Source organism: Ruegeria profundi, from assembly GCF_049800715.1.
GTDB lineage: Bacteria > Pseudomonadota > Alphaproteobacteria > Rhodobacterales > Rhodobacteraceae > Ruegeria > Ruegeria profundi_A.
The window spans coordinates 112,332-563,813 of the sequence record NZ_JBNAFO010000001.1 but is presented as its reverse complement, the minus strand read 5'-3'; the positions used below and the strand labels follow the sequence as shown (position 1 = coordinate 563,813).

446 protein-coding genes, 8 tRNA genes and 1 other RNA gene (2 of these 455 running past the window's edge) are annotated in these 451,482 nt (G+C 58.9%); 230 read left to right on the top strand and 225 right to left on the bottom strand.

Features of this window, described 5'->3' with window-relative positions:
- Both ACP15L_RS02830 and acnA read right to left on the bottom strand, forming a co-directional pair.
- Positions 1-691, bottom strand: partial view of an SDR family NAD(P)-dependent oxidoreductase gene (locus tag ACP15L_RS02830; protein ID WP_425083038.1) — the 5' portion only. 11 nt of this gene lie to the left of the window's left edge; 691 of the gene's 702 nt are visible here — the first part of the coding sequence; its start codon is at positions 689-691; its stop codon lies off the left edge, out of view.
- Positions 692-834: 143 nt separating this feature from the next.
- On the bottom strand, positions 835-3,525 hold the full coding sequence (acnA, locus tag ACP15L_RS02825) for an aconitate hydratase AcnA (RefSeq protein WP_425083037.1): 2,691 nt from the start codon (positions 3,523-3,525) through the stop codon (positions 835-837).
- A gap of 222 nt (positions 3,526-3,747) precedes the next feature.
- On the opposite strand from acnA, the gene ACP15L_RS02820 reads away from it, so the two are divergent.
- Positions 3,748-4,449, top strand: a complete 702-nt coding sequence (locus ACP15L_RS02820) for a DUF1223 domain-containing protein (protein ID WP_425083036.1) — start codon at positions 3,748-3,750, stop codon at positions 4,447-4,449.
- On the opposite strand, the gene ACP15L_RS02815 is transcribed toward ACP15L_RS02820, so the two are convergent.
- From ACP15L_RS02815 to purB, 4 genes are all read right to left on the bottom strand, one after another.
- Positions 4,450-5,373, bottom strand: a complete 924-nt coding sequence (locus ACP15L_RS02815; protein WP_425083035.1) for a lysophospholipid acyltransferase family protein — start codon at positions 5,371-5,373, stop codon at positions 4,450-4,452.
- Between the two features lie 83 nt (positions 5,374-5,456).
- Positions 5,457-6,542: a flagellar motor switch protein FliG gene (locus ACP15L_RS02810; RefSeq protein ID WP_425083034.1), complete on the bottom strand. Its 1,086-nt coding sequence runs from the start codon at positions 6,540-6,542 to the stop codon at positions 5,457-5,459.
- A 77-nt stretch (positions 6,543-6,619) separates the two neighbouring features.
- Positions 6,620-7,168, bottom strand: a complete 549-nt coding sequence (locus ACP15L_RS02805) for a tetratricopeptide repeat protein (protein ID WP_425083033.1) — start codon at positions 7,166-7,168, stop codon at positions 6,620-6,622.
- 174 nt (positions 7,169-7,342) lie between these two features.
- Positions 7,343-8,647 carry an adenylosuccinate lyase gene (gene purB / locus ACP15L_RS02800; protein ID WP_170458892.1) on the bottom strand — a complete coding sequence of 435 codons (1,305 nt, stop codon included), beginning with the start codon at positions 8,645-8,647 and terminating at the stop codon, positions 7,343-7,345.
- Between the two features lie 117 nt (positions 8,648-8,764).
- Here purB and ACP15L_RS02795 point away from each other — a divergent pair, with 117 nt between their 5' ends.
- From ACP15L_RS02795 to ACP15L_RS02780, 4 genes are all read left to right on the top strand, one after another.
- Positions 8,765-9,193: a DUF6314 family protein gene (locus ACP15L_RS02795; RefSeq protein ID WP_425083032.1), complete on the top strand. Its 429-nt coding sequence runs from the start codon at positions 8,765-8,767 to the stop codon at positions 9,191-9,193.
- 72 nt (positions 9,194-9,265) lie between these two features.
- On the top strand, positions 9,266-9,853 hold the full coding sequence (locus ACP15L_RS02790; RefSeq protein ID WP_425083031.1) for a biotin transporter BioY: 588 nt from the start codon (positions 9,266-9,268) through the stop codon (positions 9,851-9,853).
- A 140-nt stretch (positions 9,854-9,993) separates the two neighbouring features.
- Positions 9,994-10,551 carry a hypothetical protein gene (locus ACP15L_RS02785; protein ID WP_425083030.1) on the top strand — a complete coding sequence of 186 codons (558 nt, stop codon included), beginning with the start codon at positions 9,994-9,996 and terminating at the stop codon, positions 10,549-10,551.
- Positions 10,552-10,560: 9 nt separating this feature from the next.
- Positions 10,561-10,896 (top strand): hypothetical protein, encoded by a 336-nt coding sequence (locus ACP15L_RS02780; protein WP_170553034.1) that lies wholly within the window; start codon positions 10,561-10,563, stop codon positions 10,894-10,896.
- Positions 10,897-10,908: 12 nt separating this feature from the next.
- Here ACP15L_RS02780 and ACP15L_RS02775 read toward each other — a convergent pair whose 3' ends face one another.
- Positions 10,909-12,123 (bottom strand): alpha/beta fold hydrolase, encoded by a 1,215-nt coding sequence (locus ACP15L_RS02775; protein WP_425083029.1) that lies wholly within the window; start codon positions 12,121-12,123, stop codon positions 10,909-10,911.
- Between the two features lie 215 nt (positions 12,124-12,338).
- Between ACP15L_RS02775 and ACP15L_RS02770 the strand changes: the two genes are divergently transcribed.
- Positions 12,339-12,530, top strand: coding sequence for a hypothetical protein (locus tag ACP15L_RS02770; RefSeq protein ID WP_170553041.1), 192 nt, complete (start codon positions 12,339-12,341; stop codon positions 12,528-12,530).
- Positions 12,531-12,534: 4 nt separating this feature from the next.
- Here the strand turns inward: ACP15L_RS02770 and dddP are convergent, their stop codons facing one another.
- Entirely contained in the window at positions 12,535-13,878 is a 1,344-nt protein-coding gene (dddP, locus tag ACP15L_RS02765) for a dimethylsulfonioproprionate lyase DddP (RefSeq protein ID WP_425083028.1), read from the bottom strand.
- 124 nt (positions 13,879-14,002) lie between these two features.
- On the opposite strand from dddP, the gene ACP15L_RS02760 reads away from it, so the two are divergent.
- Positions 14,003-14,746, top strand: coding sequence for a heme-dependent oxidative N-demethylase family protein (locus ACP15L_RS02760; protein ID WP_425083027.1), 744 nt, complete (start codon positions 14,003-14,005; stop codon positions 14,744-14,746).
- A 36-nt stretch (positions 14,747-14,782) separates the two neighbouring features.
- Here ACP15L_RS02760 and ACP15L_RS02755 read toward each other — a convergent pair whose 3' ends face one another.
- The 5 genes from ACP15L_RS02755 to ACP15L_RS02735 all read right to left on the bottom strand — a co-directional run bounded on the left by ACP15L_RS02755 (position 14,783) and on the right by ACP15L_RS02735 (position 19,260).
- Positions 14,783-15,679: a hypothetical protein gene (locus ACP15L_RS02755; RefSeq protein ID WP_170747494.1), complete on the bottom strand. Its 897-nt coding sequence runs from the start codon at positions 15,677-15,679 to the stop codon at positions 14,783-14,785.
- Positions 15,680-15,878: 199 nt separating this feature from the next.
- On the bottom strand, positions 15,879-16,670 hold the full coding sequence (locus ACP15L_RS02750; protein WP_425083026.1) for a lytic murein transglycosylase: 792 nt from the start codon (positions 16,668-16,670) through the stop codon (positions 15,879-15,881).
- A gap of 63 nt (positions 16,671-16,733) precedes the next feature.
- Complete coding sequence (locus ACP15L_RS02745; RefSeq protein WP_425083025.1) at positions 16,734-17,378, bottom strand: MSMEG_1061 family FMN-dependent PPOX-type flavoprotein; 645 nt, start codon at positions 17,376-17,378, stop codon at positions 16,734-16,736.
- Between the two features lie 103 nt (positions 17,379-17,481).
- Positions 17,482-18,888, bottom strand: a complete 1,407-nt coding sequence (glnA, locus tag ACP15L_RS02740) for a type I glutamate--ammonia ligase (protein WP_170374049.1) — start codon at positions 18,886-18,888, stop codon at positions 17,482-17,484.
- 33 nt (positions 18,889-18,921) lie between these two features.
- Positions 18,922-19,260 carry a P-II family nitrogen regulator gene (locus ACP15L_RS02735; protein ID WP_170325301.1) on the bottom strand — a complete coding sequence of 113 codons (339 nt, stop codon included), beginning with the start codon at positions 19,258-19,260 and terminating at the stop codon, positions 18,922-18,924.
- Between the two features lie 169 nt (positions 19,261-19,429).
- On the opposite strand from ACP15L_RS02735, the gene ACP15L_RS02730 reads away from it, so the two are divergent.
- From ACP15L_RS02730 to tig, 3 genes are all read left to right on the top strand, one after another.
- Positions 19,430-21,073, top strand: a complete 1,644-nt coding sequence (locus tag ACP15L_RS02730) for an NAD(P)H-hydrate dehydratase (protein WP_425083024.1) — start codon at positions 19,430-19,432, stop codon at positions 21,071-21,073.
- Between the two features lie 308 nt (positions 21,074-21,381).
- A complete protein-coding gene (locus ACP15L_RS02725) occupies positions 21,382-22,506 on the top strand; it encodes a porin (RefSeq protein ID WP_425083023.1) in 1,125 nt (374 codons plus the stop codon).
- Between the two features lie 184 nt (positions 22,507-22,690).
- A complete protein-coding gene (gene tig, locus ACP15L_RS02720; RefSeq protein ID WP_170666493.1) occupies positions 22,691-24,022 on the top strand; it encodes a trigger factor in 1,332 nt (443 codons plus the stop codon).
- A gap of 94 nt (positions 24,023-24,116) precedes the next feature.
- On the opposite strand, the gene ACP15L_RS02715 is transcribed toward tig, so the two are convergent.
- The 6 genes from ACP15L_RS02715 to rpsF form a co-directional block, all read right to left on the bottom strand.
- Entirely contained in the window at positions 24,117-24,971 is an 855-nt protein-coding gene (locus ACP15L_RS02715; RefSeq protein WP_425083022.1) for an acyl-homoserine-lactone synthase, read from the bottom strand.
- Between the two features lie 107 nt (positions 24,972-25,078).
- On the bottom strand, positions 25,079-25,780 hold the full coding sequence (locus tag ACP15L_RS02710; protein ID WP_170374044.1) for a LuxR family transcriptional regulator: 702 nt from the start codon (positions 25,778-25,780) through the stop codon (positions 25,079-25,081).
- A 220-nt stretch (positions 25,781-26,000) separates the two neighbouring features.
- Positions 26,001-26,486 carry a lytic transglycosylase domain-containing protein gene (locus tag ACP15L_RS02705; RefSeq protein WP_170466117.1) on the bottom strand — a complete coding sequence of 162 codons (486 nt, stop codon included), beginning with the start codon at positions 26,484-26,486 and terminating at the stop codon, positions 26,001-26,003.
- A 149-nt stretch (positions 26,487-26,635) separates the two neighbouring features.
- Positions 26,636-27,256, bottom strand: a complete 621-nt coding sequence (gene rplI / locus ACP15L_RS02700) for a 50S ribosomal protein L9 (RefSeq protein WP_170640804.1) — start codon at positions 27,254-27,256, stop codon at positions 26,636-26,638.
- Positions 27,257-27,268: 12 nt separating this feature from the next.
- On the bottom strand, positions 27,269-27,496 hold the full coding sequence (gene rpsR, locus ACP15L_RS02695; protein WP_005608650.1) for a 30S ribosomal protein S18: 228 nt from the start codon (positions 27,494-27,496) through the stop codon (positions 27,269-27,271).
- Between the two features lie 27 nt (positions 27,497-27,523).
- Positions 27,524-27,877: a 30S ribosomal protein S6 gene (rpsF, locus tag ACP15L_RS02690; protein ID WP_068332653.1), complete on the bottom strand. Its 354-nt coding sequence runs from the start codon at positions 27,875-27,877 to the stop codon at positions 27,524-27,526.
- 284 nt (positions 27,878-28,161) lie between these two features.
- Here rpsF and ACP15L_RS02685 point away from each other — a divergent pair, with 284 nt between their 5' ends.
- The gene (locus ACP15L_RS02685) at positions 28,162-28,680 is read left to right on the top strand and encodes a hypothetical protein (protein WP_170374041.1); all 519 of its coding nucleotides are present in this window, start codon (positions 28,162-28,164) and stop codon (positions 28,678-28,680) included.
- Positions 28,681-28,810: 130 nt separating this feature from the next.
- Entirely contained in the window at positions 28,811-29,383 is a 573-nt protein-coding gene (locus ACP15L_RS02680; protein WP_170374040.1) for a YceI family protein, read from the top strand.
- 60 nt (positions 29,384-29,443) lie between these two features.
- Here the strand turns inward: ACP15L_RS02680 and ACP15L_RS02675 are convergent, their stop codons facing one another.
- Positions 29,444-30,670, bottom strand: a complete 1,227-nt coding sequence (locus tag ACP15L_RS02675; protein WP_425083021.1) for a cytochrome b/b6 domain-containing protein — start codon at positions 30,668-30,670, stop codon at positions 29,444-29,446.
- A 174-nt stretch (positions 30,671-30,844) separates the two neighbouring features.
- Between ACP15L_RS02675 and fabD the strand changes: the two genes are divergently transcribed.
- From fabD to mltG, 7 genes are all read left to right on the top strand, one after another.
- Positions 30,845-31,783 (top strand): ACP S-malonyltransferase, encoded by a 939-nt coding sequence (gene fabD / locus ACP15L_RS02670; RefSeq protein WP_425083020.1) that lies wholly within the window; start codon positions 30,845-30,847, stop codon positions 31,781-31,783.
- Positions 31,784-31,825: 42 nt separating this feature from the next.
- Positions 31,826-32,563 (top strand): 3-oxoacyl-[acyl-carrier-protein] reductase, encoded by a 738-nt coding sequence (gene fabG, locus ACP15L_RS02665; protein WP_170374037.1) that lies wholly within the window; start codon positions 31,826-31,828, stop codon positions 32,561-32,563.
- 209 nt (positions 32,564-32,772) lie between these two features.
- Positions 32,773-33,006, top strand: a complete 234-nt coding sequence (locus ACP15L_RS02660; RefSeq protein ID WP_008756330.1) for an acyl carrier protein — start codon at positions 32,773-32,775, stop codon at positions 33,004-33,006.
- Between the two features lie 139 nt (positions 33,007-33,145).
- A complete protein-coding gene (locus ACP15L_RS02655) occupies positions 33,146-33,685 on the top strand; it encodes a GNAT family N-acetyltransferase (RefSeq protein WP_209253970.1) in 540 nt (179 codons plus the stop codon).
- A 124-nt stretch (positions 33,686-33,809) separates the two neighbouring features.
- Entirely contained in the window at positions 33,810-34,553 is a 744-nt protein-coding gene (locus ACP15L_RS02650; RefSeq protein ID WP_170374035.1) for a 1-(5-phosphoribosyl)-5-[(5-phosphoribosylamino)methylideneamino] imidazole-4-carboxamide isomerase, read from the top strand.
- 188 nt (positions 34,554-34,741) lie between these two features.
- The gene (gene fabF, locus ACP15L_RS02645; protein WP_425083019.1) at positions 34,742-36,007 is read left to right on the top strand and encodes a beta-ketoacyl-ACP synthase II; all 1,266 of its coding nucleotides are present in this window, start codon (positions 34,742-34,744) and stop codon (positions 36,005-36,007) included.
- Positions 36,008-37,165: an endolytic transglycosylase MltG gene (gene mltG / locus ACP15L_RS02640; RefSeq protein WP_425083018.1), complete on the top strand. Its 1,158-nt coding sequence runs from the start codon at positions 36,008-36,010 to the stop codon at positions 37,163-37,165.
- Between the two features lie 44 nt (positions 37,166-37,209).
- Here mltG and ACP15L_RS02635 read toward each other — a convergent pair whose 3' ends face one another.
- Together ACP15L_RS02635 and ACP15L_RS02630 are read right to left on the bottom strand one after the other, a co-directional pair.
- Positions 37,210-38,466, bottom strand: a complete 1,257-nt coding sequence (locus ACP15L_RS02635) for a DEAD/DEAH box helicase (RefSeq protein WP_425083017.1) — start codon at positions 38,464-38,466, stop codon at positions 37,210-37,212.
- Between the two features lie 319 nt (positions 38,467-38,785).
- The gene (locus tag ACP15L_RS02630) at positions 38,786-40,291 is read right to left on the bottom strand and encodes a peroxidase family protein (protein WP_425083016.1); all 1,506 of its coding nucleotides are present in this window, start codon (positions 40,289-40,291) and stop codon (positions 38,786-38,788) included.
- A 667-nt stretch (positions 40,292-40,958) separates the two neighbouring features.
- On the opposite strand from ACP15L_RS02630, the gene ACP15L_RS02625 reads away from it, so the two are divergent.
- Positions 40,959-42,329: a DNA-packaging protein gene (locus ACP15L_RS02625; RefSeq protein WP_425083207.1), complete on the top strand. Its 1,371-nt coding sequence runs from the start codon at positions 40,959-40,961 to the stop codon at positions 42,327-42,329.
- Positions 42,330-42,401: 72 nt separating this feature from the next.
- On the opposite strand, the gene ACP15L_RS02620 is transcribed toward ACP15L_RS02625, so the two are convergent.
- Together ACP15L_RS02620 and ACP15L_RS02615 are read right to left on the bottom strand one after the other, a co-directional pair.
- Positions 42,402-42,656 carry a hypothetical protein gene (locus ACP15L_RS02620; protein ID WP_170553092.1) on the bottom strand — a complete coding sequence of 85 codons (255 nt, stop codon included), beginning with the start codon at positions 42,654-42,656 and terminating at the stop codon, positions 42,402-42,404.
- Positions 42,657-42,917: 261 nt separating this feature from the next.
- Positions 42,918-43,766, bottom strand: a complete 849-nt coding sequence (locus ACP15L_RS02615; RefSeq protein ID WP_425083015.1) for an SDR family NAD(P)-dependent oxidoreductase — start codon at positions 43,764-43,766, stop codon at positions 42,918-42,920.
- 239 nt (positions 43,767-44,005) lie between these two features.
- On the opposite strand from ACP15L_RS02615, the gene ACP15L_RS02610 reads away from it, so the two are divergent.
- From ACP15L_RS02610 to cysE, 17 genes are all read left to right on the top strand, one after another.
- Positions 44,006-45,166, top strand: coding sequence for a phage portal protein (locus ACP15L_RS02610; protein ID WP_425083014.1), 1,161 nt, complete (start codon positions 44,006-44,008; stop codon positions 45,164-45,166).
- Positions 45,159-45,377 (top strand): GTA head formation protein, RCAP_rcc01685 family, encoded by a 219-nt coding sequence (locus tag ACP15L_RS02605; RefSeq protein ID WP_419739890.1) that lies wholly within the window; start codon positions 45,159-45,161, stop codon positions 45,375-45,377. Before ACP15L_RS02610 ends, ACP15L_RS02605 begins: the two co-directional genes overlap by 8 nt.
- 26 nt (positions 45,378-45,403) lie before the next feature.
- Positions 45,404-45,949 carry an HK97 family phage prohead protease gene (locus ACP15L_RS02600; protein WP_425083013.1) on the top strand — a complete coding sequence of 182 codons (546 nt, stop codon included), beginning with the start codon at positions 45,404-45,406 and terminating at the stop codon, positions 45,947-45,949.
- A gap of 33 nt (positions 45,950-45,982) precedes the next feature.
- Entirely contained in the window at positions 45,983-47,161 is a 1,179-nt protein-coding gene (locus ACP15L_RS02595; protein ID WP_425083012.1) for a phage major capsid protein, read from the top strand.
- Positions 47,162-47,332: 171 nt separating this feature from the next.
- Positions 47,333-47,932, top strand: coding sequence for a head-tail connector protein (locus ACP15L_RS02590; RefSeq protein WP_425083011.1), 600 nt, complete (start codon positions 47,333-47,335; stop codon positions 47,930-47,932).
- Positions 47,929-48,267: a phage head closure protein gene (locus tag ACP15L_RS02585; protein ID WP_425083010.1), complete on the top strand. Its 339-nt coding sequence runs from the start codon at positions 47,929-47,931 to the stop codon at positions 48,265-48,267. The genes ACP15L_RS02590 and ACP15L_RS02585 overlap by 4 nt, the downstream gene beginning before the upstream one ends.
- Positions 48,264-48,677 (top strand): DUF3168 domain-containing protein, encoded by a 414-nt coding sequence (locus ACP15L_RS02580; RefSeq protein WP_170458824.1) that lies wholly within the window; start codon positions 48,264-48,266, stop codon positions 48,675-48,677. Before ACP15L_RS02585 ends, ACP15L_RS02580 begins: the two co-directional genes overlap by 4 nt.
- 20 nt (positions 48,678-48,697) lie before the next feature.
- A complete protein-coding gene (locus ACP15L_RS02575) occupies positions 48,698-49,111 on the top strand; it encodes a phage major tail protein, TP901-1 family (RefSeq protein WP_170374021.1) in 414 nt (137 codons plus the stop codon).
- Positions 49,111-49,428 carry a gene transfer agent family protein gene (locus ACP15L_RS02570; protein ID WP_425083009.1) on the top strand — a complete coding sequence of 106 codons (318 nt, stop codon included), beginning with the start codon at positions 49,111-49,113 and terminating at the stop codon, positions 49,426-49,428. The genes ACP15L_RS02575 and ACP15L_RS02570 overlap by 1 nt, the downstream gene beginning before the upstream one ends.
- Positions 49,425-49,634 carry a rcc01693 family protein gene (locus ACP15L_RS02565; protein WP_425083008.1) on the top strand — a complete coding sequence of 70 codons (210 nt, stop codon included), beginning with the start codon at positions 49,425-49,427 and terminating at the stop codon, positions 49,632-49,634. The genes ACP15L_RS02570 and ACP15L_RS02565 overlap by 4 nt, the downstream gene beginning before the upstream one ends.
- Complete coding sequence (locus ACP15L_RS02560) at positions 49,621-50,283, top strand: phage tail tape measure protein (protein ID WP_425083007.1); 663 nt, start codon at positions 49,621-49,623, stop codon at positions 50,281-50,283. Before ACP15L_RS02565 ends, ACP15L_RS02560 begins: the two co-directional genes overlap by 14 nt.
- Positions 50,284-50,295: 12 nt before the next feature.
- The gene (locus ACP15L_RS02555) at positions 50,296-50,928 is read left to right on the top strand and encodes a phage distal tail protein, Rcc01695 family (RefSeq protein WP_425083006.1); all 633 of its coding nucleotides are present in this window, start codon (positions 50,296-50,298) and stop codon (positions 50,926-50,928) included.
- Positions 50,928-51,815 carry a DUF2163 domain-containing protein gene (locus ACP15L_RS02550; RefSeq protein WP_425083005.1) on the top strand — a complete coding sequence of 296 codons (888 nt, stop codon included), beginning with the start codon at positions 50,928-50,930 and terminating at the stop codon, positions 51,813-51,815. Before ACP15L_RS02555 ends, ACP15L_RS02550 begins: the two co-directional genes overlap by 1 nt.
- Positions 51,812-52,258, top strand: a complete 447-nt coding sequence (locus ACP15L_RS02545) for an NlpC/P60 family protein (protein ID WP_425083004.1) — start codon at positions 51,812-51,814, stop codon at positions 52,256-52,258. The genes ACP15L_RS02550 and ACP15L_RS02545 overlap by 4 nt, the downstream gene beginning before the upstream one ends.
- The gene (locus ACP15L_RS02540) at positions 52,258-56,199 is read left to right on the top strand and encodes a baseplate multidomain protein megatron (protein WP_425083003.1); all 3,942 of its coding nucleotides are present in this window, start codon (positions 52,258-52,260) and stop codon (positions 56,197-56,199) included. Before ACP15L_RS02545 ends, ACP15L_RS02540 begins: the two co-directional genes overlap by 1 nt.
- A 53-nt stretch (positions 56,200-56,252) precedes the next feature.
- The gene (locus tag ACP15L_RS02535; RefSeq protein ID WP_425083002.1) at positions 56,253-56,501 is read left to right on the top strand and encodes a hypothetical protein; all 249 of its coding nucleotides are present in this window, start codon (positions 56,253-56,255) and stop codon (positions 56,499-56,501) included.
- A gap of 132 nt (positions 56,502-56,633) precedes the next feature.
- Positions 56,634-57,443 carry a serine O-acetyltransferase gene (gene cysE, locus ACP15L_RS02530; protein ID WP_170374012.1) on the top strand — a complete coding sequence of 270 codons (810 nt, stop codon included), beginning with the start codon at positions 56,634-56,636 and terminating at the stop codon, positions 57,441-57,443.
- 3 nt (positions 57,444-57,446) lie between these two features.
- Here cysE and ACP15L_RS02525 read toward each other — a convergent pair whose 3' ends face one another.
- The 7 genes from ACP15L_RS02525 to ACP15L_RS02495 form a co-directional block, all read right to left on the bottom strand.
- Positions 57,447-57,764, bottom strand: coding sequence for a hypothetical protein (locus ACP15L_RS02525; RefSeq protein WP_425083001.1), 318 nt, complete (start codon positions 57,762-57,764; stop codon positions 57,447-57,449).
- Positions 57,765-57,833: 69 nt separating this feature from the next.
- A complete protein-coding gene (locus ACP15L_RS02520; RefSeq protein ID WP_425083000.1) occupies positions 57,834-59,138 on the bottom strand; it encodes a pyruvate dehydrogenase complex dihydrolipoamide acetyltransferase in 1,305 nt (434 codons plus the stop codon).
- Position 59,139: 1 nt separating this feature from the next.
- On the bottom strand, positions 59,140-59,400 hold the full coding sequence (locus ACP15L_RS02515; protein WP_170374009.1) for a hypothetical protein: 261 nt from the start codon (positions 59,398-59,400) through the stop codon (positions 59,140-59,142).
- Positions 59,400-60,773: a pyruvate dehydrogenase complex E1 component subunit beta gene (locus ACP15L_RS02510; protein WP_425082999.1), complete on the bottom strand. Its 1,374-nt coding sequence runs from the start codon at positions 60,771-60,773 to the stop codon at positions 59,400-59,402. The genes ACP15L_RS02515 and ACP15L_RS02510 overlap by 1 nt, the downstream gene beginning before the upstream one ends.
- A gap of 15 nt (positions 60,774-60,788) precedes the next feature.
- The gene (gene pdhA, locus ACP15L_RS02505; RefSeq protein ID WP_170721817.1) at positions 60,789-61,778 is read right to left on the bottom strand and encodes a pyruvate dehydrogenase (acetyl-transferring) E1 component subunit alpha; all 990 of its coding nucleotides are present in this window, start codon (positions 61,776-61,778) and stop codon (positions 60,789-60,791) included.
- A gap of 128 nt (positions 61,779-61,906) precedes the next feature.
- Positions 61,907-62,206: an FtsB family cell division protein gene (locus tag ACP15L_RS02500; protein ID WP_170458795.1), complete on the bottom strand. Its 300-nt coding sequence runs from the start codon at positions 62,204-62,206 to the stop codon at positions 61,907-61,909.
- Positions 62,207-62,367: 161 nt separating this feature from the next.
- Entirely contained in the window at positions 62,368-63,558 is a 1,191-nt protein-coding gene (locus ACP15L_RS02495; RefSeq protein WP_425082998.1) for a phosphoglycerate kinase, read from the bottom strand.
- Positions 63,559-63,690: 132 nt separating this feature from the next.
- Between ACP15L_RS02495 and ACP15L_RS02490 the strand changes: the two genes are divergently transcribed.
- Both ACP15L_RS02490 and ACP15L_RS02485 read left to right on the top strand, forming a co-directional pair.
- Complete coding sequence (locus ACP15L_RS02490; RefSeq protein ID WP_170374004.1) at positions 63,691-64,197, top strand: peptidylprolyl isomerase; 507 nt, start codon at positions 63,691-63,693, stop codon at positions 64,195-64,197.
- A complete protein-coding gene (locus ACP15L_RS02485; RefSeq protein ID WP_170374003.1) occupies positions 64,190-64,744 on the top strand; it encodes a peptidylprolyl isomerase in 555 nt (184 codons plus the stop codon). Before ACP15L_RS02490 ends, ACP15L_RS02485 begins: the two co-directional genes overlap by 8 nt.
- Positions 64,745-64,801: 57 nt before the next feature.
- On the opposite strand, the gene aqpZ is transcribed toward ACP15L_RS02485, so the two are convergent.
- The 6 genes from aqpZ to ACP15L_RS02455 form a co-directional block, all read right to left on the bottom strand.
- The gene (gene aqpZ / locus ACP15L_RS02480; protein WP_170458789.1) at positions 64,802-65,488 is read right to left on the bottom strand and encodes an aquaporin Z; all 687 of its coding nucleotides are present in this window, start codon (positions 65,486-65,488) and stop codon (positions 64,802-64,804) included.
- Positions 65,489-65,580: 92 nt separating this feature from the next.
- Positions 65,581-66,333 carry a zinc-dependent peptidase gene (locus ACP15L_RS02475; protein ID WP_425082997.1) on the bottom strand — a complete coding sequence of 251 codons (753 nt, stop codon included), beginning with the start codon at positions 66,331-66,333 and terminating at the stop codon, positions 65,581-65,583.
- A gap of 188 nt (positions 66,334-66,521) precedes the next feature.
- Entirely contained in the window at positions 66,522-67,022 is a 501-nt protein-coding gene (locus tag ACP15L_RS02470; protein WP_170374000.1) for a bactofilin family protein, read from the bottom strand.
- Positions 67,012-68,343, bottom strand: a complete 1,332-nt coding sequence (locus ACP15L_RS02465; protein ID WP_425082996.1) for a DUF5930 domain-containing protein — start codon at positions 68,341-68,343, stop codon at positions 67,012-67,014. Before ACP15L_RS02465 ends, ACP15L_RS02470 begins: the two co-directional genes overlap by 11 nt.
- Before the next feature lie 174 nt (positions 68,344-68,517).
- The gene (locus ACP15L_RS02460; RefSeq protein ID WP_425083206.1) at positions 68,518-69,336 is read right to left on the bottom strand and encodes a ferritin-like domain-containing protein; all 819 of its coding nucleotides are present in this window, start codon (positions 69,334-69,336) and stop codon (positions 68,518-68,520) included.
- 87 nt (positions 69,337-69,423) lie between these two features.
- Entirely contained in the window at positions 69,424-69,885 is a 462-nt protein-coding gene (locus tag ACP15L_RS02455) for a peroxiredoxin family protein (protein ID WP_170373998.1), read from the bottom strand.
- Between the two features lie 68 nt (positions 69,886-69,953).
- Between ACP15L_RS02455 and ACP15L_RS02450 the strand changes: the two genes are divergently transcribed.
- The 4 genes from ACP15L_RS02450 to ACP15L_RS02435 all read left to right on the top strand — a co-directional run bounded on the left by ACP15L_RS02450 (position 69,954) and on the right by ACP15L_RS02435 (position 76,497).
- Positions 69,954-73,337 carry a DUF3971 domain-containing protein gene (locus ACP15L_RS02450; protein ID WP_425082995.1) on the top strand — a complete coding sequence of 1,128 codons (3,384 nt, stop codon included), beginning with the start codon at positions 69,954-69,956 and terminating at the stop codon, positions 73,335-73,337.
- 41 nt (positions 73,338-73,378) lie between these two features.
- On the top strand, positions 73,379-74,425 hold the full coding sequence (queA, locus tag ACP15L_RS02445) for a tRNA preQ1(34) S-adenosylmethionine ribosyltransferase-isomerase QueA (RefSeq protein WP_425083205.1): 1,047 nt from the start codon (positions 73,379-73,381) through the stop codon (positions 74,423-74,425).
- A 112-nt stretch (positions 74,426-74,537) separates the two neighbouring features.
- The gene (locus tag ACP15L_RS02440; RefSeq protein ID WP_170639606.1) at positions 74,538-75,818 is read left to right on the top strand and encodes an MFS transporter; all 1,281 of its coding nucleotides are present in this window, start codon (positions 74,538-74,540) and stop codon (positions 75,816-75,818) included.
- A 100-nt stretch (positions 75,819-75,918) separates the two neighbouring features.
- A complete protein-coding gene (locus ACP15L_RS02435; RefSeq protein WP_425082994.1) occupies positions 75,919-76,497 on the top strand; it encodes a DUF924 family protein in 579 nt (192 codons plus the stop codon).
- On the opposite strand, the gene ACP15L_RS02430 is transcribed toward ACP15L_RS02435, so the two are convergent.
- Positions 76,494-76,928, bottom strand: coding sequence for a hypothetical protein (locus tag ACP15L_RS02430; protein WP_425082993.1), 435 nt, complete (start codon positions 76,926-76,928; stop codon positions 76,494-76,496). The two genes, ACP15L_RS02435 and ACP15L_RS02430, sit on opposite strands and share 4 nt — an antisense overlap.
- A 216-nt stretch (positions 76,929-77,144) precedes the next feature.
- On the opposite strand from ACP15L_RS02430, the gene lpdA reads away from it, so the two are divergent.
- Positions 77,145-78,539: a dihydrolipoyl dehydrogenase gene (gene lpdA, locus ACP15L_RS02425; RefSeq protein WP_425082992.1), complete on the top strand. Its 1,395-nt coding sequence runs from the start codon at positions 77,145-77,147 to the stop codon at positions 78,537-78,539.
- Between the two features lie 136 nt (positions 78,540-78,675).
- On the opposite strand, the gene ACP15L_RS02420 is transcribed toward lpdA, so the two are convergent.
- Positions 78,676-80,061: a dipeptidase gene (locus ACP15L_RS02420; RefSeq protein ID WP_425082991.1), complete on the bottom strand. Its 1,386-nt coding sequence runs from the start codon at positions 80,059-80,061 to the stop codon at positions 78,676-78,678.
- A 328-nt stretch (positions 80,062-80,389) separates the two neighbouring features.
- Here ACP15L_RS02420 and hemA point away from each other — a divergent pair, with 328 nt between their 5' ends.
- The 4 genes from hemA to ACP15L_RS02400 all read left to right on the top strand — a co-directional run bounded on the left by hemA (position 80,390) and on the right by ACP15L_RS02400 (position 84,643).
- Entirely contained in the window at positions 80,390-81,613 is a 1,224-nt protein-coding gene (gene hemA, locus ACP15L_RS02415; RefSeq protein WP_170660136.1) for a 5-aminolevulinate synthase, read from the top strand.
- A 129-nt stretch (positions 81,614-81,742) separates the two neighbouring features.
- Positions 81,743-82,939 (top strand): helix-turn-helix domain-containing protein, encoded by a 1,197-nt coding sequence (locus ACP15L_RS02410; RefSeq protein ID WP_425082990.1) that lies wholly within the window; start codon positions 81,743-81,745, stop codon positions 82,937-82,939.
- A gap of 70 nt (positions 82,940-83,009) precedes the next feature.
- A complete protein-coding gene (gene ispG, locus ACP15L_RS02405; RefSeq protein ID WP_425082989.1) occupies positions 83,010-84,119 on the top strand; it encodes a flavodoxin-dependent (E)-4-hydroxy-3-methylbut-2-enyl-diphosphate synthase in 1,110 nt (369 codons plus the stop codon).
- Between the two features lie 158 nt (positions 84,120-84,277).
- Positions 84,278-84,643 (top strand): hypothetical protein, encoded by a 366-nt coding sequence (locus ACP15L_RS02400; protein WP_425082988.1) that lies wholly within the window; start codon positions 84,278-84,280, stop codon positions 84,641-84,643.
- A 219-nt stretch (positions 84,644-84,862) separates the two neighbouring features.
- On the opposite strand, the gene ACP15L_RS02395 is transcribed toward ACP15L_RS02400, so the two are convergent.
- Both ACP15L_RS02395 and ACP15L_RS02390 read right to left on the bottom strand, forming a co-directional pair.
- Entirely contained in the window at positions 84,863-85,621 is a 759-nt protein-coding gene (locus ACP15L_RS02395) for a DsbA family protein (RefSeq protein ID WP_425082987.1), read from the bottom strand.
- A complete protein-coding gene (locus tag ACP15L_RS02390; protein WP_425082986.1) occupies positions 85,618-87,000 on the bottom strand; it encodes a M48 family metalloprotease in 1,383 nt (460 codons plus the stop codon). The genes ACP15L_RS02395 and ACP15L_RS02390 overlap by 4 nt, the downstream gene beginning before the upstream one ends.
- On the opposite strand from ACP15L_RS02390, the gene ACP15L_RS02385 reads away from it, so the two are divergent.
- The 6 genes from ACP15L_RS02385 to ACP15L_RS02360 all read left to right on the top strand — a co-directional run bounded on the left by ACP15L_RS02385 (position 86,999) and on the right by ACP15L_RS02360 (position 95,655).
- Positions 86,999-88,159, top strand: coding sequence for a pyridoxal phosphate-dependent aminotransferase (locus tag ACP15L_RS02385; protein WP_425082985.1), 1,161 nt, complete (start codon positions 86,999-87,001; stop codon positions 88,157-88,159). The genes ACP15L_RS02390 and ACP15L_RS02385 overlap by 2 nt on opposite strands.
- A 66-nt stretch (positions 88,160-88,225) precedes the next feature.
- Positions 88,226-89,446, top strand: a complete 1,221-nt coding sequence (locus tag ACP15L_RS02380; protein ID WP_425082984.1) for an N-acetylmuramoyl-L-alanine amidase — start codon at positions 88,226-88,228, stop codon at positions 89,444-89,446.
- 94 nt (positions 89,447-89,540) lie between these two features.
- Positions 89,541-92,030 carry a penicillin-binding protein 1A gene (locus tag ACP15L_RS02375; RefSeq protein ID WP_425082983.1) on the top strand — a complete coding sequence of 830 codons (2,490 nt, stop codon included), beginning with the start codon at positions 89,541-89,543 and terminating at the stop codon, positions 92,028-92,030.
- Between the two features lie 112 nt (positions 92,031-92,142).
- Positions 92,143-93,267, top strand: coding sequence for a peptide chain release factor 2 (gene prfB / locus ACP15L_RS02370; protein WP_425082982.1), 1,125 nt, complete (start codon positions 92,143-92,145; stop codon positions 93,265-93,267).
- A gap of 190 nt (positions 93,268-93,457) precedes the next feature.
- Positions 93,458-94,858: an amidase gene (locus ACP15L_RS02365; protein WP_425082981.1), complete on the top strand. Its 1,401-nt coding sequence runs from the start codon at positions 93,458-93,460 to the stop codon at positions 94,856-94,858.
- A gap of 23 nt (positions 94,859-94,881) precedes the next feature.
- Positions 94,882-95,655 (top strand): DUF2189 domain-containing protein, encoded by a 774-nt coding sequence (locus ACP15L_RS02360; protein WP_425082980.1) that lies wholly within the window; start codon positions 94,882-94,884, stop codon positions 95,653-95,655.
- Here ACP15L_RS02360 and ACP15L_RS02355 read toward each other — a convergent pair.
- The 3 genes from ACP15L_RS02355 to ACP15L_RS02345 all read right to left on the bottom strand — a co-directional run bounded on the left by ACP15L_RS02355 (position 95,652) and on the right by ACP15L_RS02345 (position 99,012).
- Positions 95,652-96,353, bottom strand: coding sequence for a helix-turn-helix domain-containing protein (locus tag ACP15L_RS02355; protein WP_425082979.1), 702 nt, complete (start codon positions 96,351-96,353; stop codon positions 95,652-95,654). The two genes, ACP15L_RS02360 and ACP15L_RS02355, sit on opposite strands and share 4 nt — an antisense overlap.
- Before the next feature lie 280 nt (positions 96,354-96,633).
- Positions 96,634-97,194: an acetolactate synthase small subunit gene (ilvN, locus tag ACP15L_RS02350; RefSeq protein ID WP_170373979.1), complete on the bottom strand. Its 561-nt coding sequence runs from the start codon at positions 97,192-97,194 to the stop codon at positions 96,634-96,636.
- Between the two features lie 66 nt (positions 97,195-97,260).
- Entirely contained in the window at positions 97,261-99,012 is a 1,752-nt protein-coding gene (locus ACP15L_RS02345) for an acetolactate synthase 3 large subunit (RefSeq protein WP_425082978.1), read from the bottom strand.
- Between the two features lie 425 nt (positions 99,013-99,437).
- Here ACP15L_RS02345 and ACP15L_RS02340 point away from each other — a divergent pair, with 425 nt between their 5' ends.
- On the top strand, positions 99,438-100,283 hold the full coding sequence (locus ACP15L_RS02340; protein WP_425082977.1) for a HalD/BesD family halogenase: 846 nt from the start codon (positions 99,438-99,440) through the stop codon (positions 100,281-100,283).
- Positions 100,284-100,329: 46 nt separating this feature from the next.
- Positions 100,330-100,713 (top strand): bleomycin resistance protein, encoded by a 384-nt coding sequence (locus tag ACP15L_RS02335; RefSeq protein ID WP_425082976.1) that lies wholly within the window; start codon positions 100,330-100,332, stop codon positions 100,711-100,713.
- A gap of 80 nt (positions 100,714-100,793) precedes the next feature.
- Here the strand turns inward: ACP15L_RS02335 and ACP15L_RS02330 are convergent, their stop codons facing one another.
- Together ACP15L_RS02330 and ACP15L_RS02325 are read right to left on the bottom strand one after the other, a co-directional pair.
- On the bottom strand, positions 100,794-101,432 hold the full coding sequence (locus tag ACP15L_RS02330) for a response regulator transcription factor (RefSeq protein WP_170373975.1): 639 nt from the start codon (positions 101,430-101,432) through the stop codon (positions 100,794-100,796).
- Positions 101,429-102,862, bottom strand: a complete 1,434-nt coding sequence (locus tag ACP15L_RS02325; protein ID WP_170466340.1) for a cache domain-containing protein — start codon at positions 102,860-102,862, stop codon at positions 101,429-101,431. Before ACP15L_RS02325 ends, ACP15L_RS02330 begins: the two co-directional genes overlap by 4 nt.
- Positions 102,863-103,110: 248 nt before the next feature.
- Here ACP15L_RS02325 and ACP15L_RS02320 point away from each other — a divergent pair, with 248 nt between their 5' ends.
- The 3 genes from ACP15L_RS02320 to ACP15L_RS02310 all read left to right on the top strand — a co-directional run bounded on the left by ACP15L_RS02320 (position 103,111) and on the right by ACP15L_RS02310 (position 107,612).
- Positions 103,111-104,193, top strand: coding sequence for a TRAP transporter substrate-binding protein (locus tag ACP15L_RS02320; protein WP_170373973.1), 1,083 nt, complete (start codon positions 103,111-103,113; stop codon positions 104,191-104,193).
- 120 nt (positions 104,194-104,313) lie between these two features.
- Complete coding sequence (locus ACP15L_RS02315) at positions 104,314-105,240, top strand: TRAP transporter small permease subunit (RefSeq protein ID WP_170466343.1); 927 nt, start codon at positions 104,314-104,316, stop codon at positions 105,238-105,240.
- A 17-nt stretch (positions 105,241-105,257) separates the two neighbouring features.
- On the top strand, positions 105,258-107,612 hold the full coding sequence (locus ACP15L_RS02310) for a TRAP transporter large permease (protein ID WP_425082975.1): 2,355 nt from the start codon (positions 105,258-105,260) through the stop codon (positions 107,610-107,612).
- A gap of 125 nt (positions 107,613-107,737) precedes the next feature.
- On the opposite strand, the gene ACP15L_RS02305 is transcribed toward ACP15L_RS02310, so the two are convergent.
- From ACP15L_RS02305 to ACP15L_RS02290, 4 genes are all read right to left on the bottom strand, one after another.
- Complete coding sequence (locus ACP15L_RS02305) at positions 107,738-108,127, bottom strand: VOC family protein (protein WP_425082974.1); 390 nt, start codon at positions 108,125-108,127, stop codon at positions 107,738-107,740.
- A 7-nt stretch (positions 108,128-108,134) separates the two neighbouring features.
- Complete coding sequence (locus tag ACP15L_RS02300; RefSeq protein ID WP_170676309.1) at positions 108,135-108,959, bottom strand: arginyltransferase; 825 nt, start codon at positions 108,957-108,959, stop codon at positions 108,135-108,137.
- 75 nt (positions 108,960-109,034) lie between these two features.
- The gene (locus ACP15L_RS02295) at positions 109,035-109,466 is read right to left on the bottom strand and encodes an RDD family protein (protein ID WP_425082973.1); all 432 of its coding nucleotides are present in this window, start codon (positions 109,464-109,466) and stop codon (positions 109,035-109,037) included.
- Between the two features lie 66 nt (positions 109,467-109,532).
- Complete coding sequence (locus tag ACP15L_RS02290; RefSeq protein WP_425082972.1) at positions 109,533-109,955, bottom strand: DUF2852 domain-containing protein; 423 nt, start codon at positions 109,953-109,955, stop codon at positions 109,533-109,535.
- A 143-nt stretch (positions 109,956-110,098) separates the two neighbouring features.
- On the opposite strand from ACP15L_RS02290, the gene ACP15L_RS02285 reads away from it, so the two are divergent.
- Genes ACP15L_RS02285 through ACP15L_RS02265 form a run of 5 tightly spaced genes read left to right on the top strand, consistent with a single transcriptional unit; the run spans position 110,099 to position 115,367 of the window.
- Positions 110,099-110,485, top strand: coding sequence for a DUF4440 domain-containing protein (locus tag ACP15L_RS02285; RefSeq protein WP_425082971.1), 387 nt, complete (start codon positions 110,099-110,101; stop codon positions 110,483-110,485).
- 49 nt (positions 110,486-110,534) lie between these two features.
- On the top strand, positions 110,535-113,330 hold the full coding sequence (locus ACP15L_RS02280) for a glutamine-synthetase adenylyltransferase (RefSeq protein WP_425082970.1): 2,796 nt from the start codon (positions 110,535-110,537) through the stop codon (positions 113,328-113,330).
- The gene (locus ACP15L_RS02275; RefSeq protein WP_425082969.1) at positions 113,314-113,586 is read left to right on the top strand and encodes a hypothetical protein; all 273 of its coding nucleotides are present in this window, start codon (positions 113,314-113,316) and stop codon (positions 113,584-113,586) included. Before ACP15L_RS02280 ends, ACP15L_RS02275 begins: the two co-directional genes overlap by 17 nt.
- 39 nt (positions 113,587-113,625) lie before the next feature.
- Positions 113,626-114,828, top strand: a complete 1,203-nt coding sequence (locus ACP15L_RS02270; protein WP_425082968.1) for an RSP_2647 family RNA methyltransferase — start codon at positions 113,626-113,628, stop codon at positions 114,826-114,828.
- Positions 114,825-115,367: an RSP_2648 family PIN domain-containing protein gene (locus ACP15L_RS02265; protein WP_425082967.1), complete on the top strand. Its 543-nt coding sequence runs from the start codon at positions 114,825-114,827 to the stop codon at positions 115,365-115,367. The genes ACP15L_RS02270 and ACP15L_RS02265 overlap by 4 nt, the downstream gene beginning before the upstream one ends.
- A 70-nt stretch (positions 115,368-115,437) precedes the next feature.
- Here the strand turns inward: ACP15L_RS02265 and ACP15L_RS02260 are convergent, their stop codons facing one another.
- The gene (locus tag ACP15L_RS02260) at positions 115,438-116,124 is read right to left on the bottom strand and encodes a M48 family metallopeptidase (RefSeq protein WP_170482987.1); all 687 of its coding nucleotides are present in this window, start codon (positions 116,122-116,124) and stop codon (positions 115,438-115,440) included.
- Between the two features lie 85 nt (positions 116,125-116,209).
- Positions 116,210-117,556 (bottom strand): hypothetical protein, encoded by a 1,347-nt coding sequence (locus tag ACP15L_RS02255; protein ID WP_425082966.1) that lies wholly within the window; start codon positions 117,554-117,556, stop codon positions 116,210-116,212.
- A 270-nt stretch (positions 117,557-117,826) separates the two neighbouring features.
- Here ACP15L_RS02255 and ACP15L_RS02250 point away from each other — a divergent pair, with 270 nt between their 5' ends.
- Positions 117,827-118,225, top strand: coding sequence for a hypothetical protein (locus ACP15L_RS02250; protein WP_425082965.1), 399 nt, complete (start codon positions 117,827-117,829; stop codon positions 118,223-118,225).
- Between the two features lie 23 nt (positions 118,226-118,248).
- Here ACP15L_RS02250 and ACP15L_RS02245 read toward each other — a convergent pair whose 3' ends face one another.
- The 5 genes from ACP15L_RS02245 to ACP15L_RS02225 all read right to left on the bottom strand — a co-directional run bounded on the left by ACP15L_RS02245 (position 118,249) and on the right by ACP15L_RS02225 (position 122,348).
- Positions 118,249-119,433: a vWA domain-containing protein gene (locus ACP15L_RS02245; protein ID WP_425082964.1), complete on the bottom strand. Its 1,185-nt coding sequence runs from the start codon at positions 119,431-119,433 to the stop codon at positions 118,249-118,251.
- A gap of 3 nt (positions 119,434-119,436) precedes the next feature.
- Entirely contained in the window at positions 119,437-119,607 is a 171-nt protein-coding gene (locus ACP15L_RS02240; protein WP_170373958.1) for a hypothetical protein, read from the bottom strand.
- A gap of 7 nt (positions 119,608-119,614) precedes the next feature.
- A complete protein-coding gene (locus ACP15L_RS02235; protein WP_425082963.1) occupies positions 119,615-120,979 on the bottom strand; it encodes a DUF2927 domain-containing protein in 1,365 nt (454 codons plus the stop codon).
- On the bottom strand, positions 120,976-121,425 hold the full coding sequence (locus ACP15L_RS02230; RefSeq protein WP_425082962.1) for an N-acetyltransferase family protein: 450 nt from the start codon (positions 121,423-121,425) through the stop codon (positions 120,976-120,978). Before ACP15L_RS02230 ends, ACP15L_RS02235 begins: the two co-directional genes overlap by 4 nt.
- Before the next feature lie 77 nt (positions 121,426-121,502).
- Positions 121,503-122,348, bottom strand: coding sequence for an AAA family ATPase (locus ACP15L_RS02225; protein ID WP_425082961.1), 846 nt, complete (start codon positions 122,346-122,348; stop codon positions 121,503-121,505).
- Between the two features lie 371 nt (positions 122,349-122,719).
- Here ACP15L_RS02225 and dksA point away from each other — a divergent pair, with 371 nt between their 5' ends.
- Both dksA and ACP15L_RS02215 read left to right on the top strand, forming a co-directional pair.
- Positions 122,720-123,142, top strand: a complete 423-nt coding sequence (gene dksA / locus ACP15L_RS02220) for an RNA polymerase-binding protein DksA (RefSeq protein WP_170374347.1) — start codon at positions 122,720-122,722, stop codon at positions 123,140-123,142.
- Between the two features lie 70 nt (positions 123,143-123,212).
- A complete protein-coding gene (locus ACP15L_RS02215) occupies positions 123,213-124,364 on the top strand; it encodes an FAD-dependent oxidoreductase (RefSeq protein WP_425082960.1) in 1,152 nt (383 codons plus the stop codon).
- A gap of 2 nt (positions 124,365-124,366) precedes the next feature.
- On the opposite strand, the gene xth is transcribed toward ACP15L_RS02215, so the two are convergent.
- Entirely contained in the window at positions 124,367-125,146 is a 780-nt protein-coding gene (gene xth, locus ACP15L_RS02210; protein ID WP_425082959.1) for an exodeoxyribonuclease III, read from the bottom strand.
- Between the two features lie 281 nt (positions 125,147-125,427).
- A complete protein-coding gene (locus ACP15L_RS02205) occupies positions 125,428-125,751 on the bottom strand; it encodes a HesB/IscA family protein (RefSeq protein ID WP_425082958.1) in 324 nt (107 codons plus the stop codon).
- 76 nt (positions 125,752-125,827) lie between these two features.
- Between ACP15L_RS02205 and ACP15L_RS02200 the strand changes: the two genes are divergently transcribed.
- Positions 125,828-126,970 (top strand): deoxyguanosinetriphosphate triphosphohydrolase, encoded by a 1,143-nt coding sequence (locus ACP15L_RS02200; protein WP_425082957.1) that lies wholly within the window; start codon positions 125,828-125,830, stop codon positions 126,968-126,970.
- On the opposite strand, the gene ACP15L_RS02195 is transcribed toward ACP15L_RS02200, so the two are convergent.
- The gene (locus ACP15L_RS02195) at positions 126,971-127,516 is read right to left on the bottom strand and encodes a hypothetical protein (protein ID WP_425082956.1); all 546 of its coding nucleotides are present in this window, start codon (positions 127,514-127,516) and stop codon (positions 126,971-126,973) included.
- 131 nt (positions 127,517-127,647) lie between these two features.
- Between ACP15L_RS02195 and argS the strand changes: the two genes are divergently transcribed.
- The 6 genes from argS to ACP15L_RS02165 all read left to right on the top strand — a co-directional run bounded on the left by argS (position 127,648) and on the right by ACP15L_RS02165 (position 133,250).
- Entirely contained in the window at positions 127,648-129,393 is a 1,746-nt protein-coding gene (gene argS, locus ACP15L_RS02190) for an arginine--tRNA ligase (RefSeq protein WP_425082955.1), read from the top strand.
- Positions 129,394-129,480: 87 nt separating this feature from the next.
- Positions 129,481-130,536, top strand: coding sequence for an SPOR domain-containing protein (locus ACP15L_RS02185; protein WP_425082954.1), 1,056 nt, complete (start codon positions 129,481-129,483; stop codon positions 130,534-130,536).
- A complete protein-coding gene (gene nagZ / locus ACP15L_RS02180) occupies positions 130,533-131,540 on the top strand; it encodes a beta-N-acetylhexosaminidase (RefSeq protein ID WP_425082953.1) in 1,008 nt (335 codons plus the stop codon). The genes ACP15L_RS02185 and nagZ overlap by 4 nt, the downstream gene beginning before the upstream one ends.
- The gene (locus ACP15L_RS02175; RefSeq protein ID WP_170688808.1) at positions 131,530-132,324 is read left to right on the top strand and encodes a segregation and condensation protein A; all 795 of its coding nucleotides are present in this window, start codon (positions 131,530-131,532) and stop codon (positions 132,322-132,324) included. The genes nagZ and ACP15L_RS02175 overlap by 11 nt, the downstream gene beginning before the upstream one ends.
- Positions 132,317-132,967 (top strand): SMC-Scp complex subunit ScpB, encoded by a 651-nt coding sequence (gene scpB, locus ACP15L_RS02170; protein WP_170373946.1) that lies wholly within the window; start codon positions 132,317-132,319, stop codon positions 132,965-132,967. Before ACP15L_RS02175 ends, scpB begins: the two co-directional genes overlap by 8 nt.
- Before the next feature lie 64 nt (positions 132,968-133,031).
- A complete protein-coding gene (locus tag ACP15L_RS02165) occupies positions 133,032-133,250 on the top strand; it encodes a hypothetical protein (protein WP_425082952.1) in 219 nt (72 codons plus the stop codon).
- On the opposite strand, the gene ACP15L_RS02160 is transcribed toward ACP15L_RS02165, so the two are convergent.
- The 8 genes from ACP15L_RS02160 to ACP15L_RS02125 form a co-directional block, all read right to left on the bottom strand.
- Complete coding sequence (locus ACP15L_RS02160; protein ID WP_209253856.1) at positions 133,247-134,326, bottom strand: 2'-deoxycytidine 5'-triphosphate deaminase; 1,080 nt, start codon at positions 134,324-134,326, stop codon at positions 133,247-133,249. The genes ACP15L_RS02165 and ACP15L_RS02160 overlap by 4 nt on opposite strands.
- 61 nt (positions 134,327-134,387) lie before the next feature.
- Positions 134,388-134,464: transfer RNA gene (locus tag ACP15L_RS02155), tRNA-Pro, on the bottom strand.
- Positions 134,465-134,524: 60 nt separating this feature from the next.
- A complete protein-coding gene (locus ACP15L_RS02150) occupies positions 134,525-135,085 on the bottom strand; it encodes a MerR family transcriptional regulator (protein ID WP_425082951.1) in 561 nt (186 codons plus the stop codon).
- Positions 135,086-135,103: 18 nt separating this feature from the next.
- A complete protein-coding gene (gene ihfA, locus ACP15L_RS02145; RefSeq protein ID WP_037316145.1) occupies positions 135,104-135,406 on the bottom strand; it encodes an integration host factor subunit alpha in 303 nt (100 codons plus the stop codon).
- 96 nt (positions 135,407-135,502) lie between these two features.
- Positions 135,503-136,474 (bottom strand): beta-ketoacyl-ACP synthase III, encoded by a 972-nt coding sequence (locus ACP15L_RS02140; protein WP_425082950.1) that lies wholly within the window; start codon positions 136,472-136,474, stop codon positions 135,503-135,505.
- 22 nt (positions 136,475-136,496) lie between these two features.
- The gene (plsX, locus tag ACP15L_RS02135; RefSeq protein WP_170548168.1) at positions 136,497-137,585 is read right to left on the bottom strand and encodes a phosphate acyltransferase PlsX; all 1,089 of its coding nucleotides are present in this window, start codon (positions 137,583-137,585) and stop codon (positions 136,497-136,499) included.
- 24 nt (positions 137,586-137,609) lie between these two features.
- On the bottom strand, positions 137,610-137,816 hold the full coding sequence (gene rpmF / locus ACP15L_RS02130; RefSeq protein ID WP_008756996.1) for a 50S ribosomal protein L32: 207 nt from the start codon (positions 137,814-137,816) through the stop codon (positions 137,610-137,612).
- 204 nt (positions 137,817-138,020) lie between these two features.
- Positions 138,021-138,557, bottom strand: a complete 537-nt coding sequence (locus ACP15L_RS02125; RefSeq protein WP_425082949.1) for a YceD family protein — start codon at positions 138,555-138,557, stop codon at positions 138,021-138,023.
- 84 nt (positions 138,558-138,641) lie between these two features.
- Here ACP15L_RS02125 and ACP15L_RS02120 point away from each other — a divergent pair, with 84 nt between their 5' ends.
- The 3 genes from ACP15L_RS02120 (at position 138,642) to ACP15L_RS02110 (ending at position 141,830) form a co-directional block, all read left to right on the top strand.
- A complete protein-coding gene (locus ACP15L_RS02120) occupies positions 138,642-139,118 on the top strand; it encodes an outer membrane protein assembly factor BamE (RefSeq protein ID WP_425082948.1) in 477 nt (158 codons plus the stop codon).
- 100 nt (positions 139,119-139,218) lie between these two features.
- On the top strand, positions 139,219-139,953 hold the full coding sequence (locus ACP15L_RS02115) for a GNAT family N-acetyltransferase (RefSeq protein ID WP_425082947.1): 735 nt from the start codon (positions 139,219-139,221) through the stop codon (positions 139,951-139,953).
- Positions 139,954-140,021: 68 nt separating this feature from the next.
- Complete coding sequence (locus ACP15L_RS02110) at positions 140,022-141,830, top strand: ABC-F family ATP-binding cassette domain-containing protein (RefSeq protein ID WP_425082946.1); 1,809 nt, start codon at positions 140,022-140,024, stop codon at positions 141,828-141,830.
- A gap of 43 nt (positions 141,831-141,873) precedes the next feature.
- Here the strand turns inward: ACP15L_RS02110 and ACP15L_RS02105 are convergent, their stop codons facing one another.
- The gene (locus tag ACP15L_RS02105; protein WP_425082945.1) at positions 141,874-142,428 is read right to left on the bottom strand and encodes a sugar O-acetyltransferase; all 555 of its coding nucleotides are present in this window, start codon (positions 142,426-142,428) and stop codon (positions 141,874-141,876) included.
- Positions 142,429-142,438: 10 nt separating this feature from the next.
- Positions 142,439-143,194 carry a 3-hydroxyacyl-CoA dehydrogenase gene (locus tag ACP15L_RS02100; protein WP_170638478.1) on the bottom strand — a complete coding sequence of 252 codons (756 nt, stop codon included), beginning with the start codon at positions 143,192-143,194 and terminating at the stop codon, positions 142,439-142,441.
- 199 nt (positions 143,195-143,393) lie between these two features.
- Here ACP15L_RS02100 and ACP15L_RS02095 point away from each other — a divergent pair, with 199 nt between their 5' ends.
- A complete protein-coding gene (locus ACP15L_RS02095; protein WP_425082944.1) occupies positions 143,394-144,122 on the top strand; it encodes a hypothetical protein in 729 nt (242 codons plus the stop codon).
- Between the two features lie 100 nt (positions 144,123-144,222).
- Here the strand turns inward: ACP15L_RS02095 and ACP15L_RS02090 are convergent, their stop codons facing one another.
- Together ACP15L_RS02090 and tyrS are read right to left on the bottom strand one after the other, a co-directional pair.
- Complete coding sequence (locus ACP15L_RS02090; protein WP_425082943.1) at positions 144,223-144,984, bottom strand: DNA/RNA non-specific endonuclease; 762 nt, start codon at positions 144,982-144,984, stop codon at positions 144,223-144,225.
- Positions 144,985-145,093: 109 nt separating this feature from the next.
- Positions 145,094-146,344 carry a tyrosine--tRNA ligase gene (gene tyrS, locus ACP15L_RS02085; protein WP_425082942.1) on the bottom strand — a complete coding sequence of 417 codons (1,251 nt, stop codon included), beginning with the start codon at positions 146,342-146,344 and terminating at the stop codon, positions 145,094-145,096.
- Positions 146,345-146,607: 263 nt separating this feature from the next.
- On the opposite strand from tyrS, the gene ACP15L_RS02080 reads away from it, so the two are divergent.
- The 3 genes from ACP15L_RS02080 (at position 146,608) to ACP15L_RS02070 (ending at position 148,549) form a co-directional block, all read left to right on the top strand.
- Positions 146,608-147,711, top strand: coding sequence for an anhydro-N-acetylmuramic acid kinase (locus ACP15L_RS02080; protein WP_425083204.1), 1,104 nt, complete (start codon positions 146,608-146,610; stop codon positions 147,709-147,711).
- 84 nt (positions 147,712-147,795) lie between these two features.
- Positions 147,796-148,077, top strand: a complete 282-nt coding sequence (locus ACP15L_RS02075; RefSeq protein WP_425082941.1) for a hypothetical protein — start codon at positions 147,796-147,798, stop codon at positions 148,075-148,077.
- A gap of 10 nt (positions 148,078-148,087) precedes the next feature.
- Positions 148,088-148,549 (top strand): hypothetical protein, encoded by a 462-nt coding sequence (locus ACP15L_RS02070; RefSeq protein ID WP_425082940.1) that lies wholly within the window; start codon positions 148,088-148,090, stop codon positions 148,547-148,549.
- A gap of 90 nt (positions 148,550-148,639) precedes the next feature.
- On the opposite strand, the gene ACP15L_RS02065 is transcribed toward ACP15L_RS02070, so the two are convergent.
- Entirely contained in the window at positions 148,640-149,062 is a 423-nt protein-coding gene (locus ACP15L_RS02065; protein ID WP_425082939.1) for a cupin domain-containing protein, read from the bottom strand.
- An 87-nt stretch (positions 149,063-149,149) separates the two neighbouring features.
- On the opposite strand from ACP15L_RS02065, the gene ACP15L_RS02060 reads away from it, so the two are divergent.
- The gene (locus ACP15L_RS02060) at positions 149,150-150,568 is read left to right on the top strand and encodes a protein adenylyltransferase SelO (protein ID WP_425082938.1); all 1,419 of its coding nucleotides are present in this window, start codon (positions 149,150-149,152) and stop codon (positions 150,566-150,568) included.
- On the opposite strand, the gene ACP15L_RS02055 is transcribed toward ACP15L_RS02060, so the two are convergent.
- A complete protein-coding gene (locus ACP15L_RS02055; protein ID WP_170466490.1) occupies positions 150,544-151,461 on the bottom strand; it encodes an adenylate/guanylate cyclase domain-containing protein in 918 nt (305 codons plus the stop codon). The genes ACP15L_RS02060 and ACP15L_RS02055 overlap by 25 nt on opposite strands.
- A 157-nt stretch (positions 151,462-151,618) precedes the next feature.
- Here ACP15L_RS02055 and ACP15L_RS02050 point away from each other — a divergent pair, with 157 nt between their 5' ends.
- The 4 genes from ACP15L_RS02050 (at position 151,619) to eno (ending at position 155,259) form a co-directional block, all read left to right on the top strand.
- The gene (locus ACP15L_RS02050; RefSeq protein ID WP_425082937.1) at positions 151,619-152,323 is read left to right on the top strand and encodes an endonuclease/exonuclease/phosphatase family protein; all 705 of its coding nucleotides are present in this window, start codon (positions 151,619-151,621) and stop codon (positions 152,321-152,323) included.
- 83 nt (positions 152,324-152,406) lie between these two features.
- Positions 152,407-152,820, top strand: a complete 414-nt coding sequence (locus ACP15L_RS02045) for a Fur family transcriptional regulator (protein WP_170373928.1) — start codon at positions 152,407-152,409, stop codon at positions 152,818-152,820.
- Positions 152,821-152,960: 140 nt separating this feature from the next.
- Positions 152,961-153,845 (top strand): DMT family transporter, encoded by an 885-nt coding sequence (locus ACP15L_RS02040; RefSeq protein ID WP_425082936.1) that lies wholly within the window; start codon positions 152,961-152,963, stop codon positions 153,843-153,845.
- Positions 153,846-153,981: 136 nt separating this feature from the next.
- Complete coding sequence (gene eno, locus ACP15L_RS02035; RefSeq protein ID WP_425082935.1) at positions 153,982-155,259, top strand: phosphopyruvate hydratase; 1,278 nt, start codon at positions 153,982-153,984, stop codon at positions 155,257-155,259.
- Between the two features lie 388 nt (positions 155,260-155,647).
- Here eno and ACP15L_RS02030 read toward each other — a convergent pair whose 3' ends face one another.
- The 3 genes from ACP15L_RS02030 to mazG all read right to left on the bottom strand — a co-directional run bounded on the left by ACP15L_RS02030 (position 155,648) and on the right by mazG (position 157,941).
- The gene (locus ACP15L_RS02030) at positions 155,648-156,097 is read right to left on the bottom strand and encodes a GNAT family N-acetyltransferase (RefSeq protein WP_170659736.1); all 450 of its coding nucleotides are present in this window, start codon (positions 156,095-156,097) and stop codon (positions 155,648-155,650) included.
- Positions 156,094-157,032, bottom strand: coding sequence for a nucleoside hydrolase (locus tag ACP15L_RS02025; RefSeq protein ID WP_425082934.1), 939 nt, complete (start codon positions 157,030-157,032; stop codon positions 156,094-156,096). The genes ACP15L_RS02030 and ACP15L_RS02025 overlap by 4 nt, the downstream gene beginning before the upstream one ends.
- Before the next feature lie 63 nt (positions 157,033-157,095).
- On the bottom strand, positions 157,096-157,941 hold the full coding sequence (mazG, locus tag ACP15L_RS02020; protein WP_425083203.1) for a nucleoside triphosphate pyrophosphohydrolase: 846 nt from the start codon (positions 157,939-157,941) through the stop codon (positions 157,096-157,098).
- A gap of 66 nt (positions 157,942-158,007) precedes the next feature.
- Between mazG and ACP15L_RS02015 the strand changes: the two genes are divergently transcribed.
- The 4 genes from ACP15L_RS02015 to ACP15L_RS02000 all read left to right on the top strand — a co-directional run bounded on the left by ACP15L_RS02015 (position 158,008) and on the right by ACP15L_RS02000 (position 161,661).
- A complete protein-coding gene (locus tag ACP15L_RS02015; RefSeq protein ID WP_425082933.1) occupies positions 158,008-159,171 on the top strand; it encodes a M20 aminoacylase family protein in 1,164 nt (387 codons plus the stop codon).
- Positions 159,172-159,182: 11 nt separating this feature from the next.
- The gene (speB, locus tag ACP15L_RS02010; protein ID WP_425082932.1) at positions 159,183-160,157 is read left to right on the top strand and encodes an agmatinase; all 975 of its coding nucleotides are present in this window, start codon (positions 159,183-159,185) and stop codon (positions 160,155-160,157) included.
- Positions 160,158-160,246: 89 nt separating this feature from the next.
- A complete protein-coding gene (gene speB / locus ACP15L_RS02005; RefSeq protein ID WP_425082931.1) occupies positions 160,247-161,194 on the top strand; it encodes an agmatinase in 948 nt (315 codons plus the stop codon).
- 65 nt (positions 161,195-161,259) lie between these two features.
- Positions 161,260-161,661, top strand: a complete 402-nt coding sequence (locus ACP15L_RS02000; RefSeq protein ID WP_425082930.1) for a DUF1499 domain-containing protein — start codon at positions 161,260-161,262, stop codon at positions 161,659-161,661.
- Between the two features lie 7 nt (positions 161,662-161,668).
- Here the strand turns inward: ACP15L_RS02000 and ACP15L_RS01995 are convergent, their stop codons facing one another.
- Positions 161,669-161,950: a hypothetical protein gene (locus ACP15L_RS01995; RefSeq protein WP_425082929.1), complete on the bottom strand. Its 282-nt coding sequence runs from the start codon at positions 161,948-161,950 to the stop codon at positions 161,669-161,671.
- Positions 161,951-162,013: 63 nt separating this feature from the next.
- On the opposite strand from ACP15L_RS01995, the gene prfA reads away from it, so the two are divergent.
- The 3 genes from prfA to ACP15L_RS01980 all read left to right on the top strand — a co-directional run bounded on the left by prfA (position 162,014) and on the right by ACP15L_RS01980 (position 164,734).
- Entirely contained in the window at positions 162,014-163,069 is a 1,056-nt protein-coding gene (gene prfA / locus ACP15L_RS01990; RefSeq protein WP_170373916.1) for a peptide chain release factor 1, read from the top strand.
- Positions 163,066-163,911: a peptide chain release factor N(5)-glutamine methyltransferase gene (gene prmC / locus ACP15L_RS01985; RefSeq protein ID WP_170638534.1), complete on the top strand. Its 846-nt coding sequence runs from the start codon at positions 163,066-163,068 to the stop codon at positions 163,909-163,911. Before prfA ends, prmC begins: the two co-directional genes overlap by 4 nt.
- 241 nt (positions 163,912-164,152) lie before the next feature.
- Positions 164,153-164,734 (top strand): DUF4167 domain-containing protein, encoded by a 582-nt coding sequence (locus ACP15L_RS01980; protein ID WP_170466528.1) that lies wholly within the window; start codon positions 164,153-164,155, stop codon positions 164,732-164,734.
- Positions 164,735-164,789: 55 nt separating this feature from the next.
- Here ACP15L_RS01980 and rsmA read toward each other — a convergent pair whose 3' ends face one another.
- From rsmA to lptG, 5 genes are all read right to left on the bottom strand, one after another.
- Positions 164,790-165,632, bottom strand: a complete 843-nt coding sequence (gene rsmA / locus ACP15L_RS01975; RefSeq protein WP_425082928.1) for a 16S rRNA (adenine(1518)-N(6)/adenine(1519)-N(6))-dimethyltransferase RsmA — start codon at positions 165,630-165,632, stop codon at positions 164,790-164,792.
- Between the two features lie 84 nt (positions 165,633-165,716).
- The gene (pdxA, locus tag ACP15L_RS01970) at positions 165,717-166,682 is read right to left on the bottom strand and encodes a 4-hydroxythreonine-4-phosphate dehydrogenase PdxA (protein WP_425082927.1); all 966 of its coding nucleotides are present in this window, start codon (positions 166,680-166,682) and stop codon (positions 165,717-165,719) included.
- The gene (locus ACP15L_RS01965) at positions 166,679-167,932 is read right to left on the bottom strand and encodes a peptidylprolyl isomerase (protein ID WP_425082926.1); all 1,254 of its coding nucleotides are present in this window, start codon (positions 167,930-167,932) and stop codon (positions 166,679-166,681) included. The genes pdxA and ACP15L_RS01965 overlap by 4 nt, the downstream gene beginning before the upstream one ends.
- Positions 167,923-170,085, bottom strand: coding sequence for an LPS-assembly protein LptD (locus tag ACP15L_RS01960; RefSeq protein ID WP_425082925.1), 2,163 nt, complete (start codon positions 170,083-170,085; stop codon positions 167,923-167,925). The genes ACP15L_RS01965 and ACP15L_RS01960 overlap by 10 nt, the downstream gene beginning before the upstream one ends.
- Positions 170,085-171,185, bottom strand: coding sequence for an LPS export ABC transporter permease LptG (lptG, locus tag ACP15L_RS01955; protein WP_425082924.1), 1,101 nt, complete (start codon positions 171,183-171,185; stop codon positions 170,085-170,087). Before lptG ends, ACP15L_RS01960 begins: the two co-directional genes overlap by 1 nt.
- Before the next feature lie 229 nt (positions 171,186-171,414).
- Between lptG and ACP15L_RS01950 the strand changes: the two genes are divergently transcribed.
- The 3 genes from ACP15L_RS01950 to ACP15L_RS01940 are packed head-to-tail and all read left to right on the top strand — an operon-like array spanning position 171,415 to position 174,425.
- Complete coding sequence (locus tag ACP15L_RS01950; RefSeq protein ID WP_425082923.1) at positions 171,415-172,881, top strand: leucyl aminopeptidase; 1,467 nt, start codon at positions 171,415-171,417, stop codon at positions 172,879-172,881.
- A 4-nt stretch (positions 172,882-172,885) separates the two neighbouring features.
- On the top strand, positions 172,886-173,344 hold the full coding sequence (locus ACP15L_RS01945) for a DNA polymerase III subunit chi (protein ID WP_170373908.1): 459 nt from the start codon (positions 172,886-172,888) through the stop codon (positions 173,342-173,344).
- 34 nt (positions 173,345-173,378) lie between these two features.
- The gene (locus tag ACP15L_RS01940) at positions 173,379-174,425 is read left to right on the top strand and encodes an aldo/keto reductase (protein WP_425082922.1); all 1,047 of its coding nucleotides are present in this window, start codon (positions 173,379-173,381) and stop codon (positions 174,423-174,425) included.
- A gap of 174 nt (positions 174,426-174,599) precedes the next feature.
- On the opposite strand, the gene ACP15L_RS01935 is transcribed toward ACP15L_RS01940, so the two are convergent.
- The 3 genes from ACP15L_RS01935 to ACP15L_RS01925 all read right to left on the bottom strand — a co-directional run bounded on the left by ACP15L_RS01935 (position 174,600) and on the right by ACP15L_RS01925 (position 176,999).
- A complete protein-coding gene (locus ACP15L_RS01935) occupies positions 174,600-175,580 on the bottom strand; it encodes a GlxA family transcriptional regulator (protein WP_425082921.1) in 981 nt (326 codons plus the stop codon).
- Between the two features lie 289 nt (positions 175,581-175,869).
- Positions 175,870-176,052 carry a hypothetical protein gene (locus ACP15L_RS01930; protein ID WP_170373905.1) on the bottom strand — a complete coding sequence of 61 codons (183 nt, stop codon included), beginning with the start codon at positions 176,050-176,052 and terminating at the stop codon, positions 175,870-175,872.
- An 80-nt stretch (positions 176,053-176,132) separates the two neighbouring features.
- Complete coding sequence (locus ACP15L_RS01925; RefSeq protein WP_425082920.1) at positions 176,133-176,999, bottom strand: helix-turn-helix domain-containing protein; 867 nt, start codon at positions 176,997-176,999, stop codon at positions 176,133-176,135.
- Positions 177,000-177,108: 109 nt separating this feature from the next.
- On the opposite strand from ACP15L_RS01925, the gene ACP15L_RS01920 reads away from it, so the two are divergent.
- From ACP15L_RS01920 to ACP15L_RS01910, 3 genes are read left to right on the top strand one after another with little or no spacing between them, the layout of a single operon-like run.
- Positions 177,109-177,318, top strand: a complete 210-nt coding sequence (locus ACP15L_RS01920; RefSeq protein WP_425082919.1) for a DUF2061 domain-containing protein — start codon at positions 177,109-177,111, stop codon at positions 177,316-177,318.
- Positions 177,305-178,198: a fatty acid desaturase gene (locus tag ACP15L_RS01915; RefSeq protein ID WP_425082918.1), complete on the top strand. Its 894-nt coding sequence runs from the start codon at positions 177,305-177,307 to the stop codon at positions 178,196-178,198. Before ACP15L_RS01920 ends, ACP15L_RS01915 begins: the two co-directional genes overlap by 14 nt.
- Before the next feature lie 21 nt (positions 178,199-178,219).
- Positions 178,220-179,122: an EamA family transporter gene (locus ACP15L_RS01910; protein WP_425082917.1), complete on the top strand. Its 903-nt coding sequence runs from the start codon at positions 178,220-178,222 to the stop codon at positions 179,120-179,122.
- 110 nt (positions 179,123-179,232) lie between these two features.
- Here the strand turns inward: ACP15L_RS01910 and ACP15L_RS01905 are convergent, their stop codons facing one another.
- From ACP15L_RS01905 to ACP15L_RS01890, 4 genes are all read right to left on the bottom strand, one after another.
- Complete coding sequence (locus tag ACP15L_RS01905; RefSeq protein ID WP_425082916.1) at positions 179,233-180,591, bottom strand: DEAD/DEAH box helicase; 1,359 nt, start codon at positions 180,589-180,591, stop codon at positions 179,233-179,235.
- A 184-nt stretch (positions 180,592-180,775) separates the two neighbouring features.
- Complete coding sequence (locus tag ACP15L_RS01900; RefSeq protein WP_425082915.1) at positions 180,776-181,705, bottom strand: glycosyltransferase family 2 protein; 930 nt, start codon at positions 181,703-181,705, stop codon at positions 180,776-180,778.
- A complete protein-coding gene (locus tag ACP15L_RS01895) occupies positions 181,702-182,457 on the bottom strand; it encodes a hypothetical protein (protein WP_425082914.1) in 756 nt (251 codons plus the stop codon). The genes ACP15L_RS01900 and ACP15L_RS01895 overlap by 4 nt, the downstream gene beginning before the upstream one ends.
- A gap of 49 nt (positions 182,458-182,506) precedes the next feature.
- Positions 182,507-184,114: a peptide chain release factor 3 gene (locus ACP15L_RS01890; protein WP_425082913.1), complete on the bottom strand. Its 1,608-nt coding sequence runs from the start codon at positions 184,112-184,114 to the stop codon at positions 182,507-182,509.
- Between the two features lie 110 nt (positions 184,115-184,224).
- On the opposite strand from ACP15L_RS01890, the gene ACP15L_RS01885 reads away from it, so the two are divergent.
- The 7 genes from ACP15L_RS01885 to ACP15L_RS01855 all read left to right on the top strand — a co-directional run bounded on the left by ACP15L_RS01885 (position 184,225) and on the right by ACP15L_RS01855 (position 190,518).
- Positions 184,225-184,587: a SnoaL-like domain-containing protein gene (locus ACP15L_RS01885; protein ID WP_170373896.1), complete on the top strand. Its 363-nt coding sequence runs from the start codon at positions 184,225-184,227 to the stop codon at positions 184,585-184,587.
- A 74-nt stretch (positions 184,588-184,661) separates the two neighbouring features.
- On the top strand, positions 184,662-185,441 hold the full coding sequence (locus ACP15L_RS01880) for an SDR family oxidoreductase (RefSeq protein WP_425082912.1): 780 nt from the start codon (positions 184,662-184,664) through the stop codon (positions 185,439-185,441).
- 2 nt (positions 185,442-185,443) lie between these two features.
- Positions 185,444-186,559, top strand: a complete 1,116-nt coding sequence (locus tag ACP15L_RS01875) for a hypothetical protein (RefSeq protein ID WP_425082911.1) — start codon at positions 185,444-185,446, stop codon at positions 186,557-186,559.
- 126 nt (positions 186,560-186,685) lie between these two features.
- Complete coding sequence (locus tag ACP15L_RS01870; protein ID WP_247748213.1) at positions 186,686-187,729, top strand: ABC transporter ATP-binding protein; 1,044 nt, start codon at positions 186,686-186,688, stop codon at positions 187,727-187,729.
- Positions 187,730-187,840: 111 nt separating this feature from the next.
- On the top strand, positions 187,841-188,623 hold the full coding sequence (gene surE, locus ACP15L_RS01865) for a 5'/3'-nucleotidase SurE (RefSeq protein ID WP_425082910.1): 783 nt from the start codon (positions 187,841-187,843) through the stop codon (positions 188,621-188,623).
- Entirely contained in the window at positions 188,620-189,270 is a 651-nt protein-coding gene (locus tag ACP15L_RS01860) for a protein-L-isoaspartate(D-aspartate) O-methyltransferase (RefSeq protein WP_170373891.1), read from the top strand. The genes surE and ACP15L_RS01860 overlap by 4 nt, the downstream gene beginning before the upstream one ends.
- Before the next feature lie 66 nt (positions 189,271-189,336).
- On the top strand, positions 189,337-190,518 hold the full coding sequence (locus ACP15L_RS01855) for a peptidoglycan DD-metalloendopeptidase family protein (protein WP_425082909.1): 1,182 nt from the start codon (positions 189,337-189,339) through the stop codon (positions 190,516-190,518).
- A gap of 63 nt (positions 190,519-190,581) precedes the next feature.
- Here the strand turns inward: ACP15L_RS01855 and ACP15L_RS01850 are convergent, their stop codons facing one another.
- Together ACP15L_RS01850 and ACP15L_RS01845 are read right to left on the bottom strand one after the other, a co-directional pair.
- Positions 190,582-191,253 carry a helix-turn-helix transcriptional regulator gene (locus ACP15L_RS01850; protein ID WP_425082908.1) on the bottom strand — a complete coding sequence of 224 codons (672 nt, stop codon included), beginning with the start codon at positions 191,251-191,253 and terminating at the stop codon, positions 190,582-190,584.
- Between the two features lie 21 nt (positions 191,254-191,274).
- Positions 191,275-191,577, bottom strand: coding sequence for a hypothetical protein (locus ACP15L_RS01845; RefSeq protein ID WP_425082907.1), 303 nt, complete (start codon positions 191,575-191,577; stop codon positions 191,275-191,277).
- A 218-nt stretch (positions 191,578-191,795) separates the two neighbouring features.
- On the opposite strand from ACP15L_RS01845, the gene ACP15L_RS01840 reads away from it, so the two are divergent.
- The 4 genes from ACP15L_RS01840 (at position 191,796) to ACP15L_RS01825 (ending at position 194,310) form a co-directional block, all read left to right on the top strand.
- On the top strand, positions 191,796-192,011 hold the full coding sequence (locus tag ACP15L_RS01840; RefSeq protein ID WP_170373887.1) for a twin-arginine translocase TatA/TatE family subunit: 216 nt from the start codon (positions 191,796-191,798) through the stop codon (positions 192,009-192,011).
- 6 nt (positions 192,012-192,017) lie between these two features.
- Positions 192,018-192,476 carry a Sec-independent protein translocase protein TatB gene (tatB, locus tag ACP15L_RS01835; protein WP_170641881.1) on the top strand — a complete coding sequence of 153 codons (459 nt, stop codon included), beginning with the start codon at positions 192,018-192,020 and terminating at the stop codon, positions 192,474-192,476.
- Positions 192,473-193,348, top strand: coding sequence for a twin-arginine translocase subunit TatC (tatC, locus tag ACP15L_RS01830; protein ID WP_170483497.1), 876 nt, complete (start codon positions 192,473-192,475; stop codon positions 193,346-193,348). The genes tatB and tatC overlap by 4 nt, the downstream gene beginning before the upstream one ends.
- Positions 193,349-193,467: 119 nt before the next feature.
- Positions 193,468-194,310, top strand: a complete 843-nt coding sequence (locus ACP15L_RS01825) for an ATP-binding protein (RefSeq protein ID WP_425082906.1) — start codon at positions 193,468-193,470, stop codon at positions 194,308-194,310.
- A 59-nt stretch (positions 194,311-194,369) separates the two neighbouring features.
- On the opposite strand, the gene ACP15L_RS01820 is transcribed toward ACP15L_RS01825, so the two are convergent.
- The 3 genes from ACP15L_RS01820 to purF all read right to left on the bottom strand — a co-directional run bounded on the left by ACP15L_RS01820 (position 194,370) and on the right by purF (position 197,050).
- Positions 194,370-195,014 carry an SDR family NAD(P)-dependent oxidoreductase gene (locus ACP15L_RS01820; protein WP_425082905.1) on the bottom strand — a complete coding sequence of 215 codons (645 nt, stop codon included), beginning with the start codon at positions 195,012-195,014 and terminating at the stop codon, positions 194,370-194,372.
- Positions 195,015-195,056: 42 nt separating this feature from the next.
- Positions 195,057-195,305, bottom strand: coding sequence for a hypothetical protein (locus ACP15L_RS01815; protein ID WP_170373882.1), 249 nt, complete (start codon positions 195,303-195,305; stop codon positions 195,057-195,059).
- 221 nt (positions 195,306-195,526) lie between these two features.
- Entirely contained in the window at positions 195,527-197,050 is a 1,524-nt protein-coding gene (gene purF / locus ACP15L_RS01810; RefSeq protein WP_425082904.1) for an amidophosphoribosyltransferase, read from the bottom strand.
- A 358-nt stretch (positions 197,051-197,408) separates the two neighbouring features.
- On the opposite strand from purF, the gene ACP15L_RS01805 reads away from it, so the two are divergent.
- The gene (locus tag ACP15L_RS01805; protein ID WP_425082903.1) at positions 197,409-197,555 is read left to right on the top strand and encodes a hypothetical protein; all 147 of its coding nucleotides are present in this window, start codon (positions 197,409-197,411) and stop codon (positions 197,553-197,555) included.
- 95 nt (positions 197,556-197,650) lie between these two features.
- Here ACP15L_RS01805 and ACP15L_RS01800 read toward each other — a convergent pair whose 3' ends face one another.
- From ACP15L_RS01800 to ACP15L_RS01785, 4 genes are all read right to left on the bottom strand, one after another.
- Entirely contained in the window at positions 197,651-198,241 is a 591-nt protein-coding gene (locus tag ACP15L_RS01800; protein WP_170373879.1) for a CvpA family protein, read from the bottom strand.
- 40 nt (positions 198,242-198,281) lie between these two features.
- Entirely contained in the window at positions 198,282-199,646 is a 1,365-nt protein-coding gene (gene radA / locus ACP15L_RS01795; protein ID WP_170458573.1) for a DNA repair protein RadA, read from the bottom strand.
- A gap of 120 nt (positions 199,647-199,766) precedes the next feature.
- Positions 199,767-200,549, bottom strand: coding sequence for a DNA repair protein (locus ACP15L_RS01790; protein ID WP_425082902.1), 783 nt, complete (start codon positions 200,547-200,549; stop codon positions 199,767-199,769).
- A 156-nt stretch (positions 200,550-200,705) separates the two neighbouring features.
- Positions 200,706-201,152, bottom strand: a complete 447-nt coding sequence (locus ACP15L_RS01785) for a paraquat-inducible protein A (RefSeq protein WP_425082901.1) — start codon at positions 201,150-201,152, stop codon at positions 200,706-200,708.
- 105 nt (positions 201,153-201,257) lie between these two features.
- Between ACP15L_RS01785 and ACP15L_RS01780 the strand changes: the two genes are divergently transcribed.
- A complete protein-coding gene (locus tag ACP15L_RS01780) occupies positions 201,258-201,686 on the top strand; it encodes an acyl-CoA thioesterase (RefSeq protein WP_425082900.1) in 429 nt (142 codons plus the stop codon).
- Here ACP15L_RS01780 and ACP15L_RS01775 read toward each other — a convergent pair.
- The 10 genes from ACP15L_RS01775 to ACP15L_RS01730 all read right to left on the bottom strand — a co-directional run bounded on the left by ACP15L_RS01775 (position 201,683) and on the right by ACP15L_RS01730 (position 211,662).
- Positions 201,683-202,429 (bottom strand): ABC transporter ATP-binding protein, encoded by a 747-nt coding sequence (locus ACP15L_RS01775; protein WP_425082899.1) that lies wholly within the window; start codon positions 202,427-202,429, stop codon positions 201,683-201,685. The two genes, ACP15L_RS01780 and ACP15L_RS01775, sit on opposite strands and share 4 nt — an antisense overlap.
- Positions 202,426-203,208: an MlaE family ABC transporter permease gene (locus ACP15L_RS01770; RefSeq protein ID WP_170548344.1), complete on the bottom strand. Its 783-nt coding sequence runs from the start codon at positions 203,206-203,208 to the stop codon at positions 202,426-202,428. Before ACP15L_RS01770 ends, ACP15L_RS01775 begins: the two co-directional genes overlap by 4 nt.
- Positions 203,205-204,239: an alanine racemase gene (gene alr, locus ACP15L_RS01765; RefSeq protein ID WP_425082898.1), complete on the bottom strand. Its 1,035-nt coding sequence runs from the start codon at positions 204,237-204,239 to the stop codon at positions 203,205-203,207. The genes ACP15L_RS01770 and alr overlap by 4 nt, the downstream gene beginning before the upstream one ends.
- Positions 204,240-204,465: 226 nt before the next feature.
- Entirely contained in the window at positions 204,466-205,509 is a 1,044-nt protein-coding gene (locus ACP15L_RS01760; RefSeq protein ID WP_425082897.1) for a Hint domain-containing protein, read from the bottom strand.
- A 106-nt stretch (positions 205,510-205,615) separates the two neighbouring features.
- Positions 205,616-207,106 (bottom strand): replicative DNA helicase, encoded by a 1,491-nt coding sequence (locus ACP15L_RS01755; RefSeq protein WP_209253720.1) that lies wholly within the window; start codon positions 207,104-207,106, stop codon positions 205,616-205,618.
- A gap of 259 nt (positions 207,107-207,365) precedes the next feature.
- Positions 207,366-208,043 (bottom strand): orotate phosphoribosyltransferase, encoded by a 678-nt coding sequence (locus ACP15L_RS01750; RefSeq protein WP_425082896.1) that lies wholly within the window; start codon positions 208,041-208,043, stop codon positions 207,366-207,368.
- 141 nt (positions 208,044-208,184) lie between these two features.
- Positions 208,185-209,366, bottom strand: a complete 1,182-nt coding sequence (locus ACP15L_RS01745) for an ammonium transporter (RefSeq protein ID WP_425082895.1) — start codon at positions 209,364-209,366, stop codon at positions 208,185-208,187.
- Positions 209,367-209,564: 198 nt separating this feature from the next.
- Positions 209,565-210,041, bottom strand: a complete 477-nt coding sequence (locus tag ACP15L_RS01740) for a CinA family protein (RefSeq protein ID WP_425082894.1) — start codon at positions 210,039-210,041, stop codon at positions 209,565-209,567.
- A complete protein-coding gene (locus ACP15L_RS01735; protein WP_425082893.1) occupies positions 210,038-210,535 on the bottom strand; it encodes a phosphatidylglycerophosphatase A family protein in 498 nt (165 codons plus the stop codon). Before ACP15L_RS01735 ends, ACP15L_RS01740 begins: the two co-directional genes overlap by 4 nt.
- Positions 210,532-211,662: a bifunctional 2-C-methyl-D-erythritol 4-phosphate cytidylyltransferase/2-C-methyl-D-erythritol 2,4-cyclodiphosphate synthase gene (locus ACP15L_RS01730; protein WP_425082892.1), complete on the bottom strand. Its 1,131-nt coding sequence runs from the start codon at positions 211,660-211,662 to the stop codon at positions 210,532-210,534. The genes ACP15L_RS01735 and ACP15L_RS01730 overlap by 4 nt, the downstream gene beginning before the upstream one ends.
- Positions 211,663-211,844: 182 nt before the next feature.
- Here ACP15L_RS01730 and dusB point away from each other — a divergent pair, with 182 nt between their 5' ends.
- The 7 genes from dusB (at position 211,845) to ACP15L_RS01695 (ending at position 220,887) form a co-directional block, all read left to right on the top strand.
- Complete coding sequence (dusB, locus tag ACP15L_RS01725) at positions 211,845-212,828, top strand: tRNA dihydrouridine synthase DusB (RefSeq protein ID WP_425082891.1); 984 nt, start codon at positions 211,845-211,847, stop codon at positions 212,826-212,828.
- Complete coding sequence (locus ACP15L_RS01720) at positions 212,825-213,913, top strand: ATP-binding protein (RefSeq protein WP_170373864.1); 1,089 nt, start codon at positions 212,825-212,827, stop codon at positions 213,911-213,913. Before dusB ends, ACP15L_RS01720 begins: the two co-directional genes overlap by 4 nt.
- Entirely contained in the window at positions 213,913-215,280 is a 1,368-nt protein-coding gene (locus ACP15L_RS01715; protein WP_170373863.1) for a response regulator, read from the top strand. The genes ACP15L_RS01720 and ACP15L_RS01715 overlap by 1 nt, the downstream gene beginning before the upstream one ends.
- Positions 215,281-215,379: 99 nt before the next feature.
- Complete coding sequence (locus ACP15L_RS01710) at positions 215,380-217,668, top strand: ATP-binding protein (protein WP_425082890.1); 2,289 nt, start codon at positions 215,380-215,382, stop codon at positions 217,666-217,668.
- Complete coding sequence (locus ACP15L_RS01705; protein ID WP_170373861.1) at positions 217,665-219,074, top strand: sigma-54-dependent transcriptional regulator; 1,410 nt, start codon at positions 217,665-217,667, stop codon at positions 219,072-219,074. The genes ACP15L_RS01710 and ACP15L_RS01705 overlap by 4 nt, the downstream gene beginning before the upstream one ends.
- Before the next feature lie 18 nt (positions 219,075-219,092).
- A complete protein-coding gene (locus ACP15L_RS01700) occupies positions 219,093-219,683 on the top strand; it encodes a helix-turn-helix domain-containing protein (protein ID WP_425082889.1) in 591 nt (196 codons plus the stop codon).
- Positions 219,684-219,726: 43 nt separating this feature from the next.
- Complete coding sequence (locus ACP15L_RS01695; RefSeq protein ID WP_425082888.1) at positions 219,727-220,887, top strand: MFS transporter; 1,161 nt, start codon at positions 219,727-219,729, stop codon at positions 220,885-220,887.
- Here ACP15L_RS01695 and ACP15L_RS01690 read toward each other — a convergent pair.
- Positions 220,875-221,354 (bottom strand): hypothetical protein, encoded by a 480-nt coding sequence (locus ACP15L_RS01690; protein ID WP_170466659.1) that lies wholly within the window; start codon positions 221,352-221,354, stop codon positions 220,875-220,877. The genes ACP15L_RS01695 and ACP15L_RS01690 overlap by 13 nt on opposite strands.
- A 96-nt stretch (positions 221,355-221,450) precedes the next feature.
- Here ACP15L_RS01690 and trkA point away from each other — a divergent pair, with 96 nt between their 5' ends.
- The 4 genes from trkA (at position 221,451) to hflX (ending at position 226,006) form a co-directional block, all read left to right on the top strand.
- Positions 221,451-222,827 (top strand): Trk system potassium transporter TrkA, encoded by a 1,377-nt coding sequence (trkA, locus tag ACP15L_RS01685; protein ID WP_425082887.1) that lies wholly within the window; start codon positions 221,451-221,453, stop codon positions 222,825-222,827.
- Entirely contained in the window at positions 222,827-224,365 is a 1,539-nt protein-coding gene (locus ACP15L_RS01680; RefSeq protein WP_170373856.1) for a TrkH family potassium uptake protein, read from the top strand. The genes trkA and ACP15L_RS01680 overlap by 1 nt, the downstream gene beginning before the upstream one ends.
- A 130-nt stretch (positions 224,366-224,495) precedes the next feature.
- Positions 224,496-224,735, top strand: a complete 240-nt coding sequence (gene hfq, locus ACP15L_RS01675; RefSeq protein ID WP_005982826.1) for an RNA chaperone Hfq — start codon at positions 224,496-224,498, stop codon at positions 224,733-224,735.
- Entirely contained in the window at positions 224,735-226,006 is a 1,272-nt protein-coding gene (gene hflX, locus ACP15L_RS01670; RefSeq protein ID WP_425082886.1) for a GTPase HflX, read from the top strand. Before hfq ends, hflX begins: the two co-directional genes overlap by 1 nt.
- A 3-nt stretch (positions 226,007-226,009) precedes the next feature.
- Here hflX and ACP15L_RS01665 read toward each other — a convergent pair whose 3' ends face one another.
- The 4 genes from ACP15L_RS01665 to hemB form a co-directional block, all read right to left on the bottom strand.
- Positions 226,010-226,405, bottom strand: a complete 396-nt coding sequence (locus ACP15L_RS01665; protein ID WP_170688755.1) for a nuclear transport factor 2 family protein — start codon at positions 226,403-226,405, stop codon at positions 226,010-226,012.
- Between the two features lie 105 nt (positions 226,406-226,510).
- Complete coding sequence (locus tag ACP15L_RS01660; protein WP_425082885.1) at positions 226,511-228,973, bottom strand: penicillin acylase family protein; 2,463 nt, start codon at positions 228,971-228,973, stop codon at positions 226,511-226,513.
- Between the two features lie 162 nt (positions 228,974-229,135).
- Positions 229,136-229,708 carry a YSC84-related protein gene (locus ACP15L_RS01655; protein ID WP_170373852.1) on the bottom strand — a complete coding sequence of 191 codons (573 nt, stop codon included), beginning with the start codon at positions 229,706-229,708 and terminating at the stop codon, positions 229,136-229,138.
- A gap of 142 nt (positions 229,709-229,850) precedes the next feature.
- Positions 229,851-230,849, bottom strand: coding sequence for a porphobilinogen synthase (gene hemB, locus ACP15L_RS01650; protein ID WP_425082884.1), 999 nt, complete (start codon positions 230,847-230,849; stop codon positions 229,851-229,853).
- 119 nt (positions 230,850-230,968) lie between these two features.
- On the opposite strand from hemB, the gene ACP15L_RS01645 reads away from it, so the two are divergent.
- Positions 230,969-231,493 (top strand): component of SufBCD complex, encoded by a 525-nt coding sequence (locus tag ACP15L_RS01645; protein ID WP_425083202.1) that lies wholly within the window; start codon positions 230,969-230,971, stop codon positions 231,491-231,493.
- Between the two features lie 20 nt (positions 231,494-231,513).
- Complete coding sequence (gene mfd, locus ACP15L_RS01640) at positions 231,514-234,963, top strand: transcription-repair coupling factor (protein WP_425082883.1); 3,450 nt, start codon at positions 231,514-231,516, stop codon at positions 234,961-234,963.
- A 145-nt stretch (positions 234,964-235,108) separates the two neighbouring features.
- On the opposite strand, the gene ACP15L_RS01635 is transcribed toward mfd, so the two are convergent.
- The 4 genes from ACP15L_RS01635 to ACP15L_RS01620 form a co-directional block, all read right to left on the bottom strand.
- Positions 235,109-236,767 carry a hypothetical protein gene (locus tag ACP15L_RS01635; protein ID WP_425082882.1) on the bottom strand — a complete coding sequence of 553 codons (1,659 nt, stop codon included), beginning with the start codon at positions 236,765-236,767 and terminating at the stop codon, positions 235,109-235,111.
- A gap of 61 nt (positions 236,768-236,828) precedes the next feature.
- A complete protein-coding gene (locus ACP15L_RS01630; protein ID WP_425082881.1) occupies positions 236,829-238,037 on the bottom strand; it encodes a multidrug effflux MFS transporter in 1,209 nt (402 codons plus the stop codon).
- Between the two features lie 78 nt (positions 238,038-238,115).
- Positions 238,116-238,772, bottom strand: coding sequence for a DsbA family oxidoreductase (locus ACP15L_RS01625; RefSeq protein ID WP_170638599.1), 657 nt, complete (start codon positions 238,770-238,772; stop codon positions 238,116-238,118).
- The gene (locus tag ACP15L_RS01620; RefSeq protein ID WP_425082880.1) at positions 238,772-240,286 is read right to left on the bottom strand and encodes a class I adenylate-forming enzyme family protein; all 1,515 of its coding nucleotides are present in this window, start codon (positions 240,284-240,286) and stop codon (positions 238,772-238,774) included. The genes ACP15L_RS01625 and ACP15L_RS01620 overlap by 1 nt, the downstream gene beginning before the upstream one ends.
- Positions 240,287-240,351: 65 nt before the next feature.
- On the opposite strand from ACP15L_RS01620, the gene ACP15L_RS01615 reads away from it, so the two are divergent.
- A complete protein-coding gene (locus ACP15L_RS01615; protein ID WP_170373845.1) occupies positions 240,352-240,975 on the top strand; it encodes a helix-turn-helix domain-containing protein in 624 nt (207 codons plus the stop codon).
- Positions 240,976-240,977: 2 nt separating this feature from the next.
- On the opposite strand, the gene ACP15L_RS01610 is transcribed toward ACP15L_RS01615, so the two are convergent.
- Together ACP15L_RS01610 and ACP15L_RS01605 are read right to left on the bottom strand one after the other, a co-directional pair.
- On the bottom strand, positions 240,978-241,199 hold the full coding sequence (locus ACP15L_RS01610; RefSeq protein WP_170373844.1) for a hypothetical protein: 222 nt from the start codon (positions 241,197-241,199) through the stop codon (positions 240,978-240,980).
- A gap of 296 nt (positions 241,200-241,495) precedes the next feature.
- Positions 241,496-243,310, bottom strand: coding sequence for an extracellular solute-binding protein (locus tag ACP15L_RS01605; RefSeq protein WP_425082879.1), 1,815 nt, complete (start codon positions 243,308-243,310; stop codon positions 241,496-241,498).
- Between the two features lie 286 nt (positions 243,311-243,596).
- On the opposite strand from ACP15L_RS01605, the gene ACP15L_RS01600 reads away from it, so the two are divergent.
- Positions 243,597-244,370, top strand: coding sequence for a 3-hydroxybutyrate dehydrogenase (locus tag ACP15L_RS01600; protein ID WP_425082878.1), 774 nt, complete (start codon positions 243,597-243,599; stop codon positions 244,368-244,370).
- Between the two features lie 64 nt (positions 244,371-244,434).
- Entirely contained in the window at positions 244,435-245,460 is a 1,026-nt protein-coding gene (locus ACP15L_RS01595) for a patatin-like phospholipase family protein (protein ID WP_425082877.1), read from the top strand.
- On the opposite strand, the gene ACP15L_RS01590 is transcribed toward ACP15L_RS01595, so the two are convergent.
- The 3 genes from ACP15L_RS01590 to ACP15L_RS01580 form a co-directional block, all read right to left on the bottom strand.
- Positions 245,461-246,138: a DUF502 domain-containing protein gene (locus ACP15L_RS01590; protein WP_170373840.1), complete on the bottom strand. Its 678-nt coding sequence runs from the start codon at positions 246,136-246,138 to the stop codon at positions 245,461-245,463.
- 64 nt (positions 246,139-246,202) lie between these two features.
- Positions 246,203-247,114 carry a pseudouridine-5'-phosphate glycosidase gene (locus tag ACP15L_RS01585; protein ID WP_170458499.1) on the bottom strand — a complete coding sequence of 304 codons (912 nt, stop codon included), beginning with the start codon at positions 247,112-247,114 and terminating at the stop codon, positions 246,203-246,205.
- Complete coding sequence (locus ACP15L_RS01580; RefSeq protein WP_425082876.1) at positions 247,111-248,004, bottom strand: PfkB family carbohydrate kinase; 894 nt, start codon at positions 248,002-248,004, stop codon at positions 247,111-247,113. The genes ACP15L_RS01585 and ACP15L_RS01580 overlap by 4 nt, the downstream gene beginning before the upstream one ends.
- Before the next feature lie 165 nt (positions 248,005-248,169).
- On the opposite strand from ACP15L_RS01580, the gene ACP15L_RS01575 reads away from it, so the two are divergent.
- Positions 248,170-249,282: a HupE/UreJ family protein gene (locus tag ACP15L_RS01575; protein WP_425082875.1), complete on the top strand. Its 1,113-nt coding sequence runs from the start codon at positions 248,170-248,172 to the stop codon at positions 249,280-249,282.
- Here the strand turns inward: ACP15L_RS01575 and ACP15L_RS01570 are convergent.
- Positions 249,275-249,898, bottom strand: a complete 624-nt coding sequence (locus tag ACP15L_RS01570) for a thiamine phosphate synthase (protein WP_425082874.1) — start codon at positions 249,896-249,898, stop codon at positions 249,275-249,277. The two genes, ACP15L_RS01575 and ACP15L_RS01570, sit on opposite strands and share 8 nt — an antisense overlap.
- A 161-nt stretch (positions 249,899-250,059) precedes the next feature.
- Here ACP15L_RS01570 and ACP15L_RS01565 point away from each other — a divergent pair, with 161 nt between their 5' ends.
- The 4 genes from ACP15L_RS01565 to ACP15L_RS01550 all read left to right on the top strand — a co-directional run bounded on the left by ACP15L_RS01565 (position 250,060) and on the right by ACP15L_RS01550 (position 254,841).
- Entirely contained in the window at positions 250,060-250,803 is a 744-nt protein-coding gene (locus ACP15L_RS01565) for an RNA methyltransferase (RefSeq protein WP_170373836.1), read from the top strand.
- Between the two features lie 62 nt (positions 250,804-250,865).
- Positions 250,866-252,011, top strand: coding sequence for a heme A synthase (ctaA, locus tag ACP15L_RS01560; protein WP_425082873.1), 1,146 nt, complete (start codon positions 250,866-250,868; stop codon positions 252,009-252,011).
- Positions 252,012-252,015: 4 nt separating this feature from the next.
- Positions 252,016-253,485: a carboxypeptidase M32 gene (locus ACP15L_RS01555; RefSeq protein ID WP_425082872.1), complete on the top strand. Its 1,470-nt coding sequence runs from the start codon at positions 252,016-252,018 to the stop codon at positions 253,483-253,485.
- A gap of 87 nt (positions 253,486-253,572) precedes the next feature.
- Complete coding sequence (locus tag ACP15L_RS01550) at positions 253,573-254,841, top strand: DsbA family protein (RefSeq protein WP_425082871.1); 1,269 nt, start codon at positions 253,573-253,575, stop codon at positions 254,839-254,841.
- 29 nt (positions 254,842-254,870) lie between these two features.
- On the opposite strand, the gene gyrA is transcribed toward ACP15L_RS01550, so the two are convergent.
- Positions 254,871-257,579, bottom strand: coding sequence for a DNA gyrase subunit A (gene gyrA / locus ACP15L_RS01545; RefSeq protein ID WP_425083201.1), 2,709 nt, complete (start codon positions 257,577-257,579; stop codon positions 254,871-254,873).
- A 223-nt stretch (positions 257,580-257,802) separates the two neighbouring features.
- On the opposite strand from gyrA, the gene ACP15L_RS01540 reads away from it, so the two are divergent.
- Positions 257,803-258,072, top strand: a complete 270-nt coding sequence (locus ACP15L_RS01540; protein ID WP_425082870.1) for an usg protein — start codon at positions 257,803-257,805, stop codon at positions 258,070-258,072.
- A 4-nt stretch (positions 258,073-258,076) separates the two neighbouring features.
- Here the strand turns inward: ACP15L_RS01540 and ACP15L_RS01535 are convergent, their stop codons facing one another.
- The gene (locus ACP15L_RS01535) at positions 258,077-259,645 is read right to left on the bottom strand and encodes a caspase family protein (RefSeq protein WP_425082869.1); all 1,569 of its coding nucleotides are present in this window, start codon (positions 259,643-259,645) and stop codon (positions 258,077-258,079) included.
- 190 nt (positions 259,646-259,835) lie between these two features.
- Between ACP15L_RS01535 and zwf the strand changes: the two genes are divergently transcribed.
- From zwf to ACP15L_RS01515, 4 genes are all read left to right on the top strand, one after another.
- On the top strand, positions 259,836-261,290 hold the full coding sequence (zwf, locus tag ACP15L_RS01530) for a glucose-6-phosphate dehydrogenase (protein ID WP_425082868.1): 1,455 nt from the start codon (positions 259,836-259,838) through the stop codon (positions 261,288-261,290).
- The gene (pgl, locus tag ACP15L_RS01525) at positions 261,287-261,958 is read left to right on the top strand and encodes a 6-phosphogluconolactonase (protein ID WP_170659654.1); all 672 of its coding nucleotides are present in this window, start codon (positions 261,287-261,289) and stop codon (positions 261,956-261,958) included. Before zwf ends, pgl begins: the two co-directional genes overlap by 4 nt.
- A 3-nt stretch (positions 261,959-261,961) precedes the next feature.
- Positions 261,962-263,569 (top strand): glucose-6-phosphate isomerase, encoded by a 1,608-nt coding sequence (gene pgi / locus ACP15L_RS01520; protein WP_425082867.1) that lies wholly within the window; start codon positions 261,962-261,964, stop codon positions 263,567-263,569.
- A 185-nt stretch (positions 263,570-263,754) separates the two neighbouring features.
- Positions 263,755-265,374 (top strand): long-chain-fatty-acid--CoA ligase, encoded by a 1,620-nt coding sequence (locus ACP15L_RS01515; RefSeq protein ID WP_425082866.1) that lies wholly within the window; start codon positions 263,755-263,757, stop codon positions 265,372-265,374.
- 11 nt (positions 265,375-265,385) lie between these two features.
- Here the strand turns inward: ACP15L_RS01515 and ACP15L_RS01510 are convergent.
- From ACP15L_RS01510 to ACP15L_RS01500, 3 genes are all read right to left on the bottom strand, one after another.
- Positions 265,386-265,460: transfer RNA gene (locus ACP15L_RS01510), tRNA-Asn, on the bottom strand.
- 133 nt (positions 265,461-265,593) lie between these two features.
- Positions 265,594-265,668: transfer RNA gene (locus ACP15L_RS01505), tRNA-Asn, on the bottom strand.
- A gap of 75 nt (positions 265,669-265,743) precedes the next feature.
- A complete protein-coding gene (locus tag ACP15L_RS01500; RefSeq protein WP_425082865.1) occupies positions 265,744-266,658 on the bottom strand; it encodes an MBL fold metallo-hydrolase in 915 nt (304 codons plus the stop codon).
- Positions 266,659-266,702: 44 nt separating this feature from the next.
- On the opposite strand from ACP15L_RS01500, the gene ACP15L_RS01495 reads away from it, so the two are divergent.
- The gene (locus ACP15L_RS01495; RefSeq protein WP_425082864.1) at positions 266,703-268,022 is read left to right on the top strand and encodes an ATP-binding protein; all 1,320 of its coding nucleotides are present in this window, start codon (positions 266,703-266,705) and stop codon (positions 268,020-268,022) included.
- 32 nt (positions 268,023-268,054) lie between these two features.
- On the opposite strand, the gene ACP15L_RS01490 is transcribed toward ACP15L_RS01495, so the two are convergent.
- Positions 268,055-268,131 (bottom strand) — tRNA-Ile (locus tag ACP15L_RS01490).
- Between the two features lie 107 nt (positions 268,132-268,238).
- On the opposite strand from ACP15L_RS01490, the gene purM reads away from it, so the two are divergent.
- The 3 genes from purM to rnd all read left to right on the top strand — a co-directional run bounded on the left by purM (position 268,239) and on the right by rnd (position 271,145).
- Entirely contained in the window at positions 268,239-269,285 is a 1,047-nt protein-coding gene (gene purM, locus ACP15L_RS01485; RefSeq protein ID WP_425082863.1) for a phosphoribosylformylglycinamidine cyclo-ligase, read from the top strand.
- Positions 269,282-269,878 (top strand): phosphoribosylglycinamide formyltransferase, encoded by a 597-nt coding sequence (gene purN, locus ACP15L_RS01480; RefSeq protein ID WP_425082862.1) that lies wholly within the window; start codon positions 269,282-269,284, stop codon positions 269,876-269,878. The genes purM and purN overlap by 4 nt, the downstream gene beginning before the upstream one ends.
- Before the next feature lie 109 nt (positions 269,879-269,987).
- A complete protein-coding gene (rnd, locus tag ACP15L_RS01475; RefSeq protein WP_425082861.1) occupies positions 269,988-271,145 on the top strand; it encodes a ribonuclease D in 1,158 nt (385 codons plus the stop codon).
- Between the two features lie 4 nt (positions 271,146-271,149).
- On the opposite strand, the gene ACP15L_RS01470 is transcribed toward rnd, so the two are convergent.
- Complete coding sequence (locus tag ACP15L_RS01470) at positions 271,150-271,677, bottom strand: hypothetical protein (protein ID WP_170373821.1); 528 nt, start codon at positions 271,675-271,677, stop codon at positions 271,150-271,152.
- A gap of 138 nt (positions 271,678-271,815) precedes the next feature.
- On the opposite strand from ACP15L_RS01470, the gene ACP15L_RS01465 reads away from it, so the two are divergent.
- Positions 271,816-272,226, top strand: a complete 411-nt coding sequence (locus tag ACP15L_RS01465) for a SufE family protein (protein WP_170526724.1) — start codon at positions 271,816-271,818, stop codon at positions 272,224-272,226.
- A 2-nt stretch (positions 272,227-272,228) separates the two neighbouring features.
- On the opposite strand, the gene ACP15L_RS01460 is transcribed toward ACP15L_RS01465, so the two are convergent.
- A complete protein-coding gene (locus ACP15L_RS01460; RefSeq protein WP_425082860.1) occupies positions 272,229-272,888 on the bottom strand; it encodes a DUF1638 domain-containing protein in 660 nt (219 codons plus the stop codon).
- 109 nt (positions 272,889-272,997) lie between these two features.
- Positions 272,998-273,696 (bottom strand): corrinoid protein, encoded by a 699-nt coding sequence (locus ACP15L_RS01455; RefSeq protein WP_170373819.1) that lies wholly within the window; start codon positions 273,694-273,696, stop codon positions 272,998-273,000.
- 255 nt (positions 273,697-273,951) lie between these two features.
- Between ACP15L_RS01455 and ACP15L_RS01450 the strand changes: the two genes are divergently transcribed.
- On the top strand, positions 273,952-275,019 hold the full coding sequence (locus ACP15L_RS01450; protein ID WP_425082859.1) for a PA0069 family radical SAM protein: 1,068 nt from the start codon (positions 273,952-273,954) through the stop codon (positions 275,017-275,019).
- Positions 275,020-275,027: 8 nt separating this feature from the next.
- Here the strand turns inward: ACP15L_RS01450 and ACP15L_RS01445 are convergent, their stop codons facing one another.
- The 3 genes from ACP15L_RS01445 to gltX all read right to left on the bottom strand — a co-directional run bounded on the left by ACP15L_RS01445 (position 275,028) and on the right by gltX (position 278,974).
- Complete coding sequence (locus ACP15L_RS01445; RefSeq protein WP_425082858.1) at positions 275,028-275,921, bottom strand: autotransporter outer membrane beta-barrel domain-containing protein; 894 nt, start codon at positions 275,919-275,921, stop codon at positions 275,028-275,030.
- Positions 275,922-276,153: 232 nt separating this feature from the next.
- Complete coding sequence (gene gltA, locus ACP15L_RS01440) at positions 276,154-277,449, bottom strand: citrate synthase (RefSeq protein ID WP_170373816.1); 1,296 nt, start codon at positions 277,447-277,449, stop codon at positions 276,154-276,156.
- A 124-nt stretch (positions 277,450-277,573) separates the two neighbouring features.
- Positions 277,574-278,974 (bottom strand): glutamate--tRNA ligase, encoded by a 1,401-nt coding sequence (gene gltX, locus ACP15L_RS01435; RefSeq protein WP_425082857.1) that lies wholly within the window; start codon positions 278,972-278,974, stop codon positions 277,574-277,576.
- A 78-nt stretch (positions 278,975-279,052) separates the two neighbouring features.
- Here gltX and ACP15L_RS01430 point away from each other — a divergent pair, with 78 nt between their 5' ends.
- On the top strand, positions 279,053-281,104 hold the full coding sequence (locus ACP15L_RS01430; protein WP_425082856.1) for a ComEC/Rec2 family competence protein: 2,052 nt from the start codon (positions 279,053-279,055) through the stop codon (positions 281,102-281,104).
- On the opposite strand, the gene lexA is transcribed toward ACP15L_RS01430, so the two are convergent.
- The 6 genes from lexA to ACP15L_RS01400 all read right to left on the bottom strand — a co-directional run bounded on the left by lexA (position 281,098) and on the right by ACP15L_RS01400 (position 285,923).
- A complete protein-coding gene (gene lexA / locus ACP15L_RS01425) occupies positions 281,098-281,796 on the bottom strand; it encodes a transcriptional repressor LexA (RefSeq protein WP_170548481.1) in 699 nt (232 codons plus the stop codon). The two genes, ACP15L_RS01430 and lexA, sit on opposite strands and share 7 nt — an antisense overlap.
- Before the next feature lie 78 nt (positions 281,797-281,874).
- A complete protein-coding gene (gene glp, locus ACP15L_RS01420) occupies positions 281,875-283,047 on the bottom strand; it encodes a gephyrin-like molybdotransferase Glp (RefSeq protein WP_425082855.1) in 1,173 nt (390 codons plus the stop codon).
- Positions 283,044-283,517: a cyclic pyranopterin monophosphate synthase MoaC gene (moaC, locus tag ACP15L_RS01415; RefSeq protein WP_170466778.1), complete on the bottom strand. Its 474-nt coding sequence runs from the start codon at positions 283,515-283,517 to the stop codon at positions 283,044-283,046. Before moaC ends, glp begins: the two co-directional genes overlap by 4 nt.
- Positions 283,517-284,329 (bottom strand): indole-3-glycerol phosphate synthase TrpC, encoded by an 813-nt coding sequence (gene trpC / locus ACP15L_RS01410; RefSeq protein ID WP_170665064.1) that lies wholly within the window; start codon positions 284,327-284,329, stop codon positions 283,517-283,519. The genes moaC and trpC overlap by 1 nt, the downstream gene beginning before the upstream one ends.
- Positions 284,326-285,345, bottom strand: a complete 1,020-nt coding sequence (gene trpD / locus ACP15L_RS01405; RefSeq protein ID WP_425082854.1) for an anthranilate phosphoribosyltransferase — start codon at positions 285,343-285,345, stop codon at positions 284,326-284,328. The genes trpC and trpD overlap by 4 nt, the downstream gene beginning before the upstream one ends.
- Entirely contained in the window at positions 285,342-285,923 is a 582-nt protein-coding gene (locus tag ACP15L_RS01400; RefSeq protein ID WP_170459279.1) for an anthranilate synthase component II, read from the bottom strand. The genes trpD and ACP15L_RS01400 overlap by 4 nt, the downstream gene beginning before the upstream one ends.
- A 195-nt stretch (positions 285,924-286,118) precedes the next feature.
- Here ACP15L_RS01400 and ACP15L_RS01395 point away from each other — a divergent pair, with 195 nt between their 5' ends.
- On the top strand, positions 286,119-287,525 hold the full coding sequence (locus ACP15L_RS01395) for a divergent polysaccharide deacetylase family protein (protein ID WP_425082853.1): 1,407 nt from the start codon (positions 286,119-286,121) through the stop codon (positions 287,523-287,525).
- A gap of 53 nt (positions 287,526-287,578) precedes the next feature.
- On the opposite strand, the gene trpE is transcribed toward ACP15L_RS01395, so the two are convergent.
- The 5 genes from trpE to fabI all read right to left on the bottom strand — a co-directional run bounded on the left by trpE (position 287,579) and on the right by fabI (position 293,567).
- Positions 287,579-289,090, bottom strand: a complete 1,512-nt coding sequence (gene trpE, locus ACP15L_RS01390) for an anthranilate synthase component I (protein ID WP_425082852.1) — start codon at positions 289,088-289,090, stop codon at positions 287,579-287,581.
- 11 nt (positions 289,091-289,101) lie between these two features.
- Entirely contained in the window at positions 289,102-290,943 is a 1,842-nt protein-coding gene (locus ACP15L_RS01385) for a SurA N-terminal domain-containing protein (protein ID WP_425082851.1), read from the bottom strand.
- Between the two features lie 68 nt (positions 290,944-291,011).
- Complete coding sequence (locus ACP15L_RS01380; protein WP_425082850.1) at positions 291,012-292,187, bottom strand: aminotransferase; 1,176 nt, start codon at positions 292,185-292,187, stop codon at positions 291,012-291,014.
- A 57-nt stretch (positions 292,188-292,244) separates the two neighbouring features.
- Positions 292,245-292,754 carry a xanthine phosphoribosyltransferase gene (gene gpt / locus ACP15L_RS01375; protein WP_170373804.1) on the bottom strand — a complete coding sequence of 170 codons (510 nt, stop codon included), beginning with the start codon at positions 292,752-292,754 and terminating at the stop codon, positions 292,245-292,247.
- A gap of 6 nt (positions 292,755-292,760) precedes the next feature.
- A complete protein-coding gene (fabI, locus tag ACP15L_RS01370; protein WP_425082849.1) occupies positions 292,761-293,567 on the bottom strand; it encodes an enoyl-ACP reductase FabI in 807 nt (268 codons plus the stop codon).
- Positions 293,568-293,703: 136 nt separating this feature from the next.
- On the opposite strand from fabI, the gene pdxH reads away from it, so the two are divergent.
- The 4 genes from pdxH (at position 293,704) to ACP15L_RS01350 (ending at position 295,551) form a co-directional block, all read left to right on the top strand.
- A complete protein-coding gene (pdxH, locus tag ACP15L_RS01365) occupies positions 293,704-294,309 on the top strand; it encodes a pyridoxamine 5'-phosphate oxidase (RefSeq protein ID WP_425083200.1) in 606 nt (201 codons plus the stop codon).
- A 121-nt stretch (positions 294,310-294,430) separates the two neighbouring features.
- Positions 294,431-294,958, top strand: coding sequence for a cold-shock protein (locus ACP15L_RS01360; RefSeq protein ID WP_170373801.1), 528 nt, complete (start codon positions 294,431-294,433; stop codon positions 294,956-294,958).
- Positions 294,959-294,962: 4 nt separating this feature from the next.
- Positions 294,963-295,430, top strand: a complete 468-nt coding sequence (locus ACP15L_RS01355; protein ID WP_425082848.1) for a DUF192 domain-containing protein — start codon at positions 294,963-294,965, stop codon at positions 295,428-295,430.
- A gap of 44 nt (positions 295,431-295,474) precedes the next feature.
- A tRNA-Pro gene (locus tag ACP15L_RS01350) sits at positions 295,475-295,551 on the top strand.
- A 9-nt stretch (positions 295,552-295,560) separates the two neighbouring features.
- On the opposite strand, the gene ACP15L_RS01345 is transcribed toward ACP15L_RS01350, so the two are convergent.
- Positions 295,561-295,995 (bottom strand): hypothetical protein, encoded by a 435-nt coding sequence (locus ACP15L_RS01345; RefSeq protein ID WP_425082847.1) that lies wholly within the window; start codon positions 295,993-295,995, stop codon positions 295,561-295,563.
- A 507-nt stretch (positions 295,996-296,502) separates the two neighbouring features.
- Here ACP15L_RS01345 and ACP15L_RS01340 point away from each other — a divergent pair.
- Both ACP15L_RS01340 and ACP15L_RS01335 read left to right on the top strand, forming a co-directional pair.
- Positions 296,503-300,117, top strand: a complete 3,615-nt coding sequence (locus ACP15L_RS01340) for a vitamin B12-dependent ribonucleotide reductase (protein ID WP_425082846.1) — start codon at positions 296,503-296,505, stop codon at positions 300,115-300,117.
- Between the two features lie 536 nt (positions 300,118-300,653).
- On the top strand, positions 300,654-300,899 hold the full coding sequence (locus tag ACP15L_RS01335; protein WP_170717925.1) for a hypothetical protein: 246 nt from the start codon (positions 300,654-300,656) through the stop codon (positions 300,897-300,899).
- A 51-nt stretch (positions 300,900-300,950) separates the two neighbouring features.
- Here ACP15L_RS01335 and ACP15L_RS01330 read toward each other — a convergent pair whose 3' ends face one another.
- Positions 300,951-302,495: a trimethylamine methyltransferase family protein gene (locus ACP15L_RS01330; protein WP_170764394.1), complete on the bottom strand. Its 1,545-nt coding sequence runs from the start codon at positions 302,493-302,495 to the stop codon at positions 300,951-300,953.
- 645 nt (positions 302,496-303,140) lie between these two features.
- On the opposite strand from ACP15L_RS01330, the gene ACP15L_RS01325 reads away from it, so the two are divergent.
- Positions 303,141-305,990: an Rne/Rng family ribonuclease gene (locus ACP15L_RS01325; protein WP_425082845.1), complete on the top strand. Its 2,850-nt coding sequence runs from the start codon at positions 303,141-303,143 to the stop codon at positions 305,988-305,990.
- 64 nt (positions 305,991-306,054) lie between these two features.
- Here the strand turns inward: ACP15L_RS01325 and ACP15L_RS01320 are convergent, their stop codons facing one another.
- Positions 306,055-306,288 (bottom strand): sulfurtransferase TusA family protein, encoded by a 234-nt coding sequence (locus tag ACP15L_RS01320; protein WP_170373795.1) that lies wholly within the window; start codon positions 306,286-306,288, stop codon positions 306,055-306,057.
- A gap of 105 nt (positions 306,289-306,393) precedes the next feature.
- On the opposite strand from ACP15L_RS01320, the gene ACP15L_RS01315 reads away from it, so the two are divergent.
- The 4 genes from ACP15L_RS01315 to ACP15L_RS01300 all read left to right on the top strand — a co-directional run bounded on the left by ACP15L_RS01315 (position 306,394) and on the right by ACP15L_RS01300 (position 310,705).
- Positions 306,394-307,146 carry a cytochrome c biogenesis CcdA family protein gene (locus tag ACP15L_RS01315; RefSeq protein ID WP_425082844.1) on the top strand — a complete coding sequence of 251 codons (753 nt, stop codon included), beginning with the start codon at positions 306,394-306,396 and terminating at the stop codon, positions 307,144-307,146.
- 55 nt (positions 307,147-307,201) lie between these two features.
- Positions 307,202-308,404 (top strand): hypothetical protein, encoded by a 1,203-nt coding sequence (locus ACP15L_RS01310; RefSeq protein ID WP_425082843.1) that lies wholly within the window; start codon positions 307,202-307,204, stop codon positions 308,402-308,404.
- Positions 308,401-309,750: a cytochrome P450 gene (locus ACP15L_RS01305; RefSeq protein WP_425082842.1), complete on the top strand. Its 1,350-nt coding sequence runs from the start codon at positions 308,401-308,403 to the stop codon at positions 309,748-309,750. Before ACP15L_RS01310 ends, ACP15L_RS01305 begins: the two co-directional genes overlap by 4 nt.
- 73 nt (positions 309,751-309,823) lie before the next feature.
- On the top strand, positions 309,824-310,705 hold the full coding sequence (locus tag ACP15L_RS01300; RefSeq protein WP_425082841.1) for a fructose bisphosphate aldolase: 882 nt from the start codon (positions 309,824-309,826) through the stop codon (positions 310,703-310,705).
- A 3-nt stretch (positions 310,706-310,708) separates the two neighbouring features.
- Here the strand turns inward: ACP15L_RS01300 and ACP15L_RS01295 are convergent, their stop codons facing one another.
- Genes ACP15L_RS01295 through fumC form a run of 4 tightly spaced genes read right to left on the bottom strand, consistent with a single transcriptional unit; the run spans position 310,709 to position 313,158 of the window.
- The gene (locus ACP15L_RS01295) at positions 310,709-311,311 is read right to left on the bottom strand and encodes a DNA-3-methyladenine glycosylase I (protein ID WP_425082840.1); all 603 of its coding nucleotides are present in this window, start codon (positions 311,309-311,311) and stop codon (positions 310,709-310,711) included.
- A 40-nt stretch (positions 311,312-311,351) separates the two neighbouring features.
- Complete coding sequence (locus ACP15L_RS01290) at positions 311,352-311,591, bottom strand: ribbon-helix-helix domain-containing protein (protein WP_425082839.1); 240 nt, start codon at positions 311,589-311,591, stop codon at positions 311,352-311,354.
- Positions 311,588-311,764, bottom strand: a complete 177-nt coding sequence (locus tag ACP15L_RS01285) for a DUF4169 family protein (protein WP_425082838.1) — start codon at positions 311,762-311,764, stop codon at positions 311,588-311,590. Before ACP15L_RS01285 ends, ACP15L_RS01290 begins: the two co-directional genes overlap by 4 nt.
- On the bottom strand, positions 311,764-313,158 hold the full coding sequence (fumC, locus tag ACP15L_RS01280) for a class II fumarate hydratase (protein ID WP_170548552.1): 1,395 nt from the start codon (positions 313,156-313,158) through the stop codon (positions 311,764-311,766). Before fumC ends, ACP15L_RS01285 begins: the two co-directional genes overlap by 1 nt.
- A gap of 241 nt (positions 313,159-313,399) precedes the next feature.
- Here fumC and ACP15L_RS01275 point away from each other — a divergent pair, with 241 nt between their 5' ends.
- Positions 313,400-313,915: a hypothetical protein gene (locus tag ACP15L_RS01275; RefSeq protein WP_425083199.1), complete on the top strand. Its 516-nt coding sequence runs from the start codon at positions 313,400-313,402 to the stop codon at positions 313,913-313,915.
- A gap of 29 nt (positions 313,916-313,944) precedes the next feature.
- Here the strand turns inward: ACP15L_RS01275 and ACP15L_RS01270 are convergent, their stop codons facing one another.
- From ACP15L_RS01270 to ACP15L_RS01230, 9 genes are all read right to left on the bottom strand, one after another.
- Positions 313,945-314,403: an SspB family protein gene (locus ACP15L_RS01270; RefSeq protein WP_170466831.1), complete on the bottom strand. Its 459-nt coding sequence runs from the start codon at positions 314,401-314,403 to the stop codon at positions 313,945-313,947.
- A 76-nt stretch (positions 314,404-314,479) separates the two neighbouring features.
- Positions 314,480-315,733, bottom strand: coding sequence for a chromate efflux transporter (chrA, locus tag ACP15L_RS01265; RefSeq protein ID WP_425082837.1), 1,254 nt, complete (start codon positions 315,731-315,733; stop codon positions 314,480-314,482).
- A 161-nt stretch (positions 315,734-315,894) separates the two neighbouring features.
- Positions 315,895-316,326 (bottom strand): ester cyclase, encoded by a 432-nt coding sequence (locus ACP15L_RS01260; protein WP_425082836.1) that lies wholly within the window; start codon positions 316,324-316,326, stop codon positions 315,895-315,897.
- 100 nt (positions 316,327-316,426) lie between these two features.
- Positions 316,427-316,799: a transfer-messenger RNA gene (gene ssrA / locus ACP15L_RS01255) on the bottom strand.
- A gap of 25 nt (positions 316,800-316,824) precedes the next feature.
- On the bottom strand, positions 316,825-317,187 hold the full coding sequence (locus ACP15L_RS01250) for a DUF4345 family protein (RefSeq protein ID WP_425082835.1): 363 nt from the start codon (positions 317,185-317,187) through the stop codon (positions 316,825-316,827).
- 18 nt (positions 317,188-317,205) lie between these two features.
- Positions 317,206-317,856 (bottom strand): TenA family protein, encoded by a 651-nt coding sequence (locus tag ACP15L_RS01245; protein ID WP_425082834.1) that lies wholly within the window; start codon positions 317,854-317,856, stop codon positions 317,206-317,208.
- 75 nt (positions 317,857-317,931) lie between these two features.
- Positions 317,932-318,582, bottom strand: coding sequence for a hypothetical protein (locus tag ACP15L_RS01240; protein WP_170373782.1), 651 nt, complete (start codon positions 318,580-318,582; stop codon positions 317,932-317,934).
- A gap of 13 nt (positions 318,583-318,595) precedes the next feature.
- Positions 318,596-319,996, bottom strand: coding sequence for a selenium-binding protein SBP56-related protein (locus ACP15L_RS01235; RefSeq protein ID WP_170548566.1), 1,401 nt, complete (start codon positions 319,994-319,996; stop codon positions 318,596-318,598).
- Positions 319,997-320,123: 127 nt separating this feature from the next.
- On the bottom strand, positions 320,124-320,855 hold the full coding sequence (locus ACP15L_RS01230; protein ID WP_425082833.1) for a FadR/GntR family transcriptional regulator: 732 nt from the start codon (positions 320,853-320,855) through the stop codon (positions 320,124-320,126).
- 83 nt (positions 320,856-320,938) lie between these two features.
- On the opposite strand from ACP15L_RS01230, the gene ACP15L_RS01225 reads away from it, so the two are divergent.
- The 19 genes from ACP15L_RS01225 to ACP15L_RS01135 all read left to right on the top strand — a co-directional run bounded on the left by ACP15L_RS01225 (position 320,939) and on the right by ACP15L_RS01135 (position 337,726).
- The gene (locus tag ACP15L_RS01225; protein WP_425082832.1) at positions 320,939-321,730 is read left to right on the top strand and encodes a DUF2182 domain-containing protein; all 792 of its coding nucleotides are present in this window, start codon (positions 320,939-320,941) and stop codon (positions 321,728-321,730) included.
- A 4-nt stretch (positions 321,731-321,734) separates the two neighbouring features.
- Positions 321,735-322,439, top strand: a complete 705-nt coding sequence (locus tag ACP15L_RS01220; RefSeq protein ID WP_425082831.1) for a DUF1326 domain-containing protein — start codon at positions 321,735-321,737, stop codon at positions 322,437-322,439.
- Positions 322,439-322,966 (top strand): DinB family protein, encoded by a 528-nt coding sequence (locus tag ACP15L_RS01215; protein ID WP_425082830.1) that lies wholly within the window; start codon positions 322,439-322,441, stop codon positions 322,964-322,966. The genes ACP15L_RS01220 and ACP15L_RS01215 overlap by 1 nt, the downstream gene beginning before the upstream one ends.
- Positions 322,967-324,070 carry a dimethylsulfoniopropionate demethylase gene (locus ACP15L_RS01210; protein ID WP_425082829.1) on the top strand — a complete coding sequence of 368 codons (1,104 nt, stop codon included), beginning with the start codon at positions 322,967-322,969 and terminating at the stop codon, positions 324,068-324,070.
- 101 nt (positions 324,071-324,171) lie between these two features.
- Positions 324,172-325,167 carry an acryloyl-CoA reductase gene (gene acuI / locus ACP15L_RS01205; protein WP_425082828.1) on the top strand — a complete coding sequence of 332 codons (996 nt, stop codon included), beginning with the start codon at positions 324,172-324,174 and terminating at the stop codon, positions 325,165-325,167.
- Positions 325,168-325,335: 168 nt separating this feature from the next.
- On the top strand, positions 325,336-325,899 hold the full coding sequence (gene frr, locus ACP15L_RS01200) for a ribosome recycling factor (protein WP_170373774.1): 564 nt from the start codon (positions 325,336-325,338) through the stop codon (positions 325,897-325,899).
- 10 nt (positions 325,900-325,909) lie between these two features.
- Complete coding sequence (locus ACP15L_RS01195; protein WP_425082827.1) at positions 325,910-326,641, top strand: isoprenyl transferase; 732 nt, start codon at positions 325,910-325,912, stop codon at positions 326,639-326,641.
- Complete coding sequence (locus tag ACP15L_RS01190) at positions 326,638-327,420, top strand: phosphatidate cytidylyltransferase (protein ID WP_425082826.1); 783 nt, start codon at positions 326,638-326,640, stop codon at positions 327,418-327,420. Before ACP15L_RS01195 ends, ACP15L_RS01190 begins: the two co-directional genes overlap by 4 nt.
- On the top strand, positions 327,420-328,592 hold the full coding sequence (gene dxr, locus ACP15L_RS01185) for a 1-deoxy-D-xylulose-5-phosphate reductoisomerase (RefSeq protein WP_425082825.1): 1,173 nt from the start codon (positions 327,420-327,422) through the stop codon (positions 328,590-328,592). Before ACP15L_RS01190 ends, dxr begins: the two co-directional genes overlap by 1 nt.
- Before the next feature lie 4 nt (positions 328,593-328,596).
- Complete coding sequence (gene rseP / locus ACP15L_RS01180; RefSeq protein ID WP_425082824.1) at positions 328,597-329,949, top strand: RIP metalloprotease RseP; 1,353 nt, start codon at positions 328,597-328,599, stop codon at positions 329,947-329,949.
- Between the two features lie 80 nt (positions 329,950-330,029).
- Positions 330,030-330,158, top strand: coding sequence for a hypothetical protein (locus tag ACP15L_RS01175; protein ID WP_419737989.1), 129 nt, complete (start codon positions 330,030-330,032; stop codon positions 330,156-330,158).
- 168 nt (positions 330,159-330,326) lie between these two features.
- Positions 330,327-332,645 carry an outer membrane protein assembly factor BamA gene (gene bamA, locus ACP15L_RS01170; RefSeq protein WP_425082823.1) on the top strand — a complete coding sequence of 773 codons (2,319 nt, stop codon included), beginning with the start codon at positions 330,327-330,329 and terminating at the stop codon, positions 332,643-332,645.
- A gap of 102 nt (positions 332,646-332,747) precedes the next feature.
- On the top strand, positions 332,748-333,236 hold the full coding sequence (locus ACP15L_RS01165; protein WP_425082822.1) for an OmpH family outer membrane protein: 489 nt from the start codon (positions 332,748-332,750) through the stop codon (positions 333,234-333,236).
- A gap of 75 nt (positions 333,237-333,311) precedes the next feature.
- The gene (fabZ, locus tag ACP15L_RS01160) at positions 333,312-333,785 is read left to right on the top strand and encodes a 3-hydroxyacyl-ACP dehydratase FabZ (protein WP_170373767.1); all 474 of its coding nucleotides are present in this window, start codon (positions 333,312-333,314) and stop codon (positions 333,783-333,785) included.
- Positions 333,782-334,567, top strand: coding sequence for an acyl-ACP--UDP-N-acetylglucosamine O-acyltransferase (gene lpxA, locus ACP15L_RS01155; RefSeq protein WP_170458277.1), 786 nt, complete (start codon positions 333,782-333,784; stop codon positions 334,565-334,567). The genes fabZ and lpxA overlap by 4 nt, the downstream gene beginning before the upstream one ends.
- A gap of 4 nt (positions 334,568-334,571) precedes the next feature.
- The gene (locus ACP15L_RS01150) at positions 334,572-335,366 is read left to right on the top strand and encodes an LpxI family protein (protein ID WP_425082821.1); all 795 of its coding nucleotides are present in this window, start codon (positions 334,572-334,574) and stop codon (positions 335,364-335,366) included.
- Positions 335,366-336,532 (top strand): lipid-A-disaccharide synthase, encoded by a 1,167-nt coding sequence (lpxB, locus tag ACP15L_RS01145; protein WP_425082820.1) that lies wholly within the window; start codon positions 335,366-335,368, stop codon positions 336,530-336,532. The genes ACP15L_RS01150 and lpxB overlap by 1 nt, the downstream gene beginning before the upstream one ends.
- On the top strand, positions 336,525-337,100 hold the full coding sequence (locus tag ACP15L_RS01140) for a hypothetical protein (protein ID WP_425082819.1): 576 nt from the start codon (positions 336,525-336,527) through the stop codon (positions 337,098-337,100). Before lpxB ends, ACP15L_RS01140 begins: the two co-directional genes overlap by 8 nt.
- 80 nt (positions 337,101-337,180) lie before the next feature.
- Complete coding sequence (locus tag ACP15L_RS01135) at positions 337,181-337,726, top strand: carboxymuconolactone decarboxylase family protein (RefSeq protein WP_425082818.1); 546 nt, start codon at positions 337,181-337,183, stop codon at positions 337,724-337,726.
- Here ACP15L_RS01135 and mnmA read toward each other — a convergent pair.
- Positions 337,723-338,868, bottom strand: coding sequence for a tRNA 2-thiouridine(34) synthase MnmA (gene mnmA / locus ACP15L_RS01130; RefSeq protein ID WP_425082817.1), 1,146 nt, complete (start codon positions 338,866-338,868; stop codon positions 337,723-337,725). The two genes, ACP15L_RS01135 and mnmA, sit on opposite strands and share 4 nt — an antisense overlap.
- A gap of 128 nt (positions 338,869-338,996) precedes the next feature.
- Between mnmA and ACP15L_RS01125 the strand changes: the two genes are divergently transcribed.
- The 5 genes from ACP15L_RS01125 (at position 338,997) to ACP15L_RS01105 (ending at position 344,792) form a co-directional block, all read left to right on the top strand.
- On the top strand, positions 338,997-339,290 hold the full coding sequence (locus ACP15L_RS01125; protein ID WP_209253590.1) for a DUF1153 domain-containing protein: 294 nt from the start codon (positions 338,997-338,999) through the stop codon (positions 339,288-339,290).
- 84 nt (positions 339,291-339,374) lie between these two features.
- On the top strand, positions 339,375-340,091 hold the full coding sequence (gene ctrA, locus ACP15L_RS01120) for a response regulator transcription factor CtrA (RefSeq protein WP_170466869.1): 717 nt from the start codon (positions 339,375-339,377) through the stop codon (positions 340,089-340,091).
- Between the two features lie 125 nt (positions 340,092-340,216).
- On the top strand, positions 340,217-342,469 hold the full coding sequence (ligA, locus tag ACP15L_RS01115) for an NAD-dependent DNA ligase LigA (protein ID WP_425082816.1): 2,253 nt from the start codon (positions 340,217-340,219) through the stop codon (positions 342,467-342,469).
- Positions 342,466-344,556 carry an ATP-dependent DNA helicase RecG gene (gene recG / locus ACP15L_RS01110; protein WP_425082815.1) on the top strand — a complete coding sequence of 697 codons (2,091 nt, stop codon included), beginning with the start codon at positions 342,466-342,468 and terminating at the stop codon, positions 344,554-344,556. Before ligA ends, recG begins: the two co-directional genes overlap by 4 nt.
- 113 nt (positions 344,557-344,669) lie before the next feature.
- A complete protein-coding gene (locus ACP15L_RS01105; protein ID WP_256439826.1) occupies positions 344,670-344,792 on the top strand; it encodes a hypothetical protein in 123 nt (40 codons plus the stop codon).
- Between the two features lie 186 nt (positions 344,793-344,978).
- Here ACP15L_RS01105 and ACP15L_RS01100 read toward each other — a convergent pair whose 3' ends face one another.
- A complete protein-coding gene (locus tag ACP15L_RS01100) occupies positions 344,979-345,617 on the bottom strand; it encodes a MarC family protein (protein WP_425082814.1) in 639 nt (212 codons plus the stop codon).
- A gap of 59 nt (positions 345,618-345,676) precedes the next feature.
- On the bottom strand, positions 345,677-346,129 hold the full coding sequence (locus ACP15L_RS01095) for an iron-sulfur cluster assembly scaffold protein (RefSeq protein WP_425082813.1): 453 nt from the start codon (positions 346,127-346,129) through the stop codon (positions 345,677-345,679).
- 48 nt (positions 346,130-346,177) lie between these two features.
- Between ACP15L_RS01095 and hisI the strand changes: the two genes are divergently transcribed.
- Positions 346,178-346,567 carry a phosphoribosyl-AMP cyclohydrolase gene (hisI, locus tag ACP15L_RS01090; protein WP_425082812.1) on the top strand — a complete coding sequence of 130 codons (390 nt, stop codon included), beginning with the start codon at positions 346,178-346,180 and terminating at the stop codon, positions 346,565-346,567.
- A 55-nt stretch (positions 346,568-346,622) separates the two neighbouring features.
- On the opposite strand, the gene gluQRS is transcribed toward hisI, so the two are convergent.
- From gluQRS to ACP15L_RS01070, 4 genes are all read right to left on the bottom strand, one after another.
- A complete protein-coding gene (gene gluQRS, locus ACP15L_RS01085; protein WP_425082811.1) occupies positions 346,623-347,495 on the bottom strand; it encodes a tRNA glutamyl-Q(34) synthetase GluQRS in 873 nt (290 codons plus the stop codon).
- On the bottom strand, positions 347,492-348,106 hold the full coding sequence (locus ACP15L_RS01080; protein WP_170676083.1) for a class I SAM-dependent methyltransferase: 615 nt from the start codon (positions 348,104-348,106) through the stop codon (positions 347,492-347,494). Before ACP15L_RS01080 ends, gluQRS begins: the two co-directional genes overlap by 4 nt.
- Positions 348,107-348,143: 37 nt before the next feature.
- Positions 348,144-349,484: a methylenetetrahydrofolate--tRNA-(uracil(54)-C(5))-methyltransferase (FADH(2)-oxidizing) TrmFO gene (gene trmFO / locus ACP15L_RS01075; RefSeq protein ID WP_425082810.1), complete on the bottom strand. Its 1,341-nt coding sequence runs from the start codon at positions 349,482-349,484 to the stop codon at positions 348,144-348,146.
- Between the two features lie 256 nt (positions 349,485-349,740).
- The gene (locus ACP15L_RS01070) at positions 349,741-350,526 is read right to left on the bottom strand and encodes an enoyl-CoA hydratase (protein ID WP_425082809.1); all 786 of its coding nucleotides are present in this window, start codon (positions 350,524-350,526) and stop codon (positions 349,741-349,743) included.
- 58 nt (positions 350,527-350,584) lie between these two features.
- Between ACP15L_RS01070 and ACP15L_RS01065 the strand changes: the two genes are divergently transcribed.
- Complete coding sequence (locus tag ACP15L_RS01065) at positions 350,585-351,028, top strand: PaaI family thioesterase (RefSeq protein WP_425082808.1); 444 nt, start codon at positions 350,585-350,587, stop codon at positions 351,026-351,028.
- A gap of 63 nt (positions 351,029-351,091) precedes the next feature.
- Here the strand turns inward: ACP15L_RS01065 and ACP15L_RS01060 are convergent, their stop codons facing one another.
- On the bottom strand, positions 351,092-351,319 hold the full coding sequence (locus ACP15L_RS01060) for a DUF1127 domain-containing protein (protein ID WP_170373748.1): 228 nt from the start codon (positions 351,317-351,319) through the stop codon (positions 351,092-351,094).
- Between the two features lie 99 nt (positions 351,320-351,418).
- Here ACP15L_RS01060 and ACP15L_RS01055 point away from each other — a divergent pair, with 99 nt between their 5' ends.
- The 3 genes from ACP15L_RS01055 (at position 351,419) to rpsI (ending at position 353,935) form a co-directional block, all read left to right on the top strand.
- Positions 351,419-352,822, top strand: coding sequence for a PLP-dependent aminotransferase family protein (locus ACP15L_RS01055; RefSeq protein WP_425082807.1), 1,404 nt, complete (start codon positions 351,419-351,421; stop codon positions 352,820-352,822).
- 162 nt (positions 352,823-352,984) lie between these two features.
- Positions 352,985-353,443, top strand: coding sequence for a 50S ribosomal protein L13 (gene rplM, locus ACP15L_RS01050; RefSeq protein WP_170373746.1), 459 nt, complete (start codon positions 352,985-352,987; stop codon positions 353,441-353,443).
- Positions 353,444-353,449: 6 nt separating this feature from the next.
- On the top strand, positions 353,450-353,935 hold the full coding sequence (gene rpsI, locus ACP15L_RS01045) for a 30S ribosomal protein S9 (protein WP_039535473.1): 486 nt from the start codon (positions 353,450-353,452) through the stop codon (positions 353,933-353,935).
- Positions 353,936-353,997: 62 nt separating this feature from the next.
- Here rpsI and ACP15L_RS01040 read toward each other — a convergent pair whose 3' ends face one another.
- From ACP15L_RS01040 to ACP15L_RS01030, 3 genes are all read right to left on the bottom strand, one after another.
- Entirely contained in the window at positions 353,998-355,026 is a 1,029-nt protein-coding gene (locus ACP15L_RS01040) for an alcohol dehydrogenase catalytic domain-containing protein (RefSeq protein ID WP_425082806.1), read from the bottom strand.
- Between the two features lie 175 nt (positions 355,027-355,201).
- Complete coding sequence (locus ACP15L_RS01035) at positions 355,202-355,756, bottom strand: hypothetical protein (protein ID WP_170548657.1); 555 nt, start codon at positions 355,754-355,756, stop codon at positions 355,202-355,204.
- 582 nt (positions 355,757-356,338) lie between these two features.
- Positions 356,339-356,428 (bottom strand) — tRNA-Ser (locus tag ACP15L_RS01030).
- Positions 356,429-356,551: 123 nt separating this feature from the next.
- Between ACP15L_RS01030 and ACP15L_RS01025 the strand changes: the two genes are divergently transcribed.
- From ACP15L_RS01025 to ACP15L_RS00985, 9 genes are all read left to right on the top strand, one after another.
- Positions 356,552-357,394, top strand: coding sequence for a DUF2059 domain-containing protein (locus ACP15L_RS01025; protein ID WP_425082805.1), 843 nt, complete (start codon positions 356,552-356,554; stop codon positions 357,392-357,394).
- Entirely contained in the window at positions 357,394-358,194 is an 801-nt protein-coding gene (locus ACP15L_RS01020; protein ID WP_425082804.1) for a DUF2059 domain-containing protein, read from the top strand. The genes ACP15L_RS01025 and ACP15L_RS01020 overlap by 1 nt, the downstream gene beginning before the upstream one ends.
- A gap of 209 nt (positions 358,195-358,403) precedes the next feature.
- Positions 358,404-359,009, top strand: a complete 606-nt coding sequence (locus tag ACP15L_RS01015) for a 50S ribosomal protein L21 (RefSeq protein WP_425082803.1) — start codon at positions 358,404-358,406, stop codon at positions 359,007-359,009.
- Between the two features lie 11 nt (positions 359,010-359,020).
- Positions 359,021-359,290 carry a 50S ribosomal protein L27 gene (gene rpmA / locus ACP15L_RS01010; protein WP_039535512.1) on the top strand — a complete coding sequence of 90 codons (270 nt, stop codon included), beginning with the start codon at positions 359,021-359,023 and terminating at the stop codon, positions 359,288-359,290.
- Positions 359,291-359,386: 96 nt separating this feature from the next.
- Positions 359,387-359,995 carry a LysE family translocator gene (locus ACP15L_RS01005; protein WP_425082802.1) on the top strand — a complete coding sequence of 203 codons (609 nt, stop codon included), beginning with the start codon at positions 359,387-359,389 and terminating at the stop codon, positions 359,993-359,995.
- Positions 359,992-360,528, top strand: coding sequence for a GNAT family N-acetyltransferase (locus ACP15L_RS01000; RefSeq protein ID WP_170458229.1), 537 nt, complete (start codon positions 359,992-359,994; stop codon positions 360,526-360,528). The genes ACP15L_RS01005 and ACP15L_RS01000 overlap by 4 nt, the downstream gene beginning before the upstream one ends.
- Before the next feature lie 38 nt (positions 360,529-360,566).
- Positions 360,567-361,601 (top strand): GTPase ObgE, encoded by a 1,035-nt coding sequence (gene obgE / locus ACP15L_RS00995; RefSeq protein WP_425082801.1) that lies wholly within the window; start codon positions 360,567-360,569, stop codon positions 361,599-361,601.
- A complete protein-coding gene (gene proB, locus ACP15L_RS00990; RefSeq protein ID WP_425082800.1) occupies positions 361,589-362,695 on the top strand; it encodes a glutamate 5-kinase in 1,107 nt (368 codons plus the stop codon). Before obgE ends, proB begins: the two co-directional genes overlap by 13 nt.
- A gap of 21 nt (positions 362,696-362,716) precedes the next feature.
- Positions 362,717-363,979, top strand: coding sequence for a glutamate-5-semialdehyde dehydrogenase (locus ACP15L_RS00985; protein ID WP_425082799.1), 1,263 nt, complete (start codon positions 362,717-362,719; stop codon positions 363,977-363,979).
- Here the strand turns inward: ACP15L_RS00985 and ACP15L_RS00980 are convergent.
- A complete protein-coding gene (locus ACP15L_RS00980) occupies positions 363,976-364,572 on the bottom strand; it encodes a histidine phosphotransferase family protein (RefSeq protein WP_425082798.1) in 597 nt (198 codons plus the stop codon). The genes ACP15L_RS00985 and ACP15L_RS00980 overlap by 4 nt on opposite strands.
- Before the next feature lie 40 nt (positions 364,573-364,612).
- Here ACP15L_RS00980 and ACP15L_RS00975 point away from each other — a divergent pair, with 40 nt between their 5' ends.
- The 5 genes from ACP15L_RS00975 (at position 364,613) to tsf (ending at position 368,394) form a co-directional block, all read left to right on the top strand.
- Complete coding sequence (locus tag ACP15L_RS00975) at positions 364,613-364,795, top strand: DUF3553 domain-containing protein (RefSeq protein WP_170373734.1); 183 nt, start codon at positions 364,613-364,615, stop codon at positions 364,793-364,795.
- A 100-nt stretch (positions 364,796-364,895) separates the two neighbouring features.
- The gene (locus ACP15L_RS00970) at positions 364,896-365,651 is read left to right on the top strand and encodes a GNAT family N-acyltransferase (protein WP_170659564.1); all 756 of its coding nucleotides are present in this window, start codon (positions 364,896-364,898) and stop codon (positions 365,649-365,651) included.
- On the top strand, positions 365,638-366,492 hold the full coding sequence (locus ACP15L_RS00965) for a lysophospholipid acyltransferase family protein (protein WP_425082797.1): 855 nt from the start codon (positions 365,638-365,640) through the stop codon (positions 366,490-366,492). The genes ACP15L_RS00970 and ACP15L_RS00965 overlap by 14 nt, the downstream gene beginning before the upstream one ends.
- A 166-nt stretch (positions 366,493-366,658) precedes the next feature.
- Positions 366,659-367,441: a 30S ribosomal protein S2 gene (rpsB, locus tag ACP15L_RS00960; protein WP_170466928.1), complete on the top strand. Its 783-nt coding sequence runs from the start codon at positions 366,659-366,661 to the stop codon at positions 367,439-367,441.
- A gap of 77 nt (positions 367,442-367,518) precedes the next feature.
- Positions 367,519-368,394 (top strand): translation elongation factor Ts, encoded by an 876-nt coding sequence (tsf, locus tag ACP15L_RS00955; RefSeq protein ID WP_170479447.1) that lies wholly within the window; start codon positions 367,519-367,521, stop codon positions 368,392-368,394.
- A 362-nt stretch (positions 368,395-368,756) separates the two neighbouring features.
- Here the strand turns inward: tsf and ACP15L_RS00950 are convergent, their stop codons facing one another.
- From ACP15L_RS00950 to ACP15L_RS00940, 3 genes are all read right to left on the bottom strand, one after another.
- Entirely contained in the window at positions 368,757-369,512 is a 756-nt protein-coding gene (locus ACP15L_RS00950) for a LuxR family transcriptional regulator (RefSeq protein ID WP_170764304.1), read from the bottom strand.
- Positions 369,509-369,958 (bottom strand): type II 3-dehydroquinate dehydratase, encoded by a 450-nt coding sequence (gene aroQ / locus ACP15L_RS00945; RefSeq protein WP_425082796.1) that lies wholly within the window; start codon positions 369,956-369,958, stop codon positions 369,509-369,511. Before aroQ ends, ACP15L_RS00950 begins: the two co-directional genes overlap by 4 nt.
- Positions 369,959-370,073: 115 nt before the next feature.
- Positions 370,074-371,075, bottom strand: a complete 1,002-nt coding sequence (locus ACP15L_RS00940; RefSeq protein ID WP_425082795.1) for an NADPH:quinone oxidoreductase family protein — start codon at positions 371,073-371,075, stop codon at positions 370,074-370,076.
- Positions 371,076-371,180: 105 nt separating this feature from the next.
- Between ACP15L_RS00940 and ACP15L_RS00935 the strand changes: the two genes are divergently transcribed.
- From ACP15L_RS00935 to ACP15L_RS00920, 4 genes are read left to right on the top strand one after another with little or no spacing between them, the layout of a single operon-like run.
- The gene (locus ACP15L_RS00935) at positions 371,181-371,999 is read left to right on the top strand and encodes an SDR family NAD(P)-dependent oxidoreductase (RefSeq protein WP_425082794.1); all 819 of its coding nucleotides are present in this window, start codon (positions 371,181-371,183) and stop codon (positions 371,997-371,999) included.
- A 2-nt stretch (positions 372,000-372,001) separates the two neighbouring features.
- Positions 372,002-373,027, top strand: coding sequence for a phosphotransferase (locus tag ACP15L_RS00930; protein WP_425082793.1), 1,026 nt, complete (start codon positions 372,002-372,004; stop codon positions 373,025-373,027).
- 18 nt (positions 373,028-373,045) lie between these two features.
- Positions 373,046-374,269, top strand: coding sequence for a serine hydrolase domain-containing protein (locus ACP15L_RS00925; RefSeq protein ID WP_425082792.1), 1,224 nt, complete (start codon positions 373,046-373,048; stop codon positions 374,267-374,269).
- Positions 374,270-374,320: 51 nt separating this feature from the next.
- Complete coding sequence (locus ACP15L_RS00920) at positions 374,321-375,190, top strand: acyl-CoA thioesterase (protein WP_425082791.1); 870 nt, start codon at positions 374,321-374,323, stop codon at positions 375,188-375,190.
- On the opposite strand, the gene ACP15L_RS00915 is transcribed toward ACP15L_RS00920, so the two are convergent.
- The 12 genes from ACP15L_RS00915 to ACP15L_RS00860 form a co-directional block, all read right to left on the bottom strand.
- Complete coding sequence (locus ACP15L_RS00915; RefSeq protein WP_425082790.1) at positions 375,187-375,954, bottom strand: SDR family oxidoreductase; 768 nt, start codon at positions 375,952-375,954, stop codon at positions 375,187-375,189. The genes ACP15L_RS00920 and ACP15L_RS00915 overlap by 4 nt on opposite strands.
- Before the next feature lie 120 nt (positions 375,955-376,074).
- A complete protein-coding gene (locus ACP15L_RS00910; protein ID WP_170466946.1) occupies positions 376,075-377,304 on the bottom strand; it encodes an acyl-CoA dehydrogenase in 1,230 nt (409 codons plus the stop codon).
- A 126-nt stretch (positions 377,305-377,430) separates the two neighbouring features.
- The gene (gene phoB, locus ACP15L_RS00905; RefSeq protein ID WP_170458202.1) at positions 377,431-378,120 is read right to left on the bottom strand and encodes a phosphate regulon transcriptional regulator PhoB; all 690 of its coding nucleotides are present in this window, start codon (positions 378,118-378,120) and stop codon (positions 377,431-377,433) included.
- 12 nt (positions 378,121-378,132) lie between these two features.
- The gene (gene phoU, locus ACP15L_RS00900; protein WP_170373720.1) at positions 378,133-378,840 is read right to left on the bottom strand and encodes a phosphate signaling complex protein PhoU; all 708 of its coding nucleotides are present in this window, start codon (positions 378,838-378,840) and stop codon (positions 378,133-378,135) included.
- Positions 378,841-378,856: 16 nt separating this feature from the next.
- A complete protein-coding gene (pstB, locus tag ACP15L_RS00895; protein WP_170373719.1) occupies positions 378,857-379,654 on the bottom strand; it encodes a phosphate ABC transporter ATP-binding protein PstB in 798 nt (265 codons plus the stop codon).
- A 13-nt stretch (positions 379,655-379,667) separates the two neighbouring features.
- Positions 379,668-380,999 carry a phosphate ABC transporter permease PstA gene (gene pstA / locus ACP15L_RS00890; protein WP_425082789.1) on the bottom strand — a complete coding sequence of 444 codons (1,332 nt, stop codon included), beginning with the start codon at positions 380,997-380,999 and terminating at the stop codon, positions 379,668-379,670.
- On the bottom strand, positions 380,996-382,468 hold the full coding sequence (gene pstC / locus ACP15L_RS00885) for a phosphate ABC transporter permease subunit PstC (RefSeq protein ID WP_425083198.1): 1,473 nt from the start codon (positions 382,466-382,468) through the stop codon (positions 380,996-380,998). The genes pstA and pstC overlap by 4 nt, the downstream gene beginning before the upstream one ends.
- 85 nt (positions 382,469-382,553) lie before the next feature.
- Positions 382,554-383,594: a substrate-binding domain-containing protein gene (locus tag ACP15L_RS00880; RefSeq protein ID WP_170638704.1), complete on the bottom strand. Its 1,041-nt coding sequence runs from the start codon at positions 383,592-383,594 to the stop codon at positions 382,554-382,556.
- A 184-nt stretch (positions 383,595-383,778) separates the two neighbouring features.
- The gene (locus ACP15L_RS00875) at positions 383,779-384,825 is read right to left on the bottom strand and encodes a sensor histidine kinase (protein WP_419737817.1); all 1,047 of its coding nucleotides are present in this window, start codon (positions 384,823-384,825) and stop codon (positions 383,779-383,781) included.
- Positions 384,826-384,846: 21 nt separating this feature from the next.
- Positions 384,847-385,371, bottom strand: a complete 525-nt coding sequence (locus tag ACP15L_RS00870) for a gamma carbonic anhydrase family protein (protein WP_425082788.1) — start codon at positions 385,369-385,371, stop codon at positions 384,847-384,849.
- Positions 385,368-386,009, bottom strand: a complete 642-nt coding sequence (gmk, locus tag ACP15L_RS00865) for a guanylate kinase (RefSeq protein ID WP_425082787.1) — start codon at positions 386,007-386,009, stop codon at positions 385,368-385,370. The genes ACP15L_RS00870 and gmk overlap by 4 nt, the downstream gene beginning before the upstream one ends.
- Positions 386,010-386,026: 17 nt before the next feature.
- Entirely contained in the window at positions 386,027-386,917 is an 891-nt protein-coding gene (locus ACP15L_RS00860) for a YicC/YloC family endoribonuclease (protein ID WP_425083197.1), read from the bottom strand.
- Positions 386,918-387,159: 242 nt separating this feature from the next.
- Between ACP15L_RS00860 and ACP15L_RS00855 the strand changes: the two genes are divergently transcribed.
- Complete coding sequence (locus ACP15L_RS00855) at positions 387,160-387,846, top strand: PAS domain-containing protein (protein ID WP_425082786.1); 687 nt, start codon at positions 387,160-387,162, stop codon at positions 387,844-387,846.
- A gap of 54 nt (positions 387,847-387,900) precedes the next feature.
- Here the strand turns inward: ACP15L_RS00855 and ACP15L_RS00850 are convergent, their stop codons facing one another.
- Positions 387,901-389,271: a class II 3-deoxy-7-phosphoheptulonate synthase gene (locus tag ACP15L_RS00850; RefSeq protein ID WP_170373710.1), complete on the bottom strand. Its 1,371-nt coding sequence runs from the start codon at positions 389,269-389,271 to the stop codon at positions 387,901-387,903.
- A gap of 168 nt (positions 389,272-389,439) precedes the next feature.
- Between ACP15L_RS00850 and ACP15L_RS00845 the strand changes: the two genes are divergently transcribed.
- The gene (locus tag ACP15L_RS00845) at positions 389,440-390,444 is read left to right on the top strand and encodes a GlxA family transcriptional regulator (RefSeq protein WP_170548735.1); all 1,005 of its coding nucleotides are present in this window, start codon (positions 389,440-389,442) and stop codon (positions 390,442-390,444) included.
- Here ACP15L_RS00845 and ACP15L_RS00840 read toward each other — a convergent pair.
- Together ACP15L_RS00840 and ACP15L_RS00835 are read right to left on the bottom strand one after the other, a co-directional pair.
- Entirely contained in the window at positions 390,420-390,977 is a 558-nt protein-coding gene (locus ACP15L_RS00840; RefSeq protein WP_425082785.1) for a GNAT family N-acetyltransferase, read from the bottom strand. The two genes, ACP15L_RS00845 and ACP15L_RS00840, sit on opposite strands and share 25 nt — an antisense overlap.
- An 80-nt stretch (positions 390,978-391,057) precedes the next feature.
- Positions 391,058-392,158, bottom strand: a complete 1,101-nt coding sequence (locus ACP15L_RS00835; protein ID WP_425082784.1) for a PQQ-dependent sugar dehydrogenase — start codon at positions 392,156-392,158, stop codon at positions 391,058-391,060.
- Between the two features lie 151 nt (positions 392,159-392,309).
- Here ACP15L_RS00835 and ACP15L_RS00830 point away from each other — a divergent pair, with 151 nt between their 5' ends.
- The 7 genes from ACP15L_RS00830 to ACP15L_RS00800 all read left to right on the top strand — a co-directional run bounded on the left by ACP15L_RS00830 (position 392,310) and on the right by ACP15L_RS00800 (position 398,376).
- Complete coding sequence (locus tag ACP15L_RS00830) at positions 392,310-393,491, top strand: ABC transporter substrate-binding protein (RefSeq protein WP_425082783.1); 1,182 nt, start codon at positions 392,310-392,312, stop codon at positions 393,489-393,491.
- A gap of 127 nt (positions 393,492-393,618) precedes the next feature.
- Positions 393,619-394,407, top strand: coding sequence for an ABC transporter ATP-binding protein (locus ACP15L_RS00825; protein ID WP_170458187.1), 789 nt, complete (start codon positions 393,619-393,621; stop codon positions 394,405-394,407).
- Complete coding sequence (locus tag ACP15L_RS00820) at positions 394,404-395,234, top strand: ABC transporter ATP-binding protein (protein ID WP_170665136.1); 831 nt, start codon at positions 394,404-394,406, stop codon at positions 395,232-395,234. Before ACP15L_RS00825 ends, ACP15L_RS00820 begins: the two co-directional genes overlap by 4 nt.
- A 2-nt stretch (positions 395,235-395,236) precedes the next feature.
- Positions 395,237-395,620, top strand: coding sequence for a hypothetical protein (locus ACP15L_RS00815; RefSeq protein WP_425082782.1), 384 nt, complete (start codon positions 395,237-395,239; stop codon positions 395,618-395,620).
- The gene (locus tag ACP15L_RS00810; protein WP_170638716.1) at positions 395,620-396,630 is read left to right on the top strand and encodes a branched-chain amino acid ABC transporter permease; all 1,011 of its coding nucleotides are present in this window, start codon (positions 395,620-395,622) and stop codon (positions 396,628-396,630) included. The genes ACP15L_RS00815 and ACP15L_RS00810 overlap by 1 nt, the downstream gene beginning before the upstream one ends.
- Positions 396,627-397,940: a branched-chain amino acid ABC transporter permease gene (locus tag ACP15L_RS00805; protein WP_425082781.1), complete on the top strand. Its 1,314-nt coding sequence runs from the start codon at positions 396,627-396,629 to the stop codon at positions 397,938-397,940. The genes ACP15L_RS00810 and ACP15L_RS00805 overlap by 4 nt, the downstream gene beginning before the upstream one ends.
- A 178-nt stretch (positions 397,941-398,118) precedes the next feature.
- Positions 398,119-398,376 carry a hypothetical protein gene (locus ACP15L_RS00800; protein WP_425082780.1) on the top strand — a complete coding sequence of 86 codons (258 nt, stop codon included), beginning with the start codon at positions 398,119-398,121 and terminating at the stop codon, positions 398,374-398,376.
- Between the two features lie 32 nt (positions 398,377-398,408).
- On the opposite strand, the gene ACP15L_RS00795 is transcribed toward ACP15L_RS00800, so the two are convergent.
- A complete protein-coding gene (locus tag ACP15L_RS00795) occupies positions 398,409-399,956 on the bottom strand; it encodes a helicase HerA-like domain-containing protein (protein ID WP_425082779.1) in 1,548 nt (515 codons plus the stop codon).
- A 447-nt stretch (positions 399,957-400,403) separates the two neighbouring features.
- On the opposite strand from ACP15L_RS00795, the gene ACP15L_RS00790 reads away from it, so the two are divergent.
- On the top strand, positions 400,404-401,009 hold the full coding sequence (locus ACP15L_RS00790) for an invasion associated locus B family protein (protein ID WP_425082778.1): 606 nt from the start codon (positions 400,404-400,406) through the stop codon (positions 401,007-401,009).
- 57 nt (positions 401,010-401,066) lie between these two features.
- On the opposite strand, the gene ACP15L_RS00785 is transcribed toward ACP15L_RS00790, so the two are convergent.
- The 4 genes from ACP15L_RS00785 to ACP15L_RS00770 are packed head-to-tail and all read right to left on the bottom strand — an operon-like array spanning position 401,067 to position 405,308.
- Positions 401,067-402,275: a beta-ketoacyl-[acyl-carrier-protein] synthase family protein gene (locus ACP15L_RS00785; protein WP_425082777.1), complete on the bottom strand. Its 1,209-nt coding sequence runs from the start codon at positions 402,273-402,275 to the stop codon at positions 401,067-401,069.
- 9 nt (positions 402,276-402,284) lie between these two features.
- A complete protein-coding gene (locus ACP15L_RS00780) occupies positions 402,285-402,542 on the bottom strand; it encodes an acyl carrier protein (protein WP_170373697.1) in 258 nt (85 codons plus the stop codon).
- A 32-nt stretch (positions 402,543-402,574) separates the two neighbouring features.
- The gene (gene lpxD / locus ACP15L_RS00775; protein ID WP_425082776.1) at positions 402,575-403,666 is read right to left on the bottom strand and encodes a UDP-3-O-(3-hydroxymyristoyl)glucosamine N-acyltransferase; all 1,092 of its coding nucleotides are present in this window, start codon (positions 403,664-403,666) and stop codon (positions 402,575-402,577) included.
- A 37-nt stretch (positions 403,667-403,703) separates the two neighbouring features.
- Positions 403,704-405,308 carry a L,D-transpeptidase family protein gene (locus ACP15L_RS00770; protein WP_425082775.1) on the bottom strand — a complete coding sequence of 535 codons (1,605 nt, stop codon included), beginning with the start codon at positions 405,306-405,308 and terminating at the stop codon, positions 403,704-403,706.
- 356 nt (positions 405,309-405,664) lie between these two features.
- Here ACP15L_RS00770 and ACP15L_RS00765 point away from each other — a divergent pair, with 356 nt between their 5' ends.
- Entirely contained in the window at positions 405,665-406,234 is a 570-nt protein-coding gene (locus ACP15L_RS00765) for a YcbK family protein (protein ID WP_170373694.1), read from the top strand.
- 920 nt (positions 406,235-407,154) lie between these two features.
- On the opposite strand, the gene ACP15L_RS00760 is transcribed toward ACP15L_RS00765, so the two are convergent.
- From ACP15L_RS00760 to ACP15L_RS00715, 10 genes are all read right to left on the bottom strand, one after another.
- Positions 407,155-408,756 (bottom strand): hypothetical protein, encoded by a 1,602-nt coding sequence (locus ACP15L_RS00760; RefSeq protein WP_425082774.1) that lies wholly within the window; start codon positions 408,754-408,756, stop codon positions 407,155-407,157.
- A gap of 393 nt (positions 408,757-409,149) precedes the next feature.
- A tRNA-Arg gene (locus ACP15L_RS00755) sits at positions 409,150-409,226 on the bottom strand.
- A 66-nt stretch (positions 409,227-409,292) separates the two neighbouring features.
- Positions 409,293-410,513 (bottom strand): cysteine desulfurase, encoded by a 1,221-nt coding sequence (locus ACP15L_RS00750; protein ID WP_425082773.1) that lies wholly within the window; start codon positions 410,511-410,513, stop codon positions 409,293-409,295.
- An 11-nt stretch (positions 410,514-410,524) separates the two neighbouring features.
- Positions 410,525-411,085, bottom strand: coding sequence for a Yip1 family protein (locus tag ACP15L_RS00745; protein ID WP_425082772.1), 561 nt, complete (start codon positions 411,083-411,085; stop codon positions 410,525-410,527).
- Positions 411,082-411,567: a YIP1 family protein gene (locus ACP15L_RS00740; RefSeq protein WP_170373691.1), complete on the bottom strand. Its 486-nt coding sequence runs from the start codon at positions 411,565-411,567 to the stop codon at positions 411,082-411,084. The genes ACP15L_RS00745 and ACP15L_RS00740 overlap by 4 nt, the downstream gene beginning before the upstream one ends.
- Position 411,568: 1 nt before the next feature.
- A complete protein-coding gene (gene sufD / locus ACP15L_RS00735; protein WP_425082771.1) occupies positions 411,569-412,849 on the bottom strand; it encodes a Fe-S cluster assembly protein SufD in 1,281 nt (426 codons plus the stop codon).
- Positions 412,849-413,604, bottom strand: a complete 756-nt coding sequence (gene sufC, locus ACP15L_RS00730; RefSeq protein WP_170373689.1) for a Fe-S cluster assembly ATPase SufC — start codon at positions 413,602-413,604, stop codon at positions 412,849-412,851. Before sufC ends, sufD begins: the two co-directional genes overlap by 1 nt.
- Positions 413,605-413,676: 72 nt before the next feature.
- Positions 413,677-415,197: a Fe-S cluster assembly protein SufB gene (sufB, locus tag ACP15L_RS00725; RefSeq protein ID WP_170548773.1), complete on the bottom strand. Its 1,521-nt coding sequence runs from the start codon at positions 415,195-415,197 to the stop codon at positions 413,677-413,679.
- Between the two features lie 18 nt (positions 415,198-415,215).
- Positions 415,216-416,259 carry a cysteine desulfurase family protein gene (locus tag ACP15L_RS00720; protein WP_425082770.1) on the bottom strand — a complete coding sequence of 348 codons (1,044 nt, stop codon included), beginning with the start codon at positions 416,257-416,259 and terminating at the stop codon, positions 415,216-415,218.
- A 51-nt stretch (positions 416,260-416,310) separates the two neighbouring features.
- Positions 416,311-416,769: an Rrf2 family transcriptional regulator gene (locus ACP15L_RS00715; protein ID WP_170665147.1), complete on the bottom strand. Its 459-nt coding sequence runs from the start codon at positions 416,767-416,769 to the stop codon at positions 416,311-416,313.
- A gap of 175 nt (positions 416,770-416,944) precedes the next feature.
- On the opposite strand from ACP15L_RS00715, the gene ACP15L_RS00710 reads away from it, so the two are divergent.
- The 6 genes from ACP15L_RS00710 to ACP15L_RS00685 all read left to right on the top strand — a co-directional run bounded on the left by ACP15L_RS00710 (position 416,945) and on the right by ACP15L_RS00685 (position 422,546).
- On the top strand, positions 416,945-417,598 hold the full coding sequence (locus ACP15L_RS00710) for an alpha/beta hydrolase (RefSeq protein WP_170373685.1): 654 nt from the start codon (positions 416,945-416,947) through the stop codon (positions 417,596-417,598).
- Positions 417,598-417,843, top strand: a complete 246-nt coding sequence (locus ACP15L_RS00705) for a hypothetical protein (protein WP_170373684.1) — start codon at positions 417,598-417,600, stop codon at positions 417,841-417,843. Before ACP15L_RS00710 ends, ACP15L_RS00705 begins: the two co-directional genes overlap by 1 nt.
- A complete protein-coding gene (locus ACP15L_RS00700) occupies positions 417,840-418,997 on the top strand; it encodes an HD domain-containing protein (RefSeq protein ID WP_425082769.1) in 1,158 nt (385 codons plus the stop codon). The genes ACP15L_RS00705 and ACP15L_RS00700 overlap by 4 nt, the downstream gene beginning before the upstream one ends.
- A 478-nt stretch (positions 418,998-419,475) precedes the next feature.
- Positions 419,476-419,811, top strand: coding sequence for a DMT family transporter (locus ACP15L_RS00695; RefSeq protein ID WP_170373682.1), 336 nt, complete (start codon positions 419,476-419,478; stop codon positions 419,809-419,811).
- Between the two features lie 76 nt (positions 419,812-419,887).
- Entirely contained in the window at positions 419,888-421,705 is a 1,818-nt protein-coding gene (gene typA, locus ACP15L_RS00690; RefSeq protein ID WP_170548782.1) for a translational GTPase TypA, read from the top strand.
- Positions 421,706-421,994: 289 nt separating this feature from the next.
- Positions 421,995-422,546: a hypothetical protein gene (locus ACP15L_RS00685; protein WP_425082768.1), complete on the top strand. Its 552-nt coding sequence runs from the start codon at positions 421,995-421,997 to the stop codon at positions 422,544-422,546.
- A gap of 122 nt (positions 422,547-422,668) precedes the next feature.
- Here the strand turns inward: ACP15L_RS00685 and ACP15L_RS00680 are convergent, their stop codons facing one another.
- From ACP15L_RS00680 to recA, 4 genes are all read right to left on the bottom strand, one after another.
- Positions 422,669-423,292, bottom strand: coding sequence for a transglutaminase-like cysteine peptidase (locus ACP15L_RS00680; protein ID WP_425082767.1), 624 nt, complete (start codon positions 423,290-423,292; stop codon positions 422,669-422,671).
- Positions 423,293-423,633: 341 nt separating this feature from the next.
- Positions 423,634-423,921 (bottom strand): DUF1330 domain-containing protein, encoded by a 288-nt coding sequence (locus ACP15L_RS00675; protein ID WP_425082766.1) that lies wholly within the window; start codon positions 423,919-423,921, stop codon positions 423,634-423,636.
- A 1-nt stretch (position 423,922) separates the two neighbouring features.
- Positions 423,923-426,595, bottom strand: a complete 2,673-nt coding sequence (gene alaS / locus ACP15L_RS00670) for an alanine--tRNA ligase (RefSeq protein WP_425082765.1) — start codon at positions 426,593-426,595, stop codon at positions 423,923-423,925.
- 179 nt (positions 426,596-426,774) lie between these two features.
- Positions 426,775-427,842 (bottom strand): recombinase RecA, encoded by a 1,068-nt coding sequence (gene recA, locus ACP15L_RS00665; protein ID WP_170373677.1) that lies wholly within the window; start codon positions 427,840-427,842, stop codon positions 426,775-426,777.
- Between the two features lie 192 nt (positions 427,843-428,034).
- On the opposite strand from recA, the gene ACP15L_RS00660 reads away from it, so the two are divergent.
- On the top strand, positions 428,035-428,628 hold the full coding sequence (locus ACP15L_RS00660) for a gamma-glutamyl kinase (protein ID WP_425082764.1): 594 nt from the start codon (positions 428,035-428,037) through the stop codon (positions 428,626-428,628).
- 3 nt (positions 428,629-428,631) lie between these two features.
- Here ACP15L_RS00660 and ACP15L_RS00655 read toward each other — a convergent pair whose 3' ends face one another.
- From ACP15L_RS00655 to guaB, 3 genes are all read right to left on the bottom strand, one after another.
- A complete protein-coding gene (locus ACP15L_RS00655) occupies positions 428,632-430,923 on the bottom strand; it encodes an ATP-binding protein (protein ID WP_425082763.1) in 2,292 nt (763 codons plus the stop codon).
- Positions 430,924-431,029: 106 nt separating this feature from the next.
- Positions 431,030-432,187: an RsmB/NOP family class I SAM-dependent RNA methyltransferase gene (locus ACP15L_RS00650; RefSeq protein WP_425082762.1), complete on the bottom strand. Its 1,158-nt coding sequence runs from the start codon at positions 432,185-432,187 to the stop codon at positions 431,030-431,032.
- Between the two features lie 75 nt (positions 432,188-432,262).
- Positions 432,263-433,711: an IMP dehydrogenase gene (gene guaB / locus ACP15L_RS00645; protein ID WP_170374314.1), complete on the bottom strand. Its 1,449-nt coding sequence runs from the start codon at positions 433,709-433,711 to the stop codon at positions 432,263-432,265.
- A 219-nt stretch (positions 433,712-433,930) separates the two neighbouring features.
- Between guaB and ACP15L_RS00640 the strand changes: the two genes are divergently transcribed.
- Positions 433,931-435,979 (top strand): ASKHA domain-containing protein, encoded by a 2,049-nt coding sequence (locus ACP15L_RS00640; protein WP_425082761.1) that lies wholly within the window; start codon positions 433,931-433,933, stop codon positions 435,977-435,979.
- 214 nt (positions 435,980-436,193) lie between these two features.
- Here ACP15L_RS00640 and ACP15L_RS00635 read toward each other — a convergent pair whose 3' ends face one another.
- From ACP15L_RS00635 to ACP15L_RS00605, 7 genes are all read right to left on the bottom strand, one after another.
- Positions 436,194-437,129, bottom strand: a complete 936-nt coding sequence (locus tag ACP15L_RS00635; RefSeq protein WP_425083196.1) for a glycosyltransferase — start codon at positions 437,127-437,129, stop codon at positions 436,194-436,196.
- A 164-nt stretch (positions 437,130-437,293) separates the two neighbouring features.
- A tRNA-Gly gene (locus tag ACP15L_RS00630) sits at positions 437,294-437,367 on the bottom strand.
- Positions 437,368-437,431: 64 nt separating this feature from the next.
- The gene (locus ACP15L_RS00625; RefSeq protein ID WP_425082760.1) at positions 437,432-438,259 is read right to left on the bottom strand and encodes a polyphosphate kinase 2 family protein; all 828 of its coding nucleotides are present in this window, start codon (positions 438,257-438,259) and stop codon (positions 437,432-437,434) included.
- A 126-nt stretch (positions 438,260-438,385) separates the two neighbouring features.
- Positions 438,386-439,447, bottom strand: a complete 1,062-nt coding sequence (locus ACP15L_RS00620; RefSeq protein ID WP_170638737.1) for a methyltetrahydrofolate cobalamin methyltransferase — start codon at positions 439,445-439,447, stop codon at positions 438,386-438,388.
- Positions 439,448-439,456: 9 nt separating this feature from the next.
- Positions 439,457-440,383, bottom strand: coding sequence for a methylenetetrahydrofolate reductase (locus tag ACP15L_RS00615; protein WP_425082759.1), 927 nt, complete (start codon positions 440,381-440,383; stop codon positions 439,457-439,459).
- 26 nt (positions 440,384-440,409) lie between these two features.
- Complete coding sequence (locus ACP15L_RS00610) at positions 440,410-440,706, bottom strand: virulence factor (protein WP_170373668.1); 297 nt, start codon at positions 440,704-440,706, stop codon at positions 440,410-440,412.
- 246 nt (positions 440,707-440,952) lie between these two features.
- On the bottom strand, positions 440,953-442,839 hold the full coding sequence (locus ACP15L_RS00605; RefSeq protein ID WP_425082758.1) for a PhoX family protein: 1,887 nt from the start codon (positions 442,837-442,839) through the stop codon (positions 440,953-440,955).
- Positions 442,840-443,019: 180 nt separating this feature from the next.
- On the opposite strand from ACP15L_RS00605, the gene ACP15L_RS00600 reads away from it, so the two are divergent.
- The gene (locus ACP15L_RS00600; protein ID WP_170373666.1) at positions 443,020-444,132 is read left to right on the top strand and encodes a Ppx/GppA phosphatase family protein; all 1,113 of its coding nucleotides are present in this window, start codon (positions 443,020-443,022) and stop codon (positions 444,130-444,132) included.
- Complete coding sequence (locus tag ACP15L_RS00595; RefSeq protein WP_170659518.1) at positions 444,132-444,854, top strand: RlmE family RNA methyltransferase; 723 nt, start codon at positions 444,132-444,134, stop codon at positions 444,852-444,854. Before ACP15L_RS00600 ends, ACP15L_RS00595 begins: the two co-directional genes overlap by 1 nt.
- Here the strand turns inward: ACP15L_RS00595 and ACP15L_RS00590 are convergent.
- The 3 genes from ACP15L_RS00590 to ACP15L_RS00580 form a co-directional block, all read right to left on the bottom strand.
- Positions 444,851-445,039, bottom strand: a complete 189-nt coding sequence (locus ACP15L_RS00590; protein ID WP_425082757.1) for a hypothetical protein — start codon at positions 445,037-445,039, stop codon at positions 444,851-444,853. The two genes, ACP15L_RS00595 and ACP15L_RS00590, sit on opposite strands and share 4 nt — an antisense overlap.
- Before the next feature lie 101 nt (positions 445,040-445,140).
- Positions 445,141-447,030 carry a cytochrome c3 family protein gene (locus ACP15L_RS00585; RefSeq protein WP_425082756.1) on the bottom strand — a complete coding sequence of 630 codons (1,890 nt, stop codon included), beginning with the start codon at positions 447,028-447,030 and terminating at the stop codon, positions 445,141-445,143.
- Positions 447,027-447,893 carry a YihY/virulence factor BrkB family protein gene (locus ACP15L_RS00580; protein ID WP_425082755.1) on the bottom strand — a complete coding sequence of 289 codons (867 nt, stop codon included), beginning with the start codon at positions 447,891-447,893 and terminating at the stop codon, positions 447,027-447,029. The genes ACP15L_RS00585 and ACP15L_RS00580 overlap by 4 nt, the downstream gene beginning before the upstream one ends.
- A gap of 139 nt (positions 447,894-448,032) precedes the next feature.
- On the opposite strand from ACP15L_RS00580, the gene ACP15L_RS00575 reads away from it, so the two are divergent.
- The 4 genes from ACP15L_RS00575 to ACP15L_RS00560 all read left to right on the top strand — a co-directional run.
- Positions 448,033-449,118 (top strand): AI-2E family transporter, encoded by a 1,086-nt coding sequence (locus ACP15L_RS00575; protein ID WP_425082754.1) that lies wholly within the window; start codon positions 448,033-448,035, stop codon positions 449,116-449,118.
- Between the two features lie 166 nt (positions 449,119-449,284).
- A complete protein-coding gene (locus ACP15L_RS00570; RefSeq protein ID WP_425082753.1) occupies positions 449,285-450,262 on the top strand; it encodes an AAA family ATPase in 978 nt (325 codons plus the stop codon).
- A gap of 20 nt (positions 450,263-450,282) precedes the next feature.
- A complete protein-coding gene (locus ACP15L_RS00565) occupies positions 450,283-451,230 on the top strand; it encodes a DUF58 domain-containing protein (protein WP_425082752.1) in 948 nt (315 codons plus the stop codon).
- On the top strand, positions 451,227-451,482 hold the 5' portion of the coding sequence (locus ACP15L_RS00560) for a DUF4381 domain-containing protein (RefSeq protein WP_425082751.1). The gene runs 218 nt beyond the window's last position; 256 of the gene's 474 nt are visible here — the first part of the coding sequence; the start codon lies at positions 451,227-451,229; its stop codon lies beyond the right edge, outside the window. Before ACP15L_RS00565 ends, ACP15L_RS00560 begins: the two co-directional genes overlap by 4 nt.

Sequence of the window (451,482 nt, the reverse complement as noted above, 5' to 3'; positions counted from 1 at the left end):
AGCCACCCGTTACAGCCAAGGTCTCACCCGTGATGAATGCGGCGTCGTCTGACGCCAAGAACCGCACGGCCTTCGCGATATCGTCGGGCCTCCCAATCCGCCCCATGGCCGTGTTGTCGACGAACAAAGCGGTCAAGTCTTCGGGGCGCGGGTCTTCTTGGATATTGATCGCCCCCGGTGCCACAGCATTGACCCGAATGCCTTGGGGTCCAAGTTCCTTTGCCATCCCGCGTGTCCAAAGGTTCAGGGCTGCCTTGCTTGCCCCGTAAATCACCGCGTCCTTCGGTGGCAAAACGGCGTTCATCGAGGAAATGCTGACAATCGCCGCGCCCGGTTTCAAATGGGGTATGGCAGCCGCCAGCAAAGCAGCAGGGGTCAGCAGATTCAAATCCAAAATGGCGCGATGATCTTCCTGGTCAAAAATCTCTTTCGGAGTGGACCTGACCAAACCCGCATTGTTCACGATCACGTCCAGCCGACCGAATCGTTCGACAACGTGGCGTATGACTGCCTCAGGCTGTCCGTCCTGCGTCAGATCGGACCGTATCGGTTGCAAACCTTTCTCTTCCAACACCGGATCGGGCTCAGTGGACAGCCATGTGAAAGCAACACGATAATCGCGCCGCAGATCCTCAACAATCGCGCGCCCAATCCCCCGCGCGCCACCCGTTACCAAAGCCACTTTATCCATACCAACCTCCTGCGCACGGTTGATAGTCCACTCAGGACACAATCAACTTCTTCTGTTCAAAAATACCTCGGAGCGCGAGGCAGAGCCTCGCATAAAAAAGGACGCCGACCGGCGTCCTTCCCAGTCTGTGGATCAACACCACATCAACCCGCCTTCGCGAGATTGCGCAGCACATAGTGCAGAACACCGCCGTTCTCGATGTATTCGATCTCAGGAGCTGTATCTATGCGGCATTTCAGGGTGATGGTCTTCTCTGTCCCGTCGCCATAGGTGATGGTGCAGGGCACCTCCTGCAGCGGCTCAATCGTGTCCAAACCGTGGATCGAGACCGTCTCATCCCCCTTCAACCCAAGCGTTTTGCGCGTATCTCCGCCGGTGAACTCAAACGGAATCACGCCCATCCCCACGAGGTTTGAGCGGTGGATGCGCTCAAAACTTTCGGCAATCACGGCTTTGATACCCAGCAGAGCGGTCCCCTTCGCGGCCCAGTCACGGGAAGAGCCCGCGCCATATTGCTCACCTCCGAAAACGACCAGAGGGGTGCCATTCGCCTGATACGCCATCGACGCGTCGTAGATCGAGGTCTGCGCGCCATCCGGCCCCTTGGTGTAGCCACCTTCGACCCCGTCCAACATCTCGTTCTTGATGCGGATATTGGCGAAGGTGCCGCGCATCATGACTTCATGGTTACCCCGGCGCGAGCCGTAGGAGTTGAACTCACGCGGCTGCACCTGACGTTCGATCAGATACTGACCGGCGGGCGAGGTCGTGGCGAACGAACCAGCGGGTGAGATATGGTCGGTCGTGACCATATCGCCCAGGATCGCCAGCACCTTGGCCCCTTCGATATTCGAGATCGTGCCTGGCTCGGCCCCCATGCCCTGAAAATAGGGCGGGTTCTGGATATAGGTCGAGGTCGGTGGCCAGTCATAGGTTTCCTGCTGTGGAACCTCGACCTCACGCCATTTCTCATCCCCTTTGAAGACGTCGGCATATTTAGACTGGAACGCCTCGCGGGTGACAGTTGCCTCGACCAATTCCGCGATTTCGCTCTGGCTGGGCCAGATGTCCTTCATGAAGACATCATTGCCGTCCCGATCCTGACCGATGGGTTCGGATGTAAGGTCGATATCCATCGTTCCTGCCAGCGCATACACAACGACCAGAGGCGGCGAGGCCAGATAGTTGGCGCGCACATCCGGTGAGATCCGACCTTCGAAGTTACGGTTGCCCGACAGAACCGAGGTGGCAACAAGATCGCCCTCGGAAATCGCCTCGCTGATTTCTCGCTGGATCGGACCCGAGTTGCCGATACAGGTGGTGCAGCCATAGCCCACAAGGTTGAACCCGATCTTGTCCAGATCGTCTTGCAGACCCGCGGCCTCAAGATAGGCGGAAACCACCTGCGATCCCGGTGCGAGCGAGGTCTTGACCCATGGCTTGCGGTCCAGACCCAGCTCGGCGGCTTTGCGGGCAACCAGACCCGCTCCGATCATCACATAGGGGTTCGAGGTGTTGGTGCAGGAGGTGATCGAGGCGATCACGACCTTGCCCGATTCCATACCGTAGTTCTCGCCTTTGACTTCGACCTGCTTGCCCATCGGGCGCTTGAAGGTCTTCTCCATCTCGTTCAGGAACGCGGCCTTCGCTTCCGTCAGCGCCACATAGTCCTGCGGACGTTTCGGCCCCGAGATAGCTGGAACGATGGTGCCCATATCCAGCGACAGGGTGTCGGTATAGATCGGCGCGTAGTTCTCATCACGCCACAGCCCGTTTTCCTTGGCATAGGCTTCGACCAGCGCAAGACGGTCTTCGTCGCGCCCGGTATTGCGCATGTAGCGCAGGGTTTCGCCGTCAATTGGGAAGAAGCCGCAGGTTGCGCCATATTCGGGGGCCATGTTGGCGATCGTGGCACGGTCGGCCAAAGGAAGACGATCCAAACCTTCGCCGTAGAATTCGACGAATTTACCAACCACGCCCTTTTCACGCAGCATCTCGACGACTTTAAGCACCAGATCAGTGCCGGTAGTGCCCTCGACCATCGCTCCGGTCAGTTCAAAGCCTACAACCTCGGGGATCAACATCGAGATCGGCTGGCCGAGCATCGCTGCCTCTGCCTCAATCCCGCCGACGCCCCATCCCAGAACGGCCATGCCGTTGACCATGGTGGTGTGGCTGTCTGTACCGACAAGGGTGTCGGGATAGGCGACCTCTTCGCCGTTCTGATCAGTATCCGTCCAAACGGTTTGGGCCAAATATTCTAGGTTCACCTGATGGCAGATGCCGGTGCCAGGCGGTACGACGCGGAAATTGTTGAACGCGTTCTGACCCCATTTCAGGAACTGGTAGCGCTCCATATTGCGCTCGTATTCGCGGTCCACATTCATCTGGAACGCACGCGGGTTGCCGAACTCGTCAATCATGACCGAGTGGTCGATGACCAGATCCACCGGGTTTAGCGGATTGATTTTTTGCGCATCTCCGCCCAAAGCTTTGATCCCATCGCGCATGGCCGCCAGATCGACTACGGCAGGCACACCGGTGAAATCCTGCATCAGCACGCGGGCAGGGCGATAGGCGATCTCGCGCGGGTTTTTGCCTCCGTTCTCACCCCATTCCGCAAATGCTTTGATGTCGTCGACCGAGACGGAGAACCCGTCATCCTCGAAGCGCAGCATGTTTTCCAGCACCACTTTAAGCGCGGCGGGCAGCTTGGAGAAATCACCCAGGCCGGCCTTTTGAGCGGCGGGGATGGAATAGTAGGAAATGGTTTTGCCATTCACGCTCAGGCTGCGGCGTGTTTTGGCGGTATCCTGTCCGGTTTTGATAGGCATCCTGTGGCCTCCCTCTCAAATAACTTGGAAAATGGGATTCGTTGCGGTTTATCTTGATCACGTTTGTCCGGGGTTCAAGCGTCAGTTACTGACAAGATGAAAGTGTATACTGTGGTATGCAAAATCAAGAGCAAGGGACTGCCTCGTCTCAAGAAACCTTGATTGGAGCTTGAAGAGCAAAACGTTTATCCGTTTTGCATGATTTTCAAGCCGAGGGGACTCATGTTCAAATCCGCCCTAGCAGCCGCCATTCTATCCGCCTGTGCCGCCTTTTCAGTATCGGCGCAAGAGGATTCGGTTGTGATCGAGTTGTTTACCTCGCAAGGGTGTTCATCCTGCCCCCCGGCGGATCGGCTTTTGCACGAGCTGATCAAGCGCGACGACGTGATCGGGCTGGCGCTGCATGTGGACTATTGGGATTACATCGGCTGGAAGGACGAATACGCCATTCCTGATCATACGACGCGGCAGCGGGCCTATGCCCGCAATGGTGGCCGGTCGATGATCTACACGCCGCAGATGGTGATCAATGGGCGGCATGACGTGGTTGGCGCGCAAGTGCAGGAGTTGGATCGGCTGATCAAGGCGCATCTGATCGCCGCGCCCACTGCTGAAGTGCAGGCTGAGCGTTCGGGGCAAGAGGTGACGGTGCGCGTGACGCCGATCGATTTGCCTGGTGGAGAGACCTATGACGTGCGGATCGTCCAGTACACGCCGCTGCGTCACGCCTCGATCCGGCGTGGAGAGCTCGCGGGCCATGAGCTCGACTATGCCAATGTGGTGGAAAGCTGGCAGATGGCCGGGCGCTGGGATGGGGCTAACGAGCAGGCGTTTTCAGCACAGTTGGATTCTGACCTGCCAGCGGTTGTTCTGGTGCAGCGGGCAGGTCACGGTCCAATCATCGCGGCCGCGCATGCGAAGTGATCAGGGCATATCTTCGGGCTGAACACCCAGCCCGTTCCACGCCTTCCAGCGGCGGTGAATCCAGAACCATTGACCCATATGCTGGCGCACCATCTGCTCCAGATCATCGTTGATATATTGCGTCATGGTCTTGGGGTCGGAATGCGGCACCGGGTCGTGCATCACGATTTCGAAATCCAGACCATTGGCTTGGCGCACCGCGTAGCAGGGGATCATGACCGCGTTGAATTTCATCGCAAGTTCGGCGTTCAGAACGGATGTGACGGCGGGCTTACCAAAGAACATCAACTCCTCGCCGCCGTGAACATGCAAGTCAGAGACGATGGCGATCATCTCACCCCCTTTGAGGGAGCGCACCATCTCAACCATTCCGCGCCGACCCTGTTCGAACATGGGCGAGCCGGTTTTGTAGAAGGCTTCGACATAGGCCTCATTGAAATAGGGGTTGGCCATACGACGATAGAGGCAGCCCAGAGGGCGCCCGCTGCGGGCTTGCAGCGCGATCCGCGTTGCGAGGTAGTGGCCGAAATGCGCGGCGATGATCATGACCGGTCGCCCCTCGGCGGCAGCGGCATCAAAAGCAGCGACACCGGGGCCGGACAGCTGTGCGTTGCGTTGGCGCGCTGTGAACCCTTCGGGCGAGAAGTGCTCCATCATGGCCCGACCTGCGTTGTCCGAGACCTCAGCCGAAATACGGTTAATGTCACGCTCTGACAGCTCGGGGCAGGTGAGTTTCAGGTTGTCTCGGACCCGTTTGCGAAACCCAACCAACGGGGCCAATCCGCGCACCAAGGTCCCCATTGCCCCGATGCGGGTTCCATAGGGCAGCAACCGCATGCCACCGATCACGCCTTTCAGGAACAGACTGGCGACATAGTATTTCCCAAGCTCAAACCGGCTGAGCTCTGACTTTTCGACAGGCATGGAGGTGTCTCACGGCGTGTTGCGTTTGCTGGGCCAGACATACAGGCCCGGCCCGGCAAGCTCAAGCACTCAGCCGGTTGAGGTCAGTCTTCGTCTTCTTCCGGCTCGACCAATGTCAGCGTGCCATCGTCTACCAAGGTGCGAATTGCGCCTACGATTTCGGTCATGGCCTCTTCGGCCTCGGACTGTTTGACGCGCCCGCGTTCAGCCATTTCTTCGCGCAGATTGTCGGCCATACGGGCGGAGATGTTGGATAGGATGAACTCAACCGAGGCTTTGTCATCGTCAGCGGCGGCCCCAGCCAGTGCAGTGACAAGGCTGGCTTGTTCAAACCCGCGCAGAATAGCGGGCACATCGCGTGTGGCGATACGGGCCGGGATGTGCGCGAAGGTGAAAATGGATTGACGCACAATGTCTGCGAATTCGGCGTCCTCTTCGTTCAGGGCCGTCAGCAACCCGTCGCGGGTTGAGGCTGCCGATTGGTTCAGGATCGCCCCCACGCGCGCACCGGGGCCATCGGAAAACGCCTGCGACGGGCGTTGATCCAGTTGAGCAGCCAGCGACCAGCCGATCCGTTCCACCGCTTCGGGGGTCACATTGGCCGTTTTGGAGATCGCATAGGTGATGCGTCGCGCAATGGGGCCGGGCAGGTGCCCCAGCAATTGCGCGGCTTTGGCCGTGTCGAGCTTGGACAGCATCACGGCGGCCACCTCGGTGCTTTCTGCCTGCGCCATCTGGGCCAGATCTCCGGCCGAAATCTCTCTCAGTCGCTGCCATGGATCGCCGATCTGACGCACGCCTGCGATTTTTCGCAATCGCGCTGCCGTGGCCGGGGCAATCTTGCCGTTCACCGCATCCAGCGCCCCAGCGAGGCCATGAGGGAAGGACAGGCCCACGCTATCCAGCGCGTCGCCAAATTCCTGCGCCACGGCATCCAGCGTCACACGGTTCACAAGACCCATCTGACCCAGTTGATGCGTGAGTGTTTCCTGCAATGCGTCGGGCAGTTCCTCTAGCGGGATATCCGCCCCTTCATTCAGCAACAGACGCACCACGATAGCGGCCTTTTGACGATTGCTGAGTGTGCGTGGGACGACGCGGGGCGCGTCGTCCGCCTGACCTGCACCCGAGGGCTGCGCCCCCGAGGCCACCTGAACCAAAGTATTCATGTCCTGCATCTGCCTGCGGTGCCAAAGTTCTGTTCCACAGGCAGGTTAGCGGGAATCAGGTAAAGAAAGGTTGAACCTCAGTAGTTATAGGTCAGCCCGGTCTTGATGGCTTCGCGCAGAGACGCCTCGGCCCAGGTGCCTTCGCCTCCACGCGCCTTGATCTCGCGCCATTGGGCGATGGCCAGATCAGTTTTCCCTTCGGAAACAAAGCCCTGAGCCATATAGCTGCGCGCCAGAAGGTTATCGGGGTTTGTGGCGATAGCCTGCTTGTAATAGGCATTCGCAAGCTCAATGTTGCCCATCTTGCGGTGCGTGAAGCCCCAGTAGGTCAACACGCGGTCATCATTTTGATCGCTCATGACGCGCAGGATGTTCTGGGCGTTTTCCAACTGACCATCATAGGCCAGCTCACGAACGGCTTCATAGAGGTCCTCATCGGTGAAATTCGTCGCGCTCGGTTTGACGCAGCGCCCGCGGTCTTCGCTCCAGACTCGGCCGAACAGGCATTTCTTGGTCGTGTTAGTGGGCTTGGGCGGATTGGCACCGCCGCCACCGGCTGCGTGGGCTGCTATGGGGGAAAAGGCGAAAGAGGTCAGTGCAATCGCGGATGCAAGAAGAATGCGCATAGTTTTAACTCCGTGGTCAGGTCTGCTCATCGAAATCATAGTGTGATCTTCAAAAAAGCTAACACCGGAGCTTTTCGATTTATTCACAAAGCAGACAGAATTTTTGTTCACGAAGTGCGTGATGATGCGAAAAGCGCCCGGTCGATGAGGGGCCGAGCGCTTTTCTGGGATGGTTTATTCGCCGAAGACACGCTCGAAAATCGTGTCGACATGCTTGGTGTGGTAGCCCAGATCGAACTTCTCCTCGATCTCTTCCACGCTGAGGGCAGCGGTCACCTCGGCATCGCCCAGAAGCTCGGTTTTGAAGTCCTTGCCTTCTTCCCAAACCTTCATCGCGTTGCGCTGCACCAAACGGTAGGCATCTTCGCGGCTGACACCGGCTTGGGTAAGGGCCAGCAGCACGCGCTGGCTCATGACCAAACCACGGAATTTGTTCATGTTGGCCAGCATGTTTTCCGGGTAAACGACCAGCTTGTCGACCACGCTGGTCAGACGCGACAGCGCGAAGTCTAGCGTCACGGTGGTATCAGGGCCAATATTCCGCTCGACCGACGAGTGCGAGATGTCACGCTCATGCCACAGGGCCACGTTCTCCATCGCGGGCACGACGGCCATCCGGACCAGACGGGCCAGACCGGTCAGGTTTTCAGTCAGAACCGGGTTGCGCTTGTGCGGCATCGCCGAGGAGCCCTTTTGGCCTTTCGAGAAGAACTCTTCGGCTTCAAGAACCTCGGTCCGCTGCATGTGGCGGATTTCGATGGCGATGTTCTCGATGCTGCTGGCGATGACGCCCAGAGTGGCAAAGAAGGCCGCGTGGCGGTCGCGTGGGATGACCTGAGTGCTGATCGGTTCGGGCACCAGGCCCAACTGGTCGCAGACATGCTCTTCAACGCGGGGGTCGATATTGGCGAAGGTGCCGACCGCGCCGCTGATCGCGCCGGTGGCGATTTCTGCGCGCGCGTCACGCATACGAGACAGGTTGCGATCCATCTCGGCGTAGAAGCGGGCAAAGGTCAGGCCCATCGTTGTGGGCTCGGCGTGGATGCCGTGGCTGCGGCCGATGCGAACCGTGTCTTTGTGTTCGATGGCGCGGCGTTTCAGAGCGGCCAGCAACCCTTCGAGGTCTGCGATCAGAATATCGGCGGCGCGGGTCAGCTGCACGTTGAAGCACGTGTCCAGAACGTCTGAGCTGGTCATGCCCTGATGCACAAAGCGGGCTTCTTCGCTGCCCACATGCTCGGCCAGGTGAGTCAGGAAGGCGATGACGTCGTGCTTGGTGACGGCCTCGATTTCGTCAATGCGGGCTACGTCGAATTCTACGTCTTTGGCTTTCCACACCGCGTCGGCGTTCTCACGCGGGATCACGCCCAGATCGGCCATGGCTTCGCAGGCATGCGCCTCGATCTCGTACCAGATGCGGAACTTGGTTTCGGGCGACCAGATGGCAACCATCTCGGGGCGGGAATAACGGGGAATCATTGGCAGCAGGACCTTATTGTGATTTGGCAGAGAGCGTTGTGGCGGGGTTTAACGCCGCAGGCCTATGGGAACAAGGCATGAGTGCCCGATTGCGGCGATCTGGCCGGGATATTGGAAATGGCGACCGTACCGACAACATTGTCCGATTTCGAAGGGCGCTGGCGCCTGACGCGCACGATCCGTGATGCTCGGGCGGGGCAGGTCGTGCAGGCAGAGGGCGAGGCCCTGCTGCAGCGATCCGAGGACGGGCTGATCTACACCGAAGAGGTGACGCTCAGCATCCCCGGACAGCCTCCGATGAAAGGAACCCGCAAGTACATTTGGCACGACGGTGGAGATCGCGTGTTGATCCATTTCGACGACGGGCGGTTTTTCCATGCCTTGACGCTGGGCGAGCAAAACGCCTCGGACCACCATGATTGCGCGCCTGACAGTTACGATGCGGTCTATGATTTCCACGACTGGCCCCGCTGGTCGGTGCAGTGGACTGTGAATGGGCCGCGAAAATCCTACGAAATGACCACAGACTATGCTGCGGTAGCGTAATCATGTTGCAGTTTGAGCGCTGACAAGGCATTGCTGGTGCAGAAATCTTGGTCCGAATTGGGAGAAGTTAAGATGAATGTAAACGTTCTGGCCAATGCGTTTGGCCCGCGTGAAGGTACGGCGCTGCTTGTAAAGCAGGTTGTACTGGTCGCTCTGGGCATCGTGGCCCTGGCGGTTGCCGCGAAAATCAAAGTGCCGATGTGGCCTGTTCCGATCACCATGGGCACCTTTGCCGTCCTGACCATCGGCACCGCCTATGGCGCACGTCTGGGTCTGATCACCATGCTGGGCTATCTGCTGGTAGGTGCGCTGGGCTTTGACGTATTCGCAGGTTCCTCGGCCGAGAAATTCGGTCTGACCTACATGATGGGCGGCACCGGCGGCTATCTGGTCGGCTACCTGATGGCGACCGTTCTGCTGGGCGCTCTGGCCGCGCGCGGCTGGGACCGCTCGGTTGCCAAACTGGCACTGGCGCTGTTGCTGGCCAACGTGCTGATCTACGTACCGGGCCTTCTTTGGCTGGGTCAGCTTTATGGTTGGGATAAGCCGATCTTGGAATGGGGTCTGACACCGTTCTTGCTGGGCGACGCCATCAAGCTGGGTCTGGCGGCCCTGCTGATCCCCGCCGTTTGGAAACTGGTCGGAGAGGCGCACAGCTAAGCGCCTGAGCCTGCTGAAATTCTAACCCGCGCCCCGAGATCCGAGGCGCGGGTTTTTTCTTTTCCAGGCAAGGGGGTGCTGGACAAGACCAGCCGCGACGGGCCAATCTGCGATCAGTGAAATAATTAGGCAATTGAGATATGCGTATTCGTTTAAAGACGGCTCTGGCGGCCTGCGCGGCCCTTTGGGTCGGGGCGGCTGTGCCAGCTGCCGCAGATACCCCGGTGACTTATACCGACGCCGGGCGTGCGCTCTTCAGCTTTGCGGTGCCGGATTTCTGGGTGCTGCGCACAGGCGGGCCACGCGACATTGAAGACACCGAGCTGGGCGACCCCCGCGCTGTGGCGCGTGTGATGGGGTTCAAGCCGGTCACGGATGACACGGTCTGGATGGGCTTTGTCTCGCCGGCCGGAGTTACCAGCATTCAGGACGGGTTGCGGTATCTGGATGATATCGACAAGTTTCTGGTGAATGATCCCACGGTTACCAGCACCAGCGACATTCGGATTGCAGGACTGCCTGCCAAGGTGATCCGGGGCACCGGCACGCGAGACGGAGGGGTGAGTTTCACTGCCACCATTATTGATCTGCCCCGTGGGCGCGTTGCGATTGCCGTGACGATCCTGCGGAACGGGGCCGATCCTGCCTATGTGGATGATCTGAACGCCGTGTTCGCGTCGTTCCGGTCTTTGCAATAGGGGGCTCAGATGACACGTAAACTGATGAAGCGATCCGTTCTAGTGTTGGGTCTAGGGATTTCAAGCCTGACTCTGGCGGCCTGTAATGGCGTCAGCGTGGGGGTAGGCGTCGGATATGGTTATGATCCCTTCTACGACTCGATGCTGTGGAACGATTACTATCACGACGTGGATGTGGATATCGATATCGACCGTCCGGACAGGCCGGACCGACCGCCGGTCAATAGACCTCCGGCACGTCCGACGCCGCCGATCGCGAAGCCTCCGGCGCGCCCACGGCCTCCGGTTGCGCGGCCGCCAGCAGCACGGCCTCCGATCCATCGGCCCGCGCCTCGTCGGGGCTGAGAATCGTCAGGCTCAGGGGAGGAGTTCGGTCGTGATATGTGCCGAACCCTCCAACGTGCGATGCACCGGGCATTTGTCGGCGATTTCCAGAAGACGGTCGCGCTGGGCCTGATCCAGAGGCCCCTCAAGCCGAATCTTGCGGCGGAACAGATCGACCTTGGCGTCCCCGTTAAGCCCAGCATCCTGCGCGTGGACCTTATTGTGACACACATCGACCGACACGCTGGTCAGCGGCCACTTCTTGCGGCGCGCATACATGCGGATCGTCATAGAAGTACACGCCCCAAGCCCAGACGAGACAAAACCGTACGGCGACATGCCCCGATCCGTGCCACCGTATGAGGCGGGCTCATCCGCGACGACATGATGGCGCGGCCCGGCCTGGATATCCTGCAGGAAGCCATTGGGATCGGCCTCGGTCACTCGGACAACACCTTCGGGCGCGCCCGGTGGCGGGGCAGGTGGGCGGAGTTCGATATAGCGCGAAACCCATGCTGAAATGACGTCAGCGGCATATTCGGCGTCTTTGGCCCGCGTTATCAGGTGATCGGCATCGTCGAGTGTCACGAAGCTTTTGGGGTGTTTGGCGGCCATAAAGAGCGTGCTGGCATTGTCGATGCTCACCGTTTCATCCCGCGGTGCGTGCAAGATCAAAAGCGCGGCCTTGAGTTCGGCGACCGAGGGGGTCAGCGCAGCCTCCGAAATATCATCGACAAAGGCCTTGCCGATGCGGAAGGGGCGACCGCCGAGAGAAACCTCAGCGCTGCCCTCTTGTTCGATCTCGGGCAGGGCCTGTTCGAAATGGTGCGAGACGTGCCCCGGATCGGCTGGCGCCCCAAGCGTTACCACCGCCTTGACCGAAGGAATGCCCGCCCGCGCGCGCAGAACCGCAGCGCCCCCCAGCGAATGCCCAATTAGCAACGCGGGGGCCATATCTCGGCCTGCAAGGTAATGCGCGGCCGCGATTAGGTCTTCGACATTCGAGGTGAAGGTGGTGTTCGCAAACTCTCCCTCGGAATGGCCCAACCCTGTGAAATCAAAACGCAAAACGGCAATGCCCATCGCCGCCAGACGGGCCGAGATCCGACGCGCGGCAGGAATGTCCTTAGAGCAGGTGAAGCAATGCGCAAACAGAGCGGTCGCCAGGACGGGGCCTTCCGGCAAGTCGAGTCGCGCAGCCAGACGACCGCCGTCGTGACCGGCAAAAGTGATGCGTTCGGTGGGCATGGCAGTTCCTTGGATTTCGGTATGGGATCAATAGTGTGCAGTTGTGCCGGATGTCTCAACCCCATTGTAGGAAGCGTCACGGGAAGGTGAGCAAAAACCAGTGAATATTTCGGTATTCAAGAAATGTGATGATACACACATCAAATATTCGTTTTCATAATTTATCTCTTCCCCCATCTTGCAGCTGTCACACCAAGCAAGACAAGGAGACCGAGATGACACATACGGCATGCACCCCTCGCCAGCCTAACCTCCGCGCTGATCTGCTGATCCTTATCGCGCTCAGCGGGGTATTGGGCTTTTCACTGGGTCAGAATTGGGAAAGGGCGACCCCGACCAGTGTCGAAGCCGCCCTTCCATCCGAGGATTGGCACGGGAATGTCCGGCGCTCAACCTGGCCGGACTGAGTGCTTACTCCAGCCCCATCAAGCGGGCATCAAACGGGTATTTGGTCAGGTTCTCATAGCCGTCTTCGGTGATCAGAACCTGATCCTCCAGCTTGATCGAAAAGTCCCCACCGACCTCACCAACGGCGGCCTCGACGCACAGGACCATGCCGGGTTCGAGCGCGTAGTCATAGGCACCCTCGACCGCTTTGTCGGGATAGGCAACCAAAGGCCATTCATCGCACAGACCGACGCCATGCATCAGGCAGCCGTATTTCTGGGCCTGGAACTTGTCATCCAGCTTGTGCGCATTTGCGGTAAGCTCAGGGATCATGACGCCGGGTTTCAGCATCTCCATGTTGGTCACGATATGCTCATGCGCGTGCTGCATGGCGTAAATCATGTCCGGGCGCGGCTTCTGGTCCCCGATCCACCAAGTGCGTGAGATGTCGATGCAGATCCCGTAAGAGCCGACCAGATCGGTATCAAAGGCGACGATCTCGTTCTGTTGGGTGGTGCGTGGGCCGCACTCCTGGAACCACGGATTGGTGCGCTGGCCCGAGGCCAGCAGGCGGGTTTCAATCCACTCGCCACCGCGACGGATGTTCTCGGCGTGCAAAACCGCCCAGATGTCATCTTCCGAAGTCTTGCCATCCCCAACATTTGCGCGGGCGAATTTCTCCATCTCGGCCACGGCTGTTTCGCAGGCGTGGCTTGCGCAGCGCATGGCCAGAATCTCATCCGGGCCTTTGATGGCGCGGGTTTTCTCGGTCAGTTCTTCGCCTTCCATCACCTTGAAACCCTGCGCCTCAAGCGCGCGCAGACCGTGCAGCATGATCTTGTCGACGGCCAGACGCTTGTTGCCGCCGCTATGTTCCTCGATCAGGACCCGCACCTCGTTTGAGAACACATCCGCCGCGACATCCACTTTGTCGCCTCGGTCGAAATAGAACAGATCCGCGCCCGAGCGCTGCTCGCGCACCAGCGGGTTGAATTCGGACAGGAAGGGCGAGTTCTTGTAGTCCCAGATCACCATATACCCGTCAGCGCACAGCAGAACGGCGCGGAATGGGTTGTGGGTGTTCCACAGTTGCATGTTCGTGCTGTCGGTTGCATAGCGGATATTGAGCGGGTCAAAAATCAGCAGCCCGCCATAACCACGATCCACGATCGCTTTAGTCAGACGTTTCCAGCGATGTTCCCGCATACGCTCGAGGTTGGGCAGGGTCAGTCCGGCTGCGGCCCATTCCTCAAAGGCAAGTTGGGTGGGCCCGATTTCGATTCGGTCATTGTCATTCGGCGTACCATCACCGAGCGTTGCGCCTCGGGTCGGGTCAATTTTACGCGTGTCGCGGTAGTGCTGGTTCATGACTGGCCTCTGCTGGTTCACCCGAGAGGTATCAAACTTCGGTCTGGGGTGTCCCAGAAGAATACGACGGATTCTTGGTCGCTTTTTTACCGACAGTCGGTCAGGCTGATGATAAGTGGATGGCATGGTTGCCATTTTACAGTCCAGTATCCCATACGATCCGAGCCAAACCCGCGCGTTGCCAGGCATTCAGCCCACCGATATGGCGGAATGGTTGCATCAGGACGATGCCTTCGCCGCGCAGATGGTGCACCGTGCAGCCCTGTTGAAAAACCAGCGGGACGATGTTCTGGCCCTGTGCCCCGAGGCGGAGCCAGCCGCGCAGGAGTTGATGCAGCTTGTTCTACGTCAAACCTACCCAGAGGCGACTGACTGCGCATTGCGCCCGGATGGCGTGCGTGTGCCGATTGATTTTGCAAACCCGTTGGATACGCTGTGCAATCTGGTGCAAGAGGATTTCTGCATCCTCCAGAAGCACGGGGATGAGCATGTTCTGACCGGTGCGGTCTTGTGCTTTCCGGCCAGTTGGCTCTTGCGTGAAAAGTTCATGCGGCCCTTGGTTGGAATTCATGTGCCCGTGGACAGCTATGATGACAATATTGCCCGTCGCGTGCAGCGTCTGTTTGACGGGATACAACCGGGGCGACCGCTTTGGCGGTTCAATGCCCTATGGTATGACGATCCCGAGCTGCACCAACCCCGAAGCGCCAGCGATCGGCGTGAAATCCGCGATTCTGGTCGCGCGCCATTTTTGCGTAGTGAACGCCAGACACTTCTACGCCTGCCGGAAACGCGCGCTGTGGTGTTTTCGATCCATACATACGTTCTGGCCGCAAACCAGGTTCCAGAAATGGAAAACCCCGCCTGATGGCGGGGCCTCCAAGGAGGGTCTTCGGTATTTGGGTTACATGCCGAGCGCGGTGGCGACATCGGCAAAGGCGTTGCTGGCGTTCAGCGCAACGATGGCAAAGGTAAAGACCAGAACCTGAGTGTTCAGGCGGAAATCCTCGCCCCGGATCAGGTTGACTGCGGCCATCGACACAGCAATCGGAGCCGACATGCTGGCGACGACACCCGTCAGGCACCAGCTGCTCAGCCGTAGGGCGTCGCTAGGGCGGTCGGACGTGTCCTCTTGCGGATCAGGCGTTGCCTGCGCCACCGGGTCATCTTCGGTGCGAAAGGCGATGCTCAGCAATTGCTCATCGGTCAGTTGGATGGGGCGGGGGGCAGGTTTGGCAATCTCGGACTCTTCGGGTTCCGGATAGTTCAACCCTGCAAACTGTCCGCTGACCGACTGAAAGATCTGTTTGCGATTTCTGGGTTTGGTCGGTGCGAGCGTGTCAAAGGCGCTCATGAACTGCTCGACTGTCAGAACCGTATGAGGCGACAGCCACTCCACCCGCTGGGATGAGCAGATGTCGACCATGCGATACAAGATAACCACCAGCATCAACTCCGAGATTTCGGAATCATCCAGCAAGGGGGACACTGGGGAGATGTTGATAACCAAACGGTTGCGAGGACGCGATGCAGACGGCCTGACCAGGGTCTTGAGGCCGGCAGCACGGTCCAGACGCTCATGCCGGTCGTCGGGCTGCAGCTCCTCGGTCTCGAGCGTCAATCGCACGAGATACTGGCTGCAGACGATGCTGGCCTCTGTGTTGCTCAGCAGGGCCTTGCGCTCAACGAGGTGGCCGTAATCTTCCAGAGTTGCGGCGACAATAGTTCCGAAACGCTCGACCGCGCCGTCGGTGTCGCCTGCAAACTGCAAGCCGCCATGATAGCTGTGCTTTTTGGTCACTGCGCATTCCTTTGCCGCAAGTCGTCTTTGGCATCATTCTAAAGCGCGATGTGGGGCAGAATTTGACGAAATTACAAAAAAATCGAAATTCAGATGGATTGACTACGCTTTGGAAACCAAGCGATTGAGGCTTTTTCCGTGCAACTATGGCGATATTGTGGCTGAACTGTGAGGGGTGCGCGGCGGGATCGCGGCCGGGCTATCCATCGATTCGGGCAGCCATTATCGCGATAGATTGCTGGTAGACCGAGGCGGCGTTCCACTGTTGGATAACCTTGAAATTTGGCTGCCCTGGCTGGTAGCCGCGACCGGGTTTCCAGCCTTTCTTGCGCAGGAAATTGGCGGTTGAGGCCAGCGCATCCGTCATGTTGTAGAAGTCCACACGCCGGTCCCCTGTGGCGTCGACACCGTAGGTCAGCGCGTTGCCGGGCAGAAACTGAGTGTGGCCCAACTCGCCATGTTTTGCCCCTTTTGTCGCCATGGTGATACTACCCTGATCGACCAGCTTCAGTGCCCCAATTGCATGGGGAATAAAGAACTCGGATCGGCGACAATCATAGGCCAGAGTGGTTATTGCTGACACAACCTGACTGTCGCCCATAAAACCCCCAAAGCCGGTTTCCATACCGTGGATGGCGATCAGTACCCCGGCGGGAACTCCATATTGACGTTCTAACGCGGCGTAGAATTCCGGGTTTCTGGCCTTCCTTTTGCGTCCCTGCGCTACGATGGTATCGGCACCGCGCACGCGCATGAATTTGTCCAGCGAGTATTTGAAGCTTTTCTGGTTGCGATCTGCGGCAATGGTTCCGGTCGCATATTGCGTCTGCGCGAGGGCTTGAAGACCCTTCTTCTTCACCCCGGATTTCTTGGCCTGCTTTGCGAAATCAACTTTCCAGGCCTCGAACCCGGCACTGGTGTTCCCACAGGGGGCCGCGAGACCAAGCGTCGGTGCAGACAGGGCGAGCGTCAGGGTTAGAATGCGCAACATCAGGTCAATTCCTTCATACAATCTGCACCAAGGCTAAACGCCAGCCCTTGCTTCGCAAAGGGTTTAATACAGGTCCAACTCGCCTGCTTGTTTGAGGTCTTCGAACCATTCATCAGGCGTTCTGTCGATCTTGGCGTGTTTGACCATCATCGCGTTCATATTCGGCAGGCCTGAGGAGTCAGGCCAGTTCTCCGGCTGCCAGAGGTTGGAGCGGATGACGCATTTGGGGCAGTGGGCAAAAGCGGTTTCGACATGGACCGTCAGCGCCAGCTTGGGCGCTTTGCCTTTGATGGCCATGGTCCTCAAGAGCGTTTCATCGGCACAGATACGCGCCATACCGCGAAGGCGCAGCGTCTCCATCTTGCCGGGGACGAAGAAGATCACACTAACGCGTGGGTCCTTCAGAACGTTGTGAAAGGTATCGACGCGCTTGTTGCCGGGGCGATCGGGGATGGCGAGCAACTTGTCCGAGATGACATGCACGAAGCCTTCGGGATCGCCACGCGGCGAGATATCGAGATACCCGTCCGTGTTGGCTGATGCGATCAGGCAGAATGTGGACCTATCGATGAAGTCCCGGCACATCTGATCCAGAGCCGACAGTTCCTTTGCGATGATTTGAGGCAATGGCGCACCGGTGATGCGTTCCAGCTGTTCCGCCGAGGTCACATATTCGGTGAATTGCGCGAACGGGTCATCGGGTGACATGCGCTCTCTCCCAACCTGTTTTGACTGTCAGTTTGAAAGATCACGCCAAACGAAACAAGGGCGCCCGAATGGACGCCCTTGGAATGGTAGGTCTGCAACCGGCTTAGCAGCTGTAGTACATGCCGTATTCTACCGGGTGCGGTGTGTGCTCGTAGGTTTCGACCTCTTCCATCTTCAGTGCGATGTAGCCGTCGATCTGGTCTTTGGTGAACACGTCGCCCTGCAGCAGGAAGTCGTGATCGGATGCCAGAGCTTCCAGAGCCTCACGCAGCGAGCCGCAAACGGTCGGGATGTCGGCCAGTTCTTCAGCAGGCAGATCGTACAGGTTCTTGTCCATGGCTTCGCCCGGATCGATCTTGTTCTTGATGCCGTCCAGACCAGCCATAAGCAGTGCAGCAAACGCCAGGTAGGGGTTCGCAGCTGGGTCAGGGAAGCGAGCCTCGACGCGCTTGGCTTTCGGGCTTTCGGTCCACGGAATACGGACACAACCCGAACGGTTACGGGCCGAGTAGGCGCGCAGAACAGGTGCTTCGAAGCCCGGGATCAGTCGCTTGTAGCTGTTGGTCGACGGGTTGGTGAAGGCGTTCAGAGTCTTCGCGTGCTTCAGAACACCGCCGATGAAGTACAGCGCTTCGTCCGACAGGTCGGCGTATTTGTCGCCAGCGAACAGGGGCTTGCCGTCTTTCCAGATCGACATGTTCACGTGCATGCCGGTGCCGTTGTCACCTGCGATCGGCTTCGGCATGAAAGTGGCCGATTTGCCATAGGCGTGCGCAACGTTGTGGATGACGTATTTGTACTTCTGCAGCTCGTCAGCTTGCTTGGTCAGGCTGTCAAAGATCAGGCCCAGTTCGTGCTGACAGGACGCAACCTCGTGGTGGTGCTTGTCGACTTTCATGCCCAGACGCTTCATGGTCGACAGCATTTCCGAACGCAGGTCTTGTGCTTCGTCAACTGGGTTCACGGGGAAGTAGCCGCCCTTGACGCCCGGACGATGGCCCATGTTGCCCATCTCGTACTCGGTGTCGGTGTTCCACGACGCGTCGGTTGCATCAACTTCGTAGGATACCTTGTTGATACTGTTAGAGAAACGGACGTCGTCGAACAGGAAGAATTCGGCTTCTGGGCCCATGTAGGCTACATCACCGATGCCCGAGGATTTCAGGTAAGCTTCAGCTTTCTGAGCGGTGCCGCGCGGGTCACGCTCATAGGCTTCGCCGGTGTCGGGCTCAACAATCGAGCAGTGCAAGCAGATGGTCTTTTCCGCATAGAACGGGTCGACATAGGCGCTTTCGGTGTCAGGCATCAGTTTCATGTCCGATGCTTCGATCGACTTCCAGCCCGCAATGGACGAACCGTCGAACATGAAGCCTTCTTCCAGAAAGTCTTCATCGACTTGGTCGGCCATGATGGTTACGTGCTGAAGCTTGCCGCGCGGGTCGGTGAACCGGATGTCGACGTACTCTGCGCCTTCTTCCTTGATCAGCTGAAGAACTGCGTCCTTGCTCATTCTCTTGTTTCCTCTGAGTTGAAGATGGGTGTGTTACAGGGCTTCCGAACCGGTCTCGCCGGTACGAATGCGAATGGCTTGCTCGACAGGCGAGACAAAGATCTTGCCGTCACCGATCTTGTCGGTTTTCGCGGCCGAGACGATGGCTTCGATCGCGGCGTCAACCTGATCGTCGTCCAATACGACCTCAACTTTTACTTTGGGCAGAAAGTCGACGACATATTCCGCGCCGCGATACAGCTCGGTGTGACCCTTCTGGCGGCCAAAGCCTTTGACTTCGATCACGCTGAGACCCTGGACACCAACGTCCTGCAGTGCCTCTTTCACTTCGTCCAGTTTGAACGGCTTGATGATCGCTTCGATCTTTTTCATTCCGGCTCACCTTGCATGGTTGTCTGAGGTGCAGTGATCACGTCTAAAGGGATGCAGCAATCCGATTGCGCGCTTCGGCGTGATCTGGTGCATTGAAAAAAGGCGCATGGTCAAATTTTGATCGGTTTGCACAAAAAGTAATCGAAATTGAATCGCGTGAGGAATTGAGATGGTTGATTTGCTGACGGCTGCGCAGATGGGTGCGCTGGAACGGGCGGCCATCGACTCGGGCGAGGTGACCGGGCTGGAGCTGATGGAGCGCGCGGGTCAGGGCGTTGTGGACGCGATCTTCGAGGAATGGCCAGAGCTGAGGGATCGAGGGGCCAGCCCCTCGAGCTCCCCGGGATATTTAAGGCCAGATAAAGGGGATCCCTTGCGAGCCATGGTGCTGTGCGGGCCTGGGAACAATGGGGGCGACGGGTTTGTGGTGGCGCGGCTGCTTCGACAACGGGGGTGGGCGGTTGAGGTGGTCTTGTTTGGCGACCCGTCAAAACTGCCTGAGGACGCGCGGACGAATTATGAGCGGTGGGGTGGAACAACACGCGCGGCTGCGGATTTGGGGGATGAGGACTTGCGCCATCCGGATGTGTCGATTGATGCGCTGTTTGGGACAGGGTTGGCGCGGCCAATCGACGATGCTGCGCTTTGGGAACGCCTTTGGTCGCATGATGATGCAGCAGATGTCTGGGCTTTGCGGCGGCAGGGGCGCGGTACAGAAATCGTGCCGCCGCGGACGGTTGCGATTGATCTGCCCTCGGGGCTTTGTTCAGACTCAGGAAAGGTTTTGGGGGGTGCGTTTCCGGCACATGGCCGGCGCTGTGCCCGCTCGGCCCTGACGGTCACGTTTCATTCGCGCAAACTTGGGCATGTGCTGGAGGATGGGGCGTCCTATTGCGGGAAGCTGGTCGTCAAGGATATCGGGCTTAAGGGTGAGCCGAGCGCGTCCGAGGTGGTGACGGCGGTTCAGCAGCCGTCTGGCGAGGAGTTAGGGAAGGGAGCGCCAGGCCACAAATACGCGAATGGGCATGCTTTGATTCTGACGGGTGGGTTTGGAAAAACCGGAGCTGCGCGGCTTTCGGGGCGGGGGGCGTTACGGATTGGGGCAGGGTTGGTGACATTGGGTGTTCCGCCCTCAGCGCAGATGGAGGTGGCCTCTCAGATCACGGCCCTAATGATGAAGCGGGTCGAAGGGGGCGATGACCTGCGCGACATTCTGACGGATCATCGACTTAACGCTGTGTGTCTTGGTCCTGGAATGGGTGTTGAGCGGGCGGCGGATCTGGTACCTGTTGCCCTCGCGGCGAAGCGCGCGACGGTGTTGGACGCGGACGCGCTAACGGCATTTTCCGAAGACCCTTCGGCCTTGTTTGCTCAGCTACATGAGGCGTGTGTTCTGACGCCTCACGGCGGCGAGTTTGCGCGGCTGTTTCCTGATATTGCCGAGAAGCTCTCGGCCCCTCCGACCCGAGGTCCAGCGTTCTCCAAGGTCGATGCAGCGCGTGAGACTGCAAAGCGCGCCGGCTGTGTCGTGCTGTTCAAAGGGCCAGATACGGTGATCGCCGCCCCGGACGGGCGGTGTTCGGTTCACTCGGCGCAGTATGAGCGCGCGGCCCCTTGGCTGGCGACGGCAGGGTCCGGGGATGTGTTGGCCGGTTTCATCACCGGATTATTGGCTCGGGGGTTCGACACGATGGGTGCGGCGAAGACGGCGGTATGGCTTCATGTGGAATGCGCGCGCCGCTTCGGTGCCGGATTAATCGCTGAAGACCTGCCTGAGGTCTTGCCTGATGTTTTTAAGTGTATGAATATGTAAGTGCGTCTTGCGCGACCGGGGTGCGAAAGTCACATCTGATCGCGCGTTCGTTACAGGAATTTCCCTGTGCGCATAGCGGCTATTTGCTGCGCTCATGAGAAGCTGTCGGATTTTTCTTGGGGGCAGCCCGTTGTTTTTGCGGGAAGGCAGTTAGATGATTGAATTAAAACAACTTATCTTGATTGCACCAAGATACTCTGTTGCGGATTCGTCACCTTCTTTCGGCGTAGGGCGCGCCCCATTGGAACGGCTCGGTGTGGTGAGCATGTGAGCAAGACCTAATAACAAACCCTTTCAAGGTGAGTGACATGACCCTTAACCTGAAAACCTCGTCTGTTGCGGCGCTTTTGGCGGCGACCACGGCCATTCCAGCTGCGGCTGAGCTGAAATACGAAAACAATAGCGGCGGATATGTAGAGCTCTACGGGCAGTTCAACCCGGCGCTGATCTCAGTTGACGACGGACAAGACACCGAGACACGTTTGCTGGACAACGACCTGTCCAACAGCCGTGTCGGCTTGCGCCTTATGCAGCCCTACGGCGACAACGAGTTTACATTTCGGCTCGAAACCGGACTAGGGCTGCCAAACTCGAGCGAATGGAACCAGCTGGGTACGGATTTCAGCGGTTGGACGCGGGAAGATATCCGTCACGTGGATTTCGCGCTGAAGGGCGGCTACGGCAAGTTCTCGGCGGGGCAGGGCAGCATGGCTTCGGACGGGGCGGCTGAGACGGACCTGTCTTATGTTGGAACGGCCCTCTATTCGTTCACCAACGATGAAAACTCGGGCTTCTTCTATCGCGGAACCGATGGGGTACTCAGCGACATTACGGTCGGTGACTCCAGCAGCAACTTTGACGGTGGCCGCCGGACGCGCGTGCGCTACGATACGCCTGACTTCAACGGGTTCAGTGCGGCTATCGCCTATGGTGAAAACGCGCTCTCCAGCAGCGACGATGACACGTATTATGACTTTGCGATCGCGTACAACAACACCTTTGCCGGTGGCGTCGAGTTTGCTGCCAGCGTGGCCTATGCCGTGCGAGACTTCGACAATGTGTCAGGTGAGCGCAAGGATACCATAGGGTCTGCCTCGGTTCTGCTGCCCAGCGGGTTCAGCTTTACCGCTGCTGCGGGGTCGCGGGACGACACCGCAAGTGGCGCATCGGACCCAAGCTTCTGGTACGCAAAAATAGCATACGAGGGCGACTGGGTGGCCTGGGGTAAAACCGGTGTGGGCATCGACTACTACGATGGCTCAGACTTCAACAACGATGGGTCGGACACCAAAGCATGGGGTATTGCTGTCGTGCAGCGGATCGACTCGATCAACACGGATGCATACCTGAAATACCGCAACCACGATTTCGAAGATGGGACGTCGTTCGACAAGAACGAAGCCTGGGTCTTGGGCGCGCGCTGGCAGTTCTGATCAGCGATAGATGTTTCACAAAACGCTCCGGTTCCAGCTGGGGCGTTTTTTTGCTGTTGAAGACGGTAAAACCGGGGTGATCCGGGCATTGCCCCCTTGCACGTGGGCGGCTGGGCAAATAGAAGGCGTCAAATTTGCCCGGCGCGCCGTTTTGCGCGCCCCGAATCCTATGGGGACTACCATAATGCAGGTTACCGAGACGCTGAACGAAGGTCTGAAACGCGGCTACAACATCGTTGTGACCGCAGCCGAGCTGGACGACAAGGTCAACGAGAAGCTGACCGAAGCGCAGCCCGAAGTCGAGATGAAGGGTTTCCGCAAAGGCAAAGTGCCGATGGCGCTGCTGAAAAAGCAGTTTGGCCAGCGTCTGCTAGGCGAAGCCATGCAGGAAACCATCGACGGTGCGATGAACAAGCACTTTGAAGACAGCGGCGACCGCCCTGCGCTGCAGCCCGAGGTCAAGATGACCAACGAGGACTGGAAAGAAGGCGACGATGTCGAGGTCGCGATGTCCTACGAGGCGTTGCCTGAAATCCCGGAAGTTGACCTAAAATCGGTTGAGCTGGAAAAGCTGGTCGTTAAAGCGGACGACGCAGCCGTCGAAGAAGCGCTGAATAACCTGGCCGAAACCGCGCAGGACTTCAAAGCGCGCCGCAAGGGTTCGAAAGCCAAGGACGGCGACCAGATCGTATTCGACTTTGTCGGCAAGGTTGATGGCGAAGAATTCGAAGGTGGCTCGGCCGAGGACTACCCGCTCGTTCTGGGCTCGAACAGCTTCATCCCCGGTTTCGAAGAGCAACTGGTTGGCGTGAAAGCCGAGGAAGAAAAAGACGTCAACGTCACCTTCCCCGAGGAATACGGCGCCGAGCATCTGGCCGGTAAAGACGCTGTCTTCACCTGCACCATCAAAGAAGTGAAAGAGCCGGTTGCAGCCGAGATCAACGACGAACTGGCAACCAAATTCGGTGCCGAGGATCTGGAAGCCCTGAAGGCCCAGATCTCTGAGCGTCTGGAAGCCGAATATGCCGGTGCTGCACGCGCTGTCATGAAGCGTGGTCTGCTCGACGCGCTGGACACCAAAGTGTCGTTCGACCTGCCTCCGTCGCTGGTTGAAGCCGAAGCCAAGCAAATCGCACACCAGCTGTTCCACGAGGAAAACCCGGATGTGGAAGGCCACGACCACGGCGAGATCGAGCCTTCGGATGAGCACAACAAACTGGCTGAACGCCGCGTGCGTCTGGGTCTGCTGCTGGCCGAGCTGGGTCAGAAGGCCGAGGTTGAAGTCACCGACGCCGAGATGACCCAAGCGATCATGAACCAGGCGCGTCAGTACCCGGGGCAAGAGCGTCAGTTCTTTGAGTTCGTTCAGCAGAACGCACAGATGCAGCAGCAGCTGCGCGCGCCGATCTTCGAAGACAAGGTCGTCGACTACGTGTTCGAACTGGCTCAGGTGTCTGACAAAGAAGTCAGCAAGGACGACCTGCAAAAAGCCGTTGAGGCACTGGAAGAGGAATAATCCTCTTCCCCCCTTTTGGGGCGCCAAAATAGAAGCGGAGTCGCCTGATCAGGGCGACTCCGCTAGGGTGGCTTTGTACTATGAGGTGAGGGGGTCAGGCCTCATGAGCAAAAGCACGGGGGGTATGTAGCAGAGCGGTCTTCTGCTCTGGCGTGAAGGTGTTGGAGAGCGTCTCGATCAGCCTCAGAACATCTTGCCGTTCGGCCTCGGTCCGTGCTGCGTTCATCTGCTCCACAAAGTATTTCTCAAGCTCTGTGAGCGGCTTGTGGTCGCGATTTGCAGGGTTCTGTTCAACCTGCTTCTTGCTGTTGAACAGCTCGAGAGCCTTGTCTTCTTCCAGGAAGACATCGGTTTTGATGCCTGCAAAGTCCCGAATGGCGTCGATACGTTCATCGGTGCAATCCAGAAGGGCGGCAAGGGCCGAGACTTTGCCCATCGGCACGGTTTTACCCACATAGTCGTACGGCGCGCAGTTTGAGCGCTTCAGCACCCGATCCATGATAGGATCAATTACGGTGATAATGTCCTGAATACCGGCATTCTTCGCATATTCCAGCGAGCCAATCATCAGTTCACACGTTGCATAAGAGACCGAGTTCTTATCTTTGCCGCGGTTCAGCCTTTGGGTGTCGACGCAGAAGCGGGTGGATTCCCACATGGTCGCGCTGCGGATCGGAGGTTCACCATCCAGAATGGCCGAGAACACGTCCGACAACATGTGCGGTCCGGTAGTCTGCAGGGCACGCACGGCTGCGACGACATTCCCCCCGTCGTCGAGTCCGATTACGTATGCAGGATCCAGATGATCGAATTCATCAATCTCTTTGCCGTCTTCGATTTTGACGTCCCAACCCAAGCGCTCGCCGAAAACGCGCGCGCGCAGTTCAAACATTTCGTCAAGAACGTCGCTGAATTGGTGTCTGTTCAGCCCATCTACTACGATGATCATGGTTTCCCCCTTCGAGTGGTTGTTCGGTAAACCGATCGTTACCTGTTTGAAGGGAGATTTCTATTGGGGGTTTCCCGTATTTTGGCCGAATTGTGTGATTTTTGTGTTTATCCCGGGGTGATAAGCCCGATCGCAATCGCCCGCCCAACGGCCTGTGGCGTCGTCAAAGCGCTGAGTTTTTCGCGGCTGGAGCGCAGATGAACCTCAACCGTGCGGTGCGAGATCGACAGGATGTCGCCGATATCCTGCTGTGATTTCCCTGCCGCGACCCATTGCAGGATCTCGGCCTCGCGGGTCGAGAGGTTCGGGTGATAAAGCGCACCTGTTAGCTCATCCGAGGTCACGACGTTGTCGTGGATATGCACGGCCATGGACTGCAGATCGCTGATCACATGGGTATATAGCTTGCGCCATTCTTCCTTGGAGCAATCCCGCGTCGCACTTAGAAAACCGATGTCTCCGTAGGGGCCGCGGACGGGTATGGTAACACCTTGATTAGACAAGCCAAAATCATGTGCGTCGCGGAAAACGCGTTGGAAGTCAGGGCTGCGTTCTAAGCGGCTCCAATCAACGGGGGCAATACTGCGTTTTGCCATGTGAAGAGTCGGGTCAATCATGACTAGACCTTGTTTCTGATAATGCTCGTTCCATGCATCATCGTAGGTCACAAAGCCAGCAACTTTGCCCGCAGCGGGGTTCATCCCAGCGTAGGCGGCGTGATCCATATCGTGTTTTTCGCACACCTGCTTCAGAAACTCGGTGTACCGAGTTTCTGAGTCCGGCAGAGTGCTCAGATCAACGATCTCCATCTTTCGCCTACGACCTGCGGCTTATCTTGAAATCCGGTGGTGTGGCCGGACTTGCAATTTACCTAGAGTGGAACCCAACTTACCTCACGGCAATCAGGACATCACATAATTCAAAACATGACAAGTCAATGCAGGAAATGTCTAAGCTTTTGGCGTGTTGTTTCAAGCTATAGAGCATTTTTGTCACTATTTTGCCCAAACTGCTAACAGCGCACAGGGCCTAGGGCGCGGGTCGTAGCCCTGTTTCTACGAGCATTCCGCGCGCCTTTGCTTCGGGGTAAAACCCTTTGGCGTAAAGGAAAATCGCGCGTTGTTGATCTCCGTCCGCCAGCATCCAAGCACCTTTCAGGTACTTGCCTGCGTATTCAAGATTTGTGTCTGCGTCCAGCAAACCTTGGGCATTTCCCTTGTATCCCATCGAACGTGCGGTAGCGGGCAGGATTTGCAAAAGCCCGTAATACGGCCGGTTTACAGCCCATGGCCGGTGCGTGCTTTCACGGATCGCAAGTTTGTGGACCAGCTCTCTGGGGAGTTCGTAGTGATCGGCCCATTTGTTGATCGAGGCCCTCAGCTCGGGCGTTTCGTTGGGGTAGAGCGGCGGATCGAAGGGATCGGGGTCACCGCGTGAAACCTCGGCTCCGCTGCACGCGGCGAGGGCAGACAGGGCAAGGAAAGCGATGATGCTGCGACGAGAGAATAGGGCCATCAAACTACTCCGAACTTCAGGCGGCGATCATATGGATCACGGGTCTTGTCGCAACCTTAGCTTTAAAATTTGGCTGAATTTTGCTGGTTCCGATACGAAAAAGGGCCGCGCGAGTGGCGCAGCCCTTCAATCTTGTTGCGTCAGCCAGATCAGGCTTTGGCTTCGTCTTCGTCCGCCGGAGCGGCCTCGGGCGCCAGATCTTCGTCTTCCGACGCGGCCGAGCCGATGTCGTCAAACAGTTCGGCGATTTCGAATTCAGCAGCAGCTTCTTCTTCAGCAGCCAGTTCCTGAATCGATTTGCCCGATGCCTGCAGTTCGGCTTCTTCTTCCGAACGAGCAACGTTCATCTTGATCTCGACTTCAACCTCGGGGTGGAGGCGAACTGCAACCGCGTGCAGGCCCAGTTCTTTGATCGGAGCGACCAGAACGACTTGCTTTTTGTCGACGGTGAAGCCCGCTTCGGTCGCTGCGTCTGCGGCGTCACGCGGAGTGACCGAGCCGTACAGGGCGCCAGCATCCGATGCCGAGCGAATCACGATGAACTGCTGACCGTCCAGCTTTTCAGCCAGCGCTTCAGCTTCTTTCTTGGTTTCCAGGTTGCGCGCTTCCAGCTGTGCTTTCTGGGCTTCGAACGACGCGATGTTGGCGTTCGACGCGCTCAGGGCTTTGCCTTGGGGCAGCAGGAAGTTGCGGGCGTAGCCGGGCTTAACGTCAACGACGTCGCCCATTTGACCCAGTTTCGCAACGCGTTCCAGAAGGATAACTTGCATATCAGTCTCTCCTTACTTCACAGCGTAGGGCAGCAGGGCGAGGAAGCGGGCGCGCTTGATAGCACGGGCCAGTTCACGCTGCTTTTTCGCCGAAACGGCGGTGATGCGCGAAGGTACAATCTTGCCACGCTCAGAGATGTAGCGCTGCAGCAGACGGGTGTCTTTGTAGTCGATTTTCGGCGCGTTCTCACCCGAGAACGGGCAGACCTTGCGGCGGCGGAAAAATGGTTTTGCGGCCATGGTTTATGTCCTTTCGTCAGGCGTTGATCAGCGGCGCTCGCGGCGGCCTTCGCGCTCGTCGCGCTTCTGCATCTGGACCGAGGGGCCCTCGGCATGCTCGTCGACCTTGATGGTCAGAACACGCATAACGTCGTCATGCAGGCGCATCAGGCGTTCCATTTCCTGAACCGCACCCGAGGGGGCATCGGTTTTCAGGAAGGCGTAGTGGCCTTTGCGGTTCTTGTTGATCTTGTAAGCCATCGTCTTGACGCCCCAGTACTCGCTTTCGACGACGTTGCCGCCGTTGTCAGCCAGAACGGTGCCGAAATGTTCGACAAGGCTTTCTGCCTGCGCGTTGGACAGATCCTGACGCGCGATCATTACATGCTCATACAGTGGCATGTGCACTCCTGTTTTTATCAAGGCGCATTTCAAAGGCGGGGCCATCTGGTCCTTCGCGACCCTGCCACGAGAGGCTGCGCGATTCATATCTCCTGCGAAGGATGGCCTCGTATACACGTTTGAGCGGGCGGGGCAAGCCCTGCCACATATGCCTCTGTGAAGTCGCCCAATTTCCACTGCTGCGCCCAATTCCTGACGCTTTTCGCCCCGAAGTTGATAAGCAACCCGGAAATAACCGGATAGCACAGACTTACGACGGTAACCTTAATAAGGGTATGGATGTTATGACCGCGATTCAGACAAATACGCTCGACAATAAAACTACGGGTACGAGCTTTGAGCATTCCGTTCCGGTCATGATCACGTTTAAAGCGAACTGGCAAGCACGGCTGGTTCTGGCGCGCGCCGTCGGAGCCTTCCTGATCGTTTCCGCCTTTTCGATGTGGCTGATGCCCGGTTCGATGTTGGGAGCCGAGGTTTGGCCGATCAAGATGGTGGCCTCGATGGTGTTCCTGATCGTTGGCGTAAGCCTTTTGACGATCGAAGTTATGGATAGCCGCCCGGACGCCTATTTTGACCCGATCCGCCGCGAGGTGCGCGTGCTGCAGAAGAACGAAAACGGACGCCCTCAGACCGTTCTGCGTCGTAGCTATGACAGCCTGGGTGGCGCAAAGTTCGAGGATGACGAGGTACAGTTGTTCGATGTCGACGGCAGCCTGCTGATGAAACTGCCTCTGCAATCGGCGGATGTCAGCCGAGCGCTGAAGGGTCAGCTTAGCCAAAGTGTAACAATTTTCGCCTGAGATTTATTCTGTTCAACCAAGCACAGAAATTGTGAATCAAAAAGACTTGTGTGCTGCCCTTGGGCAGCACATTTTTGTTTCCGAGCAAACGCACTATGTTTGCGTATAGTCCACAAACCCGGAGACAGTCATGAAATCCACCCTCCTTGCTGCCGCGCTTGCCCTTACGGCAACCACTGCTTTCGCCAGCGCCGAAAAATACGTTCTGGACTCTAGCCATAGCCAGGTGCTTTTCAGCTACGATCACCTTGGTTTCTCGACCACTTACGGCATGTTCTCGGGCTTTGAAGGCGAGATCATGTTCGATCAGGAAGATCCTGCCGCGTCGAGCGTTTCGGTCTCCATGCCGGTTCTGGAGATGTTCACAGGCTGGAAGCCGCGTGAAGATCACTTTATGACCGAGGATTTCTTTGGCGCCGCCGAAGGGGACCTGATTACGTTCACCTCGACTTCGATCGAAGTGACCGGCGAAAACACCGCAAACATCACCGGTGACCTGACCATGAACGGCGTTACCAAATCGGTCGTTCTGGACGCCAAGCTGAACAAGGCTGACAACCACCCGATGGCAAACAAGCCTTGGGCCGGCTTCGACGCCACGACGACGCTGGTGCGCAGCGAGTTCGACCTGGGTCAGTTCGCGCCCTTCGTCAGCGATGAAGTTCAGGTGCAGATCTCTGTCGAGGCTCAGAAAGCCGAGTAAATCTGCGCTGATCCTTTGGATCACAACCGCCGGGGACCAAAACCCCCGGCGGTTTCTTTTTTATTCAGAACGTTTCGCCGTCAGCTCAACGGAGACCGTAACGTTGAAGCCCAGAGACTCCTCGGTCGGTTGGGATGTGCCGACATCGAACGCCATGCGGTTCAGTTCTAATGTGCCGGACATGGTTGCCGTGTTGTCCTCGAGTTGCAGGGAGAAGGGCAGTATGACGTCCACCGATTTGTCTCGGATGGTCAGGGGGCCTCGGGCCTCGTAGCCTGCGTCTGTCTTGTACAAGTCGGCTTTGAATTGCGCTGTGGGGAATTGCACGCTGTCGAAGAAATCAGCGCCCATGGCTTGGTCCGTGACTGTCCCGAGGCTGAGCGACGCGATGGCGATGGTCACATCCACCGATCCCGCAGGGCCCGGTTGGGCGGGTTCTTCAAACGCGATTGCGGCCGTCCACTCGCCGAAGCTGCCAGTGACGGGGCTGCCCAACTGCGAGATTGTGATCGCAAGGGTGCCTTCTTCGACGTTCCAGTCGGATTGCACACCGCCAAGCTCGGCCGCGTCCACGGCGCCTTTTGCGTGATCCTCGAACACTCCGATGGACCAGCCGCCGACCAGAACGGCACCCCAGATGGCCAAGGCTGCAAATGCAGGTACGGGTGAGTGGTGTTGCGTTGGAGGTTCGGGCGCGTCAGCTCGTCCCGGCAGCATCCGTCGCAGGGTGCTGTCCTTGTCCACGACGTGATGTTTCAGCGCACCCACGATGTGCAGCGCCAGCGACCCGGCAAGAACCCAGATGAACAGCCAATGCAGGTTTGCCGTCACCTCGGACAAATAGAGGGATTTGGGCACGAAGGGCAGGTTTTGGCCGAAGGGCCACCAAATGGGTGCAAAGCCTTCGGTCGCGGCGTGGTGTATCCAGCCGGTCAAGGGCACCAGAACAAGCGAAGCGTAGAGCATCCAGTGAACGGTCTCAGCGGCGAAAGCCTCGGGCTTGTTGTCCGCATTCAGCAGGCCGGGTTTGGTTTGGGTCAGCGCCCAGAGGATACGCGCCAGCGCCACGAAGAACACGGTGACCCCGATCGTTTTATGCAGGGAAAACAGCGTTGCGGCCCGCGCGATATCGGATTCGCTGGTCGGGATGTTCGGGTCGTAGATGGCATGCGCCAGATCATTGGCAAACCAGCCCAAGGGCAGGGCGGTCAGGATCAGCAAAGCGGTCAACCAGTGAAAGGTTTTGGTCACGCTGCCATAGCTTGAAAAGGTATTGGTCGAGGGCATCTCTTGCACGCTCCGGATTCGATTGTCTGACTTGAACCTAAAGCCAGACGGATTCGGCACAAGCCCGACCCGCGCACAGATATGGTGCCCGAATGCAGAGCGCAGGCCCTACTTGTGCCGCGTCCTCACACGGTTTACACCCCGCCGCAACCTAACGTCATCCAAGAGGTTGCAATGACACGCGCGTTCGTTTTCCCAGGGCAGGGTGCCCAGACCATCGGCATGGGCAAGGCTCTGGCCGAGGCATACCCGGCAGCTCAGGCCATCTTTGAAGAGGTGGACGACGCGCTTGGCGAAAAGCTGAGCCAGCTGATCTGGGAAGGCGACATTGCCGATCTGACCCTTACGCAGAACGCGCAACCGGCGCTGATGGCGACCTCGATGGCGGCGATGCGCTCGCTTGAGGCCGAAGGCGTCTCGGTCACCGATGCCGCTTTTGTGGCCGGGCATTCATTGGGTGAGTATTCCGCACTTGCTGCAGCTGGTGCGTTGTCGGTGGCCGATACCGCACGTCTGTTGCGGACCCGTGGACAAGCCATGCAAAGCGCCGTGCCGGTGGGCGAAGGTGCGATGGCTGCGATCTTGGGGCTGGATCTTGATGCCGTGCGCTCTGTGGCTGAAGAGGCCGCGCAGGGTGAGGTTTGTCAGGCGGCCAATGACAACGACCCGACTCAGGTTGTGGTGTCCGGCGCAAAAGCTGCCGTGGAACGCGCGGCTGAGATTGCCAAAGAAAAGGGCGCAAAGCGTGCGGTTATGCTGCCAGTCAGCGCTCCGTTCCATTGCGAGCTGATGCAACCCGCTGCGGATGTGATGGCCGAGGCATTGGCCGCCGTTGAGATCAAGGCACCGGCCGTTCCTCTGATCGCCAATGTGCGGGCCGAGGCGGTCACAGACCCCGATTTGATCCGCCAATTGCTGGTCGAGCAGGTCACAGGATCGGTCCGCTGGCGGGAAAGCGTGCAATACATGGCGGCGCAGGGTGTCACCGAGACATGGGAAATTGGCGCGGGTAAGGCTCTGTCGGGTATGATCCGCAAAATTGACCGGGCAATTGTAGGCAAGGCCGTTGGTACGCCCGAGGATGTTCAAAAGGCCGTTCGGGCCGAATCGTAAGCATAGAACGCGGCCTTCGGGGCGCCTCACGAGGGAAATAGAATGTTTGATTTGACAGGTAAGAACGCGCTGATCACTGGTGCTTCGGGTGGTATCGGAGGCGATATCGCACGGGCTCTGCACGGCGCGGGTGCCTCGGTCGGTCTGTCCGGCACGCGGGTTGAACCGCTGCAGAAACTGGCCGACGAACTGGGCGAACGCGCCCACGTGCTGCCGTGCAACCTGAGCGACTCCGAAGCCGTCGAGGCCCTGCCAAAACAGGCAGCCGAGGCGATGGGCTCGGTCGATATCCTGGTCAACAACGCGGGTATCACACGTGACAACTTGTTCATGCGCATGTCCGACGAGGAATGGCAGAGCGTGATTGACGTCAACATGACCTCGACCATGAAGCTGTGCAAAGGCGTGATCCGCGGCATGATGAAGGCGCGTTGGGGCCGGATCGTGAATGTCTCGTCCGTTGTGGCTGCGATCGGCAATCCGGGGCAGGCGAACTATGCGGCCTCCAAGGCGGGGATGATCGGGTTCTCGAAAGCGTTGGCGCATGAGGTCGCAACGCGTGGGATTACGGTGAACGCAGTGGCCCCTGGCTTTATCACGACGGCGATGACGGAAAAGCTGACGGACGAGCAGAAAAAAGGTTTGTTGCTGAAAGTTCCGGCTGGTCGAATGGGCGACCCTGAGGAAATCGCGGCCGCTGTTCTGTACCTGTCCAGCCCCGAGGCCGGATACGTGACCGGAACAACCTTGCATGTGAACGGCGGCATGGCCATGTTGTGACCGCAACCAAGGCGGTGCGAAAGCGTTTGCCTTGCGCGTCGACTATGCTATAGGCGGCGCATCTATGCTGGGGCCGGTCGTTTTGGTCGGCCCTCGACTTTCCCGGACAGCCGGGAGCCAAACCGCCCGGAACGGGCAAAACAAGTCCATCCCGAGCGGGCAAGGGCAGAACCGGGCGGATCGCCCTGAAGAAAGAATGAGGAATAGACATGAGCGACGTCGCAGATCGCGTGAAGAAGATCGTTGTTGAACACCTGGGTGTTGAAGAAGACAAAGTAGCGGAAAACGCTTCGTTCATCGACGACCTGGGCGCAGACAGCCTGGACACCGTTGAACTGGTCATGGCCTTCGAAGAAGAGTTCGGCATCGAGATCCCTGATGACGCAGCCGAGACCATCCAAACCTTTGGTGACGCCGTCAAATTCATCAGCGAAGCGTCCTAAACGTATCGTACTGATAGAAAAGCGGCGCTTCCGGGCAACGGAGGCGCCGCTTTTTTGTGCCTGCGTTAAATTCAGGGTTGCACGAGGCGATTTCGATTCGCACTGTTTCCACTGAGGCACAATTCAAGGTGGGCAGGACATGATAAGATCCACCCCGATGATAAATACGGCGCGTCTGACACTCTGTGCGATGCGCCCTGAGGATTTTGAACGGTTCGCCGAGATCTGGCGCGACCCTTGTGTAACGCGCCATATCGGTGGCACCCCGCGGTCGCGCGGTGAGGCCTGGGACTCGTTTCTGCGCAATGCAGGGCATTGGCAGATGGCCGGGTTCGGGCAATGGGGTGTGCTACAGCAATCGAATCGCAAGCTGATCGGGCAAGCCGGATTCTTCTACGGAAACCGTGCAATGGGCGAGGATTTCGACACTTATCCCGAAGCCGGTTGGGTTCTGGCCCCTGAAGCACAGGGGCTGGGTCTGGGATATGAGGCCGCTCAGGCCGCCCATGATTGGTTTGATCGGATCATGCCGGGTCGATTGGTGGCGATGGTGAACGCAGCCAACGCTTCGTCGCAGAAGCTGGCGAAAAAGCTGGGCTATGTCGTGATGCGTGAGGCCGAGTACAACGGCACCGCTGTCCATCTACTTCGTCGCAACGGTCCTCCGGCGCGGGCGTAATACCGCCAACACACAGCAATGCCGCAAACAGCGCAAACAATGCCGATCCTGGTCGCAGCAGGTTCTTATGTGAGCGTGTATGTTACTATGAGACTTTAGGGCGCTTGGGCGGAGGAGAAAGCTCATGAGAATCTACCCCACAATGGAACTTCAGAACGGTCGCTGCGTCACCTTGGACAAAGGGCGTCTGGAGGATGCGATGATCTGGCATGTGAACCCGGTCGAAACCGCGCGGGGTTGGGCAGAGGCCGGGGCCGAGTGGATGCATCTTACAGACTTCGATGCTGTAGAGGGCCGTGATACCAACTCGGAACTGGTGGAAGAGATCATTCGGTCGGCCGAGATCCCCGTGCAATTGGCTGGGGGTATGCGCACCCGTGAGCAGGTCGAATACTGGATCGACAAGGGCGCGGGCCGCGTTGTGATCGGGACGCTTGCGGCGCGGGACCCCCATCTGGTGAAGGAACTGGCGAAACTCTACCCGGATCAGATCGTTCTTGCAGTCGATGTCTGGCAGGGGTTTGTCATGACCGACGGTTGGCGCAGCCAAAGTGCGTTCACTCCCGAGGCGTTTATTGATGCCTTCGACGGCACGCCTTTCGCAGCCATCGTTGTGACCGACATTGACAGCGACATGGAAGATGTCGAGGCGCAACTGGGCCTGATCTCCGGCCTGGCGCAGCATTCTCGGACACCGGTCATTGCCAGCGGCGTGGTGCGAACTGCGGACGATATCTCTCGTCTGTCCTACATCCCGAACATTGCGGGCGCGATTGTCGGCAGAGCTTTGTTCCGGAAAACAGTCGATCTTTCCGACGCTCTGGGCGTAGCAGCTGGCGCGCATGAGCCAGTAGCGCAGTTCCAGTAACGGAACCGAAAATGAAACTCTCTCGCCCTGCGATGTCAGCAGGGCGAGGGGGATTGGCAGGCGCAGGATCGCCCAAAATCAAGCTGAAACCGCAAGATGCAGAGGGGAATGGAGCGTGGCCCTTGCCCCCGCACCCCGGGCCGGGGTATGAGCGGTTCGCATAACAGTAAGCAGGCAAGAGGCACTTCATGCGCAGAGTCGTCGTAACCGGTCTGGGGTTGGTCACTCCTTTGGCCAGCGGAGTCGAGGAAACCTGGTCGCGTCTGCTGGACGGAGAGTCCGGCGCAGGGCCAATCACACATTTCGATGCCGAGGCAAGCGGGGTCACCACGACCTATGCCTGCGAGGTGCCGCGTGGGGACGGAACAAACGGAACGTTCAACCCCGATGACTGGATGGCTCCGAAAGAACAGCGCAAGATCGAAGACTTTATCCTTTACTCGATCGCTGCAGCGGAAATGGCGTGCAAGGATGCAGGCTGGACCCCTGAGGGCGAGGAAGATCGCCTGCGCACTGGCGTTCTGATCGGCTCTGGTATTGGTGGGCTGGGCTCGATTGCGGATACAGCTAACTTGATCCGTGACAAAGGTCCGCGCCGCGTGTCGCCCTTCTTTATTCCCGGCGCACTGATCAACCTGGCGTCCGGTCAGGTGTCGATCCGGTTTGGGTTTAAAGGGCCGAACCACTCGGTCGTGACTGCGTGTTCGACTGGCGCCCATGCGATTGGGGACGCCAGCCGCATCATCCGCGCAGGCGACGCCGATGTCATGGTGGCCGGTGGCGGCGAGGGCTGCATCTGCGAGATCGGCATCGCGGGTTTCAACGCCTGTAAGGCGTTGTCGACCAAGTATGCAGACGATCCGAAGAAAGCCAGCCGCCCCTACGACGTTGACCGCGATGGTTTTGTCATGGGTGAAGGCGCAGGCATCGTCATTCTGGAAGAATACGAACACGCCAAAGCACGTGGCGCGAAGATCTATGCCGAAGTTCTCGGCTACGGAATGTCGGGCGACGCGTATCACATCACCGCACCTTCCGAGGATGGCGACGGGGCCGAGCGTTCGATGAAAGCCGCCCTGCGCAGCGCCGGGCTGGAGCCGAAGGATCTGGATTACATTAACGCGCATGGCACCTCGACCATGGCGGATACAATCGAATTGGGTGCTGTAGAGCGTCTGTTGGGTGACCATGCAGTGAATGCCACCATGACTTCGACCAAGTCTGCCACCGGCCACTTGCTGGGGGCTGCGGGCGCGATTGAGGCGATCTTTTCGATCCTTGCGATCCGCGATCAGGTGGCTCCTCCGACCATCAACCTCGACAATCCAGCGGTTGAAACGCCGATTGATCTGGCTCCGAACGAAAAGCGCAAGCGTGAGATCAACGTGGCCCTGTCGAACTCGTTCGGGTTCGGCGGCACCAATGCCAGCGTGATCTTCGGAAAGGCCAGTTAAATGTGGCGGGCCATTGCATCGAACGCGCTGACCATCCTGGTGGTCGGCCTGTTTCTTGTGGGCGGTCTGATCCTTTGGGGCCAGACCCAGTATCAGTCAGAAGGCCCGCTGGAAACCGCGATCTGCCTGCGGGTGGAAAGCGGTTCGAACATGACGCGGGTCAGCCGCGAGCTTGAGGATCAGGGAGCGATCACCAACGCCACGATCTTTCGCATGGCCGCCGACTACACCGACAGGGCGCAGCAGTTGAAAGCAGGCAGCTTTTTGGTGCGTGAAGGCGCGTCGATGGAGCAGATCATCTACGAGATCACCAGCAGCGGTGCCAGCACCTGCGGCTCGGAGATCGAATACCGCATCGGCGTGACCCGCGCCCAGACTCGCGTGCGAGAGTTGAACCCAGCCACTCTGGAATTCGACGAAATCGCCGAGTTTGACATGGCCGAGGAAGAAACTCCGGCGGCCTATCAGGAGAAGCGCCAAGAGGCAGACACACGCTATCGTGTTTCACTCGCAGAAGGCGTGACCTCATGGCAGGTGGTTGAGGCGTTGAAGGGTTTTGAAGCACTGAGCGGCGAGATTGCGGAGATTCCTGCTGAAGGCTCGCTTGCGCCAGACAGCTACGATGTCGCTGCCGGTCAGGACCGCAACGAAATCCTGAAGGCGATGCAGGACAAACAACAGCTTCGGATCAATGCTGCCTGGGAAAACCGCCAAGATGGTTTGCCGCTGGAAAGCCCCGAAGAAATGCTGATCCTTGCCTCGATCATCGAAAAAGAAACGGGCGTTCCCGGAGAGCGGGGCCAGGTTGCCAGTGTTTTCGTAAACCGTCTGAACCAAGGCATGCGCCTGCAGACCGACCCGACGGTTATCTACGGCGTCACCAAAGGGCAGGGCACGCTGGGTCGCGGCTTGCGCCGCAGCGAGCTGAACCGGCCAACACCTTGGAATACCTATCAGATCGACGGGCTGCCACCGACGCCGATCGCCAACCCAGGTCTGGCGAGCCTCGAAGCAGCCGTTGCGCCTGACAACACGGACTACGTGTTCTTTGTTGCGGATGGTACCGGAGGTCACGCTTTTGCCGAGACGTTGCAGGAACACAATCGCAATGTCGCGAAATGGCGCGAGATTGAGGCCGAACGAAACTCGGGCAACTAAGCCAAAACGAAAAACAGCGCCACTTTCGGCGCTGTTTTTTTTGGTCAGGCCGCGGGTTTGCGACGGGGGCGCCGGCGCTTGTTTTGTCCAGGTTTAGCGCCTCCGTTCGCCGGTCTCGGCTTGAAGCGCCGGTTGTTCTGGCGACGCCCGCCACGTTCGGCCTCAACAGGTTCTGGCTGTGTGCCGCTGGCAACGGGGATGTCGATCTTCATCAGCCTCTGGATCTGACGCAGCAGATCGACCTCTTCCGCCGAGCAGAACGCAATTGCCTCACCCTCGCGACCGGCGCGGGCCGTACGGCCAATGCGGTGGACATAATTGTCGGGCACCTCGGGCAGGTCGTAGTTGATCACATAGGCCACACCGGGAATGTCGATCCCACGCGCGGCTACGTCGGTCGCGACCAGTACGTTGATCTCTCCGGCGCGGAAGGCCTTGATGGCGCGGTCACGCTGTCCCTGGCTTTTGTTGCCGTGGATCGAGGCGGCGTTGTAGCCATCGGCGACCAACCCCTTCATCAGCTTCTCGGCCCCGTGTTTGGTGCGCGAGAAGACAAGGGTCAGAGCGCCGGTGTCCTGCGACAGGATCTCACGCAGTTTGCCAGGTTTCTCGGGTTTGGTGACGAAGTGAACCGATTGCGTGATCTTGTCCGCCGCTTTACCTGGAGGCGAGACTTGCACCCGTTGTGGATTGGTCAGGTAAGCCCGGCTGATCTCTTCCATCTGCTTCGGCATCGTGGCCGAGAATAGCATGGTCTGACGCGGTGTGCCCAAGGCGGGCGCGATTTTGCGCAACGCGTGGATGAAGCCCAGATCCAGCATCTGGTCGGCTTCGTCCAGAACAAGGTGGCGAACCGACCCGAGGTCGACGGCCTTCCGCTCCATCAGGTCGATCAGACGCCCCGGTGTGGCCACCAGAATATCTGTGCCGCGGCCCAGAAAGGCGATCTGTTTGTTGATGGACTGACCACCCACAACAGTTGCCACGCGCAATTTGGTCTTGCCGGTTAGAACGCGCAGGCTGTCGGCAATCTGGTTCACAAGCTCGCGCGTGGGCGCGAGGATCAGAGCCTTGGCCGTTTTGGGCGCAGGTTTGCCGTGTTGGTTTAGCAGGTGATCAATCAAAGGCAGGCCAAAGGCCAGCGTTTTGCCGGTACCGGTCTGCGCCAGCCCCAAAATGTCATGCCCGTTCAGAGCCAGCGGGATCGCTTGGTTCTGGATCGGAGTGGGCTGTGAGAAATTCGCACTTTTCAGTGCATCGTTGAGCGCTGGTGCAAGGCCCAGCATATCGAAGTCGAACAATATTTATCCTTTGCCGCCCGCTGCATTCGCCAACGGGCAAGTCGTGATGGGCCGCATTCGCGACCGGTAGGGTCAAGCGGGACCTCGGGACAGGCAGGCGGTTCCTGCTCCATCTGGTCGTCGCGTTAAGAACCCTGCGTGATGGGGCACTGGAGAAATCTGTGGCGCTGTGGGGCAGATGGTGCCCGCCGAGGCTCACGCGTCAGCGCTGGTCATAGGCACATGATGCGTGGCGACTGAAATGTCAAGGCTTGTGAGTGATGGTTCCTTGGTCGCGCGAAAACCCTGATCCGACTTACCGGATCAGGGCATGGTAGGTTTAGGTGCGAAGATCCCCCGCATGGGCGATGCTATCGCGATTGTCTTCTACGAATTTCAGCATATGACCCATTGAGTATGTGCCGTCATCATCTGCACCAAGCTCTTTCCACGGCTTAAAGTCGTGGGTCGAGCAGACAAGGCTTTCCGGGTCAAGATACAGAAGCCGCAGCAACACCGTCGCGACGATCGTGCCGCCCACCGGACCAAGTCGCCCGCTATGACCTTCAGCCTCTTGCAGACAGTAGTACCACAGCGGTGTTTTGGTGACGCCGTGGTCCGACAGCTCAGGCGGAGCGGCAAGTTCGGGCACATGCATCTTGCGCGCCATTTGCTGACCTGAGGCAAGCTCTAACGTGAGGCGGTCGCGCAGCAGGTTGCGCAAGGGAAGTTTGCGGTTTTGATCTTCGGACATTGTGGCGCCGCCGATATCGGCCGTGCCGCTGATGAAGGGGAGCGCGAAAATGGATTGCGCCATTTTGCGCCCAATGGGTCGCGCACGCGTGCCTGCAGTTTGACCGGGATAGTCGAACAATTTCTCGAAATGAATGTTCAGGTTTGACGGCCGGAAGGAGAACTCGGGCCGTCCTAGCTTGAACAGGTCAAAATCCAGATTGTCATGATTGAGTTGGTATTTGGATTGCACTGTTGCGTGTCCGAAGCGGTAAGCAGCGCCGGAGAATTCTATCGGCATAACCGGAGAGTCAACTTTGAAAGGCTTTGGAAGTGTCCCGCCTTCGAGGTGATCGCGCACATGTTTTAGAGTGTGGGCGTCGACGAATGCCTGAAGCAAATCATGGGCTACGAGATATTGATAGTGCAGCCGACAAATACGGCGTGCAACCTGGAAAGGCTCCTCGCTTTTCTTGAAGGTATGCATGGCTGCCGCTGAGATGCCGGACAAGGCTTTGCGCGCCATGCCACTGTCTGCCTCCAAGGCTGTCATGACGATGTTGTGTAAGCAGATAAAAGCGCCCTGCAATTGCGAAACGATTTGGTTTTCGTCGTTACGAGGATCGCCAATCAGCGCTGTACCTTGTTTGGTTCGGGCAAGATCGAGATGATTGTCAGCGTTGCCAAAAAGAAGGAAACCGTGATGGTCTGGGTGATAAAGGTGCGGTGATGCTTCGGGACCATCGCCGTAAACGCAATCGAGGTCCAGTGTTGGGGTGCGGATATTGCGAATGGTGGCTGGATCAATAACTGTCCCAATGGCTGAGGTTGCGTCCAGCGTTACATCGTGGTCGACGAATTGACCGAAGAAGGTCATACCGGCGGCGACGTCATGCCCCTGTGGGTCATTGGCATCTTTCATAGAGTCAACCGCTGCATCAAACGCGGCGAGGACATCGGCGGTATCAAAAGGCTCACCGCCTGGGGCGATACCTGAGAGAGGGTTGCGATGTCCGATTCGTCCAAACGTATCCGGCAGCGGCGGGCGTGGGGTATCCGCGCATTCTTTTACCAGCGTTTCATATCGGCTAAGCCCATGGGGTTGGCGTGACATAACTACTCCAAAAAATAAACAACTTCGTTCTAGGTTGAATCATGCTCACAAAATGATGAGCATAATGGTCAAAATAGCACAAATGAGGACCAATTTCCTTCTTTTTCTCAAAAAAGGAAACGTAATTGGGAAATAAGTCTGTGTTTAATCTGCATATGTGAGCTGTATTGGTGGGTTTTTTCTATCGATAAGGTGGTTCGCGCAGGAGAACGCTCGCGGAGGGTTTTGAAAAGTTTAATCTACAGAACGGTTTAGGCGTTGCGACCCGTTGCGCACAAACTTGACGCCGCGCACTCATTATCGTATAGGTTGTGCCATGCTAGAAGAAGTGGGCAACGGCCCCGGGGCGACCCGGTGGCCGTTTTTTCATTTCTCTCGTGCGGAGAAAACTCACGCATGAGGTCACAGGCAAACATGACTTTGATTACCCCGGAAGAGCGGATTTCCCAAACGGCTGACTTGTTGCAGTCGCTCGAGAGGTCCATTCGCGATCTGCGCCATGCAGCGGAAGAACTGCGCCAGCAGATTGGAGCCGGGGAGGATGCAGACCTTGCCGGAACAGGCAAGCAACTCGGCCAGCTAGAGGGGCTGATCCGAAGTTGCCAGAAAGTGGAGACAAGCTTTGTCGAACAAAATCACAGACAAGCCGGAATTGCCCAAGGTGGATATGCGCTCGACCTTGACCGAGCTCGGTTTGAGGTCGGGTGCAGGCTGGCTCGCCTCCGCACCTGTTGCGGTGCAGGACAGATTTCTGAGTGAGATCGGGGAGGGGGGGCTTTGTGCCCTCCCTTTCCTGTTTGAATTCTGGGCGCTGCCGCATCAGTTGCCGCCCGACGGGGACTGGCGGTCCTGGGTGATCATGGGCGGGCGCGGGGCGGGCAAGACGCGCGCGGGGTCTGAATGGGTGCGCTCGATGGTCGAAGGGTCCAAGCCTTTGGACAAGGGCGCTGCGTCTCGTGTGGCTCTGGTGGGTGAGACCTTTGATCAGGTGCGTGACGTGATGATTTTTGGCGATAGCGGCATTTTGCAATGTTCTCCGCCGGATCGTCGGCCCTCGTGGAAGGCGTCCGAGCGCAAGCTGATCTGGCCCAACGGGGCCGAGGCGCAGGCATTTTCGGCACATGATCCCGAAGGGCTGCGCGGGCCGCAGTTCGATGCGGCCTGGGTGGACGAGTTGGCCAAATGGAAGAAGGCCGGGGAGACCTGGGATATGCTGCAATTTGCGTTGCGTTTGGGCGATCAGCCTCGGGTCTGTGTGACGACCACACCGCGCAATGTGAAGGTTCTGAAAGAGTTGCTGGCGTCTCCATCCACCGTTCAAACCCACGCGCCGACCGAGGCGAACCGGGCCAATCTGGCCGCGTCTTTCCTGGAGGAGGTGCGCGCGCGCTACGCAGGTACGCGGCTGGGGCGGCAGGAGTTGGACGGGGTGCTGTTGTCGGATGCCGAGGGGGCGTTGTGGACGGGTTCGATGTTGGAAGCAGCACGTTGCGCGCATCTGCCCGAACTGGACCGGGTGGTCGTAGCGCTGGACCCGGCGGTAACGGCGGGATCGGATGCGGATGCCTGTGGGATCGTGGTCGCGGGCGCACAACTACAAGGTCCGCCGGAGGAGTGGCGCGCCTATGTGCTGGCCGATCGGACGGTGCAGGGCGTCGGCCCGGCGGGCTGGGCGCAGGCGGCGATTGACGCGATGGATGAATTTGGGGCCGAGCGGTTGGTGGCCGAGGTCAATCAGGGCGGGCAACTGGTGGAAGAGGTCGTGCGGCAGGTGGACCCTTTGGTCCCGTTCCGCGCTGTGCGAGCCTCTCGCGGTAAGGTCGCGCGGGCCGAGCCTGTGGCGGCGTTGTACGAGCAGGGGCGGGTGGGCCACGTGATTGGCCTGGACGCGTTGGAAGAGCAGATGTGCCAGATGACTGCGCGCGGGTTCGATGGGCAAGGCTCACCCGACCGCGTCGACGCGCTGGTCTGGGCTCTGCATGAGTTGATTGTAGGGCCTGCAGGATTGTATCGGCGGCCAAGGGTGCGGAGTTTGTGAGTTTTAAGAAGTGTGCTTGCCAACAATCGCATTTTGCATAGCGGACTGATCGCTTGTTGGATGCACTCAGGTTCAAGACATCGGCTTCCCTTGGCTCCAACTATCCTCATATTCACCGAGCAATCGGGACAACGCCAACAGCGAAGAAAACAGCCTTGCATAGACATCCGGTGACATCATTGTTTTGTAGTCATCAAGCACCTGCACAAGATTGACTACGCTTGAGGCAAACGCCTCGTAGACGTGTTTGTCAGCAGCGGTAGGTTCATTTGTCCAGATATCGTGCGCATCGTAGTAGATGGGCGGGACAGGGTCTTTTTCATTCATCGTGTGGCCTCATGCATTCGAAGCGCACGTGGGGGGCAAATGAGACGCAAACAACATGTCTGGCATGAATTCAAAAGACTTTGGCTGCGACTGAAAAGAAATTTGGTTCAAACTTCAAAGAGCGGCCAATTCTTACAATTGGCCATGTTGGGTTCAGGGCAAGGCTCGCACGACCGGCTCGACGCGCCGGACAGGGCGCTGCACGAGTTGATGGTGGGGCCCGCGGGGGCGTATCGGCGGCCTCGGGCGTGGTGCCTTTATTTATTGCTCACCAGTTTTCTCGAATTTAGCAAATGCTTCTGCGTAATCGGGGTGCCAGCGAGAGAGTGGAGGGCGGTTTTTGGTGATGTCTTGAATAGCCCATTGTGCTCGACGTCGATCGCGTGTCTCGTCGACATCGTTGTCCGGGCAAAGGATATAAAAATCATCGTTGGCCATTCGACTGAACAAGTGATCAACCGTTTGCTCGCTGGTCCACGCCGCGCGCGGTTTTTCCGGGAGGAAAGACGCAATCATACCAGTGTATGTAAAACCTGGCACAAACAAGTGAACAGAAATTGGGGCTCCGGCTTCTCGCAACTCATGAGCCAATTGTTCGCTGAGCACTTTGACCGCGGCTTTGGTGACATTATAGCCGGGGTTGCCCGGCGGCGTTGTAATACCCTGTTTCGAGCCGGTATTTATGACTACAGCAGGGCGGTTAGCTTCGATCATGCGAGGCATAAAGGCCTGCACACCTCGCAGAACGCCGAAAAAGTTTACTTGTAAAAGTCGCTGCCAGTTTTCCATTTCCGACCAAGCGGTTGTCGGCAGACTTATCCCCGCGTTGTTCATCAAAGCAGCAATTGGACCTATCTCAAATGCGCGATCGGCAAGTCTGTTTACCTCTTCATCTGATGTTACATCAGTCGGTATGCCTTCAATAGGTGCGTTAGCAGAGGCCAATTGACGTGCTTCTTGAACTGTTGCGTCAAGTTGTGCTCCGGGTAGATCTGCCAGAACGACGCCCAAACCCGCGTGCGCAAACCGTAGTGCCGCAGCGCGCCCGACCCCACTTGCTGCCCCGGTAACAACCGCGATGCCACCACGTTTCACTGCCTCGTTGAACATTTTGCGTTCCTTCCCGATCCATAAACCTGCGCAAATTTGAAATGGTCATCCAAAAGTAACAAAGGTTGCCTCAATAGAGTATCGGGCTCGTCACCAATTCTGTCTACTACTCAGGCCACAGATGGTTTTGGGTGCTTGTGTTGCTCTCCCTCCGCGCGCTCCATTCCCAAGCTTTAAACTTCTTTCCGTAATAACTCCTTTCAACAAGCCGGACACAACGGCGGCAGAAAGGAGCACAGATGGTATTCGATTTCTTGCGTCGTGGAGCGGCCGGGGAAGCGCCCGAGGCGAAGGCGAGCGCGGCTGGCCCCGTGGTGGCTTGGCAGACGGGCGGGCGCGTGGCGTGGAGCCCTCGGGATGCGGTGTCGCTGACGCGGACGGGATTTTCGGGGAACCCGGTGGGGTTTCGATCCGTCAAGCTGATTGCTGAGGCGGCGGCGGCTCTGCCTCTGGTATTGCAGGATCAGGCGCAGCGGTTTGATACGCATCCGATCCTGTCGCTGATGCGCCGTCCAAATGCGGCGCAGGGGCGGGCGGAGTTGATGGAGGCTCTGTTCGGGCAGTTGCTGCTGTCGGGCAATGCCTATGTTGAGGCTGTTCAGGCCGACGAGGGGCTACCGGTTGAGCTGCATGTGCTGCGATCCGACCGGATGAGCGTGGTGCCGGGGGCGGATGGCTGGCCCAAGGCGTATGATTACGCGGTGGGTGGCAAGAAGCACCGGTTTGCGGCGGAAAATATCTGTCATATCAAGTCGTTTCACCCGCAGGATGACCACTATGGGTTCTCGCCGATGCAGGCGGCGGCGATGGCGATTGACGTGCACAATAGCGCGTCTCGGTGGTCGAAATCGCTGCTCGACAATGCGGCGCGGCCTTCGGGGGCGCTGGTGTGGAAAGGCGATGGCCATGGGGTGATGGCCGAGGATCAATTTCGGCGCCTAAGCGACGAGATCGAGCAGAACTATCGCGGGGCGCGCAATGCGGGGCGTCCGATGGTTCTGGAAGGGGGGCTGGATTGGAGGCCGATGGGTTTCTCTCCGTCCGATATGGAGTTTCAAAAGACCAAGGAAGCCGCCGCCCGTGAGATCGCGCTTGCCTTTGGGGTCCCGCCGATGCTGCTGGGGATCCAGGGCGACGCGACCTATTCGAACTACCAGGAGGCCAATCGGGCGTTCTATCGCCTGACCGTGCTGCCTCTGGTGACGCGGGTGGCGGCGGCGGTGTCGGAGTGGCTGGTTGGCTTTACCGGCGAGGATCTGATGCTGAAACCCGATCTGGATCAGGTGCCCGCGCTGTCGGCGGAACGCGATGCGCAATGGGCGCGGGTCAATGCGGCGGATTTCCTAACGGACGCTGAAAAGCGCGCCCTGCTGGGCCTGCCGGAGCGCGCGGATGTCTGACGGATATCCTCCGTTTGAATGCGCGCCGGGCCTGCGTCTGGCCACGCATGAACGGGTGGCCGAAATCCAGCACGCGTATCTGTGCAGACGGTTGGATCAGATCGAAGAGATGATGGAACGGCTGGAGAAGCGGTTGTGGCTGACGGTCTATGGCGTGGTCGCAGTGATCCTGGCGCAGGCGTTTCAATCCATCTTGGTGGTAACGCCATGAGTTCAGTGAGTTACATGGAGAAGTTCATGAATTTAGAACATAAATTCGCGCGGTTCGGGGACGGTTTGTCCGTCACCGATGACGCCGTGATCGAAGGCTATGCCAGCCTGTTCGGACAGGTCGATCAGGGCAGCGATGTGGTGCAACGCGGGGCGTATCGGGGCTCGCTCGACGGGCTGGCAAAGGCTGGGCAGCGGGTCAAGATGCTGTGGCAGCACGATCCGGCTCAGCCCATCGGAGTCTGGGACGAGGTGCGCGAAGATGACCAGGGTCTTTGGGTCAAAGGGCGTCTGCTGGAGGCCACGCAAAAGGGCCGTGAGGCGGCTGAATTGATCCGGGCGGGCGCGATGGATGGCCTGTCGATTGGTTATCGCACCAAACGCGCCGTGAAGAATGACAAGGGCCAGCGGGTCCTGACTGAACTGGAGCTGTGGGAAGTGTCGCTGGTGACCTTCCCGATGCTGCCCAGTGCGCGGGTGGCGGCGAAGGGTTTTGAACCCGACGTTGAAAACACCTGGCGCAGTATTGCCGAGGTGTTCAACGACGCTCGGCAGGAGCTGGCGCGGACCTAGCGCGCCTCAATCCCACCCAAAAAGGAAGTGCTGATGAGCAAGACCGAAACCCCGGCCTTGACCGGAGAGGGTGCACCCCTGGTTCAGGAGGTGAAGCAGGCGATGGCTGGCTTCGTGAATGAATTCAAGGGCCTCAAGGCTGAAGTTAAAACCCAACTGCAACAGACAGAAGAGCGACTGACCATGCTGGATCGTAAATCAACCATCGCGGCACGCCCGCATCTTGCGGCCTCGATCGAGGACGGCGCACCGCATCAAAAGGCCTTTGACGCCTATGTGCGTTCGGGCGAGGATGATGGGCTGCGCGGGCTCGAGATGGAGTCGAAATCTCTGTCGAGCGCGGTGAACAGCGATGGCGGCTATCTGGTTGATCCGCAGACCGCCGAGACGATCAAGTCGGTCCTGAATTCGACCGCTTCGATCCGGTCCATTGCGTCGGTGGTGAATGTCGAGGCGAACTCGTTCGACGTTCTGATCGACCATACCGATTTGGGTGCAGGCTGGGCCGATGAGGCCTCGGCCACCACCGAGACCGCGACGCCGTCCATCGACCGCATCTCGATCCCGCTGCACGAGCTGAGCGCGCTGCCCAAGGCCTCGCAACGTCTGCTGGATGACAGTGCCTTTGACGTTGAGGGCTGGCTGGCTGGCCGTATCGCCGACAAATTCGCCCGTGCCGAGGCGGCGGCGTTTATCGGTGGTGACGGAGCGGACAAGCCCAAGGGTATTCTGGACCACCCGGCTGTCGACAATGACGTCTGGGCCTGGGGCAATCTGGGCTATGTTGCGACCGGCACGGCGGGTGATGTCGATGCGGATGCGATCGTGGATGTGGTCTATGCGCTGGGCGCGCAGTACCGCGTGAATGGCACCTTCGTGATGAACTCGAAAACCGCCGGTCTGATCCGCAAACTGAAGGACAGCGATGGCCGCTTCCTGTGGTCCGATGGTCTGGCCGCTGGTGAGCCTGCGCGTCTGATGGGCTATCCGGTGCTGATCGCCGAGGATATGCCGGATGCGGCGACCGACAGTTTCTCGATTGCGTTTGGCGATTTCCAGGCAGGTTACACCATTGCCGAACGTCCCGATCTGCGCGTGCTGCGTGATCCGTTCAGCGCCAAGCCGCATGTTCTGTTCTACGCGACCAAGCGCGTTGGCGGCGACGTAAGCGACTTTGCTGCGATCAAGCTGGTGAAATTCGGCACCGCCTAAAGCGGGCTGAATCCGGGGGGCCTTTGGGCCCTTCGGGCGGCGGGCGCGGGCCGGGGTGAGATCCCCCGCGTTGTCTAGCTGCTCCCCTCCGTCCGAGCAACGTGGGGCGGCGCGTGCCCGTCATTTTCAAGGATACGGCCCCGGAGGGGTCCGAGATTGCGGAGTGAATGGATGATGTTGATCGAAGAAACCGCCATCGCGGATGCGGCGCTGCCGGTGGATCAGTTCAAGGCGCATCTGCGGCTGGGCACGGGGTTCGCCGAGGGTGATACGCAGGATGAGGTTCTGACCGGTTTTCTGCGTGCAGCGATTGCAGCGATCGAGGCGCGCACCGGCAAGGTGCTGATCGAGCGCGAGTTTTCGTGGAGCCTGAACGGCTGGCGCGATCCGGAAAGCGAAACTCTGCCGGTGGCCCCGGTGGTTTCAGTTGGTGCTGTGACGCTGACGAACGCGCTGGGCGCTGAAACCGTCGCGGACAGTGCGACGTACCGGTTAGAGCGGGATGCGCAGCGCCCTCGGGTGCGGGCGGCGGGGTCTTGTTTGCCGAAAATCCAGACGGGTGGATCGGTAAAGATCGCCTTCACGGCGGGCATGGCCGCAGATTGGGGTGGCTTGCCCGCCGATCTGGGACAGGCGGTGCTGCTGTTGGCGGCACATTACTACGAATATCGCGACGAAACAGCCTTGGGTGCCGGGTGCATGCCCTTCGGTGTGACCAGCCTGATCCAACGCTATCGCACGGTGCGCTTCGGCGCTGGGGTGATGCAATGAACGCGCCGCGACTGAACCGCAAGCTGGAGCTGGAAGCGCCGGTTCGCACCGCTGACGGCGCTGGGGGTTATACCGAAACCTGGGCCACATTGGGCTCGCTCTGGGCCGAGGTGACGGCGCGTAGCGGGGCGGAGCGTGCGGTCGGTGGGGCTTCGGTCTCGCGCGTTGGCTACCGGATCGTCGTGCGTGGCGCGCCTGAGGGGTCGAGCATGCGGCCCGCTCCGGATCAGCGGTTCCGCGAAGGCGCCCGCCGGTTCGTGATCCGCGCGGTCGCCGAGCGGGACCCGCGCGGCCAGTACCTGACCTGTTTTGCAGATGAAGAGGTGGCGGCATGAGCTATGGCGTTTCAGCCGCTTTGCAGGCGGCGGTGTTTCAGCAGTTGTCAGGCGATGCGCAGGTCAGCACGCTGTCGGGCGGTGCGATTTACGACGCGGTACCTGCGGGGACCATGCCGCAAACCTACGTGACTTTGGGCCCGGAAGAGGTGCGAGAGGCCTCGGACCGCGCAAACGCGGGGGCTGTGCATCGCTTCACGGTCTCGGTGGTGTCCGAGGCGGCGGGCTTTGGCGCGGCCAAGACGCTGGCCGGCGCGGTGTGTGACGCGCTGGAGGGTGCGGCGCTGAGTTTGGACCGGGGCCATCTGGTGGGGCTGTGGTTCGAACGGGCCAGCGCCCGACGCACGGGAACTGGCGGCGCGATCCGCCAGATCGACCTGAGATTCCGCGCCCGCGTGGAAGACGACTAAGCAATCAACGGAGAGAGCAAATGGCTGCCCAGAACGGAAAAGACCTGTTGGTCAAAGTGGATATGAACGGCACGGGCCTGTTCGAGACCATCGCGGGCCTGCGCGCCACGCGGATCAGTTTCAATGCGGAAAGCGTCGATGTCACCAGCCTGGAAAGCCAGGGCGGGTGGCGTGAGCTGCTGTCGGGGGCGGGGGTCAAGTCGGCCTCGATCTCAGGCTCGGGCGTGTTCAAGGATGAAGGCACGGATGAACGGGCGCGTCAGCTGTTCTTTGACGGCGAGACGCCGGGGTTTCAGGTGATCATCCCCGATTTCGGCATTGTCGAAGGCCCGTTTCAGGTTAGCAGCATCGAATATGCGGGCTCGCATAACGGTGAGGCGACCTATGAGATGAGCATGGCAAGCGCCGGTGCGCTGAGCTTCACGGCGCTCTGATGGCCAATCCGTGGACGGGCGAGGTGGCTTTGACCATCGATGGGGAGCAGCGGGTGCTCAAGCTGACATTGGGTGCCTTGGCGGAATTGGAACAGGAACTGGGGGCCGGATCTCTGGTTGAATTGGTGCAGCGCTTTGAGGGCGGTGCGTATTCCAGCGGCGATGTGCTGACGCTTTTGGTCGCGGGGTTGCGTGGTGGCGGTGCACAGGTCACCCGCGATGACCTTCTGCATGCCGAAATCGCAGGTGGTCCTATGGCAGGGGCCAAAGCGGCGGCTGAATTGCTGGCCCGCGCCTTCATGGTGCCGGAGCAGTGAGCGGGTTCGACTGGCCCGCGCTGATGCGGGCCGGGATCCTCGGCCTGCGACTGACGCCGGATCAATTCTGGCGTCTGACCCCGGCTGAGTTGCGGCTGATGCTGGGGCAGGGCGCAGGGATGCCAGTGATGAACCGGAAGGGCCTCGACGCTTTGCTGGCGGCCTATCCGGACAAGGAACAAGGAGAGCGTGATGACGGATCGTGAAGGTTTTGACGACCTGCAGGAACGGGGCGAGTTGCTGGGCGACGCGCTGGGTGACGCGGCCAGCATGGCGGCGGCGTTTGATGGTCACCTGCAGCGGGTCAGGGCCGCCTTTGAAGAGACTGGCAAGGACGTTGCCACGCTGGAACGGGGTCTGTCCGGCGGTTTGCGCAAGGCGTTTGACGGCGTGGTGCTGGACGGGATGGACCTGTCGGATGCGCTGGACGTCCTGAAGAACTCGATGATCCGCACGGCCTATTCAGCGGCGATCAAGCCCGTGACGGATCATTTCGGGGGGATACTGGCCAATGGGGTCGGCAGTCTGGTGCAGGGCATTCTGCCCTTTGCGGATGGCGGCAGCTTCAGCCAGGGCCGGGTGATGCCTTTTGCCAATGGCGGCGTGGTCAGCAGCCCGACGATGTTTCCGATGCGCGGCGGTACTGGCCTGATGGGCGAGGCAGGGCCTGAGGCGATCATGCCATTGGCGCGCGGCGCGGACGGCAAGCTGGGCGTTCGCACGCAGGGCGGCGGGCGTACCGTGAATGTGGTGATGAATATCTCCACGCCTGATGTGCAGGGGTTCCGCCGGTCGCAAGGCCAGATCGCGGCGCAGATGAGCCGCGCCTTGGGTCGCGGCAATCGCAACAGATAAGGGGAGCAGAAGATGAATTTCCACGAGGTGAGATTTCCCGCCAGTCTGAGTTTCGGCTCGGTCGGCGGTCCGGAACGGCGCACAGATATCGTAGCACTGGCCAACGGGTTTGAAGAACGCAACACGCCCTGGGCGCATTCGCGCAGGCGCTATGATGCCGGGCTGGGGATGCGCTCGCTGGATGACATCGAAACGATGATCTCATTCTTCGAGGCACGTCAGGGCCAGATGTACGGGTTCCGCTGGAAGGACTGGTCGGACTACAAGTCGGGATCAGCTACGGCTGACGTCGATCACGGCGATCAGGTCATCGCGCGTGGCGACGGAGAGTGTACCGAGTTTCAACTGGTGAAAACCTATAGCTCGGGCGGGGTCAGCTATGTGCGACCGATCACGAAGCCCGTCCTCGGTACGGTGCGTTTGGGTCTGGATCAGGATGCCATGCGCGAAGGCGTCGACTATGAGGTTGATCTGGCCCGTGGGGTGGTCTCATTCGTGGCCCCTCCGCCCGAACAGGTCGAGATCACGGCGGGGTTCGAGTTTGACGTGCCGGTGCGTTTCGACACCGACAAGATCCAGACCAGCGTTGCCAGCTTTCAGGCCGGGGATGTGCCAAACGTCCCCGTGGTCGAGGTGCGCGTCTGATGAGCGGGGATACTCAGGCACTTCAGACCCATCTGCAAAGCGGTCTGACCACTGTGTGCCGCTGCTGGGCGATCACCCGCAAAGACAGCCAGGTCTTTGGCTTCACCGATCATGATATGGAGCTACGGTTCGACGGGCTGATTTTTCGGGCCAGCACCGGCCTGACCGCTGCCGCCATCGATCAGGCCACCGGGCTGTCGATCGACAATTCCGAGGCGATGGGCGCGCTGTCCGATGCCTCGGTCCGTGAGGATGATATTGAAGCCGGTCGCTTTGACGGGGCCGAGGTACGTGCCTGGCTGGTCAATTGGGCCGCGCCCGAGCAGCGTGTGCTGCAGTTTCGCGGCTCGATTGGTGAGCTACGGCGTGCGGGCGGAGCCTTTCACGCAGAGCTGCGCGGGCTGACCGATCTGCTGAACCGCCCTCTGGGACGGATCTATCAAAAGCCCTGCACAGCCGTCTTGGGGGATTCCGCGTGCCGATTTGCCGTAGGCCAGCCCGGCTATCAGGTCGAGGCTGAAGTCTCCGGTTTTGACGGAGGCGCGTCGTTGCGGCTGTGTGGTGGGAACTCCTCTGACGAAGCCTGGTTTGAACGGGGACGTTTGGATGTGACCTCGGGCACAGCAAATGGGCTATGGGGGTCGATCAAGCAGGACCGTCGGACGGAAGATGGGCGCGAGATCACCCTGTGGGCCAGCATCGGGGGTGGATTGGCCGTTGGAGACCGGGTGCGCCTGACCGCTGGCTGCGACAAGCGAATGGAGACCTGCCGGTTGAAATTCAACAATTTTCTGAACTTTCAGGGCTTTCCGGATCTTCCGGGTGAAGACTGGGTGATGGCAGTGCCAAAGAAAGGCAACGCAAATACAGGCGGTAGCAGACGATGACGAAACGCAAGCAAGATATCGTGGACACCGCACGCGCGTGGCTGGGCACGCCTTACGTGCATCAAGCCTCGGTTCGCGGGGCGGGGGCGGATTGTCTGGGCCTGCTGCGCGGCGCGTGGCGCGAGGTGATCGGGCACGAACCCGAGGCGGTTCCCGTGTACAGCATGGACTGGTCCGAACCGCAGGGTGAAGAACGCATGTGGGCAGCTGCACGCCGGTACCTGATCGAAAAGCCCGCAGCCGCAATGGTGGCCGGAGATGTGTTGCTGTTCCGGATGCGAGACAGCGGCGTTGCCAAACATCTGGGTATCGTCAGCAGCATCGGCGAGGTGCCGCGCTTCATCCATGCCTATTCCGGACATGGCGTCGTCGAAAACGCCCTGAGCGACCCCTGGCGCCGCCGGGTGGTCGCTTGTTTTGAGTTTCCGTTGGAGGGTCGCTGATGGCTACTATTCTTCTTTCTGCAGCAGGGGCTGCGCTGGGCGGCTCGATCGGCGGCACAGTGGCCGGTCTGTCTACTGCCATTGTCGGTCGTGCGGTCGGGGCCACGCTGGGCCGCGTGATCGACCAACGCATGATGAGCCAATCGGTCATGGGCAGTGGCAGCGAAGTGGTCGAGACCGGCCGCATGGACCGTTTCCGCCTGACCGAAACAGCCGAGGGCGCCCCTGTGGCCACGGTCTTTGGCCGTATGCGCGTGGGTGGTCAGGTAATCTGGGCCTCGGACTTTCTGGAGACCCGGACCACTAGCACGCAATCCTCGGGTGGGGGCGGCAAGGGCTCGCCGAAACCGCCCAAGGTGACGACCACGACCTACAGCTACTCGATCTCTTTGGCGATTGCGGTCGGCGCGGGTGAGATCGCCGATGTCACGCGCGTCTGGGCCGACGGTGAGGAGCAAGAGCGCGCGGGCCTGAACATCCGTGTTTATCACGGGACGCAGGATCAACTCCCCGATCCCCTGATCGAGGCTGTCGAGGGCACCGGCAATGTCCCGGCCTATCGCGGTACGGCCTATGTGGTGATCGAGGACTTTCAGCTGGCGTCCTTTGGCAACCGGGTGCCTCAGTTCTCGTTCGAAGTGGTGCGCCCCACACAGCCCGAAACGCCGGATCACGTTTCCGCGCTGGGCCAGATCGTCAAGGGCGTGGCCCTGATGCCGGGCACTGGTGAATATGCGCTGGCCAGCACTCAGGTGAACTATTCGCAAGGACGCGGGCGCAGTTGGGCGGCCAATGTCAACTCGGCCTCGGGTGAGCCGGATCTGGTCACCTCGACCAAAGCGCTGGCGCGTGAGTTGCCGGGCTGCGAGGCGGCATCCCTGATTGTGTCGTGGTTCGGAAATGACCTGCGCTGCGGAGACTGTCAGATCACGCCCAAGGTCGTTCGCGATGACTTAGATGGCGTAAATATGCCGTGGGTCGTGTCGGGCCTGCGGCGCAAGACGTCCCAAGTGGTCCAGCATCAGGATGACCGGCCTGTTTATGGTGGCACCCCAACGGATGGCGCGGTTGTGCAGGCGATCCAGCATCTGAAGGAGGGCGGCAAGGATGTGATGTTCTACCCGTTCATCCTGATGGATCAATTGCAGCAGAACGGCTTGCCCGACCCCTGGTCGGAAGGAGAGCAGCCGCATCTGCCCTGGCGTGGACGGATCACGCTGGACGTGGCTCCGGGGCGCGACGGGTCGCCGGATCAGACAGCCGCCGCCGACGCGCAGGTGGCCGCGTTTTTCGGGGCGGCTCAGGTCAGCGACTTTGGCATCAGCGCGGGGCAGGTGACCTATTCCGGCCCGGAGGAGTGGGGGCTACGTCGGTTTATCCTTCACTATGCCACCCTCTGCCAGATTGCAGGTGGCGTAAGTTCCTTTTGCATCAGTTCCGAAATGCGCGGCCTGACGCAAATTCGCGGAGAAAACGGCTTTCCTGCCGTAGAACAACTGTGCCAGCTGGCTGCGGACGTGCGCCAAATTCTCGGGCCGGATACCAAGATCGGCTACGCAGCGGATTGGAGCGAATACTTCGGCTATCAACCTTCGGGGACAGGAGACAGGTTCTTTCACCTCGACCCCCTTTGGGCGGATGACAATATCGACTTCGTCGGTATCGATAACTACATGCCTCTGTCCGATTGGCGCGATGGTGAAGACCATCAGGATGCCGATGCCGGGTCGATCTACAATCTGGACTACCTGCGCGCCAATGTCGAAGGTGGCGAAGGTTATGACTGGTACTACGCCTCGCCAGAAGAAGCCGAGGCGCAGATTCGGACTCCGATCGAAGACAGCACCCATGATGAGCCGTGGATCTGGCGCTACAAGGACCTGCGCAACTGGTGGTCGAACTGGCATCACGAACGGATTGATGGCGTCCGGCAGAACGACCCGTCGGACTGGGTGCCAGGGTCCAAGCCGATCTGGTTTACGGAGCTGGGCTGCGCGGCCGTGGATAAGGGTACCAACCAGCCGAACAAGTTTCTCGATCCTAAATCCTCGGAATCGAGCCTGCCGCCGCATTCCAACGGCCTCAGGGATGACTTCATTCAGGTTCAGTATCTGACTGCAACACTGGGCTACTGGTCCGAGCCGCAGAACAACCCGGTATCCGAGATTTATGACGGCCCGATGCTGGACCTTTCCAACGCCTATGTCTGGGCCTGGGACGCGCGTCCTTATCCCACCTTTCCGAACCTGCGAAGCCAATGGGACGATGGCGAAAACTACGCCCGAGGGCATTGGCTGAACGGCCGATCCGGCGCGCGCACGCTGGCCTCGGTGGTGACCGAGATCTGCCATGGGGCAGGGGTCACGGATATTGATGTCTCGCAGCTTTATGGCGTGGTCCGGGGCTATGCGGTCGAGGATGTCTCGGACGCACGTTCGGCGTTGCAGCCGTTGATGCTGCGGTATGGGTTTGATGCGATTGAACGGGACGGTGTCCTGCGGTTCCAGACACGTGATGGGTTTGGCGCTGTGGCGCTGGACCCGGATCATTTGGCTGTCAGCTCCGATCTCGACGGCACCGTGGAATACCGCCGCGAGGCCGAGGCCGAGATGACCGGACGTGTTCGCCTGCGCTTTGTTCAATCGGATGCCGATCACGATCTGGTCGCGGAAGAGGCCGTGCTGCCCGACGCGCAGACCCATGCGGTAGCGGTCAATGAGATGCCCCTGTCCATGACCCGTGCCGAGGGTCGCCAGACCGCCGAACGCTGGCTCAGCGAGGCGCGTGTTTCCCGTGACACCGCCCGGTTTGCCCTCCCTCCCTCCATGCTGCATCTGGGGGCTGGAGACGTGGTGCGCCTGTTAGAACAGGACGGCAGTGCGCTCTACCGTATCGACCGGTTGGAAAAAGCGGATCTGCAACTGGCCGAGGCGGTGCGGATTGAACGCGGTGTCTACACGGCCAACGGGTTGCAGGATGATCCGGTCGCGATCCGGCCCTTCGTCGCCCCTGTACCGGTGGCGCCTGTGTTCATGGACCTGCCTCTGTTGACGGGGACAGAAGCTCCGCACGCGCCGTATCTCGCCGCATCGGCCGATCCTTGGCCTGGCAACGTCGCCGTTCATGTGTCGTCCCGAGATGAGGACTATGCGCTGCGCGACGTCATTGCAGATCAGGCGGTGATGGGCTTTACCGAAACGCCGCTGCATCGCGCCTCAGCAGGGATCTGGGATGAGGGCGCGCCCCTGCGGGTCAAACTGATTGACGGCATTCTGGAGTCCCGTCCGCGCACATCCTTGCTGAATGGGGCCAATTTGGCGGCCATCGGTGACGGAACACCGGGTAATTGTGAGGTGTTCCAGTTCTCTGACGCTGCCCTGCAAGAGCCGGGGGTCTATGCCCTCTCTGGTCGCCTGCGTGGTCAGCTCGGAACGGATGCCCTGATGCCCGACGTCTGGCCCGAAGGATCAACTTTCGTCCTGCTGGACGAACGCGTTGCGCAGACCAACCTCTTGCCAAGCGAGCGGCGCGTGGCCCGGCACTTTCGGATCGGCCCGGCTTCGCGCGGGTATGACGACCCATCCTACGAGCATCTGGTCGAGGCCTTTGACGGGAACGGCCTACGCCCCTACGCGCCGGTGCATGTGTCTGTGCAGACCCTGCCGGACGCGGACACGTTCAGTTGGATCAGGCGCACGCGGATCGAAGGGGATGACTGGGCGGGTCTGGATGTCCCACTGGGCGAGGAAAGCGAATCCTACCTCATCCGTGTCCGGGCCAACGGTGCCTTAGTCCGCGAAGAGATCGTGCCTGAACCGCGCTGGGCCTATACCGCAGCCGCAAAGTCCGCCGATGGTTTGACAGGTGGGTATGCGGTCGAGATCGCGCAAATCTCGGCCACATATGGCGCCGGTCCGGCGGCGCGCATTCAGGTCGCGTAAGACCCATGCGTCCCGTCCTCCACGGAGATGTCAGTGCTGCGGCACGCGCCTAGTTGGCCGGGCCGAAGCGCAGCCGCCGATCGCTTTGTATCAAGATGGTGGCCGAGGCCGAACTGGCCGACCGCCATGTCCAGCGTACAGGGCGACTGCACCCGCTCTATGGCAACGGATCCCTGATGACAGCCGCCCGCACTCGGGTGCTGGCGGATGAACCGGGCTTTGACGATCTTGATTATTGCCAGTGTTTTGAGATGGTTTTGCGCCAACTTATACGACGTCAGGCTCGGCGGGCGCTGGGCTGACTTCTTAGAGAGCCGAAAGGCGTCAGCACCCACTTGGAACACATTCATTTTGGTTAAGTTACAGATCACGGGTTTGCGTTTGGCGTTTTTACCACTAAATGGCATGCTAGGCGCAGCAAAGGATCAAAAGCCATGTTTGAAAAGCGCAGCCACGTGACCCCCGTCGACCCGGTCTGGAACCGGATCACGACCGAGGCCCATACCGCCGTTGAGCAAGAGCCGCTGATGGGCGGGCTGGTGCATGCCTGTATTCTGCATCACCGCAGCCTTGAGCGGGCATTGTCGTACCGAGTGGCGGCGAAGCTGTGTTCGAACGAGATGTCGATGATGGTCCTGCGTGAGATCGTGGACGAGGCTTATGCTGACGACCCAAGCTTGATTGAGGCTGCCCGCGCGGACCTGATGGCCGTCTATGAGCGTGACCCAGCCTGCCACCGCCTTCTGCAGCCGATCCTTTATTTTAAAGGCTATCAGGCGATGCAGGCCTATCGCGTGGCCCACTGGTTGTGGCGCAAGGGACGGCATGATCTGGCCTATTTCTTCCAGATGCGTTCGTCTGAGATTTTCGGCATCGACATTCACCCCGCCGCCAGGATTGGCAAAGGGATCATGATCGACCACGCCCATTCCATCGTGATTGGTGAGACTGCCGTGGTTGGTGACAATGTCTCGATGCTGCATTCTGTGACGTTGGGCGGAACCGGCAAGGAAGAAGAGCAGCGCCACCCAAAGATCGGTGATGGAGTTCTGATCGGTGCCGGGGCCAAGGTTCTTGGCAACATTGAGGTCGGCCACTGCAGCCGGATCGCCGCAGGATCGGTGGTGCTGCAAGAGGTTCCCGCTTGCAAGACAGTTGCCGGCATCCCGGCCAAAATAGTGGGCGAGGCGGGGTGCGATCAGCCCTCTATCTCGATGGACCACATGCTGGGCAAGGACCAGTAAACCTCAGTTCGAGCGGTTGTTCTTTCTTTTCAACCGCTCTTGCCGTCTTTGCTCCCGCCGTTCCTTACGCTCGTCGATGCGTTGCTGGCGCTCGGCTCTTTGCTGGGCGATGACGGCTGGGTCACTGGATTTGAACCTGGAGTTTTCGCCCGGGTAGCTGTTGGGTTTCGCCAGCGCCGTGTCAGCAGCAGTTGAGGACGCGACAACGACAAGCAATATCTTAGTAAAATCAAAAAAGCGCATGGGCCACCTTTGGTTTTTAAAACCGTCTTTTAGAAGGTGGGAAAGTGCGGTTGCTGCGACAATCTTTTGGGTGATCACACTTGCTCACATCGTGGCCGTGATCGCGAGAGCACCCGCCGAGGTCATACCCCGGCGGGTAGAATTTGATCAGGCTAGCATGACCATCGGATTCTCCAGGTTTTCGACGATGGCTTGCAGCAACTGTGCCCCAAGCGCGCCGTCGATAACCCGGTGATCCACCGACATCGTGACGGACATCACGGTGGCGACCGTCAGCTCTCCGTCTTCGCCTACTATCGGTTTCTTCAGGCCTGTGCCGACCGCAAGAATGCCTGCATGCGGCGGGTTCACGATGGCGTCGAAGTTGTCGATGCCGAACATGCCGAGGTTCGAGACTGCAAACGTGCCGCCCTGGTATTCATGCGGAGCCAGCTTGCGTTCCCGGGCACGACCAGCAAGGTCTTTCATCTCGGTCGAAAGGGCAGACAGAGACTTGGTGTCGGCATCCTGCAGGACCGGAGTGAACAGACCGCCTTCGATCGCAACCGCAACGGCCACGTCCGACGGTTTCAACTGCAGCACTCGGTCGCCTGCCCAGACGGCGTTGCATTCGGGTACCTGCTGCAACGCGTTGGCGACGGCTTTGATGATGAAGTCGTTGACGCTGAGCTTCACGCCACGGCCTTCCAGCTGCTTGTTCAACTGGCTGCGGAACTTGAGAAGCGCGTCCAGTTTGATATCGCGGCGCAGGTAGAAATGCGGGATGGTCTGCTTGGCCTCGGACAGGCGCGCGGCGATGGTCTTACGCATGCCGTCGAGCTTGATTTCCTCGTAGTCGCGAGTTTCGTACATCTTGGCCACGGCATCTGCCGACGGGCCAGCCGGTGCCGCCGCTGCGGGCGCGGCTGCTGCGGCAGGCGCAGGAGCGGCTGCTGCTGGTGCTGCGGTTGCGCTTTCGACATCCGCTTTGACGATGCGACCATGCGGGCCCGAGCCGGTGATCTGTGCCAAATCAAGGCCCTTTTGCGCCGCGATGCGACGGGCCAGCGGTGAGGCGAAGATACGACTGCCATCGGCTTTAGCCGGAGCTGCCGGAGCAGGGACGGGCGCCTCGGACGCCGCTGGCGCGGCAACCTCGTCGCCCGCGGCGGCTGCAGGCGCAGCCGCTGGGGCTGGGGCCGGTGCAGCGCCGATGTCATCGACGCTTTCGCCATCTTCCAGCAGGACTGCGATGGCAGTGTTGACCTTGACCCCTTCGGAGCCTTCCGGGATCAGAATCTTACCAATGGTGCCTTCGTCAACAGCCTCGAACTCCATCGTGGCTTTGTCGGTTTCGATCTCGGCCAGCAGGTCGCCGGAGGAGACGGTGTCGCCCTCTTTGACCAGCCATTTGGCAAGGGTGCCTTCCTCCATGGTCGGAGACAGGGCGGGCATTAGGATTTCGGTGGGCATTTCAGCGCTCCTCAATCAGAGTAATTTGGTCAAAGGGCGCCTTGGGGCGCCCGGTGCCGCGTGCGAGCGTCGCAATCGCGGCCTCGATTTTTTCTTTGTTCTCTGCCATCCAGACATAGGCGGTCTGGTGCGAGGGGCGCGCGCCTATCAACCGCATATCCGCCGCCAGTCGCTCGGGCACAAGCGCCCGTACGATGCGGTTGTCGATGTCAATCTCGACACGGTAGCATTCGGTTGCTGGATCGCGGCCCCTGATCTCCATTACCGGTAGGTCACCTGTTTGACGGCAGCGATCACCTCATCCGTGGTGATTAGGGCCAGTTTTTCGAGATTCGCGGCATAGGGCATCGGAACATCCTTGCCCGTGCAGTTGATGACCGGCGCATCGAGATAGTCGAACGCTTCCTGCATCACGACCGAGCTGATGTAGCTACCGACCGATCCTTGTGGCCAACCTTCTTCCACAGTCACGAGACGGTTGGTCTTCATCACCGAGTTGATGATCGCGCCTGTGTCCATCGGTCGGATAGTGCGCAGGTCGATGACCTCGGCGCTGATGCCCTCTTCGGCCAGTTTGTCGGCGGCTTCGAGGGCATACTGCATGCCGATGCCGAAGCTGACGATGGTCACGTCCGAGCCTTCGCGCCAGATGCGGGCCTTGCCCAGAGGAATGGCTAGGTCATCCACTTGCGGCACGTCGAAAGTGCGTCCGTAGAGGATTTCGTTTTCCAGGAAGATCACCGGGTTGGGGTCGCGGATCGCCGATTTCAGCAGGCCTTTTGCGTCGGCGGCCGAGTATGGCATCACGACTTTCAAACCAGGGATCTGCATGTACCATGCGGCGTAGTCCTGAGAGTGCTGCGCGGCCACGCGGGCGGCGGCACCGTTGGGGCCACGGAACACGATCGGGCAGCCCATCTGGCCGCCGGACATATAGAGCGTCTTGGCGGCGGAGTTGATGATCTGGTCAATCGCCTGCATTGCGAAGTTGAAAGTCATGAACTCGACGATGGGTTTCAGACCACCGAAGGCTGAACCAACCGCGATACCGGCAAAGCCATGCTCCGTGATCGGGGTGTCGATCACGCGTTTGGGGCCGAATTCGTCCAGCAGACCTTGGCTGATTTTATAGGCGCCCTGATATTCGGCGACTTCTTCACCCATCAGGTAAACGTCTTCGTCGCCGCGCATCTCTTCGGCCATCGCATCGCGGAGCGCTTCGCGGACAGTCTCGGTTTTCATTTCCGCGTCAGCTGGCCAATCGGGCGACAGGTCCACGACCGGAGCGGCCGGGGCGGCGGCTGCGGGAGCGGGGGCCTCAACCGCCGCAGGGGCGGCCTCGGTCACCGCTGCGGCTGCGGGGGCAGCCGCGGGCAGGGCGGAGGCATCTTCGCCTTCTTCAACCAGGATCGCGATGGGGGTGTTGACCTTGACCCCCTCGGTGCCTTCTTCGATTAGGATTTTGCCGACTATGCCTTCGTCAACGGCCTCGAACTCCATCGTGGCCTTATCGGTTTCGATCTCGGCCATGATGTCGCCGGAAGATACGGTGTCGCCTTCCTTGACCAGCCATTTAGCCAGCGTGCCCTCTTCCATTGTAGGCGAAAGGGCGGGCATGAGAATTTCGGTTGCCATGTCTTATTCGTCCTCTCAGGCGTAGATATCTGTCCAGAGCTCTTCGACGGAAGGCTCGGGGCTTTCTTTCGAGAATTCGGCGGCCTGGTTGACGACCTCTTTGATCTCTTTGTCGATCGCCTTCAGGTCATCTTCGGTCGCGTGTTTGCCGGTCAGCAGCAGCTCGCGCACATGTTCGATCGGGTCGCTTTGCTCGCGGACCTTCTGAACTTCTTCGCGGGTTCGGTACTTGGCCGGGTCGGACATTGAGTGGCCACGGTAGCGGTAGGTTTTGACCTCAAGGATGTAGGGGCCTTTGCCTGCGCGGCAGTGCGCGACGGCTTTCTCGCCCGCGGCTTTGACCGCCAGAACATCCATGCCGTTGACCATTTCGCCCGGGATACCGAAGGCCTGACCACGGTGATAGATATCCGCCGAAGAGGTCGAGCGCGCCTGGGCGGTGCCCATAGCGTATTGGTTGTTCTCGATCACGAAAACCACGGGAAGTTCCCAAAGGGCTGCCATGTTGAATGTCTCGTAGACCTGACCCTGGTTGGCGGCGCCGTCACCGAAATAGGTGAAGGTCACGCCACCGTTTTCCTTGTATTTATCAGCGAAGGCCAGACCCGCGCCCAGCGGGACCTGAGCGCCAACGATCCCGTGGCCGCCGTAGAAATGCTTCTCTTTCGAGAACATATGCATCGAGCCGCCTTTGCCCTTAGACAGGCCGCCCTCACGCCCGGTCAGTTCGGCCATGACGCCGCCCGGATCCATGCCGCAGGCCAGCATGTGACCGTGGTCGCGATAGGATGTGATGCGTTTGTCGCCTTCCTTCGCAGCAGCCTCAAGGCCGACAACAACCGCTTCCTGTCCGATGTAGAGGTGGCAGAAACCACCAATCAGACCCATACCGTAAAGTTGCCCCGCCTTTTCTTCGAATCGACGGATCAACAGCATTTCGCGGTAGTAGGTTTTCAGCTCTTCCGCAGAAACGTTTGGTTTCTTTGTGGTTTTTCGCGCAGCCATTGTGGCGATCTCCCCCTTTCGGACAGATAGTTTAGCGTTAAACTATCTTTTAGAGCATTTCTTGCGATCTGGCGAGCGTAAATATGACGCAGCGTAGCTTTGCGCAATTCGTGCAGGGGGAGGAAGGGTTAGCGGATGACGATTTCATCCGCGCGGATCATGCCCAGTACGGATCGGGCCTGTTGATCCAGTAGGTCGAGATCAAGGTAATTGTCCGAAAGACGGCGGGTGAGGTTTTCCATCTCGGCAATCTCAGCTTTGAGCGCCGCGAGGTCGCGTGACAGGGCGTCCCGTTCCGCCGAAATCTCAACCCGTCGGAACAGGCCATAGTCTCCTTGCACGGCGGCAAAGGTGAAATATACACCCAGCATAAAAGCCACCGAAAAGAAAAAAACTGCGCCCAAACCGGGCCGATGGGAACGGGACACTCTGTTGACCGCCGTATGAAGTCTGCCTCAATAACGGGCCCTTTATGGGCCTCTGATTGCACTATGTCACAGGTGATTCGGGATGTGAATCCCCTGATTCGCAAAAATTGCGTGGTTGAGTCAGATTGTCTTACGGCACGCGTGGAAGCGCGCGGCGATGATCACTGCTCCAAAGCTGCGACGCCGGGCAGGGTCTTGCCCTCCATCCATTCCAGGAAAGCTCCGCCTGCGGTCGAGATATACGAGAAATCCTTGGCCGCGCCCGAAGCATTCAGGGCAGCAACCGTATCCCCGCCACCTGCGACCGAGATCAACTGACCCGCGCGTGTCAGCGCAGCGGCTTTGAGGGCGGCGGCGTTGGTGGCGGCGTCAAACGGCTCCAACTCGAACGCGCCGAGCGGGCCGTTCCAGATCAGGGTCTGGCTTTTGCCGAAAATCTCGGTGATGGCGGCAACACTTTCGCGACCTGCGTCTAGGATCATGCTGTCTGGAGGGCACTGATCAGCGGGCAGAACCTGATGCGGCGCGTTTGCTTCGAATTTCTCGGCGACCACCACATCAACGGGCAGCACAATGCTGCAACCGGATGTTTCGGCCTTGTCCAGAATCTCTGCAGCGGTGTCTTTCATCGCGGTTTCGGCCAGCGATTTTCCGACATCGACGCCCTTGGCGACAAGGAACGTGTTTGCCATGCCGCCGCCGATGACCAGATAGTCGACCTTGTCGATCAGGTTGCCCAACAGCTCCAGCTTGGTTGACACTTTCGCGCCACCCACAACGGCTGTCACAGGGCGTTTAGGTGCGCCCAGAGCGCCCTCCAGCGCTTCAAGCTCGGCCTGCATCAGGCGACCGGCGCAGGCGGGTAGCAAACGGGCCAGCGCCTCGGTCGAGCTGTGGGCGCGGTGCGCGGCCGAGAACGCGTCATTGCAGTAGATATCGCCCAGGCGCGCCATGCCAGCGGCCAAGTCGGGATCGTTCTTGGTTTCAGCCGCGTGGAAGCGGGTGTTTTCCAGCAGCAGCACCTGACCGGGCTGCAAGGCGTCTGCGGCCAGTTCCGCCTCAGTGCCCACGCAATCGGCGGCGAACAGGACCTTCGCGCCGAAAGCAGACTCCAAGGTCGGGACAAGTTGGTTCAGCGACAGGCTTTCACGTCGCTCACCGCCGGGACGGCCGAAATGGGCCAGCAGGATGGGTTTGCCGCCAGATGCCAGGATGTGCTGCACCGTGGGAACAATACGCTGAATACGGGTGGCGTCGGTCACAACACCGTCAACGACCGGCACGTTGATATCCACGCGCACCAGCACGCGTTTGCCGTTCAGGTCCATATCGTTCAGTGTTTTCCAGCCCATCGCGCAATCCTCGTGTTTTGATACCCTTTGGGCGGTTCTTTTCCTGCATTTTGCCCTCAGGTCAATGCGTCACTTGGCATTCAGGCGCTTGGCGCATAGGTATTTGCGCAAGACAAACGACAGGAGGGCCAGATGGCCGAGATCAAGGATCCCGAAAACACAATCATCATTGAGCTGAAAGACGGCAATGTCGTCATCGAGCTGCTGCCTGACGTGGCGCCTCTGCACAGCGCCCGGATGAAAGAACTGGCCCGTGGGGGGGAGTATGACAACGTGGCCTTCCACCGAGTGATTGACGGCTTCATGGCCCAGACCGGCGACGTCCAGCACGGCGACATGGAAGACGGGTTCAACATCCGCATGGCGGGCACTGGCGGGTCGTCTCTGCCGAACGTTCCGGCGGAGTTCTCGAAACTGCCGCATGACCGTGGAACGCTGGGCGCTGCGCGTTCGCAGAACCCGGACTCGGCAAACTCGCAGTTCTTTATCAACTTCAAAGACAACCACTTCCTGAACGGTCAGTACACGGTTTATGGCCGCGTGATCGACGGGATGGAGCATGTCGACGCTATTGTACGGGGTGAGCCGCCTGCGAGCCCGGACCGCATGATCAGCGTCAAGGTAGCGGCAGATGCATAAGCTCGCCGCCGCTTTTGTCCTATTGGCCAGCCCCGCGCTGGCCACCGGGCTGCAGATCGAGGTTGAGGGTGAGGCCAATGGCACCATCACCGTTGACCTGTTCGAAGATGTCGCACCCAAGCACGTTGAGCAGATCACCGCGCTCGCCAACGCAGGTGAGTATGACGGGGTCGTCTTCCACCGCGTGATCGAGGGGTTCATGGCCCAGACCGGAGATGTTCAGTTCGGCAACCAGACCAAGGGCAGCTTCAACGCTGCCAATGCAGGTCGTGGTGGCTCGGACCGTCCTGATCTGCCGGCCGAATTCTCGGACATCACCTTTGATCGCGGTGTAGTCGGCATGGCGCGGTCTCAGAACCCCAACAGCGCGAACTCACAATTCTTCATCATGTTCGAGCCGGGACCGTTTCTGGATGGCCAGTACACCGTTGTCGGTCAGGTCACGGACGGGATGGACGTGGTCGACGCGATCAAACGCGGTGCGGGCCAGAACGGCGCTGTTGTCGGCCAGCCTGACGCGATGAAAAAGGTCACCGTGACCGAGTAACGAAAAACCCCGGCGCAGGCCATGCGCCGGGGTTTTCTTGTGGGCTAGGGACTGAGATCAGTCGTCGCCCATTGCTTTCCAGATCAACGCACCGATGGCACCCCCGATCAGCGGGGCGACCCAGAACAGCCAGAGCTGTGCAAGGGCGGGGCCATCCGCAAACAGGGCCACGCCCGTGGACCGTGCCGGGTTAACCGACGTGTTGGTGACAGGGATCGAGATCAGGTGGATCAAGGTCAGGGCCAGACCGATGGCAATCGGGGCAAAGCCCGCAGGCGCTCCGCTGGAGGTGGCGCCCAGAATGATGACGATAAAGAAGGCGGTCAGCACGATCTCAATCACCAGCGCAGACATCATAGAATAGCCTTCGGGTGACGCCTCGCCATACCCGTTCGAGGCAAATCCGCCCACGCCTTCAAAACCGGGCGCTCCGCTGACGATCACGTACAGTACCACCGCTGCCGCAATTGCACCCAGCACCTGAGCGACCCAATAGGGTAGCAGGTCTTTGGCGGGGAAGCGCCCTCCGATCATCAGGCCGAGGCTGACCGCGGGGTTGAAATGCCCGCCCGAGATATGGCCCACCGTATAAGCCATGGTCAAAACGGTCAGACCGAAGGCGAAGGATACACCAAGCCATCCTATGCCGACATCAGCGACCCCTGCCGCCAGAACCGCGCTGCCGCAGCCTCCCAGAACCAGCCAGAACGTGCCGAAGAATTCGGCCATGAGTTTTGATGACATGAATAGTCCTCCATTAATCAATGAGAACCAGAGTAATTCAAAAACTGTGATTTGTGAAACTTGCGTTTGGGGGAATTTTCACGGCCTGCGCGTCAGTTAGGCCCTTCGCCCCATGTCGCGGGATCGAGATTGAACAGCGCGGCAAGTTGTTTGTAGACATGAGGTGCCGCCTTTTGCAGGGCGTGAGGGCGCTCAAAAAACACCTCGACCGCGACGGCAAAGAACTCCTCATGGCCTTCGGCACCGTAGGGGTCGATGACGGTGCGATGCCCGGCCTCTACTGCTGCGACATGGTCGGAATAGGCCGTTAGGAAGACCTTTTCCCACTCGGCATAGCTTTGTCCTTTCGCCAAGACCGGAACTCCGTTGGTGCCACCCGACAGGTCGTCGATCTGGTGTGCAAACTCGTGGAACACCACGTTGCGCCCGTCATGATCATTTAGCGCGCCTTGCTTGCTATGGGCCCATGACAGGATCACCGGCCCTCGGTCCCAGCTTTCGCCGGTTCGGATGATCTCTTTCTCGGTAATCACATAGCCGCTGCGCCTCTGCTGCCGAGACTTGAAGGCGTTGGGGTAAATCAGAACACTCGTAAGATTGTCGTACCAGGTATCCGTGTTCACCACGAGCAGGCAGGCTTGCGCGGCGATGGACAATTGCATCTCATCGGTGACCTCCAGCCCGTCGCAACCGTAAAAGCTCACCTGTTCCAAAAACAAGTTGATCTTGCCATCCAGTTTCTCACGCAGGTCGGCGGGAACACGTTGGAGGATGGGGACCTGTGCTGCGATGATGCGCCGGTCGTCTTCGCTGAGCGGCTCGGCCAGAAGTGCTGCGCGCGCCATTTTCTTCGACCAGGACCAATACAGAAACGCGCCTAAGACGGCTGCGACAAGAGCAAAAAAAATCCACATGGGTGGAGCTTAGCCGTATCAGTTCAAGCTTGGAACTGGATTCAGAGCAAAGCCTGCAGCAGAATCGAAAACGCCGCAGGATGGCCTGCGGCGTTTCAAAAATCCGGGTTGGATTTGCTTTACTGTTTGACTTCCGCAGCCGGGTTGGCACCCGGTTTCGCGCCGCGGCCAGGATTCAGTGGGTCGTCCTGGCGCTGAACCGAACCTTCGAAATGCGCGCCGCTTTCGATGGCGATTGTCTTGTGGATGATGTCGCCTTCGACCCGTGCGGTCGAGGTCAGTCGGACTTTCAGGCCACGCACGCGACCCACGATGCGGCCGTTGACCACGACGTCGTCCGCAGTGACTTCGCCTTTGATGGTCGCGGTTTCGCCGATGGTCAGCAGATGCGCGCGGATATCGCCTTCGACAGTGCCTTCAACCTGAATGTCACCGGTTGTCTTGATGTTGCCGGTGATATGCAGGTCCGAAGACAGGACCGATGCGGGCGGCTTGGGCTTGGGCGCCGTGCTGGCCTTGGGTTCAGAAGGGGCAGGGGCCGCCGGAGTCGCCGGAGCAGCAGGTTTTGCCGCCTCAGAATCCTTGGATGCGGGCTCGTTGATTTTGCTCTTAGAAAACATTTCTCGCAGCCTTGATGTAAGTCATTGGGTTTACTGGTTTTCCGTTCACGCGCACCTCATAGTGCAAATGCGTGCCGGTGGACCGTCCGGTGCTACCCATATCAGCAATATGATCCCCGCGCGAGACCCTTTGGCCGACCTTGACGTTGATCTTGGTGTTATGAGCGTAAAGTGTCTCAATCCCGAAGGCGTGTTTGATCCTCACAAGGCGTCCAAAGCCGGACTGCCAGCCGGCATGGGTGACCACGCCATCTGCAGTTGCAAAGATATCGGTGCCCTGAGGGCCCGCGAAATCGACGCCGTTATGCATCCGGCGTCCGCCCGTTTTGGGGTCGCGACGAGAGCCGTAGCCGCTGGTAAACCGCACAGCGGAATGAACCGGGTTCGCAAAGGGCGCTTTTTCGGCCGCCAGACGATACAGGTTCAACTGATCCATTTGTTGTAGAAGCTGGTTTGCGCGCACCTCGTCGGCGGAGATGTCACTCTCCTCGCCGCGGGTGCTCAGGGATAAAGGGGTCAGCGGACCGCCCATACCGCTATATCCGCGTCGCACCTCTTCGATGATGCGGTCTGTGGGCATACCCGCCTGGCGGAACATCTTGTCCAGAGGCTCGACCGAGATCACCATCGCCTCTTCCAACTGGCGGAAAATCTCGTCACTGCGTTCCTGCATCAGTCGGATTTCCAGCTCCAGGTCATCGCGCTGGTCCAGCGCATCACGCGCGTCGGCTGCGATCTGATCTCGCTCTTCCGCAGTGCGGGTCAAAGCGTCGGTCATGAATTCCATCTGCGCCGGGGCCGAGGCGGCCACGACGTAGGAGTCCGTTGTATCCGCATCCTGTTGCAGCTTCGCCAGTTCGCCACGGGCCTCTTCGCGTTGCTTCATCGTTGCGCGCAGCGTGGTCTGGATCACCTCGATCCCAGTCTCCAACTCGCGCCGACGGTTTTCCGAGGCCAAAAGCTCGGACTGCATCGCCGAGACCTGCGCCAGTGCAGCGTTGAACCGGTCCTGCGCGGCCAAGGCTTCCTGCGCGCGGGCGTCACGCTCAGCGGACAGGATGTTGAGACGTTCTTGATAGGTGGCCTGATCGCGTTTGGCTTGTTCGCGGAAGTTGCCAGATCCGATGCTGTCCATCAGCAGAATCGCAGTGGCGACGGCGGTCCAGCCAACCATGACGGCCACACCGGTCACCGCAGCGATCTGCGTTTCCGAGCTGAGTCGGATGTACCGTGTGTCTTTGTCAGATTTCAGAAAAACCCGGCGTTCCGGGAAGTGCCGTTCGAGCAACGAGTGAAATTTAATTGCCAGACGTGTTCTCACGCGTCTTACCTCTCATCCCCAAGATCGGGACCGGTCGTGGTGCAATAGCCGTCCCTTGGACGGGATGCTTAATAGGGTCTCAGCATTCGGGCAAGTTTGTTGACCAATTTGTCGTCGAAGGTGCAGTTTTCCCCCTACGGATCGGCGAAAACCTGCCGAAATTAACCTTTAACCTCAGTCTGAGACCTGACCCGTCGAGGGCATATCCTCGGTGAGTGGCCAGTAGAAGTCCGGCGGCAACCCTGCCTCGGCGCGCTTCTCTTCGTTAAAGGGCGGTTTCAAGGCACCGTGGAAATAGCGCCGAACCAATTGGTGGAAGACGTCCTTGGGGTCGGCGTTTTCGCGTCCGCACAGAAAATGAAACCACTTGGAGCCATAGGCGACGTGGCCAACCTCTTCTGCATAGATCACCTCGAGCGCGGCGATGGCCTGTTCGGCCTTTGCCTTGCGAAAGATGTCGATCATGCCGGGTGTAACGTCCAACCCGCGTGCCTCCAGCACCATGGGAACCACCGCAAGGCGGCCCATCAGATCCTCGGCGGTGTCTTCGGCAGCGCGCCACATGCCTGCGTGGGCGGGCAGGGCGCCGTAAAAGCTGTCCATCTGTTCAAGGCAGTCGCAGACCATCTCAAAATGGCGCGATTCTTCTTCTGCGCATTTGACCCAGTCATCATAAAAACCGATCGGCATGGGCACGTGACCAAAGCGGGCAATGATGTCCCAATGCAAATCCACCGCGTTCAGCTCTATATGCGCAACGGCGTGCAAAAGCGCGATCCGCCCGGCATCGGACCCCGGTTTGCGCTTTGGCACTTCGCGCGGTGAGAGCAGCTCGGGCTTTTCAGGGCGTGCAGGGGTCAAAGGCGGGGTGGCGGTGCCGATTTCAATCGCTTCAGCCTCGCCCTTGCGCGACGCGAACCAAGCGGCGGCATGGCGTTTGGACAGGGCGGTTTTCTCCCGCCCGTCCGCTGTTGTCAGAACCTCGGTTGCCATCTGGGTCAGTGTTTTGGGCACTGGTACGCTCCACCTTGTCGTATCGAGGCTGGGGATAGACCGGATGGCGCTCGAGGTCGAGGGGGGCTACATCGCCTTAACGGCTTCAAGCACTGCATCCACGTGGCCCGGCACTTTGACCTTGCGCCAGACCTGTGCGATGCGGCCCTCGGCGTCGATCAGGAAGGTCGAGCGTTCGATGCCCATGGATTTGCGGCCATACATGTTTTTCTCGACCCAGACGCCGTAATCCTCGCAGACGGTCGAGTTTTCATCCGACAGCAAAGGCGTAGTCAGGTCGTGTTTGGCGACGAACTTGTCATGTTTGGCCACGCTGTCGCGCGAGATGCCGAAGACCTGAGCGCCTGCATCGGCAAAGGCCTGAAGCTGCTCTGAAAAACCGATGGATTCCTTGGTGCAGCCCGGCGTATCATCGCGGGGATAAAAGAATAAAACGACGGCACTGCCGCGCAGATCCGCGAGGGATACCTCACCGCCGCCGTCTCGGGGAAGGGTGAAATCAGGGGCCATGTCTGAAACGTCGGGCATTGGAAACTCCGCTAAAGGTTTTTAAACGCTGCCCGATATCATAGGGCAACGCGGACGGGTTGAAAGGCGTGGAACGCAAATTGGTGCAGCAGGATCAGGACAATAGCGAAGAGGTCGGCCAACCGAAACGCCGCCGCTCGCGCCGTCGGACGGCGGGCATCTGGACGTTGCGCGGCGTTGTTTTGCTGGTCGTTCTGGCTGTGGTCACGGGGTTCATGGTGCTGGGCCAGCGTATGCACGCCCCGGCCTGGCTGCGCAGTAACGTTGAGGCTCGGCTGGAGGAAAATCTGGGCGGCCTCCAGATCCGCTTTGGCGATGTCAGCTTTATCATTCACGAAGGCTGGCGGCCCCGTTTGCGTCTGACGGATGTGTCCATCAGTGATCAGGCCGGACAACAGATCGCCCAAGTGTCGGATATGCGGGCCAGTCTGGCGATGCGGCCCTTGCTGCGCGGTCATGTGAGGCCCAAGCGGATCAAACTCAGCGGAGCGCAGATCGCCCTGACCCGAGGTGAGGATGGCGCGCTGACGCTGACAGTGGGCACCGGCAGCGCGCCGGTGCAAAGCGCATCAAACCTGGCCGAATTGATCGAGGCCGGGGATGAGGTGTTCCTGTCTCCGGTCCTGACTGCGCTGACATCGGTGCAGTTGGATGCGATCACGCTGGACTATCGCGATCTGCGGCTTGGGCGGTCTTGGATTCTGGACGGCGGCCATATTCAGCTCACCCGCAATGACGATGACATGCGGTTGGCCACCGGGTTCTCGGTCCTGTCCGGGCGCGATTATGTCAGCCAGATCGAGGCCAATTATACCAGCATCCTGGGAACGCCCGAGGCGCGTTTTGGTGTCACGATCACCGACCTTCCGGCCGAGGATATCTACGGCCAAAGCCCGGCGTTGGCGTGGTTGCAGGTTCTGAAAACACCGATCTCGGGCGCGGTGCGAGGCAGTGTGGATGGCTCAGGGGCGTTTGGCCCTGTTTTCGCAACGCTCAATCTGGGGGCCGGGGCGGTGCAGCCGAATCCAGAGACACGTGCCATCCCGTTCGACTCCGCGCGCACCTACTTCACCTATGATCCCAACCGGCAGGAGTTGGACTTCAACGAGGTCTCGATCGATTCCGCCTGGGGATCGGTGCAGGCCGCGGGCAAAGCCTATCTGCAAGGGGTGGAAAACGGGACGCTCGACAGTCTGGATGGGCAGTGGAGCCTGACGGGGATCAACGTCAACCCGGCCAAACTCTTCCCCGAGCCGCTGAATCTGACGCGGGCCGACCTAGACGTTCAGATGAAATTTGCCCCGTTCCGGTTGCGCGTCGGCCAGATGACGATCGAGGATGGTGGCCACCGCGTGAGGACCTCGGGTCTGTTGGTCGGGCTGGCCGATGGCTGGTCGGCCGATCTGGATGCGCATCTGAACCAAATGGGTTCCGAAGATGTCCTAAACTATTGGCCCGAGCGTTTGGCGCCAAAGCCGCGGGAATGGGTGACTAAGAACCTCTCCAAGGGCGCCTTGTCGGATATGGATTTCGCGCTGCGCCTGCGGCCCGGTAACAAACCCGACATCTATCTGGATTTCGGGTTCGAGGATGCCACCATCCGTTTCGCCAAGACCCTGCCTCCTGTCGAAGGCGCGCAGGGGCAGGCCAGTCTGATTGATGATCGCTTCACCGCAACGGCGCAGCAGGGTCTGGTGATGGCCGATCAGGGCGGGGCCGTGGATGTGTCGGGAACGTCCTTCATCATTCCCGATGCCGAAATCAAAAAAAATACGCCGGGTATTGCAAGGATAAGTGCGACGGGGGGTGTCACTGCCGCGCTATCCCTACTGGATCGCCCGCCTCTCAGCCTGCTCAGCAAGGCAGGACTGCCGGTCGATATGGCCGAGGGGAATGTTGCGCTTTCGGGCACGTTGTCCTTACCGCTGATCAAGGGCCTAAAGTTTCAGGACACCCAGTTTCACTTTACCGGCACTCTTGGAGACTTGAGAAGCAACCGTCTGGTGCCGGGATTCTCCGTCAGCGCACCGATGCTAGAGTTGTCCGGAGACCAGACCGGCGTGCAGATCGAAGGGCAGGGCCTGTTCGGCGATGTGCCCGTGCAGGCCAAATGGCAGCAGCCGATTGACGGCGAAACGGCTCAACGCAGCACCGTGACGGGGCAAATCGAGCTGTCTCAGCGTCTGATGGCCGAATTGAAGGCCGGGTTGCCGCAAAGCTTCCTCAGCGGGTCCGGCACGGCTGATTTTACGTTGGGCATCGGTGCAGGCGCGCCGCCGCAACTGTCCGCCTCATCAGATCTGGTGGGCGTCACACTGGCTATCCCCGAGCTGGGATGGCGCAAGCCCGCGTCGACCAGCGGCACGCTTACTGCTGATGTAACACTGGGCCATGGGTTGAAGGTTGATGCCCTGAACCTTCAAGCGGCGGGGTTGCGGACCGCAGCGTCGATCACCTTTCGGGACGGGGATTTTGACCGAGTTTCCTTCAGTTCCTTCGATCTGGAAAACTGGCTGGCTGTACCGGCCGAGCTGATCGGGCGGGGCAATGCCGCACCTGACATTCGCGTTCTCGGCGGGGCGCTGAACCTGGGCCGCGCCACATTCGGCGGGTCTGAGGGTGGCGGTGGCGGGTCGGGCGCTGGCCCGAATCTCGACGTGACGCTCGACCGTCTGCAAGTCACCGAGAGCGTGGCTCTGACCGGCTTTAAAGGCGCGTTTCAAACGACCGGAGGGGTCAACGGTACATTCAACGCCCGCGTCAACGGAGGGGCTGCGGTGCAAGGCCGCCTCACGCCACGAGGCGTGCGCAGTGCAGTATCGTTGACCTCGATTGATGCGGGCGCTGTCTTGCGTTCTACAGGTTTGATGACACAGGCACGGGGCGGAACGCTGGACGTCCAGCTAGAGCCTGTCGCGACGGTTGGCAACTATGACGTGATCCTGAAAATTGCCAGCACCCGTATTCATGATGCGCCCGCAATGGCGGCGTTGCTGAATGCAATCAGTCTGGTCGGGCTGTTGGACGAAATGGCCGGGCAAGGCATCTTTTTCGCTTCAATCGACAGCCGAATGCGGATCACTCCGACCGAGGTTAAAATTCTGAGCGGCAGTGCGGTCGGACCGTCCATGGGCCTGTCTTTTGATGGAACGGTGGATACGGTTTCCGGAACGCTGGACCTGCGGGGGGCCATTTCTCCGATCTATCTTTTGAATGCGGTGGGCAGCGTCTTCACCAAGAAGGGCGAAGGGGTCATCGGGTTCAACTACAGGCTTACGGGGCCGTTGACGGATCCCAAGGTCTCAGTCAACCCTCTCTCGGGCCTCGCGCCGCTGTTCTTGCGCAACCTGCTGCGCCCGGCGGCCCCGACGGTTTCGGACGGGCCCAATGCTCGACCGCGCAAGCCGGACGAACCCAACCGGACGTACGGTACGCCGAACTACGACCGCTAGAGGATATGGCCGAATCTCTTGCGGCCTTGTATGGCGCGGCCATGAAACTCAGCGATTTTGATTTCCACCTGCCCGAAGACCTGATTGCGACTCGCCCCGCCAACCCGCGCTCGTCCGCGCGTTTGTTGGTGGCCGAGCGCCAGGCGATCTCGGACAGCCATGTGTTCGATCTGCCCAACTGGCTGCGCCCCGGCGATCGGCTTGTGTTGAACGATACGCGCGTGATCCCGGCAAGGCTCAGCGGGCGGCGGCATCGCGACAGCGCGCAGGGGCCGGTTTCCGCCGCGATCGAGGCGACGTTGCTAGAGCCTCAGGCGAATGGAACCTGGACTGCGCTGATCAAGCCGCTGAAAAAGGTCAAACCGGGCGAAGAGATCGCATTCTCGGACGATCTCAGTGCGACGCTGGACCGGGTAGAGGACGGGCAGGCCTATCTGCAGTTCAACCTCAGTGGTGAGGATTTTGACGCCGCCCTTGAACAGGCCGGTGCGATGCCTTTGCCACCCTACATCGCCGCCAAACGTCCAGCGGACGAGCAGGACAAGACGGATTACCAAACCATCTGGGCGCGCAACTCGGGCGCTGTGGCCGCACCAACCGCGTCTCTGCATTTCGATGACGCGTTGATGGAAGCGCTGGCCGAGCGCGACGTGGACTTCAGTCACGTGACCCTGCATGTGGGCGCGGGCACGTTTCTGCCGGTAAAGGTGGAGGACGTGACAACCCACAAGATGCATGCCGAGTGGGGCCGGGTCAGCCAGCGGGCCGCTGATGAGATCAGCGCAACCAAGGCGGCAGGGGGCCGGGTGATCCCGGTCGGCACCACCGCACTGCGCCTGATCGAAAGTGCTGCGCGCAGCGGTCAGATCGCGCCTTGGGAAGGGGAAACCGACATCTTCATCTATCCGGGCTTTCAGTTCCACGTGACGGATGCGCTGATGACCAATTTCCACCTGCCCAAATCGACCCTGCTGATGCTGGTTTCGGCCCTGATGGGGCAAGAGCGTATGCGTTCCGTCTATGCCCATGCGATTGAACAGAAATATCGCTTTTTTTCGTATGGGGATTCATCCCTTCTGATCCCCTAAAACCTTCAGCCGCGACACTGTCAGACAGGGAATGTCGTAGACAGGCGCGATCTGCATTTGTTTTGATCACATAACGACTCGCAAATCAGCTTGGCACATCCCGGAGGCCCAAATGATTCAGGTTCTGTCCACCGCTTGGGCGCTTCTTCTTGGCATGGGTTTGCTGATGGTCGGCAACGGCCTGCAAGGCACGATTCTGGGTGTTCGCGGTGAAATCGAAGGCTTCTCGACCCTCGAGATGTCCTTTGTGATGTCGGCCTATTTCATGGGATTTCTGGGCGGATCGCGCCTCGCACCCGAGATGATCCGCAGGGTTGGCCATGTGCGTGTCTTCGCGGCCCTGGCCTCGTTCATCTCCGCGGTCATGATCATGTATCCGATGCTGACCGACCCGATCGCGTGGTTCCTGGGGCGTGCCGTGATCGGCTTCTGTTTCTCCGGCGTGTACGTGACCGCTGAAAGCTGGCTCAACAACGCGGCCAGTAATGAGAACCGGGGGCAGGCACTGTCGCTTTATATGATTGTGCAGATGCTGGGGGTCATTTCGGCTCAGGGATTGGTCTTGCTGGGCGATCCCGCTGGATATGAGACGTTTGTGATCGCGTCGATCCTCGTTTCCGTCTCGTTCGCACCGATCCTTTTGTCGATTTCTCCAACCCCCGCATTCGACACCACCAAGCCCATGACCCTGCGCGAGCTGATGGGCAAATCCCCGTTGGGCTGTGTCGGTATGTTCCTGCTGGGCGGCGTGTTCTCGGCGCAGTTCGGCATGGCAGCGGTCTATGGCGCACGCGCCGCGCTGAGCTTGGTCGAGATTTCGACCTTCGTAGCTGCCTTTTACATCGGCGCTATCGTGCTGCAATACCCGCTGGGTTGGTTCTCGGACCGGATGGATCGGCGTTTCCTGATTCTGCTTGCGGCAGCCATAGGCGGTGCCAGTGCCGTAGCTGGCATGCTATTCGGCGTGAATTTCCCGATCCTTCTGGTTACCGCTTTCTTTATTGGCGGTATGTCAAACCCGCTCTATTCCCTGCTAATCGCCCATACGAACGATTTTCTGGATCGCGAGGATATGGCCGCTGCATCTGGTGGTTTGCTTTTCATCAACGGCTTGGGCGCGATTGCTGGCCCGCTGATTACGGGTTGGTTGATGGGGGACGGGATCTTTGGACCTCCGGGCTTTTTCCTGTTCATCGCGGCGTTGCTATTCGCGATGGCCGGCTACGCAATGTATCGCATGACGCAGCGCGCGGCGATCCCTGTAGACGAAACCGGCACCATGTCGCCTCTGTACCCGTCCGCATCCCCTGTTGCGCTTGAGGTGGCCCAGGAAGTGGCCATCGAAGCCGCCGAGGCCGAGGACGACGCACAAGATGTTTCCGCTAACGCCTAAATATGTCCGAAATGTAGTAATATTTTACTGTTACAAATCTGTAAAACAGCCTTAAATGACCTTACGTCCCTGGGGAGGGCAACACACGGAGTTAAGGGCAATGGTTGGTCCTGAAGACGTATTGAGTTTTTGGTTGGATGAGGTCGGCCCCAAGGGGTGGTACATGCAGGACGACGCGCTGGATCGGCAGATCCGCGACCGTTTCCTGACCACTTGGGAATCCGCGACCGAGGGCAAGTTTTCGCTCTGGCTGACATATCCCAGCGGGTCGCTGGCCTATATCATCCTCACAGACCAATTTCCGCGCAACATGTTCCGGGGTGAGGCACGGGCCTTTTCGTCGGATCGGGCGGCTCTGGCCGCTGCGAAATGCGCTGTGGATAAAGGTTGGGATCTTAAAATCGACGAACCCGCGCGGCAGTTCTTTTATCTGCCGATGATGCATTCCGAGAACCTGTGTGATCAGGAACGCTGCGTGCGTCTGATGTGCCAGAACCTCAATAGCGAGGATTCCAGCAACCTGCTGCACGCGCGCGCGCATCGTGAGGTGATCCGGAAATTCGGACGCTTTCCCTATCGGAATGAAGCCCTTTCACGCACCCCAACCGCGCATGAGACCGCCTATGTCGACATGGGCGGCTATGGCGCCACTGTGCGTGAGTTGCAAGCTGCCGGTTAACTTTCGGGCCCGCATCCACGGATAGCAATGATCCGGTCGGCTACCACGTCGGCCGAGGTCTCAATTGCATGGTCAATCAATTGGTCAGGTGACTCAGCCAACTCTGCAAACCGGGTCTGAACGGTCTGCAGCTTGGTTTCTATCGTTTCCAGCTTGTCCAGCGTATTGGACATTCGCAGAGAAACGACGGTGTTGCTCACCAGACCGTCCTCTTGAATGCGGGACAAATCACTGCGCAGTCCGGACAGCTGCTCGCGAATACCCTGCGCCTCGTCCCGCAACGGGGCGACAACTTGCAGCTTTTCCGACAGCCCCGAGGTGACGTCCTCCACCGTCGAAGCCAGTTTCCAGCCCAAAAACAGGCAAAGCGCCACTAGGATCAGCGTTGCATTCAGAAGTGCAAGGAGAAGGTCTTTGAGGGTCTTGGCCATGATAAGTCTTTCGAATGCTTTGTGAATATAAGACGGGTGGAGGCCCCGACTGTTCTTTTCTAGCCTTTGAAAAAGCTTGGGTATAGGCTGAAAACTGCACGTATCGACCATTACATACCGGCGTCGCTTTTGTCGCGGTATGTCTATATTGATGCGCTGTGAAAAATAGTTTAATGCTAAACTAAATTTCAAACCGACCTGGGCCGAGAGGGACACATGGCTGAAAAATCTTTTGATCTGATCGTAATCGGTGCTGGTCCGGGCGGCTATGTGGCCGCAATCCGCGCGGCGCAGCTGGGCCTCAAGACCGTCGTGGTCGAGCGAGAGCATCTGGGCGGCATCTGCCTGAACTGGGGCTGCATTCCAACCAAGGCAATGCTGCGCTCGTCAGAGGTTTTCCATCTGATGGAGCGCGCGAAGGACTTTGGTCTGACGGCGGACAAGTTCGGCTATGATCTGGACGCGGTGGTCAAACGCTCACGTGGCGTTGCTGGCCAATTGTCGGGAGGGATCGGCCATTTGCTGAAGAAGAACAAAGTCAGTGTCGTGATGGGCGAGGCGACGATTACCGCAAAGGGCAAAGTTTCGGTGAAAACCGAGAAGGGCACCGAAGAGCTGACCGCCAAGAACATCGTCCTCGCCACTGGTGCACGCGCACGTGAGCTTCCAGGGCTGGAAGCGGATGGCGATCTGGTATGGACCTATAAACACGCACTGCAGCCGCCGCGGATGCCGAAGAAACTGCTCGTTATTGGCTCGGGCGCCATCGGCATCGAATTTGCCAGCTTCTACAACACGCTGGGCGCGGATACGACCGTGGTTGAAGTGATGGACCGCGTGCTTCCTGTTGAAGACGCTGAAATCAGCGACTTCGCGAAGAAAGCTTTCACCAAGCAGGGCATGACCATCATGGAAAAGGCCATGGTCAAGCAGCTTGATCGCGGCAAGGGTAAGGTCACCGCGCATATCGAGGTTAAAGGCAAGGTCGAGAAGCACGAGTTCGACACGGTAATCTCGGCCGTTGGCATTGTCGGCAATGTCGAGAATCTGGGACTGGAAGCACTCGGCGTGAAAATCGACCGTACGCATGTTGTGACGGATGAGTTCTGCCGCACCGGCGTTGATGGTCTCTATGCGATTGGCGATATCGCCGGCGCGCCTTGGTTGGCTCATAAAGCCAGCCACGAAGGCGTCATGGTGGCCGACCTGATCGCAGGCAAACATGCGCATCCGGTCAAACCCGAAAGCATTGCAGGTTGCACCTACTGTCATCCGCAAGTGGCCTCGGTCGGCTATACCGAAGCCAAGGCCAAAGAGCTTGGCTACGAGATCAAGGTCGGCCGCTTCCCATTTATCGGCAATGGCAAGGCAATTGCACTAGGAGAGCCTGAGGGCATGATCAAGACGATCTTCGACGCTAAGACCGGTGAACTGCTGGGCGCGCATATGATCGGCGCGGAAGTGACCGAGTTGATTCAGGGCTACGTGGTCGGTCGTCAATTGGAGACGACGGAAGAAGACCTGATGAACACGGTCTTCCCGCATCCGACGCTATCAGAAATGATGCATGAAAGCGTTCTGGATGCGTATGATCGCGTGATCCATATGTAACGGGGTAGGGGGCGCTGCCCCCGCCGCGGCAAGCCGCAACTCCCTCGAGATATTTAGAGCCAGATGAAGCATGGGATCCGTCCTTCATCTGGCCGAAAATACCTCAGAGCGCGAGGCAGAGCCTCGCAAAAGACTCCTATGAATTCAAAGCATCCAGAATACGGGCCCAAGAGCGGATACCCTTGTGGAAACTTTTGACATCGTATTTCTCGTTCGGAGAGTGGATGGCATCGTCGTCATTGGCGTAACCCACCAGCATCGAATCCAGGCCCAGAACGGTGTCGAAATAACCAACGACCGGGATTGAGCCGCCCATTCCGGTGAACACGGCCTCGCGGCCCCATTCGTCAGACAGCGCAGCGCGGGCCGCTTCGAATTCAGGGCGATCCAGGTTCATGACCGAGGCTGGTGACCCTTCGAGGTCATTGTCCCAGACAACTTTGGCATCCGGGGACAGGTGCTCTTCTACGTGTTTGCGGATTTTGTCGCGCAAGGCGTCGGGGTCCATGTCGCCGACAAGGCGGCAGGTGATTTTGCAGTGAGCTTCCGACGGAATCACCGTTTTAGATCCGGCACCATTGTAGCCGCCCCAAAGGCCGTTGACCTCAAGTGTGGGGCGTGCCCATTGCTGTTCCAGCGTGGAATAGCCTTTTTCGCCATGCGGTTGGCTATAGCCCACCGAGTTCAGATATTCAGCTTCGTCGAAACCGCAGTTTTCCCACTGGCGCAGCTGATCTGCCGGGACTTCGTGAACGCCTTCGTAGAATCCTTCGACAGCGACCCGTCCGGTCTCATCGTCATAGAAGGAAGCCACGATTTTGGACAATTCGCGCAGCGGGTTCAGACCGGGGCCGCCGTAGTGGCCGGAATGCAGGTCGATGCGGGGGCCGATGATGGTGAACTCATCCTTCAGCATGCCGCGCAGTTGCGACGCGATGGAAGGCACTCCGCGTGACACCATTGAGGTGTCGCAAACAAGGGCCAGATCGGCCTGCAATTCGTCCTTATTCGCTTCGAGGAACGGCACCAGCGAGGGCGAGCCTGATTCCTCTTCACCTTCAAAGAAAAAGGTGATGCGGCAGGGTAGGGTGCCGTGGACAGATTTCCAGGCGCGGCAGGCCTCGACAAAGGTCATCAGCTGGCCCTTGTCGTCGGATGATCCGCGGCCACGGATGACGGGTCCATTTTCAGTGTCTTCAATCGCGGGGTCGAACGGATCGCGGTTCCACAGGTTCAGAGGGTCGACGGGTTGCACATCATAATGCCCGTAGAACAGCACATGCGGGCCTTCGCTGCCCTCACCCACATGACCCACGACCATAGGGTGACCTGGTGTTTCGCGCTTTTCTGCTGCAATACCAATGCTCTGCAGGTCCGAGACTAGCCAGTCGGCGGCCTTGTCGACTTCCGCTTTGTAGGCGGGATCGGTTGAGATCGATTGGATGCGCAACAGCTCCATCAGGCGGTCGATCGAGGTTTGCAGATCAGAGTCGATCCGGCTCAGCACGGCGTCTAGCGACATAACAGGGCTCCTGCTTGGGAATGATTTGCGCGAACCCTATCAGCGTTGGCGCTGCCGTCCAGAGCAGAGTGCGCAGTACCGCCCCGTAGCGGGTGGCCGAAGTTAAGCTTCTGTACCTGCGTCGTTTCCCCGCGTCATTTAGACGTAAGTTTACTTGCTGCGCGGCTACGAAGCTTATATTTGATGCAAATCAAAGTTGGGTTCTAACGAGCGGCTTTAATAAGGTCGAACGTGCGAACACAAAGCTGCTTTAGGGGCGATGCCCTTTCGGGTGGCGGAATACAGGCTTTGGGTGAGGGGTTTGCCCGAGGCGATCAAGGAGGGTCCGTTGGACTATACTGCTCAGCTCGATTCAGCGATTGCCAGGCTGCATGACGAAGGACGTTACCGGACCTTTATCGATATCGAACGCCGCAACGGGCACTTCCCGCATGCCGTTCGGACCCGTCCCGATGGAACGCAACAGAACATTACTGTGTGGTGCGGCAATGACTATCTTGGCATGGGCCAGCACCCGGTTGTCCTGAACGCAATGCACGAAGCCGTCGATGCGGCCGGCGCCGGGTCGGGCGGGACGCGCAACATTTCGGGCACGACTGTATATCACAAGCGCCTTGAGGCTGAGTTGGCCGATCTGCACGGCAAAGAGTCCGCCCTGCTGTTCACCAGCGCTTACATCGCCAATGACGCGACGCTTTCGACCTTGCCGAAACTGTTCCCCGGTCTGATCATTTATTCGGACGCGCTGAACCATGCCTCGATGATCGAGGGCGTGCGGCGCAATGGCGGCGCCAAGCGCATCTTCCGCCACAATGACGTCGCCCACCTGCGTGAGCTGCTCGAAGCAGACGACCCCAAAGCCCCCAAGCTGATCGCATTTGAGTCGGTTTACTCCATGGATGGCGATTTTGGCCCGATCGAAGAGATTTGCGATCTGGCAGATGAATTCGGTGCGCTTACCTATATCGACGAGGTCCACGCGGTTGGCATGTACGGCCCGCGCGGTGGTGGTGTGACCGAGCGTGACCGTCTGGCGCATCGCATCGACATCATCAATGGCACTCTGGCCAAAGCCTATGGCGTTATGGGGGGCTATATCGCCGCCAGCGAAAAGATGTGCGACGCCGTGCGTTCCTACGCGCCGGGGTTCATCTTTACCACCTCTCTGCCGCCCGCTGTTGCGGCTGGTGCGGCGGCCTCGGTCGCGCATCTGAAAGTGACACCGGAACTGCGCGAGCAGCATCAGACACAGGCCAAAATCCTGAAACTGCGTCTGAAAGGCTTGGGCCTGCCGCTGATCGACCATGGCAGCCACATCGTGCCTGTTATCGTCGGTAACCCAGTCCATACCAAAATCCTGAGCGACCGGTTGCTGGACGATCACGGTATCTATGTGCAGCCGATCAATTTCCCGACGGTTCCACGTGGTACAGAGCGCCTGCGCTTCACCCCATCTCCGGTCCATGGACCAGGTGAGATGAACCGTCTGGTTCAGGCGATGGACGAACTTTGGTCACATTGTGCGCTAAATCGCGCCGAACTTGCCGGTTAACCTCACGCTAAAGTGTGCAACGTGTTTGCCGCGTGTTAAGCTTACGCTAACAAAATAAGTGGACGAATCGTTATGGGGACGATTCGCCATTAGCGTGAAACACGCGACGGGCAAAATGGGGCGGCAGGAATGATTGGGCGCAGATCACAGCGCGATTCCGAAGAAGGTTTAGAAGTCAGACCGAAGGGGTTTGACGACTACGAAGTACGGCTTGGTGATCAGATGCGCGGCGAACGCGCCACCATGGGCAAATCCCTTCTGGATGTTCAGCGCGAGCTGCGGATCAAAGCCAACTACATCGCTGCCATTGAAAACGCCGATCCTGATGCATTCGATACACCCGGCTTCATCGCCGGGTATGTGCGTTCTTACGCCCGGTATCTAGGCATGAACCCGGATGAGACCTTTGCCGCTTTCTGCAAGGAGAGCGGCTTTGAGGTCGCGCATGGCATGTCCGCCGAAGCATCCGTTGTTCGCAAACCGACCGGAGATCTTCCGGCCCGTGGCCCGATGGGGCGGGATCCGTTTGTGTCTCCGAACACCCCGTATATCCCTGGCAAAGAATCCTTCGTCAGTCAGGTTGAACCACGCGCGATTGGCTCGTCACTGGTCTTGCTGGCCGTCATTGGCGGTATTGGCTATGGCGGCTGGGCCGTGTTGAACAAGATCCAGCAGGTGCAGGTCAGCCCGGTTGAGCAAGCCCCCGTGGTTCTGTCGGATCTCGACCCCCTTGATGCGGCGCGTAGCACTGAGACCGTCGAGACCGCTTCGACCGAAGCGCTGGATCGCCTCTATCGCCCGCAAGCGCTGGATGTTCCGGTGATGGTCGCGCGGGATGCTCCAATTTCCACGCTTGACCCGCGGACCGTTGGCACATTCCGCCCGCCGGAACTGCCCGAGGTTCAGGTGGCCGAATTGCACACAGTTGAACGCCCAGCCCTGCCGCAGGTGGTCGAGCAGTTGGATACGACGTTGAAGATTGTTGCCGTGAACCCTGCTTGGATGCGTGTCACCGCCGGCGATGGCAGCGTGATCTTCGAAGGTACGCTCGGCACGGTAGAACAGGGCAGCGTGTTCGAAGTGCCCCTGACCGAAGAACCTCCGCTGTTGAGGGCGGGGGCATCGGGTTCTGTGTTCTTTTCGATGAATGGTGAACATTTCGGACCGGTCGGTGCGCCGGGTACAGTGGCGAAAGGCGTCGTCCTATCCAAGGACGCAGTGGCTGAGACTTATGCCGTCGCCGATCTTGAGGCTGAACAGAACAGTGCCCTCAAGCAATTAGTAGCCGAGCTTCAGACGCAAGCAGCGGGCGATCCTGCCGAATAGTCTAGCCATTGCTCAACTACGGTTGCCGAACTATCTATGAGGCAACCTAGGCAGATGCGGACCTCTCTTCATGTCGCTCAACCACGTACGTCCATGGCGCGATATCTACCGCCGCAAATCCCGTCAGATCATGGTCGGCAACGTGCCGGTCGGAGGCGATGCTCCGATCGCTGTACAGACTATGACCAACACCCTGACCACTGATGTGGCAGCAACGGTCGCGCAGGTTCAGGCGGCGGCTGAGGCCGGGGCCGATATCGTGCGGGTCTCTGTCCCGGATGAGGACTCGGCCAAGGCGCTGAAAGAGATTGTGCGCGAAAGCCCGGTTCCCATCGTGGCCGACATTCACTTTCATTATCGCCGTGGCATCGAAGCGGCCGAGGCTGGCGCGGCTTGTCTGCGGATCAATCCGGGCAATATCGGCAACGAACAACGCGTGAAAGAGGTCATCAAGGCCGCAAGGGACCACAACTGCTCGATCCGGATCGGAGTGAATGCAGGCTCGTTAGAGCGGCACCTGCTTGAGAAATATGGCGAACCCTGTCCCGAAGCGATGGTCGAGAGCGGGTTGGAACATATCCGCATTCTGCAGGACAATGATTTCCACGAATTCAAGATCAGCGTGAAGGCCAGCGATGTGTTCCTGTCGGCTGCAGCCTATCAGGGCATTGCTGAGGCCACGGATGCCCCCATACACCTTGGCATCACCGAGGCCGGAGGGTTGGTCAGCGGCACAATCAAATCCGCCATCGGGCTGGGTAACCTGCTGTGGATGGGGATCGGAGATACGATCCGCGTCAGCCTGTCCGCCGACCCGGTCGAAGAGGTCAAGGTTGGTTTTGAAATCCTGAAATCCCTGGGCCTGCGCCACCGCGGGGTCAACATCATCTCATGCCCCTCCTGCGCGCGTCAGGGATTCGACGTGATCAAAACCGTCGAGGCGCTGGAGCACCGCCTGGAACACATCAAAACGCCGATGTCCCTGTCGATTATCGGTTGCGTGGTCAACGGACCGGGCGAGGCGCTGATGACCGATGTTGGCTTCACGGGCGGCGGAGCAGGGTCGGGCATGGTCTATCTGGCGGGTAAAGCCAGCCATAAGATGTCGAACGATCAGATGATCGATCATATCGTGGAAGAGGTCGAGAAAAAGGCCTCTGAACTGGATGCGGCGGAGTAGCGTCAGCAGAATACAAACGTGACGCGCTGAGTTCGATTTCGACGCTTTGAGGACTTAACAGGCGTAAATCAAATGAGTGACTTTACTCAATTTGGCAATTTTGACAGGATGCTACGCTAAACGAATGGCGACAGTACTGATTTAAGAAGGGACAGCAAGTGAAACTTGGTGAGTTGACAAATGTCTTTTTTAGTTCGGTACTTTTGACGACAGTGTTTTTCAATGTTCCAGTTGATGCCATAGCACGTGATGTAGGTGATCGAGGAGCGGAGAGAGCGCAAGATCGCGTGGATAGCAGAGGCGATCGCGTCGACGGGGACCGGATCGACGGCGAAGTGCGCGATGCTGTGAAAGATGCAGGCGAGAAGGTCGGCGACGAAGTCCGTGACGAATTGGAAGACGAAGCTGACGAAGTTCGTGATGAGTTGGAGGACGAGGCCGACGACGCTCGTGCTGATTTGGAAGAGGAAATTGATGAGGCTTGTAAGGAGTTGAAGGCGGAAACCGACAAAGAGTGCGATTAGTCTGTTTAAGTGTCTAATTCACTCCTCGCGCAAATGCATTCATCAAATAGGTCGGCTTCGTTGCAACGAAGTCTTTTGTCAATTGGCTACTCTACAACGACAGATCACCGACCGCTTTGGACTCAAAGCCGAATTTTGCGGCAGTAATGCTTTGAAATCTTTTGTGTTTCCCTAGGCGTCGCGCCCGTACATATGGGGCGGCAGGGCCGCCCCAAAGACTTACCCTTGTTCAGCTCGCACGCCGTCTGCGATCTGCTGCATCTGATCTGCAGGTAGGAAGCCGCGCAGCATTTCGGTGCCCAAAACGAAGGACGGCGTGCCGGTGATCTGCATGCGTTGTGCCAGCTCTCGGGTGCGGGTGATCTCTTCGGTGACCTGGTTGCTGTCCATCGCGGCGATGATCGCGTCGCTGTCCAGTCCGAGCCCGTCCGAGATGCGGCGCAGGGTCACTTCGCTGGGTTCTCCGCTGAATTCCATAAGGGCGTCGTGGACCTGCTTATAGGCGTCATCCCCGGCGACATGTTTGGTCGCCACGGCAAAACGCGATGACAGAACCGAGGCATCGCCCAAAATCGGGAACTCTTTGATCACAAGACGGATATTGCCGTCTTCGGCCAACAGGCTAGCCACCTCAGGCACGGCACGGCGGCAATAGCCGCAGCGGTAGTCCATGAACTCAACCAAGGTGATGTCGCCATCCGGGTTGCCACCCACCCAGCTATAGCCGTCATTGAACAGCTCATCCGCGTTCGAGGCGACCAGATCGCGATCTGCCTGTTCCTGAGTCGCAGCGTTGCGCTCCTCTAGGATTGTGATCGCTTCGATGATCACTTCTGGGTTTTCCAGCAGATACTCGCGCACCTGCGCTCCGAACTCGGCCTTTTCGGCATCGCTGAGCGCGTTCAGGTCCAGCGCCTGCGCCGAAGTCGATATCAGGGAAAGCCCCAAAAGGGCGGTGGCTGCATGTTTTAGGATCATTTGCTTTTCCTTTTCGCTTTCTCTGCGCGTTTCGAGGCAATCAACACATCTTGTGCCCTTTGCCAACCCGGTGAGCCTTCGGGAAGTTGCCCGATGGCCCGTCTTGCGTGAATGCCTGCATCGGCCAGTCGGCCCTGCAATGCGTATCGTTCTGCGGTGACGGTCGAGGCCATCCCGTTGTTGCCGACCTTGTAATAGGCCACTCCCAAATCTCGCATCAGCCGCGCGTTGCGGTAGTCGCGGGCGCGGGCTTTCTCAAGCGCTTCCAACGCCGTGTCGGTCTGGCCTTGTAGCAGCAGCGCTCGTCCGTACCCGGCAAGGATCAACGCATCGTGCGGCGCCATTTCAACCGCTTGGGCATATGCATTAACAGCCTCGGATAATTGCCTGTTTTCCAGAAGAATTTGTCCTTTCAGTTCGTAGTAGAAGGGGTCCTCGGGCCGAATTTTCAAGGCTTCATCTATCGCTGCGCGCGCACGGGCCAGATCGCGGTTCTGGTGATGGGCCGACGCCTCGCGCATCATTCGGATGTCGTGGGCCGTTTCCTCTTTCGCGCGGCGCATTGTCCAACTCGGAGAGCGCAAAAAGGCCGAGAGCTTACCCTTGACCCGCGCAAACCAGTAATCGGCGCTTTCATTGGGTTGGGTTCGATCGCCGAATTCGTCCAGAAACGCCTCAGCCGCGCGCAGACGATCCCGGCTGGTGGGGTGAGAGCGCATGTAGAGGTCCTGATTGGCCGTGCTCAGCAATTCCTGACCTGCGAATTTGCGGTGGATTGCGACCATTCCCTTGGGTGAGATTCCGGCCCACCTTAGATAGCTGGCTGCGCTGCGATCGGCTGAGGCTTCCTCGGCCCGCGTGTGCCCCAGAAAGCCACGAATGGCAGCGCCTTGCGTGCCAACTGCAAGTCCTGCAGCGGCTTCCCGAGCGCCCGCGGCGGCAGTGATAAGGGCAAGCGCTGTGCCAAGGTTTGCCTTGCTCTGTGCGTCCTGCAGGTTTTGGTGACGGCGGGCCAGATGACCGTTGGCGATATGGGCGGCCTCGTGGGCGATGACGGCTTGCAGCATTTCGGGGCTGTCGACTGACAGGATCAGGCCGTAGTTCAGGTAGATCGCGTTGTAGTCGATCACGAAGGCGTTGAAGGTGTTGTCGTTGACCACCAGAATACGCACCTGATTGGTGCTTAGCCCGGCGGCACGCAGCACCGGAAAGGCCAGTTCGCGCAGGCCGAACTCGATATCGGGGTCGCGGATCAGGCTTTGGGCGTGGCTCTGCGCTGCCGCCGTCAGCCAGATGACAGCCGCAAGTATCAGGGCTGGGATTGACGCCAGCCGGGATACGCGTTCAAAAGCCATGGCTGCAACATGGGAGATGGGCATGAGAAACTCAACCCGGTCCGGGGTCGATCCGTTTATTGTGATGGACGTGATGGAGGCCGCACGCAAAGCCGAAGAGGCCGGACGCCACATCGTTCATATGGAGGTCGGCCAGCCCGGAACCGGCGCCCCGAAAGGCGCGACTGCGGCATTGGCCAAAGCAATGGAACAAGGCTCATTGGGTTATACCGTCGCGCTTGGACTGCCCGCTCTGCGCAAGCGTATCGCACAGATGTATGGCGAGTGGTACAATGTCGATCTGAACCCCGAAAGGGTGGTGGTGACGCCGGGGTCTTCCGGCGGGTTCTTGCTTGCCTTTACCGCGCTGTTCGACAGCGGGGATCGCGTGGGGATCGGTGCGCCGGGCTATCCGTCCTACCGTCAGATCCTCAAGGCGCTTGGATTGGTGCCCGTCGATCTGCCGACTTTGCCCGAGAATCGGCTGCAACCGGTGCCTTCAGATTTCGCCGGGCTTGATCTTCAGGGCCTGATGGTCGCGTCACCCGCCAATCCAACCGGCACCATGTTGGATCGCGCGTCGATGGGCGCGTTGATCGACGCCGCGCAGGCTCAGAGTGCCTCTTTCATCAGTGACGAAATCTACCACGGGTTGGAATATGAGGCCAAAGCCGTCACTGCGTTGGAGCTGACGGATGAGTGCTATGTGATCAATTCCTTCTCGAAGTATTTCTCGATGACAGGTTGGCGTGTTGGTTGGATGGTAGTTCCCGAGGATCAGGTCCGCGTGGTCGAGCGGATCGCTCAGAACATGTTCATCTGCGCCCCCCATGCCAGCCAGGTAGCCGCCTTGGCCGCGATGGATTGCGACGAAGAGCTGCAGGCCAATCTCGATGTTTACCGCCGCAACCGTGAGCTGATGCTCGAAGGGCTGCCAAAAGCCGGTTTCACGAATATCGCGCCACCTGACGGGGCGTTTTACGTCTATGCCGATGTCTCTGACCTGACCGACGACAGTCGCGCCTTTGCCGCCGAGATTCTAGAACAGGCCGGAGTCGCCGTCACGCCCGGTTTGGATTTCGATCCCGAGCGCGGACATACGACCCTGCGATTCTCCTACGCAAGGGCCACTGCCGATATTCAGGACGGGTTAGAGCGTCTGCGCAGCTTCATGGCCGAACGCGGCGCGTTGCAGCCGGTGTAAAGCGTTCACAAGAGGGGGCGGATGCGCTAGGGTCACGCTCAAACGATCTCGGGAAAACTTGAGGCCATGAGCAGGACTTTCTATTGCATCGCGCTGATCTGGGCGCTGTCCAATGCCGCATTGGCGCAGGACTTCACTGCGTTGGCGCGCGTGCAGCCGGACCAAAGCCGCATCATCGATTCTGGTCGCATGGCGGTTCAGGTCGATCTTGGCGTTAGTCAGGGTGTGCCTTACCGTATCTTCACGCTGCGCGATCCCTACCGCATGGTTCTCGACTTTCAGGAGGTCGACTGGACCGGCCTAAACGCCGACGACTTCCTACAAACCGATCGGATCAGTGGCGTGCAGTTCGGGGCCTATGTCCCCGGCTGGTCCCGTATGGTGCTGGAACTGGGCGCGCCTATGGCGGTGGACACGGCCGAGTTGCGTTTGGATGAGGCCTCGGGCGCGGCGCTGTTGACCCTTCAATTGGTCGGTACCGATTTTGACACGTTCAACGCGTCCGCTGGCGTGCCGCAGAACCACGGCTGGGATCTTCCAGAACCCGCCGTCACCACATCCGAGGTCCCGCGCAATGTGGCGCAGGTCATGCGGGTGATGCTGGACCCCGGCCATGGCGGTATCGACCCGGGCGCCGAATTCGGTGGCATTGACGAGAAAACCATGATGCTGACCTTCGCGCGTGAACTACGTGAATTACTATTAAGGTCAGGTGGTTACGAGGTGGTGCTGACGCGGGTCGAGGATCAGTTCGTCTCACTAGAGCGTCGTATCGCTCTGGCACACAGGGCGGGTGCAGATGTGTTTATCTCGCTGCATGCCGATTCCCTCTCCGACGGGCAGGCCCACGGCGCGGCGGTCTATACCTTGTCCGAGGATGCCTCGGACGTGGCCAGCGTCAAACTGGCCGAGCGCCATGATCGGGGCGATATTTTGTCTGGGGTCGATCTGAACGGGGCAGATGATCAGGTCACCGATGTGCTGCTGGATATGGCGCGGCAGGAGACCAAACCCCGCACCACATCACTTGCTGGCGCGATTGCCAATGGCATGGCGCAACAGGGCGGGCCGATGAATCGTAAACCCCTGCGCACCGCATCGTTTTCGGTGCTGAAGGCGGCAGACATACCGTCCGTTCTGGTCGAAATTGGGTTTCTTTCCAGCCCCAGAGACTTGAAAAACATCAAAGATCCCGAATGGCGCGCCAAAATGGCGCTGGGGATTTATCAGGGGCTCGAGGACTGGCGGCAGCAAGATGTGATCAGGCGGTCCCTGATTGGACAGTGACCTGACGACGCAAAACGGCTAGAATGCGCTTGTGGTTTTGACCCTCGGGCTTGGCATCCCTATATAGGCGGCAGCGCGAAAAAAAGGCAGTGACGTGATCCGGTTCATTCTATCGATTTTCGGGGCAGTTTTCAGCCTCGTGACTTTGGGTATCTTCATGGTTGCGCTGGTTATCGGCGCGGTCTTTTGGATGTATGGTCGCGACCTGCCCAGCCACGAGTCGCTTGCACAGTACAAGCCTCCCACGATCAGCCGGATCTATTCCGGCGAAGGTCAGCTGATTGACGAATTTGCCCAGGAACGCCGTCTGTTCACCCCGTCCGAGGAAATCCCCGATCTGGTGAAACAGGCCTTCATCTCGGCGGAAGACAAGAATTTCTATACCCACCAGGGCTATGACCCGCGCGGCATCATCGCCGCGGGTGTCGAGGCAGTGCGCACCAAGGGTGAAACCGTACGTGGTGCCTCGACCATCACGCAGCAGGTGATGAAGAACTTCCTGCTGTCAGGCGACCGTCGGGCCGAGCGCAAGATCAAGGAAATCATCCTTGCCACCCGGCTTGAGGACACGCTCGACAAGGAACAGATCCTAGAGCTTTACATGAACGAGATCTTTCTGGGTCAGAACTCATATGGTGTGACCGCTGCGGCGCAGACTTATTTCAACAAGACCCTGCAGGAACTGGTCCCGCATGAGGCCGCGATGCTGGCCGCGATGCCCAAGGCACCGTCGGACTATCACCCGGTCCGTCAAAAGGAACGCCTGCTGGCCCGCCGCAACTATGTTCTGCGCGAGATGAACCAGAACGGTTATATTGATCAGGCGACTTACGAGGCTGAGGTCGAGATGCCACTGCGTTCGGTCCAGAACGGGGATTTCGAAAGCTTCCGGACTGCATTGCCGCCGCGCGATTACTTCACTGATGAAATCCGCCGTCAGCTGAGCGAAGACTTCGGCGAGGGCGAGTTCTTTACCGGCGGTTTCACCGTACGCGCTTCGGTCGACGAAGAGATGCAGGTCGAGGCCGCGCGTGCGCTGCGTGAGGCATTGCAGAAATACGACCTGTCACGCGGTAGATGGCGTGGCACGGGCGAGGTGATCGCCGAAGAACAGTTGGCGGATGAAGCCCAATGGCGCGATGCGCTGGCGCAGATGGAGATCCCCCGTGACGTCGTCCTGCCGACCCAGTGGTACCCGGCCGTTGTGCTGGATGTGGCTGAGCAACAATTGACCGTCGGAATCGAGGATGGCCCCGCCGATGGCACCATTCCTCGCTCTGACATCAAGTGGATGCAGGGCAACTTCTTCGACAATTTCAAACGTGGCGACGTGATCCTTGTCATGGCCGGGGAAGAGGGCCAATGGTCCGCCCGTCAGGTGCCCGAAGTGCAGGGTGGCTTTGTCGCGATGGACGTGAACTCGGGCCGTGTTCTGGCGATGCAGGGCGGGTTCTCGTATCAAGATACCGTGTTCAACCGCGCCACGCAGGCGCAGCGCCAGCCGGGGTCTTCATTCAAGCCGTTCGTTTACGCCGCCGCGCTCGACAGTGGCTATAGCCCGGCGACGATCGTTGTGGACGCGCCGATTGAGGTGAATACACCGCAGGGCCTGTGGCGCCCCAAGAACTCGTCGAACAAGTTCTACGGCCCGACACCGCTGCGCACCGGGATCGAACAGTCGCGGAACCTGATGACCATCCGTCTGGCGCAAGAGGTCACGATGCCCGTCGTTGCGGGTTATGCGGAACGGTTTGGTGTCTATGAACGGATGGGTGCGTTCTTGGCCAACTCGCTCGGGTCCGAAGAAACCACACTGTATAAAATGGTTGCGGCCTACGCGATGTTCGCAAATGGCGGTGAGCGGGTCGAACCTACTCTGGTCGATCGGATTCAGGACCGCTTTGGCAAGACAATCTATCGCCATGACGATCGCCAGTGCCTCGATTGCAACTCGACCTGGTTGGAGCCAAACGAGTCGCCGACCATCGAGACCAACCGCTCGCAGGTCATGGATGCGATTACCGCCTATCAGCTGACCTCGATGATGAAGGGTGTTGTGGATCGCGGGACAGCGTCGCGCTATGTCAACCTGCCGGTGCCGACGGCGGGCAAGACCGGAACGACCAACGAATCCAAGGATGCGTGGTTCATCGGCTTCACCTCGAACATCGTGGCCGGTTGCTATATCGGTTATGACCGTCCGCGTCCGATGGGCCGGGGGGCTTATGGTGGCACCATGTGCGGGCCGGTCTTCCAGAGCTTCATGGAAAAAGCCGTTGAGAAATACGGCGGTGGTCCGTTCGAGGTGCCCGAGGGCGGTCACTTCATCAAGATCGACCGTTTCAGCGGCGCGCGCCTGCCTGATGACGCATCCGGAGAATATGTCGTGGCCGAGTTCTTCCGTGATGGTGTGGATGGGTTTATCGACCGCGTTTATGACGGCGGCTTTGCCATCGGATCGGACCTTCCGCTGTTCGAAGAAGCGCAACGCGCAGGCGTTCAAGTCCAAACCTCGACCGGTAGCACCGTCACTGTTGGCCCCAAAGCTTCGCAAGGGGATTTGAGTACCGGCGGCCTTTACTGATCGCTTTGCAAAATCTCTGACGGCCAGACGTGCAATCCCGTCTGGCCCGTCTTGTGGTGGCCTTCTGCTCTTGCTATCACGCAGTCCTGTTTGACCAAGTTGGGGCAAGACCATGCGCGCCGAAACCCAGAATATCGTGGCGGAAATCGAAAAGTCGCTAGAGCTGCTGGCGCAGCGTATGGACTATGAAACCGCGCCCCATCGGCTTGAGGAATTCAATGCGCGAGTCGAGGATCCGAACCTATGGGACAGCCCCGAGAACGCACAGAAACTGATGCGCGAACGGCAGATGCTGGTCGACGCGATCGAGACCTACGAGTCCATCAAAACCGATCTCAGCGACAATATCGAGCTGATCGAGCTGGGCGAGATGGAAGAGGATGAAGAGGTTGTTCAGGACGCCGAAGCCTCGATCAAGTCTCTGAAGGACAAAGCCGCCAAGAAAGAGCTGGAGGCTCTGCTGGACGGCGAGGCTGACAGCAACGATACCTTCCTCGAGATCAACTCGGGCGCGGGTGGGACCGAGAGCTGTGACTGGGCCTCGATGCTGGCGCGGATGTATGTGCGTTGGGCGGAAAAGAAGGGCTATACGGTCGAGCTGCAATCCGAAACAGCGGGTGAAGAAGCCGGGATCAAGTCGGCGGCCTACAAGATTTCGGGTCACAATGCCTATGGCTGGCTGAAATCGGAAAGCGGCGTGCATCGTCTGGTGCGGATCTCGCCTTATGACTCGGCGGCCAAGCGGCATACCTCGTTCAGTTCGGTCTGGGTTTACCCCGTAGTCGACGACAATATCGAGATTGAGGTGAACCCAGCCGATATTCGGATTGATACCTATCGGTCCTCGGGCGCGGGTGGTCAGCACGTGAACACCACGGACTCGGCGGTGCGGATCACGCACATCCCGACCGGGATCGTAGTGACCTCATCCGAAAAGTCGCAGCACCAGAACCGCGATATCGCCATGAAGGCGCTGAAATCACGCCTTTACCAGCAAGAGCTGGAACGTCGGAACGCCGATATCAACGCGGCGCATGAGGCCAAGGGTGATGCGGGCTGGGGCAACCAGATCCGGTCTTACGTCTTGCAGCCTTATCAGATGGTGAAGGATCTGCGGACCAATCATGAGACTTCGGATACCAAAGGTGTTTTGGACGGAGATCTGGATGGGTTCATGGCGGCGACGCTGGCGTTGAACGTGGCGGGCAAAAGCCGGTCCGAGGCGCAGGGCGACTAAGTCTGGGTAGGGGGCGCTGCCCCCGCCGCGGCAAGCCGCGAGTCCCCCGAGATATTTTTAGCCAGATGAAGGGGATCCGGGTGGTGCTTAGCCATTCGGGAAAAGATGTATTTAAACAATGGGTTTTATTGGTCGGGGTGCGCGGCTAGGCTGGATTTGAACCAAACAGATCGAGGTGATTGAAACCCGGATGGATATCACTCAGCTTTCCGCAAAGGCGCTGGTCGATCAGCTGTCATCTGGTGCTGTTTCATCGGTCGAGGTGATGGCTGCGACGCTGGAGCGTATTGGGGCCGTAAATGGAGCGGTCAATGCGATTGTGGCCCTGCGCGACGCGGATGATCTGATGGCCGAGGCGGCGGCACTGGATGCGGGTCCGAAGCGGGGACCACTGCACGGGTTGCCGATTGCGGTGAAGGATCTGGTTAATGTCGCCGGGATAGTGTCATCGCAGGGATCGCCGCTGTTTCGCGATTTTGTGCCCGAACAGGACGATCTGATTGCAGCGCGGATGCGCGCGGCGGGGGCGATTTTGATTGGTAAGACGAACACGCCCGAGTTTGGGCTTGGCTCGCACACGTTCAACCCGGTCTATGGCGCGACCCGGAACCCCTATGACGGCGTGCGTACCTGTGGGGGGTCGTCTGGTGGCGCGGCGGTTGCGTTGGCGACTGGGATGGTCGCGTTGGCCGATGGCTCGGATATGATGGGAAGCCTGCGCAACCCGGCCGCATGGAACAACGTCTACGGATTTCGCCCCAGCTGGGGGCGGGTACCGTCGGAACCTATTGGGGACGAGTTTCTGCATCAGTTGTCGACCCTGGGACCGATGGCGCGCAGCCCTGAGGATTTGGGGCTATTGCTCGACGTGATCTCGGGCGCTGATCCACGGTCACCTTTGGTCGCCGATGCCAGGCGTGTGAGCCCCGTTCAAGAGGTTGATCTTCGCGGGGTTCGGATTGGTTGGTTGGGAGATTGGGGCGGTGCGTTTCCGATTGAGGACAGCGTTCTGGCCCTTTGCCACGATGCCCTTCGCGTTTTCGAAGATAAAGGCGCAGTGGTCGAAGATGTGCCTCCACCCTTTGATGCCGAGAAGATGTGGGGCAGTTGGGTTACCCTGCGGTCCTGGGCGGTGGCGGCGGGATTGCAGCCGTTGCAGGGCAAATCAGAGGCCTTGAAGGACAGCGCGCAGTGGGAGTTGGAGCGGGGCCTGATGCTATCAGCGATGCAGGTGCATGAGGCCAGTGTTACCCGTTCGGAGTGGTTCCGACGGGCGGCTGAACTGTTTCAGGAGTACGATGCTTTGGTTTTGCCGGCCGCACAGGTCTGGCCCTTCGATATCGAGACGCCGTATCCGCGTGAGATCATGGGGCGGGCGATGGATACCTATCATCGCTGGATGCAGGTGACAGTGCCGGTCAGCCTGATTGGCTTGCCCTGTCTTGCTGCGCCTGCCGGGTTCGGAGCGGAAGGCCTGCCAATGGGCTTTCAGCTATTTGGGCCCAAGGGGTCGGATGCGCGGCTACTGTCCATGGGTGCCGCGTATCATGACGCAACGACATGGCCGCAGAAAAGGCCCGCGATGAGATAGGGCCAGACGGGGAGGAGAAACAGATGGAAAGACCATTCGGAGCGCCTCAGATGCGCCCTGTTGACAGTGGGATGCTCAAACAGGCGATGCGGCGGGCGTGGGTTGACCTCCGCAGGGCGCCGCTGTTCGGCTTGATATTTGCGGGGTTTTATGTGCTGGCGGGCTGGACGATCGCCTGGGTGACACTCCAGTCGGGAACAAGCTATTGGCTGGTCCTCGCCGCGATCGGGTTCCCTCTGATCGGACCGTTTGCAGCGGTCGGGCTGTATGAGGTGTCGCGCCGCCTGGAGGCCGGGGAGGATCTTGATTTTAAAGCGATATTCGGGGTCGTGCTGCAACAGAGCCGTCGCCAGTTGCCCTCAATCTGCGCGATCATCGTGGTGATGTTTCTGTTTTGGTTCTTTCTGGGCCATATGATCTTTGCCCTGTTCATGGGGCTGTCGACGCTGACGAACGTATCCTCGTCGCTCGAAGTGTATCTGACGGCAAACGGGTTGATGATGCTGGCCGTAGGGTCGGCCGTCGGGGCTGTCTTTGCCACTATCCTCTACATGATCACCGTGCTGTCCATCCCGATGCTGTTGGACCGCGAGCTGGATTTTGTGACGGCAATGATCGCAAGTTTCTCCTACGTAAGGGACAACTTTCCAGTCATGATCGGGTGGGGCATTTTCATCGCCGTGCTGACGTTTGTCGCGATGGTGCCGTGGTTCTTGGGACTGCTGCTGGTGCTGCCGCTTTTAGGCCATGCAAGCTGGCACCTGTATCGCCTGATCTGCGAGGATGGCCCGAGCTAGCGTCGTTCGTCGGGCCTGTGGGCCCTTATCAGCTTGCGCGCGGCACCAAGCGCATCTGTTGCATCCTGCCCCAGACGGGTCAGGGTCACGGGGCGCGCGTCGTCTTTGTCCGGGCGCGTGTAGCTTGTACCTTGCCAGAGGGTATCTTTCTTGCTGACCACATAGACCCGGCTGTTTTGGCCGTTACGACCGGAAATCAGCATGTAGACATAATCGCCGGAACAGCTCGCTATACCGCGCACCTCTCGTGCCATTGATGGGCTGCCGGGCATGACGCTGCGCGGTGTGAAGCCGCGTATCAACGTGCATTGCGGCAGCCGTTTGGCGTGCAAAACGATGGACGTTCGGGTGTCCGTCGCCGCATAAAACCCTGGCGGAAAGGTGCAGTCGTGGGTGGCCTGAGCGCCCGAGCCGAGGAATTGCGTCAGAGTGGCGTTCACATGATGCGTATTGGCATCCGGGATGTCGTCAAGCGGGGTGAGAACGATACGGGCATCCACATCAAAGAAGCGACACATCCGGTCCAGAACATCCGCGCGTGGAAAGCTCTCGCCCGCAAGATATCTGTTGAATTGAGTACGGTTGATTCCCAGTTCGCGGCACAATGCAGAAATCGATGGGTAGTTTCGCGCCAAGCGTCTGAGGTTTGCGCCGAACATGGCGCGAAGTTCGTCCGGGCTGCGCGTATCCTCTGGCATCGGTTCCCCCTGCATCGGCGGTTTCAGTCGTGAAAACAGCGGTGCAGATCGGCAGACCGGATGTGTGACCGAAATCGTAAAGATGACCCCAAAGCAACGTTTCCCCACGCCGCGTTGCACCTGAGATGCTAGTCGGACGTAGGGTAAAGGCAATAGGTATTTGTCTGTTGGGGGTGATCTTTACGGTTAATTTGCAGGCTTTTTTGCGCAAAGTATCAAATAGATACTTGTCGTGAAAAGCGAAAGGTCCCGGGGATGCCCTGCCGGGACCTTGCAATTGTCAGTCGCCGCGCAAAAGGGCGGCCACGCCGGTTCTGGCGATCTCGACGAGCCCCAACGGGCGCATGAGGTCGGCAAAAGCATCGATCTTGTCGGGGGCGCCCGTGATCTCGAAAATGAACGAGTTCAACGTGCTGTCGACCACATTGGCGCGGAAGATATCGGCCAGACGCAGCGCCTCGACCCGCTTGTCACCTTCGCCAACGACCTTGATGATCGCCAGTTCCCGCTCGACCGAAGGGCCTTCAACTGTCAGGTCGTGGACCTCGTGAACCGGTACGATGCGGCCCAGCTGTGTCTTGATCTGTTCGATCACCTGCGGGGTACCGGTGGTCACGATGGTGATGCGGCTGAGATGCCCGGTGTGGTCGACCTCGGCCACGGTCAGGCTTTCGATGTTATAACCACGGCCCGAGAACAGGCCGATCACGCGGGCCAGAACGCCCGGTTCGTTCTCGACCAGAACCGCGATCGTGTGGCGCTCCTGCACGTCCGAAAAGGTCGGGCGTAGGTTATAGGCCGAATGGCGGGTAGAGCCTTTTTTGATATGTAGGGCAGACATTTACGTCCCTTTCATCATCTTGCGAAAACCGGGCGTCGGGCGCCCGGTCAATTCCGACGAATGTTGTTAAACCAGAACCGAACCTTTGGAATCGATCACGCCCTGCGTTTCGGCCTCGCCCAGCAGCATCTCGTTATGGGCTTTGCCCGACGGGATCATGGGGAAGCAGTTCTCGTGCTTTTCAACAAGGCAGTCAAAGATCACCGGACCGTCGTAGTTGATCATCTCCATGATCGCGTCGTCCAGATCGGCGGGGTCAGAACAAAGGATGCCCTTGGCCCCGAAGGCCTCGGCGAGTTTGACAAAATCGGGTAGGGCCTCGGACCACGAATGCGAGTAGCGCTCACCATGCAGCAGCTCCTGCCATTGGCGGACCATGCCGAGGCGTTCGTTGTTCAGGATGAACTGTTTGACCGGCAGGCGGTACTGAACGGCGGTGCCCATTTCTTGCATGTTCATCAGCCATGAGGCCTCACCCGCGACGTTGATCACCAACGCATCCGGATGCGCCATCTGCACACCGATCGAGGCCGGAGTACCATAGCCCATCGTGCCCAGACCGCCTGATGTCATCCAGCGGTTGGGGTCTTCGAACCCAAGGTACTGCGCGGCCCACATCTGGTGCTGACCAACTTCGGTCGTGATGTAGCGATCGTGGTTTTTCGTCAGCTCTTCAAGGCGTTGCAGCGCGTATTGCGGTTTGATCGTCTTCTCGCTGTTGGTGTAGGCGAGACAGTTGACCTTGCGCCAGTCGGCAATCTGCCCCTGCCACTTGGCGACGGAGGCCGCATCGGTCTTGCGACCGCGCGATTTCCAGACCTTCAGGATATCTTCCAGCACATGGGCAACGTCGCCGACGATCGGGATGTCAACGCGGATCACCTTGTTGATCGACGAAGGATCGATGTCGATATGCGCCTTTTTCGAGTTCGGCGAGAACGCGTCGATACGGCCGGTAATCCGGTCGTCGAACCGAGCACCGATGTTGATCATCAGGTCGCAGTCATGCATCGCCAGGTTGGCCTCGTAGAGACCATGCATCCCCAGCATGCCCAGCCAGTTCTCACCGGACGCGGGATAGGCGCCAAGACCCATCAGGGTCGAAGTGATCGGAAAACCAGTCGCATCCACCAGCTCACGCAGCAATTGGCTGGCTGCGGGGCCCGAGTTGATGACGCCTCCGCCGGTGTAGAAAACGGGTTTCTTGGCGGTCTCCATCGCTGCGACCAATTCGGTGATCTCTTCCAGATCGCCCTTCAGAACAGGCTGATAGCGAGAGGTCGAGGTCTTGGGATCGGTATAGTCACCCGATGCAAACTGCACGTCCTTGGGAATGTCGATCAGCACCGGACCCGGACGGCCCGAGGTGGCAACATGGAACGCCTCGTGCATGGTTTCAGCCAGAGAATCCGTGTCCTTCACCAGCCAGTTATGCTTGGTGCAGGGGCGGGTGATGCCAACGGTGTCGGCCTCTTGGAACGCGTCCGAGCCGATCATGAAGGTCGGCACCTGACCGGTCAGAACAACAATCGGGATCGAATCCAGCAACGCATCCGTCAAACCGGTGACCGCGTTGGTCGCGCCAGGGCCGGATGTGACCAGCGCAACGCCGGGTTTGCCCGTCGAGCGGGCATAGCCTTCGGCCGCGTGGACCGCGCCTTGCTCATGCCGCACTAGGACGTGGCGAATGTCGTTTTGCAGAAAGATCTCATCATAGATCGGTAGGACGGCGCCACCGGGGTATCCGAATACTGTGTCCACGCCCTGATCCTTGAGGGCCTGAACCACCATCTTTGCGCCGGTCATCTCACGTGTCATCTGCTTTGCTCCGTTCGCGACATGTGTCTTGCGTTTGCCAAAAAAAAGCCCCCGAGGTTTTCGGAGGCGCATGGGTTCGATTGTGGTTTTCCGTTACCGGCCCATACGCGTGTTTCCTACGATTACGACTAGCGTGTTCATCGCCAGAGGCTCCTTATCAGCTTGCAGGGGACATTATGTTCGGCACGACGGAGCGTCAACAGTCAATCGTATGAATTTCATGACCGGATTGATGAATTTTGCGACATTTTGTTGCGCAAAATGCCGCATGTCGGGAATTTCCGGTAAAGCAGAAGGGGTCACGTGGTGTTTTGACGGATTTCCGACTTGTCCAAAACCGCCAACGCGATGTCTGAAATGAACCAGAAGCGCGCCATGTGCTGCGGCAGGCTGCCTTGTATGAGGGGCAAATAGGGAGGTCGGCCTTGCTGCAGGAACTCGTGGATTTGGGGCGCTATCCGATTGATCGTCCGGACTCGACCGCGTACCGCCAGTTGATCGGTGATCTGCGCCGAGAGCTTGAGCATGACGGTTGCGCGGTTTTGCCGGGCTTTGTGCATGAGGCCGGGTTGGAGCAGTTACTGGTAGAGGCAGATGCCGTCGCGCCTAAGGCTCATCGGTCTTTCAACCGTACGAATGTTTATTTCACCAAGGATGACACCAGCTATGGGATCGGGCATCCGGTACGTCGGTTTTATGATAGGTCGAATGCGTTTGTACCTGCAGACAATTTCCCCGGATCGGGTCCCCTGCGGCGTATTTATGAGTTTGACGGTTTTCTGCCCTTCATTCGTGATGCGCTGGATGAGCCTGAGGATCGGTTCTTTCGCTATGATGATCCGCTGGCGGATGTCATCATCAACGTCGTGGAAGAGGGGCAGGGGTTTCCCTGGCATTTCGACACCAACAACTACACTGTCACTTTGGCTATTCAGAATGCCGAAACAGGCGGTGCGTTTGAATATGCCCCGGATCTGCGCAGTTCAGACGACGAGAATTTTTCGGCGGTAAGGGCTGTTCTGGACGGCAATATGCAGGCCGTTCACCGGATCGACTTGCAGCCCGGTGATCTGCAAATATTCAAGGGTCGATATGCCCTGCACCGAGTTGCGCCGGTTGAAGGCGCGCGCAAGCGCTACGTTGGCATCTTCTCGTTTGTGGACACCGAAGGCATGTGTGGCGGGGTTGAGAGGACGCGGCAGCTCTATGGCCGGGTTCTGCCGCATCACTACGCACGTGAGGGTCGCCGGGCTGATGAATTGTTGGACTGAGTTGCTGACACAGGTAGGTTAGGGCCCATTCAGGGAGGGCTTTGGCATGTCGCGTATATTGCAACTCACTCCATTTGTTTTGTGTTCGTCGTTGCAGAACCAGATTGATTTCTATTGCGAGCGCTTGGGATTCAGCTGCGGGTTTCGACAGGACAATTATGCTTTTCTTTCGCGCGGACCGGTGGCTATTCGGCTGCTGGAATGCCCGCCGCGAGACGATGGCAAGCTGCTGGGTGAAGAGCAGTCCTTTTACATAGATGTCGAGGGGCTTGATGCGCTGTATGATAGCCTCAAACCGAGGTTGGAAGATCTGCCCGACGGACGTGTGCGCCCTCCGTTTGATCAGCCGTATCAGCAACGCGAATTTCACGTTATTGACGAGGATGGGACGTTGATCTTTTTCGGCGAGGATATCAGGCCGCGCGGGTAACCCTCCCGCCCATCGTCAACGCGCCTGCGGCGCGCCTCCTCTAGTTGGGCCGGGGCAGCGCGTGCCGCGCTGCGGGAGGCTCAGAAGCCGACGCCGGTACCCTGCAATACGCCATGTTCCAGCGCATAGCGGGTCAGGCCTGCTGTTGAGGAGATGCCCAGTTTGCGTTTGATGTTTTTGCGGTGAGTCTCGACTGTCCGGACAGAGATATCGAGTGCCAGGGCGACTTCCTTGTTGGATTTGCCCTGCGCCAGTTCCAGAAGGATAGTCTGTTCGCGCCCGGTTAGGGCTTCGCGGGCGCTGTCGCCTTTGGGCTTCAAGGACCCGCTGGCGCCGGTGCATAGATATTGCTCGCCCTTCATCACGGCATCAATCGCCTCTTTGATCTCATCCGTGGGCACGTCTTTCAGCACATATCCTTTGGCCCCGTGGCTGAGAGCGGTCGAGATGTATTCGGGGCTGTCATGCATCGACAGGATCAGGATGCGGGTTTCGGGCAGGCGTTCGAGGATCAGTTCGGTCGCGCTCAGGCCGCCGAGGCCGGGCATGTTGAGGTCCATCAGGATCACGTCAGGGGTCAACTCGGCCGCGTGATCAACCGCGGCCTGACCGCTGCCCAGAGTGCCGACGACTTCGATCTCATCATAGCTTTCGAGGATTGACTGGATGCCCTCGGCCACCATGGGGTGATCGTCGACGATGAGGACTCGGATGGTCATGTTCCGGCCTTTCGGTTCGGTGTTGCGTCTTCCTGCGGCGGCAGCAGGTGGCTGAGAGGCAGGCTGACTTCGATCACCGTGCCCCCGTGCGGGCCGCGTGATGACAGAATACGCAACGTGCCGTCAAGCTGTTCGATCCGTTCCTGCATGTTGCGCAACCCGATGCCGGTGCCGCTCTGATCTGGTTCAGAGCGTAGCCCGCGCCCGTCATCGGTGATCCGCATGGTCGCGCCTTTCTTGTGCCCGCGCAGGTCGATTGTAACATGCGAGGCGTCTGCGTGGCGCTCAATATTGGTCAAAGCTTCTTGAGCGATGCGGTAGAGCGCGATCTTGCTGTCCTGATCCAGCCGGTTGCGGAAGACAACGGTCGAAAACTCGGTTTCGATCCCGGTGCGCTCGCGGAAGTCATCTGTCAGCGCCTTGAGAGCCGGGCCGAGGCCCAGATCATCCAGCACGCCGGGGCGCAGGTCGCGGCTGATGCGGCGCACTTCGGTGATTGCCGTGCCAAGGTGATCAATGCCCTTGTCCAATGGGGCCTGCGCGCCGGCGTCGTCGCCTCGGGACAAGCGCCTTCGCGCATTATCCAGCGCATAGCGCACACCGACAAGGATCTGGCTGATCCCGTCATGCAGCTCGCGCGCGACGCGGCCGCGTTCTTCTTCCTGGGCGTCGAAGACCCGCTGGGTGAGCTCTTTCAGCTTGGCATCTGCCAGCCGCCGCTCGCGTATGTTCAGCAACATGCCAGAGGCAAACACGATCAGAACCGAGGCGACAACGATGGCGCCGATATACATGAAGGTGCGCTGGACCCGATCTTCGACCTCGGCGCGGGCATTGGCGACGGTGGCCAATATGTCGTCGATGAAGACACCGGTACCCACGGCCCAACGCCAATCCTGCAGGCCCACAACATAGGCGATCATCTGCGCCTCTTCCCCGGTCGAGGGCTTTTCCCACATGAAACTGTGCCAGCCTGCACCTTGGCGTGCGAGACGGATGAACTCATCCACGACCGGAGTACCGTCGCTGTCGGTCAGACCGTCCCAATTGCGGTTGATGAACTGAGTCTGGCGCGGGCTGACCAAGTTCGTGCCGTCATAGTCATAGACAAAGAAGAACCCGTCCTGCCCGTAGATCATCGCCGACAGAATCTGAGTGACCAGCGTTTTGGCGACGTCATCGTCAGGTTCAGCGCGCCCGTAGATATAGGCAAACCCGTTGCGCGCCTGTGTGACGTAGTTCTTCAGTTCTTCCTTCTTGGCCTCGATCAGGCGTAGCTCCAGCGCCTGTATTTCGCGCTCGGATGTCGCTCGGGCCTGATAGGCGACCAGAAAGGCAATGGCCGCGACGGCAACGACCAGAGGGATGGCCGCAACCAAAGACAGTTTCTGCGCATAGGTCAGCGAAACCAGATGTCGGAGTCTTTGCATGGTCGAATCGATACGCAAGCGGCGGCGAAAATGCAAAAAGATTGAGCGTTTCTGGGGGTAAATGCCCTCGGGAACGTGGAGTGGCTGGCTTTTTTGCCGATTTTATCTACGAAAAACGGGCAGAAATTCGGGTTTCTACGCAGTAGTAGGTATTCCCTTTCATATCCCTGCCTCTAGGCTCCGATCCATTGAAAGCGACAGGCCCGGACACCTCCGGGTGATGACTTATGAAGGGGAGGAACACTCATATGGATCGTCGTTCATTTCTGAAGAAATCTGCTCTGGGCGGCTCGGCTGCTGCGGCAACCGCACTGGCGGCACCAGCTTATGCGCAGGGTCAGCGGACCCTGACCATGGTTACCTCGTGGGGTCGTGGTCTGGCCGGGGTGTTCGACAGCGCACAGCGCTGCGCCGATAGCATCAACGCGATGTCCGATGGCAGCCTGAACGTAGAAATCAAGGCCGCAGGCGAACTGGTTGGCGCGTTCGAAGTGTTCGACGCCGTTTCGTCCGGTCAGGCCGACATGTACCACGCGGCTGACTACTACTTTGTGGGTCAGCACCCAGGCTATGCCTTCTTCACCGCTGTTCCGTTCGGCATGACCGCGCAGGAACTGGTGAACTGGTACTACCACGACGGCGGTATGGAGCTGCATGACGAGCTGGGCTCGATCTTCGGCCTGAAGTCCTTCCTGGCGGGTAACACCGGCGCGCAGGCAGGCGGCTGGTACTCGAAAGAGATCAACGGCCCCGAGGATTTCCAGGGTCTGAAGTTCCGTATGCCAGGTCTGGGTGGCCAGGCACTTGGCAAACTGGGCGCATCGGTTCAGAACATTCCGGGTTCGGAAGTGTATCAGGCGCTGTCCTCGGGTGCGATTGACGGCACCGAGTGGATCGGCCCCTGGGCGGACGAAAAAGCGGGCTTCCAGGAAATCACCAAGACCTACTACACCGCGGGCTTCCACGAGCCGGGCGCAGGTCTGTCGCTGGCAACCAACCGCGACGTGTTCGACGAACTGACACCGGCCCAGCAGAAGATCATCGAGATCGCAGCTGCCGAAGCGCACCAGTGGAACCTTGCGCAGTTCCTGGCCAACAACGGCGCAGCTCTGCAGCGTCTGCAGTCGGGTGGCGTGAAGGTCATGGAATTCCCAGACAGCGTTTGGGATGCGTTCGGTCAGGCTTCGCAAGAGGTTCTGGACGAGAACATGGGCGACGAGCTGTTCAAGAAGATCCACGACAGCGCAATGGCGTCGATGGCATCGTCCTCGGGCTGGCTGAACCTGTCGTCGGGTGCCTACACCGCTCAGCGCGACCGCGTTCGCGGCTAATCCCAAGTGAACTGAACAAACGGTTTCCCCGCAATCGCGGGGGAGCCTTTCTTGTTGCATATGCGCGGACCCATCATGCCGCTATAATTTGCAGTGCAACTGACGTGACCCGGGGACAACATGCAGGACGATAACGGTATCTCGTTTTTCGGCGCCCTGTGGAATGGACTGATCTGGTTCATTCAGAACATTGCCGAAGCCTTCTATAATTTTGGATATGCGATCACGCATCCGCAGCTGTGGCTGGATTGGTCCGACAAAGAATCCATCATGCGCTTTGTCTACTACGGAGGCTCGGTCGAGTTCTTCTTCGTGGTTTTCACGCTGTTTCTGGTGCTGACAGCCATCGGCCTCTACTACCGAAACGTGATGTGGGGCATGGTGCGCGGGCTGGAGGCCTTCGCCAACACGACGGGGCGGTTCTTTGCCTGGGCGGGCTTGCTGATGGTGATCCAGCAGATCGTTATCGTGTTCATGCAGCGTGTCTTTGCCCGGCCTGATATGTCTTTTGGTCTGGGTATTCCTTTCAATCAGGACATCAGCTGGTTTGCCGAAGAGCTGAAGCTCTATAACGCGATGGTCGTCTGCCTATGCTGCACCTACACCTTTGTGCAGGGCGGGCATGTGCGGGTTGACCTGATCTATGCCGGTATCAGCCACCGCGCCAAGCGCGTCGTTGATATGTGTGGCGCCGTTCTGTTCATGATGCCAATGGCCGTACTGACCTGGATGTATGGCTGGTACTTCATGTGGCGGCACCTAATCGTACCGAAACCCTCGGCCAGTGACACACTGGACAGGCTGGTGGCCAAGTCGCGCGCCCTGCGCTGGAACGTGGAAACCATCGGCTTCAGCCCGAACGGTTTCAACGCGTATTTCCTGTTCAAAATCCTGCTCGTGATCTTTGCGGGCATGGTGTTCCTGCACGCGGTTGCCTTCCTGTGGCGGTCGTATCTGGAATACGTGGAAGGGCCGGAAAGCGCCGGAAAATACCTCGACAAGGATAGCCTTGGCGAGGGTGAAGAAGCCTACGAAGGCGCACATTAAGGACGGAGACCAAGACAATGCTATTCGGACTTGATGGCGTCGAGATAGGCCTCATTATCGTATTCTTTTGCCTTTTCGGAGGCATCCTCTCAGGCTTTCCGGTGGCCTTCGCCATCGGTGGGGCAGGTGTGATCTCCTTCGGGATCATCGCCGCGCTGGACAGCGCTGGATTGCTGATCCACCAGGCGATTGACACTGGTTCACAAGCTTACCGAGACCTGGTGAATTCGGGGGTCAAACCCGATACGGTCTCGGTTTTCCGATACCCGGACTTACCAAGGATAGGCGAGCCGGTCTTCCCCTCAGGTTGGGAAACCGCGCTGGACCGGAATGTTTCCTTCATCGTGAACCGCATGAACGAACGGGTTCTGGCCGGTCAGTCGATTGAGACCCTTCTGGCCGTGTTGATGTTCGTTCTGATGGGCATCACGTTGGAGCGCTCCAAGATCGCCAATGACCTGCTGACAACGATGGCGCGTGTCTTTGGACCGCTGCCCGGTGGTCTGGCCGTGTCGATTGTTGTTGTGGGTGCGTTTCTGGCCGCCTCGACCGGTATCGTTGGTGCGACCGTGGTTACCATGGGCCTGCTGGCGCTGCCGACGATGTTGCGAAACAACTACTCGCCCGAGTTGGCGACAGGTGTGATCGCGGCCTCGGGGACACTTGGGCAAATCATCCCACCCTCGATCGTGATTGTTCTTCTGGGTACGCTGGCGGGTGACCTGTATTCGACGGCACAGGAAGAGCGCGCGGTCGAGGCGGGCTGTACCGATGCACTGACCTTTTTGGGGGAACCTGCAGTGGTCTCCGTTGGAACCTTGTTCCAAGCGGCTTTGTTGCCGGGGATTATGCTAGCGCTGCTTTATGCGCTTTATGCCTTTGGTTATGCGCTGCTGAACCCGGACAAGGCTCCGGCTGTTGAGCTGTCGGGTGGCTCTGGTGAGACGATCACCCGTTCTGAGGGTCTGACTTGGCTGCTGGGTGCGCCGGTTGCGATCATCGTCGGTGCGGTGCTTCTGGGCAGCGCGGGTGTGATCGGCAGCCAGAACATCTCGGTCTCGGCCTTCTCGGATGTGGGGCAGGGTGCGTCTTTGCGCACGAATGTCTCGGCTGAGTGTCAGGCCTCGATGATCGAGCTGCATGGCCAATCCGCCTGGGATCAGGCCGTGGCCGAGCAGGAGGCAATCGACGCCGCCGGTGGCATTGCCAGCGCCGAGCGTCTGAGCGAGGAGGAACTCGCCGCCGCCCGTGACGCCAAGATCGCCAATGCGGCTCCTATCGGAACCGGTGTTTCGATTGTGGTGGTGCTGCTGGCGCTGACCTTGGTTCTGGGTCGTGGCATCGCGCCGTCGCGCTCGCCGCAACCTCTGATCGTTGGGGCGATTGGCCTGTTGTTGATGCTGTTGGTGGATATTCTCTTCATCCAGCCGACGACCTCATCCGGGGCGACATTCGTTTTGCTGGCAATCCCCTTCGCCATCGCGATCTACGGCTGTAAAGAGGCCGCCGCGCGCTGTGCCACAAACGATCTGATCCGAGTGGTGTTCCCGCCGCTGGTTCTGATCATTGCGGTGCTGGGTTCGATCCTTGGCGGTGTCACCAACCCGACACCTGCTGCGGCACTGGGTGCCGGTGGTGCGATCATGCTGGCTGCGTACCGCAAGCTGCAGGATCAGGGCCGGTCCGGCAGTGTGATCATCTGGTCGACCTTTGCGGTCATCATCTGTCTTCTGATGGGCGTGAATTTCGATCTGCGGATCAATCAGGGCAATGTCCCGGTTGAGACCTGGATCGCCTTCATTCTGGCTTATGCGACATACCTCTACGCTTTGTTCGGTCTGCTGTTCGGCTGCTGGGTCCTGTTCTCTAGCGGGGTTCTGACGCCGGTGGTGCGCGAGACGGCGAAGGTGACCTCGATGGTGTTTACCATTCTGATCGGGTCGCAGCTGCTGAACCTTGTGGTGATCTCCTTCGGGGGTGAGCATTACATCCAGCAGTTCCTGCGCAGCTTTGACAACGAGTTCACGGTCTTCCTGATCGTGATGCTGGTGCTGTTCATTCTGGGCTTTGTGCTGGACTTCCTCGAGATCATCTACATCGTGATCCCGATTGTTGGGCCTGTGATCTATGGCGGGTCGTTCGATCCGAAATGGGTGACCATCATGGTGGCGGTGAATCTGCAGACCTCGTTCCTGACGCCGCCTTTCGGGTTCGCGCTGTTCTACCTGCGCGGGGTCGCCCCGAAAGAGGTGACGACGGGCCATATCTATCGCGGCGTCGTACCGTTCGTGATCATTCAGGTCGTCGGTATTGCGATCCTGTGGTTCTTCCCGAGTATTGTGACCATCGTGCCGGATCTGATCCCGAATTGATCTGTTGAGTGTAATCCAATTGAAAAAGGGGGCCTGAATGGCCCCCTTTTTCTTTCTTGTTTGAGGTTTAAGGCGAAGCGCTTTCGCGGACTTTGCAACAGTTATCTTCGGCCGGATGAACGGGATCAGGCGAACTGGATGAGGTCCCAACGATTGCCGAAAGGGTCCTGCCATACCGCGACTGTGCCATAGGGTTCAACACGGGGCTCTTCTTCGAAATGGACACCCCTTGCCCGCATCGCTGCGTGATCGCGTTGAAAATCATCGGTTTCCAGAAAGAACCCAACACGACCTCCGGTTTGGTTGCCGATAGCGGCCTCTTGTTCGGCCCCGTCGGCTTTGGCGAGCAATAGAGAGGCCTCGCCCGAACCCGGCGGCGTGACGAGGACCCAGCGTTTCCCGCCTCCCAAATCAATGTCTTTGGAAAGGATGAAGTCCAGCGTTGCAGTGTAGAAATTGATCGCAGCATCGTAGTCAGGCACCACAAGGGTGACAGCGTGCAGGCTCTGTTTCATGAAAGGATCAGCCTTTAGTGGGGTGGCGGTCAGGCAGTTGGATGTTTGCCACTTGCTCGGCTATAGGGGCCGAGGCGAGAGGGTGGTGCGAGGCATCTGCGAAAGCCTCGGGGTTGGAGATTTTCTCCCAGCGCCCCCGAACATAGGCCTCTAGCCCGGAAAACTTGGCTTTGTAGCCCATTTTCGGACTGCCCGGGACCCAGTAGCCTAAGTAGATATAGGGCAGGCCGGCCTCACGCGCGATCTCGATATGGTCGAGGATCATGTAGGTGCCCAAAGAGTTCTGCGGCTGGTTTGGGTCGTAGAAGGAATAAACCATGCTGAGGCCGTCATCCAGAACATCGGTCAGACTGACGGCGATCAGGTTTCCGGTCTCGGGGTCGGCATACTCCACAACGCGGCTGCGGATTGGGGTTTCCTCGATCATCGCGGCGAATTCGAAAACGTCCATATCGGCCATGCCGCCATCAGCGTGGCGGGTATCGAGGTAGCGACGGAACAGCTCGTATTGATCATCGGTGGCCCAGGGCGAGGTTGCGCGGCGCTCTAGATAACCATTGCGTTTGGCCGCGCGTTTCTGGCTTTTGGTCGGGCGGAAGGCCGAGACGTCGATCCGGGCGGAAAGGCACGCAGCGCAATCAGTGCAGGATGGGCGATAGAGGACGTTCTGCGACCGGCGAAACCCTTGTTGGGACAGCGAATTGTTCAACTGATCCGCGCCTGCGCCTTGCAGAGCGGTGAAGAGTTTGCGCTCCATCCTGCCCTCAAGGTAAGGGCAGGGCTGGGGGGCCGTCACATAGAATTGTGGCGCAATTGGCAGCGTGTGTCGCATGAAGGTCCCATGTAGCCTCGGACCGGATGATAGCAACGGATTTTTAAGCCGCCAAGTGATTCAAGTGTGTTGCGTTCAGGCCCGCTGGTTGATCATGACTGTGCCAAGGAAGGCATCCGTCAGACCCTGGCAGCGCGCGCTGGTCAGCATCATGATGACAGATACGATCTGAACAACGAAGAACGCCATGCTGATGAAGTATCCGGCCGTATGGGCCACGGCCTTGCACATATCCATCCGTTCGCCGAATGCGTCGCGCAGTTCGATCCCCATGAACCGCATGCCAAGCGTGGCAGACCCGTTCGAGATCGTGATGACCCGGTAGACAAAGCTGATCACGGCATAGATCAGCGGCAAGAAGAACAGCCCGGCCCCAAGTGTTAGGAAGACGGGGACGATGCACAGAAGTGAGATAAAGGCGATGTCGAACAACCATGCGACAAAACGCTTGGTTGCAACGGACTGGTAGAACTCGGGTTGAGTATCGGGATCGGGCAGATGGTTCATTGTCAGGTTTCCGAAAGGGTAGGTCGTGTTACCCTGTCCCGAATAATCGGGACAGGGCAAGTCAATTCAGGCCGGTTTGCCTTTGCCATCGTCTTCGTGGTTTTCACGTGCGCGTTCATCCATGAACTGGTCGAACTCGGCTTTGTCCTTGGCTTCGCGCAGGCGGCGCAGGAAGGCTTCGAAATCCTGCTGTTCACGTTCCAGACGGGCCAAAGTGTCGGCCTTGTAGGCGTCGAAGGCGCTGTTGCCTGATGGCTTCATTGCACTCATGTGACTGTGCCAGGATTTGCGGCGGCTGCAGGACTTGCTGAACATGCGTTTGCTCCAGATCATATAGGCCAGAAGGGCGAGGCCTACGGGCCAGAAGAAGATGAACCCAAGAACCATGGCGGCGATCCAGGCGCCTTTGCCTTTGTCGTCCATCCAAGCCTCGGCACGATAGAGCCACCCCGGATTTGCGGGTGCGGCGGGTTCGGACAATGCGGTCATGTGGTCTCTCCTGGGGTTGATGTAAATTCCTTTCACATGATCTAGATGGGGAGCGCTTCCGGCGTTGCAAGGGGGCTATGTGAAAAAGATTTACATTTTCGGATTTGGTTGACGGCGCAGGCCTCGGGCAGCAGGGTGCGGGCATGATGACAGAGAACATAAATGCGCCAACGCTTGCAGAGATCTTGGAGCTGGAAAAACAGGTGTGGTCTGCTTTGGTAACAGGCGATGCCCATGCTGACAGGGCGCTTCTGAGCGCTGATTTCTTGGGTGTCTACCCCTCAGGTTTTGCAAATCGGGACGACCATGTCGGGCAGTTTGCTGAGGCTCCGACAATGGCGGAATTCAAGTTGAGCGAAGAGCAACTGCGGATTTTGACCCCGGATATCGTATTGCTGTCCTATCGGGCTGATTATGTGCGACCAGGTGCGGAGGAGTGGGAGGCGATGCTCATATCTTCCCTTTGGGAGCGTCGGACGGGGGTCTGGATTAACAGTTTCAGTCAGGACACTCCGGTCGATCAGGAATAATGCGTTTGCCGCATTGACCTTGCCGCCCAGCGGTGCGCAGGGTCCGGTTATGACTGAGAGTTTGACCATCAACCGTCTACCGCGCGCGTTCGACCAGTCTCTGGGCGATGAAACCCGCGCTTTGCTTGCCGACCTGACGCCCGAACAAGGAGATTTGATCGCCGGAACGGCAGGGTCCAGCCCGTATCTGAAGGGCCTGATTGAGCAAGAGAGAGGGTGGTTGCCGCAGGCCTTGCACGAGCCTGACCACGCCTTGGCAGAGGTGATGGAGGCCGCGCGTGCCCTCGCGCCTGATCAGCTCAAGCCGGGTCTAAGGCTGGCCAAGCGGCGAATGGCTGTACTGACCGCCTTGGCCGACATCGCAGGTGCTTGGCCGCTGGAAAAGGTAACGGCAGCGCTGACCGATTTTGGCGCGCTGGCGGCGGATGTGGCCGCAAAGGCCGAAATTGCCGCCCTGATCCGTCGCAAGAAGCTGCCCGGAATGACCGAGGATGATATCGAAACCGCCGCCGGGATGATCATCCTCGCGATGGGCAAGATGGGCGCGCATGAGCTGAACTACAGCTCGGATATCGACCTGATCGTTCTGTTTGATGAAACGCGATTTGACCCGGATGATTTCTATGAGGCCCGTCACGGAATGGTACGGGCCACGCGCAATTTCTGCGCCACGCTCAGCGACAAAACCGCCGGCGGTTATGTGTTCCGCACCGATCTGCGCCTGCGGCCCGATCCGGCGGTGACGCCGGTCTGCATGGCGATGGAGGCGGCCGAGCGGTACTATGAAAGCCTCGGCCGCACGTGGGAGCGGGCGGCCTATATCAAAGCGCGCGCCTGCGCGGGGGATCTTGCGGCCGGAGAACGGTTTCTGGACACCCTGAAACCCTTTGTCTGGCGTCGGCATCTGGACTTTGCCGCCATTCAGGACGCTCATGACATGCGTCTGCGCATACGTGAAAACAAAGGCACGGGCGGCAGCCTCTCGATCCCCGGCCATGACATGAAACTGGGTCAGGGCGGCATTCGCGAGATCGAGTTTTTCACCCAAACCCGGCAGTTGATTGCAGGGGGGCGCGACCCCGATCTGCGCGTGCGCGGCACGGTGCCCGGGCTGGCGGCTCTGGCGCAAAAAGGCTGGGTGCCGGAAGAGGTTGCTGCCAAACTGACCAATCACTACCGCGCGCATCGCGAGGTCGAACATCGCATTCAGATGATCCATGACGCTCAGACCCACAAGGTCCCTCAATCTGACGATGGGATCGAACGGGTAGCCTGTCTGATGGGGCTTAGTAGCGGTGATCTGACCAAGGACCTGATCCGCCGCCTGACCGAAGTGCATGAGCTGACCGAAGGCTTCTTTGCACCGGGCGCTGGGCCAGCGCCAACGCCCACGCCTGAGGTGACGTTCGACCAGAATATCCTCGCCCGCTGGGCCACATATCCGGCGTTGAGGTCACAGCGCGGGCGGCGCATCTTCGACCGGTTGAAGCCCGAACTCCTCTCGCGCCTCGCCAAAACCGCGCAACCCGATGAGGCGCTGTTGGCGCTGGACGGGTTTCTGGCGGGCCTGCCAGCGGGTGTTCAGTTGTTCTCGCTCTTTGAGGCCAACCCGCATCTGATCGACCTTTTGATCGACATTGTTGGCACCTCGCATGCGCTAGCGTCACATCTGTCGCGCAACGCTTCCGTTTTTGACGCGGTGATCGGCGGCAGTTTCTTCAGCGATTGGCCCGGTTTGGAGGTTTTGCAAGCCGAGTTGGTGGAGGCACTGGCGCAGGAAGCCGACTATGAAACGCAACTCGATCTGGCGCGACGCTGGTGCAAGGAATGGCATTTCCGCATTGGCGTTCACCACCTGCGAGGCCTGATCGACGGGGCGCAAGCGGGCCGACAATATGCCGAGCTTGCGCAAGCCGTGATCGCCGCGATCCTACCGTATGTGACGAAAACCTTCGCCCGCAAACACGGCCCGGCACCGGGGCGCGGAGCGGCTATTCTGGGCATGGGGTCGCTGGGGGCAGGGCGGATCAACTCGCAATCCGATCTGGATATGATCGTGATTTACGACCCACTCGATCAGGACATGTCCGACGGCCCCCGCCCACTTGCCACGCGCACCTACTACGCACGGTTCACGCAGGCGCTGATCACGGCGCTGTCGGCTCCGATGTCTCAGGGACGGCTGTATGAGGTCGACATGCGCCTGCGCCCTTCGGGCAATCAGGGGCCGGTGGCCACCAGTTGGGCCAGTTTCATACATTACCAGCAGGAAGAGGCCTGGGTGTGGGAACATCTCGCCCTGTCTCGCGCGCATGTCGTCGCCGGAGACGCGGGCTTGGCTCAGGACATCGAAGCCTTCCGAACCGAGCTTTTGTCGCGGCCTCGGGAGGCAGACAAAGTTCTGCGCGAAGTGGCTGAAATGCGGACGCGCCTGGCGGCGGCAAAGGCCCCGGCGGGCGTTTGGGATGCCAAGAACGGCCCGGGCCGGATGATGGATATCGAGTTGATGGCCGAGACCGGAGCGCTGATGGCAGGCCTCGCAAACCGGGATGTGATGTCTGGCCTCGACGGGGCAGTCGCTGCCGGTTTGTTGGATGTCGCGCAGGCACAAACATTGAAGGACAGCTACGATCTATGCTGGTCGGTACAATGCGCGGCGCGGCTGCTTTCGGGCAAGGTGATTGAGGCGGACAAAATCGGCGAGGGCGGAGCGGCCTTCCTGTGCCGTGCCACCGGGTTCGAACAGGTCGAAGCGCTGCAATCCGCATTGCAGGACAGCTATTCCACCGCCGCCGAAATCATCGGCAGCGTAATCAAAGAGGATGAAGATGGCGCGCAGCACTGATCCAAATGACCCCAAGGGCCTGATCCGCGAGGCGTATAACATCGAAGGCATCGCCATGCCCGAATGCCGCAGCATCTTTCTGGACTGGGCGCTCAGCCTGCCCGATGGCGTGGACCAGAAACAAGCTCTGGCCCAGCTGCACGCGGCTTATTCCGCACAGGAGCCCGAACATCCCATGACAAAGGTTATGACCGAAGGGCTGCAAGCCGCCCAAGCGCCCAAGAGGCGCGGCGGCTGGCGCTCTCGCCCGCGCTAGGGGGTTTTCCTTCGGGCTGTTCGCGACTATGAGGCGGTCATGACCCAAGCCGAAGACCGTCCCCGTATCCGACTGAAACCCAAAGCCAATGCGCGCGGGTTGCGCCATGGGTTCCCATGGGTCTATGCCAATGACATCGTCACCGATCGGCGCACGCGCAAAATCCCCGCCGGGGCGCTGGCCGTGCTTGAGGATGACAAACGCGTGCCAATCGCTTTGGTCGCGGTCAACCCCGAGTCGAAGATCATGTGTCGCGTTCTGGATCGCGATAATAAGGCCGATCTGAACGCGGACTGGTTCGAGACCCGCCTGCGCCGCGCGCTTGAGATGCGCGAACGCCTGTTCGACGCGCCATACTACCGTCTGATCCACGCCGAGGCCGATGGCTTTCCTGGTGTGATCATCGACCGTTTTGGTGATGCCTGCGTGATACAGCCCAACGCCGCCTGGGCCGAAGCGCATCTGGAGGCGCTAACCGACGCGCTGGTCAAGGTGACTGGCGTGACGACGGTTCTGAAAAACGCCTCTGGCCGGACTCGCGGATTGGAGGGGTTGGACGACGTCAACAAAACCCTGCGCGGAACCGCGCCTTACGCGCCTCTGCCCGTTCCCATGAACGGCGCGACCTATATGGCCGACCTGACCGGCGGTCAGAAAACCGGCCTGTTCTACGATCAACGTCCCAACCACGCTTTTGCGGCGCGTTTGGTGCATCCCGAAGCTCAGGTGCTGGACGTGTTCAGCCACGTGGGCGGCTTCGGCCTCGCCATGCTGGCTGGAGGGGCGGCACAGGCACTATCCGTCGATGGCTCTGCCGCCGCTTTGGACCTAGCCACCAAAGGGGCCCAAGCAAGCGGATGTGCTGACCGGTTCCAGACCCGCCAAGGCGACGCTTTCGATGTGCTGACGCAACTTGGCGAAGATGGCGCGCAGTTCGATGTCGTCATCTGCGACCCGCCCGCCTTCGCGCCTTCGAAACAAGCCCTCGACGCCGGCCTGCGCGCTTATGAACGCATCGCCCGTCTCGCCGCCCCACTGGTCAAACCCGGCGGCTATATGGGCCTCTGCTCCTGCTCTCATGCGGCGGATTTGGGCCGCTTCCGCGACGCTTCGTCCCGCGGGATCGGACGGGCCGGGCGACAGGCGCAACTGATCCACACCGGCTTTGCCGGACCCGATCATCCGCAATTGCCGCAATTGGCCGAAAGCGGGTACCTCAAAGCCGTATTCTACCGGCTGTGAAGGCGGTACTGGATACCTGCGTCATCTACCCGACGGTGATGCGAGAGATGCTGTTGGGCGCGGCTAATCTGGGCCACTTCACCCCCATCTGGTCCGCGCGTATCCTTGAAGAATGGGCCCGCGCCGCCCGCAAACTCGGCCCCGAAGGCGAAGCACAGGCCCGCGCCGAGATCGCTCTGGCCCAAGCGCACTGGCCCAAAGCCGAACGCAAGGTAGCAATGGGTATCGAACAGCGTCTCTGGCTGCCCGACAAGGCCGATATCCACGTTCTGGCAACGGCCATCGAGGCCTCGGCGGATGTCATCGTCACCGTCAACGCCAAAGACTTCCCCAGAAATATCCTGTCCGAAGAAGGCCTTGAGCGCCGCAACCCAGACAGTCTGCTCCACAGCTTTTGGCAAACCGACCCCACAGGCATGACGGACGCGGCCAACGCGGTCCTGTCCGAAGCCAACCGCCTTTCGGGCGATCAATGGACCCTACGCGCGCTCATGAAAAAGGCCCGCCTGCCACGCCTCGGCAAAGCCCTGACCACCTAAGCGGGATCCCTCTTCATTTGGCTAGAAATACCTCGGAGAGCGCGAGAGGCTGGCCTCTCGCTGCACACCCTCAGCCACGCGCCCAACGCTGCTCCAAAGCCTCCAACGCCGCAATCCGCTCATCCGTCTTTGGATGGCTCATCAACCACGCAGGCACCATTCCGGCGCGCTGCTGCGTCAGGTCTTCCAACTTGTGGAACAGAGATTTCTGCGGTGCGATCCCAATCCCAGCCTTGGTCAGCAAGGCGGCGGCATATTCGTCCGCCTCATACTCATCCTGCCGAGACAAACGCGACGCCAACAGGGAGGTCAGCGCATTTGCAATCATCGCCCCGATGAAGGGAATGAACCGGTTCAAAACCATGATCAACGCGGTCCGCATTGCGTTCTGGCCTGAGAAATCAATCATCCGCCGTTTCGCATGTCCCAAGGCCACATGACCCAGCTCATGGGCAATCACGCTGGCCATTTCCTCGGCCGAGACCTCACCGTTGCGAAACTTGCGATAAAACCCACGCGTGATGAATATCCGCCCGTCCGGAGCCGCCAACCCGTTCACCGGGTCAATCTCGTAGATATAGACCGGCACCCGCGCGATATTCAAAGCAGCGGCTAACCGGTCAGTCATCCGTTTGAGGGCAGGGTCAGCCAGTTCGGTCGACTTCTGATCCAATTCACGATGGGTGCGCCAGATGGAAATCCGGTACATCACAAGGCCATAGGCAATCGCCAGAAGGATCGGAGTTAAGCGAAGCATGACATAGATATGGGCGGCTCACCCAGTCTAGGCAAGCCGCAATTGCAGTTAAGTCCTAGGTCAAAACATGCCCCGAATGCTGAACCTACCGACCCGGCAGAGGAAGCTGCAAGTTCGAATGGAATTCAGAGAGAGACTGTTTCGTTAACGTGGCACCTTTTGAAGCCTCGAAAAAGGCATGTTCTGCCTCCTTCTCCGCGACCAGTGCATCCACTCTCAAGTCTCTTACATCTGCGCGCAGGTCGTCACGCGCTTCTTCATAGGTTTCGGCGTCACGCAGTTCGTCCTCAAGCGCGTTCAGGTCGTCCTCGTAGTTGGGGTCTGAGGGATCAAGCGCGGCAATGTCGTCCGCAATGTCGTCGCTGCGGCGGCCGTCATAGCTTTCGTTGAGATCCCGCAGCTCGCGCCGGGCGTCATACAGATCTCCGCGCAGGTCATAGTAGGTTTCCGCAGCGGCCTGATAGGTCGCGATCTTGCCGACATTGCTGTTGGGAGACGCGTTGCGAAACGCCGGAGCCGCCGCTTTCGATGCGTTCAGGTTGCGCAGCTTGTCCGAGCCATAGGGGTCGGTAATCGCAGCCACAAGCGGATCGCGGTAGTAGCGATACCGATCCTTCTTTTGATGCGAATAGGTGTCATAAAGATCCCGCTTGTCATCCCACTGTTCGTAAGTCGCATCGTCTTTGGTGTATCTGTAACGATCAGGATCGTAGGGCACCGGCTGGATTGTTACTCCATCCTTGTAGCGATGCCGCGGCTGCGGCAGATCCAGGTAGCCGTGGAACTGAGACAAAGTGCCTTTGGTCACTGTCCGGCCTTTGGACGCGTCGAAGAAGGCGGTCTCTGCGTCCTGCAGGGCGTCGCGGGCTTCGTGGCGCAAATCCCTGACATCCGCGCGCAGGTCGTCACGTGCCTCTTCATAGGTTTCGGCGTCACGCAGTTCATCCTCAAGCGCGTTCAGGTCGTCCTCGTAATTGGGGTCTGAAGGATCAAGCGCGGCAATATCGTCCGCAATGTCGTCGCTGCTACGGCCGTCATAGCTTTCATTCAGGTCCCGTAGCTCGCGCCGCGCGTCATAGAGATCTCCGCGCAGGTCATAGTAGGTTTCCGCAGCGGCCTGATAGGTCGCGATCTTGCCGACATTGCTGTTGGGAGACGCGTTGCGAAACGCCGGAGCTGCCGCTTTCGATGCGTTCAGATTGCGCAGCTTGTCCGAGCCGTACGGGTCGGTAATCGCAGCCACAAGCGGATCGCGATATCTACGCTTGTCCAGGTTTTGTTCGTCGTATCGCTTGGTGCGATAGTCCGAGCGGGCAACCGGTCGCGGGGAGTATTCGACCGGAGCAATGGACGCTTTGCGGTAGGCCTTGTTTACGCGTTTTCCGCTGGCCTTGGGTTGCACGCGTGAGCGTTTGCCGAACAGCTGTTCCACGTCGCGTTTGAACTCGCGCCCAACGTTCGCCAGTGTTGTTTTCTGAACTTTGCCGCTTCGCGACTTGTTGTTGGAAGGTTTTTGGAACTTCGCTTTCTGCTTGTTGCCAGTTCCGAATATGTTGCGAGAGCGTTGAGTTGTGGACTTGGCTTTTTGCTTTTTGCCATTTCCAAATAGGTTGCCAGAGCGTTGGGTTTTGGACTTCGCTTTCTGCTTGTTGCCAGTTCCGAATATGTTGCGAGAACTCAGGGTTTTGGATTTGGCTTTTCCATGATCCTTACCGGCATTTTTTGCGCCGTTGCTTTTGCCAGATTTTCCCTTTTCGCCGCTTTTGCCCCCGTCTTTTCCTCCCTTACCGGAATTCCCCTTGCCACCTCCGTTACCCCTTCCGTTCCCTTTGCCGTTGCCTTTGTCGTTTTTTGCGTAAGCCGCATCCGGCGCAAAGGCAAAAGTCGCAACGGCTCCGGACGCCAGCACCAATGCAGAAACGGTCAAAAAAGATGTCAAGTAGTTGCGAAGTTTAGATTTGGTCATCTCAGCCCCCCAGCGTCGATCCATTTGGTTTATACCACGAATCTCAAAAATGCGGGGAATATTGCTTCGATTGTTTCCTCTGAAGCTATTTCGAGGGCAAAATCTAAGACTTTGTCTCGTTTTTGGCAGCGTTGATCTACTTCGGCGCGCAGTGACGCCTAGCGAGTCAACTCGCGCATGCCTTGTTCCAACCCAGCCAGCGTCATTGGCACCATGCGGTCCTCGAAAATCTCTTGGATCATGCCGATGGAGTGGGTGTAGCCCCAGTATTTCTCGGGCACCGGGTTGATCCAAAGGTTTGACGTCCACTGCTCGCGCGCGCGTTGCAGCCAGACTTGGCCTGCTTCTTGGTTCCAGTGCTCGTTGGCGCCGCCGGGGTAGGCGATCTCGTAGGGGCTCATCGAGGCGTCGCCCACGAAGATGCATTTGTAGTCGCCGCCATAGGTGCGCAGCACCTCGTGGGTTGGGATCTGTTGGTCCCAACGGCGGCGATTGTCGCGCCAGACGCCTTCATAGAGACAATTGTGGAAGTAGTAGTATTCCAAATGCTTGAACTCGGTCCGCGCGGCCGAGAACAGCTCTTCAACCACCTTGATATGCGGGTCCATGGAACCACCGACATCCAGAAACAGCAGGACCTTGACCGCGTTATGCCGCTCGGGGCGGGTTTTGACGTCGAGATAGCCATGTTCGGCAGTGGCGCGGATGGTGCCGTCCAGGTCCAGCTCCTCTGCCGCGCCCTCGCGGGCCCAGCGGCGCAGACGCTTCAAGGCGACCTTGATGTTGCGCGTTCCCAGTTCAACAGTGTCGTCTAAATTCTTGAATTCGCGCTTGTCCCAGACTTTCACCGCGCGCTGGTGACGGCTTTCCTTCTGGCCGATCCGCACGCCTTCGGGGTTGTAGCCATAGGCCCCGAACGGAGAGGTCCCTGCCGTGCCGATCCACTTGTTCCCCCCCTGGTGACGGCCTTGCTGCTCTTTCAGGCGTTCGCGCAAAGTGTCCATCAACTTGTCAAAGCCGCCAAGGGCTTCGATCTCGGCCTTTTCCTCGTCTGATAGGTGTTTTTCTGCCATCTTGGCCAGCCAGACTGCGGGGATGTCGACCGCCTCCAACACCTGATCAAAACTGATCTCACCCAGCCCCTCAAAACTGGCGGCAAAAGCGCGGTCGAACTTGTCGATATTGCGCTCATCCTTCACCATCGAGACGCGGGCGAGGTAGTAGAACGCCTCGACATCATAGGTGGCCAGGCCCTTTTTCATCCCCTCCAGAAACGTCAGATATTCCCGAAGAGAGACCGGAATGCCTGCTTTTCTGAGGTTTTCGAAAAAGGGCAGGAACATGGGTTACACCAAGAACCGGACCAAAATCAGAGACAGGATCAGGCCCAAAAGCGCAAAGGCTATGCCGTAACCGGCCGCGTATTGCGCCATGTCAGCCCGGTTGCCGTTGCGCTTGCGCGCGGCCATTACGCCCAGGATCGCACCCAAAACAGCCATTCCCACTACTACGAGCATTCGTCTGTCATCCGCCTGTATTGTTTCTCGACGTTCCAGCGTCGCCCTCTGCCAGAGACCGGGCCACCAGATCCGAGCCAAACCCGTATCGCGCCCATCCGATACTGTCCAGCCTGACGGCACGTGCCTGCTGCTCCTGTCCGGCTTGTTTCAGAGCCTCGGATTTCAACAGCAGCAACGTCGCCAGAAGCGAGGCGTTCTCGGCCCGTGTTATCACGTCAATTGCAGAGTTCAGATCGGGTAGGATTTCGGGCCCCCTGTCCTGCGCCAGCGCAAAAGAGGCCGTTTGGGCCGTGACATGGGCGCGGTGAACCTCGGTTCCGGGGGTGGCGTTCAGGAATTGCAGGGCGATCTGGTAGTTCTGCAAGGCGGCGGCGGGGTCGCGAAACTGGATCATGCGGCCCATCAGGTAGTGCGGATAAGCACGGCGGTGGTCGGTCCAGCCTTGTCGCCGTCCGATCTCGGCCGCTCGTTTTGCCGCGCGCAGTTGTCGGGGAGATCCGGGACCGGGGCCGAGGGCTTTATTTATCGCGTCGACCCATTCGCGCGGGGTTTCAGTCAATGGCTGCACTGGTAGCCGGTCGCCGCGCGGGTTGAGGCGGCTGAGCAGGCCGGGGATCACGGCCTCAACCTGTTGACGGGTCATGCCCGAGCGTAGTTCAGGCGAATAAGCCGCCCGCAGGATCAACATATCGAACCCGGTCAGAACGGTGTGGATATTGTCATCGTTGAACACGGAATCGGGCAGATGATAAAGGTCGTTGAGCGGCCCCAGCGCCTGCGCCAGTTCTTCATGCAGGCAATCGCGGATTTCCTGAGGACTGACATCTGCAGGGATGAAAATGCCCAGACGCTCTCGTTGACTCAGCTCGGTCCAGCTGCTTTTGGCCTTGCGGCGGTCGCGGCGGTATTCCTCTAAGCTCGATGAATTTGGGACCACGAAACAGGCTGCATTGGGCAGGATGCGTTGAATATCGCGCTGGGTGACGGCCTCAATGGTGATGTTGGCCTGACCCTCTGGAATTTGCCGGATGTCGATCCTGGCCTCGCGCCGAATGCGGTTCAACAGGCTGGTGAGATCGCGCTGCATGCTGGCCGTGGGCGTGCCGGTCAGGCGCACGGTGACGGGCGTTTCGAACCGGGTGAAAACCGGCAGCTCCACACCACTTTCCAGCGCAAAATGCAGGTCCAGGAAATCGGCAGCAATGTTCGTATTGGACCGCGCAGGGGGCGTCGGCCGCGCCGCCGAGAACGACTTGGTAGGGGGCAGGGATTGCTCAACGACCTTGACGTTGTCCGGCAATTCGATCCGTTCGACCGTGGTACAGGCCGACAGCGCCAACACTGCAACGAAGGCGACAAACCGCTTCATGCGCGATTGTACTTTATAAACGGCGTCAGGGTGCCAATCCGATCATAGAGCAGGCGCGCGGTGTGATTGAACTCCTGCGTTAGCCAATAGACTGACGGAGCGCCTTGACGATCGGCCTCATCATAGACCGCCTGAATCAGGGCGCGCCCGACGCCGGTTCCGCGCGCCTCGGGGCGGGCGAACAGGTCCTGGAGATAGCAGACATTCTCCACCTTCCAGCCATGACGGTGAAACAGGAAGTGCGTCAATCCGACCAGCTTGCCGTCCTGTTCGGCAACAAAGCCCGAGAAATCCTGCGGGTCATCGCCCAGTAGACGTTCGAATGTCGTCTCGTAGATGGCGTCGGGCAGGGTGGTTTCGTAGAATGCAAGATAATCACGCCACATGTCGGCCCATTGGGCCTTGTCCGCGGCGGTCAGTGGGCGGATTTTGAGGTCGTTGGCCAAGTGATGCGTCCTGCTTATTTGGTTTCTGGGATGCTGACACCCGGACCGCCAAGAAGCAAGCCGCGCTCACATCCTGTTCAACGTCGACTGCGCGCCATGAAGGCCAATCGCTCAAACAAATGCACGTCCTGTTCATTTTTCAGCAGCGCGCCGTGCAGTTTGGGCAGCGCATTGGCCCCGTCGCGCTTGAGGTCTTCGGCGCTCAGATCCTCGGCCAGCAGCAGTTTCAACCAGTCCAGAACCTCGGAGGTTGAAGGTTTCTTCTTCAAGCCTTGCGTGTCCCGGATCTCGTAGAATTGCGTCAGAGCGGTGGTCAGCAGGGCATCCTTAATACCGGGATGATGGACTTCGACAATGCGGCGCATCGTGGCTTCATCCGGGAAGCGGATATAGTGAAAAAAGCAACGGCGCAGGAAGGCGTCGGGCAGCTCTTTTTCGTTGTTTGAAGTGATGATCACGATCGGGCGGTTCTTTGCCTTGATCGTGTCGCCGGTCTCGTAGACGTGGAACTCCATTTTGTCGAGTTCCTGCAGAAGGTCATTGGGAAACTCGATATCCGCCTTGTCGATCTCATCAATCAGCAGAACGACTTTTTCGTCGGCCTCAAACGCTTGCCAGAGCTTGCCCTTGCGGATGTAGTTCGAGACGTCATGCACACGCTCTTCGCCCAGCTGGCTGTCCCGCAACCGGCTGACGGCGTCGTATTCGTAAAGTCCCTGCTGCGCGCGCGTTGTGGATTTCACATTCCACTCGATCATGCGCAGACCCAACGCGCCAGCGACCTGTTTTGCCAATTCGGTCTTGCCAGTGCCGGGTTCCCCTTTGACCAACAAGGGGCGCTCCAGCGTGACGGCGGCGTTCACGGCGATGGTCAGATCATCGGTGGCGACATATTCGGCTGTGCCTTGAAAACGTGCGGTCATCGGGTCCTCTTGCTGTTTCCGGCGAAACTGTGGTGTCCGGGTTACAGAGCGATGGGGAATTTGACAAGCCGGGCCGCTGCGTCGGTGGATCAAATTTACCAGCGAGTCCAACCGCTTTTGCATGATTCGCAGGCAGGTGTCTTTCTCGAGGGTTGAACAATGCCCTGAAATTGCCTGTCGATTTTCACAGAAAAACAAGGATTTGTTGTTTTAAGTCTCATATTTAGATGAAGGCTTGCGACGGGGCGTCGGTTCTACGTTTGTGTAGTGACATTCCAGTGCCCGTCGGCTAAACGCTGCGCAGAAGGGAGAGCCAAATGTCTGGTGAAACACCCGTGACCGACGTTACAGGCCATACCGAGGGAGCAAATATGAAGCAGGAAGTTTTTCTGCCGGAAGATTACCGTCCGGCCGAAGATGAGCCTTTCATGAATGATCTGCAGCTTGAGTATTTCCGCCGCAAGCTGCTGGACTGGAAGACAGAACTACTCGCAGGCAGCCGCGACACGATCGAAGGGCTGCAGGACAACACCCGCAACATTCCGGACGTCGCCGACCGCGCCAGTGAGGAAACCGACCGCGCGCTGGAACTGCGCACGCGGGATCGACAGCGCAAACTGGTGGCGAAGATCGACTCGGCCCTGCGCCGGATCGACGAAGGCGAATACGGGTATTGCGAAAAAACAGGCGACCCGATCTCGCTTAAGCGTCTGGATGCGCGCCCGATCGCGACCATGACGCTGGAAGCACAGGAACGGCATGAGCGTCGCGAAAAGGTCCATCGCGACGATTGATCGTCCTGAAATGTGAATAATTCAAACGCCGGGGCCTGTCGCTCCGGCGTTTTTGCGTTAAGGCAAGGCCATGAAGATCAACGGTTTGAAGTTTTGCGTGGTTGGCGGCGGCATTGGCGGCCTTGCGGCGGCGTTGGCCCTGCGCCAGCGAGGGGCGCAGGTGACGGTGCTGGAGCAGGCCCCAGCGCTGACCGAGGTCGGAGCAGGCCTTCAGATCAGCGCCAACGGGATGTGCGTTCTGCGCGCCTTGGGGGTTGCGGGGGATCAGCCTGAAGCCGCGCAATTCTCGCACGGAACTATACTGCGCGACTATCGCAAGGGCCGGGTGATCAGTCGTATTCCAGCCCCGGCGGCGGGCCCGACATTCTACTATCACCGCGCCGATTTGCTGGAGGTGTTGCGACAGGCGTCCGAGGACGCAGGTGTCGACATACGCCTTGCTGCGCGCGTGCAGACGGTTCGCAAACACCCGTCCGAGGCCGAGATTGTGCTGGATGATGGACAGCGCCTGCGCGCCGAATGTGTCATTGCGGCCGATGGCGGACGCAGCACCCTTCGCCCAATCCTGAACGGCCCCGAGGCTCCGGCTTTCACCCACCAGATCGCCTGGCGCGCGACGGTGCCTTGGGAGGACAGGGTCGAGAAGCCGCAAGCCTCACTGACAATGGGGCCGGGGCGGCACGTCGTCACTTATCCGCTGCGCGACCAACGCCTGATGAACATCGTCGCCATTGAAGAACGCTCGGACTGGCAGCAGGAGGGTTGGCGGGTGACGGGCGATCCCGACGACTTGCGCGCTCGGTTTGCCGATTTCGGCGGGCCGGTGAGGGATATTCTGACAAAGGTCGAAGAAACGCATCTGTGGGCTCTGTTCCTGCGTCCGGTGGCCGAGAAATGGCAGAACGGACGCCTGGCCCTATTGGGCGATGCGGCCCATCCGACGTTGCCCTTCATGGCGCAAGGGGCGTGTCTGGCGCTTGAGGATGCTTGGGTCCTGGCACGCTCTTTCGACAGCCAATCGGGTGTGAGGCAGGCTCTCGCAGCCTACGAATCCGCGCGCCAGCGCCGCGCGCAACATGTGGTCGCTGCGGCATCTGCTAACGCACGCAACTTTCATCTGCGGGGTCCGATGCGTCTGGCCGCGCAAGCGGTTCTGGCAGCAATAGGTCCGCGGTTGTCGCGTAAATATGACTGGATCTACAACTACGACCCGACCGTCTGATCTCAGACGTCCAGATCGACCCAAACCGGCACGTGGTCCGAGGGTTTTTCGTGCCCACGCACCTCTTTGTCGATCTGACAGTCCCGCATCAGATCAGCGGCTTGCGGGGTCAGTAGAAAATGGTCGATGCGAATGCCGTCATCCTTGTTCCACGCTCCGGCCTGATAATCCCAGAAGGAATAGTGGCCCGCACCTTGCACGCGGGCTCGGAACGCCTCGGTGAATCCAAGGTTCAGGACCTTGCGGAACGCGGCCCGGCTCTCGGGCCGGAACAAGGCGTCCTCGCGCCATGCATCGGGGCGTTTTGCATCTTCTGCTTGGGGAATGATGTTGTAGTCGCCCGCCATTAACGCAGGCTCTTCACTCGCCAATAGGTCACGGGCGCGATCGTACAGACGCTCCATCCACGTCAGTTTGTAGTCGTATTTTGGCCCGGGCGTAGGGTTTCCGTTCGGTAGATAAAGGCCACAGACCCGAAGCGCCTGCTTGCCGACAACCGTTGCTTCGATCCAACGCGCTTGTTCATCCTCATCGTCACCGGGCAAACCGCGCGTTACATCCTCCAAAGGTAGCTTCGAGAGGATTGCGACTCCATTGAAGCTCTTCTGACCATGTGTTTCGACATTATACCCGCGTTCTTCGAAGATTTCGCGGGGGAAGTTCTCGTCGACGGACTTGATTTCCTGCAAAAGAACCACATCCGGCTGGGCGTCATCCAACCAACGTGGCAAGGCCTCGGCCCGCGCTTTTATGCCATTGATGTTGAACGTGGCGATTTTCATGCGCGATCCTCCGAAGCTGTTGGCAACCTATCGCCCAGAATGACCCCAGCGGCAAGGTGGTGGATGGGGTTGCGAGGCTCTGCCTCGCGCTCCGGGATATTTTTAGCCAGATGAAGAAACGGATCCTTAACCAATCTGGCGATAAGAAAGAGGAGCGGTACAGGCGGGGACGCCGATGACTGCGCCAGGTGAAGCTCTCCGGCGTTGAGGTCGGAGAGCGGATCCCTGCTTCATCTGGCTGAAAATATCCTGGGGGTGTGGGGGCAAAGCCCCCACGTTGTTTACAAGGAAAACGACGTGCCGCATCCGCAGGAGGATGTTGCGTTGGGGTTTTCGATCACGAACCGTGCGCCGATCAGTTCCTGGGTAAAATCAATGACCGCATTTTCCAGAAAGGGCAGGGAGATCGAGTCGACAATCACCTTTTGGCCTTTGCCTTCCAGCACAAGGTCGTCTTCTTTCGGTTCGTCCAACGCGATTTCGTATTGAAAACCGGAACATCCGCCGCCTTCAACGGCGACACGCAAGGCCTGACCCTGATTGGCGGCACCGATTTCAGCAAGGCGCTCAAACGCTCGTTCTGTGACTGTCGGAGGCAGATTCATGCCGGACTCCAAAGGTTTATTTCCCAACCAACGTACAATATATGAAACCTATCGACAGGCGACAAGGACCAGACTTTTGGACAGAGCGGGTTTTGCCTCGGATCCAGGCCGCGCAAGGGGGCGGTTGGTGCCTGAGGAGGAAAGCAGTTTCCGGTCATGCTTCCAGCGTGATCGGGATCGCATCATTCATGCCAGCGCGTTCCGGCGGCTTAAGCACAAGACGCAGGTTTTTGTCGAACATGAAGGCGATAGCTACCGCACCCGCTTGACGCATTCGATCGAGGTGGCTCAGGTTGCGCGGACTATTGCGGGTGCTTTGGACCTGAACCCTGAACTGACCGAGGCCATCGCGCTTGCACATGATTTGGGTCACACGCCTTTTGGTCACACGGGTGAGGATGCGCTGCATGCTTTGATGGCTCCCTATGGGGGTTTTGACCACAACGCGCAGGCCATCCGTATCGTTACTAAGCTGGAGCGCCACTATGCCGAGTTCGACGGCTGCAATCTGACATGGGAATGTCTGGAAGGGATCGCAAAGCACAACGGACCGGTGACCGGAGAGCTTCCTTGGGCTCTGGCCGAGTGTAATGGTGGGTTCGATTTGGAACTGCACACTCATGCCAGCGCCGAGGCGCAGGTGGCGGCCCTGTCGGACGATATTGCCTATAACAACCACGATCTACTGGATGGGCTTCGGGCCAGTCTGTTCTCTGACGATGAAATCCAGCTACTCCCGATTGTAGGAGAGTGCTATGCGGTAGTTGACCGGGCCTATCCCAGGCTTGACCCGTATCGCCGCCGGCATGAGGCGTTGCGACGGGTTTTTGGTGTTATGGTCTCGGATGTGATTGATACGTCGCGGGAGCTTATTGCCGGATCGGGGGCGCAGTCGGTTGAGGATATTAGGCACTATGGCGCTCCGGTCATTCAGTTTTCCGACGGGCTTTGGGGGCAACTCAAGGAAATCCGCGCCTTCCTGTTCGCGCGGATGTATCGCGCCCCAAGTGTGATGGAGGTTAGGGAAAAAGTGGCTCGTGTGGTCGAAGACCTGTTCCCGATCTACCTGGATGATCCCAAGCAGATGCCGACCCGTTGGCATGACGATATCGCAGCGGCGCAGGATGAGACCGCGCTGGCGCGGATCGTTTCAGACTACATCGCGGGCATGACTGATCGGTTTGCGCTGCAGGATCATAAACGCCTGACAGGCCAGTAACTATTCGATCCCGATATAGGCCAGCGCCCAGACCTGCTGACCGGCCTGTTCCGCAGCCAGATCAGCGTCGTCGGTTGGGGGGAAGACGATCATGGTTGGGCCATAGCCGCCGATGCCCATCGGGCTGCCGTCCGCATGGGTCGCGACAATGGGGTTGTGGGCCTCAATACCGCTCCAAGGAATTTCGGCCTGATAGCCGTCCAGTGCCATGGGTTTCGCGGTTTTCCCTTTGGCCCCGGCCATGGTCATCACCGCCGAAAGAAGAGGGCCAGAGAACGTGATCTCGCGTTTGTTGCCTTCTGGGCCGTAGGATATCGTGATTTCGGTCTGATCAAGCGCGTCCAGCATCGCGGTGTCGAAACCGGCGGCTCCGTTATGCGTGACCTCCAAGTATCCAAGCAGACCGCCGTCATTCTCGCCGCGTGCCGGCAGGTTGGTCTCAGAGACTGCGCCACCCAATGTCAGCAAAACGTGCCCCTTGGGCGCAGGCATCTCGGCCCATACGGGCGTCGCTAGGGCAAGGACAAGGGGCAGGACTAGGCGCATGGGTCGTCTCCGGTTTTGCAATCCTGCCCAAATTAGCCGTGTTCGGGGACAATCCAAGCCCAAACCGACGCCTTCCATTGACCTTGACGCTTTGCGTGGTAAACCGCCGGGCAAGCAAAAGGACATCCGAAATGAACCTGTTTTTCGAGATCCGCGGCCTTGTACTGGACGCGTTGGCGCAGATGCAGTCCGAAGGCGCTCTGCCCGAGGGGTTGAGCTTTGACAACGTGGCGGTCGAGCCGCCGCGCGATGCCGCGCATGGTGATATGGCGACCAATGCGGCGATGGTGCTGGCGAAGCCCGCCAAGATGAAGCCGCGCGACATTGCGGACGCTTTGGCAGTCAAGCTGGCCGCCGATGACCGGATCACCAGCGCTGAGGTTGCGGGGCCCGGGTTCCTGAACCTGCGTCTGGCCGCGAGTGTCTGGCAGGGTGTTCTTGCGCGCGTATTGGAGATGGGCACAGACTATGGCCGCTCGACTATGGGGCAGGGGCAGAAGGTCAACGTGGAATATGTCTCGGCCAACCCGACCGGCCCGCTGCATGTGGGGCATACGAGGGGCGCGGTGTTCGGGGACGCTCTGGCGAGTTTGCTGGCCTATTCCGGCCATGACGTGACGCGTGAGTACTACATCAACGACGGTGGCGCGCAGGTGGATGTGTTGGCGCGCTCGGCCTATGAACGCTACCGCGAAGCCAATGGTCTGAGCCCCGAGATTGCCGAGGGTCTCTATCCCGGCGACTACCTGATCCCGATCGGTGAGGCGCTGAAAGAGAAATACGGCGACAGCCTGATCGACAAGCCCGAGAGCGAATGGCTGGAAGATCTGCGCAACTTCGCCACCGACGCGATGATGGACCTGATCCGCGCGGACCTGAAGGCACTGGGCGTCGAGATGGACGTGTTCTTCTCGGAGAAATCCCTCTATGGCACGGGCCGGATTGAGGCCGCGCTGCAGTCCCTGACGGACAAAGGCCTGATCTATGAAGGAGTACTGGAGCCACCTAAAGGCAAGAAGCCTGAGGATTGGGAACCGCGCGAGCAGACCCTGTTCAAATCGACCGAACATGGCGATGACGTCGACCGCCCGGTCAAGAAATCGGATGGCGCCTGGACCTATTTCGCCCCGGATATCGCGTATCACTACGACAAGGTGACCCGTGGTTTTGACGCGCTGATCGACGTGTTCGGCGCGGATCATGGTGGCTATGTCAAGCGGATGAAGGCTGCCGTTTCAGCTCTGTCTGACGGCAAGGTGCCGCTGGACATCAAGCTGACCCAGCTGGTGAAGCTGTGGAAGAATGGCGAGCCGTTCAAGATGTCCAAGCGGGCCGGGAACTTTGTCACCCTGCGCGATGTGGTCGATCAGGTTGGGCCGGATGTGACCCGTTTCGTGATGCTGACCCGCAAGAACGACGCGCCTCTGGATTTCGATTTCGACAAGGTGCTGGAGCAGAGCCGTGAGAACCCCGTGTTCTACGTGCAATACGCCCATGCCCGCGTCATGAGCGTGCTGCGCCGCGCCGCTGAAGCCGAAATTGCCGCCGATGATGCGACCCTTGTGGGCGCGGATCTGGGCAAGATCGAGCATGCCTCAGAGCTGGCTGTGGCCAAGAAACTGGCTGAATGGCCACGACTTGTGGAAATTGCCGCGCGCACTAACGAACCGCACCGCGTTGCGTTCTATCTGTATGAATTGGCAGGGGATTTTCATGCTCTGTGGAACAAGGGCAATGAAGAAACTCAGCTGCGCTTCATCCAGGATGGCGATGTTGCCACAAGCCAGTCGAAAATCGCATTGGCCCGTGCCGTTTCTGTTGTGATTTCAGCAGGCTTGGGTATTCTTGGCGTTACTCCGGCGCAGGAGATGCGGTAACCAATACCGCCCGAACCGCCGGTCTGAGGCAGACAAGAAATGACCCGCGCGCTTTAATTTCAGGCGCAATCGGGCGGTGAGGCGGACATGACGAGTTACGATTACTCGGGGCATCAAAGCCCCGGGCAGATGCATTACCCGAATCAATCCTATGCCGATGATGGGTATGATTACCCTGACGAAATGGCCGACCATGCCGCGCCGCGCAGCGGTTTTGGCGTCGGCAAGGCGATGAATGTGCTGGGGGCGGTCGCCTCTCTGGCGCTTGTGGCCGGAATCGGGATCTGGAGCTACAAGCTGGTGATGCGCGATGTCAGCGGCGTACCGGTTGTGCGCGCCGCCGAAGGTCCGATGCGCATTCAGCCCGAAAATCCGGGCGGGCGCCCCGCAGATCATCAGGGTCTGGCCGTGAATGCGGTTGCTGCCGAAGGCTCGGCAGCCGCCCCTGCGGATCGTCTGATCCTGGCTCCTCGTCCGGTCTCGCTGACAGATGAGGACCTGCCCGCCGGTGAATTGAAGCCGACCAAAGCTGTCCATGTCGTCGAAGAGCCGATCTCGAACGAAGAGGCCGCGGCGCTGCGGCAGAACGCAGTGGACGCACTGGTAGCCGAACTCGCGGGCGAGGCGGCTCGTGCCAATGATGAACAAACCGAGGCTGGCGTGCAGTTGGCCTCTCTGGTGACGCCCGAGGAAGAGCCGGCGATCGACCCGGCGGATTTCGCCGCGGCCCTGCCGGATCCGGCCATTGCCGAGCTTCCGGGTGTGCGCCGCTCGTTGCGCCCGCAGACCCGCCCGGCCCGCCGTGCGGTGGTCACCGATACATCTGAGAAAGCGATCAACGCGGCCGTCAAATCCGCCGTTGGGTTGGATGTAGACCCTGACACGCTGAGCAAAGGCACTCGTCTGGCGCAGCTTGGCGCTTTTGAAAGCGCAGATGTCGCGAAGTCCGAATGGGCACGTCTGAACGGTCAGTTCGGTGAGTATATGGATGGAAAACAGCGCGTTATCCAGAGAACCTCAAGCGGTGGCCGGACCTTTTACCGGTTGCGCGTGCTTGGCTTTGATGACCTAAGCGACTCACGCCAGTTCTGCGCGGCGCTTGTGGCGCAAGGGGCCGACTGTATCCCGGTGGCCGTCAGGTGACGTTCGGCGCCGCGATTTCTGACGCAGAAGCGCTGCGGTTGACCGATGACGAAAGGGCCCTGTTCCGTGAGATGAACCCGTTTGGGTTCATCCTGTTCGCGCGCAACATCGAAAGTGCCGATCAGGTCCGGGCCCTGTGCGATGACTTTCGCGAGGCCGTAGGGCGGAATTGCCCTATCACGATTGATCAAGAGGGCGGCCGTGTTCAACGCCTGCGCGCCCCTCTGGCGCGTGAATGGATGCCGCCGCTCGATCATGCCGAACGGGCCAGAGAGCATGCGGAACGCGCCATGTACCTGCGCTATCGCCTGATTGCGCATGAGCTCTTTGAGCTGGGGATCGACAGCAACTGCGCGCCGATGGTGGATGTCGCGCGCACGGAAACCCACGCCTTTCTACGTAACCGCTGCTACGGCAGCGATGCAGATAGCATCGCTCAACTTGGGCGCGCGGTTGCGCGGGGGCATTTGGATGGCGGGGTATTGCCTGTCGTCAAGCACATGCCCGGTCACGGTCGGGCCACGCTGGACACACATTTCGATCTGCCGCGCGTCGACCTGACGCTCGAAGAGCTGACGCAGACCGATTTTGCCCCGTTCAAAGCTCTGAACGACTTGCCGATGGCGATGACCGCTCATCTGGTGTTCGAACAAATCGACCCGACTCCGGCCACGATCTCGGCTCCGATGATGAAGGTCATACGCGAGGTGATCGGCTTTGACGGCCTGGTCATGACCGATGACATCAGCATGAAGGCGCTGAGCGGGTTGGTGTCCGAGCGCGCGGCACAGGCCTTGCACGCAGGCTGTGATGTCGTATTGCACTGCAACGGCAGCTTCGCTGAGCGTCGTGATGTGCTTGAAGCCGCAGGCCAGATGACCGAGGCGGCGCAGGCCCGCGCAGATCGGGCCTTGGCCATGCGCAAAAAGCCCGCCGAACTTGACATCGAGGCCACTGAGGCTGAACTATCTGCCCTAATGGGCGGGCAGGTATATGAACGATAGTCTTTTCAGCGAAGATCCGGTCTCGGTCGCCGACCGGCTGGCGGCCGAAGCGCTGATCGTTGACGTTGACGGTTTTGAGGGCCCGTTAGACGTGCTCCTGACCCTTTCGCGGACGCAAAAGGTCGACCTGCGCAAGATCTCGGTCCTGGCACTGGCGCAGCAATATCTGGCTTTTGTCGAAAAGGCGCGCGCGCTGCGGATCGAACTGGCCGCAGACTACCTGGTGATGGCCGCTTGGCTGGCCTTTCTCAAATCCCGCCTCCTGCTGCCGCCTGACCCGGATGATGAGGGGCCCTCGGGTGAGGAACTCGCAGCCCACTTGGCGTTTCAGCTTGAGCGCCTGCAGGCCATGCGTGATGCCGCCGCCCGGCTCATGGCGCGGGACCAGCTGGGGCGCGATTTCTTCAAGCGCGGGCAGGCCGAAGACGTCACTCGCATTCGCACAGTGACCTATTCCGCCACGCTGTTGGACTTGATGCAGGGCTATGCGCGCATCCGTACCCGAGATGAATTCCGCCCCTTTGTGATGGACCGCGACTCGGTTTTCACGATGGAGCAGGCGCTGGAGCGTATGCGCCCTCTGATCGGGTTTGCCGGTGCCTGGACCGATATGGAGACCTATCTGCCCGACGGATGGGACGGTGATCCGGTGCGGCGACGCTCGGCCACGGCGGCAACCTTTGCGGCCTCGCTGGAGCTGGTGAAAGAAGGACATATGGAGATCAAGCAAAGTGACACCTTTGCCCCGATCCATCTGCGCAAGAGGACCGAGACCCGTGACTGACGCCCCCGAAGAAACCGGCACCCTGTTCGAAGCGCCCCCTCTGGCCGAGCAGGAGCGGATGGTCGAGGCGGTGCTGTTTGCCAGCGCCGCACCAGTGACGAATGCCGATCTTGAGGCGCGGATGCCACATGGTAGCAATGCCTCGCAGGCCGTCGAATTGCTTCAGAAACGCTACGAGGGCCGCGGTGTGCGCGTGGTCAAGGTAGGTGAGGCATGGGCGATCCGAACCGCCCCTGACCTTGGCTTTCTAATGCAGAAGGAAACGGTTGAGACCCGCAAGCTGAGCCGTGCGGCGATCGAAACGCTGGCCATCGTGGCCTATCACCAGCCTTGCACGCGGGCCGAGATCGAAGAGATACGCGGTGTCTCCGTGTCACGCGGGACCATCGACCAACTGCTCGAGATGGAGTGGATCCGGCTGGGCCGCCGCCGCATGACGCCCGGTCGTCCGGTGACCTTTGTCGTCACGCCGGAGTTTCTGGATCATTTTGGTCTGGAGAACGCCCGCGACCTACCGGGCCTCAAGGAATTGCGCGCCGCTGGCTTGTTGGAAAATCGCCCGCCGCCGGGTGCTATCCCACTGGGCGAGGGGCGCGAAGACGAAGTTGACGAAGATCAGACCGAACTCTTCGAGGAAGAGTGATCAGACAGCCCTTTTGCCGCCGTATAGATACCCTATCTCTAGGCGCAGGAAACGGAGTTGAGCAATGAGTGCAAATCGGATCATCGACATGATCGTCCGCCAGGTCACGCGCCGTCTTGTCAACAAGGGGATCGACAAGGGATTTGATATGGCCAGCCGTATGGGCGGTTCGTCGGATGCGGATAGTAGCCAACCAAAAGGGAAACCGGGGCCGGCCCAGTCGCAGAGTATCAAACAGGCCAAGCAGATGACCCGTCAGATGCGGCGGTTCATGCGGTTTTAGGTAGCCGCCTTGAAGTGTTTGGACAGTTTCAGTCCCTGTCCTTGATAGTTCGAGGCAATGCCCGCGCCATATAGCTGCGTGGGCATTTCGGACATTTTCTCATAGACCAAGCGCCCGACGACCTGACCGTGTTCCAGAACGAATGGGGCTTCGTGGCAGCGGACCTCAAGCACACCGCGCGATCCGGCACCACCTGCGGCCGCGTGGCCAAAGCCGGGGTCAAAAAAACCCGCATAGTGAACACGGAACTCACCGACCATGGCCAGATAGGGGGCCATCTCCGCTGCGTACATGGGCGGAATATGCACCGCCTCGCGGCTGACGAGGATATAGAACGCGCCGGGGTCTAGGATGATGCACCCATCGCTCGTGCGCACCTCTTCCCAATAGTCCTGCGGGTCGTATGCGCCGATCCGGTCTAGATCAATCACGCCGGTATGCGGTTTTGCGCGGTAGCCGACCAGATCGGTATCAGGCAATTGCAGGTCAACGGAAAAGCCCAAACCGTCCTGAATAACGGCAGGCCCATCGACCAGCGGGGATTCGGTGTGCAGGGCGGTCAATTCCGCATCGGTCAGAACGGCCTGACCCTGGCGGAAGCGAATCTGGTTCAGCCGCATGCCGGGCCGTACAAGTACCGAGAAGGAGCGCGGGCAGATTTCAGCGTAAAGCGGGCCGGTGTAGCCTGCGGGCACCCGGTCGAACTCGGTGCCGCCATCGGTGATTGTTCGCGTCAGCAGGTCCAATCGCCCGGTTGAGCTTTTGGCATTCGCCACCGCGCTGGTCTCGGCTGGTAGGGCGAGTGATTCCATCAACGGCACGAGATAAACGCAGCCTTTCTCCAACACGGCCCCGTCAGTGATATCGATCCGGTGCATTTCGAACTCGGCCAGACGGTCGGCGACCGATCGCCCTTCGCCCGCCAAGAACGAGGCGCGGACGCGGTAAGCCACTGTTCCCAAACGAAGATCAAGGCTGGCGGGTTGCACCTGCGCCGGGATCACATCCGGGCTGGCACTGATCTCACCGCGTGTGATCATCGCTTCGATCTGCTGGTTTGGGCATACACCTGTCATTTCGATCCCCCCTGATGCCAGAGCGGGATCTGGCCTGTCTGCCATAAACGTCGGTGTGATTTGGTCGGGCTAGCAGGACTCGAACCTGCGACCTTCCGTCCCCCAGACGGACGCGCTACCAGGCTGCGCCATAGCCCGACGTTGGAGTGTTCATAACGGTTTTCCCGGCAGGGGCAAGAGGAAAACATTGCCTTTTTTCTATCCTGCCGCCCGTGTTTCCACCCGGTTCAACCATGCGCGCAAATCCTTGGCCAAGGGCGCGATACGGCTGAGCAGTTCATCGTCGAATTCGGACCGATTCCATGCCAGTGAAGCGATACCCCCTACCAAGGGCGCGGCATCCAGATCGGCGGGTTCGGCGCTTTCCTCTGGTGCCTCAGCCTCTTGCGGTGCATCGAGGTCCATCGGGATTTGTTCGGTCTGAGGTGCAGGTTTGGCGGAAAAGGGAACAACGGTGCTGTCCGTTTCCTCGACCGCAGGCTCATCCAGAGACGGTGACAGCGCGGCGACATGGGCAACACCCTGTTCGCGCAGTATACGCTGTACGCCCTTGATGGTGATCCCATCCTCGTGCAGTAGCTTTTTGATACCGCCCAGCAGACGCATATCGTTGGGACGGTAGTACCGGCGCCCTCCCGCTCGCTTCACGGGCTTGACCTGGGTAAACCGGCTTTCCCAAAAGCGCAGGACATGGGCCTGTACTCCGAGCCAATCCGCAACTTCACTTATGGTGCGAAATGCGTCGGGAGATTTGCTCATGTCCGCGAGGTCCTAGGATTACTTGCGATTCCCGGCGGCGACGCGATCCTTCATCAGGTGCGACGGACGGAAAGTCAGCACGCGGCGGGGTTGAATGGGAACCTCTTCGCCGGTTTTGGGGTTGCGACCGATACGAGCGGTTTTGTCCCGAACACTGAACGTGCCGAATGAGGAAATCTTCACCTGCTCACCGCGCACCAGCGCGTCGGACATGTGGTTCAGAACGCTTTCCACCAGCTGCGCGCTTTCATTGCGTGACAGACCAACTTCACGAAAGACGGCTTCGCTTAGATCCATTCGGGTCAGTGTTTTGTCGCTCATACCTTTTCCCCTGTTGCTGTCAAAGCATAAGGCTGGGGCAAATTCACTGTCAATATCAATGAATTGCAGGTGGGGACGTAAGCTGAATTGCGCCGGTTACCAGCGCAGAACAACAGCGCCCCAAGCCAGCCCGCCGCCGATGGCTTCGGTCACGATCAGATCGCCTTGCTTGATTTGCCCGCGCTGTTTGCCAACCGACAGGGCCAGAGGGATCGACGCGGCCGAGGTGTTGCCGTGATCCTGTACGGTCACCACCACATTCTCCATCGGCAGGCCCATCTTCTTGGCTGTGCCTTGAATGATGCGGATATTAGCCTGATGCGGTACGATCCAGTCTACATCTGAAGCCCCCAAACCGGCACGATCCAGTGCGGTATTGGCAGTTTTTGAAAGCTTTTCAACGGCATGGCGGAAAACCTGATTGCCTTGCATCCGCAAATGACCGGTAGATTGCGTTGACACGCCACCATCCACATAAAGCAGGTCCTGATACCGGCCGTCCGAGTTCAAATCGGTTGCCAGAACGCCTCGGTCGTCCGACGTGCCGGTGCTTTCCTGTTCCTCAAGGATCAGGGCACCTGCGCCGTCGCCGAACAACACGCAGGTCGAGCGGTCGGTCCAGTCCATGATTCGGGAAAACGTTTCGGCCCCGATCACCAGAACGCGTTTAGCCTGACCCGAGAGGATCAGCGCGTTCGCATTGCTCAGCGCGAAAACGAATCCGGCGCAGACGGCCTGCACATCAAAGGCAAAGCCCCGCGTCATGCCAAGGCGGGCCTGAACCATCGTCGCTGCAGACGGAAAGGTCAGATCAGCGGTTGAGGTCGCAAGGACGATGGCGTCAATGTCGTCGGCTTCCAGCCCCGCATCTGCAAGGGCGGCTTGTGCGGCATTGGTCGCCAGATCTGAGGTGGTTTCACCTTCGGCAGCAAAGTGGCGGCGTTCGATCCCCGACCGGGTTCGGATCCATTCATCCGTCGTATCCAAAGTCTGTTCAAACTCGGAATTCGGGACAACACGTTCGGGCAAATAATGTCCGACACCTACAACGACTGAACGGCCTGCCATGTTTGAGGTACTGCCTTCTTTGTTATTTTTCCGCCTGCGGCGCGGCATGCGCGGCATCTTGTGCAAGCTGGGCCGTTGATGCAACCCGTGCTGCCAATTTTTCGGCAAAACCTGATTGGGCCAGCGTGAAGGCCAGCTTGACTGCGGCTGACACTCCGGTCGCGTCCGCGCCGCCGTGGGATTTCACCACAGTTCCGTTCAGCCCCAGGAAAACGCCTCCGTTCACCCGACGCGGATCGATGCGTTTTTTCAGGCGATTCAGAGACGTGATCGCCAGCACCGATGCAAGCCGCGAGAGGGGTGTGTATTTGAAGGCTTCGCGCAGAAGATCTCCGATCAGGCTGGCCGTGCCTTCGCCAGTCTTGATCGCAACGTTTCCCGTAAACCCATCGGTCACAATGACATCTGCCTTGTCGCCGGGAATATCGCTGCCTTCGACAAAGCCCACGAAATCGAAATTCGCGGATTCGGCGAAGTCAGTAATCATGGCATGCGCTTCTTTGAGCTCTGCCCGACCTTTATGTTCCTCGGTGCCGACATTCAGAAGCCCGATACGAGGGCGCTGCAGCGCCATGCCGTTGCGCGCGTAAGAGGCGCCCATCAACGCATATTGCAGCAGATCCTTGGCGTCGGCGCGCACATCGGCGCCTACATCCAACATAACGTTGAACCCCTGAGGGTTGCGTGAGGGCCACAGAATCGCAATCGCCGGGCGGCTGACACCGGGCAGTTTGCGCAGACGCATCATCGACAACGCCATCAGCGCGCCGGTGTTGCCACAGGATACCGCGCCATGGGCATCACCCTGACGTACGGCCTCAAGCGTGGACCACATCGAGGTTTGCTTGCCGTTGCGTACAACCTGGCTGGGCTTGTCCTCCATCGTGACGACGTCTGGACAATCACGAAAATCGACGCGCCCATCAAGGACGCGCCGTTTCGCTACGAGCTTGCGCAGCTTGTCTTCCGGACCGTGCAGCAGAAACCCAATATCGGGGTTCTTCTTCGCCGATTGCGCCAAACCTGCAACAACAGCTACGGGACCATCGTCCCCCCCCATAGCATCAACGGAAATGATGATCCGTCCGGCGTGCGTGGGTTGTTCCGTCATGCGAAGGCTTGCGCTCGATCAGGCTTAGGCTGCGTCTTCGTCCAGGTCGATTTCGTCGGCCTGAGCGACGACTTCACGGTCGTCATAGTGGCCGCAGGATGCGCAAACGTGGTGCGGGCGCTTAAGCTCGCCGCAGTTCGGGCATTCGTTCGGGTTTGCAGCAACCAGAGCGTCGTGTGCGCGGCGGTTGTTGCGACGCGACTTGGAAACTTTGTTCTGTTGGACGGCCATGGTCTCAACCTTTGTCTACTGAGGGTCAGCAGAATCGCCGCCGACCGGGTTTCATATTTCGTTTATCGTGGTTTGACGCGCGTTTAGGGTACATGCCCCACGTTGTCCAACCCTAAATCCGATGAGCGCGCGAAAATACTGCGATTCTCTACATGTTCAAGCGATTTTTCTGACCGCTTGCTATGACAGGAAATCTCTGCCCTGTCACTCGTCTTTTTTCAGCGCATCGCGCAAACTTGCCAGTCCGGCGAAGGGTTTGGCATCTTCGTCCGTCATCGCCTGTTTACCCGGCTCTGTATAGTCGGCCTGCTCCAGTTCCGCACCCTCCTTGCGTGGATAAAGGGGGAGGGCCAGCGACAGCGCCTCGATCATCACCTGTGTGGGGTCAATTTCGGTGCCAAGGGCTTCGGTTTCGTCGCCTTCGGGGATTTCGAACTCTTCGTCCTCGGGGTCTGCCCAATCGGCCAGAAAAGTGCGGGTGACGGGGACGTCAATGCGTGTGGTCACCGGTTCCAGCGTCACGACACAGGGTTGCACGACTGTTGCGCCCAGTTTGGCGGTGAGGACCCAGTCCTTTTTTCCTTCGGCCTCAACTTGGCCGACAAAGCTGAGCTTGCGAAGACCCAGCAGGTCAAGCTCGGCTTTGATGTTGTCCAGTTCCGTCGCGTTTGGGCGCAACTCGAAGGATGTTGGCGTGTTTTGGGGCAGGTCGGCCACCCGCAGAGATGTCATGTTGCTCATTCGTGACCCTTTACTGTGTTGAACCGGGGCATCGGTTTCTGTAAGCGGATAGGGGCCGCTACGGATCAAGGCAAGAGGGTGTATATGGTGATGGGTGTAAACAAGGTGAAACGAGCAGCGAAATCGCTCGTCTTTATTGCCTGTCTGGCTGCGATTGCGGCCTGTACGCCGACCTTCAAGAATCACGGCTATATTCCGCCTGCCGAAGATCTGGCCGAGATCAAAGTGGGCGTCGATACCCGCGACACCGTGGCCGAAGCCATCGGCGCGCCCGGCATTTCCGGCGTTGTGCAAGATTCGGGCTATTACTACGTCGCCTCTCGCGTACGCTTTTACGGCCCCAAAAGGCCCGAGGTTGTCTCGCGCGAGTTGGTTGCCATCAGCTTTGACCAGCGCGGCGTCGTCAGCAATATCGAGAAGTTCGGCCTTGAAGACGGTGTCGTCGTGACCCTTGAACGGCGCGTGACCGAATCCAGTGTCCAGAACACCGGCTTCCTACGTCAGCTGCTTGGAAATATCGGCAACTTCAACCCAGCCAACATTCCGGGCGCTTCGAACTGAGTCACAGGATTGTCGTGTCGTCTTCACAAGGCGGTCACATCTGCCGTGATAGCAGAGCCATAAGGTTGAAATCCGGTCGGCAAGGGCGGAGGATGCGGTCATGGCGGTGTTGTTGAGCAAAGGGCGCTTTCGGGCGCGTCTGGCGCAGAGTGACGAAGATCTGGCGGCGGCGCAGGCGCTCCGAACGCAGGCGTTTGGCACCGGCGCATTGGATGCTGACGCGTTCGATCCCGTTTGCGACCATGTTCTGGTCGAAGACCTTCAGGACGAGGGCGCTCTGGTCTGTTGTTTCCGAATGCTGACTATGGATAGCGGCGCTGAGATCGGGCGCAGCTATTCGGCTCAGTTTTATGATCTGTCCAGCCTCGAAGGGTTCTCGGGCCGTATGGTCGAGATGGGGCGGTTCTGTATCCACCCCGACCGGACAAACCCGGACATCCTACGTGTCGCGTGGGGCGCGATGACTGCCTATGTGGACCGGAACCGGATCGAGATGCTGTTTGGCTGTTCCTCATTCGCAGGGACCGAGACGGCCGAGTATCTGGACGCGTTTGCGATGCTCAAGCACCGTCATCTGGCGCCGAAACGCTGGTTGCCGCGGGTGAAAGCGCCAGATGTGTTTCGGTTTGCGTCCAAGCTGCGTCGCAGGCCGGACGTGAAGAAAGCGATGCTGCGGATGCCGCCATTGCTGCGAACCTATCTGATGATGGGCGGCTGGGTTAGCGATCATGCGGTGGTGGATCGGCACATGAACACGTTGCACGTTTTCACCGGGTTGGAGATTGGGGCGATTCCCCCGGCCCGCAAACGGTTGCTGCGGGCGGTGGCTCGGTAACTCCGGATTTTCGACGAGAAGAAGGTGTGGGCGTTGACGCGCCAGCCCTGCCGGTTTAGCTGGCGGGCATGGCGAGAATTCCTTTGTTGCAGATGTCCGGCATTTCCCTGACCTTCGGGGGTGATCCGGTGTTTTCCGGTTTGGATCTGGTGGTCCAGCCGGGTGATCGCGTTGCGCTTGTAGGGCGCAACGGCTCGGGTAAGTCCACCTTGATGAAAGTGATGGCGGGGCTGGTTGAGGCGGATCAGGGTGAGATCGTTGTGCCTCCCGGCAAATCCGTTGGCTATATGGAGCAGGACCCGGGGATGAAGGGGTTCGCGACGCTGGGCGACTATGCCTCAAGCGGGTTGGAGCCGGGCGAGCTGTACAAGGTCGAACGCGCCGGTGAGGGGCTGAAATTCGATCCGTCACGCCCTGTTGAGACCGCCTCGGGCGGGGAACGGCGGCGGGCGGCCTTGGCCAAACTGATGGCCGAAGCGCCTGACCTGATGTTGCTGGACGAGCCGACCAACCATCTGGACATCGAAGCCATCGCTTGGCTGGAGCGCGAATTGGGCGCGACCCGGGCCGCCTATGTGCTGATCTCGCACGACCGCGCGTTCCTGCGGGCGCTGACCCGCGCGACCCTGTGGATTGATCGCGGCATGGTGCGGCGGCAGGAGCAAGGGTTTGAGGCGTTCGAGACTTGGCGCGACAAGGTCTGGGAAGAAGAAGATCAGCAGCGTCACAAGTTGAACCGTCTGATCAAGTCCGAGGCGAAATGGGCGGTCGAAGGGATCAGCGCGCGACGTAAGCGCAACCAAGGGCGGGTGCGCGCGTTGCAGGCCTTGAGGGCCGAGAAGGCGGCGCAGATCAAACGTCAGGGCTCGGCGGCTATGTCACTCGAAGCGGGCCCGAAGTCCGGTCGCAAGGTGATCGAGGCCAAGGCTTTGTCGAAAGCCTATGGCGACAAGCAGATCGTACGCGGCTTTGATCTGTTGGCGCAGCGTGGCGATCGGGTTGCTTTTGTTGGGCCGAACGGGGTTGGCAAAACCACTCTGTTGAAGATGCTGCTGGGGCAGGAGGCCCCGGATGAAGGCTCTGTGACGCTGGGAACCAACCTCGAAATCGCGGTGTTTGACCAGACCCGCGCGCAATTGGACCCTGAGATGAGCCTGTGGGACAGCCTGACCGGCGACCCAGAGATGCGCGTGTCGGGCAAGGCCGATCAGGTCATGGTTGGCGGGCAGCCCAAGCATGTTGTGGGCTACCTCAAAGAGTTTCTGTTCGATGAACGCCAGGCAAGAGCGGCTGTTAAGTCCCTGTCTGGCGGGGAAAAAGCGCGTTTGCTGTTGGCGAAGCTGATGGCGAAACCGTCGAACCTGCTGGTGCTGGACGAACCGACCAACGATCTGGATGTGGAAACTCTGGACCTGCTGCAAGAGCTGTTGGACGACTATGACGGCACGGTTCTGCTGGTCAGCCACGACCGGGACTTTCTGGACCGCGTTGCCACCACAACCATCGCGATGGAGGGCAATGGCCGCGCGACCGTCTATGCGGGCGGGTGGTCGGACTATATCGCTCAGCGGGGTGATCTTGCCCCTAAGAAAGAAGAGAAAACAAAAGCTTCCAAGCCAAAGGTGAAGCAAGAGGCCAAGCCGAAACTAGGCCTGTCCTTCTCGGAAAAGCACCGGCTGGAGAAGCTCCCGGCCGAGATTGCGCGGCTGGAGGCCGAGATTGCCAAGCTGGAAGAGCTGATGGCAGACCCCGACCTGTTCACGCGCGAGCCGGTCAAATTCCAGAAAGCCACCGAAGCGCTGGTCGAACGGCAGGAGAAACTGTCGGTCGCTGAGGAAGAGTGGCTGATGCTGGAGGAAAAGGCAGAAGGCGGGTAGTAAAAGACCCGAAACTCAGTTTCCTCAGAATTTCAAGGTCGTCTTATGCGCGTCCCCGGATCGGGCGTGCAGGGTTGCCAACGATGGTTTCATCGGGTGCGACCGATTTGGTCACGACACTGCCCGCGCCGATAATGGCCCGGTCACCGATTGAGACACCAGGCAGGATTATAGCGCCGCCGCCAATCCAAACATTCTCTCCAATCGTGACCGGATGCGCGATTTCAAGACCGTCTGCGCGTAGGGCGGGGTCCTTTGCGTGTTCGGCGCAGTAGATCTGGACGTTAGGGCCCAGCATTGTGTCGCTGCCGATCCTTACCGGCGCGGTATCCAATACGGTACAGCCCGCGTTAAAATAGACGCGATCGCCCAGAGAGAGGTTGAATCCATAGGCGCAATGAAACGGGGCTTCGATGAAGCACATATGCCCGGTTTCGGCGAAAAGTGCGAGCAGCTCGGGCGCGATGGGGCCGCGATCATCGGGTTGGCATGTGTTGTGGGCGTAAACGGCGCGACGGGCGGTCTGGCGCAAGTCTTCCAGTTCCGGATCGAGGCAGGTGTACCACGCACCTGCCGCCATTTTCTGTCGCTCGCTCATGTTTTTAGGGTTAGCGCATCCTTAGAGCGCCGTCGATGCGGATGACCTCTCCGTTGAGATATCCCATCTCGACGATGAAGGCGGCGAGGCGTCCGTATTCCTTCGGGTCCCCCAAGCGGGGTGGGTTCGGGACGTCGGCGGCCAATTGGGCTTGCACCTCTTCCGGCAGACCGGCCAGCATGGGCGTCATGAAGATTCCGGGCGCGATGGTCATCACCCGGATACCGGTTGAGGCCAGATCGCGTGCCATAGGTAGGGTCATACCAACCACGCCGCCTTTTGAAGCCGCATAGGCCGCCTGACCCTTTTGCCCGTCGAACGCCGCGATAGATGCGGTGTTGATGATGACTCCACGGGCCCCGTCTGCATCGGGTTCATTCAAGGCCATTTGAGCCGCAGCCAAACGGGCGACATTGAAACTGCCCACCAGATTGATGTCGATGGTGCGCTGGAACGCGTCCAAAGGGTGCGGGCCGTCGCGCCCGACGGTCTTGATACCGTCCGCAATACCGGCGCAATTCACGGCAGCGGTGATCTTGCCCATTTTATCCGTGGCCAGCCCGACCGCTGCTGCGACCGAGGCTTCTTGGGTTACATCGGTCTCATTGAAATGCCCTCCGATCTCGGCGGCGACCTTCGCGCCTCGGTCGGCATCGCGATCCAGCAGCGTGACCTGAGCGCCTTGCGCGGCAAAGTACCGGGCGGTGGCTTCGCCCAAACCGGACGCACCGCCGGTGATGATGGCTGCGGTGTCGGACAGGTTCATGATGGGCCTCCTCGCGGGTTAATGAACGTATGTTCAATAAACAGTTTAGCCGCGTCCTGTCTATAGGTTTGGCTTTGGACCCCGCGTTGGGTTCTGAAGAAATCCTCAGAAACCTTTCAGATCGGCTTCACGGAAGATCGCCAACTCGTGAATGAACAACCTGACGCGTTCGGGTGTTTTTTCGTCAGGAGGTGCTGAAATGTTAAAGAGTACAAAGCAAAAACTTGGCGCGCTTGCGATTGCGCCGATTGTCGGGGGGGTCATGGTCGGAAGCGCAGCAGCCGCGCCTGAAACCTGTAACTGGAAAACAGCGCGTGATCTCGCCAATGCCGGGGACTACGCAGGTTTGTGCGATTGCGCGCAGGTTACGCCGAGCTTTCTGGAGCGTCTGCAGAGGCGGGCCGATTTCGAAACCACTCTAAGCGTAACAGGTGCGCAATGCCCGGGATTGGCAACTTTGCTGACCGATTTGCCCACGGCGAGTGTGCAGGCCACTTCGAACCAAGGCGAAGACAGGTCTTCCAACGGTCCGGGCAACATCGGCGGAGGCGGTCCGGCGGGTGACGGTGGCCCAGGCGGCAATGACGGCCCCGGTGATGGGGGCGATGGTCCGGGTAACGGTGGCGATGGCCCCGGCAGTGGTGGCGGCGGTGACGGCCCTGGAAACGGTGGCAATGGCGGCAACAACGGCGGTCCCGGCAACGGCAATGGAAATGGCGAAAACCCCGGAAACGGTGGTGGAAATAACGGAGGTTCAGGGCCGGGCACCGGTAATGGTGGCGGCAACAATGGACAGGGCGGCGGCTCCGGAAACGGCGGCGGCGGCTCCGGAAATGGAGGAAGCAGCGGCGACGGCAAAGGCGGTGGTGGCAAAGGCGGCGACGGTAAGGGTGGCGGCAAGAACGGCGGAGGAAAGGGCAAGAAGTAGCCCATCGTGACGCAGCCCCTGAGCCTTTTGTAGGTCGCCACATCCGGCGACCTACACCAGCATATCAAACTCCGGATACAGCTAGCGCCATCTCGGTAATTTACAGCGCCAGCGGGTAGGTGACCGGTTTAGCGCCAGTCGCTTTAGGCATCTTCTTTGCTGCCGATGCCGGTAATTTCGACTTTGCGATCCGCTCGCAAGGTTTGCCGTCTTTGAAAAAGCTGTCGACCCGCCAGCTTGCTTTCAGGGTTCTCGGCAGTTTGCTCAACATGCGAGAGGTTTCCTTTGACGCACTGCTCCACCACGGTTTCATGCCGCCGCTGCACTTTGCATGAAACCGGACGCGGACCCGATAACCCGCAGCTTTCTCTTCTTTTTTGAAGTCCTGCAAGCTCTTGATCAGCTTGGATTCAAAGGCGCTGTAGTAGGTCGAGTTCGAGCTGGCCGACATGGGCGTCAGATTGACATTGGTGCCGGGCCCGCCAAGTTTTTCGCTTAGGATGTGGCCTTTGATGTATGTCTGAGCCTGCAGTTCCGAGTAGTCGGACAGCATCTGAATTTCTGTCAGCGCCAGAAGCTCCAAAATCTTTTCGACCGAATTTGCCTTGGCAAGCTTTTGGAGCGTAGACTTACTGGACAGGGCCTTTTGCACAGCAGCCAGATCAATGAGGTCCTTTACATCCCAGCGCGAGTTGAACCGTTCGACAATCGCGCAATGGCCGGTAGCCGGGGAGCTTCCCTTTTGCTTCAAGCTGTCGGTTGTCAGGATGCAGGTGACCTCATCCGCGCCGGTTGAGAATTTTTCGCCTTCAAAGACAACGTCGGCGCGGCGGGAGGATGTGAATTTATTCGCAATAACCATGTTCAAATCATACTAAAACGCTCCAATTGTCAGCAGTTTAGCATAGATTTGGGCTTCGACGAAATAAGGCGCTCCGGGCGCAGGTGTTTGCGCCCGGAAACGAGAGAGATCAGCTCAGTTGAACCAGTGCGTGGCGTTTCTTGCCTGCGCTCAGTTTGATCGGAGAGGAAAGCGCACCTGCGTCAATCATCAGGCCTGCATCCGTCAGTGGCGCATCGTCGAGCTTGGCACCGTTTTCCGAGATCAGGCGCTTGGCCTCTTTGCCGGATTTGGCCAGACCAGATTTCACGATCAACTGCACGATCGACATGCCATCGCCCAGCTCATCCGCGCTGAGCGTGAGGGTCGGAAGGTCTCCACCCACGCCGCCTTTTTCGAACACTTCGCGAGCCGTGGCCTCGGCTGTGGCAGCGGCTTCGGCCCCATGCAGAAGGGTCGTGACCTCATTGGCGAGACGGATTTTGGCCTCGTTGATCTCGGACCCCTGCAACGCGCCCATGCGGTCGCACTCATCGACTGGAAGCTCGGTGAAGATCTTCAGGAAGCGGCCTACATCGGCGTCAGTCGTGTTGCGCCAGAACTGCCAGAACTCATAGGGCGAAAGCATATCGCCGTTCAACCAGATCGCGCCGCCCTGCGATTTGCCCATCTTGCGGCCGTCGCTGGTGGTCAGCAGAGGCGTCGTCAGGCCATAGATTTCCTGATCCAAGACTCGGCGGGTCAGGTCGATACCGTTGACGATGTTGCCCCACTGATCTGAACCGCCCATCTGCAGAACACAGCCATAGCGACGGTTCAGCTCAAGGAAGTCGTAGGCCTGCAGGATCATGTAGTTGAATTCGAGGAAGCTCAGCGATTGTTCGCGGTCCAGCCGGGATTTCACGGACTCGAAGGACAGCATTCGGTTGACCGAGAAATGCCGCCCGATATCGCGCAGGAAATCGAGGTAGTTCAGGCTGTCCAGCCATTCGGCATTGTTCAGCATCAGCGCGCCGGTCTCGCTGTCATCGTAGGACAGGTATTTCGAGAATACCTGCTTCATGCCTGCGATATTGGCGTCGATCTGTTCAGGGCCCAGCAGGGGGCGTTCGTCCGAGCGGAACGAGGGGTCGCCCACCTTGGTGGTGCCGCCGCCCATTAGGGTGATCGGCTTGTGGCCGGTCTTTTGCAGCCAACGCAGCACCATGATGTTCATCAGGTGACCCACATGTAGCGACTGTGCGGTGGCGTCATAGCCGATATAAGCTGTCTGCACCCCGTCGATCAGCGCGTCGTCAAGGCCTTGATAATCGGTGCAGTCGGCCAGAAAGCCGCGCTCGATCATCGTGGCGATGAAATCCGATTTGGGGTGGTAGGTCATATCGTGCCCTCGGGGTTACTGTTGCGGGGCACTGTATAGGCGGCGGCGTGGGGAAGGGGAAGGTGCCTTTTGTGCTGAAAAACACCTCGGGCCAGCGTCGCATACATGGCGCTCGGGGCAGAATTCTTTGCAGCTCGGGCGCAAGGCGCTTGCCTTGTCTGCCATCGGCGGGGCAGGTTGGCGCCGTTGCACGCTCTGATTGTTCGGAAGACAGGTGCAACGTCTGATACAGGCAGGAGGCAGCCGTGCGGCAGTCCAACAGGATGCAAGGTCCGATCCGGGCGCTTGGGGCGATGTCAGGGACGTCAATGGATGGCGTGGATGCCGCCGTGGTCGAAACCGATGGTCATCAAATCTTCAGCTTTGGTGAAACCGGCTATCGCGCCTATTCCGAGGCTGAACGTGCGGTGATCCGCGCAGCCTTGGGTCAATGGCAAGGGGCGGATGTCGAGGTCGCGGGCGAGCTGGTGACCGTGGCCCATGCCGAGGCCCTGTCGGAATTCGAAGAGGTGGATTTGATCGGCTTTCACGGCCAGACCCTTGCGCATGAACCGCGTGGGCGCGGCACCTTGCAGGTGGGCGATGGTGTCGGACTGGCGCAGGCGCTGGGTTTACCGGTTGTCTGGGACTTCCGCAGTGATGACGTGGCTTTGGGGGGCGAAGGCGCGCCTCTGGCCCCGTTCTTCCATTTCGCTTGTGCCAAATGGATCGATGCGCGGGAGCCGCTGTGTTTCCTGAACCTCGGCGGTGTCGGCAACCTGACCTATGTGGACCCGTCCTTTGATGGCCCCGAAGCGCCCGGGGCTTTGTTGGCGTTTGATACTGGCCCGGCAAATGCGCCTGTGGATGATCTTATGCAGGCCCGTCTGGGCCAGCCGATGGATCGCGACGGTGCAGTGGCCCGAGGCGGCACCGTGGAAACTGGTGCGCTTGAGCTGTTTCTGGCTGAACCCTTCTTTGCGCGCATGCCGCCCAAATCCCTGGATCGAAACGACTTTGCCGAGATGGTGCGTCTCGTGCAGGAGTTGAGCGATGCGGACGCGGTTGCGACCCTGACCGCGATGTGCGCGGCGGGCGTGGCGCAGGGTATGCAGCATTGCCCGAAACCTCCGGCGCGCGTGTTGGTGACCGGCGGCGGGCGGCACAACCCCGTTCTGATGGAGATGCTGCGCGTTTCGTTGGATTGCCCGGTTGAGCCGGTCGAGGCCGTGGGGCTGGACGGCGATATGCTGGAAGCTCAGGCCTTCGCCTATCTGGCGGTCCGCGTGGCGAGGGGTTTGCCGACCTCATGCCCTGGAACGACGGGGGTGCAGGCCTTGGTGGGCGGTGGCATAGTCAGCCGGGTCTCGGTGGATAAGGCCAGCTAGGCTGGGAACTCGGACCAAGTGGTTCAAAAGCGGGCATAAATGTGCGACGCTTGTGTGAACGTGTTTCAAAAAAGGTCTTGTTTCATGGCGACAAAAGCGGAACTGGAAGCCGAACTTGAGGCGTTGCGTGCGCGCAACGCGAAGTTGGAGGAGAGCGCTGAGGCGGGTTCTGAAGAGAAGACATCGACCAAGACGAGCGATGAGATTAGGCGATTGCTGAAAGAGCATGGGGTTGATCTATCCGGGGCCGAGGCCATGGGTGAGGAGGTCGTTGCCGAGTTTGGCCGTTTGCAGAAGGACTATCCGATTACAGTTCTGCTGATTGCGTTCTCGCTTGGGTATGTGGTCGGTCGGGCCAGCAGATAGAGAGGGTTAGATGAGCAGACTTAGCAGAAATCTTGTAACGATCTATCGCACGGAGCGCCTGATCGCGCGTCGTCGTCTTGCGGTGGTGCAGCAACAGACGATCCTGATGGTGCTGGCGGGTATAGCAGCGCTGGCCGGTCTTGTCGCGTTGAATGTTGCCATTTTTTTCGCGCTGGACGCGTTGATGTCTTCCGCCGGTGCAGCAGCGGTGCTGGCGGCAGGAAACCTGGTTTTAGCAGCGCTACTGGTTCTGTTTGCGCGGCGGACCAGTGTCGAGGATGAAATCGCCCCGGCGGTGGAAGTTCGCGACATGGCGATTGCAGACGTTGAAGACGAGATGGAAGAGATGGCCACTGAGGCGCGTGAGGTGGTTCAGGCGGTCAAGAGTATCGGGGCAAATCCGCTGGGATCTTTACCAGCGTTGCTGGTGCCCTTGCTGACCGCGCTATTGAAGAACCGGGCCGAGAAATAGGTGGATGCGGGGTTGGGGGCTCTGCCCCCGCCGCACTTTGCGCGACTCCCCCGAGGTATTTTTAGCCAGATGAAGTTTGGATCCCTACTGCTATCGGCTGCGAGGGATGTCAAAACCGGGGGCGGCGAGTTTGAAGCCTTCGAATTCGAAACCGGGAGAGACGGTGCAGCTGACCAGAGTGTAGTCTCCAGTGGTTCGGGCTGCTTGCCAGTGGTTCTCAGGAACGATCAGTTGCGGCGCGCCTTTGGACAGGTCGGGGCTCAGCAGGTGGTCGGTGGCGGGGCCTTGGTCACTTTCGCTGATCGACAGGATCAAAGGTGCGCCCGCGTGGTAGAGCCAGATCTCGGTCGCGTCGACGCAGTGCCAGTGGCTGGTTTCCTCGGCCTCTAGTAGGAAATAGATGCAGGTGCCCGTGGCGCGGCCTTCGTTTTGGGCGCGCCACGTCTCGCGGTACCAGCCGCCTTCGGGGTGTTTTTGCAGGTTCAGGTGGTCGATGATCTCTTGCGCGGTCATATTTGGCCCTTTGGGGTTTTGCGCGATTATGCATGGGTTCGCACGATCCGCTATGGCAATCATCGCCTAAGGTCATATGTTTGCGCCATGACCCTTACGATCCCCTTTGATAACTCCTATGCCCGTTTGCCGGATGCCTTTTACACGCGGCAGTCTCCGGTCCCTGTGAAAGAGCCTCAGTTGATTGCGTTCAACGAGGGGTTGGCGCGGATTTTGCGCATCTCACCCGGAGATGTCACGGAGATGGCGCAGGCTTTTGCAGGGAATACGGTACCCGACGGAGCAGAGCCTTTGGCCCAGCTGTATTCGGGGCACCAGTTCGGGACTTATAATCCTCAGCTCGGGGATGGGCGCGCGGTTTTGCTGGGTGAGACTGTGGGCGCAGACGGGATTCGCCGCGATATTCAGCTCAAAGGCTCGGGCCGGACACCTTATTCGCGGCAAGGTGATGGGCGGGCATGGCTGGGGCCGGTGTTGCGGGAATATGTTGTCTCGGAGGCGATGCAGGCGCTGGGCATTCCGACCACGCGCGCTTTGGCGGCTGTTGAAACAGGTGAAGCCGTTTACCGTGAAGGGCCGATGCCTGGGGCGGTTCTGACCCGTGTGGCGCAGAGCCATTTGCGCGTTGGAACATTTCAGGTCTTTGCCGGGCGCAGGCAGGTCGAGAGCCTGAAGCAACTGACCGACTATGCCATCCAGCGCCACTACCTCGAGGCTGAAGGGCCAATGGGCCTGTTGCGGGCCGTTCGCGATGCGCAGGCGAAGCTGATCGCGGCGTGGATGAGCGTTGGGTTCATTCACGGTGTGATGAATACGGACAATTCCTCGATCGCGGGGGAGACCATCGACTATGGTCCTTGCGCCTTCATGGACAGCTACCATCCGAATACGGTCTACAGCTCGATCGACCGGATGGGGCGCTATGCCTATTCCAACCAGCCCGAAATCGCGGTGTGGAATCTGGCGCAACTGGCGACGGCCTTGATCCAGCAATACGATGACCCTCAGGACGGTGTCGAAGAGGCGACCGAGATCGTACACGCCATGCCCGATTTGCTCCAGCAGGAGTGGTTGAGCCGCTTCCGTGCCAAGCTGGGTTTGACGCGCGAGGAGGATGGCGATCTTAGGCTGATCACCGACCTGTTGAAGCGTATGGCGGAAGAGCAGGCGGATTTCACCAACACCTTCCGGGCGCTGGGCGGTGAGACCGCGCGGGATCAGTTCACAAATCCTGAGGCCTTTGATAGCTGGTCTGAGGGTTGGCAGACCCGCATCTCGCGTGAAGCGGACCCGCTAGGAGTGATGTCAGCTACAAACCCGGCCTTCATCCCGCGCAACCACCGTGTTGAGCAAATGATCGAAGCTGCGGTGAACGGGGACTATGCGCCGTTCCATCGTTTGAACGATGTGTTGTCCCGCCCCTTTGAAGATCAGCCCGGGAATGCTGACCTAACACGGCCCCCCGGTGCAAATGAGGTGGTTCACGCCACGTTCTGCGGAACCTGATTGCGGCCTAGCAGCTCAAATTGAAGGCAGGTTTCGGACATGTCGATGGGCAGAGTTGGAGAGATCAGGCCGCTGTCGGCCAGCATGACCGATTCCCGTTTCAGTTGGATTTCGCGTCCGGATTCCGATTTCACGTAGGTCCCTGAGGTGCTGCGATCTGTCAGGATCAGCTTACCCGCTTTCATTGCAAGGACCGCATGCAGGCGCGAGATCCAGGGCTGAGGCAGGACCACATCGCAATCGGGCGCGCGGCCAATCTTGAACTCTCCGTTGCCGAGACAACGCCAGACGCGGTCCTCATGGCGCAGGATCAGGGTCAGACCTTCACGGGGCTGCCAGTTCTCCTCGGTGCGGCCAAAACTCTGTGGCAGACGCGTCTGCGAGATGGAATCGGATTCGGGATGGATCAGGGAGTAGGCCGTCTGCGGCTCGGTCAGACCTTTCAGGCTGAGTTGGCCCAGAGGTGTCAGCGTGCGCCGAAGATCGGCGGGCAGCAAGACGGCGATCCCCTGGCTGAAGCAGGCCTCGCCCGGGTTGGCTGCGGTCGCGAACCGCGCAGTCACGTTGACGGCCTCGCCATAGATGCCGCGCTTGCCGATCACGATAGGGCCGCAATGCACGCCGACATGGACCGATAGCGGCGTATGGGTCGAAGGCTCAATCAGTTTCAGGGCTGCATTGTAGGCTGCGCTCGGGTTCTCGAAATAGCTGAGAACATCGTCGCCCTTTTGCCCGACCGGAATGCCGCCAAACTCCTGCAGGACTGAGCGCAGCCGGTCAATCTCAAGTTGGATCAGGCGCTGGGCTTCGTCATCGCCCACCGCCTTGTAGAGCGGCGTACTGCCCACGATATCGGCAATGATCATCGTGGCGAATGTGGATTCAACGTCCAAGGGCGAGTTTCCTTTTTGCGGCAGTTTAACCCCGCTTGATTTCGTGTAAACTTATTTAATGTAATGCTCATAAACCTTTGAGGGAACGCGCTGAGAATTGCAACACCGCGCCCATTCCAAAGGTCCCAAATCGGTGCCGTTGACCCTGAAAAGCGATATGAAAATACCCTCGGTTCTGCGGCTTGCCAGCTACAATATTCAGAAATGTGTCGGCCTTGATCTCCGGCGTCAGCCACAGCGCATCCTTCAGGTTCTTGAGGGAATGCGCGCCGATATCGTTGTGCTGCAGGAGGCTGATAAACGGTTGCCGCCACGGCCTGCCGCGCTGCCGCAGTTCATGTTGGATGAGGCCGGATGGCAGATCGTCGATCTGGGCGGGGCGGGTAGTTTGGGATGGCACGGAAATGCGGTGATCTGGCGGGGTGATGCGATCTCGGTCCGTCAGACTGGGCATCACGAATTGCCGGGGTTCGAGCCGCGCGGCGCGGTACGGGTTGAGTTCGATACACCCATCGGGCCGCTTAGGGTGATGGGTATGCATCTGGGGCTGCTATCCGCCTCGCGTCGACGGCAGATCACTCACATCCGCCAATTCGGTGCGGATCTGGAGGATATGCCCACGGTCTGGGCCGGGGATTTCAACGAATGGTCTCGCTCACCGGTGCTCGACAACCTCGTGCCCGAGATGCGGTTTCTGCCTCCGCTCCCCAGCTTTCCCGCTGCCCAGCCCTTGGGCGCATTGGACCGGATCGCCCTAGGGCAGGGGGTTGAGGTGCACGCTCATGGGGTGCATGAGGATCGCCCGGCCCATATCGCCTCGGACCATCTGCCCATCTGGGCCGATCTGCGCGTTGGAGGATGATCTGCGCAGGCATGTCGAATTCTTGTGGCGCGGCGCGTGCGGACATACTAAGACAGACACCCGAGTAGTTTCTGAGGGGCATCATGCCGGATACGATCATTTCGCGCTGTGAGGCCAAAGGCCTTCGCATGACCGGCCAGCGGCGCACCATTGCGCAGGTTCTCGAGGAGAGCGCGGACCACCCGGATGTCGAAGAACTCTACGCCCGCGCGTCCGCTTTGGATTCGGGTATCTCGATCGCAACAGTCTACCGCACGGTGAAACTGTTCGAAGAGGCCGGCATTCTGGAGCGTCTGGAATTCGGCGATGGCCGCGCCCGTTATGAAGATGCCGAGAGGGATCACCATGATCACCTGATCGACATGCAATCGGGGGAAGTGATCGAATTCGTCGACCCCGAGATCGAAGCTCTGCAGGAAAAGATTGCGGAAAAACTGGGCTATCGCCTCAAGGGACACCGGCTGGAACTGTATGGCGTTCCCATCAAGCCTGAGTGATCCATCACCAAACGCGATGGGTGGCAACAAGACAATTCATCGCCCGCGATGTGATAGGTCTTGATTTAGCGCAGTACATACGGTTTTGCTGAAGCGAGAAGGCGGCAATTGGTGCCGCCCATTTCTTTACGGACAGACCCATGAACAACGTCAACGGCATTTTGCTGGTCATTGCGTCTATGGCGGCTTTCACGCTTGAGGATGTGTTCATCAAGCAACTGACGTCATCCATCATGCCGGGCCAGATTCTGGTCATGCTGGGGCTGGTCTGTTCTGTCGTATTTCTGGTCATGGCCATCGCGACCCGCAAACGGATTTTTGTGCCCGAGGCGTGGCAGCTTTTGCCGATGATCCGCGCTATGTCCGAAGCCGTCGCTGCGGTGGCCTTTGTGACGGCGCTGGCCCGTGTGGACCTTTCGACCGTTGCGGCCGTGTTTCAGGCAATGCCTCTAGCGGTCACCATGGGGGCAGCGCTGTTTCTGGGTGAACAGGTCGGTTGGCGACGCTGGAGCGCGATTGGCATTGGCTTTATCGGCGTACTGATGATCATCCGACCCGGGCTTGAAGGGTTCCGCCCGGAATCCCTTTATGTCGTGGCTGCGGTCATCGGCGTGGCGGCGCGCGATCTGATAACACGGCGGTTGGACAGCAAGGTCTCTTCGGCGGTGGTGTCCCAGCAGGCCTATCTGGCCTTGGCCGTGGGCGGTGCAGCCTTGATGATCATGAGCGGCCATCCACTGGAAGCCATGCAAAGCGCTGAGGTCTGGCCTTTTGCCGGAGCGGCCTTTTTCGGTGTTCTGGGCTACTATGCGATCGTGATTGCAATGCGCGTCGGCGAAGCCTCGGCTGTCACGCCGTTTCGCTATACACGGCTTCTGTTTTCGATCCTTGCGGGTGTCCTGGTCTTTGGGGAACGTCCGGACCTGATGACGCTGGCCGGGGCGTCGCTGATTATCGGCTCAGGCCTGTATACCTTTCTGCGCGAACGCAAACTGGCGCGCGAAATGGCATTGGCCGCCGCGTAGCCCTGTTGGCGCAAACATGACGCTGTTAGCCCTAAAGGGCCGGGAATATACGTGTTAGCGATAACGGAAATGGTTTACTTTTAGTTCCGTGCTGCTATGACGCGTGCAACGGAATGCAGCCACAGGGACCGCCCTCATGAGTACCATCATCGACATTCACGCACGCGAAATCCTGGACAGCCGGGGCAACCCGACGGTCGAGGTCGACGTGATTCTGGAAGACGGCACAATGGGCCGCGCGGCTGTGCCATCGGGTGCCTCCACCGGCGCCTATGAGGCGGTTGAAAAGCGCGACGGCGACAAGGCGCGTTACATGGGCAAGGGCGTGCTTGAGGCCGTTGCCGCCGTCAACGGCGAGATTGCCGAGGAATTGGTAGGCTTTGACGCGACTGAACAGGTCGCCATCGACCAGGCGATGATCGAGCTGGACGGGACCGAGAACAAGGGTCGTCTGGGCGCAAACGCTATTTTGGGTGTTTCGCTGGCAACAGCTAAAGCGGCGGCGGATTTCACCACGCAACCCTTGTATCGCTATGTCGGCGGGACCGCGGCCCGCGTCCTGCCGGTTCCGATGATGAACATCATCAACGGGGGCGAGCACGCTGACAACCCGATCGACATTCAGGAATTCATGATCATGCCGACCTCGGCCGCGAATATTCGCGAGGCGGTGCGCATGGGCTCCGAGGTGTTCCACACCCTCAAGCGCGAACTGTCGGCTGCCGGTCTGGCCACTGGTGTTGGCGACGAAGGTGGCTTTGCTCCCAACATCGCATCGACCCGAGAGGCATTGGATTTCATCCTGCAGGCGGTCGAAAAAGCAGGCTATAAACCGGGTGAGGAAATTCACCTCGCGCTGGATTGCGCCGCGACCGAATACTTCAAGGACGGCAAATATGTGCTGGCTGGTGAGAATATCTCGCTGACTTCAGAGGAAAACGCCGAGTATCTGGCGACCTTGGTCAAAGACTATCCGATCATCTCGATCGAAGACGGCATGTCCGAAGACGACTGGGATGGCTGGAAAGCGCTGACTGATGCCATCGGTGACAAGGTGCAACTGGTGGGTGACGACCTGTTCGTGACCAACCCGGAACGTCTGGCCGAAGGGATTGAACGTGGCTGCGCCAACTCGATGCTAGTCAAGGTGAACCAGATCGGCTCGCTGACCGAGACCCTGCGCGCCGTCGATATGGCCCACCGCGCGCGTTATACCAACGTGATGTCGCACCGCTCGGGCGAGACCGAGGACTCCACCATTGCCGACCTGGCCGTGGCGACCAATTGCGGCCAGATCAAGACCGGCTCGCTGGCGCGCTCAGACCGCTTGGCCAAGTATAACCAGCTGATCCGTATTGAAGAATCGCTGGGTGAAGTTGCGGAATATGCCGGAGCATCGATTCTGAAACGGTGATCCGAAACTCGATTCTAAACACATCCAAAGGCTCTCTTTCCCCGGAAAGAGGGCCTTTTTTGATAGCAAAAAGACTGTTGCGACCGTCAATTCCTCTGGCTAGGAGAATTCGCCTTATTTGCAGGTATTTAGCGGTTTAACGGATGTTATGTGTGAACTTAATCACACAGCGCTCTCGGTTTCGTGTTCTATACTGAAGTCATTACAGAAAGGAGCACACCATGACTGGTTCGAAATTCCTTCTCGTAGCGACAGTTTTCAGCACTGTTTTTTTGGCAGCCTGTGCAGGACCGGGGACCTACCCGATCACGGGGCAAGAGGTCTCATCCAATGACCCGGTGCAGGAGATGTATTATGACAAAGGCTTAGTTTTCCAGGGCGAGTCGCGCTAGAGCGCTTTGCTCATCAGCATGTAGCGCTCGCGTGGTTTGAAGCCGGTGCGCAGATATAGTTTCTGCGTCGCCTCATGCGTGCGGTCAACTTCTAGGTGCAGGGCCGTCAGCCCGGCCTCGGCCAAGGCTTTAGGCAATTCAAGTAGGACCTCGGTTGCGATACCTCGGCCACGAACGGCGGGGCGGATGTAGATTTCGTCCACGAACCCATCCATGCCTCCGAATTCAACCGACCAGCCGAAGGTCAGGATGATATAGCCCAAAGGCGCGCGGCCTGGGCCGATCAGGTAGATGCAGCCATGGGGAATCCCCTCAAGCAAAGGCATCAGTGCCTCGCGCCGTTGGTCGGCGTCCTGTGCGATCCCTTGTTCGGCATGGAACGCAGAGACCAGCCCCATCAGGCGGTCCAGATCTTCAGGGCGAGCCAGTCTTAAAGCGGCGGTCATAGGCGGGCCAGCCTTTCCGTGAGGAGGGTGAAGAATCCTTGGGCGTCTACGTCGCCCATGAACATAGCATTCGGTTTTCGGTCTGTTACACGCCACCAGTCAGCGACTGTCATACCCAGCGTCAATTCTGACCTGGTTTCGATCTCAACATTTATGTGACGACCCGAGAACAGTTCTGGTCGAATCAAATAGGCGGTAACGCAGGGATCGTGCAAAGGTGCGCCCTCTGAGCCGTACTTTTCCTTGTCAAAGCGCTCGAAGAAATCGGTCATTTCGGCAACTGCATGACCGACCTTACTATCCAGCGATCTGAATGCGTCATTGCGATGCGGTGTAACCAAAGCGTCATGGGTCACATCAAGAGGCATTACGACAATATGAGTGCCAGATTTAAACACAATATCAGCAGCTTCCGGGTCGACATAGATATTGAACTCTGCGGCTGGTGTGATGTTCCCGACCTCGAAATAGGCACCGCCCATCAGCACGATTTCCTGCACCCGGCCGACGATATCGGGGGCCTTCTGGAAGGCGGTCGCGATGTTTGTCAGTGGCCCTAGCGGGCAGAGCGTGACTGTCCCAGGCTCATGCGCACGCAGGGTGTCGATGATGAAATCAACCGCGTGGCCCTCGGCCAAAGGCATTTCGGGATCGGGAAGCACAGGCCCGTCGAGCCCAGTTTTACCGTGCACATGTTCAGCGGTGACCAAAGGCCGGTTCAAGGGGCGATCGCATCCGGCGTAGACGGGGATATCAGTGTGATCTGCCAATTCGCACACAATCCGCGCGTTCTTGGCGGTCAGTTCAAGCGGCACATTTCCGGCGACGGCAGTGATACCCAGAACCTCGATCTCTTCGGGGCTGGCGAGCGCCAGAAGAATGGCGACGGCGTCGTCCTGACCGGGGTCGGTGTCGATGATGATCTTGCGGGGCATTGGAGTCTCCGGGGGGCGTGAAGGTCGGACAGTCGCAAGTGTCACGCGACTTGTCCACCTGTTTCAGGCCCCAACTGGCGGGAGTTTGCCATTGGCGCGATGTTCCTCGGTCTTCACCTCATCCCAGAGCGCGTCCATCTCGGCCAGATCGCTTTGTGCAGGGGTTTTGCCGCGCGCGGCCAGACGAGCTTCGACCTGTTCAAAGCGGCGGGTGAACTTGGCGTTGGTGCGGCGCAGGGCGGCCTCGGGTTCGATCCCCAGATGCCGCCCGAGATTGACCATCACGAACAGCAGATCGCCGAATTCATCCTCCAGCGCGTCGGCATCCTTGGCGTTGCGCGCTTCTTCCAACTCGGCGGCTTCTTCGGTGATCTTGGCGAGGACATGGCTGGCATCAGGCCAGTCGAATCCCACCCGCGCGGCCCGTTTCTGCAGCTTGTGCGCGCGCAGCAGGGCGGGCAGGTTGGCTGCTACGCCATCCAGCGCGCCTTTCTGCTCCTTGCCCGCGCGTTCGGCAGCCTTGATGGCTTCCCAATCCTTGGTTTGCTGGTCGGCGGATTTGTCTCGGGATTCGTCACCGAACACATGCGGGTGCCGGCTAACCATCTTGTCAGACATGGTGCGGACCACGTCCTGAAAGGTGAAATGCCCCGCTTCCTCAGCCATTTGTGCGTGAAAGACAGATTGGAAGAGAAGGTCGCCCAGCTCTCCCTTCAACTCATCATAGGCCTGCCGTTCGATGGCGTCGGCGACCTCATAGGCTTCCTCGATCGTGTAGGGGGAAATGGTGGCGAAATCCTGTTCGATGTCCCATGGACAACCGCTTTGTGGGTCGCGCAGGCGGCGCATGATTTCCAGCAGGCGCTCGATACCCGCATCGCTGTCATGGATCAGAGGATTTTCAGCCATTGCGAACCCTTTCGTTCCGGTGTCAGATGCATCCATTCCGCAGTCCCGATCAGGAGTCCACCCCAGATGCCCGTCGTCAACCGAATTGCCGATTTTGCCGCCGATATGGCCAAGTGGCGCCAGCACTTGCACACGATCCCTGAACTGGAGTTCGAATGCTACGAGACAGCCGCTTTCGTGGCTGAGCGTCTTCGGGAGTTCGGCGTGGATGAGTTGCACGAAGGCATTGCCAAGACCGGGATGGTGGCGATCATCAACGGACAGGGCGACGGCCCGACCATCGGTTTGCGGGCCGATATGGACGCGCTGCCGATCCCCGAAGCGACGGGCGTTGAATATGCCTCGAAGAACCCCGGCAAGATGCATGCCTGCGGGCATGACGGGCACACGACGATGCTGTTGGGGGCTGCGCGCTATCTGGCCGAGACGCGGAATTTCGCGGGCCGCGTGGCGCTGATCTTTCAACCGGCCGAAGAAGAAGGCGGCGGCGCGGATGTGATGGTGCAGGAAGGCATCATGGACCGGTTCGAAATCTCTCAGGTCTATGGCATTCACAATGATCCGGGAAACCCCGAGGGGGCTTTCTACACGACCGCGGGGCCTCTGATGGCAGCCGTGGACACGTTCGAGATTCACGTGCAGGGGCAGGGCGGGCACGGAGCACTGCCGCACCAGACGAAGGACCCGGTGATGGCGGCCTGCGGGATTGCGCAGGCGATGCAAACGATTGTCAGCCGGAACCACTATGCGGTGCAGGATCTGGTGATTTCCGTCACGCAGATTCACGCCGGAACGGTGAACAATGTGATTCCGGACACGGCTTACCTGAACGGCACCGTGCGCACGTTTGACCCAACTGTTCAGAAGATGGTGATGGAGCGGATGGAGCAGATCGTGGCAGGGCAGGCGGCCTCATACGGGGTTGAGGCGACGTTGGACTATCAGATCGGCTATCCGGCGACGATCAATGACGCCGAGAAAACAGCCTTTGCCGCGGATGTGGCGCGCGAGGTCTCAGGCGAGGACCGCGTTGTCGACAATATGGGCCGCGATATGGGGGCCGAGGATTTCTCATACATGCTGCAGGCGCGTCCGGGGGCTTACCTGTTTCTGGGTCAGGGTGAGGGTGCCGGGCTGCACCACCCGAAATACAACTTCAACGATGATATCGCACCGGTCGGGGCCTCGTTCTTTGCCCGGATCGTGGAAAAGGCGCAGCCGCTGGGCTGAGGGGACAAGACATGGCACTGGAAGACGCAAAGCATCAGGTCGATGAGGCCTTTACCAACCCCGACCTCAAGGGCCTATCCTATGAGAACACCTTCGGCGGCGCGACCTCGTTCCTACGGCGGCTTTACACCAAGGACCTGAAGGGCGTTGATATCGCTGTCACCGGAGTGCCCTTCGATCAGGCGGTGACCAACCGCCCCGGCACAAGGCTAGGCCCCCGCGCGATACGCGAGGCGAGTGCGCTGCAATCCCCCGACGCCCCCTATGGCTGGCCCTTTGACGCGCTGAGCGAGCTAGCCATCGTCGACTATGGCGATATGGCCTATGACTACGCCAATATCCCGGCCTTTCCGGACACGCTGACCGATCACATCCGCACGATTCTGGCCACCGACGTGGCCTCGGTCACCTTGGGCGGCGATCACTACATCAGCTTTCCGATCCTGAAAGCCTATGCCGAGAAATACGGGCCCATGTCCTTGCTGCAGTTCGATGCGCATACGGATACCTGGGCAGACGACGATATGTCGCGCGTCGATCACGGCACCATGTTCTACAAAGCCGTGAAATCGGGGATCGTGGACCCGAAACGCTCGGTTCAGGTTGGTATCCGTACCAGCAACGAGGACACGCTGGGCGTCAACATTATCGACGCGCGCGAGGTCTACGAATCCGGCCCCGCTGCCGTGGCGCAGAAGATCAAATCTATTCTCGGCGACCGTCCTGTCTATCTGAGCTTCGATATCGACGGTCTGGACCCGGCCTTTGCGCCGGGGACTGGGACGCCGGTTTGGGGCGGTTTGTCCTCGATTCAGGCGCAGATCATTCTGCGTGATATCGCCGGGATCAACATCAAGGGCGGAGATGTGGTCGAGGTCTCTCCGCCCTATGACACCTCAGGGGCGACGGCGATTGCGGGCGCGCATGTGGCCACGCAGATCATTTGTCTGCTTGGGTGGAACCGGCTGATGGCCGAGAAAAAGTAAACGGGGATTGATGCGTGTTAACCAATGGTTAGCCTAGTTTCCGGTATGTGCTGAGAAACGTGATCTGATGGGATGGGAACCAACTGCACATGACTGAATTTAATCAACCGATCAGCGGCAATGATTTGGCGCGGTTCTCCGGGCCGAACACGTTCATGCGGCTGCCGCAGGCGGCCTCGCTGGCGGGGCTGGATGTGGCGCTGTTGGGGATACCGATGGATATCGGCACCTCGTGGCGGTCGGGCACGCGGTTCGGACCCAAGCAAATCCGCAGCGAAAGCGCGATGATTCGGCCTTACAATATGGCCACATCCGCCGCCCCGTTCGATACGTTGCAGATTGCCGATATCGGCGATCTGGCGATCAATACGTTTTCGCTGTCGGAAAGCCTCAAGATCATCAAGGACAGCTATGACGGTATCCTTGCGCAGAACGTGATCCCGGTGGCGATGGGCGGAGATCACTCCATCACCCTGCCGATCCTGCGCGCGATTGCCACCAAACACGGGCCGGTCGCCCTTGTGCATGTGGATGCCCATGCGGACGTAAACGACGAGATGTTCGGCGAGCGTGAGACCCACGGCACCGTCTTCCGCCGCGCCTATGAGGAAAAGCTGATTGTCCCCGACAAGACCTTTCAAATCGGCATTCGCGGCTCGGGCTATGCCTCAACCGATTTCACCGAGGCGCAAGGCTGGGGCTTCCAGCAATTCCCCGCGTGGGAGTTGTGGCAGCAGAACCTCACGCAGATCGGTTCGCAAATCCGCAAGACGGTCGGCGATCACCCGGTCTATATCACCTATGACATCGATAGTCTGGACCCGGCCTACGCCCCCGGCACCGGTACGCCCGAGATCGGAGGACTGACAACCCCGCAAGCCCTGCAGCTGATCCATGCGCTGCAAGGGGTGAACGTGGTGGGCTGCGATCTGGTCGAGGTCTCACCGCCCTACGACCCGTCGGGGAATACGGCGCTGACGGCGGCCAATCTTCTGTTCGAGCTTCTGTGCATTCTGCCCGGTGTGACGTCACGGTAGCTGGCCGGGTTTGCCTTGAAACGGCATCTATTCCGCATAGGGTTCAGCAAAAGGACAGGGACGGAATGAAACGCATGCTGATTTTGGGTGTTGTTGGCCTGGTGATCGCATTGGGGGCCTATATCCGGCTTGCGCCCTCCGATCCGGCGGACTGGCACATTGCCCCTCAGGCCGAGACCAACCAGGATCTGCAGGGCGCTGTACTGCGCGTGTTCGGAACCGGGCCAGAGGGGTTGGCGAGGCTGGATGCCATTGCCCGCAACGCGCCCCGCACAACCGTTCTGGCCGGGTCGGTGGGTGAGGGGCGGATAACCTATATCACCCGCACCAGGATCATCGGCTTCCCCGATTACACCACAGTCCAGCAGGACGGAGACGTGCTGCGCATCCATGGCCGCTTGCGCTTTGGTCGCAAGGATTTCGGGGTGAACAAGGCCCGCGTTGATGGGTGGCTGGCGCAGATGTAGGCAGCGTTTAGGACGGGGATGTCTTGAGGGTCTGATCCAGATCGGGCCAGTCCAAATCCGAGGACAGGCATCCTTCCTGCACCTCGCGCCACATCGGCACATTTAATGACATCTGGCATTGCGCGGTGAAAATCCGGCCATCAACCTGCAGGCAGATCATTTGCCCCAACTCGATCCGCGAGCCTGACTTGTCGGTGCAGTAGCAATCGCGAACTTTGCCATCCGGCCCGACATAATCGGCCATGGCGGGTAGTGCGAACAGCGATAAAATGAAAACCAACCCCTTCATAGGGGTGACCTTAGCACAAGGCTGGCCCTTGACCAAAGCCCCAGATTAAGAGACACCCGCCGGATGATCCCCGAAGAACGCCTTGAGCAGATAACCCAGCGATTCCAATACCTCGAAGCCGCCATGGCCGACGGCGCCTCGGGCGGGGATATCGCGACTTTGGCCAAAGAGTATTCCGACCTCAAACCGGTGGTCGATCAAATCCTGTCCTGGCGTCAGCTGGTCTCGGATTTGGCTGAGGCCGAAGCGATGCTGGCCGACCCGGATATGAAGGAACTGGCCGAGGAGGAAATCCCCCAGCTTCAGTCCCGTATTCCCGAGGCCGAACATGCGTTACAACTGGCGCTGCTGCCCAAGGACGCTGCGGATGCGCGCCCGGCGATGCTGGAAATCCGTCCCGGCACCGGCGGGGATGAGGCGGCGTTGTTCGCCGGGGACCTGCTGCGCATGTACCAACGCTATGCCGAGGCGCGGGGATGGCGCTTTGAGATCATCGAAGAACAGGCCTCGGATCTTGGCGGCATCAAAGAGGTCGTTGCCCATATCAAGGGCGACAACGTGTTTGCGCGGATGAAATACGAATCCGGCGTGCATCGGGTGCAACGCGTGCCCGAAACCGAAAGCGGCGGACGGATTCATACTTCGGCTGCGACGGTCGCGGTTCTGCCCGAGGCTGAGGATGTCGACATCCAGATCGACGCGAATGACATCCGCATTGATACGATGCGGTCGTCCGGCGCCGGGGGGCAGCACGTGAACACCACAGACTCGGCGGTGCGGATTACCCACTTGCCGACGGGTCTTGTGGTGACCAGCTCTGAGAAATCGCAACACCGAAACCGCGAGATCGCGATGCAGGTGCTGAAAACACGTCTCTATGATCTGGAACGGCAGCGGATCGACAGCGAACGCTCGGCGGATCGGGCCAGTCAGGTCGGCTCGGGTGATCGGTCCGAGCGGATCCGGACCTATAACTTCCCGCAAGGTCGCATGACGGATCATCGCATCAACCTGACGCTCTACAAACTGGATCAGGTTATGCAGGGCGATCTGGACGAGGTGATCGATGCCTTGACTGCGGATGATCAGGCCCGGTTACTGGCCGAGATGGCGCAATGATAGCGGCCCTGACCGCCGCCAAGGCGATGGCTGCCGCAACAGCCCGCCTGCGTGCTGCTGGTGTCGATGACCCGGCCCGCGACGCGCGGGTCCTGTTGGCGCATGCGGCCCGAATTGAGGCCAGCCGCGTCACTCTGATCGCGCCCGAGGAATTGTCGCCTGACATCGCCGAACGCTATGAGCAACTGGTATCGCTGCGCGCGATCCGGGTGCCTGTGTCGCATCTGCTGGGAGAACGGGAGTTCTACGGTCGCAATTTCCGCGTCAGCCGCGATGTGCTGGACCCGCGCCCGGAAACCGAAACGCTGATCGAAGCCGCGCTGAGCGAACCGTTTGACCATGTTCTGGACCTTGGGGTTGGCTCGGGCTGCATCCTGGTGACGCTGCTGGCCGAACGCGCCAGTGCTACGGGCCTGGGTGCAGATCTGAGCGAAGCGGCCTGTTTACAGGCCAGCGCCAACGCGGTTCAGCATAACGTACAGGACCGGGCCGAGATTTTGCGCTCGGATTGGTTCGAGCGGATTGAAGGGCAGTTTGATCTCATCGTCTCGAACCCGCCCTATATCGCGCTGTCAGAAATGCAGGACCTGTCGCCCGAAGTGCGCGAGCATGAACCTCGCATGGCTTTGACCGATGAAGGGGACGGGCTGGACGCCTATCGCCGGATCGCGGCGGGTGCACCTGATTTCTTGATGGCGGGCGGGCGCTTGCTGGTAGAAATCGGACCGACACAGGCCAAGGACGTGTCGGCTTTGTTCGATGCCGCTGGCTTGTCGGATATCCGCGTCATCCCCGATCTGGACGGGCGAGACCGTGTTGTTTTGGGCAGAATCCCGGGTTGAACGCAGCGTTAGAGGCCGAAAAGCGCCGGTCTTTGTAAAAAAGCTGCGAAATATCCCAGAAACCTCTTGTCTGAGGCGGCAGGACATGTTTACTCAGGAATGGTCGGAGAGGTTGACGCTGCTTCAGCGCGCCCCTGACGCCAAGCCCAAAAAAGCCGATGACACGTTACGGGACAGGCCTCTGAGCAGCGTAAGGTACGGGTTGATCGGCAGCGAATTGATAAGGCTGACGTAAAGTAAGATGAGATCTTCCAAATCCCGCTCGCGGGCCAAAAATAACCGCAATCGTCCTTCTGGCGGCAACGTCGTCAACCGTGTGTTCGACAGCTCGGGCCCCGAGGGTAAGGTGCGTGGCACACCGCAGCAGATCATTGACAAATACAACCAGCTTGCGCGCGACGCACAGCTGTCCAATGACCGTGTCGCGGCTGAGAACTTTCAGCAGCATGCCGAACACTATCTGCGGATGCTGAGCGAGGCGCAGCGCGAGATTGAAGCGCGCCGCGAAGAGCAGGAGCGCCAGAACCGCGAACGTCAAGCCGAGCGCGACCGTGAACGCGCCGAACGTCAGGAGCGTGAAGCCGCCCGTCAGGCCGACCCGGCCGAGGCGCCCCAGCCTGATGTAATGGATTTCAGCGCGCCCGAGCCTGCGCCGGAAAGCGGGTTGGTTGAGACCCCTGAGAGCAAAGACAAAGGTGCTCAGGCCCCTGAGAAGAAGGAAAAGCCTCCGCGTAAACCGCGCGCGCCTCGCAAGCCCAAAGCTGCACCTGCGGCTGAGGAAGCGCCAAAAACCGACGGGGACGCGCCCGAAGCGGCTGAGTAAGCCCTGCACGGATACGAAGTAAGCCCCGGTTTGATCCGGGGCTTTTTTGTTGCGCTTAGGTTTTTTTGATTTCGCGCGCGAGGGCGCAAAAGGCCTCAAGCGGGACCTGTTCTGCCCGCTCGGTGGGCTTTATGCCCGCTGCGTTCAGGCGGTCCTCGATATCTGGTGCCACGCCTTTCAAGGAAGCTCGCAGCATTTTGCGGCGTTGATTGAAGGCGGCCGCAACGACGCGCGACAGGGTGCTGGCATCGGCGGGATAGCGCGGCTCGGGCAGGGCGGTCAGGTGAACCACCGCGCTGGAGACTTTGGGCGGCGGGGTGAACGCACCGGGGGGCAGAGACATGGCGATACGCGCCTCGGCCCGCCATTGAGCCAGAATGGCAAGGCGACCATAGGCTTTGCTTCCGGGTTGGGCGACGATGCGTTCGGCCACTTCGCGCTGGAACATGAGCGTCAGGCTTTGCCAGAAGGGCGGCCATACCGGCGGGGTCAGCCAGCGCACCAGCAACTCGGTGCCGACGTTATAGGGCAGGTTGGCCGCGACTCGGATGGGCGGGGTCAGGTGTTCCAGCGGATTGATTTCCAGCGCGTCGCCGTTGATCACCTCCAACTGGCCGGGATAGGCGGCGGCGATGTCGTTCAGAGCGGCGATGCAGCGGGTGTCTTTTTCCACCGCCACGACCTTGCGCGCGCCCTCAGAGAGCAGCCCACGGGTCAGCCCTCCGGGGCCGGGGCCGATTTCCAGAACGTCACAGGTGCTGAGGTCTCCGGCCTGGCGCGCGATCTTGGCGGTCAGGTTCAGGTCCAGCAGAAAGTTCTGGCCCAGCGATTTGCGGGCGGACAGCTGGTGGGTCGCGATGACCTCACGCAGGGGGGGGAGGGTGTCGATAGCGCTCATGATCCGGTTACCGTGACGCGTTTGGGGTGGTCAGCGCCAGTGATTTTTTGCCTCCGGCGGGGATATTTCCAGCCGGGTGAAGGATCAAGCGCTTTGTGCCATCTTCTGCGCGAGTTTCAGCGCTTCGATCAGGCTGGTTGGGTTGGCGATGCCTTGCCCTGCGATGTCCAGCGCGGTGCCGTGATCGGGCGAGGTGCGGATGAAGGGCAGGCCCAGGGTGACATTCACGCCCCGGTCGAAATCCAGCGTTTTGATCGGGATCAGGGCTTGATCGTGATACATCGCGACGGCCGCGTCATAGCGGCTGCGCGCGGCGGCGTGGAACATCGTGTCGGCGGGGTGTGGGCCTGTCACGCTGTAGCCCTCGGGTTGCAGGTTCGCCAGCATCGGGGCGATCCAGTCGAGCTCCTCGGTTCCCATTTTGCCGCCTTCGCCCGCATGGGGGTTCAGACCGGCCACGGCGATGCGCGGGGCCTCAATACCGAACTGGGTGCGCAGGCCGGTGGCGGTGATCTCGATCGAGTCGTGCAGCAGGGCCGGGGTCAGCTCTTGCGGGACACGGGAGAGGGGGATGTGAATGGTCGCGGGCACGACGCGCAGTTGATCGCTGGCCAGCATCATCACCACCCGTTCACGGCCCGCTAGCGCTGCCAGAAATTCGGTATGGCCGGGGTAAGAAAAACCTGCTCCGTCGATGAGCGCCTTTTTGTGGATCGGGGCCGTACACAGGGCCGACGCCGCGCCGGATTGCACAAGGGAAACGCCCTGTTCGATGGCATCAATGACCGATGGCGCATTGGCCGGGTCGGGTTGGCCGGGCGTGTTGGGGGCTGGGAAGTTCAGCTGCAAAACCGGTAGGGCGGTTTGGGAAACCGAGATGGCCTCGACCGGGTCGCTGATCAGCTGGGCCTGTGTGTCTGATGGCAGGTGCGCGACGTCGCCGATGTAGAAAAAGGGACAGGCGTTGCGCAATTCCACCCATGCTTTGGCGGCGATCTCGGGGCCTATGCCCGCCGGATCGCCGCAGCTGAGCGCGATGGGTGCGCTCATTGCTCGATGATGCTGGCGTCGGCGCGCAATTGTTCCAGCAGGCTGTCCGCAAGGGCCTGCAAACGCTGTTGTGTCAGCGCGTTGGCCACATCGGCGCGCGAGGTGTTCTCACCCAGATCACGGGTGCGGTTGCACAGCATCATGAACATCAGCGTTTGGCCATTGTTGCTTGTCAGCGCGGTCGAGACTTCGTTCGGATCCAGTTTGGCCAGTTCGATCGCTATGTCGCGTGGAATCTCGGAGGGGGCGGCGACGACACGGTTGAGTACTTCGCCAGGTTGTTCCTTTGCGATGCCATATAGGTCATCGCATGTGTCGATCTCTTCGCGCAGTTTTGCTGCAGCGGCCAGGGTCTCAGCACTGCGGCCACCGGCCATGTAATAGATAGCGTAGTCAATCTCGGAATATGACGGTGTGCCCGCTGCAACTTCACGCAAACCGCGCATCTGGAAAAGAGCTATGGCGTTTGGGAGGCCGATAGGTCTAGTGATCTCGCCATCCTTCAAGCCCAGAACCACGGGTTGCAGCGCCGGGGGCAAACCAGATAGGTTCAACCAGTCAAGGCGACCTCCATTATTGCGGGTTTCCGCGGCCGAGTATTGGGCTGCCGCTGCAGAAAATGCCTCAAACCCTTCGAGATTGGCGATTTCTTCGGCCAAAAGCTCAGTCTGGGCGAGGGTTTGTTGGTTCACTGGAATGATGATCTCCGACAGTAGCACCTGAAGTCCACCGCCGCCGCCTTGACCGAGCGCTCGGTTGATTTCTTCCTCGGAGGGGGTGGCCTGAGATAGAAAACGGGCGCTGACATAGTTGCGCCATGTCAGCTGGTCAGCGACGAAATCGCGAACGGTTTCCGGGTCCACGCCTTCGTTGGCCAGCAGTTGCAGGAACTGTTCCGTACTGAGGCGCCCACGGGCTGCGAATTCGTCGACCCCTGCCTGAATCGCCTCGGGCGGGACCTCGATCCCGGCTTCTCGCATAGCTTGTTTGCGCAGGCGCTCGTCGATCAGAGCCTGTCGAACTTCGGCCTCGGACCCGCCAGCGATGCCAAGCGCGTTCACGAATTGCTGCCGTTGCTCCAGTTCGTACCAAGTGACCACGTCCTGATTGACCCGGATCGCTGGCGAAAACAGGCTTTGCGCAAACGTATGTGGCGCGGTGAAGGTAAGAGTCGTAACGGCCAGGGCCGGAAGCACCAGCCGGATCGAAGCGGAACGAAGAAACCGTGAGAAAGTTGATATCAACTGCATGTTCTCTTGTAAGTGTTACCAGCGCCTTCGAGGGCGTATCCTGTCAACGATACGGTAAAGCCGAATTCTGTCGAAGGCTCAATAGTTGATGTTGAAGTAAAGCGCCGCCTTACGGACATGTTAACCCGAACGCATTCGTTCTGGTAGGTCACGCCGAGGCCTAGGCGGATGGGTTCGGATTCGTTCAGGTCATAGCGGGCCTCGGCCCGGGTCAGCCAGTTCTGGTCGACCTGATAGCGCCCGCGCAGCCAGACCTCGGAGACCGCCTCTTCGATGTTTTCAGCCGGGTCGGGTTCCAGCCAGATATAGCTGCCGGTGAAGGCTGAACCTTCTTTCGCCCACTCTCCACGCAGCTCGGCCTTGGCAAAGCTAAGGTCACCGTTGAGAATTCCGCGCCCGGCCAAAGACCAGCCATTAGCGGTTTTGAGCTGACCGGCCAGCAGGATATCGGACGATGTGCCCTGTAGTCCCGAAGTCAGAGTGAAATCCGGATCGGCATCCGCACGAAAGACTTGGCCCACCGAGGCAAGTGCCTGCCAGCCTCCGCGACCATAGCGCGCCCAGTTGACGCCGACAGCGGCGGTTGCGCCGTCCTCGCGGCGATCCTCAGCCGGAAAGCGCGACAGAGACAGCAGGTTGCCCTCGTCGAATTCCTGAAACGTGCTTTCGTCGATAGGCACGTCATTGTCAGAGACATCCGTCCAGCCGAACTGAACGATGGGTTCCAGAAATTGCGTCGCGCCGGATTTTTCGCGGCGTGTCATCGGATAGCGCAAGGTCAGGGCGGCCCGAGGGGTCGTCCGAGTTTCTTGTGTGGGGAAATTGCTGTCGTGGCGGATGTTGAACGCGTCAATGGAGGCACCGAACAACGCATCTGCCCGCAATCCGGTGGCAAAGGTCCAGCTGCGCAGCCATTCGGCGTCAAAGGTTGTGCGCGCCACGTCGCGTCCGACCACGTCCTCATCGCTGGTGCGTTCATGCGCGTGGGCGATGACGTTTACCCGAACCTCTCCGCCGACGGAGGTTGGGAAATAGCGCTTTTGGAAGTTTAGATCGAAAATGCGCGAGGGGATTTCATCCTGATCTTCGCTGTCACGCAGCGTCTTGTAGTGGATGAAGCTGGTCCGGAACGCCGTGTCGCGCTTGATCCGTTCCAGCGCAACTTCGCTGCGGAGGCGGTCCAAATCGGGCAGACCGTAATCGGCCAGATAGGAATCATCCGAGGTCGTCTGCAGATCGAAGGTAAAGCGATAGTCATTTTTAAAGTCGAACCAGCCTTCGGCGAACAGATAACCGCGATCCTGATCCGGTTGTATGTCGTCCCGGGTCTGCGCGCCGTTGATCTCGATCCGACCATTCACGAAAGCCTGTCGATAGCGATAGCCAAGCGTCGTGGTTTTGGACGAGAGATAGGGCGTCAGGGTGAGGTCCTTGTGGTCACCAATTTTGAAGAAATACGGCACCTGCACCCCGGTTCCAAGCTGAGAGGTGGTGCGAATGGACGGCACCAGGAAACCGGTCGCACGCTCCAGCGTCGGGTCGGGCAGGCGCAGATAGGGGAAGTAGAAAACGGGAACGTCCAGCACCCGCAGCTGCGCTCCTTCAAAGTAAAGCTGCCGCTCTAACGAGTCATGCGTGACCTTACGCGCCCGGATCTGCCACAGAGGCGGACGGCCATCGGTGCAGACATGGCACGAGGTTGCGGCGATCTTGCTGAATTGCGTGTAGCGCCCTCCGGCGCGGCGGGCCTGAACGGATGCAATTTGTACCTGCTGCTCGAACACCATCCGCGCGCCAACCAGCAGGCCATTCTGAAGCCCGTTGTCCAGCTGCGCCGACTCCGCCAGTACGGTCGTTTGCCCACCCTGATCAATGCGGACGGGGCCATCCAGCGTTAGCTCTCCGCTTTCGCGGTCATAGACGATGCGATTGGCACTGAGTTTGACGTTACCCTGAAACGCCTCGACATTGCCTTCAGCCACCAACTTGCGCTCAGGCGTGATAAAGATCTTGTCGGCCACAAGCAGCGCCGGTTCTTCCTCTTGGGCCGGGCTTTGAGTGACGGTCGGATCGGACAGATTCTGCGCGGCCAGGCCAAGGGGCAGGGTCATGGCCAGCAGGCTGGTCGCTGCAAACGGCAGAAAACGTTGCATCAGCCGTCCTCCGCGTGCAGCAACAGGCCAAGCGCGAGTAGAATCGCCGCAAAGGGCGGCGCCCAGGCAGCGACATAGATCGGAAGCTGGCCGTTTTCGCCAAGAATCTGCGCGAAGTTGCGCACGAAATAGATCGCAAAGCCCAACAGTACAGCCGTTAGCACCGCCACACCGGTTCCACCAAAGCGCACATGGCGCATGGTGAAGGCCGCTCCGATCAGGACCATGGCAACCAGAAACAGGGGCCGGGCAAGTTGGACATGCAGCCAGACCTCATATTGCTTGGTCGAAAACCCGGCCTCACCCAAATCTTGGATCAGCTTGGGCAGATCGTAGACCGAGACCGAGTCCTGCTTGCCCAGCGTATCCAAAATGCGTTCCCGCGTCAGTGTGGTCGGCAGCTCAAGACGTTCATGCGAAACAGCGTTTGTTTCAGGGTTGAGGTCGTCTCGCAGCGGCCAGAGTTTGGCGTCGGTCAAAACCCAAGTTCCGTTGGTTAGTTCCGCGCGTTCGGCCACGATCTGCTGGTTTGGCTTGCCGCCGCCCGAGAAGGTAATGATAGTCACATCGTCAAGACCCAGAGTGTCCCCGTTCGATGTACCCCTGGCATGGATCACGGATTGGCCATTGTCCGAGCTTTGACGCAACCACAGCCCCTCGCGGCTGATCGATAGGGCTGAGCTGCCATCGTCACGGTAGGCGTCCGATAAGCGCTCGAACTCTTCCGAGGTCGCAGCGGCGATCGGGTTCAGCAAAGCAACGGCCAGAATGCCAATCATCAGGGCCAGGGTGACGGGGGCTACCAGCGCCCGCAGGCCCGAGCGACCGGTGGCGCGGGTCACCACCAGTTCTGAGGTGCGCGCCAGCCCAACGAACAGCGCGATGGTGGACAGGATAATCAGCAGGGGCAGCATCTCGCTGATCGCGGCAGGGGTGTTCAGCAGTGTCAAACCCAGCAGTTGGCCGACGGACAGGTCATAGTCGTCAAAGCGGCGCAGCTGTTCGATCAGGTCGATCAGAATCATCAGGGTCAGAAAGATGCCGCCGATGACCACAAAGCTTTGAAGAAAGCGGCGCGCGAAATAGCGGTCGAGGATCACGAAAAGACCCTCTCAGGGCTTGAAACGCAGGGGTTCACGCCCGGATCGCCAATGCATGTCATCATGCGCGACAGCGAATGCCTGCCGTTTGGTGCCACTTAGATCTCCCCCGAGCCTGCCGTTTATTTTTGCAGGACCTTAATGCAAATGGCGGGCGGGGAAAACTGCTATCTGGTCAAGCCGCGCAGCGCGGGCTAGGTCTTGGGGAACAGATTTTGAGGAGTTTGCTATGAGCAGTCTGGTACCAATCCGTTTTGAGGCTTTTGACGTGGATGCCATGGCGCAGGCGGAAGGGCGCGTGGCAATCATCATTCCCGCGGATGGCAAGATGAGCCCCGCCGTGCGGCGTTCCAACAAACTGACGCGTGGAGCGGTTGCTCGATTGGTGGAAAGCGATCGGTTCGAAAAGGTGAAAACCGGGGATGTGATCTCTTTGGCGTGGCCGGTTGGAATGGCCGCGCACGCGTTGGATATCGTGGTCCTGCCGCGCCGCCCCGAAGCGGATGAGGCGCGCAAAGCGGGCGCGGCATTGGCAAAACTGACCGGTGGCAAAGACCTGTTGGTGATGGCGGGCAATCAGGTGCGCGTGGAAGATCTGGCGATGGGCATCGCTCTGCGCAGTTACGATTTCGACGTCCACAAAACCAAGGATAGCGATGCGGCAGGTTCGGTCACGATCAGCCACAGCAAGCATGACGAGGCCGAGGCGGCCTTTGCACCGATGTATGCGGTTGCCGATGGGGTGCGGATGACTCGCGACTTGACGAATGAGCCTGCAAACATCCTGACCACCACCGAATTCGCCGACCGTCTGGACGAGATGAAATCGCTGGGCCTCGAGGTCGAGGTGCTGGAGGAAGACAAGCTGGCCGAACTGGGCATGCGCACGCTGCTGAGCGTGGGGCAGGGCTCAGTCAGCCCGTCGAAAGTTGTGGTGATGCAGTGGAACGGGGGCGACAAAGACGATGCGCCGCTGGCGCTTGTCGGGAAGGGCGTTGTGTTCGACACCGGAGGGATCTCGCTGAAACCGGCGGGTGGCATGGAAGACATGACCATGGACATGGGCGGCGCAGGGGTTGTGGCCGGCACCATGCGGGCGCTGGCCAAGCGCAAGGCCAAGGCCAATGTGGTTGGTCTTGTGGGGCTGGTCGAGAACATGCCCTCAGGCAATGCGACCCGTCCGGGCGACGTGGTGAAATCAATGAAGGGCGATACGGTCGAGATCATTAACACAGATGCTGAGGGCCGTTTGGTTCTGTGCGACGTGATGTGGTACGCGCAGGAAAGGTTCTCTCCGGTTGGTATGATCGATCTGGCAACCCTGACCGGGGCGGTCATCATCGGACTTGGCCATGAGAATGCAGGTGTCTTCTCGAACAATGACACCTTCTGCGATGCCTTCCTGAAATCGGCCAAGGCCGAGGACGAAGGCGCATGGCGGCTGCCGTTGGGCGCGGCCTACGACAAGCAGTTGAAGTCACGTATCGCGGATATGAAGAATGTCGGCGGGCGGCCTGCGGGTTCGATTACGGCGGCGCAGTTTCTCCAGCGGTTCGTCAAGGAAGAGACACCATGGATTCACCTCGACATCGCCGGTGTTGCCTCGGTCGCGGCTGAGACATCCTATGCCCCCAAAGGCGCCACAGGCTGGGGCGTGCGTGCGCTGAGCCGCTTTGTGCAGGACAATTTCGAGTAAACCCATGGGGGCCGTCTATTTCTATCACCTGACCCGTCAGCCGCTGGAGCATACTTTGCCGGTCCTGCTGGACAAGGCGCGTCAGGCCGGGTGGAAGATCGCCGTGCGGGGGACTGATCCTGCGCGGCTGGACTGGCTGGATGAAAAACTGTGGTTGGGACCCGAGGACGGGTTCCTGCCGCATGGACGAGCCGGTGGGCTGCACGATGCGATGCAACCGATCCTGCTGACGTCGGACATGCAGGCCGCAAACGATGCCAGCTGCGTGATGGCGGTGGACGGGGCCACGGTTGACCCGGATGAGGTCGCCGCTTTGGACCGGGTTTGCATTCTGTTCGACGGCAATGACATGGAGGCCGTTCAACATGCGCGTGGCCAATGGAAAGCGCTGACCGGCGCGGGATGTTCAGCGCAATACTGGTCCGAGGAATCGGGCCGTTGGGAAAAGAAAGCCGAAGCCTAGCGCGCGGCTGTTGCGGAAATCAGGAGAGCGACAAATGGAAATGAAGCCTTTGGGCCGCACCGGGATCATGGTGTCTGATCTGTGTCTCGGGACGATGACATTCGGATCGCAAACCTCGGAAGCGGACGCGCATACGCAGATGGACGTGGCGCTGGCGGCCGGGATCAATTTTGTCGATGCCGCCGAGATGTACCCGGTCAATCCGGTCGCCAAAGAGACGATTGGCCGGACCGAGGAAATCCTTGGCAACTGGAATGCTGCCAATACCGCGCGTAGGGGGGATTATGTTCTGGCCACCAAGCATTCCGGTGAGGGGCTTCGCTTTGTCCGCGATGGCGCGCCGATCACCGCTCAGACAATCCCCGAGGCCATCGAGGGCTCACTGAAGCGTTTGAAGACCGACTATATCGACCTCTATCAGTTTCACTGGCCCAATCGCGGCAGCTATATGTTCCGGCAGAACTGGACGTTCTCCCCGAAGGGGCACAACACCGATGAAGTGCTGGAGAATATGCAGGAGTGTCTGGAGGCGCTTCAGGTTCAGGTCGACAAGGGCAACATCCGGGCCTTTGGATTATCCAATGAAAGTGCCTGGGGGACAGCGCAATGGCTGCGTTTGTCCGAGCAGATGGGTGCACCGAGGGTGGCGTCGGTTCAAAACGAATACTCGCTGCTGTGCCGGCTGTTTGATACGGACATGGCCGAGTTGAGCGTTCATGAAGATGTAGGCCTGATGGCGTTCTCGCCTTTGGGGACGGGTTTGCTGACCGGCAAATATCAGGGCGGCGCCATTCCCGAAGCCTCGCGCATGTCACTGACGCCTGAACTGGGGGGGCGCAAGTCCGAGCGGGTTTTTGATGCCGTTGACGTCTATTTGCAGATCGCTGCGCGGCATGGGCTGGACCCGACGCACATGGCGCTGGCTTGGTGCCGGACCCGGCCGTTCATGATGTCAGCCATCTTTGGCGCAACGACAGTGGCGCAGTTGGAGCATATCCTGTCTGGCGTTGATCTGCGCTTGTCGGATGAAGTTCTGTCCGAGATCGAGGCGGCGCACAAAGCGCATCCGATGCCGTATTGAGACGTTTCGGGTTTTACCTAGATCGCCAAGTGACAAGAATTTCCCGAGAACGCGGAAAGCGTGGCGGGTATTCGTGTCGCAGGCTTAACCCGAAGCGATCTAGGGGGCGCTGCCCCCGCCGCGCGTGCCGCGCGCCTCCCCCGAGGTATTTCTGGCCAGATGGAGTGGATCCGGTCAGTGATGGGTGGGGTAGGCACCATCCTGTCTGAGGTCACGGGCCGACAAACCGTGGGCTGTGCGGAAGGCGCGGGCAAAGCTGGATTGCGAGGTGAACCCGGTGGCCTGAGCCACGTCCATCAGCGACATGTCGGTATCGGTCACCAGTCGGCGGGCCTCGGCCATGCGCAGTTGCAAGTAGTGGTCCTGCGGCGTGGTGTTGAGGCGCAGGCGAAACTGCTGTTGCAGAGTGCGGGGGCTGGTGCCCAGCCGGTCGGCGATATGGGCCAGTGGCAGCGGATCGTCGAGGGCGGCCTCCATCAGGCTATTGGCCTTGGACGTCAGCGCGGAGTGGTGGTTCGCCTTGGGGGCGTCTGTTTTGGTTTGGGCCGGAGCGCCTTCGCATAGGAATTGGTTTGAGACACGTGCAGCAAAGCTTGCGCCATGACGTGCCGCGATGATGTGCAGTATCATCTCGACCGCGGGGATCGCGCCGCCCGAGGTCAGACGGTTTTCGGAGATTGCGAAGCGGTTTGCTTGAACATCGACCTTGGGAAAGCGGCTCGCGAAACTGTCAAGATCGTCCCAATGGGTGGTCGCGGTGTGACCATCGAGCAGACCAGCCTCGGCCAGCAGCCAGGGCCCTCCGTCTATGCCGGCCATGGTGGCACCCGTGGCCGCGATACGCCGCAATCCCGCGAGAAGGCTGGGTGTTGCTTGGCGGGCCATTTGAAATCCGGCAACCACAATCATCAGGTCGCAGCTTTGCAGACGGGCCAGCGGGATACCGGTAACGGCGAGCGCACTGGTCAGCATGACCGGCGCGTCCGTCGGGGTCACATAGTCCCAATCAAAGGCCGGGCGATCGGCCAAACGATTGGCCGCGCGCATCGGGTCCACGGCCGAGGCGAAGCAGAGCGTGCTGCATTCATTCAGAACCAACAGCGCCGTTTTCAGGGCACGATGTTCCGGTTGCAGTATGTTTTTTGCGGATTTCATCAAGTTCGATTCGCATTCTGGCAAGTGTTTCCACAAGGCTGCGCCAGAGGCGGCGGTTGCGCAAATCGGAATCCGGGGAGAAGCCTGGGGAAAACATTGGTCAAAACTGGGTATAACTTGGGGAAAACGTTTTCGCCCGGAAAACGGCAGGTATTCCATTGTTAGGAGCCCGCCCATCAGACAGGGCCGGGCACCGTGTTTCGATCTGCTGGCCAGCCGAATTGGCCCGCGAACCGGATGGGCGGAGCGTGTTGTTTTTGAGGGCGCGACAAGCGCGTGGAGCTAGGTGTCAGCCTTGATTCGGACCTCGGATCTGGCGGATTGTGCGGCGGACGGCCTGCCAGTCTTTGGCCTCTTGTGTGTTTCCGGCGGCCTCACATTCGCGCATCTTCTGAGCGGCTTCTGCCTCGGCCCGGTCGCCGTGCGCGGAATATAGGGCGCGTGCATATTGAGCTGTTTGTAGTGCGTCCATTCTGATCATCCTCCGTAGAGTGTCTGCGCGTTCGCGGTGTCACTATACTACAGGAACCGGAAAACCGCACGTTTGAGGCGTCAGCCCTTTGCAATCTCGTCCCGCAATCCGCGCAGATATTCCGGGAATCGGCGGGCGGTCATCTCAGCCTCGCGGATCAGAGTATCGAAATGCCGGCTGAACACCTCGATCCGGTCGCGGTCGCGGAAGGCCATATAGTGGCTGCCCGCATAGAAGACGCAAAGAAGGGGCCCGAAGATCGTGACAGGTGCGGAGTACAGGCGTTTGGCATCGAACAGATAGATGCGCAGGCGGGGATAGTGCTGCTCGCTGAGGTCCAGAAGGTGGTCGATCTGTTCCAGACGCACGGGCAAAGGCAGCCCTTCGTAATAGCCGGTGCCGAGGGCGAAGCTGCGGATCTCGTACAGAGGCATGGCGATCTCATAGTCCGACTGGGCGCTGCGCATCCAGGACAGGCGATCCTCGGACGCGCCAATCGCTTGATCTGCAGTGCGGCCCAAATGCGGGGCGTATTCCCATTCGAGGATCGCCCGCGTCTTGAGCATATCGGGCAGGGTGGCGGGCACGTAACGGATTTTGTAGCCTGCAGCCTCTTGATGCCATTGGAAAATACGCTCATCGACAAGGGCGCGGGGGGCCTCGGTCATGGTCAGAGAGCTCGCCAGCAATTCCGCGGCGCTTTCGGGACGGTCCGACAGGCTTAACAGCCAATCCGCGGAAACGCCCAGAGCAGAAGCGCAACTGCCGACTACATGGGCGTTGGGCAAGCGGGCGCCTTCATCGGTCAGCAGCTGTGATACGGTCGAGCGGTCGACACCGATATGTCGGGCAAGACCGCTTTGGCTGACACCGGTGTCCTCCATCGCACGGGAAAGTCGCTGGCGAAACTGAGCAGCGCGGACTCGTTTGTCGATTTTCTCTATCATAAGGAGATAAATATCATTTCTGATGATTTTTGTTAATCATATTCAGAATTCCCAACACACCACCCGTTGAGTAACGCTTTCGTGATAACAACAAGAAACGGGGTCCGGAATGGAAACGCGACGAAGATCTGTCGTGAAAGCACTCATTTGGAATGTGATGGGTTTTGTGATGATGACGCTGGTGGGCCTGATCGCCACCGGGTCGGTTGCCTTGGGTGGCGTGGTGGCGCTGGTCAACACCGCCATCGGCCTGACGCTCTACATTGTCTATGAGCGGGTCTGGGCTGGGATCTCGTGGGGGCGTCATGGGGAAAGCTGAAACGCCCGAATGGGGCACATTGGCCCTGATCGCCGCATGTTACGCCGCCTGGTTGATTGCCACTTTCTACGTTGCTGGTTGGAGCCTGTGGCTCGCGATCCCGACGATGGGCGCGGTTGCCGCCCTTCATTCCTCTCTGACGCATGAGGCGTTGCACGGACATCCGTTTCGCACGAAATGGTTGAACGAGGCGTTGATGGCCCTGCCATTGACCCTGTTCATTCCATTTAACCGGTTTCGCGACCTACACCTTGCGCATCATCAGGATTCGAACCTGACAGATCCCTATGATGACCCCGAAAGCAACTACCATGACCCAAAGGTCTGGGCGCAGCTGTCTGGATGGCAAAAGAGGCTGCTTGCCGCCAACAACACCCTGCTCGGGCGCATGGTGTTGGGGCCTGCGATCGGGCAATTTACGTTTCTGCGGGACGAATGGAACAGCCTGATCGGTGGTGACCGTTCGGTCGCTCTTGCATGGGCGCTGCATATCCTCGGAGTTGCGGTGGTTCTGTGGGTCGTCGCGCATTCCTCCATGCCGATTTGGGCCTATGTCATGTCGGCCTATATCGGGTTGGGTCTTGTGAAAATCCGCACCTTCCTTGAACATCGCGCGCATGAGAAATCGCGCGCCCGCACGGTGATCGTCGAAGATCGCGGAATCCTGGCTTTCTTGTTTCTGAACAACAACCTGCACGTGGTTCATCATATGAACCCATCGGCCCCTTGGTACGAACTACCCGCGCTCTATCAATCGGGGAAAGAGCGATATCAGGACTGTAACGAAGCCTATGTCTACGCGTCTTATGCCGAGATCTTCAGGGCGTATTTCTGGCGGGCGAAGGACCCGGTGCCGCATCCGCTCTGGCCAAAACCCTGATTTAACGACAGAACGGAATTCATGAGTTTATGGATTCCAATCACCATCGCCGCCGCCGGTTTTCAGACGGTCCGGTTCATGCTGCAAAAATCGCTGAGCAGCGTGAAACTGTCTGCGGCGGGGGCAACCTTTGCGCGCTTTGCCTATTCCTTGCCTCTGGCTGTGGTGGGGCTGGTCGTGGCCATTCAGGTCACCGGGTTGAGCCTGCCCGATTTGTCCGCGCGGTTCTGGGTGTTTGCGATCATCGGCGGCACCTCGCAGATCCTTGCGACGATCTGTGTTGTCGCCCTGTTTAAGCAGCGCAACTTTGCCGTCGGTATCACGTTCAAGAAAACCGAAGTCATCCAAACCGCGATCGTTGGATTTGTGGTGCTGGGCGATCAGGTCTCGACCGGGGCATTGGGTGCGATTGTCGTGGGGCTTCTGGCGGTTCTTCTATTGTCCAAAACCCCCGAAGGGGACGGGGCGTGGTGGCAGCATCTGACCAATCGCGCTTCGCGGCTTGGGCTGGGCTCGGGGGTGCTGTTCGCTTTCTCCTCAGTCAGTTATCGCGGTGCTTCGCTTGAGCTGGGCGATATCGACGCGTGGTTTCGCGCGTTGGTCACGCTGACCGCAGTGGTCACGTTCCAATTCGTCAGCATGGGGATCTGGCTGCTGTGGCGCGACCGGGCCGAGTTGCGTGCGGTCTGGAACACGCGCCGAACCGGCGTGTTCGTTGGCCTGACCAGCTTGTGCGGATCGTTCTGCTGGTTCTTCGCCTTCACCTTGCAAAACGCGGCCTATGTAAAAGCACTGGGACAGGTCGAGCTATTGCTTAGCCTGCTTGCCTCGACCCTGTTTTTTCGTGAAGTCATCACCCGGCGCGAGATCGCCGGGATGCTGTTGCTGGGTGCGTCGATTCTGGCGCTGGTGCTGTCGATCTAAAGCGTTTTGCATTTTGCCCAAGGCGCAAGCATCGAAATGCGTGTTCGATCGTAGGAAGAGGCAGCGCATTTTGATTCAAACCAAACGCAAAGCGATCCAAGCGCCAGGGATTAACCCGCGCGGCGTTCATCAAAGCTGAGGGCGATGAAGCTGGGCAGATGATCGCCCATGCCGACAACGGCCGGGCCATGATCGTCCTTGCGGCCACGACCGCGACCTTTGTGTTCGCGGGGCTCGCGCTCTTTCTTGCCTTCGCTACGCTTGCCTTCCGCTGCTTTGGCGGGTTTCTCGGCTTTCGGCTTCTCGGGCTTTGGTTCTTCCTTGACCGGGTTGTCGAGGCGCGGAATTTCCTTCTGGATCAGCTTTTCAATCGCATCCAGAGCCTTTTCGTCACGACCTGAACAGATCGTCACGGCTTTGCCTTCACGTCCGGCACGGCCCGTGCGGCCAATACGATGAACATAGTCCTCGGCATGGCCGGGCACGTCGAAGTTGAACACATGGCTAACCGACGGGATATCCAGACCACGCGCCGCCACGTCCGAGGCAACCAGCAGGCGCAGCGACCCATCGCGGAACCCGTCCAGCGTCTTCATCCGCTGCGACTGGTCCAGATCACCATGGATCGCGGCGGCGTTATAGCCATATTTCTTCAGGGATTTCGCGCAGATATCTACATCCGTCTTACGGTTGCAGAAGATGATCGCGTTGGTGCATTTGTCACCTTCGGCGTCGATCAGCGCACGCAGAACCTTGCGTTTGCCGCTGGCTTCGCGATCCCGGCGACCGCCTTTGAACATCACCACGCCCTGTTCAATCGTCTCGGACGCGGTGGCCTGACGGGCGACCTCGATCCGGGCAGGGGCGGACAGGAAGGTGTCGGTGATGCGTTCAATTTCGGATGCCATAGTGGCCGAGAAGAACAGCGTCTGGCGCGTGAAGGGCGTCAGCGAGAAGATACGCTCGATATCGGGGATGAAGCCCATATCCAGCATCCGGTCGGCCTCATCCACGACCATGATCTGCACGCCGGTCAGCAACAGCTTACCGCGTTCGAAATGGTCCAGAAGACGCCCCGGCGTGGCAATCAAGACGTCTACGCCCCGGTCGATCAGGGCCTCTTGCTCTTTAAAGCTGACACCGCCGATCAGAAGGGCCTTGGTCAGTTTCAGATGTTTGGAATAGGTGTCGAAATTCTCGGCGACCTGCGCGGCCAATTCCCGTGTCGGGCACAGCACCAGCGAGCGTGGCATCCGCGCACGGGCGCGACCGCGGGCCAGCAGGGTGATCATCGGCAGCGTGAAGCTTGCGGTTTTCCCGGTGCCGGTCTGGGCAATGCCCAATACGTCGCGCCCTTCAAGCGCTGGGGGAATCGCGCCTTCCTGGATCGGAGTGGGGGTTTCGTATCCGGCTTCCTCAATGGCTTTGAGGACCTTCGGGTTCAGGTTCAGTTCGGTAAACTTTGTCATATATGTCCGATTATTGCGGACACTTGACCTGGCCCGCGCGTCTGCGTCATGCCGGGTCAATCTGACCATGCGCACCATGCGCGTTTCGGCTTGAGGCGGGACATAACAAAAACGTGGGGCGGGGTCAAATGAACTGAAATCCCGACGGCGTCAACCGGCTGGAAAAAGCATTTTTTGCAACAATTCAGCAGCTTCCGGGAAAGTGTTTCGCCACTTTTTCATCCAGATGCAACGGGCGGTGCCGGATCTGACCATGTGCCTCAAGCCGAGCACGGACGTCCGGGTCAGCGGCGCTGAGTTCATCATAAAATGCACGCAGCCCATCAACACCATGGGCAGACTCGATCTGGCTGAACAGCTCGTTCTTGTTCACGCCGCCCTGATCGCGAGGCAGGTTCGGGGACATGCCGGGTTTGTACGAGCCACGCTCCATCCGGAAGCGGTAGTGTTTGAACCAATGCTCCCAACTCGGGGCGTGATGGTGGCACAACTCCAGTCCCGGCAGCTCGAATTTGCAGGGCAGGAGGGTCTTGTCCTGAAACAGGTTGTGGATGCGAAAACTCAGCTTTTTCAAACCCGTGCGCACGATCAATTTGCCCTGCACATGGCTGAGGAATCCCCCATGAACATGGGCGCCATAGGTGGGGTAAAGCGCCTGCACCAAAGCCTCACGGTCCGGGCCTTTGGGGATATGCGCTTTGTACAGGTTTTCGGCCTCGGCAATGGACTCGATCGGTCGGACCCGAACGGCGGGGATATCTGCGGGCACGGTTTCAAGCAGCTCCGGGATGGGAGCGTCCGCCCACAGAAACTCATCCACATCAATATGGGCCAGCCAATCCAGATCGGTTTTGCGATAGGTATAGCTGGCATGGGTGGATTGGCGCACCTGATGCTTGCCCGGCCGCGTCCGGTTCCGGCTTAGCCAGAATGCGTCATCGCAGAGTGTCACCTGTACCTTCGGGTGCTGCTCCAACTGGTGCTGCGCCTCGGGGTTGGGCTCATCGAGGTAGATGTACAGCCGGTCGGCCCCCAGATCCAGGTGATGGGCCGCAAACCGCAGGGTATCCTGCGCGGGTCCTCGCACCATGGAGACGACACCCCATGTGGTCATCGTCGCTGCATCCGGGCGAGACGGCGTTCGCGCATCTTTTTCAAGCGACGAAAGACAGTTCCGGGGTCTTTGTTCAACTCGCTCATCAGGTGATCCGCCAGCGGTGCGATGGTCGGATCGGTCAGCGACTTGGTCCAGATCGGCGCGATTAGCGACACGGCCAACCCGCCGCGCTCCAGTGAGAAAGACTGCATCTGCAACGGTAGCGGAGCGGTGCTCTTGCCGCGAAACCAATGGGTTTCCTCCGGCCCGCGTTTGGAGAACAACCGTTCGAACTCATAGAGCTTCATCAGCCCAAACAGCATCCGCAGTGCTTGACCAACCTCGCGTTGTGTTGGGGTGTCGCCGTGATCGGCAAAGGTTTGCACCGACGAGACGAGCCAGCGCAGATCAAGCGCTTCGAGGAGATGCTGGGATTGTTCGGCCCAGAGCCGCCGGAACAAAGCGGGCGTGTGACGCGGATAGGAGCGTTTGCGCAGATTGGCGATCAACTGGGCGTTCAGGAAGGCAAGTTCCGAATTGCCTACAAACTCGGTCGCGATCTTGGCGCGCTTCTGGTCCCACGCGGTGGCATCGTCGCTTTCGGGGGCGAGGGTCGCGCATTCCGGCACGATCTGCTGCGCCATTGCGTCTAGGTCAACGTCGAGATCGGGCAGGGGGCGGGCACCGAACACAAAAGGCGCGCGCCTGTTTTCCAGGATCTCCAGCATATCGGGCAGGCCGCCGGGAAAGGTCAGGTCGTCATCGCTCATGCGGGCAGAATTGCACAGCCGGGATTGGCTGCGCAATCAGGCAGTTGGATCACACCATCATCTCTTTGGTCGCCGTCAGGGTCAGCGCCGGATAGTCACGCACAACCCGGTCGATATCCCATTGTAGGCGGGTCAGATAGACAATGTCGCCGTCGTGGTCATGAGCGATATGCTGTTTGTTGGCGTTGACGAATTTCTCAACCTCGGCCTTCTCGCCGCTGACCCAACGGGCCGAGGTGAACTGAGACGCCTCAAATCGCACCGGCAGGCCGTATTCCATCTCGATCCGGCTGGCGAGCACTTCGAATTGCAACGCTCCCACGACGCCCACGATAAAGCCCGAGCCGATCGAGGGTTTGAACACCTTGGCCGCGCCTTCTTCGGCAAACTGCATGAGCGCCTTTTCCAGGTGCTTGGCCTTCATCGGATCGCCCGGACGGACCGTTTGCAGCAGTTCTGGTGCGAAGGACGGGATGCCGGTCACGCGGATCGCTTCGCCTTCGGTCAGCGTATCGCCAATGCGCAGCTGGCCGTGGTTCGGGATGCCGATGATGTCCCCGGCCCAGGCTTCCTCAGCAAGTTCCCGGTCAGAGGCAAGGAACAGGACGGGGTTCGAGATCGCCATCGGCTTTTTCGACCGCACATGGGTCAGCTTCATGCCACGTTTGAAATGCCCCGAGGCCATACGCACAAAGGCCACACGGTCGCGGTGCTTGGGGTCCATGTTGGCCTGCACCTTGAAGACAAACCCGGCGACCTTCTTTTCATCCGGGGAAATCTGACGGGGTTCGGCCGATTGGATCTGCGGCTGAGGACCATAGGCGCCTATACCCTCCATCAGCTCTTTCACGCCGAACGAGTTGATCGCCGAGCCGAACCAGATCGGGGTCATGTGCCCCTCTAAAACGGCCTGAGGGTCGAGCGCGGGCAGAAGCTCGCGCGCCATTTCGACCTCTTCCAGCAGCTTCTCCAGCAGGTGTTCGGGCACGTGTTCGGCCAGTTTGGGATCGTCCAAACCGTCGATCTGGATGCTTTCGGCCACTTTGTTGCGGTCGGCGCGGTCCATGAGCTCAAGCCGGTCGCGCAGCATGTCGTAGCAGCCGATGAAGTCGCGGCCCACGCCAATCGGCCATGCGGCAGGCGTGACGTCGATCGCCAGCATCTCCTGAATTTCGTCGATGATCTCGAACGTATCACGGCTTTCGCGGTCCATCTTGTTACAGAAGGTCAGGATCGGCAGATCGCGCAGACGGCAGACCTCGAACAGCTTCTGTGTCTGGCTCTCCACACCCTTGGCACCGTCGATCACCATCACAGCCGCATCCACCGCAGTCAGCGTGCGATAAGTATCTTCCGAGAAATCGCTGTGACCGGGCGTGTCGACAAGGTTGAACCGGAAATCCCCATAGTCGAACGACATCGCCGAGGCGGATACCGAGATACCCCGATCCTTCTCCATCTGCATGAAGTCCGACCGCGTGCGCCGCGCCTCACCCTTGGCGCGCACCTGACCGGCCATCTGGATCGCGCCCCCGTACAACAGGAACTTTTCCGTCAGCGTCGTCTTGCCCGCATCCGGGTGCGAGATGATGGCGAATGTCCGACGACGAGCGATCTCGGGCGGCAATACGGGTTGGTTCGAGGCGGTATCAAGCATGAGCGCGCGTATAGGCGGGGAAACCCGCCGAAGCAAGACAAACGGACTGGTTCGAATCGGCGAGCTGTGGCAAAGAGAACATATAGTGAACAAATTATGGGAGTGAACCAATGGAATTGAAAGAGATTGCAAACGAGCTTGTCGCCGGTTGCCGCGAAAATCGAACCGCCGAAAATCTGGGTAAACTCTACGCCGCAGATGCTGTCTCGGCTGAGGCCGTGGATGACGTTGGCATGGGGCGTGAGGTTCAGGGTCTGGATGCCATTCGCGGCAAACACGAATGGTGGGATAGCGCGACAGAGGTCAGCCATGTCTCGGTCAGTGATCCGATGTTGCATGGCGACGACCGCTTTGCCGTGATTTTCGAGATCAAGGGCAAGTTCATAGAAAGCGGCGAGAATTTCGATATGAGCGAAGTGGGTGTCTACCACGTGGCCGATGGCAAGATTGTGAGGGAAGAGTTCTTCTACTAAGGCCTGTTGAATTCTGGTCTTCTCTGTCTGGCTGGTGCTAGACATGCGGGCAACAACAGACAGAGGGGATCAGAATGGATCTTGGAATTCGCGGCAAGCGTGCGTTGGTGTGTGCCAGCAGCAAGGGGCTTGGACTGGGCTGTGCCGAGGCGTTGGCCGAAGCGGGCGTTGATCTGGTGATGAATGCGCGCGGTGCTGAAGCGCTTGAAGCCGAAGCAGCGCGGTTGCGTGCGGACCATGGCATTGCGGTTGAAACGGTGGCTTGCGATGTGACCTCAGCCGAAGGTCAGGCGCAGGTGATCCAGGCCGCGCAAGGTATTGATATTATGGTCACAAATGCGGGCGGGCCGCCTCCGGGGTTGTGGTCAGACTGGGATCGTGAGGACTTCATCAAGGCACTGGATTCCAACATGCTGACGCCGATCGCTTTCATGAAAGCACTGCTGCCAGGGATGATGGACAAAGGTTGGGGGCGGGTGGTGAATATCACCTCGCAATCCGTGCGTGCGCCGATCCCGGCTCTGGGTCTTTCGAATGCTGCGCGCACCGGGCTGACCGGCTATGTGGCCGGAACGGCGCGTCAGGTCGCCCCGCTAGGTGTGACGATCAACAACCTGCTTCCGGGGATTCATGACACCGACCGCGCCTTGTCGCTGGATACCGGTGTGTCCAATCAACAGGGCATTTCGCTGGATGAGGCCCGCGCGGCCCGGTCCGCCACGATCCCGGCGCGCCGCTATGGCACGCGTCAGGAATTCGGCGCGGCCTGCGCTTTCCTGTGTTCTCAACATGCGGGCTTTATCGTTGGGCAGAACATCCTGCTGGACGGTGGCGCAACCAATTTGACGATGTAGGAATGGCACAGAATTTCTCTCTGAAGGACCAATTGTTCAACATGGAAAAGACCCGCTATCTGGCGGGTTTGTTCCAGTCGGCGGACCCGGATTTCGACGCCGAGGCGTTCGAAGCGCAGGTCATGTCGCGCCTGTTGGATCTGGAGCTGAAAGAGAGAATGACCTGGATCGCCGATTGCCTGCAGCAGTCCTTTCCGGGCTATCTGCCAGCGGTTGCGCCTGTGGTCCTGCGCGCCTTGCCGCCGCCATTGGATCCCAGCAAGACAGATGATGATTTTGGCGATTTCATCTTTGCGCCGCTTGGGGAGTGGGTTGTCGCCGTTGGAGCCGAGCATCCAGAGCTGGCTCTGGACGTGTTGGAGGAATTGACTCAGCGATTTTCGATGGAATGGGCGATCCGTCCGTTCCTGAACAGCCACCCCGATCTGGTCTTGGCGCGGATGCAGCGTTGGAGCAAGCACGACAGCTATCATGTGCGCCGTCTGGTCAGCGAGGGCACACGGCCCCGCCTGCCATGGGGGCAGGCGGTTGGTCTCGCGGTGACCGACCCCTTGCCTTTGCTGGATCGTCTGCATCGGGACACAACACGCTATGTAACGCGCTCGGTTGCGAACCATCTGAACGATATCACCAAAAAGGACCCCGATCTGGTTCTGGACTGCCTGCAGCGCTGGCGCGAGGCAGGTGAGCAGGACGAGGCAGAGTTGGAGTGGATGATCTCTCACACCCTGCGTGGGCTTGTGAAGGCGGGGCGTCCGGGGGCGATGAAGATGCTGGGCTATGACCCGGACGCGGATGTCATTGCAGACATTTCGCTGGACGGCGAGGCCCGGATCAATGACGCTTTGGCGTTCACGGTCGAGTTGCAAGGGTCTTCTGACCAACCTGTTCTGGTGGATTATATCATTCACTTTCAACGCCCTAACGGAAAAACTTCAGCCAAGGTTCACAAGCTGAAACAGGCCGCGCTGAAGAACGGCGCGTTGCGTCTGGACAAACGCCACAAGCTCAAAGGCAATGCGACCACGTTCAAACTGGTGCCGGGTGCGCATCGGCTTGAGGTTCAGGTGAACGGAAAAATCCGCGCCGGTGTCGATTTCGAGCTGCTTGCGGAATAGCTGATCCCTTGCGCCGGATGGGCGGGGTTGCTATCCCCGCTCAAGCCCGATGGAATTGATCGGGAAAGGCAACAGGACTCATCTGTGACAGGCAACACACCTCCTCCTCGTTTGGAAATTCGCAATATGATCCGCCGGTTCGAAGGCCGGGTTGTGGTGGATGACGTCTCGCTGACGGTCGAGGCCGGGCGGGTGACCTGCCTGCTTGGGCCGTCCGGCTGCGGCAAATCCACAACCTTGCGGATGATCGCCGGGGTCGAGATGCAGGACTCGGGCGAGATCTATGTCGATGGCAAGCTGATCTGCGATACGGTGTTCCGCGTTCCGCCTGAACGCCGCGAGATTGGGTTGATGTTTCAGGACTTTGCCCTGTTCCCGCATCTCAGCGTGGCCGACAACGTGAGTTTCGGCCTGAAAGGCAGTAAGGATCAAAAACGCGCCCGGGTTGAGGAACTGCTGACCAAAGTCGATCTGATGCGGTTCATTGACGGGTTCCCGCATCAACTGTCCGGTGGAGAACAGCAGAGGGTGGCTTTGGCGCGCGCTCTGGCCCCGCGCCCCCGGATCATGTTGATGGACGAGCCGTTCTCGGGTCTCGATAACCGTTTGCGCGACGGTATCCGGGATGAAACGCTAGCGATCCTGAAAGAGGAAGACGCCGCCGTTCTGCTGGTCACCCACGAGCCGGAAGAGGCCATGCGCATGGCCGATGAGATCGCCCTGATGCGGGGCGGCAAGATCGTGCAACAAGGCGCGCCCTACAACGTCTACACGCGGCCAGCGGACAAGGCGGCCGTGGCCTTTTTCAGTGATGTCAACGTGTTGCAGGCGCAAGTGAATGGTGCTTTGGCCGAGACCCCGTTCGGACAGTTCCTTGCACCGGGCTTTCCGGACGGCACCGATGTCGAGATTGTTTTCCGCCCCCAACACCTCCGGCTGGATTTCGACCGAAACGGCAAAGGGCCTTTGCCCACGGCCACAGACGGCGTCGCCGCGCGGGGCGTTGTTGAACGCGCCCGGTTCCTGGGCAATGAAAGTCTGGTCGAGTTTCGGATGGACTATGACGGCTCGATCCTCAAGGCGACGGTTCCGAACGTGTTTGTCCCCGCGCCTGGGCGGGCGATGTGGCTGACCATCCGACGCGACCGCTGTTTCGTTTTCCCTAGATAGAACGCAATTTACCCGCAAGTGGTGCGCGAAAGCCGCAGATTGCGGGCCTGCATTGCTTGCCGCAACGCGGGGTCGGGTCTATCAAGGGCGAAACGCGGGGGTGGGACGGTCATGCGTATTCTGATTACCAATGATGACGGCATCAATGCGCCGGGGCTGATCACGCTTCAGGCGATTGCAAAGGATCTGTCCGGACCCGGCGGTGAGGTCTGGGTCGTGGCCCCAGCATTCGAGCAATCCGGTGTCGGCCACTGCATAAGCTACACCCATCCCATGATGGTCGCCAAACTGGATGAGCGGCGATTTGCTGCCGAAGGCTCTCCGGCGGATTGTGTTTTGGCGGGCCTGCATGACGTGATGAAGGATTGCCCGCCCGATTTGGTGTTATCTGGCGTGAACCGGGGCAACAACTCGGCGGAAAATACACTCTACTCCGGCACTATTGGCGGCGCTATGGAGGCCGCTTTGCAGGGTGTGCCGGCCATTGCCTTGTCGCAGTATTTCGGCCCACGCAATCTGGGGCTCGAGGATCCGTTCGAGGCCGCCAGTCGCTTTGGCGCCGATCTGGTGCGCCGCATTCTGGACGCAACCCCTGCAGAGCAAGGCGATTACCGCCTGTTCTACAATGTGAACTTCCCACCCGTTCCCGCCGATGAGGTTCTGGGCACTCGCGTTGCCCCGCAAGGGTTCCGCCGCGATACGCATTTCTCGGTCGAGCCGCATAGTTCGCCTTCGGGGCGGCGGTTTCTGTGGATCAAGGGCGGATACCAGCACAACCCGACCGCGCCCGGCACGGACGCGGCGGTCAATCTGGAAGGCTATATCTCGGTCACACCGATGCGCGCGGATCTAACCGCGCATGACACGCTAGAGGCATTGAAGTCGATCGAATGAGTGGACTGGACCCAGAAACCGTCATGCAGTTCCTGTTTGCCCTGCGCAAGCGGGGCGTGACCGATGCGCGTGTCCTGGCCGCGATGGAAGCGGTCGACCGGGGGCGCTTCGTCACCGGCCTGTTCGCCGACCGCGCTTACGAGGATATGCCGCTGCCCATCGCCTGCGGTCAGACGATCAGCCAGCCCTCGGTGGTGGGGTTGATGACACAGGCACTGGATGTGCGTCCGCGTGACACTGTTCTCGAGATCGGGACCGGGTCGGGGTATCAGGCGGCGATCCTCGCGAAACTGGCGCGTCGCGTTTACACGGTTGAACGGCACAGGCGGCTTGTTAGCGAGACCGGCAAGCTGTTTGCCGAACTGGGGCTGACCAATGTCACGTCGATGCTGTCGGATGGCTCGTTCGGTTTGCCGGAACAGGCACCCTTTGATCGGATCATCGTGACCGCGGCGGCTGAGGACCCGCCAGGCCCGCTCTTGGCGCAGCTGAAAATCGGGGGTATCATGGTGCTACCCGTCGGGCAGTCGGATGCGGTGCAGCAGTTGATCAAGGTGACGCGCACCGAGACCGGTTTGGACTATGATGAATTGACGTCGGTTCGGTTCGTGCCGCTGCTTGAAGGGCTTGGCAAGGACGAGACGTAACAGGTTTTTTTTGGAATGGATCGCCGGAACCCCGGACAACAGGGGCAGGTGTTGAGGACAAAAGTCATGAGAGCAGTTACCAAATCAACGATGCGCCGTTGTGCGACCGGAGTTGCGGCTCTGGCCATTCTGACCGGGTGCGAGGGGCCGTTGGACTACGACCTGCGCGGGCAGCTTGGCGGGTTTTCCACCACGGATGCGGCGCAATCCGCCACCACCAGCCGCCCTGCGCCCGATGCGCGGGGGGTGATCACCTATCCGAACTATCAGGTCGCCGTGGCGCGACGGGGCGATACCGTGCGCGATGTGGCGGCTCGGGTCGGCCTGCCGGAAGGTGAGCTGTCACGGTTCAACGGCTTGCAGACAACCGACGCGCTGCGCGAGGGTGAGGTTCTGGCCCTGCCGCGATCTGTTGGGGCGTCAAGTGGTGTGGATATTGCCTCAATCGCCGGAAACGCGATTGATCAGGCCCCGGATACGGCCGGGGTGCAGACGACGCTGCTGAAGCCGGTTGAACCGGCGCCAACGCCTGCGCCGGTCGCCTCTGGACCGGAGCCGGTGCGCCACAAGGTGAAACGGGGCGAGACGGCCTTTACCATCTCGCGCCTCTATCGGGTGCCAGTTGAAGCTCTGGGAGAGTGGAACGGGTTGGGCCCGGATTTCGCCATTCGCGAGGGGCAGTATCTGTTGATCCCGGTCAAGAACCAGGCCGCCCCGCGTCAGGCGGCGGCAGCGGCTCCGGTCGCTGCGACAGAGGTGACGCAACCGGGGCAGGGTTCTCCGACACCGACACCGCCGAGTGCGACCCAGCCGCTACCGGATGAGCAGGTCGCGCCGCTGGCCGAGGCTCCCGTGGCGCCGGATGTCACAGCTGAAGCGCCGACCAGAAGTTCCGGCAATTCCGCGCTGTCCTTGCCGGTCGCGGGCAATATTATCCGGACATATGACAAGGGTAAGAACGAAGGCATCGATATCGCGGCCGCTCCGGGCACGTCGGTCACTGCAGCCGAGGCAGGCACCGTGGCCGCGATTACCGCAGATGCCGATCAGGTGCCGATCATTGTTGTGAAGCATAACAATGACTTGCTGACGGTTTATGCAAATGTCGAGGATATCACCGTCAAGAAAGGTGATCGCGTGCGGCGAGGGCAGAAATTGGCGGAACTGCGCGGCGGCGACAATGCGTATGTTCATTTCGAAGTCCGCAAAGGCTTCGAATCGGTTGATCCTGAGCCGTATCTGAGGTGACCAGAATGGCCCGTTCCGGGCCATGCCTCCGGCGGGGATATTTTTAGCCAGATGAAGGGCGGATCACCCGTGTGGATCGAAGTCACTTAGGCGTTTCCCCGGCTCGTCTGCGAATAGCTCGGGCAGGGGTGTGACGGTTTCGATCAGGTCGATGCGAAAAACGCGAAAGCCGTTGCGCAGCTCGCACCATGCGGTGAGGGTCCAGACGCGGCCCCAATACTCCATATGGAGGGGGCGGATGGTGCGTTCGGTCAAGGTGCCGTCGATGCGGCGGTATGACAAGTGCAGCTTCTGGCGGGATTTGATGGCGGCGCGGAGCGGGGCCATATGTGCCAATCCGCGCGCGGCATCGGCGAAGGGGTAGACTGCGAATTTCCAAGTATCGGCCTCGGCCACAACCTGCGTGGGCAGGACGGCGTCAATCTTTTCTGCGAGTGACTCGGCTGCGGCTTTCAGGTCCGGGTCAGCTGCTTCGGCGACGATGGCCATTCCGAGGTTCAGTGCCTCAAGCTCGGCCGTGGTCAGGTTGAGTGGGGGCAGGGTGATCTGCTCGCGAACCATGTAACCCACGCCGCGTTCGCCTTCGACGGGAACACCCGAGGCGACCAATGTGTCCATATCGCGATAGATCGTACGGACCGACACCTCGAGACGGTCCGCGATGTCCTGCGCGCGGTGCAGTTTGCCGTCGCGCAGGATCTGGATGATATCGAACAGTCGATCAGTGCGGCGCATAATACGCCGTTCTGACCTGCGTCAGGTCATTTTCCATAGGACTGCCTCATGCCGCATCTGCATGCTTTCGGGGTTGATGGCTGCCATCAGGGCCGGTGCAAACTCCTGTTGAGGGAATTCTGCAGCCGCCGTCCGAGCGGCCTTCATATCTTGCCAAACGACATAGTCCGTCCAGCGACCGTCTTCCCCTTGACTGAGGTGGCGATGGGCAAAGCCGGGTGCTGCGCGCACGAAGCTCTCGGTCGATTGGCTGAGTTTGACGAAGGCCTCGGGTGAGGTGCCCTCGGCCAGGGTGAAGGTGACGATTTCGGCGACATGGGTCATGTGTTTCTCCGTTGACCAGGTTGCGATACCGCTGTCCTAGCCGGTTACACCTGACATAAACCTGTCAGTTGAGAAAAGCGAGGGCCATGAATCGGCAAGATCACATCAAATTTGCCGCTCGAATTGGCTCGGCCACCTTTTGAGAACGCGGCTTGCGGCGTAAACACGGGGTCAGAAAAGGGTTCAGGCGCAGTGCGCCTTTGAGAAGGAGAATAAACATGCTCAACAATATCGGACTTCCCGGCCTGCTGCTGATCGCTGTTGTGGTGCTGGTGCTGTTTGGCCGCGGAAAAATCAGCTCGCTGATGGGTGAGGTTGGCAAAGGCATCACATCGTTCAAGAAAGGCGTCAAGGAAGGCGCGGACGAGCTGGAGCAGGATGCAGCCGAAGTGGCCAAGGACGTCACGCCCGAAACCGAGAAAGACAAGGTCTAAACCCGGATGTTTGATCTGGGCTGGACAGAGCTTCTGGTCATCGGCATCGTTGCCCTGATTGTGGTGGGACCGAAAGACCTGCCCGTGCTGTTTCGCAATGTCGGTCGGTTTGTCGGCAAGGCCCGCGGGATGGCGCGCGAATTCACCAGCGCCATGAACGAGGCTGCTGATCAGGCAGGTGTGAACGAGATCAAGAAGGGTCTGAACGCGGCCACGAATCCCGTGAACAGCGCGATGGACGGTGTGAAAAAGGCCGCTCAGGATCTGAGCAGCAGTATCGACCCCACCAAGTTCGATCCTGAAAGCGAAACGGGCAAGCTGGCGGCTGAGCGGGCGGAACAGGCCAAGAAGATTCAAGCCACCTCCGCCCGCGCCGCTGCCGAGCGCAAGGCCAAGGAAGCCGCTGATGCGCTGGCCAAAGCCGAAGAGGCCGAAGCCGCGCTGAACACTGAGAACAAGACATGAGCAAGACCGACGAAATCGAAGACAGCTCGGCCCCGCTGATCGAGCATCTGGCCGAATTGCGCACACGACTCATTCACTGCGTCGTGGCGTTTTTGATCGGTATGATCATCTGTTTCACGGTTGCGACGCCTCTTTTCAACTTCCTGACGCATCCTTTGTGTGAGGTGTTGAATGAGCGTGGGCAGGATTGCGGGCTGATCTTCATCTCGCCGCAGGAAGGCTTCTTTGTTGCGATCAAGGTGTCGCTGCTAGGGGGCTTCATTCTGGCGTTCCCCTACATCGGGATGCAGATGTGGCGCTTTGTTGCTCCGGGGCTATATAGGTCTGAAAAGAACGCGTTCCTGCCGTTCATGTTGGCCTCGCCCTTCATGTTCCTGTTGGGGGCAAGCTTCGCTTTCTACGTCGTAACGCCGTTGGCCTATGACTTTTTCCTCGGGTTCCAGCAATTTGGCGCGGAAGGCGAGGCCGTCGTGGATGGCGCCACCTCTGCACCGCTGAGCGTCGTGTTCCAAGGCTCCGCTCAGGAATACCTGAACCTGACAATCAAGTTCATCGTGGCCTTCGGGTTGTGTTTCCAACTGCCCGTGTTGCTTACGCTGATGGGCAAGGCGGGGCTGGTCACGGCTGAGGGGCTGGGGAGTGTACGTAAATACGCGGTAGTCGCCATTCTGGTGCTTGCTGCGCTCGTGACGCCTCCCGACGTGATCACACAGATCATTCTGTTCGTAGTGGTCTACGGCCTTTATGAGGTGTCGATCTTCCTTGTGGCGCGTGTCGAAAAGAAACGCGAAGAACAACTCCGCGCGGATGGCTACTATGATGACGAGGCCGAAGCGGATGAAGACCTGATGCAGGAAGAAGACGGGAAGTAATCCCCTGCTGTTTTCAAGACAGGCGCGCCCATGACAGGCGCGCCTTTTTCATTGGAACCCCTTGTTGCCTAAAGCCGAACGTGGTTTGACATCGTCGGAATAAGACCCCGGAGGCCACCATGGACACTCAAGCCCTGAACCGTATCGCCGACGCTTTAGAGCGGATGGCTCCGGCCCCTCTGGCCGCACCGGACTTCAATGCCGCGCCGGCCTTCGTCTGGCAAGTTGAGCCTGACCGGCTAGAGCCTGTCCCTAAGGTCAACCGCGTGGATCTGGATCTGTTGGTGGGCATTAACCGTTCGCGCGATACGCTGTTGGACAACACAAGGCGCTTTGCGGCGGGGTACAAGGCCAACAACGCACTGCTTTGGGGCGCGCGAGGGATGGGCAAATCCAGCCTCGTAAAGGCCGTCCACGGCACGCTGCAAACCGAGTATGCAAACCTGAAACTGGTCGAGCTTCAACGCGAAGACATGAACTCGGTCGCGCGCCTGTTGAACCACCTGCGCGCCGCGCCGCACCGGTTCATCCTGTTCTGCGATGACCTGTCGTTCAGCCACGATGACCAGCACTATAAGTCGCTCAAGGCTGTATTGGATGGCGGCATTGAAGGCCGCCCGGAAAACGTGGTGTTCTACGCCACCTCGAACCGTCGCCACCTGATGCCACGGGACATGATCGAGAACGAACGCTCCAGCGCTATCAACCCGTCGGAAGCGGTCGAAGAAAAGGTCTCGCTGTCCGACCGTTTCGGGCTTTGGCTCGGCTTCCACCCCTGTGATCAGGATGAATATCTGGCCATGATCGACCGTTACTGCGCCGCCTACAAGGTGTCGGTCGACCCGGACACCCTACGTGCGGAAGCCATCGAATGGCAGGCGACGCGCGGGTCACGCTCGGGCCGTGTTGCCTGGCAATTCTTCGTCGATCTCGCCGGGCGCAACGGCGTCCATATCGCGTGATCCCAGCTTCATCTGGCTAAAAATACCTCCGCCGGAGGCATGGCCCAAAGGGCCATTCCCTACAACAACGCCAGAATCCGAGCCGCTTCGTCCGCTGTGCTGGTCAGCACATCGCGATCCTCACCGGGGTGAAACCGCGCGCGCACGGCCGTCGGCATCGGAGCGGGCTCCACAATCGACACTTTGGGCCCAGTCCGTTCAGTCTCAACCTGCCAACTGTGTGCCAGAGCCATCTGGGCGGCCTTGGTGGCGCCGTAGATGCCGTAGAACTTCTCGCCCGCTTTGGGGTCATCAAAGAACACGGCATGCCCGGCCTCACCCAATAGAGGCGTCACATAAGGGATCAGGACCGAGGTGGCATTGGCGTTGGTGTTCATCGCCTTTGTCCACTCTTTGGAATCAACGAAATGCGCCGGTGTGAGGGCCGAGGTGTGGACGGCCGTGTGCAGCCACAAATCCACTTTGCCCCAGCGATCATGAATACCTCTGCACAGGGTGGCCATCGCGTTTGGATCGGTGATGTCCATGGGCGCAAGGGTGGCCGAACCGCCCTTGGCTTTGATCCGGTCGTCCAGCTCTTCCAACCCGCCGGTGGTACGGGCGACGGCGACGATGTGATACTCGGGGGCCAGCGCTTCGGCCAGGGCTGCGCCCAACCCGCGAGAGGCCCCAGTGACGAGGGCAATTTTGGTCTGATCGGTCATTGCAGCGGTTTGAACGCCCGCGCGCGGGTCGTCAAGAGGGCGCTAGCCCCCTGGAATTCCAATCCGGCGGGTCTGGCCGCTTTGTCGCAGCATGATCCCGTGTTCATCAATGGCGACAACGGTGCCCGAGGCCACGCGGCTGCCCGGCTTGACCTCTTTCACACGCCCCGAAGACAGGCGCATCAACGCGCGCAGGTCGGCTTTCGGGCCAAAGACACCCAGAACCGAGACCGAATTTCTTTTCAACGCGCCCCGCTGCGTGGCCGCGCTTTTGACATTGGCATTTGGCATTTTCTGCGGTTCGAACCCGGTTCGAACCCCTTGTGTGAGTGGTGGTGAAGTGCTGCCTACCAAACCGCAAAGTAAATCAAAAGATCACCCCGCTCTCATCAGATCACGGTGAGGTGAGGCGGCCGGAAGCCTTTGCAATCAGGCCATTCCTATCGGCAAAATCCAGCCAAAGCCGTGGCGATGCCCACGGCCTGTGTTGTTTTCTGATTCGCGTTGTATCTTTAGCCCGACGCCAGTTTCGCCGCGTTCCAAGACCCGCCAACAACCTGCATGTCTTCGCGCTTTTTGCTGACGCGCGTGCTGTTTTCGAGACTGTCAAGATAGTCACCGCTAACACTGCCGGTGATGTAGTTTCCGTCAAAGCAGGAACAGTCGAACGCCTCGATCTCAGGGTTGCCTTCTTTGGCGGCCCAGATCAGATCGTCGAGGTTCTGATAGAACAGAGCATCTGCTCCCAGTTCTTCGCGAATCTCTTCGATCTCTTTGCCGTTGGCGATCAACTCGTGCTTGGTGGGCATGTCGATGCCATAGACATTGGGGTATTTCACCGGGGGCGAGGCGCTGGCGATATAGACCTTCTTGGCCCCGGCCTCACGACACATCTGAACGATCTTCTTGATCGTATTGCCGCGCACGATCGAGTCGTCGATCAGCAGGACTTTGTGATCCTTGAACTCCAGCGGAATGGCGTTCAGCTTGCGGCGAACGGATTTCTGCCGCTCTTCCTGACCGGGCATGATGAAGGTCCGACCGACATAGCGGTTCTTCACCAGACCTTCGCGATAGGGGATGCCGGTGATCTTGGCAGCCTCCAGCGCCACGGGGCGGGCGCTGTCGGGAACCGGGATGATCCGGTCGATCTGCAGACCCGAGTCCTGAATCTGCTTGGCCAGCGTTTGCCCCATTCGCATCTGGGTTTTGTAGACCGAGACGCCGTCCAGCAGGGAATCCGGACGGGCGAGGTAGACATATTCGAAGATACAGGGCGTCAACTTGCCTTCGACGGCCTGAAACTCGTGCATGTTGCCGTCCAGATCAATCAGGATAGCCTCGCCCGGGTTCAGGTCACGGATCTTGGTAAAGCCGTTGATGCCAAAGGCCACATCCTCAGAGGCGAAGGCGTAGTCATTGCCGTCGCCCTCGGTCTCACGAATTGCAACCGAAAGCGGACGAATGCCGTGCGGGTCGCGGAAGGCCAGCATGCCGACGCCAGCAACAAGGCAAATGACCGAGTAGGCACCCTGCACACGTTCCATTGTCATCTTCACGCCGGCAAAGATGTTGCGAATGGGTTCTGCGTTTCCGTTCACTTTGATCGCGTCGGCCACTTTGTCGGCGAGAACGTTCAGCAGGATCTCGGAATCTGAGGTCGTGCGCAGGTGACGGCTGTATTTGCCGGTGACCTTTTCGCGCTGCTCGGCGGTGTTGGTGATGTTGCCGTTATGGACCAGATATATCCCGTAGGGTGCGTTGACGAAGAATGGCTGCGCCTCGGACGCGCTGAGCGACCCAGCGGTGGGATAGCGCACATGGCCCATTCCAACCTTGCCCAGAAGCGTTTCGGCATCCGTCGCGTTGAACACGTCCTTGACCAGACCGTTGGCTTTTTTCTCGCGAAAGAACTCACCGTTGTATGTGACGATCCCCGAGGCATCCTGCCCCCGGTGCTGCAGCATCAGCAGCCCGTCATAGATTTCCGCAAACACATCATGTGTCCGGCTTGCGATCCCCAAAATCCCACACATTTACGGGCTCCAATTACTATGACGTTTTGACCAGAGGGTTGAGTGACGGCCGGATAGGGAGGGGTCGTACCGTTCGCATCTTGCAGGCCAAACGGTGCATCATCACCGCATTGCAGGCAGATGAACATTGAAAGGACAAACCCGACAGCTCCGATTCCGTGGCAGTTTGGCCTCCACATACTGCCTTAGAACGCGGCTGTCATCAAAGGATCACATTTCTATAGGCCGCAGTTCCGATTTCTTCAGTTGCGGCGTGGTGACATATGAATTCATTTGTGCTGACATATGCATAATTTCATCGCGGATCTTATCGGGGAGGGGGCCAGAATGTGGCAGGAACGCTCACCAAACAAGAAAGATGAGCCGCCCAAAAGGCGCTGCCATCGGTGCCGCGGCATGGGGCGTGCGCCGTGCCCGATTTGCAAAGGGGCAGGTGAAGTGGTCAAAAGCCGTGATATTCTGGGTAAACCGATTTCCAGCCGCTGTGATGGCTGTTTCGGTTTGAAAACCACTCGCTGTACGGTCTGCGGGGGTGAGGGGTTCGTTCAATGAAAAAAGCCCGGCGCGAGGCCGGGCTTTTCGAATAACATTCTGTATGAATTAGCTGTCGGTGGTTTCCGCAGCAGGGGCCGCGTCGCCTGCGGTGCAGCTGGCCACCAGCTCTTCGTATTGTGCCGTGACCCAACCCAGCGCTGCCTCGGGGTTTTGTTCTTCGATCTGGGTGCTGAACTGTTCGAACACCTTGGCCGAGCGGCTTTCGTCTACAAGCGTGTAGGACTGGCCGGTCATCACGGTGTCGTAGACAAAGAACGCGATAGCGACCAGCAGGATGCCCCGCGCTATGCCGAAGAAGAAGCCAAGCGCCTGATCCAGACCACCCAGTGCCGACCGTTGCACCAGCGATGAAAATAGCGGCGTGAAAATGCTGACGATGATCAGGGCGATTGCAAACACGGCTGCAAAGCCGGTGATGACGGACAATTCGCAGCTGTCGCGCAGGAAGTCTCCGACCACCGGGATTTCTTTGACCAGCGGCACGGCCTGCGGTGCGAAGATGAATGCGAGGACAGCTGCTGCCACCCAACCCGCGATGGCAAGAACCTCGCGCATGAAACCGCGCGAATAGGCCAGAATGCCTGACAGCACGATGATCAGGGCCACAACCCCGTCAATAATTGTAAAACCTTCCATGGCCCTCGCCTGTTCTTTTTCTGCCCCTCAGGGCGGGACTTTAACCTGCTCCGAAGGTTTCGCCAACAAACCCAACCAAATCAGAGGGTCGGGTGAGTGTCAGACCTGCCACAGTACCGGTTTTGCCGCCCGCCGGAGCGATTGCCGATGTGAAACCAAGTTTTTGTGCTTCTTTCAACCTGTTTTCGGTCTGAGGGGCCGGTCTAAGTGCCCCGGACAGCGAGATTTCTCCGAAAACGACCGTATCAGCGGGCAGGGCGCTGTCTTCGCGTGCACTTAGTAACGCTGCGGCAACAGCCAGATCGGCGGCGGGTTCACTGACCTTCATCCCTCCAGCCACGTTCAGATAGACGTCGAGACCCGCGAAGGGGATGCCGCAGCGGGCCTCGAGCACGGCGAGGATCATCGCCAGCCGTCCGCTGTCCCAGCCGACGACGGTACGGCGGGGTTGCGAATGCGGTGACGGGGCGACGAGTGCCTGCAATTCCACCAAAACGGGGCGAGTACCTTCGATCCCGGCAAAGACGGCCGAGCCGGGGCTCGGCGTGCCGCGTTCGGACAGGAACAGGGCCGAGGGGTTGGTGACCTGCGCCAACCCTTTGCCCGTCATCTCGAACACGCCAATCTCATCTGCGGGGCCGAAACGGTTTTTGACCGCGCGCAGGATACGGAACTGGTGGCCGCGTTCGCCCTCAAAATAGAGAACGGTGTCGACCATATGTTCGACGACGCGCGGGCCTGCGATCTGGCCCTCTTTAGTGACATGGCCGACCATCACGATCGAAACACCGTGTCGTTTCGCAAACGTGGTCAATTCATGCGCAGCGGCCCGGACTTGTGACACCGAGCCGGGCGCGCTGTCCACATTGTCGGCCCACATGGTCTGAATCGAGTCGATGATGGCGAGGCCGGGTTTTTCAGCCTCAAGCGTCGTCAGGATATTGCGCAGATTGGTTTCTGCCGCCAGTTGGACCGGCGCGTCCTCGAGCCCCAAACGGCGAGCACGCATACGGACCTGCGCGCTGGCTTCTTCCCCCGAGACATAGATCGTTTTGACGCCCGCGCGCGCGAACCGAGCGGCGGCTTGCAGCAGAAGGGTGGATTTGCCGATACCGGGGTCTCCGCCCACGAGCAGGGCCGAGGCGGGGACGAGGCCGCCGCCCAGAACGCGGTCAAGCTCATCCACCCCGCTGAGTGTACGGGGTGGCGGGGTCTCCTCGGTCGACAAGTCCGTGAGTGCAATGGACTGGCCCCGCTTGCCGCCGAGGGATTTCTTGGCCGGGCCCGCCGACAGGGGCACGTCCTGAGTGATCGTGTTCCATTCGCCGCAGGCGTCGCACCGCCCGGACCATCTTGTATGTGTCGCACCGCAGGCCGAACAGGAGAAAGAAGTCGTCTTTGCCATGAGGCCTTTGGTGCCCGAGGACGGGCGGTTCTTCAAGCCCTTGCGGGCTTTCATCTCCGCCGGTAGCGCGCCGCGCCCTCAGGCCCTATGGGCCATCGGGTGCGCCGGGCGCTAACGCGCCTATTCCGCCGCGCGAGGGGGCGACATGGCGACCACGCTGGAGGCGCTTGGGTCGCTGCCGTCGGGTGGTGTCTGCAATTGTGCCGAAAGCTCGGGTAGAAGTTCGAACAGTTCATCCCGTAGTCGTGACAGTTGGGATTTGGCGATGGATTCCTCGATCTCGATATCGCGGGTCCATTGGCTGAGTTCGTGCAGGATGGTCTGGGCATCCTCGATCCGTTGCTGGAACAGTTCGACCTCTTCCTGCCGTTGTTTCAGGAAGGTGCGCGCGCGTTCGACCCGCTCGTTGCCATAGGTTTCGGCCAGTTCGTGGCTGATCTGGCTCATCTGAGCGGCCGTTTCCAGTATCTCTGGTTCCAAAGCCTGAAGGTCGGGGTGGTCGCGTAGAAAGGCCATACGCTCCTTGACCGCATCGAATTCCGAGGCCAGAGCGAAAACGCCGCTGCGGTCGGCGGCGTGGGCGATCTGGTATGCCTCGACGATGTCCTGCATGTTCAGCGAAAACTTCCTGTGCGCATTCTCGAGCGCCATCATCCGGGCGCTGGAGGGCAGGTAAAAGCCCAGCATGAGAATCAGGCAGGTCAGGCCGATCTGAACAAAAATACCAGCGTCGATCACGCCGGTCTGGCCGAATCCGGCCTGAAGGGACAGCCAGGGCAAAACCCCCAGCGCCGAAAGTGAGGTTGCAACCACCGCGCAGAGGGCTGCGATGCAGATCATGAAAAAAGTCAGTCTTAAAAAGGCATTCTGAAATTGCAATGTAATGTTGTTGAGGGCGGGCATGGTCGTCCATCTCCTTCTCAAACCGATACAAATCGGGCCGAAGCGGAGGACAAATCAAACACGCAAGGTGATCCTCTGCGGACCCGTACACGACTAGAACTTTGCTGCTCGAAATATAGAGATGATACTTAGAAATGTGTTTTCAATCAACACGGTCTAAGCTTTTCGTGAAGTGGATGTCATCTCGGTAATATATCCCAGCGCGATCGAGGCCAGAATGCAGCCGGTAAACAGGTAGAGGCCCCAGGCCGTCTCGATGGTCGCGTAAGAGATCCCCTTGGCCAGCGTGATGTAGAGCGCGATGAGGAAGATATCGGCCATGGCGAGCTTGCCGAGGATGTTCAGTGCGGGTTGGACGCGGGCATCTAGCAGGTCCCATTGGATCAGGGCGGTACCGATGGTTTTAATGTAGGGCGCGAAGAGGGCGAAGACGGTGACGATCAGCGCGAGGAAGATGTCGGATTTCCAGAGAGATTGGAGGCCAGTGATGACGCTGATTTCGGAAAGTCCGAAGATCGGTAGCAGACCCGCACGCATCAGTGGGGCGAACCACGCGATCGGGTAGAGGATCAGGAGGGAGAGGGTGGCGAGGCGGAGGGTCATTGGCTGTGCGTCTCGGCGAGATTTCAGATTTTTGCGGCGATGTTTTGTTATGGTTAACTTAAACCAGTGCTTGCCAATGAGTTATTTTTTAGACGGGGAGGAACGATGTCGGGTTTTGTGGCCTACAAGTCAATCGTCGATCCATCGGACTGTGATTTTCTGGGGCATATGAATGTGTCCAAGTATTTTGCGGCATGCTCGGATTCCGTTTTTGCGTTGCAGGCAGAGCTGGGGCTTACGGCCGAAGACATGCGTTCGGGGCGAAAGCTATCCTTTGCGGTGGTCCATGCAGACAGCAATTTCCGTTCGGAATTGAGTGCCGGCGAAGCGATCCAGATGGAAAGCGAAATCCTGGAGGTAGGAACGAAATCCATGACCTTCAGTCTCAAACTAATTCGAGTTGCGGACAGTGAAACGACTTTTTCCACTATTTTCAAATGCCTCTTGCTCAACCTGCAGACAAGGCGCGCAGAAGTTATTCCGCACGACGTTATCGAACGTTCGACTAGGTGGATGGCAAAGAGCGAAGATTAACGCACCGCCTCAATCGGCCCTTCCGCACTCCCGCTGATGAACTGCTCCAGGTACGGATCGCCCGAAGCATCCATCTGCCCAACAGGCCCGGTCCACTGGATCACCCCGTCATGCAGCATCGCCACGTTGTCGGCGATTGCGCGGACGGATGTCATGTCGTGGGTGATGGTCATGGCGGTTGCGCCCATCTCGGTCACGATCTCGCGGATCAGATCGTTGATGACGCCGGACATGATTGGGTCCAGCCCCGTCGTGGGCTCGTCGAAAAAGATGATCTCGGGCTCGGCGGCGATGGCGCGGGCAAGGCCCACACGTTTCTGCATCCCGCCCGACAGCTCGGACGGAAAGCGGTCGGCGACGTTGGATTTCAGGCCCACACGACGGAGTTTCTCGATGGCGATCTCGCGCGCCTCATCCGTGGGGCGTTTCAGCGAGCCTCGTAGCAGGCGGAAGGCAACGTTCTGCCAGACGGGCAGCGAGTCGAACAGCGCCGCACCCTGGAACAACATGCCAAAGCGCGCCAGAAACGCGTCGCGGTCGCCCTTGCTGGCGTCCTTGCCATCGACATAGATCACACCGCTGTCGGGCTTGATCAGGCCGAGGATACATTTCAGCGCGACCGATTTGCCCGTGCCGGACCCACCGATGATGACCATTGAGGTGCCCTTGGTGATCTCAAGGTTCATGCCCTGCAGCACGTGGTTGTCATCAAAGGACTTTTTGACGTTCTCCATCCGGATCATAGCGAGAAGAACACTCCTGTCAGAACGAAGTTGGCAGCGAGGATCAGCACGGCTGCTGCCTCGACCGAGCCTTTGGTGGCGCGGCCCACGCCTTGTGCGCCTCGGCCCGAGTTCATACCGTAATAACAGCCCATGATGGCCGCGATCAGGCCGAAGGCAGCACCCTTGACAAGGGATGAGACGATGTCGCGGGTTTCAAGGAAGTTGACCGTGTTTTGCAGATAGGCAGCCGGGTTGAACCCGAGGTTCTGTGTCGCCACAGTGTAGCCGCCCATGATGCCTATGATGTCGCCGATACCGACAAGAATCGGCACCGTGATCAGCGCCGCCAGCACGCGCGGGGCGGTCAAGTACTTCATCGGATGGGTAGACAGGGTGACCAGCGCGTCAATCTGCTCAGTCACTTTCATCGTAGCAATTTCGGCCGCGATAGAGGAGGTCACGCGCGCCGCGATCATCAGACCGACCAGCACCGGTCCAAGCTCTCGTACCATGCCGATGGCAACGATCTGAGGGACCACGGCCTCGGCATTGAACCGTGCGCCGCCTGCGTAGATCTGCAGGGCCAATGCGCCGCCGGTAAAGATGGCGGTCAGGCCGACCACGGGCAGCGACAGCCAGCCGATATTCAGCAGCGCCATCGCGATCTCGCGCGGGTAGTAGGGCGGGCGCAGGATATGCGACAGTGAATCCAGCGCAAACAGGGTCACGCGCCCAAACGCGGCCAGCAGAGTCAGAACTGTGCGGCCCAGCCCACCCAGCAGAGACAGCGGGTTCATTCCACGTACCCTCGTGAATAACGGCGGCCCATTGATGTTAGGATTTCATAGCCGATTGTACCTGCAGCCTCGGCCAAATCGTCAACGGTCTGATGTCCGTTAAGGATGCGCAGTTTCTCGGGCTCAAAGCCCAGATCGGTGACATCGATGGTGATCAGATCCATCGAGATGCGACCGACAACCGGGCAGGGTTGGTTGCCTGCGAAGGCGTCAATACCGCCGCCGATGGCACGGTGCAGGCCGTCGGCATATCCGGCGGTGACGGTGGCAATCTTTGACGGGCGGCGTGCCGTCCAGCTGTTGCCGTAGCCCACGGTCTCTCCAACCGCGACGTCGCGCACCTGCACGACCGGCAGATCGACGGTGACGACGGGCTTGGCCTCGGCAAAGGGCATCCCGCCGTAAAGGCCAATGCCCGGGCGGCAGAAGTCAAAGTGGAATTCAGGTCCCAGCAAAGTGCCTCCGGTCGCGGCCAGAGACCGTGGGGCCGTCATACCATCAGTCATCCCGCGAAACGCGGTCAGCTGCTGCTGGTTCATCGGGTGGTCCGGCTCGTCCGCGCAGGCCAGATGGGACATCACAACCGCCGGGTTCAACGCCTCGGCCTTGGGGCGCAACTCGGCCCAGTCGGCGGGCTCCAACCCCAGACGGTTCATGCCGGTGTCAAGCTGGATGCCGAACCTATGTTCAGGCAGAGCCTGTTGGTGGCGTTGGAATTGCTCGCCCGAGTTGATCAAGGGTGTCAGGTCGTGATCGCGCAGCAGCTCGGTATCCCCGTCCATATGACCTGAGAATACAGCGATCATCGGGCCGGGCCCGACCGCCTCGCGAACGTCTGCGCCTTCTTCGGCGACGGCGACAAAGAACTTGCGGACACCTTCCTCGGCCAATGACCAGGCGACAGGTTCGGCCCCAAGACCATAGGCGTCGGCCTTAACTACGGCGCCGGTTTCGACATCCGTTTTAGCATCGAGCGCCCGCCAGTTGCTGGCGAGCGCCTGAAGATTGATCGTCAAACGTGCGGTACTCATGGAGTTGTTCATGACACTGGAAAGCGGCAGGTCAAGAGGGGATCGTACACAACCTGTCAGGAAAATCTGCAAGATAGGCGGCATACAGCCATCTACCGCAGGAATTTGGGCAGGATTGAGGGGCTTTTGACTGGCAGTGATGCGCGCACTGGGATTGTGCAGCGATACAAGTCAAAAGTCCTTTGAGCGGCGGATCGTTCAGAGCGACCCACGCAGGTGGCCTGTCTTATCGCCGCTCGTCAAGCAGGGGCTTGTTGTTGTTAAGATGCCGGGTCACCAATTTGCGCTGGCGCTTTTTGCTTGGAATGTAGCGCGCGGGCTGCGGGGCGGCAAAGAGTGCAAGCTGCGGGAACAGCAGCATCAACTCCTCCCGTGAGGCGTCATCCATGGATTGCAGCGCCTGCGGGCCGGTAAATAGACTTTCACTGGGCGCGTCTTCGGCAAACAGCACCACGTGGCGGTCGAACACAAGGTGGTGATAGGTCACCTGCGAGACACTGGTGTCGACGAAAACGCCGGGCATTCGGGTCAATTGAATAGCCGAGACCAAAACGGATTCGGTCCCGAACATGCGCTGCGCAATCGGAGACCGGATCAGCATCCGATGCTGGCGCGAGACCAGAAGATCACGTTTCGGCAGTGACTGTCCAAGCACGCCAGAGACGATGCGCACCGGAAACAGGTGCGGTGTCTTTATCAACTCGGCCCGGTTCAGGCTGCGCGACAGGGTCATACGCAGGGTCTCGGGCGGGCCATCTTCGGTCAGAACCTGATCTCCGGCGCAGAGTGCCTCAACGGGAACCTTGCCACGTGGCGTGCCGATCAGAGTGCCTGCTGTGAAACAGGGCGCGCCGGGGCTTGGGTTGGGGTTTTCGACGAAATTCACCCCATCGGTCGAAGTAAGAGACGAGGTGTCATCTGTTCCGTTGCTGCCGATCTGGGTAGAGGTCTGCCCGCTGGCGGCGCCTTGTGTTGCGGTGACCTCATTGTCGAAGGACACAAAACTGAGCACAGTGCCATTGTCGTCCAGCGACACCGCGCCAAGACGATTGATGCGGGCAGAGACCACGTAATAGTCGAAACCGCTGACCGTGTTCACCGGCGCAGTGTCGACATCCGTGGAGCTTCGGACGGAGCCATTGGCGTTGTAAACTTGAACCCTCAGGTCCGAGACATCCGTACCGGTCGGAACGCGGATTTCGATGAAATCGCCGTCTGGCGCAAAATTTGGCCCGTTTCTGTATCGTATTTCCGAGATGATTGCGGGCAATGACGTAGGCCTTGCTAAAATCCGGCAGTACGTGCCGTCATTCAGTACACACTAACACACGACGATTGGCATTCAAAATCGGCTATTTGGAAATTTAAGGTGACTTTTAGTAACCTTCAATCTCGCCGCCCTGTTGCCAGGGCTTGACCAGATTGCCAAAACGGGTGAACTGCGCCTCGAACGACAACTCGACCGTGCCGATGGGGCCGTGGCGCTGCTTGCCGACGATGACCTCGGCCTTGCCATGCAGGCGCTCCATGGCCTGTTTCCACTCTTCCATCTTGTCCAACTCGTGATCGCCGGGCTTTTCGCGTTCTTTGTAGTATTCCTCGCGGAACACGAACATCACCACGTCGGCATCCTGTTCGATCGAGCCCGATTCCCGTAGATCAGATAGCTGCGGGCGTTTGTCGTCGCGGCTTTCTACCTGACGGCTCAGCTGGGACAAGGCGATGACGGGGATGTTCAGTTCCTTGGCAATCGCTTTCATGCCCATCGAAATCTCGGCGATTTCGTTGACGCGGTTGTCGGACATGCCCCGGCACAGCTGCAGATAGTCGATGACCAGCAGGTCCAGTCCATGCGTCCGCTTCAAACGCCGTGCGCGGGCGGCAAGCTGTGAGATCGGCAGGGCAGGTGTGTCGTCAATGAACAGAGGGCAGGCTTCCAGTTCCTTAGCGGCATCGACGAAACGGCGGAACTCGGCCTCGGTCATGTCACCTTGACGGATCTTGTGGCTGGAGATTTCCGAGGCTTCGGCCAGAACACGACCTGCCAGCTGTTCGGCGCTCATCTCGAGCGAGAAGAAGCCCACGACGCCGCCATCAATCGCGCCTTCGCTGCCATCGGGTTTCAACCCGCGCTTGTAAGCCTTGGCCACGTTGAACGCCACGTTGGTCGCCAGCGAGGTTTTCCCCATCGACGGACGACCCGCGAGAATGATCAGGTCCGAAGGGTGCAAGCCCCCAAGCTGTTTGTCCAAGTCGGCCAGACCGGTGGAAATCCCCGCCATGCCGCCACCGCGCTGGTACGCCTCGTTGGTGACGTTGACGGCTTCTGTGACCGCCTTGAGGAAGGATTGGAAACCCTGTTCGGTCTGGCCCTGCTCGGAAAGCTGATAGAGCTGTTGCTCGGCCTCGACGATTTGTTCTTTGGGCTCGCTGGACACATCGACCCGCGCGGCCTTGTCTGAGATATCCCGGCCCAGCCGGATCAACTCGCGTCGAATGGCGAGGTCATAGATCATCTGGGCATAGTCATGCACCGCGAAGGCACTGATCGAGGCCCCGGCGAGTTTGACCAGATAGGCGGGCCCGCCCAACTCCTTCAGGCCCTCGTCATCCGCCATGAAGGATTTCAACGTCACGGGTGAAGCCAGCGCATTCTTGGCGATGCGATTGGCCGCGACCTCATAGATCCGTGAGTGAACCGGGTCGTAGAAATGCTCCGCACCGATGATCGAAGCCACCCGGTCATAGAGGTCGTTATTGGTCAGGATCGCGCCCAGAAGCTGCTGCTCGGCCTCAATGGAATGCGGCATGGTCTCGGCGTTCTGAATCTGCGCCGCTGCCTGCTCGATACTGCTGATCTCGTTCATCTTGTCCCCGCTGCCCGTTCCGAGGTTCTACACGCCAAGCCCCGGTTCAAGCTATCTGCAAATGAATGGGGGTAAGTTGGGATAACCGCCCCCGGCTTCGGGATAACTGCCCATCTGAATGGGGATAACTTCCGCCCAGTTTTGCACGGGACGAAAGCTATCGCAACATTTGGTGTGATGGGCGCGAAATTCGACTAGATAGGCGCGCTTTGGATCGATTCGAAAATCAACTATCCCCAGCTTACCCACAGGCCGAATTTTACGATTTATTCGCGTCCTGCCACCCGCGCGGGTCGTTCAGGAAGGCCTCGACTTCGCTAAGGGTCTCTTCGTCAAAGGCCTTTTGCGCCTTGGCCTCGGCCAGAACATCCCACCAAGTGCACAGCGAATGCAGCTTCACGCCGTGATCGCCGAGGGTCTTCTCGGTCTCGGGGAAGATGCCGTAGTAGAAGATCACCGCGGTATGGCCGCAGGTCGCGCCCGTTTCACGGATCGCATCCACGAAGGACAGTTTCGACCCGCCATCGGTGGTCAGATCCTCGACCAGCAGCACGCGTTCCCCTTCGCTCATCGCCCCTTCGATGCGGGCATTGCGACCATAGCCTTTGGGCTTCTTGCGCACATAGGTCATGGGCAGGGCCATACGCTCGGCGACCATGGCGGCAAAGGGGATGCCCGCTGTCTCACCGCCTGCAATATTGTCGAACGCCTCGAACCCCGCGTCGCGCATAACGGTGACGGTCAGGAAGTCCATCAGGGTCGAGCGGATACGGGGGTATGAGATCAGCTTGCGGCAATCGATATAAGTAGGGCTGGGCAGGCCCGAGGCCAGCGTGAACGGCTCACGCGAGTTGAAATGCACGGCCTTGATCTCCAGCAGCATCCGCGCGGTCAGGCGGGCGATTTCAGAGCTGTCGGGAAATGAACTGGGGATCATGGCGCAAACCTCGGGGCTGAAAGAGTGTTGCGGGCTGATAGCCTGTCCATCGGCCCGGAGTCGAGAGGGCCGAACAAAGAAAAAGCGGACCCGAGACAGGTCCGCTTTTGCCCTTGCGGGCAATGGGCAACTAAGGTGGGCTTAGCTGCTCATGTCATAGGCACGCTCGCCGTGGACCGACAGGTCGAGGCCATTTGTCTCGGTCTCGGCGTCTACGCGAAGCGGGGTGATGGCTGCAACCACCTTAATCAACACAAAGGTTACAACTGCCGTAAAGGCACCCACAATCACGAGGCCTCCAAGCTGTGCTGTCCATGTGCCCAGACCGAACAGCGCAATCATCAGGGTGCCAAAGATGCCCCCGACACCGTGCACGGCAAAGACGTCCAGTGTGTCGTCGATGTTCAGTTTGTTGCGGATGACAAAGACGGCCTCCTGGCACAGTACACCTGCAACGGCCCCGATGATCAGCGCCTGCACCGGACCCACAAAGCCCGAGGCCGGAGTGATCGAGGCCAGACCTGCAATGGTGCCTGTGACCAGACCAACCATCGAGGCTTTGCCAAAACGGATCTTCTCCCACAGTGCCCAGGTCAGGGATGCAGTTGCGGCGGACAGATGTGTGACGGTCATGGCCATCGCGGCGCCTCCGTCAGCGGCCAGTTGCGAACCGCCGTTGAAACCGAACCAGCCGACCCACAACATCGCGGCGCCGATCATGACAAAGCCCGGATTGTGCGGAGGCGTCGTGCGGTTGCGGCGTGGGCCGAGGATCACGGCGATGATCAGCGCGGCCAGACCCGCGGTCTCGTGAACAACAATGCCGCCAGCAAAGTCGCGCACGCCGATCTCACCCAGAATGCCGCCATAGGACAGCATCCCACCGCCCCAGATCCAGTGGACCACCGGCGCATAGCACAGCAGCATCCACAGGCCCGAGAAGGTGAGGACAAAGCCAAAGCCGACCCGCTCGACATAGGCGCCGACGATCAGGGCGGGGGTGATGATCGCGAAGGTCATCTGGAAGGCAAAGAATAGGATTTCGGGTAGGGTGCCCGCCAGGCTTTCGGCATCGACCCCGTTCAGGAACGCTTTGCCCAATCCACCCCAGAACCCGCTTTCACCGGGCCCGAAGGCGATGGAATAACCCGCGACCAGCCAAAGGATGCTCATTAAACAGGCAATCGAGAAGCAGTGCATAAACACGCTGAGGACATTTCGGGCACGCACAAGCCCGCCATAGAACAGGGCAAGGCCCGGCAATGTCATGAACAGGACCAGTGCGGTTGCCACAATGATCCAGGCTGTATCGGCTCCGTTCATGGGCCGGTCTCCTTTTTTGCCGTTTGGGCGTCGGCCGGGCAAACCGCCACGGCCGACACCTCGTGAGTGGTGTGCGGCGGGTTGAAGCTGAGCTGGATCGGGGAAAAAAGAGGCAGAGGTGCAAAAAGACGCCTATTTTGACGGCTTTTTGTCAACTGACGCATAATTTTGCGTCATGGTGACGTCTTTGCTGTAAATTTAAGCGGATTGCGAAAGGCCGAAATAAAGCATTTTCAGTGCATGATCCCGCGCGGCCTGACGAACCCTTTCGCGCCCCAGAGCGCCGAACTCGACAGTTTCGGTGCGCGTGGGTTGCCCTGCGGCAGCAAGGCCAAAGCACACCCGACCTTCGGGTTTGAATTCTGACCCTCCGGGGCCTGCGATGCCAGTGATCGACACGGCCAGTTGCGCGCGCGACTGCCTCAGTGCGCCATCGGCCATTTCTTGTGCGACCTGCTCTGAGACCGCGCCATAGGCGTTCAGTGTCTCTCCGCGCACACCAAGCATCTGCTGCTTGGCATCGTTGGTGTAGGTGACGAAACCCCGGTCCACCACGGCCGAGCTGCCGGGGATGTCGGTCAAGGCAGTAGCCACCATGCCGCCCGTGCAGCTTTCGGCGGTTGCGATCATGACGCCTTGGGCTTTTGCACGGTCCAGAAGCTCGGTTACGGTCATAGGCCCAGCACTCCATGTGCGATCCCGGCGAGAACCATCACACCAATGGCGGCAAAGACCCCGGCGATCACATCGTCCAGCATGACGCCCATTGCGTCTCCTTTGCGATCGGCCCAGCCGACCGGGCCGGGCTTGGTGATGTCGAACAGCCGGAATAGTAGGAACCCCGCGACCCAACCGGGCCAGAGCGCGGTGATCTCGATCCCATGCGCCCAGCTGGGGTAGGAAATGGCCCAGAGCGCGATGAACTGGCCTGCGACCTCGTCGACGACGATCTCGGACGGGTCGTGATCCTCTTGCCCGGCGGTAATCACCTTTGTGGCCCAAAGGCCCGCGATGAACACGACGAGCGTCGCAAGCACGAGCAGGGGGAAGCCGCCCAAAACATGCAGCACCCAGACCAGAGGCAGAGCCGCAAGCGATCCCCATGTGCCGGGGGCAGGGCGCAGATATCCGACGCCGCAGACGGTTCCGATCAGACGCGCGATGTTCATGCTTTCACCAGACATGCCGTGGCGAGCGCCGCAATGCCTTCGCTACGACCGGTAAAGCCCAGACGCTCGGACGTGGTGGCCTTGACCGAAACCTGATCAGCACGCAATCCCATGATTTTAGACATTTCTTCTTTCATTTTGGGGGCATGAGGGCCGATCTTGGGGTGTTCACAGACCAGCGTACAATCGACATTCGAGATGCGGTAGCCCATCGTCTCTGCCAGCTCGACCGCATGGCGCAGGAAGATCTCGCTTGCCGCGCCTTTCCATTGCGGGTCCGAGGGCGGGAAGTGCTGGCCGATATCCCCTTGCACCAGCGCGCCGTAGATCGCGTCGGTGACCGCGTGCATACCGACATCCGCGTCGGAATGCCCTTGTAACCCGCGCTCATGCGGGACTTTCACGCCGCAGAGGATCACGTGATCGCCATCGCCAAAACGATGCACGTCATAGCCGTTACCCAGCCTCACATCCATAGTCGTTCCCATTATACGTTCCACCCGTGCAAAATCCTCAGGGCGGGTGATTTTCAGATTGTCCGCATCGCCCGGCACAATGCAAACCTCAAGACCTGCGGCCCGCGCGACCTCAACATCATCGGCGGCGCCTCCGGGATGCGCGGCATGCGCTTTGACTATGGCATCGTAGTGAAACCCCTGAGGGGTCTGCGCCGCAAACAGGTTGCTGCGGTCCTGCGTGCCAGAAACCGAGCCATCATGCCCAATCCAAAGTGCATCCGTAACGGGTAAGCCGGGGGCCGCGGCCTGGTGGGTATCCAGCGCGTTCAGGACGTTTTGAATGAGATGTGCCGAGACACAGGGCCGTGCCACGTCATGGATCAGTACGCGGGTCACTTGGTGATTTTCCAATGCTTGCAACCCGTTACGAACCGATCCTGCCCGGTCCGCACCACCTGTGGCCAGTATTAAGTCGGTCTCGCGAAACTCTTCCCAGGTCGGGGCGTCTTCGTCCGACAGGACCAAAACAATGTAGTCGACGAGGCCGCGAAACCGGTCGATTGTCCAATCCGCTACGCGTCGACCGGCCAGCGCGCGCCATTGCTTGGGCGTGCCGCCTCCGGCGCGCAATCCACGCCCTGCGGCAACGATTATGGCGGCTGTGGTCATGGTCGGGTTTCTCCGGAATGCTCCGCATTGTTTAGGGGGCGGTGAATGCAGAGGCAATCACCCATGGTAATGTGATTAAAAAATAGGCATGTGATGATTTTGCAGGCTTGATGGCCGTCGTTTTGTTGTTCATATGCTTCGAATTCGATATCAAATCCGCAATTGCCCAAGGATTAAGCACGTTGACGCTGCACCTCGCCGACAAAACCGTATCTTCGCCTGTGTTATTGGCCCCGATGGCTGGAATCACGGATCGCCCGTTCCGCGATCTGGTTATGCGTTTTGGCGCGGGCATGGTGGTCAGTGAAATGGTCGCCAGTCAGGAAATGGTGCAGGCCAAACCTGGCGTGCGCGAGCGCGCCGAGCTGTCGGCCGATGTGGAGAACACAGCCGTTCAACTGGCCGGGCGCGAGGCGCATTGGATGGCCGAAGCTGCGCGCCAGGTGGCAGATCGCGGCGCGCGGATGATCGACATCAACATGGGCTGTCCGGCCAAGAAAGTGACCAACGGATATTCTGGCTCGGCCCTGCTGAAGACACCAGACCACGCCCTGAGTTTGATCGAAGCTGTGGTTGAGGCCGTCGATGTCCCCGTGACGCTGAAAACGCGGCTTGGATGGGACGACGCACTTCTAAATGCCCCAGACGTAGCGCGCCGGGCCGAGGAGGCAGGCATTCAGATGGTCACGATCCACGGACGGACACGCTGTCAGTTTTACAAAGGCCGTGCCGATTGGCAGGCGATCCGAGCAGTGAAAGAGGCGGTCTCGATCCCCGTCATCGCCAATGGGGACATCGTGGATACGCATGCGGCCCGCACAGCGTTGAAGCAATCGGGCGCGGATGGCGTCATGGTTGGCCGAGGGGCGCAGGGCAAGCCATGGCTTCTGGCGCAGATTTGCCATGAGGTCTATGGCACCGACGCGCCGGAGATCCCCGAAAGCGCGGATCTGATCGACATGGTGCGTGCGCATTATCAGGCGATGTTGGGCTTCTACGGTACCGACCTTGGCCTCCGCGTCGCCCGCAAACATCTTGGCTGGTACATGGATGAGGCCGGAACGCCCGCGCCTCTGCGTCGCGCGGTTCTGACCTCGCGCGATACGGATGAGGTGCTGCGCCTGTTGGGTGATGCGCTGGAGTGTCAACAGGGGGTGGCAGCATGACCTCGGATCAGAGCATCTGGAACTCGCTACCCGTTCCAGCCTTCATTATCGACCAAGACGACCGGATTGCGGATGTTAATTCCTCGGGCGAGGGGTTCCTGAACGCCTCGCGCAAGTCGGTGATCGGCCACCCCGTCTGGGATCAGATCGCCGTTGATGCCCCACTAGAGGAAGCCTTTGACCGCGCGCGTGCTCAGGGAACACCCCTGTTCGTTAACGATGTGGATGCGGGGTCGGGCAACCGCGCACCGCTGCAATGCGCCTTGCAGATTGCGCCGCTGGTTGGGCATCCTGGATCGATGATCATGATCATATCCCCGCGCGAATTGGCGGGGCGCATGACGCGGGGCAATACGGTCAAATCCGCGGCGCAGTCCGCCATCGGAATGGCAGAAATGCTGGCGCATGAGATCAAGAACCCATTGGCGGGGATCACCGGCGCCGCGCAATTGCTAAGCATGAATATCGCGCCGCAAGACTTAGAACTCACTGATCTTATCGTTGCCGAAAGCCGCCGGATCGTGAAGTTGCTGGAGCAGGTCGAGCAGTTCGGAAACCTGCAGCAACCGGATTTCAAGCCGGTCAACATCCATGATGTTCTTGACCGCGCCCGCCGTTCGGCCTTGTTGGGTTTTGGCGCGGATATGGCCATTGTCGAAGACTATGACCCCTCGCTGCCGCTGGCCTTTGGAGACCCGGATCAACTTCTGCAAGTCGTTCTGAACCTGTTGAAAAACGCCTCCGAGGCGGCGGGTCCGCAGGGCGGCACAATCCGTCTGCGGACCTATTTCGAACATTCCTTCCGCCTGCGCCGCAGCGATGGATCGGGACATTCGCTGCCGCTGCAGATCGAGATCATCGACGATGGACCGGGCCTGCCGGAGAAAATCCGCAGTGACATCTTTGACCCCTTTGTCTCGGGCAAGGAAAACGGGACAGGGCTGGGGCTGGCCTTGGTCAGCAAGATCATCTCGGACCATGACGGCTGGATTTCCGTCGATTCTGTTCCTGGGCGGACCGTTTTCAAACTGTCGCTACGCCGTGCGCCGGCTGAAAATAAAAAATCGAAAGAGGAGAGTATCTGATGGATGGCACCGTTCTGGTCGCGGATGACGACCGCACGATCCGCACCGTTCTGACACAGGCTCTGACGCGCGCCGGATGTAAGGTGCATGCCACATCCTCGCTGACCACGCTAATGCGCTGGGTTGGCGAAGGCAAAGGGGACGTGGTGATCTCGGACGTGGTCATGCCGGACGGCAACGGTTTGGAAATGCTGCCAAAGATCGCCGAGGACCGGCCGGGCTTACCGGTGATCGTGATCTCGGCTCAGAACACGATCATGACCGCGATCCAGGCGGCCGAGGCGGATGCCTACGATTACCTGCCCAAGCCGTTTGACCTGCCGGATCTGATGAAGCGGACGGCGCGTGCCTTGGAGCAGAAGCAACGCTTGCAGAGCGACCCTGAACCCCAAGAGAATGAGCGCCCGGATGAATTGCCTTTGGTAGGGCGCACGCCGGTGATGCAGTCGCTTTATCGTCTGGTGGCGCGCGTGATGAACACCGATCTCTCGGTCATGATTTCTGGTGAAAGTGGGACCGGTAAGTCACTGATTGCGCGGGCTATTCACGATTTTTCGGACCGTCGAACCTTACCGTTTGTGACGGCAACGGCGGCTGATCTGCGCGACCTCGAAGGCCCCGCACGCGTTATGGCGCGGGTGCGTGGCGGGACGCTGCTGATTGATGAGATCGCCGATATCGATGACGAGATTCAGGCGCGGATCGTGCGGATGATGGATACGCCAGGCGACCACGTGCCCCGCTTCATGGCGACCAGCCAATCGGATCTGACCGCCGGGATGGAGGGCGGGCGTATCCGTCAGGACCTCTACTACCGCCTCTGCGGCGCAACCATCCATGTCCCGGCTCTGCGTGAGCGGGTGGATGATATTACCCTATTGGCCGAGCATTTTCTGGCCCGCGAGGAAAAAGACCTTGGGTCCAAACGCTGGCTCAGCGCTGATGCGGTTGAACTGGTCCGGCGCTATTCCTGGCCGGGCAATGTGCGGCAGTTGGAGAACGCGATCCGCAGGCTAAGCCTGACCAGCCGATCCGACGAGATCTCTAAGGCCGAGGTAGAGATGGTTCTAGGCAGCCAGCCCGAAGCCGAGCCCGTTCTGGGCGGAGGAGAGCGTGAAAAACTGGCAACCTCGGTTGAGCGCCACCTACGCCGCTATTTCGATCTACACGGCAATATGCTGCCGCCGCCGGGCCTGTATCAGCGCATTCTGCGCGAAGTTGAGGCCCCGTTGATCGAAATCGCGCTGGAGGCCACCGGCGGAAACCAGGCAAAATGCGCGGATTTACTTGGGATTAACCGAAATACGCTGCGGAAAAAGATCACGGACCTCGATATTCAGGTGACACGCCGTCGCAAACTGATGTAATATCGCCACACAAAGCGTGGCATTCGGGTATCGCCCGGGAATAGACCACGAGATATGGCGGTTCGCTGCGAAAGCAGCACATCAGGATGAGGGCAGACGGTGGCAACCCGGGCACAGAGCGGGATTCTCCCATCGGTTAACCGGTGGCGCAGATCCCGGAAACTGCGCAATTACAGCACCTTCGGGCTGGTTCTTCTGGGGCCGGTCTTGGCGCTTGCGACATATCTTGTCATTGGTCCTTTCGATCTGGGCGCAACTGCCCCGACGTTGCGCCTGATTCTGCTGGCCGACCTCGTATACGTGCTGGTCGTTGCGGCTCTAGTGATGAGTCAGCTGGGCAGTCTGATCGCGGCGCGGAGGGCCAAATCAGCGGGATCGCGCCTGCATTTGCGTTTGATTGGCGCGTTTACACTGCTGGCACTGGTGCCGACGGTGACGGTCGCGATCTTTGCCGGGCTGACGGTGAATATCGGCCTTGAAGGCTGGTTCTCGGACCGGGTTCGGCAGGTTGTGGGATCGTCCCTCACCGCGGCCGAGGCTTATGAGCTTGAGCACCGGCAGGGCCTGACACAAGACGCCGCCGTTCTGGCGCTTTTCCTCGACAATGCACGCGCGCGCGATTTTTACATCTCGGACGCCGAGCTGCGCGAGGTTCTGGCGCAAGGGCAGGCTCAGATCCAGCGTGGCCTGCGTGAGGCCTATGTGATTGACGGCGAAGGTGAAATCCGGTCGCGTGGCGATCGCTCTTACCTGTTCAACTACGAAGCACCGACCCCTGAGCAGATGGCGGATGCCACCGAAAGCGGCCTTCTGATCATCGCGGACTGGCAGAACAACGAATTCCGCGCGTTGGTGCCCTTGCAAGCGTATCTGGACCGGTACCTCTACGTTAGTCGTGAGGTCGACGGCCAGTTGCTGACCCTGCTGGATGACACCAAGGAAACAGCGCAGTTCTATCAACAGCTTGAAAGCGAACGTGGGAGGGTGCTGTTCGAGTTCGGTCTGCTTTATCTTGGCTTTGCGCTAATCCTGATACTTGCGGCGATGTCGCTTGGGATGTGGTTCGCAGAACGCCTCTCGCGGCCGGTGGGGCGCCTGACCACAGCGGCGCAGAGGGTCGGCGCGGGCGACCTGAGCGTGCAGGTGATCGAAGAGGCCAGCGATGACGAAATCGCCATGCTGGGTCGGTACTTCAACCAGATGACACGGCAGTTGAAAGGCCAGCGGGACACGCTGCTTGAGAATACTCAGCAGATCGAAAGCCGCCGCCGCCTGTTCGACTCGGTGCTGAGTTCGGTAACCTCGGGCGTGGTGGGGGTTGACCCGGAAGGGTGCGTGACCTTCGTCAACCGCTCTGCCGAGCGGCTGCTGGATTGGTCCCGGGGCGAAGAGCATCTGGCCATTGGCATCGCCGTGCCCGAATTCCTGCCTCTGTTCGAAAGCCTGAAAAGCAGCGGGCAAGAGGCGGTGCAAGGTGAGATCAAGGTCACCCGCAAAGGCCAGTTGGAGAACCTGCTGGTGCGGATGGCCACGCGGCGGGGCGAAGATGGCGGGCTTGAGGGCTATGTTGTGGCCTTTGATGACGTCACAGATCTGGTCAGCGCGCAGCGTATGGCCGCGTGGGGGGATGTGGCCCGGCGGATTGCCCATGAGATCAAGAACCCTCTGACCCCGATTCAGCTGAGTGCTGAGCGGATCAAGCGGAAATTCTCGCGCAAGCTGGATGAAGAGGATTGCGATATCCTCGTCTCCATGACCGACGTGATCGTGCGTCAAACCAATGACTTGCGCCGGATCGTGGATGAGTTCTCGAAATTCGCGCGCATGCCCGAGCCGGAACGGCGCGAGGAAGATATTGTTGCGCTGGTGCGCGAGGCGGTGCTGCTGCAACAGGCTGGTCAACCCGAGGTGCAGATTGATGCGGATCTTCCGGACCAACCGATCCCGGTGGATGTGGACGCAACCATGCTGAATCAGGCGTTCACCAACTTGATCAAGAATGCCGGGGAAGCCATTGAAACCTTGAAGGAAAAAGGCGCTCCTGAAAACCTGAAGCCACAGATCAAGGTGGCGGTCTCCAGCGACGATGCTGGGACGATCATCACCATTGCGGACAACGGGATCGGGCTGCCGGAAGACCGTGCGCGGTTGTTTGAGCCCTATGTGACCACACGCGACGAAGGGACCGGGCTGGGCCTGCCCATCGTCAAGAAAATCATCGAAGAACACGGCGGAGCGCTGACGCTAGAAGACGCGCCCACCTTTGACGGACAGGACCATTTCGGCGCAATGGCCGTGATCCGTTTACCGGGGGCGAACCTCCCACCCAATTCAGCGCCACAGAAGCAGGCGATTAAAACCAACATAATGAAAGCAGGCCAAAGATGAGCGACATTCTGATCGTAGATGACGAACGCGATATTCGCGAACTGGTGTCCGACATTCTGGAGGACGAAGGCTATTCAACCCGACTGGCGGCGAACTCGGATGAGTGCATGTCGTCGATTAATTCCGAGCCGCCGGGGCTTTTGATACTGGATATCTGGCTGAAAGACAGCCGCATGGACGGGATTGATATTCTGAAGGCGGTGAAACGTGACAACCCGGATGTGCCGGTGGTGATCATTTCGGGTCACGGCAATATCGAGATCGCCGTCGCCGCAATCAAACAGGGTGCGTACGACTTTATCGAAAAGCCCTTCAACATCGACCAGTTGATGGTCGTGATCCGCCGCGCGATGGAGACTTCGCGCTTGCGTCGCGAGAATGCATCGCTGAAACGCAAAGAGGTCAGCTGCTCGGATATGATCGGCAAATCGGCCTCGTTCCGGGCGATGCAGGGCCAGTTGGACAAGGTCACCAAGTCGAACGGCCGCGTGATGCTGAGCGGACCGGCCGGGTCGGGCAAGGAAATCGCGGCGCGCTATATCCACGCGCATTCCAACCGGGCCAATGCGCCCTTCGTGACGGTCAATTGCGCCGGAATCGAGCCAGAGCGGGTCGAAGAGGTTCTGTTCGGACGCGAAAGCAGCGAACGCGGTGTGGAGCCGGGCCTGCTGGAAGAGGCCCACGGAGGTGTGATCTATTTTGACGAAGTGGCTGATATGCCCTTGGGTACTCAATCCAAGATCCTTCGGGTTCTGGTCGATCAGCAATTCCAGCGCGTTGGCGGCTCGGACAAGGTGCGGGTCGATCTGCGCGTGATTTCCTCGACCAATAAGAACCTCGATGATGAGATTGTGGCCGAGCGGTTCCGGGAGGAACTTTATCACCGTCTGAACGTTGTCCCGATTGACGTCCCTTCGCTGGAGGACCGTCGTGAGGATATTCCGGTTCTGGCACAGCATTTCATTGAAATGTGCAATGAAACGCAGGGCTTGCCGGTTCGGGAACTGTCCGAGGAAGCGGTTGCGCTGCTCCAGACCATGACCTGGCCCGGCAACGTCCGGCAGTTGAAGAACCTGATCGAGCGTGTTCTGATCCTCGGCGATGGCACAGGCCCGATTGAGGCGCGTGAGCTGCCGAGCGATGAGGACAAGGCCGAGGATTCGGGTCGTGTGGTCCTGTCCGGTGCGCTGGCCACTCTGCCACTGCGCGAGGCGCGTGAAGCGTTTGAGCGGGAATATCTGCTGACCCAGATCAACCGGTTTGGTGGCAATATCAGCCGCACGGCCAGCTTTGTCGGGATGGAGCGCAGCGCGCTGCACCGCAAGCTGAAATCGCTGGGTGTTGTGACCTCGAACAAATCGGGCGCGCGCGTTGCACAAATTGATGAGCCGGAACCGGCAGAGTAATCTGCCGGGAGGGCCACGATGAGTATTGGCGCGCCAACCAAGAGCAAGAGGCTTGAGACCCGGGGCTATCCGGGCTTCGGCAAGCGCCTGAAACGGTTGCGCCGATCCGTCGGGTACAAGCAGGCCTATCTGGCCGAGCTGCTGGAGGTGGATCAGGCCACCATCTCACGTTGGGAGAGAGGCGGGCAAACGCCGCCTCCGGACACGCAACAAGCGGTCTTTGCCGCGCTAGGTCCAAAGCGATCCGATGACAGTGCGTTGCGGCGCTTGGTGATGAATTCCTCCGATTGCCTTCACTTGGTCGAAGAGGCGAGCCATAAATGCCTTGCCTATTCCGCCAGTCGGGCAAGGGACTGGAACACCAGCCAGAACGCGCTTTTGGGCGTGTCGCTCTGGCAGTTTGCGACCGAAGAAATCCAGGAGGCCGAGGCCGAGTTGGAGGCCGAGGGGTGGTGGGATATGCACACCCCCGCGCCTAAGGCATTCCAAACCTCCGAGGCGATTCACGACCGTATTCGGATCAGTGCCGGAGAAATCTTATGGGAACGTCTCTACCTGTCTGACGGCACGCCGGTTCGTCTGGTCAGCGGGACGAAAGCAGGCGCATAATTTATGCGTTCCGTGGGCTGAGCAGGCGCTGTAAAAGCGCCGCATGATATTAGCATTTCAGGTTCTTCTTCTCTGGTTGGCCGGTCTGGGCGCGGCCACGCAATTTGCCAAGATTGCCGTGCCGTTTCCCGAACTTGTGCTGCTCTATCCCAGCCATGCCGAGAGCATGGGGTGGCTTTTGTCGATCATCAGCTTGCTGGGCGCTGTTTTGGGGGCATTGTCCGGTGCCGTCGTGGGGCGCGTCGGGGCGTTGAAACTGTTGATTGGCGGATTGTGTCTGGGCGGCGCGCTGTCGATCTTTCAGGCGGGCCTTCCCGGATTTAACACCATGCTGGCCACCCGGTTTGTCGAGGGGGTCTCACATCTCGCCATCGTTGTCGCAGCACCCACGTTGATCGCTCAGATCACCAGCGGCAAGGCGCGCGATATCTCGATGGTGCTGTGGAGCACATTCTTCGGTGTGGCCTTTGCGTTGAACGCCTGGATCGGTCTGCCGGTTGTCGAGCATTTCGGGCTGCCCTTTTTCTTCGTTCTGCACGGCGGCCTGATGATCGCCATCGCGGGTCTGATCCTGCTTTGCGGATTAAACGTTCAACCATCTCAGGGTGCTGCCCCTTGGCGTTGGAGCGAACTCTTTGACGTGCATTTGCGCACCTACCGATCGCCATTTGTGTCGGCCCCGGCCATAGGGTGGTTCTTCTACACCTTAACCTTCGTCTCGTTGCTGGCCATCCTACCCGGTCGGCTGCCCGAGGGGCTGGCGGCGACGGTCGCGGGCCTCATGCCTTTGGCGGGCATTGTTCTGAGCTGGCTCGCGGTCCCGATCTTGTTGTCTCGCACGTCCTGCGTTGCGGTCGTTAACCTGGGGTTTGCGCTTGGCATGATGGCTATCGCAGGGGTGTTTCTTGGCGCGCCGCTCGAACTTGTTTGTATATGTCTTTTTGCGGTGCTGGGCTTGGTGCAAGGGGGTAGCTTTGCCGCCGTGCCGATCCTGAACCAAACGCCCGAGACGCAGGCCCTCAGCTACGGCGCCATGGCGCAGATGGGCAATGCGGGGAACCTGTTGGGTACGCCTGTTCTGTTGGCTGTCCTTGGGCGTACAGGTGAGGCTGGCATGTTGATCACAGTGATCGGGATCTACGCGGCTGCGATCCTTGCGCATGTCGCACTGGCGCGAAAACGAACGCTCCGTCAGCCGGCCTGACCGGGCGTGATGATCTGAAAAGACCCGTCATCGAATTTGACGAAGCAGGATTCAGTATTCAGCGGAGGCAGGGTCGTTGTGCGGGTCGCCGGAACCCGGGATTTCACGCCGGATTTGCAGGGCGGCAGGCTGACAGGGCGAAACCCTTTCTGCGCCATGCACTGTGCTTCAACCGTGTTGCGTAGCGGTTGGTTGACGTCGACCGTGTATATGCGCCCAGGCTCCCACCAACCGCCACTGCGATAGCACCGTCCGCTCCCGTCGCAATAGGTGCGGCCTGGCCAATAGGTCGGCGGCCCCTGACGGACCTGGTTGGCAACCGGTGCCTGTTCAAGCGCCTGAACCTTACACTGAGTGGTTTGTTCCTGCATCTTCGAGACGCTTTCTCCCTCGCGATAGTATATGGAAAGCGGGCCGCAGGCGGTCAGCAGCATCACTGGAACAAGCAGGTGAACGAGTGTTTTCATATGCTTATTCTGCCCGAAAAGGTCGGGTATGACAATTCAATTGACCCTCTCAGGACCATCTGTCATTCAAAGATTTCAGGCAGAAGGGCCAGAAACATGAAGGTCATCATTTGCGGTGCGGGTCAGGTTGGCTGGCAGATCGCACGGCATCTATCGGGCGAGCTGAACGACGTCACGGTGGTGGACAACAATCCTGATCTTGTGCGCCGGGCGACGGAAACGCTGGACGTGCAGGGGATCGCGGGCTTTGCCAGCTATCCGGATGTGTTGGAGCGGGCAGGGGCGCGCGACGCCGACATGATCATCGCCGCGACCCATTCGGACGAGGTGAATATGGTCACCTGCCAGATGGCCCATTCGGTTTTCGCCATCCAGCGCAAGATCGCGCGTTTACGGTCGCAATCCTACCTTCAGGCGATCCACTCAGACCTCTATCGCCGCGATCACCTGCCGATTGACGTGGTGATCAGTCCCGAGCGTGAGGTCGCGGCCGCCGCCATGCGTCGCCTGTCAGCCCCGTCCGCCTTTGACACCGAGATGTTCATGAACGGCAAGGCGCAACTGCTGGGCATTCGGATCGACGAGGATTGCCCGATCGTGAACACGCCTCTGCGGCAATTGACCGATTTGTTCTCGACCCTCAGCTCCATCGTGGTCGGGGTCCGGCGCGAGGGCAGCCTTTTCGCACCTGAATCCGAAGATCAGTTGTTCGTGGGCGATGAGTGTTATGTCTTCACCAGCGTGAAGGATGTCGACCGCACGATGGAGGTGTTCGGCAAAGCGCAAAAGCGGCAGGACCGTGTGGTGATCGTTGGCGGCGGCAATGTCGGCCTTGAGGTTGCGCGAACACTGGAAGAACGCGAAAGCCGCGTGCGGGCCAAGATAATTGAACGAGACCGGGAATGCGCCGAAAAAGCCGCCGAAGCGCTGGAGCGGACCATCGTCCTGCATGGCGACGGGCTGGATTCGGCTTTGCTGAACGAGGCAGGCATCGACCGTGCCGACGCGATGCTTGCCGTCACAGATGATGACCGCACCAACATGCTGGCAGCCGTGCGCGCCAAGGCCGAAGGCTGTGCGCTGGCGATTGCGCTGATCAACGATCCCAGCATGGTGGCTTTGATGGGGCCTCTGGGGATCGATGCTTATATCAACCCGAGAGCGACCACCGTCAGCTCGATCCTGCGCCATATCCGGCATGGGCGGGTGCGGCAGGTTTACTCCATCGGCGACGCCGAAGCCGAAGTGATTGAGGCCGAGGTGCTTTCGACCTCGCCCATGGCCGGGCAGAAACTGCGCGACATCGACTTCCCTGAGGGTGTTTTGGTTGGCGCGGTTCTCAAAGGCAACGAACTGTTGCGCCCAACGGGCAGTCTGCGGATTGACGAAAAGGACGTGCTGTCGATCTTTGCTATGGCCAAGGACGTCCCCGAGGTCGAACGGCTGCTGCAGGTCTCGATTGATTTCTTCTGATGGCGCGTGTGGTCACAGCTCGGATCGGGGTATTGCGGCGCTTGCCGCTGTTTCTGCTGATCTGGGGGATTTCGGCGCTATCGATGTGGGTGCCGGCGGGTTATGCGCTGGCGCTGGATGATCACGATACCTCGCGGTCTTTCCTCTATTCCGGGCTGCTTGGGTTGTTTCTGGTGTCCGCGATAGCGCTGGCGGCCTCGAACCGGGTGCCGCGGCGGGGGACGCTTGGGCAATTGGCTGTGCTGCTGGGCTGTTTCACCATTCTGCCGATCTTTCTGGCCATCCCGTTCCATGACGCGCTTGGCAATACTACCTTTTTGAACGCCTATTTCGACATGGTCAGCGCCCTGACCACGACCGGAGCCGATTTGTTCCCCGACCCTGGTCGCCTCAGCGCGCCCTTGCATCTGTGGCGCGCGTTGGTGGGTTGGATGGGCGGTTTGCTGATGTGGATTGCTGCCGCCGCGATCTTGGCGCCGCTGTCACTGGGCGGGTTCGAGGTCACGGCGCGTGGTCAACCCGGTCGGCCGGTCTCGGGTGTGGCCCAGAGCGAGCAGGTCGATCCTCGTGGCCGCCTGCTGCGCGTGACCCGCACTCTGACGCCGATTTACGCGGGCCTGACCGCCGTGGTCTGCATCCTATTGCTGATCGCCGGAGAGCAGGGCCTGACCGCGATTTGCCATGCGATGTCGGTGATGGCGACCTCGGGCATCTCTCCTGTTGGTGGGCTGGAGGGCGCGCAGGCGGGCATCACGGGAGAGATGATCCTGTTTCTCTTCCTGCTTTTCGCCCTGTCGCGCCTGACATTTTCAACCGACACGGCCGCCAGCGGCTTTGCCCGGCTGGACAAGGACCCCGAGTTCCGGATCGGGCTGTTCATTGTGCTGGCCGTCGCTGTGCTGCTGTTCTTCCGCGTTTGGGCAGGGGTCAATGAAATCGGAGGTCAGCTGCAGCCGTTGCAAGCCCTACACGTCATTTGGGGTATGCTGTTCACGGGCCTCGCTTTCCTGACCACAGCCGGGTTCGAGAGTGCGAATTGGAACGATGCCCAGCAGCTTTCGGGTCTGGGGACTCCGGGGTTGGTTCTGATGGGGCTGGCGCTGGTGGGTGGCGGTGTCGCGACCACGGCAGGTGGGGTCAAATTGCTGCGGGTCTTTGCGCTCTACCTCAATGGCGCGCGCGAGATTGACCGGCTGATCCACCCGTCCTCGGTCAGTGGTACCGGCGGCGGCAACCGCCGCATTCAAAGCGACGGAGCATTCATCGCATGGATCTTCCTGATGATGTTTGCGTTGACCCTTGCCCTGTTTAACCTGCTGCTGGCCCTGATGGGGTCGGGGTTCGAACAGGCCATGGTGCTGAGCGTCGCAGCGCTCAGCACAACCGGACCGTTGATCGAGCTTGCGACGGATGTCCCGATCCGCCTGGTTGACCTGTCGGGCGGGGCCAAACTGACGCTCTGCGCGGCGATGGTGATCGGTCGGCTTGAGACACTGGCGATCATCGCGCTGATCACGCCGACCCTGTGGCGGGATTGAACCACTGCGCGTTCCCAGCGTTACTGCCTGATTTTTCGTCTGGAATATCTGTGCGCGTCACTCCATACTCTGCCAGAGGGAGCGCGTTGGTCCGCAGCGCGTAGCAAGAACAATGGCGAGTTAATAAAATATGGCTTCGGACAGACAGAATCTGCAGGACGCGTTCCTGAACAATGTACGGAAAGCAAAAGTCCCGGTCACGATTTTCCTGATCAATGGCGTGAAATTGCAGGGTGTGATCACTTGGTTCGACAATTTCTGCGTATTGTTGCGCCGCGACGGACAGTCGCAGTTGGTCTACAAACACGCGATTTCAACCATCATGCCATCGCAGCCGATCAACCTGTATGAGGGCGAAGACGCCTCTTGATGGAACATGAAAGGAAGCGCACCCGGGCTTGGGTGCTGCATCCTGAAATCAAATCAGATGAACAGCGCCGCGTCCCCAGACCCGCGCTGGAAGAAGCGGTTGCACTGGCAGCCGCGTTGCCCGATCTGGATGTGATTGGGTCCGAGATCGTGCGCCTGCCGCGCGCCCAGCCGGGTCTTCTTTTCGGCAGCGGCAAGATCGACGAACTGGCCGAACGGTTGCACGATAGCGAGGTCGAACTGGTTCTGATTGACGGCCCCGTGACGCCGGTTCAGCAACGCAATCTAGAGAAAGCGTGGAAGGTCAAGATTCTCGACCGGACGGGTTTGATCCTTGAAATTTTCAGCGACCGCGCGCGTACCCGCGAAGGTGTGTTGCAGGTCGAGATGGCCGCGCTCAGCTATCAGCGCACGCGGCTTGTCCGGGCCTGGACCCACTTGGAACGCCAGCGGGGCGGTTTGGGCTTTGTTGGCGGCCCTGGTGAAACTCAAATCGAGGCTGACCGCCGCGCCATCGACGAGCAACTGGTGCGTTTGCGTAGGCAGCTGCAAAAGGTGGTCAAGACCCGCACGCTGCATCGGGCTGCACGGGCCAAGGTGCCGTATCCGATTGTTGCCCTGGTGGGCTATACCAACGCGGGCAAATCAACCCTGTTCAACCGTTTGACCGGGGCTGAGGTGATGGCCAAGGACATGCTGTTCGCCACGCTAGACCCGACCATGCGCCGCGTAGTTCTCCCAGACGGTCCCGAGGTGATCCTTTCAGACACGGTGGGTTTCATCTCGAACCTGCCGACCGAACTTGTCGCGGCATTCCGGGCAACGCTTGAGGAAGTTCTGGGCGCGGACTTGATCGTGCATGTGCGCGACATCAGCCATGACGAGTCACAAGCACAGGCCGATGACGTTCAGGCCATTCTCACCTCACTGGGTGTGGATGATGAGCGACCCATGCTCGAGGTTTGGAACAAGACCGATCTGCTGGACGCCGATGAGCGCGAGGCGGTTTTGGCACGCGCTGACCGCGATCCGTCGATCTTTGCAATCTCGGCCGTGACCGGGGATGGGATCGCGCCTCTGCTGGCTGATATCGCGACAAAACTGCAGGGGGTCCGGCGCGAAACCACTCTCTCGCTGAGCTTTGCCGAAGGGAACAAGCGCGCGTGGCTGTTCCGGCAGGATGTCGTTCGATCCGAGGAACAGACGGAAGACGGGTTTGAGATCACGGTACTTTGGACCGACAAACAGGCGGCGCAGTTTGCGGGGCTTTGAAGGCTATTTGCCGTCGATTTGTCTTTGATAGTCCTCGGCGTCAAACCACCCCAATGAGGACTGTACTTTGTGGTCTTCGGTCAACTCCCATTCTTCCCAACCTCGCGTGACCACGTGATTGCCGGTTTCCGCATGGTGCCCTTCGAGGGTCCAGACAAAGATCGCATGTGACCCGGCCCATCGGAGCATGTCGCAACGGACCTCGAGGTCGGGGAACTCGGCATAGAACCCTCGGGCCATTTCGGCGATGGCGTCCCGGCCTTTGAGAGGGTCGCCTCGGTTGATGATGATCTGCCCGTCAGGTGCATAAAAACTTGCGACCGAATCTGGGTCGCCCGAACTCCAGGCGATGGCATAGTCGCGCGCAAGCGTGTTCAGAGTATCCCGTATGCTGGCCATGATCCCCCCCTTTAGATGCGGTTTCGCCCGATTATGGTAGGACGAAACCACAGATCATGCCACGGCACCTCGGAATTCGGGGCGGGGAATTGCCAAGTGGGCGGATTATTGCGGGGTGAGGGTGGTGACACCCACCGCGGCGGCCCGCGCCAGATCAATGTCGAGGGACATCGGGATATACTCTCCGCGCCGCCACAGCTGCGCCTGATCGTCATAGTAGCGAGACAGGAAATGCCCGGACTGCCCGGTTGCGGTGATAAAGACCGAACTGTCGGGATCAGCGAAATCGTAGACTCCGCGGTAGCCAGCACCATGCACGTTTAGGAATGGGTCAGGTCCTTCACCCGAGGTCCGTCCGCGCAGCAGGGTGTTGTCGCCTCCGCTGGTCGATTGGCGAATGTTAACGAAATAGCGCAGGACCGGAACGTTCCCGAGAACCGGATGATCATGAGTAGCCTGATGGGCATCGCCCCAGCGCAGGGATTCCAGCGTGGTGCCGTAGGTCTCGGCGATCCAGATCAGGGCGTCGTCCAACGCCAGCTCTGCCATGTCCGAGCAGGTCTCGACCGGGGCGCTTTGGCGCACGTCACACCAGACCGACGCGCCATCAATGTCGCGGTAAACCCGTTCGATAAATAGAGGTTCGACATGTTTGAACTCACTGGCCAGCGGGCCGAGTTCATCCCCGATCAGGCGGATCTGCAAGGCGCGCAGCCACGCGGCATAGATCAATGGTTCGGGCAGATGTTCGTTCATCTCACCATTCCAGTCGGCCAGCAGGGACAGGGCGATCTGGCGTTGGCGCTCGGGCGTGCCTTCGGGGGCCGAGGCACCGGTGAACCACAGATCAGCTCCGATCAGCGGTAGCAGCGAGCGCGCGGTGAAACTGACAGTGTCCAGTTGCGCCTCGATAAAGCTGTCGCGGGTATGGACCTCGCGCGATTGCATCAACCGTTCCCAGCGGTGAACGCGCTGTGTGTCGCCCCATTCGAACGAGACGTGGTTGGGAAAAGGACGGTCGATAATCTTATTGTTGGTGTTGCCCAGCAGACCACCGGCGGGTGAGGTGAACTCGGGGTTGGTGGCGTAGGGCATGCGGCCTTGCCACCGGTTTTCCGCAATCCAGCCGGGCGTTGGAATGCGCCCTTTGCTTTGGTTCAGGCGGTCGCGCTGAGGGATTGCTCCGATCAGTTTCAGGCCAATCGTTTCGGTGTCGACCAGGGACAGGTTCTGCGACGGAGCGATGAATTTCTCTGCGACGTCAATGGCTTCGCGTACGGTATTGGCGTTCATCAGGGCCATAGAAGCGCTCATGGACGTGTCATTCGGGCTGAGAGCGGTCCAGGACAATGACGCGACATGCCCCGGTGGCGTGATCGTCTCCAGATCATAGTGGCTGCCAGGCAGAACCGGGCCGTTTTCCGTCCAGCGAAGGGTCAGAGTGATGGGGGCTTCGTCCTTGATTTCGATGATCGAAGGACGGCTTTGGAATTCCTTGAACCCGTCCGGGGTCAGGTATTCCTCGGGATTGTCAGGGTTGAGCTGCTCGATATGCAGGTCCTGATCATCCAAATAGGAGGAGGTTAGGCCCCAGCCCAGACGGTCGCTGCGGCCGCTCATCACGGCGGGGATGCCGGGAATTGTTGCGCCGATCACGCCGCCCTTTGAAAGGTCCAGATGGGCCAGGTACCACACGCCGGGCGCGGTGAAGCCCAGATGCGGGTCGTTGGCCAAAAGAGTCCCTCCGCTAGCCGATCGCGACGGTGCGGCAACCCATGCGTTTGACGCTCCGGCTAGGCCACGTTTGGGGAATGGCGAAAGCGGCGTATCCGGCATCGGCGTCCCAGTGGCATAGCGCGGCAGGCCGGGAAACAGCTGGGCGTATTCGGGCAGGGCGGCGATACCGGCTCCGGGTACATCCGGCAGAATGTCGGCCAGCCGCGCCGGATCGTCCAACATAAGCGAGGTTCGGGAGCGCAGAACCTCATCTTTCAGGTGGCCCGACAACTGCAATCCCATCAGTTTGATCACCGCGAGGCTGTCGCCGGGTTGCCAAGGCGAGACGGGGGCGTTGAACAGAAACATCTCGGGCGCGCCGCGGCCCAAAGCCTCTTCGTTGATCTGTGTGAGGCGGGCGTTGACCCCAGCGGAATAGGCGCGCAACGCAGCCTTTGTGTAGTCATCCTGCGCCTCGACCGAGCGATGAGCCAGGCCATAGAGGTCAAGCCGACGCAACAGCCTGTCGATGGTAACGGTGCGCGTGCCAAAAACCTCGGATAGACGGCCCTGAGCGGTGCGGCGCATGACGGTCATCTGCCACAAACGATCCTGCGCATGCGCATAGCCCAAACCAAAGAACACATCCGGGTCGGTTTCGCCAAGAATGTGGGGAACGTTCGCCGTATCGCGAATGATCTCAACCGGGGCAGTGACGCCCTGAACCTCAAGGGTTTGATCGTATTCGGGCAGCGATTGGCTGGCCAGAAAATAGACGAGTCCAATGGCGGCAAGAACCAGCAGGACAAGACCCGTGGTTATGCGTATCAACCAGTGAAAGACAAGAGCCATGGACGTCCTACTTGTATTCGTTCTTCACGTGGCGAGAGGTTACTTCAAGGCCGCCCCGACCGAAAGAGGAACACTGCGGAAACCTGTCTTGAAGTGGCAATGAAAAAGACCCCGCCCCAAGAGGGGACGAGGTCCTTCAGTGAGGGGCGTGGTAGTGCAAAATCAGGGAATGATGCGGGTGTATTTGATGCCTTCGACGGTCGCGCCGATCTGCAGGCCCGCCTGGCCGAAGATGGCCGCCAAGACCGGGCTCAGCAGGGTGGTCGTATCAGTCGACAATTGGTCGCCCTGATCGCTGACCACATAGCCGATATCAGCACCGGCCGTCCAACCGCTGGAGCGACGGAAGTCGTTGAGCGCGTCCTCGGTCATGAAGAACAGCACGTGGGCATATTGCTGCGCGCCGATCTGCAGACCCGCGGTGCCTTTGACGGCAGAGTAATAGTCAACCGTGGCTCCATTGATGCGCAGCGCGCCCTGACCATACCCGCCGCCGAAAACGAACCCGGCCTCGGTGATCAGGGGCATGACCAGCATGCCGTTGGCTTTTTCTGCGATCTCGACAGTGTTGGGGTAGCGGGCAAACATCTCGGTCAGTGTTGCGTCGACACGGGCGTCGAGGGTGGCCGCGTTCGAGTTTCCGACGCCGTTGCCGCAGGCTGCGGTAAGGGTCAGACCTGCCATGCCCAAGGCAAAGCCGCGACGGTTCAGTCGGGGAAGGGTGGAACTGCTCATGGTTTTTATCTCTGTAACTGTGCCTGATATGTCGGGTGTTCCCGATCTTATGTGCAAGAATACGCCGATTGAGCGTGCATGTCACGACAAAGCTGCCGCGGCCCGCGTAACAATCGGCGAAAAATCGCGAGGTGGCGGGGTTTTAACCTTGGAGAACCCGTGCGACCTGCGGCGCGAAATATGTCAGGATTCCGTCGCAACCCGCGCGTTTGAACGCCAGCAGACTTTCCAGCATCACCTTGTCGCCATCGATCCACCCGTTCTGCGCCGCCGCCTGGATCATCGCGTATTCGCCCGAGACCTGATAGGCGTAGGTGGGCGCACCAAACGTGTCTTTCACACGGCGGCAGATATCCAGATAGGGCATGCCCGGCTTGATCATCACCATATCGGCCCCTTCGGTCAGATCACGCTCGATCAGGCGCAGGGCCTCGTTCGAATTTCCCGGGTCCATCTGATAGGTTTTCTTGTCGCCGGTCAGAGCGCCCGAGGCACCAACCGCATCGCGGAACGGGCCGTAGAAGGCGCTGGCATATTTCGCGGCATAGCTGAGGATCATCACGTTGTGATGACCCGCCGCCTCAAGCGCCGAGCGCATCGCGCCGATCCGGCCATCCATCATATCTGAGGGACCTATGATATCGGCCCCGGCCTCGGCCTGAGCGAGGGTCATCTTGACCAGCGCCTCAACGGTCTGGTCATTCACGATCTCGCCATCCACCACATAGCCGTCATGGCCGTTGATGTTGTACGGATCCAACGCAACATCAGTCATGACCGCGATATCCGGCGCCGCCGCCTTGATCGCGCGGATGGCGAAGTTCGAGAGGTTGTCAGGACTCCAGGCCTCGGCACAATCCTCGGTCTTGAGCGCTGCATCGGTATAGGGAAAGATGCAGATCGCAGGGATTCCAAGGGCTTGCGCCTCGACCGCTGCTTTGGCAATCAGATCGACCGACCGCCGCTTCACGCCGGGCATCGAGGGCACTGGATCTTCTATGCCTTCGCCATCGCGTACGAAAACCGGCCAGATCAGATCGTCGGTGGTCAGTGTATGCTCGCGCACCAGCCCGCGGATCGCATCGGACTGACGCGCCCGGCGAAAACGGGTCTGAGGGTAGGGGGCGATGGTCGGTTTCATGGCGCGTCCTCCTTGAACATTGTCGCATTGGGTGGCATGAATCCGCCAAGGGCTCAAGGGTATCAATGGACGCGCTTTCGCGACAGAACCCCCTGAGGATTGTGAATAAAGGGCTGCGTTTGGACTGGTACTCTTCGATTTTCGAACTCATCGACATGCGCAGCTTTTCGAATCTGTGGTTCTGGATTGTTCTGGCGGTCACTTGGTCTTCGGCCAGTCACTGGACGATGGGGGTGCCTTACGACATGGTGGTCCGTGCGCGCCGCGTCGGAGGCCAGCTTGAGATCGACCTGCTGGACATCGTGCGCATCAATACAAACCGCATTCTCTACTATGTCGAGGCGTCCGGCATAGTGATGTTGGCAATGGCCTGTTTTGTCTTTACCGCATTGGCGACGCTGGGCTTTTACTATTGGGTTGAATTCGCACAGGCCGTGTTCCTACTGTTGTTTCCCTTGGTCGTCGTGACCTTCATCAACATTGTCCAAGCACGCCGTTTGCGGCGGCATGATCTGACATTGGATCGCGTTACCAAGACGCTGTCACGATGCCGCCTCTATACACAGATCATCGGCATGATCTCGATACTGGTCACTTCGATGTGGGGCATGTATCAGAACCTTTCAATCGGCGTTCTGGGATAGCGAAATCTGAAAGGGCAGGGATGAAGGCTCCGAACCACTTGACAGTCGGCGGTGCCCCCGAAGGGTATGACGCACAGCTTGTCCTGAACGAGATCGCGCGCTCGGGCGGGCCGGTTTGCCATGTGGCGCGCGATGACAAGCGGTTGGAGGGGATACGGGCAGCACTTGCGTTCTTTGCCCCCGATATGCCGGTTTTCGTTTTCCCCAGTTGGGATTGTTTGCCTTATGACCGAGTCTCGCCCAACGCGGATATTGCCGCTGCACGGGTAGCGACGCTGGCCGCGCTGGTTCACCAGATGCCCGAGCGTTTCGTGCTGCTGACCACACTGAATGCCGTGACCCAACGCGTCCCCGCGCGCGAGATTCTGCGCGAGGCCGCCTTTACCGCTCGCGTCAACCAACGCGTGGACGAAGACGCCCTGCGCAAGTTCCTGGTGCGGATGGGGTTCACCCAAAGCCCTACCGTGATGGAGCCCGGAGACTACGCGATCCGGGGCGGGATCATCGACATCTTCCCTCCGGGCGAATCCGGCCCCGTCCGACTAGACCTGTTCGGAGACGTTCTGGACGGCGCGCGCCGCTTTGATCCGGTCTCGCAACGTACCACCGAAAAGCTTGACGTGGTCGAGCTTGCCCCCGTCTCCGAGGTCATTCTGGACGAGGCCGCGGTCACCCGATTCCGTCAGAATTATCGCATCGAATTCGGTGCGGCGGGTACGGATGACCCGCTCTATGAGGCCGTCAGTGCGGGCCGCAAGCATCAGGGCATCGAACATTGGCTGCCCTTTTTCCACGAAAAGCTGGAAACCCTGTTCGACTATCTGCCGGAGGCGACGATTTCTCTGGATGATCAGGTCTCACCCGCGCGTTTGGCGCGGTGGGATACGATTGCTGATCAGTATGAGACACGGCGGCTGGCGCTGGAAAACCGCTCACGCATGGATACGGTTTATAAGCCGACACCGCCCGGTTTGCTCTATCTCGATGACGCGGCGTGGGATCAGGCCGTGGGCGATAGGCGAGTGCTACAGTTCAGCCCTCTGCCACAGGCCAGCGGACCCGGCGTGATCGACGCGGGCGGGCGGATCGGGCGGAACTTTGCGCCTGAGCGTCAGCAGGAAAGCATCAGCCTGTTTGGCGCTTTAGCGGACCACATCAAAGGCAAGCTGGACAAAGGACCGGTGCTGATCGCGTCATATTCCGAAGGCGCGCGAGAACGTCTGACCGGCTTGATCGAGGATGAAGGTCTGGCCGAGGCGATCCCGGTCACCGATGGTACGCGTGTCGGTAAAAGGGGCCTCCATCTGGCGGTCTGGGCCTTGGAGAATGGGTTCGAGACGGCTGACCTGACCGTGATTGCGGAACAAGACGTTCTGGGCGACCGCCTGATCCGTCAGCCCAAGAAACGCCGCAAGGCCGAGAACTTCCTGACCGAGACCCAATCCCTAAGCCCCGGCGATCTGGTCGTTCATGTTGACCACGGCATCGGTCGCTACATGGGGATGGAGGTCGTCACAGCCGCCGGTGCGGCACATGAATGCCTGCTGCTGGAATATGCCGAAGCAGCCAAGCTGTACCTGCCGGTCGAGAATATCGAGCTGCTGTCCAAATACGGCCACGACGAAGGGCTGCTGGACCGTCTGGGCGGCGGCGCGTGGCAGGCGAAAAAGGCCAAGCTGAAAGAGCGCATCCGCGAGATGGCGGACAAGCTGATCCGCATCGCGGCCGAACGCGCCCTGCGCAAAGCTCCCGTGATGGACCCACCGCCCCACGCGTGGGAGGAGTTCAGCGCGCATTTCCCCTATGAGGAAACCGACGACCAGCTGCGCGCAATCTCCGAGGTGATGGAGGACATGCATTCCGGCGCGCCGATGGATCGTCTGATCTGCGGCGATGTGGGCTTTGGCAAGACCGAAGTCGCCATGCGCGCGGCCTTTGTCGCCGCCATGTCAGGCGTGCAGGTAGCCGTCGTTGCGCCGACCACTCTGCTTGCTCGTCAACACGCAGCCTCGTTCAAGGAACGCTTCCGAGGCTTCCCTCTGGAGGTCCGGCAGCTATCGCGTTTTGTTTCGGCGAAAGAGGCGCAACAGACTCGAGACGGGCTGGCGCGCGGGACAGTCGATATTGTGATCGGCACCCATGCTCTGCTGGCGAAAGGTGTCCGTTTCAACAATCTCGGCCTGCTGATCATCGACGAGGAACAGCATTTCGGCGTTGGCCACAAAGAGCGCCTGAAACAACTGCGCTCGGATATCCACGTTCTGACACTGACCGCAACGCCCATCCCTCGGACGCTGCAACTGTCACTTACCGGAGTGCGCGACCTGTCAATCATTGGCACACCACCCATCGACCGACTGGCGATCCGCACCTACGTCAGCGAGTTCGACGCTGTGACGATCCGCGAGGCATTGCTGCGCGAACACTATCGCGGTGGGCAAAGCTTCTACGTTGTGCCGCGCATCTCGGATCTGCCTGAGATCGAAGAGTTCCTGAAGGAGCAATTGCCAGAACTGACATACGTCGTCGCTCATGGGCAGATGGCGGCAGGTGAACTCGACGACCGCATGAACGCGTTCTACGATGGTAAATATGACGTGCTTCTGGCGACGACCATTGTGGAAAGTGGGTTGGATATCCCAACGGCCAACACCATGGTTGTGCATCGGGCCGATATGTTCGGCCTCGCGCAGCTCTATCAGATCCGAGGTCGGGTCGGGCGCTCAAAAACCCGCGCCTATGCCTACCTCACAACCAAGCCGCGCCAGAAGCTGACCGCCACCGCCGAAAAGCGCCTGCGCGTTCTGGGGTCGCTCGATACGCTGGGGGCCGGGTTCACGCTGGCCAGTCAGGACCTCGATATTCGCGGGGCCGGAAATCTGTTGGGCGAAGAACAATCCGGCCAGATGCGCGATGTGGGCTATGAACTCTACCAGTCGATGCTGGAAGAGGCGATTGCCAAGATCAAAGCCGGTGAGATGGAGGGGCTCTCGGACGCCGATGACCAATGGGCGCCTCAGATCAATCTGGGCGTTCCGGTTCTGATCCCCGAGGATTATGTGCCCGACCTTGATGTCCGTCTAGGCCTTTATCGCCGTTTGTCATCGCTCTCGACCAAGGTTGAACTGGAGGGCTTTGCCGCGGAACTGATCGACCGGTTCGGCGCCTTGCCGAAAGAGGTGAACACCCTGATGCTGGTCGTCCGCATCAAAGCCATGTGCAAGCGTGCGGGTATTGCGAAACTGGATGGCGGACCGAAGGGGGCCACGATTCAGTTTCACAATGACAAATTCGCCTCGCCCCAGGGTTTGGTCGAATTCATCCAGAACCAGCGCGGCATGGCTAAGGTCAAAGACAACAAAATCGTTGTGCGCCGCGACTGGAAGAAAGACAGCGACAAGATCAAAGGCGCTTTTGCGATTGCCCGTGACCTTGCTGAGAAAGTCGTGGCTGAAAGAAAAAAAGGCTAAAACAAGCGGATAGCGGGGATGGGGGCGCTGCCCCCGCCGCGGCAGGCCGCGACTCCCCCGAGGTATTTCCGGCCAGATGAAGCAGGCGATCCGGACTTCATCTGGCTAAAAATACCTCCGCCGGAGGCATCGCGCGCAGCGCGGTTCAGGCCTGCATGGCGGACTGGGCGCAGAAACAGGATGCAGCGACCGCGCGGTCAGCCCTTGCCAGGGCCAAATCCAGCCTCTGTTTGATCTGAGGTAATTCAATTGTATCGCCGCGTGCTTTCAAGCAATCATGCAGGCCCTTCAAACTCCAGATATTGTCCGGATGGATCGAGGCGCGGCTGAGGGTTCCGCCAAGGCCCAGATCTTCTCGGTACACGGCTTCCGCCTCGGTCAAATGGCCCTGTTCGAACAGTAGTGCGCCCAAGGCGTGGCGGGTGGGTTGCATCCATCCCCAAGGCTCGTCGTAGGGCAACGTGTCGTCCAATTCGACAGATCGGCGCAGGTGGGCGAAGGCGAGATCGAAGTTTTCCTTTCGGTATTCGATCTCACCGCGCAGCATTTCGGTTGCGATCTCCAGCAGGTCGATGACGCGGTTGTTGTGCAATCGTCGAGCCTCGGGCACACGGGCTTTGGCGTTGAGGAACAGCTGCTCTTCGGCCTCGGCGCGGGGCACATCGCTGGTCGCGGCGAAAGCAAGCGCGCGGGCGTAGTGGGTGGTTGCCGTCAGCGTGCGGTACAGGTCGGGGTCGTCGGGTAGCACCAGCGCTTTTGCCTCCTCCCATCGCCCAAAGCGGATCAAAATGTGAGGCCCCATGGACATGTAACTTTCGAAGAAATCCGCCATGGGCGGGCTCTCGATGCGCAACATCTCTTCGGGGGTCGTGTCCCAGATACCTTGGTTGGCCCGCAGGGCTGGTTCGATCTGGCCCAGAAACATCGCGCCATAGATTGTGAAATGATAGTCGTGCTGGCGGTAGCCTGTGTAGATGTTGAACGCTCCTTCACGCTCATAGTATTTCAGGTCCGCTTCCGAGGCTTTCTGGTTCCAATGCACCACGTTATGATAGTGGCCGCAGAGGATATCTATGTGCGTCGGCATATGAACAAGGTGGCCCGCATCGGGGACCAGAGTGCGTAGGATATCGCCCGCTTTGAGGGCCTTTTCGGGGGTTGGGGACATCTCCATCAGGTGGACATAAAGGTGCAGAAGGCCGGGGTGAGACATGGCGTCGGGGTCGTTCTGCATGGCCCATTCCAGCGCCTCTTGCGCCTCAAGCGTGGCGGCCCCGTCGGCGGGTTGACCAGTTGACAGGTCCCACATTTGCCACGGCGTCAGGTTGAGCAGCGCCTCAACACAGATTGTACGCAGGTCCAGATGATCTGGCTGAGCCTCGAAGGCCGCGCGCATCGCGTCGGCAAAATCATAGTCCCACTCATGCATGCCCTCGGTCGTGTCGCGCTGCGGATACCGGGACGGCAGGGCGTGGATCAGAGCCTTTTCAACCTCGGTACAGCTATCGGTTAGGCTCAGCGCCTTTTGCGTGGCATCAAAGGCTTTGGTCAGGGCTTTTTGCCGTCCCCGGTCATCTTGCAAATCCCACGGCAGGTTGTAGTTCGGGCCAGCCGCGTAGGCGACGCCCCAATGCGCCATGGCACAGTTTGGGTCATGTTCGACTGCTTTCTCAAAGCAGGCGACGGCCTCATCATGGTTGTAGCCATAGGTCCAAACCAGCCCTCGGTCGAACCAGAGCTGAGCTTCAGCGGATGCTGTTGAAACAGGGCAGGAATAGGTGCCCAGATCGTAATATTTACTCATAGCTGACCCTCCGCCATGTTGGTCGGGACAGCGTAGCGTGTTTGATCCGGGCTGAAAATCCTCAGGCGAGCAGTCTGTTTTCGATGCGCCCCATGTGGATCATTAGGCCAAAGGCCAGGGTACACATGGTCAGAATGCCGGTGGTCAAAGGCATGATTGAGCCGTCGAACAGTAGCCCAACCGGGGCGGCAATGGCCGCGGCGAGCACTGTCGAGACCGAGCCGATGACCGAGGCCGCCATTCCGGCGATATGCCCCATCGGCTCCATCGCGATGGCGTTCAGGTTGCCCATTGTGACACCCGCCATGAAGAACACGGTGGTTTGCCAGGCCACAAACAGGCCGAACGAGGCGTCGGGCGACAGCGGGAAGGAATTGGTCACGATGACCAGCGCCGTGATGCCAATCTGCGCCCCCAGCGCCCAAGTCACCATGCGGCGCATGCCGACGCGCACCACGAGCGCCGCATTCAATACGCTGGCCGATCCGGACATCAGTGCAACGAACCCGAACCAGAACGGAAAGCTCTCAGCTCGGTCGTGGATCACGTCGTATACGGGCTGAACCATGGTCAGCATGGTGAACAAAATCCCCATGCACAGGGTTTGCACCATGATCGAAAGGCGAACAGTTGGATGGGCGAACATCTCTTTCGTTGCGGCGACCATCAGCGGCAGGCGGAAGGGGCGACGGTTCTCGACTGCCAGCGACTCGGGCAGGCGGGTGCCCATCCAGACGCAGACGATCAGGGCGAACAGAATGAAAGACATAAAGATACCGCGCCAGCCGAACAGGGCGATCACTCCGGCCCCCAACATGGGCGCCACGGCAGGTACAAGCGTGAACAGCAGCATCGCGATCGAAATGATGCGCGCCATAATCCGGCCCGAGTACAAATCGCGGATGACCGCCATGGCCACAACGCGAGGACCCGCAGCGCCCAGCCCCTGCGCCACACGGGCGGCCAAAACCAGCTCGAGCGAGGAACTGGCCCAGGCCACGGCCGAGGCCGCGATATAGAGCGCAACACCGCCATAGATGACCGGTTTGCGGCCGAACGCATCCGACAGAGGGCCGGTAAAGAACGTACCAATCCCCATCCCAAGCACGAAAGATGTCAGTATCAGCTGCGCGCGATTGACGTCATCAGGGCTGAGCTGCGCGCCGATCTCGGGCAGGGCGGGCAGCATCGAGTCGATTGAAAAAGCGATGGTCGAGAACATCATTGCGATCAGCGCAATGAACTCTCCACGAGACATGCGGTTGGTCATGGGGACTCCTTACCTGATTGCGCTATCACGGCAGATCAGGTTGCGCCAGACCGGAATTTCGCACAGACCTCTGTGCTTCTATGCAGAGGAGGCCTCAAGTTGAGACATGATTTCTCCGATCACTTTCTCCCACATTTCAGGGGGTTGCGCGCCCGGAACGGCATGTTGGTTGGCAACAATAAAGGTCGGGACCGAGCTGACGCCCATCTCGCGTGAGTGGGTGTCGCGGTTGCGGATATCCTCGCGGTCGGCGTCGGATTTCAGCAATTTCATTACCACTGCCGCGTCCATACCAGCGCTATCGGCGATGTCGGACAGGACCTCCGGGTCGCCGATATCACGTGCTTGAACGAAGTAAGCGTCGAATAGTGCATCGACAACGGCGTTCTGCTTGCCCTCGATCCCGGCCCAGTGGATCAGGCGATGTGCGTCCAGCGTGTTCGGCGTGCGCTTCATCCCCTCAAAGTCGATCTTGAGGCCCGCATTCTCGGCATGTTCGACCACGGGCGCATAGGCGCGTACCGCACCGTCCTTGCCGCCGAATTTACGTTCCAGATACTCGCGCCGATCCATGCCGGCATCGGGCATGTCGGGGTTCAGCTGGAATGGGTGCCACTCGATCACAAACGGATGGTCCGGCAGTTTTGCCAAGGCTTTGTCCAGATGGGTTTTGCCGATGTAGCACCATGGGCAGATCGGATCGGACAGGATATCAAGTTTGACGGTCTGGGTCATCAGGTGGACGCCTTGAAGTAGGCCGGCAACGCGCGGCGCAGGAGTTTGCCGTTGCCTCCGGTTGGCAACTCGGGAAGGTGAACGAAGGCGCGCGGCTGTTTGTAACGCGCCAGATTGGCTTGGACATAGGTGTGCAGAGCGTCTTCGTCCAGTCTATCGGGGCCGGAGTAGAAGGCCGCTATCACAAATGTGTCCTGTTTGACCTCGACGGCAGCGGCCCCGACCTGAGTGATGCCGGGATAGCGGGACAGGACGGATTCGACCTCAACCGGCGAGACGCGGTAGCCGCCTGCGTTCATCATGTCATCGTCGCGCCCCAGATAGGTGATCTGCCCATCAACGGCCATGGCGCCCTGATCGCCGGTCAGGAACCATTCGCCTTGCAGTCGGGAGGCGGCCTCGTCGGGGGCGTTCAGATAGGTCAGCATAAGGCCGGGGTCAGAGCGGTGAATGGCGATGGTCCCCTCGGTCCCTTGCGGCACAGCCCCCTCCGGCCCGAGGATCGCGACTCGGCGGCCCGGTTGCGGCTGTCCGAGGGCATCCCCGCGCGCCGGATGAGTTGGGCTAGATGAAATGAAGGTCGAACACTCGGACATGCCGAACGCTTCGTATAGTTCTGTTCCGGTGGCCGTTCCCCACTGGGTATGCAGCGACCGAGACAGCTTTTCCCCGGCGCATAGGCCGTGGCGCAAATCGGGCAGCTCGATCCGATCCGTACCGGACAGCATCTTGCGGAAAACACCCGGTGCCGCTGCAAAGATCGTCGCGCGGTTCTGGCGCAGCATTTGCGGTAATTGAGACATATCGGTGCCGGGTTCAGGGATCAGGGCCGAGGCTCCGATCGTCCAGGGATCCATAAGCCCGGTGCCCAGCGTATAGGTCCAGTTGAACGCACCCGCGTGGCACAGGCGGTCCTTCTCAGTCAGACCGTACCAGCCATCGACCATCATCTGACGAGCCCAGATCGCACGATGAGCATGGGCGACTGCGCGGGGCTTGCCCGAGGTGCCCGAGGTATAGACCACATAGGCCAGACGCTCGGGGTCGCCCATATCGAACGCCGCGGGCGGCAGGTCATGCATGGCGATCAGGTCATCCAGATGGATCTGATTGGGATGCTCGGCACAGGCCACCGAGGGGGCGCGCAAGATGGCGGCGGGCGAAAGCTCCGCAATGATCCGCGCGGTTTCCGGCTCGGTCAGTTGCGATGAAGTCGGAACAGGAACGATACCGACAGCGATGGCCCCAAGGTAGGCGATGGGAAACTCGACGGTGTTTCCGAGCCGCATCAGCACGATGTCTCCGGGGTGAAGTCCGGCCTGCAACAGGCCCTGACCCGTTCCCAGAACGGCGGCTTTCAATGCGCGATAGCTCCAGTCTTCGGATCCGTTTTGACGCAGTACTGACAGGGCGGTTTTATCGGCCAACGCATCCGCCTTGCCCAGCACATGAGCAGCCAGATTGAACGGGGTCGGGCAGGGCGTCGGTGGCCCCTGATCGAAGATTGAAAGCATGGCAACTGGCTAACCCGGCCCATGGCGCGTTGCAAGCGCGGCTTGTGCACCCTATAGACGATGGCATGAGTACCCAAGATCCCAAATCCCTGATCCGCATTGCCCGCGACGCAGGCGAACACACGGAACCCGAGCCTTTGGACCTGGGCGCCCGCGTGCGCGAGTTGCGCAAGGCGCGCAACTGGACGCTGGAGCAGGCAGCCTCGCAGGCCGGTCTGGCGCGTTCGACGCTCAGCAAGATCGAAAATGGTCAGATGTCACCCACCTACGATGCGCTGAAAAAGCTGGCCATCGGGTTGGAGATCTCGGTGCCTCAGCTCTTTACCCCGCCGCAGCGTGAGCAGGTGATTGGTCGTATGGCCGTGACCCGGTCCGGCGAGGGGGCTGCACATGCCACTGCCACCTATGAGCATGAGTTGCTGGCTGAAACCCTGACGAAAAAGCAGATGCTCCCCTATCGCGCCCGCGTCCGCGCCCGCTCGATGGATGAGTTCGAAGGTTGGGTGCGCCATGACGGGGAGGAGTTCATGTACGTCCTGACCGGAGTCGTGCGGTTGTATACCGAGTTTTACGAACCCGTTGAGATGCGCCGGGGCGACAGCGCCTATTACGACGGCAGCATGGGGCACAATGTGATTTCGGTCAGCGATGAGGATGCGACCATCCTCTGGGTGACGTCACTGGCCTAGGATCAGTTCAATTCGCGGTTCAGTGATTCCGTGAACAAAAAATCTTCGACCTCTTCGTGGGCTTCATTGACGGTCAGGTGATGGCGTTCGGCCAGATAGGCTTCGAACTGTTTGCGATCCTTGCCGACACGCGGCATGTCCTTGTCCCTCAGGTTGGGAAAACGGCGTTTCGCGCGGGCGTAGCACGCGTTCCAGTCTTGTGTCAGATCGGTCCAGTTCAGCATCTGCGAGCTTTCCTTCTTCGGGTTTCAGGACGGCTCTCCCCTATGAACAGCGTACGGACGAGTTGACGCAGCGGAAGACATGACAAGATGTCGCACCCCTGGCCTGATCAGAATTATGCCGATCAGAGTCAGGTTTACGCGGCAGGTTTGGCGCAAAATCCGGTGAAATGCCCATATATAGGGGCGCTTTGCGCTATGAGCTCATGATTTTGTTCATCGCGGAATGTGCCAGTTTTTGCCGATCTCCACGTGCATAAGGTGTCAGGTCCGGTGCGTTACACCCTATGCGCGTGGTTCTAATCGGCGTACCACCAGACCTCGGGCATGTATTGCGGGCCATCGCCGTAGATCGGCAGGGTCTCGGGGTATTTCAGTGCACTGACATGGGCGATACGACCGACGTCGAAGCTCCAGATCGGGATCACGTATCGGCCCGCCGTCAGAACGCGGTCGAGGGCGCGGGTGGCGGCCACGAAATCCTCACGGCTTTCCGAAGCGAGCATGGCGTCGATCATCCCGTCAACAGCCGGTGAGGCGACACCCATCAGGTTGCGCGTGCCCGGCGCATCGGTGGACTCGCTGCCCCAATAAAGGCGCTGTTCATTACCCGGCGACAGTGACAGGGCACGGCGGAACGGAGTCATATCGAAATCTAGCTCAGATACCCGCCCGGTATATTGCGCATTGTCGACACGCTCAGTCGTGACTTGAATGCCCAGACGTTCCAACGCACGGGTGTAGATCTCGACCGCTGTCTGCATCTCACCATCGCCTTGTTGCAGCAGAACGGTGATCTGAAACGGCTCACCCGCTGCATTGCGCAGCACGCCGTCCTGAATGGTCCAGCCAGCCTCGGCCAACAGTTTTGCCGCCTTACGCAGGTTCGCGCGATTGCGGGCCGAGCCGTCGCCCTCGGGTGGGGCGTAGCCTTCAAGCGTTCCGGGGATCAGGTCTGCGCTATAGGGCGCCAACAGGTCCGCAACGCGCCCCGTCGCGGGTCCCGGTTGCATCGCCAGATCAGAGCCCGAGAAATAGGATGAGATCCGCGACTGTGCACCGCCGGTGATCGTGTCGTTGATGAATTCGAAGTTGAAGGCCAGCATCAGGGCTTCACGCACGCGCCAGTCGTCGAACGGAGCTTTGCGGGTGTTCATCACCAGCCCGGTCATGCCCGAGGGCTTACCATGCGGGATCTCGGTCTTGATCACATCGCCACGTTGAACGGCGGGGAAGCTGTACTGCGTGTCCCATTTGTCGGCGTTGAACTCACGCACGGCGGAAAGCTCTCCGGCTTTGAAGGCTTCGAACAGAACGGTGGCATCGCCGTAGAATTCGATCCGGATGTCATCGAAATTCATCGTGCCACGGCGAAACGGAACATCAGCGCCCCAATAGTCTGGATTTCTGCGCAGGTTCACATAGCGCCCTGCCTCGTAATCTTCGACCACATAGGGTCCGCTTCCGACAGGAACGTCGTGCAACTGCGCGTCGGCAAAATCCTTCCCCTCCCATTGGGCTTTCTGAAGGATCGGGCGCAGCCCCACGATCAATGCAAGTTCGCGGTCGGCCTCGTTAAAGTTGATCCGGACCGAGCGCGGGCCGGTCTGATCGATACTGTCGATCTTGGACCAGAGACCGCGATAGCGCAGATGCCCTTCGGTCCCGAGGGTTTGGAAAGACCAGATCACATCGTCAACTGTGACCGGGGTGCCATCGGAGAATCGAGCCTCGTCCCGGAGTGTAAATTCCACCCATGACCGGTCTGGCGCAGTCTCAACCGATTCGGCTAACAGCCCGTAAAGAGTGAAAGGTTCGTCCCAAGAGCGGCCCATCAGGCTCTCGTGGGTCCAAAATCTTAACTGCCACGGAGTGGTGCCTTTTTGCACAAACGGGTTCAAACTGTTAAAGCCGCCGGTGTTTCCGAAAACGACTTTGCCGCCTTTGGGCGCCTCTGGGTTCGCATAGGGTAGAGACACAAAATCCGGTGGTAAGGCCGGGTCGCCATACATAGCTATGCCATGAGTCGATTCTGCTTGTGCCAAAGAGGACGCAAAAAGCAGGGCGATTCCCGCTGCCAAACCACGAAGCGGGTGTGAAAAATACGGGCTCATTTTGGAAACAATCCTGCTCTGGCCTTATTTTGTTGGGATTCATCGTAGCGATGATTTTTCTTGTTTTCAAACTTTTAGCTTGGACGAAAGCGCAGAATTGCTTATAAAGGTCTCACTGCTCGATAGGTTTCTTGCCTGTATGAAACCTGCCTCAATAACTTAACGCCCGCTTCGTGCGGGCGTTTTTTTTTGGCAGTTTTACAACCGGGCGCGACGCAGTTCCCCGTTTTCTTTGCAGGTGCAGCATGGCACTGTGCGCTCAGTGGACTTTTGAGGGAGAGCGGTCATGAGCCTTTCGGGAAAAACGGCAATCGTCACAGGATCGAATTCAGGGATCGGGCTGGGTGTCGCGCGCGAGCTGGCAAGAGCCGGGGCGGATGTGGTTCTGAATTCGTTCACGGATCGGGACGAAGATCATGCGCTGGCGGCTGAGATTGCAGCCGAGACAGGCACCAATGCACGCTACATCAAAGCGGATATGTCGAAGGGTGCGGAATGCCGGGCGCTGATCGAACAGGCCGGTACTTGTGACATTCTCGTGAACAACGCGGGTATTCAGCACGTCTCGCCCATCGATCAGTTCCCGGTGGACAAGTGGGATGCAATCATCGCGATCAACATGAACTCGGCCTTTCACACCACGGCGGCGGCATTGCCCCTGATGCGTGCGGCGGGCTGGGGGCGGATCGTGAATATTGCCTCGGCCCATGGGCTGACCGCGTCGCCCTATAAGACGGCCTATGTGGCGGCCAAGCATGGGGTTGTGGGGATGACGAAATCCATCGCTTTGGAAACCGCGCAGGAGCCGATCACCTGCAACGCGGTCTGTCCGGGCTATGTGCTGACGCCGCTGGTCGAGGCTCAGATTCCCGACACGATGAAAGAATACAACATGAGCCGTGAGGACGTGATCAAGAACGTTATGCTGGAACGGCAGCCGTCGAAAGAGTTTGCAACGGTTGAGCAATTGGGTGGGACGACGGTGTTCCTATGCTCGGACGCGGCGGCGCAGATTACCGGAACGACGATCTCGGTCGATGGTGGCTGGACGGCTTTGTGAACTTTCATGGGGGCTCTGCCCCCATACCCCCGGGATATTTTTGGCCAGATGAAGAGGCGGAACCATGAAATGGATCAATCTGGCATTGCAGGGTGGTGGGGCGCATGGGGCGTTCACTTGGGGTGTCCTCGACCGCCTCCTCGATGAAGAGGATATTGAGGTTGCGGCGATCACTGGAACCTCAGCCGGGGCATTGAACGGGGCTGCGTTCAAGTCGGGCATGGTTGCAAATGGGCGCGAGGGCGCGCGGGCGCGGCTGGACGGATTGTGGAAACGCATGGGGGCGCTTGGCGATATGCGAATTGCCAACTGGTTCCGGGGGCTGGAGCCTGCGAGCATCGCGCAGGCGATGGAGTATTCGCTGCCTTACTCCATTGGAGATGCGTGGTCCCGGATGGTGTCCCCCTATGCCTATGGTCCGTTCTATTCGAACCCGCTGGAATCCGTGGTGGATCGGTTCAACTTTGATGAGGTTTGCGCTGATCAGGGGCCACGTCTGTTTGTTTGCGCGACTTGCGTGCGCAGCGGCAAGATCCGTGTGTTTACGGGCGATGAGATCTCGACAAATGCGATTTTGGCTTCGGCCTGTTTGCCCACGCTGTTCAAAGCGGTTGAGATTTACGACCCCGAAACCGACATGAAGGAGGCCTATTGGGATGGCGGCTACACTGGCAACCCGGCGCTGTACCCGTTGTTCGAGGACGACTTGCCGGATGATGTGGTGATCGTGAATATCAACCCTCTGGAACGGGACGAGTTGCCGGTTACGCCGCAGCAAATCCAGAACCGGATTAATGAAATCAGCTTTAACTCATCCCTATTTCGCGAGCTGCGGGCGATCAATTTCGTTCAGCGGCTGCTGGAAGAAGGCAAGTTGAAAGCGGGTGAGATGAGCCGTGTGTTAGTCCACATGATTGCAGATAATGAGCTGATGAACAGCCTGTCCGTGGCGACCAAAACGGTGCCCAATCCGGTGATCCTGCACAAGTTGAAGCACGCGGGTCGCGATGCGGCAGATGGGTTTTTGGCGCGCCACAAGGATGATCTTGGACAGCACAGTACCGTCGATCTGCCCGCGATGTTCGGCTGATTACTCGGGCGGCTGTGTCGGGTCTTTTTCGTTAGGATAGACCAGACCGGCCGAGATTACGAGTTTCGCGGCCTCTTCAATCGACATGTCCAGGAGGATCACATCCTCTTCCGGGAAGAACAGCAGAAAGCCGGAGGTTGGGTTGGGCGTTGTCGGGATGAAGATGCTCAGGAGGTTGCCACCTGTTTCGGCGCGATTGCTAACCTCACCCCTTGCTGTGGTCGATACGAACCCGATGGCCCAGATGCCACGCCGCGGATACTGCACGAGGCAGGCTTTCTCGAATGAGCGCTCGGTCTGCGCGAACACCGTCTCCGAGATCTGTTTGATCCCGGAATAGATCGAACGGACGATCGGCATCCGATCGACGAGGCTCTCGGTGAATGAGATGAAGGACCGGCCCAAGATGCCTTTGGCGACCCAGCCGACCAGAATTGTGAACACCAGGAAGATGATGACCCCGACGCCGCGCAGGTTGATGCCCACATATTCTTCGGGGCGGAACTGCTGTGGCACCAGCGGCAGAACGGCGCTGTCGATCCAGCCCACGACGGACCAGATCAGCCAGATTGTCAGCCAAACAGGCGCAATGACAACGATACCCGTCAGAAAAGAACCGCGCAGGCGCGAGAACAAGCCGGGGCGGCGATGGGGCTCTTCGTCAAACGGTGTGTTCATTACAGGTCCGATTGGTTTGCGAAACTACCTAAGCAGTCCGATGCGCCCGTGCAATAGGGCAGGTTTACGCGCCGTTTACCAGTGCCTTAGCAATATTCGCCGCCAATCGTGCGTTGTTGCGCACCAAGGCGATGTTCGCGGTGAGTGAACGGCCCTCGGTCTTTTCAAAGATCCGTTGCAGCAGATAGGGCGTGACGGCCTTTCCGGTGATCCGATGAGCATCTGCATCCGCCTGGGCAGCGGCGATGATCGGGGCCAGCTCCTCGGCTGGGATCTGGTCTGCGGCCGGGATCGGGTTCGCGACCAGCTGACCGCCCGGTAGGCCCAGCGCGCGGCGCGTCGCATGAGCTTTTGCGATGGCCTCGGCACTGTCCATGCGCAGCGGTGCGGCATATGGGGATTGTGCGGACCAGAAGGCGGGAAAGGCATCCTGACCATAGGCGATGACCGGAACGCCCAGCGTTTCAAGAACCTCAAGCGTTTTAGCTAGATCGAGGATCGCCTTGGCACCAGCGGCCACGACTGTCACCGGGGTTTGGCCCAGCTCATGCAGGTCGGCTGAGATATCAAACGTGGTCTCGGCCCCCTGGTGGACGCCTCCGATCCCGCCGGTCGCAAACACCTCGATCCCCGCATATTGCGCGGCGATCATTGTTGCGGCCACTGTTGTGGCTCCGGTCCCGCCGGTCGAGATGCACGCCGCCATATCCGCGCGCGAGATTTTCGCAACACCCTGAGCCTGGCCCAGCGCCTGCAGCTGGTCGGGTTCAAGGCCCACATGCAGCACGCCTTCGATCACAGCCATGGTGGCTGGCACAGCTCCGGCATCGCGGATGTCCTGTTCCACCTGCGCGGCGACCTCAACGTTCTGAGGGTAGGGCATGCCGTGGGTAATGATGGTGCTTTCCAGCGCCACTATGGGGTGGCCTGCGTCTTTGGCTGCGCGGACCTCGGCAGAGTAGTGGATAGGGATCACAGCGGAGTTTCTCCTGAAACGTAAGTTGCAGCGGCGTGGAGCGCGCGGGTCAAAGCAGTTTGCGCGTCGGCGCCGTCTGATTCTGAAGCGATATGGGCGGCCATGAATGTGTCGCCAGCGCCGGTCACGCGGGTCACAAGCACAGACGGAGGTGTCTGGGTCAGAACGCCCTTGGCCGAGCCCACGGTGGCCGAATTGCCACCATCGGTGACGAGAACGCGCAGAGCGCCTCGGTCCAGCAGGCCTTTGGCGGCGGATTCGGAATCGGTAAACTCGCGCTGGCACAGCAAGCCAGCTTCCTCGAGGTTCACATAGAGTGTCGCGCGGGCGTGTTTGAGGAAAGGCAACAGGCGCTCGGCCTTGCCGGGTGAGGCCGGTGCAACCCGCAGGTCCGCCTTGGCAAAGGCGGGGCTTTGGGCGATTTCTTCCAGCAAGTCCAGCGTCAGGTTGCCGTCCAGCGCAATGGGTCCGTCAAACGGCGTGTTCTCATAGCCCAGCGGCCCGTGCATCAACGGACGCAGGATTTTCGCCCCCGAAGCCTCAAGCGAGTGGGCGTCAGCGATGGCCGCGATCAGGCCGTTGGCCCCTTCGACCGCCATGTAGCGATCGGTCGGCAGGTCTTGCGAGCGGTAGATATGGTCGGTGACCATGCCGAGCCGGGCGCAAGCGTGGACCAGCTCGTCACCCTCCGGGTCGCGGCCAATGGCGGTCAGTAGGGTAGGGGTCATGCCAAACCGCACCAGCGTCATGGCGATGTTCATGGCGACGCCGCCGGGCAGGCGGGTGATCCGCCCCGGCACGTCCGATCCTTGCCGCATGGCACTGGCCGAGCGTCCGATCACGTCCCACAGGACCGAGCCGATACACAGGATTTCATTGTTCTGAGTCATGGTGCTGTCATGCCGCAGCGCTGAGGGCCGTGCAAGCCAGAACGTCAGCGGTAACAGAGATAAGGCCTCTGTGATCTCGCCCGCGGTCGTTTCGACTTGCGATCCGATGCGTTCGGCGGGACACTCGGCCTATATGATTGATGATTTTATTGATGAGCGTCGCAGATGAGCGGTATTTTCCGTTTCCTCCTGATTTTGCCTGTCTTTCTGGTGCTTTCGGCGTGGCCCGCGAAGGCTCAGACCCCTCCGACTATTGTCGAGTTCTGGACGAAGACAGACACTCTGTTCCTTGAGGTCACGCTGAATGCCGAGATGTTCTTGGCCGGGATCGACCCCGAAACCCGCCAGGATTTTGCCGATGACGCGCGGTACAGAGAGTTGCGCCGACGGGTCTCCTCAGAGCTGGAGCCTGAAGTTCGGTCGTTTGTCAAAGACTGGGCCGAGACGCTGCGGGTCGAACTCCCAGGCCCGGCCCGCCTGTCCTATGAGGGCGTGCGCATTCCCATTGTCGGCGATACTGATACTCCGCGTTTGTCAAAGCTGTTGCTGGCCGCGCCGCTGCCGGAAGGCGCGTCGAGTTTGCGCCTGACATGGCCCGAGGGGCACGGGCCTGCCGTCGTGAAACAACAGCGTGTCGACGCACCCTACACGGGCTATTTGGTCGCCGGAGAGGTCAGCCCTCTGATCCCGTTGCAAGGCGGTGCCGCGCTCAGCCCGCAACAGGTGCTGCAGGTGTTTCTGCCCAAGGGTCTGTCTCGCATCCTGCCGCATGGCTATCACGAGATCGCCATTGTGCTATCGCTGGTCTTTTTGACTCTCAGCCTGCGTCCGCTGTTGGCGCAGATGTTGTTTGTGTCCCTAGGACTGATCTTCGGTCTGGCGCTTTCGGTCTATGGCGCGGTTGCGTTGCCCTCTGCGGTGGCCTCTCAGGCGCTTGCGGCTGCAACCCTCGTTTTGGCGCTGTGGAATTTGGTTCTCAGGCGTCTGACCGTTTTCCGCTTGCTCGCTGTTTTTGGTGCCGGATTGTTGTGTGGGATCACGCTCAGCACCTCGCTGGCGAGAATTGGGGTGCCACCGGATCATTTGCCGCCCGCGATATTCGGCTATGCGGGCGGAGTACTGGTAGCGCTCTACGCCATAGCTGCCGTAAGTTTTGTGATCTCGGCGCTGATTGCCGGGGCGTCTGAGAGGATGCGAGGCCGGATATCCGTTCTGGCCTCGATCCTGATTGCGGGAATTGCCGTTTATTGGTTGGCCGAGCCCCTGATACTCAGCTAGCCATATGGGACAACAACTCCTCCAGAGCGGCCGCCGGGTCCTCGGCCGACCAGATTTCGTTGCCGATGCCGAAGAAATCCGTATGCGGGGACAGGGTGCGGATCAGGTCTGGGGTCAGGCCGCCCTCGGCCACGACCGGGACCTCGATCATTTCTGACCACCATTGGAACAGGTCTTTCTCGGCCAGCGTCCCGTCACCAAGCGAGGATGTGCCTACTGGACCGAAGGCGACATAGTCGACGCCGGCTTCGCCAGCCGTCATGCCGTCATGGCTGGAGGCCCCACAAAAACTGCCGACAATCGCATCTGCACCAAGCTCTTTGCGCGCAGCCCGAACCGAGCGCGCCGCATCGTCCAGATGCACACCGTCCAACCCCAGCCGTTGCGCCAGCAGAACGTGGTTGGAGATCACGATGGCCACGTCGCGCGCATGGGCAACCTCGCGGCAGGCATCTGCGGCGCGGGCAATCGTGTCCTCGTCATTCCCAGCCAAGGCCAGCCGGATGCAAGCAATCCCGGTCCCGTCCAGAACCCGCGCTAATTGGTCAGGGAAGGTGCTGAGCGTGATGGTCGGCGGTGTGATCAGATAGATCTGCGGCTGCTCGGGGGTGTCCATTAGTGCGTCCTTCGCTTTCATTCTTTGGCGCGGTTTAGCGGATTGAGCGGGGGAAGCAAACTTTTATGCCTGCCGAGCGGGTATTTGGAAACAGAAGAAGAGGATCGGGTTGCCCTGATGGGGCTGGGTGATTAGAGCAGGCGGAACTTACGGAGACAGCCATGCCTAGTGACACCTCTCAGCCTTCCTTTGTGCTCGTGCGCCCGCAAATGGGCGAAAACATCGGTGCCGCCGCGCGGGCAATGTGGAATTTCGGGCTGGACCGGATGCGGATCGTGGCTCCTCGGGACGGGTGGCCGAACCCTAAGGCGGTGGCGATGTCCAGCGGTGCCGGTCGACTTCTGGATGAGGCGCAATTGTTTGACGATCTGGCGGGGTCGCTGTCTGACACCACCTTTGTGTTTGCGACCACCGCACGGCAACGCGGGTTGACCAAGCCGGTCTACAGCCCGGAACGCGCCATGCAGATCGCGGCTGAAAAGGTCGCCGCAGGTGAAAAGGTCGCCGTTCTGTTTGGCCCCGAACGTGCGGGGCTTGAAAATGAGGATATCGCCAAGGCCAATGCCATCATCTCCGTGCCTGTGAACCCGGAATATGCCTCGCTCAACCTTGGACAATGCGTGCTGCTGACCGCCTATGAGTGGATGCGTCAGACCGGTGATGTGGTGCATGAGGCTACCGATCTGGGCAAGGGCGACTGGGCGACCGGCATCGAGGTCGAGAAGCTGGTCGAACACTATGAAGATCGGCTGGAAGAGGCTGGTTTCTTCTACCCGCCAGAAAAGGCCGAGGGTATGAAAACCAATCTGCGCAACCTGTGGTCGCGGATGCGGATGACGCGGGCGGATGTGCAGATGCTGCACGGAGTCATGCGTCAGATGGTCCGTTGGAAAGACAAAGGGTAAGGCTGGACCTTGCCCCTCACTGGCCCTAGCTTGCGACGAAATCCAGGACATATGAGGACAGCATGAGCGCCAAGCGCAGCATCTTCGAAGAAGTCTCAGACACCGAAAAACAACAGGCCGTTCAACCCGGTATGATCGACAAGGGCCGGGGCGGGGCACGCAAGGCGATCCGGGCGTGGCTGATGATCCTGTTCGCTCTGGTCGTTGTGATGATCGCCGTTGGGGGCCTAACCCGGCTGACCGATAGTGGGTTGTCAATTACCGAATGGCGTCCGATCACTGGGGCCATCCCGCCGATGACCGAGGCCGACTGGCAATCCGAATTCGACAAGTACAAGGAAATCGACCAGTGGCGCATCCAGAACCAGTGGATGGAGCTGAACGATTTCAAGTTCATCTACTGGTGGGAATGGGGCCACCGCCAATTGGGCCGCGTGATCGGCTTGGTTTGGGCGCTTGGTTTCTTTGGCTTCCTGATCGCGCGCAAAATCCCCACGGGTTGGACCGGCAAACTGCTGATCCCCGGTGCCTTGGGCGGCGTTCAGGGTGCGGTCGGCTGGTGGATGGTTGCCTCGGGTGTGACGCAGGGCGAAGGCATGACGGCCGTTGCAAGCTATCGTCTGGCGACGCATCTGGGCTTGGCCTTTGTGATCCTTGGGTTCCTCGCGTGGTATATCTTTGAACTTGGCCGGGACGAGCGCGACCTCATGCAGGCCCGCCGCGCGAAAGAGGCGAAACTGTTCTCGCTCTCGACCGGTTTGCTGCATTTCACCTTTGTGCAGATCCTCATCGGTGCGCTGGTCGCCGGGATTGACGCTGGGCGGTCTTACACAGACTGGCCTATGATCGGTGGGCAGCTGTTGCCGCCAGATGCGACCATGCTGGAACCGCTATGGCGCAACTTCTTCGAAAGCCCCGGTCTGGTGCAGTTCATCCACCGTTGCGCGGGCTATCTGCTGTTCATCTTCGCCATCATCGTCTGGCGTCGGGGGCAGGGCAGCGCCCATCCACAAACCCGTTTTGCCTTCAATGCAGCCTTTGCAGCCCTGTCTTTACAGGTGGTGGTCGGGATCGTCACGGTCGTCTACGCAGCCCCTTGGCAGATCGCCATTTTCCACCAGTTCATGGCCGTCGTGGTCTGGACCCTGATCCTACGCGCGCGCTTCCTGAGCGGCTATCCCATTGCAACCTCAATCCGTGGAGCGTGACCCGATGAGCGCCTTTGACGACCTGATGGCCTTTCAACGTGAAACCTCGGCGCTTGGTCAGATCGCCGGCCGGCTCGGCTGGGATCAGGAGACCATGATGCCGCGCGGAGCTGCCCCGCAACGGGCCGAGGAAATGGCCGCGATTGAGGCCGTTTTGCACGCCCGCAAGTCCGACCCGCGCGTGGCCGAATGGCTGGACCAAGCCAACGCGAATGATGCCTCGGGTCAGGCCCAGTTGCGTGAGATCCGCCGGTCCTATGAGCGCACCATCAAAGTCCCCGCCGATCTGGCCAAAGCTCTTGCTCGGGTCACCTCTGCCGCGCAAGGCAAATGGGCGCAGGCGCGCGCGGATGAGGATGTCTCGGCCTTCTTGCCAGTGCTGGAAGAAGTCGTTGCGCTGAAACGCGAGGAAGGGGCCGCACTGGCGCAGGGCGGTGACGTTTATGACGCCATGGTCGAGGATTATGAGCCCTACACGACAGGCGCCCAGATTGCCGAGATCTTCGATCAGATGCGTCCCCGCTTGGTCGCGTTGCGAGCGGCGGTTCTGGATCGGCCTGCCCCAAAGGCGCTGGAGGGTTCTTTCGACGAAACCGAACAGATGCGCCTGACGCAAAAACTGGCGCGTGCCTTCGGCTATGACCTGAACCGGGGCCGCGTCGACAAGGCGGTGCATCCGTTTAGCTCGGGCAGCGGCTCGGACGTGCGGATCACGACCCGGACCAGCGCGACTGACCCGTTCAACTGCTTCTACTCAACTATTCATGAGGTCGGCCACGCCGCCTATGAACAGGGCATCAACCCCGATTACGCGCTGACGCCTCTGGGTCAGGGCGTGTCGATGGGCGTGCATGAAAGCCAAAGCCGGATTTATGAAAACCAGCTTGGCCGCTCGCGCGCCTTCACCGGATGGCTGTTCACCCAGATGCGCGACGCCTTCGGAGATTTCGGGATCGCGGATGCCGACGCCTTCTACGCGACTGTGAACCACGTCCAAAACGGCTATATCCGAACCGAGGCGGATGAGGTGCAATACAACCTGCACATCATGCTGCGCTTTGATCTGGAGCGTGCTTTGATGACCGGAGACCTGCAGGTCTCGGACCTCGAGGCTGCGTGGAATGACCGCTTCAAGGCGGATTTCGGCTATGCGGTCGACAAGCCCTCGAACGGGTGTTTGCAGGATGTGCATTGGTCCGTGGGTCTGTTCGGCTATTTCCCGACCTACTCGCTGGGCAACGTCTATGCCGGGTGTCTCTATCAGGCGCTGCGCAGCGCCGTGCCGGGGCTGGATGGCCAATTGGCCGAAGGTGATACCTCGGGCGCGACCACGTGGCTGCGTGAGAATGTCCAGCAATATGGTGGGCTCTACGCCCCGCGTGAGGTCATTGAGCGTGCAAGCGGTGTTGAACCGGGGCCGGACCCGCTGCTCAGCTATCTTGAGCAGAAATTCGGTGCGCTCTACGGGCTATAACCCGGACCACTCACGTTGCCGTGTGCCCGCGTGGTATTCCGCGCGGGAGTGGCTAGGGTAGGGCATCTGACCCCGGCGGAGACGACTGTGCCCTTCACATCTTTGGTAAAACCACGGCTGGCCGAAATTATCACCAGCCGAGGTCTACAAAACGCGCGTCGTGGCCTGCATGATCTGGGCCGTAGGGCGCGTGGCACGCAGCACGAAGTTCACTATTTCCACGACGCGTCAGACCCGTATTGCGCTCTGATCGCGCAGATTTTGCCAGCATTTGAGGCGCGCTATGACACTGCGCTACGCCCGCATTTGATCTCAGGCCCACCATCCGAGGCGGTTCCCGACCCGAAAGCGCATCGTGAGAACGCCTTAAAGGACGCGTCGCGCTTGGCGCAAAAGCTGGGTTTGGACTCGCCGAAGGCGGATGGTGTAGCGCCAGAGGTCAACGCTCGTCTGGCCGCCCATTTTGGAGATCCGGATTTCTCGCAACATCTCAAGGCCATCAGCGCTGCTCAATGGGCCGGGAGGGATCTACCTGCGGGGAAACAGAGTGATCCCACCGCCTCCCTGCGCGCCGGGGATCAGGAGTTGCGTACCATGGGGCACTACCTTGGCGGCATGTTTTACTATGGCGGCGAATGGTACGGGGGTGTGGACCGACTGCACTATCTTGAAGACAGGTTGCAAAATGCCGGGCTGGGCACCGGCCCCCTTCTGGTGCCGCCCCCAGAGCTGGTGTTTGATCGCCAAGGGGACACCCCAAAAACTCTGGAGTTCTTTTTCTCCTTCCGCAGCCCGTATTCCTATCTGGCTTTTGACCGGGTTCAGCATTTGGCGGATCAACACAAAGCCGAACTGATCCTGCGCCCGGTGCTGCCGATGCTGATGCGCGGCCTGCCGGTGCCAAAGGCGAAATCCCGATACATCCTTCGGGATTGCACGCGTGAGGCACGGCGGTTGGGTATCCCGTTTGGCCGTATCTGCGACCCTCTGGGCGCGGGGGTCGAGCGCGGTTATGCGTTGTTCGACTACGCCGAATCCGATGGTCGGATGGCCACGTTTTGCTCTGCTTTCATGCGCTCGGTCTGGTCCGAGGGTGCGGACGCGGCGAGTGATAGGGGGCTATCCCATATTGTCAGGGCCGCCGGTCTGGATTGGGCCAAAGCGCGCGATGAGCTGAAATCACAGACTTGGCTTCGGCGGGTTGAGCAGAACCAAAACAGGTTGCAAGACGTTGGCCTTTGGGGTGTTCCCAGCTTCCACGTCGACGGTCAGAGCATTTGGGGTCAGGATCGGCTCTGGGCTGTGGCTGATCTATTGGGCACTGAATCAAAACAGGCGCTGCCGGGGTTCGGTTAGCGCCTGTTTCATGTGTTCTAGCCGAAAGATTATTCTTCGGCCTCGTCCTCATCGCCCTGATCGGCGATCCAGGCGACGCTGACGACCTCTTCGCCTTTGCCGGTGTTGAATACCCGCACGCCGCCGGCGCTGCGGGACCGGAAGGAAATGCCATCGACCGGCACGCGGATCGACTGACCTTTTGAAGTGGCCAGCATGATCTGGTCATCAATCTCGACCGGGAACGAGGCGACAAGTTCGCCGCCGCGCATCGCCTTGTCCATTGCGGCAACGCCCATGCCGCCGCGCCCACGGACAGGGTAGTCATGGCTGGAGCTCAGCTTGCCTGCGCCGCCCGCTGTAATGGTCAGGATCAGGTTCTCGGCGGCCGACATCTCGGCGTAGCGTTCCTGTGGCAGCACGCTGTCGGCATTCCCTTCATCCTCATCGCCCTCGGCCTCATCGGTGACGCCCGCCATCAGGCGGCGCATCTTGAGATAGGCGGCCCGCTCATCCGAGGTCGCATCGAAGTGGCGGATGACGGACATCGAAACCACTTCGTCATTGCCGGAGAGGCGCACACCGCGCACACCGACCGAGGAGCGGCTGTTGAACACCCGCACATCCGTCGTCGGGAAGCGGATCGCACGGCCCGATTTGGTGACCAGCATCACATCATCCTCTTCCGAGCAGATGCGCGCGTTGATCAGTTTCGTTTCGGCGTGCTCATCTTCGAACTTCATAGCGATCTTGCCGTTACGCTTCACATTGGTGAAGTCGGACAGGCGGTTGCGCCGCACGGTGCCTGCGCTGGTGGCGAAGACGACCTGAAGGTTTTCCCATTCCTCGTCCGGAACGTCGACCGGCATGATCGCCGCGATTGAGACTCCGTTTGGGATCGGCAGGATGTTGACGATCGCCTTGCCCTTGCCGGTACGCCCGGATTGCGGCAGGCGCCAGGTCTTCAGCTTGTAGACCATGCCATCGGTGGTGAAGAACAGCAGCTGCGTATGGGTGTTGGCCACGAAGAGCGTGGTGACCACGTCCTCTTCCTTGGTCTGCATGCCCGACAGGCCCTTGCCGCCGCGTTTCTGTGCCCGGAAATCGGCCAGTGGCGTGCGTTTGATATAGCCGCCCGAGGTGACGGTCACGACCATGTCTTCGCGTTCGATCAGGTCTTCGTCTTCCATGTCGCCCGACCAGTCGACGATCTCGGTGCGGCGTGGCACGGCGAACTGTTCGCGCACGTCGCGCAGCTCATCACCGATGATCGACATGATACGCTCACGCGAGGACAGAATATCCAGATATTCCTGAATCTTGGCGGCCAGTTGTTCCAGCTCGTCCGTGACCTCTTTGACGCCCAGTTGAGTCAGACGCTGCAGGCGCAGTTCGAGGATGGCGCGGGCCTGAACCTCGGTCAGGTTATAGGTGCCATCATCGTTCATCTTGGACAGAGGATCGTCGATCAGGCGCAGATAGCCCTCGATCTCGGCCGCAGGCCAACGGCGGGTCATCAGTTTCTCACGCGCCTCGGCGGCGTCTGCCGAAGACCGGATCGTGGCGACCACTTCGTCCACGTTCGACACAGCCACGGCCAGACCGCACAGGATGTGGCTGCGTTCGCGCGCTTTGCGCAGGTCATATGCGGTACGGCGGGCGACGACATCCTCGCGGAAGTCGATGAAGGATGTCAGGAATCGGCGCAGGGTCAATTGCTCGGGTCGGCCACCATTCAGGGCCAACATGTTGCAGCCGAAGGAGGTCTGCATCGGCGAGAAGCGATAAAGCTGGTTCAGCACCACCTCGGGCGTTGCATCGCGCTTCAGCTCGACCACCACGCGCACGCCGTTGCGGTCGGATTCGTCCTGAACATGCGCTACGCCTTCGATGCGCTTCTCACGTACTGCTTCGGCGATCTTTTCGATCATCGAGGCTTTGTTAACCTGATAAGGGATCTCATCCACGACAATGGCGTAGCGATCTTTGCGCAGTTCCTCGACTCTGGTCTTGGCGCGGATAATGACGCTGCCACGGCCTTCCAAATAGGCTTTGCGCGCACCGGAGCGGCCGAGCATGACGCCGCCGGTCGGAAAGTCGGGACCGGGGACGTATTCGATCAACTGCTCGGACGTCAGGTCCGGGTCGTCAATCAGCGCCAGCGTGGCGTCGACCACTTCGCCCAAATTGTGTGGAGGGATATTCGTCGCCATACCCACGGCGATACCGCCTGCGCCATTGACCAGCATGTTCGGGAAACGGGCGGGCAGGACGGTCGGCTCTTTGTCTTTGCCGTCATAGTTGTCCTGAAAATCGACCGTCTCTTTTTCGATATCGGCCAGCAGGGACGCAGCTGGTTTGTCCATCCGAACTTCGGTGTAACGCATGGCCGCCGGGTTATCGCCGTCCATCGAGCCAAAGTTGCCCTGACCGTCCAGCAACGGCAGCGACATCGAGAAATCCTGCGCCATCCGTACCAGCGCGTCATAGATCGCGCTGTCGCCATGCGGGTGGTATTTACCCATCACATCGCCGACCGGACGGGCCGATTTGCGATACGCCTTGTCATGCGTGTTACCGGTCTCGTGCATGGCGTACAAAATCCGCCGATGCACGGGTTTCAGGCCATCGCGCAGATCGGGGATCGCGCGGGAAACGATGACCGACATGGCATAGTCCAGATAGGACGTGCGCATCTCGGATTCGATGGAGACCGTCGGGCCGTCATAAACAGGGCGCTTGGGCGGGGTTTCATCCATGTTTTCAGGTGTTTCTGGCGTATCGCTCACGTAAACTGCTCGTTTCTTGTGCAGACTCTATATTTTGTGGTTCTATTCTATCAGACCCAGCACATAAGGTGCAAGCAAGCAACGAATCCGCGTGTGAAAATCCAAAGTAACACTCGGGTAACATCTTGTTATCCAACTGTTAGGTGGTTTTGCTGCTATCATAGAGAGACCCTGAATGAAATCGGAGGTCTGAATGCAGCAAAGCGAAACGGAATTGATGCTGAAGGGATACGGTCTGACGACGGCGGAATTCTTCTACCATATGCCCGACTATACACATGTCCTGAACACGTTCATCTGGCAGGAATATGATCTGGCGCCGGATCATCCAAAACTGTTCGAATTCATCGACTTTTGGCAGCGAGAGATTGAGGGGCCTTTGCACTCGGTCAAGTTCACCCATCGCAAGATGATCGCGCCGGGGGAGTGGCGCAATATGGTGGGTGAGTTCCGCGTGAACTGACGCCTTACCCCGCGCGCCACGCGTAGACCGAACACCCGGTTGAGCCCGAGCTGGTAAAGCTGTTGCCATCTTCAGCCAGACGGCCGCGCCATTGAACCGTGATGCCAGGGAAATAATCGGTGCCGCTGATCTGTTGGTCATTCACGTAGATCACCGTGTTGGCTTTTTGGCCCAACGAGTCGGTGAGGCTTCCGGTGTATTTATTGCCTCCGGCATGAGAGTAGCGCACTGTTCCGGTCACTTTGACGACCACCGCGCAGGTGGCCTTGAACTGCCAGGTGCCATCCATAGAAAGGCTCGTGGACACAGACGGTGCAGGGGCCGGTGTGGGGGACGGTGCAGCGACGACCTTGCAGATCGTGCCGCTTTTGCCCTGCAACTCCTCCAGCGCGTGCTGAGTTCCCAAATCATCCGCCCCCAATTGCGACGCGCTCGCCTCGCGGTAGCGCGCAAAGGCCTGACGGGTGCGAGGACCGGCGACACCGTCTGCGCCTCCGGCACTGCAGCCCAGCGCGTTCAAAGCCGATTGCGTGGCGCGCATCACTTCGCGCGAATCTGATATGACGGGGGTGTCTGGGGCTTCGGGGGCCGGAGTGCGCTCTGTCTCGATTGGTAGCTCAACCGAGGCAAGGCTGTCGCGCAATTGCAGAGCTACCTCGTAGGAGTAGTTCTCGGACTGTTCCTCATACTTCTCAAGAAAGGCGTCCAGCGCGGTCACCGTCCCGACCGAGCGGGCAAGCTCTAGATCCGCGCGCATGTCATCCGTCGGGGGCGTTGGTGCGTTCCGGGGGGCTGTTGCGACAGCTGGGGTGAAATAGAACTCACCCAAAAGCTCATCATAGTAGGCCGGGATCTGCGTATGCTGAACGGTGCGGGACAGATCGCGCACCTCGCGCCGCAGGTCTGAGACCATGCTGCGCAGCTCAAGACCCGGTTCTGACAGTCGTGGCAGCAATGCGCGGGTGAAGACCGAGTTCTGGGCTGGTTCATCATCGCTCAGGCGGTCCAGCGCCATCTGGCCAGCCCCGGCTGAGAAGATCACGAACATACCCTCAGGCGCGTTGATGCGACCGAGGCCGCGGGTGCGCCCTACGCTGCGCCCGGAAACGGTTTCAAACGGATTGTCGCGGCAGGCGTCTATGATCGCGATGGAAGTGCGCGCACCGGTGGCGCGGACGCGGTCCAGTAGGTTCGACAGGGCGATGGATTCGGACTTCACGAAATCGGTCTCGCCGGACGAGGGCGCGACAATATCGGTGGGCAGCAGATAATTCTCTCCGTCGATCTCAACGCCGTGACCGGCAAAGAACACAAAAGCGGTATCGCCAGCCTCAAGCCGAGCCGTAAAGTCGGCGATTTTCTGGTTCATGCCGCGCCGGTCGAGGTTGAGACCTTGGATAGTTTCAAAGCCCAGATTTTCCAGCTTGTCGGAAACAGCCTCGGCGTCGGCGACGGCTTTCTTCAAATCAACGACCGAGTTGTACTGATCATTGCCGATCACCAGCGCCAAACGCTCTTGCGCCCAAAGCGGGGCGGCGAAACATGCAAACAGAAAAAACAGAAACTTGTTCATCTCAACAACCCAAATTGGAATGATCCTGTTACATCTATATCGGAAAACCGCCGCGTCCCTCAGTGATTTGGATTACTTTGGCTTAACCCATCGCATAAGAGGCGGTTTTCAGGTCATGCGACGGAAAAAAGAAGTGCTGATGATTGCGCTAACATTGGACATGACCTTAGGGGCAGGTTAAGGACAACTCATGGTTTCACGCGTCATTCCCGTCGATCCTTTCGATCTGGTCATTTTCGGCGGCACCGGAGATCTTGCGCAGCGCAAGATCCTACCCGCTTTGTTTCGCAGATTCTGCGCGGGGCAATGGCCCGAAAGCGCACGCATCATTGCGGCGGCACGCAGTGAGCTTTCGACGGATGCGTTCCGGACCCTCGTGGCCGAGTCGTTGCGGAGCTATGCGCCCAGACGGTCTAGTGAGGTTGAGAATCTGCAAGGTTTCCTGCAGCGCCTAGATTACGTCCGGCTGGATGCGCTCTCAACCGGTGGGTGGGATGAGCTTGCAGGCAAACTGACCCCGGACCGGGTGCGGGCGTTCTATTTCTCGGTCGGTCCCAGCCTGTTTGCCCCTCTGGCCGAACGTATCCGCGCGCATGCGCTTGCGACCGAGGACACTCGGATCGTGGTGGAGAAACCCTTTGGCCACGATCTGGACAGCGCGCGGGATTTGAACGCGACGCTGGCGGCGCATTTTGACGAAGGACAGATCTATCGGATCGACCACTATCTGGGGAAAGAAACCGTCCAGAACCTGATGGCCGTGCGGTTTGGCAACATGTTGTTCGAGCCGCTCTGGAACAGCCAATACGTCGATCACATCCAGATCACCGTGGCCGAAACGGTCGGCGTCAAAGGGCGCGAGGACTATTACGAGCGTGCCGGAGCCATGCGCGACATGGTGCAGAACCACCTGATGCAACTGCTGTGTCTTATCGCGATGGAGCCGCCCGCCAAATTCGATCCGGATGCGGTGCGGGACGAAAAGCTTAAGGTGATCCGTGCGCTCGATCCGGTTGAGCCGCACCACATTGTACGTGGGCAGTTCGCCGCAGAGGCCGATGGGTCAGGCTATCGCGAGGTTGTCGGCAATCCCCGCTCGACCACGGAAAGTTACGTGGCCTTGAAGGCGCATATCAGCAACTGGCGATGGGCCGGGACGCCGTTCTACCTGCGCACCGGCAAGCAGCTGGTGGCGCGCTCCTCGGTGATCAACGTGCAATTCAAGGACGCACCGCATTCGATTTTTGGCGAGGCCGCAGGGCGACACGCCAACGCTCTGTCGATCCGGTTGCAACCGAATGAGGGGATCACCTTGAAGGTGACGATCAAGGAACCGGGGCAGGGTGGAATGCGTCTGATTGACGTCCCGCTCGACATGAGCTTTGCCGAGGCACTCGGTCCGGAAAATCAGGATCCGCCTGACGCATATGAACGGCTGATCATGGACGTGATCCGGGGCAACCAGACCCTGTTCATGCGTGGTGATGAGGTTGAGGCCGCCTGGGCCTGGACCGATCCGATCATCGCCGGATGGCAGGCGCGGGGTGATGTCCCCAAACCCTATGACAGTGGCAGCACAGGGCCGGGCGACGCCGAGCTGCTGATGAAACGAGACGGTCGCCACTGGCAAGGAATCAAGCCATGAATATTCAGGAATATGCCGACCGCGACATGTTGGCGATCGACGTGGCCAACGCATTGGCCGGAGAATTGGAGGCCGCGTTGTTGCATGATGACACAGTGGCCCTTGCGGTGCCGGGCGGAACGACTCCGGGGCCGGTTTTCGATGTCCTCTGTGCCGCAGATCTGGACTGGGCGCGGATACGCGTGCTGCCGACCGACGAACGCTGTGTGCCTGCGGACAGTGATCGCTCGAACGAGCGTCTGATCCGGGAGCGTCTTCTGACCAACCGCGCCTCGGTTGCGCAATATGTACCTCTCTACGTCCCGGGGGCCGCTCCTGAGGACGCACTGCCTGAGATCGAGTCATTGATCGCACCAGTGCTGCCTTTGTCGGTACTGGTGTTGGGAATGGGAGGCGATATGCACACCGCCTCGCTGTTTCCGGGAATGCAGGGGTTGGCTGAGGCGCTGGACAGCAATGCGCCGACACTGGCCGTGGCGCGGACGGATGTGCAACCGGAACCGCGCATCACCCTGACGGCTCCGGTTTTGGATGGGGCGTTGTCGAAACATCTGATCATCTTCGGCGCCGAGAAGCGGGAAGCGCTGGAGAAGGCTATGTCTCTACCCCCCGAAGAGGCCCCAATTGCGGCTGTGTTGGGCGGCATGACCGTTCATTGGGCGGAGTGAGCCATGCAGCTGGATAGATTGAAAGCACTGGCAGCATCGCAGCAGGCGCGCATTCTCGACCTGTTCGAAGCGGACGCAGATCGGGCACAGGATTTCTCCGCCTCAACCGGAGATATGCTGTTCGACTACTCAAAAACGCAGATCGACGGCGAGATCCGGGATGCGCTGACCCAATTGTGTGACCAAGCCAATCTGGCCGCGAGCCGCGAGGCGATGTTCTCCGGCCAGAAGATCAACGAGACCGAAGATCGCGCGGTGTTGCATACAGCATTGCGCAATCTGGACGGCGGCGCGGTTCAGGTCGATGGTCAGGATGTCATGCCGGACGTTTTGGACACCTTGCAGCGGATGAGTGTTTTCGCCGAAGAGGTGCGTGGCGGAACCGCTGCCGGGGCAGGGGGCAGCTTTACCGATGTGGTGAATATCGGCATCGGAGGCTCGGATCTCGGGCCGGTGATGGCGACCCATGCGCTGTCGCCTTACCATGATGGGCCGCGTTTGCACTATGTCTCGAACGTCGATGGCGCGCATATCGCGGATACGTTGCGCCAGTTGGACCCGACCCGGACACTGGTGATCGTGGCCTCGAAAACCTTCACGACGATTGAAACCATGACCAACGCCCGCACCGCGCGGGCCTGGATGAGCGAGGGCGGAGGAGACCCCTCCAAGCAGTTCGCCGCCGTCTCAAGCGCGTTGGACAAAACGCAGGCCTTCGGGATCCCCGAGGACCGCGTGTTTGGCTTCGCCGATTGGGTCGGTGGGCGGTACTCTGTCTGGGGACCTGTCGGTTTGCCGGTGATGATCGCGATCGGCTCGAATGCATTCGATGCTTTCCTGCGGGGTGGACAGGCGATGGACCTGCACTTCCGCTCGGCCGACTGGGCCGAGAACGTTCCGGTGATGCTGGCCTTGGTTGGGATCTGGCATCGCCAGGTGCTGGGCCATGCTAGCCGAGCGGTGTTGCCCTATGACCAAAGGCTGCTGCGATTGCCGGCCTATTTCCAGCAGCTTGAGATGGAATCGAACGGCAAATCGGTCGCAATGGATGGCAGCGCGTTGTCGGTGCCATCGGGGCCTGTTGTCTGGGGTGAACCGGGCACTAACGGCCAGCACGCTTTCTACCAGCTGATCCATCAGGGCACCGACGTGATCCCCTGCGAATTCATGGTCGCTGCCGAGGGGCATGAGCCTGAACTGGCCCATCATCACCGCCTGCTTCTGGCCAATTGCCTCGCCCAGTCCGAGGCCTTGATGCGCGGCAGGACTTTTGACGAAGCCAGCGCCCGTATGGCGGCCAAGGGCTTGACGGGCGATGAACTGGATCGTCAGGCGCGGCACCGGGTGTTTCCGGGCAACCGGCCTTCGACCACGTTGATCTATCCCAAACTGACGCCCTTTGTGTTGGGTCAGATCATAGCGCTCTATGAGCATCGGGTGTTCGTGGAAGGCGTCCTTCTGGGCATCAATTCTTTCGATCAATGGGGCGTCGAATTGGGCAAAGAACTTGCGACCTCACTCGGGCCGATCGTGGACGGAGAAGAAAGCGCGGACGAAAAAGATGGCTCGACTGCGGCCTTGGTCGCCTATGCCCTGCGCCACCGCAATTGACGTGGTGAAATGCGGCCCGAGGCAGCCTCGGGCCGCAATCTTTTTATTGTCAGACATATAATTGCTTGGCAGGGTTCTTCCCAATGAACCGTCATGATTGATCGCTCGGCCGCAGGCCTGCGTATCACTCAAAGTACGGAATGGCTGCCGACAGTGTGGCCTGAACAAAAAAAGGGAGGATGCCCATGCTGGGACAGATGATGACGCAGCCCTTGCTGATCTCGTCACTGATTGATCACGCCGAGCGCTACCACGGTCAGACGGAAATCGTGTCGGTCGAAACAAACGGCACCGTAACGCAGACCAATTGGTCCGAAGTGGCGCGCAATGCGCGCCGGTTGGGATCGGCATTGACCAAGCTTGGGCTGGAACCACAAGACCGCATCGGCACCCTGGCCTGGAATAACCGCCGCCACCTTGAGATCTACTATGCGACCTCAGGTGCTGGTTTCGTGTGTCACACGATCAATCCACGCCTCTTCCCCGAACAGCTGACCTACATCATCAACCACGCCCAGGATCGCGTTCTGTTTTTCGACGCTACCTTCATCCCTCTGGTCGCAGCGTTGCAAGAAGGGTTAGGCGAGGTTCATCACTTTGTGCTGATGGGCCCCCGTGATGACGAAGCGGCGGCGCAGATCGACGGGTTGCAATTCTATGATGAGTTGATCGAGACGGGTGATGCCGATTTCGCATGGCCGGACTTGGATGAAAACACGGCCTCCGGCCTGTGCTACACCTCGGGCACAACGGGCCATCCCAAGGGGGTGCTGTACTCGCATCGCTCGACCGTATTGCATGGCTTTGCCTCGAACGCGCGAGACGTCATTGGCTATTCGGCGATGGATGTCGTGATGCCCGTGGTGCCGATGTTCCATGTAAATGCCTGGGGGTCGCCCTATGCCTGTGCCATGTCCGGCTCGCGTATGGTTCTGCCGGGGCCGGGACTGCATGGTGAGGCACTCGTCAACCTGATTGACACTTATGGCGTGACGGTCGCGATGGGCGTTCCCACGATCTGGCAGGGCCTTTTGGCCCATGCCGCGCAATCCGACAGCAAACTCGCCAGTCTTGAGCGCACCGTGATCGGAGGCGCCGCTTGCCCACCCTCGATGATCGAGACCTTCCGCGAGGTCTACGACGTCGATACCGTCCACGCCTGGGGCATGAGTGAAATGAGCCCGCTGGGCTCAACCAATGTCCCGATTGCCAAACATCGCGACCTGCCTATTGAAGAGCAACACCGTCTACGCGAAAGCCAGGGGCGGCCTCCCTATGGGGTTGAGCTGAAGATCGTGGATGACGACGGCAATGACTTGCCCCATGACGGCGAAACCCAGGGCGACCTGATGGTACGCGGCCCGTGGGTGCTGGACAGCTACTTCCAGATGCAGGACGAGGCGCTTCTGCAGGACGGCTGGTTCGCCACCGGGGACGTCGCAACACTAGATGCCGACGGCTACATGACGATCCGCGACCGGTCGAAGGACATCATCAAATCAGGCGGCGAATGGATCAGCTCGGTCGAGTTGGAAAACATCGCAGTTGCCCATCCAAAACTCGCAACAGCCGCCGTGGTTGGTGTGGCGCACCCCAAATGGGATGAGCGCCCGATTCTGGTCGCCGTGAAGGCCGAGGGAGAGGAGCCTTCAGAGGAAGAGTTACTATCCTTCTTCGATGGCAAGATCGCCAAATGGCAGGTGCCGGACAAGGTTGTGTTCATCGACGCTCTGCCGTTGAACGCCACGGGAAAGGTGCTGAAACGGACCTTGCGCACGCAGTTTGCCGACGCATTGACGGGGTGATCTGGGGGAATTGGCTCCGGCGGTAGGGATCGAACCTACGACCAATTGATTAACAGTCAACTGCTCTACCGCTGAGCTACGCCGGAACGGTTCGCGCCGTATAGCAAGCTGTTTTCACGGCGTCCAGTGGGGGATGAAAAGTTTTTTCTGCCGATCAGCAAAGCGCAGTTCTGGCCCGTCTGGACCATGACCAATTTCACCAGATTTTGCTGAGAAGATTGGCTCCGGCGGTAGGGATCGAACCTACGACCAATTGATTAACAGTCAACTGCTCTACCGCTGAGCTACGCCGGAACTGAGGGGCGTATAACAACCCCGATTTTTGACGTCCAGTGGGGAAGCGCGAGAAATCTGAATTTTTTCACGCGCTCACGAAAGTCGCCGGAAAACCGCATCTGAAGCAAGCGGGCCATTGTAGGTGACTTTGGATTTTCCCGCCAAATCAATCAAATGCGCCAGGACGTTACGCTCGGCTGCGGGCAGCAGGGCTTTCGGGGTGTCGGTGTAGATACGCTCGGCCAATTGACGGGCCGAGCCTTGCCGATCTGCCAGCGCCGCCAGGATCTGCGCTTCTCGTCCTAGCCTATGCTGAATCAACCACTCCAACCGCTCAGCAGGGTTTTCGATCGGCGCGCCGTGACCCGCGTGAAAGACGGACCAGTCGCGCTGTTGCAGTCGATGACAGGCCGCCATGAAGTCGGTGAGGTCTCCGTCAGGGGGAGAGACGAGCGAGCTGGCCCAACCCATCACGTGATCTGCCGTAAAGCAGATATCGCCCCAAGCCAGCGCGATGTGATTGCCCAGATGACCGGGGGTGTGGATGACCTCGAGCTGCCAGTCGTCACCCGTGATGCGTTCTCCGTCCGCCAGCTCGATATCCGGCCGGAATGCGGTGTCGATGCCTTCGCCGCCTTGCACCATGCCACTTTGGGCGAGGTCGGACATGACCGCACTGCGCCCGGCTTCGGGGCCTCCAAAGGCCAGAATAGGGGCACTCGTGCGGGCGGCGAGCGGGGCAGCCAGAGGCGAATGATCCAGATGGGTGTGGGTCACGAGGATATGGCTGATTCTCTGATCGGGGGACAACGCGTCCAGAATCGCCTCCAGATGCGCGTTGCTCAGCGGTCCGGGGTCGATCACTGCCAGATATCGGGTGCCCAGAAGATAGGTGTTCGTGCCCCGATACGTCATCGGCGAAGGATTCGGAGCCAGAATGCGCCGCAAACCCGGATGCAACTCCTGCGCCACGCCAGCTGGCGGGTTGAATTCGTCAGGTGCCTGCATTCTGTCCTCTTTCTCTTGTCTGGGCAGCCCGCTAGGTTTAGCGCATGTCCACGCAATGGCTCAAACCCTATATGCCACGCGGCCTGTATGTCCGGGCTGCGCTGATTCTCGTACTGCCGGTGGTGGCCTTGCTGCTGGTGGTGGGCATTGCGTTCCTGCAAAAGCACCTGGAGGACGTGACCGCGCAAATGACGCAAGCCGCTGCGCGGGAAGTCCGACTGATCACTCAGACCATGGCTGAATCTGAGACCCGGCAACAGGCGTTGGCCGCTGTGCGTCCTGATCTGAGCGCTCTGTCGATGAAGATGCAGTTCCTCGATGCGGATGAGATGCCGGAGATCGGCCGGCGCAGATGGTACGACTTTATTGCGCCACAGGTTGAGGCAGATCTTAGGGCGGAATTGCCCGACCTTGCGGCGGTTGCCCTGCCGAGCGGGCAAGAGGCGCGCCTGTATATGCCCACTCATCTAGGTCTGTTGCAGCTGACCTTTGATCGACGGCGTCTGTCCCCTGCAGCGCCGCATCAGTTGATTGTGACGATGGTTTTCTTTGCCATCATCATGACCTCGATTTCGTTTCTATACATGCGCAACCAGCTCCGGCCCATTACGCGGCTTGCAGATGCTGCACAGGCTTTTGGTCGCGGACGGGTTGTGCCGTATTCCCCCGGCGGCGCGGTCGAGGTTCGGGCCGCGGGAAACGCTTTTCTCGACATGCGGGCGAGGATCGAGCGGCAGATGGAGCAGCGAACGTTGATGTTGTCCGGGGTCAGCCATGACCTGCGTACCCCGCTGACACGACTGAAACTGGGTCTGTCTATGTTGCCAGAAGAAGAGGCTGCGCCGTTGCAGCAGGACGTAACCGAGATGCAATCGCTTCTGGATGCGTTCCTCGACTTTTCACGCGGTGCCGCAGAAGGCGCGCCCGAAGAGGTCGATCCCGAAGCTTTGCTGACGCAGATCGTCAGCGACGCAAAACGGGCAGGCCATCAAGCGGAACTGGTAGCAGTCGAAGGGCAGGGGACCGTGATGTTGCGGCCATCGGCCATGCGCCGGGCGGTTGAGAACCTGATCGGCAACGCCGTGCGCTATGGCAGCAAGGCGGATGTCAGCCTGACGCTTACACCCAAATCCCTGCGTATCCGGGTCGAGGATGATGGACCGGGCATCCCGCCGGAACAGCGGACCGAGGCCGTTAAGCCCTTTTCCCGCCTGGACCCTGCACGTAATCAGAACCAAGGCAGCGGTGTTGGTCTGGGCCTTGCCATAGTAGCCGACATCGCCCGTGCCCATGGCGGCGTTTTGCGCCTTGGTAAAAGCGAGCGACTGGGCGGGCTGTGTGCCGACATCATCTTCGGGCGCTAGAGGCGCGGCGTTCTTATGAAAATAGCGGATTTTGGTAGGCCCGGCAGGACTTGAACCCGCAACCAAAGCGTTATGAGCGCTCTGCTCTAACCAATTGAGCTACAGGCCCGCCTGAGCGCTTTGAGTACCACGGTGATCGCCCGCGTCAAGCCTGACCGTTGCATCAAAGCGCACAATCGACTAACCCGCCCGCAAACAATTCATGAGGGATAGGCCATGACAGCGGGCAAGAACGGAATCACCTACGCCGACGCGGGTGTGGATATTGATGCAGGCAACGCTCTGGTCGACCGCATCAAGCCTGCCGCCAAACGCACCAATCGCCCTGGTGTCATGAGCGGTCTGGGCGGGTTCGGCGCGCTGTTTGACCTCAAGGCCGCTGGCTATGAAGATCCCATTTTGGTGGGGGCCACCGACGGTGTCGGCACCAAGCTGCGGATCGCGATTGACACTGGTGTTGTGGATGGCGTTGGCATTGATCTTGTGGCCATGTGCGTCAACGACCTGATCTGCCAGGGCGCTGAGCCATTGTTCTTTCTCGATTATTTCGCCACTGGCAAGCTGGACACCGATACCGCCGCGCGGATCATTGAAGGGATTGCCGAAGGCTGCGCTCAGTCTGGTTGTGCTCTGATCGGTGGTGAAACCGCCGAGATGCCGGGCATGTATCCCGATGGTGATTTCGATCTGGCCGGGTTCTCGGTCGGCGCGATGGAGCGTGGTGCCGATCTGCCCGACGGCGTAGCGGCGGGCGACGTTCTGTTGGGATTGGCCTCCAACGGGGTGCATTCCAATGGCTACTCTCTGGTGCGCAAACTGGTCGAGATTTCCGGGCTGGGCTGGGAGGCCGACTCGCCCTTTAGCGACGGCACGTTGGGCGAGTCGCTGCTGACGCCGACGCGGCTTTATGTGAAGCCTGCACTGGCCGCGATCCGCGCCGGGGGTGTGCATGCGCTGGCCCATATCACCGGCGGTGGTCTGACCGAAAACCTGCCGCGTGTTCTGCCCGAAAGGCTGGGCGCTCAGATCAATCTGGACGCATGGGATCTGCCGCCCGTCTTCGATTGGATGGCCGAAACTGGCGGGATTGCCGAAGCTGAGATGTTGAAGACGTTCAACTGCGGCATCGGCATGATCGTGGTCTGCGCCGAAGATCAGGCCGACGCGCTGACGGCTTTGCTGGCTGAGGCGGGTGAGACCGTGTCGCGCATCGGCACTGTGACTGACGCGGCTGGCGTGGCCTATTCGGGCAAACTGCTGTGAGCCACAAGCGCGTCGCGATCCTGATTTCCGGCGGTGGGTCAAACATGGTCTCTCTGGTCGACAGCATGACCGGAGACCACCCTGCGCGCCCATGTCTGGTTCTGTCCAACGACGCGCAGGCCGGTGGTCTGGCAAAGGCGCGGGAACGCGGCATTGAAACTGCCGTGGTCGATCACCGCCCCTTCAAAGGGGATCGGGCGGCGTTTGAGGCGGAACTGCTGAAACCGCTTGAGGCCGCGCAACCTGATATCGTCTGTCTGGCCGGGTTCATGCGGGTTTTGACTGGCGATTTCGTATCGCGCTTTCAGGGGCGGCTGCTGAACATTCACCCCTCGCTGCTGCCAAAATACAAGGGCCTGCACACCTATGCCCGCGCGATCGAAGCGGGTGATGCTGAACATGGCTGCACCGTGCATGAGGTCACCGCGGCGCTGGATGATGGCCCAATTCTGGGGCAGGCGCGGGTCGCCATTGCACCCGAGGACACCCCCGACAGCCTGGCCGCCAAAGTGCTGGTTTTTGAGCATCAGCTCTACCCGTCGGTGCTGCGGCGGTATGCGGAAGGCAACAGGTCGATTCTTATGCTGCCCTGATCACCCTTGGGTGATTTACACCCGGCGGAAATTCGTCCTATGGTCGCCGATAACGCTCGGGACGTTAGAAAAACGGGCAGTCACACAAAGAACAAGAATAGTACGGCGCATGAAAACTCTGACAACGACGCAAGAGCTGGCTGATTTCTGCTCGGCTGCTGCTGCTTTTCCCTATGTCACTGTAGATACCGAATTTCTGCGCGAGCGGACCTACTATTCAAAACTGTGTCTGGTGCAATTGGCCGTCCCCTCCGAGGATGAAGACAGTGCCGTTCTGGTCGACCCGCTAGCCGATGGTATCTCGCTTGAGCCGCTCTATGAGCTGTTCCGGAATGAGTGCGTGGTCAAGGTGTTCCACGCCGCACGTCAGGACCTTGAGATCTTCTGGGTCGATGCGCATGTCTTCCCAACCCCGCTGTTTGACACTCAGGTTGCTGCGATGGTCTGTGGCTTTGGTGAACAGGTGGGATACGAGACGCTGGTGCGCAAGATCTGCAAGCAGGGGGTGGATAAAACCTCGCGCTTTACCGACTGGTCGCGGCGTCCTTTGACAGATGCGCAAAAGACCTATGCGCTGGCCGATGTGACCCACCTGCGCAAGATCTACGAACATCTCGCGGCTGAGCTTGAGAAAACCAAGCGCAGCCATTGGGTGTCCGAGGAGCTGCGCATACTAACCCAGCCTGGCACCTATGACATCCGGCCCGAGGATGCGTGGAAGCGTGTTAAAACGCGGACGAATTCGGCCAAGTTTCTGGCGGTTGTGCGGGAGCTGGCACAGTTCCGCGAATCCCATGCGCAGGACAACAACATCCCGCGCAACCGCGTGTTCAAGGATGACGCGCTGATCGAACTGGCCTCGACCAAACCCAAAACGCCATCGGACCTTGGCGGCTCGCGCCTATTGCTGCGAGAAGCGCGCAAGGGGGCGATTGCGGAAGGCATTCTGGCGGCCGTCAAAAAGGGTGTGAACTGTCCGCCCGAACAGCTGCCCAAGGTCGACACGAGCCGCGACAAACTGAAGGTGAACCCAGCGCTGGCTGATCTGTTGCGGGTGTTGCTGAAATCGAAAACCGAAAGCTCGGGCGTGGCAGCAAAGCTGATCGCCACCAGCGCCGAACTGGACCAGATCGCAGCGGGCGAGCGCGGCCTTCCCTCTATGACCGGTTGGAGGTTCGAGGTGTTCGGTGAGGATGCTCTGAAGCTGTGCGAAGGCAAGATCGCACTGGCCGCAAAGGGGCAAAACGTGAAGGTCGTGCCCCTCTGATCGTTTAGCGGCGGCGTGATTCCAGGGCGTTTTGCTGCCCAACCACGCGGACCAGGCGAATGCCTTCAAGCTCTTGCCGGGAGACGTTGATGGCGTCGGAAACCATTCGCGAACGCTCAGTGCCTTGAGCCGTTTGCGCCTTGGGGTAATTGACCAGGAAGGTGAACTCCATCACGCCGTTCTTCTGGTTTTCTTCCGAATTCACGGGCACCAGACGGGCGTTGAACGCGCCCTGGCGTTGCGCCGTGCCCGAGGAATAGACGATCGCTCCGGTAGGCGTCGCGTCGATCCGCAGCTCGTCGATTTTTGCAATTGGAACGCTGGTGTCTTCTTCTACGGGGCGATCAAACAAGCCGATGCCATCGCTTTGTCTTGGCACCAGGGCATAGGCCTCGTCTACCGGGGCGGTTTCGACCGGGGCGGGCTGGCTGGATCCGAACCAGTTCGACGGGTTCGCCCGTGAATTGCGCCAGCTATTGCAGGCAGACAGGGTCAACGCGGCGATGATAAGAAGAGACAGTGATTTTTGCATGGACCCACGGCTTTAACAGTCATTCACGCAATGGGTTAGCGCAATTTCCTTGCCTTGAAAAGCCACGGCGAGGGCTGGACAGGTGGCTATCGTCGGCATAGGTCACAATTGTGAATGAAACAGAAGGACCGCCGCGCCATGGCAACGCCCGCCTTTGAAGAAATTGTCGAAGACTTCGAGTTCCTTGAAGATTGGGAGGACCGCTATCGCCATGTGATCGAGCAGGGCAAAGCGATGGAGCCGCTGGACGATGCGCTCAAAGTTCCAGCCACCAAAGTGGACGGTTGCGCCAGCCAGGTGTGGCTGCACCCTATGATCGATGGCGGCGTGTTTCGTTTCGATGGGGATAGCGATGCGCTGATCGTTCGTGGTCTGATTGCGGTTTTACGTCTTCTTTACAACGACTTGCCGGTTTCTGAGGTGATCAAGGTCGACGCCGGCGGAGAGTTGGCGCGGCTGGGCCTGAATGACCACTTGTCCGCTCAGCGGTCGAACGGTCTGAGGGCGATGATCGAACGCATCCGCGAAGTCGCGCAGGAAAAAGCGTAGCGTCAGCGCGTTCTAGTCGCCCAATCGGTCAACGTGGTTTCCAGATCGCCATAGCCGGTCAAGCGGCGCTCAAAATCCAGACCCATACGCTCAGCACATTCCTGTGCGCGTGCCGTCAGCGCGGGATCATCTGTTTGGGCCTGATAGACCAGTTTGGTGTAGTTCCCGAAATACATGTCTCGTAGCTGAGGATGACGATCCAGCCCCAGCGGTTTCCAGACGAATGCATCGAACTGCCGGGCCAGAAAATCGGTCAGGTAGAATGCGGTTGTCTCGTCCTCACCCTTTGCGGCAAAGGCCTCATTCCCTTCGAAGAACGAATAGCAATGCGGGCCTTTGACCATCTCGACACCCAGCCGATCGCACGCCTGTTGTAGAAGGCCGCCGGTGCCGCAATCCGCGTAGACGACGAAGACCTGATCGTAGCGCTCACGATGCTTGGCAATCGCGTCCTCTACGGCCTGAGTGATCTTTTCGGGGCGGACATGAAGGATCGCGGGCAGGCAGGTCAGGTCCATATGGTCCCAGCCGTTGCGGGTCTTGAGGTCCAGAATCTCGCGCGCCAAGGCCCCGCAGGCCAGCAACAAGATACGACCCTTGCCGGTTTCGTCATATCCATCGGTCGTTAGACGGGCGTCATCGGGATGCTGGTTCTGCGACATTCCGGATTCCTCTGGCTGGCTGGTCCGGGTGATTTTGCCCGAAAACGCGGCTTGAAACAAAAAGGCCGCCCGAAATCGAGCGGCCCTTTCAGAACTAAAAACGGAGTTCTTATCCCGCCAGCTGGTTGTGCTTGCGCGAGACGAAGTCCTTGGCGGTCTCAACCGCCACAGCCGCGTCACGGCAATATGCGTCAGCACCGATGGCTTTGCCAAACTCTTCGTTCAGCGGTGCGCCGCCGACCAGAACGATGTAGTCATCGCGAACGCCTTGCTCTACCAGCGTGTCGATCACGACCTTCATGTAAGGCATGGTGGTGGTCAGCAGGGCCGACATGCCCAGGATGTCGGGCTGTTCGTTTTCCAGCGCTTCCAGGTAGTTCTCGACCGGGTTGTTGATGCCGATGTCCACAACTTCGAAGCCAGCGCCTTCCATCATCATCGAAACAAGGTTCTTGCCGATGTCGTGGATGTCGCCCTTCACGGTACCGATGACCATCTTGCCAACGCGGGGCGCGCCGGTTTCGGCCAGCAGAGGTTTCAGGATCGCCATACCGCCTTTCATGGCGTTGGCGGCCAGCAGAACCTCGGGCACAAACAGGATGCCGTCGCGGAAGTCGTGGCCAACCACGGTCATGCCGCCGACCAGAGCTTTGGTCAGGATGTCGTAGGGGGTCCAGCCGCGCTCGAGAAGGATGTTGGTGCCTTCTTCGATCTCTTCTTTCAGGCCGTCGTAGAGATCGTCGAACATCTGTTCAACAAGCTCTTCGTCGTTCAGTTCGGACAGGATGATGTCTTCTTCGTCGGACATGGGGTGTTTTCCTGAGCTGTGCGGACCCTTGGTCCGGGGTGGCATTTTTTTCGTTTTGGCCAAAACGTCGCATATTTACTGTGACGATTGCGACCTCGGCGGTTTCGGGACCGACGTTTATGTCAAAAATCGGCATTGGGCGACAGAATAATATGCATGATCATCCTGTGTCTGGCTCAGGTTAGCAAAAACAGAGGGTGGTTGCCTCGCGTTCAGTATTCGCTTACCTATAGGGTGAGAACGTAAGGTGAACAAATGCAACCTCAAACCAATATCCGCGCTCGGGGGACCGCGTCCAACGACGCGGGTCGCTTTGAAAAACTAGCCACGGTCCAGACGGATGACGGTTGGGACATCGAAGAAGACCAACCGCTTCTGAGGACCGAGGTCCGGGACGAGGTGGCGCGCAGTGTGATCACCTATAATCGCTCGCCAGACCTGCCGTTCGACCGCTCGATAAACCCGTATCGGGGGTGCGAACATGGCTGCGTCTATTGCTTTGCGCGGCCCAGTCATGCCTATCTGGGGCTGTCTGCGGGGCTGGATTTCGAGACGCGTTTAACCGCTCGCGGCAATGCGGCCGAAGTGCTGCGAAAGGAATTGTCCGCGCGGTCCTACAAGGTCGAGCCGATTGCCTTGGGCACCAACACCGACCCTTATCAACCCGTTGAAAAAGAACGCGGGATCACGCGGGCCTGTCTTGAGGTTCTGAGGGATTTCAACCACCCCATAGCGATCGTGACCAAAGGGACCCTGATCGAGAGGGATCTGGATATTCTTGCCCCCATGGCCGCGCAGCGTCTAGTTCGGGTCGGGATATCCCTAACAACCTTGGACGCTGGCCTCTCTCGCCGGATGGAGCCGCGCGCCCCGTCTCCCAAACGGCGGTTAGAGGTCATCCGACGTCTCACCGGGGCAGGGGTGCCGGTGCGGGTGATGACCTCGCCCGTTGTGCCCGGGTTGACGGATCACGAGCTGGAGACCCTGCTGGAGGCCGGGCATGAGGCCGGCGCTGACACCGCGAGCTGGATCATGCTGCGTCTGCCACGAGAGGTGTCGGCGCTGTGGCAGGACTGGCTGGCCGAACATGAACCCGCGCGGGCGGAAAAGGTCATGGCACGGCTGCGCGAGATGCATGGAGGTCGCGACTATGACCCGCGCTGGGGTCACCGGATGCGGGGAGAAGGTGAGTATGCCGAATTGATCACAAAACGCTTCAAGGTGGCCGTCAAACGTTTGGGCCTGAAGGTGAAGTCCGAAGACCTGCGTCGCGATCTTTTCGCAAAACCTGCGCAGCCGGGCGATCAGATGAGCCTGTTTTAGGCCGCGCGTCAGAAACTGATACCGATCCCGGCTGTGAACCCGTTGACCGTGTCGCTGCCATAGTAACGAACCATGATCCGGGTTGTGCTTACCCATGGAACCCAGGTGTCGGAGAGATCAACCTCAATCCCGCCGCCGACGCGGGCCAGCCAATCTGTGCCCAGAACAATCGACTGATCCCCGACCAGGTAAGAGATAGACAGATCTCCGACCCAACGCACCGGTCGGCCAAACATCCGACCGCCTGTCGGAAACCGGTACCGTGACCAAAGCACTGCATTTGCAGCCGTCGATTGCACGAGGAGGTCTTCGTCGTCACCAATAGGCCAGTATTCGATATGCGTGTAGCGAAGGCTCATCTCGAACTCTCGGTCATTGGTCAGAGGGCGTGCGTAGTCCAGCGTCAGGGAACCGCCCGCACCTCCGGCCCAGAGACCGCCGCTTTCGAGGAAATCAGCTTCTATGCCAAGCCGCTCTGCTATCACTTGGGCGGCGACTGACGTGTCAGATTGGGTGCGTCCGATCGAGATATGCGCCATGGGCGTCAGTTTCCAGCGTTCTCCCAAGTCGAACTGGTAGCCGATACCGCCTGTTACAGCGGCGCTTGTCCATTTGAGTGGCAACGTGGTGGTTTCGCCGGAGCCAGAAAAGAACAGGACCGGGTCATAGCGCGCATAGCCGAAATAGCCTTCGAGGTAGATGGGCACGCCTTCGCTCAGTCGAAAGCCCCCGCCCAATTGCGCAGATTTGAAATCATACTCTCGATTTCCCGTGTTTGATTGCAGGGAGATCGCACTGGCCGAGTCATCAGGGATGCCAGCAAGGCCCAAAATAGCCAGAGAACCCGCCGCGTTTTCGCGCTGGATCTGTTTGAAAATGTCCTCAAGAATCCCTTGCGCCAAACCAGACGCCGGAAACGCAAAAAACGCCAGAAAGGCTATTTGAAGGAACCGACATACCATCGCAACACAGGGTTTCTACAATTTCACGAGACCATATCCATGGTCTTAGGCTGAGAGAAGCAGGCGCAAAAACCGCCGGGGCAAGTGACGCAGCGCTACAACAACTCAGGATCAAAAAAAAAGGCCCCGGAGAACGTCCGGAGCCTTGGTTCTGTTTGATCTGTCGTGCGGTTCAGCGCTTTTCGATATCCACGTAGTCGCGAAGTGTTTCGCCCAGATACAGCTGACGCGGGCGGCCAATCTTGTTCTGAGGATCGGCGATCATCTCTTTCCACTGGCTGACCCAGCCAACAGTGCGCGACAGGGCGAAGATCGGTGTGAACATCGAGGTTGGGAAGCCCATCGCCTCGAGGATGATACCCGAATAGAAGTCCACGTTCGGGAACAGCTTCTTCTCGGCGAAATACGGATCTTCCAGCGCCTGTTTTTCCAGCGCTTTGGCGACCTGAAGCTTGGGGTTGTTTTCGACACCCAGCAGATCCAGCACTTCGTCGGCAGATTGCTTCATCACCTTCGCACGCGGATCGAAGTTTTTGTAAACCCGGTGGCCGAAGCCCATCAGACGGAACGGATCGTTCTTGTCCTTCGCGCGGGCGATGTATTCGGGGATACGATCAACGGTGCCTATCTCTTCCAGCATCTCAAGGCAGGCCTGGTTCGCACCACCATGCGCCGGGCCCCAGAGGCAGGCGATACCAGCAGCGATACACGCAAACGGGTTCGCGCCCGAGGACGACGCCAAACGCACGGTCGAGGTTGAGGCGTTCTGTTCGTGATCCGCGTGCAAGGTAAAGATGCGATCCATCGCACGGCTGAGGATCGGGTTCACCTCATATTCTTCGGCCGGAACGCTGAAGCACATGCGCAGGAAGTTCGACGCATAGTCCAGATCGTTGCGCGGATACACGAAGGGCTGGCCTGTGTGGTACTTGTAGGCCCAAGCCGCAATCGTTGGCATCTTGGCGATCAGGCGGTGCGAGGCGACCTCGCGCTGATGCGGGTCCGAGATATCGGTCGAATCGTGATAGAAGGCCGACATCGCGCCGACAACACCAACCATAATGGCCATCGGGTGCGCGTCGCGACGGAAGCCGCGGTAAAAATACTGCATCTGCTCGTGCAGCATGGTGTGACGCGTGATCGTGGATTCGAATGTTTCGAGATCTTTTGCGACCGGCAGCTCTCCGTAAAGAAGCAGGTAGCAGACTTCGAGGAAGTGGGACTTTTCGGCTAGCTGATCAATCGGGTAGCCGCGGTGCAGCAGCTCACCTTTGTCGCCGTCGATATAGGTAATGGTGCTGTCGCAGCTGGCGGTCGAGGTAAAGCCGGGGTCGTAGGTGAACACACCTGCCTGACCGTAAAGCTTGCGAATATCGACAACATCAGGCCCGGCAGTTGGAGAGTGAACGGGCAACTCATACTCTTTGCCATGGACGGTCAGAGTTGCTGTCTTATTGCTATCAGTCATGGTTGTCCCTTCTTCATTTGTGCGCAGGTCAGTTCATCGCCCTGACCTGCGGGCAATGACTGCGCGCGGGCGCGCAGCCCGGGTGTGTTAGCGGTGCAGCGTTACCCGAATATGAAGATTGGGTTTAATCCGCTGCTTCAGAAAGCCGCGCCAGGGCTTCATCGCGCCCCAGCACAAGCATCATGTCAAAAACCGAAGGAGTGACTGCCCGACCCGCCAATGCCGCCCGAATCGGGCCTGCCAGCTTACCGAACTTGACCTCCTTTGCTTCTGCAAAGGAATTCAGAGCCTCCTCCAGCTCGTTCCGGGACCAGCTAACATTTTGCAGCTGCGGCGTCAATTCACTCAGTATACCATCGGATACAGATGACAGCGCCTTTTGGGCTTTCTCATCGCACTCGATGGGGCGCGAGGTCAGTACAAAATGCGCTTTTTCAAGCAGTTCCGGGAAAGTCCGAGCGCGGTCCTTGAGACAATACATCGCGCTTTCCAGATCACCGGATTGTGTTTCTGAGAGAGGTGGCAGACCGGCCGCTGCCAAGTAGGCTTCGATTTCACGCCGCAGCGCAGCATCATTTGAGATCGCAATATGCTGGCCACACAGGTTCTCGAGCTTTTTCAGATCGAACCGCGCCGGGCTTTTGCCGATTCCGCCCAGATCGAACCATTCTTTGGCCTGTTCATCCGTAAAGAACTCGTCGTCGCCGTGGCTCCAGCCTAGGCGGGCCAGATAGTTGCGCATCCCGGCAGCGGGGTAGCCCATCGCCTGATATTCCTGCGCGCCCAATGCACCGTGACGTTTCGACAGCTTCTTGCCGTCCGGCCCGTGAATCAGCGGGATATGGGCCCAGACGGGAACATCCCAGCCCATCGCCTCATAGATCATCATCTGGCGCGCGGCGTTGTTCAGGTGATCGTCACCCCGGATCACATGGGTCACCCCCATGTCGTGGTCATCCACCACAACCGCGAGCATATAGACCGGTGTCCCGTCCGAGCGCAGAAGAATCATGTCGTCCAACTGGTCGTTCCGGATGGTCACGTCACCCTGCACTTGGTCAAGGATCACAGTAGCTCCGTCTTGCGGGGCCTTAATACGGATCACGAAGGGCATATCCGGGTGGTTTGCAGGGTCGGCATCGCGCCATGGGCTGCGGAACAGGGTCGATTTACCCTCGGCCCGCGCCTGCTCACGAAAGGCCGCGATTTCGTCCTGGGTCGAGAAACATTTATAGGCTTTGCCCTCGGCCAGAAGCTGATGCGCCACTTCGGCATGACGCGCGGCCCCTTCGAATTGGCTGATGACATCTCCGTCATGGTCGAGACCCAGCCACTCCATCCCTTGCAGGATCGCCGCCGTGGCCTCAGGGGTCGAGCGTTCGCGGTCCGTGTCCTCAATCCGCAACAGGAACTTGCCGCCGCGTCCACGCGCATAGAGCCAGTTGAACAGCGCGGTACGCGCGCCGCCAATGTGAAGAAAACCGGTAGGCGAAGGGGCGAAACGGGTGACGACCTGATCGGACATTGTGTTGATTAACCTTTTGGTAACCGCGATGGGCTTAGCTTGGCGCCTGTCTAACGAGCCTCAAGGACGGGGGCAACCATGCGTGTTCTCGCACAGGTCCGGTCGGCGCTGCTGAACCAGATTGGGTTTTTGTTCCCTTGGTCTCCAGTGTGTTTGGGCCTTGGGATCGGTCTCTATTTCGGATTGCGGTTCGAACCTGAGGGGCCTTTGTACCTGGGTCTGGCCGTCGCAGGATTGGCTTTGATCGGCTTGGGTCGTGTGTTGCCCGCCGGATGGGGCGCGTTGGCAATCGGGGGGGCGCTGGTAGCGGCTGGCTTTCTGCTTGCGGGTGCCCGTGCCCACATGGTGGCGGAACCGGTTCTGTCATGGCGATACTATGGCCCTGTCGAGGGGAGGGTCGTCGCCATGGACCGCTCCGCCTCGGATGCGCTGCGATTGACGTTGGATCAGGTGCGGGTAGGGGACGTGCCAGAGCACCGACGTCCGCAGCGCATCCGTCTTTCCGTTCATTCCGAGGTCGGGCCCATCGCGCCGGGACAACGGATCATGACCACGGCGCATCTGTCCCCGCCGCAAGGCCCTGTCGAGCCCGGAGGGTTCGATTTCCGCCGTCACGCCTGGTTTCAGGGGCTTGGTGCTGTCGGGTACACGCGGGTACCGGTGATGACCATCGCGCCGCCGCAGGACGCGTTGCAGGGCGTTCGGGTCACGGCCATTCGCATGGCAATCTCAGACCATGTGCGCGCCCATCTTCCGGGCGAGGTCGGAGGGTTCGCAGCCGCCGTCACGACAGGAGACCGTAGCGGCATGGGGCAAGACACGCTCGATGCGCTGCGCGCATCAAATCTTGCGCATCTGCTGGCGATTTCAGGCCTGCATATGGGGTTGCTAACCGGGTTTGTGTTCATGGCCTGCCGCATTGGATTGTCTGCAATCCCCGTTTTGGCCCTCCGTTTGCCCGTCCGCAAACTTGCCGCTGGATGTGCGCTGGTCGCGGCTGTGATCTACCTGATGCTGTCCGGCGGCAATGTCGCGACCGAGCGGGCCTTTGTCATGGTCAGCGTCATGTTCGGAGCAGTTCTGGTCGACCGCCGCGCCATTTCGCTGAGGGCCGTCGCTGTGGCCGCGCTGATTGTGTTGACCCTGCGCCCCGAAACTCTGCTCAGCCCCGGTTTCCAAATGTCATTCGCGGCGACCACCGCTCTGGTCGCTGTGTTCGGAGCGCTGCGTGATTTCGGCCCCATGCCGGGGCCGAAATGGTCCAAAACCTCCATTGGCCTTCTGATGTCCTCGGCCATTGCGGGCCTTGCGACCGCACCTATCGGAGCGGCGCATTTCAATACGATGTCGCATTACGGCCTGTTGGCCAATCTACTTTCGGTGCCTGTCATGGGGTCCATCGTCGTGCCCGCAGCCGTTGTCGCCGCGATGTTGTCGCCATTTGGACTGGAGTGGATCGCGCTTGAGGCCATGGGGCTGGGACTGCGTTGGATTTTGATGATCGCGGAGTGGGTGTCCGGGTTGGACGGATCTCAGGGCTATGTGGTCGGCCCGCCAAGTTTTGTCCTGCCCATGATCGCGTTGGGGGCGCTTTGGCTGGCTTTGTGGCAGGGCCGAGCGCGATGGGTCGGGGTGGCTCCTGTGGTCCTGGCCTTCGCGCTTTGGACCTCGGGCAACCGGCCTGAGGTTCTGATCGCCGAATCCGGTGGGCTGGTCGGCGTCATGACCTCTGAGGGCCGCGCGCTCAGCAAAGAAAAGGGCAGCGGATTCGTAGCCACGGTCTGGCTTGAGAATGACGGAGACGGTCTGACACAAGGGCAGGCGGCCAGTCGATGGCCGGGCGATGCGGATCGGGTTCAAAGGATCGCTCTGACCGGGGCAGAGGTGATCCACCTCACCGGCAAACGCGCGGCGCTTGAGTTTGACGAATGTAGAATTGGTCAGATCATTGTGTCTTCGGTTGATCTGAAGCTCATTGGGGATTGCACCATCTTCGACCCGGACCGGCTGTATGAAACCGGAAGCTTGTCGATCTCAGGTGGCAAAATCACTTCAAGCGCTGAAAGGATTGGGGATCGGCTGTGGTCCCCGAAATCCACGGGGACCCGCTCGAATGCTGGCAATCAGTAGGTCCGGATCAATCCGACCAGACGACCCTGAACCTTTACCTTTTCCTGCGGTAGAACGCGGGTTTCATAGGCGGGGTTCGCGGCCTCCAGCGCGATGGCTTTGCCGCGCCGGAAGAACCGTTTCAGGGTCGCCTCCTGATCCTCGACCAGAGCAACGACGATATCGCCATTGTCGGCAGTTGAGGTTTCGCGGATCACCACAACATCGCCATCGTTGATCCCGGCGTCGATCATCGAATCTCCACGGACCTCAAGTGCGTAATGCGACCCTTGGCCCGAGACCATCGGGCCGGGCACGGCAACGCGGTGTGAGACATGGCTGATCGCCTCGATCGGAACACCGGCTGCGATCCGGCCCATGACTGGTAGTTCCATCGCGTCGACCGAGACTGGCTCGAAATTGGCAGGGCGCGGGCCTTCGGGCTTGTCGCCCTCGATCACGCGGGGGGTGAAGCCCGCCGTGGGCTCTCCGCCTAAGCTCTCTGGAAGTTTGACAATCTCAATCGCGCGGGCGCGGTGCGCCAGACGCCGGATAAAGCCGCGTTCTTCAAGCGCTGTAATCAGTCGGTGGATGCCGGATTTGGATCGAAGGTCCAACGCCGCCTTCATTTCGTCAAAGCTGGGCGGAACGCCGTCTGCTTGTACGCGTTTGTGGATGAATTCCAGCAAATCCAGCTGCTTCTTGGTCAGCATCGCTCATACCTCGTCGCTTATGCGTTTGCATTTGTTCTACGCATGTTCACGTTTTGTGTCAACGATTTTGAGGATGTTCTACAGCGGCAGGTACTGAACTTGGGCCCCTGCGGGCAAGGCTGGATCCTTGGGCGGGCGCATCAGCAAGGCATTGGCGTCGGCCAGAACACTCAGCAAGGAACTGTCCTGATCCGCGCTGGCCCGAATGCCGTTTTCATCGACAATAGCGCGCATGTAATGTTCACGCGGACCATTGGCTGCAAGCGGTTCGGTCAGTACGGCTGTTTTGAACGGGTTGAGAGCGGCCTCCAACCCGAGCATCCGCCGTACCAGAGGAACAAGGAACAAATAGCCGCAAACCATTGCACTCACAGGGTTTCCAGGCAGTCCGACCATCGCTGCATCCCCCATGCGACCGGCCATCAGAGGTTTTCCGGGCCGCATGCGGATCTTGTAGAAAGACCGATCCATGCCCAACGACTCGGAGACGTCAGAGACAAGATCATAGTCGCCGACAGAGGCGCCTCCGATCGTGACCACCAGATCCGCACCCTTGGCCAGTCCAAAGGCGGTTTCCAGCGACGATGCGGTATCCCGCGCGATGGGGAGGATGCGAACATGCGCGCCTTCACGCTCCAACAGCGCCTTCAAACCGAACGTATTCGAAGCGATGATCTGATCCGGACCCGGAACCTCTCCGGGCATCACCAACTCATCCCCGGTCGAAATCAACGCGATCTGAGGTTTCCGCGTCACGGGGACCTGAGGGATATTCATCGCCGCCATAAGCGCCATATCCTCAGGGCGGATCACGCGCGGGGCGGTGATTGAGGTGCCCTTGGTGAAGTCTATGCCCGCCGGTCGGATATTGGTCTTTTGGCCGGGATCGTCGCTGATGGTGATGAGGTCGCCCTTGCGGTCGACATCTTCCTGAATCACAACAAAATCAGTACCTTCCGGCATTGGCGCACCGGTGAATATCCGCACGGCTTGACCTGGACCTACCGCGCCGTCAAAGCGATTTCCGGCCGCCGATTCACCCACCAGCTTGAACATGGCGTGGAGTTCGACCTCGGCCGCCTTGACTGCATAGCCATCCATGGATGAGGCCGCGAAAGGCGGTTGATCGCGCGTTGCGTTCACGTCCTGCGACAGGATACGACCTGCGGCCTCGGCCAGAGGGACAGTTTCTGAGGGAAGCGTTTCAACCAGATCAAAAAGCAGGGCGCGGGCGTCTTCGACAGTGATCATGTCGCTTCGTAACGCCCTGATTTACCGCCGTCTTTCAGCAATACGCGAATGCCGCCGATCTCCATTGCTTTGTCGACCGCCTTGGTCATGTCATAGACCGTCAGCGCCGCTGTCGAGACGGCGGTCAGGGCCTCCATCTCAACCCCTGTCTGACCAGAGGTTTTCACGGTCGCCTCGATCTGAACGCCGGGCAGGTCGGGATCAAGGGTCAATTCGACCGCGACCTTGGTCACCGGCAGAGGGTGGCATAGCGGGATCAGGTCTGGAGTTTTCTTGGCCCCCATGATTCCCGCAAGCCGCGCGATACCCAGAACGTCACCTTTCTTGGCGCGGCCTTCTGAAATCAAATCAAAGGTTTCTCGGGCCATCTTGATGTGACCAGCGGCCACGGCCACGCGGTCAGTCACCTCTTTATCCGAGACATCGACCATATGAGCCTGCCCCTGCGCATCAAAATGGGTGAGAGGCATCACATCACCCCGGGGATCAGGGGGTTGGAGAGGATGTGGCGGGTGGCCGAAGTTACATCATCCTGCCGCATCAGGCTTTCGCCGATCAGGAAGCACCGCGCGCCGTAGCGGGCAATGTCCGCTAGATCCTCGGGTGTGCTCAAGCCGCTTTCACATACGATGGTGCGATCCCCGGGCACCAGCTTGGACAGGCGGCGCGTTGTATCCAGAGTGGTCTCGAAGGTCTTGAGATTGCGGTTATTTATCCCGATCAGCGGGCTCTTGAGTTCTGTTGCGCGCTCCAATTCTTCCTGATCGTGAACCTCGATCAGGACGTCCATACCCCAGTCGAACGCTGTCTGTTCCAACTCGGCGGCCTGACTGTCCTCGACCGAGGCCATTATGATCAGGATGCAGTCGGCGCCCAAGGCACGCGCCTCGACGACCTGATAGGGGTCATACATGAAATCCTTGCGCAGCGCGGGCAGGTTGGTCGCGGCACGTGCGGCGGTCAGGTATTCTTTCGAACCCTGGAAACTGGGTGTATCGGTCAAAACCGACAAACAGGCCGCACCGCCTTCTTCATAGGCTTTCGCCAGAAGCGGCGGATCAAAGTCGGGACGGATCAAACCTTTGGACGGGCTGGCCTTTTTCACCTCGGCAATCAGGCCATAGCCAGACCGGGCGGCTTTACGCAGAGCTTCGGCAAAGCCGCGAACCTCGGGCGCGCTCCTGGCTTCGCTTTCAAGCTCATCCAGGGATTTTTGCGCCTTGTCCGCTTCGATTTCTTCCAGCTTGTAGGCTTTGATTTTGTCCAGAACGGTCTCGGTCATGCAGCTTCCTGTGTGATCCGCGCCAGCGCGGTAACTTTTTCTTTTGCTTTGCCACTGTCGATGCTTTCAGCAGCCATTTCAACACCTTCGCGCAGATCTGACGCGGCATCAGCCACGACCAGAGCGGCCGCCGCGTTCAACAGCGTCGCATCGCGATAGGCCGAGGGCGCGCCGTCGAGTAGAGCGCGGAACGCGACGGCGTTGTCTTCGGGTGTGCCGCCGACGATGTCTTCGAACGGATGGACGGGCAGGCCAGCATCTTCGGGATGCAGTTCGACCTCCTTGATGCGGTCGTCTTCCAAAGCGGCGACCCAGCTTATGCCCGTGATCGTCAGTTCATCCGTGCCGTCCGAGCCATGTACAAGCCACGCGCGCTCGGACCCCAGCAGGCCCAGCGTTTCGGCCATAGGTCGGATCAGCTCGCGCGTGAAGGCACCGGTGAGCTGGCGTTTGACGCCCGCAGGGTTGGTCAACGGCCCGAGAATGTTGAAGATCGTACGGGTTCCAAGCTCTTGCCGTGAGGGCATGACATGGGCAATCGCAGGGTGATGCATTGGGGCCATCATGAAGCAGATACCGGCCTCATTCAGCGCTTTTTCAACCACTTGAGGCCCAACCATTACATTGATCCCCATCTGTGACTGCAGATCAGCGGTGCCCGATTTCGAGCTGAGGTTGCGGTTGCCGTGTTTGGCGACCGTTACACCGGCTCCGGCAGTCACAAAGGCCGTCGCGGTGGAGATATTGAGGGTGTGCTTGCCATCACCGCCCGTTCCGACGATGTCCATTGCACCGTCGGGTGCGTTAACCGCGTTGCATTTGGAGCGCATCACGGCGGCGGCGGCGGCGTATTCATCGACCGTTTCACCGCGCGTGCGCATTGCCATCAACAGACCGCCAATCTGGCTGGGCGTGGCTTCGCCGTCGAAGAGGATGGCAAAGGCCTGCTCTGCCTCGGCACGGGTCAAAGGGCGGTCGGCTGACGCTCCGATCAGCGGTTTCAGGGCGTCGCTCATGCGGGGACTTTCAACTCTTGCAGGAAGTTCTTGAGGAGGGCGTGGCCATGCTCGGATGCGATCGACTCCGGGTGGAACTGGACACCGTGGATGGGCAGCTCTTTGTGTTGCAGCCCCATGATAGTGCCGTCTTCCAGCTCGGCCGTGATCTCGAGGCAGTCTGGCAGGCTCTCGCGTTCAACCACCAGCGAGTGATAACGCGTGGCCTCAAAGGGCGAAGGAAGCCCGGCGAAAACACCTTTGCCGGTGTGGTTCATGGTGCCCATCTTGCCATGCACGATCTCATGGCAGCGCACGACCTTACCGCCGAAAGACTGCCCAATTGTCTGGTGCCCCAGGCACACGCCCAAAAGCGGAGTTTTGGTTTCGGCTGCAGCTTCGGTCAGGGCAAGGCAGATGCCCGCCTGATCCGGGTCGCAGGGTCCGGGGCTCAGCAGAATTCCGGCGGGATTCATCGCCATGGCCTCTTGCACATCCAGCGCATCATTTCGGCGAATGACCATTTCGGCCCCAAGTTCGCCCAGATAATGCACCAGGTTGTAGGTAAACGAGTCGTAGTTGTCGATCAGCAGCAGCATTTGGCACTTGTCTTCGCTTGGGCATTTCAGGCTGGCGATGCAGCCCCGGGCCACGGTATAATGTCGGGACATACATGCTCAGGCTTGTGAGGCAGCGTCAAGAGGACATCCCGTTCTTGACCCGCCATCAGGTCGAGCGCCGCAGAAGATGGCGCAGAATGGGCGAGGCAAGACTAAAGGCGAGAGGCACGAGCAATGCGTGGATTTTTCGGAGGAATGATCGTCGGGGCGGTCGTTGTTTTGATCGTGGGGGTGATGTTATCGCTCAACACGCCGCTGGCCAATAAGCCGGTGGTCGAGACCCAGGCTCCCGAGCCGGTGGATGTGGAAACACCCGAAGCACCGGAACAAATCGCCGAGACCCCGTCGGACGCGGATCTTGTCGAATTGCCGCCTGCTGGGCCGAAACCCGCCGAAGCGCCGGATGAGGCGCTTGATCTGTCCGATCTGGAAACGGTGCCCGACGAACAGCCCGTCGTGGCTGAGGCCGAGGACGCGTTGCAGGAACCTCAGGCCGAAGATCAAACCAGCGTTACCGTCATGACTGACGCGCCGGCTGCTCCGCAGGCACCTAGTACCGCCCCCACCTTGCCGGAAACAGACGCGGCACCTGTTGTTGTGGATAAAGCACCGGAACCCGCTGACGAGCCAGAAGATGTGGCGACGCTTTTGCCCGAACTACCGTCGCAGCTTGCACCGGAAGAGGTTGAGTTGGATGAAGAGAATCCCTTTGAAAACAGCCCAATCGCGGTGGAAGGGGATGAAGACACCTTGCCCCGCAATCTGCCCAAACTTGCCGCACTCCCCCAGATTGGCGGAGAAGACACGACCTCGACCAACACACTGGTCGGCACGCGTGTTGTGCCCCTGACCGAACGGGACGATGCCCCGGTTGAAACCGATGAAGCGGTCGTAGAAGAGATGACCGGAAAGCCGATCGAGGACTACGCTGCCAGCTTTGAAAACCCCGAAGCCAAGCCGCTGATGTCAATTATCCTGATCGATGATGAGGGCTCTTTCGGAGCCGAAGCCTTGCAGGACTTCCCGTATCCCGTCAGCTTTGCGATCAGCCCCTCTGATCCCGACGCCGCCGAGAAAATGGCCCGACATCGCGCCGCCGGGTTTGAGGTTCTGGCCATGGCCGATCTGCATGAATCCGCCAGTGCGCAGGATGCCGAGGTATCGATGGCCGTATGGCTGGACACGCTGCACGAGACAGTAGGTATTCTGGAAGGGGTCGAAAGCGGAATTCAGGGCAATCGGAAACTGGCCGATCAGGTTGCTTCGATTGCGGCGGCCACCGGTCGCGGGTTGATCACGCAGGATAACGGGCTGAACACGGTCCAGAAACTGGCCGCGCGCAACGGCATTCCGTCGGGCGTGGTGTTCCGCGATATCGATGGTGCACGGCAGGACCCGAAAATCATGCGTCGTTTCCTAGATCAGGCCGCGTTCCGTGCCGGGCAGGAGGGAACGGTTGTGATGCTGGGTAGAGTACGCCCCGAAACGATCTCAGCCCTGCTGCTGTGGGGGCTTGAGGACCGCGGCAACCGGGTTGCCATGGCGCCGATCTCGGCAGTTATGAAACGCGAAGTCCAGTAACGGTTCAGCAGAAAAGAGAAGGGCGGTTGATCAAGTGATCAGCCGCCTTTTCTTTATGAGTTACGGTTGCCTGTGAACCGGGCCGCATCTGCCGCCGCGCGTCGTATGGCGTTGGATTTATGGACCGTTTCCATGTACTCGGCCTCGGGGTCGCTGTCATAGACAACACCTCCGCCGGCTTGAATATAAAGCTTGTGGTCCTTCACGATGGCCGTGCGCAGGGCGATACACATATCCATGTCGCCGCCCGCGCTGAAATACCCAACACCGCCGCCATAAACGCCGCGCTTTTCGGGCTCCAGCTCATCAATGATCTCCATCGCACGGACCTTGGGCGCGCCTGACACGGTGCCCGCGGGCATCCCGGCAAAGAACGCATCCAGCGCGTCTTTGTCTTCGGCCAGCTCTCCGACCACGTTTGAGACGATATGCATCACGTGGCTGTAGCGCTCGATGATGAACTCTTCGGTCGGGCGAACGGTGCCGATCTTGGCAACGCGGCCGGTGTCGTTGCGACCCAGATCCAGCAGCATCAGATGCTCGGCCAGTTCCTTTTTGTCGGCCAGCAGGTCAAGTTCATTTGCCTTGTCCTCTTCCGGGGTCGCGCCACGCGGGCGGGTACCGGCGATCGGACGTATCGTCACTTCGCTGCCGAAGACGCGCACCAGAATCTCGGGGCTGGCGCCCACGACCTGAAAGCCGCCGAAGTTGAAATAGAACATGAAGGGCGACGGGTTCGTACGGCGCAGCGAACGATAAAGCGCAAAAGGTGGCAGCGGGAAGTCCTGCGTCCAACGTTGGGCCGGGACGACCTGAAAGATATCACCCGCGCGGATGTATTCCTTGGCCTTTTCGACCGCTTCCATATAGCCGGATTTGGTGAAATTCGAGACGGGTGGAGCGATCTCATGCGCGTCCCCCAGATCGCGGGTTTCAGCAGGCATGGCGCGTTCCAGATCACGCACCGCGTCCATCACACGCTCGGCGGCCTGAGCATAGGCGGCCTTGGCCGATTGGCCCTCGGTCACCCAAGCAGGGGACACGACGGTCACTTCGCCCTTCACGCCGTCCAGCACCGCAATGACCGAGGGGCGCTGCATGATGGCGTCCGGCAAGCCCAGCGGGTCGGGGTTCACATCGGGCAGATGCTCGACCAGACGGACCATGTCATAGCCCAGATAACCGAACAGCCCAGCCGCCGCCTGAGGCAGATCATCGGGCAGGTCGATACGGCTTTCGGCCAGCAGCGCGCGCAAGTTGTCCATCGGATTACCGTCTTGCTGCGTGAAGGCTTCGCCATCGAACCGGGCCGAGCGGTTCAGCTCGGACTCTTCGCCCCGGCAGCGCCAGATCAGATCGGGTTTCATACCGATGATCGAGTAACGCCCGCGCACTTCGCCTCCGGTGACCGATTCCAGCACAAAGGCATCTTTCTGCGCCCCTGTCAGTTTCAGCATCAGCGAGACAGGTGTGTCGAGATCGGCCGCAAGACGCGTATAGACGACCTGGTTTTCGCCCGCTTCATAAGCGCGCGCGAAGCTTTCATATTCGGGGGTCAGGGCCATTTGGGTCTCGTTTAATAACTCGCCTGCACGGCGTTCAGGGCCTGCTGGTCGACAACCGGGCGTGCGCGGGTTTGGGCATCGCGCACATAGGCGTCAAAGATGTTCTGCGCCAGCGCCTGATTCATTTGTGCGGACAGAGCGTCGCTCAATTGACGCAGCTCATCGCTTTCTGCCGGGGGCAGAACTTCGTCCAGACGGACGATCAGAGCAGTTCCTTCGCCGCCAATGACGCGCAGGTCGCCCGGCTCCATCTCGAAGACTTCGTTCATGAAGTTTGCGGGTACGTCATCCAGAAAGGCAGTCCGCGTTAGGGCGTTTTCCACGCGGAACGGGAGGCCGGTGGCGGTGAAATCGCCATCCGTTGCCAAGGTTGTGACGACAGAATTGGCCTGCTCTTGCAGTGCTTTTGCTGTCTCGGCGGCAATCCAGGCAGCGGCGACGCGGTCACGGGCGCTGTCCAGAGGCTCTGGGCGCGGGGCCAGTTCCTCGTTCAGGCGCAGAGCGAAGATCGAGCCGTCCTCGAGGAAGTCGATCTCGGGGAAGTCGCCGTCGCGTACTGCCTCAGCCACGCTGCGGAAGCCTTCATATGCGGCGACTTCATCCACACTGTCGCGGGTCCAGTCGATTTGGCCCAGCTCCATATCGGTTTCCTGTGCCAGCTCTTCGAGCGTGGCGCCACCGGCGAGCATATCGTTGATGTCTTCGGATTGTGCTTCGATCAAACGACGCGCGCGGTCCGAGGCCAGTTCTTCCCGCAAAGCAGGCTCGGCATCCTCGAACGGGACGTTGTTGGCCGCCAGTGAGCCGTTGATGCGGAACAGCGCCGGGCCGAACACGGAAGGCAGAGGGCCAACGACCGAGTCCAACTCCGCGGCAAAGACCTCATCCGCGGCCTCGCCCAGATCGTCGCGGGTCACGTCGCCCAGATCAATGTCGCTCAGCTCAAGCTCGCGTTCGCGCACGAGTTGCTCGAAGGTGGTGCCGCCGACCTCAAGCTGGGCTTTGGCGTTGTTCGCGGCGTCTTCATCCGGGAAGTTCAGGCGTTCGACCAAGCGGCGCTCGGGCTGTTGGTATTCGTCGGCGCGCTCATCATAGAGGCGGCGCAGCGTGTCCTCATCTACCTCGACCGTATCAAGCAGCATTTCTGGCGACAGGATCGCATAGGTCAGACGCTTAGTGCGGGGCAGGGTGAATTGGTCGGTGTTCTCGTCATAGTAGGCTTGGATTTGCGCATCGGTCGGATAGCCAACTGGGGTTTCCAGCGCGTCCGTACCCAAAGTCGCCACGGTAAAGCTGCGGCGCGCGCCGATGTAGTTTGTCAGAGTGTTTGTCAGCGTTGATGGCATTTCGACACCACCGATGATCGCGCCCTGTACGATGGTGCGCGAGGATTCCTTTCGCAGGTCCGATTCGAACTCGGTATCCGTCATCCCGATCTGTTCCAGTTGAAATCGATAGGCTTCGCGGTCGAACGTGCCATTCACGCCCTGAAAGGCCGGGATCGAGACGATCTCGTCTTGCAAGTTCTCGTCACCAATGGACAGGCCCAGTTGACCGACTTCGTTATCAAGCGCGGCCAGAGCGGTCAGGCGGGACAGGGCGAGCTGTTCCAGACCCAGTTCGCGCGCCTGAGACATCTGCAGGGCTTGGCCGGTCTGCGCCTCAACCGCGCGGATTTCGCGTTGAAGCTCACGGACATAGGCGTCGACCGAGATGCTCTCATCCCCGACCTGCGCAACCGTGCGGATGGTGCCAGTCAGGCTAGTGGCGCCAAACCCTGCGAGGCCTACGAACAGAAGGCCCATCAGAATCCAGACAAAGGTTTTCGAGATGCTGTTTTTGCCTGCGGCCATGATGCCCTCTTACTGCTTGCCCTGTTGGTTGCGGCCCTGAATACGACGGGCACCGCCGGGGGGCAAGCTTAGAAGGACAGAGCCTGCAACCGGTCGAACAATTGGACGATCCCGGCGCGGTCTAGATTGGCGAACGCGATGCGCACCTGACGTTTTCCAGCCGGGTCATGATCAGGCATGAACATGGTGCCGGGCAGAAGCAGGATGCCGGCCTCAGACACCAGTCTTTGCGCCATCTCGTCCGACGGGAGGTCGAACGGGTGCTCGAGATAGGCGAAATAGGCACCAAGACCCAGCAGGCGCCACCCTTTGGCCTCAAGCTGCGGCATGCCCTCAGCAATTGCGGCGCGGCGGTCGAGGATTTCGTCCCGCTCTCCGGCAAGCCATTGCGAGAGGTTCTGCATGCCCCACAGGGCGGCAAATTGGCCAATCTGACCGGGGCAGATGGCGACGGTGTCGAGAAATTTTTCCGCTTCCGCCAGCAGGCTTGCGCTGGTTGCAACCGCGCCGACGCGATGTCCGGTCAGGCGGTAGGCTTTGGAGAAGGAATAGAGATGCACCAGCGTCTCGTCCCAGCCGGGCCTTTGGAACAGGTCATGCGGAGGGCCACTGCGGCTGTCAAAATCGCGGTAGGTTTCGTCGACCAGCAGACGAATGCCTGCCTCACGCGCGAGATCGTAGAAGGCGCTGACCAGTTCAGCCGGGTATTCGACGCCGCCCGGATTGTTTGGGGTTACCAGAGAAATGGCGCGGGTTTTTTCGGTGACCAAAGCACGCGCCGCCTCTGGGTCGGGGAGCAAATCGTCGCCCGTGGGCAGGTCAATTGCCCGCACGCCTGCCATGTCCAACCACATTTTATGGTTGAAATACCATGGGGTTGGGAGGATGACCTCATCCCCTTCGTCGGTCAGTGCCGAAATTACGGCAGAGAATGCCTGATTGCAACCAGACGTTATGGCGATCTGATCCTGCGAAACCTGTCCCGCATAGTGATTGCTGATTTGCGCGGCCAATTCGGCGCGCAGATCTTGATTGCCGAGCACAGGCCCATAAAGATGGGCGCTGTCTTCGGTCACCGCGAACTCTGCCATGGCCTGCCGCATGGACAGCGGCGGCGGGTCAACCGGCGCGGCCTGGCTAACATTGATCAGGGGCCGGTCATCAGGAAACACGACCCCGTCCAACCAACGCCGCGCCTCCATAACTGGAGGGGGGAAAGTGGACCGAGTGCGTGTTTGGGACATGGCAGAATCTTTGCGAGGCTCTGCCTCGCGCTCCGAGGTATTTTTGAACAGAAGAAGTTAGTCGGTGCCGCGATAAGGCTCGACATATTGCAGGGCCATATCCCAGGGGAAGAATATCCACGTGTCCTGGCTGACTTCGGTGATGAACGTGTCCACCATGGGGCGGCCTTTGGGCTTGGCATAAACGGTGGCGAAATGCGCCTTAGGGTACATCGCGCGCACCAGTTCCAGCGTTTTCCCGCTATCGACCAGATCGTCGATGATCAGAACGCCTTCACCATCGCCCATCAGATTTGCATCTGGTGCCTTCAAAACTTCGGCTTCGCCTTGTTCCTGATGGTGATACGAGCGGACGCTGATTGTGTCGACGGTGCGGATGTCCAACTCGCGGCTGACGATCATGGCAGGGGCCATGCCGCCGCGGGTGATCGCAACAACAGCGCGCCATGCGCCATCATCCGGGCCTTGACCATCCAGCCGCCACGCCAGAGCGCGCGAGTCGCGGTGAATTTGATCCCAACTGATGTGGAAGCCTTTTTCGTGGGGCAGGCGGTCTTTGGCGCTCATGTTGTCTTAACCCTTTTCAACGTCCGGGGCATCGACGGCTTTCATGCCAACGATGTGATACCCCGAATCCACGTGCAGATTCTCTCCGGTGACGCCGCTGCTGAGGTCGGACAGCAGATACAGGGCCGAGTTGCCCACGTCGTCGATCGTCACGTTGCGGCGCAGGGGCGAGTTGTATTCGTTCCACTTCATGATGTAGCGGAAGTCTCCGATGCCGCTGGCGGCCAGTGTTTTGATCGGGCCGGCGGAAATCGAGTTAACGCGGATACCGTCCTTGCCCAAATCTTCGGCGAGATACTTGACCGAAGCCTCAAGCGCAGCCTTGGCGACACCCATCACGTTATAGTGTGGCATGACCTGCTCGGCACCGTAATAGGTGAGCGTAATGGCACTGCTGCCCTCGGACATCATCTTTTCGGCCCGCTGCATCACGGCGGTGAAGGAATAGACCGACACATCCATCGTCAGTTTGAAGTTCGCCCGGCTGGTGTCGACATAGCGGCCGCGCAGCTCATTCTTGTCTGAGAAGCCGATGGCGTGGACGACAAAATCCAGCTTGCCCCATTTCTCATCTAGTGAGGTGAACAGAGCGTCGATCGAAGCTTCGTCGCTCACGTCGCAGGGCAGGACGATTTCACTACTGAGTTGCGCTGCCAGAGGGTCGACACGTTTTTTCAGAGCATCGCCCTGATAAGAAAAGGCCAGCTCGGCCCCGGCGTTGGACAAGGCGCGGGCGATTCCCCATGCGATTGATTTGTCATTGGCCAGTCCCATGATGAGGCCGCGTTTTCCGGCCATCAACTGATTTGACATGATTGGTTCTCCGCCTGTCGTCGCGTTATGTTGCGACGGGTTTATGCCATTGACTGCCCTGCTTCAAGGCCGTGTGGTCTTGCCCGCGGCGGGTAATCGCCCTAGGCTTCCGTCAAATACTTTCCAGGGGATGGAAATGACCGAGCGTGATGGCATTTTTGCTGGCTCCGATCCGTTTGAAATAGCGGCGCGGTGGCTGGGTGAGGCCGAAAAGAATGAACCGAATGACCCGAACGCGATTGCCCTGGCGACCGTTGATAAAGACGGCATGCCGAACGCGCGCATGGTACTTTTGAAAGACATCGAGCCGGAGGCCTTTGTTTTTTATACCAACTATGAAAGTGCCAAAGCGGCTGAGTTGGATCAGGCTGAAAAAGCCGCTTTTGTCATGCATTGGAAATCTTTGCGGCGTCAGATTCGCGTTCGTGGTATAGTCAGTCGGGAAAGCGGGCCCAAGGCGGATGAATATTATACTTCACGGTCGCTGAAAAGTCGGCTGGGTGCTTGGGCGTCTAAGCAGTCGCAACCCCTGAGCAGCCGGACAGCACTGATGGCCGAGGTTGCCAAGGTGACGGCAAAACTTGGATCCAATCCGCCGCGCCCTCCATTTTGGGGAGGATACCGGTTGGTTCCGACTGAAATTGAATTCTGGGCCGATGGCGCATTTCGCCTGCATGATCGGTTCAGATGGCGGAGGGCTGATCCGGGTTCCGCTTGGGATGTGCAGAGGTTAAATCCATGACGTTCACGTATCGCGAAATGCAACAGACCGAAATCAAAGGTTTTTTTCAGCTTGAATTTGCCTGCCATTGCCATAAAAACCGAAACCTTAACGCACTACTAAATCATTCGATGGGAACACCGTGCCTGAAGACCTGAACAACATGTACCGCGTTCGTGGACACGTAAAATGGTTCGATCCCGCAAAGGGATACGGGTTCGTTGTGTCTGATGAAGGCGGCCCGGATATTCTGTTGCATGTGAACGTATTGCGGAATTTCGGGCAGAGCTCGGTCGCTGATGGGGCTGGCATCGAGATCATGACCCATCGTACGGACCGCGGTGTTCAGGCGGTCGAAGTTGTTGCTGTCGATCCTCCGGTGCGCGCCGACTCGATGATGTTGGCCGACTTTGCCGAGCTGGATCCGGCGGCGATTGCGGCGGCGCCTTTGGAAGCTGCTCGGGTGAAATGGTTCGACAAGGGCAAGGGATTCGGATTCGCCAATGTGTTCGGTCGGGACGAGGATGTGTTTTTGCATATCGAAGTTCTCCGCCGTTCTGGCCTTGCCGATCTGCAGCCGGGCGAAGCGCTTGCCATGCGGGTGATTGATGGCAAACGGGGCCGTATGGCGGCTCAGGTTTTGGCTTGGGAAGCGGCGTTGGATCACTAACACCATGATGCGGTTTTGGGCTTCTCTGGCAGTATGCGTGACATTTCTGGCAGAAGGCGTGGCCGCGGAATGTCGCTCTGACCGGGTCGAGTTGCGCAACGACCAGACTCATGTCCGGTTTGACATCGAACTGGCCGTGACCGGCCCCGAGAAATCGCGCGGGCTGATGTTCCGCGAGCATTTGCCGAACCGGTCGGGCATGTTGTTCGTCTACGACCCACCGCAACAGGTGGCGTTCTGGATGAAGAATACGCTGATTCCTCTGGATATGATATTCGTGGATCAGTCGGGCGTTGTGACTCGCGTGCATCAAGGTGCGATTCCCGGTGATCTGACCCCGATTGAAGGCGGCAGCGATATCTTTGCTGTGCTTGAAATCAACGCCGGTTTGTCCGCGCGCTACGGCATTCAGCCCGGCACCCATATGCGGCACGAAATTTTTTCACAAGCGAGTGCGATTTGGCCCTGTTAGGGCTTTTCAAATCAGATCAGCATCGTTAGGAACGGCGCACGGTTCGGGGCGTGGCGCAGTCTGGTAGCGCACCTGTTTTGGGTACAGGGGGTCGTAGGTTCGAATCCTGCCGCCCCGACCACTTCTTCACTTAAGTTGGTGAACCACCCATCGCTTGGTAGAGCGCGCTTAGCGCTTTATCCAGCGTTTTGCTTTCAACGGGAACTTCGACGGTCGCGCCGTTTTTCTGCGGCACTTGGAAGAACAGCCGCGCATCCACGCGGTAGCCGCCAGAGGATTTTGTTGAGGTCATGCGCATAACGCTCTGCGGTAGATCCTCAGGCGAGCCATCATAGCTGAGAATCAAAAAGGCTGTGGTATCCGGTGGTAGAAACTCGCGGCACTCATAAGAATTTGCATCGATCTTCAAGAACGTCTCGCCGGGGCCTTCGCAACTGGTCTGGAAGGTTTCGAACAACCTGTCAGGGTAGGCGCTGAATTGAGCGCTACGCGACGCCGTTGGCAATTCTTGTGCTGTGCAGGCCGAGATCAGGGCGCCTATCGGGGCGAAATGAAGCAACTTCATCGTTTTGCCTGCTCTTTGTTCAATGGGTTGACGCAAGGATATGGCCGAAAGGCCACAACATGATTCCCTGCTAGCTTAGCGAGCACAGGTCTGGATGATCAAACCCGGATAAACATGCTGGTAAAAAAGGCAATTTCATCTGGCCGGTTCTGCGATCGGCGTCGTCTCTCCGTGGATCATTCTGTGGAGGAATCAGATCGCCGAGCACCCGACAAACAGGTCAACACAAAAGATTTCAAAAATGACTTAAAAAGGTCGTTGACCTGATATGCAAAGATACGCCAGATTGTATGGGCCGAATATGACGCCACTACATCTGGTATGAAAGCCGGAGAGGGCGCAGGGCAGGGACGGAACGCACACGAGTACATTTGTGCAACCGCAGTGGCGGTATCGCGCTCATACGGGCAGCGGGTGGTCCTTTGCGTCTGTCAGGTTCGGCATTGCTGGTGGCTTTGCATTTCCCAAGCCGCGGCGAGGGTTGACGGACATTAAAAGGCGGCGGACATGAAGATTGAAAGAAAATTTACCAAATCAGGGCAGGATGCGTATGCGGACCTCGATTTCGTCTCGGCAACTTCCGAGATCCGAAACCCTGACGGCACAATTGTTTTTCGTCTGGACAATATCCAGGTCCCCTCAAGCTGGAGCCAGGTGGCCAGCGATGTCATCGCACAGAAGTACTTCCGTAAGGCGGGCGTTCCCAGCAAGCTGAAGAAGGTCAAAGAAAAGGACGTGCCCGAGTTCCTGTGGCGCTCGGTGCCAACTGACGATGCCGAGTTCGAAGGGGAGACGTCGTCGAAACAGGTGTTCGACCGTCTGGCGGGCGCTTGGGCCTATTGGGGTTGGAAAGGCGGCTATTTCTCAACCGAGGAAGACGCACGCGCTTACTTTGACGAGATGCGTTACATGCTGGCGACCCAGCGTGCCGCGCCGAACTCGCCGCAATGGTTCAATACGGGTCTGCACTGGGCTTACGGGATCGACGGCCCGGCGCAGGGGCATCACTATGTCGACTACAAAACCGGCAAACTGACCAAATCGAAATCCGCTTACGAGCATCCGCAGCCGCATGCGTGCTTCATCCAGTCCGTCGATGATGATCTGGTGAACGAAGGCGGCATTATGGATTTGTGGGTGCGCGAGGCGCGCCTGTTCAAATATGGCTCTGGCACCGGTACCAACTTCAGCCATCTGCGTGCAGAAGGTGAGGCGCTGTCGGGCGGCGGCAAGTCCTCGGGCCTCATGGGCTTTCTCAAGATCGGCGACCGCGCCGCTGGCGCGATCAAATCAGGCGGGACAACCCGTCGAGCAGCAAAGATGGTGATCGTCGATGCGGATCACCCGGACATCGAGCAATTCATCGAATGGAAGGTGATCGAAGAGCAGAAGGTGGCCTCGATCGTTGCCGGATCGAAGATGCACGAGAAGATGCTGAACGGCATTTTCGAGGCCATCCGCAGCTGGGACGGTGCGCAGGACGACGCGTATGATCCCAATAAAAACGATAGCCTGAAGAAAGCGGTTCGCGAAGCCAAAAAGGTCGCGATCCCAGAGACTTACATCAAGCGCGTGCTGGATTATGCGCGGCAGGGTCACGACAGCATCGAGTTCCCCACCTACGACACGGACTGGGATTCGGAAGCCTATAGCTCGGTCTCGGGTCAGAACTCGAATAACTCGATCCGCGTGACCAACGCGTTTCTGACCGCTGTTGAGAAAGACGCCGATTGGGAGTTGATCAACCGCACCGACGGCAAGGTCGCCAAGACCGTAAAGGCACGCGATCTGTGGGAGAAAGTCGGCCACGCCGCTTGGGCCTGCGCTGATCCGGGCATCCAGTTCCATGACACGGTCAATGAATGGCATACGTGCCCAGAAGATGGTGAGATTCGCGGCTCGAACCCGTGTTCGGAATATATGTTCCTAGACGACACGGCCTGTAACCTGGCGTCCATGAACCTGCTGACCTTCCTGAAGGATGGTGAGTTCCAGGCGGCCGATTACATGCATGCGGCGCGCCTGTGGACCCTGACTCTGGAAATCTCTGTGACCATGGCGCAGTTCCCGTCGAAGGAAATCGCCAAACTCTCCTATGATTTCCGTACCTTGGGTCTGGGTTATGCGAACATCGGCGGCCTCCTGATGAACATGGGCTACAGCTACGACTCGGACGAGGGTCGGTCGATCTGTGGCGCGCTGACTGCAATAATGACCGGTGTGGCTTATGCGACCTCTGCCGAGATCGCCGGAGAGTTGGGGCCGTTCAAAGGTTATGAGCGCAACGCGGACCACATGCTGCGCGTAATCCGCAACCACCGCCGTGCTGCGCAGGGCGTGGCTAATGGATATGAGAAACTGGCTGTGAAGCCGGTGCCTCTGGATCACGGAAATTGCCCGGACAAGCGTCTGGTCGATCTGGCCATGTCAGCTTGGGACGAGGCGCTGAGCCTTGGTGAACAGAACGGTTATCGCAATGCGCAGGCCACTGTGATTGCGCCCACCGGCACCATCGGTCTGGTGATGGATTGTGACACCACCGGGATCGAGCCGGACTTTGCGCTGGTCAAGTTCAAGAAGCTCGCGGGCGGCGGCTACTTCAAGATCATCAACCGCTCGGTGCCGTCGGCGCTGGAAAAGCTGGGGTACTCCTCGGCTCAGATTGAAGAGATCGTGGGCTATGCTGTCGGTCACGGCACCATCGGCAACGCGCCGGGGATCAACCACACCTCGCTGACGGGTCATGGGTTTGGCCCGAATGAACTGGCCAAGGTGGACGCCGCGCTGGAAAGTGCCTTCGACATTCGCTTCGTCTTCAACCAGTGGACGCTGGGCGAGGATTTCTGCACCGGCGTTCTGGGCATCCCGGCGACCAAGCTGAACGACCCGACCTTCGACCTGCTGCGCCATCTGGGCTTTACCAAGGCGGATATCGACGCGGCGAACGACCACGTCTGCGGAACCATGACGCTGGAAGGTGCGCCGCATCTGAAGGAAGAGCATTATGCGATCTTCGACTGCGCCAACCCGTGCGGCAAGAAAGGCAAGCGTTTCCTTGGGGTTGATAGCCACATCACCATGATGGCGGCGGCGCAAAGCTTTATCTCGGGTGCGATCTCGAAGACGATCAACATGCCGAATGACGCGACCATCGAGGATTGCCAGAAGGCCTATGAACTCAGCTGGTCGCTAGGTGTAAAGGCGAACGCGCTCTATCGTGACGGCTCGAAACTGTCTCAGCCTTTGGCGGCGGCGCTGGTCGAGGATGATGATGAGGCGGCGGAAGTGCTGGAAAGCGGCTCGACGCAAGAAAAAGCAGTCGTTCTGGCCGAGAAGGTGATCGAGAAGGTTGTGGTCAAAGAAATGATCCGCAGCCATCGCGAGAAACTGCCGCATCGCCGCAAGGGCTACACCCAGAAGGCGATCGTCGGTGGCCATAAGGTTTACCTGCGGACCGGTGAGTTCGAAGACGGTAAGCTGGGCGAGATCTTCATCGACATGCACAAGGAAGGCGCTGGCTTCCGGGCGATGATGAACAACTTTGCCATCGCTGTGTCGGTCGGCCTGCAATATGGCGTGCCGCTGGAAGAGTTCGTCGACGCCTTCACCTTCACCAAGTTCGAACCGGCTGGGATGGTGCAGGGCAACGACTCGATCAAGAACGCGACTTCGATCCTGGACTATATCTTCCGCGAATTGGCCGTGTCCTACTTGGACCGCACCGATCTGGCCCATGTGAAACCTGAAGGCGCGAGTTTTGATGATCTTGGGCGTGGTGAGGAAGAAGGGGTCTCGAATGTCTCCGAGATCAGTGACACTGCGGCGTCCAAATCTTTGGAAGTGTTGAAGCAAATCAGCTCGACCGGATATCTGCGGAAGCGCCTGCCACAGGACCTGGCGATGTTCAACCCGCAGGCCGAACTCAACGGAATGTCCGAACCGGCAGCCGCGTTTGAAGCGCCGGCGGAAACGGCCGTGGCGACCGGCATGGACGCACGGACCAAAGCCAAAATGCAGGGCTATGAGGGAGACCCCTGCGGCGAATGCGGAAACTACACGCTGGTGCGCAACGGCACCTGCATGAAGTGCAACACCTGCGGCGCGACAAGCGGGTGTAGCTGAGTTTAGCGCCCCGGCAACCCGGGGTGCAGGGGTCGGTCGCTGCCTTATGTACCGGCCCCGACGAATACGGAGCATGGCGCTGAGACTTACCATCAAAGCCATGTTCCACTCGGCCGACATGCCCGTGTTGGCCGGGAACAGGGTGGGGCGGAATATTGCTCCCTCCCACTCTTTCACGGGGCGGGTGCGCTCGCCCCATGCGCAGTCCAGGCCGCAGGCAAAAAAATACCGGGCGGTCAACGAAATGAGCCTGGAAGGCGAAACTGACAGGGGGCTTCGGCCCCCTTTCTTTTTGTCCAACGACCGGCCGCTAAGCTAAGTTTTGCCGGATCACCTCAAAACCGTCGGGCAAGTTCTGCCGAGGCGCGATGGGGGATTTTTGCCCGGCAACAAGCCGCAGAGGCGACTCGGCCAAACACGCGGAGATTGGCGCGAAGTGGCCTCGATCTCGCTATGCGGGTGACGCTGCCCCAATCCTGAGGTTTCTTGCGCTCGTCCGGACGCAAAATCCAAATATTCACTCAGGAGGCAAACTTATGACACCGAAATATCTGACCGCTCTGGCGGCTGTAGCACTCGCACTGCCCAATCTGGCTGCCGCGCAATCGGCTGCCGACGCAAATGGAGACGGCGTGCTGACCATCGAAGAGGTTCAAGCCGTCGTGCCCGAGGTTAACGCTGATACGTTCTCGGCCATGGATGCAAATGGGGATGGCGCATTGGATGCGGATGAAATCGCCATCGCGCAAGAAGCCGGTTTGCTGCCCCCAAGCAACGGCTAATCGCTGACGTAAAACGGCGGCCCGAGTAAAATCGGGCCGCTTTTCAATTTCTTACAGCGGTAAGTGAATGTTGAATTTGGCGCGAATTTCCGCGTCCAGCAGAGGGTCGAAATTCGCTGCAGACGGGCTAGAGAGGATTTCGTTTTTGCGCGCGATTGCCTTTTCGATCAGGTCAGGCTTGTCCAATTCGGCCCATTCTTTGGGTGAGGTGCGGTCGCCGAAGGTTGGATAAACATAATCCGCCTGCATCCGGCTGAGCGTCGCATCCGTACCGAGATAGTGGCCGGGCCCGCCCATACACACCTCAGCGATCTGATCCAGCGCCAGAGTTTCGTCCGACACTTCGATCCCACGCACGCAACGCTGCGCTTGTCCGATCAGGTCGTCGCCCAGGATCAGGCTTTCAAGACAGAACCCAAGAAGGGACGCATGCATACCGGCGGCCTCATAGATCATGTTGGCACCAGACAGGCCGGTCATGACGTTCGAACACATCTGCTCCCACCCGGCCTGCATGTCGGGCAGTTTCGAATCCGATGCTCCGGCGGCGGTTCCGCCCGGAAGGTTGTAGAAGTTGTGCATCTGGGCGCATCCCGCGCTCAGCAGCGCCTGTTCGCCCGATCCCACGGACATCGCCCCGGTGCGCAAGTCCAGACCGAAGGGCCAAGTGCCAAAGACGGCGGGCGCGCCAGGAACTACGGCATTTACGTAGACCAGACCGGCCAGACATTCTGCGGTCGCTTGAGTGATGGCGCCTGCGATGGTCGACGGTGCGGTTGCTCCGGCCATGCCAGCAGACAGCAACAGGACCGGCATCCCGGCTTTGATGACCGCTTCCATGACTTCGCAGCTTTCGGTTGCGAATTTCATGGGTGGAACAACAAAGCAGTTCGAGTTCGAGATAAACGGACGTTCGCGCCATTTATCCTCGCCGCCGGCGATCATGTGGATCATCTCCATCGCCGGGGCAACGTGGCTGGGTTCGGTAAAGGAGGTGCCGATATGTTTAAACGTACCCGCGCATGCCGCGTAGATCGTGTTCAGGTCCATCTCGAGGTTGTCGGCGATGTCACGGCACACCATGGGGCGCTGAACGAAGTGGATATTGTCGAGCTGCTCGCAGATGCGAGAAGCATCGTGCAGGTCCTGCACGGTCGAGTCGCGGTAATTCCGCCCATCCACGTCGACCATGCTGACCGCGGCACCCGCCGTGCCGTAGTGAACCTTTGTCCCGCTCAGCTCCAGATCGGTCTTGCCGTTTCGACTATACAAAGTGACCGAGCGGTTTGCTTTGGCGATGGTGTCTTCGACCAATGCACGCGGGAAACGAATGCGCCCATCGTCACCCAGAGTGCAGCCAGCGCCTACCAGATAGTCGATCCCGCTTTGCGGAGCGTCCGCCAGCCCGATGGTTTCCAGAGCCTGAAGCGCCGCTTCGTGAATACGCTCCATCTGCGCTTGGGTCAGAGGCTTGTAGGTGCCGCCCTCCATCCCCGGGCGGACCGGGCGCAAGTGGTCGGGCAGGGCCGCGGCGCGGGCAGCACGACGCGCTGCGCGTCCGCCAGTTCTTGCAGAGCTGCGAGTTTGTTCGTTCATTATGGCTATCCGATTATTCAGGTGATTGAGATTACGATCAAAATCAGACCTGTGCTGGGCGTCCCCGTGCCGCACGCCCACGATCCGCGCCAATCGTGCGGCTGATCAGACGTATTTTCCAAACTTCGTTGGGCATTCAATTCCTCGGGCTTGCAGACCCATCCTGAGCAGCGTTGGATTTAAGTCTGTTCTGTTTGCGACCTCGCTGTCAATTATGTTGCTTTCTCGGTCGCATGACGTTTGCCCATTGTCTTTTCCACAGGACTGCTTTTATTGTGTCCGAACGGGCATGGCGATTTTGACGCCCATAAGTCCCGCTTTTTTGAGTTTCGCTGCTGTGCCGCATGTGATGATCCATCTTTCACGGCATGGCAGACCGATTGTGCCCCGATCGGGGCAATGGAGTGCCTGAGCCCGGAAAATTCCGGGCGAAAGGAATAAATGGGCAGGCGGCGACCAAGATCGCGCCTGTCGGAGAAGAACCGCGATGACGCGCGCGCAACGTTTGAGAGACCGGGTAGGGGGCCACAGCGCCAGACCCTGCCGCGCGCCGTCTGATATCGCCCGTACAAGACACCTCCCCAAAAGTGCCTGTCCGCCTGGATGGGTCAGGACAACGCGTTTGGCGCGGTGCATCAAGGACACATGGCTAAGAAAATGCTTATCGATGCCACCCACGCCGAGGAAACTCGGGTTGTGGTGGTTGACGGAAACAAGGTCGAGGAGTTCGATTTTGAATCCGAAAACAAACGCCAGCTTGCTGGCAATATCTATCTAGCAAAAGTTACCCGGGTTGAACCGTCTCTGCAGGCGGCGTTCGTGGACTATGGCGGTAATCGTCATGGTTTCCTGGCGTTTTCGGAAATTCATCCCGACTATTATCAGATCCCCGTCGCCGACCGTGAAGCGCTGATGGAGGAAGAGCGCGCCTATGCCGAGGCGATGAAGGCGCGTGATGAGGCCGAGGAAGCCAAACCCAAAAAACGCCGCTCGCGGTCGCGCAGCAAGGCAGCGGACGTCAAGTCGAACGACCCGGTCGAGACCTTGGATGTCTCGTCCGAGCCGACGGGTATGGAGACCATTGATCTCGACGACAGCGAAGAGAGCGATGATCTGACAGTGCCTGAGGGGACCTCTCCGATGGAGACGGTCGCCGAAACGCCGGTGGAAGAACCCTCTGAGGATGAAGCGTCCGAGACCTCTGACGCCCCGGCTGCTGAGGTAGAGACTGCTGAGGTTGAGGCGGTTGAGGTCGAGACCGTTGAAGCCACTTCTGAAGAGCAGGCTGAAACCGAGGCGGAAGAACAGCCCGAAGCTGCGGCTGAAGAGGAAGAAGCCGAGGCGAACTCTGAGGAAGCCGCGCAGGCTGAGCCTGAAGCAGAAACCACTGAGACAGAGCCTGCCGAAGGTGACGACTCCGACGACGAAGAGAAAAAACCTGATGCGACCGCCAAGGATGATTCGATTGAATCGGTCGCCGATGAGGACGACAGCGAGGATATCCGTCCTCCGCGCAAGCCGCGCCCGCGTCGCTACAAGATCCAGGAAGTGATTAAAGTGCGTCAGGTTCTGCTGGTGCAGGTCGTCAAGGAAGAGCGGGGCAACAAGGGTGCCGCGCTGACCACCTATCTCTCGCTGGCCGGTCGTTACTGCGTCCTGATGCCCAACACAGCGCGTGGCGGCGGCATCAGCCGCAAGATCACCAATGCGCCCGACCGTAAGAAGCTGAAGGAAATTGCAGCCGAGATCGACGTGCCAACGGGCGCGGGCCTGATCATCCGGACCGCAGGGGCCAAACGCACGAAGTCCGAGATCAAGCGCGACTATGAATACCTGCAGCGCATGTGGGAGCAGATTCGCGAGCTGACGCTGAAATCCATCGCGCCCGCAAAAATCTATGAGGAAGGCGACCTGATCAAGCGGTCGATCCGTGATCTCTATAACCGCGATATCGACGAGGTTCTGGTCGAAGGCGAGGGCGGTTACCGCATCGCCAAGGACTTCATGAAGATGATCATGCCGTCTCACGCCAAGAACGTGAAACGGTATGAGGACGCGTTGCCTCTGTTTGCGCGCTATCAGGTGGAAAGCTATCTGGCCGGGATGTTCAACCCGACCGTGCAGCTGAAATCCGGTGGTTATATCGTGATCGGCGTGACCGAAGCGCTGGTGGCGATCGACGTGAACTCGGGCCGGGCGACAAAGGAAGGCTCGATCGAGGAAACCGCACTCAAGACCAACCTTGAGGCCGCCGAAGAAGTGGCGCGCCAGTTGCGTCTGCGTGACCTTGCCGGTCTGATCGTCATCGACTTCATCGACATGGACGAGCGCAAGAACAACACTGCGGTCGAAAAGCGCCTTAAGGACAAGCTGAAAACCGACCGCGCGCGTATTCAGGTGGGTCGTATCTCGGGCTTTGGCCTGTTGGAGATGAGCCGCCAGCGCCTGCGCCCCGGTATGCTCGAGGCGACGACGCAGCCCTGCCCGGCCTGTCATGGCACTGGTCTGATCCGTTCGGACGACAACATGGCGCTGTCGATCCTGCGCCAGATCGAGGAAGAAGGCACCCGCCGCCGCTCACGCGAGGTTCTGGTGCGCTGCCCGGTCAGCATTGCCAACTTCCTGATGAACCAGAAGCGCGAACATATCGCCCAGATCGAGGCGCGCTACGGTCTGTCCGTGCGCGTCGAAGGCGACATGCATCTGGTCAGCCCTGATTTCTCGCTTGAGAAGTTCAAGACCGCCAGCCGGATCGTGCCCGAAGCGACCGCTCCGGTCGTGTCCGTCGATGCGTCACTGATGGATCTGGTTGACGCAACCGAAGAGGAAGAGGCCGAAGAAGAGGCGGTTCAGGCCGAAGAAGAATCCAAGCCCAAGCGCAAGCGTCGTCGTCGTCGCCGCAAGAAGGGCGGTAACGATCAGCAAGAGGCTGAGGCATCGGAAACGGCTGAGGACACGGCTGCCGACGCTCCCTCGGACGAAGCCCAGAAGGAAGACGTTCCTGAGGCATCGGACGAGGACGAAAAGCCGGCCAAGCCCAAGCGCCGCCGTGCGCCGCGTCGCAAGAAGAAAGATGTGGAAGCCGAAGCGCAGGATGCCTCCGAACAGGAGGCTGAGGCCAAGGAAGACGCCCCAGCGGAAGCATCCGATGTGGTTGCCGAGGCTGAGGCTTCTCCGGAACAGGCGGAAGAGGGTCCGGCGGACGTTGCTGAGGTTGCAGAAGCCACACCGGAACCGGCTCAAGACACCGAAGAACCTGCTGCTGAGGCCGTCGAAACGGCAGAACCTAGTGAGGCGGTGGAAGCAGAAGAACCGGTCGACGCTCAACCGGCTGAGGAGCCCGCTCCGGTCGAAGAGGTTGCCGAGGCTGAAGCCGCATCTGCGGTGGAAGAAGCCCCAGCCGAACCCGTTCTGGAAACGGTTTCGGATGAGCCGGAAAAACCGGCTGAGCCACCCAAGCCAAAACGGCGCGGCTGGTGGTCGCTCGGAAGCTAAAATGAGAAGCTAAAATGAAAAGGCGGGCTTGAGGCCCGCCTTTTTCGTTTTGACAGCTTAGGTCTTAACCCGCTTTCTGGATCAGATAGACCTGATGGCCGTTCTCTTCCCCTTGCGACAGCAGGGTGTGGCCGCTCTCCGAGCAGAAATGCGGTACATCAACAATCGCCGCAGGATCATCCGCCAGCACGCGCAACACGGCACCACCGGGCAAAGACTTCAACCTTTTGCGCGCTTTCAACACAGGCAAAGGGCACAACAGGCCGAGGGCATCGAGGGTTTCAGTAGGATTAGACATAAGGCTCAAATATTTCGCCCAAGGCGCAGTGTCCAGCGCGCAACCACGAGGATGTGACTTAATAGCCCCGTGACGAAGCCGCCTCCATACCATATGTGCTGAAACATGTTCGGAATAGATATCATCGACGCGGGTCTGTTGCCTGCTATGTTCATCGCCCTGATCGGCGGTTTGATCAGCTTTCTGTCGCCCTGTGTGCTGCCCATCGTGCCGCCGTATCTGGCGTATATGAGCGGCGTCAGCATCAACGAAATGCAGGATCAGGCCCGCGCCCGGCGCAAGGCGACTTTGACCGCCTTGTTCTTCGTTTTGGGTCTGTCGACCGTGTTCCTGCTGCTTGGCTTTACCGCCTCGGCCTTCGGAGCGTTTGTTCTGAAAAATCAGGTGCTTTTCGCCAAGCTCTCGGGTGCGGTGGTGGTTGTCTTTGGTCTGCACTTTCTGAACGTGTTCCGCATCCCTTTGCTTGATCGCGAAGCGCGGGTTGAAACCGGTGATTCCGGCGGTACGGTCTTTGGTGCCTATATTCTGGGTCTCGCTTTTGCCTTTGGCTGGACGCCGTGCATTGGCCCTCAGCTGGGTGCAATCCTGTCACTGGCCGCGTCCGAGGCCTCGGTCGCGCGCGGCACGCTGCTGCTTGGTGTTTATGCGGCGGGTCTGGGGATTCCGTTCCTGCTGGCTGCGATGTTCCTGAATCGCTCAATGAGCGTCATGAACCGGATCAAACCCTATATGGGCACGATCGAGAAGGTCATGGGCGGGCTGCTGCTGTTCGTGGGCATCATGCTGATCACCGGTCTGTTTACTGAATTCAGCTGGTGGCTGCTGGAAACCTTCCCGGCACTGGCGGTTCTGGGCTGATCCACCTTACCTTGGCCGCAATGCTGCGTTAACCTGCGCAGCAGAAGGTAAGGCCATGAGCAGTCAGACAAATCAGCCACAGCTGCGCAGGCGGCATGTGTTCTACATTCCCGGCTACGACCCGATCCCCGCGCGGCGCTATCGCGAGCTGTACCGGACCGAGTCGCAAGCGCAGGCTGAGATTTCGGGATATCAGGTCGCGCTTGCGCCAAGGACGGGCGATGGCCCATTTGGCTGGCATGTTTCATCCGTTCAGGACGGGGTTGAGGTTCAAACGGATATCGAGGTTCTGGTCTGGTCCGATATCGTGCAGGACAGCATGTCGGGCTCAATTCTGGCGACCTACGGGCAGCTTGGTAAGACGGCGTGGACCTATATCTCAACAGGAACATTGAGGAGGCTGCGGCAACTCAGGAAGGGCCCGGTGATTGCAGCGCTTTATCCGGTGGGGATGCTGCTGCTGCAACTTCTCGCCGCTGTTTTCGTCGTGATAGTTGCGGTTACTCTGGTTGGATGGTGGGGACTACTACCGGGTTTGACTTTGGCCTATGGCTTGCTGCGCTGGTTCCGCAAAATCGACAATCGGCTTTTCGCCTACTACCTGATGCATGACTACGCATATTCCGCGCAATTTCAGGGGGAGATTCCGGGCAAACTGCAGCACCGCCTGGATGAGTTCGCGGATTTGATAGAGGCCACGCTAAAAGCGGATGTTGATGAGGTTCTGGTCATCGGCCATAGCTCGGGCGCGCATCTTGGCGTTTCTGTTCTGGGGGATGTTCTGCGCAGACAGGAGGTAGGCTCGAGCCGGACTGCATTGTCGTTTTTGACGCTTGGGCAAGTGGTGCCGATGGTCTCGTTCCTGCCCAAGGCGCAGAAACTCAGGTCGGACCTTCAGTTCCTGTCTACGCAAACCAATTTGACATGGGTGGATGTTTCAGCGCCCGGTGATGGCTGTTCTTTCGCCCTATGTGATCCGGTCGCCGTCAGCGGTGTCGCGGGTCCCGACAAGAAATGGCCTTTGGTCCTCTCCGCCGCGTTTACACAGACGCTGTCGCCCGAGCGATGGAAAGCCCTGCGGTGGAGGTTCTTCCGGCTGCATTTTCAATACCTCTGCGCCTTTGACCGACCGGGAACCTATGATTATTTTCGCATCACTGCGGGACCTCTGACATTGGCAGAACGGTTCAAAGACCGCGCGCCGTCGAACAGCCGGATCGAGACGCCGGTTTCCAAATACACGGATACGAGCCGATGAAGCCGCCCAAGCCGCAGTCTCGCCCGGATCGTGTCTCTCTCTGGCGCTATCTGAAATTGTTCCGACAGGACCTGCTGTCAGCGCAACCTCAGCGGCTCTACCGCGCGTGGATGGCCGAGTTTCGCACGCCGTTTTTCCGGTCCTACATGATCAATCAACCGGATTTGGTGGATGAGGTCCTCAAGAAACGCCCGGATGATTTTCCGAAATCCCATCGTATCAGTGAAGGGCTGCGGCCATTGCTGGGGGAGTCCGTGTTTCTGACCAATGGCGCGGTGTGGAAACGCCAGCGTCGTATCATTGACCCTGCTTTTGAGGGCGGACGGCTGAAGGATACGTTCCCTGCCATGCGCGCGGCTGCGGATGCTTGTGTGGATCGGCTGCGACCTTTGGTGGGAACGCAAGTCGAGTGCGAACAGGTCACTAGCCATGCCGCCGCTGACGTGATTTTCCGAACTCTGTTTTCCGTGCCTATCGAACACGACATCGCCGCACAGGTATTTGACAGGTTCCGAACGTATCAGCGCGAGCAGCCCTTGTTGAACCTGGCCGCTTTTGTGCCGCTCCCGCGCTGGTTGCCCCGATTTCATTCGCGAAAGACTCGTAAGACCGCGCAAGAGATTCGCTCCCTGATTGCCAAACTGACGAAAGATCGGGCTGCGGCGATTGCTGCGCATCGCGCGCCCGATGATCTGGCAACCAAGATCATGACGACACCTGACCTGGAAACCGGCAAGTGTTTTGAGCCGGAGGAGATGGTCGATCAGGTTGCGATTTTCTTTCTGGCCGGACACGAAACCAGCGCCTCGGCTTTGGCGTGGACGCTCTACCTGATGGCGCTTTACCCCGAGTGGCAGGAGAGACTAGCGAAGGAAGCTGAAGCACTTGACGATCGTTCTTTCGCGGTGATGTCCAAGCTGAAACTCAGCCGCGACGTGTTCCGTGAGGCCCTCAGGCTCTATCCGCCTGTGCCGATGATGGTCCGGCAGGCTAGCTGCCCTGAGAAGTTTCGCAACAGAGACATTCCAAAAGACTCACAGATCGTAATCAGCCCGTGGCATCTGCATAGGCAGGAGCGGCTGTGGGACAATCCGGATGGTTTCGATCCCAATCGTTGGGGCACGGAAAACGGCAAAACCTGTCAGCGCGAAGCCTATATTCCTTTCTCGACAGGCCCTCGCGTCTGTCCCGGGGCCGGGTTTGCGATGGTCGAAGGGCCTTTGATACTGTCCACACTGCTGCGCCATTTCAGATTCGAAACAATCCCGGAAAAAACGCCCGTTCCGGTGGCTCATCTGACGGTCAGATCTCGGGATGGCATATGGTTGCGCGTGGTTGAGCGCTAACAAACTACCATCACCCAGAACTGTGCTGTATGCGATGAAGGAAATCGGAATCAGTCTTGAACGGGAAAATACTATGTCCAAAGCAGAACAGCGCGCGCAGATGTCAGACGGAGCAGGCTTTATTGCAGCACTGGATCAAAGCGGCGGATCAACCCCGAAAGCTCTGGCGCTCTACGGCGTGGATGCCGCGCAATACGCCTCGGAAGTAGAGATGTTCGGCGAAATCCAGAACATGCGCGCGCGGATCATCCTGGCGGATGACTTCACAAAGGACAAAGTGATCGGCGCGATCCTGTTCGAACGCACCCTTGGCGAAGAGATCGAAGGTCGCAAGGTGGCCGATTACCTGTGGTCCGTCAAAGGGATCGTTCCGTTCCTGAAAATCGACAAGGGGCTGGAGGACACTGCAAACGGTGTGCAGATGATGAAGCCGATCCCGGGGCTGGCTGAGACACTGGCCCAAGCGGAAGGCGTGTTTGGCACCAAAGAACGCTCGGTCATTCATGAGGCCAACGCCGAAGGCATCGCCGCTGTTGTTGCCCAGCAATTCGACGTGGCGCGCGTTGTGACCGACGCAGGCATGGTGCCGATTGTCGAGCCTGAGGTGAACATCAACTCGGAAACCAAGGCCGAAGCCGAGGACATCCTGAAAGCCGAAATCCTGAAAAACCTCGACCAACTGGCCGAAGGGCAGGAGGTCATGCTGAAGCTGACCATCCCAACCTCTGCGAACCTCTATGACGAAGTGGCCGATCACCCGCGTGTTCTGCGCGTAGTGGCCCTGTCAGGTGGTTACTCGACCGAGCAGGCCTGTGATCTGCTGGGGCAAAACGGCAAGATGATCGCGTCCTTCTCGCGCGCACTGACCGAGGGGCTTTCGAAACAGCAATCGGATGCGGAATTCAACGCCGCCCTCGGCAGCAATATCGACAAGATTTTCAAAGCGTCGGCCTAACGCCTAAACCGGTTTGACAAAATCGCGGCGCATCTGCGCCGCTTTTTCACGGCTGACGCAGCCTATCGCGTGATCATTGATCAGCCCCATAGCCTGCATGAAGGCAAAAACGGTGGTGGGGCCGACAAATTTCCAGCCCCTCTTTTTCAGGTCCTTCGACATCGCCACTGACTCGGCTGAGGTGCTGGCTGTCTGTGGCTCTGGCGGTGAGGTCGGTTCATACCGCCAGACGTAGGCCGCGAGGGAACCTTCCTGCGCCACCAACTCCTGCGCACGACGGGCGTTGTTGATCACAGCTTCGATCTTTCCGCGATGGCGGATGATACCTGCATCTTGCAAAAGGCGTTCGATTTCTACCTCAGAAAAATCGGCCATCTTGTTGAAATCAAAATCGCAAAAGGCGCGGCGAAAATTCTCGCGCTTGTTCAGGATCGTGCGCCAGCTGAGGCCGGACTGAAAACTCTCAAGACACAGTTTTTCGAACAGTCGTCGATCATCGGACACTGGGTAACCCCATTCCGAGTCATGATAGTCGAAGAACTCAGGCGCCGCTTGACACCATGCGCATCGGGCGCGGCCATCTGGACCCAAAACGGTTTTGCTCATGGGTGTACCTATTTTGTTCTCACTCAGGCTACACTCAAAGCTAAGGCTCTGACAAGCGTCGAGGCTTGTCGCGGTACCAGTTCAGAATGAAAACACGAATGGCCGACGCCAGCCCTGTTTCAGGGTCGCGTGCAACATCGATATCTGCCGCCAAAGCGTTGATGGGTTGTTGTTTTTCTTCGGCGATGTCGCGAAACGCACGCCAGAACTCATCCTCAAGCGAGACCGACGTCCGATGCCCCTTAAGGGTCAGAGAGCGTTTGACCGGAGGGCCGCTCATTCATCCAACTCGTGATTGTCCAGATCGCGGTTCTGCTTGTCTTTTTGCAGCTGCACGACCTGTTTTTCGGCCTTGCTGCGCCCGAAGGCGACCGCATTCTGATCCGCGCGCGCCTTTTTCTCGGCCCGCGCTTTCTCTTTCCGATACCGGTTCAGATTGACCGGCTTACCCATCAGTCTTTCGGGCCGATCATCTGTTCGGGGCGCACGACGGCGTCAAAGGTCTCTTCATCGACAAAGCCTAGCGCGATGGCCTCTTCCTTGAGGGTCGTTCCGTTCTTATGCGCCGTTTTGGCAACTGTGGTGGCGTTGTCATAGCCAATGGTGGGGGCCAGAGCGGTCACCAGCATCAGAGATTCCTTCATCAGCTTGTCGATGCGCGGTTCGTTGGCCTGAATGCCCGACAGCATCCGTTCGGTAAAGCTGTCGGTGGCATCGCCCAGCAGTTGGATCGACTGCAGAAGATTGTAGGACATCATAGGGTTATAGACATTCAGCTGGAAATGACCCTGAGAGCCCGCAAACTTTATCGCAGCATCATTGCCCATGACATGGGCGGCCACCTGTGTGAGGGCTTCGGCCTGTGTCGGGTTCACTTTACCAGGCATAATGGAAGACCCCGGCTCGTTTTCCGGTAGAATCAGCTCTCCCAGACCCGAGCGAGGGCCTGAGCCTAGCAGGCGAATATCGTTGGCGATCTTGTAGCAAGACCCGGCGATGGTCGCCAATGCACCGGACAAGAAGACCATGGCGTCATGCGCGGCCAGGGCTTCAAATTTGTTCGGAGCGGTTACAAAGGGCAGGCCGGTGATCTCAGCCATGTTGGCGGCGACGGCTTCGTCCCATCCACCATGGGTGTTCAACCCGGTGCCAACGGCAGTGCCACCCTGCGCCAGCTCATAGATACCGGGCATTGCAGCCTCAACGCGGGTAATGCCCTGACGGATCTGATGGGCGTAGGCTCCGAATTCCTGCTCCAGCGTCAGCGGAGTCGCATCCTGCGTATGAGTACGGCCGATCTTGATTATGCCCGCGAATTCAGCGGCCTTCTTCTCAAGCGTTTCGGCAAATTTGGTCAGGCCTGGTAGCAGCACGTCGCGCACGCTGACCGCAGTTGCGATATGCATGGCGGTGGGGAAAGTGTCGTTCGACGATTGGCCCATGTTACAATGATCATTGGGGTGAACCGGGTCTTTCGAGCCGATGACGCCGCCCAGAATCTCAATCGCCCGGTTTGCGATCACTTCGTTCGAGTTCATGTTGGACTGCGTGCCCGAGCCGGTCTGCCAAACGACCAGAGGGAAGTTGTCGTCGAACTTGCCCTCAATCACCTCACCGGCGGCTTGAATGATCGCGTCGGCGATCTTGGCGTCCAGCTTGCCGGTCGCTTTGTTCTCCATCGCGCAGGCTTTTTTGATCACGCCCAGAGCGCGCACGATGGCCACGGGCTGCTTCTCCCAACCGATGGGGAAGTTCATAATCGAGCGCTGCGTCTGCGCCCCCCAGTACTTGTCAGCGGGAACCTCGAGCGGGCCAAAGCTGTCGGATTCGGTGCGGGTCTGAGACATCGGGTACTCCGTCTGGTATGCAGTTGTATGCCGTTTAGCCAAGGCAGCGCCGCAACGCAATTGGCCAGTTGCGCGCAGCTTAAACTCAACAAAACCCAAGGTATAGGCGCAAGGCGGGTGAAATTGTTCCAATCGCGCGCGCAAGCCCCATTGTGCGCGCCTGCCGCTGAGCTACAATATATGTGTGGCCATCGTGGAGGATGAAATGCCAATCTCAGCTCGGATGATCCCGTTGAAAACCATGCTGTTGGCCATGGGGCTGGTCCTGCTGGGCACGCTGGCAAACGCATCCAGTATCACGCCCTTCGTCGGGGACTACACCGGATCCGCCAATGTTGTCGACGTAGATGGAACTGCAACGCCTCGGGATATGAGCGTTTCGATCCATGAGACCCGCCACGGGTTCAATGTCAGCTGGACCACAACGACCTACAAGCTGGACGGGCGGGTCAAGCAACAGAAATTCTCGGTCGACTTTGTGCCCTCGGACCGGCCCGATGTGTTTTCGGCAGCCATGCAACGGAATGTGTTCGGCCATGAGGTGCCTCTGGACCCAATGAAAGGTGAACCCTTTGTCTGGGGCCGGATTGAAGGGGACACGATGACCGTGTTTTCCCTGTTTATTGATGCGCAGGGCGGCTACGAGTTGCAGCAATATGATCGAACCCTGGCCGAGGGCGGGCTGAATCTGTCGTTCTCGCGCTTCATCAACGGAGACAAATCCCGCGCGGTCGAGACCTTTTTGCAAAAACAATAAACCCCGCGAAGAGCACGGGGTTTGATGGACTACTTGCGGAAGCTGTCCAATGAGACGACGTCGGCGTCGTGATGAACCTCGGGTTCTTCAACCTCGATTGTCTCTTCTACGAACTCCTCTTCCGCGTCGTCATCCTCGGGTCCTTCAAAGCGCAGGCCGAATTCGACGGACGGATCCACGAACGTTTTGATGGCCGTGTAAGGGATGTAGAGCGGTTCCGGCGCATCGCCGAAGTTCAACGTAATCGCAAAGCCGTTTTCGCCGACCTCAAGGTTTTCGAACCAATGTTGCATCACGATCGTCATCTCTTCGGGATAGCGGTCACGCAGCCAGTCTGCGATGTCGACGCCGTCTTCTCTTGTATCGAACGTGATGAAGAAATGGTGCGCGCCTGGTAGCCCGGTTTCAGAGACACCGGTCAGAACGGTTTTGATCAGCCCGCGCATGGCGGTGTGCATCAGGTTTCCATAGTCGATGTCTTGCGACATGTGTCATCCTCGAAAGTGGTTACTTCCAGCATAGGCGTTTTAGCTGGAAACGAAAGGGCGGGTATCGCCGGATTGATCATAATAGCTGGATAGCGATGCCAGTGACGGACATCAGTGCCAGAACCGTTGCCATCCCTAATTTTGCCCGAAAAATCAATACCCCAGCGGCGATAGTGAGCGCAACCGCAGTGAGGTTTAGCGAGTCCCACCCAGGCAGAGGTATCGAGACAGGCCCCCAACTGTATTGCGTGAGCGCACCGAATAGAACGTTCAAGGCGAACCACACGGAAAGGTTGAGAATCACACCTACGACGGCTGCCGTTATGCCATGCAAAGCGGCAGAGAGCCGAGGGCGGGTCGCCAGTTTGTCCAAGTACGGAGCGGCCAGAAAGATCCAAAGGAAACACGGAACGAACGTCGCCCATAGCGCAACCGCACCTGCGGCGAAGGCAAGCGAGACCCCTCCGTTGATTTGTCCGGTCAGCATCGCGACGAATTGCGTGACCAGAATCAACGGCCCGGGGGTGGTTTCCGCAAGGCCCAGCGCGTCGATCATCTGGCCGGTGCTGATCCATTGATATTGATCGACCACTGTCTGTGTCATGTAGGCCAAAACAGCGTAGGCCCCGCCAAAGGTCACCACGGCCAGACGGGCGAAGAACCATCCCAAGTCGCTGAGCAATTGATGACCGGACAGGGACAGGAGGACCAATGGTCCGAGCCAGAGCGGCACCCAAATGGCAACCGTGCGTAGAGTGCCGGAAAAACTTGCGCGTGAGGAGGTGTCTTGCCGCGCAACGGGTCCTTTGAAAGACACATAGCCCCATAGCGCGGCGGCCAGAATGATCAGTGGAAAGGGCAGGTTGAACAGGAAGATACCCAGGAACCCGATCCCCGCGATGAGGCGGTGTTCCGTGTCGGTTAATGCCTTTCGTGACAACTTCAGAAGCGCTTGAAGGACGATCACGATGACCGTGGCCTTGATCCCCAGAAAACCGGCTTGCACAAGGGGCAGGGTGCCGAAGCTCGCATAGAGCAGAACCAGCGCAGAGATGACTATTGCCCCCGGTAGAACAAACAGGGTGCCAGCAATCAACCCTCCGGTCACGCCCCGAAGACGCCAACCCGCATAAGTGGCCAGCTGCATCGCCTCTGGCCCCGGCAGCAACATGCATAGAGACAAGGCGCGCAAATAAGTTTCCTCAGACAACCAAGCGCGACGGTCTACCAACTCCTGATGCATCAAGGATATCTGCGCTGCAGGGCCGCCGAAGGACAAAAGACCAATTCTGCCGAAGACCAGAACAAGGTCGCGTACTGAAGGCGCCATGTCACGCCAGCCCGACGGTCAAAATGCGCTCGGACAGCTGGCTTTGTCGATCACGAAGCATGACCCATTTCCCTGCAATAACGTCCGCGCGCTGAATGCGCGCAGCACGTATGGCCTTAGCTATCGCGTCTGAAACTTGGGGGTCAAGGCGGCTTGGGTGTTCAGCACCAATCCAGTCGCTGACCGGTCATGCAGACGGGAAGGGTATCCTGCGGAAATTGCCCAAGCTGTTCAAAGAACGATATGAAATCGAACTGGTTGTAGGCCTCGACCATCTTTTTGCCTTTGAAGCGGGCCATGACCTGGCCGGTCACCTCCAGCGGGGCATCATTGTCAGCGCGGAAGGTTTTGACATGTAGAATGGCGGACACCCAATCCCCGTTTTCGATGATCTTTGGCAGCTCCACCGAGATTTCACCCAGAATATGCCGGAAGGCCATCACCAGATCGCGAAAATCATCGGCCCCAACCTGCATTTCAGGGATTAGCCCCTCAGCCATGGTTTCCGGTGCAAAATATTGATCAATCACATCGGTATTCCCTTGTTCCCAAACTTCGGCATACCAAGCTTTCAAGATATCTGAGTGGGTCATCCCGGCCCTCCTGTCTGTCTGAGAGGACTCTGGACAAAAGGGATGAAAAAACTCTGAATCTGAGCCGAAATAAAAATAAATGCAGACATAAGGTGGGGGAAATGCAGGTTTCTGTTGCCAGGTACCTGCGAACCCCGCCTTACGCGGCTAGGCGCAAGGGCTTAAGTTTCGGTCTTGTTACTGCTTACGCAGCAACTGCAACCGGAGCACGATTGTCGTTTGCAATTGTACTAGTTTCGCCGATAACGGTGGCAGACAGCCGAGACAAAGCTAACCCCTTTAGACGTTCGTCGATCCTATTTCGGCCCCCCGATCCTGAAAGTGATCCTCAAACGAAGGATGCCCCCAGAAGGTATATGGTGGAGCCGCCGGGTACCGCCCCCGGGTCCGATCCGCTTATTACGAGCGCGTTTATGTCCATAGTCCCGAAGGACAGACCTTATATAGGTGAGGAGATTTCGGGATGCAAACCCGGAAATGCCCTCAGGGCACTGTAAATCACAGGGTGCGGTTCAGGTTTGCGGCGATCAGCCAGACGGCCAAGACCAGCTCAATTCCCCCGAAAATCATGGCCTTAGCAAGTGGTGGATTGTCCAGCAGCACCGACACGAACCGCCCCAAAGCCGCCCCGGCATAGGCTACGCCCAGCATGGCGTATGCCATTGGGTGGTTTAGCCAGATCACGGCGATGCCCGTGACAACGAACAACCCTCCGACCGAGGCGCGCATCTCGCTCAGACCCATGTTGCTGTTCGTCGGGGCCAGATCCAGCGCCGTCGCGGTGTGCAAAGGTGCGAGAAAGCCGAACAGGCCAAAGCCGATGGTCAGCAGAGCCGCGATGACGTTGAGGATATGTACCATGATTGTGCCTTTGTCCGGTTACACCGCGTAGGCGGCGTCAAAGAAGTCTTTCTCCAGCTCGACCGCCCGGTGGAACAGCCGTGTTACTTCGGCTTGCGCCTCTGGCGTCAAGGTGGGCCAGGTCTTGTCGAGCTGCCCGCGCAGATACTCGACCACGCCCTCAAAACCTTTTCCGGCATGTAGCGTGATCCATTCCGCGAACCAGAAGGGTAGGTCGGGTTTCGGCGGATTTTCCGCGCTGGCCCAGCTGAGATAGACCCATTCGGCGACAACCAGAACCGCCAGCATGTTCTCATACCGGCCCGAGGCTGCGGCCTCGGCCATCAGGTCCTGAAAGGCTTTGGTAGCGGGGGCAGGGTCGGTGCTGGGTTGGGTGCCCAGCGCTTCGAGCGAGCGCAGGAAGTAGGTATTTTCAGGCCCAGTAATCACCGCAAGAAACTGCGCGGCGGGAACGCTGTCGGCCAGGGTGGGCGCGTGTGCAATGGCGCTGGCCAGCAGGCGGACGAAGCCATCGACGAACTGATAGTCCTGTTGCAGATACCAGCGCATCTTGTCCTCGGGCAGGGTGCCTTCTGACAGCTCGCGCGTGAAGGCATGGGTGGTAGCGGCCTGCCAGTCGGCTGCCTTACCTTGGCGCAGCAATTCCGTGGGACGCGTGTTCTGGGACACTTCGAAAACTCCTAACTTCTTTCAAAGCAGGACAAAGCGGTTTTTCAAAACATGTGCAAGGTGATCGTGCGGCGACTAGATTGCGGACCAAAGCCCCAACACGCCGACCAAAATCAAGCTGAGTGCCCAGATGAGTTCAAGGTTGAACCAGGTGCGTGAGAGGAATTGAAGCCCAAGCCAGCGATAGACGCCATAGGCCAGAAGACCGCCTCCTAGGATCATTGCGGCTGTGTGCAGCGCGGCCACGGCCAGAACCAGCAGGGTGTTTGTTGTCATGATCTGAGAGATGGCTTGATGCCCGGCGTCCAGCTCATCCAAATTGCACAGACCCAGATAGATCGGAACAAGCATCAACGCCGCGCCATGGGCGAGCGCGACCAGAAAGGACCACAGCGCGAGTTTACTGGGCGGCACGCGCGATAAAAACCGGGGGTGGTTGCGGGTGACAGCAATATACAGCCCCATCGCAATCACGATCAGCGCGGCCCCGATGCGGATTTCGCGTTGGTAGTCGATCAACACGGCCATCATCGCAAACGGCAACAAGACACCCAGCATCGCCAGGAAATGACCGCCCGCAAGGGCCGCCAACGCGCGCCAGAGGGCGGATTGGCGTTGCTCCATTAAGGCGGAAGAGACAGCAAGCGGCCAGCCCATACCGGGATTCAGCCCGTGATAGGCACCGCTGAGAACAACGGCCAGCCAGAGGCCAGCCGTTGATGTCATCAGAAATTCCAACTCAGACCGAAGGGTAGCAGAAACTGTCGGTCGAACAGTCCCCGCCCTCCAGCCGGATCTGGTGGCTGCGATAGCCCTCTGGGAATTCGACCCAGAACTTGGGGTCCAGGGTCAGGCCGCCGTTCTCGCCGACATCCGCCTTTACCATGGCTGCACCGCGTTCGCCCGGATAGAATTGGTCGTCCCATGTAGAATAGAGCGAGTTGGTCCAGTAGACCCGTTTCCCGTCGCGGCTGATTTCAACCATCTGCGGGCCATAGCCAAAGTCCTGACCGTTCGGATGTTTGGTCTTTTTGACGATCCCACCGATCTCGACCTTGCCTGCCAGTGTCGGGTTCATCGGGTCCGAGACGTCATATTGGTGCATCTCACCGGTGCCCCAGCAGGCGACATAGAGGTACTTGTCGTCGAGGCTCAGATCGATATCCGTCACCAGCGGCGGAACGGCCGAGAAGCCTTTCAGCAAGTCTGGCAGGTCATCCGGGTCAGCCGGTTGCGGGTCAATTGTGATGGTCTTCTTGGCCTCAAACGTGCCGTCATCGTTTCGCCACCATGTGAAGATCGCGCCTTGCAGGTTCGTTGTGTCCACAACAACGCCGCAGAACCCATACTGCTTGACCGGATCATGAGCAGGCCGGATCTCTAACGCCATCTGGTGGTTTTCCCCCAGATCGATGGTCTGGATATTGGTACGGCTGCGCAGGTTCCAGAAATGGATGCTATGACCGTATTTGTTCGACAGCAGGTCCTCCGCCACGATTCCGTTCTCGAACTGTGGCGGCAGGCCCCATTCGGAACTTACCATGTAGTCACGCGGCAGGTTCCACCAGAAATCATAGTGCTTGTCTTGCACGCCGCGTTCGATCTCATACCGTCCGATGATCTCGAAGCTTTCACAATCCATGATAAAGATACCCGGAGGGCCGTCGGTCCCGTCCTCTCCGCCGCCGCCCAGGGTGCTGACATAGATGCCCTCGGGCCCGCAATGGATGGTGTGAGGGCGAGAATATCCGGTCTTTGCAAAGACCTCTTCGGGTTCGATGATCTTGTGGATCTTGGCCTCAAGCGGGTTCTTCACGTCGATCACATAGATCCGGCTGGAGCGGATGCCCGGAATGATCAGATAGCGCCGCTCCAAAAACGCGTGGCCCGTCAGCGGTGACAGCGCGGAAGAGCAAGCATTCCAGCCAAAGTGGTGAAACTCATCGCCTTTTTCCGGCATGATGACCTGATGGACGATTTTTCCATAATCGTCAGAAGTTGGATCGACATTTACAACCGCCAGCCCGTCAGGTTGCGAAAAATCCGGGCTGAGCATCAGCGTAAAAGCAAGCGTCTCAGTGGGGCCCTCCATCGCCAGCTTGGCAGATGGATAAAAGGTTGGGTCCGGTCTTGTGTTCATAGTATCCTCCCGTAAGTCATTGATCTTCAATTCGTTCTGAGAGTTCCGGTCTTAACGCCGGGTGACATCCTGCCTGCTCGTGCTTCCTTTCTGCCTGTTGGTCTGCGTCAGATTTCGAGCCTGAGTTTCAGGCGGTTTTACGTTTGCGCTCGGCCACGTCTCGGGCCAGTTGGCGCGTATAGGTTTCAAGTTCAATCAGCGTCGCGTCCACCGATGGGGCATCGCTCGCCTCAAGCGCGTCGGCGATCTTGGTGTGCAGCGCGATAATTTCTTCGCGCGAGCGTGCGGTGAAGGTGATCATGTTCATCAGAGGCTGCATGGCCTCGACCGCACCCGCCAGTTGATAGGACAGCACTGGATTGTCCGCGCCATCGACCAGCGCACGGTGAAAGGCGACGTCTGAGGCGCAGAAGGCCTCATCCGTCAGACCGGGTTGAGCCTGACGGAATATCTCGGCCCGCATTGTAGCCAGTTGATCCGCGGTGCGACGTTGGGCCGACAAAGCCGCGCAGGCGCGCTCCAAAGCATATCGCGCCTCGCACGCTGTGTCGAAACTGACGGCGTTCATCGACAGAAGCAGGGTCGAGGTGGTGATTTGCTGCGAATAGGCGTCCTCAAAGCTGATCCGGTTCACAAAAGCCCCGCCGGTTGCACCGCGTTGGGTGCGGATCAGGGACTGAGCAGCCAAGCGCTTCAGGGCCTCGCGTACCGTGGGCCGCGAAACTTGGAACTGATCAGCAAGTTCAGATTCAGAGGGCAGGCGCTCATCCACGATCAATTCGCCGGACACAATCGCGTTCCGAATGGCCTGTGCGATCTGGGCAGAGAGGTCTGCGGGATTGGCGGGGTCTATCTTCATTTGTGGCCAGTCTGAAAATTTTATTTGTCTGACATTTAAAAGTCTGACATTTGAAAAGCAAGAGAGTTGAGTCGGAGGATCACATGAGTCGCGCATTATTCCGCAGCGGAATGTGGCTGGCGTTCTATGCTGTGATCCTGTGGGCGTGGTGGGTCATGTTCTCGATGAGCCGAGACATGGACCTCGACTGGATTGGTCGACCGGGGGCAATGGGACAGGCCATGGCGGCGATGGATCCGCGCATGGATATGTATATGCCCATGGCGGAGTTCGGACCTTTGTTCTGGATGTGGGCGATCATGATGGCTGCAATGATGCTGCCAACGCTGGTGCCGACGCTCCGCAGCTATGACGACCTGATCCGCAGCGCCAATGGCACGCGCGCCGGATGGCTGGGCGTTCTGGCCGGGTATTTTATCGTCTGGGTGGGATTTGCGGCGTTCATTGCGGGTGTGCAACTCGCCCTGCTGTTCGGTGGGTTTGTCGATATGCTGGGCATCGCCAAGTCCCATTGGGTGGCCGGAGGGCTGCTGATCGTGGTCGGCGCCTTCCAGTTCACTCGCGCCAAAGAGGTTTGCCACGGTGTCTGTCACGCCCCAATGACGTATTTTTTAAGCCATTGGAAAACCGGCTTTGCGGGCGGTGTGAGAATGGGGCTTGGCCTCGGCGCGTTCTGCGTCGGTTGCTGCTGGGGCTTTATGGCGCTTGGCTTTGTTGGTGGCGTCATGAGCCTTTTGTGGATGGGTCTGGCAACCCTCTTCATGGTTTTGGAAAAACTCCCCCAGATCGGGCATGCTGTGACCCGACCCATGGGGTTCATACTGATCGCAGGCGGTATTGCGCTGCTGATCTATCCCTTTGCTCACGGAGGATAAGCTGATGGCGAAAAACAGAAAACCCGAGGCCGACCGGCTTCCGATTAGTCAGCGGATCGACAGCCGTATGCCCAACCCCAAACGGCGTGAGATGAGCCCGACGGACTGGTCCATCAAGGGCGAGCTGATCCTGAACTGCTCATGCGACGTGTTCTGCCCCTGTGTGGTCTCACTGGGCGCGCACCCTCCGACCGAGGGGCACTGCCACGCCTGGATGGGCGTGATCATCGACGAAGGGCACTACGAGGGTGAAGATCTGTCGGGCCTGAATGTTGGTCTTCTGGTCGATATTCCGGGCCGAATGGGCGAGGGGCAGTGGAAAGTCGCCGCCTATGTCGATGAACGCGCCAGCGGTAAAGCCTATAACGGGCTGCTGCAGATTTTCAGCGGTCAGGCCGGCGGCACCACTGGCCTGTTCACCATGCTGGTGAGTGAGATCATCGGGGCCGAGCGTGCTCCGGTCCAGATCGAGCGGGACGGCAACAAGCGCAGGATCGCGATCGGTCGTAAAATCCAAGGTGAGATCGAGATGCTGGGCGGAAAAGACCCCGAGCATCCGGTGATGGTGTCGAACTCCAAATACTGGATGGGGCCGGACATCATCGTGGCACGCGGAAACAAATCGAAAGTGCGCGATTACGGGCGCGTTTGGGATTTCGGTGGTAAATCCGCCGAGATTTGCCCGATCGTCTGGCATGGACCTAAGTGATGATCACAGGAGCCTATGCCCGAGAAATGGCGCGCTATAACCACTGGCAAAACAGCCAGTTGGCCGAGTTTCTTCAAGCGCTCTCGCCCGAAGAACTGATGCAGGAACGCGGCGCGTTTTTCGGCTCAATTATGGGTACGGCGAACCACTTGCTGTGGGGCGACTGGATCTGGATGTCGCGCTTTGACAAAGGGCCGGGACCAGAAAGCGATATCCACCGACCCGGAGGCGGCATTCACGAAAGCGTGCATCTCTGCCCCGATCTCGACAGCTGGCTGGTTCTGCGCGTGGCTATGGATGACCGGATCTCGGGCTGGTCGGATACGCTTGGCGATGAGGTCCTGTCGGGTCCTTTCACATGGTACTCAGCCGCAAAAGAGGCTGATGTTACTTTGCCTTACGCGCAATGCGTGATGCATTTCTTCAACCATCAAACCCATCATCGTGGACAACTCCACAAAATGCTGACCGAAGCCGGTTCCGAGGCCCCGGTCAGCGATCTTTGCTTCATGCCAAAGGAGGGCTGAATGCCGCAAATATCCCTGTCTCGTCGCCTGCGTCGCACGCCGTTTTCCGAAGGCGTCGAAGCCGCTGGTGTCAAAGGCTACACGGTTTACAACCGGATGTTGTTGCCGACGGTTTTTGAAAGTGTCGAGGCCGACTACCATCACCTGAAGAAGAACGTTCAGGTCTGGGACGTCTCCTGCGAACGTCAGGTTGAACTGCGCGGGCCGGATGCTGCCCGTCTGATGCAGATGCTGACACCGCGCGACCTGCGCGGCATGCTTCCCGGGCAGTGTTTCTATGTGCCGATTGTGGACGAAACCGGCGGGATGTTGAACGATCCCGTGGCCGTTAAGCTGTCGGAGGACCGCTGGTGGATTTCCATCGCCGACAGCGATTTGTTGCTATGGGTCAAAGGGTTGGCCAACGGATATCGTCTGGATGTGCTGGTTGATGAGCCGGATGTGTCGCCCTTGGGCGTTCAGGGGCCAAAAGCAGATGAGCTGATGGCGCGCGTTTTCGGAGACCGTGTGCGCGATATTCGTTTCTTCAAGTTCGACATGTTCGAATTCGAAGGGCGCGACCTTGCAGTTGCCCGCTCGGGCTACTCGAAACAGGGCGGGTTCGAGATTTATGTCGAGGGCAGCGACATCGGTATGCCTCTGTGGAACGCTCTGTTCGCGGCTGGTGAAGACCTGAACGTACGGGCCGGATGTCCCAATCTGATCGAGCGGATCGAAGGTGGGTTACTGTCCTACGGCAATGACATGACCGACGACAACACACCGCATGAATGTGGGCTGGGCAAGTTCTGCAATACACATACCGCCATTGGCTGTGTGGGTCGGGATGCGTTGTTGCGTGTGGCAAAGGAGGGCCCGGTGCAGCAGATCAGACCGATTGCAATTGACGGAGATGCAGTGCCGCCTTGTGTCCAGCCATGGCCTGTCTTTGCGGACGGAAAGCAGGTGGGTCAGGTGACGTCTTCTGCCTGGTCTCCGGATTTTTCGACCAATGTTTCGATAGGTATGGTCAAATTGAGCCATTGGGACGCCGGAACCAAGGTCGAAGTTGAAACGCCTGACGGTATGCGAGGCGCGACGGTGCAGGGGCAGTTTTGGATCTAGCGGAGGCAGGGGGCTCTGCCCCCGTCGCTGCGCGACTCCCCCGGGATATTTTGGGCCAGGTGAAGGATTGGGCTGGCCGCCAAAAATGAAAGGATAGCAATATGTTCAATGCGTTGGTTATGGAGAAAGATGAAGAAAGCGGTCTGGCAAGCCCCTCGGTCAAGCAGCTCTCGTTGGAGGATCTGCCTGACGGAGAGGTGACGGTTGCTGTTGAGTATTCGACAGTGAACTACAAGGACGGACTGTGCCTGTCCGCCAAGGGCGGCGGCCTGGTGCGGAACTACCCGCACATTCCCGGTATCGACTATGCCGGAACGGTCGAGGCGTCCTCGGACGACCGCTACAAGCCCGGTGACAAGGTGGTTCTGACCGGCTGGCGTGTTGGTGAGGCCCATTGGGGTGGGTATTCGCAGAAGGCCAACGCTCGGGCCGATTGGTTGGTGCCCTTGCCGGATGGTCTGGACGCGCGGCAGGCGATGGCCGTTGGAACAGCCGGGTTTACGGCCATGTTGGCGGTGATGGCGCTGGAGGATCACGGGTTGACGCCGGATCGTGGGCCTGTGCTGGTGACTGGTGCTGCAGGCGGCGTTGGTTCGGTGGCGACGGCTATTCTGGGCAAGCTGGGCTATGAGGTCGCGGCTGTGACCGGACGCCCCGAGACAGGCGACTATCTGAAGTCGCTTGGTGCCACGACCATCGTGCCGCGTGAAGAGCTGAACGAGACCACGAAGCGCCCGCTGGAAAGCGAAACTTGGGCGGGCTGTGTCGATGCCGTTGGCGGTGACATGCTGGCGCGCGTTTTGGGTCAGATGAAATACGGTTGCTCGGTCGCTGCGGTTGGACTTGCTGGCGGTGCGGGGTTGCCTGCAACAGTGATTCCCTTCCTACTGCGCGGTGTGAACCTTCTGGGGATCGATAGCGTGATGCAGCCTTATGACAACCGCCTGCGGGCTTGGCAGCGCATCGCGACCGACCTGCCGATGGACACGCTGGAGGCCATGGTGCATCCGGCAGCTCTGTCCGATTTGCCGCAACTGGGTGCGGATATTCTGAAAGGTCAGGTCAAGGGCCGCGTTGTCGTCGACGTAAACGCCTGATCCAAGAAAATAGCCGGGGCAGAACTGCCCTGGCTTAACCTTCTGGGCGGCAAAAGGACCGAAACAGTTCTGGTCATTGCCACAATTCATGCTCATGATTGCTATACATCCCAAATGCGATGGCTTAAGACCCATCCAAACAGCACTTGAAGACGGGGAGTGAGCAGCATGTCTGACGACTTCGAACTGGACACCGACGATCTGAAACGCCGCATGGACGGCGCGATGTCCAATCTCAAAACTGAATTTGCCTCTCTGCGCACCGGGCGGGCCTCGGCCTCGATGCTGGAGCCAGTGATGGTGGATGCCTATGGCTCGATGACGCCGATCAACCAGGTTGGCACGGTCAACGTGCCTGAACCTCGGATGGTGACGGTGAATGTCTGGGACAAGGGCCTTGTGGGCAAGGTTGAAAAGGCGATCCGTGAAAGCGGGCTCGGCATCAACCCGCAGCTGAACGGCACCATCATCATGCTGCCGATCCCGGAGCTGAACGAAGAGCGCCGCCGCGAGTTGGGCAAAGTTGCCGGGCAATATGCCGAAAGCGCGCGGGTTTCGATCCGCAACGTGCGCCGGGACGGTATGGATCAGATCAAGAAAGCGAAATCGGACGGAATGTCCGAGGATGACCAGAAGTTCTGGGAGAGCGAAGTTCAGGATCTGACCGACACGATGATCAAAGCTGTTGATGCCGCGCTTGAGACCAAGCAGTCGGAAATCATGCAGGTCTGAGCCGGTACTGATGCCCAAAGATCCCCATACGGACGTGCAGGCTGGCCCAAAGCATGTCGCAATTATCATGGATGGCAATGGTCGGTGGGCGCAGGCGCGTGGCCGGCCTCGGCTTTTTGGTCACCACGCAGGTGCGCGGCGCGTACGCGAGGTGGTCGAGGCCTGTCCGGGGTTGGGCATCAAATACCTAACCGTTTTTGCGTTTTCGACGGAAAACTGGAAGCGGACTCAGGTCGAAGTTGCTGGCCTCATGAGCCTGTTTCGGCGCTACATCATCAAGGAAACCCGCACCCTGGCCCAGAACGGCATTCGCGTGCGCTTTATCGGCGACCGGGTCCGCTTGGACGCCAAGCTGATCGATCTGATGGATTCGCTGGAAGAGGCGACGAAAGGCAACGATTTGGTTCATTTGACCGTTGCGTTGAACTATGGCGGCCGAGATGAGGTCGCGCGGGCCACAAAACGTCTTGCACGGGATGTGGCCGAAGGGCGGCTGAAGCCTGAAGACGTGGATGAAGAAACCCTGCCCAAGTATCTGGATACGCGGGTTCTTCCCGATCCCGATCTTGTCATTCGCACCAGCGGAGAGGCGCGGATCTCGAACTTTCTCCTGTGGCAGTCGGCCTATTCCGAATACGAATTTATCGACACGCTCTGGCCGGATTTCACTGCGGCCGAGTTGGAGCGTCTGTGCCGCAACTACGGCTCGCGCGAGCGGCGTTTCGGAGCGGTTCTGGCATGAGCGAAGGCCGATGGTCTGATCTGACCGCACGGATTCTGTCCGCAGTCGTTTTGGTCGCAATCGGTGCAGTTGAGGTCTGGCTGGGCGGCTTGTGGTTTGAAAGCTTCATCGCGGTTGCCTGCGGTTTGATGACCTGGGAACTCGTGCGGATGATTGAACCGCAGCGCAGTGGCATGGCCTTGCAACTCGGTATTCTGACCGGGGTTGCGGTGATCATCAGCTATCACGTGCCGCCGCTCTACAAGCTACCGTTTCTGGTTGCTCCGGCGCTGGTCGGGGCGGGGCAGGTCACCCGTTCGCGCGGGTTGTACTTTCTGTTTGCCTTGTGGATTGCGGGCGCTGGTCTGGGCTTCATTTCAATTCGTGAAAACATGGGCTTCGGCTGGATGGTCTGGCTGATCGCGGTCGTCGTGGCCACCGATGTTGCCGGGTATTTCGTGGGCAAGGCCATTGGTGGCCCGAAATTCTGGCCCAAGGTCAGCCCAAAGAAGACATGGTCGGGCACAGCAGGTGGCTGGGTTGCGGCGGGCCTGATTGGCGTGGGTTTCGCAATGCATGGCGGGTTTGGGGTGTTGTTCGTTCTGGTCTCGGTTTTGGCGTCCATGGCCAGCCAGGCGGGCGATATCGTTGAAAGCGCGGTCAAACGGAAATTCGGCGTCAAGGACAGCTCGAACCTAATACCGGGGCATGGCGGGTTTCTCGACCGGTTTGATGGCATGATGGGTGCGGCGTTGTTTGTGCTGATCGCAGGGCTGGTTTACGCACCCGGAGAGATGTGATGCGCAAAGTCTCGATCCTTGGGGCGACCGGATCCATTGGTCAGAATGCGATTGACCTCATTGCACGTGATATCAAAGCCTATAACGTGGTCGCCCTGACTGGTGGCGCGAATATCCGGCAACTGGCCGAGGATGCCCAACGGCTTGGCGCGCAGCTCGCTGTCACTGCGTTTGAGGACCGATTGCAGGACCTTCGCGATGCGTTGCAGGGCAGCGGGATCGAGGTGGCAGCGGGTCAGAACGCGATCATTGAGGCCGCCGGGCGCCCCGTGGACTGGGTGCTTTCCGCGATCGTTGGCGCCGCCGGTCTGGCCCCCGGAATTGAGGCGTTAAAACAGGGCGCAACACTGGCGCTTGCCAATAAAGAGACCCTCGTCTGTGCGGGCGCGCTTGTTTTGCAGACGGCCCGCGAGAACGATGCGCGTGTACTGCCTGTCGACAGTGAGCATTCGGCGGTGTTTCAGGCATTGGTCGGTGAGGACATGGACGCGGTCGAACGCGTTATCATCACCGCAAGCGGCGGAGCGTTCCGGGATTGGCCGCTCGAGGACTTGGCGTCCGCCACCGTTACGCAGGCCTCAAGCCATCCGAACTGGGACATGGGGCAGCGGATCACGATTGATAGCGCATCCATGTTCAATAAAGCGCTTGAAGTCATTGAAACCCGAGAGTTCTTTGGCGTCGACCCGGGCCAAATCGAGGTTTTGGTGCATCCCGAATCCATTGTCCATGCGATGGTCGGGTTTCGGGATGGGGCTCTAATGGCGCACCTGGGCCCGCCGGACATGCGGCATGCAATCGGCTATGCTTTGCACTGGCCCGAACGGCGCGATCTGCCGGTTGAGAGGCTGGATCTGGCGCAGCTCAGCCAGTTGCGCTTTTCCCATCCCGACCTAAACCGCTATCCCGCGCTGAAACTGGCTCGAGACGTGATGGCGCGCGGCGGCCTTTCGGGGGCGGTCTTCAACGCCGCGAAAGAACGCGCGCTGGATCACTTCATCGCAGGCCAAATCGGTTTCACGACCATGGCAGTTGTCGTCTCACGCGTTCTGGACCGGTTTGATGCCGAGGATGGCCTTATTAACGCCCCTTTGACCCTTGATAACGTACAGCAAACGGACCATCTCGCACGGCAGTGGGCGGATGAAGCCGTGATCAAACGAGCAGGATAGAGTTTTGGACGTACTTTCGCTGATCCCTCAGTTCGGAAATTTGCTCTGGACGATTGTGGCCTTTGTGATTGCCCTGTCCGTGATCGTCGCGGTTCACGAATACGGGCACTACATCGTTGGTCGCTGGTCCGGCATTCATGCCGAGGTGTTCTCGATTGGGTTCGGCCCAGTTCTGTGGAGCCGCGTGGATAAACGCGGCACGCGGTGGCAGATCGCGCTGTTGCCCTTCGGCGGCTATGTGAAATTCCTTGGTGATGCCAATGCAGCCTCGGGCAGGGATGAAGACGCGATGGATGACATCGCGCAGCAGCAGCCGGAATATCTGCGCCACACCATGCACGGAGCACCCCTGTGGGCGCGAACCGCCACTGTGGCGGCGGGGCCGGTGTTCAACTTCGTCATGTCCATTCTGGTTTTTGGCCTGATCTTCTGGTCTCAGGGTGTCACGCGTGAGCCGCTGACGGTTGGAGAACTGAAGCCGCTGCCGGGAACAGAGCAGGGTCTGCGGGAGGGCGATGAGATTCTGGCCATTGCCGGGATTGAAGTCCCTGATTTCGATGAAGAAGGCGCGTGGAGCGATTTCACCGACGCGCTGCCGGTCGAGCCGGTGCTGGACTATACGGTCCTGCGCGACGGCGAAACGCTGGACGTCTCGGCCCCTTGGCTGTTCCCACCACTGATCCAGCAGGTCGCGCCGCGCAGTGCGGCGTTTGATATCCAGCTGGAAGGGGGCGATGTCATCACCTCGGTTGATGGAGATCCGATCTTTGCCTTCGAGCAGTTGAAAGAACATGTCGAAGGCTCGGACGGTCGGGTGTTGTTGTTGAACGTCTGGCGTGACGGGGCCGAGCTTGAATTCGCGCTTGCTCCGCGTCGGACTGATGAACCGAAGCCAGATGGCGGTTTTGTCACCCATTGGCGGATCGGGATCGTCGGCGGCATGATGCTGCAACCCGCGACCGAGCCTGCGGGGCTTTGGGATTCGCTGGTTGGCGGGGTGGGCCAGACCGGTCGCATCATCGAAGGTTCTCTGTCCGGCATGTGGCACATGATTACCGGCGCGATTAGCACATGTAACATTTCGGGTCCGATCGGAATTGCCGAGACCTCGGGCGCCATGGCCAGCCAGGGTGCGCAGAACTTCATCTTCTTTATCGCGGTACTGTCAACGGCCGTGGGTCTTTTGAACCTTTTCCCGATCCCGGCATTGGACGGAGGGCACCTTGTGTTCTACGCCTATGAGGCGGTCTCGGGCAAACCGCCCAGCGACAAGGCCCTGCGGATTTTGATGACCCTCGGGATTGCGGTGGTTCTCAGCCTCATGGTTTTCTCGGTCAGTAACGATCTGTTCTGCTGATTGTGGCGCAAGCGGCGCAATCGCGCCGCATTGCTGCCTCATTTCAGGGGTAAAAATTAGCCGCTGAAAATGAGGCGGCCATGACCAAAGCTATTCAAAAATCCTATCAGAGTGTCAGCGTCCTGTTTGTTCTGAACTGGGATGTGCTTTTGTGCTTTGGTCTGACGGCGCTGGCGCTTGCCGGCGGCGCGTATCTCGCCGGTCTCTGATTCCCCAAAACCCTATTATAATGCGTGTCAGGTGACCTATCGTCGCCCCGATAGTTTTGGAGTTTTGACAAGCGCATTCAATCTCGTTACTCAGCATTAAGTCCTAAATTTTTGGGTAGAGAAAAAATGGCTGACGGGCGAGGCGCGGGTATATCCTGCGGAGGGCAGATGACAACAAACAAGATTTTGTGGCGCACACGATCATTTCTTTTTCTTACTGCGGCAATGGGTTTACTGGCTTTGCCGCATGCAGCACAGGCGCAAAACTTCACCATCAACTCCTTCGAGGTTGAGGGCAACCGGCGCATTGAGACAGGTACAATCATCCAACGGACGGGAATCGAACCCGGGCAGACGGTTTCGGCCGGTCAGTTGAATGATGCGTATCAGCGTGTGCTTGACAGTGGTGTTTTTGAAACAGTCGAATTGACACCTCGTGGCACGACTCTGGTGATCGAGGTGCAGGAATACCCGACGATCAACCAGATCAGCATTGAAGGGAATCGCCGCGTCAAAGATGACCTTTTGCTGGATGTGATCTCGTCCGAGCCGCGCCGTGTTTTCACTCCGCAGGCGGCCGAGGCGGACGCCGATCTGATTGCCGAAGTCTATTCCGCCCAAGGCCGGGTATCGGCAACTGTGATCCCGCGCGTCATCCGCCGAAACGACAACCGCGTCGATCTAGTGTTTGAAGTCGCAGAAGGCACCACGATTGAGGTTGAACGCGTCAGCTTCGTCGGCAACCGTGCCTTCTCGGACCGCCGTTTGCGTCGCGTGCTTGAGACCAAACAGGCGACCTTCCTGCGGACGTTCTTCCGCAACGATACATTCATCGGAGACCGGATCGAATTCGACAAGCAGGTTATTCGGGATTTCTACTTGTCGCGCGGGTTTGTCGATTTCCGTGTGAACAGTGCCAATGTGGAATTCACCCGCGAGCGGGATGCTTTCTTCCTCGTCATGAACATCACCGAAGGCCAGAGGTTCTCTTTCGGGAAAATCACAACGGTCAGTGAGATCCCGGGTGTAGACCCTGCGATCTATCAAGACGCGCTCAAGATCAGGCCCGGCGTGACCTATTCGCCGACCCTGATCGAGAACTCGATTGCGCGTCAGGAACGGCTGGGTGTGAAGCAGGGAGTGGATTTCCTGCGGGTCGAACCGCGCGTCACACGCAACCCGCGTGATCTGACTCTGGATGTGGAATTCGTCCTCAGCCGTGGGCCGCGGATTTTCGTGGAACGCATTGATATCGAGGGCAACACAACAACGCTGGACCGGGTGATCCGTCGTCAGTTCGACACCGTGGAAGGCGACCCGTTCAACCCACGTGAAATCCGTCAAGCGGCTGAGCGGATCAACGCACTAGGCTTCTTTGCAAATGCAGAGGTCGAGCCGCGCGAAGGATCCTCGCCCAGCCAGGTGATCCTGGATGTCGATGTCGAGGAACAACCAACCGGCTCGCTGAGCCTTGGTGGTAGCTATTCTGCCTCGGATGGTTTCGGTATTGCGATTGGCTTGAATGAATCGAACTTTCTTGGCCGGGGCCAGAATATTGGGGTACTCATCTCAACTGCCCAGGACTCAGAGCAATATTCGCTGAGTTTTACCGAGCCTTACCTTTTGGGCCGTAAACTGCGTTTTGATCTTGGTTTGGGCATTGCGGCAACAAATTCCAGCTTTGCAAGCTATGATACCGACCGCGCGTTCTTTACCCCGCAGCTAACCTACTCGATTGGCGATTTGTCGGCCCTGCGTGTGCGCTACGGTTGGGAACGATCTGAAATGACCCAGCAAGGCGATCAGCCGAACGGCGCGGTCATCAGCTCGGAAATTGCTCAAGGTGAGCGGGTCAGCAGCACCCTTGGCCTAACTTATGTGTATGATAGCCGACTGGGTGGTCTGAATCCAAACGCCGGTGTTTTGTTCGAACTCGGGTTTGACGCAGCGGGCCTGGGCGGTGACAACAAGTTCTTCAAGACCACTGCGCGCAGTATCGCACAGACCCGTGTGTGGAACGAAGAGGTCGTTCTGCGGGCAACTTTTGAAGCCGGTGCGCTGCATTGGTCGGGGAATGACTTCAGCCGTACCATTGACCGTTTCATTCTGGGGCCCAGCACGTTCCGGGGGTTTGAACCGGCTGGTATCGGACCGCGAGACTTGTCCAACGGGCAGGATGATGCAATCGGCGGCAACTATTATTGGGTGGCGCGGTTCGAAAGCGACTTTCCTCTTGGGCTGCCCGAGGAATTGGGCCTGCGGGGCGGTCTGTTTTACGACGTCGGCAACCTCTACAATGTCAGCAACGTCAACACAGCAGGAGCGAATATTGTGGGGGCTGATGGCTCGATCCGTCACGTGCTTGGTGTGTCGGTTCTGTGGGAAACACCGTTCGGCCCACTGCGCTTCAACTTCTCGAAAGCTCTGAAAAAAGAAGATTTCGACAAGGAACAGAGTTTCGACCTGACCGTTCAGGCAAGGTTCTAACTTGGTATGCTGTTGCATTCACTCAGGCAAGCTTGGGGCCCAGTTCGGGCCCTTTGCGTTTTGCTAGGCCTCACGCTTGCGCCTCAGGGCGTGTCGCAACAATTGGGCGTACGTGACCCGCTTGTTCTGACCATCGCAAGCGACCGTTTGTTCACGGAGTCTGCGTTTGGTAAGCGCGTACTGCTCGAGATCGAAACTGAGAGCGCGCAGCTTGCAGAAGAAAACGAACGGATCGTGGCCGAACTCAGCAGCGAAGAGAAAGACTTGACGCAGATGCGCGCGGAATTGCCACCCGAGGACTTTCGCCCTCTGGCGCAGGCCTTCGACGAAAAGGTGCAATCGCATCGCGAAGGCCAGCGCGCCAAACTGGACGCTTTGGCCCGACGTAGCGAAGAAAGCCGCCAAACGTTTTATGCCTTGGCGCAGCCTGTTCTGATCGAACTTATGCGCGAGACGGGAGCGGCTGTGGTGCTGGAACGCGCAAATGTATTCCTCAGCGCCGACACCTCGGACATTACCGATGAAGCGATTGCCCGCATCAATGCCGCAATTGGCGATGGAACCGGCCTGCAGGACGGCACAGGCGAATAGGTTCGCTTGCCCTCGGGGGCGGGTATTGCTAACCACGCGGAAACTGACACATCCAAATGACGGGACGAGTGAACGATGACGACGGAAACCAAAAGCGCCGACATTCAGCTGATTCAGCGGATATTGCCGCATCGCTATCCGTTTCTGCTGGTCGACAAGGTGGTCGACATCGACGGCTATCAATCGGCCCGTGGCATCAAGAATGTCACCATGAACGAGCCTCATTTCCAGGGCCACTTCCCCGGAACGCCGATAATGCCGGGTGTCACCATTGTCGAGGCGATGGCGCAGACCTCGGGCGTGATGCTGGGCGTCGGCATGGATGTCATTGATACCGAGCTGCTGATCTATTTCATGAGCATCGACAAATGTAAATTCCGCCGCAAAGTGGTGCCGGGTGACGTGCTGGAGATGCATGTCGAAACCCTGCGTGGCAAGAAGGGCGGCAAGCTGTTCAAGTTCAACGGACGCGCCACCGTTGACGGTGAGGTCGCAGCCGAAGCCGAATTCTCGGCCTATGTCGATTGGGACATGGAAAAAACAACATGAGCGGCATTCACCCAAGCGCAATCATCGAAGACGGTGCGCAGATCGGTCAGGACTGCGTGATTGGTCCGTTCTGCTACGTGGGTCCTCAGGTCAAACTGGGCGACCGGGTCGAGCTGAAGACGCATGTGGTCGTCACAGGTGATACCACGGTCGGCGACGATACTGTCATCTTCAACTTCTCGGTGATCGGTGAGATCCCGCAGGATCTTAAATTCGGCGGTGAGAATACGCGGCTTGAGATCGGCCAGCGCAACCGCATCCGCGAGCATGTGACCATCAACACGGGCACCGAAGGCGGTGGTGGTGTGACTCGGATCGGTGACGATTGCCTGTTCATGGCCGGTGTTCACGTGGCCCATGACGTTCAGATCGGCAACCGTGTGATCATGGTGAACCATGCGGGCGCGGCGGGGCATTGTATCGTCGAAGATGACGTAATCGTTGGTGGTATCTCGGGCCTGCACCAATGGGTCCGTGTTGGTCGTGGCGCCATCATTGGCGCGCTGACCATGGTGCCGAATGACGTTATTCCCTACGGTCTGGTGCAAGCGCCGCGCGGCGAGTTGGACGGGCTTAACCTTGTTGGCCTGAAACGTCGCGGTGTATCGCGTGAGGATATCTCGGCACTGCGGGCGGCGTTCAAGGAACTGTCCGGCGGCGAAGGGACCTTTCAGGAACGCGCCCATCGCGCAGGCGAGGGTACCGACAGCGAATATGTTCAGCGCATTGTCGAGTTCGTCACCGGTCAATCAGATCGCTCGTTCCTGACGCCGAGGAAGTAACCAAATGCTGGCTTTGATCGCAGGGACGGGTGTTCTGCCAGACGCTGTCGTGGACGCTCTGCCAGACAGTCCGTTGGTCTGCGCGATGGAGGGGTTCGAACCTGAGAACCTGACGGCGGACGTCGTTTTCCGCCTGGAGCAGCTCGGCAGCTTTCTCGCAGATCTCAAAGCGCGCGGCGTGACGCAGATCTGCATGGCGGGTGCGGTGCAGCGGCCCAAAGTCGATCCCGCGCGGATTGATGCCGCAACGATGCCTTTGGTGCCGATCATTCAAAAGGCGATGATGTCTGGTGATGATGGCGCTTTACGCGCTGTGATCGGTATCTTTGAGGATGCGGGCCTGGCCGTCAAAGCCGCGCATGAGATCGCACCTGATCTGCTACCACCGCTGGGATGCCTAACCGAGACGCACCCGTCCGAGGCCGATCTGGCCGATGCCGACCGTGCCGCAGGTATTCTGCGCGCGATGGGCAGTGCCGATATCGGTCAGGCCTGTGCCGTCTCCAAAGGGCAGGCTCTGGCGGTTGAGAGCATTTTTGGAACCGCCTGGATGTTGCAATCGCTGACCCAGCGCCCGGATGCGGGCGGCGGGGTTCTGTTCAAAGGTCCGAAACCTGATCAGGATCGCCGCGTTGATCTTCCGGCTATCGGTCCGGAGACCGTTACCGATGCGGTGGCCGCGGGTCTCACGGGCATCGTTATCGAAAAAGGTGGCGTGATGGTGCTGCGACGGGATCACGTGATCGCGGAGTGCAACCGCCTTGGCCTGTTCCTCTATGTGCGCGAGCGGGCCGTCTGATGCGCGTTTTTCTGGTCGCCGGAGAACCTTCGGGCGACCGGCTGGGCGGCGCTTTGATGGAGGGTCTAAAGGCGCTGGTCCCTAACGTCGCGTTTGACGGGGTAGGCGGGCCGCTGATGCAGGCTCAGGGCCTGAACAGCCGCTTTCCCATGTCCGAGCTCAGCGTCATGGGGTTGGTCGAAGTTCTGCCCAAGTTCTTCCACCTCAAACGCCGGATATCTGAGACGGCACAGGCGGTATTGGACACCCAACCAGATGTTCTGATCACCATCGACAGTCCGGATTTCTCATTGCGTGTGGCCAAACTGGTCAAGGCGAGCAGCGACATTCGCACCGTCCACTATGTCGCCCCCAGCGTCTGGGCCTGGCGTCCAGGGCGGGCCGACAAGATGGCCAAGGTGATCGACCATGTTCTGGCGCTGCTTCCTTTCGAGCCGCCCTACATGGAACGCGCGGGGATGGAGTGCGATTTTGTCGGCCATCCGGTCGCCAGCGAACCGCAGGCGACGGAGGCGGATATCAAGGCCTTCCGTGATGCCTATGATCTGGGGGATTCGCCGTTGTTGCTGGCTCTGCCGGGGTCACGTCGGGGCGAGGTCGACCGGCTTGCTCCTGTTTTTGGTGAGGCGCTCTCGCTCTACCTTAAGAACCGCCCAGAAACGCGGGTTGTTGTGCCAACGGTGGCCCATATGGTCGACACCGTGACCGAGCATTTGCGCAGCTGGCCCAGATCGCCTGTGGTGGTTGACCCACGTGATCTGCCCTCGGATCAGGCGGTGGCGCAAAAGCGGGCGGCCTTGGCGGCAGCCGATCTGGCCTTGGCCGCGTCTGGGACTGTGTCATTGGAACTGGCGGCGCAGGCTACGCCGATGGTGATTGCATATAACCTCAACTGGCTAACAACTCTGATCGCCAAGCGGATGGTGCATCTGGACACGGCGACGCTGGTCAATCTGGTCTCGGATACGCGGACAGTACCAGAGTGTCTGCTGGACGATTGCCAGCCCGACCAGATCGCCGAAGCCCTGACAAAGGTCGCCGCGAACCCGGAAGCGCAACGTGAGGCCATGGCGCTCACAATGGACCGTCTAGGCCGCGGCGGTGAGGCACCGGGCCTGCGCGCCGCCAAGGCCGTGCTGGCCCGGATGACCAAAGCTGATGCTTGAGTATCTGCTCTTTTCGATTTCGGCCGGGGTTGTGATGGTGTCGACCAATCTCGACAATCTGGCCGTGTTGTTGGGGCTGATGCTGGTGATGGATCACCGCCGCTCGCTTATGGGGTTTGCCGTTGCGCATGGGCTTGTCCTGTGCCTGTCCTTGGCCGTCGCAACAGGCCTGAGCCAGAGCGGACTGCCGGAGTGGATCGGGTATCTTGGGATCGTTCCGCTAGCGCTTGGCCTGCGCGGTATCTGGCAGCAGATTTCAGGAGTTGAGCAGACAGACGACACGCCAAAGGGCGCAGTGACCTCGGTCGTGACACTGTTTCTCAGCCTGTCGGTCGATACATTCGCCGTGATGACGCCCTTGCTGGCAGATTCCAGTCCTGCGTTCCGGCTGGCGGCTCTGATTGGCGCGGCTTGTGCTTCGGCAAGTTTGGCAGCCGTTGCTGCCTGTGGTGCGCCTCATGCGCAGAAACTAGGCCCGCGCGTCACTCGGCTCGAAAGGATCGCACCCTATATCATGGTCTGCGTCGGTCTCTACATTCTGCTGAACTCGCCGACCGATATACTCTGATCTGTGTCGGTGTTGTGAACGAAGCGGCGTTGCAGTTGGACCTGCAGCTTGCGATACCCTGCGGCAGAAGGAGAGCCCTAATGACCCGTATTCCCGCCTTGACCGACGATGACATGACACCGGCCGCGCGCGCGGCGCATGCGGAATTGGGCGCATATGGGCCGTTCGACAATTGGGCGCGGGTGGCGGCGCATTGCCCTCCGGTTCTGGAGCATGTCAGTGGGATGCTCACCACTTTACGCGCGCAGGCAACCCTTCCGCGCCGCGCGTTGGAGCTGGCGATGGTCACCGTCTCCAAACTGAACGCCTGCGACTATTGCGTGTCGCATCACACGCCCTTGCTGACCGTGGCAGGTCTCAGCGCAGAAGGCGTGGCGCGGCTGCCGGAGGTCGAGGATCACCCCGAGCTGGACGCCTGTGACAAGGCAGTGGTCCGCTATGCCGAAGCAGTGACCACCCGTTCAGGCCGGATGCGCGATGCTGAGGTCTCGGACCTGAAAGAGTGGTTTACCGACGCGCAGATCGTTGAGCTGACATGGCGCATTGCCCTGTGCGGGGCGTTCAATCGGTTCAACGATGCGCTTCAGATCCAGATCGAACCCGAGGTTACGCCGGTCTCGGCCTAGTAGCCGCGCCAAATCCAGCCGCCGCCAAAAATGCGACTGCTGTTTGGGTCGTAGAACACGCAGGCCTGACCGGGCGAGATACCTTCCTCGGGTGTCAGCAATTCGACCTCGGCTGTGGTGTCAGACAATGGTCGAATGATCGCCTCGCGCGGGGGACGGGTTGATCGCACTTTGACCGACACATGCCATTCGTCGCGTGACGTGAAGGGTTCATCGCCCAGCCAGTTGATCTCGCGCACGGGAACGGTTCGCGTGGCCAACATCTCTTTCGGGCCGACGACGACCTGCTTCTTGTCGACATCGAGTTTCACCACATAGAGCGGCTCACTCAAGCCTCCGATGCCCAGACCGCGGCGCTGCCCGATCGTATAGTGAATCACGCCGTTGTGCTGTGCCAGAACACGGCCATCGGCATGGACAATCTCACCGGATTCAGCCGCGCCGGGGCGTAGTTTTTCGATGACGCTGGCATAGTTGCCATTGGGCACGAAACAGATGTCCTGACTGTCGGGCTTGTCCGCAACCGCCAACCCGTATTGCGCCGCCATTTCGCGGGTTGCGTCCTTCGAGGGCAGGTGGCCCAGAGGGAAGCGCAGGAAATCCAGCTGCTCGGGCGTGGTCGAGAATAGGAAGTAGGACTGATCTCGGTTCGCATCCTCGGCGCTGTGCAGCTCCGGACCCTTGGGTCCCATCTTCCGCTGGATATAGTGGCCGGTCGCCATGCAATCGGCTTCTAAGTCTTTGGCCGTTTCCAGCAGGTCTTTGAACTTTACCCGCTCATTGCAGCGAATGCAGGGCACCGGGGTCGCGCCCGCCAGATAGCTATCGGCGAATTCATCAATCACCGCGTCCTTGAAGATGTTCTCATAATCCAGAACGTAGTGCGGGAAACCACGCTCTTCGGCCACACGGCGCGCGTCATGGATGTCGATTCCGGCACAGCACGCGCCTTTTTTGGCCAGCGCCGCACCGTGGTCATACAGCTGCAACGTGACGCCCACGACATCATAGCCCTGGTCCGCCAGATACGCGGCCACGACGGAGCTGTCGACACCGCCCGACATAGCAACCACCACCCGCGTTTCCGAGGGCGGTTTGGCGAAGCCAAGCGAATTGAGTTGGGTCTCGGCGGCGAGGGCCATGGCGATTCCAGTCCGGGTTAAGAAAGACCGGCAGAATATAAGAAAATTCTAGACACTCTCAAGGGGCGGTTTCACGCAGCATTAAGTAGGCTGGTGTCAACTTTGTCGCAGCAGAAAAGGGTTGAGAGATGTATTTGCACAAAGTTGAAGGTCCGCGGTCTGTAACCCTTCCGGATGGCACGATTTTGTCGCAGGCCGATCTACCCCCGCCAGACACGCGGCGCTGGGTGGCGTCGCGCAAGATCCTTGTCGTGCGCGGGGTACTATATGGCCTGATCACCTTGTCCGAGGCCAAGAAACGCTACGGCATCAGCGATGAGGAATTCAACCTCTGGGTCTCTGCCGTGGCAGAGCATGGCGTTGATGCTCTGAAGGTCACAGCACTAAAAAAATATCGACAACCTAAAGGCGAAAGTGAATAAATGATTCAACGGTAACGCAAGATTAACCATTCTTGTTCAGGTTTATTTTTAATTGGAAGTTTTGACCCGAATTGGAGCAGTGAAATGAGAATACTTCTTGTCGAGGATGATCCGACCACGTCCAAAAGCATTGAATTGATGCTGACGCATGCCAACCTGAATGTGTATGCGACGGACCTTGGGGAAGAAGGGATCGACCTGGCGAAACTCTATGATTACGATCTCATTCTCTTGGACCTGAACCTGCCGGATATGAACGGCCATGAGGTTTTGCGCCAACTGCGTATCGCTCGGGTGGAAACGCCGATTTTGATCCTGTCCGGTGCCGATGACACCGAAAGCAAAATCAAGGGATTCGGGTTTGGGGCAGACGATTATCTGACCAAACCGTTCCACCGCGAAGAACTGGTGGCCCGTATCCATGCCATCATTCGCCGCTCCAAAGGCCATTCGCAATCGGTGATTCACACCGGTCGGGTGGCGGTCAATCTGGATGCGAAAACCGTCGAAGTTGATGGTCAGACGGTGCATCTGACCGGCAAGGAATATCAGATGCTCGAACTGTTGAGCTTGCGAAAGGGCACAACCCTTACGAAAGAGATGTTCCTCAACCACCTCTATGGCGGCATGGATGAACCCGAGTTGAAGATCATCGACGTGTTTATCTGCAAGCTGCGCAAGAAGCTCAGCAACGCAACGGGCGGTGACAACTACATCGAAACCGTGTGGGGGCGCGGCTATGTGTTGCGGGACCCGCAAAGCAACTCGCTTGATGAGACGCGGATGGCAGTCAACGCCTGACGTCCGAAGACACTTGCCACCCATGGTCCATAGGGTGGCATTTCCACTCACGGCTCAGCACGTCTGGACCTAGCCATGACCTCGCCCTATCACTGAGGTCCAGAATAAAGTGACAGGGCGAGGCCATGAGCAATTCCATCTCGATAGCAGACCTGACAGAGGATGAGGCACGCGCCGAACTCGCGCGTCTTGCAGACCTGCTGTCGCGGGCCAACAGGCTGTATCACGGGGAAGACGCGCCCGAGATTTCGGATGCCGAATACGATGCGCTGAAAAGGCGAAATGTCGAAATAGAAGAGAAGTTTCCGTATCTAAAACGCTCTGACAGTCCAAGTGATCAAGTTGGCGCGCGGCCAGCGGACGGGTTCTCCAAAGTCACGCATGCACAGCGCATGATGTCTTTGGGCAATGCCTTTGACGATGAGGATGTCGCGGATTTTGACCGCTCGATTCGGAAGTATTTGGGCCTGTCTGCAGATGCGCCTTTGGCCTATACGGCTGAGCCCAAGATCGATGGGCTTTCATTGTCCCTGCGGTATGAGCAGGGAAACCTGGTCCAAGCCGCTACACGGGGCGATGGAGAAGTGGGAGAGAATGTGACGGCGAATGCCAGAACGATCTCTGATATTCCGCACACAATCCAAGGTGCTCCCGATATTCTGGAAGTTCGCGGTGAGGTCTACATGTCTCATGCGGATTTCGAAGCGCTCAACCAACGTCAGGCTGAGGCCGGCGGCAAACCCTTCGCCAACCCCAGAAATGCGGCGGCCGGTTCGCTGCGACAGCTGGATGCCGAAATCACCCGCGCGCGACCGCTAAAGTTTTTTGCCTACGCGTGGGGAGAGCTGTCAGCCCCTCTGGCTGAGACGCAAGATGTGGCGATTGAGCGTCTGAAAAGTTATGGGTTCTCGACCAATCCGCTGACACGTTTGTGCAAAACAACTCAGGACATGTTGGCGCACTACCGGTCGATCGAAGAACAGCGCGCGACGCTGGGTTATGATATCGACGGTGTGGTCTACAAAGTGGATAACCTTGGCCTGCAAGCCCGTCTCGGGTTTCGATCGACGACACCCAGATGGGCCATCGCGCATAAATTTCCCGCTGAACTGGCCTGGACCCGGCTTGAAGCGATTGACATTCAGGTCGGCCGCACCGGCGCGCTCAGCCCTGTTGCGCGTTTGCATCCGGTCACAGTTGGCGGAGTTGTGGTTTCGAATGCAACGCTGCACAACGAAGACTATATCGCCGGGCGCGACGCCAAGGGTGGCACCATCCGGGACGGCAAGGACATCCGCGAGGGGGACTGGGTACAGGTCTACCGCGCCGGGGATGTGATCCCCAAAATCGCCGATGTCGACCTTTCGAAACGACCCGAAGATGCGGTTCCTTATGAGTTCCCGCGCACGTGTGGGAAATGTGGAAGCGCGGCGGTGCGCGAAGAAGGTGACGCGGTGCGGCGCTGTACGGGCGGCATGATCTGCCCGGCGCAAGCTGTTGAGAAATTGAAGCATTTCGTGTCTCGCAAGGCCTTCGATATCGAAGGCTTGGGCGCAAAACAGATCGAGATGTTCTATGAAGATCCCGTCCTGCCGATCAAAACGCCTGCCGATATCTTTGATCTGCAAAACCGGGACTCGAGCGCTCTGTCCCGTTTGAAAAATCGCGAAGGATGGGGGGACACCTCGGCCAGTAATCTGTTTGCGGCCATTGATGAGAAACGGACTATACCCTTTGCTCGCTTGCTGTTTGGCCTTGGAATCCGCCATGTGGGTGAGGTCGTCGCGCGTGATCTTGCGCTACATTACCGCGACTGGGAGGCGATGTCCCAAGCTGTCGATTCCGCGCGCCCGGCGGCGCTTGCGTATCGCGCCGCGGATCAAGCGGAAGAGGCTGAACGGTTGGCAGCTGCCTCTGACGGGCGTCGGGCGCGGATCAAGGAAAGCCGCACCGCCGCCATCGCAGAATTGTCCGTGGCCGTGGAGGCCGCGGCCGCGTGGTCGGATCTAATTGCGGTTGACGGGATCGGCGCGACGGTTGGTTTGGCCCTGTCCGACGCCTTCGCCAACGTCGAAGAGCGACAGGCTTTTGATGCGCTCAAGGCGCATTTGACTGTCGTGCCACCTGATGCGCCGGCCTCAGAAAGCCCGGTGGCGGGCAAGACGGTAGTTTTCACCGGCACGCTGGAAAAGATGACACGCGCCGAAGCCAAGGCGCGGGCCGAGGCGTTGGGAGCCAAGGTCTCAGGGTCGGTCAGTAAGAAGACCGATATTCTGGTTGCGGGGCCGGGTGCTGGCTCCAAGGCCAAAAAGGCGGCAGAGTTGGGGATCGAAACCCTGGATGAGGATGGCTGGTTGCAGCTGATCGACGGCGCATGAGCGGACGGCCAGAATCCTTGTTTCCCCTGTTCGCAGGGGTTGAAACCTTGGAGGGGGTCGGCCCGAAGATCGCTCAGGCGATGGCGCAGGCCGGGATGGAAAGCCCGCGAGACGTTCTTTTTGGCTTGCCCTATGCCGTGATTGATCGACGCAGGCGCGACACGATCCAAGGGGTTGATTTACCGTCGACGCTGACGGTTGAGGTGACGGTCGGCCCGCATCGCCCATCTCGGAACAGGGGCGGTGCGTATCGGGTCCATGTCGAGGACAGTCAGGCCGATTTCCAACTGGTGTTCTTTCACGCGCGTGGCGACTACCTGAAGAAAGTCCTGCCGGAGGGATCGCGCCGTGTGATCTCGGGCAAGTTGGAGCTGTTCGACGGCATGGCGCAGATGGTGCATCCCGATCATATGCTGCCCGTAGATCAAGCCTCGGAAATACCGGACTTTGAGCCGGTCTATCATCTGACGCAGGGGATCACGCAGAAGACCATGTTCAAGGCCGTCCGCAGCGCTTTGACGCGCGCACCGGTCTTGGCCGAATGGGTTGATCCGGCGCAGATCAGCAGTCAAAACTGGCCCTCATGGCACGCGGCAATTCAGGCCGCACACAACCCTCAAGGCGCGGATGACGTAGCTTCATTCGCCCCGGCGCGCGAGCGTTTGGCCTATGATGAGCTGCTGGCGCATCAGTTGACGCTGGCTCTGGCGCGGCAACGGGAACGCAAAGCACGCGGGATTGTCAGTGTTGGCTCGGGCAAGTTGCAATCGAAGGTTCTGGCGAGCCTGCCTTATCGGCCAACTGGTGCGCAGACACGGGCGATAGATGAAATCGTGGGCGATATGGCCTCGGAATCGCGCATGAACCGGTTGCTTCAGGGTGACGTGGGCGCAGGCAAAACGCTGGTGGCGTTCATGGCTCTGCTGGTCGCGGTGGAGGCCGGGGGGCAGGGGGTCATGATGGCTCCGACCGAGATTCTGGCACGCCAGCATCTTGAGGGGTTGCGTCCCTTGGCGGAAGAGGCCGGCGTTGTGTTGGAAATCCTGACCGGACGCGACAAGGGGGCAGAGCGGCGGGCCAAGCTTGCCGCTTTGGAGGCTGGCGATATCCAGATACTTGTGGGCACCCATGCGGTGTTCCAAATTGATGTGGCGTTCAAGGCCTTGCGTCTGGCGATTGTCGACGAACAGCATCGCTTTGGCGTGCGCCAGCGGATGGAGCTGTCGGAAAAAGGGCAGGGTGCTGATGTTTTGGTCATGACGGCCACGCCGATCCCGCGCAGTCTAGCCCTGGCGCAATATGGCGATATGGATGTCTCGGTTCTGGATGAAAAGCCGCCGGGGCGAAAACCGATCAAGACCGCGATTGTCAGCACAGGGCGGATGGAAGAAGTCGTCGCCCATCTGCGCCGCGCCATTGAGGAAGGGCGGCAGTGTTACTGGGTCTGTCCGCTTGTCGATGAGTCCGAGGTGTCCGACCTAACGGCGGCGGAAGAGCGGTTCAAGCGCCTGCGCGCTATCTTGGGAGAGGGCACCGTTGGTCTGGTCCACGGTCAAATGCCGCCTGCCGAAAAAGATGCCGCCATGACCGCGTTCCAGACAGGTGGAACCAAGGTTCTGGTAGCGACGACCGTGATCGAGGTGGGCGTGAACGTCCCCAATGCCTCGATCATGGTGATCGAACGGGCTGAGATTTTCGGTCTGGCTCAACTGCACCAATTACGCGGACGCGTTGGCCGAGGGGATGCGGATTCGACCTGTTTGCTGATGTATCAGGCGCCTCTCAGTGAGGGTGGCCGCAAACGGTTGGAGGTTCTGCGTGAGACCGAGGACGGCTTTCGCATTTCTGAGACTGACCTACAGATGCGTGGTGCGGGCGATCTGATTGGCACGGCCCAGTCGGGCCTGCCCAAGTTTCGCATTGCGGATCTGGAACGGCAGGCCGGATTGATGGCCGTTGCCCAAACTGATGCACGAGCCTTGCTGAATACCGATCCCAAATTGACCACAGATAGAGGCAAAGCTGCGCGTGTTCTGCTTTGGCTGATGAAACAGGATCAGGCGATCCGTTTGATTTCAGTGGGTTAGTAACGAAGTATCCATAAAGTTCGCGAATGTTCTTAAAAAGTTCTTTACCGACTCGGGGAAATATGAGAACAAAAGGTCAACAAAGGATTAAATCCCTGACCCGGAGGTGACCCATGCTGACCCAGATCAAGACCGTAATCACACGCTCGCACTCGACCATCCTGCAGGATGCAGCGGGTGTTGCGTCTCTGGTCGTTATGCTGATGGTGGCTCTTCACCTTCCGGTCGGCTTCTAACTCTTTTTGCCTGCGATCTCGTGCCGAATAGCCCGCGCCTGTCATCCCCAGTGAAATCAAGGGTGACCTGCCTGTCCCAAACCCCTTGAGGGGCCATGCCTCGGCCCCGCGCGGTATCCCGGACCCCACACGAGAAACGCATTGCCTGCCGCCGCCCTTCCCGCCCGGAAGGAGCGGCGGTTTTTTTTACAGCTGGCCGGTCTTTATGATTTCCAACATCGCCGACAGAACGGAATTCACTGCGACCGAGGCCAGGATCATCCCCATCACCCGGCTGATGATTGCCGCGCCGGAATGACCGATAAGGCGTATGATCGGCTCGGCCAGAAGCATCAGAACAAAGGCGATAAGCACGACCGACAACATGACGAGGGCAGTAATCCCCTGGTCGGTGGCGCTGTAGCGGTGGTTGTCGGTCAGGATCACGATCGCTAGCATCGCACCGGGTGAAGCTAGCGATGGCACTGCCAGAGGGAAGATCGCCGGATTGTGCTTATGGATCTTGTCTTCCTTGTCGTCTTCGGCAGCGCGTTGTTCGATCTCCTGTTTGCTTTCGCCAAAGATCATGGTCAGCGCGAACAGGAACAAGATTATCCCTCCGGCAACCTGGAACGAGTTCAACCCGATATCCAGCGCCTCGATCAGCAATTGTCCGAAAACGAGGAAGAACAGAAGCACACCGGCACTTATCAACGACGCGAGCATCGCCGTTTTGCGCCGTGCAGCGGCTTCGAGGCCCGCAGTGACGGCGATGAAAACAGGAATTGTGCCGATCGGGTCAATGACAACCCACAACGTCACGAAGTGTTCGAGTAGGTTGTTCAAGCCCATTCCTCCACCGAAGTTTGGGTGAAATTAAACAGGTTTGGTTTAGAACGCCAAGCTTAGGCGCAGTTCGACTGTTCGGCTTGTTCCATCGCTTCAGCTGTTGCCTCAAGCGCCAGCATGATTGAGGCATGGCGGTTTTTGTATTCACGGGCGGGGATCAGAACCTCAAGCCCGTCAAACGGAGCATCTGGGGCAGGGCCGTCCTTTTTTAGCATGGTCTTCAGCTGATCTCGGGCGGTTTCAACTTGTGCCCGCGTTGCACCAATCACCGCATCGCCAACCACTGAAGCAGCGGCCTGACCGAGGGCGCAGGCTTTGACGTCCTGCCCGAAATCGCTAACACGTCCGTCTTTCATCGCCACGTCAACGGTTACGGTTGATCCGCAAAGCGGCGAGCGTTTCTTGACCGTCGCATCGGGTTGATCCAGCCGATCCAGATGCGGGATATCAGCCGCCAGCGCCAGAATGCGCCCGGAGTACAGCTTAATCAGGTCGTTCTCGCCGCTCATGGCTTTCCCTCGTTCCGTGTTCCCCATACATAGTGGTCAGCCCTCGGGATGCAAAAGGTTTTTGTCATGTCTGACACTGTCACGTTCGATCCATCCAATCTCAAATATAACGAAGCCGGGCTGATTCCCGCCATCGCGCAGGATCACGCCTCGGGTGAGGTGTTAATGATGGCCTGGATGAATCAGCAAGCGGTTGAGCGCACGCTGGAGACGCGGTGCGTCACCTATTGGTCGCGCTCACGTCAGGCGTTTTGGATCAAGGGCGAGACGTCCGGGCATATTCAGGAACTGGTCGATTTCCGCTTTGATTGCGACCGGGATTGCATCTTGGTCGTGATCCGTCAGACTGGCGCGGCGTGTCACACCAACCGCCGGACGTGCTTCTACACGGCTGTGCGCGACGGCGAAGAAGTCGAATTGATGAAACCGATGGAGTGAGTGGCGCAGATGTCGCCACCTTCGGTCTGAGTATTTTTAAAAAGACAATGCGGGGTCAGAGGTTGACCATGGCGCGGATGTCCTGAGGGGTTGCGCCTTCGTCCCTGTATTTGGCGATCGCGCGGGCGTCGTCTCGTTTGGCGAGGCGCTTGCCGTTCGGGTCGCGGATCAAGCGGTGGTGCAGGTATTCGGGCGTGGGTAAGCCCAGCAGAGCCTGCAACAGGACGTGGATACGCGTTGCCTCAAACAGATCCTGACCGCGAATGACATGGGTCACACCCTGCGCCGCATCGTCGAGGGCGACGGACAGATGGTAAGAGGTGCCCATACCTCGGCGGGACAGGACAACATCACCGATCGTTGTTTCCAATTCGGTTTTGTCGAAGGAAATCCGTCCAGTTTCCCCATTTGGGCCAGTGCCCAGTTCGAGAAAACTGCCGGTCCCATGTGGCAGAACGGATTGTGCCGCCATAGCCATATCAAGTCTCAGCGGCGTGTCTTTAGGCCGTTCTACGCTGTTTCGGCTGGCTTTATGCCGACAGGTACCGGGATAGATGATGCCATCCGGCCCGTGCAGAGGTGCCCCTTCCTGCGGGGCACTGGCCGCCGCCGCGATATCCTTGCGATTGCAGGTGCAGGGGTACAATAGACCTTTCGACCACAGGGTATCGAGGGCCTGTTCATAGATTTGGATGCGCTCAGATTGCCTCAAAACGGGTGTTGGCCAGCTGAGGCCCAGCCATTCGAGATCCGCATAGATCTGATCCTCCCACTTCGGTCGCGCGCGGGATTGGTCGATATCCTCGATCCGCAGCAGGAATGTGCCGCCTTCGGAGGCAGCCTTGTCACTGGCCAGCATCGCCGAATAGGCGTGACCAAGATGCAGAGGACCTGTAGGGGAAGGCGCAAAGCGAGTCGTAAAAGTCACGTCTTTTCGAGTATGTACACGTCAGATTTCATGTTCATTCCGGGCAGATGAGGCCCGTATTCCTTGAACAGCAAGCGCGCGGCCCCCATGTCCAGCCAGTCGTTCAGGCGTGAGGTATAAGAGTAGTCCGCAAGTGAATGATCGTTATAAGAAAATGCCAGCAGACCATCCTTGGGCAACGCGTGCATGAGGAGGTCCAGAGTTTCAGGCGGTGCTGCTCCGGCACCGATCACTCCGATGGCTGAAATGGTTGAGTAAGCGCCGTGTTCAATGGGTTCGGGATCCGATATATCAAAGCCGATCAGCGATCGATAGACGTTCTTCGCTTTGGCCTCCTCAAGCATATTGGGCGTGGGGTCCATTCCGTCGATCACTTCAAACCCGACTGAGCGCAGCGCAACACCGGACAACCCCGTTCCACAGCCATAGTCGAGAATGGGCGTTTGTGCCTCAGGCCTCTTGGACCACAGCGCTTTGGCAACCCGACCCGGGGTGGCATATCCCTGTTCCGCCACAGAATCCTCATAGGTTGCGGCCCATTTCTGATAATGCGCTTGGGTGTCCTGCGGAGATTTCGATCCGTATGTGTCCTTGAAAAACTTGTCACTCATAGCCGCATGTTAAGCCGTTGGGTCCGCTATCGTCCAGTCAGCTTTGCGCGAGCCACTCCGTCCATTCAGCCTTGGCGCGGTCGGTGTAGGCTTTGTAGCGGTCTTTGCGTCCCCGGCGGCCACCTTTCAGGCCATCTACAGGGCGGAACAGGCCGAAATTGACGTTCATGGGCTGAAACGTCTTGGCCTCCGCGCCGCCGGTAATGTGGTGGATCAGGGCGCCCATGGCGCTGTCTTGCGGTAGCTCGGGCAGGGCGCGGCCGAGAATTTCAGCTGCCGCCAGTCGACCTGCCAAAAGCCCCATAGCCGCGCTTTCGACATAGCCTTCGACACCGGTGATCTGACCGGCGAAGCGGATATTTGGCTTTGATTTCAAACGCATCTGCGCGTCCAGAAGCGTCGGAGAGTTGATGAACGTATTGCGGTGTATCCCGCCAAGGCGTGCGAAACTGGCGTTCTCTAGGCCGGGGATCATGCGGAACACCTCGGTCTGGGCGCCATATTTCATTTTGGTTTGGAAACCCACGATGTTGAACAGCGTGCCAAGAGCGTTGTCGCGGCGCAGCTGCACAACGGCATGAGGTTTCACGTCCGGCTGATGTGGATTGGTCAGGCCGACGGGTTTCATTGGCCCGTGGCGCAGGGTCTCACGACCCCGTTCAGACATCACCTCGATCGGCAGGCAGCCATCAAAGTAGCCCGCGGTTTCTCCCTCGTGGAACTCGGTTTTGTCGGCGACCAGAAGGGCGTCGATGAAGGCCTCGTACTGATTGCGGTCCATGGGGCAGTTCAGATAGGCGGTCCGCTCTTCCTCAGTCTCGCCTTTGTCATAACGAGACTGCATCCAGGCTTTGCTCATGTCGATGCTCTCGGCATAGACAATCGGCGCGATGGCATCAAAGAAGGCCAGCGCATCCGATCCGGTTTCCGCCTGAATGGCCTCACCCAACTTTGCCGAGGTCAGAGGACCGGTGGCAAAGATCCACTGACCGTCGTCGGGAAGAGAGGTAACCTCTTCATCCGTCACCGTGATCCGGGGATGCGCGCGCAGTTTGGCCGTGACCGCCTCGGCAAACGGGTCGCGGTCGACGGCCAGCGCCCCGCCTGCGGGCAGGCGGTGGGCATCGGCGGTCGTCATGATCAATCCGTTTGCGGCGCGCATTTCCCAATGCAGCAGACCCACGGCGTTTTGCTCATCATCGTCTGAGCGGAACGAGTTGGAGCACACCATCTCGGCCAGATTGCCGGTCTGGTGCGCAAAGGTGCCCACGGTGGGGCGCATTTCGTGGATCACAACATCCACGCCCATTTCCGCCGCCTGCCATGCGGCCTCGGACCCGGCCATGCCGCCGCCCACGATATGCAATGCTTGTGTCATGCGCTGCCACATAGGGCAGAGCCCAAGCAGGCGCAACTGAGCAACCGTCAAATGCTTCAGATTTTAGGGGGGTCTTGGGGTCGCCGCTGCGGGAATGTCAACGCCAGTGAGAGAAACCAGCTTGGAGGGACCTTCCGCCCACGGCGACCCAAAAGTGTAGCTGAGGCCTTAGCCTCGTCCCAGCATTGCCACAGTGTTGCCCTTTTGAAAAGTGCAAAAATGATGACAGTAGTGAAAAATGTTCGGAATAATTGTCTTATTGAGACCAATTCGGGGGGCGTTTTTCGATAAACGCAGAAATGCCTTCTTCGGTATCGCGATGCAGCATATTCTGCACCATTACCTCTCCGGTATAGGCATAGGCTTGATCCAGCGGCATCTGAAGCTGTTGATAAAACGCCTCTTTCCCGATTTTGACGGCGACGCCCAGCTTGTCTGCGATTTGTTCGGCCAAGGCGAGGGCTTGGTCGTTGAGTTGAGTTTCGGGAACAACCCGATTGATCAACCCCAGTTCCTGAGCGCGTTCGGCTGAGAGGAAACCTCCGGTGGTCAGCATCTCAAATGCCTGCTTTCTGGGGATATTGCGGCTGAGCGCGACCATGGGGGTTGAGCAGAACAGGCCGATATTCACTCCGTTCACCCCAAAGCGCGTGCCTTCGGCGGCGACGGCCAGATCACAGGTGGCGACCAATTGACAACCCGCAGCTGTCGCAATGCCGTGGACCTGCGCAATAACGGGTTGGGGCAGGGACTGAATCGACATCATCATCTGCGCACAACGGTTAAAGAGGTCCTGGAAATAGGCCTTGCCGCCATCCTCAGACTGACGTCCGGCTGTCATCTGTTTTAGATCATGCCCGGCGCAGAAGGCCTTGCCTTCGCCCGACAGCACAACGGCCCGGATCGAGCGATCATCGCGCAGCGTGTCGAACTCGGCCTGCAAGGCGGCTAGCATCTCGTCGCTCAGCGCGTTCAGCCGTTCAGGTGCGTTCATGTGCAGCCGCGCGATGGCACCTGTGTCGTTACGTTCCAAAATTGCCATCTTGCCCTCCCGCTGGCTGTTGGGCCAACTCTAGGGCGAGACGTTAAGGAGGGGAAGCATGGGATTGGCGTTAAGCAAAGACGAGCTGTCGCAGTACCTTAAAGGGGTATTCCCACAGGTTCATCGCGATTTCGTGGTTGAGGACCTGACCGAGGAGACAATCACCATGCGCCTCGTAGTCGAGGACCGTCATTTGCGCCCCGGAGGTACGGTTTCAGGCCCGTCGATGTTCGGTCTGGCGGATGTTTGCGTCTATGCCATGGTTTTGGCGCGCAAGGGGCGTCAGTCCTTGGCGGTGACGACCAATAGCTCCCTGGACTTTTTGCGCAAACCTGAAGGAGGCAAAGATTTGATCGCTGAATGTCGCCTACTGAAGCTGGGGCGCACTCTGGCCGTTGGCGATGTATTGATTTACTCGGTCGGATCAGATCAGCCCGTGGCGCGGGCCAGTATGACCTATTCCATCCCGCCCGCCGGGTCTTCGGCTGCAAAATTCGGATAAAAAGGGCCGGGGCGAACCCCGGCCAGGGAAGAGGTCCCAAATGAATTTGGGACTGGGGATGGGTTAAAGCTGCCAGAAATAGCGTTTGATTTCGCGGTCGGCTTGCAGACGGGTCAGGCCTACGTCCTTGAGCAACCTGTCATCCAGCTTTCCCAGATTGACGCGACTGCGACGACGGCGTTCCCATTGAGTGACCGCTGCCGCAAACTGCACGGCCAGCACAGCGATCAGCGGCAGCCGGGGGCTGGCGTTCAGCAGTGTAAGGGCGGGAGTGTGCATTGTGCGTGTCATCTCAGTATTCCTTTCAAATTGTATTGACACAAAGTAGCAATGTTCGGTACATGAGTTTGATACATTCGCAATTGTGTCAAATGCAAAGGAAGAATTGTAATGGATACAATTTGGCCGGAGACGCTGCCGAAATCCAAAGGGCCCAAGTACACCTTAGTGGCTGATACAATACGAAAAGCGATTGAAAGTAAGACGTTAGATATCGGAGCCAAACTGCCCCCAGTGCGCGAGCTCGCGTATCGACTCCAGATCACTCCAGGAACCGTCGCGCGTGCCTATACGATTCTGACCGAAGAGGGCTTGCTACAAGCTGAGGTCGGACGTGGTACATTTGTCGCCCCTCCGAAATCTCCGATTCTGGATGATGTCTGGTCTCGGCAGCTTCATCTGGCTGAGGCTCAGAATGCGAATCACGTGAGCCTGTTCAGCCCGAGGCTTGCAGATATGGGGCAGGTGTCTCTGATCCGCGAGTGTCTACAGAAAGTCGCGCAGTCGGATCCGGCCTTGTTCATGAACTATCCGACACGCGATGCGTATAAACCCATGCGCCAGGCAGTGGTTGAATGGTTGTCGAACCTGCCGCTTGGCAAGTTGAGCGACGACGACATTGTACTGACACACGGAGGTCAGAACGGCCTGTGCCTTGTATTCCAGACTATCCTGCAGGGTCCCAAACCGATCGTGATGGTCGAAGATCTTTCTTATGCCGGGTTCCGTCGCGCAGCTGAGTTGATGCGGGCCGATGTGGTTGGCATTAGAATGGATAGGTGGGGCATTGATCCAGGAGCGATGGAGCATGTCTTGCGCCAGACGCCAGCGCAGGCGGTCTGTGTTTCACCTGAGGTTCAGAACCCGACCGGGCTGCACACCCCTTTGGAGCGGCGCAAGGAAATCGTGGAAATCGCGCGGAAATACGATGTGCAGATCGTTGAGGACGACTGCTACCGGATGGGAGACGCGAAGGAACCAAGCTTCCGCGCGTTGGCCCCTGAGCGGGGATGGCACGTGTCTTCGATCTCGAAAGTGCTGACACCGTCCTTGCGCGTCGGCTTTGCCATTGCGCCCAGAGACCGGAGCGTGGATCTGCGCCGCTCAGCCGAATATGGATATTTTGGCCTTGCACAGCCGCTGGCTGAACTGACCCGTCTGCTACTCTCTGACCCTCGCACGCGCCAAATAGCGCGGGATGTACGCTCGCGGATGGGAGAGTATGTGCGGGTGACCGTGAATGCCTTGGGCGGGTTCGATCTGAACTGGGCGCCTGATGTGCCGTTTGTTTGGCTGCATTTGCCGTCGGGTTGGCGGGCTGCTGCGTTCAGCCGTGCCGCTGAGCGAGAAGGAATTCAACTGCGATCTGCGGATGAGTTCGCGCTGCGGGATGGACGCGCTCCGAATGCGGTGCGCATTGCGATGAACGGGCATGTCTCGCTGCAGAGGTTCGAGGATGCGATGCTCCGCCTGCGGGCTTTGCTGGACAATCCGCCTGAGCAAATCAGCGTTTAGAGTGGGGTAAAATAATACCTATTTTATAAACCTATGAAAACGCAATATAAAAACTTGATTGTGTGTGTTGACGTGCATTCTAAGCAGGTCTAAACCCCCTCCATCGAATTCGGACCGCTCTGTCTTGGGGCGGTCTTTCACATCAAACAGGACTATCCTGCCATGAAAACCTTTTCTGCAACACCTGCAGACATCGACAAGAAGTGGATCCTGATCGACGCCGAGGGCGTTGTTCTGGGTCGTCTTGCCTCGATCGTCGCCATGCGCCTGCGTGGCAAGCACAAAGCGTCGTTCACCCCGAACATGGACATGGGCGACAACGTCATCGTGATCAACGCTGACAAAATCCAGATGACCGGCAAGAAGCGCGAAGAGAACTTCTACTGGCACACTGGCCACCCGGGCGGCATCAAGTCGCGCACCAAACAGCAGATCCTGGAAGGTGCCCATCCTGAGCGCGTTGTCGTTCAGGCCGTCAAGCGCATGCTGCCGGGCAACCGTCTGGCGCGTCAGCAAATGACCAACCTGCGCGTTTACGCCGGTGCCGAGCACCCGCATGAAGCCCAGGCCCCCGAAGTTCTGGACGTTAAGTCCATGAACAAGAAAAACACCCGGAGCTAATGACCGATGGCTGATCAGATCAATACTCTCGAAGAGCTGAGCGCCGTCGCAGGCGTTGAAACCGTGGCCGAAGAAGTCATCGTACGTGAACCCGTACGTGACGAACTTGGTCGTTCGTATGCCACCGGCAAGCGTAAAGACGCTGTTGCCCGCGTTTGGATCAAGCCGGGTTCCGGCAAGGTCACTGTGAACGGCAAAGACCAGGACAAGTACTTCGCTCGTCCCGTTCTGCAGCTGATCCTGCGCCAGCCTTTCCAGGTTGCTGGTGTTGAAGGTGAGTTCGACGTTGTTGCAACCGTCAAAGGCGGTGGCCTGACCGGTCAGGCCGGTGCGGTCAAGCACGGCATCTCGAAAGCGCTGCAACTCTATGATCCCTCGCTGCGTGGTGCTCTGAAAGCCGCTGGCTTCCTGACCCGCGACAGCCGCGTTGTGGAACGTAAGAAATACGGTAAGCGCAAAGCGCGGCGTTCGTTCCAGTTCTCGAAGCGTTAATCGCTGCGAACAACGAATTTCAAAAGGGCTCGCAATCGCGGGCCCTTTTTCTTTTCAAAGGGTTAGGGCGTAATCATCACCTTCCCGTCGCTCGTTTTCAAAGCGTCCCCTAAGTTGGTGATCAGATCGCCCAGTGTCAGACGCTCGGATACATCCGTTTTCCAACGACCGTCCGCGAAACGCGCCTGAACCTCGGTCACAACGCGCATCTGGTCGGCCGGAGGGGTGGTCATCATCCAGTTTGTCAGCCAGAACCCCTCAATCCGTTTGCCCATGAAGATCAATTGCCCGGTTTGGGTCAGGGTTGGGGCATCGCTGCCGAGTTTGCCGTAGCAAATCCAACGTGCGCGATTGGGCATGGCGCAGAAAATCTGCTCGGAAAGAGGGTCCATGACAGCGTCGAGAAAGACGCGGGGCTTCAGCTTGGCGCTCAGTTCGGCAAATTGGTGCGCAACGTCAGGGTCCGTTGTGACAAGAACTTCCGCAGCCCCAAGCTCTTTCAGCATCGGAGCAGCCTCAGCGCGCCGCACCATGGCGATGGGCTTCAAGCCCAGATCCCGCCCAAGGCTGCACATCAGCTTACCCAACTGGCTGGTGGCGGCTGAAACAACAAACGCATCGCCGTCTACCTTGACCATATCGACCATGGCCATCGCTGTCAGCGGATTGACGATCTGCGCAGCCCCGTCATCGTCCGAGATGTCGGGGCGCAGAGGGATGCACATTTGCATCTGGGTCACGACATATTCGGCCCACGCTCCTGATCCGGCGGCAACAAAGGCGACGCGCAGGCCTTGTAGACCTTCCGCACCCTTGCCCGTTGCCACAACATCTCCGCACCCTTCAAAGCCCGCAGCGGCACCTTTGACACGGGGTTGGCCGTATTCGCCTTTGATGAAGTGAATGTCTGACGGATTGACCGAAGCGGTGCGCAGCCGGATCAAAACCTGTCCGGGGCCGGGGGTAGGGACGGGCAATTCGGCGTCTGCCAACCACTCAGACGCGTCTTTGATCGTGGGGCCTGTCATCGTGCCGGAATAGCCGTCATGTTTCAGGACAACGGCGCGCATGGTAGAGGGCAAGTCGGTCATTGGTCAGTCCTTGAGTTGCGCCGGGGCCACCGGATCAGGCGTCAGCCTGACGGCAAAGAAAAACGGCGCGGGGTTCTTGTTGGGTCAAGCCAAACAAAAGCCCCGCGCCGCGTCAATTAAGCCGCGATCTAACGTCACGGCATGTGGAGATGGCCGACAGTGGACGGCCTGACCCTTATTGGCTCATCGCATTTTGCAGGTCCTGAAGCTTGGTCAGAACAGCCTCAGGCGAGGCTTTGATCTCGTCCAGGATCTTGATCACCTGATCTTTGACACCCTGTGCCATCTCGCTGTTCTGTACCGAGGCGACCATGGCGTCATAGTCGAAGTTCTGAGCTGTCAGCATGCCCTCTTCAACCCAAGAGTTGAACAACTCCTGACCTTGATCTGCCAGCGAGGCAACCTGATCACCGGCTTGGTCTGCAGCCTCGGAGGCCTGATCCGCGATTGAGTTGGCTGCCTCAGTGGCCTGATCCGCAACAGATGACGCGGCCTCAGAGGCCTGTTCGGTCAGAGATGACGCCGCTTCGCTGGCTTGTTCCGTGGCCGATTCCAACGCTTCGCTTGCGGCGTCCTGCACGGCCGAGGCCGCTTCGCTGACGGCATCGCTCGCATCCTCGGCTGCGGCTTCAAGTCTTTCGGCCGGCGTCGGTTCAGGTTGGTTGAGATAGAAATACCCGCCCGCGCCAAGACCGACGAGGACGATGATTATAAGAAGAGTACGCGACATTATGAGTCTCCTTTGGAAATTTGTGCCGCTGGGATGATCCAAATCTAGGACGACTCAAAGGGGAATTCTTGTGATTTCTCAGCAGAATACGGGTTTGGGCCAAGCTACGCTGATTGTGCGGCTTGTTCCGGCGACAAAGCGCCCACCGCTTTGCGCTTTGCATTGAATTTCGATGATATCGCATTACCGCGTCGAGCCTGGCGTTTGAGGTATAGGCGTTGCGCGAGAACGTGGTGCCGAGCGAAACCTGCGACGATGCTCGCACTTTACTGTTCGGTCGAATTTTTGGTCTTATGTGAAGGACTTCACTGCCTTTGACCCCAAAATGACCGACACTGCAGTCAGACGGGGCAAAAGTGACATTGTGGGGGTCGCGCTCGGGTTTGGTCCCCAAATTAACGAGTAACGTTTTTTGTTTGAATAGGCCTATTGGGCCAAAAGGGGCACTGATCTCTCACTTTGTGGTTGAATGTGAGGGGCGGTGTGAGGGGGGCTGGATGAGGGGGTCTTGGCCAGCCCCTCTCTTTGCGCATAACAACAGACCTGTCGGTCTGTGCAAGCAAAGAAGCCAATTGGAAATTATGGCGGAGAGACAGGGATTCGAACCCTGGGTGGGCTTGCACCCACAACGGTTTTCGAGACCGCCCCGTTCGACCACTCCGGCACCTCTCCGCGGGGGTCTGTGAGGGGGGGATTTAGTGAGGAACGCGAAGGGGTGCAAGCAGAAAATTCCCAGAATTCACATTCCTTGGATTTTCCATTGCCTGCCGCAACAAAACACCTAGGCTGATAGCTATGAAAAATCGAGTTGAGCGTTCTGTTGTCCCATTGCTCGCGCTGCTTGTCGCGCTTGTTTTGGTCCCTGTTTCTTCGGCTGCGGCCAATCGCGACCGGATCGAAGCCTTCCTCAATACCACCGGGTTTGACGTTGCGTTGGAGAGTATCGCGCTTGCGTCCGGCTCTGCCCCTGAAATGCTGGGCATCGATCCCGATGGGTTCGGATCAGACTGGACCCGCCTGACCGAAGAGGTGTTCGATACCCAGCTTATGCATGAAACGGCGGTCTCGATTCTCGAAGAGACGTTGAACGATGAGGCGTTGGCCCATGCAGTTGAGTTTTATGCCTCGGATCTCGGTCAAAGGCTGGTCGAAGTCGAAAACGCGGCGCATCTGAATGACGATGAAGAGGCCAAACAGCAGGAAGGGCAGGAAATCGTGGCCGGCCTCGTGCAGGATGGCTCGCCCCGGGTGGAACAGCTCAAGCGGATGAACAATGCGATTGATGCCAGCGGGACTTCGTTGCGTGCCCTGCAGGAGATCCAATTGAGGTTTCTTCTGGCGGCCAGCGCGTCTGGCGTGATTGACCTGCAACTGGACGCAGATGAGCTGCGGTTGATGCTACGGCAGAATGAGGCCGGGATGCGCCAGGCTTTGCAGCTTTCGGCGCTGGCAGGGGCGGCCTATACCTATCAGGATTTCTCGGACGAAGAGGTCGAGGCTTATGCCGAGGCGCTTGAACAGCCATTGATGCAAGAGGTCTATGAGCTTCTGAACGCGATCCAATATGAGATCATGGCCATGCGGTTCGAGGTTCTGGCAGCACGAATGGCAGACCTGCATCCGGCTCAGGATATCTGATGCGTCTGGCGCTCGCCTTTGCGGTGACGTTCTTCTGCGCGCTGCCAGCTGTTGCGAATGAGCGGGCCAATCGGCTGGCGCATGCCATGAAGCTGGATCAGGTTGTGGGCATTCTGATCGACGAAGGCATGGTCCATCAGCAGGAACTCGAGGAAAGCTTATTGGACGGTGACGGAGGCCCTCTGTTTCACGATCAGGTTCAAGAGATCTATAACCATTCTTGGATGAAGTCTCGTCTGACCGAAGCCTTCGCCGATGGCATGACGAAGGAGCAGATGGATCAGGCAATCGTTTTCTTCGAAAGCGATCTGGGGCAAACGATCGTGACGCTGGAGAACTCGGCCCGCAAAGCCTTTGCCGATGAGGCGATCGAAGAGATGGCGAACGAGGCCTATGAGGGCACCGAACACGACTCGCCGCGGTTCGAACTGGTCGAGGAATACATCCGTGCAAATGACCTGATTGATCAGAACGTCCAAGGCTCGCTGAGTGCGGACTACAACTTTTTCCTGGGTCTCTACGGCGACAGTCTGGCCGAATACGAAGAGGTTCTGGACGGGCTGCTGGCGCAGAAAGACACTGTGACGGCCGAGACGACCACATGGTTGTACTCCTTTCTGCTTCTGGCCTATCAACCGCTGGATGAGGTCGAGATGCGCGAGAATATTGCGTTTTCCCGAACCGAGACCGGGCAGGCCCTGAACGCGGCCCTGTTCAAAGGGTTTGACGAGATGTTTGATGGGATCTCGTACCGTCTGGGCGCGGCGGTGGCGCAGGTGTGGCAATCCTCTGATCTCTGACCAGTCTTGGGTGTTGACTTTGCCTATCATTATGTGGATAAGCGCGCATCCCGGCCGGTTCTCCGCGCCGGGTGTCGTTATTATATGACCCTTTGAAACCTCACGGGGTCTTCCACACAGCCCAAACAGGGCGCGCTGTTCGAGGTGGCTTTCAAGCCAAAAACGCCCGGTAGGGGACCACAGAACGCGGGTTAGAAAAGGAAAGACGCATGTTTGCGGTCCTCAAGACTGGCGGCAAGCAGTACAAGGTTCAGGCGGGCGACGTGCTCCGCGTTGAAAAACTGGCTGCCGACGCAGGTGAAAAAGTTCAATTCAACGATGTTCTGATGCTGGGCGGTGACGCTCCGGTTGTTGGCGCACCTTTCGTTGAAGGCGCAGGCGTACAGGCCGAAGTGATCGAACAGATCAAAGGTGACAAGGTCATCAAATTCGTGAAGCGCCGTCGTAAGCACAGCTCGAAGCGTACCGTTGGCCACCGTCAGAAGCTGACTCTGGTCAAAATCACCGACATCCTGTCGTCGGGCGCTGACAAGTCGGGCATCAAAGCTGCAACCGGTTCTGCTCCGGCTGGCGAAGCGGCACCTGCTGCAAAGCCTGCCAAGAAAGCAGAAGCCAAAGCAGAGGCACCTGCTGCCGCTGACGATCTGACCAAGCTGAACGGTGTTGGCCCTGCCGCTGCCAAAAAGCTGGTTGAAGCCGGTATCGAGAGCTTTGCCGCTCTGGCCGCCTTGTCGGACGAGCAGATTGCTGCTATCGACACCATCAAAGTGAAGCCCGAATGGGTTGAGCAAGCCAAAGAGCTGGCTCAAGGCTAAGGAGAGAGAGAATGGCACATAAAAAAGCTGGCGGTTCCTCCCGTAACGGTCGCGACTCAGCTGGTCGCCGCCTTGGCGTGAAACTGTATGGTGGCCAGGCGGCCATCGCAGGCAACATCATCGTACGTCAGCGCGGCACCAAGTTCTGGCCGGGCGAAGGCGTAGGCATGGGCAAAGACCACACAATCTTTGCAACCACAGATGGCGCCGTGAAGTTCCACAAGGGACTCAAAAACCGCACCTTTATTTCGGTCCTGCCAGTGGCGGAGGCCGCAGAGTAAGCCGAAACCCAGAAGGTTTAATAAAAAATTCATGGGGGACCGGCAGAAAATGCCGGTCCCTTTTTCGTTTTAACGCAGTCGTGATCCAAAACAGCAATGCCCGTCGCAACCACCAGCTTTCTCATCTTTGCCGCCTCACAGGTCGGCACGCCGGGACCGGCCAACATGGTCCTGATGGGAACAGGTGCGCGCTATGGCTTTCGCGCAGCGTTGCCCTTTGTGGCCGGGGTCGTGTTGGGCAAGCAATTGATCATCTGGCCTGTGGGTTTTGGTCTGATGCAGGTTGCCGACCAGGCTCCACTGGCGTTTGAGGTGCTGAAATACGCTTCTGCCGCTTATATTTTCTGGCTGGCCTGGAAGATCGCCAATCTAAGGCTGTCTCGTGCAGCAGCGGAAGGGAATGCGCCGGGCTTTCTGTCTGGGCTCATCGTGCATCCCCTGAACCCCAAGGCCTGGGCGATGATCATTGCAGGGTTCACGGGGTTTGTTGCGGCGGGGACGTCCAGTTTTGAGGCGACGCTCACGATCGCTCTTTGTTTGTTGTTCTGCCAGATCGTTTTGCACCCGATCTGGACATTTGCAGGGGACCGGATCGCCCATGTGGTTGAAGGTCGGCCTGAGGAAAAATATCTGATGTGGACGCTCGCCAGTCTGACTGTTGCGTCCGTACTTTTTGTGTTGTTCGGAGGAGGAACGCACTCATGAAACTTGAAGCAATCATAAATCAGCCGGTCATCGAAACCGAGCGGTTCGATCTGCGCCCTCTGCGTCGGTCGGATATGGGGCTTATCGAACATTACGCAGGTGATGAGCGTGTGGCGCGGATGACCACGTCGATCCCGCACCCGTTGCCTCCGGGCTCGATCGAGGCCTTCGTGACCCGCTCGATGGCGGAAGATCGGGATGAGGACGTCTGGGCGATGGATGCCACCAAGGACGGTGGGCCCGAGCTAATCGGCCTGATCTCACTACAGCGGCTTGATCGCAACCAGTCCGAGGTTGGCTATTGGGTTGCGCCTGTCTATTGGAACACGGGCATTGCCTCGATGGCTGTTGAGGCCCTGGTCGGTGCCAATCCGCTTGAGAACGCCAATATGTTCGCCAGCGTGTTTCAGGACAACCCAGCCTCGGCGCGGGTACTGACCCATTGCGGGTTCCAGTATCTGGGCGATGCAGAAAGCTATTCGGTGGCGCGCGACGCGAATGTGCCCACCTGGACCTATACAAAGAAACTCTGACTTGTGGCCGATGGGGCCTTTGCAGTAGGGGACAGACCATGAAATTTCTCGATCTAGCAAAGGTCTACATCCGGTCCGGGGCCGGAGGTGGCGGCTGCGTCAGCTTCCGACGCGAAAAGTACATTGAATACGGCGGCCCTGATGGCGGGGATGGCGGCAAAGGCGGGTCCGTCTGGGCCGAGGTCGTGGACGGGCTGAACACCCTGATCGACTTCCGCTATCAGCAGCATTTCTTTGCCAAGAACGGACAACCGGGCCGGGGTCAGCAACGCACCGGTAAGGATGGTGACGACATCATCCTGCGCGTTCCCGTCGGGACCGAGATCCTCGATGAGGACGAAGAGACCGTGATTTGCGACCTGACCGAGGTCGGGCAGCGGGTTCTGCTGGCCAAGGGCGGCAATGGCGGTTTTGGTAACCTTCACTTCAAATCCGCAACCAACCAGGCACCGCGCCGGGCCAATCCGGGGCAGGCGGGTATTGACCGCACTATCTGGCTGCGGCTGAAACTGATCGCGGATGTTGGCTTGTTGGGCATGCCCAATGCAGGCAAATCGACCTTTCTGGCTGCTACTTCGAACGCGCGGCCTAAAATCGCCGACTATCCGTTTACCACGCTGCACCCCAATCTGGGCGTGGTCGGCGTAGACAATGTGGAATTTGTGGTGGCCGACATTCCCGGCCTGATCGAAGGGGCTCATGAAGGGCGCGGGATCGGAGACCGGTTCCTCGGCCACGTAGAACGCTGCGCCGTATTGCTGCATCTGGTCGATGGCACCTCGGAAACCGTGGCCGAAGACTACCGCACCATCGTACATGAGCTTGAGGCCTATGGCGGAGAACTGGCCGAGAAACCTCGGATCACGGTTTTGAACAAAGTTGACGCGCTGGATGACGAAGAACGTGATTTGGCTAGGGCTGAGCTGGAAGAGGCCGTCGGCGGCCCGGTCATGACGATGTCGGGCGTCGCGCATCTGGGCGTGACCGAAGTGCTGCGAGCCCTCCGTGCTCAGATCGACGAAAATCGCCTGCGCCAGAAACCCGCCGAGGAGGCAGCGCCGTGGCAACCCTAACCGCAGCCCGTCGGCTGGTGGTCAAGATCGGGTCCGCTTTGTTGGTGGATCGGAACACGGGACAGCTACGCTCGGACTGGTTGAAATCGCTGGCTCAGGACGTGGCCTGGCTGAAGGGGCAGGGCACGGACGTGATTCTGGTGTCTTCTGGCTCGATCGCTTTGGGGCGCGGTGTTTTGGGCCTGCCTGCGGCGGCGTTGGCTCTGGAGCAATCTCAAGCCGCAGCTGCTGTTGGTCAGATCCGTCTGGCGCGTGCTTACGAAGAGGCACTGACCCCGCACCAGATCACCACGGCCCAAGTGCTTGTGACGCTCGAGGATAGCGAGGATCGTCGCCGCTATCTGAACTCTCGCGCGACACTTGAGACGCTCTTGGGTCTGGGCGTTGTGCCTATTGTCAACGAAAATGACACCGTTGCCACGGATGAAATCCGCTATGGCGACAATGACCGGCTGGCTGCTCAGATCGCGGTGACCGTTGGTGCGGATCAATTGATCCTTCTGTCGGATGTGGACGGGTTCTATACCGGCAATCCAAACGAAGATGCCTCGGCCACCCGCTACGACACGATCGAACAGATTACACCCGAGATTGAGGCGATGGCCGGAGACGCCGGTTCAGGCCTCTCCAAAGGCGGTATGAAGACCAAGCTGATGGCGGCCAAGATGGCGACGGCTGCGGGCTGCGATATGGCGATCACCGAAGGATCGACACTCAACCCTTTGCAATCGCTTGAGAATGGCGCGAACAGCACGTGGTTTACGGCGACGCTTGATCCGCATGCAGCGCGCAAGCGCTGGATCTCGGCAATGAAACCGCGCGGAGAGATAACGATTGACGATGGGGCCGCAAAGGCGCTTTCAAATGGCAAAAGCCTGTTGCCTGCGGGTATTGTCGAAGTGACCGGTGATTTCGGACGCGGCGATCCGGTTGCCATTCTTGATCTGCAAGAGCGTCGACTGGCGCAGGGCATCAGCCGCTATACCGCGCAAGAGGCTGACGCAATCAAAGGACGAAAATCCTCAGAGATTGAGGCAACGCTGGGCTACCCTGGTCGCGCAGCGCTGATTCACAGGGACGATTTGGCGCTATAAAGGCGCAGAAAGGCTAAGGTTATGAAGGATCTCGACAATATTCCCGCTCTGATGGCCGATCTGGGTAAACGCGCCAAAGCTGCCGCGCGCGAGCTGGCCTTTGCCACGGCGGAGCGTAAACACGCAGCCCTGATCGCCGCGGCTGAGGCTGTCTGGGCCAATCGCGCTCAGATCATCGAAGCCAACAAGAAGGATCTGGAGTTCGGATGTGAAAAGGGCCTGAGCCCCGCCATGATGGACCGTCTGATGCTGGATGAGGACCGCATTCAGGGCATGGTCGATGGCCTGCGCACGGTGGCTGATCAGACCGATCCGGTGGGCGAGGTGATGACCGAGTGGGACATGCCCTCGGGCCTCAACATTCAGCGTGTGCGCACGCCGTTGGGTGTCATTGGGGTGATTTACGAAAGCCGCCCCAACGTGACCGCCGATGCTGGCGCTTTGTGCCTGAAGTCCGGCAACGCCGTCATCTTGCGCGGTGGCTCCGAGAGTTTTCACTCCTCAACGGCCATCCACGCCTGTCTGGTCGAAGGTCTGAAGGCCGCGAACTTGCCTGAGGACTCAATTCAACTCGTGCCGACCCGTGACCGCGCGGCGGTGCAGGAATTGCTGACCATGACTGACTATGTAGACGTCATCGTTCCGCGGGGCGGCAAAGGGCTGGTTGGGCTGGTTCAGCGCGAAGCACGCGTGCCGGTCTTCGCCCATCTTGAAGGCATAGTGCATATCTACATCGACAAAGCTGCCGACCCGCAGAAAACGCTGGACGTGGTGCTCAACGCCAAGACTCGTCGTACCGGTATTTGCGGCGCGGCAGAGTGTCTGCTGATCCATCAGGATGTGGCCGAAACCCTCGGGCGCGACGTGATTGCCGCGCTTATGGCCGCCGGGGTCGAGGTTCATGCCGAAGGTGTTCTGGCCGTCGACGGAACAAACCAAGCCACCTCTGAGGATTGGGGCAAAGAGTTTCTGGACAGCATCATTGCCGCCAAACCTGTCGCCGACATTGACGCCGCCATTGCGCATATCCAGCACTTTGGCTCGAACCACACCGATTGCATCATGACCGAGGATGACGCGGCTGCGGCTCGGTTCTTCCAGCGGTTGGACAGCGCCATCCTGATGCACAATGCGTCAACGCAGTTTGCGGATGGCGGTGAGTTTGGGATGGGCGCTGAGATCGGCATTGCCACGGGTAAAATGCACGCACGTGGTCCGGTAGGCGCGGCGCAGTTGACCAGCTTCCAATATCTGGTGCGCGGTAACGGAACGACCCGTACCTAAAACCTTAGGGTGACGCGGGTTGTGGCGGTTTCGACCGCAACCCGCCGCCCCATGGCCGCCGCCGTTTCCGGCAGCAAGGCAAACTGAACCTGCGCAGGGGTGAGTTTGTTGGCGAAGTTGCCCGTGGCAGCATTCTTCCACAAGTCATTGTCAATGTTCAGCTTATCGGCTGTGCCTGTTACCTGCCAACCGATGTCAGAGGTCGATATATCGACCTGCCCGCCAAACGGCATCGCGCTCTCGCAGCACATCAGGGCCAGAAAGGCCAGTTTGACCTGATTGCGTGGCACAGCCTCGGTCAGGTTCCAGTTGACCCGCACACGACCTGCTCGTTCCACGTCTTTTAGCAACTCGGCGACCTCGCTGCGCCCCAATGGCTGGTCGCTGGCCGAGCCAAAGGCCACGCGAAAAAACCGAATGCGCGCGCCAGCACTGCCGACACTGCCCGAGATAAGCTCCATCTCGGGGCCTTGTACCGCGCCAACCATATCCAACAGCTCCAGCCCGTTGGTGATGGCCCCGATCGGGCTGATCAGATCGTGACAGATGCGCGAGCCAATGAGCTCGGCCAGGTTGACGTCTGTGGCGCCCATGCGTACCTCCTGCTGTATCTGCCATCAGACCGGAGCCCCCATGACAGACCTCAATGCCATTCTTGCACCGGGCATGTTCGTCCGCCACCCCGATTTCCCCGATTGGGGCGTTGGACAGGTGCAGTCCAATATCGGGGGCAAGATTACCGTGAACTTCCGCGAGCAGGGGAAAGTGGTAATCGACGGATCGCGTATCGCCTTGATGCCGGTCTTTGATCCGTGAAACTGGTTTAGGAAAGGTTAACGCCAGTCATCAGATGGGACCCGTATTGCCTTTGGGGGAAAAGCTGCGGTATCAGCCGGAGGCAACTTCAAGGAACGACATGCCGGATTCAGGCCCTTCTTTCACCATCCGACTCGCTGAAACCGAACAGGACCTGCGCGCCGCGCAACGCTTGCGCTACGACGTGTTTGTACGCGAATTAGGTGGTGGCGGAGAGATGGTCGATCACGATGCCGGTCTAGAGCAAGACAAGTTCGATCCGTATTTCGATCACATGTTGGCGATCGACGATCAAACCGGGGAAACTGTCGGCGTTTACAGGCTGTTACCGGGCGAACGTGCGGCAGAGTTAGGCCAGTTTTACTCCGAGGACGAGTATGATCTGACAGTTCTGAAGCAAAGCAGTCGCAAGCTGCTAGAGCTTGGCCGGTCTTGCCTGCATCCGGACTATCGCGGCGGCACGGCCATGTATCACCTGTGGAACGGTTTGGCGGCCTATGTCAACGAGCGTGAGATCGAGGTTTTGTTCGGTGTTGCCAGCTTTCACGGCACCGATGTCACAGCGCTCGCCCAGCCCTTGTCGATGCTGCATCACAACCACCTGGCGCCTGCCGATCTGAGGGTCCGTGCGCAGCCTGATGTGTTTCAATCCATGAACCTCGTGGCACCCGAAGACCTCGATCGCAGGGCAGCAATGGTGCAGGTGCCCGCGCTGATCAAAGCTTATCTGCGTTTGGGCGGTTTCGTGGGCGAGGGGGCCTTTATCGACCACAGCTTTAACACCACAGATGTCTGCTTGATCCTAGATACCGCTCGGATGAACGAGCGGCAAAAGCGCATCTATGGCGGAGCCTAATCCCGTGAGTGATCCGCTTTGGAACAGTGAAGACGCGCCGGATGCGATTCACCTTGGCGTTCTGGGGTGGGTATTGGTTTTCTTGCGCGGTGTGCCGTTGGCGCTGCTGGTCTTTGGTGGCTTGATCATCTTGCTGGCGATACGCCTGATCGAACTCCCCTTATTCGGTATTCGCCGACCAATAACTCCGTTCATCACCCAATTTGTTTGCCGCAACGCCTTTCGCATTCTTGGCATAGGTTTTCGCACTTCCGGAGATCTGATGGCTGAGCGTGGTGCAGTGGTGGCCAACCACACCTCCTGGCTGGATATCTTTGCGCTGAACGCTCGCAAACGGGTGTATTTCGTATCCAAGGCCGAGGTGGCGAAATGGCCCGGTATCGGCTGGTTGGCGCGCGCGACCGGAACGGTTTTTATCGAACGGGACCGAAAAAAGGCAAAAGAACAAACGCAGGTGTTCGAAACCCGCCTGAAAGCAGGGCATAAGCTGCTGTTTTTCCCCGAAGGAACCTCGACCGATGGCCTCAGGGTTTTGCCATTTAAAACAACGCTCTTTGCCGCGTTCTTCGCAGATGAGCTGCGGGATTTCATGTATGTGCAGCCGGTCTCGGTGGTGTTTCACGCCCCTGCGGGCGAGCCGGACCGGTTTTATGGTTGGTGGGGCGACATGGAGTTCGGTCCGCATCTGCTGAAGACGCTCGGTGCGCGCAGGCAAGGGGCGGTCGAGTTGATTTATCACGCGCCGGCGAAGGTCAGCGGTTTTGAAAACCGCAAAGCGCTGGCTGCGCATTGCGAAGAGGCTGTCCGTCATGCGCATAGCTTGGCGCGGCTTGAAAAATAAGGGCGATTGGCCCTTGCGCTGCATCCAAACCTGCCGTATATGCGCGCCATTCAAACCCGCAGGCGGGGTTTGGGCTTTTTGAGGGAGACATCCTCATCAAGACCGCCGGTTGGAGCATCCGCTTCTTTCACCCCCGCCAAGGCGTAAACCGGAAAAGGAAAATAGCATGGCTCTTCCCGAGTTCTCCATGCGTCAGCTGCTGGAAGCTGGCGTTCACTTTGGTCACCAGACACAGCGTTGGAATCCCCGCATGGGCCCGTTCATCTACGGCTCGCGCAATGGCATCCACATCATGGACCTGACCCAGACCGTTCCGATGCTGGATCAGGCTCTGCAGGCCGTTCGTGACACCGTCGCAAAAGGTGGCCGCGTTCTGTTCGTTGGTACCAAGCGTCAGGCCGCTGGCCCGATTGCTGAAGCGGCTGAAAAGTCGGCTCAGTACTACATGAACCACCGCTGGCTGGGCGGCACTCTGACCAACTGGAAAACCGTTTCCCAGTCGATCAACCGTCTGAACCAGATCGACGAAGCCATGGAAGCGGGCGCAGAAGGCCTGACCAAGAAAGAGCGTCTGGGCATGGAGCGTGACCAGCAGAAGCTTCAGGCTTCGCTGGGCGGTATCCGTGAGATGGGCGGCGTTCCTGACCTGCTGTTCGTCATCGACGTCAAAAAAGAAGCACTGGCCATCGCAGAAGCCAACAAGCTGGGTATCCCGGTTGTGGCTGTTGTCGACACCAACTGCTCGCCCGACGGCGTTGACTATATCATCCCCGGCAACGACGACGCAGCCCGCGCGATCTCGCTGTACTGTGACCTGGCCGCACGTGCCGCTCTGGACGGTATGACCGCTCAGATGGGTGCTGCAGGCGTTGACCTGGGTGCTTTTGAGGAAGCACCTGTTGAAGAGGTTGTTGCAGAAGAAGCCGCTGAAGCTCCGGCTGAAGCGTAAGCTGCCCGTCACGTAATTGACACATGGGGCAGGGTATGACCTGCCCCAATTCCGTTTGAATTGAGGAGAGCCAAAAGATGGCAATCACAGCAGCAATGGTAAAAGAACTGCGCGACTCGACCGGCGCAGGCATGATGGACGCGAAAAAAGCCCTGACCGAAACCGGCGGCAACATGGACGAAGCCGTTGACTGGCTGCGCACCAAAGGCCTAGCCAAAGCGGCTAAGAAATCGGGCCGTACCGCAGCAGAAGGTCTGGTTGCTGTTCACGTCAACGGTGGCAACGGTGTGGCTGTCGAAGTGAACTCGGAAACCGACTTCGTTGCGAAGAACGCTGAGTTCCAGGAAATGGTCGGAAAGATCACCTACGCTGCTGAAGGCGTCGACAATGTCGAAGCTCTGTTGGCTGCTGATCTGGGCGGAAAGTCCGTCGCAGACACGATCACTGACAAGATCGCCACCATCGGTGAAAACATGTCGGTGCGCCGCATGTCGAAACTGTCGGGCGACACCGTTGTGTCTTACGTGCACAACGCAGCCACAAACGGCATGGGCAAAATCGGTGTTCTGGTTGCTCTGACCGGTGGCGACGAAGCGATCGGCAAGCAGGTTGCGATGCACATCGCAGCTGTTAACCCGGCAGCTCTGTCCGAGGCCGACATGGATCCGGCTGTTGTCGAGAAAGAAAAGCAGGTTCAGATGGACATCGCCCGCGAATCCGGCAAGCCGGAGCAGGTGATCGAGAAGATGATCGAAGGCCGTATGAAGAAATTCGTGGCTGAATCGACTCTGCTCAACCAGTCCTTCGTTGTGAACCCTGACCTGACCGTTGAAGCAGCGGCAAAAGAAGCAGGCGCAACCATCACCGGCTTCATCCGTCTGGAAGTTGGCGAAGGCATCGTGGTCGAAAAAGAAGACTTCGCTGCAGAAGTTGCCAAAGCGGCCCAAGGCTAAGCATTTGCTCCAGGCCCCGGTTGCGGGGCCTAACGACATTCAGAACCGGTCACGTCGAACGTGGCCGGTTTTTTCGTGCCAGAGATAGATTTGTCTGTTCAAGCAGAAGGTGAATGGAGGGCCCCGCATGATGGGGATGGTCGGGACCCTCCAAAATTCCGACGTCGGTACGCGGACGAATAGGCGCTCCAAAAGTCAGAGTGATTGGAGAGCTCTGGTATTGCAAAGATCCAATCGAATGTTCCTTGGCTAAAGCCACCACTCACGGAACGGTATCAATCTGCAATTTTCCCGTGAAGATGGGAAGTCATGATTTCCTTACCTTAGGTAAATTGACGCGGTTTGGCGTCAATCTCTTGTGTTTAGGCTTCCATCACATACATCTGGTTGTGTAGGGCGGCTTTGAGAACAGCTTGGGCTGTCGTCTCGACCGAAAGCGATTCGCGTGCCAGCCTCAGGTGTTTTTCTACTGTCGCCGCCGTCAGCCCCATCAGCAGGGCTATATCCTGAGTCGTTTTGCCATCACCGACCCATTGCAGCGCCTCTCGCTGACGTTTGGTGAGCGACCGATTCGGCGGTGTGTAGGGCAGGGTCAGGATCTTGAGATGAGCGATGTTGTTCATCAGAAGGATATCCTCGCCATGCTCTTCCCACATGTCGTCAATCTCGTCCTGGTTGCGGTTTTCTTCGGCCGATAGCGAGATCGCACCCTTGGACCGCACCGAGACCGAGTTGAAGCTGACAGTATATCCAGCAAGCACGTTGTGCGACTTGTTGAAATCCACAACCTTTTGCTGCTCGGGCGTGAGTTCCCCGTTCGAGGCCAAATCCTGAATCAACCCCCAGCTTGCCGCGCCATCGTTGTTCAAAGCCCATTGCAGCATCGGAGCGTTGGAATACCTGCTGTCACCAAGAAAACCATCAACATATTCCCGCCGATGATTGCTGAGGATGACAAAATCCTCAGGGTCGCCCAAGGATGTGGCAGTAAGATATTGAGTGTAGCCATAAATTAGCCGGTCAAACCCGTATATGGCCATCTGTCGGCAATGGGCATCCCAAAGCTCTTCCAGGGTTCTGGCATAGCTGACAAAGCGAAGATATTCCTTCAGCTTCATGTAACATCCCCTGATTTCAGATGAGCCGCCAAGGCATCCAGCGCCAAAACATAACTCTGCGCACCAAAACCGCAGATCTGCCCAAGGGCAACCGACGCGATGTAGGACTTGTGGCGGAAGCTTTCCCGCGCATGGATGTTGGACAGGTGAACCTCGACCAAAGGCAGCTCTACCGAGGCAATCGCATCCATCAGGGCAATCGACGTATGAGTATAGGCGCCTGCGTTCAGAACCAAACCGTTCTGCGTGCCACGGGCCTGATGGATGGCGTCTATCAGCGCACCTTCGTGATTGGATTGAAATGTCGAAACCTCAAGCCCGATAGACGTGCCATGAGCAACGCATTGCTCCTCCACCATTTTCAAGGTGGTGCTGCCGTAGACCTCAGGCTGCCGGGTGCCCAAAAGATTGAGGTTCGGGCCATTCAACACAAGAATTTTATTCATAAATCTCCGTCCCCATATTCGTTTCTTAAACGGCATTTGGTGGGGATGTCTACCGGACAATGCTCCAATGAGGCGAGTGGGCTGACAAAGCTGCTTTTGATGCAACCCGCTCCAGTTAGGGTTCGTCTAGTGTCACTACAACCTTTCCGAGAACGGAGCGCTGAGAAAGCAGCTCGATTGCCGCCGCGCCCTCGGACAACGGGAAGCGCGCCGTGATACGGGGTTTGACTTTATCTTCGGCGTATAAGCCAAACAATTCGCTTAGATTTTCGGCATGAGCGTCAGGTTCACGAAAGACGGAGGCCCCCCAGAAGACGCCGACGATTTGGCATCCTTTCAGCAGCGCGAGATTGAGCGGTACGCTGGGGATTCCAGCCGGAAACCCGACAACCAGATATCGACCCTTCCACGCAATGCTGCGCAAGGCGGGTTCCGCATAGGCTCCGCCAACCGCATCATAGATGACATCGACACCCTCGGCGCCCGCCAGTGCCTTGATATCTTTCGAAAACGCTTTTTGCGCGTCTTTGTCGGGGCCCTTGGGGTACAGGATCGTCTCATCCGCACCGATCGAGCGGCAGAATTCAGCTTTGTCCGGTGTGGAAACCGCAGCGATGACTCGCGCGCCCATGGCTTTGCCCAACTCGATCGCCGCCGATCCGACACCGCCTGCGGCCCCCAGAACCAACAGCGTCTCACCCGGTTGAAGGGCCGCCCGATCCTTGAGAGCGTGGTAAGAGGTGCCGTAGGTGAAGATAAAACACGCCGCCTCATCAAAGGGCATGGTATCGGGAAACTTGATTGCGTCCCTGGCTTTGATCGCAAGATGCGTGGCAAAGCCGCCATGACCTGTCAGAGCCAGTACGCGATCTCCGACTTCGAACCCCTCAACGCCTTCGCCAAGCGTAAGCACCTCACCTGCGATTTCGCCGCCAGGGGCGAAGGGGCGCGGTGGCTTGATCTGATAAAGGTCGCGGATCATCAGCGTATCGGGAAAGTTCACCCCGGAGGCTTTAACTCCAACCAGAATCTCTCCGCGGCCCGGGGTCGGATCGGGCAGGGTGGTCAATTCCAGAGTCTCCGGTCCACCCGCTGCGACGCTGAGTAATGCTTGCATGTTGCCCTCATTGTTCCTGTTATTCTTGCAGATGGAATTTTGGGGCGGGATCGCGCGCTGTCAACGGCGCACCCTCTTTCCCCTACGACAAGCGAGGAGTGCGGCATGACCCCGGAAACCCTGTTTTCTTTGGATGGAAAGGTGGCTCTGGTCACGGGCGGTGCCACCGGAATTGGCCGCATGGCCGCCGAAGCACTTGTTCGGGCCGGAGCGCATGTGCTGATCGCCTCCCGTAAAGGTGAAGCCTGTGAGGCCGTTGCGGCGGAGCTAAACGCGCTGGATGCCCCCGGTAGCGCCGAGGGGTTTGCTGGGGATCTGGGCAGCAAAGACGGAATCGACGAAGTCGTTACCGAGATCAATAAACGGACGGAACGCCTTGATATTTTGATGAATAATTCCGGTGTGTCCTGGGGGGCGCCTTTGGGTCAATTCCCTCATGACGCGTGGGACAAAGTGATGTCCGTCAACGTCGCGGGTGTGTTTGAGCTAACGCAGAAACTACTGCCATTGCTTATGAAATCCGGCACCGCCGAAGACCCGGCGCGGGTGGTCAATGTGGGCTCGGTCATGGGGGAGGTTCCGATGGGCGACGGGGCATACAGCTATTCGGCCTCCAAGGCGGCTGTCCTGCATCTGACCAAAATCCTAGCCAAAGAACTGTCGCCTTACCATGTCACCGTCAACGCTCTGGCACCCGGCCCGTTCGTCTCGCGCATGACCGCTTTTGCAACTGCGGATGAGACAACGCGCGAGAAGGTCGGCAAATCGGTTCCTCTTGGCCGAGTTGGGCGTGATGATGACATCGCTGGCTGCATGCTGTTTCTCTGCGGGCGAGGGGGCAGCTACGTGACCGGAGCCGTCATCCCCGTGTCCGGAGGCATCAACGTAGTCACAGCAGGCAACATCTTTGCCGAAGCGTTTTGACAATGAATACGAAAAGCCCATTGGATCTGGACGCCGTTGATACCTACCTTGCCGCAAACCTCTCAGGGTACAGTGGCCCTCTGAAGGCCCACAAGTTCGATATCGGGCAATCCAACCCGACTTTCGCACTTGAGACGCCGGATTGCACTTACGTTTTGCGTCGTAAGCCTATGGGAAAGCTACTGAAATCCGCGCATGCAGTGGAGCGCGAATTTCGCGTGCAACAGGCGCTTGCAGGCAGTGATGTCCCTGTGCCCGAGATGTTTCTTCTATGCGAAGATACCTCAGTCATAGGGTCCGCTTTTTACGTGATGGAACACCTAGAGGGTCGTGTCTTCCTGGAACCAACCCTGACCGGTGAAAGCAACGAGACGCGCACCGCCGTCATGGACGAAATGAACCGGGTACTGGCCGCCTTGCATTCCGTCGATATCGAAGCAGTGGGCCTCGCCGACTATGGCCCGAGCGGCAATTACTTCGAACGTCAGATCGCGCGCTGGACAAAGCAGTACCGCGCGTCTGAGACAAACAAGATCGCTCAGATGGATGCGCTGATCACAGCGTTGGAGGCGGCTTTGCCCGAAGACGATGGTCAGCGCAGTCTTGTGCATGGCGACTACCGGATCGACAACCTGACGTTTGAACGCGGCGGCTCCCGGTGTATCGGCGTGCTGGATTGGGAGTTGTCGACGATCGGCCACCCTTACGCCGACCTTGCTGCGGTGATCATGCAGTGGCAGCTGCCTCCGGGGCCAGAAGGGCGGGGGCTGGCCGGGATTTACCGCAAAACCCTCGGATTGCCCAGTGATAGAGACTATATCGGTCAATATTGCACGCGACGTGGGCTGCCGGAAATCAAGGATTTTGGGTTCTATCTTGCCTTTAACTTCTTCCGCATGGCCGCCATTCTGCAGGGCGTCTACAAACGCGCGCTGGACGGCAACGCCTCGGACCCGGGGCGGGCGAAACTTTTCGGTGACTACGTGCCGCTCTTTGCGCAGCATGGTTTGTCGGCTTTGGATGCCTAGGGCATAGGGAACTTTGGAATGCCGGTTACGTTGGATCAAGACAGGTTGGATCGCGTTCGCCCGTGGATGCAACGCTATGTAGATAAACGAAAATATCCCGGCAGCTCAGTTCTTCTAAAACACAAAGGGCAGGAGGTCTTCTTCCACGCCTGCGGTCAGCGCAACGTCGAAGCAGGACTCCCTTTCGAACGTGACACGCTGGTCCGTATCTACTCGATGACCAAACCGATCACCTCAGTTGCGTTGATGATGCTGGTCGAGGGTGGATTGATCCAGCTTGGCGCACCTTTGTCCTCGTATCTGCCCGAGTTTTCCGCGCCTCAGGCGTTGGTTCCCAATGCCGAGCGGTTGGATCAGACCCAAGCCGCGCCGCCACCGACGCTCCATCAGCTACTGACCCACACGAGCGGGTTCAGCTACCCATTCAATCCTGGTCTTCTGCCATCGGCGATGGATGAGCGGGATATGATCTTCAAACCCAATCAAGGGCTTCTTAAGGACAGAGTAAGCGATCTCGCCGCGCTGCCACTCGCATTTCAACCGGGTAGCCGATGGGAGTATTCGGTAAGCACCGACGTCCTAGGTCGCGTTGTTGAGGTCGTCTCGGGAAAGACGTTGGACCAGTTCTTCCAGCAGGACATCTTTGAACCGCTTGGTATGCGAGAGACTGGCTTTGTGGTTCCCAAAGGCGCTGGTGATAGATTTGCGTCGCTCTATACGCCTCTGGCCGGTGACGCGATGGATCTTAACTCGGCCGAACAGTCCGAGGATACGCTCAGGCTGGTGGATCAAGCGGGATCTTCTCCGTTCGAATCCACCACCACGTTCTCGGGCGGTGGCGGCTTGGTCGGAACGATTGATGACTATAGCCGGTTTGTTGAAATGCTGCGGAATCGAGGGCAGGTCGATGGCGAACGGCTATTGGGTCCGAAGACAGTAGATTTCATGATGATCAATCACTTACCTGGCGATATTGCCTCCATGGGCCCCAGTAGTTTTGCGGAACAACCGATGGAAGGTATGGGGTTTGGGTTGGGCGGCTCTGTCGTGCTGAACCCGGGTCGTACTGGAGTGCCTGGGTCTGTCCGGGATTTCAGTTGGGGTGGTATGGCCTCGACCTATTTCTGGATTGACCGGTCCTTGGATTTGACAGCTGCGTTCTTCACTCAATTGTCGCCGTCCAGCTCTTATCCATCCCGCGCGGAACTCAAAGCTCTGGTTTTGGGTGCGGTGATTGATTGATGGCGCGGGTGTTGGTACCTCATCCCCCAAATGAACAAGATCGAGCAACACATGACCGAAGCTGAGCGTATTCTCCTGGATCTTCTGAACATCGAACGGCTTGAGGTTGACCTGTTCCGGGGCACTGGATCAGGTGGTGAGACACCGACGCGTATCTTTGGCGGCCAAGTCATCGCTCAGGCACTAGCAGCGGCCTACAGAACGGTTGATGACAGGCTCTGCCATTCCTTGCATGCTTATTTCATCCGTCCGGGTGATCCCAGTATTCCCGTTGTTTATCAAGTGGACCGGGCCAGAGACGGCGGGTCTTTTACCACGCGGCGCGTTGTTGCGATCCAACACGGTAAGCAGATCCTCAATATGTCTGCATCCTTTCATGTTGAGGATGAAGGATGGTCTCATCAGCATCCAATGCCGTCTTCTGAGAGCCCAGAAACCCATCCATCGCGCAGCGAACTTCGCCACAAGTATGTGGACCAAGTCCCTGAAAAGATGAAGAAAGAGCTGTTGCGTGAGAGACCTATCGAAGTGCGTGAAGTGGATCATCTCGACCCATTTCGACCTGAAATTTCCGACGATCAGAACAAGATCTGGTTCCGAATGCCTGGAGCAGCGTCAACCGACCCCCGCACGCAGCACCTGATACTGGCCTATGCCTCAGACATGAGCCTGATGAGTTCCGGCATGCGGCCCCATGGGCTGAGTTGGTTCACGGGTCAGGTAAACGCAGCGAGCTTGGATCACGCGCTGTGGTTTCATGCGCCGGTGCGTTTTGAAAACTGGCATCTCTATGTGATGGAATCACCGTGGACGGGGCAGGGGCGGTCTTTCAATCGCGGCTCCATCTATTCTGAGGATGGCGTTCTGGTGGCGTCAGTTGCGCAAGAGGGATTGATGCGGCGACCAAATAGTCGCTCTTAAGGGTCGCCTATGAACTGTTGATTTAATTTATTCATGCCGAGCAGCCATCGGTCATAGTCAGCTGTTTTGTGGCGAATGTATTGAAGGACTTCGGGATGAGGGAGGATCAGGAATTGCTCGGCTCGAATGCCGTCCACACAGGCCTGTGCGACATCCTCCGGCTCGAGCATTCCGTCAATAGTCGCGACCGCGGTTTCGTGACCGCGTGTCATCTCAGATCTGACAGCTTGCGGGCATAGGGCCGAAACTTTCAAACCCTTGTGGCCGTAGGTCAACGCCAACCATTCTGCAAAACCGATGGTCGCGTGTTTGGTGACGCCATACGGCGCCGCGCCGGGTTGGTTCAAAAGCCCGGCAGCCGACGCCGTGATCATGATGTAGCCGTGGCCGCGTTTGAGGAACCTTGGAATAAGATGACGTGCCATCCAGACATGAGACATCACGTTGATATCCCAAATGCGGTTCCAGTCTTCATCTGGCACGTCCAAACCGCCGAGTGTCAGAATTCCCGCATTTGCACAAAACAGATCGATCGGAGCAATCTCATCTTCGACATGCTCGACCAGGGATTTGATCTGCGCTTCGCTGGAGACGTCGCACGGAAACGCGTGCCCGCCGATTTCCTCCGCCAAGGCTTGCGCAGTTGCTCCTTCGATGTCGGAACAGACAACGTTTGCGCCATCTGCAGAGAACCTCTCGGCGAGACCTTTGCCAATACCGCCAGCGGAGCCGGTTATGACAACTGTCTTTCCGCTGAGTTCCAAATCGTTATCCTCGATGGTTGGGTTTGACTAGTGGTCAGCATATTTACCATAATACCAATTACACGTATTACAGAATAGTGTCGCCCTAGATCAAACCCTACACCTAACCGCCTTTAAGACCTAGAAAAAAGCCTGCAGCCCGGTTTGCGCACGTCCGAGGATAAGAGCGTGAACGTCATGAGTACCCTCATAGGTGTTCACAGTCTCCAGATTTACCATGTGGCGGATAACCTGGAACTCCAGCGAGATACCGTTGCCGCCGTGCATGTCACGGGCCATGCGCGCGATGTCCAGCGCTTTGCCGCAGTTGTTGCGTTTGACGATTGAGACCATCTCGGGCGCCGCTTCGGCCTGATCCATCAGGCGACCGACGCGCAGGCTTGCTTGTAGAGCCAAAGCGATCTCGGTCTGCATGTCGGCCAGTTTGCGCTGGTACAGCTGTGTTTGCGCAAGCGGTTTGTTGAACTGCTTTCGGTCCAAACCGTATTGCAGCGCTGCATGCCAGCAATGTTCGGCTGCACCCATCACGCCCCAGCTAATGCCATAGCGCGCACGGTTCAGACAGCCGAACGGACCCTTTAGCCCTTGCACATGAGGTAGCAAAGCGCCCTCGCCCACCTCGACGCCATCCAGCACGATTTCTCCGGTTATCGAGGCCCGCAGGCTGAGCTTGTTTTCGATCTTCGGCGCAGAAAGACCGGGCTGACCCTTGTCCAAAACGAACCCGCGGATCTTGCCGTCATGCGCGTCCGATTTGGCCCAGACCACGAAGACATCTGCAATTGGCGCGTTCGAGATCCACATCTTGGTGCCGGTCAGGCGGTATCCGCCGTCGATCTTTTCGGCCCGTGTTTTCATGCCTGCGGGGTCAGACCCGGCGTCAGCTTCGGTCAGGCCGAAACAGCCGATCCATTCGCCCGAAGCCAGTTTCGGCAGGTATTTGCGGCGCTGCTCCTCGGACCCGTAAGCATAGATCGGGTACATCACCAGCGAGCTTTGGACCGACATCATCGAGCGATAGCCGGAGTCCACGCGCTCAACCTCGCGCGCGACTAGGCCGTAGGACACGTAGCCGCTGCCGAGACCGCCATATTCCTCGGGGATCGTGGTGCCCAGAAGGCCCATTTCACCCATTTCACGGAAGATCTCGGGGTCGGTTTCTTCGTTCTGGAATGCGGCGGTGACGCGCGGCTGCAGCTTTTCCTGCGCGTATGCGCGCGCGCTGTCGGCGATCATGCGCTCGTCTTCTGACAACTGGTCGGACAGACGGAACGGATCGTCCCAGGCAAACTTACCCAGATCCGGCGCATCTTTTGCGCGCAAAGTCGGTTTGGTGGCAGGGGCGTTCATCGGGTGTCTCCGGTCTGTCTGAAGTTGCTGCACAGTAACGTGGCACCTCTAAGAAAAACAGCAAGAGTTTGACACCCGATTATGAGTAAATGTCATAGGTCAGGGGATAAGCACCCCCTTCCCTTTTTATCCCAAGGCGTACCCTGCCCCGCGCACAGTCCGCACAGGATCATTGCCGCCATGCTGGGTCAGCGCTTTGCGCAAACGGCCGATATGCACATCGACCGTACGGGTGTCGACATAGATGTCGCGGCCCCAGACCCGGTCCAGCAATTGCTCACGGCTCCAGACCCGGCCGGGTTTTTCCATGAAGGTGCTGAGAAGGCGGAACTCGGTCGGCCCCAGTTTCAGCGAATGACTGCCGCGGCTGACCTTGTGGGTCTCGGAATCCAGTACGATATCGTCGAATTCCAGGCGAATACCCACCGTCGCTGGGCGTACGCGGCGCAATTGGGTCCGCACCCGAGCCATGAGTTCCACGACTGAGTATGGCTTGACCACATAGTCATCTGCGCCAGTCTCAAGCCCACGCACCTTGTCGACCTCTTCCGACCGCGCCGAGAGCATGATGATCGGAATAGAACGGGTGTCTGGCCGTGTTTTCAGGCGTCGGCAGACCTCGATCCCGCTGAGATTGGGCATCATCCAGTCCAGAACGATGATGTCCGGGCTGTCTTCGTCTACCAGCAACAGCGCCTCGTCACCGCTGGCGGCTTTCGAGACGCGAAAGCCTTCGGCCTCGAGGTTGTAGGCCAGCACTTCACGCTGGGCGAGCTCATCTTCGACCACCAGAACCGTTGGTTGATCTGCAGACATGGGAGGCGTCTCCTAGACGGTTTGCGACGTTGTGTCGGCCTTGGGGCGTGACTCGGTCGGGCGCTCGCCGGTGACCAGATACACGACCTGTTCGGCAATCGCGGTCACGTGGTCGCCCATGCGCTCGATGTTCTTTGCGATGAAATGCAGGTGCATGCAGGACGAAATGCTGCGCGGATCCTCGGCCATGAAGGTCAGGAATTCGCGGAACAGGCCGTTATACATCTGGTCCACCTCCTCATCGCGGTCGATGACATCGGCGGCCAGTTCGGCATCCCGTTGAATATAGGCATCCAGCGCGTCGCGCAGCATGACCTCAACCTCGCGCGCCATCCGGCGCAGCGCGGAGGCACTGCCATTGATCTCGCCAGAGTTCACCAGCACCGTGGTCCGCTTGGCGATGTTCTTGGAATAGTCGCCGATCCGTTCAAGGTTGGCCGATACCTTCAGTACCGACAGCACCAACCGCAGGTCACTTGCCGTGGGTGCGCGCAGAGCGATCAGGCGGGCGGTTTCCTCGTTGATGATATCCTCGAGCGCGTCGATGGCTTTGTCGCCCTGACGCACCTGCTGTGCCAGTTCCTCGTCCCGCGTCTCTAGCGAGCGGGCGGCACCCATGATCGCGGCTTCGACCAGACCGCCCATCTTCATGATATGTGCCTGGATCGCTTCGAGATCGCGGTCGAAGACAGAGGCAATATGTTGTTCTGAATCGTTCATGTCGGAATACCTGTGCTCAGCCGATCCGGCCGGTGATGTAGCTTTCGGTGCGCGGGTCCACCGGGTTGGTGAAAATCTGTCCCGTTTCGCCGAACTCGACGAGGTTACCTAAGTGGAAAAATGCCGTTTTCTGGCTGACACGCGCGGCCTGCTGCATCGAGTGGGTCACGATGACCACCGAATACTGAGCGCGAAGTTCGTCAATCAACTCTTCGACCTGGGCAGTCGCAATCGGGTCCAGTGCCGAGCAAGGCTCGTCCATCAGCAGAACTTCGGGTTCTGTCGCCACGGCGCGGGCAATGCACAAGCGCTGCTGTTGACCGCCGGACAGGCCAGTGCCCGGAGCGTCCAGACGATCCTTGACCTCTTCCCAGATCGCACCGCGACGCAGGGATTTCTCGACGATCTCATCCAGTTCCGCTTTGTTCTTGGCAAGACCGTGGATGCGCGGACCATAGGCCACATTGTCATAGATCGACTTCGGGAACGGGTTGGGTTTCTGGAACACCATCCCGACCTTGGCGCGCAGCTGAACAGGATCAACGCGTTTGTCGTAGATGTCTTCGCCGTCCAGTTTGAAGCTGCCCTCAACACGTGCGACATCAATTGTGTCGTTCATCCGGTTCAGACAGCGCAGGAACGTGGATTTACCGCAGCCCGAAGGACCGATGAAGGCTGTGACAGTCTTGTCTTCGATATCGACATTCACATCTTTGATGGCGTGAGTGTCACCGTAAAAGACTTGGCAGTCCCGGCACTCCAGCTTGATTTCATTGGTATCCACTTGTCTCTCCACTCGTGACATGTCGTTCATGGGTCTGCCCTTCTTACCAGCGGCGTTCAAAGCGGCGGCGCAGAATGATTGCGATGATGTTCATTGTCAGCAGGAAAATCAAAAGGATGATGATCCCGCCCCAAGCTTTTTCGTAGAACCCAACATCTGCGCGCGCAGCCCAAGTGTAGATTTGGGCGGGCATAGCTGAGTTTGGTTCGGTGAACCCGGCAAGGAATCCGTCTGGGTAACCACGGGCAACAAAGCCCACCATCCCGATCAGCAACAGCGGAGCGGTTTCCCCCAGCGCCTGCGCCAGACCAATGATTGTGCCGGTCAGGATACCGGGCGCGGCTAGCGGCAGAACGTGATGGAACACCGCCTGCATTTTGGAAGCCCCTACCCCAAGTGCGGCATCACGGATCGACGGCGGAACTGCTTTCAGCGACGCCCGGGTCGAGATGATGATCGTCGGCAAGGTCATCAAGGTCAGCACCAGACCACCGACCAGCGGGGCCGATTGCGGCAGGTGCATGAATTGAATGAAGACAGCCAGACCAAGGATACCAAACACGATCGAAGGAACCGCGGCCAGGTTCGAGATATTTACCTCAATCAGATCGGTGAACCTGTTTTGCGGCGCGAACTCTTCCAGATAGATCGACGCGGCTACGCCAATCGGCAGCGAAAGCGCCAGAACCACCAGCATCATGAAGAACGATCCGACAACCGAAGCACCAATTCCTGCGCCGCCAGGGTTGTCCACGCCCGAGTCTGCCCCGGTGATGAACGGCCAGTTGAAGACCTGTTTAATGATTCCAGCTTCCTTAAGTGCATCGACCAGATCCAGATCGCTTTTCTGGAGGAAGCGACTATCCTGTATGGTGTCACGCGACACCCGGCCCTTGAAGTATCCATCAACGCGGCTTGAGGCCGCTAGATCAAACTCGATAGGCTCGCCCAGTTTGTCCGGGTTTTCCGCGTAGAATGTTCGAATGGTTCCGCCAACTTTACCCAGCAGACGCTCAATTGCCGCCTCGTCGAAATCGACTTGGAGACCGCTTTCATCGAGCTCTTTATTCAGTGCCGCGATGAATAGGTCCGAATAGGCTTTGGTCTTGAACAGCGTGCTTTCAGCCTCTTCCTGTTCTTGTTGGGTCAGGGTGAACTCTACGCTGACAACAGTCCGGGTGAAGGCTGGAATACCCTCGGACAGGATCGATGCGAACAGGACGATCAGGAAGAACAGACCGGTCGCAATCGCGACGATACCATAGGCACGGAAGCGTTTTTCTGCCCTAGCGCGTTTGCGGGTCCGCGCATCATATGCAGTCAGGGAAACAGCTTGGCGACCCGTTTCTGGGTTTTGCATGCTTGCGTCGGTCATTCGTACTGCTCCCGGTACTTGCGCACGATGTAAAGGGCAAAGACGTTCAGGCCCAGCGTGACAACGAACAGTGTCATGCCAAGCGCAAAGGCAACTAGCGCTTCTGGCGAGGCAAAGTCTGCGTCGCCGGTCAGCTGGCTCACGATTTTTGCGGTGACGGTTGTCATCGCCTCAAACGGGTTCAGGCTAAGCCGAGCGGCTGCCCCTGCCCCCAGAACCACGATCATGGTCTCACCAATAGCACGTGAGGCTGCGAGCAGGATCGCACCCACGATGCCCGGTAGCGCGGCAGGCAGAACCACCTGGCGGATGGTTTCGGACTGCGTTGCACCCAGGCCATAGGACCCGTCACGCATCGCTTGTGGCACAGCGTTGATGATGTCGTCGGACAGCGACGACACAAAGGGGATCAGCATGATGCCCATCACCAGACCGGCTGTCATCACGGCCGTACCCGCCTTCATCCAGCCCAATCCGTTATCACCAAAGACGTCCAACAAAAGAGGACCGACGGTCAGCAGGGCGAACAAGCCGTATACGATGGTTGGAATGCCCGCCAGAACCTCCAGCAACGGCTTGGCAACAGACCGCACGGCAGGCGATGCATATTCGCTGAGGTAAATGGCGGCAAACAGCCCAATCGGCACAGCCACCAGCAGAGCAACGATAGAGATATAGAGCGTTCCCCAAAGCAGCGGGATGATCCCAAGTTCCGATAACCCGCCCCGGCCCGAAAAGCTGGGCGACCAGGTCAGGCCAAAAAAGAACTCTGGCGCTGGGTAGAGCTTGAAAAACTCCCATGTATTGAAAACCAGTGACAGAACAATACCAACGGTGGTCAGAATTGCAATCGAGGCCGCTGCGAGTAGCATAAAGCGCACACCCTGCTCAACAACGTTGCGGGCGCGATAGTCCGCCTTGGTTTGCATCCAGCCTGCCCCGGCGCCAATCAGCGCCACGACCAGAACCACGACGGTCATGATTCCATATCCGGTTGCATTTAAAGCGCGATGGCTCTGTGCCGCGTTTAGCACCGGTTGGGTGATATCGGATGTAACCACTTGACCCGCATCTTTCAGATTCTGAGTCACTTCGGTCAGATCGGCTTGGGGGTCACTAGCGGCTGCTTCGGTCATATTTCCTTGCGACACAGCTGCTTGCAGGCCGCTTGCCGTGCGACGCACCTCGGCCATGACCAAACTTAGAGAGGAACCCTCTTTGACTGATGTATCGGGGATCATGCCCGAGACCTTGGAATTCACATACAACGGCTGAACAAGCAGCCACATAATGAGAAGGCCAAAAGCCGGGACAATAGTCTTCAAAAGAACATTTGCGCCGTAATAGGCTGGCAGCGAATGCAAGTCTCGCGGTTCGCCTCCTGCGCTTTGAATTGCGCGGGCCCGTCCCAGAACATAGCCGAGCACAGCGATCGCCAACACGATCAAAACAAGCCAAAATATCGGCATCATATCCCCACTATTCCTGACTGGGCAAAAGTCGCAGAAAGGGACGGCGAATTCCGCCGCCCCAAACATTCATCCATAGATCGGCTTAGCTGCCCGAACCCATGGTCACTTCGTTGTTGATCGCTTCCTGAGTTTTTGCCAGCTCAGGGTCGGCAACCAGACCATAGTTGGCCAACGGGCTCGAGGGGCCAGCGATTTCGTCAGCGACGAAGAACTGAGCGTATTCTTTCAGGCCAGGGATCACGCCGATGTGGGCTTTCTTCACGTAGAAGAAGAGCGGACGCGATACAGGGTATTCACCGGTCGAGATGGTCTCGGTCGATGGTGCGATACCCGACATGGTCGCAACTTTCAGCTTGTCGGTGTTGTTCTCGTAGAACGCCAGACCGAAGACGCCGATGCCGTTCGGGTTGGTGTCGATACGGGCCAGGGTCTCGGTGTAGTCACCGTCGATGTCGACCGATTTGCCATCGGTACGAACAGCCAAGCATGCGTCTTCTGCGTCATCTTCGCTCATGCCGCCAGCGATCATCGCTTCCATGGCGCCAGTTGCTTCACAGCCGATCAGCAGAACTTTTTCTTCGAACACTTCACGGGTGCCGTGCTTGGTGCCGGGGATGAAGCCTGCGATTTCAACGTCAGGCAGGTCGCCGTTGAATTCGGCCCAAGTGTTGTATGGGTTGTCGACGATCTCGCCATCTTTCAGAACCTTCGCGCCCAGAGCGTTGAAGATGTCCGAAGGCTCAAACGCGTTGAAGGCAGGACCAGACTGCTGGCTTGCAAACACGATGCCGTCATAACCGATACGGACTTCCATGATGTCGGTCACGCCGTTTTCGGCACAGGCTTTGATTTCTTTCTCGCGGATCGCGCGCGACGCGTTTGCAACGTCGATGGTGTTCTCGCCAACGCCTTCGCAGAAACGTTTCAGGCCAGCCGACGAACCACCCGATTCAACAACCGGTGTCGGGAAATCGGTGTTCTCACCAAACAGTTCTGCGACGATCGATGCGTAAGGCAGAACGGTTGACGAACCAGCAACCTGAACGTTGTCACGAGCTACAGCAGTGGTTGCCGAAACGGCAGCAATTGCCAGCGCAGATGCCGACAGTTTTACAAAGGACATCTCAGTCTCCTTGAGAATTGGGTTTTTGATCACCCCCATGATGATCTTGCGCGAACCACTAGGCCCAGTGCGTAAGGCTTTTGTGACAGGTACGTAACAGTTTTATGACAAGCCGGGTTTTTCTTGCGTCCTGATGTCATAAAACTTTTGGCACGGCCATGATGGATTTACGGAAACCCGCCCATCAGCGCGGCAAAATCACTGTAAAAACAGTGCCTTTTCCTAAATCGCTTTCCACCCGTAGGCGCCCTCGGTGACGGTTAACGATATGCTTCACAATCGCTAGTCCAAGCCCGGTTCCGCCCAATTGGCGCGATCTATGACTGTCGGCGCGATAGAACCGCTCGGTGAGTCGCGGAAGATGAACGGAATCAATGCCAGGCCCCCGATCGATGATCTGCACCCTAACCGCAGGACCACGCATGGCCGTGTCCCTCTCTGAGGTGGTCACGCGCAACTCGACACTGCCGCCGCTGCCGCCATATTTGATGCCGTTCTCGACCAGGTTGGTAAACACCTGACGCAACTGATCGCTGTCACCGGTCATGGTCACCGGATCTTCAGGCGCATCAAGCGTCAGCACCACCTCAGCATCATCGGCCAGAGGGCGCAAAGAGTTCAGGGTGGATTGCAGCAGGCCCGTTAGTTCCACTTCCTCTTTCGGGCGCACGCGTTCTTCGCTTTCGACCCGGTTGAGCGACAGCAGATCTCCGACAAGGCGGTTCATGCGGTTTGCCTCATCCGTCATGATCTGCAGAAATCGCTCACGCGCGGCGTCGTCATCTCGGGCCGGACCCCGCAGGGTTTCGATGAAGCCCATAAGGGCGGTCAGAGGCGTGCGGAGTTCATGACTGACATTGGCGACGAAATCGCGACGCATCTGGCTGGCTTGTTCCAGATGCGTGATGTCCTGAAAGATCGTCAGCACCGCCCCGCCCGACACCGCGCCGATGCCGTTCATATAGCGGCAGATCACCTCGAAGGTCGTATCCTGCGCGCCATCATTTGAAAGGTGCCGCGTTTTGGCCGGGCCCTTGCTGCGCAGGCTTTGCTCGATCGCTTCAATGACCTGAGGCTGCCTGAGGATCGTCGCAAAATGACGGCCCGTGATGTTCTGGCTCAGCAGGGTTTTGGCGTCGGTATTAGCGGCGATGATCCGCTCGGTCTGGTCGACCAGAAGCGCTGGCATCGGAATGGCCGACACATATTCTTCCAGAAGGTTCTCAGCCATGTTCGATTGGTTTCCTGCCGCTTAAGCCAACGGTTTTAGGGTGTCCCTGAATTTGCGCATGTTCTGCTGATAGTGCAGCGCGCTGAGCGTGTTCCGCTGGGCCGCGGCCTCATCCAACTGACGAACCACCTTACCCGGAGACCCCATGACCAGCGAATTGTTAGGAATTTCTTTGTTTTCCGTGATCAATGCCCCTGCCCCGATCAGGCAGTTCTTGCCGATCTTTGCACCGTTCAGAATGATCGCCCCCATCCCGATCAGAGAATTCTCACCGATCGTGCAGCCATGCAGCATGACCTTGTGCCCGATGGTGCAATTCGCCCCGATGGTCAGCGGAAAACCCGCGTCGATATGCATGACGCAGTTCTCTTGCACATTGCTGCCCGCACCGACGCGGATTTCTTCGTGATCCGCCCGGATCGTGCACCCAAACCAGACCGAGGCGCCCTCTTCCAACACCACCTTGCCGATCAGATTGGCGTCTGGCGCAACCCAGGTGTCTTCGTGGATTTGGGGCGTGTGACCTCCCAGCGCGTAGATCGTCATGACTGCTCCTCGAATTCCATCTGCAGGGTGCGGACGTGGTTTTGCAGTTTCGGTTGCTGAATGCGACGCATCCGTTCGGCGCTGACGATGGTCTTCAGCTTTTCTTCTGTCGAATCCAGATCGTCATTCACCAATACATAGTCGTAATAGCCCCAGTGGCTGATCTCATCCCAGCTCTTCAGCATGCGCTTGCCGATCACATCGGCGCTGTCCTGAGCCCGGCTTTCCAACCGACGGCGTAGTTCGGGGATCGAGGGCGGCAGGATGAAGATCGACAGCGCGTGTTTGCCCAGATCTGAGTTTCGGATCTGCACCTCACCCTGCCAGTCCACGTCGAACAGGACATCCTTGCCGGATTCGATGGACTCGCGCACCGGTCCGGCGGGTGAGCCATAGAAGTTGCCGAAGACATGCGCGTGTTCCAGCATTTGCCCATCGGCCACTTGCTGTTTGAACTCGTCTTCCGACAAGAAGTAGTATTCGCGGCCATGTTCCTCACCCGGACGTGGTTCGCGGGTTGTGGCTGAGATCGAGAATTCGAGTTCGGTATCCCAGGTCATCAGTCTGCGGGCCAAGGTGGATTTACCCGCGCCCGACGGGGATGACAGGATGATAAGGAGGCCGCGGCGATCTGCCATGTCAGTTCTTCCTACTGTTATTCAACGTTTTGTACCTGCTCGCGCATCTGGTCGATCACCGCCTTCAATTCCAACCCGACCGAGGTCAGATCGGCGCTTTGTGCCTTGGAGCAAAGGGTGTTTGCTTCGCGGTTGAATTCCTGCATCAGGAAATCCAGCTTGCGGCCAACCGCACCATCCTGCGCCAGAAGGTCCCGCGCGGCGGTGACATGGGCGCTGAGGCGGTCGATCTCTTCGGTGATGTCGGCCTTGACGGCGATCAGGGCGAGTTCCTGCGCCACTCTCTCAGGTTCGACCCCTTGGGCGTTGTCCAGCACGCGGGAGAGGTTTTCGCGCAGCGCTTCGGCCATCTTGTCCTTGCGCTGTTCGGCCAGTTCGGCGGCCTTCGACGTCAATGCCGCAACCTGATCTAACTGAGACGCCAGGATCGCGGCTAGAGCCTCGCCTTCGGTCTGACGCATCTCGAGAAACGCTGCCAAAAGCGGAGTGAACTCGGTGGTCATCTGCGCGACCAGCGGCGCCGGATCGTCGGCCTCGGCACCTGCATCCAGCATGCCTTTAAGGGTCAGTAGATCACTTGCTTTGGAGGGGGCGAGTTCCATCCCCCTTGCCTCGGCCATGGCCTGTGTCTGTTGCAAGGCATCCAAGGCCGCCGTCATGGCAACCATATTCAAGGCCAGATCCGGCTGGGATTCGTCCCGGCTGATCCGCAACGACAGGGTCACATTGCCTCGGCTCAGCGATTTGGACAGAACGGCCCGCAACGCGGCCTCAAGGCCCGTCAGCCAGTCGGGGACGCGAATGCGCATGTCCAGCCCCTTGCCGTTCACGCTGCGCAGTTCCCATGTCCAGCTATGGAGGCCGAACTCTCCCTTGCCCGAGGCGAACCCGGTCATGGATTTGATCATCACTGCCCTTTCCATCGCTGTCAGTCTTCGTGTCTGCCGCACCTAATGCCATTGCCCGGTGCAGGGCAAGAGTTTGCTGAGACCGCCTCTGTCCGACAGAAGTTAACCATTCGTTAAAGAATTACTCCAAAATTTACTCAACCCGTGTCAATCATGTCTCTAGCTCGGTCGTTTGGCCGAAAATGCCTCCGATATGTTGCATTTTATGAAAATGACGGTGATTAGGCGCTAGGGTGATGAAAATGAAAACCTTTTTTAGGACTGGCTCGAAGTCCAAACTTGGAAAGATTGTCGCAATGGATCGCTTTGACAGCGGGCGCAGCCTCTCACCGATCCGTCAGGCCGAGGCCTACTGGACCGCCTTGCTTGACGGCAATGGGGTGCCTATGCGGTCGCAGATTGATCCGCGCGGGCTTGAGAATATTCTGGAATACACCTTCATTCTCGAGCGGATTGCCCCCGGTCTGGCCCGGTTTCGCCTTGCGGGTAGCCACCTGAACAAGCTGGCCGGGATGGAGGTGCGCGGCATGCCTCTGACCGCGTTTTTCGATCCCGAGGCGCGCAAGACAGCCACGAATGCTCTGGAGCAGGTCTTTGCCAACCCCGCCATTGCCGAATGGGATATGGTGTCGAGCGGTGCATTCGGACGCGCCCGGATGCAGGCGCGGATGCTGCTTTTGCCGCTAAAAAGCGATCTGGGGGATGTCAGCCGCGTCATGGGCGTCATGGTCAGTGACGGCGCGATCGGAGCGACACCGCGCCGCTTCTCGATCCAAGACACCCGGATCAAACCCGTGAGCGAGGTTCAGGCCCCGGCCAAGCCAAAGCTGGAGGTCACAGAGGGTTTTGCTGAGGGCTTTGCCGAGGGCAAGGCAGAGTTCAAACGCCCCAAGGGGCACCTCAGGCTGGTTGCATCGCGCGACGATTGATCCAAAGAAAAACGGCGGGCCAAGGACCCGCCGTTTTCTTTGATTGTTCGGACCTTAGCTTGCTTCGCGCTTGGTGCGGTCGCGGCGCAGGTTGGTCAGTTCTTCGGCGACCAAGAAGGCCAGTTCCAGCGATTGCGACGCGTTCAAACGCGGGTCGCATGCGGTGTGATACCGGTCCGAGAGGTCCTCTTCGGTCACGGCACGCACGCCGCCGGTGCATTCAGTGACGTCCAGACCAGTCATCTCGAAATGTACACCGCCGGGGATAGTACCTTCGGCCTGATGCACGCCAAAGAAGTCGCGCACTTCGCGCAAGACCGAATCGAACGGGCGGGTTTTGTACCCAGTGGCCGATTTAATCGTGTTGCCGTGCATCGGGTCGCAGACCCAAGTGACCTTGGCACCCTCTTCCTTGACCGCTTTGACCAGACGCGGCAAATGCTCGCCCGCCTTGCCTGCACCGAAGCGGGCGATCAGGGTCAGACGACCCTCTTCGTTTTCGGGGTTCAGCTTGGACATCAGCACCTTGAGGTCCTCGGCCGTTGTGGTCGGGCCACATTTCAGACCGATCGGGTTCTGAACGCCACGGCAGAATTCCACATGCGCGCCGTCGGGCTGACGGGTGCGGTCGCCGATCCAGATCATGTGACCGGAACCTGCCAGCCAGTTGCCCGAAGTCGAATCCAGACGGGTCAACGCCTCTTCATATTCCAGCAACAGACCTTCGTGGCTGGTGTAGAACTCAACGGTCGAGAACTCATGCGTCGTCTCGGCGGTGATGCCCGCAGCACCCATGAAGTCGATCGTGTCCTGAATGCGGTCGGCAATCTCGGAGTATTTCTGAACGTCCTGTTCATCCGTGAAGCCCAGCGTCCAAGAATGCACGCGGCTCATGTCGGCGAAACCACCGGTCGAGAACGCGCGCAGCAGGTTCAGCGTGGCGGCGGCCTGTGTGTAGGCCTGCAGCATCTTGGACGGATTCGGAATCCGCGCCTCGGGCGTGAAGTCCAGCTCGTTGATGATGTCGCCACGGTAGCTGGGCAGCTCAACGCCATCCACAACCTCGGTCGGTGCACTACGCGGTTTGGCAAACTGCCCAGCCATACGGCCCACTTTGACCACCGGCACCTTGGCGCCATAGGTCAAAACCATCGCCATTTGCAGCATCACTTTGAACGTGTCACGGATCGCATCCGCGCTGAATTGTTCAAAGCTTTCAGCACAATCCCCGCCCTGCAACAGGAAAGCCTCGCCGCGACCGGCGGCACCCAGATGTTGCTTGAGACGCCGCGCCTCACCGGCAAAGACCAGCGGGGGATACTGCGAAAGCTGCGCCTCGACTTTGGCCAGCGCGGCCGCGTCGGTATAGTCTGGCATCTGAACCCGGGGCTTGTTGCGCCAGTTCGATTTTTGCCATTCGGTCATAGCCTTGATCTCCGCTGATAGTATTCAGGTGGTCTCTATACAAAAAGCCGGGAAGAGAGACCATATCCGATTTGCGGCTCTTGACGTCGTAAACAAGCTTTGATCATGGTATCTGTCAAATCATGCGCGCCCAAGGCGCATCGGCCACCGAATCAAGGACAAAAACCCATGCAAGAACAACGCCAAGTTGTCAAAGTCGACGGTAACGTCGACAAGCCGATCAATTTTGTATTCGTCTTATTGGATGGATTTTCGCTTTTGTCTTTTGCGTCGGCTCTGGACAGCCTGCGCATTGCCAATCGGATGGCCGATAAGCCTGTCTATACGTGGTCTTTGATCGGTGAAGGGGGCGACACAATTACCTGCTCGGCAGGCACGACTTTCAAGCTGGATCAGGACCTGATCGAGCTGCAGCGCGATGACATCGTTCTGATCTGTGGCGGGGTTGAGGTAAAAACCGCAACCACCAAGAAGATCCTGAACTGGATGCGGCGCGAGGCCCGCAAAGGGCTGCGGATCGGTGGCTTGTGTACGGCAGCCTATTCGCTTGCCAAGGCGGGGCTGCTGGAGGGTAAGCGAGCGACCATCCACTGGGAAAACTCGGACAGCTTCATTGAAGAGTTCGACAATGTGGAACTGACCAAATCCGTGTTTCAGGTTGACGGCAACCGGATGACCACCGCGGGGGGCACCTCATCCATTGATCTCATGCTAAAGCTGATCGCGAATGACTATGGCGAGGGTCTGGCCAGCGCCGTAGCCGATCAGATGATCTATTCTTCAATCCGCACGGATCAGGACACGCAGCGCTTGTCGACGCCCACTCGGATTGGGGTCCGACATCCGAAGCTGAGCCAGGTCATTCTGATGATGGAAAAGAACATTGAAGAGCCGATCTCGCCTTCGATTCTGGCCAAGGATGTCGGCATGTCGACCCGTCAACTGGAGCGTCTGTTCCGTCGCTACCTGAGCCGCTCCCCAAAGCGCTATTATATGGAATTGCGATTGCACAAAGCCCGCAACCTGCTGATGCAGACGGATATGAGCGTGATCAACGTGGCTCTGGCCTGCGGTTTTGCCTCTCCGAGCCATTTCTCGAAATGCTACCGGGCGCATTACAACACTACGCCTTACCGTGAGCGTGGGGCTCAATCGGGGCGGCTGTCCGTCTGACGCGGGCTAAGGGTTTTTGCAAAATAGTGCAGATGAGGCCTAAGCATGGGCTGATCCAGATAGGTCGTCGTCTCAATGGGTTCGGACAGTTCGACAAATCCCAGTTTCGGATACAGGTCCCTCATTTCGACATTCGGAGTAAGCGTGTCAGCCACAAGGCGCTTTAACCCCAGTGTGCGGGCTGCGTCTTCTCGGGCTTGAATCATGGCACGCCCCGCACCTGTGCCTCGCGCCGCTGCGGTCACGAACACGCGCTTCAATTCGCCGGTGTCCTGATCCAGCCGTTTCATCATGCCACAGCCGATGATCTTACCCGCGCTGTCTCGCGCCAAAACCAGGCACCCGTTTGGTGGCAGATAGTCTTCTGAGTGTGCCCAAAACTCGGCCAGCGCGCTTTGCGGCGCAGCTGGGTCGATGTCAAACCCCATGGCTGTCATGCGCTCTACGATCAACGCATAGTATTGGGACAGGATGCCGTTCAACTCATCCTGATCTGGCAGGGTGTCACACATTTCAATCGAAAAGTCGCACAATGGACCGTACCCTCAGATGGTTTCTTAACGCAGAATCAAGCTCGGTTTCTGGACATCAGTCAAGGAGGGCGAGCACTGATCTACCTATCCGGGGAAAGCCGGAAAACCGCTCCATTGCCTACGGAAATGAACCAGATCGACCCGTCCGGGGCCTCAACGATGTCCCGGACCCGCTCTGTTTCGGGGCCTATGATTTGTTCGACCTCGCGCAGCGGAGTGCCGTCAAGCCGAGCGATGTAATCAAACTTGAGCGATCCCACGAAGATGTCGCCTTTCCATTCCGGCCAGAGCGCACCGGAATAGACCATCAAGCCCGACGGTGCGATGGAAGGGTCCCAATAATGGCGCGGCTGCTCCATCCCTTCTTTGGCGGTGCCTTCGCCTATCGTCTTGCCCGAGTAGTGCTTGCCATAGGAAATGACGGGCCAGCCGTAGTTCAGCCCCGGTTGCACGAGGTTGACCTCATCCCCTCCGCGCGCGCCATGTTCGGATGTCCAAAGACGCCCCTGCGCATCCAGATCGGCACCCTGAGGGTTGCGGTGCCCGTAGGACCAGATCTCGGGCCGAATATCCGCCTGCCCGACAAACGGGTTGTCTGCAGGAACCGAGCCATCCCGATTAATGCGGATAATCGACCCGATAGTGTTTGAGCGGTCCTGAGCCTGTGGCCCATCCCCCCGATCCCCGATGGTGACAAACAAACTGCCGTCCTCGGCCTCAACGACCCGAGAGCCAAAGTGACGCCCGCCCGAGCCTCCTGGCGTGGCCTCGAACAGGATGCGCGTGTTGGTCAGGCGCTTGCCGTTCTCCGACAGGCGCGCGACGGCCAGCGCGGTGCCAGCTCCAGTGCTCTGAGGTTTCGAGAAGGTCAGAAAAACCTCGCGCGTCTGTGGGAAGTCCTTCGCGATGGTCACGTCCAGCAAGCCGCCCTGCCCTCTGGCGGCCACTTTCGGAACCCCCTTCACTTTTTGAGATTTCCCGTCCGACACATAAAGCACATCGCCATCCCGTTCGGTCACCAGAAACGATCCATCGGGCAGGATGCCGACGGCCCAGGGCGCATCCAGTCCCTCGATCATCGGCTCGATCTGAACCGGGCCTTGGGATGTCTCAAGCTCCTCGGCGCAGGCGAGACCTGTGCTGATCATCAAGGCAAGAATCGCAAAGGGTCTGGGCGTCATAGGACTTCCTTTCGGATTGAAAGCGTTATCACCATGAGAACAAATAGGATTATGGAGCGTAAAAACACGATTGCGTTAGGACTTTTCTTTTCCGGATTGCTTGCCTAGGGTCATGCGCAGAACGAATACGTTCACAATAGGGAGTAACCATATGAAAAAGCTGCTGACTGCAACTGCAGCCTCCGCTCTGCTGGCGGGTACCGCAATGGCCGAAGACGTCAAGCTCGGCGTTCTGTTCGGCTTCACCGGCCCGATTGAATCGCTGGCACCTGCCATGGGTTCGGGCGCCGAGATGGCGATGGCTGAAGTCACCGAATCCGGCAAGCTGCTGGACGGAGCAACCGTGACCGCGACACGCGCAGATACCGGCTGTATCGACAACGGCCTGTCCACGTCGAACGGCGAGCGCATGATCGCTGACGGCGTTGCTGGCATTATCGGCGGTGACTGCTCGGGCGTCACCGGCGCGATCCTGCAGAACGTCGCGATTCCGAATGGCATGGTGATGATCTCGCCATCTGCCACCTCGCCCGGTCTGTCGACCATGGAAGACAACGGCCTGTTCTTCCGCACCGCACCGTCGGATGCGCGTGAAGGTCAGGTGATGGCAGACATCCTGAACGATCGCGGGATCAGCTCGATCGCTCTGACCTACACCAACAACGACTACGGCAAGGGTCTGGCGGATGCGATCCAGTCCTCGTTCGAGGCTTCGGGTGGTGAAGTGACCATCGTCACAGCCCACGAAGACGGCAAGGCCGACTACTCAGCTGAAGTTGGCGCGCTGGCCTCGGCCGGTGGCGACATTCTGGTCGTTGCAGGGTATCTGGACCAAGGCGGTCTGGGCATAATCCAGTCGGCTCTGGACAGCGGCGCGTTTGATACGTTCGGTCTGCCCGGCGGCATGATCGGTGACTCGCTGCCTGCAAATGTCGGTCCGGACCTGAACGGCTCGTTCGGTCAGATCGCTGGCTCGGGCGGTGAAGGTGCTGAGAAGTACTTTGCCATGGCCGAAGCTGCGGGTTTCGACGGCTCGTCGCCTTACTCGCCTGAGTCCTATGACGCTGCTGCCTTGTTCATGCTGGCCATGCAGGCCGCAGGCTCGACCAACCCGGCGGATTATGGCTCCAAGATCATGGACGTCGCCAACGAACCTGGTGAGAAGATTTATCCGGGTGAGCTGGCCAAGGGTCTGGAACTGCTCGCTGCCGGTCAGGAGATCGACTATGTCGGTGCCTCCGGTGTTGAGCTGATCGGCCCCGGTGAAAGCGCGGGTTCTTACCGTGAGATCGAAGTCACCGACGGCGAGAACAAAACCGTCAACTTCCGTTGATCCAAGGTTAACAGTCATAAAAACAAGCAGCCCGGGCCTTGTGTCCGGGCTGTTTCAATGACAAAAGCCCGCACCATTCGTACAGGGATGTGGCAACAACGCCGGAAAACGGCGGCTAGGGGAAAAGATGATCGTCGTCGAAGACGTGCATAAGCATTTCGGCGGGTTTCATGCGGTGGACGGGGCATCGCTGGAAATCCAAAAGGGCTCGATCACCGGTCTGATCGGACCGAACGGGGCCGGAAAAACCACTTTGTTCAACGTGATCGCGGGTGTTTTGCCTCCAACCAGCGGCAAGGTGGTGATGGATGGTGAAGATATCACCGGCCTGCCCCCACATGAGCTGTTTCACAAGGGCTTGCTGCGCACCTTCCAGATAGCGCATGAATTTTCGTCCATGACCTGCCGCGAGAACCTGATGATGGTGCCCGGTGCGCAATCCGGGGAATCGCTTTGGAACACATGGTTCGGTCGCAAACGGATTGCTGATGAGGAACGCGCGCTGCGGGCCAAAGCTGATGAGGTGCTGGAGTTCCTGACAATCGAACATCTGGCCGATCACAAAGCGGGTCAGGTTTCGGGCGGGCAGAAGAAGCTGCTGGAGCTTGGTCGCACCATGATGGTCGACGCCAAGATCGTGTTTCTGGACGAGGTCGGCGCGGGTGTGAACCGCACCCTGCTGATGACCATTGGCGACACGATCCTGCGTCTGAACAAAGAACGCGGCTATACCTTCGTCGTCATCGAGCATGACATGGATTTCATCGGCAAGATCTGTGACCCCGTCATTTGTATGGCCGAGGGCAAGGTGCTGGCCGAGGGAACCCTGGACGAGATCAAAGCCAATGAACACGTGATCGAGGCCTACCTGGGCACTGGCCTGAAGAACAAAGACAAGCTGGAGGCCGGAGCGTGAGCGATAATCCTTATCACGACGACAAAGGCAACAAGGACGCGTCGATCACGAACACGCAAGGCGTCGGCACCATGACCCCGGCCCATCGCAAAAGCGGCGCAACACACAAGGTCGATGGTGGGCCGTTTCTGATCGGCGACACGATGACAGGTGGCTACGGCAAAGGGCCCGACATTCTGCACGATTGCACCATCGCCGTCGACCGGGGCGAGATTGCAGTCATCGTCGGGCCCAACGGCGCTGGCAAGTCTACTGCGATGAAGGCCGTGTTCGGCATGCTGGATGTGCGCTCGGGCGCAGTTCGGTTGGACGGCGAGGATATCACCTCTCTCACGCCTCAGGACCGGGTGATGCGTGGGATGGGTTTTGTGCCGCAGACTTCGAACATCTTCACCTCGATGACGGTGGAAGAGAACCTTGAGATGGGTGCCTTTATCCGCCGGGATGATTTCTCGGACACGATGGAGCAGGTCTATGAGTTGTTCCCCATCCTCCGCGATAAACGCCATCAAGCGGCCGGCGAATTGTCGGGCGGTCAGCGCCAGCAGGTGGCCGTGGGCCGCGCGCTGATGACTCAGCCGAAGGTACTGATGCTGGATGAGCCGACCGCCGGTGTCTCGCCTATCGTGATGGATGAACTGTTTGACCGGATCATCGAAGTCTCACGCACCGGGTTACCGATCCTGATGGTCGAACAGAATGCCCGTCAGGCCTTGGAGATCGCAGACAAGGGATACGTGCTGGTTCAGGGGCGGAACGCCTATACCGGCACGGGCAAGGAACTGCTGGCCGATCCCGAAGTGCGTAAGAGTTTCTTGGGGGGCTGAGGATGAAAGTTCTGTTTCTCGCAGCAGTTCTGTCTGCCGTTACCGGTGCGTCCGCCGAACAAATAGTCACGAAGTGTAAGCTGGAATACACGTGTGCCAATATCAATGCCTGCCAGTCAACCAAGACGGGTCACGGCGTTGATTTCACGTTTGTACTCTTGCCCGACAACGAGCTTCGTCTTGATCTCGGAGGCGATGAATTGCCTTTACTGAAAGCCCAGCAAGTGACTGACGACCTGATGACAGCACATGGCTGGGATTCTGATCGCTTAGCTTCTTACACCTTCAGCTTGTTCGCTGATGGGATTGTCGCTTACACGACCCACGCCTTTGTGGGAAAAGGTATAAGCCTGACTGGCCTTGGTAGCTGTGAGGTGAACAACTAATGGACTTCCTCAACGCCCTTGTGGCGCTTTCCAACTTCGTTCTTGTTCCCGCAATCGCCTATGGCAGCCAGTTGGCGCTGGGCGCTTTGGGGGTGACGCTGATCTACGGCATCCTGCGGTTTTCGAACTTTGCCCATGGCGACACCATGGCCTTTGGCGCGATGATCGCCGTTCTGGTTACATGGGGCTTGCAGGCCGCAGGGGTCAGTTTCGGGCCGTTGCCGACGGCTCTTCTTGCCCTGCCCTTCGCCATTCTGGGCTGTATCGTTCTGGTGCTGATCACCGACCGGCTGGTCTATCGCTTCTACCGGGAGCAAAAGGCAAAACCGGTTATTCTGGTGATCGTGTCCATGGGCGTTATGTTTATCATGAACGGTATCGTCCGGTTCATTATCGGGCCGGATGATCAGCGGTTCTCGGATGGCGCGCGTTTCCTGATCAAGGCGCGGGATTTCAAAGAATGGACCGGGCTGAACGAAGGGCTCGCGATCAAGACCTCTCAGGCCATCACGGTCGTTGTCGCAGTGATCGCCGTGGCCGCTCTGTTCTGGTTTTTGAACAAAACCCGGACCGGCAAATCGATGCGCGCCTATTCGGATAATGAGGATCTGGCGCTTCTGTCCGGCATCAACCCTGAACGTGTGGTGATGATCACCTGGATCATCGTGGCCGCTCTGGCGACCACGGCGGGTGTGCTTTACGGCCTCGACAAGAGCTTTAAACCCTTTGTCTATTTCCAGCTTCTGCTGCCGATCTTTGCCTCGGCCATTGTCGGAGGCTTGGGCAACCCTCTCGGCGCCATCGCGGGTGGGTTCATCATCGCTTTTTCCGAGGTGACCATCACATACGCCTGGAAGAAGGTGCTGACCTATCTGGCTCCGGAAAATCTGGAACCGTCGGGATTGGTTCAGTTCCTCTCTACCGATTACAAATTCGCCGTCAGCTTTGCCATCCTGCTGATCGTGCTTCTGTTTAAGCCCACGGGCCTGTTCAAAGGAAAATCGGTATGAGCGAGGTTACCAAGAACACCCTGCTTTTCGTCACAGTTGGCGCGCTGATCCTTTTGACCGGCTTCACCCAAAGCTGGAACGCCGCGATCCTGATCCTGAACATGGGGTTGATCTCGGCCATCATGTCGATCGGGGTGAACCTGCAATGGGGCTTTGCTGGTCTCTTCAACGTCGGCGTCATGGGCTTTGTCGCTTTGGGCGGACTGGCAGTTGTCCTTGTGTCCACACCGCCAACTCCCGGAGCCTGGTCCGAGGGCGGTTACGGCGTCATTCTGGCGCTGCTTCTGGGGGCCGCGACCGTTGTCGCGACCGTCATGGTCGCACAGAAGATGCCCAAAGGGCGCGCGCGGACGCTGGCCATCGTCGGAATCCTCATAGTTGGGTTCTTTGTCTACCGCGCGATCTTTGACCCGAACGTCGCCGCGATTGAAGCAATTGATCCAGCCGTTGCCGGCAATATCGGTGGTTTGAACCTGCCGGTCTTGCTTGCCTGGCCTGCCGGAGGGTTACTGGCCGCAGGTGCTGCGTGGCTGATCGGCAAGACGGCTCTGGGTTTGCGCTCGGACTATCTGGCGATTGCGACCCTTGGTATTGCCGAGATCATCATTGCCGTCATGAAGAACGAGGACTGGCTGGCCCGTGGCGTCAAGAACGTCTACGGCATCCCGCGCCCTTCACCCGTGGTCGGCTATGAGGTTGAGCTGCAGCAAGACCCCTCGTTCCTTGCGCGGGCGGACTGGCTGGGGCTTGATCCGGTGATCGCCTCGACCCTTTCGGTCAAGCTGGGCTATTCGCTGCTGTTCCTGGTCGTTCTGCTGGTGCTTCTGTGGATGGCGCAGATGGCGCTGAAAAGCCCGTGGGGCCGAATGATGCGCGCCATTCGCGACAATGAGGTCGCGGCTGAGGCGATGGGCAAGGACGTCACCCGCCGCCACCTGCAGATCTTTGTGCTTGGCTCTGCCATCTGCGGTATCGCGGGCGCGATGATGACCACGCTGGACGGTCAGCTGACGCCAGGTACCTACAACCCCCTGCGCTTTACATTCCTTGTCTGGGTGATGGTGATTGTCGGTGGCTCGGGCAACAATTTCGGCGCCGTGCTGGGGGCGTTCCTGATCTGGTTCCTGTGGGTCCAGGTCGAGCCGATGGGCCTTTGGCTGATGAACCTGATTACCTCGGGCATGCCCGACGGCAGCGCGCTGAAGACGCATCTGATCGAAAGTGCTGCGCATATGCGGTTGTTTACGATGGGTCTGGTTTTGCTGATTGTTCTCAGATTCAGCCCCCGAGGGCTGATCCCCGAGAAATAGTCGCATCGCGATCACAATACCGAAGCCGGGCCTCTCAATCGGCGCGGCTTCTTGATTTTTAAAGAGGTTTCTGAGTACACGAGACTACCGCTCGTTGTTCGGACCTTTTGGGTCCGGCCTATGCTCAGAAGAAACCCGACCGATCTTTGCGATCATTCGCACTATGAGAGTATCAGACTTGACCAAGAAAACATTGATCACCAAAGCCGTTGTCATGTTGCCGGTTCTGGCCGCGCTGACGGCCTGTATTCCTTCGCCCGAAGATCTTGAGACCACTCCTGTTCAGGTCAACACTCCGCAGGGCGTCGTGACCTGTCAGCTCTACCGTCATGATCGTGTGACCTGGGACCGTGCGATAGATTTCCCGGCCACCAAGATGTCGGTGAAACAGGCTGATGCCTATTGCCGTCAGGAAGGCCAGCGCCGCCTGAAGTAAGCCGGTTGGCGCCCTGTGCTGGGCGCCTCCGATCAGCGATTTCGGAACAACCCGCCCAGAATTCCCCGCACAATGCGGCGGCCGGTTGTTCCCTTCAGCTCTTTGATGACGGCCTCACTCATCGCCGTTGCAAAAGTGTCTTTCTTCCGCACGACCCGAGACGTTGAACGCCCAACCCGGCTACCTGAATACCGGCGCGCCGAGCTGTATTCGCGCTCCATCGGGGATTGTTGTTCGATGATCTCTTCCGCCTCCGCGGCCTCGGCCTCTTGGGCGGCAGCGTCAGCGCGGGCTTGCAAGATCTCAAAGGCCGATTTGCGATCGACCGGCGTGTCATATTTGGTCGCCATGGGTGAGGCTTGCAGGATACCCAGGCGCTCAGATCCCGAAATCGGCCCAAGCTGCGACCCGGGAGGGCGAATCAACGTCCGCTCGACAATCCCCGGCACGCCTTTCTTCTGCAGCATTGAGGTTACGGCCTCACCAACGCCCACCTCTCGGATTGCGGCCTCGGTATCGAAGGCGGGATTCTCGCGATAGGTTTCCGACGCCATACGCAGATTCTTGCGGTCACGTGCGGTGAAGGCGCGCAGCGCGTGTTGTACCCGGTTGCCCAACTGTCCCAAAATGTCTTCGGGAATATCGGCGGGGTTCTGCGTAATGAAGTAAACTCCAACCCCTTTGGAACGGATCAGGCGCGCGACCTGCTCGACCTTGTCGACGAGAATCTTGGGCGCATCATCAAACAGAAGGTGCGCTTCGTCGAAAAAGAAGACCAGCTTGGGCTTTTCCGGATCTCCGACCTCGGGCAGTTCCTCGAACAGTTCGCTCAGCAGCCACAACAGGAACGTGGCATAAAGCCGGGGGGCGCCCATCAGCTTGTCCGAGGCCAGTATGTTCACCATCCCCTGCCCGTTTCCATCCACTCGCATCAGATCGGCCAGATCCAGCGCGGGTTCTCCGAACAGCTTGGTGCCGCCTTGGTTTTCCAATACCAAAAGGCGGCGTTGAATGGCTCCGATGGAGGCCGTTGAGACATTGCCGTAGCGCAGCGACAGCTTCGCCCTGTTCTCACCGATCCACACCAGAAGCGCCTGCAGATCCTTGAGATCCAGCAGCGGCATCCCTTCTTCATCAGCGACTCGGAACGCGATGTTGAGAATCCCCTCCTGCGCCTCACTCAGCTCCATTAGGCGCGACAGCAGCAGAGGGCCCATTTCAGTGACAGTGGTTCGAACCGGATGCCCCTGTTCACCGAACAGGTCCCAGAACGTGACTGGACATGCGGCGTAGGAAAAATCAGTAAAGCCGATCCGTTCGGCTCGCTCGGTAAACGCCTGATGCAACTTATGGGTTTCGCTGCCTGCCAGGGCCAGACCAGACAAGTCGCCTTTGACGTCCGACAGGAAAACCGGCACGCCCGCTTGCGAAAAACCCTCGGCCAGGATTTGCAGAGTGACCGTCTTGCCCGTCCCCGTGGCCCCTGCGATCAGCCCGTGGCGGTTCGCATATTTCAGCGTCAAACCTTGCGGCGTTCCGTATCCCTCTCCCGCACCGCCGAGAAAAATCTCTTTACCCATGTAATTGCAGCCTTTTTTCACTGATCCGCATCCAGCATACAAACTTAACCTTTGGCTGCCATAGTCTATTCGTTCCCTTTGTGGCCCCGGGTTGCCAAGGGGACACTTCCTCCCTGTCGACTGGCCGTGCCTTCGGGCACGGCTTTTTTCACGGAAGTGGGCGATTAAAACTGTGCTGATTAGTGCATTAAATTTTTCTGTTAGCGGTTGACCCCTGCTCCCCCCTTTCGTAACGTCTGCGCATAACTAAGTCGGCCAGTCCGACGGGGAGAAAAATTTTGGGAAGAGGGCTGCTCCACCAGCCCTCTTTTCTTTTGCCTGTATTGGTTCTTGAGCGGGGTTTGGCCCAAGAAAACGGTCACATTAATTTCAGTCATTCGGTTAACGACTGACAGCCGCAGCGAAGGATGCTAGATGAGGCAAAACAAACAGCAAACCGAGGCATTCATGTTCAAGAAACTCCTCTCGTTTAATACTCTGGCAGCCGTTCTGATGTGCGGAGCGGTTAGCGCGCAGGAAACGACCTCCGAAGGCGCGACCAATGAAGGAACAGGGGCCGATGCAGGCGCGGGCCTCGATTTGGGCCAATCCGGTCCTCGTGTAGGTGAGCAATTTGTCAAAGAAGAATCCGGCGATTGGGATGTCTCCTGCATCAAGGCACCGGAAGGCGAAGATCCATGTGCGATCGTGCAGGTTCTGAACGGCGCTCAGGGTGATCCGATTGCAGAAGTGTCCATCGGCAAGCTGCCCGAAGGTGGAGCGGCTGTTGCATGGGCCAATGTGATCGTACCGTTGGAGACTCTGCTGCAGGCGCAACTGGCCTTGTCGATCGACGGCGCACCGCGCAAGCTCTACAACTACCACCACTGTCTGCCCGTTGGCTGTGTCGCGCAGCTGGGCCTAAGCCAGGGTGACATTGATGCGATGAAAGCGGGCAGCAAAGCGACCTTTTCGCTGGTTCCAGCGCGCTTCCCCGATCAGGTTTTGACGATGGACATGTCCCTGTCGGGCTTCACCTCGGGTTTTGACGGGTTGAGCGTTAACGTCAACTAAGACTTTCAATAATTGAGATCGCCGCCGCAGCTTTGTAGCGGCGGTTTTCTTTGCAGCTCAGATGCTTTTGAGCGCCAAGACCGCATTCAACCCACCAAACGCAAACGCATTGCTGAGCGCTACGTCGACCTTGGCCTCCCGCGCGACATTTGGCACAACGTCCAGCGCGCATTCCGGGTCGGGTTCTTCATAACCTATGGTGGGCGCGATGACTCCGTCCCGCAGCGCCATGATACAGGCCAAAAGCTCCACCGCTCCGGTGCCTCCGATCAGGTGGCCGTGCATGGATTTGGTCGATGAGATCATCAGATCATCCGCATGCGGTCCAAACACATCCGCCACGGCGGCACATTCCGTTTTGTCATTCGCCGCAGTGCCAGTGCCGTGCGCGTTGATATAGCATACATCGCTGGCGTTCAGCTTGGCATCCGCCAACGCGCCCGCCATCGCTCGTGCTGCCCCCTGCTTACTGGGCATCACGATATCCGACGCGTCCGAGGACATGGCGAATCCCACAACCTCGCACAGGATATCTGCGCCGCGGGCGCAGGCATGTTCGTATTCTTCGAACACAAAGACACCGGCACCTTCGCCCTGCACCATCCCGTTGCGGTTGGCGCTGAAGGGGCGGCAGGCGTCCTTGGACATCACGCGCAGACCTTCCCAGGCCTTTACACCGCCGAAACACAGCATGGATTCCGATCCACCGGTGATCATGGCAGGAGCGGCACCGCTGCGCACCATCTGAAACGCCTGCGCCATTGCATGGTTCGACGACGCGCAGGCCGTCGAAACGGTAAAACTGGGGCCTTTCAGGTTATGCTCCATTGAGACATGGCTGGCAGCCGCGTTGTTCATCAGCTTGGGCACCACAAAGGGATGTACCCGGTTCTTACCGTCCTCATAGACCGAGCGGTAATTGTCATCCCAGGTCGAGACACCTCCGCCCGCCGTGCCCAGAACCACGCCGGATCGTGCCGCGAGCTCGCCGTGGAACTGAATGCCCGACTGGTCGATCGCTTCCTTCGCGGCTGTCAGAGTGAACTGCGTGAACCGATCATAGAGAGACATCTGCTGGCGGTTAAAGCGCCCTTCGGCCTCGAACCCCCGCACCTGACCGCCGATCTTGATCGCTAGACGGTCAACATCACGGAATTCAAGATCCGAGATACCGCAACGCCCTTCGCGCATGGCCTCGAGCGTGTCGGGGACCGAATGACCCAGCGAGTTGATGGTGCCCGCCCCGGTAATGACAACCCGTTTCATTGTTTCGGGTCAGACCTTTTCCGACACAAGCTGTTCGATGCCGGCAATGATCGCGGCCACGTTCGAGATGTCGAAATCGTTGGCCTCGGGCTCATTGGCGTTAAAGGGAACCGAGATGTCGAACTCTTCCTCGATGGCAAAGATGCTTTCGACCAAACCCAGGCTGTCGATGCCCAAATCCGCAAGTGTGCTGTCGGGTGTGACATCCGATGGCTCCAGAACGGCCTGCTCTGCAATGATTGCGATGACGCGGTCGCTGATGCTCATGTTGATCCCCTGGCTATCAATCTGAGGATGATTTAATCGCTCGGAGACTGTTTGAAAACAGCCTTTTTCAATGCCTCGACGTCGCGAGCCATGCGCGGCAAGCGGCGTTGTGCCTTATAGATCTCAGTATGGGTTTCCATCTTGACGCTCGGATAGCCCATGATCACACGGCCAGCTGGCACGTTAGACAGGATCTTGGTTGCGCCCCCCGCGATCACGCCGTCGCCAATGAAGATATTGTCAGCCACGCCGGTTTGACCGCCAAGAACCACGTTGTTTCCCACATCGACTGAGCCAGACAATCCACTTTGACCGCACAGCAGACAATCGCGCCCGATGCGCGTGTTGTGACCCACATGCACAAGGTTATCGAGCTTCGAACCATCGCCAATTCGCGTGTTTCGGATCGTACCATTGTCGATCGTACAGTTAGAGCCGACCTCGACATCGTCCCCGATTTCCACTGCGCCAAGAGAATGGATGCGCAGCCAGCTTTGCGCTTTCGCATCGCCCTGGTCGCCCAACGTCTTGCGCGCGTTTTCAACACCTGAAATCTCAGGAGTAACAAAGCTGAACCCGTCGGAACCAATACGCGCGCCGGGTTGGGCGATGAAGCGGTCTCCGATTTGCGCACGCGCACCGATGCTGACCATTTCGCGGAGATGGGATTGCTCACCCAACACCACGTCCATTCCGATTGTACAGTGCGGACCGATCACCGACCCCGCGCCAATCTTCGCCCGCGCGCCGATAACGGCTAGCGGACCGATCGAAACACCCTCAGCAATTTCGGCCGTCGGGTCGATCACAGCCGAGGGGTGAACTCCCGGCTCAACACCCTGCCCCCGGTCCAGCATTGTCGTGATACCAGCCATCGCCATTCGGGGGCGCGTAACAAAGATCGCAGCGCGCAGGCCCATTGCTTGCCAATCCGCGCCTTCCCACAGCATTGCCGCGCGGGCCTCACCGCCCGAAAGCGTTTCGGCGTATTTTGGGGACATTGCCATCGCCAGATCGGTTGGTCCGGCATCACCCGGTTCAGCGGCGCGCAGAATTGTCAGGTCTGTTTCACCCTGACATTCGGCCCCAAGGCTGTCGGCGATCTGTTGGATGGTGAACTGCATAGCGGGCGTCCTCTTGGGCAGGATTTACCCTGAGTGCTTACCCCTGAACGTCCGGCAGGGCCACCCCTGCCTTTTGCAGCGCGTCCCAAATTTTGGCATCGCGGTTATAGACGTCACGGCGATACTGAACCTCACCCTTCGGGCCGATATAGGCGGTGCGATAGATCAGGTGGACGGGCACTTTCTTGTCCAACTTCACCGTCGTTTCTTTGCCGGTATTCAACACACTGTGGAAGAACGCTTTGGGGTCTTCCTCCTGCTTGGCCAGCAGCGCATAGGCGAACTCGAAAGGTTGCGCCAGGCGGATGCACCCGTGGGAGAACGCCCGAACCTCACGTGCAAACAGAGATTTCTGAGGCGTATCATGCAGATAGATGTTGTACTTGTTGGGGAACATGAACTTCACCAGCCCAAGCGCATTGCTTTTGCTGGGCGGCTGACGCATTGCGAACGGGAAGTTGCGTGCGGTAAACTGGGTGAAGTCGACGGCCCCTCGATTGACCTGACGACCACTGCGATCCGTGATCTGGATATGGCCCACCGCGTTCGGGTTCGATTTCAGTTTCGGCAGGTATTCCTTGGTGATGATCGAGCGTGGCACATACCAGCTGGGATTGATCACCATATGCTCCATCTCATCCGAGAATTCCGGGCTGCGGCGATCATGTACGTTTTTGCCGATCACGGCGCGGGTCTCGAACGTGACCAGCCCGTCATCCACGATCTTTGCCGAGAAGTCGGCCTGATTGACCAAAATATGCCGCTCGCCCCGATCGCGCGGCAGCCAGCGTTCCCGCTCCAAGGCAACATAGACGGCTTTCAACCGGTCCGATGCCGGTCGGTTCAGCTCGGTGATGGTACCTTGTCCGGCAACACCGTCTGATTCCAGTCCATGTGCTTTTTGGAACGCCTGAACAGCCCCAAGCAGCGCGTCATCAAACTCCGGGCTGGCCGTGGGCTTAAGGTAACCCATCGCAACTAGCCGGTTGCGCAGTTTGACTACATTCGGACCGGTATCGCCGTATTCCAGTTTGGCGACTGGAACGGTCGGCCCCCACCCGCCCTGGAGGATAAGGTTCTCCAACGCGATCTTTTGCTTCATCAAAGCGCGATATTGGGCGGTCTGCGGGATCAGAGTTTCAAAATACGCCGCACCCTGGGTGTTCAGCGCCTCAAGATGCTGGTTTGCATCGCGGCGTTCGACCTCGCGGACAAGGCCATCGTCAATACTGGCGGGCCGCAGGGCACCGGAATAGATGTCATCTGCATAGGACAAAAAGATACGCGTCAACTGAGCCTCGACCGTGCCCAAATCGCGAACCGAACGTGCGTCAGCCATCTGATCGACCAGGGCCTGCACATCAAATGCAGCGGGCAATCCGTGGCGCTCGGTCTCTGACAGTGCTTTGATCAACGCCGCACGGCGTTTGGCGTGTTCTGGCGTATCGCCGACCCAAAGAGGGACAAAGCCGTTGCTGCGGTAAAATTCGGCAATCTGATCAGAGGGCGAGGTATTCTCGGCAACCGCCATCCGGAACGCCGTGTTCGAACCCTCGCCTGATGACGCGTTCGCGATGGATGCCGTCGCCAGAAAACAGGCGGTGAAAACAAAACTGGTAGTGGTCCGTAACACTGAGAGCATGGGATGGCCTTGGTTCTTCAATAACTTATGCGATGTCTGTCGGAGCTTTATTTATATATGGTTTTCAGCCATTGGGCTTGTCTATTCACAAATACCTTACCTTTTTTCTTCTCTAGCACCCTGATGCGCGTTTGCATCTACCCGATGCCGAAAACACTCAGTTGCTCAATAAAATGACTCATTTGCATCACCTGCGCAAAAAACTGCCGAAAATTCCCCCTAACAAAGGTGCATTCCAAAGACTTCTTGGCCGACGATTCCAACTGTGCCATACATTCGCCATCTGGGATGGGAAAATATTAATACAGCGCGCGTAACATCGTGCGCAGGCAGGAACAGTACGGGACGAAACAAAAATGACCAAGAGCAGTACTTCGGGTATTACCCGTCGTGCCCTTCTGGGCGCATTCGCGGCAACGGCCGTGGCGGCAGCACCGACCTATTCCAACGCGGCAGGTTTTCTTCGTGGTGGTGGCGATATTCGCCGCATCCGCATGTATTCCGGTCGCACGGGTGAGCGGATTGATATGGTTTACTGGGTTGACGGCAAATACATCAAAGACGCCGTTAAAGAAGTGAACCACTTCATGCGCGACTGGCGCACCGATCAGTCGAAAGCGATGGATCTGCGTACAATCGACATCATGGCGGCGTCGCACAACCTTTTGGACGCTGATGAGCCTTATATGCTCCTGTCGGGGTATCGCTCGCCACAAACCAACGCCATGTTGCGGTCCAAATCGCGCCGGGTGGCGCGGAACTCGCTCCATATGCAGGGACAAGCGGCTGACCTGCGCCTCGCATCCCGTTCGGTTTCGCAGATGGCCAAAGCGGCCATGTCCTGTCGTGCAGGCGGTGTTGGACAATACTACCGTTCGAACTTCGTTCACATGGATTGCGGCGTCGTTCGCAGTTGGCGCGGCTGAACTGGCGTCCTTTCTTGTGCAATTGCTTTAACCCCCATTTCAGTTGCGTCTGACGGGGGGGTGTTCTGTCAGGTGCGTGAGCAATGACTCACGTGCCGAGTTGGCGTATTACCCTCTTCATCAAATACGAATTTACCCACTTGAGAGAACCACTTTCTCAATACTAGAATAAATTCACTATTTTTTTCTTATATTTACGCCTGCGCTAAAATATCTGTGTCACACTTCGTGTTAGCTGTCCAAATATTGAACCACCATCTCTCAATTCAATCAGGTCAAATAAGTTGGATAGTAGTCCTCACTTTTCTGTCGTGGAATATCTGAGTATTGAACGATTTTCGCGAAGCAGAATATTTAGACGACACCTGTTTTATAATCATCAAAGAAAACCTTCGATGGTCAATACAATGCAACAATGCCCGACAAATGATATTAATTTTAGGTGGTTTGGAATGAAAATAGGATCAACTTTTTTTGTTCTCTATTCTCGCACTCGCCAGGCTCCGAGCTTTAGGTATTTTATGTTTTGGCTCTTATAGTCAAGTTTCATGGACTTTCCAATTTGACTCGCGATTCGTCGTTCAAAATCAATTGAAAAGCAAATTTTGTTTTAGTTGATCGGCGTTTAGAACGCACGTTTGAGACTTGTTTTCCTAGTTCTCACGCCAAGCCGCGTTTTGACAGATTTTCCCATTGAAGTAGTCCGCCGTTATGGTTGCGAAAACGGAGGAACCACATGGTTAGCAAGCGACCGAAGCCGGAAGAGGTTTTCTCTAAGTTGCGGCTGGTTGAAGGGGTGGCGACATATAGCTACCCGCCACGCTAGATGTGCCATGGCTTCCTCGCGTCTAGCAAATCTAGTAGTGTACCGGTAGGCATCCTTATTCTGAACTTTACTAGTCGAAATAAGGGGATTCCGTTTAGTCAAAATAATACTCATAACCCTGTTGCTGAAGCAACGGCTCGACTTCGCGCGAAGCATAGAGAACAACCTTTTCATTACACATCGCAACGAAGCGATTGGCGAATCTTTCCGTTTGAGAGATGTGTCGCGTTAGGTTCATCTGGAAACTATCCAGAACGCTATTTTTCTCATCGTTACATTGCCCTGGTCTTGGAAAAGCAATTTCTGGGTTCGCCTTCCAAAAAATCGTCGAACTAAAACTGCCGTGGTTTTTGGGAACGTCTGTACTGGTCTCTGCAGAATGCGCCATTTCTGTCCAATTGAGTCCAAGAACGTCATAAACCATGCCAGGATATCCCATTTTGATCCCCCCAGCCGCAATTGTCGCAAGCGATGGTAGGTTATGCAATTCCGCAAGTTCGTTGCCAATATCTAGATGAATCTCAGCAATTCGCAGCTCGTTTCTCAAATAACCATTGGTTTCTCTGAATACTTTGAGGGCGATACCTGTATAACCCACGATAGTTAACAAAAACACGACCTTCCCAAACGAACTGGGGTTTGTCTTCAAGATATTGACTATAGCGATAGATGCCAAAGGTATGGAAAGGGGGTACAGGTAGATCATAAAACGATATGATCCAAAGTGATCACCACCGAGGATAGTGTAGACAATAAAACCACCTATCGTGAGATAGAGCACCAAAATACTAAAGAAACGAGCAGAATACTGGTTCGATCGAGTCTGGATTATCATCACACCGATCGCAGAAAAAACAAATAGTAGCACTGTTGTCGGATTGCCTACAAAACCACTAATGTACTCGAAACCCTGTTGTATTTGACCAGATAGGTTTGAAGAAGTTTTAGCGTAAAACGTATTTGGAACTGGATAGCCAAAGTATGATAACCGCCACAGCGTCACTGCTATAAGTGAAGTAATAGCCGCTAGCCCTGACCCAATAACAACTGATAGGGGTTTGCGATTGATACGGCGAAAAACTAGGCAGAATAAAAGTAAGCCAAGAACTAGAGCAATTCCTTCTGGTCTAACCAAAGGCAAGCAAAACGAGCTGACTACTAACGTCACTTTCGCAAACAACTCGATTTTAGGATCATCGAGCCGTACTAGACTCCAAACAATAACAGTCACGGCAAAAACCCAGAGCGATATGTCCATGAGCGACCAAATACTCCAAGAAAAGAAGCCTGGGAAAAGGTTGAAAAGCAAATAGCTTGTCGCTACTGCTGCAACAGAACCACCAATCGACCGGGTGATTAGTCCTGTGAACGCCATTGTACCGACTGTAAGCAGACCAGATGTAACAGTTATCATCATGATTGGATAGGGAGTCAGAAACATTGCAGCGTTCATGACGGTCCACAAAATAGAAGTCGACCCTTCAACGCGCTCTCCGCCTATATTGTAAACATAGCCATGACCTTCAGCGAGGTGACGAGCGTACACTTGTGTAATATTGGCGTCGTCGAAACCAATCGACGGTTTCAATATACCGTATGTGAATACGATTTGAAAAATGAATGTGACTATCAAGCAAACCGGCGCAACAACGTTGAGTTGCCCCGATGAAGCGGCATCTTGCTTAGCTATGGTCATGGTCGATGGCCCTTACCCAAAAACAACGAGAGACTTCAGAAGATTGTCATGTTCAATCGTAACCTGACAGTCATAGATGATACTACGTATCCTTGATGTGCTTTCCGCCATCTTAATACTCTTGAAAAATACGTCTATTGGTGCGGTCTGAACACTATGGTTGCAAACACGAACTATCTGTTTTCGCGAATAGGACAAATGGGTTTTTCCCCTAGTTTTTTCTCTGCAGGTCAGACCGAATTTGATGTCGATAGTATGCCGCGCATGTTAGCCGCTTCACTGGAGTAGTATTTATTCCGATTGGCCAATACTGAAGCAACTACTTCCATGTGCAACTCAATAGAGCGCAATAAGAGAATAATTTTCTGATTCGCTAAATTTAAGTGATTGAAATGGCGCACCTGAGAGGATTCGAACCTCTGGCCTCTGCCTTCGGAGGGCAGCGCTCTATCCAGCTGAGCTACAGGTGCCTTGGCCGTTAGCTAACCTTGTTCCGAGCCGGGTGCAACTGGAAAACTGTCCGGCTCAGCTGAGATTTAGGCAAAGAGATCATGCGCCAGTTCAAGCGCTTCGATCAGGGTGTCGACCTCATCCGTGGTGTTATAGAGGCCAAAGCTGGCGCGGCAGGTGGCCGTCACCCCAAGGTGATCCATCAAAGGACCGGCGCAATGGTGACCGGCGCGAACCGCGACGCCTTTCTTGTCCAGAATCGTCGAGACATCATGCGCATGCCCCGCCCCATCCAGCGTGAAGCTGAAGATCGCTGCCTTATCCGGCCGTGTGCCCTGAACCTGTAGCCAGTTCAGACCGTTCAAACGCTGCATGGCATAATCGCGCAGACCCGCTTCATGGTTGGCGATATTCGCCATCCCCAAATCCATCATATAGTCCAGGGCCACCCCGAGACCGATAGTCTGAACAATGCCCGGCGTGCCAGCCTCAAACTTCATTGGCGGATCATTGTAGATGACCTGATCCTTGCTGACCTCTTTGATCATGTCACCACCGCCGATGAAGGGACGCATTTCGGCCATACGCTCGGATTTGATATAGATCGCGCCGGAACCGGATGGGCCATAGAGCTTGTGCCCGGTGATGGCATAGAAATCACAGCCGATATCCTGCACGTTAACCGGCATGTGAACCGCACCTTGGCTGCCATCGACCAGAACCGGTACACCCTTGGCATGCGCGCCAGCCGTGATTGCCTTCACATCGACCACGGTACCCAACACGTTCGAACATTGCGTGACCGCGACCAGCTTGGTTTTGGGGCCAATTGCGTCAATCACGGCTTGCGGATCAAGCCCGCCGTCTGCATCGACATCGACCCATTTCAGGACCACGCCCTGACGCTCGCGCAGTAAATGCCAAGGCACGATGTTGGCGTGATGCTCCATCACGCTGAGGACGATCTCATCCCCGGCCTCAAGTCGCGGCATGGCCCAGCCATAGGCGACCAGATTGATCCCCTCGGTCGTGCCGGAGTTCAGAACAATCTCATCCTCATCCGCAACACCAAGAAAGCGCGCAACCGTGCCACGCACGGATTCATATTTCTCGGTCGCGAGGTTCGAGAGGTAGTGCAACCCGCGATGCACGTTGGAGTATTCCTCGGCGTAGGCGCGCGTTACGGCATCAATCACGACCTGAGGTTTCTGCGCCGACGCGCCATTGTCCAGATATGTCAGGGGTTTGCCGTTCACCTGCCGCGACAGGATCGGGAAATCGGACCGGATTTTCTGCACATCATACATGAGAGATCTTTCTAGACAGGACCCAACGGGTTGAGAAATAGGACAAAAGGTACCGCCAGCAACGCCGACAACAATATGACACCAAAGGACTTGCCGAGAGACCCAAACTTGTGCGCCTCATTCAGAAAATGAAGCGTTATGTAGAGGCTGTAGATGGCCGTCGCCAGGATCAGAGGGGCCATAAAAGCGACCGCGATCAAGCTCAGCGCGAGGGTCGCGACCAGCGCTGCAATTTGAAGAAACTGCAACCAGATCGTCAGGATCATCAGATCTTCAAAACGCCCCGTTCCGCCCAGAAAGCGCCCGACATAGAGAAAAGCCAGGATGCTGAACAGCATCGTCCCGGCAGACCGGATCAGCACAACCGGAATCGACTGGGATACAGTCGGGCCACCCGATGCGGCGATCGACATGTCTATGCCCATCTGCGCGATGCAATTGAGGACAACGGCCAGAAAGAATGCCAACCACAGAACCTCTCGCCCCGGGTTGAGGGCCAAAATCTGTCGCGCCGCTTCGGCAGGTTTTCTGAGCGTCAGGCTCGCGAGCGGGCCCAGGGGGGGTATAGTCATTCAGCCGACCTTTGTGCTTGTCGCAATCCGGATAACCAGAACCAGACAAAAACGGCAACCCAAATCAATCCGACCAAAGTTTGAGTCGGACCGGGGCCAATGAACCCGGCGACCAGTCCGTTTAGCAATACCAAAGGTGCTGAGGACAAGAGCGCCCAGAATAATGCCAATCTGGCACCATAGGCACTGCCCTGCCCGCCCACCAGACGCGCTGCCCAATGAGACACCAAGGCCAGCGTGTAGAAGAACAGCGGCAGGATGAAGACCGAGCCCAAAAGCGCTCCACCCAGAAGCATGTTCAACTCGACCTGCTCAAGATGCGCGCGGCGCGCTAGGCTGGGCATTTGCGCGATGAACGCCACCACGCAAAAGGCCATGACGAAGATTAGCGCTCGGTCTTCGCGCGGCCCCATATCCAGAAGCCGGCGCACAACGCGCCCCGGCCCCCGGTATGTGGCGACGATATCTGATGAGACGGGCATATTAGCTGTGACGCGAAAGCCAGCCTTCCAGACGGGTCACGATCTCTTCGGCCAGTGTCTCGTCCTCGATCTCATCCACCGCTTCGGCAAGGAAAGCCAGCGTCAGCATGTTGGTGGCGTCCTTCGTCGGAACCCCGCGCGAACGTAGGTAGAACAAGGCCGTCTCATCAATCGCGCCCGAGGTCGACCCGTGCGAACAGGCAACGTCATCGGCGTAGATTTCAAGCTCAGGCTTAGCGAGGAACTGGCTGTCATCGTCCAGCAAAAGCGACTGGCTGATCTGGTAGCCATCGGTCTTCTGCGCGCCTTCCTTCACAAGGATCTTGCCCTGGAAAACGCCTGTCGCGCCGTTGCGCAGGACCTTTTTGAACACCTGACGACTTTCGCAATTCACAGCGTCATGAGTTACAAAAACGGTGTCGTCGTGGTGAAAATCACCGTCCCCGACGCAGGCTCCGGCCACATGGGCTACGGCGTCGTCACCGGTCAGTTCAACCACCTGCTCGTTACGGGTTAGCACGCCATTGGCGGTCAGGGTGAACGACTTGTAGGTCGATTCCTGACCAAGCCGCGTGAACATATGGGTCGCGGCCCGGCGTTCATGATCCCGGCCCTGTGCACGGACGTGGTGCAAGGTCCCGTTGTCGGCGATGTCGATCTCCATGCATTTGTTGAAGCGCGACGCGGCCGGACCATTCTCGAGAATCGTGGCCTCGGCATCGCTTTCCACGCGGATCACGTGGTGCAGGATCGCGTCCGAGTCTTCCGACTCGTGACGGTACACCAGATTGATCGGCTTCGACGGTTTGCCGGTTACATGGATGGCAACGCCGTCGGTCGCGAATGCGGTGTTCAAAGCAGCCAGAGGCCGCTGAACCGGGCTTTGGCCACGTTCCTCGAGCTTGCCGTAAAGATCCTTGGCCCAGTGGATATCCTTGCAGCAGATATCCTCCAGCCGGTCGACCTTAACACCTTCGAGGCTCAGATCATCCGAGGCTTCGGCGTCGAACACACCATCGACGAATACGATTTGCAGCCGATCGACATCGTTGAACACCATCGGCTCGCCCGAGTCGAAAATGGCAGCCTTGGGCGCATGGGCCGAGACCAGCGTATCTGGACGCGTATATTTCCAGTATTCGTCGCGACGGCTTGGAAGCCCCATTTCTCGCACCCGGGCCAAAGCCGCTTGGCGCGCTGCCTTGGTGCATCCGGGATCAGGCATCGTCAGTGAGGCCAGACGCTCTTCGGTTGCAGTCTGTTTTGCTTGCGGTAAGGCCATCAGTTCACCTCGGCAAGAATGTCGGAGTAACCGTTGTTTTCAACTTCCAGTGCCAGCTCAGGACCGCCCGATTTCACGATACGCCCATCGGCCATGATGTGAACGACATCCGGTTTGATGTGGTCCAGCAGGCGCTGGTAGTGGGTGATGACCAAGAAACCACGGCCCTCATCCCGCAGCGCGTTCACGCCTTCGGAGACCAGCTTCATCGCATCCACGTCGAGGCCCGAGTCGGTCTCGTCCAGAATGCACATTTTGGGCTCCAGCATCGCCATCTGCAGGATTTCATTACGCTTTTTCTCACCGCCCGAGAAACCGACATTGACCGGGCGTTTCAGCATATCCGCGTCGATCTTCAGCGACTTCGCCTTTTCGCGAACGAGTTTCAGGAAGTCAGCAGCCGACAGTTCCTCTTCGCCACGTGCTTTTCGCTGCGCGTTCACAGCGGTGCGCAGGAAGGTCATGTTGCCGACGCCGGGGATCTCAACCGGGTATTGGAACGCGAGGAACACACCAGCTGCGGCGCGCTCTTCCGGCTCCATCTCCAACAGGTCTTCGCCGTCCAGCGTGGCAGAGCCTTCGGTGACCTCATAGCCATCGCGCCCCGACAGCACATAGCTGAGCGTGGACTTGCCCGAGCCGTTTGGCCCCATTATCGCATGTACCTTGCCGGCCTCGACCGTCAGGTCCACACCTTTGAGAATTTGCTTGTCTTCTTCTTCAAGCTGTACGTGCAGGTTCTTGATTTCCAGCATGTTTTGTCCTTTTGCGTATCGCAAGAGGGCGCGCGGCCCCCGCGTAAATTCTGATTTCAGAGAAGCTTGGGTTTAACCCACAGACCCTTCGAGACTGATGGCCACCAGTTGCTGGGCCTCCATCGCAAATTCCATCGGCAGCGCCTGCAGCACATCTTTGCAGAACCCGTTGACGACCAGCGCCACGGCCTCTTCCTCGTCCATGCCACGTTGACGGCAGTAGAACAGCTGATCGTCATCCACCTTTGAGGTCGTTGCCTCATGTTCGACGCGGCTCGAGTTGTTTTTGACCTCGATATACGGCACTGTATGCGCCCCGCATTTGTCGCCGATCAGCAAGCTGTCACATTGGGTGTAGTTGCGGCTGTCTTTGGCCTTCGGGTGCATCGAGACCAGACCACGATAGGTGTTCTGCGCCTTGCCTGCGCTGATGCCCTTGGAGACGATGCGCGACTTGGTGTTCTTGCCTAGGTGAACCATCTTGGTGCCGGTATCGGCCTGCTGATAGTTGTTGGCAATCGCGATCGAGTAGAACTCGCCCTGACTTTCCTCGCCGCGCAGGATGCAGGACGGGTATTTCCAAGTCACGGCCGAGCCGGTTTCCACCTGCGTCCACATCACCTTGGAGCGGTCCCCACGGCAATCGGCACGCTTGGTCACGAAGTTATAGATACCGCCCTTGCCGTTCTCGTCCCCGGGGAACCAGTTCTGAACGGTCGAGTATTTCACCTCGGCATCTTCTTCGACGATGATCTCGACAACAGCCGCATGCAGCTGCGCGGTGTCGCGCTGAGGCGCGGTGCAGCCTTCCAGGTAAGATACGTAAGAGCCTTTGTCAGCGATGATCAGGGTACGCTCGAACTGGCCGGTGTTCTCCGCATTGATACGGAAATAGGTGCTGAGCTCCATCGGGCAGCGGACGCCTGGCGGGATGTAGACGAACGAGCCATCCGAGAACACAGCCGAGTTCAGCGTGGCATAGAAGTTGTCCGACACCGGAACCACGGTGCCCAGATACTTCTTCACCAGTTCAGGATGCTCTTTGATCGCTTCCGAGATCGAGCAGAAGATCACGCCGGCCTTTTTCAACTCGGCCTGGAAGGTCGTGCCGACAGAAACCGAGTCAAACACGGCGTCGACGGCCACTTTGCGACCCTCGGCGGGCATATCATCTGCGCCTTCAACGCCTGCCAGAATCATCTGTTCTTTCAGAGGGATACCCAGCTTTTCGTAAGTGGCCAGAAGCTTGGGGTCGACCTCATCCAGGGATTTGGGCTTCTCTTCCATGGATTTTGGACGGGCATAGTAATATTGGTCCTGAAAGTCGATCTCAGGGTAGTTGACCATGGCCCATTTCGGCTCTTCCATCTTGGTCCAGCGTTCGAAGGCCGACAGACGCCATTCGGTCATCCATTCGGGCTCTTCGTTCTTCTCCGAGATCAGTCGAACGATATCTGGATTCACGCCTTTGGGCGCGTATTCCATCTCGATCTCGGTTTCCCAGCCGTATTTATAAGTGCTGACCTCGCGTACCGCATCCACGGTTTCCTGATCGACACCCTCTTTTACCTGGGTCTGGTCCAAAGCGGCCATTGTTTACCCTCCGTCAGATCACGCGGCCCGCGCGCGATGCTTTTTCTCTTTCTCAAGCCACGTTTCGGCGAAACGCAGCACATCTTCCTTGGTAGTCAGAGGTCCCAGTGACACGCGGATTGCGCTGGCTGCCGTCCCCTCATCAAATCCCATCGCAGTCAGAACAGCGCTGGCGCGGACCTTTCCGCTTGAACAGGCCGAGCCCGCACTGACCGCAAAACCAGACAGGTCCATCTGCATGACCTGCGTTTCACCCTTCCAGCCGGGCGACGCGAAACATGACGTGTTTGGCAGGCGAGTCTGGTCTTTCCCGACAAAAATAGGTGATCTTTCACCAGCCTCAAGGGCGTTTTCTAGAATATTTCTAAATTCTTTGACCTGCTCCCAAACGCCATTGGCGAGATCTCTGGCAGCAGCTTCAGCAGCGGCCCCGAACCCCACGATCCCAATGACATTTTCGGTTCCAGAGCGCCGGCCCATCTCTTGCCCGCCGCCCTTGATCTGAGCAGGCAGGTCCGTGCCGCGTTTCATCACGACAGCTCCGATCCCTTTCGGCCCGCCCAGTTTATGCGCAGACACTAGCGCCATCTGAATGTCCATCCAGTTGAACGCAATCGGCAGTTTGCCAAATGCCTGGGTCGCATCGGTCACCGCCAGCCCCTTGGGCAGCGTTTGCACGATACCCGTTTCCGAGTTCGCGACTTGCAGCGTCGCATTCGCTGGATCGCTCACAGTGGCCATCCCGTCCGAAGAAACCAAGATATCCTTGGCAATCCATGCTCTTACCGCGTCATGCTCAATTGATGCACCGTGCAGATTTCGACCCGCCAAAGCCAAAGCGGCGCCTTCGGTCGAGCCTGAGGTAAATATGATATCCGCACCATCAGCCCCAAAAGCCGATGCCACCTGCGCCCGTGCGCGTTCGATCAAAGCCTTCGCCGCGCGACCCTCGGCATGGACCGACGATGGGTTCCCGCAGACATCCATTGCCGCGATCATCGCGTCCCGTGCTTCGGACCGTAAAGGCGTTGTGGCGTTATGATCGAGATAAACACGATTCATGGAGTCATCTTTTCCCAGATATTTCTGAAACTTGTACTCAGAGGCTACGGATCACTCATCCACAACAGCAAACAGGTTCGGAACCGCCGGACAGGGCGCGAGGTCATTCTTGATCACGTCAGACAGACGGGTCTGATGCAGGAACACATAGACATGTGCGCTGAGGCTTTCCCAAAGACGGTTCGTCAGGGATTGCGCCCGGCTGCCCGAGGACGCGCCCGAGGCCCCGGCCCCCTTGGCCATAGCATCCACCGTTTCATCGACGGCGGACAGAATCTCGACCACGCGGATCTCAGATGGCCGTCGTGCAAGGCGATATCCCCCACCCGGACCTCGGGTTGAGGTCACAAGCTCGGCCCGGCGTAATTTGACGAACAACTGCTCAAGATACGGTAGCGAGATATCCTGCCGTTCCGAGATTTCACCCAGTGTCACGATCTTGTCCGAGGGCTGCAGCGCAATGTCCGCCAGCGCCACCATGGCATACCGGCCCTTTGTCGACAGCTTCATTGTCATTTCCCTTCGGCAAGTTGGACGCGAAATCATTGACGCCGCCGCCGCCAGTGCGTATCTCCGACTGACAGCGCGTTGCGCAGGATATCACATTTAGAACCGTTCTAAGGTGCCCAACGAATACAGTCAAGTATTTCCCGGCGCCCAAGATAAAGACAGGACCAAAGCACACATGCCCGAGGTGATTTTTCCCGGACCCGAAGGCCGCCTGGAAGGCCGCTACCACCCGCAAAAGGAAAAAGACGCACCGATCGCCATCGTGCTTCACCCGCATCCTCAGTTCGGCGGGACCATGAACAACAAGGTGGTCTATAATCTGCACTACGCGTTCTACAACATGGGCTTCACCGTGTTGCGCTTCAACTTCCGCGGCGTGGGCCGCAGCCAGGGCGAATATGATCAAGGCGTAGGCGAGTTGAGCGATGCGGCATCGGCGCTGGATTACCTGCAGTCGATGAACAACAACTCCAAGCATTGCTGGGTTGCGGGCTTCTCTTTCGGTGCCTGGATCGGAATGCAGTTGTTGATGCGCCGCCCGGAAATCACCGGTTTTATCAGCGTGTCGCCCCCGGCGAATATGTACGACTTTTCGTTCCTCGCCCCCTGCCCGTCTTCGGGCCTGATCATCAACGGCTCGTCCGACCGCGTGGCGCCTCCGGCGGATACAACCGCGCTGGTCAACAAGCTGCATGAGCAGAAGGGCATCACGATCACGCATAATGAAGTCGAAGGCGCGGATCACTTCTTCCAGGATCAGCACATGGACACGCTCATCACCGATGTCAGCGATTATGTGAAACGCCGCCTGACCGAGAACACGCGCTGATGACAGACACCATCAATACCCTCGCTGCCAAACTGGCCGAGGATACATTGAAGGTCATGGATGAAACCGGCGATGACCGGTTTTATATGGAGGTCGGCAACTTGCTGGCGGCCTCTTCCCAGTCTCTGGAAGAGGCCTTTCTGACCGAAATCCGCGTGCGCCTGTCCGAACGTCAAGCCCGCCAATTCGTGATCAAACGCCTGACAGATCACCGCTCCAAGCTGAAAGCGATTGAAAAACAATGAATGACCGACTGTCCGCGCAAATCGCGTTTCTGAAAAAAGCGGACAAGTTGAAGACGGTGGATCGGGCAAACACCCTGCTGGATCAGTCTCGCCCGGAAAACTCTGCAGAACATAGCTGGCATCTTGCGCTTTGGGCGCTGGTCATGGGGCCTCTGGCCGGGCCGGATGTGTCAATTGATCGGGTCATCCGCATGTTGTTGCTGCACGATCTGGTCGAGATCATTGTGGGCGACCACCCAATCCATCTCGAGACCGACTGGCAGAGCGTCGCCAAGGCCGAACACGCCGCGGCTCTGGACTTGTTCGGTCTATTGCCGCCAGACCAGACCCAGGGTTTTCTGGACCTTTGGACGGAATTCGAAGCTGACCAGACGCCCGACGCCAAGTTCGCCAAGATGCTCGACCGGTGTCAGCCCCTGTTTCAGGTGCTGTATGCTTCTCCTAAACGGCCCGACCATATAGAGATCGCCCGTGAGAACCTCGCGACCGGGCGCGCGGCTTATCTGAGTGAGGCGCTGCCTCAAGCCTATGAACACGCGGTTGCGTTATTGTCGGAAGCACCGACCGAGGATAACAGCTTCACCCAACGGCTGACGTTTCTGGTTGAGGCAGATCAGTTGAAATCCGTCATGCGCGCGTCGCGCCTGATGGCGGTCGATCGGTTCGAAAACTCGGCCGAGCACTCGTGGCACATCATGCTGTACGCATGGGTTCTGGCCGAACATTCCGATGCTGAGGTCCAGTTGAACCGCGTCCTGCACATGCTGCTGCTTCACGATATTGTCGAGATCGACGCGGGAGATCACCCGATCCACGCTCAGGTCGATCACGCCGCCCAAGCTCAAAAGGAAGAGGCTGCAGCGCGACGCCTTTTCGGATTATTGCCCCAGGATCAAATGCAGGCGTTTTCGGATCTCTGGCATGAGTTTGAGAGCGCCAACTCGGCAGATGCGCGGTTCGCCAAGGCTGTTGATCGGTTTCAGACTCCAATTGCCAATCTTGAAACGGGCGGCGGCTCGTGGGTGGACTATGCCGTGACCTACCCTCAGATCGAAGCGCGGGTACGGCCCGCCATCGAACGCGGCGCGCCCGGTCTTTGGGATTGGTTGCAACCGCACCTGGCGGATTACTTCACGGTTTCAGCTAGAGATTAAAGCGTTTCCAAGTAAACCTGAGACACCAATACCCTGCCACGCTTTCAGCGTTCTCGGGACATTCGTGTCACTTTGTGGCTCATGTAAATCCTGAAACGCCATAGGCAAAAGAAAAAGGGCCAAAAACGGCCCTTTTCCCTGCTTGGATCTTGATTAACGCCAAAACTACAAAACAAAGAAACCAACTAACAATTGGGTTGCATCAGAACTGACGGACCCCCCGTCTGCAAGCCACCCTAGCGCCGCAATAAGAGTCGAAGCAAAAACGACGTATTTAATAAACACAGTCATTGAAAAACTCGAAAACAAATCAACAAATACTGTTCTGTTATTTGCATAAATTGTGATCAGATCGTAGTCAGGTATACCCGACCTTTATCTTGTGGCTCCACACACCCAAACAACCGAATGTGCTTGCCGGGGCAGCCTGTTTCATGTTGAGAATTCACGCGTGATTTGCATGCAAAAGGTCGAGATCATGCCCAAAGCCTACCTGATCCTGCTGATGGCCGTCTTTGCCGAAACCGTGGGTACAACGGCCTTGCAGGCCAGTCAGCAATTCTCGCGCTTCTGGCCTTCGGTTCTGGTCGTAGTTGCTTACGGAGTGGCGTTCTACCTGTTGGGGCTGACGTTGAAATACATGCCGGTGGGTATCGTCTATGCGATCTGGTCCGGGCTTGGGATTTTTTTCATCGCAATCATCGGCTTTGTGGTGTTTGGGCAAAAGCTCGACCTTTGGGCGGTTCTGGGGCTGGCCCTGATATTGGCCGGAATCCTGATCATTCATCTGTTTTCAAAGACCGCAGGTCACTGAACGCCGGTTTGGGCTGGTATATTGGGTCAAGCCGCGCTATGCGCCGGGCAACTTCCCGTTCAAAGGCTGACCTCTCATGGACCTGCGCAATATCGCAATCATCGCTCACGTGGACCACGGTAAAACGACCCTGGTGGATGAGCTGCTCAAACAATCCGGCGCGTTCCGGGAAAATCAGGCCGTGGCGGAACGCGCCATGGACAGCAACGATCTGGAACGCGAGCGCGGCATTACCATTCTGGCCAAAGCGACCTCGGTCGAATGGAAAGGCACGCGCATCAACATCGTCGACACCCCAGGCCACGCCGATTTCGGCGGTGAGGTCGAGCGTATCCTCAGTATGGTGGACGGTGTTGTCCTGCTGGTTGACGCAGCTGAAGGCCCGATGCCTCAGACCAAATTCGTGACCTCCAAGGCGCTGGCACTGGGCCTGCGCCCCATTGTGGTCCTCAACAAGGTCGACAAACCCGATGCCGAGCCCGACCGAGCCCTGGATGAGTGTTTCGACCTGTTTGCCAACCTCGGCGCAGATGATGATCAGCTGGACTTCCCAGCCATGTATGCCTCGGGCCGTTCGGGCTGGGCGGATATGGAGTTGGACGGGCCGCGCAAGGACCTGACCGCGCTGTTTGATCTGGTCGTCGATCACGTACCTGCCCCCAAACAGGCCGAAAAGAAGGACGAGCCTTTCCGCATGCTGGCTACTACCTTGGGCAGCGATCCGTTCATCGGTCGTATTCTTACGGGCCGTGTGGAAAGCGGTACTCTGAAAGCGGGCGACAGCCTCAAGGCGCTCAGCCGCGATGGCTCGCTGATCGAGAACTTCCGCGCATCGAAAATCCTGGCCTTCCGTGGTCTGGCACAACAGCCGATCGATGTAGCCGAGGCCGGTGACATCGTGACCATCGCAGGCATGAGCAAAGCCACTGTCGCGGACTCGCTGGTCGCACCGCAGGTTGAAGAGGCCCTGCCCGCGCAACCCATCGACCCGCCAACCATCACCGTGACCTTCGGCATCAACGACTCGCCTCTGGCGGGTCGTGACGGCAAAAAAGTGCAATCTCGTGTGATCCGTGACCGTCTGATGAAAGAAGCGGAATCCAACGTCGCGATCCGCATCACCGACACACCAGGCGGCGAGGCGTTCGAAGTGGCCGGACGCGGCGAACTTCAGATGGGCGTTCTGATCGAGAATATGCGCCGCGAAGGGTTCGAGCTCAGCATCTCGCGTCCGCAGGTTCTATTCCGCGAGGAAGATGGTCAACGGCTTGAGCCCGTCGAAGAAGTCACGATCGACGTGGATGACGAATATTCTGGTGCGGTCATCGAAAAGATCACCGGTGCTCGCAAGGGCGAGCTGGTTGAGATGCGCCCCGCCGGCGCCGGCAAGACCCGGATCATCGCGCATGTGCCGTCCCGTGGCCTGATCGGTTATCACGGAGAGTTCCTGACGGACACCCGCGGCACTGGTGTTCTGAACCGCGTGTTCCACGGCTGGGCCCCACATAAAGGTCAGATCCCGGGCCGTCGCGCAGGCGTTCTGATCTCGATGGAGAACGGCCAGGCCGTCGCTTACGCCCTGTGGAACCTCGAAGAGCGTGGCCGCATGTTCGTTGGCCCTCAGACTGATGTCTATCAGGGCATGGTGATTGGTGAACATTCCCGGGACAACGACCTGGAAGTGAACCCGCTGAAAGGCAAGAAGCTGACCAACGTGCGGGCCAGCGGCTCGGACGACGCGGTGCGCCTGACGCCCCACATCCAGTTCTCGCTGGAAGAAGCCATCGCCTATATTGATGACGACGAATTGGTCGAGGTGACGCCCAACGCAATCCGTCTTCGCAAGCGATTCCTTGACCCGCATGAGCGGAAACGGATGGCGAAAGCCGGATAAAACGTCGTTCTCGATTGGGAAACAATGCCATTTTTGTGACATTATTTCCTCAAACCTGAAAAATGGTATTCTAGGAAAGGTCAGCCCTCGACTGGCCTTTCTTATTGGTTTTTCATGATTTTTGCGATTTTTCCGGTCTTTTGGCAATCTCGCCAAGTCGGCGGCGACTTGTAAGTTCGACCTTAAAAAGGTGTAAACTTGTCCAAAGTGTGACGTCGTTCATACAAGCCCATTTGGTTTTGGTGCATAAGTTCGACGCAGAGATTAACGAGTACCGAGGAGTTCCATCATGGGCATCCATTCCAGTAAACTAAAAGTTATCGCCGCAGCAGTAGCCATTCAAATGGTAGGCGTTTCAGCTGCACAAGCCGCATGCACAGTCTCGACGGCGCGGAAGGCTGCAAGCTCACCTGAAGTTTTGTGTGAATGTTCCGCAGTTACATCAGGAATGATCCGTTATATTCAGCGCCGCGCAGACTTTGGCAATTATCTAGCCCGTACTGGCGCTGAATGCCCGCAATTGGCAGCGCTGCTGTCTGACATTCCGACTGCATCAACTGGGCTAGCGGAACAAAGGTCAGGTGATGGAAGTCCCGACGGAAATCCAGAAGTTGGGGGTGGTCCATCTGATCCATCTGATAATCGTAAAGGTGGGGACAGTGGTCCTGACGACAAAGGTGGCACCGACGGTAATAAGGGCGGCACCGACGGTAATAAGGGCGGCACCGACGGTAATAAGGGCGGCACCGACAGTAATAAAGGCGGCACCGACAGTAGTAAGGGCGGCACCGACAGTAGTAAGGGCGGCACCGACAGTAGTAAGGGCGGCGACACCGCATAACATTGTTCTGAGGCCGCAAATCCTGCTTAGGACACAATTCCAACAACAGGATTACTGTCTACCAAAAAAGTCAAAAAGGGCGTCCAAACTGGCGCCCTTAGCTCTCTGGGTTGTAGATTTGGTCAACTGTTCCCGTAGACACCAACCCAACGGCGTGGTTGCTTAGGGTCTTGCATTCTCAGAAAAAGATACCGGGTCGCTTTCCAAGGTTTGATGCTATTGGTCAAGTTGTCCAGAACCAGATCACCCTGAGCTGATCGATAGACTAATACAGCGTGCGCGTTCCGACGCCTATCCAGGACAGTGGCGATCAAGAGCTTGCTGGGGTCAATGCCTGCTTTGATCAGATTCCGCTTTTTCAACAAGGCAAAGTCTTCGCAGTCACCGCCCCTAGTCGTCGGCAAGGCCCAAAACTCTCGCTGACGGTATTGCGATTGGTCTGTAATTGAACGAGTGGAAGCGTTGACCTGTAAGTTCACTTTTTTGACGATCTGCATCTCCTGCTTGCTCGTCAACGATGCCGCCTTTTGGCTCGAGCAGGCCCAGCTGTATTGACGGCATAGCTGTTGTGCTCCGGACGGTGGCGGAGAGGCCGAAATAGCAGTGATGAACGCGCCCTCGGACGCCTGCACCACAGAGGCAGTGAAGAACGACGTCAGGACCAGAGCGCAAACCCTAACTGAGCGCACTGAAAAACGGGCGACCAATCGAATACTCGCCGAAAAACCTAATGTCGAATGTTTCATGCCCGTTCCTCAATCCATGTTTGCCCGCGTGAATCCGGCCAATCAGGGTGTCGAAGTATTCCGACTTTAACAGCAACTGGCTCTGTTGACGCAATCAGTGTTGAGGATCAGGGGTAAAAAAGGCGGAAATTCGTCACAATCCGCGGCAATTTCGGGCAAGAATTGAGGGCAATCCGCCACATTTATGACTGGGTTAGAATGTTGAATCGTTGCAATGTATTGTTTTTTAACGAACTTTCAATGCAATCGCGACCCCCAAGAAGGAAATGGAAGCCGCGCAGCGATTCATGTGATGATTTTCGCCGAGTCCGTCAAACCGACTCTGCTGAAACAGCTGATTCTCAGTCGGTGACTTCAACAACGACCAATTCGCGCTCGCTTGCCCCGCGGGCGTGATCGAGCGCTTCTTGGTATGCGGCGGAGTTGTAGCACTCGACCGCAGCCTCAACTGAAGGGAAACGTGCGACCACATTGCGCGGACGCTCCTTACCTTCGAGCTGTACGTAACGCGCGGCACGCGCGATGAACTCTCCGCCGTGCTGTGCGATCGCGGGTCCTGCCAGCTCTGCGTATCTTCCATAAGCTTCGGCGTCAGTTACCGTGACATGTGCAATCCAAAGAGCAGCCATCTTATCCCTCCAATACCTGTTCGGCGGCTTTGATCGCCGCATCTGCGTTACTCGCGTCCTTGCCGCCACCTTGGGCCATATCCGGGCGACCACCGCCGCCTTTGCCGCCTAGCTCAACCACTGCGGCTTTGACCAGATCAACCGCAGAAACCGTATCGGTCAGGTCCGCAGTGACCCCAGCCGCGACAGCCGCTTTGCCGCCTGTGTCCGCGATCAACAGAACCGCGCCAGATCCCAGTCGGCTTTTGTGTTCGTCGATCAATGCAGGAAGATCTTTGCCGGACACACCGCTGAGTGCCTGGGCCAGAAACTTGACGCCATTGACCTCAGTCTCTTCCGCGCCGCCGCCCTGCCCGGCTCCGCCTGCCATAGCGAGATCCCGGCGCAGTTGAGAGACTTCGTTTTGCAAGGCTTTCCGCTCATCCAGCAGCGATTTTACGCGGGCAACCACGTCATCCGGCTGCGCCTTCAGCTCTAACGCGATCTGTGCCAAGCGGTGATCTTGCGCGGACAGATAGCGGAAGGCTTCATCGCCCGTCAGAGCCTCAATCCGCCGAACACCCGCACTGCTTGCACTGTCTCCCAGCACAACAAACGTGCCGATATCGCCGGTCTGACGGACATGCGTGCCACCGCAAAGTTCAATCGACCAGGTCTCGCCATCCTGGCCCTTGCCGGTCGGCGCCTTACCCATCGAAACAACGCGAACTTCGTCGCCGTATTTCTCACCAAACAAAGCCTGAGCACCCAGTTCACGTGCGTCGTCCGGCGTCATGATCCGGGTTTCTACGCTCGAGTTCTGGCGGATGAAATCGTTCACCTCACGCTCGACCTTTTGGATTTCCTCCAGCGTCAGAGCCTTGGAATGGCTGAAATCGAACCGCAAACGATCCGAGGCATTCAAAGAACCCCGCTGAGCTACGTGATTGCCCAAAGTCTCTCGTAGAGCTTCGTGCAAAAGGTGCGTGGCAGAATGGTTGGAACGAATGGCCGAACGGCGCGCATGATCCACTTCTAGCTCAACCGCGTCACCTTTGGATAGGGTGCCATGATCCACGGTCACCTTGTGTGCATAGACTTTGCCATCGGCGAATTTCTTGGTGTCTTCAACGCGCGCAATTTCTTCGCGCGCATCGAGGCGGCGTAGCTCACCACTGTCGCCGACCTGACCACCAGCCTCGCCATAGAACGGTGTTTGGTTCACGACGACCCAGCCACTGCCACCCTGTTCGATCTTGTCGACCAGAGCGCCATCGACGATCAGCGCTGCAATCTGAGCCTCAGCCTTTTCAGTATCATAGCCCAGGAAATCGGTCGCGCCAGCGCTGTCAGCCACGTCAAACCAGACCGCCTGATCGGCGGCTTCGCCCGACCCGGCCCATGCTGCGCGGGCCTTGGCCTTCTGCTCTGCCATGGCCGCATCGAACCCGTCAGTATCGACGGTCCGGCCTTTTTCCCGCAGGGCATCCTGGGTCAAATCGAGTGGGAAACCATAGGTGTCATAAAGCTTGAACGCCGCATCACCAGGGAGGGCCGCGCCTTCGGGCAAGCCTGCGACCTCGTCATCCAGCAGTTTCAGGCCGCGATCCAGCGTTTGCTTGAACCGTGTTTCTTCCAGCAGCAGAGTCTCTTCGATCAAGGCCTGCGCCTGCCCCAGTTCCGAGTATTGAGCGCCCATCAGCTGTACGAGTGAGGGCACCAGCCGGTGCATCACCGGATCCTTCGCGCCCAAAAGATGCGCATGACGCATGGCGCGGCGCATGATCCGGCGCAGAACATAGCCACGCCCGTCATTGCTGGGCATCACGCCATCAGCAATCAGGAATGAAGTAGACCGTAGGTGGTCTGCGATCACGCGGTGGTGGACGTTCTGATCGCCATAAGGATCAACGCCGGTCGCGTCCGCCGAGGCCTCTATTAGTGTTTTGAACAGGTCGGTGTCGTAGTTGTCATGGCTTCCCTGCAACAGCGCGCCGATCCGCTCCAGCCCCATGCCGGTGTCGATCGACTGCATGTCGAGTTCCACCATCGAGCCGTCCTCGAACTGCTCGTTCTGCATGAAAACGATATTCCAAATTTCGATGAACCGGTCGCCATCTTCATCGGCCGATCCCGGAGGGCCGCCCCAGATGTGATCGCCGTGGTCATAAAAAATTTCGGTACATGGCCCGCAGGGTCCGGTCGGCCCCATCTGCCAGAAATTGTCGCTGGTCGCGATGCGGATGATGCGATCTTCAGGAACGCCGACTTTCTTCCAGATTTCAAAGGCTTCGTCGTCGGTGTGATAGACCGTGGTCAGAAGACGGTTTTTGTCGATGCCGAATTCCTTGGTGATCAACTCCCACGCGAAGGGAATCGCGTCGTGCTTGAAATAGTCACCGAAGGAAAAGTTCCCCAGCATCTCAAAGAAGGTGTGGTGGCGCGCCGTATAGCCCACATTGTCGAGGTCATTATGCTTGCCGCCAGCTCGCACACACTTCTGCGCGGTGGTTGCACGCTGATAGTCGCGGGTTTCGACACCGGTGAACAGGTTCTTGAACTGCACCATGCCCGAGTTCACGAACATCAAAGTCGGATCATTGCGCGGCACCAGAGGGCTGGACGCCACCACTTCGTGCCCCTGCTTGGCAAAGTAGTTCAGAAAGGTCGATCGGATGTCGTTCAACGTTGGCATAGGGCTCTCTCAGCGCGCAATCATAATGGTCTGCGCAGGTTTATCGCCGTGCCTGCAGAGTGTCCACAGCATTGACCTTCCAAACGAAACAAGGCGGCCCCGACGGACCGCCCTGTTTAAGTTATTCTCAGCACTGTCGGAGCGCCGGGAGATTTCTGGTGTTCCCTCTCGCGCGTTCCTTAGGCCTCGAGGATATCGTCATCCTCGGCCGCTCCGGGCGGCATGTCGAAGTCCAGACCATGGGCCGCGCGGATCTTGTCCTCGATATCCAAAGCGATCCGAGAGTGATCGCGCAGATACTGCTTTGCATTCTCACGACCCTGCCCGATCCGCTCATCCCCGTAGCTGAACCACGAACCCGACTTCTCGACCACACCGGCTTTGACGCCCAGATCCAGCAGTTCACCCATTTTCGAGATGCCTTCGCCATACATGATGTCAAATTCCACCTGTTTGAACGGAGGGGCCACCTTGTTCTTAACGACTTTGACACGGGTCTGGTTACCGACCACTTCATCTCGATCTTTGATTGCGCCGATACGGCGGATGTCCAGACGAACCGAGCTGTAGAACTTCAGCGCGTTGCCACCGGTCGTGGTTTCCGGGCTGCCAAACATCACGCCGATCTTCATCCGAATCTGGTTGATGAAGATTACCATGCAGTTCGAACGGCTGATCGAGCCGGTCAGTTTGCGCATCGCCTGACTCATCAGACGGGCCTGAACGCCGACGTTGCTGTCGCCCATGTCGCCTTCCAATTCGGATTTCGGCGTCAGCGCCGCCACCGAGTCGACCACGACCATGTTCACCGCGCCAGACCGGACCAGTGTGTCGGTGATTTCCAGCGCCTGTTCACCAGTGTCAGGCTGCGAGATCAGTAGTTCATCCAGATCAACGCCCAGCTTACGGGCATATTGCGGATCCAACGCATGTTCTGCGTCGACAAACGCACAGACACCGCCGCGCTTTTGCTGTTCGGCAATACAATGCAGGGTCAGCGTTGTTTTGCCTGAGCTTTCAGGCCCGTAAATCTCAACAATCCGGCCCATTGGCAGACCGCCGATTCCCAGCGCAATATCCAGACCCAGAGAGCCGGTCGAGCTCGCCTCGATATCCTGCTTGGCATCCTCGCCCAGTTTCATGATCGAGCCTTTACCAAACTGCCGTTCGATCTGGGCCAGCGCGCTATCGAGCGCCTTTTGCTTGTCCGCGTTTTTCTTGTCGCTCATCGTCAGAAGATCCGCCATTGTCCTGTCGCCTTCCCTTTTGTCACACCCTTTGCCGGGCGGCAATCGCTGCTTTGTTCGCCTCTTGTTCCTTATGGGACTAAAAAGAGAACATTTCAACTAAAACTTACAGAACCTACTCTTGGCCAATTGTGTTAAAGATCCGTTTACGCCAATCTGTCATCGGAATTATCATCGACATGGGAACGCTAAATGCTTGTTTTCTATAAGGAACGCCTTGCGTTATTATCTGTCCCCAAAACCGGCAGCACCGCATATCACTCCGCGTTGCGCGCCCGAGCCGATCTTGTGATCACCCACCCGCCCGAGCTGAAACACGCACCGGTGCGCCGATATGACAGATTCATTCAGAACATGTTCCGCAAAATGTACGACACCGAGATGGAAATCATGGCCGTTGTCCGTGAACCCATTGATTGGCTGGGCAGCTGGTACAGGTTTCGTCGGCGCGAAGATCGCATAGGTCATCCGCATTCTACGCGCGATGTTAGCTTCGACGCCTTCGTGCAGGCCTATATGCAGACCCCTCAGCCCGAATTTGCCAATGTCGGCAGTCAGAGTCAGTTCTTCCGCCCCCGAAACAACGGCGTTGGGGCCAGTTATGTTTTCAAATACGACCATCAGGACAGAATCGTGGAATTCCTGCAAAGCCGATTGAACTACGACTTCACTTTGCAGCGCGAGAACGTCTCGCCACCCGCAGAGACAATTCTGTCTTCTGAAACCGAAGCGGCATACCGCAAGCATTCTAGGGCCGATTTTGCGGTCTATGACGCGGCGCAATAGGCGTCAGTTCATCTGCTGAAAAACGGCCTCAGTCAGTTGCGTCAAAGAGAATGGTTTGGGCAGAAAGGTCGAGTTCGGAACCTGGGGGCCCGAGTCGCCAAACGCGCCCTCGGTATAGCCCGAGACAAACACGACCCGGACATCGGGCCTTGTCTCCATGGCTTTGGCAACCCAGGTCGGGCCGTCCATTCCGGGCATGACCACATCCGTTACGAACACGTCGACATTCAGGTCGGAATCTTCCAGCAAGGTCAAAGCATCCTCGGCGGATTCCGCCTCGAGCACCGTATAGCCCTTCAGGCGCAACGCACGGGTCGCGAAGGCGCGTACCGGTGCTTCATCCTCGACCAGAAGCACGACGCCCTCACCCTGACGCGCGGTTTTGGAATCCGGCACATCTTCGGGCTGAACCGCGACGGGCTTCGCTTCGACGCAAACCGGCAGGAGCAGGGAAAACTCGGTGCCGCGACTGACAGCGCTATCTACGAATATAAAGCCTCCCGTCTGTTTGACGATCCCATAAACGGTGGAAAGGCCAAGCCCAGTCCCCTCGCCCGTGCGTTTGGTCGTGTAGAACGGCTCGAATACTTTTTGCAGTTTGTCGGCGGGAATACCGACCCCACTGTCGATCACCTTGACGGTCATGTAATCGCCGGGCGGAACCGTGGCCCGGTCTTGGCGTAAGGGCTCGGTCAGGCCCAGCAACTCGGTTTCGATGCGAATCTCACCGCCTTCAGGCATCGCATCGCGCGCATTAACGACGAGATTCATCAACACCTGCTCCAACTGCCGTTTATCAGCACGCACAGGCTTAAGGACAGGATCATGGCTGAGCGTCAATTGAACTTTCTCACCGACCAATCGATTCAATAGGTGGATGAGGTCCGAGATGGTGTCGCGCACGTCCAGAACCTCAGGCCGCAAGGTCTGTTTGCGCGAAAAGGCCAGAAGCTGGCTGACCAGAGCCGCCGCGCGATTGGCATTCTGATTGATTTGAACGAGGTCACCATAGTTGGGATCGTTTTGATCATGGCGCAGCAGCAGCAGATCGCAATGACCTGATATCGCGGTCAATAGATTGTTAAAATCATGCGCAACCCCACCGGCCAACTGGCCGACAGCCTGCATCTTCTGTCCCTGAACAAATTGCGCCTCGAGTGTTTTCAACTCGGTCGCGTCGTTCAGAACCGCGATGAGGTGGGTTTTCCCGTCGATCTGAACACGGTCCAGAGTGACCTGCACAAACAGTTCTTTGTCGTCGAGGGTCAGTCGCTGGAATTCGGATCGGGCGGAATCCTCGCCCGATGCCGTTTGCGCCAGCCACTCGAGAATTGGATGGTTCAGCCCCTGCAGGATCTGGTCAATATTGGTCTCGTTTAGGCAGAGATCACCCAAGAGAGCCAGCGCCATCTGGTTTGCCTGCAGTATGGTCCCCTCGGGCGTCATGCAAATGATCGGCACAGGCAGTTCGGCAAGTGAGGATCCATGCTCCGGATGAACAGGTTGAGAAACCGGCATCAAAACGAGGTGCCGTTCAGCCCCCGACGCCGATACGCCAGTGACTGCGACGCGCGTTTCCCCCTCATAAGCAGGGACCGAGCAGATTTGACCATCATGTGGCAATCCGTTCGGAAAGATATTGTCAATCGAACCCGGTGCCGTGCCGAAAAAGGCCCTCGCGGCAGTATTAAGGTGTAAAAGGCGCCCACCCCGGCCGATGGTCAGTATGGGAAGGGCGATTTTGTCCCACTGCCCTTGGTGACCAAGTTTGAACCGCCAGCAGAACAGATGGTCTCCCAATCGAACAACCGAAACCGGGACATTCTCGCCAACTTTGATGATGTCCTCATCCGCTGAACCATTTGCTTGGGCCAGTGTCTGCAACCTCAGTAGAAGGCTCGACGGGTTGGCGAAGACCGAGCGCAGAACCTCAGGCAGCGTTGCCTCCGGGCTGGCTTTCAACTGTTCGCGCGCAATTGGATTGGCGACCAGAACAGTGCCCTCTCCATCGGCAATAACGCTTGCGCAATCCTCGTGATCTACAAAAGCAGCCAGCACATCAAGGGTTTGATGAGCAGCTTTGTCGGCAAAGAGGCCCCCGATCAGACTCCAGAGAGTCGCAAACAGGACCGAGACTCCTACGACGATCATGCCCTGCGTCCAGTCCGCAGGCACCCGGCCCGTATATGGCGCCACGTATAAAAGACCGGCCAGTCCAACCAGCGCCAAAACACGCGCCGCTGACGGCGTTCTACGCGAGCGGGAACCGAAGAACGGATATGTAGAATCGGACATGGACGACCCTGGTAGCTTTTTTGAGAGCAATAACGATCCAAAATAGTTAATGCCCGCTTAACAGAGTTAAGAGGCTTCGAAAACTACCTTAGGTTGTTTTGAGTGGCTACTTTGTCAGATGCGCAGTGAAAAACCCGTCAACGCCATCGGTGATGCGCCAATTCCGCTCTAGCGTCGCTATCCAATCGGGGTTCTCCGACACAAAGCTTTCGACAACTTGCGCGTTTTCGTCCTGAAGCATCGAACAGGTTGCATAGGCGAGAAGACCTTTGGGATGAACCAGTGCCGCGACCTCACCCAGAATCGCGCGTTGCAGCTTGGTCAATTCGATCAAACGCTCTTCGGTCAGAGCCCATTTCCCGGCCGGAGCGCGCCTCCACGAGCCGCTGCCGGAACAGGGCGCATCGACCAGTACGATGTCAAAGGGCGCGAAACCGGCTAGTTCCGCGGTCTCAACGCAGGTTACTCTTACGCCCGCGCGGTCAGCACGGTTCGGCAGGTCCTGCATGCGCCTCGGGTTGATGTCATGTGCAAACACCTCGACCCCACGATGGGCCGCGAGGGCCAGTGATTTCCCGCCACCGCCGGCACAATAATCAAGAACGCGCAGACCGGGTTTGAGCGGTAAAGCCGCCACAACCGCCTGACTGGCTGCATCCTGTAGCTCGACCAGACCGTCCAGATAAGCCCAGCTTTGAGCAACCTTGCGTGCGCCCTCAATCACGGTCAGAGCCGTCTCGCAGGCGGGATGGAGGTCAGTTTGAACCCCGTCAGCCGCCAAAGCACGGGCCGCGCCTTCCACGTCTGTTTTGAGCAAATTGACCCGAAGATGCACCGGAGCGCGGCTTTGCAGCGCCGCCGCGGCGTCCGTGGCTGCATCCCCCAAAGACGCCGAAAACCGGGGCCAGAGACAGTCTGGAATATCAAACTGCTCGGCCAGTGATACGAAACCGCGACCCTGCTCAGACGCTTCAATCGGCGCAGGCGCGTGGCGTTCGCCAGTGAAGAGAGTGTCAGGCGCCTGCCCCGCAGCACGCAGCGATCCGATCATCAGGCCCCGACCCGTCTCAGCCCCCCCAAGCGCCGCAAAGGACCGTTTGCAGCGCAAGGCCGAAAAAACGTGATCCCGCACCGCCGCGCGATCCTTGGAACCTGCGAACCGGCTGCGCCGCGCCCACCCAGTTAGGGCTTTTTCAACGGGCGCGCCGTCCAGAATTTGGTCAAGGATCTCGATTGAGGCCTGAACACGAGCTGCCGGTGTCATCTTTCTCTCCGTCGGGTTTTCCAAGAACGCGAAACGGCGCCCGCGTAGGGGCGCCGCCTGCAACAGATCACCAGATCACATAACCCGATAATTCGGGCTCTCGCGGGTGATCTGCACGTCATGCACGTGGCTTTCTTTCAGACCCGCACCGGTGATTTTGACGAAATTGCAGTTCTTGCGCATCTCTTCGACTGTGGCACAGCCGGTATAGCCCATGGCCGCGCGCAGACCGCCGACCAGCTGGTGAACAACCGCTCCGGCAGAGCCTTTATAGGGCACCTGCCCTTCGATCCCTTCAGGCACCAGCTTGTCATTGGCGGCATCCTTCTGGAAATAGCGATCCGCCGAGCCGCGCGCCATTGCACCCAAGCTGCCCATGCCACGATAGGATTTGAACGAACGGCCCTGATACAAGATCACCTCACCCGGGCTTTCATCCGTACCCGCGATCATCGAACCGACCATGGCGCATGACGCACCCGCCGCGATGGCCTTGGCGAAATCGCCCGAGAACTTGATACCACCATCGGCAATCACCGGCACATCTCCGGCGGCTGAGGCGCAGTCCATGATCGCCGTCAGCTGAGGCACCCCGACACCGGCCACCATCCGCGTGGTACAGATCGAGCCCGGCCCGATGCCAACCTTGATCGCATCCGCGCCCGCATCAATCAGCGCTTTGGTGGCGTCAGCCGTTGCGACGTTACCTGCAATGATCTGAACTTCGTTCGACAGCGTTTTGGCGCGCTTGACCGCCTCCAGAACACCTTCGGAATGGCCGTGAGCGGTATCGACGACGATGATGTCGACACCCGAGTCGACCAACAGTTCCGAACGCTCAAACCCCGCATCCCCGACGGAGGTCGCGGCGGCAACGCGCAGACGGCCCAGGTGGTCCTTGCAGGCCGTCGGGTTCAGAACGGCTTGTTCCGTGTCTTTCAGGGTCAAAAGACCGGTCAACTTGCCCTCACCATCAACGACCAGCAGTTTTTCGATCCGGCGGGCGCGCATCAGGGATTTGGCCTCTTCCAGATCGGCGGGCTCTTGCAGCATCGCCAGATTGTCCGAGGTCATCATGGCCTTGATCGGCGTGTCATCCGACGTGGCAAAGCGCATGTCCCGGTTGGTCACGATGCCTACAACACGGCCCTGCTCGTCCACAACCGGGAAACCCGTGAAGTTGTAGCGCTGAACCAACGCCTGCGCGTCTGCAAGCGTCTGATCGGCGCGCAGCGTCACTGGGTTGTAGACGATGCCCGATTCGAACCGCTTCACCCGGCGTACCTCGCGGGCCTGTTCCTCGACCGACAGGTTCTTGTGGATCACACCGATCCCACCGGCCTGCGCCATGGCGATGGCCATGCGCGCCTCGGTCACAGTATCCATGGCCGAGCTGAGCAGCGGGATGTTCATGGAAATCTGACGCGTCACGCGCGTCGTCGTATCCGCCGTTGCCGGCAGCACCGAAGATGCGCCCGGAACAAGAAGTACGTCGTCAAAGGTAAGTGCCTCACGAATCTGCATCATCAAACCCCATGCAAAAGCCCGTTTGGCGGTGACCCTATTGCATGGATTGACCCGAAGGAAAAGCCCCAGAACCCAAGTTGTTTGCCCTTGGGTGGGAATAGCACGTCACAAAACGACGCTCGTTGTACAAAACGTGCCGCTGTCAGGGCTTTCCCTTTGTGAATAAACTCATATCTTCCCCGGCATACGCGCGAACACAATTTAGGCAGGCCGACCATGACCACCGACCCCCTTGTCGTCTTTACCCCCTCGGGCAAACGCGGGCACTTTCCCGTTGGCACCCCGATTCTGACCGCCGCCCGACAGCTGGGCGTTGACCTGGATTCGGTTTGCGGAGGGCGCGGCATCTGCTCGAAATGTCAGATCACGCCTAGCTACGGCGAGTTCCCCAAGCACGGCGTGACGGTCTCGGAAGACGCGCTGAGCGAATGGAACGCGGTCGAGCAGCGCTATGACGACAAACGTGGCCTGAAACCCGGTCGTCGTTTGGGCTGTCAGGCCTCGGTTCAGGGTGATGTTGTGATCGACGTGCCGCCCGAAAGTCAGGTTCACCGCCAGGTTGTACGCAAGGCCGCAGCTGCGCGCGCCATCACCATGGACCCGGCCACGCGGCTCTATTTCGTCGTAGTCGAGGAACCCGATATGCACTCGCCCACCGGCGATCTGGAGCGTCTGGAACGTGCCCTGCGCGAGCAGTGGAAGATCGAGGCCGTCACCGCAGATCTGTCCCTGATGTCGAAGCTGCAACCGGTTCTGCGCAAAGGTAAATGGGAAGTCACTGTTGCCGTTCACAAAGGTCATAAGGACCCGGTGGCCCGCATCGTCGAAATCTGGCCCGGCCTGCACGAAGGGGGTCTCTTTGGTTTGGCCATCGACCTCGGCTCGACAACGGTTGCCGCGCATCTGACCGACCTGGAGACAGGTGAGGTCAAGGCATCCTCGGGCCTGATGAACCCCCAGATCCGCTTCGGCGAAGACCTCATGAGCCGCGTTTCCTACGCCATGATGAACCCCGGCGGCGATCAGGAGATGACCAAGGCCGTGCGCGAGGCGATCAATGACCTGACCACCTCGATCGCGGAAGAAGCGGGCATTGACGCAAGCCTGATCGTTGAGACGGTGTTTGTTTGTAACCCGGTCATGCACCACTTGCTGCTGGGTCTGGACCCGGTCGAACTGGGGCAAGCTCCGTTTGCGCTGGCGACTTCGGAAAGCATGTCCCTGCCCGCGCGTGAGATGGACCTGACCACAATGAACCCGCGCGCGCAGATCTACATCCTGCCCTGTATCGCCGGTCACGTGGGCGCCGACTGTGCCGCCGTTGCCCTGTCGGAAGAGCCCGGCAAGTCCGAAGACCTCGTGCTGATCGTGGACGTGGGCACCAATGCCGAAATCCTGCTCGGCAATACCAGCCGTGTTCTGGCTTGCTCGTCGCCTACAGGGCCAGCGTTCGAAGGCGCGCAGATAAGTTCTGGCCAACGCGCCGCCCCTGGTGCGATTGAACGGATCGAGATCGACCCCGTCACCAAGGAACCCCGTTTCCGCGTGATCGGGTCCGAGAAATGGTCGAATGAGGACGGGTTCGATCAGGACATCGCCACCACCGGAATCACCGGCATCTGCGGGTCCGGGATTATCGAGGCCGTGGCCGAAATGCGCATCGCGGGTCTGCTGGACGAAAGTGGGTTGATCGGATCGGCGGAGCAAACCGGCACCCCTCGCTGTGTTCCTGAAGGGCGCACACACGCCTATCTGATCTATGATTCCAGCGCGGAAGGTGGCCCTCGGATCACCGTCACTCAAGGCGATATCCGGGCCATCCAGCTGGCGAAATCGGCACTTTATGCGGGTGCGCGCCTATTGATGGACGAGATGGAGGTCGACCGAGTGGATCGCGTGGTTCTGGCCGGGGCCTTTGGCGCGCATATCTCGACCAAGCACGCGATGGTTCTGGGCATGATCCCGGATGCACCGCTCGACAAGGTCTCCAGCGCGGGCAACGCGGCTGGCACCGGCGCCCGGATTGCACTGTGCAACATCGGCTCGCGCGCCGAGATCGAGCGCGTCGTGCGCGAGATCACCAAGATCGAGACCGCCATCGAGCCGAAGTTCCAAGACCACTTCGTCGCCGCCAATGCGATCCCGCACAAAACCGACCCATTCCCGGAACTCGCACAGGTCGTCACCCTTCCCGCACCGTCCTTTAACACCGGTGGTGGGGAAACCGAAGCCGGCGGAGGACGTCGTCGTCGCAGACGATCGTAAGTTGAGGTTTTAAAGCAGCGGAAGGCTCACATCAATTTGTGGGCCTTCACTTGAACGAAGAGCCGAATTCAGCGTTTTCGGGCCCACCGAACTACATTTCGAAGAACAGCAAAAAAGCAGAACGCAACTACGGCCAATATTCTTGTAAAACAACGGCAGACGACGGGAGTTTGCGTCAACCATTTCGCCAGAGATGAGAGGTGTGCGTCGTAGACTAGGCGGCACCAAACAGTCTCCGCGCTTGGCCGCGCAATCTCCGCCATTCACGAGCAAGCTTCTGCGTCTTAGTCAGTTTGGGGTCTTTGTATGCCCGCAAACGTTCCAGAGCCGTTCCATCTTCGGCGATAATATCGGGGAAATGCGGCGACCCATCGGTATTCAACGCTCGTTCTGGGCGATTTAGATCCTCGCCACAATGCACCCCGGATCCGTCGAGACCGATGTTTTCAGCGTAGCTTTCGTGGGGCGAAAGGCAAAGCCCGCGATTCCGGAAAATCGTGGCGTACCAGAAGATGGCCCATGTGTTGATTTCGCCTCGTGCGTTGTCCAACACTTGCACCCATAAATCTGCCGCGCCATCCAGATTGAACCTGAAAATCTCCTCGTCAGAGAAGCTTGAGATCAACTCTTCGGGATTCTTTTCGAAGTGCGACCAACGGTTTGCCCAAGTAGCCCAACCCCAGCAACTCATGAAACGCAGGAAGGACAAACCGCGCTGGGTGTCCTCTTTTGAGTATGGCTCACAGTAGGCTGAAATGTGCCAGACATTCGCATCAGTTTCATAACGTTGTAGTGCTTTATTCATGTAACTTAGGAAAGCTGGTGACGTAACGATGTCATCCTCCAGAACAATGACCCGACCATGCGTTTCAACAACATGCGAAACGCCTTCGATGATCGAGGTCGCTAGCCCAGCATTCGCTTCGCGTCGTGACAGATGGACCTTGGCAAACCCCTGCAAGTCAGAGAACAGTCCTGCAACCTCATCAACCAATGCGCGTTCATCCCCAGACCGGGGACCGTCTATAAAGACGTAAACTTCAGTTTCTTTGGCCAAAGGCGAGGCCTTCAGAGTTTCGATCACCGAAAGGGTATGTTGTGGTCTGTTGAACGCAAAAAGGCACACAGGTGCCAATTTTTCAGAAGACATCGTGTTCGGCGACATATTCCATTACCTTTCAAACGGTATTGAACCCGCTTACGCCTTGTATCTTAGCGCGTGAGGCGCGACAAATTTTCGAGCCCGCCTAAGACGCACCTACTTCGATCATCGGTACATTTACATAACGCGATGCTTTCTAAAGTATAATGTTATGGAGCGGGTAGCGGGAATCGAACCCGCGCGTTCAGCTTGGGAAGCTGACAGGCTACCATTACATCATACCCGCCGCGAAATTTGAGATACCATCGCCACCTGAGGAACTGCAAGCGCCTTTCGGTGAGGTTTATGGATTACTCTGTCCTCGCCCGCAGAGAGTCGATCAATGATTGGTCAACATCCAATGCCTCGCACGCCGCGTCCAAAGTCCGTTTGTCCAAATGCTGTGGGTTTAGATCTATGTCCTTTGAGAATGCATCAACGATGGTTTGCATTGCATTGATTCTCGCAGATTTTTTGTTGTTAGCCGGAATAACGTGCCACGGTGCAATCTCCGTTGATGTACGCGCCAGCATCTCATCGACGGCGATCCCGGCCTCGTCCCAACGTTCGCGATTGCGGAAATCCTCGTAAGTCAGCTTCCAGCGCTTCAATGGGTTGCGCAGGCGTTCTGTGAAACGCGCCATTTGTTCGTCTTGTGAGATATGAAAGAACAGCTTTACGATCCGGGTGCCGTCATCAACAAGCATGCGCTCGAAATCGTTGATCTCTCGATATCCCGCCCGCCACCGTTTCTCCGGAGTGAACTTCTCGATCCGTTCCACCAGAACACGCCCGTACCAACTGCGGTCAAAGGCCGAGATTGCACCTTCTGGCGGCAAGCGTTCCCAAAACCGCAGCAGATAGTGGCGGTTGAGATAGTAGTTGCGCGGTGCGCCGATCGGCCAGACTTTGAAACTGCGCGGATCAAGCGCCTGGCTGATACGGCGGATCGTGCCACCTTTGCCAGCGGCATCCCAACCTTCAAAGACGATTACACCCTTGGTTCCATGGAAGAGAAAAGCTTGCTGAATACGTGCCAGTTTCGCCTGCAGATCGATCAGCTTGTCGAAATAGACCTTCTTGCCCAACTTCTCACTCAGGTCTGCGTCGGCCAGTTTTGGAGGGTGATGTTTGGACATGAAAGCACCTGATCGTTGCGGAAAAGACCACCCCAGTCTCTACGATATCACGCTTGCTGCATTGATCAGGGTCAAACGAAAAAGGCCGGGCGCAGGGCCCGGCCTTTGATCTGATAGTTCAGAAAATCAAGCGCGACGGCGACGGCCACCGCCGCGACGACCGCCTGCCCCACCGGCCGCAGCCGCTTCTTCAGGCGATTTGTTGAACTTGATCCATGCGCCGCCATGCGGGTCGTTGTTGGTCAGCAGGTTGGCGGCGCGGATGGCCTCCATCTCCTTACCGGCACGCGGCAGGGTCGAGCCCAGACCGAACATCTGAACGAAGGCCTCATCATCCATGCCTTCGGGCAGGATGATACCGGCGGCGGCAACGGCCTCTTTCTTCTCGGCGATTTTCTTCTGCGTCGTCGGTAGAGCAACCGGGTTCATGATCGCGGACGTCATGCCCGCACCCATTGCCATCGGCAGGAACGCGTTGTTGATGCCGTGGCGGTTCGGCAGACCGAACGAGATGTTGGACGCACCACAGGTGGTGTTCACGCCCAGTTCCTCACGCAGACGACGGACCAAAGCGAAGACCTGCTGGCCAGCCGTTGCCATCGCGCCGATCGGCATAACCAGCGGGTCAACAACGATGTCATGCGCCGGGATGCCAAAGTCGGCAGCGCGCTCAACGATTTTCTTGGCCACGTCGAACCGCACATCGGGGTCTTCCGAGATGCCGGTATCGTCGTTCGAGATCGCAACAACCGGAACGTTGTATTTCTTGACCAGCGGCAGAACCAGCTCCAGACGCTCTTCTTCGCCGGTGACCGAGTTCAGCAGCGGACGGCCTTCAGCCGCCTCAAGACCGGCCTCCAGCGCGCCGGGAACCGACGAGTCGATGCAGAGCGGGACGTCAACCAGACCCTGAACCAGCTCAACGATCTGGCGCATCAGCGGCGGCTCGGTCTCGTTCGGGTTGGGGTTCGAGTTGTAGACAACGCCTGCGTTGATATCCAGAACGGTTGCGCCTGCAGCGACCTGGGCCAGCGCGTCTTTTTCAACGGTCGAGAAGTCGCCCGCCTCAAGCTCAGCGGCCAGTTTCTTCCGGCCCGTAGGGTTGATCCGCTCGCCAATCACGCAGAACGGTTCGTCAAAGCCCAGAACGGCGGTTTTTGTTTTTGATTCTACGACTGTACGGGTCATGTCCGTTCCTTAAGCGTTGGCCGGCTTAGCCGAAGCGCCGCCGTTGTTGATGGCCCAGTTGGCGTTGGTCTTGATGCCGCCAAGGGGGAAGAAGTGTACATTGGTGATGTTGAAATCCGGGTTCGCCGCTTTGTATTCGGCCAGCTCGGTGATCACATCGTTCGGCTCATAAGGCAGCAGCAGCTTGGAGACATCCATGGCGCGCTTTTGCAGAACTTTCAGCGACGGGCCAACGCCACAGGCGATGGCGAACTTGATCAGGGTCTGCAACTTGGCAGGGCCTGCGATACCGATATGAACCGGGATGTCGATCCCCGCCTCTTTCAGGCCGTTCGCCCATTCGATGATCGGCTTTGCGTCGAATGCGAACTGCGTGGCCAGCGCCATCTCGGCGTCGGTGGTTTCGCTGAATTTCTGCTTCCAGCGCAGCGCGTCGTCGACATTCTTGGTCGAGCCGTCTGGGTCGATATCCTTGTTGCCTTCGGGGTGACCAGCAACGTGCAGGCGCTTGAAACCTGCTTTATCGAACAGGCCGGATTCCATCAGCTGCATCGAGCTGTCGAAATCACCATGGGGCTTGGCGACACCACCGGCCAGCAGAAGCGCCTGATCAACGCCCGCTTCGCCCTGATACATCGAGATCCAGTTCTCCAGCGTCGCGGCATCCTTGATGATACGCGCCGGGAAGTGCGGCATGACCGGGTAACCTTCGGCGGCGATGCGCTTAGCGGTTTTCACCATGTCTTCGATCGGAGTGCCCTCGATATGGGCGATGTAGACACGGGTGCCTTCGGGTAGCAGCGCGCGGAAATCTTCGACCTTTTCGGCGGTCCGGGGCATTACCTCGATCGAGTAGCCCTGCAGAAAGGCTTCGACGGTCGGATTTACAGGGCCGTTTTCGGCGGCATCACGTTTCTTGAAGTTCAGCAAAGCCATTGCGGCCTCCCATATAGATTTCGGGCTCATGCCCAACCGTCATTCGCGATCAGTGCTTTGATGCGGTCCTGATCGTATTCCGTTTCCAGACGCACAGCCTGCGCTTCGGCAATCTCGGACGGGTCGCCCTCAACCGCGAAAGGCTCGGCTTTACGCCATTCGGCCAGGTAGGCATCACTGTCCTTGGCATTCACCTTCATTGCGGCGCGGTCGATGGCCTGTTCAAACCGTTCTTCCAACTGCCGCTTTGCGCCACGACGGCCTTTGCCGACGATGACCTGAGCGGGAATGTCGCGCCAGTACACGATGGTGACGTCAGGCATAGCTGTGATTCCTCCTAACCAATGGGGCGGTTCTAAACGTCTATATTGGGCTAAGGAGGTCGGTTTTCGACACCCAGCGCCTTCCAAGCGACCTTTTTGCCTATGACGGTGTACAGTCGTTTTAGCCGGGTTTCACAGAAAACCAGATATCAAAACTTTCAACGCTTGTATGAGGATGGCTCAACACAAGCAAAAACCCCGGGCGGGAATACCGTCCAGGGCTTATTTTTTAGGGCGTTTTTGGCCTTAGCCGACCAAACCACCATCGTCGCGCGTGACCGCGATGATGGCCGAGCGCGGCACGGCATCGCCGCCTTCGGGCCAGTGGCTGTTGCCGTCCTCACCGGGGTGCTGGACGCCCACAAACATGGTGCGGCGATCCGGCGACCAGCTGAGGCCGGTGATCTCGCACTCATTCGGGCCGACCAGGAAGCGGCGAATTTCGCCGGTGACCGGGTCACCTGCCAGCATCTGGTTGTTGCCCTGACCTTCGAAATCACCTTCGTTGCCATAGTTGCCATCAGTCTGGATCCACAGCAGACCGTTGCTGTCGAATTTCAGACCATCAGGCGAGTTGAACATGTTCTCGGCATTGACGTTGTCCGACCCGCCATAGGCGTCCTGATGGACATTCGGGTTACCCGCCAGCACATACAGATCCCAGGCAAAGCCGGGCGCGGTATGATCGCCGCCTTCGGGACGCCAGCGCACGATCTGGCCATAATTGTTGGCCTCGCGCGGGTTCGGACCGTTGACCGAGGTGTCATCCCCACCGGCATTCGGCTTGACGCCCCGGTTCTTGTTGTTGGTCAGACAGCAATAGACCTCGGCTACGTTCGGGTTGGCAGCTACCCATTCCGGGCGGTCCATGGTGGTCGCGCCGACAGCAGACGCACCCTGACGGGTGTGGATGCTGATTTCAGCCTGCGAGGCCAATCCGGTTGTCTCGGGCGTTAGGTCCAGCCATTCACCGGTGCCGTCATCGTTGAACTTGGCAACCGACAGCGTGCCGTTTTCCAGCAGCGCGTTGGTATCGACGCCCGCCGCATAGACACCGTCCGAGACGAAACGGTACAGGAACTCGCCGCGCTCATCATCGCCCATATAGACGACAACGCGACCGTCATTATTGACCACAGACTCGGCATTTTCATGCTTGAAACGGCCCAGGGCGGTCAGCTTGCGCGGGGTCGAGGTCGGGTCGGTAGGGTCGATCTCAACCACGTAACCGGCGCGGTTTGGTTCATTGGGGTTCTTCGAGACGTCAAAACGGTCGTCGATCTTGGCCCAGCCATAACCCCAATCCTTGGAAGAGACGCCGTAGCGCTTCAGCTCTGCGCTGACTTCGTGGGCTTCGTCTTCTGCCGAGAAGTAGCCGTTAAAGTTCTCTTCACAGGCCAGATAGGTGCCCCAAGGCGTCAAGCCGTTGCCGCAGTTGTTCCACGTCCCCTTTGAGGTCGTGCCGGTTGGATCAGCGGCGGTTTTCATCAGGTCATGGCCCGCAGCCGGTCCGGTGATGGTCATGTCGGTCTGCGGCGTGATGCGGCGGTTATACGGGCTGTCCTTGACGATGCCCCACTTGCCGTCGGTATTGGCAATCTCGACCACCGTCACACCATGGGCCATCATGCCCTTTGCGACATCGTCGTCCGAGGCCGCCTTGGCGTCCGGATTGTTACCCCACAGGATGTCACGGTTGGTGTATTCGTTGTTCACGACCAACAGAACGTGACCGTCATGGAAGAAAACGTCCTGACCGTCGGTGTTGTCGCCAAAGGCGCGCTCCTGACTGGCGGCGGTGCCACGGGTCGCAGGATCGAATTCCGGCGCGTCGGACCACAGCGGGTCCCCCCAGCGCACCATGACTTCGGCCTTGTAGCCTGCGGGCACGACCACCTCATCGGCAGTCGAGACGGGAATCGCCTCGAACGAGAACCGATCAGCTGACGCGCGCGCGCCTGTGGGCAGAAGCGAGCCGCCTACTGCGGTAAAGCTGCCCATGGCCAAAACGCCCCCCAGAAAGCCACGTCGCGACAAGGCGCGCTCGACCACGCGGTCGAATTCACATTCCTCGGGGCGCGGATTTACGACTTCGTCAAATTCATCGAAGGACAGGGTGCGCTCATCTTTCATGGCAGTCTCCGTATCTGGCTGTAAGCTTGTAGAGAATCCCGAAATGGGGATCGGCACGGGAATTGCATTTCAGTATGAACGCTGTGTGACACTCACGTTAAATTCAAAATTGAAATCACTTGCGCGTCGGCGAGACCCCGCCTAGGGTCAACTTAACTCGAAAATCGGAGGGCGTTACGAATGGCGCCCAAGCGTCCCAAAGGTGCGGGCGCGTTCCCGAAGGCGGTCGAAAGCCCCGCGCCGGCAAGACCCGATCCAGATGCACTCTATGCGGCGTTGGATCTGGGGACAAATAGCTGCCGCATGTTGATAGCCCAACCCAAGGGGAGCGGGTTCCATGTGGTCGACAGTTTTTCCAAATCCGTGCAGTTGGGCGCGGGGTTGGAACGCACGGGACGACTGTCCCGGGCGTCGATGTCGCGCACTGTTCAAGCGCTGCGGATCTGCCAGCAAAAGCTGAAGCGCAACAAGGTCAAACGGATGCGCCTGGTCGCAACCGAGGCCTGTCGGCGCGCCAAGAACTCACGTGATTTCATCCGGCAGGTGCGGCGCGAAACCGGCCTGAACCTTGAGATCATCCAGCCCGAGGAAGAGGCCCGTCTGGCAGTCATCTCCTGCGCGCCACTGGTGTCGACCAAGACCGAGCAGTTGCTGGTCGTCGATATCGGCGGCGGCTCGACCGAGCTGGTGTGGATCGACATCTCGTCTGTGCCGCGCCGCGATCGGCCAGCTGCAATCATGCGTCTGCATAACGGGTTTCACACCGCCGACAGCCCCTTTCCAGCCGCCAAGGTCGTGGACTGGATCAGCGTCCCACTGGGCGTTGCAACCCTGCGCGACCAGTTTCATGACGTTGAGGATGACTCGGCTCGGTTTGCGTTGATGAGCTGGTTTTTCGAGGAAAACCTTGCTGATTTCGCCCCCTACAAGGACGAACAGACCCGAGCGGGATTTCAGATCGTCGGCACCAGCGGCACGGTGACAACCGTTGCGGCGTCGCATTTGGGCCTGAAGCGCTATGACCGGACCAAGGTGGACGGTTTGCGCATGACCAGCGATCAGATTGACAAAGTTATACGCGGGTATTTAGAACTCGGCCCTCACGGGCGACGCCGGGACCCTCGGATTGGGGATGACCGGCAGGCCCTGATCATGTCCGGCTCGGCCATTTTGCAAGCCCTTTTGCGTTGCTGGCCCACCGACCGCCTTTCCGTGGCGGACCGGGGGCTGCGTGAAGGACTGCTTTATGCGCAGATGAGCGCGGACGGCGTATTGGAAGACGGACCGTTTTGATGGCGAAGACACCGAGTGGAAAAAACACCTCAGGCCGTGGACAGCGCGACCTGAAGGTCAAGGTGAAGACGGCGCGTGGGCGCAAGCTCAGCTCGACCCGGTGGCTCGAGCGGCAGTTGAACGACCCCTACGTCAAGCGCGCGACTGCCGAAGGGTATCGTGGGCGCGCTGCGTTCAAGATCCTGGAACTGGACGACAAATTCCGCTTTCTGGTCCCCGGCGCGCGCGTCGTCGATCTGGGTTGTGCGCCCGGTGGCTGGCTGCAGGTTGCGGTCAAGCGGGTGAATGCACTGGGTGAGAAAAGCGGCAAGCGTATCGGCACCGTTCTGGGTGTTGACCTGCAAGAAGTTGAACCGGTTGCAGGCGCGACGGCCCATGTGCTGGATTTCATGGAAGATGACGCCGACCTCAAGGTCAAAGAGTGGCTGGGCGGCAAGGCCGACGTTGTGATGTCGGACATGGCCGCCGCGTCCTCGGGTCACAAGCAGACCGACCATTTGCGGATCATGGCCTTGTGCGAAACCGCCGCTTACTTTGCTTTTGATGTGCTGGAGGATGGCGGCACCTTTGTGGCCAAGGTTTTGGCAGGTGGCGCCGAGGGCGACTTGCAAAAGCTGCTCAAGCAGAAGTTTGAGAAAGTCGCAAACGTCAAACCGCCTGCATCGCGTTCGGACAGTTCCGAGAAATTCGTGGTTGCGACCGGGTTCCGTGGCGGCGCCTAGTCCTCGGGCGCGATCTGACCGGCCAGCCGCTGTTCGCGTAACGACGCGGCTGCGATGCCTTGCAGCATCAGCCCCTCACCATGGTTCAGGTCAACCGGCTTGCGGTTCCGAAGTTCCGCGATCCGTTGATCCAATGAGACCTGCCTGCCCCGTGAGGCAGGATGTTTCAAAACATGTTCCGACATGTGACACCTTTTACGACCCGTTGGCCTGACACCCTCAGACACAGGTCTACGTGTGAAATCTGCCGGGATGATGGCGCGAAACGGGCACGCAAGGGCCGTTCTTATGGCCCGAGTTGGCGGGACAGCTCTTGCAGGTTTGGATCATTGGGAATGCGCTGCAAGCCTTCCTGCACGACCTCACGCGCGGCCTGCGGCCCGCGATTGATCTGCGCCAGTTGCACCAGCATCGGCCAGGCTTCCGAACGCTGAGGGTCGAGGGTCACGACCTCGCGAAAGGCGCGCTCGGCGGCGGGTGCGTTGCGAAAGGTCAGCGCCATTCCGCCTAGCACCATATGGGTTTCAGGGAAATCCAGACGGTTTGAGATAGCCCCTTGCCACTCGGCGGCGGCTTGCCCTGCCAAAACCCGCTGTTCCTCGGTCATCGCCTCGGGCGGAATTGTCAGGACCTCTTTCGCAGCCGAAATCCGAACGTTGCGCAGCGGGTCTGAGAGCAGCGGCTCCAACCGTTGCACCTGATCGCGGGGTGAGGCCTGACGTTGCAAAGTCACGGCGTTGGCCCGAACAAGCGGGTCAGCATCTGTCAGCAAATCCGCCGTGGCGTCGGCCACCTGACGGGAGCCGAAGGGTTGCAACAGATACGCCGCTGTCGCGCGCACGATCCCGGCCTGAGACGGATCGGTGGCAATCGCCAGCAGCCCTTCGGGATTGTCCGCCTGCCCCGCCATTGCCGGAGCGAACACCGAACCGAAATGCGGGCCGCGATGGGTTGAGTCCGGAAACCAGCCCTCGATTTGCGCCGCGGCCCATGGCTGGTCCTTGTCTGTGTGGCAATCAGTACAGGCGTCCTGACCAAGACCCAGATCAGGGCGCGGCACACGGAAACTGTGATCCCGCCGACCGTCAACGCCCATATAGACACGCTCGATCATGTGGCACGTCTTGCATTGCGCGCCTGTGCTATCTTCGGGGTGGTGATGATGATCAGGGGTGTCATACTCCTTGCGAGACAGGGTCGGGAAATCCGGATTACCCGCCGGTGAATGGCATTGCGTGCAGACCCCATTGCCCTCCGCCCTCAGCTTCGCGCTATGGGGTTCGTGGCAGTTCATGCAGCCCACGCCCTGCGCGTACATCTTGGATTGTAGGAAGGACCCGTAAACATAAACCTCATCCAGAATCTGACCGTCGGGGTGATAGGCCCCCGGTCGCAGAAGCGCGAGATTGTAGGCGTCGTGATAAGACGTTCCGGGCAGAGGGTTGCCCTGCTCATGCGCCTCGCGACGGGAATGGCACCCTGCGCATTGCTGAATTTCCGCCTCGGTCTGGCCTTTGCCCCATGACATCGCGAAGCCGGCCTCGCCTACCCCTTCGGGCAATATACGGCCATTGACCCAGTCGATATGCGCCGAACCGGGGCCGTGGCAGGCCTCACACCCGACGCCGATCTCAGCTTGGCTAGACTGGTAGCTGCGGGTTTGCGCGTCGTAGTTCTTTTCAAATCCCGTTGCGTGGCATTCGGCGCACCGGGCGTTCCAGTTTTTGTAAGGCCCAGTCCAGTGCAGCCCGTCATCAGGGGGCAAATCCTGATCCGGATAGAGGTGAAACCAGCGTTTGTTTTCCGTGTCCCAGACCACATCAAAACTCTGCAGTCGGCCGGGATCGGTTTCGAACAGGTATTGCTGCAAGGGTTCAATACCGACGACCGAGTGGACGTCATATTCGGTCATCACACCGTCTTTTTCGGTGACCTGAGCGGTTGGGACCTCGCCGCTATGGTCGAACAGGACCGACATACCGCCATGCTCAAAGCCGGTGCCATCAAAATCGGCAACCATCTTCCCTGCCCCAACCTCGGTCCAGGCCAGCGCGTGGTGAGAGTTTGCCCAGGCCTCGGCCTCATCCACGTGACAGTCACTGCATTGATCAGACCCGACATATGACTGCGCGTTGGCGGCCCTGGCCAATGCAACAAAGAGCAAAACCCACCTCATGCCGGAGCGCTTTCTTCGTCGCGCTGTATATCCATCAGAGCGCCGTTATACTCCGCACCGAGGATCAGTATCGCCGCGCACAGATACAGGAAAATCAACGCCGCCATCGCCCCCGCCAACCCGGCATAGGTTGCGCTGTAGCTGGCGAACTGGCCGATATAGATGGAAAACCCCCACCCTCCTGCCCCCAGCAGAACGAGTGTCAGAACAACGCCGGGCAAGATCTGCGTCACCCGATGGCGACCGGTCGGCAGGATCAGATGCGCCAGCAGGATCGTGCCCGCCGGAACCGCAATCGTGAAGGTCCAGCGCAGCCGGTCCACCGACAACCAGTTCGAGACATCTACATCCGTATGCTCGGACACAAGCTGTGTATAAACGGGCAAGACAACCTCGACCGCGGCGATGATCAGGATCGCAGCGCCGCCCAGAATGACCAAGCCAATGCACAGCAGCCGCGTTTTCCAGAATGGCCAGCTGTCCTGATCATGATAGGCCTGATTCATCGCCGCCCGAACCGCAGCCACTCCGTTGGAAGCGAAATAGACCGCCAACAGACCTCCGATGGTGATCACGCCCGAGCTAGAGCTTTGCAACACCGCGCGCAGTTCGGAGACGATCGGTTCAGCCACATCTTGTGGCCACGCGCCGAAAATCAACTCGATCAATTCGTCGTTCACATAGCCTTGAGACAAGGCGCCCGCCAGCGCCACGGTGAACAGAACAAAGGGAAAAAGCGCCATCATCATCGACATGGCGACATGGCTGCTCATGACAAAGCCGTTCTTCTCGCCAAAGCGCCGAACGGCCAGGAAAAGCGCCTTTATCAAACGGCTTGATATGGGATTCGCAGCACTGGACATACAGAACTCTACCCTGCGCACCTTACAGGTAGAAGCCACCCAAGCGGAAAATCAATCATATAAATAATTGAGCGCATTGCATAAACTCTTTGCCCTGTGCAGGATCGTATCAAGTACTATGGCTCAATCAGGTTTGCACATGCCTCTGGACCCGAACACCACCACGGATGTACCCCGCGCCACACTGCCTGTGGTGCGTGATACCTGTATTGTCGCTACCCTTTTGGTTTTGGGGCTATACGCCGGGGCTGCGTTCCTGATCCCACTGACCATGGCCCTTCTGGTCAACGTCCTGATTATCGCGCTGAGTGACCGGATCGCCGCCCTGACGCGTGTCCCCGTTTGGCTCGCCAACATCGCGGGTGTCACCGTCGTTCTGGCTGGCCTTTTCATGATTATGTATATCCTCGGTAGTCAGGCCACACAGTTCGCCCGCACCGTCGGCACCTATGAGGAGCAATTCGACAATGCCGTGAACCGCGTCGCCGGATTGGTCGGCAGCGACGTGACGCGTTTTATCCGGGATAATCTGGTCAGCATCGACATGTCCTATGTCGCCCGCATCCTACTGGGCAGCGCGACATCGTTGCTGAACCAGTTCTTCCTGATCAGCCTCTATGTTGCGTTTCTGATGGCCGAGCGTCTGGCGTTTCGAAAGAAAATCCAGATGGCCGCCGGCAACCCTCAAACTGGTCGAGAATTCGCGGCCATGCTGGATGCGATATCGATCAGTCTGCAACGCTATGTTGGTGTCAAAACCCTGATCAGCCTAATCACGGCTGGCATCAGCTACAGCATTTTTCGTTTGCTGGGCCTTGAATATGCCGAGACTTGGGCCGTGCTGACCTTTGCGCTGAACTTCATCCCCTCAATCGGGTCGATCATTGCCGTCATCTTCCCTGCGATGATCGCCCTGGTACAATTCGAAAGCATCGCGCCGTTTCTGATCGTGGTACTGGGCTGCGGTACCATTCAGTTCCTGATCGGCAATTTCCTCGATCCGGCGTTGCTGGGCCGTTCGCTGAACATGTCGACTTTTCTGGTCATACTGGCCTTGATGTTCTGGACCACCGTATGGGGCTTGATCGGAGCCTTCCTGAGCGTTCCCCTAACTGTCTGTATCCTGATCGTCTTCAGCCATATCCCCGCGCTGAGGCCCGTCGCGATCCTGATGTCTCTGGATGGCAGGCTTGGGGATGACAGTAACGACGCGGTTTCCAGCTGATTCCGGCGACGCGCGAAAACAATCAAATATAAGGAAGTCGGAATTCCTGTTGGTCTGCGTGGTATCGCGCTGATAACATGTTCTCATTACTTGAAAATCCCGAATCCGGGTCCCTGCAGGTACTAGGCTGCACGGCCTGCCTTTCGGGCCGGAACGGGATATTTTTATGAGCGCACTCAATCAGATCATGGATCTCAGATCCCGCATGGCGCAGTCGATCATTGGACAGACCGAGGTGATTGATCGCCTTTTGATCGGTCTTCTGGCCAACGGCAACCTACTGATCGAAGGACTTCCGGGTCTGGCAAAAACGCGCGCGGTCAAGGCCATGGCCAAGAACATGGACGCTCAGTTCAGCCGCATTCAGTTTACGCCGGACCTGCTGCCCTCGGACGTGACAGGGACCGAGATCTACCAACAGACGGATAAAGGCAGCGAATTCAAATTCGAACCTGGCCCCATCTTTGCCAACATCGTCCTCGCCGACGAAATCAACCGCGCGCCCGCAAAGGTGCAGGCCGCTCTGCTTGAGGCGATGGAAGAACGTCAGGTCACCGTGTCCGGCACCACCCATAAGATGGAGCCGCTATTCATCGTCATGGCCACCCAAAACCCGATCGAGCAAGAGGGCACCTACCCTCTGCCCGAGGCGCAGATGGACCGGTTTCTGATGCATGTGCAGATCACCTACCCTCCGGTCGAGGATGAGGTTGAGGTTATCCGTCTGGTGCGTGGTGAAGATATAGCCGCAGGCGAAGATGCCCCTAAGGAACGTCCGCCAGCGATCCGGCAAGACGCCATCTTTGACGCCCGTTCTGAGATCGGACAGATTCACGTTTCGGATGCGATGGACCGCTACATGGCCGATATCGTGCAGGCCACCCGCACGCCCGAAGCGCTCAGCCCCGAATTGGCCAGTTGGATCGAGATCGGCGCCAGTCCTCGTGCCTCGCTTGCCTTGGACAAATGCGGGCGCACGCATGCGTGGATGAACGAACGCGACTATGTCGACCCCGCCGATATCCGCGCCATTGCCCATGACGTGCTGCGCCATCGCGTGACTCTCAGTTTCGAGGCGCAAGGTTCCGGCAAATCCGCAGATGACGTGATCGCCGAGTTGTTGCGTTTGGTTGCTTTGCCCTGAACCTTAAGGATACCGGCCGCATGAGTCAGACTGCGCCATATTCCAAAGACCCGCGCATCCATGTGGATGCCGACCAGCTTGTGCGTCTTGGCCCCTGCGCCCGAGCGCTCAGCCTGTTGCCCCGTCAACCCGCGCGGTCGATCCTGAATGGCCGGCATGCCTCGCGACTGCGCGGGCGTGGCCTGAATTTTGAAGAACTGCGCGGCTATCTTCCCGGTGACGACATCCGGACCATCGACTGGAAGGTTACCGCCCGAACCGGAGACCCCCATGTGAGGGTCTATACCGAGGAACGCGACCGCCCGGCCCTGTTGCTGGTCGATCAGCGTGTTTCGATGTTCTTTGGAACCGTCGCCTACATGAAATCCGTCATCGCCGCCGAGGCCGCAGCGATTGCAGCGCATCGCGTGTTGGGTCAGGGAGACCGCGTAGGCGGCCTCGTCTTCAGCGATACCAGCGTGGCCGAACATCGCCCTCAACGCCGCGCAACCGCCCTGACGCGACTGTTGTCTTCCATAGCGGCGGCCAACTCTGGCCTGCATGCGGGCCTGACGCCAGAACCGACCCTATCTTTGAACGATATGCTGACCGAGGCCGCGCGTGTCTGCCAAACCAGCGGGTTGATCTGCCTGTTCTCGGACTGCGACGGGCTGGATGACCGATCGGAAGCCCTGCTCCGCCGTCTTGCCGTGTCGAACGATCTGATTGTGTTCAACGTCACCGATCCGACATCGCGCAGCTTGGCACCTGACCTCAAACTGACCGTCTCTGACGGGGACGCGCAGATCGAAATCGACAGCTCCGATCCAGAGCTTTCCGCGAAAATCCGCGCCTCCATGGAGGACCGTCTTTCGCAGCTCAACAAATGGTCGCGCCGGTACGGGTTCCCTGTGGTTCCCTTGACGACCTCGGAACCGGCGCTGGACCAGTTGCTGCGCTTGTTCGGACATGGCGGAGCACGGCGATGAGCATCGACACCACCGGAAAATCTCTGGTCGACTTGCTGAACATGCTCGAACCCGCGCCCGAACCTTCGCCCATTTCTATGACGCCTCAGACATGGGGATGGGCTGCTTTGGCAATCCTGCTGCTGATCGTCTTATTCGCCGCGTTCTCGGTAGTTCACAAACACAGACGCGCAAACGCCTATCGACGTGCTGCTCTGGCAGAGCTGTCGGTGCCAGACATCCCTTCTGCAAAGATCGCCGAGGTGCTGCGGC

Bases quoted from the DNA above. Each gene is read 5' to 3' on its own strand.
- acnA (WP_425083037.1), bottom strand. From the start codon at position 3,525: ATGCCTATCAAAACCGGACAGGATACCGCCAAAACACGCCGCAGCCTG.
- ACP15L_RS02820 (WP_425083036.1), top strand. From the start codon at position 3,748: ATGTTCAAATCCGCCCTAGCAGCCGCCATTCTATCCGCCTGTGCCGCC.
- ACP15L_RS02815 (WP_425083035.1), bottom strand. From the start codon at position 5,373: ATGCCTGTCGAAAAGTCAGAGCTCAGCCGGTTTGAGCTTGGGAAATAC.
- ACP15L_RS02810 (WP_425083034.1), bottom strand. From the start codon at position 6,542: ATGAATACTTTGGTTCAGGTGGCCTCGGGGGCGCAGCCCTCGGGTGCA.
- ACP15L_RS02805 (WP_425083033.1), bottom strand. From the start codon at position 7,168: ATGCGCATTCTTCTTGCATCCGCGATTGCACTGACCTCTTTCGCCTTT.
- purB (WP_170458892.1), bottom strand. From the start codon at position 8,647: ATGATTCCCCGTTATTCCCGCCCCGAGATGGTTGCCATCTGGTCGCCC.
- ACP15L_RS02795 (WP_425083032.1), top strand. From the start codon at position 8,765: ATGGCGACCGTACCGACAACATTGTCCGATTTCGAAGGGCGCTGGCGC.
- ACP15L_RS02790 (WP_425083031.1), top strand. From the start codon at position 9,266: ATGAATGTAAACGTTCTGGCCAATGCGTTTGGCCCGCGTGAAGGTACG.
- ACP15L_RS02785 (WP_425083030.1), top strand. From the start codon at position 9,994: ATGCGTATTCGTTTAAAGACGGCTCTGGCGGCCTGCGCGGCCCTTTGG.
- ACP15L_RS02780 (WP_170553034.1), top strand. From the start codon at position 10,561: ATGACACGTAAACTGATGAAGCGATCCGTTCTAGTGTTGGGTCTAGGG.
- ACP15L_RS02775 (WP_425083029.1), bottom strand. From the start codon at position 12,123: ATGCCCACCGAACGCATCACTTTTGCCGGTCACGACGGCGGTCGTCTG.
- ACP15L_RS02770 (WP_170553041.1), top strand. From the start codon at position 12,339: ATGACACATACGGCATGCACCCCTCGCCAGCCTAACCTCCGCGCTGAT.
- dddP (WP_425083028.1), bottom strand. From the start codon at position 13,878: ATGAACCAGCACTACCGCGACACGCGTAAAATTGACCCGACCCGAGGC.
- ACP15L_RS02760 (WP_425083027.1), top strand. From the start codon at position 14,003: ATGGTTGCCATTTTACAGTCCAGTATCCCATACGATCCGAGCCAAACC.
- ACP15L_RS02750 (WP_425083026.1), bottom strand. From the start codon at position 16,670: ATGTTGCGCATTCTAACCCTGACGCTCGCCCTGTCTGCACCGACGCTT.
- ACP15L_RS02745 (WP_425083025.1), bottom strand. From the start codon at position 17,378: ATGTCACCCGATGACCCGTTCGCGCAATTCACCGAATATGTGACCTCG.
- glnA (WP_170374049.1), bottom strand. From the start codon at position 18,888: ATGAGCAAGGACGCAGTTCTTCAGCTGATCAAGGAAGAAGGCGCAGAG.
- ACP15L_RS02735 (WP_170325301.1), bottom strand. From the start codon at position 19,260: ATGAAAAAGATCGAAGCGATCATCAAGCCGTTCAAACTGGACGAAGTG.
- ACP15L_RS02730 (WP_425083024.1), top strand. From the start codon at position 19,430: ATGGTTGATTTGCTGACGGCTGCGCAGATGGGTGCGCTGGAACGGGCG.
- ACP15L_RS02725 (WP_425083023.1), top strand. From the start codon at position 21,382: ATGACCCTTAACCTGAAAACCTCGTCTGTTGCGGCGCTTTTGGCGGCG.
- tig (WP_170666493.1), top strand. From the start codon at position 22,691: ATGCAGGTTACCGAGACGCTGAACGAAGGTCTGAAACGCGGCTACAAC.
- ACP15L_RS02715 (WP_425083022.1), bottom strand. From the start codon at position 24,971: ATGATCATCGTAGTAGATGGGCTGAACAGACACCAATTCAGCGACGTT.
- ACP15L_RS02710 (WP_170374044.1), bottom strand. From the start codon at position 25,780: ATGGAGATCGTTGATCTGAGCACTCTGCCGGACTCAGAAACTCGGTAC.
- ACP15L_RS02705 (WP_170466117.1), bottom strand. From the start codon at position 26,486: ATGGCCCTATTCTCTCGTCGCAGCATCATCGCTTTCCTTGCCCTGTCT.
- rplI (WP_170640804.1), bottom strand. From the start codon at position 27,256: ATGCAAGTTATCCTTCTGGAACGCGTTGCGAAACTGGGTCAAATGGGC.
- rpsR (WP_005608650.1), bottom strand. From the start codon at position 27,496: ATGGCCGCAAAACCATTTTTCCGCCGCCGCAAGGTCTGCCCGTTCTCG.
- rpsF (WP_068332653.1), bottom strand. From the start codon at position 27,877: ATGCCACTGTATGAGCATGTAATGATCGCGCGTCAGGATCTGTCCAAC.
- ACP15L_RS02685 (WP_170374041.1), top strand. From the start codon at position 28,162: ATGACCGCGATTCAGACAAATACGCTCGACAATAAAACTACGGGTACG.
- ACP15L_RS02680 (WP_170374040.1), top strand. From the start codon at position 28,811: ATGAAATCCACCCTCCTTGCTGCCGCGCTTGCCCTTACGGCAACCACT.
- ACP15L_RS02675 (WP_425083021.1), bottom strand. From the start codon at position 30,670: ATGCCCTCGACCAATACCTTTTCAAGCTATGGCAGCGTGACCAAAACC.
- fabD (WP_425083020.1), top strand. From the start codon at position 30,845: ATGACACGCGCGTTCGTTTTCCCAGGGCAGGGTGCCCAGACCATCGGC.
- fabG (WP_170374037.1), top strand. From the start codon at position 31,826: ATGTTTGATTTGACAGGTAAGAACGCGCTGATCACTGGTGCTTCGGGT.
- ACP15L_RS02660 (WP_008756330.1), top strand. From the start codon at position 32,773: ATGAGCGACGTCGCAGATCGCGTGAAGAAGATCGTTGTTGAACACCTG.
- ACP15L_RS02655 (WP_209253970.1), top strand. From the start codon at position 33,146: ATGATAAGATCCACCCCGATGATAAATACGGCGCGTCTGACACTCTGT.
- ACP15L_RS02650 (WP_170374035.1), top strand. From the start codon at position 33,810: ATGAGAATCTACCCCACAATGGAACTTCAGAACGGTCGCTGCGTCACC.
- fabF (WP_425083019.1), top strand. From the start codon at position 34,742: ATGCGCAGAGTCGTCGTAACCGGTCTGGGGTTGGTCACTCCTTTGGCC.
- mltG (WP_425083018.1), top strand. From the start codon at position 36,008: ATGTGGCGGGCCATTGCATCGAACGCGCTGACCATCCTGGTGGTCGGC.
- ACP15L_RS02630 (WP_425083016.1), bottom strand. From the start codon at position 40,291: ATGTCACGCCAACCCCATGGGCTTAGCCGATATGAAACGCTGGTAAAA.
- ACP15L_RS02625 (WP_425083207.1), top strand. From the start codon at position 40,959: ATGCGCTCGACCTTGACCGAGCTCGGTTTGAGGTCGGGTGCAGGCTGG.
- ACP15L_RS02620 (WP_170553092.1), bottom strand. From the start codon at position 42,656: ATGAATGAAAAAGACCCTGTCCCGCCCATCTACTACGATGCGCACGAT.
- ACP15L_RS02615 (WP_425083015.1), bottom strand. From the start codon at position 43,766: ATGTTCAACGAGGCAGTGAAACGTGGTGGCATCGCGGTTGTTACCGGG.
- ACP15L_RS02610 (WP_425083014.1), top strand. From the start codon at position 44,006: ATGGTATTCGATTTCTTGCGTCGTGGAGCGGCCGGGGAAGCGCCCGAG.
- ACP15L_RS02605 (WP_419739890.1), top strand. From the start codon at position 45,159: ATGTCTGACGGATATCCTCCGTTTGAATGCGCGCCGGGCCTGCGTCTG.
- ACP15L_RS02600 (WP_425083013.1), top strand. From the start codon at position 45,404: ATGAATTTAGAACATAAATTCGCGCGGTTCGGGGACGGTTTGTCCGTC.
- ACP15L_RS02595 (WP_425083012.1), top strand. From the start codon at position 45,983: ATGAGCAAGACCGAAACCCCGGCCTTGACCGGAGAGGGTGCACCCCTG.
- ACP15L_RS02590 (WP_425083011.1), top strand. From the start codon at position 47,333: ATGATGTTGATCGAAGAAACCGCCATCGCGGATGCGGCGCTGCCGGTG.
- ACP15L_RS02585 (WP_425083010.1), top strand. From the start codon at position 47,929: ATGAACGCGCCGCGACTGAACCGCAAGCTGGAGCTGGAAGCGCCGGTT.
- ACP15L_RS02580 (WP_170458824.1), top strand. From the start codon at position 48,264: ATGAGCTATGGCGTTTCAGCCGCTTTGCAGGCGGCGGTGTTTCAGCAG.
- ACP15L_RS02575 (WP_170374021.1), top strand. From the start codon at position 48,698: ATGGCTGCCCAGAACGGAAAAGACCTGTTGGTCAAAGTGGATATGAAC.
- ACP15L_RS02570 (WP_425083009.1), top strand. From the start codon at position 49,111: ATGGCCAATCCGTGGACGGGCGAGGTGGCTTTGACCATCGATGGGGAG.
- ACP15L_RS02560 (WP_425083007.1), top strand. From the start codon at position 49,621: ATGACGGATCGTGAAGGTTTTGACGACCTGCAGGAACGGGGCGAGTTG.
- ACP15L_RS02555 (WP_425083006.1), top strand. From the start codon at position 50,296: ATGAATTTCCACGAGGTGAGATTTCCCGCCAGTCTGAGTTTCGGCTCG.
- ACP15L_RS02550 (WP_425083005.1), top strand. From the start codon at position 50,928: ATGAGCGGGGATACTCAGGCACTTCAGACCCATCTGCAAAGCGGTCTG.
- ACP15L_RS02545 (WP_425083004.1), top strand. From the start codon at position 51,812: ATGACGAAACGCAAGCAAGATATCGTGGACACCGCACGCGCGTGGCTG.
- ACP15L_RS02540 (WP_425083003.1), top strand. From the start codon at position 52,258: ATGGCTACTATTCTTCTTTCTGCAGCAGGGGCTGCGCTGGGCGGCTCG.
- cysE (WP_170374012.1), top strand. From the start codon at position 56,634: ATGTTTGAAAAGCGCAGCCACGTGACCCCCGTCGACCCGGTCTGGAAC.
- ACP15L_RS02520 (WP_425083000.1), bottom strand. From the start codon at position 59,138: ATGCCCACCGAAATCCTAATGCCCGCCCTGTCTCCGACCATGGAGGAA.
- ACP15L_RS02515 (WP_170374009.1), bottom strand. From the start codon at position 59,400: ATGGAGATCAGGGGCCGCGATCCAGCAACCGAATGCTACCGTGTCGAG.
- ACP15L_RS02510 (WP_425082999.1), bottom strand. From the start codon at position 60,773: ATGGCAACCGAAATTCTCATGCCCGCCCTTTCGCCTACAATGGAAGAG.
- pdhA (WP_170721817.1), bottom strand. From the start codon at position 61,778: ATGGCTGCGCGAAAAACCACAAAGAAACCAAACGTTTCTGCGGAAGAG.
- ACP15L_RS02495 (WP_425082998.1), bottom strand. From the start codon at position 63,558: ATGGGCTGGAAAACACTGAACGATATGGACCTGAACGGCAAACGCGTG.
- ACP15L_RS02490 (WP_170374004.1), top strand. From the start codon at position 63,691: ATGGCCGAGATCAAGGATCCCGAAAACACAATCATCATTGAGCTGAAA.
- ACP15L_RS02485 (WP_170374003.1), top strand. From the start codon at position 64,190: ATGCATAAGCTCGCCGCCGCTTTTGTCCTATTGGCCAGCCCCGCGCTG.
- aqpZ (WP_170458789.1), bottom strand. From the start codon at position 65,488: ATGTCATCAAAACTCATGGCCGAATTCTTCGGCACGTTCTGGCTGGTT.
- ACP15L_RS02475 (WP_425082997.1), bottom strand. From the start codon at position 66,333: ATGGCGCGCGCAGCACTTCTGGCCGAGCCGCTCAGCGAAGACGACCGG.
- ACP15L_RS02470 (WP_170374000.1), bottom strand. From the start codon at position 67,022: ATGTTTTCTAAGAGCAAAATCAACGAGCCCGCATCCAAGGATTCTGAG.
- ACP15L_RS02460 (WP_425083206.1), bottom strand. From the start codon at position 69,336: ATGGCAACCGAGGTTCTGACAACAGCGGACGGGCGGGAGAAAACCGCC.
- ACP15L_RS02455 (WP_170373998.1), bottom strand. From the start codon at position 69,885: ATGCCCGACGTTTCAGACATGGCCCCTGATTTCACCCTTCCCCGAGAC.
- queA (WP_425083205.1), top strand. From the start codon at position 73,379: ATGAAACTCAGCGATTTTGATTTCCACCTGCCCGAAGACCTGATTGCG.
- ACP15L_RS02440 (WP_170639606.1), top strand. From the start codon at position 74,538: ATGATTCAGGTTCTGTCCACCGCTTGGGCGCTTCTTCTTGGCATGGGT.
- ACP15L_RS02435 (WP_425082994.1), top strand. From the start codon at position 75,919: ATGGTTGGTCCTGAAGACGTATTGAGTTTTTGGTTGGATGAGGTCGGC.
- ACP15L_RS02430 (WP_425082993.1), bottom strand. From the start codon at position 76,928: ATGGCCAAGACCCTCAAAGACCTTCTCCTTGCACTTCTGAATGCAACG.
- lpdA (WP_425082992.1), top strand. From the start codon at position 77,145: ATGGCTGAAAAATCTTTTGATCTGATCGTAATCGGTGCTGGTCCGGGC.
- ACP15L_RS02420 (WP_425082991.1), bottom strand. From the start codon at position 80,061: ATGTCGCTAGACGCCGTGCTGAGCCGGATCGACTCTGATCTGCAAACC.
- ACP15L_RS02410 (WP_425082990.1), top strand. From the start codon at position 81,743: ATGATTGGGCGCAGATCACAGCGCGATTCCGAAGAAGGTTTAGAAGTC.
- ispG (WP_425082989.1), top strand. From the start codon at position 83,010: ATGTCGCTCAACCACGTACGTCCATGGCGCGATATCTACCGCCGCAAA.
- ACP15L_RS02395 (WP_425082987.1), bottom strand. From the start codon at position 85,621: ATGATCCTAAAACATGCAGCCACCGCCCTTTTGGGGCTTTCCCTGATA.
- ACP15L_RS02385 (WP_425082985.1), top strand. From the start codon at position 86,999: ATGAGAAACTCAACCCGGTCCGGGGTCGATCCGTTTATTGTGATGGAC.
- ACP15L_RS02390 (WP_425082986.1), bottom strand. From the start codon at position 87,000: ATGCCCATCTCCCATGTTGCAGCCATGGCTTTTGAACGCGTATCCCGG.
- ACP15L_RS02380 (WP_425082984.1), top strand. From the start codon at position 88,226: ATGAGCAGGACTTTCTATTGCATCGCGCTGATCTGGGCGCTGTCCAAT.
- prfB (WP_425082982.1), top strand. From the start codon at position 92,143: ATGCGCGCCGAAACCCAGAATATCGTGGCGGAAATCGAAAAGTCGCTA.
- ACP15L_RS02365 (WP_425082981.1), top strand. From the start codon at position 93,458: ATGGATATCACTCAGCTTTCCGCAAAGGCGCTGGTCGATCAGCTGTCA.
- ACP15L_RS02360 (WP_425082980.1), top strand. From the start codon at position 94,882: ATGGAAAGACCATTCGGAGCGCCTCAGATGCGCCCTGTTGACAGTGGG.
- ACP15L_RS02355 (WP_425082979.1), bottom strand. From the start codon at position 96,353: ATGCCAGAGGATACGCGCAGCCCGGACGAACTTCGCGCCATGTTCGGC.
- ilvN (WP_170373979.1), bottom strand. From the start codon at position 97,194: ATGTCTGCCCTACATATCAAAAAAGGCTCTACCCGCCATTCGGCCTAT.
- ACP15L_RS02345 (WP_425082978.1), bottom strand. From the start codon at position 99,012: ATGACACGTGAGATGACCGGCGCAAAGATGGTGGTTCAGGCCCTCAAG.
- ACP15L_RS02335 (WP_425082976.1), top strand. From the start codon at position 100,330: ATGTCGCGTATATTGCAACTCACTCCATTTGTTTTGTGTTCGTCGTTG.
- ACP15L_RS02330 (WP_170373975.1), bottom strand. From the start codon at position 101,432: ATGACCATCCGAGTCCTCATCGTCGACGATCACCCCATGGTGGCCGAG.
- ACP15L_RS02325 (WP_170466340.1), bottom strand. From the start codon at position 102,862: ATGCAAAGACTCCGACATCTGGTTTCGCTGACCTATGCGCAGAAACTG.
- ACP15L_RS02320 (WP_170373973.1), top strand. From the start codon at position 103,111: ATGGATCGTCGTTCATTTCTGAAGAAATCTGCTCTGGGCGGCTCGGCT.
- ACP15L_RS02315 (WP_170466343.1), top strand. From the start codon at position 104,314: ATGCAGGACGATAACGGTATCTCGTTTTTCGGCGCCCTGTGGAATGGA.
- ACP15L_RS02310 (WP_425082975.1), top strand. From the start codon at position 105,258: ATGCTATTCGGACTTGATGGCGTCGAGATAGGCCTCATTATCGTATTC.
- ACP15L_RS02305 (WP_425082974.1), bottom strand. From the start codon at position 108,127: ATGAAACAGAGCCTGCACGCTGTCACCCTTGTGGTGCCTGACTACGAT.
- ACP15L_RS02300 (WP_170676309.1), bottom strand. From the start codon at position 108,959: ATGCGACACACGCTGCCAATTGCGCCACAATTCTATGTGACGGCCCCC.
- ACP15L_RS02295 (WP_425082973.1), bottom strand. From the start codon at position 109,466: ATGAACCATCTGCCCGATCCCGATACTCAACCCGAGTTCTACCAGTCC.
- ACP15L_RS02290 (WP_425082972.1), bottom strand. From the start codon at position 109,955: ATGACCGCATTGTCCGAACCCGCCGCACCCGCAAATCCGGGGTGGCTC.
- ACP15L_RS02285 (WP_425082971.1), top strand. From the start codon at position 110,099: ATGATGACAGAGAACATAAATGCGCCAACGCTTGCAGAGATCTTGGAG.
- ACP15L_RS02280 (WP_425082970.1), top strand. From the start codon at position 110,535: ATGACTGAGAGTTTGACCATCAACCGTCTACCGCGCGCGTTCGACCAG.
- ACP15L_RS02275 (WP_425082969.1), top strand. From the start codon at position 113,314: ATGGCGCGCAGCACTGATCCAAATGACCCCAAGGGCCTGATCCGCGAG.
- ACP15L_RS02270 (WP_425082968.1), top strand. From the start codon at position 113,626: ATGACCCAAGCCGAAGACCGTCCCCGTATCCGACTGAAACCCAAAGCC.
- ACP15L_RS02260 (WP_170482987.1), bottom strand. From the start codon at position 116,124: ATGCTTCGCTTAACTCCGATCCTTCTGGCGATTGCCTATGGCCTTGTG.
- ACP15L_RS02250 (WP_425082965.1), top strand. From the start codon at position 117,827: ATGATCCTTACCGGCATTTTTTGCGCCGTTGCTTTTGCCAGATTTTCC.
- ACP15L_RS02245 (WP_425082964.1), bottom strand. From the start codon at position 119,433: ATGTTCCTGCCCTTTTTCGAAAACCTCAGAAAAGCAGGCATTCCGGTC.
- ACP15L_RS02240 (WP_170373958.1), bottom strand. From the start codon at position 119,607: ATGCTCGTAGTAGTGGGAATGGCTGTTTTGGGTGCGATCCTGGGCGTA.
- ACP15L_RS02235 (WP_425082963.1), bottom strand. From the start codon at position 120,979: ATGAAGCGGTTTGTCGCCTTCGTTGCAGTGTTGGCGCTGTCGGCCTGT.
- ACP15L_RS02225 (WP_425082961.1), bottom strand. From the start codon at position 122,348: ATGACCGCACGTTTTCAAGGCACAGCCGAATATGTCGCCACCGATGAT.
- dksA (WP_170374347.1), top strand. From the start codon at position 122,720: ATGAAGCAGGAAGTTTTTCTGCCGGAAGATTACCGTCCGGCCGAAGAT.
- ACP15L_RS02215 (WP_425082960.1), top strand. From the start codon at position 123,213: ATGAAGATCAACGGTTTGAAGTTTTGCGTGGTTGGCGGCGGCATTGGC.
- xth (WP_425082959.1), bottom strand. From the start codon at position 125,146: ATGAAAATCGCCACGTTCAACATCAATGGCATAAAAGCGCGGGCCGAG.
- ACP15L_RS02205 (WP_425082958.1), bottom strand. From the start codon at position 125,751: ATGAATCTGCCTCCGACAGTCACAGAACGAGCGTTTGAGCGCCTTGCT.
- ACP15L_RS02195 (WP_425082956.1), bottom strand. From the start codon at position 127,516: ATGCGCCTAGTCCTGCCCCTTGTCCTTGCCCTAGCGACGCCCGTATGG.
- argS (WP_425082955.1), top strand. From the start codon at position 127,648: ATGAACCTGTTTTTCGAGATCCGCGGCCTTGTACTGGACGCGTTGGCG.
- ACP15L_RS02185 (WP_425082954.1), top strand. From the start codon at position 129,481: ATGACGAGTTACGATTACTCGGGGCATCAAAGCCCCGGGCAGATGCAT.
- ACP15L_RS02175 (WP_170688808.1), top strand. From the start codon at position 131,530: ATGAACGATAGTCTTTTCAGCGAAGATCCGGTCTCGGTCGCCGACCGG.
- ACP15L_RS02165 (WP_425082952.1), top strand. From the start codon at position 133,032: ATGAGTGCAAATCGGATCATCGACATGATCGTCCGCCAGGTCACGCGC.
- ACP15L_RS02160 (WP_209253856.1), bottom strand. From the start codon at position 134,326: ATGACAGGTGTATGCCCAAACCAGCAGATCGAAGCGATGATCACACGC.
- ACP15L_RS02150 (WP_425082951.1), bottom strand. From the start codon at position 135,085: ATGAGCAAATCTCCCGACGCATTTCGCACCATAAGTGAAGTTGCGGAT.
- ihfA (WP_037316145.1), bottom strand. From the start codon at position 135,406: ATGAGCGACAAAACACTGACCCGAATGGATCTAAGCGAAGCCGTCTTT.
- ACP15L_RS02140 (WP_425082950.1), bottom strand. From the start codon at position 136,474: ATGGCAGGCCGTTCAGTCGTTGTAGGTGTCGGACATTATTTGCCCGAA.
- plsX (WP_170548168.1), bottom strand. From the start codon at position 137,585: ATGACGGAACAACCCACGCACGCCGGACGGATCATCATTTCCGTTGAT.
- rpmF (WP_008756996.1), bottom strand. From the start codon at position 137,816: ATGGCCGTCCAACAGAACAAAGTTTCCAAGTCGCGTCGCAACAACCGC.
- ACP15L_RS02125 (WP_425082949.1), bottom strand. From the start codon at position 138,557: ATGAGCAACATGACATCTCTGCGGGTGGCCGACCTGCCCCAAAACACG.
- ACP15L_RS02120 (WP_425082948.1), top strand. From the start codon at position 138,642: ATGGTGATGGGTGTAAACAAGGTGAAACGAGCAGCGAAATCGCTCGTC.
- ACP15L_RS02115 (WP_425082947.1), top strand. From the start codon at position 139,219: ATGGCGGTGTTGTTGAGCAAAGGGCGCTTTCGGGCGCGTCTGGCGCAG.
- ACP15L_RS02110 (WP_425082946.1), top strand. From the start codon at position 140,022: ATGGCGAGAATTCCTTTGTTGCAGATGTCCGGCATTTCCCTGACCTTC.
- ACP15L_RS02105 (WP_425082945.1), bottom strand. From the start codon at position 142,428: ATGAGCGAGCGACAGAAAATGGCGGCAGGTGCGTGGTACACCTGCCTC.
- ACP15L_RS02100 (WP_170638478.1), bottom strand. From the start codon at position 143,194: ATGAACCTGTCCGACACCGCAGCCATCATCACCGGCGGTGCGTCCGGT.
- ACP15L_RS02095 (WP_425082944.1), top strand. From the start codon at position 143,394: ATGTTAAAGAGTACAAAGCAAAAACTTGGCGCGCTTGCGATTGCGCCG.
- ACP15L_RS02090 (WP_425082943.1), bottom strand. From the start codon at position 144,984: ATGGTTATTGCGAATAAATTCACATCCTCCCGCCGCGCCGACGTTGTC.
- tyrS (WP_425082942.1), bottom strand. From the start codon at position 146,344: ATGACCTACCACCCCAAATCGGATTTCATCGCCACGATGATCGAGCGC.
- ACP15L_RS02080 (WP_425083204.1), top strand. From the start codon at position 146,608: ATGCAAGGTCCGATCCGGGCGCTTGGGGCGATGTCAGGGACGTCAATG.
- ACP15L_RS02075 (WP_425082941.1), top strand. From the start codon at position 147,796: ATGGCGACAAAAGCGGAACTGGAAGCCGAACTTGAGGCGTTGCGTGCG.
- ACP15L_RS02070 (WP_425082940.1), top strand. From the start codon at position 148,088: ATGAGCAGACTTAGCAGAAATCTTGTAACGATCTATCGCACGGAGCGC.
- ACP15L_RS02065 (WP_425082939.1), bottom strand. From the start codon at position 149,062: ATGACCGCGCAAGAGATCATCGACCACCTGAACCTGCAAAAACACCCC.
- ACP15L_RS02060 (WP_425082938.1), top strand. From the start codon at position 149,150: ATGACCCTTACGATCCCCTTTGATAACTCCTATGCCCGTTTGCCGGAT.
- ACP15L_RS02050 (WP_425082937.1), top strand. From the start codon at position 151,619: ATGAAAATACCCTCGGTTCTGCGGCTTGCCAGCTACAATATTCAGAAA.
- ACP15L_RS02045 (WP_170373928.1), top strand. From the start codon at position 152,407: ATGCCGGATACGATCATTTCGCGCTGTGAGGCCAAAGGCCTTCGCATG.
- ACP15L_RS02040 (WP_425082936.1), top strand. From the start codon at position 152,961: ATGAACAACGTCAACGGCATTTTGCTGGTCATTGCGTCTATGGCGGCT.
- eno (WP_425082935.1), top strand. From the start codon at position 153,982: ATGAGTACCATCATCGACATTCACGCACGCGAAATCCTGGACAGCCGG.
- ACP15L_RS02030 (WP_170659736.1), bottom strand. From the start codon at position 156,097: ATGACCGCCGCTTTAAGACTGGCTCGCCCTGAAGATCTGGACCGCCTG.
- ACP15L_RS02025 (WP_425082934.1), bottom strand. From the start codon at position 157,032: ATGCCCCGCAAGATCATCATCGACACCGACCCCGGTCAGGACGACGCC.
- mazG (WP_425083203.1), bottom strand. From the start codon at position 157,941: ATGGCTGAAAATCCTCTGATCCATGACAGCGATGCGGGTATCGAGCGC.
- ACP15L_RS02015 (WP_425082933.1), top strand. From the start codon at position 158,008: ATGCCCGTCGTCAACCGAATTGCCGATTTTGCCGCCGATATGGCCAAG.
- speB (WP_425082932.1), top strand. From the start codon at position 159,183: ATGGCACTGGAAGACGCAAAGCATCAGGTCGATGAGGCCTTTACCAAC.
- speB (WP_425082931.1), top strand. From the start codon at position 160,247: ATGACTGAATTTAATCAACCGATCAGCGGCAATGATTTGGCGCGGTTC.
- ACP15L_RS02000 (WP_425082930.1), top strand. From the start codon at position 161,260: ATGAAACGCATGCTGATTTTGGGTGTTGTTGGCCTGGTGATCGCATTG.
- ACP15L_RS01995 (WP_425082929.1), bottom strand. From the start codon at position 161,950: ATGAAGGGGTTGGTTTTCATTTTATCGCTGTTCGCACTACCCGCCATG.
- prfA (WP_170373916.1), top strand. From the start codon at position 162,014: ATGATCCCCGAAGAACGCCTTGAGCAGATAACCCAGCGATTCCAATAC.
- prmC (WP_170638534.1), top strand. From the start codon at position 163,066: ATGATAGCGGCCCTGACCGCCGCCAAGGCGATGGCTGCCGCAACAGCC.
- ACP15L_RS01980 (WP_170466528.1), top strand. From the start codon at position 164,153: ATGAGATCTTCCAAATCCCGCTCGCGGGCCAAAAATAACCGCAATCGT.
- rsmA (WP_425082928.1), bottom strand. From the start codon at position 165,632: ATGAGCGCTATCGACACCCTCCCCCCCCTGCGTGAGGTCATCGCGACC.
- pdxA (WP_425082927.1), bottom strand. From the start codon at position 166,682: ATGAGCGCACCCATCGCGCTCAGCTGCGGCGATCCGGCGGGCATAGGC.
- ACP15L_RS01965 (WP_425082926.1), bottom strand. From the start codon at position 167,932: ATGCAGTTGATATCAACTTTCTCACGGTTTCTTCGTTCCGCTTCGATC.
- ACP15L_RS01960 (WP_425082925.1), bottom strand. From the start codon at position 170,085: ATGCAACGTTTTCTGCCGTTTGCAGCGACCAGCCTGCTGGCCATGACC.
- ACP15L_RS01950 (WP_425082923.1), top strand. From the start codon at position 171,415: ATGAGCAGTCTGGTACCAATCCGTTTTGAGGCTTTTGACGTGGATGCC.
- ACP15L_RS01945 (WP_170373908.1), top strand. From the start codon at position 172,886: ATGGGGGCCGTCTATTTCTATCACCTGACCCGTCAGCCGCTGGAGCAT.
- ACP15L_RS01940 (WP_425082922.1), top strand. From the start codon at position 173,379: ATGGAAATGAAGCCTTTGGGCCGCACCGGGATCATGGTGTCTGATCTG.
- ACP15L_RS01935 (WP_425082921.1), bottom strand. From the start codon at position 175,580: ATGAAATCCGCAAAAAACATACTGCAACCGGAACATCGTGCCCTGAAA.
- ACP15L_RS01930 (WP_170373905.1), bottom strand. From the start codon at position 176,052: ATGGACGCACTACAAACAGCTCAATATGCACGCGCCCTATATTCCGCG.
- ACP15L_RS01925 (WP_425082920.1), bottom strand. From the start codon at position 176,999: ATGATAGAGAAAATCGACAAACGAGTCCGCGCTGCTCAGTTTCGCCAG.
- ACP15L_RS01920 (WP_425082919.1), top strand. From the start codon at position 177,109: ATGGAAACGCGACGAAGATCTGTCGTGAAAGCACTCATTTGGAATGTG.
- ACP15L_RS01915 (WP_425082918.1), top strand. From the start codon at position 177,305: ATGGGGAAAGCTGAAACGCCCGAATGGGGCACATTGGCCCTGATCGCC.
- ACP15L_RS01910 (WP_425082917.1), top strand. From the start codon at position 178,220: ATGAGTTTATGGATTCCAATCACCATCGCCGCCGCCGGTTTTCAGACG.
- ACP15L_RS01905 (WP_425082916.1), bottom strand. From the start codon at position 180,591: ATGACAAAGTTTACCGAACTGAACCTGAACCCGAAGGTCCTCAAAGCC.
- ACP15L_RS01900 (WP_425082915.1), bottom strand. From the start codon at position 181,705: ATGACCACATGGGGTGTCGTCTCCATGGTGCGAGGACCCGCGCAGGAT.
- ACP15L_RS01895 (WP_425082914.1), bottom strand. From the start codon at position 182,457: ATGAGCGATGACGACCTGACCTTTCCCGGCGGCCTGCCCGATATGCTG.
- ACP15L_RS01890 (WP_425082913.1), bottom strand. From the start codon at position 184,114: ATGCTTGATACCGCCTCGAACCAACCCGTATTGCCGCCCGAGATCGCT.
- ACP15L_RS01885 (WP_170373896.1), top strand. From the start codon at position 184,225: ATGGAATTGAAAGAGATTGCAAACGAGCTTGTCGCCGGTTGCCGCGAA.
- ACP15L_RS01880 (WP_425082912.1), top strand. From the start codon at position 184,662: ATGGATCTTGGAATTCGCGGCAAGCGTGCGTTGGTGTGTGCCAGCAGC.
- ACP15L_RS01875 (WP_425082911.1), top strand. From the start codon at position 185,444: ATGGCACAGAATTTCTCTCTGAAGGACCAATTGTTCAACATGGAAAAG.
- ACP15L_RS01870 (WP_247748213.1), top strand. From the start codon at position 186,686: ATGATCCGCCGGTTCGAAGGCCGGGTTGTGGTGGATGACGTCTCGCTG.
- surE (WP_425082910.1), top strand. From the start codon at position 187,841: ATGCGTATTCTGATTACCAATGATGACGGCATCAATGCGCCGGGGCTG.
- ACP15L_RS01860 (WP_170373891.1), top strand. From the start codon at position 188,620: ATGAGTGGACTGGACCCAGAAACCGTCATGCAGTTCCTGTTTGCCCTG.
- ACP15L_RS01855 (WP_425082909.1), top strand. From the start codon at position 189,337: ATGAGAGCAGTTACCAAATCAACGATGCGCCGTTGTGCGACCGGAGTT.
- ACP15L_RS01850 (WP_425082908.1), bottom strand. From the start codon at position 191,253: ATGCGCCGCACTGATCGACTGTTCGATATCATCCAGATCCTGCGCGAC.
- ACP15L_RS01845 (WP_425082907.1), bottom strand. From the start codon at position 191,577: ATGACCCATGTCGCCGAAATCGTCACCTTCACCCTGGCCGAGGGCACC.
- ACP15L_RS01840 (WP_170373887.1), top strand. From the start codon at position 191,796: ATGCTCAACAATATCGGACTTCCCGGCCTGCTGCTGATCGCTGTTGTG.
- tatB (WP_170641881.1), top strand. From the start codon at position 192,018: ATGTTTGATCTGGGCTGGACAGAGCTTCTGGTCATCGGCATCGTTGCC.
- tatC (WP_170483497.1), top strand. From the start codon at position 192,473: ATGAGCAAGACCGACGAAATCGAAGACAGCTCGGCCCCGCTGATCGAG.
- ACP15L_RS01825 (WP_425082906.1), top strand. From the start codon at position 193,468: ATGGACACTCAAGCCCTGAACCGTATCGCCGACGCTTTAGAGCGGATG.
- ACP15L_RS01820 (WP_425082905.1), bottom strand. From the start codon at position 195,014: ATGACCGATCAGACCAAAATTGCCCTCGTCACTGGGGCCTCTCGCGGG.
- ACP15L_RS01815 (WP_170373882.1), bottom strand. From the start codon at position 195,305: ATGCCAAATGCCAATGTCAAAAGCGCGGCCACGCAGCGGGGCGCGTTG.
- purF (WP_425082904.1), bottom strand. From the start codon at position 197,050: ATGTGTGGGATTTTGGGGATCGCAAGCCGGACACATGATGTGTTTGCG.
- ACP15L_RS01805 (WP_425082903.1), top strand. From the start codon at position 197,409: ATGAGCCGCCCAAAAGGCGCTGCCATCGGTGCCGCGGCATGGGGCGTG.
- ACP15L_RS01800 (WP_170373879.1), bottom strand. From the start codon at position 198,241: ATGGAAGGTTTTACAATTATTGACGGGGTTGTGGCCCTGATCATCGTG.
- radA (WP_170458573.1), bottom strand. From the start codon at position 199,646: ATGGCAAAGACGACTTCTTTCTCCTGTTCGGCCTGCGGTGCGACACAT.
- ACP15L_RS01790 (WP_425082902.1), bottom strand. From the start codon at position 200,549: ATGCCCGCCCTCAACAACATTACATTGCAATTTCAGAATGCCTTTTTA.
- ACP15L_RS01785 (WP_425082901.1), bottom strand. From the start codon at position 201,152: ATGACCCTCCGCCTCGCCACCCTCTCCCTCCTGATCCTCTACCCGATC.
- ACP15L_RS01780 (WP_425082900.1), top strand. From the start codon at position 201,258: ATGTCGGGTTTTGTGGCCTACAAGTCAATCGTCGATCCATCGGACTGT.
- ACP15L_RS01775 (WP_425082899.1), bottom strand. From the start codon at position 202,429: ATGATCCGGATGGAGAACGTCAAAAAGTCCTTTGATGACAACCACGTG.
- ACP15L_RS01770 (WP_170548344.1), bottom strand. From the start codon at position 203,208: ATGAACCCGCTGTCTCTGCTGGGTGGGCTGGGCCGCACAGTTCTGACT.
- alr (WP_425082898.1), bottom strand. From the start codon at position 204,239: ATGAGTACCGCACGTTTGACGATCAATCTTCAGGCGCTCGCCAGCAAC.
- ACP15L_RS01755 (WP_209253720.1), bottom strand. From the start codon at position 207,106: ATGAACGAGATCAGCAGTATCGAGCAGGCAGCGGCGCAGATTCAGAAC.
- ACP15L_RS01750 (WP_425082896.1), bottom strand. From the start codon at position 208,043: ATGATCCCCAGTTCATTTCCCGACAGCTCTGAAATCGCCCGCCTGACC.
- ACP15L_RS01745 (WP_425082895.1), bottom strand. From the start codon at position 209,366: ATGAACGGAGCCGATACAGCCTGGATCATTGTGGCAACCGCACTGGTC.
- ACP15L_RS01740 (WP_425082894.1), bottom strand. From the start codon at position 210,041: ATGACCGTAACCGAGCTTCTGGACCGTGCAAAAGCCCAAGGCGTCATG.
- ACP15L_RS01735 (WP_425082893.1), bottom strand. From the start codon at position 210,535: ATGAACATCGCGCGTCTGATCGGAACCGTCTGCGGCGTCGGATATCTG.
- ACP15L_RS01730 (WP_425082892.1), bottom strand. From the start codon at position 211,662: ATGACCACAGCCGCCATAATCGTTGCCGCAGGGCGTGGATTGCGCGCC.
- ACP15L_RS01720 (WP_170373864.1), top strand. From the start codon at position 212,825: ATGACCTCGGATCAGAGCATCTGGAACTCGCTACCCGTTCCAGCCTTC.
- ACP15L_RS01715 (WP_170373863.1), top strand. From the start codon at position 213,913: ATGGATGGCACCGTTCTGGTCGCGGATGACGACCGCACGATCCGCACC.
- ACP15L_RS01705 (WP_170373861.1), top strand. From the start codon at position 217,665: ATGAGCGACATTCTGATCGTAGATGACGAACGCGATATTCGCGAACTG.
- ACP15L_RS01700 (WP_425082889.1), top strand. From the start codon at position 219,093: ATGAGTATTGGCGCGCCAACCAAGAGCAAGAGGCTTGAGACCCGGGGC.
- ACP15L_RS01695 (WP_425082888.1), top strand. From the start codon at position 219,727: ATGATATTAGCATTTCAGGTTCTTCTTCTCTGGTTGGCCGGTCTGGGC.
- ACP15L_RS01690 (WP_170466659.1), bottom strand. From the start codon at position 221,354: ATGAAAACACTCGTTCACCTGCTTGTTCCAGTGATGCTGCTGACCGCC.
- trkA (WP_425082887.1), top strand. From the start codon at position 221,451: ATGAAGGTCATCATTTGCGGTGCGGGTCAGGTTGGCTGGCAGATCGCA.
- ACP15L_RS01680 (WP_170373856.1), top strand. From the start codon at position 222,827: ATGGCGCGTGTGGTCACAGCTCGGATCGGGGTATTGCGGCGCTTGCCG.
- hfq (WP_005982826.1), top strand. From the start codon at position 224,496: ATGGCTTCGGACAGACAGAATCTGCAGGACGCGTTCCTGAACAATGTA.
- hflX (WP_425082886.1), top strand. From the start codon at position 224,735: ATGGAACATGAAAGGAAGCGCACCCGGGCTTGGGTGCTGCATCCTGAA.
- ACP15L_RS01665 (WP_170688755.1), bottom strand. From the start codon at position 226,405: ATGGCCAGCATACGGGATACTCTGAACACGCTTGCGCGCGACTATGCC.
- ACP15L_RS01660 (WP_425082885.1), bottom strand. From the start codon at position 228,973: ATGGCTCTTGTCTTTCACTGGTTGATACGCATAACCACGGGTCTTGTC.
- ACP15L_RS01655 (WP_170373852.1), bottom strand. From the start codon at position 229,708: ATGAGCAGTTCCACCCTTCCCCGACTGAACCGTCGCGGCTTTGCCTTG.
- hemB (WP_425082884.1), bottom strand. From the start codon at position 230,849: ATGAAACCGACCATCGCCCCCTACCCTCAGACCCGTTTTCGCCGGGCG.
- mfd (WP_425082883.1), top strand. From the start codon at position 231,514: ATGAAGGCTCCGAACCACTTGACAGTCGGCGGTGCCCCCGAAGGGTAT.
- ACP15L_RS01635 (WP_425082882.1), bottom strand. From the start codon at position 236,767: ATGAGTAAATATTACGATCTGGGCACCTATTCCTGCCCTGTTTCAACA.
- ACP15L_RS01630 (WP_425082881.1), bottom strand. From the start codon at position 238,037: ATGACCAACCGCATGTCTCGTGGAGAGTTCATTGCGCTGATCGCAATG.
- ACP15L_RS01625 (WP_170638599.1), bottom strand. From the start codon at position 238,772: ATGACCCAGACCGTCAAACTTGATATCCTGTCCGATCCGATCTGCCCA.
- ACP15L_RS01620 (WP_425082880.1), bottom strand. From the start codon at position 240,286: ATGCTTTCAATCTTCGATCAGGGGCCACCGACGCCCTGCCCGACCCCG.
- ACP15L_RS01615 (WP_170373845.1), top strand. From the start codon at position 240,352: ATGAGTACCCAAGATCCCAAATCCCTGATCCGCATTGCCCGCGACGCA.
- ACP15L_RS01610 (WP_170373844.1), bottom strand. From the start codon at position 241,199: ATGCTGAACTGGACCGATCTGACACAAGACTGGAACGCGTGCTACGCC.
- ACP15L_RS01605 (WP_425082879.1), bottom strand. From the start codon at position 243,310: ATGAGCCCGTATTTTTCACACCCGCTTCGTGGTTTGGCAGCGGGAATC.
- ACP15L_RS01600 (WP_425082878.1), top strand. From the start codon at position 243,597: ATGAGCCTTTCGGGAAAAACGGCAATCGTCACAGGATCGAATTCAGGG.
- ACP15L_RS01595 (WP_425082877.1), top strand. From the start codon at position 244,435: ATGAAATGGATCAATCTGGCATTGCAGGGTGGTGGGGCGCATGGGGCG.
- ACP15L_RS01590 (WP_170373840.1), bottom strand. From the start codon at position 246,138: ATGAACACACCGTTTGACGAAGAGCCCCATCGCCGCCCCGGCTTGTTC.
- ACP15L_RS01580 (WP_425082876.1), bottom strand. From the start codon at position 248,004: ATGACTCAGAACAATGAAATCCTGTGTATCGGCTCGGTCCTGTGGGAC.
- ACP15L_RS01575 (WP_425082875.1), top strand. From the start codon at position 248,170: ATGAGCGGTATTTTCCGTTTCCTCCTGATTTTGCCTGTCTTTCTGGTG.
- ACP15L_RS01570 (WP_425082874.1), bottom strand. From the start codon at position 249,898: ATGGACACCCCCGAGCAGCCGCAGATCTATCTGATCACACCGCCGACC.
- ACP15L_RS01565 (WP_170373836.1), top strand. From the start codon at position 250,060: ATGCCTAGTGACACCTCTCAGCCTTCCTTTGTGCTCGTGCGCCCGCAA.
- ctaA (WP_425082873.1), top strand. From the start codon at position 250,866: ATGAGCGCCAAGCGCAGCATCTTCGAAGAAGTCTCAGACACCGAAAAA.
- ACP15L_RS01555 (WP_425082872.1), top strand. From the start codon at position 252,016: ATGAGCGCCTTTGACGACCTGATGGCCTTTCAACGTGAAACCTCGGCG.
- gyrA (WP_425083201.1), bottom strand. From the start codon at position 257,579: ATGGATGAAACCCCGCCCAAGCGCCCTGTTTATGACGGCCCGACGGTC.
- ACP15L_RS01540 (WP_425082870.1), top strand. From the start codon at position 257,803: ATGCAGCAAAGCGAAACGGAATTGATGCTGAAGGGATACGGTCTGACG.
- ACP15L_RS01535 (WP_425082869.1), bottom strand. From the start codon at position 259,645: ATGAACAAGTTTCTGTTTTTTCTGTTTGCATGTTTCGCCGCCCCGCTT.
- zwf (WP_425082868.1), top strand. From the start codon at position 259,836: ATGGTTTCACGCGTCATTCCCGTCGATCCTTTCGATCTGGTCATTTTC.
- pgl (WP_170659654.1), top strand. From the start codon at position 261,287: ATGAATATTCAGGAATATGCCGACCGCGACATGTTGGCGATCGACGTG.
- pgi (WP_425082867.1), top strand. From the start codon at position 261,962: ATGCAGCTGGATAGATTGAAAGCACTGGCAGCATCGCAGCAGGCGCGC.
- ACP15L_RS01515 (WP_425082866.1), top strand. From the start codon at position 263,755: ATGCTGGGACAGATGATGACGCAGCCCTTGCTGATCTCGTCACTGATT.
- ACP15L_RS01500 (WP_425082865.1), bottom strand. From the start codon at position 266,658: ATGCAGGCACCTGACGAATTCAACCCGCCAGCTGGCGTGGCGCAGGAG.
- ACP15L_RS01495 (WP_425082864.1), top strand. From the start codon at position 266,703: ATGTCCACGCAATGGCTCAAACCCTATATGCCACGCGGCCTGTATGTC.
- purM (WP_425082863.1), top strand. From the start codon at position 268,239: ATGACAGCGGGCAAGAACGGAATCACCTACGCCGACGCGGGTGTGGAT.
- rnd (WP_425082861.1), top strand. From the start codon at position 269,988: ATGAAAACTCTGACAACGACGCAAGAGCTGGCTGATTTCTGCTCGGCT.
- ACP15L_RS01470 (WP_170373821.1), bottom strand. From the start codon at position 271,677: ATGCAAAAATCACTGTCTCTTCTTATCATCGCCGCGTTGACCCTGTCT.
- ACP15L_RS01465 (WP_170526724.1), top strand. From the start codon at position 271,816: ATGGCAACGCCCGCCTTTGAAGAAATTGTCGAAGACTTCGAGTTCCTT.
- ACP15L_RS01460 (WP_425082860.1), bottom strand. From the start codon at position 272,888: ATGTCGCAGAACCAGCATCCCGATGACGCCCGTCTAACGACCGATGGA.
- ACP15L_RS01455 (WP_170373819.1), bottom strand. From the start codon at position 273,696: ATGTCCGACGAAGAAGACATCATCCTGTCCGAACTGAACGACGAAGAG.
- ACP15L_RS01450 (WP_425082859.1), top strand. From the start codon at position 273,952: ATGCAACCTCAAACCAATATCCGCGCTCGGGGGACCGCGTCCAACGAC.
- gltA (WP_170373816.1), bottom strand. From the start codon at position 277,449: ATGACTGATAGCAATAAGACAGCAACTCTGACCGTCCATGGCAAAGAG.
- gltX (WP_425082857.1), bottom strand. From the start codon at position 278,974: ATGTCCGATCAGGTCGTCACCCGTTTCGCCCCTTCGCCTACCGGTTTT.
- ACP15L_RS01430 (WP_425082856.1), top strand. From the start codon at position 279,053: ATGCGTGTTCTCGCACAGGTCCGGTCGGCGCTGCTGAACCAGATTGGG.
- lexA (WP_170548481.1), bottom strand. From the start codon at position 281,796: ATGCTGACCAAGAAGCAGCTGGATTTGCTGGAATTCATCCACAAACGC.
- glp (WP_425082855.1), bottom strand. From the start codon at position 283,047: ATGATCACTGTCGAAGACGCCCGCGCCCTGCTTTTTGATCTGGTTGAA.
- moaC (WP_170466778.1), bottom strand. From the start codon at position 283,517: ATGCCTCTCACCCATTTTGATGCGCAGGGGCAGGCTCATATGGTCGAT.
- trpC (WP_170665064.1), bottom strand. From the start codon at position 284,329: ATGACCGAGACCGTTCTGGACAAAATCAAAGCCTACAAGCTGGAAGAA.
- trpD (WP_425082854.1), bottom strand. From the start codon at position 285,345: ATGAGCGACGCCCTGAAACCGCTGATCGGAGCGTCAGCCGACCGCCCT.
- ACP15L_RS01400 (WP_170459279.1), bottom strand. From the start codon at position 285,923: ATGCTGCTGCTGATCGACAACTACGACTCGTTTACCTACAACCTGGTG.
- ACP15L_RS01395 (WP_425082853.1), top strand. From the start codon at position 286,119: ATGCGTGGATTTTTCGGAGGAATGATCGTCGGGGCGGTCGTTGTTTTG.
- trpE (WP_425082852.1), bottom strand. From the start codon at position 289,090: ATGGCCCTGACCCCCGAATATGAAAGCTTCGCGCGCGCTTATGAAGCG.
- ACP15L_RS01385 (WP_425082851.1), bottom strand. From the start codon at position 290,943: ATGGCCGCAGGCAAAAACAGCATCTCGAAAACCTTTGTCTGGATTCTG.
- ACP15L_RS01380 (WP_425082850.1), bottom strand. From the start codon at position 292,187: ATGTCCCAAACACGCACTCGGTCCACTTTCCCCCCTCCAGTTATGGAG.
- gpt (WP_170373804.1), bottom strand. From the start codon at position 292,754: ATGAGCGCCAAAGACCGCCTGCCCCACGAAAAAGGCTTCCACATCAGT.
- fabI (WP_425082849.1), bottom strand. From the start codon at position 293,567: ATGTCAAATCAGTTGATGGCCGGAAAACGCGGCCTCATCATGGGACTG.
- pdxH (WP_425083200.1), top strand. From the start codon at position 293,704: ATGACCGAGCGTGATGGCATTTTTGCTGGCTCCGATCCGTTTGAAATA.
- ACP15L_RS01355 (WP_425082848.1), top strand. From the start codon at position 294,963: ATGATGCGGTTTTGGGCTTCTCTGGCAGTATGCGTGACATTTCTGGCA.
- ACP15L_RS01345 (WP_425082847.1), bottom strand. From the start codon at position 295,995: ATGAAGTTGCTTCATTTCGCCCCGATAGGCGCCCTGATCTCGGCCTGC.
- ACP15L_RS01340 (WP_425082846.1), top strand. From the start codon at position 296,503: ATGAAGATTGAAAGAAAATTTACCAAATCAGGGCAGGATGCGTATGCG.
- ACP15L_RS01335 (WP_170717925.1), top strand. From the start codon at position 300,654: ATGACACCGAAATATCTGACCGCTCTGGCGGCTGTAGCACTCGCACTG.
- ACP15L_RS01330 (WP_170764394.1), bottom strand. From the start codon at position 302,495: ATGAACGAACAAACTCGCAGCTCTGCAAGAACTGGCGGACGCGCAGCG.
- ACP15L_RS01325 (WP_425082845.1), top strand. From the start codon at position 303,141: ATGGCTAAGAAAATGCTTATCGATGCCACCCACGCCGAGGAAACTCGG.
- ACP15L_RS01320 (WP_170373795.1), bottom strand. From the start codon at position 306,288: ATGTCTAATCCTACTGAAACCCTCGATGCCCTCGGCCTGTTGTGCCCT.
- ACP15L_RS01315 (WP_425082844.1), top strand. From the start codon at position 306,394: ATGTTCGGAATAGATATCATCGACGCGGGTCTGTTGCCTGCTATGTTC.
- ACP15L_RS01310 (WP_425082843.1), top strand. From the start codon at position 307,202: ATGAGCAGTCAGACAAATCAGCCACAGCTGCGCAGGCGGCATGTGTTC.
- ACP15L_RS01305 (WP_425082842.1), top strand. From the start codon at position 308,401: ATGAAGCCGCCCAAGCCGCAGTCTCGCCCGGATCGTGTCTCTCTCTGG.
- ACP15L_RS01300 (WP_425082841.1), top strand. From the start codon at position 309,824: ATGTCCAAAGCAGAACAGCGCGCGCAGATGTCAGACGGAGCAGGCTTT.
- ACP15L_RS01295 (WP_425082840.1), bottom strand. From the start codon at position 311,311: ATGAGCAAAACCGTTTTGGGTCCAGATGGCCGCGCCCGATGCGCATGG.
- ACP15L_RS01290 (WP_425082839.1), bottom strand. From the start codon at position 311,591: ATGAGCGGCCCTCCGGTCAAACGCTCTCTGACCCTTAAGGGGCATCGG.
- ACP15L_RS01285 (WP_425082838.1), bottom strand. From the start codon at position 311,764: ATGGGTAAGCCGGTCAATCTGAACCGGTATCGGAAAGAGAAAGCGCGG.
- fumC (WP_170548552.1), bottom strand. From the start codon at position 313,158: ATGTCTCAGACCCGCACCGAATCCGACAGCTTTGGCCCGCTCGAGGTT.
- ACP15L_RS01275 (WP_425083199.1), top strand. From the start codon at position 313,400: ATGCTGTTGGCCATGGGGCTGGTCCTGCTGGGCACGCTGGCAAACGCA.
- ACP15L_RS01270 (WP_170466831.1), bottom strand. From the start codon at position 314,403: ATGTCGCAAGACATCGACTATGGAAACCTGATGCACACCGCCATGCGC.
- chrA (WP_425082837.1), bottom strand. From the start codon at position 315,733: ATGGCGCCTTCAGTACGCGACCTTGTTCTGGTCTTCGGCAGAATTGGT.
- ACP15L_RS01260 (WP_425082836.1), bottom strand. From the start codon at position 316,326: ATGACCCACTCAGATATCTTGAAAGCTTGGTATGCCGAAGTTTGGGAA.
- ACP15L_RS01250 (WP_425082835.1), bottom strand. From the start codon at position 317,187: ATGGTACATATCCTCAACGTCATCGCGGCTCTGCTGACCATCGGCTTT.
- ACP15L_RS01240 (WP_170373782.1), bottom strand. From the start codon at position 318,582: ATGACATCAACGGCTGGCCTCTGGCTGGCCGTTGTTCTCAGCGGTGCC.
- ACP15L_RS01235 (WP_170548566.1), bottom strand. From the start codon at position 319,996: ATGAACACAAGACCGGACCCAACCTTTTATCCATCTGCCAAGCTGGCG.
- ACP15L_RS01230 (WP_425082833.1), bottom strand. From the start codon at position 320,855: ATGAAGATAGACCCCGCCAATCCCGCAGACCTCTCTGCCCAGATCGCA.
- ACP15L_RS01225 (WP_425082832.1), top strand. From the start codon at position 320,939: ATGAGTCGCGCATTATTCCGCAGCGGAATGTGGCTGGCGTTCTATGCT.
- ACP15L_RS01220 (WP_425082831.1), top strand. From the start codon at position 321,735: ATGGCGAAAAACAGAAAACCCGAGGCCGACCGGCTTCCGATTAGTCAG.
- ACP15L_RS01215 (WP_425082830.1), top strand. From the start codon at position 322,439: ATGATCACAGGAGCCTATGCCCGAGAAATGGCGCGCTATAACCACTGG.
- ACP15L_RS01210 (WP_425082829.1), top strand. From the start codon at position 322,967: ATGCCGCAAATATCCCTGTCTCGTCGCCTGCGTCGCACGCCGTTTTCC.
- acuI (WP_425082828.1), top strand. From the start codon at position 324,172: ATGTTCAATGCGTTGGTTATGGAGAAAGATGAAGAAAGCGGTCTGGCA.
- frr (WP_170373774.1), top strand. From the start codon at position 325,336: ATGTCTGACGACTTCGAACTGGACACCGACGATCTGAAACGCCGCATG.
- ACP15L_RS01195 (WP_425082827.1), top strand. From the start codon at position 325,910: ATGCCCAAAGATCCCCATACGGACGTGCAGGCTGGCCCAAAGCATGTC.
- ACP15L_RS01190 (WP_425082826.1), top strand. From the start codon at position 326,638: ATGAGCGAAGGCCGATGGTCTGATCTGACCGCACGGATTCTGTCCGCA.
- dxr (WP_425082825.1), top strand. From the start codon at position 327,420: ATGCGCAAAGTCTCGATCCTTGGGGCGACCGGATCCATTGGTCAGAAT.
- ACP15L_RS01175 (WP_419737989.1), top strand. From the start codon at position 330,030: ATGACCAAAGCTATTCAAAAATCCTATCAGAGTGTCAGCGTCCTGTTT.
- bamA (WP_425082823.1), top strand. From the start codon at position 330,327: ATGACAACAAACAAGATTTTGTGGCGCACACGATCATTTCTTTTTCTT.
- fabZ (WP_170373767.1), top strand. From the start codon at position 333,312: ATGACGACGGAAACCAAAAGCGCCGACATTCAGCTGATTCAGCGGATA.
- lpxA (WP_170458277.1), top strand. From the start codon at position 333,782: ATGAGCGGCATTCACCCAAGCGCAATCATCGAAGACGGTGCGCAGATC.
- ACP15L_RS01150 (WP_425082821.1), top strand. From the start codon at position 334,572: ATGCTGGCTTTGATCGCAGGGACGGGTGTTCTGCCAGACGCTGTCGTG.
- lpxB (WP_425082820.1), top strand. From the start codon at position 335,366: ATGCGCGTTTTTCTGGTCGCCGGAGAACCTTCGGGCGACCGGCTGGGC.
- ACP15L_RS01140 (WP_425082819.1), top strand. From the start codon at position 336,525: ATGCTTGAGTATCTGCTCTTTTCGATTTCGGCCGGGGTTGTGATGGTG.
- ACP15L_RS01135 (WP_425082818.1), top strand. From the start codon at position 337,181: ATGACCCGTATTCCCGCCTTGACCGACGATGACATGACACCGGCCGCG.
- mnmA (WP_425082817.1), bottom strand. From the start codon at position 338,868: ATGGCCCTCGCCGCCGAGACCCAACTCAATTCGCTTGGCTTCGCCAAA.
- ACP15L_RS01125 (WP_209253590.1), top strand. From the start codon at position 338,997: ATGTATTTGCACAAAGTTGAAGGTCCGCGGTCTGTAACCCTTCCGGAT.
- ctrA (WP_170466869.1), top strand. From the start codon at position 339,375: ATGAGAATACTTCTTGTCGAGGATGATCCGACCACGTCCAAAAGCATT.
- ligA (WP_425082816.1), top strand. From the start codon at position 340,217: ATGAGCAATTCCATCTCGATAGCAGACCTGACAGAGGATGAGGCACGC.
- recG (WP_425082815.1), top strand. From the start codon at position 342,466: ATGAGCGGACGGCCAGAATCCTTGTTTCCCCTGTTCGCAGGGGTTGAA.
- ACP15L_RS01105 (WP_256439826.1), top strand. From the start codon at position 344,670: ATGCTGACCCAGATCAAGACCGTAATCACACGCTCGCACTCGACCATC.
- ACP15L_RS01095 (WP_425082813.1), bottom strand. From the start codon at position 346,129: ATGAGCGGCGAGAACGACCTGATTAAGCTGTACTCCGGGCGCATTCTG.
- hisI (WP_425082812.1), top strand. From the start codon at position 346,178: ATGCAAAAGGTTTTTGTCATGTCTGACACTGTCACGTTCGATCCATCC.
- ACP15L_RS01080 (WP_170676083.1), bottom strand. From the start codon at position 348,106: ATGAGTGACAAGTTTTTCAAGGACACATACGGATCGAAATCTCCGCAG.
- trmFO (WP_425082810.1), bottom strand. From the start codon at position 349,484: ATGACACAAGCATTGCATATCGTGGGCGGCGGCATGGCCGGGTCCGAG.
- ACP15L_RS01070 (WP_425082809.1), bottom strand. From the start codon at position 350,526: ATGGCAATTTTGGAACGTAACGACACAGGTGCCATCGCGCGGCTGCAC.
- ACP15L_RS01065 (WP_425082808.1), top strand. From the start codon at position 350,585: ATGGGATTGGCGTTAAGCAAAGACGAGCTGTCGCAGTACCTTAAAGGG.
- ACP15L_RS01060 (WP_170373748.1), bottom strand. From the start codon at position 351,319: ATGACACGCACAATGCACACTCCCGCCCTTACACTGCTGAACGCCAGC.
- ACP15L_RS01055 (WP_425082807.1), top strand. From the start codon at position 351,419: ATGGATACAATTTGGCCGGAGACGCTGCCGAAATCCAAAGGGCCCAAG.
- rplM (WP_170373746.1), top strand. From the start codon at position 352,985: ATGAAAACCTTTTCTGCAACACCTGCAGACATCGACAAGAAGTGGATC.
- rpsI (WP_039535473.1), top strand. From the start codon at position 353,450: ATGGCTGATCAGATCAATACTCTCGAAGAGCTGAGCGCCGTCGCAGGC.
- ACP15L_RS01040 (WP_425082806.1), bottom strand. From the start codon at position 355,026: ATGACCGACTTGCCCTCTACCATGCGCGCCGTTGTCCTGAAACATGAC.
- ACP15L_RS01035 (WP_170548657.1), bottom strand. From the start codon at position 355,756: ATGTCGCGTACTCTTCTTATAATCATCGTCCTCGTCGGTCTTGGCGCG.
- ACP15L_RS01025 (WP_425082805.1), top strand. From the start codon at position 356,552: ATGAAAAATCGAGTTGAGCGTTCTGTTGTCCCATTGCTCGCGCTGCTT.
- ACP15L_RS01020 (WP_425082804.1), top strand. From the start codon at position 357,394: ATGCGTCTGGCGCTCGCCTTTGCGGTGACGTTCTTCTGCGCGCTGCCA.
- ACP15L_RS01015 (WP_425082803.1), top strand. From the start codon at position 358,404: ATGTTTGCGGTCCTCAAGACTGGCGGCAAGCAGTACAAGGTTCAGGCG.
- rpmA (WP_039535512.1), top strand. From the start codon at position 359,021: ATGGCACATAAAAAAGCTGGCGGTTCCTCCCGTAACGGTCGCGACTCA.
- ACP15L_RS01005 (WP_425082802.1), top strand. From the start codon at position 359,387: ATGCCCGTCGCAACCACCAGCTTTCTCATCTTTGCCGCCTCACAGGTC.
- ACP15L_RS01000 (WP_170458229.1), top strand. From the start codon at position 359,992: ATGAAACTTGAAGCAATCATAAATCAGCCGGTCATCGAAACCGAGCGG.
- obgE (WP_425082801.1), top strand. From the start codon at position 360,567: ATGAAATTTCTCGATCTAGCAAAGGTCTACATCCGGTCCGGGGCCGGA.
- ACP15L_RS00985 (WP_425082799.1), top strand. From the start codon at position 362,717: ATGAAGGATCTCGACAATATTCCCGCTCTGATGGCCGATCTGGGTAAA.
- ACP15L_RS00980 (WP_425082798.1), bottom strand. From the start codon at position 364,572: ATGGGCGCCACAGACGTCAACCTGGCCGAGCTCATTGGCTCGCGCATC.
- ACP15L_RS00975 (WP_170373734.1), top strand. From the start codon at position 364,613: ATGACAGACCTCAATGCCATTCTTGCACCGGGCATGTTCGTCCGCCAC.
- ACP15L_RS00970 (WP_170659564.1), top strand. From the start codon at position 364,896: ATGCCGGATTCAGGCCCTTCTTTCACCATCCGACTCGCTGAAACCGAA.
- ACP15L_RS00965 (WP_425082797.1), top strand. From the start codon at position 365,638: ATGGCGGAGCCTAATCCCGTGAGTGATCCGCTTTGGAACAGTGAAGAC.
- rpsB (WP_170466928.1), top strand. From the start codon at position 366,659: ATGGCTCTTCCCGAGTTCTCCATGCGTCAGCTGCTGGAAGCTGGCGTT.
- tsf (WP_170479447.1), top strand. From the start codon at position 367,519: ATGGCAATCACAGCAGCAATGGTAAAAGAACTGCGCGACTCGACCGGC.
- ACP15L_RS00950 (WP_170764304.1), bottom strand. From the start codon at position 369,512: ATGAAGCTGAAGGAATATCTTCGCTTTGTCAGCTATGCCAGAACCCTG.
- aroQ (WP_425082796.1), bottom strand. From the start codon at position 369,958: ATGAATAAAATTCTTGTGTTGAATGGCCCGAACCTCAATCTTTTGGGC.
- ACP15L_RS00940 (WP_425082795.1), bottom strand. From the start codon at position 371,075: ATGCAAGCATTACTCAGCGTCGCAGCGGGTGGACCGGAGACTCTGGAA.
- ACP15L_RS00935 (WP_425082794.1), top strand. From the start codon at position 371,181: ATGACCCCGGAAACCCTGTTTTCTTTGGATGGAAAGGTGGCTCTGGTC.
- ACP15L_RS00930 (WP_425082793.1), top strand. From the start codon at position 372,002: ATGAATACGAAAAGCCCATTGGATCTGGACGCCGTTGATACCTACCTT.
- ACP15L_RS00925 (WP_425082792.1), top strand. From the start codon at position 373,046: ATGCCGGTTACGTTGGATCAAGACAGGTTGGATCGCGTTCGCCCGTGG.
- ACP15L_RS00920 (WP_425082791.1), top strand. From the start codon at position 374,321: ATGACCGAAGCTGAGCGTATTCTCCTGGATCTTCTGAACATCGAACGG.
- ACP15L_RS00910 (WP_170466946.1), bottom strand. From the start codon at position 377,304: ATGAACGCCCCTGCCACCAAACCGACTTTGCGCGCAAAAGATGCGCCG.
- phoB (WP_170458202.1), bottom strand. From the start codon at position 378,120: ATGTCTGCAGATCAACCAACGGTTCTGGTGGTCGAAGATGAGCTCGCC.
- phoU (WP_170373720.1), bottom strand. From the start codon at position 378,840: ATGAACGATTCAGAACAACATATTGCCTCTGTCTTCGACCGCGATCTC.
- pstB (WP_170373719.1), bottom strand. From the start codon at position 379,654: ATGAACGACATGTCACGAGTGGAGAGACAAGTGGATACCAATGAAATC.
- pstA (WP_425082789.1), bottom strand. From the start codon at position 380,999: ATGACCGACGCAAGCATGCAAAACCCAGAAACGGGTCGCCAAGCTGTT.
- pstC (WP_425083198.1), bottom strand. From the start codon at position 382,468: ATGCCGATATTTTGGCTTGTTTTGATCGTGTTGGCGATCGCTGTGCTC.
- ACP15L_RS00880 (WP_170638704.1), bottom strand. From the start codon at position 383,594: ATGTCCTTTGTAAAACTGTCGGCATCTGCGCTGGCAATTGCTGCCGTT.
- ACP15L_RS00875 (WP_419737817.1), bottom strand. From the start codon at position 384,825: ATGGCTGAGAACCTTCTGGAAGAATATGTGTCGGCCATTCCGATGCCA.
- ACP15L_RS00870 (WP_425082788.1), bottom strand. From the start codon at position 385,371: ATGACGATCTACGCGCTGGGAGGTCACACGCCCCAAATCCACGAAGAC.
- gmk (WP_425082787.1), bottom strand. From the start codon at position 386,009: ATGGCAGATCGCCGCGGCCTCCTTATCATCCTGTCATCCCCGTCGGGC.
- ACP15L_RS00860 (WP_425083197.1), bottom strand. From the start codon at position 386,917: ATGATCAAATCCATGACCGGGTTCGCCTCGGGCAAGGGAGAGTTCGGC.
- ACP15L_RS00855 (WP_425082786.1), top strand. From the start codon at position 387,160: ATGAAAACCTTTTTTAGGACTGGCTCGAAGTCCAAACTTGGAAAGATT.
- ACP15L_RS00850 (WP_170373710.1), bottom strand. From the start codon at position 389,271: ATGACCGAATGGCAAAAATCGAACTGGCGCAACAAGCCCCGGGTTCAG.
- ACP15L_RS00845 (WP_170548735.1), top strand. From the start codon at position 389,440: ATGCAAGAACAACGCCAAGTTGTCAAAGTCGACGGTAACGTCGACAAG.
- ACP15L_RS00835 (WP_425082784.1), bottom strand. From the start codon at position 392,158: ATGACGCCCAGACCCTTTGCGATTCTTGCCTTGATGATCAGCACAGGT.
- ACP15L_RS00830 (WP_425082783.1), top strand. From the start codon at position 392,310: ATGAAAAAGCTGCTGACTGCAACTGCAGCCTCCGCTCTGCTGGCGGGT.
- ACP15L_RS00825 (WP_170458187.1), top strand. From the start codon at position 393,619: ATGATCGTCGTCGAAGACGTGCATAAGCATTTCGGCGGGTTTCATGCG.
- ACP15L_RS00815 (WP_425082782.1), top strand. From the start codon at position 395,237: ATGAAAGTTCTGTTTCTCGCAGCAGTTCTGTCTGCCGTTACCGGTGCG.
- ACP15L_RS00810 (WP_170638716.1), top strand. From the start codon at position 395,620: ATGGACTTCCTCAACGCCCTTGTGGCGCTTTCCAACTTCGTTCTTGTT.
- ACP15L_RS00805 (WP_425082781.1), top strand. From the start codon at position 396,627: ATGAGCGAGGTTACCAAGAACACCCTGCTTTTCGTCACAGTTGGCGCG.
- ACP15L_RS00795 (WP_425082779.1), bottom strand. From the start codon at position 399,956: ATGGGTAAAGAGATTTTTCTCGGCGGTGCGGGAGAGGGATACGGAACG.
- ACP15L_RS00790 (WP_425082778.1), top strand. From the start codon at position 400,404: ATGTTCAAGAAACTCCTCTCGTTTAATACTCTGGCAGCCGTTCTGATG.
- ACP15L_RS00785 (WP_425082777.1), bottom strand. From the start codon at position 402,275: ATGAAACGGGTTGTCATTACCGGGGCGGGCACCATCAACTCGCTGGGT.
- ACP15L_RS00780 (WP_170373697.1), bottom strand. From the start codon at position 402,542: ATGAGCATCAGCGACCGCGTCATCGCAATCATTGCAGAGCAGGCCGTT.
- lpxD (WP_425082776.1), bottom strand. From the start codon at position 403,666: ATGCAGTTCACCATCCAACAGATCGCCGACAGCCTTGGGGCCGAATGT.
- ACP15L_RS00770 (WP_425082775.1), bottom strand. From the start codon at position 405,308: ATGCTCTCAGTGTTACGGACCACTACCAGTTTTGTTTTCACCGCCTGT.
- ACP15L_RS00765 (WP_170373694.1), top strand. From the start codon at position 405,665: ATGACCAAGAGCAGTACTTCGGGTATTACCCGTCGTGCCCTTCTGGGC.
- ACP15L_RS00760 (WP_425082774.1), bottom strand. From the start codon at position 408,756: ATGACCATAGCTAAGCAAGATGCCGCTTCATCGGGGCAACTCAACGTT.
- ACP15L_RS00750 (WP_425082773.1), bottom strand. From the start codon at position 410,513: ATGTATGATGTGCAGAAAATCCGGTCCGATTTCCCGATCCTGTCGCGG.
- ACP15L_RS00745 (WP_425082772.1), bottom strand. From the start codon at position 411,085: ATGACTATACCCCCCCTGGGCCCGCTCGCGAGCCTGACGCTCAGAAAA.
- ACP15L_RS00740 (WP_170373691.1), bottom strand. From the start codon at position 411,567: ATGCCCGTCTCATCAGATATCGTCGCCACATACCGGGGGCCGGGGCGC.
- sufD (WP_425082771.1), bottom strand. From the start codon at position 412,849: ATGGCCTTACCGCAAGCAAAACAGACTGCAACCGAAGAGCGTCTGGCC.
- sufC (WP_170373689.1), bottom strand. From the start codon at position 413,604: ATGCTGGAAATCAAGAACCTGCACGTACAGCTTGAAGAAGAAGACAAG.
- sufB (WP_170548773.1), bottom strand. From the start codon at position 415,197: ATGGCCGCTTTGGACCAGACCCAGGTAAAAGAGGGTGTCGATCAGGAA.
- ACP15L_RS00720 (WP_425082770.1), bottom strand. From the start codon at position 416,259: ATGAATCGTGTTTATCTCGATCATAACGCCACAACGCCTTTACGGTCC.
- ACP15L_RS00715 (WP_170665147.1), bottom strand. From the start codon at position 416,769: ATGAAGCTGTCGACAAAGGGCCGGTATGCCATGGTGGCGCTGGCGGAC.
- ACP15L_RS00710 (WP_170373685.1), top strand. From the start codon at position 416,945: ATGCCCGAGGTGATTTTTCCCGGACCCGAAGGCCGCCTGGAAGGCCGC.
- ACP15L_RS00705 (WP_170373684.1), top strand. From the start codon at position 417,598: ATGACAGACACCATCAATACCCTCGCTGCCAAACTGGCCGAGGATACA.
- ACP15L_RS00700 (WP_425082769.1), top strand. From the start codon at position 417,840: ATGAATGACCGACTGTCCGCGCAAATCGCGTTTCTGAAAAAAGCGGAC.
- ACP15L_RS00695 (WP_170373682.1), top strand. From the start codon at position 419,476: ATGCCCAAAGCCTACCTGATCCTGCTGATGGCCGTCTTTGCCGAAACC.
- typA (WP_170548782.1), top strand. From the start codon at position 419,888: ATGGACCTGCGCAATATCGCAATCATCGCTCACGTGGACCACGGTAAA.
- ACP15L_RS00685 (WP_425082768.1), top strand. From the start codon at position 421,995: ATGGGCATCCATTCCAGTAAACTAAAAGTTATCGCCGCAGCAGTAGCC.
- ACP15L_RS00680 (WP_425082767.1), bottom strand. From the start codon at position 423,292: ATGAAACATTCGACATTAGGTTTTTCGGCGAGTATTCGATTGGTCGCC.
- ACP15L_RS00675 (WP_425082766.1), bottom strand. From the start codon at position 423,921: ATGGCTGCTCTTTGGATTGCACATGTCACGGTAACTGACGCCGAAGCT.
- alaS (WP_425082765.1), bottom strand. From the start codon at position 426,595: ATGCCAACGTTGAACGACATCCGATCGACCTTTCTGAACTACTTTGCC.
- recA (WP_170373677.1), bottom strand. From the start codon at position 427,842: ATGGCGGATCTTCTGACGATGAGCGACAAGAAAAACGCGGACAAGCAA.
- ACP15L_RS00660 (WP_425082764.1), top strand. From the start codon at position 428,035: ATGCTTGTTTTCTATAAGGAACGCCTTGCGTTATTATCTGTCCCCAAA.
- ACP15L_RS00655 (WP_425082763.1), bottom strand. From the start codon at position 430,923: ATGTCCGATTCTACATATCCGTTCTTCGGTTCCCGCTCGCGTAGAACG.
- ACP15L_RS00650 (WP_425082762.1), bottom strand. From the start codon at position 432,187: ATGACACCGGCAGCTCGTGTTCAGGCCTCAATCGAGATCCTTGACCAA.
- guaB (WP_170374314.1), bottom strand. From the start codon at position 433,711: ATGCAGATTCGTGAGGCACTTACCTTTGACGACGTACTTCTTGTTCCG.
- ACP15L_RS00640 (WP_425082761.1), top strand. From the start codon at position 433,931: ATGACCACCGACCCCCTTGTCGTCTTTACCCCCTCGGGCAAACGCGGG.
- ACP15L_RS00635 (WP_425083196.1), bottom strand. From the start codon at position 437,129: ATGTCTTCTGAAAAATTGGCACCTGTGTGCCTTTTTGCGTTCAACAGA.
- ACP15L_RS00625 (WP_425082760.1), bottom strand. From the start codon at position 438,259: ATGTCCAAACATCACCCTCCAAAACTGGCCGACGCAGACCTGAGTGAG.
- ACP15L_RS00620 (WP_170638737.1), bottom strand. From the start codon at position 439,447: ATGACCCGTACAGTCGTAGAATCAAAAACAAAAACCGCCGTTCTGGGC.
- ACP15L_RS00615 (WP_425082759.1), bottom strand. From the start codon at position 440,383: ATGGCTTTGCTGAACTTCAAGAAACGTGATGCCGCCGAAAACGGCCCT.
- ACP15L_RS00610 (WP_170373668.1), bottom strand. From the start codon at position 440,706: ATGCCTGACGTCACCATCGTGTACTGGCGCGACATTCCCGCTCAGGTC.
- ACP15L_RS00605 (WP_425082758.1), bottom strand. From the start codon at position 442,839: ATGAAAGATGAGCGCACCCTGTCCTTCGATGAATTTGACGAAGTCGTA.
- ACP15L_RS00600 (WP_170373666.1), top strand. From the start codon at position 443,020: ATGGCGCCCAAGCGTCCCAAAGGTGCGGGCGCGTTCCCGAAGGCGGTC.
- ACP15L_RS00595 (WP_170659518.1), top strand. From the start codon at position 444,132: ATGGCGAAGACACCGAGTGGAAAAAACACCTCAGGCCGTGGACAGCGC.
- ACP15L_RS00590 (WP_425082757.1), bottom strand. From the start codon at position 445,039: ATGTCGGAACATGTTTTGAAACATCCTGCCTCACGGGGCAGGCAGGTC.
- ACP15L_RS00585 (WP_425082756.1), bottom strand. From the start codon at position 447,030: ATGAGGTGGGTTTTGCTCTTTGTTGCATTGGCCAGGGCCGCCAACGCG.
- ACP15L_RS00580 (WP_425082755.1), bottom strand. From the start codon at position 447,893: ATGTCCAGTGCTGCGAATCCCATATCAAGCCGTTTGATAAAGGCGCTT.
- ACP15L_RS00575 (WP_425082754.1), top strand. From the start codon at position 448,033: ATGCCTCTGGACCCGAACACCACCACGGATGTACCCCGCGCCACACTG.
- ACP15L_RS00570 (WP_425082753.1), top strand. From the start codon at position 449,285: ATGAGCGCACTCAATCAGATCATGGATCTCAGATCCCGCATGGCGCAG.
- ACP15L_RS00565 (WP_425082752.1), top strand. From the start codon at position 450,283: ATGAGTCAGACTGCGCCATATTCCAAAGACCCGCGCATCCATGTGGAT.